Consider the following 452975-nt stretch of genomic DNA (forward strand, 5'->3'; position numbering starts at 1 on the left):
GCGAAGCCGTCTACCAAGAGGTAGGGCTGTCGCGCAACGAATCCGCGGATCTTGTCGAATCCGTTCTGGATGAAGTGGCCGATGCCCTGGCACGCGGGGAAATGGTCAAGATCTCGTCCTTCGGCAGTTTTCAGGTCCGGCAAAAGGGCGAGCGCGTCGGGCGCAATCCCAAGACGGGGGAGGAGGTTCCGATTCTCCCACGCCGCGTCCTGGTGTTCCGTGCCAGCCATGTGCTGAAGCACCGCATCAACGAAGGGCTGGCCGACGTGGACCCCGAGTCCATCGCCACCGAATCCAAAGCGCCGGTGTAACCCGGTGCCATGGGCACGAGGAGCCGGATCCGGTTCATGCGTTCCAGTCAGGTAAAATCGGCCACGGCTTTCCGCACGATCAGCGAGGTCGCCACCGACCTGGATGTGCCGCAGCACGTGCTGCGGTTCTGGGAAACCCGTTTCCCACAGATCCGCCCGTTGAAACGCGGGGGCGGGCGGCGCTATTACCGCCCCGAGGATGTGGCGCTTTTGCGGGTCATCCAGCGCTTGCTGTATAAGGAAGGCTATACCATCCGCGGTGTTCAGCGGCTGCTGCGCGAACACCGGGCCGGGCTTCTGTCCCTGACCGGCGGGGAGGTGGACAGCGTGGATTCGCAAGAGGATACCGTGGACGCGAACGCTTTGGTGCTTGACGATTTTTCCGCGGAGCTGCCGGTGGAAGCGCCGCCGGACCCCGTGTTCATCGAGCCGGTGCGCTCGGCCCCGCCCCAGCCGGCCATCGCCCCCGACGTGCGGGAGGAGCTGGAGGCGCTGCTGGCCGAGCTGAAGGCCATGAAGCTGCTCATGACGTCGCTGCGCTGACCGTTCCGCGTCACACGGCACTCAGGATCACGGCGTAGCGGGCGGCCTTGCCCGCCGTCACCAGCAGCAGAAACCACGGCAGCGGCACCCGCAGAACGCCGGCCACCAGCGTCAGCGGGTCGCCCACCACGGGCAGCCACGCCAGCAGCAGCGACCACACCCCGAACCGCTGGAACCAGCGGGTCGCCCGTTCCATCTGTGCGGGGCCGACGGGGAACCAGCGCCGGTTCTGGAAATGCAGCAGATACCGGCCCAGCCACCAATTCATCAGAGATCCCAGGACGTTGCCGCCCGTGGCCGCCAGCAGGAGCGGCACCGCCGGATAGCCGCCCGTGTGATGAAGGGTGCCCAAGGCGATTTCCGATTGCGCCGGCAGCAGGGTTGCCGCCACGAAGGATAGAAGGAACAGCCCGGCATAGGCGGCTGCGTCGGCCATGATGATCGGTCCTCATTATCTCATGAGATTTTTTTGAGCCATGCCCACACGAAGCATTGTGGGGTGATGGTGATCTTTCTAACACTGCAATGGTTAAGCACCGCGCCTTTCGGCGCCGGGCGGCAGGGAAAGGAACGAACGCATGGCGTTTGCCGGATTGGCCCGCTTCGATGGCGATGGCTGTCTGGTCTGGGCAAACCCGGATTTCGGGGGGGTGCTGGGGTGCGGCGGGGCCGTGCGCGCCGGCATGCCCCTGGGCGACGTTCTGGGCGCGGTGGACCAGGACCGGGCGCGGGCCATGGCCGCCCCCGATGTGCTGGCGGCGCTGACGGCGGGGGAAACCGCCGTCCTTTACGGTGCGGCCATGGCCACCGGCAGCGCTGCCCTGTCGCTGGCCCGCGGGGAAGGGGGGGAAACGCTGCTGACGGCGGTGCCGCTGCCCGCGGGCGCCCTGTGCACGTCGGCGTTCTGCACCGATCCCAACCACCGGCATGGGCCGGCGCTGGAAACGGCGCAAAGCGCCATCATGGAGGCGATCGCCTTTCCGTTGGTGGTGTCGCGGGTGTCGGATGGGCTGGTCCTGGCCGGCAACCAGCCGGCGGCGGCCATGTTCGGCATCCCCCTGGCCGAGGCGGTGGGGCGGGTGACCACGTGGGAGTTCTATTCCGACCCCGACGAGCGGTCCCGGCTGATCGCCCGGCTGAAGGAAGGGGGCGGGCAGTTCGACGGATTCGAGACCCAGGTGCGCAGCCGCGGCGGGCGCGAGGCGTGGGTGATGCTGTCGGCCCGCCAACTGCTCTATTGCGGCGAAGCGGCGGTGCTGGTCTGCGTCACCGACCTGACCGAACGCCGCCGCATGGAAAAGGATCTGGCCGCCCAGTGGAAATTGTCCCAGGCGGTGCTGGAAGGCTTGAGTCAGGGGGTGCTGGCCTTCGACCGTGACCGCCGGCTGACGGCGTGGAACGGGCGGGCGCTGGACCTGCTGGGTCTGTCGCGGGCGGATGTGGCGTTCCGCATGGCCCTGCCGCGCCTGGCGGAACAGGTGACGGGGGCCGGGCGCTTTGCCGCCCCCGATGTGCTGGGCCTGCTGGGGCAGGGCGGGGGCGATGGGGCGCCGCGGGTGTTCGAACCGGCGGGCGGCGGCGGGCTGGTGATGGAAACCGTGGCCCGCGGTCTTCCCGACGGCGGGTGCGTCATCACCTGCACCGACATCACCAGCCACAAGCGGGCGGAGCGGGAACTGCGCGACAGCCGTGCCCTGTTCGAACAGGCCATCCGCGCCGCCCGCGACGGCATTTCCCAATGGGATCTGAAAAGCGGGGAGGTGTGGTTCTCCCCCCAATGGTGGTCGCTGCTGGGCTATGGCGAGGACGAGGCGGTCAACAGCATCGAACGCTGGGCCGAGCTCATCCTGCCGGAAGACCGCGACGTGTCGTTGCGCGCCGCCGCCGATTTCGCCGCCGGGCTGATCGAGGATTGCCAGCTCATCCAGCGCTACCGCCATCGGGGGGGACACACGGTCTATCTTTATTCCCGCTCGATCAAGGTGGCGGACGACGGTGGACAGACGGTCAAGCTGATCGGTTCCCACACCGACATCACCGAACGCATCCGTGCGGAGGATACCGCCCGCATCGCCAGAGAACAGGCGGAACAGGCGCTGAAAAGCCTGAAGGAAGCGCAGGCCCATCTGATCCAGTCGGAAAAAATGGCGGCGCTGGGGTCGCTGGTGGCCGGGGTGGCGCACGAGATCAACACGCCCATCGGCATCGCATTGACCGGCGCCTCGCTGCTGGCCGAACGCACCGATGCCATCCGCCGCGCCTTTGCCGTCAACCAGCTCCGCCGTCCCGATTTCGCCGAGTATCTTGAAACGGCGGAGGAGGCGACGCAGCTCATGATGCTGAACATCGACCGGGCGGCCCAACTGATCCAAAGCTTCAAGCAGATGGCGGTGGATCAGGCCAGCGAGGAGCGCCGCGTCTTCCATCTGGCCGACTATATCCAGGAGGTGCTGCGCAGCCTCAGCGTCCGGCTGAAGCGGGCCAGCCACGCCATCACCGTGGAGTGCCCGCCCGATCTGGTGCTGGACAGCTATCCCGGCGCGCTCAGCCAGATCCTGACCAATTTCATCATGAATTCGCTGATCCACGGTTACCAGCCGGGGCAGACCGGGCACCTGTCCATCGCCGTCACCGGCAGCGAGGAGGAGGAGGAGGTGACCCTGCGCTACGCCGACGACGGCCGCGGCATCCCGGCGGAGCTGCAGGACAAGGTGTTCGAACCCTTCTTCACCACCAACCGCGGGGCGGGGGGCAGCGGGCTGGGGTTGAATATCATCTACAATATCGCAACCAGAACCCTGCGGGGGCGGATCGCGCTGCACAGCGCGCCGGGGCAGGGCACGGCCTTTACCCTGCGCTTTCCCCGCTGCATTCCGGCGGGGTAATCAGGCGCCGCATGCGCCCCCCGTGCATTGCCGCACTTCGATGACCGGGTGGACGATGGACAGGCTGTGGGGCAGACGGGCCTTGTACGCCTCCGGCGGCTGGGGGGCGTGGGCGACGACCGAGGCCACCAGCGTGTAGACCCCCGGCCCCACCGACCAGATGTGCAGGTCGGCGACCCGCGTGTCGCCATCGGCTTCCAGTGCGGCCCGCACGCTGTCGGCGGTGTCGGGCGGGGCCTGGAAGTCCAGGAGCACCCGCGCCGATCCGCCGATCAGCCCATAGGCCCAGCGCCCCACCAGCACCGCCCCCAGCACGCCCATCACCGGGTCGAGCCAGTTCCACCCCAGATACAGCCCGGCCAGCAGGGCCACGATCGCCAGGACCGAGGTCAGGGCGTCGGCGATGACATGCATCACCGCCGCCTTGAGGTTCGCATCCTCCTCATGCCCGTGATGGTGATGGGCGTGATGGTCGTGCCCATGGTGATCGTGGTGCGCGTGGTGGCCGTGATGGCCATGCTCGTGCCCGCCGGTCAGCAGGAAGGCGCAGACCAGATTGACCGCCAGCCCCAGCACGGCGATGGCGATGGCCGGGCCGAAGTCGATGGGGCGGGGATCGAGCAGCCGCTCCACCGATTCCACCGCCATGAACAGCGCCACCGCCGCCAGCAGCACGGCGTTGGTGAAGCCCGCCAGCGCGTTCACCTTGCCGGTGCCGAAGCTGAACCGCCGGTCGTTGGCACGGGTGCGGGCATAGGCATAGGCAAAGGCGGTCAGCGCCAGCGCGCCCGCGTGGGTCGCCATATGGATGCCGTCGGCCAGCAATGCCATGGAGCCGAAGGCCATCCCGGCCACGATTTCCCCCACCATCATCACGGCGGTGACCACCATGACCAGAAACGCCCGCCGTTCCGCCGGGCGCCGGGCGTCCTGGCCGAAGCTGTGGTCGTGGGTCCAGGGGGCGAGGGACTGGGTGTGCATGGCGATGGCTCCGGCGGTGGAGGCGGGACACCGCTGACAGTGCCCCGGAGCGTCCGGGCCGGCAACCCCCTATCATGCACGCCCAGGGCACGGCGTCCGGTTCATAGGCCCTCTCCCGGGGTGGGCGGGAGAGGGCGGGGGACGCCCTTACTTCAGCAGATAGACGATATCGTAGCCGCTGCGCTTGAACTGGGTCTTGACCAGCCGGCCGTCGGCGGCGAACCACAGGTCGCGCTCCACCTCGCCGCCGATGCGGTGGTGCTGGGTGGGGATGGCCTGTCCGCCGGCGGTGGTCACCGTCTCGCTGCCCACGGAATCGCTGCGCACCTGATAGGGGTGGCCGTCGATGACGCTCAGCAGCACCGGGCGTTTCAGCACCTCGCGCGTCCACAAGGTGAGCGGCAGGGTGGTGGCGGGCAGGGCGCTGGTCTTGCCGTCCACGGTCAGGGTGTAGCCGCCGTCCTTGCCCCGCGCCAGCGCCAGCGTGTGGGGGGTGCCGTCGTCGTCGGTGGTGGCGGTCACCGATTCCAGCGTGCCGCCGCGCCACACCTCGTCGCGCTTGTGGTCGTAGCGGAAATTGACGAACAGCACCTTCACCCGCGTGGTGGTGGTGACCGACACCTTCAGCGTGTCGCCCTGCGGCTCGAACCGGATGTCCTCGGTGCCGATGGGGTCGCCGTCCTTCAGGATGGTGTAACGGTCGGTGCGGGCATCCGCCGCCGACGCTGCCGCCGGGGCGGCCAGCGCCAGCCCCAGCAAAAGCCCACCCATCAGCGCGCGTTGGCCGCGCGCCGTCATGCGCCGTCCGTTCATGGCGGCGTTCCTCCCTTGGTCTCGATGGTGAGTTCTTATGCGGTGTTGTGGCCCGTCCAGCGGGGCCGGGGCGCCGTCAGTCCTCCAGCAGCGAGGCCAGCTTCATCGCCAGCCCCTTGGACCCATCCACCTTCAGCTTGCCCAGCGTGAACGCCAGCACCGGGTCCATCTTGCCGTTCATCAGGCGTTTCAGGTTTTCCGGCGTCAGGCGGATGGCGCAATCGGCGTCGCCGTCCGCGCGTTCCACCGTGACCGGGGTGTTGCGGGCGTCCACCAGAATGGTGTCGCCGGGGCCGCCCAGCACGAATTTCACCCGCGCGTTCAGGCTGCGGAACTGGGGGGCACGCCCGCTCAGCGCCTGAAACAGCTCATCCACCATGGTCCTTGCTCCGAAAGATTTGTGACGATGACGGCTTGACAATAGGTCTGCATTACGTTTACGTCAACGGCATAACGAATGGGTCGGATGCGAAGGCTGCGCAAAAGCGGCCGCGCCCCAAACCGGCCCCGGTCCCTGTGGAGGAGACGCCATGACGATGCCCACGCCCGCATCATGCCTGCCGTCATCGCCCGACACGCCGCGGCCCTGGCTGGCGGCGTACCCGGAGGGCATCGACTGGAATCTGGACATCCGCCCGCGGTCGCTGAACGCGCTGTTCGCCGAGGCGGTGGCACGGTTCGGGCCACGCCCGTGCCTGGAATTTCTCGGCGCCCGCACCAGCTACGCCGAGCTTGGCCGGCAGGTGGACCGGGCGGCCAAGGGCTTCCGCGCGCTGGGCGTGGGGCCGGGGGTCAAGGTGGGCCTGTGCCTGCCCAACACCCCCTATTCGGTCATCTGCTTCTTTGCGGTGCTGAAGGCCGGCGGCACGGTGGTCAATTACAACCCCCTCTATGTGGAGCGGGAGCTTGAGCACCAGATCACCGATTCCGAAACCGACATCATGGTCACCATCGACTTGCAGCTCGTGCTGCCCAAGATGGTGACGGTGCTGGAGCGCACCCGGCTGCGCACGGTGGTGGTGTGCTCGCTGGCCGCAGCCCTGCCGGCGCTCAAGCGCCCGCTGTTCCGCCTGTTCAAGCGCGCCGACATCGCCCAGCCGCCGGCGGGCGACACGCGGTTCCTGTCGTTCGAGGCGCTGATTGCCAACGACGGGGTGATGACCGCCCCGGCGGTGGACCCGCAGAGCACCATCGCCGTGCTGCAATACACCGGCGGCACCACCGGCGTGCCCAAGGGCGCCATGCTGACCCACGCCAACCTGACCGCCAACGTGGCGCAGGTGCGCGCCTGGTTCCCCGGCGTGCGCGAGGGGCAGGAACGGATGCTGGCGGTGCTGCCGTTCTTCCACGTCTTCGCCATGACCATCGCCATGAATCTGGCGCTGGAGGTGGGGTGCGAGCTGATCCTGCTGCCGCGGTTCGACACGGCGCAGGTGCTCCAGACCATCCACAAGCGCCAGCCGACGCTGGTGCCCGGCGTGCCCACCATGTTCAAGGCGCTGCTGAGCGCGCCCGACGTGGGGCGCTATTCCCTGCGCTCCATCCGTTTCTGCATTTCCGGCGGCGCACCGCTGCCGGTGGAGCTGAAGCACGCGTTCGAGGCGGCCACCGGCTGCATCCTGGTCGAAGGCTACGGCCTGACCGAAACCTCGCCCGTGTCCACCGCCAACCCGCTGAAGGGGGAGAACAAGGCCGGGTCCATCGGCCTGCCGCTGCCGGGGGTGACGGTGGAGATCCGCTCGCTCGACGATCCCTCCCGCCTGGCCGCCAAGGGCGAGAAGGGGGAGGTGGTCATCGCCGGCCCCCACGTCATGGCCGGCTACTGGAAACGCCCCGACGACACCGCCGCCACCATCCAGGACGGGTTCCTGCACACCGGCGACGTCGGCATCATGGACGACGACGGGTACATCTTCCTGCTGGACCGGTTGAAGGATCTGATCATCTGCGGCGGCTACAACGTCTATCCCCGCGTGATCGAGGAGGCCATCTACCAGCACCCCGACGTGGTGGCGGTGTGCGCCATCGGCCTGCCCCACGAATACCGCGGCCAGACGCCCAAGGCGTTCGTGCAGGTCAAGCCGGGGTCGAGCCTGACGCCCGACGGCTTGCGCACCTTCCTGTCGGACCGGCTGTCCAAGATCGAGATGCCGACCGAGATCGAGTTCCGTGACGAACTGCCCAAGACCGCGGTCGGCAAGCTGTCGAAGAAGGAGTTGATCGCCGAGGCGCTGGCGCAGGCGGTGCGGGCGAAGGGCGCGCCGGTAGGAGGTTCGTTGACGAATAATCAGTAACACTGACTGATCGACTGTTTAGGATGCCTAGTCGCCGCGCCATCTTCGTGGTACGAAGGGCTGTTCCGCAGGGGTATTCTGTTAACGCAACGGTCAAAGGGGGAGACGTTGCGGCGGAATGGCGGCTGTGGCGATGCTTTCCTAAGGGGCCTGGGGGCTTATGGACGATCTGTATACGGTCAATCAGCTTGCCGAAGAGTTGGACATCACGCCGCGCGCGTTGCGTTTTTACGAGGCCAAGGGCCTGCTGACACCGAACCGGGTCGGCAACAACCGGGTCTACAACAAGCGCGACCGGGCGCGGCTGAAGCTGATTCTGCGCGGCAAGCGGCTGGGGTTCTCGCTGTCGGAGATCAAGGAGTATCTGGATCTCTACAACGTGGACCGCGACAACACGGGTCAGATGAAGCTGCTGCTGGGGCGGGTGCGCAAGCGTCTGGCCGTGCTGCACCAGCAGCGCCAGGATCTGGAGGCCACCGTGGGTGAACTCCAGGGCATCGAGGAACAGGTCAAGACCACCTTGCAGGAAAAGGGCATCGTGGTGGACGCGGGCTGAACCGCTACGGGTTTGCCGGCCATCGCCGTCCACGCTTCCGCCCTGTCCGCCGGTGGCCCGTCTGCGGGCGGAACGACGAGGGACATGGACGGCGATGAATCTTCTCTTCCGGGTTCTGTGGGTCATGCTGGCCGCCCTGTTGGGGCGGCGGCTGGGGGTGATGGACGAATCGCGCGTGCCGTTGCGCGTTCTTCCCACCGACCTCGACCTCAACATCCATATGACCAACGCCCGCTACCTCAGCATGATGGATCTGGGGCGGCTGGACATGCTGATCCGCAGCGGTCTGGGCCGGGCCATGCTGCGCAACCGCTGGCAGACGGTGCTGGGGGCGTCCACCATCCGGTTCCGCCGGCCCCTGCGTCCCTTCCAGCGGTTCGATGTGGTCAGCCGGGTGCTGTGCTGGGACGAGCGGTGGTTCTACATCGAGCACCGCATCGAAAGCGGCGCGGAAACCGCCGCGGTGGCGGTGATGCAGGGTGTCTTCCTCGCCCGCGGCAAGGTGATCCCGCCCGCCGACGTGCTGGGGGCGCTGGGGGCGCCGGCCACCTCGCCGCCGGTGCCCGACCATGTGGCGGCGTGGCGCCCGCAGACACTGCCCGTGGAACGGGCGGCTGCATAAACAACACACAAATCAAAAGGTTAGGGAGGATGGAACGGTCATGAAGATCCTCGTTCCCGTGAAGCGCGTGGTCGATTACAACGTCAAGGTCCGCGTGAAGGCGGACGGGTCGGGCGTTGAAACGGCCAACGTGAAGATGTCGATGAACCCCTTCGACGAAATCGCCGTCGAAGAGGCGGTTCGCCTGAAGGAAGCCGGCACGGCCACCGAGGTGATCGCGGTGTCGGTCGGCCCGGCCCAGGCCCAGGAAACGCTGCGCACGGCGCTGGCCATGGGTGCGGACCGCGCGGTTCTGGTGCAGACCGATGCGGAGACCCAGCCGCTGGCCGTGGCGAAGGTGCTGAAGGCGCTGGTGGACCGGGAAGGTCCGGCGCTGGTGGTTCTGGGCAAGCAGGCGATCGACGACGATTGCAACCAGACGGGCCAGATGCTGGCCGCGCTGCTGGGCTGGCCGCAGGGGACGTTCGCGTCGAAGGTGACGGTGGCGGACGGTGCGGTCACCGTGGTCCGGGAGATCGACGGCGGTCTGGAGACGGTGAACCTGACGCTGCCGGCGGTGGTGACCGCCGACCTGCGCCTGAACGAGCCGCGCTACGCCAGCCTTCCCAACATCATGAAGGCGAAGAAGAAGCCGCTGGAAACCGTCACGCCCGACGCGCTCGGCGTCGATGTGGCGCCGCGGCTGACGACGCTGAAGGTGGCCGAGCCGCCCAAGCGCAAGGCCGGGGTGAAGGTGGCCGACGTGGCCGCCCTGGTGGACAAGCTGAAGAACGACGCCCGCGTTCTGTGATTTGAGGTGATCGGACCATGACCATTCTCGTTGTTGCGGAACACGACGGCGCCTCGCTGAAGCCGGCGACGCTGAACGCGGTGTCCGCCGCCGCCAAGATCGGTGGCGACATCCATGTGCTGGTGGCCGGCCAGGGCGTCGGCCCGGCGGCGGCCGCCGCCGCCACGGTGGCCGGCGTCGCCAAGGTGCTGAAGGCGGACTCCGCCGACCTCGCCCACCAGCTGCCCGAAGCGGTGGCCCCGCTGGTGGTGGCTCTGGCCTCCGGCTATGGCCACATCCTGGCCCCGGCGACCTCGGCGGGCAAGAACCTGCTCCCCCGCGTGGCGGCCCTGCTGGACGTGGCGGCGGTGTCGGACATCACCGCGGTGGTGTCGGACGATACCTTCGAGCGCCCGGTCTACGCCGGCAACGCCATTGCCACCGTGCGCTCGGCGGACGCGGTGAAGGTGATCATCGTGCGCACCACCGCCTTCGACCCCGTGGCCGCCGAGGGCGGTTCGGCGGCGGTCGAGGACGTGGCCTCGCCCGGGGCCGCGGCCACCGCCCGCTTCGTCGGCCAGGAACTCACCAAGTCCGAACGCCCCGAACTGACCCAGGCCCGCATCGTCGTGTCCGGCGGGCGCGGCATGCAGTCGGGCGACAATTTCAAGCTCCTCGAAGCCCTGGCCGACAAGCTCGGCGCCGCCGTCGGCGCCTCCCGCGCCGCGGTGGACGCCGGCTTCGTGCCCAACGATTACCAGGTCGGACAAACCGGCAAGATCGTGGCGCCCGAGCTGTACATCGCCGTCGGCATCTCCGGTGCCATCCAGCACCTCGCCGGCATGAAGGACAGCAAGGTCATCGTCGCGATCAACAAGGACGAGGAAGCGCCCATCTTCCAGGTGGCCGATTACGGTCTCGTCGCCGACCTCTTCAAGGCGGTGCCGGACTTGGCGGAGGCGCTGTAACCCCGCCCGTCACCGGTTTGTCGTCCTCTTGCTTCCGTCCCCCACGGTCTGCCGTCCACCGACGGCGGCAGGCCGTACCTCATGCGCCGGACACGCACCGTGTCCGGCGATTTTTTTGCTCCCCACCGCGGTGGATCATCCCATATTTTTGACGGATGTGGCCGAGACGCGGAGGACGGTACGCCCCATGGATGAGGATGAACGCGCCCATTCCGTTCCCCGTCTCCCCGAGGGGAAAGGGCCTGTTGACCGGGTGTCTTTGCCTTGGCCGATGCGGGGGCTCTATCTGGCGGTCGGGTGGGTGATGGTGATGCTGGCGGTGGCCGGGGCCGTGCTGCCGGTGCTGCCGACCACGCCGTTCCTGCTGGCCGCCGCCTGGGCCTTTGCCAAGGCCAGCCCGGCGCTGGACCGCTGGCTGCACACCCACCCCCGTTTCGGCCCGTTCCTGACCGATTGGCGCAATCACCGGGCGATTCCCCGCCGGGGCAAGGTGGCGGCGGTCATCGGCATGACCGTAAGCTGGCTGGTGGTTCTGCTGGTGTCGGGCAATCCGGTGGCGCTTGCCGCCTCGGGCCTGTGCATGGCCTGCGTGGCGGTTTACGTGGTCACCCGGCCCAGCCCCCCCGACCGGGTTCCGGCGGAATAGGGGCCTATCCGATCTGGCGCTGAAGGGCGCCGCGCACCCGGTCGTTCAGCACCGGCAGGCCGTTGCGGCACTCCACGGTATAGACGGCGGACTCCGACAGCGTGCGGATGGCAAAGCCCGTCACCGCCCGCCGGGGCCCGTCGCGCAGAGGGGTGTCGTCATAGATGGGGGTGACCGTGGCCCCCCCCATCAGGGCGCGCAGCAGCAGGGTTTCGTCGCGGGTGTCGCTGCCGCCCGCCGACACGATGCCGAACAGCAGCGCTTCGGATTCCCGTTCGGCGATCAGGCCGCGTTCGGCGAACACCACCGCCATGGAACCGGAGGCCGACACCGGGTGCGCCTTTCCCTTCCAGAAGAAGCGTCCGTCGTCCCATCCCACATCCAGCGCACGGAAGATGATGTACGGGTCGTTGCCGGTTCCGCCGCCGGCCGTCAGGTAGTTCAGCCGCAACAGCCCGTTCCAGCAGTCGCACGGCACCAGGATGCAGGACACATCCCGGCGGCTGAGCCGCAGATAGGTGTCGTTCACACCGGACGGTTCGAAATCGAACAGCATGACGCTCCATCCCTCATACCCGGCCCGGCTGGGGCCGTCGTTGCAAAGACAGGAACGCATCAGGTCCATCACCGTTCCCACAGGGTGAAGATCGTTCTTTTCTTTCGTGAGATGAGAGGTGTGGTTTAAGATAAGAATGAAGGGAAAACCGTTGCCGCCCGATCCCGGCGCCCGCCCATCAACCACAACGGTGCCGCACCATGACCAACGCCGATCTCAAGCGCGTCCTTTACGTGGACGACGACCCCATGCTGCGGGCGCTGGTGCGCCTGTTGCTGGAAAAAATGGGCGGGCTGGTGGTGGAGGATGGCTGCGACCCCGGACAGGTGGTGGCGCAGGCCCGTGCCTTCGGTCCCGACATGATCCTGCTCGATATGAACCTGCCGGGACGTTCGGGGCTGGAGGTGCTGGAAAGCCTGCGCGCCGAAGCGGATCTGCGGGGTGTGCCGGTGGTCTTCGTCACCGCGGGTGCCACCACGGAGGACGCGGCGCGCTACCGCGCCCTTGGTGCCGCCGGTGTCATCGCCAAGCCCTTCAGCCCCGCCACGTTCCTGACACGGGTGCGCGCCCTGTGGCAGGGCGGCGGGGGTTGAGCCCCGAGAGCGGTCCCTACATCCCCGGATCGAGGGAGGAGGCCCGCGTCACCCGGTTGCGCCCGATGCGCTTGGCGGCGTAGAGCGCGGAATCGGCGTAGCTGAGCAGCGCCGACACCCCGGATTCCCCATCGTCCCCCGCGATGCCTGCGCTGAAGGTCATGGAAAAGGTCAGGCCGGCGGTGTTGAACTCCAGCTTGGCAAAGGCGTCGCGCAGAGTGTCGATCACCCGGTGGGCATCGTGTTCGTTGGTGTCGGGCAGGGCGACCGCGAATTCCTCCCCGCCATAGCGCCCGATGATGTCCGAGCGCCGCAGCCGGTGGGACAGCAGGCGCGACAGGGTGCGGATCACCCGGTCGCCGGCCATGTGGCCATAGGTGTCGTTGACCCGCTTGAAATGGTCGATGTCCAGCAGCGCCACCGCCAGGGAGGTGCCGTTGCGGCGGCTGCGGGCGATCTCCGTCGCCAGCCGCTCCTTGAAATGGGCGTGGTTCAGCAGGCCGGTCAGGCTGTCGGTCTGCATGGCGGCACGCAGGGTGCGGCCCCGCTCCGCCCGCAGCAGCACCGCTTCGGCCAGATGATCCGACCGGATCGGTTTGGTCAGGAAATCGTCCACGCCGGGGCGCATGGCGGCAAGCTGCAGATCCCGGTCTCCCTCCCGCGACAGGAACACGATGGGGGTGCCGAGGAACCGGCGGTGCTGCCGCAGCACCTGCGCCAGTTCCATGCCGTTGCAGCCGGGCATGTACATGTCCAGCAGCACCAGATCGGGCATCACCTCGGCCATGGTGTCCAGGATCCGGGCGGGTTCGCGCAGCACCGCCGCCTCCATCCCCGCTTCGCGCAGCGCCAGGGCGAAGGCGTCGGGCAGCGCCTCGTCGTCGTCCACGATCAGGATGCGGTAGGGATCGGCGTCCTGCCGCCCGGTCAGGTCGTCCAGCACATAGACCAGATCCAGCGCGTCCACCGGTTTGACCAGATACCCGGCACAGCCGGCCCGCACCGCCGCCAGCCGCGCCTGGAAATCCGCCCGCGGGGTCATGAACACCACCGACGCGCGGGCGCCGAAGCAATGGGCGGCATCCGCCCACCGCCCGGAATCGTGCAGCGCAAGGTCCAGCAGCACCACGTCCGGGCGCAGGGGGGCGGCCAGCGCCGATTCCACCGACGCGAAGCTGTGCAGGTGATAGCCGAACGGCTCCACCCGCTCGCCCAGCCAGCGGCACATCCCGTCATCGGCATCGATCAGGAAGATCACGCTGTCCCGCCCGCGCCCGCCCGCGTCGATGGCGGGGGATGCGGGGCGGCAGGGTTCGGCGGTGGCCGTTTCGCGTTCACCGCCCGCGGCCCGCTGCAGGTCGGAAAACAGGGTCGTCAGCGCCTGGGTGGTCATGGCGGGCATCGCCGCGGTTTCCGCCATCACGCAGGTGCGCAGCAGCCGTTCCGCGGAGCCGGCCAGCCGCGACACCTCGCCATAGCCGAAGGTTTCCGCCGATCCGGCCAGGGTGTGGGTCAGCAACAGCAGATCGGCCACCGCCTCGCGCGTGTTCGGGGTGCCGGTCTGCACCCGTTGCCACAGGTCAGCGATGCGCCCGGCCTTGGTCAGCAGCGTGTCACGGTAAAGCTGGGTCAGCTCGGCAAAGTCCTGTTCATACGAAACCGGTGTTCCGCTTGGCATATCCACCCAGTCGCCTTCGTTTTGTTGCGGGCGGGACGGTCCCGGAGGCCCCTTTCAACCACGATAGCACATCCCGCACGGTCATCAGCGTGCGGCAGATCAGGAATCAATAGCCTGCCGGGGTTAAATTTTTCTCTCCGCCGGATCACGCCGCAGGCGAAAATCATAAAAGAAATTAAATTATTGTGACGGGACATAATCCTGCCGCTCCCCGCCTCCATCCTCCTCCGAATAAATCCGGCGGAGCAGGGCCAGGCTTTCCGGCCCCACGACGGCAATGGTTCGGGCGATGCCGGCGGCGGTGGCTCCGTCACCGGCGTCCAGGGCCGCGTTCAGCCGCACCGCCAGATGCTGGAGCCGCGGCAGCCCCATGTTGCCGGCGGACGACAGCAGGTCGTGCGCTTCCCGTTTCAGCCCGGCCATGTCGCCGGCGGCGGCACAGGCCGCGACCCGTTCCAGGCGCTGGGCGCCCTGTTCGATGAAGCCCTGGACCAGGGCCGCGAAATCGGCGGGTTCGGTCATGCCCCGCAGCACACCCAGGACATGGCTGTCCACCAGGGGTTCGCCGCCATGGGACGGTTCGGCCGGGACGGGCGCGGCGGCAGGCGCCCCATCCCCCGTGCCGGCCCCGGGCCCGGTCCAGCGGGCGACGGTGGCCAGGAAATCGGTGCGGACGAAGGGCTTGGAGATGTAATCGTCCATGCCCTTGGTCAGGTACTCCTCGCGCATGCCGTGCATGGCGTTGGCGGTCATGGCGATGATGGGCGGGCAGGGGTGGCACAGGGCGCGGATGTGGTGGGTGGCCTCCAGCCCGTCCATCACCGGCATCTGCACGTCCATCAGCACCAGATCGAAGCCGCCGTTGCGGGCCAGGTCGATGGCCTGCGGCCCATCCCCGGCCACGGTCACATCGTACCCCTCGCGCTTCAGCATCAGTTGCGCCACCCGCTGGTTGATGTGGTTGTCGTCCACCAGCAGCACGCGCTTGCCCAGCCCCGGCTGCGCCACCGCATGGACGGGCGGCAGCGGGGCGGCGGTCACGATTCCCAGCGTCCGGCGGACGGCATCGTCGAGAACGGCGCGGCGCACCGGACGGGTCACCACGCCGTCGAACAGGGGCGGGCCACCGTCCCACCATCCGCCATCCGCCGACAGCCCGGCGGACACGGTGCTGAGCATCAGCCGCGTGCCGTCCAGATCCGGCATCCGGCGGATGGCGGAGGCCAGCAGCGGTCCCGGCATGTCGGGCAGACGCTGATCGATCACGGCCAGAACCGGGGCCGCGTGCCGGCCGGGGTCCAGCAGGCCCAGCGCCTCCACCGCCGACGACGCGGTGACCACGCACAGACCCAGCGCCTCCAGCCCGTCGCGCAGGATCCGGCGGTTGAGGTCCAGCCCGGCCACCACCAGGGCCGTCCGCCCGGCAAAGGCCGGCGGCAGCGTGTCGGCGGGGGCCGCCGCCGGCCCGGCGGCGCGGGGCAGAACCACGGTGAAGCGGAAACAGCTTCCCCGCCCCGGCGCGCTGGTGACGCCGATGGCGCCGTTCATCAGCGTCACCAGTTCGCGGCAAATGGCCAGCCCCAGCCCGGTACCGCCGAACCGCCGGGTGATCGAGCTGTCGGCCTGGGTGAATTTCTGGAACAGGCGGGCCGCCTGTCCCGCCTCCATGCCGATACCGGTGTCACGCACCTCCACCTGCACCGTGACGGGCGTATCGCCGGGGGGGGCGTCGGCGGTGACCTCCACCGCCACATGGCCGGTTTCGGTGAATTTCACCGCGTTGCCGATCAGGTTGATCAGCACCTGCCGCAGCCGGGTGGGGTCGCCATGGAACCGCCCGCGGGCCGCCGGAGCCACCAGCGCGCCGATGTCCAGGTTCTTTTCCCGCGCCTTGGGCGCCAGGATGGCGACGGCGCCGTCCACCACGTCCTCCAGGGTGAAGTCGATGGCCTCCAGCTCGATCCGCCCGGCCTCCAGCTTGGAGATGTCGAGGATGTCGTTGATGTTGGTCAGCAGCGCTTCCGCGCTTTCGCGGATGGCGTCGGCGTACTGGTGCTGCTCCTCGGTCAGGGTGGTGTCGAGGAGGAGGGAGGTCATGCCGATCACGCCGTTCATGGGCGTGCGGATCTCGTGGCTCATGTTGGCCAGGAATTCCGACTTGGCGGTGTTGGCGACCTCCGCCTCCTCGCGGGCGCGGTCCAGATCCTCGGCCAGGGCGGCCATCTGGGCCGCCTGCTGCTCCAGGCTGTCGTGGGCGGCGCGCAGGGCGGATTCGTAGCGGATGCGCTCGTTCACGTCGCGGCAGGTGGACACGATCTGCGGCCACCCGTCGGGCGGGCATACCAGGGTCGCGGCCATTTCCAGCCAGCTCCATTCCCCGTCGGCCCGGCGGCAGCGGAAGGTGACGGGATCGCATTCCCCCGCCGCCAGCAGCCGGCGGTGGGCGGTGCGCAGGCGCCCGGCGTCGTCGGGGTGGGCCAGATCGAGCAGCACCGTTCCCACCAGCGCCGCCGGCTCGTACCCCAGCACCGCTTGGGCGGAGGGGGAGACGTACTGGAACACGGTCGCCGCGGAGTGCAGGGCGATGACGTCCAGGGAATTGTCGGTGATGACCCGCAGCCGCGCCTCGCTGTCGCGCACGGCCCGTTCGGCGGCCAGGGCGGCGGTGACGTCGCGGGCGACGCCGCGGTAGCCCTGGAACGTCCCGTCGGTGCCGATGACCGGCTGGCCGGAGACGGAGATGAACCGCCGCTCCCCGGATTCGGTCAGGGAGGCGTAGGTGAAGTCGCGGAACGGGCGGTGGGCGTCCAGGTCGGCGCGGTGGCGGCGCCATTTGCGCTCGTCGTCGATGTCGTCGGCCATGTCCCAGCGCCGCTTGCCCTGCACGGCGGACGGGGCCTTGCCCATCTTGTCCACGCCGATGGACAGCAGGGTGAAGCGGTGGTCGCGGTCGCTTTCCCAGTACCAGTCGATGGAGATCTCGGCGATGGTGCGGAACCGGGCCTCCCGCTCCGCCAGTTCGGCGTTGGCGTGGCGCAGGCTGGCGGCCATGGTGTTGACGGCATGGGCCAGCCGGCGGAATTCCCCGGCCCCGGTTTCCGGCTGAGGCACCCGCGCGTTCCAATCGCCGCGCGCCAGCCGGTCCACCGCGGCGCGCACCTGCCGCAGCCCGCGCAGCACCGACCATTCCACCCCCACCCAGCCCAGAACGAAGGTGACCGCCGTCACCAGCGCCAGCAGGGCGATGGCCCGTTCCATCTGGGTATCGCTGAGTTCCATGGCCGCGGCCTGGGGGATGCCCACCGCCAGCGCCCCGCCGGTCTCCTCCAGCGGAACATAGGCGAACAGGCGGCGCACCCCGTCCACGCCGGTGGTGTCGATGGTGCCTTCGTTGCCCCCCAGCATGGCCGCGGCCAGGGGCATGGGCACCGGGGGCCGGTCGGAGGGCAGGGTGCCGTCGGGGTGGTGGAACAGCAGGTTGCCCTGCTGGTCCAGTAGGATGACGGCGGCGCCGTGGCCGCGGGCCATGCGGGAGGCGCTGGCGCCGAACCACGCGATGTCGATCCCCGCCACCACCACGCCGCGGGCCAGCCCCGCGTCCAGGATGGGGGCGGCGGCCACCACCACCGGCTTGTCGGTGAAGCGCCCGATGGTGAAGCTGCTGACCATGGGGCGGCGCTGGGTCAGCACCTCGGCCAGATACTCGCGGTCGCCGATGCTGCCCACGGCGCGGCGGCGCTTGTTGACGAAACAGGTGACGGTGCCGTCGGGCAGGGCGGTGAAGATCACGCTGATCCACGGGCGCCCCAGCGCCACGTCGTCGATGCGGTTCAGGCATTCGGGATCGGCGGGGTCGCCGATGCGGCTGGCCGCCGCCGTGGTCAGCCGCACGGCATCGCGCACCAGCTCTTCGTGCTGGAGGGCCAGGGTATGGGCCATGTCGCGGGCATTGCCGAAGGCGGCTTCCACCGCCTGCGTGCGCTGCTCGGCGATTTGCGCCAGGACCAGCACCGCCATGGGGGCCAGGACCAGCAGCACCAGCAGCAGCAGCCGGACACGCAGGCCGATCCCCCGCACCGGGGGCGGCGCCGTATGGCCGCGGTCGTCGGTCACGCCTGTGGTTCTCCCCTTGCCCGATCCCTTGCGCGTGCATGCGGAACCATCCTTTAAGCCGCTCTGCGCGGCAGGGGTAGTGGTTTCATGGCACGGCGGCGCGGAGAATCGACGCGCGGCCTGCGGGTTGCCCTTGTATCCCCCGCCGGGGTTTGTGGCATTGTCCGGCTTTCCTCCGTTCCCCTCTCCCCTTCGGGCACCCCCAAAGCGATCATGCGCCGCACCACCATCATCCCACGGGCCGACTGGCGTCCCGGACTCCGCAAATATTCCTTCGGCGCCGCGGCGTCACCGGCGGGGGAACGGTGGAGCGAGGAGATCCGCTACGACTTCTCCCCCCATCAGATCGACCTGATCGAAAGCGTGGCGGACGAGGTGCATGTCATGGTGCGCGGCGCCGTGCGCCACGTGATGGAGGAACGGCTGCTGCCCCGGCTGGGGGTGCAGGGGGACATCGCCCGGCTGACGGAAACCACATGGCACGAATACTGGCGCGGCGGGGTGGTCAACGACCGGGCCGGGGGGCTGGTGGGGCGGCTGACCTTCGCCTATGACGGGCGGGATTCGCTGAAGCTGCTGTCGTGCAATTACGACGTTCCCGACGGGCTGTTCATCGCCGCGATCATCCAGCGCAACTGGCTGGAGCTGCAGGGGCCGCGCTATGACCAGTTCAACGGGCTGCACGTGGCGCTGGTGGAGCGGTGGGAGGAGATCAACGACGGGCGTCCGCTGCACCTGACCTGCCTGACCCCCGACCCGGCGCGCGAAGGGGAGCTGTATTATCTCTCCGCCACCGCGGCCGAGGCGGGGCTGTCCACCACCCTGTTGGCGCTGCAGGACATCCGCTGGGACGGCAGCCGGTTCCGCGACCACGAGCGGGCGGTGATTTCCCGGCTGGTCAAGCTCTATCCCTGGAGCGCCATGGCCGAGGATGCCTATGCCCGCTCGCTGCGCCTGGGGGCGATGGGGGTGGTGGAGCCGGCGTGGCGCTGGCTGATGTCCAACCACGGCCTGCTGCCGCTCTTGTGGCAGATCCACCCGCGCCACCCCAACCTGTGCCGGGCCGCCGCCGATCCGGCGGCGCTGTCGGGGTGCGACGTGCTTCTGGCCCGCGGCTTCTTCGGCCTGGACCACGCCCGCACCCGCATCCTGGTTCATGGGCAGGTGGTGACCGACAGCGCACCGGGCGAACCGGTGGCCGGACCGGAGGTGTGGATGGACATGCCCCCGCTGTTCGAGCACGACAAGGGATACGCCGTGGTCGATGCCTGGATCGTGGGGGAGAAGTGCATGGGCATGAGCATCCGCGAATCCAACGACCCCCGCCTGGGGCCGGAGTCCCGCGTCGTGCCTCATATCCTCAAGGGGTGAAAGCCCTCTCCCCGGCGTGGGGGAGAGGGGGCGTCCCTACTTCGAGCCGGTCTTGTCCGGCTGGGAGATGGATGCGATCTGGCGCTGCAGATCGTCCAGGCGCTTCTGCAGCTCGTCCAGCGATTGGCCGGGGCCGGCGGGACGGGGCGGGATGGGCTGGCCGTCTTCCTCGCGTTCGGCGCCGAAGGGCGAGAACATCCGCATGGTCCGTTCGAACATGGCAAGGTTCTGCTTGCCCATTTCTTCGAAACGACCGAACGGGAACATGCCGCCCAGCGTATTCTGGAAATAATCGCGCATCTGCTCTTGATTGCGCGAGAAGCTTTGCATGCTGTATTCCAGATACCGCGGAACCATCCATTGCATGTTGTCGCCGTAAAAGCCGATCAACTGGCGCAGGAAGCTGATGGGCAGGAGGTTTTGCCCCTTGCTTTCCTCTTCCACAATAATCTGGGTGAGGACGGAACGGGTGATGTCTTCGCCGCTCTTGGCGTCGTACACCACAAAATCCAACCCGTCCTTCACCATCTGGCAAAGGTGATCCAGCGTCACATAGCTGCTGGTCGCCGTGTTGTAGAGACGCCGGTTGGCGTACTTCTTGATAGTGATGGGCGCGGTGTTCTTATCGTCCTTATCGGCCATCGCGGGATCTTCCTGGTGGAGAGGGGCGACACATATCATAAGAACTAAGCCACCCTTTCCCACATCGCAAGCTTTGTGCGGTACAAAAGGGCAGTTCGCCGCAGGCCCGGGCCGCGGGGCGGGGCGGACACCGTGCCGCACCCGCGTGCGCCGCTGGTCAAGACGGCGTTTCTCACATTATACTCCGCTCATGCCCGAGCCGACCGATTCCGCCCCCCCCGATCCCAAGGACGCCGCACCCGACGAGGTGCCGTCGCTGGATGTTCTGGCGCGCCGCTATCTCGACCTGTGGCAGGAGCAATGGGCCACCGTCGCCGCCGACCCCGGCACCGCCGACGCGCTGGCCCGCCTGTTCCAGATGGTGGCGCAGAACGGGGCCCTGGCCCCCTTTGCCGGGATGCCGGGCTTCGCGCCCCAGGGCTTCGCCTCTTCGGGGTATGCCCCTTCTGGATTTGCCCCTTCTGGATTTGCATGGACCGCCCCGGCGCAGGCCGGGGCCCCGTGGAGTGGTCATGAGTCAGCCGAACCAGCCAGGACCAGGCCCGAACCCGCAAAACCCCGGCGGCCCCGCACCCGCAAGCCGGCCCCGCCGGCAGGGGCCGCGCCCGCTCGGCCTGCACCTGACGGGGGTGGCGATGACGCTGCTGTCCTCGCCCGCCGGCTTGCCGTCCTTGAGGAACGGCTCGCCGTTCTGGAGGCCGGAACTGGAGGAGCGGGCGAGCCGTCTGCGCCACCATCTCGCCCGCGTGGACGGCGACGCGTTCAGCCGGAGTCTTGACCGGGAGATCCGGCGGCGGCTCGACGCCCTGATGACGGGCATCGAACGCTACCGCCATCATCCCTACCACCGTGATCTCCCCGATCCCCCCACCGTCTACCGCGAGGGGGGGAGCCGGCTTCTGGACTACAGCCAGCCGGGGGCGGCGGGGCTGCCGGTGCTGTTCGTGCCGTCGCTGGTCAACCGCCATTACGTGCTCGACCTGTCGTCCGCCGCCAGCCTGATGCGCTGGATGGCGGGGCAGGGGTTCCGCCCTTTCCTCATCGACTGGGGCGAGCCCGGGCCGCTGGAGCGCCGTTTCACCCTGACCGACTACATCGCCGGGCGGCTGGAACGTGTGCTGGACCAAGTGGCGGAGCAGGTGGGCCGCCCGCCGGCGGTGGTGGGGTACTGCATGGGCGGGCTGCTGGCCGCGGCTCTGGCGTTGCGGCAGCCGCGGCGGGTATCGTCACTGACCCTGATGGCCACGCCGTGGGATTTCCATGCGGAAAACGCCGCACTCGCCTGCCGGATGGAGCGGCTGTTCCAGCCCTTCGCCGGTCTGCTGGACGCGTGGGGGGAAATGCCGGTGGACGTGCTGCAGGCGCTGTTCGCCCAGCTCGACCCCTTCCTGGCGCTGAAGAAGTTTTCCCAGTTCGCCCGCATGGACATGAACAGCCCCGCGGCGGCCGCCTTCGTGGCGCTGGAGGATTGGTTGAACGACGGCATCGCGCTGTCCGCCCCGGTGGCACGGGAAGCGCTGGCCGGCTGGTACGGCCGAAACGACACCGCCCAAGGGCGGTGGACGGTCGGCGGCATGCCCGTCGATCCCGCCGCCATCACCGTTCCCACGCTGGCGCTGATCCCCGCCCGCGACCGTATCGTGCCGCCATCATCCGCAACAGCACTGATACAAAAGATACCTAGGGGGCAAACTATTATGCCGCAATTCGGTCATATTGGCATGGTGGTCAGCACCGCTGCGCAAAACGGCGTATGGCGCCCCCTTGCCGAATGGCTTAATGCGATAGGATAGAGGATGGTGTATTGCCTTCTTGCAACTCACCAATGTTTGCGCATAGAGTGCCTGCGGGGACTGCCCGTCAAACGACATAATAAAACTGACAGACTTTGAGGAGCTTCATCATGACCGAGGTTGTCATCGCTGCCGCCGCGCGCACGCCCATCGGTGCGTTCAACGGCAGTCTGAGCAGCGTCCCGGCGCATTATCTTGGCGAGATCGCCATCCGTGAGGCTCTTGCGCGGGCGAAGACCGACGCTGCCGAAGTGACCGAAGTCATCCTCGGCCAGATCCTCGCCGCCGGTGCCGGCCAGAACCCCGCCCGTCAGGCCGCCGTCAACGCCGGCATCCCGGTGGAAAAGACCGCGTTCGGCATCAACCAGCTCTGCGGTTCGGGCCTGCGCGCCGTGGCGCTGGGCTATCAGGCGATCCGCGAAGGCGACGCCGAGGTGATGGTGGTCGGCGGCCAGGAAAGCATGAGCCAGGCCCCCCACGTCATGCACCTGCGCAACGGCGTGAAGATGGGCACCGGCGAACTGCTGGACACCATGCTGCGCGACGGCCTGACCGACGCCTTCCACGGCTACCACATGGGCAACACCGCGGAGAACGTCGCCCGCCAGTGGCAGCTCACCCGCGACGAGCAGGACGCCTTCGCCGCCGCCTCGCAGCAGAAGGCCGAAGCGGCGATCAAGTCCGGCCGCTTCAAGGACGAAATCGTCCCCGTCACCATCAAGGGCCGCAAGGGTGACGTGATCGTCGATACCGACGAGCATCCGAAGTTCGGCACCACCGTGGAATCGCTGGCCAAGCTGCGCCCGGCCTTCGCCAAGGACGGCACGGTCACCGCCGGCAACGCGTCGGGCATCAACGACGGCGCCGCCGCCCTGGTGCTGATGACCGCCGACAACGCGGCCAAGCGCGGCGTCACCCCGCTGGCCCGCATCGTGTCGTGGGCGACCGCCGGCGTGGACCCGGCGATCATGGGCACCGGCCCGATCCCGGCCAGCCGTCTGGCCCTGCAGAAGGCCGGCTGGACCGTCGATGATCTGGACCTGATCGAAGCCAACGAGGCGTTCGCCGCCCAGGCGCTGTCGGTCAACAAGGATCTGGGCTGGGATACCAGCAAGGTGAACGTCAACGGCGGCGCCATCGCGCTGGGCCATCCGGTGGGTGCGTCGGGTGCCCGCGTGCTGATCACGCTGCTGTATGAAATGCAGAAGCGCGATGCCAAGAAGGGTCTGGCGACCCTGTGCATCGGCGGCGGCATGGGCATCGCCCTCTGCGTCGCCCGCGACTAAGCAGCCGACACGGCGGGGCCGCCGCACAAAAACCACGGGCGGCCCCGGCCCATCTGAAGAACCCAAAGAATAACCACCAGGGGGAGGAAGCTCATGGCCCGAGTTGCAGTTGTCACCGGCGGGACGCGCGGTATCGGTGAGGCCGTTGCGGTCGCCCTGCGCGACGCCGGCTACAAGGTTGCCGCCAACTACGCCGGCAACGATGAGCGCGCCAAGGAGTTTTCCGCGCGGACCGGCATTCCGGTCTACAAGTTCGACGTGGCCGTGTTCGATGAGTGCAAGGACGGCTGCGCCCGCATTGCCGCCGATCTCGGTCCCATCGACGTGCTGATCAACAACGCCGGCATCACCCGCGACGGCGTGATGCACCGCATGACGTACGAGCAGTGGGAAGCGGTGATCCACACCAACCTGTCCTCGTGCTTCAACATGTGCCGCAACGTCATCGACAGCATGCGCGAGCGGAATTTCGGCCGCATCGTCAACATCGGTTCGGTGAACGGGCAGGCCGGTCAGTACGGTCAGGTGAACTACGCCGCCGCCAAGTCGGGCATCCACGGCTTCACCAAGGCTCTGGCCCAGGAAAGTGCCGCCAAGGGCATCACCGTCAACGCCATCGCGCCGGGCTACATCGACACCGACATGGTGCGCGCCGTGCCGCCCCACGTGCTGGAAAAGATCGTCGCCCGCATCCCGGTGGGCCGTCTGGGCCGCGCCAGCGAAATCGCCAAGGCGGTTCTGTATCTGGTGGACGACGAAAACGGCTTCATGACCGGCTCCACCCTGTCGGTCAACGGCGGCCAGCACATGTATTGATCGGACCCTCCCGTCCGGTCGTGCGCGAACCCCGTCCGGGATACCGGGCGGGGTTTTCGTTTGGGTGCGTTGATTGGTTCCAGCGCAGCGAAGCGGTCAGGGGGGAGCCGATCCGGTGCCGGGGCAGAGCCCCGGCGTCACGGCCTCAAATCATAAACCCCCGGCCTCTTGGTGTCGGCGGACACCACGGCACACCCCCCCAGCACCGGCCCCACCGGCAATTCCCCGAACACGGCCCGCGCCCCCTGGTCCCGCAGGCGCCCGGCAAAGCCGGCCTCGGTGCCGCGGGCGACCCAGGCGAAGCCGACCCAGGTGCTGCGCAGCGGCTCGCCGCCCGCGCGCACCACGGCGCTGAACATGGCCTCGTCGCTGGAGCCGGGAGGGAAGACAGCCAGCACGGTGCCGTCGGCTTCCGCCGGCAGTTGCGCGTCGGTCAGGGTGAAGGCCATGGCCCCCAGCCACACGGCCGCCACCACCCCGCCCAGGACGAGGGCGAAACCATGGCCGGGAAGCGTGCCGCCGGGGGTGCTCATGATGGGTTACTCCGCCGGAACGGCCACCGGGCGGCTGACCGGCCGCTCGACGATGGGCAGGTGCACCAAGGCCGAGGCGAGGCCAAGCGCGATGCTGAGCCACCACACCACATCATAGGTGCCGGTGCGCTCGAACATCACCCCGGCCAGCCACACGCCCAGAAACGATCCGATCTGGTGGCTGAAGAAGGCGATGCCGAACAGCATCCCCAGATGCCGCACGCCGAACATCACGCTCACCAGCCCCGAGGTGGGCGGCACCGTGGACAGCCACAGCAGCCCCATGGCGGCGGCGAAGGCCAGCACCGTCACCGGCGAGGCGGGGAAGGCGATGAACAGCGCGATGGCGGCGGCGCGGGCGGCGTAGATCAGGGCCAGCAGATAGCGCTTGGGCATCCGCGTGCTCAGCATGCCCGAGCTGTAGGCGCCGACCACGTTGAACAGCCCGATCAGGGCAATCGCCCACCCGGCCAGTGCCGGATCCAGGCCGATGTCCCGCAGATAGGGCGGCAGATGCACGGTGATGAAGGCCAGGTGGAAGCCGCAGACGAAGAACCCGGCCACCAGCAGCACATAGCTGCGGTGGGCAAAGGCTTCGCGCAGCGCCGCCCCCACGGTCAGGCTGGGACCGAGATGGGCGGTGGCATGCCCATCCTGCTTGCCGCTGCCGTCGCTCAGGCCGATGCTGAGCACGATGATCATGGCGGCGCTGCCGCCCAGCAGCATCATCGCCGTTGACCAGCCATAGGCGGCGATGAACGCCTGTCCCAGCGGCGCGAACAGGAACTGGCCCATGGATCCGGCGGCGGTGCCGATGCCGGCGGCCCACGCGCGCCGCTCCGGCCCCATGCGCCGGCTGAACGCCGCGATCACCACGGTGAAGGAGGTGCAGGCCAGCCCCAGCCCCACCAGAACGCCCGACGTCAGGTGCAGCATCAGCGGCGAATGGGCCAACGGCGTCAGCGCCACCCCCAGCCCATAGAGGATGCCGCCGACCGCCAGCACCCGCGCCGCCCCGAACCGGTCGGTCAATCCGCCGGCGAACGGCTGCGCCGCCCCCCACAGCAGGTTCTGCATCGCCAGCGCCAGGGAAAAGACGTCACGGCCCCAGCCGTTGGCTTCCGACAGGGGGGTGTTGAACAGACCATAAGTTGACCGCACACCGAAACCGATGGCGGCGATCATACAGCCGCACGCCACCAGCACCGCCGGGCTGCGCCATGAGGCGCTGTTGCTTTCCATAGCAGGAACCCTCCGCATCCGGTCCTTGCTGCCGATGAACAAGGCCGCCGATTTTTCCCAACTGTACCGGCATCGGCCCTGTGCGCCAAATTCATAAGGCGAAGGAATTTCATTCCGCAGCAGAATGATAAGGCAGGATCTCCTGCATCAATTCCTGGACCAGCACGTCGAACACCCGGTCCATGCGGCCCCGCTGGCGGGCGCAGACCAGCCAGACGGCGATGTCGATGGCGAACCTGTCCACCTCGAACGACACCAGCGCCGAGCGGGGATCGTGAAACAGGCGGGTGGGGGCCAGGGTGAAGCCCACGCCGCGCTCGGCCAGCGACAGCAGCAGATCCTGGTCATAGGCTTCCACCAGCACGTTGATGGGCAGGTTTTCCCGCTCCAGCGCGCGGGTCAGGGCGTTGCGGTAGCAGCAGCCCTCGGGCTGGAGCACCCACCCGGCCTCGTTCATGCCGGCCAGGGTGCGGCCGTGGCGGGCCAGCAGGGCGGGGGTGGATACCCCGCGCACCTCTTCCACCGTCAGCCGCTCGGCGGCCAGATCGGGGGGCGGGGAACTGTCGGAGGGCAGAAGCACCACGCCGCCGTCCAGATGGCCGTTGCGGATGTGCTCCATGATCGGGCTGCTCCAGTCCGACAGCAGCCGCAGCGTCAGGGCGGGGAAGCGGCGGCGCAGCGTGTCCAGCGGCGCCCCGGTCAGGATGCGGGCCAGCACGTGCGACGAGCCGAAACGCAAGACCCCTTGCGGTGCCGCGGTGTCGGTGAAGGCGTCGGCGAAATCCCCCACCGATTTCAGGATGCGGCGGCAATGGCCGAGCGCGGTCTGCCCATCGCGGGTCAGGGTCAGCGGCTTGGTCTGGCGGTCGAACAGCACGGTGCCCAGATCGGCTTCCAGCCGCTGGATCAGACGCGAGACCGCCGATTGGGTCAGGTGCAGGCGGTTGGCCGCCTCCTGCACCGACTGGGCCTCGGCAACGGCGATGAAGGCGTGGATTTCGTTGAGCTTGATCATGAGAGGCTTGACCGTCGGGGGCATGCCATGCCGGGATGGGGCAGTGTCGGCACCGTTGCGCCGCCCTGTCAAGACCCGCCTTTTTTGTCGGATTTTCCCCATGACGGATGACACGCCCGCCCAGAGCCGCACCTATCCCGCCCGCCCGTGGGTGGGCGTGGGGGTGATCGTGTGGCGCGGGGACCGGGTGCTGCTGATCCGCCGGGGCCGGGCGCCGCGGCTGGGGCAATGGAGCCTGCCCGGCGGCGCGCAGGAGGTGGGGGAAACCGTGTTCCAGGCCGCCGCGCGCGAGGTGCGGGAGGAAACCGGCCTGACCGTCCGCCCCACGGGCGTGGTCACGGTGGTGGACGCCATTACCCGCGACGGGGAGGGCAGGGTGGAATACCATTACACCCTGGTGGAGGTCGCCGCCGAATGGGAGGCGGGGGAGGCGGTGTGCGCCGACGACGCGCTGGAGGCCCGCTGGGCCACGGTGGACGAGGCCGCAAACCTGGTGCCGTGGGACGAGACGGAACGGGTGATCCGGTTGGCCGCCGCCATCAGGATCTCAGCCCCCTGACGAACCCCGGCACGTCCGCCGCCGGCAGGGGTCGGGCGATGTGATAGCCCTGCAGCCGGTCGCAGCGGAAGGCGCGCAGGTACAGCGCCTGTTCCGCCGTCTCCACCCCCTCGGCGGTCACCGTCAGCCCCAGCGCGTGGGCCAGGGCGATCACCGCATGCACGATGGCGGCGGCGTCGCGATCCTCCACCATGCTCTGCACGAAATGACGGTCGATCTTCAGCGTCTCCACCGGCAGCCGCCGCAAGTGGCTGAGGGAGGAGTAGCCGGTGCCGAAATCGTCCAGAACCAGCCGTACCCCCGCCGCCCGCAGCGCTGCGATCGTGCCGTGGGCCGTCTCCTCATGGGTGAACAGGGCGGTCTCGGTCAGTTCCAGCTTGAGGTTGTCCGCCGGCAGGCCGGTGCCGGCCAGGGTCTGAAGCACCAGCCGGGCCAGTCCGGGGTCGTCCAATTGCCGCCCCGACAGGTTCACCGCCACCGGCACGTCGGCTGTTCCCAATGCCCGCCACCCGGCGGCGGTTTCGCAGGCCCGGCGCAGCGCCCATTCCCCCAGCACATGGATGGCGTCGGTTTCTTCGGCCATGGGCACGAAGACGGCGGGGGGAACGGCGGTGCCGTCGGGCAGGCGCCAGCGGGCCAGCGCCTCGAACCCGGTCAGCGCGCCGGTGTGGGTGTCGGTCTGCGGCTGAAACACCAGCGACAGTTCGCCGTTCGCCATGGCTGCCCGCAGCCGCCCGGCGAACCCGCCGCCATGATCCGTCAGGCTGGGATCCGTCAGGCTGGGATCCGCAAGACCGCGATCCGTAACAAGGGGAAGGCTGACACCCATGGCACCGCACCCATCCTGCCGGTCAAAGCAACAAGTTTAGTTAACAATAAATTAATTGACCGGAACACGGGAAAAACGAAGATCCCCCGTGACAAGATGCGGTACGGACAGCCACGCCAAAGCAATACAGCCGCACCCCAGGGGGGCGCGGCTGTCCGCAAGAAAAGGGTAGGGGTGATCCGGCGGGATCAGACGTTGAAGCGGAAGTGGAAGATGTCGCCGTCGTTGACGGTGTACTCCTTGCCTTCCTGGCGCATCTTGCCGGCGTCCTTCGCCCCCTGCTCGCCATTGCAGGTGACGAAGCTGGTGAAGTCGATGGTTTCGGCGCGGATGAAGCCGCGTTCGAAATCGGTGTGGATCACGCCGGCGGCCTGCGGGGCGGTGGCGCCCCGGTGCACGGTCCAGGCGCGGGCTTCCTTCGGCCCGACGGTGAAGAAGGTGATGAGGTTCAGCAGGCCATAGCCGGCGCGGATCAGACGGTTCAGCCCCGTCTCCTCCAGCCCCATGGATTCCAGGAACTCGGCCTTTTCCGCCGGGTCCGAAAGCTGCGCCACCTCGGCCTCGATGGCGGCGGAGATGACCACGTGGGCCGCCCCTTCCGCCGCGGCCTTGGCCGCCACCTTTTCCGAGAAGCCGTTGCCGGTGGCCGCCGAGGATTCCTCGACGTTGCAGACGTACAGCACCGGCTTGGAGGTGAGCAGCATGAACTGCTTGAACACCGGCTTCTCGTCGTCGGACAGCTCCACCACGCGGGCGGGCTTGCCGTCCTGCAGCACCTTGAGCGCGCGCTCCATCAGGTCGGCCTTGACCTTGGAGTCCTTGTCGCCGCCCTTGGCCTTCTTCTGAAGGCTGGTGAGCTGGCGCTCCAGGCTTTCCATGTCGGCCAGCATCAGCTCCGTCTCGACGACATCGGCGTCGCGCAGCGGATCGACGTTGCCTTCCACATGGGTGATGTCGTCGTCCTCGAAGCAGCGCAGCACGTGGACGATGGCATCCACCTCGCGGATGTTGGCGAGGAACTGGTTGCCCAAGCCTTCGCCCTTGGACGCACCGCGGATCAGGCCGGCGATGTCCACGAACTCAAGCTGGGTGGGAATGGTCTTCTGCGATTTGGCGATTTCCGCCAGCTTGTCCAGCCGCGGGTCGGGCACGCCGACGCGGCCGACGTTCGGCTCCTTGGTGCAGAAGGGGAAATTCGCCGCTTCCGCCGCCTGGGTGGCGGTCAGCGCGTTGAACAGGGTTGATTTGCCGACGTTGGGCAGGCCGACGATGCCGCAATTGAAACCCATGACACTCTTCGCAAAAGAAACCGGACCGGACAGCCCGTTTTATCCTATGGCCGGCGGCAAAGCGCAAATGCCATTTGGGAACGGACCGTCCGGGGCAATGGACAGGCGGAATGCCCGCGGATATGCCAAAACCGCCCACGCGCATGGCACGGGGCGGTTGGCACAGCCGTCACGCAACACAGGCGCCGGAATGACGCGCGTTCGCGGAACAGAGCCGACGGCGCTGGGGTGGGAGGGCTTTAGTAGCCCTCGCGCTCCATGCGCTTGCGCAGCAGCTTGCGGGTGCGGCGCACCGCTTCCGCCTTTTCACGCGCGCGCTTCTCCGAGGGCTTCTCGTAGTTCCGACGCAGCTTCATTTCACGGAAAATGCCCTCGCGCTGCATCTTCTTCTTCAGGGCGCGGAGGGCCTGATCGACGTTGTTGTCACGGACCAGAACTTGCACGGTTGACCGTCACCTTTATTGAGCGGCCCAACCGGGCCGGCGTGGAACAAGATCGTTGGTGCGAAAACGCAATGAAACGGCAGCGCCCAAACCGGGCACATCCCGCTTCGTTGATTGGTATCTAACACGGTGAGGGGGGGATGTGAAGCGTTTTTATATTCTTCCCAAGGGGTGACGCGGCGGCGATTGCCTAATGGCCGCGAAGTCCCCAAATAATGGCGCATGTCTGTGTTGAGAATTGCCCGAATGGGGCACCCGGTGTTGCGTCGGACGGCGGTGCCTGTGACCAGCCCGGACGAATCCGCGTTGCGCGGCTTTGCCGCCGACATGATCGACACTATGCATGACGCTCCCGGAGTCGGGCTGGCGGCACCCCAGGTCTACCGGGGCATCCGCATGGTGGTGTTCCGGGTGCCCGCCGACCGATCGGGCGGGGAGGCGGTGCCGCCCACGGTGCTGATCGACCCGGTGGTGGAGCCGCTGACCAGCACCCTGGAATGGGGGATGGAGGGGTGCCTGTCGCTGCCGGGCCTGCGGGGGATGGTGCCGCGCCACACCCGCATCGGCTACCGCGGGCGCACCCTGGACGGCACGGTGATCGAGCGGGAGGCCCACGGATTTCACGCCCGCGTGGTGCAGCACGAGGTCGATCATCTGGACGGCATTCTCTACATTGACCGGATGGACGATTTGCGCCTTCTTTCCTTTACCGAAGAAGCGCATCACCTGATGGGCGAGCAGAAGGAAGAGCAGCCATGAGCACCCAGGGGAGCACGCACGGCGACACGCTGGAACGGACACGGGATCGGATCCTCGAATCGGTGTTGCCCAACGTGGTGTTCGACGGCTGGAGCGACGACGCCCTGCTGGACGGCGCCCGCATGGCCGACGCCGATCCCCTGACCGTCCGCCGCGCCTTCCCCGGCGGTGTGGAGGAGCTGATCGAGCATTTCGCCGCCTGGACCGACCGGGCGATGCTGGACGCCATGCAGGCTCACGCGCCGGACGGGATGCGCACCCATGAAAAGATCCGGCTGGCGCTGGTCTGCCATTTCCAGGTGCTGGAGCCGCACCGGGAAGCGGTGCGCCGGCTGATCGCCCATCTGGCCATGCCGCGCAACGTGGCGCTGGGGCTGCGGCTGCTGCACCGGACGGTGGACACCATCTGGTACGCCGCGGGCGACGCCGCCACCGACTTCAACCATTACAGCAAGCGCGCCCTTCTGGCCGGGGTGTTGAGTTCCGCGACCTTCTTCTGGCTGGACGACGCGTCGGAGGATCGGGCCGACACCTGGGCCTTCATCGACCGCCGTCTGGCCGATGTGGCCGGAATCGGCAAGGCCACCTCGGCGGTGAAGACGGTCACCGGTTTTCTGTCGCACCTGCCGTCCCCGGCCCGCTTCGCCCGCCAGATCCGCCAGCGCACCGGCCGCAGCGGCGGCCAGACGACCACCCATATGTCGTGAGGTTTCGCCCTTGCCCCCCTCTCCCCGGTGGGACGAGGGGGGGGTATCAGCGTCACTCCGCCTTCTTCTTCCGGGCGCGCTTCTTCGCCGCCGCCCGCAGGCCGGCGTCGAAGGCGGGGCGGGTCCAGGACAGCAGCTCCGCCCGGTCGTCCAGCGCCGATTCGGGCACCGGGTAATAGGACAGCGCCGTGGGCTTGTCGGCAAAGGGACGGAACGGCTCCAGCCCGGCGTCGAGAAACGCCGGGCGGTTCTGGTCGTCGGCCTTGACGTAGAAAACGCCCTCGGAGATCAGGGCGAACGGCACGCGGTCGCAGTACAGGCAGTATCCGCCGAACATCCGCCGTACGGTGATCTCGCCCATGGGCGCCAGCATCTCACAGATGTGGGCGGCGAGATCATCCAGCACGGCGCCGTCCGCTCACTGCTTCTTGCGGAAAGCGTCCAGGGCCACCACTTCACCGCGCTTGGGCGCCTCTTCCTTGTCCTCGTCCGGAGGGGAGTCGGTGGCCGGGTGGGGCGGAATGGCTTCCAGGTCCACCTCGTCCTCGGCGTTCAGCGGCTGGAACTGCAGGGCGAAATTCACCGACGGGTCGGCAAAGGTGGTGATGGCGGCGAACGGCACGACCAGCCGTTCGTGCTTGTTGTGGAAGCTCAGCGTGACGGCAAAATGATCGTCCATCACCTCCAGCCCATAATACTGGTACTGGAGAACGATGGTCATCTCGTTGGGGTACTGTTCGCTGAGGTACGAGGGAACAGCCACGCCCGGATAGCCGGTGCGGAAAGTCAGGTAGAAATGGTGGTTGCCCGGCATGCCGGCGTCCTCCACCTCTTTCAGGGCGTCGCGCACGACCCCCCGCAGGGCGGATTCGACCATTTTCTCGTAACGAAGCGGCTCTTTGGGCATGTTCTGGCGCAACCTTGGCCGAATAAGACGAGGGAAGTGTGGGCCTTCTGTTGCTAGGCGGCCCACGGCCCCACCTTAGAGTGCTACCCCCAAGGGATTGAGGTCGATCACCTTAACCGCATTACGCGGCGACGGCGACCGGAGCAACGTTGTCGTTGGCAACTATTGCAATGGCCCGATAACGGCGGAACCATGCCGAGCGAAAACCGTGTCTTTACCACGCGCGTCGATCCTATTTCGCCCCCATCACGGCCTTTAGCAGAGGCCCCCTCCGTGCGGAGGGTGATGGTGGAGGCGCCGGGTACCGCCCCCGGGTCCGCTACGCTTATTCCACAAGGCGTTTATCGCCATAGCCGGCTTGCACCGGCCCCCGTAATATAGGGACTTTCGTGCGCCATGGAAAGGGGGCAGTGACACCCTTCGCTCAACAGGCCGGGCGGCATACCCCCCATGACGGTTGGGGCAGACACGCCGGAACCGGATCTGTATAGAGTGCGCCCCAGTCATAAGGCCGGAGTTCCCATGTCCATCACCCCCGATCAGCGCGCCGACATCGACCGGGCGCGCGCCGCGTCCGCCGCCACCCGCCGGGCCACCGTGCCCGCCCTGGAAGAGATCCTGTACGAGCCGCTGCCGGTGCTGGACCACGGCTTCGTGCGGGTCATCGACTATATGGGTGACGATGCCGCCGTGGTGCAGGCCGCCCGCGTGTCCTATGGCAAGGGCACGAAGAAGGTCAGCGAGGATGCCGGCCTCATCAAGTATCTGATGCGCCACCGCCACTCGACCCCGTTCGAGATGTGCGAGATCAAGTTCCACGTCAAGCTGCCCATCTTCGTGGCGCGGCAGTGGATCCGTCACCGCACCGCCAACGTCAACGAATATTCGGCGCGCTATTCCATCCTCGACCGCGAATTCTACATCCCGGCGCCCGAACATCTGGGCGCCCAGTCCGCCGACAACCGCCAGGGCCGCGGCGCGGTGCTGGAGGGGGAGGAGGCCGCGCGCGTCATGGCCCTGCTGCGTCAGGACGCCGAGACCTGCTACGCCCATTACGAGTCGATGCTGAACCTGGACGCCGAGGGCAACCCCGCCGACCCGGATGCCCAGGGGCTGGCGCGCGAACTGGCGCGCATGAACCTGCCGCTGAATTTCTATACCCAGTGGTATTGGAAGGTTGACCTGCACAACCTTCTGCATTTTCTCTCGCTCCGGGCCGACGGCCACGCCCAGTACGAGATCCGCGTGTACGCCGAGGCCATGCTGGACGTGGTGAAGCGCTGGGTGCCGGCGGTGTTCGACGCCTTCAGCGAATACCGCATGGGCGGCGCCCACCTGTCGCGCACCGGGCTGGATGTGGTCAAGCGCCTGCTGGCCGGCGAACCGGTGACGCAGGAAAGCAGCGGGCTCAGCAAGCGCGAATGGCGGGAGCTGATGGACTCGCTGGGCCGCCCGGCCTGACCGAACGATCAAAACAGGGGGAACGAGGGATGAGCATGATGCGCGTTATGGCCGGGGCGGCCATGGCTCTGGCGCTGGCCGGCGGTGCGGTTTCGGTTCAGGCGGCGGACGGCAAGACCGTCGCCATCACCGCCATCGTCGAGCACCCGGCCCTGGACGCGGTGCGGGACGGCGTGATCGCCGCGCTGGATCAGGCGGGGTACAAGGCCGGCGCCGGCCTGACCATCGAGTTCCAGAGCGCCCAGGGCAACCCGGCCACCGCCGCCCAGATCGCCCGCCGCTTCGCCGGCATGAAGCCCGACGTGATCGTGCCCATCGCCACCCCCTCGGCCCAGGCGGTGGCGGCGGCCACCCGCGACCTGCCGGTGGTGTTCTCGGTGGTGACCGACCCGGTGGGGGCGCAGATCGTCAAGTCGCTGGACGCCCCCGGCGCCAACATCACCGGCGTGTCCGACATGGCCCCGGTGGCCGACCATCTGGCCTTGATCAAGGAGATCGTGCCGGCGGCCACGCGCGTGGGCGTGGTGTTCAACCCCGGCGAGACCAACTCCGTCTCCATGATCAAGGTGTTGAAGGACGCCGCGGCCAAGAGCGGCATGACGGTGGTGGAGGCCGCAGCCCCCAAATCCGCCGACGTGCAGACCGCCGCCCGCAGTCTGGTGGGCAAGGTGGATGCGGTGTACGTGCCGCTGGACAACACGGTGGTGTCGGCGCTGGAGGGGCTGCTGGCCGTGGGCGTCCAGTCCAAGCTGCCGGTGTTTTCCGCCGACAGCGACAGCGTGGCCCGCGGTGCCGTCGCCACCATCGGGTTCAATTACCGTCAGGTGGGCGAACAGACCGGCGCCATGGTGGCCCGCGTGCTGAAGGGCGAGAAGCCCGGCGCCATCCCGGTGGAGATGGCCCGCGGCTCCGATCTGGTGGTCAACGCCAAGGCTGCCGCGGCCATGGGCGTGACGCTGCCGGACTCGGTGACCAAGCGCGCCTCCAAGATTCTTCCCTGAAGGCAAGATCCTTCCCGAAAGGACGGTTGCGTCGATCATGAGTGACATCGCCTTTTTCGGGGCCGTCGAAATCGGGCTGGTCTATGCCCTGGTGGCGCTGGGCGTGTTCCTGTCGTTCCGGGTGCTGGACTTTCCCGACCTGACGGTGGACGGCAGCTTTCCGTTGGGGGCGGCGGTGGCGGCGACGCTGATCGTCGCCGGCGCCAACCCGTGGGCCGCCACCCTGGCCGCGGTGCTGGCCGGGGCGGGGGCGGGGCTGGTGACGGCGGTCTTGAACCTGCGGTTCCACATTCTGCACCTGCTGGCCAGCATCCTGACCATGATCGCGCTGTTCTCGATCAACCTGCGGGTCATGGGGCGGCCCAACGTCGCCATCCTGATGCAGGACACGGTGCTGACGCCCTTTTACGGGCTGGGGCTGCCGGAACACATCGTCCGCCCGCTGCTGGTGCTGGCCTTCGTGGCGGTGACGGTGCTGCTGCTGGCGTGGTTCCTGTCCACCGAGGCGGGGCTGGCCATGCGGGCCACCGGCGTCAACGCCCGCATGGCCCGCGCCCAGGGCATCGACACCGGGCGGCAGGTGGGTTTCGGCATCGCCCTGTCCAACGGGCTGGTGGGGCTGGCCGGCGCGCTGTTCGCCCAGACCAACGGCTTTGCCGACGTGACCACCGGCATGGGCACCATCGTGGTGGGGCTGGCGGCGGTGATCGTCGGCGAAACCGTGCTGCCGCTGAAGGGCATGGTGTGGGCGCTGGCCGCCTGTGTGGTGGGGTCGATCCTCTACCGGCTGGCGGTGCAGTTCGCCCTGTCGGCGGACGCCATCGGGCTTCAGGCTTCCGACCTCAACCTCGTCACGGCGGTGCTGGTGGCGGTGGCGCTGATCCTGCCGCGGCTGAAGGCCAGGCGCAAAACCCGGAGGGCGGCGGCATGATCGAGGTCAAGGATCTCCACGTCACCTTCAACCCCGGCACGCCGCTGGAAAAGCCGGCGCTGCGTGGCGTGAGCGTGACCATTCCCGAGGGGCAGTTCGTCACCGTCATCGGCTCCAACGGAGCGGGGAAGTCCACCTTTCTCGGCGCGCTGGCCGGCGACGTGCTGGCCGACGGCGGCTTCATCGCCATCGACGGCACCGACGTCACCCGCTGGCCCACCCCGCGGCGGGCCGGGCTGGTGGCCCGCGTGTTCCAGGATCCGCTGGCCGGAAGCTGCGCCACCCTGACCATCGAGGAGAACATGGCCCTGGCCGCCGCCCGCGGGCGCCGCCGGGGTCTGTCGCCGGCACTGGGCCATGGCCGGCGGGCGCTGTTCCGTGACCGCATCGCGGCCTTGGGGCTGAGGCTGGAAGACCGGCTGGGCGACCGCATGGGCCTGCTGTCCGGCGGGCAGCGGCAGGCGGTCAGCCTGGTGATGGCGGCGCTGTCGGGATCGAAGATCCTGCTGCTGGACGAGCACACGGCGGCGCTCGATCCCGGCACGGCGGAATTCGTGCTGCAGCTCACCCGCCGGGTGGTGGACGAGAACCGCCTGACCGCGCTGATGGTCACCCACAGCATGCGCCAGGCGCTGGATTACGGCCACCGCACGCTGATGCTGCACGAAGGGCGCATCGCGCTGGACGTGGCCGGAGAGGAGCGGGCGGGGCTGGACGTGCCGCACCTGCTGGCCCTGTTCGCCCGCCAGCGCGGCGGCGCGGAGATCACCGACGATGCGCTGCTGATGGGGTAAGGGGGCGGGCCGTCACTCCCCCGCCGTCAGGGGGGCGGCATAGCCGCCCACCGCCACCACCCGCCACAGAACCCCCGACGCCGGGTCGGGTTCCGGCGGCAGGGTTTCGGGTTTGTCGGCTTCCACCAGGAAGCCGCGGCCCGAATCGATATCCCCCTGGTCCAGCACCGATACCCCGCGCCAGCCCAGAACGCCGAGCGCCGTGCCCGCGGCCTTGGCCGAGGTGCCGGAATCGGCATCCACCGCCAGCAACAGCCTGTCCCGGCCCGACGGGTCGGCGTCGAACGGCGCCACCACGAATCCGGTGGCCCGCACATGGCCGGGGGCGGGGGGAAGGAAGGGCAGGCGGGCCACCACCCGCAGCCGCCGCCCGTTCACCGGCTCCAGCAGGCGGCGCCACCAGCGGTTCGAGTCGTCGCCCGAGTCCAGCTCGACCACCCCCACATGGGCCTGATCGGTGGCCACCATCTCCAGAAGCGCGTCGGGGGTGCGGGCGCGGACCATGGTCATGCCGGTGCCGAAATACTCCACCGCCAGCGGGGCGGCGATGGTCTCGTGCCCGGCAAAGGCCACGGTCAGCGTCTGTTCCACCCGAATCGACGCACCGATGATCTCGGTCCAGATGCGCGCCAGCGCCGTGGACGGCAGCGGCCCGCGGTTGTCCACCGCCAGCCGCCGCAGCAGCGCGGCCTGCCGCCCCGGCTGGAAGCCGCCGGGCTGGGCCTTGTCCGGCTCCACCCGCTGCAAGGCTTCCGCCGTCAGGGCGGCCCGCTGGTTCAAAAGCCCGAGAATTTGCGAATCCACCGTGTCGATCACCCCCTGGATCTCGGCCAGCGGGCGCGGCCCGGCCGGGGCGAGGGGCGGGATCAACTCGGCGGCGGACGACGGATCCGGCGGCGGGACCGGCACCGGAATGTGGGACGGCTCCTGGGCGGAAACGGGCAGGGCAAGCACCGTCAGCAGGGCTGCGGCGGACAGGATCGGGCGCATGCGGGCGGGTGGGGCAGGGCGGTGGAAACAGGCCGCCATGGTAGCATAGAACCGCCCCGCCCGCCGTCATCCCGCGGGCGTGACGCCGGGCGGGGCATGGGCGCGCAGACAATCCCCCAGCAGGCGCAGCTCCCCATCCCGCGGGCTGCCACGCCGCCACGCCAGCCCCATGCGCCGCGACGGGGCGGGGGCGGTGAAGGGACGGGTTTCCACGCCCGCGGGCGCGCGGGCGGCGGCCAGGGCCGGCAGCAGGGTGATGCCGATTCGCCCGGCCACCATCTCGCACAGGGTGTTGAGCGAGGTGCCGGCGAAACCGTCGCGGTCCCCGCCCCGTGCGTCAAAACCGCACACGGCCAGCGCCTGATCGCGGAAGCAATGCCCCTCTTCCAGCAGCAGCAGCCGCTCGCCCTGCAACGCGTCTTCGCTCAGGGACTCGTGGGCGGCCAGCGGGTGGCCGGCGGGCAGGGCCACATGGAACGGCTCGTCGAACAGCGGGGCCGATTCCAGCCCCGGATCGTCCACCGGCAGCGCCAGGATCAGCGCGTCCAGCCGCCCGGCCCGCAGCATGTCCAGAAGCCGGCCCGTCAGATCCTCCCGCAGCAGCAGCTTCAGATCCGGGTGCTCGGCGCGCAGGCACGGCAGAACCCCCGGCAGGTAATAGGGCGCCAGGGTGGGAATCACCCCCAGCCGCACTTCCCCCGACAGCGGTGCGCCCGCCCCGCGGGCGAAAGCGGCAAGATCGCTGACCTCCCCCAAAATCCGCCGGGCGCGGGCCACCACCTCCCGCCCTGCGGGCGTCAGCAGCACGCGGCGCTGGGTGCGTTCCACCAAGGCCACGCCCAGCGCGTCTTCCAACTGCTGGATCTGGGCGGACAGACTGGGCTGGCTGACGTGACAGGCCGATGCGGCGCGCCCGAAATGCAGCGTGTCGGCCACGGCCACGAGATAGCGGAGCTGGCGAAGGGTGACGGCATCAATCATCGGCCCTTCCTATCACAGCGGTTGGAAAAAACAATTGGACGGAGGCCGTTCGCCAGGGCATCGTTTGGAGACGTTCAAAACAGGCAAGCAGCCGGAAACAGACCATCGGCCGGACGGTTCCGAAAACACCGTTTCCGGCAAGTGCCGGCCAAACAGTTTGGTCTCGTTGCTTTTGCTTCTTTCTCCCGCCGGGTGCGCGGCGGGGGATCGGCCCGGAACCATCTCACCTTTGATCGGTGCTGGGATGGTTCCGTGGACGGGCGGGCGCCCTCATCTCCGGCCTCCTTGACGGTGCCCGCCCGCCCCTAAACCTGTCAGGGAAGCAACCCCGGCCAGAATTCGTTCAGCGCCGCGGTGCCCAGCGCCCAGGCGGCGAACAGCGCCAGCCCGACGCCCGTCACATGGTTCAGCACCGTCAACCCATCCTCGGTGATGCGGTGGCGCACGGCGGCCACCCCCGACGACAGCGCCAGCCACCAGCCGGCGGACCCGATGAACACCCCCAGCACCAGGGTGGCGGCATCGAAACGGTCGAGCTTGGCCCCCAGCCCGAATCCGGCGAACACGGCGATGAAGGCCAGGATGGTGGCCGGGTTGGTCAGCGTCAGCGTCAGCCCGGTGATGAAGCCGCGCAGCGCCGTGGCGTTCAGGCGGAGCGCGCTTTCCACCTCCTTCTCCTCCACCGCCGGCTTCTGGCGGAAGGTGCGCACGGCGACCGCCAGCATGAACACGCCGCCTACCACGCGGAACAGCGTCTGGTGCCCGGTCAGGAAGCTCAGCGCCGCCGACACCCCGAACGCCGCAATGGCGCCGTAGATGGTATCGGCCACCGCCGCCCCCATGCCGGTGGTGAAGCCCAGGAACGGCCCGTGCTCGATGGTGCGGCGGATGCACAGCAGACCGATGGGACCGACCGGGGCGGCGATGGCCACACCCAGGACGATTCCCTGAATCAGCACCAGCAGCAGATCCGTCAGCACGAGCGCGGCATCCTTGTCCCTGACCCCCGCTCCGGCACCGGTCCCCGCGGTGGGAACGGCCCGGTTCATGAGTCTTTTCCGATAGGCTGGGGTGATATCCGTCCCCCGCCGCCCAAGTCAACGCCCAGCCCCTGCATAAGAGGGTGCATTTCCCCAGTTCCCGGCGGCGGGTTGCGCGTTTATCCTTTGGTCCCGCAATCCGGTGAACGGTGGAAAGGGGCGGGGATGAAGGCGCTCAAGCGGGTTCTGGGGGTGGCGGTTCTTGTGTGCGCGGTTCCGGCGGGCGTGTGGGCCGCCGATTTCGTGCCCGCCGTGGTTTATGACATGGGCGGCAAGTTCGACAAATCCTTCAACGAGGCCGCCTACCGCGGGGCCGAGCGTTTCGCCAAGGAAAGCGGCATCGCCTACCGCGATTTCGAAGTCACCAACGAGGCCCAGCGCGAACAGGCGCTGCGCACCATGGCGCGGCGGGGCGCCACGGTCGTCATCGCCATGGGCTTTGCCCAGGCCGCCCCGCTGGACAAGGTGGCCAAGGAATTCCCCGCCACCAGATTCTGCCTGATCGACGAAAAGCTCGACCGCCCCAACGTCCGCTCCATCACCTTCAAGGAGCACGAAGGGTCGTTCCTGGCCGGAGTCCTGGCCGCCCTGGCGTCGAAAACCGGGACCGTCGGGTTCGTCGGCGGCATGGACATTCCCCTGATCCGCAATTTCCTGGTGGGCTATGAACAGGGCGTGCGCCACGCCAACGCCAAGGGCACCGTCATCGCCAACATGACCGGCACCACGCCTGCGGCGTGGAACGATCCGGCCCGTGGGGCGGAACTGGCGCTCAGCCAGTTCGGGCGCGGGGCCGACGTGGTGTTCGCCGCCGCCGGGGCCACGGGCCTGGGCGTGCTTCAGGCAGCAGCCGACGCCGGCAAGCTGGGCATCGGCGTCGATTCCAACCAGGACCACCTGCACCCCGGCAAGATCCTGACCTCCATGATCAAGCGGGTGGATGTGGCGGTCTATGACTGCTTCTCCGCCGCCAAGGCCGGCACCTGGACCCCCGGACATCAGGTGCTGGGGCTGAAGGAGGACGGCGTGGGTTATTCCATCGACGAACACAACCGCGCCCTCATCACCCCCGCCATGGAACAGGCGGTGGAGGAGGCGAGGGCCAGGATCGTCTCCGGCGCCCTGACGGTGCAGCCCTACCAGCCGTGAGCCACGCGGACCACCACACGCAGCCGGCGGCGGCGGATCCGGTGCCGGCGCTGGAACTGCGCGGCATCGACAAACGGTTCGGTGCCAACCACGCCAACCGCGGGGTGTCGCTGCGGGTGGACCGCGGCACCATCCACGGCATCATCGGCGAGAACGGGGCCGGCAAGACGACGGTGATGTCCATCGTCTACGGCTATCTCCATCCCGATTCGGGCGCCGTGCTGCTGAACGGGGAGCCGCTGGCCTGCCGCTCCCCCGCCGACGCCATCCGCCGGGGGGTGGGGATGGTGCATCAGCATTTCATGCTGGTGGACACCTTCACCGCGCTGGAAAACGTGCTGCTGGGGGCCGAGGGCGGGCGGATCATCGGTCCGGCCCTGGCCCGCGCGCGGACCGCCCTGGAGCAACTGGCCCGCGATTACGGGCTGGAGGTGGATCTTGACCGCCCGGTGGGCGAACTGCCCGTGGGTGCCCAGCAGCGGGTGGAGATCCTGAAGGCGCTCTACCGCGGCGCCGACCTGCTGATTCTGGACGAACCCACCGGCGTGCTGACCCCGCCGGAAACCATCCACCTGTTCCGCGTGCTGCGCGCGCTGCGCGGCCAGGGCAAGACCATCGTCATCATCACCCACAAACTCAGGGAAATCATGGCCCTGACCGACCGGGTGACGGTCATGCGCCAGGGCCGCGTGGTGGACACCCTGATCACGGCCGCCACCACGCGGGAGGAGCTGGCCGAACGCATGGTGGGCCGCACCGTGCCGCTGGCGGTGGAAAAGCCGGCATTCCCCGCCGGCAGCACCCCGGTGCTGGAGGTGGAGCGGCTGCGCGTGCGCGGCCCCGGCGGGGCGGAGCGGGTGCGCGGCGTCTCTTTCACCGTGCGGGCGGGGGAGGTGGTGGGCATCGCCGGCGTTTCCGGCAACGGCCAGTCGGAACTGCTGGAGGCGCTGGCCGGCATGCGCCCCTTGGCCGGAGGGCGGGTGCGGCTGAACGGCATCGACCTGACCGCCCGCCCGGACCTGTTCACCGCCGCCGGCCTGCGCCGGCTGGGCGTGGGCCATGTGCCGGAGGACCGGCAGAAGGTGGGGCTGGTCACCGGATTCCCGGCCTATGAAAACCTGATCCTCGGCCATCAGAACACCGCGGAGGCCGGCGGGCGGCTGTGGATGCGCTGGCGGGGGGTGAAGGAGCGGTGCGCGGCGGTGATGGAGCGTTACGACGTCCGCCCCCGCGATGTCGCCCTGGCGGCGGCCAATTTCTCCGGCGGCAACCAGCAGAAGCTGGTGCTGGCCCGCGAGATCGAACGCAACCCCGCGCTGCTGCTGGTGGGTCAGCCCACCCGCGGGGTGGACATCGGCGCCATCGACTTCATCCACCGCCGCCTGATGGACCTGCGCGCGGCGGGAAAGGCGATTTTGCTGGTGTCGGTGGAACTGGACGAGATCCTGTCCCTGTCCGACCGGATCCTGGTGATGTTCGACGGGGCGGTGGTGGGCGAATTGACGCCGGAGTCCGCCGACGAACGCCGGCTGGGGCTGATGATGGCCGGAGCGGCCCCCCATCATGCCGGTTGAACCGTGACCGATATATCACAAGCGGACGATGATGAAGTCGCCGTCGAAAAACCTTACTCACGTTAACAGTTTTTGAACGCACACCGCCAATATTCCGGTAGGCGCAGCATTCCCAGTCATGATGTTCCGCCGCACACTATTATCGAAAGACACAATTTCGTGACGGGGGCAGGCGTTTCTGCATCCCGTGGAAGAGGGTATTATGCGGCGTGTCCCCAGGCCCGAGGGCAAGACGGTTTCCAGGCGCGCGGAATCGCCGCCGGAACCGCTGCCCTGCGCCGCCGCCGCGAAGGCGGGGAATCACCCCGCCAAGACCGATTCCTGCACCAAAGCCAAGATCAGTTCCTTCTACCGCGCCCATTGGGACATCGCGCGGCAGATCTTCCTGCACGCGGTGGAGCATTCCGCGTCCAACGGCAGCCAGGGCGCAGCCCGGATTCGCCGGGCGATGGAGGAGATCGACCGTAATTTCCAGATCATCGGCCCGGCGCTCAAATCGGTGTGCGAGCAGTGCAAGGTGTCGAATCCGGCGCTGAACGACCGGCGCAAGGATTTCCTGACCCGCATGTTCGTCGCCAACACGGTGGAGTTGTCCGACGACGTGGGGGGCGGGCGGTTCCACCCCTACATCGTGGGCCTGCGCGCCGGGCTGGAAAGCATCCTGTCGCCGCAGGAGGTCGAAAGCCTGAACGAGCGGGCGCGCAACATCTATGTGCAGATCAAATCCGACGACGATGCGTCGTTCAGCCGGTCGCTGCTGGAGAATTTCGCCGCCAACGCCATCAACGAACAGGTGATCTTCTACGTGTTCGGGCGGTTCCGTTACTTCAACAACCAGCGCAACACCTTCATCTGCAACTTCAACCGCGCGCTTCAGGATGCGGGCGAGCGCTTTACCATGGACGACGCGCTGTTCAACGCCTTCTTCGGCATCCTGGCGCAGGTGGTGCAGGGGGACAAGGATCCCTATGACGAGACCGGTTTCAACATCCGGTTCGGCGACGGGGCTTACGAGAAATACCGCTCGGTGATCGCCCAGTTCAGCCGCTGGCGCGAAAGCGTGCTCGGCCCCGTTCCACCGCGGGAGACCGCCCCGCGGCGGCGGAATTCCCTCTCCCCGTCGGGGAGAGGGTAGGGTGAGAGGCGGATTTCGCGCGGAACGCCCGGCATCCGTTGCGAAGCAACTCCAAGCTTGATGTTTTGAGAGCCTGACGGCTCGATTTTCGGGCGTTCCACGCGAAAATCGGCCCTTTCCCCGGCGGGGAGAGGGTGATGGTTGTGGTTCGCCCGATGCGTCCCCGCCCTTGCGTCGGCGGGTGCGACAAGGCACCCTCGGGCCGCACGCAGCGGGCAGACAACAGCGGGGGCGCATGACTTCGGAATCGCACGTGGCGCCGGGGGGGCTGCCGCCCTGGGCCGATTACGCGCTGCTGCCGCTGCTCAACCTCGTGGCGGCGCTGGCGGTGTCGGCGCTGGTGATTCTCGCCATCGGGGAAAACCCCCTGGCGGTCATGACCGTGATGGTGGGGGAGGCGCTGGGCTACCCCGAGGCCATCGGCTACACCCTCTATTACGCCACCGGCTACATCTTCACCGGGCTGGCGGTGGCGGTGGCCTTCCACGCCGGGCTGTTCAACATCGGCGGCGAGGGACAGGCGTATCTGGGCGGCCTGGGGGCCGGTCTGGTGGCGCTGGCGGTGCCCGGCTGGCCGTGGTGGGCGGCGGCCCTGGCCGCCACCGGCGCCGCGGCGCTGTTCGGGGCGGCGTGGGCGTGGGTGCCCGGCTGGCTCCAGGCCCGGCGGGGCAGCCACATCGTCATCACCACCATCATGTTCAATTTCCTGGCCGCGGCGCTGATGACGTGGCTGCTGGTGGACGTTCTCATCAAGCCCGGCCAGCAAAGCCCCGAATCGCGGGAGTTCGATCCCGGCGTGTGGCTGCCGACCATGGACCGGGTTCTGGGGTGGTTCGGGGTCACGGTGGCGCCGTCGCCGCTGAACCTGTCGTTCCTGTGGGCGCTGGCGTGCTGCGGTCTGGTCTATCTGTTTTTGTGGCACACCCGCTGGGGCTATGGGCTGCGGGTGGTGGGGCGGAACGAGCGGGCGGCGGTCTATGCCGGCATTTCCCCCGCCCGCGCCGTCATGCTGGCCATGGCGCTGTCGGGGGCGCTGGCCGGGTTCTGCGGGGTCAACGACATTCTGGGCGTGCAGCACCGGCTGTTGCTGAACGTCACCAACGGGGTGGGGTTCGTGGGCATCGCCGTGGCGCTGATGGGGCGCAACCACCCGGCGGGCATCATGCTCGCGGCGCTGCTGTTCGGGGTTCTGGCCCAGGGTGGCGGGCAGGTGTCGTTCGATTTTCCCCGGCTGAACCGGGAGCTGGTGATGGTGATCCAGGGGCTGGTGATCCTGTTCGCCGGCGCGCTGGAACACCTGTTCCGCCCGCAGGTGGCGGCCCTGTTCCGCCGCCGGGGGGAGGGGTGACGATGGAGGACGCCGTCACCACCATCCTTCTGCTGCTGGATTCCGCCGTCCGCGTCGCCACGCCGCTGGTGCTGGCGGCCTTCGCCGGCCTTTATTGCGAACGGGCCGGGGTGGTCGATATCGGGCTGGAGGGCAAGATGCTGGCCGGCGCCTTCTTCGCCGCCGCCACCGCCTCGGCCACCGGCGACCCGTGGCTGGGGCTGGCGGCGGGGGTGACGGCGGGCGTGGCGCTGGCGCTGCTGCACGGCTTCGCCTGCATCACCCACAACGGCAATCAGGTGGTGTCGGGCATGGCCATCAACATCCTGGTGGCCGGGCTGGCGCCGACGCTGGCGTTCGCGTGGTTTTCCCTGGGCGGGCAGACGCCGCTGCTGCCCGGTTCGGCCCGGCTGCCGGCGGTGGCCTTTCCCGGCACCGCGGCGGCGGCGGACATCCCGGTGATCGGGCCGGTCTACGCCATCCTGTTCGGCAAGGTGAGCGTGGTGGTGCTGCTGGCCGCGGCGGTGGTGGCGGTGTCGGCGTTCGTGCTGTACCGCACCCGTTTCGGGCTGCGCCTGCGGGCGGTGGGGGAAAATCCGGCGGCGGTGGACACCGCCGGCATTTCCGTCACACGGCTGCGGTATCAGGCGCTGGTGGTGACGGGGGTGCTGACCGGCATGGCCGGGGCGTACCTGTCCATCGCCCACGGGGCGGGGTTCGTGCGCGACATGACGGCGGGCAAGGGGTATCTGGCGCTGGCCGCACTGATCTTCGGCAAATGGCGGGTGGGACCGACGCTGCTGGCCTGCCTGTTGTTCGCCTTCATCGACGCGGTGCAGATCCGGCTTCAGGGGGTGGCGCTGCCGGTGGTGGGGGTCATTCCGGTGCAGTTCATCCAGGCGCTGCCCTATGCCCTGACGGTGCTGCTGCTGGCGGGCTTCGTCGGGCGCGCGGTGCCGCCCAGGGCCAGCGGCCAGCCTTACATCAAGGAGCGGTGAGAGATGGTTGACCGTGACACCCTGCTCGACGCCGCCCGCGCGGTGCGCGCCCACGCCCACGCCCCCTATTCCCGCTTCATGGTGGGGGCGGCGGTGCTGTCGGAGTCGGGGCGCATCTTCACCGGCTGCAATGTGGAGAACGCCGCCTATCCCCTGGGCCTGTGCGCGGAGGCCAACGCCATCGGCGCCATGATCGCCGCCGGCGACCGGATCATCCGCGCCGTGGCCGTGGTGGGGGGCGAGCCGGGGGACGGGCGTCTGTGCACGCCCTGCGGCGGCTGCCGCCAGCGCATCCGCGAATTTGCCGCCGGCGGCGTGCCGGTTCACGTGGGGGGGCCGGAGGGGTGGCGGAAGAGTTTTTCCCTCTGCGGCCTTCTGCCCGATTCCTTCGGCCCTGAAAATCTGAACTTCTGATGACGGAAGGGGATGCGGCGATGCTGACGGACGCGGAACGGGCGGTCGATGCGGCGGTGGCGGTGATCCGCGCCCGCGCGCTTCAGCACCGGCCACGGGTGGGGCTGGTGCTGGGGTCGGGGCTGGGCCGGATCGCCGAGCGGATCGGCAACGCCGTCACCATCCCCTACGACACCATTCCCGGTTTTCCCCGGCCCACGGTGGCCGGGCACGCCGGTCATCTGGTGGTGGGGGAACTGGGCGGGCAGACGGTCGCCTGCATGCAGGGCCGCGTCCATGCCTATGAGGGCAAGGGATTCGGGGCGCTGCGGCTGGCGATCCGGTCGCTGCACCGGCTGGGCTGCCGCACGCTGGTGCTGACCTGTGCCGCCGGGTCGCTGGACGTGGATGTGGGGCCGGGGCGGCTGATGCTGATCCGCGACCACATCAACCTGTTGGGCGTCAACCCGCTGACCGGGCCGAACGACGACGCCTTCGGCCCCCGCTTTCCGGGCCTGACCGACGCCTGGGCGCCGTCCCTGCGCGCGGTGATGCAGGATGCGGCGGCGGAGATGGGGCTGCCGCTGGCCGAAGGGGTGTACGCCGCCCTGTCCGGCCCGTGCTTCGAAACCCCGGCGGAGGTTCGGATGTTGAGGATCCTCGGGGCCGACGCCGTGGGCATGTCCACGGTGCCGGAATGCATCATCGCCCGCCATTGCGGCATGGCGGTGGCCGGCTGTGCGGTCATCACCAACCTGGGCGTGGGCCTGAGCGATGAGCAGGTCAGCCACACCCACACGCTGGCGCAGGCGTCGGTGGCGGCGTCGGATCTGGAGCGGTTGCTGATCGGTTTTCTGAAGCGTTTGGGGTAAGGGGCGCTTCGTATCAACACGGGGGGGGCTGTGGAACGATGAAACTGACCGATGAGTTGCAGCGGGCCGTCGATGCGGCGTGCGAGGTGGAGGTCACGGCGGACACCGCCCGGCGGGTGCTGGCGTTGCTGGACCTGACCAGCCTGAACGACGGCGACACCAGGGAGTCGGCCAAGGCGCTGTGCGCCCGCGCCCTGACCCCGGCGGGGCCGGTGGCGGCGGTGTGCGTGTGGCCCCGCTTCGTCAAGACCGCCCGCGCGGCGCTGAAGGGGGCGCCGGTCAAGATCGCCACCGTGGTCAATTTCCCCGCCGGGGAGAGCACGGCGGCCGAGGTGGCCGCGGAGACCCGCGCCGCCATCGCCGACGGGGCGGACGAGATCGACGTGGTGCTTCCCTACCGTGCCTTCATCGACGGGGAGCGCACCCGCCCGCTGAACCTGCTGCGCGCCTGCCGCGAGGCGTGCGGGGAGGGGGTGGTGATGAAGGTGATCCTGGAATCCGGCGCCTTCCCCGACCCCGACCTGCTGTCGTGGGCCGCCCGCGACGCCATCGCCGCCGGGGCCGATTACCTGAAGACCTCCACCGGCAAGATCACGCCCGCGGCGACGCTGGCGGCGGCGGCCCTGATCCTGGAAGCCATCGGCCAGTCGAAGCGTCCCGTGGGGTTCAAGGCGTCGGGCGGCATCCGCGACACCGCGGCGGCGGCGGCCTATCTGCATCTGGCCGACGGGCTGCGCGGCCCCACCTGGGCCACGCCGGCCACGGTGCGGTTCGGCGCCTCGGGCCTGCTGGACGCGCTGCTGGCCGACCTGGGGCACGCGCCCGTGGAAAGCGCTGCGGCGGGCAAGGGGTATTGAGGCCATGGCACCGTCCCCGCGGCTGCTGCCGCAGGAGATCATCCGCCGCAAGCGTGACGGCCTGTCCCTGACCCCGGCGGAGATCGGCGCCTTCGTCGCCGGCATCACCGGCGGCGGGGTGACCGAGGCGCAGGCCGCGGCCTTTGCCATGGCCGTGTGCTGCCGCGGCATGGACATGGGCGAGCGGGTGGCGCTGACGCTGGCCATGCGCGATTCCGGCACGGTGGTGGACTGGCGCCCGTACCACCTGCCGGGGCCGGTGGTGGACAAGCATTCCAGCGGCGGGGTGGGCGACAAGACCAGCCTGATCCTGGCCCCGGCCCTGGCGGCCTGCGGCGCCTTCGTGCCCATGGTGTCGGGGCGGGGGCTGGGCCACACCGGCGGCACGCTGGACAAGTTCGAGAGCATTCCCGGCTATCAGGCGCTCCCCGGCCTGGACCGGCTGGCCCGGGTGGTGGCGGATGTGGGCTGCGCCGTGGTGGGGGCGACGCCCGAGGTGGCCCCGGCGGACAAGCGGCTCTATGCCATCCGCGACGTGACCGGCACCGTGGAATCCCTGGACCTCATCACAGCGTCGATCCTGTCCAAGAAGCTGGCGGCGGGGCTGGAAGGGCTGGTGATGGATGTGACATTCGGCAACGGCGCCTTCATGGCCACGCAGGCCGAGGCCGAGGCGCTGGCCCGCTCCATCACCGGGGTGGCCCGCGGCGCCGGGCTGCCCACGGTGGCGCTGCTGACCGACATGAATCAGGTGCTGGGCCGCACCGCCGGCAACGCGGTGGAAATGCGTGAAGCCATTGCCGTTCTGCGCGGCGAAGCACCCGACCCCCGGCTCTATGAGGTGACGGCGGAACTGGGGGCCGAGCTGTTGGCCCTGTGCGGGCTGGCCGCCGATGCGGCGGAGGGGCGGCGGCGGTTCGACGCGGCGGTGGCCGACGGGCGGGCGGCGGAACGCTTCGCCCGCATGGTGGCGGCGCTGGGCGGGCCGGCGGACCTGCTGGAGCACCCGGAACGCCATCTGCCCGCGGCCCCGGTGGTGCGCCCGGTGTTCCCCGCCCGTGCCGGGGTGGTGGCGGCCATGGACACCCGCGCCATCGGCGTTGCGATCATCCGCCTGGGCGGCGGGCGGGTGGACACCGCGGACCGCATCGACCACGCCGCCGGTTTCTCGTCCACCGCCGCACCGGGCGAGGATGTCGGCCCCGGCGGCCGCCCGCTGGCCGTGGTCCACGCCGCCACGGACGCGGCGGCGGACGCGGCGGCGGACGCCCTGCGCGCCGCGGTCACCGTCGCCGATGCCGCACCCGCCGCCGGCCCCCTGATCCCGCTGAGGCTCTGATCCTGTCCTCCAAGCACGACACCATGGCGGCCCCCTTGCCGCAGGACCGCCGCACCGGCGTTCTTCTGGCGCTGGCGGGGTTTGCCCTGTTCCCCATCACCGACACGCTGATGAAATTCCTCACCCGCGGCTATCCGCTGGTGGAGACCATGTTCTTCAACGCGCTGTTCTCGGTGGTCACCATCGCCGCCTATGGGCTTCTGACCGGTGGGCCGGCGGGGCTGGCCACCCGGCGTCCGGGGCTGCAGATCCTGCGCGGGCTGGCCGGGCTGGGGGCCGGGGGCGGGGCGTTCTTCGCCTTCACCAAGCTGCCGCTGGCCGACGTCTATGCCATTCTGTTCGCGTCCCCGCTCATCATCACCGCCCTGGCCGGGGCGCTGCTGGGCGAACGGGTGGGGCCGCGGCGCTGGGCGGCGGTGGCGGTGGGGTTCGCGGGCGTGCTGGGCATGCTGCGTCCCGCCGGGCAGGATCTGTTCAACATCGGCGCCCTGGCGGCGCTGGTCAGCGCGGTCAGCTATTCCCTGTCGGGCATCATCGTGCGCCGCTGGGGGCGGGGGGAGACGGCGGCGGCTTTTCCCTTCTACGGCAACCTGATGGTGACGATGCTGACCGGGGCGGCGCTGCCCTTCGTCTTCGTGGCGCCGTCGCTGGGCGATCTGGGGCTGATGGCGGTGTGCGGGGTGTGCGGCGGGCTGGCGCTGCTGTGCCTGCTGGGCGCCTTCCGCATCGCGCCGGTGCCGGTGGTGGCGCCGTTCCAGTACATGGAGATCCTGTGGGGCCTGCTCTATGGCGCCGTGGTGTTCGGCGACTGGCCCGGCAACGGCGTGCTGGTGGGTGGGGCGGTGGTGATCGCCAGCGGCCTCTATCTCCTGCGCATGGACGTGCGGGGGGTGTGATCACCGCCGGCAGGACGGGGGTGGGGATGCCGTGGCCTGCTTCTCCCGCCCGTCGGGCAGGGTCAGGCGGGCGGTGACCGGCCCGGCCAGCGGCCCCACCGGCACAGCACTCAGATCCAGCACCGCCGCACCGGGCACCGGGGCGCCGGGGGGAACCGGCACCACCGCGGGGCGGAAGAAGCCGCCGCCGTTCTGCGCCCGGACCAGCGCCGTCATCACCTGGGTGAGGCGCCATTCGGCGGGGTGGTGCACCGCCACCACCGTGGACGGGGACAGCCCGGCCAGAAGCTCCGTGCTCATGGCCCGCATGGCGGCCGTGCCGGCATAGGCGCACTCCAGCCGCCAGCGGTTGTGTCCGGCGGTCTGCACCGCCATCACCAGGACGATGCCCGCCACACCCGCCGCCACGGTCCCCAGCGCCGCCGGCAGCCGCCAGCCGCGCCCGCCGGCCAGCACGGCCAGAGCCAGCAGAACGCTCGGCCCCACCTGACCGGCGTAGCGCCAGGCGCTGGACGCGGCCTCCACCTCCTCCCGGCTGAAGACGGCGATGTAGGCGAAGCCCAGCAGGGCGGCCTGGGTGCCGGCCAGACCGGCCAGCAGCAGCAAGATCGCCTTGTCGCCCGTGCGGCCCCAGCGCCACGCGGCCAGCAGCCCGATGGGGAACAGCGCCGCCACCAGGGCCGCCGCCCCGCCCATCAGCGGGTTGTTGGCCAGCCGGTCGAACAGCAGCGCGCGGGCCACCACCAGCGGCGCGCCCCAATCCCACGCGGCGGCGGGGCGGGGAGCCATGTCGGGGCCGATGGCGGCGTCGATCAGGTGCAGCCGCCACAGGACCAGCGCCGCCAGCCCCGGTCCCAGCACCCGCAGCCCCAGCGGCAGCAGGGCCGCCGCCGTCACGCCGCTTCCCCGGCGGCGGTAGAGCCAGAAGCCGGCCAGCGCCGCCGCCGCGGCCAGCCCGGCCGTCAGCCCCAGATTGGTTTCGCGCAATTGCACCAGCGCCAGCACGGCAAAGCCCGCCCGCCACAGCCACGCGGTGCGGCTGTCCTGATCCTCCATGGCCCGCCACAGGGCGTGGACCGCCGCCGCCAGCAACAGCGCCGTCGGCGTGTCGGAATAGGTGGTGATGGCGATGCGCGGGTCGAAGAACGGGTTCAGCAGGGTGACCGCCAGCGCCAGCACCGCCGTCAGCAGCATGGGCAGGCCCGCCGCGTCTTCCCGCCGGCGCCCGGTCAGGGCCGAGGCCAGCACGGGCGCCAGCATGGCCGCCATCAGCACCGTCACCGGCTTGGCCGCCGTCTCGCTCCAATGGCCGGCGGCCAGACTGCCCAGCACGGTCAGCAGCGGTCCGGCGATGGGGTATCCCTGCTTGCCGGTCAAAAGGTTGGGCGTGTCGGGGCCGGGCAGGGTGTTGGTATCGAACAGGTAAAGCGCGTTGGGCAGCCAGTGGGCGAACTCGTCGAACTGGGTGGCCGGCACCGCCGCCGCGGCCAGAACCACGGGCAGCACCCCCGCCACCGCCGTCAGCAGCGGCTGGACCGTGCCCGGCGGTGCGCGCATCAGCCAGACCGGAAAGCACAGGCTGCCGGTCAGCAGCACCACCCACCCCGCCGATTCCACCGACAGCCCGGCCATGGCCGCCGCCGCCACCGCAAAGGCGGCGACACCCCACCCGGCGGCGAAGGCATGGAGGGAATCGCAGGGCAGCGACGGAACCCGCAGCAGCGCGAACACCATCCGCCCGATCCCGGTCAGAGCCACGGCCACCAGCAGGGCCGCGGCGCATTCCGCCAGAACGGGAAGGGCAAGGAAGGAGGGCAGGGTCGTCATGGAGGGGGCCAGACCGTGGTGAACCGGATGCTCCGGTGTACAGCCCCCGCGGCGGCGCGGCAACCGGCGCCGTCCGGCCCCGTCAGCGGGCGGGGGCGTACCGTTCCAGGTGGGCGGACAGGGCCGTGCGGGTTTGCGGGGCGGCGTCGAAGATCAGGTGCGCCTGCTCCCCGCAGCGGTCGAGCACCCGGAACTCCAGCCGCAGGTTCAGGGCATCGACGGTCAGCGTGCCCCGTCCGCCCGTGGCCATGGCCGGGCCGCCGCTGACCAGCGCGCCGCCTTCGGACAGGTTGACCAGCCGCCCGCCGCCGGCTCCGCCCGCGGTGTCGATGCGGCAGGGAAGATCCACCGCATAGCGGGGCTGGCGGCGCCGGTCCACGTCGGGCGTGGAGCCGCGGATGATCCGCACCAGATTCCCGCGCAGGGTCTGGGCGTCGGCGGCCAGCCCGGCGGCGGCGGTGCTGAGCGACTGCGCATCCGCGCTGCTGGTCACGGCTTCCTGCGACACCACGGCAATCAGGGACGCCACGTTCCGGGCGGCGCTGGCGGTTTCGGCCACGTTGCGGGTGATCTCGCCGGTGGCGGCACCCTGCTGTTCCACCGCCGCGGCGATGGCGCCGGCCACGTGGTCGATGCGGCGGATGCCGTCACCGACCCCGGTCATGGCGGTCACCACGCTGCCGCTGATGGATTGGATGTCGCCGATCAGGCGGGTGATCTCCTCGGTCGAGCGGGCGGTCTGGCTGGCCAGGCTTTTCACCTCGCCCGCCACCACGGCGAAGCCCTTGCCGGCCTCGCCCGCGCGGGCGGCCTCGATGGTGGCGTTGAGCGCCAGCAGATTGGTCTGGCTGGCGATGTCGCTGATGAGCTGGGTGACGCTGCCGATGCTCTCCACCGCTTGCGACAGGGTGACGACGATGGATTGCGCCGCGTCGCTCTGGGCCACCGCGTCGCGTGTCAGTTCGCCCGCGTGGGCCACGTTGCGGGCGATCTCGCCGATGGAGGCGGTGAGCTGTTCCGCCGCCGCCGCCACCGTGTTGGCGTTGGACAGGGATTGGGTGGCGGCGGCGGCCACGGTCTGGGCGTTGCGGCCCACCCGGTCGGACGATTCGGCCATGGCGGTCATCCCCGCACGCATCCCGTCCGCCCGTTCGGCGATGGAGGCGATGGCATGGCCCGCCTGTTCCTCCACCGTGTCGGCCATGGTGTTGAGCGCGTGGGCCTTGGCCGCCGCACCCGCGTCGAAATAGGCGGCCAGCGCCAGATCCATATCCAGCATGATGGCGCTGTTCACCGCCTTCAGCACCGCGGCCAGGGGGGCGCGCCGGGTGATCCCCGGCCAGCCGCGCGCCAGATGGCCGGAGATGGCGGCGATCAGGCGGTCGGTGACGAACGCGTATCCCGCGATGTACCACCGCGGCTCCAGCCCGATGCGGTGGTGGGCCATGCCCACTTGCCGGGCGGAGGCGAAATATTCCTCCCCCAGTGTGCCGGAGAACAGCCGCAGCCAATGGCGCATCTGCGCCGTCTTGGCCCGTGCCTCTGCCGTGGGAGACGAGAACAGATGCGCCAAATTCGGCCATTGCCGCAGATGAGCATAGAATTCGTCGAGGATCGCGGGGATGGCGGCTTCCAGAACAGGTCTGATTTCTGCCAGGGTTTTCAGGGTCTCAGGGGTTATACGGCAAAAACGCAGACGCTCTTCGTTGGGAAGGGAGGCGGTCATCATAATCTTGATCCGGGGCGTAGGAGATCCGTTGATGAGCGTCTTGTCATATGACAGTTGAGGGCACGCAAGGACGTTCTCTGCAAAGCGTAATTTTTCCCGGACACTGATAGAATTGATAAAAAATGTGGATTTACCAAGACATGATATTTCAAAAAATACCGGATAAAAAAGAAATAATAAGGGATAAAACTTCTCATAACCAAGAAATTCGTGGCGAATCGGTGGGTAATGCATGATCATCAATCAGTAAATAAAATTAACAATTCTGGTCAATGCGACAAAGTTAACATTGGGTATTGATAATTTTTCTCTATAGATTTTTGAGATCATTGTTGGATATCGGCATAAATGCGTATTTTTCAATTTTTTGTCTGGTCATCCCACACATAATCGCTATGGCGCAGCCGCAGGTTTCCATCGACGCTTGTGCTTGTTTCGTCGTCTGAAAAAATGAGCATTTTCAATGGGAAAAGAGATGGAAATCCAGGATTGCACCGTGTCCGTCCCGGCCGAGTCTCACCTGGATGGTCTGGGGCCTCGAATATCCGCGGTGATCGACGCATATCCGTCGAAATCCGCCGCCGCGCGGGCGGCCGGGGTGACGGCCGAGCAGCTCAGCCGTTATGTGAAGGGGATCAACCGCGCGCCGTTCGACACGCTGGTGAAGCTGTGCGCTCCGGTGGGGGTATCGCTGGACTGGGTGGCCACGGGCTGTGGGCGCATGGCCGCCGCCCGCGGGCAGGCGTCAGGGGATCTGACCATGACGGAAACCCTGCTGAACAACCTGATCGCCGGGCTGGAAATCCACAAGGCGCGCACCGGCCTGCGCATTCCCCCGCTGACCCAGGCGCGGCTGGTGGTGCTGTACTTCCGGCTTCTGTCCCGCCGGCTGGACGCCGTTGGCGGCCCCACTCCGGCGGATGCGCTGTTGCTGCCCGGCACCCCGGTGGACATCGCCGCCGATCACGATCTGGCCGACATCCTGGCCTTGGCGGTGGGGCACCCGGAATAAGGGGGCGCTCAGGCCGTGCAGCCCAGCCGCACGGCCCCCCAATGCTTGCCCTTCACATAGACCGGGGCGGAGATGTCCTTCATCGACGCGATGCGCCCGCCGCCCATGTCGCGGCGGTAGGTCTGGATCAGCGCCGGCTGGCGCGACCGGGCGGCGGCCAGCCCGGTGCTGTCGTCGAACAGGCGGCGGTGACGGCTGTTGGCGGTGTTCCACACCGGATCGTCGGGCCGCTGGGGCTGGGAATAGGCACGGTTGTGGGTGGGCAGGTAACCGTTGCGGTCCACCGCCACGCAGAACACGATGCGCGGGTTGCGGCCCACCACCGGCTCCTGCAACCCCGGCAGCACCCGGTCGCACAGGTCGGTGAAGGGGGTGGTGTATTGCGGCGGGTTGCTGCCGGGCACGGCGGCGTAATCGGCGGAGAACAGCCGGTCCATGCCGATCTCCCCCCGGTCCACGGCTGTCTCGAACAGGGCGCCGACGGCGGCGGCGGTATCGCGGGCGATGGCGGTCAGTTCGGCATCCCGCGCCAGCGCCTCGGCCATCAGCGGCTGAAGCCGGGCCAGGAAGGGCGGGGGCAGGGGATCGAAGCGCACATGCACCATGTCGCCGTCCACCCCCACCACCGCACCCGTGGCGGGGCCGAGGTTCTGGATGTCCAGGCGGAGCGGCTGGCCGGCGGACGGCGCGGGCGTCATGTCGCGCACCTGGCACCCGCCGGTGGAGATGTTGTCCAGCCGCCCGCGGAACGGCGTGCCGCCCGCGTCCCCGGTGCAGGTCAGGTCCACGGCCACCCGTTCCTCCCGCCGCCGGTTGCCCAGATGGGTGCCGCGCAGCGAGGCGGTGACCCGCCGCCGGATGCCGTAGATCTGCTTGACGATGACGGACGCGTTTTCCCACAGTTCCCCCGCCTTGGCGGTGGCGTGGCCGGCGGACGCCGCCACCTCCTCGATGCTGCCGTGCATGCGGCGCATGGTGTCGGCCATGGTGTCGGCGTGGCCGGCAATGGTGCGGGTGACCTCCGCCTGTTCGGCGACGGAGACGGTCACGTTGCCGATGTCGGTCGCCACCGCGTCCACCTGGGTGCCCACCTCGTGGATGATGGCGGCAGTGTCGCGGATGAACCCCTGCATGGTTTCGATTTGGGTGCGGATGTCGCTGGTGGCGTTGTTGGTCTGGTCGGCCAGCGTCTTCACCTCGTTCGCCACCACGGCGAATCCCCGGCCGGCGTCACCCGCCCGTGCCGCCTCGATGGAGGCGTTGAGGGCCAACAGGCGGGTTTCCTTGGCGATCCGTTCGATCAGGGTGACGACGGACCCGATGCGTTCCGACGCGGTGGTCAGGGCCACCGCACTTTCCTGCGCCTGCGCCGACCGTTGCGACGCGCCGCGGGACGACTGGGCCGCGTGCTCCACACGCCGGGCGATGCCGTCCACCGACTCCGACAGGCCCCGCGCGCTGTCGGCCACGCTGTCGGCCAGGCTGGTGGTGTCCTGGGACGCGGCGGTGACCTGGGCGCCCAGGCTGGACACGGTGTTGGACGCGGCCAGCACCTCGTCCGCCGCCGCCTCCATCACGGTGGCGTTGCGGCGGACCAGATCGACGGCCCCGCCCAGTTCGCGTTCGAAGCTGTCGGCGAATTCCCGCATCTCCGCCTCGGAATCGCTGGCGGAGTTGATGCGGATGTAGCTGGACAGCGCCGCTTCCGCCTCCATCAGCACGGTGCGGATCAACAGGGCGGCATCCTCGGCGGCCTGGGGTTTGCGGCTGGTCAGGATGATGTCGCGCACCAGCGATTCCAGCATGAAGGCATAGCCCGCCATGTACTGGGCCGGCGTCAGCCCCACCCGCTGGTGCACCCGCCCCACGGTGCGGATGCGCTGGGCGTACCCGTCGCCGAACCCGCCGGTGAAAAAATCCCGCCACAGGGCGTGGTGGGCGCGCCGCGCCTGCTCCACCCGCGACGGGTCGGGGAACAGCGGGGCGGTGGCAGGGTTCTGCGTGACGAAACGGTAGAAATCCCCCAACGCCTTGTCGATGGCCGGGTCCAGGGGGCGCGCCATGCCGGCCAGCCGCCGTTCCGCATCGCCGTCGATGCGCCACAGGGCGCGGTCGATGGGCGGCGTGTCGTCCAGCGCCGGGGAGGGGGCGGACGGACGGGGGGCGGCGAGGGTGGCGGCCATGACGTTTCCTTCCCAATGCGGCGCTTCGATCCCATCATCGTCGGTTGCAGGGGCGCGCCGTCGCTTTGCATTGGAACGGTATGATCGGTGTCTCACCCAACGGTGGCGAGCAGCGTATTGTCGCACGAGACCGGACCTTCCGCCCGTCTTGACAGGCGGGGGCGGGGTTGCGACAGTTCACATTCGAACGGCTGGGGTGCCCCGCCGGTGGCATGATCGTGTGCGTGCCGGGCCGGGGCTGAGAGAAGACCCATCGAACCTGATCTGGATCATGCCAGCGAAGGGAGCCGGAAGCCCGCACCCCGCCCGCACCCCCATGGGCCGGCCCGTGCCGGGGTTCCCCCCGTCGCCTGAGGCGAAGAGGGAGTGGAGCGCGTGGCGATGCGGCGGATGTCCTGTGTGTCGGCCCTTTTTGCGGCCTTGGTTGCGGGTCCGGCGGCGGCGGAAAGCCTGCCGGTGCTGGTGCCGCTGACCGGATTCCTGTCGCTGGAGGGCACCAGCCAGCGCAACGGCGCGGTGCTGGCGGTGAAGGAGGCCCCCGCCTCCCTGTCGGTGACGGCGGAGGTGGTGGACACCGGCACCTCGCCCGAGGCGGCGGCGACGGCGCTGGAACGCGCCCTGTCCCGCGGCACGCCGCCGGCGGTGGCGGCCAGCATGCTGGGCACGCAGATGCTGGCGATGCTGCCGCTGGCCCAGGATTACAAGGTGCCGCTGGTCACCGTGTCGGGCACGGCTTCGATCACCGAGCGCGGCAACCCGTGGGTGTTCCGCTTCTTCCCCGGCGACGCGGTGACCAAGAGCGCCCATGCCCGCTATGTGGTGGAGGAACTGCACAAGACCCGCCCGGCGCTGATCTACCAGACCACCGCCTATGGCCAGAGCGGCAAGGCCCATCTGGAACCGGCGTTCGCAACGCTGGGCGCGCCGCTGGTGTTCGCCGAGGGGGTGGACCCGGCGGCCAAGGATCTGCTGCCCGTGCTGACCAAGGCGCTGGAGGCGAAACCGGACGTGCTGGTGCTGCACCTGCATTCCGCGCCCACCGCGCTGATGGTGCGCACCGCGGCGGCGGCGGGGGTGAGCCTGCCCATCGTCGCCGGCTCGGCCATGCACCAGCCCAGCACCGCGGCCCTGCTGGAGCCGGCGGAGTTGAAGGGCGTGTGCGCGGAAACCGCGGCGTCCCCCGTCTCCGGCGGCACCCCGGCCATGGAGGCGTTCACCGCCGCCTACCGCGCCGCCTTCAACGCCGAACCCGACGCCTTTGCCGTCGGGCAGTACGACGGCATGCGCATGGTGCTGGACGCCATGGGCAAGGGCGCCAAAACGCCCGAGCAGGTGCGCGCCGCGCTGGCCTCGGGGACGTACGAGGGGCTGGCCATGACCTACCGCTCGGACGGCACCGGCAACATGGCCCATTCGGCGGCCATCGTCTGCTACGACGGGGCATCGCGGGTGCCGGCGGTGGTCAAGCGGTACGATGGAGCGGTGAATGGGGCTGTGAAGTAGAAAGGCGATGCTGGCGCAGCTTGTCCTGAACGGTGCGGCGCTGGGGGCCGCCTATGCCCTGGTGGCGCTGGGCTTCGTGCTGGTGCTGAACGCCGCCGGTGCGGTCAACTTCGCCCATGGCGATCTGGTGATGGCCGGGGGGATGCTGGGCGCCGTGCTGGGGCCGATGGCGGCGGATGCCGTCGGGCCGGTGCCGGGGGCGGTTCTGCTGCCGCTGGTGCTGCTGCTCATGGCCGGGCTTGGGGTGCTGGTGGCGGCGGTGGCGTACCTGCCGCTGCGGCGCAAGCCGCCGGTGGCGGTGTTCGTCACCACCATCGCCGTGGGCATCATGCTGCAGAACGGCGCCAACACCCTGCTCGGCGGGGAGCCGAGGGCGGCCCCGCCGCTGCTGTCGGGGGGAACCGTCACCCTGTGGGGCGGGGTCACCGCACCGGAACAGTCGCTGGCGGTGATCGCCGCCGCCGCGGTGCTGATCGCGCTGCAGGTCTGGGTGTTCGGCCACACCCACACGGGCCGGCGGCTGCGGGCGGCGGCGCAGGATCCCGACATGGCGCGGGCCTGCGGCATTCCGGTGACGCGGATGGTGCTCGCCACCTTCGCCATCGGCTCGGCGTACGCCGGGGCGGCGGGGCTGTTGCTGGCGAACCAGTATTTCGTCACGCCCCACGCCGGGGGGGATCTGATCCTCAAAGCCTACATCGCCGTGACGGTGGGGGGCTGGGGATCGGTGCCGGGGGCGGTGCTGGGCGCGCTGCTCATCGCGGGGTTCGAGGTGGGGGTGTCGGCGGCGCTGTCGTACCCGGTGGCCCAGGGGGCGCTGTACCTGACGCTGCTGCTGATGCTGGTGCTGCGCCCGCAGGGGCTGTTGGGGGAGGCGGCGCGGCGCCGTGCGTGATTTCCGGCTTGCATCATCACCGGTGGTTCTGACGCTGGGGGCCTTGGTGCTGCTGGCCTATGCCCTGTTCGGCGCCTCGCCCTATGGGCTGCGGGTGCTGACGGTGGCGGGGGTGTACGCGCTGGCGGCCATGGGCTTCCAGATCGTGTTCGGGGCCGGGGGGGCGCTGTCGTTGGCCCAGGGCGCGTTCTTCGGGCTGGGGGCCTATGTCACCGGCATTCTGGGGACGGCGGCGGGGCTGGGCTTTGCCGTGACGTTTCCGCTGTCGCTGCTGGTGCCGCTGGTGGTGGCGGTGGCGGTGGGACTGCCGGTGCTGCGGCTGGAATCCCATTACTTCGCCCTGGCGACGCTGGGCATTGCGCAGGTTCTGTTGCTGCTGGCGGTCAACCTGCCGGACCTGACCGGCGGGGCCAACGGCATCGCGGGGGTGCCCGGCGTGGTGTTGGGCGTGTGGGCGGCGGGCGATCCGGTGCCGCGCGGGCTGCCGCTGGCCGCCCTGGTGTGGGGGCTGGTGGCGGTGGGCGGCATGGTGGCCGCGCGGCTCTTGTCCGGGCGGTGGGGGCGGGCGCTGGCGCTGGTGCGCGACGACCCGCTGACCGCGGCCACGCTGGGGCTGGACGTGGGGCGGCTGCGGCTGGGGGCCTTTGCCGTCAGCGCGGTCTATGGCGGGGCCGCCGGGGCGCTGGCCGCCCACACCCAGCGGGTGGTGTCGCCCGAGGTGCTGGAGTTTCCCGTCATGGTGTCGGTGCTGACCATCACCATCGTGGGGGGCGCCATGGCCGGCGGGCGCGGGCGGGTGGCCGGGGCGGTGATCGGGGCGGTGCTGCTGCTGCACGTGCCGGAGTGGTTCCGCTTTCTCGAACGCAGCTACCTTATTGTGTATGGCGCCGCCCTGCTGCTGGTGACGGTGCTGGCGCCCCATGGGCTGATGGGGGTGGTGGAGCGGCTGTTCCCCCCCCACCCCCGCGCCATCCCCCCGGCACGGGAGCCGGCGGCCCATCTCCACGCCGCGCGCGCCGGGCCGGTGCTGGCGGTGGAGGGGCTGCGGAAATCCTTCGGCGGGGTGGTGGCGGTGGACGGGGTGTCCTTCACCGCCGCGGCGGGGGAGGTGGTGGGGATCATCGGCCCCAACGGCTCGGGCAAAACCACGCTCATCAACCTCGTCAGCGGGGTGGAGCGGGCGGAGGCGGGGGCGGTGCACCTGGGCGGGGTGGACATGGCCGGGCACCGCGCCGACCGCCTGGCCGCCGCCGGGCTGTCGCGCAGCTTCCAGTCGGCCATCCTGCCCGGTCACGCCACGGTGCTGGACGCGGTGGCCGACGCCCGGCTCAGCCTCGATCCCTCGGTGACGGCGGCCCGCGCCCACGCCCGCGCGGTGGTGGAGCGGATGGGGCTGGGCGTTGTGATGACCGCCCCGTGCGCCGGGCTGCCGGCGGCGGTGCGGCGGCGGGTGGATCTGGCCCGCGCCGTGGCCCGCCGCCCGCGGGTGCTGCTGCTGGACGAACCCGCCGCCGGGCTGGGGGAGGATGAGAAGGCGGCGCTGGCCGCGCAGATCCGCCGTCTGGCCGCCGGCGGCATGGCGGTGGTGGTGGTGGAGCACGACATGGGCTTCCTGCTGCCGCTGGCCGGGCGGCTGGTGGCGCTGGACCAGGGGCGGGTGGTGGCGTCGGGCGTGCCGTCCGATGTGGTGAACCACCCGGCGGTGCTCGACGCCTATCTGGGGGGGAGCCTGTGAGACACCCTGTGTCAACCCTCTGGAGGGAGGTTGAGCGCTTTGGCGGCGGCATGCTGCTCAGGGTTGTAGATTTTGGCGTCGTACCAAGCGCGCCACAGGACGCGGATCCAGGCTCTTGCGAGGATGCGGATGGCGTGGGGGTGATCGCAGCCGCGGTCCCGGGCTTTGCGGTAGACGGCGGCGGCCCAGGCGCAGGCATGGCGGGAGTTGTCGGCGAAGCAAGTGATGGCGGCGCGCAGGCGATGATTGCAGGCCCAGCGGAAGACGACGCCGCGGCTTTTGCCCGAGGCATGGGTGACGGGGCTGACCCCGGCTTCGGCGGCGAGTTGGTCGGGCGTTTGGAAGCGCTCGCGCACGTCGCCGAGTTCGGCGAGGATCTGGGCTGCGCAGATGCGTCCGGCCCGCGGGAAGGACATCACGACCTTGCCATCGGGGAGTTCGGCGACGGTGTGCTCGATGCGGGCGGAGAGCTTGGCGATCTCGGCGAGGAGGCGCTCCAGGACGGCTGCGAGGGCGCGGACCATCTCGCCCTTGGCCTCGGCTTCGGCCTCGCCGGCGAGGCCGGCGGGAGCGGCGCGCAGGCGGTCCAGCAGATCGGCCGGGCTGCGGCGTCCGCAGTAGGCGTGGCTTGCCAGGAAGGCCTTGAGGCGCTTCTCGCCAAGGCGGGCGGCGCTGTCGGGGGTGGGATAGCGCTGGACGAAGGCGAGCGCGATGGGCGAGTCGATGTCGGCGAAGATGGCGGCGGCGCCGGGCCAGAAGCTGTCCAGCAGGCTGCGCAGGCGATTGGCCAGGCAGACGCGCTCGGCGACCAGGTCGTCGCGGCCGCGGACCAGGGCGCGCAAGGCCTTGATCTCGTCGGACCAGGGCGTCAGGGGCCGGAAGCGGTGGCCGTCGGTGCGCAGAATGTCGGCGAGCATGAAGGCGTCGCCGGGATCGCTCTTGCCACCGGCGGCACGGTAGCGCGGCCGGCAGGCCTTGACGACGTTGGGATGGATCGGCACGACCGGATGGCCGGCCTCGACCAGGGCATCGACGATCAGTCCGCTCGGGCGCTCGATGGCGATGGGAAGCTCGCCGGCCGGCGCCAGCTTCGCCAGCCGCTTGCACAGTTCCGCCAGACCGGCGGCATCGTGTTTGATCTCCAGGCGGAGCACAGCGGCTCCGGCGCCGCCCCAATCCAATCCCCCGAAATACCGCATGGGCAGGTCCTCCGTGATTGCGCTACGCTGCCGAGCGTCGGGAGGAACTGCGGGCCGCTCATTGACCGGCGCTCCGGGCTGCTATCCCTGGCGCTGCACCCTGTTGCCCGTCCTGTCCTCCCGGCACCCGCCATGCGGCGGGTCTCACACGGGCCGTTGGCCGGCAAGCGCGACTGGCCATCATGGCGGGTGCTCGGTCGGAGCCGAGCTTTTCACCCCGCATGCGGGGTGAAAAGCTCAACCAGTGTCAAGGTGCCCCAATGAGCGCATTGTTGCGGCTGGAGGGGCTGACCGCCGGCTATGGCGGGGCGGTGGCGGTGGACGGGGTGTCGCTGGCCGTGGCGCCGGGGGAAACCGTGGCGCTGCTGGGCGCCAACGGCGCCGGCAAATCGACGCTGATGAAGGCGGTGCTGGGGCTGGTGCCCAGCCGCGGCGGGGTGGCCATCGCCGGCACCGACGCCACCCGCCTGCCCACCCACCGCCGCGCCGCCTTGGGGCTGGGGTACGTGCCGGAAGGCCGGCGGGTGTTCCCCGGCATGAGCGTCCACGACACGCTGGACGCCGCCGGCCCCTCATCCCGCGCCGAACGGCGGGCGGCGCTGGAGCGGGTCTACGCCCTGTTCCCCGATTTGCAGACGAAAGCGCGTGACACCGCGTGGCGCCTGTCGGGCGGGCAGCAGCAGATGCTGGCCATCGGGCGGGCGCTGATGGGCAGCCCCCGCCTGCTGCTGCTGGACGAACCGTCGCTGGGCCTGTCCCCCCGCTTGGCGGGGGAGGTGTTCGCCGCGGTGTCGGCCATCGCCGCCACCGGCACCGCCGTTGTGATCGCCGAACAAAGCCCAACCCGCGCGCTGGCGGTGGCGGGGCGGGCGGTGCTGCTGCGCCAGGGCCGTGTGTTCCACGACGCCGCTGTTACGGATGTAACACCGGCGCTGTTACGGTCGGCTTTCCTCACGTGACGGCCCCCTCGCCCCGCCGGGGGAGAGGGACACAAGGCAGGGAACGACCGGCACCGGCACCGGGACATTTCCCCTCTGCTTCCAAGGTATTACAGACATCCGATCCCCCCGCCTGCTATCCCATGGAAAAAGGCCGGGGGAGGATGGGCCGATGGTGCGCGTGGTGGCGGCGGTGGCCGCGGCGGTGATGGTGCTGTGGGGGCTGGCCGCAGGAGCGGCGGAGCCGGTGCGCCTGCGCATCGGGCTGGTGACCTTCGGCACGGTGGCGTGGGAGATCGACACCATCAAGCGCCACGGGCTCGACACCCAGGCCGGGCTGGACGTGACGGTGGTCGATCTGGCCAACACCGAGGCCGGGAAGATCGCCCTGATGGGCGGCAGCGTCGATATGATCGTCAGCGACTGGCTGTGGACCAGCCGTCAGCGCAACGAGGGCACGGCCATCAGCTTCATCCCCTTTTCCGGGTCGGTGGGGGCGGTGATCGTGCCGCCGGATTCGCCCATCACGTCGGTTGAGGGGCTGCGGGGCCGGCGCATCGGCGTGGCCGGCGGGCCGCTGGACAAGAACTGGCTGTTGCTGCGCGCTCTGGCGCTGCGGGACCACGGCTTCGACCCGGCGCGGGAATCGCAGCCGGTGTTCGCCGCCCCGCCGCTCTTGAACCAGCAGGTGCAGGCGGGGCAGTTGGACGCGGTGCTGACCTTCTGGAACTTCGCCGCCCGGCTGGACGCCGCCGGGTACCGCCGGGTGGTGGACGTCAACCGCATCGCCGCCCGGCTGGGCGTGACCGGGGCCACCCCGGCGCTGGGCTATGTCTTTACCGAGGCATGGGGGCGGGCCAACCCACGCGCCGTGTCCGCCTTCTTCGCCGCCACCGCCGCCGCCAAGGAGCGCCTGCGCGCGTCGGATGCCGCGTGGGAGCCGTTGCGTCCCCTGATGCGGGCGGAGAACGAGGCGGTGTTCACGGCCCTGCGCGCCGGCTACCGCGAGGGCATCCCCACCCGCTGGGGCACGGCGGAGCGGGATGCCGCGGCGGCGCTGTTCGCCATCGTCGCCGGACTGGGGGGCGAGGGGCTGACGGGCCGCGGCGGGCGGCTGGCCCCCGGCACCTTCTGGGAGGGGGTGAGCCTTCCCATCGGGGAGAGTCCATGAGGGTGGCGCTGCAGCGCGCCGCCTCGCTGCTGTTGCTGCTGGCGGTGTGGCAGGGGGTGGGGATGCTGGCCGCCAGCCGGCTGCTGCCCATGCCCGCCGACGTGCTGCGCATCGCCGTGGCCGGGGTGGCCGACGGCACGCTGCCCTATCATGTGGGCGTGACGCTGGCGCGGGTGGCGGGCAGCTTCGTGCTGTCCATGCTGATCGGGGCCGGCATCGGGCTGGCGCTGGGCCGCTCGGCGCTGCTGAACCGGCTGTTCGACGGATGGCTGGTGCTGTTCCTGAACCTGCCGGCGCTGGTGGTGATCATCCTGTGCTACGTGTGGTTCGGGCTGGTGGAATCGGCGGCGGTGCTGGCGGTGTCGCTGAACAAGATCCCCAACGTCGCCGTCATCGTGCGCGAGGGTGCCCGCAGCCTGGACCGCGATTATCTGGAGGTGGCGGCGCTCTACCGCTTCGGCACCTGGGGCACGCTGCGCCATGTGGTGCTGCCGCAACTGGCGCCGTACCTGATGGCGGCGGCGCGCTCCGGCCTGGCGCTGATCTGGAAGATCGTGCTGGTGGTGGAGCTGATGGGGCGCAGCAACGGCGTGGGCTTTCAGTTGAACGTGTATTTCCAGCTTTTCGATGTGGGCGCCATCCTGGCCTACACGCTGGTGTTCGTGGCGGTGGTGCTGGTGATCGAGACCGCCGGGCTGCAGCCCATCGACCGGAGGCTGGCGCGATGGCGGCGATGAGCATGGCGGCGGTGAGCGCCGATCTGTCGGTGGAGATCCGCCGCAAAAGCTATCCCGGCACGGTCCTGTTCGACGGGTTCCGCCTGACGCTGCCCGCCGGGGGATTCACGGCGCTGGTGGGGCCGTCGGGGTGCGGCAAGAGCACGCTTCTCAACATGATCGCCGGGCTGGACCGGGATTTCGACGGGGCGGTGACCCTGCCGGCGGGCCGTGGGGGCGAGCCGGTGCTGGGCTACGTGTTCCAGAACCCGCGCCTGCTGCCGTGGTACACGGTGGCGGAGAACCTCGCCCTTGTGCTGCGGCACCGTCCGGGGTGGCCGGCGCTGGCCGCCGCGTGGCTGCGCGACGTGGGGCTGGAGGGGCAGGGCGACACCTATCCCGCCCGCCTGTCGGGGGGCATGGCCCGGCGGGCGGCGCTGGCCCGCGCCTTTGCCGTCGAGCCCGACCTGTTGCTGATGGACGAGCCGTTCGTGTCGCTGGACGCCCCCACCGCCCGGCGGCTGCGCGCACTCCTGGCCGGCATCCTGCGGGCGCATCCCACCACCGTGCTGTTCGTCACCCACGACGTGCGGGAGGCGGTGGCGCTGGCCGACCGCATCCTGTTCCTGTCGCCGTCCCCGGTGCGGGTGCTGCTGGACATGCCCGTGGGCCTGAGTGCCGGCGAGCGCGCCGACGAGGACGTGGTGGACCGGCTGTGCCGGGATCTCCAGCGGACCCATGGTGCGCTCCTGGACAGCGGCGGATGACGAGATCACTGGACGGGGCGGGGGCGTAACGATAGGCTGCGCGCGCCGTTCCGCTACGAGCCGTTTTCATCACCGAACCGGACTTATCCGCCCATGCGCCGTCTTCCGTTGCTTGCGCTTGCCGCCATGCTGGCCGCCGCTCCCGCCGTCGCGGCGGACAAGAAAGCACCGCCCAAGAAGGAACCCGAAGCCGCCAAGCCCGCCGGCGAAATTCCGGCCCAGTCCCAAAAGGGTGTGTGGGGCGGCGGTCCGGTGGTGACCAAGGACGGCGGCTTTTCCTTCTGCAAGGTGGAAAGCCGGTTCGAACAGGGGCATCTGCTGCTGATCGCCCGCAACCAGCCGGGCGAGATCAACATCGGTCTGGGCATTCCCGGCGCCACCCTGCCGCCGAGCCAGAAATGGAAGATCACCCTGACCATCGACGGCAAGACCAAGCGGGAGCGGGAGGCGGTGGCCCCCCAGGGCGACCTGCTGGTCATCCCCCAGGGCAAGGATGATGACTTCTACACCGCCCTGATGGCCGGCAGCGTCCTGCGCATCCAGTCCGACACCGACAACGTGGCGTTCGAGCTGAAGGGCACCAAGAAGCTGCTGGGCGACCTGAAGACCTGCGCCGACACGTCGGGCAAGGAAAACAGCCTGCCCCCGCCGCTGCCGCCGCCGCCGCTGCCCTATCCGCAGGCGCTGACCGCCATCTTGTCGGCGGCGGGCTTCCGCGATCTGGTCCCGGTCAGCTTCGACGACATCCCCCCCGGCCAGCGGCCCGCCGATTACGCCTGGCGCTTCGGCTCCGTCATGGGCGGCGTCGAGGAGCGGGAGGTCATCAGCGACAGCTCCCTGGAGGAGTTGAGCCAGGGCTATGCCACGGCGCTGAAGGACAAGTGTGCCGGCCAGGGCAGCGTCACCATCGGCCAGGAAGAAACCCTGGAGGGCCTGAGCCTGCGCACCGGCAGCGTGGAATGCGTCACCGCCGACCGCAAGATCCACGTGGCGATGCTGTTCTATCTGACCAAGAGCAAGCTGTTCACCGTGTTCTTCCACGAAGGCGGAGAGGCGGAACGCGCGGTCGTCGATACGGCCCGCGACAACCTGACCAACGTCATCCGCACCCTGGCGAAGACGCCGCCCAAGGCCGACAAGCCCAAGGCCGACGCCAAGCCGGAAGCCAAACCGGAAACCAAGCCCGAGCCGAAGAAGAACTGACGGTCCGGGGGGCGTTGAACAGTGCGGGGCCGGCGGTCAATGGACCGCCGGCCCCGTCTGTTTCGGCTGGATCTTGCTCTGCCGGTTCAGCTCCAGCAGGTAATCGCCGCCCTGATCATAGCCGGCGGTGCGGACCACGCCGTACTGCGGGGTCTGCGGCACCTCCCGCGTCACGTCCTCGCGCACCTGAAGGAACAGGTTGTAGCCCTCGGCGTCGGACGGCAGACCGCCGATGCGGGTCAGCAGGGCGGCGGCAAAGGGTGAATTCACCTCTCCGTCCGCCACCGGCTCGTCGCCGCCCGACGACATGGCCATCACCGAACGGCGCTGGCGCAGCTCGTCCCGCGTCAGGGCCTTCAGCGCCGCGGCATCGACCTTCTGTTCCTTGGTGAAGGAGCCGGAATAGCAACTGTCCGACACCAGCATCACGTGCTTGGCCGGCATGCGGCTGAGGAAGCGGGCGATGTCGTTGTTGGACAGCCAGTTGCGCGCGCTGTCGGTGCCGGCGTCGGCGGGCAGCCAATAGCCGGTGCCGGTCTCGGTGATCTCGTAGCCGTGGCCGGCATAATAGACCACCACCTTGTCCTGTTCGTTGACCTCGCGCCCCAGGGCGCGCAGGGCGGCGGCGATCTCCATCTTGCCGGGGTTGCGCAGGACGCGGGTTTCATAGCCCAGGGTCTCGCTCAGCGCCCGGCCCACGGCGGCCACGTCGGCGGGCGGGGTGCCCAGCGTGGGAATGCCGGGGTTGGCATAGGTATCCACCGCGATCATCAGCGCGATGCGGCGCGGCTTGACCGGGGCCGGTTCGGCACCGGTGGCGGCGGTATCGGCGGCGATGGTGATGACCTGTTCGGTCTTCTGCCCCTTGTCATCGACGATGGTCAGGGTGGCCTGGGTCTCGCCGGGATCGACGGGAATGCTGGTGCGGAACTGGCCGTTCTCGTCGATGAAGACCCAGCGGCCGTTGACCCGCGCCTCGGCCACGCCCTCGCTTCCCTCCACGATGCCGCGCAGGGTGACGCCGGTCCCGCGGGTGCGACCGGCGGAAAACCGCGCGATCCGCGGCGGAGCCGCCGGCCCGTCGGCCCGGCGGAACAGGTCATAGGCGGCGGGGTCGCGGATCAGCTCGCTCAGCGCGCCGCTGAACGTCTGGGTCCGCTGTTCCCGCTCCACCCGCTGGGTCATGACCAGATAGGTGCGGGCGGTGTCGGCGTCGGCCCCGGCGTCCTTCAGCGCCTTCTTGACCTCGGCATAGGCCGGCTGTCCGGTGGCGGCGACGGTTTCCAGGGCGGCGCCCACCCGCCGGGCCACCGGGTCGGGGCTGGCCTTCAGCCCGCTGACGATGGCGGCGGCGGGGACGTTCTGGAACACCGCCTTCTGCTCCTCCACCGTCAGGCGCCCGGCGGCGACGGTCTGGACGGCGGCGGCGAGGTTTCCGTTCGCGGCGGCCTGGGCCACTGTGGCGGCGGCGGCCTGCACGCGGGGAGCGGCCAGAACCTCGGGACCGGGCTGGGCCAGGGTCGCCCCCTCCCGCCGGGCGGCGGTGGCGGCGGTGGTGAACACCGCCGTGCCCCCCGACGCCAGGGCAACCGATGCCGGGGTGTTGTGCGGCGGCCCTTGGAACGGGGCTTGAGCAACCGGGACGGGCGAGTGGGGCGGACCGAGCGGCGGGGCGGGGGGCTGAACCGGGGGCGGGGCACCCTGGACGGTGTGCAGCACCCGCTCCACCGCCGTGCTCAGGGTGCCCGGAACGGTGGTGGTGGTGGTGCCGGCCGTCACCGGCGGCGGCGGGGGAGCCGGCGGATGGGTGGCGACCGGCGGATCGGGTGTGGGCGGAGACACCGGCGGCTGGGTGACGGGCGGCTGGGTGACCGGGGGTTGTGTGACGGGCGGATCGGTCACGGGCGGGTCCGTGACCGGCGGCTGTGTGACCGGCGGATCGGTTGTGGGCGGAGACACCGGGGGCTGGGGCGGCGGCGGCGGAGGGGGCGGCGGCGGGACGGGCGGCGACGGGGTGTTGGCGAACAGGAACTGGTTGCCCGGCGCGGTGATGGAGGACGGCGGGTCGCCGGTCCACGTCCGGCCATAGAGCGTGCCGCCGCTCAGGCCCCCGGTGGTGATCTGCGTGTCATCGGCGGAATAGATCAGCCACCGCCCGGTGCCCAGCGTGAACACCCCCGCCCCGGCGCCGTTGCGGAACGCACCTGCGGCGGACAGGGCGATCGAGCCCGTGCCCGACACCGCCATGGCGGTGGCCCCGTTCAGGGTCAGATCGCCCGCGGTGCGGATGCTGATGTCACCGTTGAGGGTATCCGTGCCGATGGCCCCGTCCACCAGCAGCCCCGTGCCGGCGTTCTCGAACCGGAAGGCGCCGCCACGGGTGATGGCGCCCAGCCGGGACACCGTGTTCGATGCCCCGCTGCCGGCCAGCAGGATGTCGCCGCCCGCCGCGATGGTCAGTTGCCCCACACCGGTCAGGGCCGCCGTCTGCTCCAGCGTGCCGCCGGTGGTCAGGGAAAGCGTGGTGCCGTTGACGGTCAGCCCCGCGGTGCCGCCGACGGTGCCGATCATCAGCCCGTCGCTGTCCCGGTAGGTGACGGTGCCGGTGTTGCCGGCCAGGGTCAGCACGTTGTTGCCGGCGTCGGTCAGGGTATGGGTGCCGCCGCCGCCTAGCAGCCGCAGGGCCGCCGCCCGGATGGCCGCGCTCTGGGTGGCGGTGCCCGAGGTTTCCAGCGTCAGGGTGTTCAGCCCGGTATCGAGGGTGCCGCCGATGGCGATGCCGCCGCCGGGGCTGCGCAGGTGCAGGGTGTCGGAAAAGGTCAGGGCGCCGCCGGTGGTGATGGCGCCGGTCCCATCCGCCCGCCCAATGGTGATGGCGGAAAACCCGTCCTTCAGCACCGCCAGCGAGGCGGATGTCAGCGACAGCGATCCCGCCCCGGACCCCAGCCCGATGGTGGTGGAGGCGGTGAGCGGAGCGATGGTCAGGGTGCCGCCGCTCTGGATCTCCGGCGAGCCGGTGCGGGCCAGCACCATGGAATCCGCCGTCAGGGTGATGTCGGCACTGGCCGTGCCGGTCAGCGCGCCCTTGCCGATCCTGGTGCTTCCCGACAGGGTGAGGCCGGTGGCCCCCGGCCCGGTGCCGGCGGTGCCGGTCAGGGTGATGGCGCCGGTCAGCGACTGGACCTTCGGGCTGCCGGCCCCGGTGTTTTCCGTGCCGATGCCGGCGACATTGCTGTCGGACGAGGTTCCGGCGGTGCCGCTCAGGGAGATGGCGCCGCCGCCCGTGGCCTGGACCGTGGCGTTGCCCAGCAGCCGCAGCCCCCAGGCGGAAGTGGAATTGCCGGTGGATGCCGTGCCGGTGATGGAGATGGCGGTGCCCGACGGGGCGGCGGAGGTGAGCGTCAGCGTGCCGCTCTGGGCGTCGATCAGCACGCCGCTCTGGGTGCCCGCCCCCGACCGCGCCACCCCGTCCAGCAGGATGGCGCCGGTGCCGGCGTTCAGCGCCGTGGTGCCGGTCAGGGCGATGCCGTGGCTGTTGGTCAGGCCCGTATAGCCCGTGCCGCGCAGGGTGATGGCGCCGCCGCCGGTCAGGATGGTGCTGCCGGCGATGCCGATGCCGGCGGGGTTGGTGGCGGTGCCGACCGCCGGGCCGGTGGGGGTGTCGCCGCTGGACGGCACCCCGCCGCCCATGGTCAGCGCCCCGCCGTTGGTGGTGATGGCGGCGCTGGTCAGCACAACCGCCCCGGCGCCGCTGCGTGCGGCGTTCAGCACCACCGCGCGGTTCTGGGTGGTGATGCTGCTGCCGGACTGAAGCGTGACGGAATCCCCGGCCTGCAGCGTGATGGTCCCGGCCTCGGTCCCCGATCCGGTGGACAGGGCACCGCTGACCAGGATCTTCCCCGACGGGTCGCCGTTGCCGATGGTGACGGCATCCTTGAACGCCGCCGTGGCGACCGTGATGGTCCCCGACCCGTCGGCCCGCCCGATGTGGATCATGGAGAACCCGTCCTGCAGCGCCGCCAGGGTGGCGGCGGTCAGCGGGAAGCTGCCGGTGCTGCCCCCCACCGTGACCGATGCCGACAGATCGGCGGGGCGCAGGGTCAGGTCGCCATGGCCCTGCACCGATGCCGTGCTGTCCAGGGTCAGTTCGTCGGCTTCCAGGGTGATGGCGCCGGTGGCCGCCGCCCCGCCGATCTGGGCGGTGCTGTCGGCCCAGATGCCGCGCAGGCTGGTGTTGGGGTTGATGCCGCGCAGGCTGATGGGGGCCGTGCCGGACGACAGGATGTGGGCGCCGCTGGCGATCTGGATGCCGTAATCGCTGAACAGGCCCCCGGTGTTGCTGCCCCCCGATCCGTCCAGGCTGATGGCGCCGCTGGTGGATTGCACGGTGGTGCCGCTGCCCACCACGATGCCGGTGTTGCCGGTCCCGTTGGCATGGCTCCCGCGGCCGATCAGGGTGATGGCCCCGCTGGTGGTGGTGATGGTGGTGCCGGACGTCTCGATCCCGCGGTTGGAGCCGTTGGCGCCGTCGCTGCCGCCGTCGCCCGCGATGCGGATGGCCCCGGCCCCGGTGGTGATGGTGGCCCCGCTGAGAGAGACGCCGCGGTTCGCTTCCCCCGTGATCGACCCCAGCCCGATGGCGGCGGTGGTGGCCGGGTTCAGCCCGCCGCCGATGGTCAGGCTGCCGCCGTTGGTGTCGATGGTGGCGCCGCTGATGCGCACCCGTCCCGGTGCCGTGTCGTTTTCCGCGTGCGCGTTCAGCACCAGGCCGAGCGTCCCGGCGGTGGAGGTGATGTCGGCGTTGACGATCACGTCCCGGCTGGCCTTCAGCGTCAGGGTGGAATTGCCGCCCGACGTCTTGGTGATGGCATCGCTGACGGTGATGGTGCCGGTGCCGCCGCTGCCGGCGCTGGTGGTGATCTCCACGCTGCTGTTGGCCGCCAGCGCGTCGGCGATCACGCTGGGGTGGATGACCGAGACCGAGCCGGTGGGGGCATGGGTGCCGCCGATGGGCGTGGTGCTGCCGCCGGTGGAGATGGTGATGTCCGCCGGGTCCAGCAGCCACACCCCCGCCGCGCCGTTCACGGCCCCGGTGCGCACCATGCCGGTGGCGGCCAGCGTCTGCCTGCCCGAAGTTTCGACGAAGCCGCCGTCGCCGCCCCGCGGCCCGCCGGTGGCGGTGATGGTGCCGGCAAAGGCGGTGGCACGGTCGGCCCATACCACCACCGACCCGCCGCGCCCGGCATCGGTGGCGTCGGCGGCCAGCGTGGCGCCGGATTCCACCACGGTGGTCTCGGCGGTGGGAATCGGTTTGCGCGCCGGGCGGATATGATAGCCGGCCAGGGTGGCGGCGTCGGCGGTCCCGCCCATGGCATCGCCGCCCACCCGGATCGGACCGCCGCCCGCGGGGCCGGTGGTGTCGATGCGGGCACCGGTGCGCACGGCCACGGCCCTGCCGGTCACGGTGACGGCCCCGCCGGTCTCACCTGCCGCACGGCCCGCGGCGTCCAGGGTGCCCGACACCTCCACCGTGCCGTCGTCGCCCGACAGCACGATCTCTCCGTTTTCTTCGCGTACCGAGCGGGCCTGGACGTGGCCGCTCATGTCGATCACCCTGTCCACGATGCCGCGGGCCGACGCCGCCGACAGCCGGACCCGTCCGGCGTCGGCGAAGATTTTGCCGGAATTCTCCACCAGCGCCTTGGCCGGCTTGCCCCCGTGACCCACCGGCTGGGCGTCGGTCTTGGCGTCCACCGCCAGATTGATCTTCTGATCGCCGTAGAGATCCACGACGAAGGCGCGGCCCGACGCCAGTTCCACCGATCCCAGCCGGGCGTCGATCGTGCCGCGGTTCGCCACGCCGGGGGCGACGAAGGCGGCCAGCCCGGCGTTGCGCACGGTGATGCTGCCCTCGTTCTCCACCATGGCGGCAGCACCGGCCTGCCCCTCGAACGCGAAGCGTCCGGCCATGAAATCGTCCGCCCGGATGGTGTGGGTGGTGGCGAGCAGCCCGCCCACGTCCACCTGCGCCGTGGGGCCGAAGAAGATGCCGTGGGGATTGACCAGCCACACCTGACCGTTGGCGCTCAGCCGCCCCATGATCTCCGACGGGTTGGGGCCGGTGACGCGGTTGAGCGTGATGGCCTCGGGGCCGGGCTGGCGGAAGCGGGTGTGCTCCCCCGGTCCGATGCTGAAGGATTGCCAGTCGATCACCGCCCGCCCGCTGTCCTGGCGGATGTCCACCTGTCCGGGGCCGGGGCGTTCGATCACCGCCTGACCGGCGATGACCCGCCCATCCTCGGGGTTGGCCCACGCGGATCCGGCGCCCAGTACAAGTCCCGCTGCCCCGGCCAGGGCGGTGGTGGAGCGCTGGAATGTGCGGGCAGGATGGGGGGGGCGCATCAGAAGCGGCTGGACAGGGTGAAGAACACGCGCGCCTTGCGGTCGTCGGCGGCGTCGGGGGTGCGGATCAAGGGTTTCGCCACCTCCACCGCGCCGTCCAGCCGCTCCAGCAGCCCGGCCCGCAGGCCGATGCCGGACGAGGCCAGCGACCGGCGCCCGTGCCGGCTGCCGCTTTCGTAATTCCACACCGCGCCGTAATCGGCGAACCCGTAGAGCATGGCGTAATCCACCCCCGGCAGCGGCGCCGGTATCAGGTATTGCGCCTCCGTCCGGGACGAGAACCCGTTGTCGCCGGTGATCTCGGACGAATCGAAGGCACGCCCATAGATCTTGCCGCCGATACCGAATTCCTCGGAAGACAAAAGTTGATCGGGGCTGTACTGGCCTTCGCCCGCCACGACGATGGTGATGGTGTCTGTAACCTTCTGGTTGCGCTGGGCGGTGGCGGTGATCTTGCGGAAATCGGGCCGTCCGCCGCTGCGGCTGAGGCCGGTGGCCCCGCTGGGGCTGGCGTTCAGGATCTCCAGCCCCTTGGAAAGCTGGACCTGGAACAGGTTGGTGCCGCCCCATCCGTCCGACACGTCGTAGGACAGGCCCACGGCGGCGATGCGCACCCGGTCCTCGGTGTAATCCTGCCCCAGCAGCAGCGTGCGGCTGTCGCGCAGGATGATGGACACTTCGCCGCGCAGGGTCTCCGCCCGGCTGCGGATGAAGGGGTGGCTGACGCCCACCCGCGCCGTGGTGGTCAGGCTGGACAGGTCCAGCGTCTTCAGCGTGTCGCCGGGCCGCGACCACGACCGCCGCAGGCCCACGTCCACCATGGTTCCCTCGGCATCCACCGGCACCGCGTGGGCGGCGTCGAGATAGCGCATCTCGCGGATCTCGCTGGTCACGATGCCCTGCACCGTGGTGCGTTCGAACAGGCCCAACTGGTCCTCGGCGGTGGCCGAGGCGGTGAACTGGTGCCGCCCGGCCGAGCGGGTGCCGCGGTTGTCCACCGCCGCGAAGCCCGACAGCGGCGTGCGCTCCAGCGCCAGCGTCAGGACCGAGCCGCCGGGCACACCCCTGGCCGGTTCCAGCACCGTGCGCACGGTCACGCCGGGCAGATCGTCGGCCAGCAGGGCGTAACGCTCCATCACGTCCATGCGCAGCGGGCGGGCGGCCTTGATCTTCTCCCCCATGGCGTGGAGCAGGCCCAGCCGGTCGGCGGCCTCGCCCCGGATGACCACCTCGTGGACGAAGCCCTCCACCACCTCCAGCCGCACGGCACCGCCGCGGATGCGCTGGGCCGGCACGATGGCCTGCGACAGCGCATAGCCGGCATCGCGGTACTTGGCGGTGATGGCATCGCGCACGGCGTAGAGATCGGCCAGCGTCACCGGGCGGTTCAGCAGCCCTTCCCACAGCGGGCGCAGGGTGCTGTCGTCATAGACGCTGTTCCCCGTCACCGTCACCGCCGACAGGGTGAAGGTGATGCGCTGGGCGTCCTTGGGCGGCGGGGCCTGTTCCGGGGCCGGCATCTCGATCTCGGGCTGGGACTGCGGCTGCGCCGGGGTGGTGAAGCGCTGGTCCAGCCGGTTGGGATCGAGGGAGGGGGGCAGGGTGGGCATCGTCTGGGCGAACCCGGTCTGGACAAGAGCGGGCGCACCGGCCAGCAGGACGGCGGCAAGGATGGAAAGAGGGCGGCGGGGGCGGGGCATCGTCACTTCTCGGTCAGGGCGGTGACGCCGGCCCAGCCGGGCGGCGGGGGCCGGGGGGCGTGGGCGTCCGCCTTGCGGGCCATGACGGCGGCGGCCTTGTCGGTGGCGGCCAGGGCGTGGAAGCCGGCGGCGGCCTCGGCGAAGCGCCCGGCGCGCCAGTGGGCCAGCGCCTCGGCATAGGCGGCGCGGCGGGCGGTGTCCGCCGGGTCGGCGCGGCGTTCGGGGGCGAGCGGTTCATAGACGGTCACCGGCTCGTTCCGGCCCACCACCTGCACCGTGTCCAGCTCGCGGAAGGCGCCGGGGTCGCCGTAGAGCGCCATGGTCTCTGCGCTGACCATCAGGGCGGTGCCATAGCCCTTGTTCGCCCCTTCCAGCCGGGAGGCGAGGTTGGCGGTGTCGCCCATGACCGTGTAGTTGAACCGGCGGGGGGAGCCGATGTTGCCGATCAGCGCCACCCCGGTGGCGATGCCGGTGCGGTTGGACCCGCGGTGGCCGCTCTCCGCCGCCAGCAGGGTGGGGTCGGCGTCCATGGCCCGCGCCATGGCGATGGCGGCGTCCACCGCCGACCGGGCGTGGTTGGCGGTGCGGTACGGGGCGCCGAACACCGCCAGCACCGCATCGCCGATGTATTTGTCCACGAAGCCGCCATGCTCCTCGATGATGTCGGTCATCACGGTGAAATAGCGGTTCAGCACCGACACGAGCTGTTCGGGGTCCATGCCCTCGGACATGCGGGTGAAGCCGGCGATGTCGCAGAACATGATCGACACGGCGCGGTTTTCCCCGCCCAGTTGCGGCGACTGGCCGGATGCGATCATCTCGTCGATCAGCGGGGCCGGCAGGTACAGGCGGAACGCCTGGCGGATCTGGCGCTGGTCGCGGTCCAGCACCGCGAAGCGGAACAGCAGCAGCAGCGGAAAGGCCACCGCCGCGGCCACCACCCCTTGCAGCAGCGGCAGCACCGTGCCGCCGTGGAACGCCGCCACCGTCCCCCCGCACCACAGCACCAGCACCGCCAGAAGCCCCATGCCGGCGGGCAGCGGGGCGGCGGCCAGGGTCAGCGCCGCCGCCACCCCGGCCACCGCCAGCACCAGCCCGGCGGCGGTGGTGCGGTCCACCTCGCCCAAGGCGTTCCGGGCGATGACGTTGCCGATGGCGGCGGCGTGGATGAACACGCCGGGGATGGTGTCGCGGCGCAGATCGGTGCGGTACAGCCCCGCCATCACCGGCAGGGTGCAGCGGGGCGGCAGGTTCAGCCCCTCCGGCTTGGTGACCCAGCGGGCGGAGGACAGCTTGCGGTCCTCCACATCCAGCACCGTGCCCACCAGCACCACTTTTCCGGCGAAATTCCGCTGGAAATAGGCGCTGTCGCCGGTCTCGGCACAGGCCAGCAGGTCGGCCAGGGAATAGGCGGGGATGGCCCCGGCGGTGGTGGGGTGGTTGACCAGCAGCGTGTCGCCGTCCCCGCCGGGGATGGTGTAGCCGCCGATGCTCATGCGGCCGTCCGCCCCCCGTTGCAGCGGCGCATCCAGGGCGCGGGCGGCGATGTCCATGGCGAAGGAGGGTTCGGGCCGCGGCCTGCCGTCCGGTCCGGTCACGTCCAGGGTCAGCGGCACCCGCCGCAGCACGCCGTCGGGGTCTTCCACCAGATTGACCGAGCGGATGTTGGACGCCCCGCCCACGGCGATGGCCTGCCCGCGGTAGGGCAGCAGGGGTTCCTCCTGATGCTGCACCTTGGCCAGCACCAGCGCACCGGCCCGGCTCACCCCGCGCAGGGCCAGAAGATAGTCGCGCTCGAACCCCGGAATCAGCGTCTCGACCGAGGTTGGCTGGATCAGATCCAGCCCGATCACCTTGGCCCCGCCCTGGTGCAGGGCGGTCAGCACCGTGCCCAGCTTGGGCGCCCACAGCGCCTGGGGCGTGCCGGCGAAGGGAGCGCGGCGGTAGGTTTCCTCGTCGATGCCGACCACCACCACCGGCGTGCCGGGCGGGGCCGGCTGCGGCCCGTAAACCTTTTCGCGCAAGAGATAGAGGGCGTCGATGCCCGGCCCCTGGAGCGGGCCGTACAGCCCCATGGCCACCAGTGTTCCCGCCAGCGCCGCTCCGGCCCCCGCCAGCAGCAGAAGCAGCGTGCGCCCCATCCGCCGTCCCATGCCCCCGATCCCCCCTTATCCCCGGTCCCCTCCCGCGGCCTCCACCGCCGGCCCCCACCGCCGGCCCCCACCGCCGATGGGGGGTTAGAACCGCAGCAGCCGGCCCAGCGCCGGGCCGCCCTCGTCCTTGGCCTGGGGGTCGATCTGGACGATTAGGAACTTCTCGCCCGCGCTGATCCTGTAGAGGGCGCCGGGGACCAGCCCCGTGCCGCCCTTCGCCATGTCCAGGACCGAGCCGGCCACCTCGACGGTCAGGGGCGGCGTCTCCTCGTCCAGCCGTTCGATGGTGACCGGGCCGGGGCTGGACAGCGCCAGCACCGGGCGGGTCTTGAGCAGCGTCACCTGGGCGGCGGGCAGCGGTGGTTTGGCGCCGGGCACGGTGATGGCGGGCACGCTGCGGAACACGGTGACCCCGGCCTTGCCCGCTTCGTTGACGGCCAGCGCCAGCTTGCCGCCGCCGCACGACGGCTGGGCGGTGCGTTCCACCAGCCCGCCGTTGACGGTGGATTCCTTCGCCCCCACGGTCACGGTGCCGCCGGTGATGGTTTCGGTGACGCAGGACGCCAGATAGCTGATGCTGAGAACCTGCCCCGGCGCCAGCGACAGCGTTTGTCCCGCCGCCAGATAGTCCAGCGGCTGCACACCGGGCAGGGTGCCGGTGACGTCTTCCACCAGGGCGGCGGGGGCGGTATCCGCCGCCTGCGCTGCGGCCATGACCCCCAGCGCCACGGTGGCGGCCGCCGTCAGGGTGCGGAGCGTCGCGTTGATGGTGATCGGCATGGTGTTTCGCCTGTCCCTTATCCTGTTCCTGCCGGCGGGATGCGCCGCCGGCAGCCGTGCAGTGTGGCACGGCAACCGGACGGCGCCATCGAATTCGCCATTTCCGCCCGGCGATGCTGCCATCACCGAATACGGGAACGGGACAGGGACGGCAAGCCCACAAGCCCTCTCCCCGGAGCGGGAGAGGGGGATTGCGGACCGGAGGGCCTTACTGGCTCATCAGGAACTTCTCGACCTCCAGGGCGGCCATGCAGCCCATGCCGGCGGCGGTCACCGCCTGGCGGTACACCTTGTCCTTCACGTCGCCCGCGGCGAAGATGCCGGGGACGTTGGTAGCGGTGGAATCGGGGCGGGTGACCAGATAGCCGTCGGAATCCATGTCCAGCTTGCCCCTGAACAGGGCCGTGGCCGGGCTGTGGCCGATGGCGACGAACACGCCGTCAAGGTCGATGGTGCGGGTGGTGGCGTCGGTGGTGCTGCGCAGCCGCACGCCGGTCACGCCGTCGTTGGGGCCGGGGCCGCCGAGGATCTCGTCCACCACGTGGTTCCACACCACCTCCACCTTGGGGTGCTTGAACAGGCGGTCCTGCAGGATGCGTTCGGCGCGGAAGCTGTCGCGGCGGTGGATCACCGTCACCTTGTCCACGATGTTGGCGAGATAGAGCGCCTCTTCCACCGCGCTGTTGCCGCCGCCGACCACCGCCACCCGCTTGCCGCGGAAGAAGAAGCCGTCGCAGGTGGCGCACGCCGACACGCCGCGGCCGTTGTAGCGCTGCTCGCTCTCGATCCCCAGCCAGCGGGCCTGGGCGCCGGTGCACACCACCACGGTGTCGGCGACATAGGTGTCGCCGCTGTCGCCCGTGCACACGAACGGGCGCTTGGTCACGTCGATGTCGGTGATGATGTCGTAGGCCAGCGTGGTGCCCACATGCTCGGCCTGCTTCTGCATCTGCTCCATCAGCCACGGCCCCATGACCGGCTCGGCGAAGCCGGGGTAGTTCTCCACCTCGGTGGTGATGGTCAACTGGCCGCCGGGCTGCAGCCCCTGCACCAGGAGCGGCTGGAGGTTGGCCCGCGCGGTGTAGATGGCGGCGGTGTAGCCCGCCGGGCCGGAACCGATGATGAGAACCTTGGTGTGGTGGGTGGTGGCCATGGGGTCCGTCTCAAGACAAGCGAAAAGGGGTTTCCGCCCACTCATATAGTCCGCCGGGCGGCGGGGCGAAATTACACTGTTCCCTGTGATAATCGCGGCGTCAGCGGGCGGCCATGCGCCGCCGCACCTCCGCCGCGATGCGGGCGGGTTCGTCCAGCGGCGGATAGTCCCAGTGCTCCAGCGCCCCGGTGAAGGGGCGGGCGAGGCCGGCGGCGTAGAGCCCGTCGAGGAAGCGGCGGAACTTGGGCGTTCCCCCCTCCAGCTCGATCACGTGCACGGGCTTGCCGGTGGAGCACGCCTCGCTGACCATGTTGGTGCTGTCGCAGGTGACGACGATGGCGTCGGCCAGCCCCAGATAGGCGAAATAGGGGTTCTCGCCCGTGCCGTCCCACAGGGCCACGTTGCCCGCCGTGCCCAGCCGCGCCCGCAGGATGGCGGCGTTGTCGGCCCCCGTGCGCCGCGAGGTGGTGACCATCAGCCCGGCCCCGCCGTGGGCCAGCGCCGTCAGCCGGTCGGCCACGTCGCCCATGATGATGGGCGTCAGGTGGTACGCCGCACTGCTGCCGCCGATCAGCACCGCCACCCGCGGATGGGGCAGGGCGGCATAGGCCGGCGCGAAACGCCCCGCCGCCGCGGCCAGCACGGCGGGGGTCACGCGGTGCAGCGCGCCCTGGGTGGTGACCACGTTGTCCCCGCGCAGCCGGTCGTGTTCGGGCGGGACCACGAGATCGAAGTGGCGCGGGCTGATTCGCGGATCTTGCAGATAGACGGTGAAGCAGCGCCCCCTTGACGCCTTGCGGATGGCGATCAGGGGGGGAATCGCCTGCCGCCCGCACCCGATGGCGATGTCGGGCCACGGCGGGGCGATGGGGTTGCCCTGGGCGTCCGCGGCAAAGCGCGCGCCGATACGTAAGTAAGGGCTGAGTCGCCGCCAAGGATTGCGCAAATGCACACGCTTGACCACCACCGCCGCGCCCAAAGCCTCCGCCAGGCCCAGGCATTGGTTTTCCATGCCGGCCTTGCCGTCGGTGATGACCCAGCACTGCATCACAGGCCCCTTATCTTTTGCGGCACGGGGCCGCTCTGCCCCGGGGAAAATACGGCATTGCGGAAAATCCGCACGGACTTTCCTGTCTTGCCGCTTGGCGTGGGTGTTCCCACTGTGTAATATCCTTTCCCAGAAGCCACCCCGGAGACTGTTGAGTAAAACATGCGGCGGGTAAAACTCGACCGAATTGACCGGCGTATCCTGCGCGACCTGCAGAATGACGGCCGGATGACCAATGTGGAGCTGGCGCGGCGCGCCGGCATTTCCGCTCCCCCCTGCTTGCGGCGCGTTCGCGCACTGGAAGAATCCGGGTTTATCCGGGGCTATCACGCCGACATCAATCCCGACGCGCTCGGGTTCGGTGTCACCGTGTTCGCTCAGGTCGGATTGTCCAGCCAGGCCGAAGCCGACCTAAAGAAATTCGAGGATCTCGTCAACTCCTGGCCGCTTGTGCGTGAATGCAACATGCTGGCCGGCGAGTTCGATTTCCTGCTGAAGATCGTGGCGGAGGACTGGGACGATTATCAGCGGTTCCTGACAACCAAGCTCACCTGTGCCCCCAACGTGGCCCATGTGAAATCGGCGCTCTCGATCCGTTCGTCCAAGCACGTGCCCGGCGTTCCCATCGACGTCGATTCCCCCGATATCCCCGAGAGCCTCGAGGATGACGAGGACGAAGTGGAGGAGTGATCCTTCGCTGACCGGGATGAAACCGGGACCGCCATGGTGGTTCCGGTTTTTTTCTGGGCCGGTTACGGGAAAGAAGCATTCCTTCACCGTCATCCCGGCGAAAGCTGGGATCCAGAAGGTGCCGCCGCGCCGGAACCGCCGGGATTCCCATCGCCGCTGACCGCGGCTTGCGCCCGGATTCCCGCTTTCGCGGGAATGACGATATATTGCTTTCAAATCAATGGATTATGGTTAGGCCCCCGGCAGGTCCAGCACCGCGGCCAGCCCGCCAAGCTCCGAATCCTCCAGCACCACCGTGCCGCCGTAGCAGGCGGCGAGGTCGCGCACGATGGTCAGGCCCAGGCCGGACCCCGGCATATCCTCGTCCAGCCGCACGCCGCGGGTGAACACCGCCTCCCGCCGTTCGGGGGGCAGGCCGGGGCCGTCGTCCTCCACCCGGACGCGCAGGCGCCGGGTGGGGCCGGACCCGGTGGGGGCCAGGGTCACGCGCACCTGCGAGGCCGCCCATTTGGCGGCGTTTTCCATCAGGTTGCCCAGCATCTCCGCCAGATCCTCGCGGTCGCCGCGGAAGACGGCGGCGGGGCCGGCGTCCACCGTCACCGACACGCCGCGGCTGCGGGCCAGCCCACCGATGGCCCGCCCGATTCCGTGGGCCAGCGATGCCGCGTCGGTGCGGGCACCGGGAACGGCGGCACTGCCGGCGGCCCGCGCGCGGGCCAGATGACGGTCGATGTGGCGGCGCATCACCTCCACCAGCCGGGGCACCCGGTCGGGGCGTTCGGCGGATTCGTTGGCCAGCACGGTCAGCGGCGTCTTCAGCGCGTGGGCCAGATCGCCGGCCTGGGCGCGGGCGCGGGCGACCACGGCGGCGTCGTGCTCGATCAGCGCGTTGAGGTCGGCCACCAGCGGCGCCACCTCCGCCGGCCATTGGCCGGTGACGGTGGGGCTGGCCCCGTCGCGCACGGCGTTCAGCGCCGTCCGCAGCCGCGACAGGGGCCGCAGGCCATAGCGTACCTGCACCAGAACCGCCAGCACCAGGCCCGCCCCCAGCACCGCCAGCGACAGGGCGGCGGCCCAGCGGAACTGCCCCTCGGCCCGGTCGATGACGATGGAGTCCACGGCCACGATCACCCGCACCGGCTCGGCCAGGTCGGCCAGGTCGGGCAGGGTCACCGTGCGCTCCACCGCCACCAGACGCTCGCCCTTCGGCCCGGTGGCGACGTGACGGTGCAGCTTTCCGTCGGGCACCCCGTCGTCGGGCATCTCCAGCACCGAATCCCACAGGGACCGGCAGCGCAGCGGCGGGCGGCCCGCCACCATCACCTGCCAGTACCGCCCGGAAAAGGGCCGGTCGAACTGAGGGTCGGCCAGCCGCTGGGGCAGCACCAGCGCGCCGCCGGGGCCGGTTTCCAGCGCCGCCAGCAGCCGGTCGAGATCGTTGGCCAGCCCCTCTTCCACCGTCGCCGCCACATGGGCGTGGAACAGCGCCGTCATCCCCACCCACGACGCCGCCAGCGCTGCGGTGATCCACAGCGCCGCCCCGGCCACCAGCCGGAACCCCAGCGAACGGACGGACCGGCGGATCATGGCGGATCGGCCAGACGGTAACCCTGGCCGCGCAGCGTCTCGATCAGCCCGGCCCCCAGCTTGCGCCGCAGCCGGCCCACGAACACCTCGATGGTGTTGCTGTCGCGGTCGAAATCCTGGGCATAGATGTGCTCGGTCAATTCGCCGCGGCTGACCACCTGCCCCTTGTGGTGCATCAGGTACGACAGCACGCGGAATTCGTGCCCCGTCAGCGGCACCAGCGCCCCGTCCAGCGTGACCGTGCCGGCGCGGGTGTCCAGCCGCACCGGGCCGCAGGTGAGTTCGGGGGAGGCGTGGCCGTGCACCCGGCGGATCAGGGCGCGCAGGCGGGCGGCCAGCTCCTCCATCTGGAACGGCTTGGTCAGGTAGTCGTCGGCCCCGGCGTCGATGCCCTCCACCTTTTCCGTCCAGCGGTCGCGGGCGGTCAGGATCAGCACCGGCATGGTGCGTCCGTCGGCCCGCCAGCGGCGCAGCACCGACAGCCCGTCCAGCACCGGCAGGCCCAGATCCAGCACCACCGCGTCATAGGGTTCGGTGTCGCCGAGGAAGTGCCCCTCCTCCCCATCGCCGGCGGTGTCCACGGCATAGCCCTGGTGTTCCAGCGTGGTGCGGAGCTGGCGGCACAGGTCGGCGTCGTCTTCGATGACCAGCAGGCGCATGGGATGGTGCCCCTTTCGTCAAGCGGCGCTGGCGTCAGCGGCTCTGGGGGCGGCGGGCGGCGTCCACCCCCCGTCCGCGGGTCCCGATCAGCGCCCCGGTGCGGGCGTCGTAGTACAGCTTGATGACCGCACCCGGCGTGGTGCGCATCTTGACCTCGTAGAGCCAGCCGGGCTTGCGACCCTTGTCGTGATCGTCCTCGAATTCCAGCTCGACTTCCAGCAGAACACCATCGAACTGGGCGTTCACCGTGTCCAGAATGCGCTGGAGCGGCACGATGTCGCCGGCCTCGCGGGCGGCGCGGGCCAGATCGTGATCGGATTCGTGGTCGCGCTCGCGGCGGTGATGGCGGTTGCCGTGGTCGTCGTCGTCATCGTCGGCCACGGCGGGGCCGCCGGCCAGCATCAGGGCCAGCGTGAGGGGAAGAAGGAGACGGGGCAGGGTGCTCTTCATCATGCCTCATACCCTGCACGCATCCGCCTGAATGCGGGGTGAACGGGATCAGCCGTTCACCAGCTCGTCATAGACGGCCAGCGTGTCGGCGCACATGCGGGTCTTGGTGTAGCGTCCGGCGACGAAGGCGCGGGCGTGGTCGCCGATGGCATCACGCTGCTCCACCGGCATCTCCAGCGCCTGGGCCAGCGCCTGGGCCAGGGAATCGGGATCGTCGGGGGGTACAACCCACGCGGTTTCCCCCGGAATCACCGTTTCCTGATAGGCGCCGATGGATGTCACGATGACCGGGCGGCCCATGGCCTGCGCCTCCACGATCACCCGGCCGAAGGCTTCCGGCTCGCGCGAGGCCGACACCACCACGGTGGACAGGCGGTAGGCGGCGGCCATGTCGTTGCAATGGTCGGTCATGTGGACCACCCCTTCCAGCCCGGCACGGCGGATGCGCGACTCCAGCTCCGCCCGATAGCCGGTGCGGCCCTGGTCCGATCCCACCAGCAGGCAGCGGATATCCTTGCGCCCCAGCTTTTCCAGGGCGTCGATCATCACGGTCTGCCCCTTCCACCGGGTCAGCCGGCCCGGCAGCAGGATCACCGGGCGGTCGTCGGGCACGCGCCACTGGGTGGCGAGCTGGGCGATGCGGGCCGGCGACACCCGGTCGGGGGCGAACACGTCGGTGTCGATGCCGCGGTGGATCACCCGGATGCGCGACGGGTCGGCGATGTCGCCATAGTTGGACAGGATGTGATCGCGGATGAAGCCCGAGATGGCGATGATCCGTTCGCCCCGCACCATCACCGCATTGTACCGCCGCTTCAGGCCCGAGCCGAAATTGTAGGTGGAGTGGAAGGTGGTCATGTACCGCGCGCCCGTCCGCTTGGCGGCGAGAGAGGCGCTCCACGCCGGAGCGCGGCTGCGGGCGTGCACGATGTCCACCGTGTGCCGGCGGATGATGTCCGCCAGCGCCCCGGCGTTGCGCCAGATGGTCAGCGGGTTCTTGGACGCCAGCGGCAGCGTGATATGAGTGATGCCGGCCCGGTCCAGTTCATGGGCCATCGGCCCGCCCGCCGAGGCCACCAGGGGCACGGCCCCCGCGGCCTTCAGCGCCAGGGCCACGTCGATGCACCCGCGCTCGGCCCCGCCGGTCACCAGGGCCGGCACCACCTGGAGCACCACCGGCGCGCGCCGGCCGGGCCGGTGCCAGCCGGGGGAGGGGGTGCCGGTGGTTTCGGTGGCGGTGGTGGCGGTGTCCGACGGCATGAACGGTGCTCCGGGCCAGGATCGACAGACGAACGAGACGATGGTGGCCGTGGGTGATGACGAACGGCCCGATGGGGAGGATACGCCGATGAACGAACACACCACGCCGGGCGGCGCGCACCATAGCCCAGCCGGGGGCGATCGCCTAGACGCCCGTGGCCGCAGCGGCACCCTGATCCGCGACGGTCTGCCCATCGCGTGGCGCCACACCCCGGCGGCACCGGGCGTGCGCGGGCCGGGGGTGATGTTCCTGGGCGGCTTCATGTCGGACATGACCGGCACCAAGGCGGTGGCGCTGGAGCGGTGGGCGGTGGGGCGGGGCATCGCCTATACCCGGTTCGATTACCGCGGCCACGGGGACTCCGGCGGGCGGTTCGACGACGGGACCATCGGCGCCTGGGTCGGCGACGCGGTGGCGGTGCTGGATGCGGTGACGGCGGGGCCGCAGATCCTGGTGGGATCGTCCATGGGCGGCTGGATGATGGTTCTGGCCGCCCTGCACCGTCCCGAACGGGTGGCCGGTCTGGTGGGCATCGCGTCGGCCCCCGACTTCACCGAGGATCTCATCTGGAACGGCATCGGCGAGGAGATCCGCGCCACCCTGGTGCGCGAGGGCCGGTGGTACCGTCCGTCCGCCTATTTCGCCGAGCCGAAGCCCATCACCCGGGCGCTGATCGAGGATGGGCGGGAGCATCTGGTCCTGCGGGCGCCGATCCCCTTCACCGGCCCGGTGCGGCTGCTGCACGGGCAGGAGGACCGCGACGTTCCGTGGAACACCAGCCTGCGCCTGAGCGCTGCCCTGACCAGCCCGGATGTGCGGCTGACGCTGGTGAAGGACGGCGATCACCGGCTGTCGCGGGACGCGGACATCGCGCTGCTGTGCCGCACGGTGGCGGAGCTTCACGAAACCCTGACGCCATAGGCGGAACCTATCGCTGTGGCCGGATGTTGCGATTGGACGGGAGATGGGAGAAGATGTAACTTATTCTCATTCTAAATGACTGACCGGGGGAGCCGCCCGCCATGACCAAGACCCTGAGCTTTGCCTGCGTCCATTTCACGGTAGCGTTCACGGTCGGCTATCTGCTGACCGGCAGCATTGCGGTGGGCGGGACGGTCGCCCTGGTGGAGCCGCTGTGCAACACCTTCGCCTATCACCTGCACGAAAAGGTGTGGGCATGGCTGGGCCGGCGCAACGGTACGGGTGGGGGCACGGATGGGGATGGCGGCGATGCGGGGTCCGGCGGGGCGCCGGGAGGCTCCTCCGGCCATGCCTGCGGCCTGTTCCACGCCTGACGTTTTGCCTGCGCGCAAAAAAATGGCGTGGGGACAAAAGAAAAGCTTGCACCGTAAGCGCCGCCTGAGTAAGTTCCGGGCCGCGCCGGAGGGATGGCCGAGTGGTCGAAGGCGCTCGCCTGGAAAGTGAGTATACCCCAAAAGGGTATCGAGGGTTCGAATCCCTCTCCCTCCGCCACTTTACCTGACAAGTCATTGATATCGCTACGTTCTGCGACGGGCTTCACCACAGGGTGCGGCACACGGATGCAGCACGGCGCGGGCCGGTCGTCGTTCGACGGGGCCGACAATGACCACCAACCACATCCATTTGTTCCGGCGCGGCGCGGTTTATCAGTGGCGCAGGCGTCTGCCCCCTGTGATGGCTTCCATCCTTGGGCGCTCGCACCTTTCCAAGTCGCTTCAAACCTCTAACGCAAGGCTTGCGCGGATGCGCGCCCGGCGGGTATCCGTAATGCTCGATTCACTTGCCGAGCGTCTGGAGCGCCTTGCTATGGCGGAAAAGCGTCTGCCCACCAAGCCCGACCTTGACCGCATACTGTTGGACCTGTTTTCCGAGGTGCTGGAGGTGGGCGAGCAGAACCGGCTTGCGCGCCCGACCGGCTATTGCCCGTGGGACATCGACGGCGACGCGGACGAGGAGGAACAGGCTATCCAAGCGGCTTGGCAGCCCGAGAACGAAGCCGAGGTCTGGCGCGGATACGCGCAGGTCAACGAGTTCGACGCGATTCGCCCGACCGTCGAGGCGAAGTTGCGCAAAAGCGGCTTCGCCGTTCCCACGATGGACGATGAGTTCCGCCGCTTTCTGCGCCATGCGCTGGCGACCATGGCCGCCGCCCACACCTATGACGCCGAACGGGAGCGCGGCATCTATCAGCCCACCGTTCACCCGTTTGTCGGGCCGATAGGGGTAACGCCTCCATCGGAAATCGGGGAACAGGACGCCCGCCGTCTGCTGTCCGACATGTTCGAGGAACACATCGAAACCAAGGTCAAGGAAGGCCGTTGGAGAACCGATTCGGTCGAGCAGGCCCGCCGCGCGCTTCGGTTGTTCATCGAGTTGAAGGGCGACATCCGATACGCCCAGATGTCAAAGGTCGATGCCAAGGAGTTCCGCACCACTCTGTGCGAACTGCCCGACCGCAGTGGCCGCGACATCTACAAGGGGCTGACCGCCCCGGAAGCCATCGCCCTGCGCAAGAAGATCGTCAAGGCGCTGGCGGACAGCAAGACCGGCGACATTCGAGTTGAGAAGCACCAGTTGCCCCGCGCCAACGCGGAGCGGCTGACGGAGACGCTGACCCCGAAGACGGTCAACAAGCACCTGACCTTCCTGCACGACTTCTACGAATCGTTGAAAAAAGGCGGGTTGTTCGGCCAGCAAAACCCGTTCGAGCACGCCAAGTTTGAAAACCAAATGGTCGAGAAGAAGGCCGAGAACCGCAAATTGTGGACCTCGGCGGACCTCAAGGCGCTGTTCGGGTCGCCCCTGTGGGTCGGTTGCGCGTCGGCGCGTTCCCGATCCACGCCCGGCAAGCAGGTGATTGAGGATGAACGGTTCTGGATACCGCTCATCGGCCTGTTCACCGGAATGCGGGAGAACGAGATTTGCGGGTTGGGCGTGAACGACATTTCCTTCGACAAGGACGCGGGCGTTCACATCTTCCACGTCCGCGAGGGCAAGACCAAGAACGCCAAGCGGTCGATACCGATTCACACCGAACTGGAAAAAATCGGCATCATCCGCTATTGGAAAGAGGCCAAATCCGCAAAAGTTGACCGCCTGTTCCCAAACCTGAAGGGCAATGAAGACGGCGATTACGCCTCAGCCTTCACCAAATGGTTCACGCGCTACCGTCAGGACCTCAGCACTTACGAGCGTTTCAAGGACTTCCATTCGCTGCGCCATTTGTTCAATACGCTGCTGAAGCGGCAGAAAATCGGCGCGGATGACGTGGTTCGCTCGCTCATGGGCCACGCCAGCCAGAACGAGATGAGCGCGATTTACTTCCACGACTACGAGCCGAAGCAGACCGCCGAGGTCCTACTGAAACTCGACGTCGGCATCGACCTGTCGCATCTGCACATGGAAAACCAGCCGCACCGCGTCCGTTTTTTCTCTTTGCCAAACAACGCGGATGCCAAAAATCAAAGGGTTCATATGGCAGAACAATAAGATTTTGCAGCTAATCTATGTTGCGTTATGTGGCCTATATGTAAAATTTTTTACTGAGGAGTTCAGAGATGCCACGGCATAGTAAGCTTGATGAAGCGATGAAAGCTGGTGACTATCTTGAAAAGTTTTTCGACCGCGTTAGGATGGAGAAAATAGAGCGTCTTGTATACGAGGCAAAGGCAAATTCTCTTTCAAGTAATAGTGATGACGCAAATAAAGTAGCTTCATTAGCTCACTCATTTTTCCAGTTTTCTAAAAAATTTGAGAATAACTCTATTCCAAGTTCTCATCCTAGTCCGCAAAAATTCATCAGTTCTGTGGGTCTGTTTTATGGATGGCTAAAGGGTGTTGAGGAAAAATTTGATAATCAATTTGGCGATAATATTCTCCCACAGATCGAGGGGGCATTGGAGGCTATGGAAGAAACTCTTAGGATTGCCGGGGCAGATACGCCATCGCCTTCTATAATTGATATATTAGACAAGGTGATATCTGCGAAATTTGCCCGTCTGGCTAGCTATATGCTCCAGAGAAGGAAGGAAACGGTAAACAATGTATTGTCCGCACGTGAAACTATAACCATAGGAGATGAATACGACGTTCAGGACCTCTATCGGGCCGTTTTGTCGATGTATTGCGATACGATTGTATCAGAGGATTATGTCCCGGCATTCGCTGGAGTTAAGAGGTCGCGCGTTGACCTTTATGTGCCAGAGCATCAACTGTTCGTTGAATTTAAGATGACCAAAGCAGATTTAGGGCAAAAGGAGGTAATAGGACAATTAAACGAAGATAGAGCGCTCTATCCATCTCATCCTGGATGCAGTTTCCTCTATGCGTTCATATTTGACCCAACTAGAAAAATTGCGGATCCGCAGGCAATTCATACTGCGTTTGATGGTATAAATAAAACTGGAGGAGGTAGAGAGATTAAGATGAAAGTTTTTATTCTTCAAGAGCCTGTGGCTTCGTAAAGCGCGTGATGACTGAGGTTGTAATGTCTTTCTGGAGGGCGTGTTGTCCCGGAAACTTCTGGCAGTCTGTTAGTAATTTTGCAGCGTTGGTCGAGACGTATAGGCGACAGTTACTCCTGTTATTTCGGCTGTGGAAGCATCCTGATGCTCTGTCGAGGTGCAGAAATTACCGCTGAAAATCATCCAGCCCCCGCTGGCGCAACGACCAGCCGGGGCGGCGCAGCAGCGACCGCAGCAGCGTCCAATCGGATTCGTCCACCACCGCCGGGCATTCAGCCTGCGCCAGCCACGCGCGGTATTCCTCGTCGCCGGTGGCGACAAGGCGGATGACGCCGGTCAGCACCTTCGCGCAGTGGCCGATCTTCGGCCCCGACGCCCGGACCTTCGCCAGCAGCCGGGCCGTTTCGTGCTCCTTCTGCGTGATGACCCGCTTGGCGTCCGCCAGTTCGGTCGCCAAGCGGGCGTTTTGCTCCTGAAGCGCCTGCACGCTGGCCCGCAGCACGGGCGCTTCCACGGCGGCCACCCGCAGGCGTTCCGCTTCGCTCACCGTCATCTCGATACGTTCCAGCATCGCCGCCCGCTCCTGCGCCTGTCGTTGAACTTCCCGGTATGCAGCGCGGGTCAGCCGCCGCCGCTTGGGGCCGGTGCGCAACAGCCCATGCCGCGCGCCCACGGCCCGCTGAAACCCGTCCTGCATCCGCCGTATCGCCTCGCAATAGGCCCGATTCTGCGCCGCGCGGTCGCCACCGTCGGCGCGGCACCGCTCCCGCGCATCAATGCCGGGATGCACCGCCTGAACGTCGAGCCGCCCATCCGCCCCAAGGTCGGGCGCAAGGTAGAAGTGCAGGTGCGGGAACCGCTCATCCTCATGCCGGACGGCGCTGACGACCCGGTGCCCGAAGGTCTGCCGCAGCCACGCCAGCGTGTCCGTTTCCCAGCGCCGCCAGCGCTGGCGGTTCTGTTCGGTCATGTCCGCCAGCGGAACCGGGAAACTCGCCACCCCGGCGACCAGCACCGGCGCATCCTTGCGCAGCCGCCGCCCAGCCCCGTCCTTCGCCTTGTCCGCGTTGTCGGTCGCCAGCGCTTCCACCTCCGCCAAGGGCAAGCCCATGACCAGGGTGGGCGGCTGTGGCGTGGCGACATGCGGGCAGGCCGCCGGTTCGCGTCCGGCTTCGGCCAGAATGTCCCGCATCGACCAGCGTGTGCTCATCGCCTTCTTCGGCACGCTGCGGCTGACGGTATCGAGGTGCAGAAACTGATAGGCCATCGTGGTTCCCCCTCTCGAACCGCGATGTGTGCCTGTGCGGAGTCGCAGCAACCTAAAAGTTTATCGAATCCGATTAAATCTAGCGACCGATTAAATCTAGCGACCGACTATGTTTGTTGCACAAACGTCGGGTCTGCGACGCGGGCCGCGCTGGCGCGCGGCGCACACGGACGCCAGCGGGCGCTGGCCATCCGTGCGCGTGTGCGCCGGGCGTCAGGCGGCGAGATCGTCCTCGTCATCCTCATCGTCGTTGGCCGCGCTCATCAGCGCCTCGACGGCGATGAAGCGGTCATCGACCGCCGAGACGAGGTTGCGGGCCGTCAGGCTCTTCCGCGCGTCGTCGAACGCCGACGCCCGTTCGACCCCCACGCCGACCGCCTTCGCCGCCTTCCGCCACTCGACGCTGGTCAGCCCAGCCGGGCCAGCGGCCTTCAGCGCGTCCAGCGCCAGCAGGTGATGCGCGGGCAACGGCTTCGCGGCCCGCGCCGGTTGGCCCGGCAGTCCCACATCTTCAACGTGGACCGCGACGAGGCTCGACAGCGGCAACCCTTCGGTATCGACGCCGAGATCCACCGCATCCAGGCGGAACGTGGACGTGAACTCCCGCCCGTCCTTCTGCTTCTCGACCGTCGTCAGAACCGTTCCCGGCTGGTCGCCGCGCCGGACCCGAATCACCGTGTCCGCGTTCGCGCGCAACGAACTATGTCCGCGCAGCCCCCGCCCGGTGTCCTTGCCCTGGTGATGGACGGTCAGCACCGCGCAGTCGAACGCCTTCGCGATTCGAGCGCAACTTTCCATGTACTTTCGCACGTCGCGCGAAAGATTCTCATCGCCGTCGCCGAAGCAGGTAGCCAGCGTGTCGAAGATCACGAGCGAGATCGGCAGGTTGAACTGGCTCTGCCAGTGCTGGATGGAGACGATCAGGGCGTCCAGGGACGACGTGTCCAGCATGTTGATCGCCTGATTGCCCAGCATGAACGGAATCGTTGATGATGACCCCGACGTCTTCAGCCATGCCGAGATGCGCCCATTCAGCCCGTGTTGCCCTTCGCCCGCGATGTAGACCGTGATGCCCTGTTCGGCCTTTCGGCCCCACGCCCCCTGACCCGACGCGATGCCCAGCGCTGCGCCCATGGCGATGAACGACTTGAAGGTTCCCGACTCGCCATACAGAAAGGCGACGCTGTTCCGGCTCAACACGCCGGGAATGACCGGCTTGCCAGCCGGGATGCTCTTGTGCTGGTCGATGGTGAACAGCGGATACATTGATGATGACAGGCCCGAGACGATCGAGGCGGTGCCGGTCGCGGTGTTGTTCGTGTTCGTCGTGGTCATGCTTCGTTCCTTCGCGTTCGTGTTGCCGGTTCGTTCCGATCCGGCAAGCACTCTATGGGGTCGGGAGATGCGAAGGGGCGACCCAGCCAGAACGAAAAATTGACGGCCCCGCCGTCTACCGAACCGCAGTTCGGCTTTCTCGTTCTTGAACAGATAAGGCGCGTGTTCGTTTGGACCGCCCCCACGGTGGGGCGGTCCAAACGAACACGCGCCTTATCAGATGAGTTGAAATAACCACGAAACTGTGGCACTTGTCAAGCGTTTTGATCGGCTAAGTCTTTGACGAGACAGGGTGTTTCTGTGTTGCAGAGGGTCCCTCTCCCTCCGCCACGAAATCAGGCCAGAGCGTTGATTTTCCTAGAAAATCCGCTCTGGCCTTTTTCGTTCCCCCACAGTTTGCCCCACACTTTGCGGCGGATTGACGCCGCTGTTGGCGGACATTTGCGGACGAAACTGCTTCAGGACGCTTGCTGACAACGGACATGGGCTTGGGGGGCGGCCGTGGTATGCCATGCTAAACCTTCTATATCCGTTGGTTGTGGTCTGGGTTGAAAATTTCTGATATTCTCGGCATCATATTCTCTAGTTCGTTTAGTGATATGATAAAAAATCCTATAGTGTGCAGGCCGCTATAAACAACATCGAAGGTTTTTTCTGAGTTTTGGTTGTTTCTGTCAAAAGACCATAAGCCATTATTTGTGTCCAATTTCCCAAATGCCATTAATGTTCCTAGACAGTTCGGATGACTAAATTCTGAAAGCTTTTCGTAGTTATCAGAAATTCCTGGATACTCCTTGTTCATTCGCCCTATCATTGTAATGACATTTACTGATTTATATTCTTCAAATTGCTTTACCCATTCTTCTATACGTATCGCGTTCATCCTCTTCAATACGAGTTCCTTAATCCCTGCGCGATCCATTTTGGCTTCGAGCTGAGAAAGATTATGGTAAAAATCGTAGAATGTTACCACGGTCTCTAATACTGCTCTTGAAAGTGTAATTGAGGAAATCGCATTTCCATTATTCCACATCGACGTAGAGCCATTCGATAGTGTATGTATCCTATATGCACAGGATTGGATGAACGCGCGTATGTTGAATACAGTTTTCGGTGTGATTTTTCCTTGTCCATTTAGATTGATGGAACTTGCCATCCTTGTTTCTATTTCTCGCATGCATTTGTTGGCATATTCTGCGCGCTCCCAGCTGCCGCTAACTCTTTCGACCGCTTCCTTTTCAAACATCTTTGTTGCTCTAAATTTAATTGATGGGGCGGGAAACAATACAATTTTGCTGCGTCGATGTCCACGCAACTATGGTCTGACTGTCTGGCTTAGCTAAACGAGACAAGCATCTCTCGAAGACGTACCAGTGGCGATTGCTACACGAGCAAGAGGTCGTCCCACTCCTCGGCATCCTCCTTGTCGTCACCGCCGATGACCAGGAAGCCGTCCGGCCGATCTGCGGTCTCGTAGATGCTCGGGCCATCGTCGCCGGCCAGAATGCGGCCTACAGCCATAGCGGCCGCAACGGCACCGTCGATCCGGCCCCGTGCCTTCTCCTTCGTGAACTTCTCGTTCTCGGCCGCGTCCTTCTCCGCCACCACGTTGGCGAAGCACATCCGCAGCACAGGGTTGGCGCCGTGGCGGAACTCGCCCCCCAGGATGGCGCGCTTCAGCTCGCGCACCGGCGCGGCCATGCTGGCGAAGCCCTGCCCGAAGGTGGCGACGGTGATATCCTCCCGCTGCAACGCGGTGGTGACGGCGGTGGAGTTCCATCGGTCGATGGCGACCTCCTGAAGGTCGAACCGCTCGGCCAGCCCAACCACATGGGCAATTACCGCGTCATAGTCGATGCGGTTTCCCTCCGTGATCGTCAGGAAGCCGGCGTCGCGCCAGCGCAGGTAATCGGCCCGGTCCTTCTCGGCCTTCTTTCCCAACGCGGCCTCGGGCAGGAAGAAGGACGGCACTACGTCATAGCTGCGGCCGTCGCCCTCGCCATCAGGGAACACGGCGACCACGGCCGTCAGGTCTTCCACGCTGGACAGGTCCACGCCCACCCAGCACGCCCGGCCGATCAGGTCTTCCGAGTCGGTGGTCGGCTCGGCCTTGTCGTAGGTGGCGAGGTCCATCCACGGGTTGGACGCGCCTTCCTGCCACTGGTTCAGGTGGAACCGGCGGAAGTCGGCGATCTCGGCCGGGAAGTGCTCGATCCGGCGGGCCTTGATGCGCAGTTCCTCCAGCGAACAGAAGCCGGCGTCGATAGCCGGGTTGGCCGCGTGCCAAGCGCTTTCATCCCGCCAATCGGCTTCCGGGTCCGCCGCGAAGATGATCGGGGCGAAGGTCGGGTCGTCCACCTCGCCGCGCGCCACGGCAAGGCTGTAGCTCCACAGGTCGTGGGCAAGCCCGCCCTGTCCTTCGCCGGCCGTGGAGATGACGACGGTGAGCGGTTCCTCGCGCTTCACCATGGAGTCCGTCACCACCTTGAACAGCTTGCGGCCCTCGGCCACCGGCCACGCATGCACCTCGTCCGCCAGGAAGAACGAAGCGTTCATGCCGTGCTTGGAATAGGCTTCGGACGAAATCGCCTTCAGGGTCGAACTGGTCTTCGTGTGGTTGAGGATCTTCCGGCTTTCGATGGAGCGGACACGGCGCAACAGCGCGTCGTCCTGCTTCACCATCTCCCACGAGTGCTTGAAGGCAATGCCGGCGTTCTCCCGGTCGGCGGCGGCCTGGATCACCTGCCCACCGGCCTCGGCTTCCGGCCCCAGGAAGTGCGCCAGCGCCAGCGCAGAAGCGAGCGTCGTCTTGGCGTTGCCACGGGGTATCCAGATGCAGGCGAGGCGCACCAGCCGCCGACCGGCGTCGGTGGACGGGCCGTAGATGCGGCGCACCACCGCCTCTTGGAACGGGTGCAGGTGGAACGGCTCGCCCGCGAAGCGGCCTTCCCACAGGCGCAGCATGCGGACGAACCGGGACACCTTGTCGGCGCGGCCGGTCGGATCGGGGTACAGCCCCGGATCAGGCGAGAAGATCGGAATCCCAGCCATTGCCCTTGTCCTCTTCGGTCTTGCCCTTGGTGCCTTGCCGGTGCGGCGTGAGCGCCAGCTCGGCCGCCAGCAACCGGGCTTCGCGCATGGCGGCTTGCTGCATCTTGAAGGCCGGGTGCGGCTTGGGGCCGTTCTCGGTGGAGACCATGCGGCCTTCCACGCCCATCAGCTCCTCGAACTCCCTCACTTGCCCGGCGGCGACGCAGTAACTTTCCAGCGTCGCCATGGCGTCGGCGGTCAGCAGCTTCCGGCGGTGCAGCTCCGGGGCGGAACGCTTCCATTCCCGCTTGGCGTGGACGGTCAGCCAGGACGGCGGAGACGGGCACCGGCCGGGCGCGGCGCCGCCCTCGATCACCTTCAGGTTCGGTTTCCGGCCCTTCATGATGAAAATCCCCAATTTCGGCGTGTGTGCGCGCAAGACCCCCCAACGGTCCCGGTCCCCTCGGTGAGAAATTCCGACATGCCTATCCCCTCCGACGCTTCGGGCCGCCTTGGTCGCGGCGGGTCCGCGTCGAGTGGTGGGAGTGGCAGAAGGGGCGAAGGTTCGTCGGGTCCAACCGGCGGTGCGGCGCCTCCTTGACACTGACGATGTGGTCCACGTCCTCCGTGGGGCAGCCACAGCCGGGGACGCAGCACACGGGGTGCGTCTTGACGAACTCGGCACGGACGCGCTCCCACGCCGCGTCATAGCCACGCTGGCGAGCGGTCCCTCGGGCGGCGTCATAGGCTTTGGTGCAGCGTGGGCACTTCTGGCCGGCGGGGACCAGCGAACCGCACTTGCAGGCACGGGGCGGAGCGTAGGGCATAGCGTCACCCGGTGAAGTCGATTTCGAGGCGGACGGCGGTGGTGCCTATCGGGATAGGCCACGCGAAGGTGATGGTGCGCTGTGAGCCGTTCCAGTTGATCTTGTCCGTCGTGCGGATCGGCAGCGGGAAGCCGGCAGTGAGGAACGGTGTAGGCGATAGGATCGCGCGGTAGTTTCCCTGCGAAGAGGACGAGCCCGCTCGGATGGTTTGGGCTGTTAACCCGAAGACCTTGGCCTTACAGGAGACGGAAATGGTGGGTGTGCCCGGCCGCACCACCGTCACGTCGGCGCCGGATTGAGCAAGGGCACGGTCAAGGGCGTCTGTTTCTGTGGGCATGGCGTCACCCGAACACAGCGAGACGATGCGGGGAGAGGAGCCCGGCCACGTCAGACGGAAGCGCGGCGCCATCACCGAAGCCGCCAACCCAATAGGAGGTGGACAGAACCCCGTCGATGTCCTCGGACTTCACCAGGGGGTCACGGGTTCGGGCGAACCACTCTGCCTTGACCAGCAGTATGGTTGCCCGCTCCACATCCTCGGGCAGGGTCGCGCCAGCGGCGCCGGGAAGGATGTAGCCGGCCGAGTAGTCCACCACGATCTTGCCCGCTGGCCTGTGGCGTCCATCGTCTCCGTGTCCGATCCGGTGAGCCGGTAGACGAACCCCACGTCGTCCTCGGTCTCATAGTCGCCAGCGGTCAGCGTGTTGCCCGTCTCGGACACGGAGACGATGGACGCCACAGGCCAGCGCGACAGGGACAGGGTTTCGGTTGGTGCCAATAGGCGGAACGTCTCCCGCACCGTTTCCAACGCGAAGGTGCGACCGCACCAGCGCCGAATGGTGGCGCTGGCACGGTCGATCACCTCCGACAGCCAATCGTCATCCGCCGTGCCGGAAAGCTTCAGCTCCGTCTTGACGGCGGCCAAAGTGGTAAGCTGTTGGCTCACGGCCGGGGTGATGACGGTCAGCATGGCGTGCCTCACGCGGGCGGGTTGGCGGTGGGCGCGTTGACCGGGTGCCCCAGGATCGCCACGGCCCCCAGGTTCGCCGCGCTAGCGTTGCCGGTCGGCGTGATGGTGAGGCGCTGGTACCGCTTGCCCCCGACATAGCCGACCTTCCGCGCCTTGTTGTCGTGGGCGAAGGTGAAGCCGGCCAGCGCCTCGGTTCCGACCAACAACTCATCGGGCACGGCCAGGGCGTCCGACAGGTTGGCGGCGTCGCCATGTTCCACCAGCACGGAGAAGGTGGCGTCTGCGTCGGCCAGCGTGCCGGTGAGGATGACGAAGGTCACGGAGCCGTAGCCCAGGCTGTCCACGATGGCGGAGACGACGGCGGTGTTGTCGCTCGTCGCCACGCTCGGCGGGATGATGTTGACCGGGGTGATGTTGTTCAGCAGGTCGCGCATGGGTGTTCCTCCTTCAGCTCGCGGCCACGATTAGCTTGCGCAGCGCCTCGGACTTGCGGACACCACCGGCAACCCGCTTGCGGGCATGGAAACGGCACTTGCCCTTGGTACGCTGGGTCAGATCGTCGCGCAGCAGGTAGAAGCCCACGCGGTCGAACACCCGGTAGCCTTGGGCGAAGTCGCCGAAGATGATGGGGATGGCGCCGCCGGCCACGTCGGGCATGTCGGGCAGTTCCACCACCGGGCGCCCCAGGATGGTAGTGACGGGCGAGCCGGCCAGCCCGGTCATGGACAGCAGGTATTCGCCCGTCGTGGTCTTCAGCTTGCGGCAGGCGCCCAGGGTGGTGGAGTTCATCCCCCACACGGCATTGGTCCGGTAGGGCGACGGCAGGGCGTGGAACAGGTCGATCAGCGAGTCGGGGAGGATCTTCGCTGCGTCGCCCGTCACCACGCTGGGGATGGTGGTGTCCGACATGAAGCCCATGGGGCGCTTCACACCGTTGCCAGAGACGAAGGCTTGCCCTTCCGCCTGTCCGAACTCTTCGGCGAGGTCGCCGGCCAGCTCGGCGAAGATATCGACGGCGGCGTCCTCCAGGGTGGAGAAGGCCACGTCCACATAGGCGGTCAGTTCCTTCACCTCATAGGCCGACTTGCCGTAGCGCGAGCCGGTCTCGGTGTCCTCCCGGTCCTCCAGCTCCTCCACCCACGTCGCGGTGGGACGGCCGATGCGCTTGGGCAGTTCCACCGAACCGCGTGTCGTGTTGCGCACGGTGGCGAACTGGCGAACCGGCGACCACAGGACGATGTTCTTGTCCACCTCGGCGATGAACTCGGCCGGCGCCAGATAGCCGGCGCTGGTGTCGTCGCCCGTGCGCAGGGTCTTCACCTCGGTGTAGTCCATGCCGGCGGTGCCGCCCCGGAGGTAGTTCTCAAACGCCTTGCGCTCGGGAGCCTCGGCCCCCTTGGTCTCCGTGGTGGGCGCGGCGCCCGGCCGGCGGAGCGCGGTCTCCACCTTGCCCAGACGGTCGGTGATCGGCGCCAGCGCGGCGGTGATCGCGGCCGTCATCTTCGTCTCGATGCCGGCCACCAGCTCGGCCGCCTTGGTCTCCACCGTGCCGTTGTCGGGCGCGGCCGTGGTCTCGTCTTCCATGGTGCTCTCCTCAAGAATGGCCGCGCCAGCGGCCGGGAAACTCTTCACACTGGTGATGCGGGCGGACGGCGCGGCGGGCACGGCGACGAGCGACACCTCCAAGAGGTCCACCTCGTCCAGCCGGCGGACACCGCCGGGAAGCCGCGTCGCCTTCACCGTGCGAAAGCCGATGCTCAAGCCGGTGACGGCCTTGGTCTTGGCGAAGGCATAGGCTTCGTCGCCCGTGGTCGTGCCCAGCGCCAGCCGGCCCGAGACCTTCAGCCCTTCCGGGGCTTCCTCCATCGTCTCCCAGGTGCCGGCCACGGCCGCCGGGTCGTGGCTCAGCTGCATGGCGGGCATGGTGCCGCGCGCCTTGTGCTCGGCCAGCGAGCGGGCGAAAGCACCAGGCGCCACGATGTCCCGCACCCGGTCGGGCGCACCGCCGAACGGGGACGCAAGGCCGTTGATCACCCCGGCGTCGGACGGAGCGAACTTGAATTCGAGGTCAAGCCGCTCCATTGCCGGCCTCCGTGCTGGTGGTGCCGTTGGTCGGGGCGGGCGCGGTGTTGACCGGGCGCATGAAGGTCTCGCCCCCGGCGTAGGGGGCGCGGTTCTCCATGGAGCGGGCCTCGTTCGGATTGAGCACGCCCGCGTTGATGGCCTTGCTGTATGCCTCGAAGCGCGCGGCGATGTCGGCGCGGGCGAGGTCGTCCACCAGGAACTCGAAGTAGTATTCGCCCCGTTCCTCCGGGGTCAGCAGCGTAATCGCCAGCGCGTCGCACCACAGGCGCAGGATTGGCAGCATGCAGAAGGTGAGGAACTGTTGCCCCATGCTTTCCGCGTTGGCGTGGGTGGCGCGGTCCATCTCGCCCACCATGTGCAGCGGCACGCGCCAGAAGCGGCTGACTTCCTCCACCTGAAAGCGGCGCATCTCCAACGTCTGCGCATCCACGCTCGACAGTTGGAGTTGCTGGAAGTCCATGTCCTCTTCGAGGATCAGCGTCTTGCCGGCGTTGGCGGCCCCGCCGAACCATTGGGTGAAGGAGACGCGGAGCTTCTTCATCAGCTCGGGCGTCACCTTGCGCTTGTGCTTCAGGATGCCAGACGGCTTGGCGCCACGGCCGAACAGCCCGCCGCAGTGGGTTTCCAGGGTCAGGGAAAGGCCGATGGCTTCACGGGCCAGCGTGACGGGCGAAGCGCCCTTATGAACGTCCAGCCCAACGCCCCGGATGTGCAGGATCTCCGAACGGTCGTAGTCGCGCGCCAGCCCGGCCCCCGTGGCGACGGTGTAGACCGGAACCATGGTGCGCGGGTCTTGCCGGACGGAGACGGTGCGCGGGTCCAGCGGGATCAGCTCGGCCACCCGCCCGGCTCCGTCGCGGTTCACGAAGGCATAGGCGTTGCCGTAGGTGGCGAAGTGCGTGCCCAGCACGAGACGGAACTCGCTGGCCGGGGTCCACGGGTTGGCGGCTTGCGTGACCAGGGGGTAGACGGGGTGGTCGGTGGCGCGCTCCCGGTCGTCCGGCCCCTTCTTGCGGTACAGGTGCGGGGTCAGTTGTTCGACGGTCTCGGCGATCACCTTGACGCAGGCGAAGGCGACGGAACAGCCCATGGCGGTTTCCGGGGAGACGGAAACGCCCGCTGCGGTCGGCAGAGCACCGCCGGTCAGGACTTCATAGCCACCAGCGTCTTTGCGCTCGTAAGGCAATCTCTGCCTCAGCCAACCAAACATGAAAAGCCTGCCACGTCAGAAACGGCAAGATCATTCTACACGAAATAGGAAAATTAGCAACACACGGAGACAGTATTCCGCTAACGTCCGCTTTGGTACGCCTGTGTTTTTATTTGTTTGTTAGGGGGGGCGTACCGACGCACTTCTATCTCCGCGCGCCGAACACCTCAGCCCACGCCCGACGCTCAGCGTCGGAACGGGATAGATGCGCGTCGAACTCCAGAATGGCCGCGCGCTCCTCGAAGTCGTCCAGGCGGTCGAGAAAGTCGGGGTAGCTGGTCAGCAGGTGGACCAAGCCGGCCTTCTCCGCACGGACGGCGGCGATGATGGCGGTGGGCAACGGCACCGATGCCCGGAGCCGCAGGTTGCCGCCATCGACATGGACGGTCGCGCCTTGATCGCGGATCGCGCGCAGCACGGACACGGCTGTCATATCGTCGTCTCCCAAAGGCTGGAGCCAGAGAGTGGGGGCAAATCAGCGTCCCCAGCGTCCACACCGTCCCCGGTGCCGCCAAGCTCTAGAGATTGCTTTGTTTTTTCGGGGACGGTGCTGGACGGCGCAGCGTCCCCAGCGGGGACGGTCAGCGTCCCCACCTCCACCCGGCGGATTCGGATCGCCCGCTTCTTATCGGCACCACGGCCGATATGCTGGTCGAGTTCGATCTCGACACCCAGCGCACGCAGGGCGGGCGCGACGCGGCGAAGACGGTTCGACAGGCGCGTGCCATCCTTCGGCCACACCTTATCCCGTGACACCTCCAACGAGACCTTGGCGTTGATCTCGGCCAGAAGCGCGGTCGCCGTGGCAATGTAGGTGGACCGCTCCGACGCTATCTCCAGCACGGCGGCGGCCAGCGGATCGGCCTCGACAGCCTCTTCGACACCGCGCGCGCGGTTGGTCTCGTAGGCGGCAACGAACTGGTCGGGCTTCCACCCGAAGGCCGGGAAGCCGGCGGCGGACCACAGGGCGAAATCGGCCATGCGGGGCAGGCGCGGGAGCGTCACCGTGGCGCGGTTGCGCAACGCCACCGACACGCCGTCGAACAGCGCACCCAGGATGCGCGGCGCGGCGGCGTCGAACTCCGACCAGAACGCGGCTTCCGGCCGGCGGGCCTCCGCCGTCATCGCCGGCAGGGTCAGGGCAACGGCTCGGTCGGCCAGATCGGGGCGGGATACCAGCGCGGGAATGCCGTTCAGCAGGACCGGGCGGCACACGTCGATCAAGACTTCCTCGTTGTTCGTGTAGAGCGCCCGTGTGGCGAACCCGCCCCCGGTGGCGATGCGGCAGAACCAATCCGATTGGTCGCCGTCGATGAAGGACAGGTTGTCGTAACCCAGCACCCAGCCGTTGCGCGCGGCAATCAGCGCGTCGCGCTCGTCCTTCGGCGGAGAGCGCAGATCGGCCGCGTTCGGATCGACCAGCCGGCGCAGCACGCGGCAGAACGTGGACTTGGCGGCGCCCTGTTCGCCGTTCACCACCATGACGGGGAACGGCCCCTTGCGCTTCAGGCAAGCCACGATCCAGGCCACGGCGAGGCGGAAGTCTTCGTCGCTCCCGATGTTGAGGAAGGGGCGCAACTCATCAATGCGGCCACCCTTCTGCGGCACCGGCAGGGCGCGCAGCCCGGCCGGGCGGATGAAGGGGCACGGCGGGCGGGAGACGACGCTCCAGCCGTCCGGCCCGATGATGACGGCGGACCAGTCGGGCGTGCCCAGGTCGATGACGACACGGCCTTCGTGCTCTCCGACGCGGACGGCGGGCACCTTCTCCGCCCCGTTGCAGGCGATGGCTTCGACGCTGTTCAGCGCGTCGGCAAGGGCCTGAGACGACGGTGAGCCGGGGATGGTGATCTTCGTGTCGCCCTCGGCGACCACCTGCTTGTAGCGGGCGCCGTAGGTCTTCAGCAGGTGGCGACGGTAGGCGCTGGAGCGGACGGCAAAGCTTTCGAGATGCCCGTCCACCTCCACGGTGGCGTAGGCGACATGATCGGCGTCGCGCCACAGTTCGCCGCGCGTCGCGCACAGGATCAGCTTGTCGCGCTGGGACAGCCCGTCGTCATCCTCACCACCAGAGGGCGGCGTGAACTCCGGTGCGGTCTCGATGATCTTGCGAACGTCGTCAGGCATGGGCGATCTCCGCAGCCGTGGCCGCGCGTAGGATGTCGTTGAAATCCGTGTCGGGGACGGGAGGCAGGGCGAGGCGGACGCGGCGGCCTTCGGCATGGAACCGGCGGGCGGCGGCCTCGGCCTTGCGCTGCCCCACGCCGTTGGTGTCGTGATCGACCAGGATCACCACCTCGGCCACCACGGGCGGCAAGATCAGATCGACCAGATTGCCGGCGGAGAAGGCGGCCCAGCCGGGAAGGCCGGTTTCCTGCATCCCCGACAGGACGGTCTCCAGTCCCTCCCCGACCAGCAGAGTGGAGCCAGCCGGGGCAAGCCGGATCGCGGCGCCCTTCAGCGGCCCCAAGGTCATCTTCGGGCTTGGCACGGCGGCCTTGTCGGCGCCGCCGGGAGCGAGGAAGGTGCGGTGGATTGCACACACCCGGTTGCCGGGATGCAGGGCGAAGGCGGCCACCATGCACGGGAACCGCCGGCCGGTCGGCGCGTGCTTGGCGTTGGGCAGAAAGCGGATAGTCGGTGGCACGGGGAACCGGATCGCCCGGTTGCGGAGATAGGTCTCAGCGTCCGTCCCCATGGCGGGGAGGGTCTGGCTCCAGAGGTCCAAGGCGGCCTTCCGCTTCGCGTCGGGATCGGCCGCGACGGTCGGTTCACGGCGGGCCGGCGGGGTCCACGTCCGGTCAGGCTCGCCCGCCCATAGCCCTTGGGCGCGAAGGGCCTGGATCACGTCGGCTTGGGAGCACCCGCACGCATGGCTCTTGACCAGCACGCGGCCTTTGTCTTCCTCGACGGTGAAGCCGGACGGGTAGCCGCAGCTCGGGCAACGGCCGCTGTAAGTCCGGCCGGCGCGGGCAAGGCCCAGCGCCTTGGCGATGCCGGCGGCGTCCATCTCAGGCCCTTCCCGCTTCGGCACGCCAGACGAGCGTGATCTCGGCGGCGAGCTGGTCAAGTGTGCGGGCAGCCGGCGCCGGCGCGGGAAGCCGCAGGGCGTGGGCGGGTTCAGCCCACAGGCGGCGGAACTGCCGGTTCTCGGCCGGGTCACTCTGGCGAAAGAAGTCAGACGCGGCGCGCATCGGCTCAGCCCTCCACATTGCCGGCCAGACGCGCCAGGAAGTCGGCGGGCGAGTCGGTGATGATCCGGCGGCGTCCCACCGTGACGAAGCGGATCAGGCCGTCGCCCATCAGCTCGTATGCCTTGGAGCGGCCGATACCGGCCCCATAGCAGAACTCCGGGACGGAATAGCCGGCCTTGGCGACGCGGCTCGGGTCGATGGCCTTGCCCCTCTGGCGAGGGTGGCTATCGGTGGAGTCCAGGCAAGCCGGGAACGTCTGCGGCCGAGGGGTGTTCCCCGGCCGCCCGTTCAGGGTCGTCATTTGTATTTGTCCTATTTTCTAGGGAGTGATTAACAGCGCTTCAGTCTTCCTCGCCGATCTCTTCAAGAGCATCGACAACGCGTTCTGCAATCGAGCCGATGCTAACGTAGATGACCGCATCGGGGATTTCGGGCTGTTCGCCAGCGCCGTTGTAGACGCAGTGCTTCCAACCATTCTCTTCACGCCAAACAAAGAGAACCGTATGGGACAGCGCAGCAACCAACGCTCTCGGGGGCGTATTCTTGTAGGTCAGCAAGAGCATGTGCGGAACGAGAAAGCCACCAACAATCAAGCTCGCCAACTCCACAGGCACGCAAAATTCCACCAGTCGCCGAATGACAGCGAGGCGGAATGCATCCCACACGGAGAACTGGCGCCACTTCTGGCCCTCTCGTTCCTCATTCGCTTCGAGCATCACCTGCTTTCGGTCGAGCCAGTTGCGGATGACCTTCGCGTTGCCGCCCGTGGCGTAGACGACGCTTGAAAACCGATACCGCTTATCAGAAATCGGGTTGACCATTTTCACCTCCGTTGAGGCGAATATAGCAACGCGCCGCGGTCGCGTCAAGAACGCCTCTGCTGAGGAAATTTACGTCGATGGGGCACCCGTTGGCGTGGCGCCAATATGACAAAAGGGGCCGGCGGAGCCGGCCCCCTTGGGTTCAGGCTGCGGCTACCAGGGCCGTGCCGGGGCCGTCGTCGTCCGCCTCTCGGAAGTCATCCTTCAGGATCTTCAAGGAACCCGCCGCAATGTCGTTCTTCGCGGCCAGGGCCTTGAGTGCCCGATGGACGCGCAGGCCCAACAGCATCAGGTCCATGGAGTCCACAAGATCGCGCTTGTCCTCTTCCGTTACCTCCCGGAAGTAGCGAAGGAAGGTGCTGTCGCTCTCCGAAAGTCCATCGGCCCCGCGCGGCTCCGCTAGGCTCCGTTGCCGGTTCTTCTCTTCCTCGTCGTAGGCGTTCGTCTCTTTGAAGATGCGGTCGTAGGTCTTCCACTGCTTCGCCAGCTTCTCGTTTTCGTAGCGGGCAGAACAATCCTTCGACCACCGTTCCATGATGCCGGCGGTTTCCTCGACGGTCAGGCTAACCGCCGTCGCCAGTTCCGGGGGCAGGTTCGGAATGGACGCCTTCAGCGACTCCATGGTGCGGACGGCCGGGTGCTCCGGGTCGTCGTAGCCGTAGTGGTCGCTCGCCTCGTACGCCAGAAACGCCAGCTTCATCACCGCGCCAGCCGCGCTGTGGACGGGGGCGTCGGCCAGTAAGTCGCACGCCTCCCGCTCAGCCTTGTCGGCCGCCTCGTTGTCGTCGTCGGCCCGGAGGATGGTGCAGGCTTCCCGCCACTGGCGGAACGCGGTCAGCATCGTCGCATCCCGATCCTGCGGGGTAACGGCCAGGGCAGTACCGCCAGCGGCCCCCACGGTGGCAACGGCAGCAGCCCTGCCCAGCAGATGGCGGCGGGAAACAGGCAGAGTCGTGGTATTCTCGGAACCAGCCATGGTCCGTAGCTCCTATACAGCTCGGGTTGTGGTCAGGTCGGGCCGGGCGCTACCAACACCCGGCTCGGCCGCTTGCCGATATCCAGCAAGTTCGGTACAATGTGCGCAAGTTGGATGACGGCGGTCAAGGAGAACTTGCGCACATGGTGCTGAACTTCATGGGGGGCGAATGACGCCCGCTCAATGCCGGATGGCTAGAGCCGCCCTAGAGCTTGGGGTGCGGGATGTTGCCAAGCTGGCGGATGTTGCCCCTAGTACCATCACACGGCTTGAGCGTGGCGAAACCCTATACCCACGAACTGTTGATACAATTCGTGCGGCATTGGAAGCAGCCGGCGTTGAATTCATACCGGAGAACGGCGGGGGAGCCGGGGTAAGATTGAAGAAAGGATAAACGACCATGCAGTCTACCGGCGCAGTTATTTTCATTTCCCGAAACCAAGGTATGGTTGTCGTTCAACATGATGACGGTTTTGCAGTTGTCGAATTGCTTGGAGATGAAGGTGAGCTTGAAGTCGGTGACAGAGTGAGCGGCGATTGGGATGCGCTTGGTGGTGAAACGATTCGCGCATCACGACTCCAACGCAACATGGATGTCTACATGCAAGGTTCCTGGGGTTTCCGTGACCATGCTATTCGCATTGCGAGAAACACTGGCGGCGGCTAACTGGACTCCTTCCCAAACGCAAAGAGCCCGCCACGGCAGGGCCGGGCCGGCTCGATACACTTCGGGTGTTGATGGCCCCATGTTCTGCATATGTTCGCATGTTGTCAAGTGCTTATCGACGGGCTTGGCGCGTCGCAAGGGAGGCAATTGAAATGAGCAAAAAAGATAGTTCTGTCGATCAAGCTTTAGAAACTCTGCATAGAGCGACAGCAATATTAAAGTCTGTTGAGCAGTTTTTTGAGTGGCTTGGCGATGCTTCGTCGCGGGCTTATGCTAGGTATGATGCGTCGAATGAAAGGGATAGATTAAGAGGATATATCGCGGACACTGTTTTCATATATCATAGAGCTAACCCATCGTATAGTGCGCGAGTTGGAGATTGGATCGCTAATTCTGATCATGGTAATTGGAAGAAGCTTATAGAGGCTACTAAATTCACTTTAGCCGGCGTATCGGGACTTCTTAGGAAACTTGAGCATGAAAGTGGCGACTTTGTGCTTTGTGAGGCATATGTTAGCCTCGTCCGTGATCTGAGTGGCATGGAAATTGTGCTTAAACGCGTTGTCGAACTGTCAAACGAGGATGACATATCTCGTTTAAACAATCTTCCAAAACTCAAATGCGCTTTTGATGAGCTTTACATTAATTTAGGTTCATCTCGGCAGAGCATTATTGACTATTTTGATGGGCGCCCTCGAAGGGCGCTTGGATAAGAGAAGCGGAAAGACTTTTACGATTTTGGCGTGAGCCCCAACGGATGCCGTGGGGACGCTGAACGGGGACGCTGGGGACGCTGCGGGGACGCTGATTTTCTCGCCAGCGTCCCCACAGAAAATCCAACGCGCTCAATGCTTTGAGTGCTACGTGGACACGGTGGGGACGCTGGGGACGCTCCTTTCTCTTTCTTTTCTAAATAGAGAAGGTAGAGGGGGAGAGGGAGGCTATCGCTCTACGCTCGCACCGCCTTGGGCAGGGGGACCACCTTCGCGGCCTCGCCATCACAGAACCGCGCCCACCGCTTCATCAGGTCGCGGCGCTTCTCCAGCAGGTCGCCCCGTCGATAGGCGGCCTCCACCTTGTCCTTGATGGTGTGGGCGAGCGCCATCTCGGCCACCTCGCGCGGGGCGTTGGTCCGCTCGGCCGCCCAATCCCGGAAGGCGGAGCGGAAGCCGTGCGCGGTCGCCTCCAGCGTACGCATCCGGTAAGCGCCGCCTTGGCAAAGTAGGGTCCGACGTCTGAGTTTTGCGTGGCGCGTCATCGCGCGGACGCAAACGAGTGGCAAACGTCATGGCTTACCAGCGGGTCGAGGTTCTGACGGGGACGGAGCGGCGGCGGAACTACACGCCGGCGGAGAAGGTCCGGATGGTCGAGGAGGCGTTCCGCCCCGGCGTGGTGGTGACGGAGGTGGCCCGCCGGCTGGGCGTGCACGAAAGCCTGCTGTATCGCTGGCGGGGGCTGATGAAGGCCACGGGGATCGCCGTGGGCGAACCGCCCAGCTTCACTGCGGTGACCATCACGCCGGAGCCGACCGTCACGGAACTGCCGGTCGTGGAGCCCCGTGCGCCATTGCCGCCTCCGGCGACGTCGGCCACGAGCCCGGCGATCCTCGAGGTCATCCTGCCCAGCGGGGCACGCCTGCGTCTGGAAGGGCCGGTCGACCCGGCCCTGGCGGCGGCCGTCATCGGTGCCCTGGCATGATCCCGGTGCCGAGCGGGGTGCGGGTGTGGCTGGCCAGCGGGCACACCGACATGCGCAAGGGCTGGGCGAGCCTGGCGTTGCTGGTGCAGGAACGCTTCGCCCAAGACCCGCACAGCGGCCATCTCTTCATCTTCCGCGGGCGCCGCGGCGATCTGGTGAAGATCATCTGGTATGACGGCCAGGGCAGTTGCCTGTTCATGAAGAGGCTGGAGCGGGGCCGTTTCATCTGGCCCACGCCGGCGGACGGCGCGGTGTCGATCTCGGTTGGGCAGATGGGCTATCTGCTCGAAGGCATCGACTGGCGCAACCCGCAGAAGACTTGGCGTCCCGAGACCGCAGGGTGACTGCGACACGGTGAATCGACGGGCCGGTTCAGGGGAGATTGCGACGGCTCGAAGGCGTGATCCCAGGTAAACTGGCGCCATGACCGCCGCCCCGCCCCCTGCCGCCGTGGCCGACGACATCGCCAGCTTGCGCGCCGCCTTGGCGCAGGCCGAGGCGCGGGCGGACGCGGCGGAAGCCGAAGCGGCGCGGGCCAGGGCGATGGCTTCGAACACCGAGGCGCTGATCGCCAGCCTGAAGCTGGAAATCGAGAAGCTCCGGCGCGAGCTCTACGGCACGCGCTCCGAGCGCAAGGCACGCCTGCTGGACCAGTTGGAGTTCCAGCTTGAAGAGCTGGAAGCGACGGCCAGTGAGGACGAGTTGGCAGCCGAGCAGGCCGCTGCCCGAACCACCGGGGTGACGGCCTTCACCCGCAAGCGGCCCTCGCGCCAGCCCTTTCCCGGCCACCTGCCGCGCGAGCGCGTCGTTGTGCCGGCCCCCGCGACCTGCCCGTGCTGCGGCTCGGACAAGCTGTGCAAGCTGGGCGAAACGATTACCGAGACGCTGGAGGTGATCCCGCGCCAGTGGAAGGTGATCCAGACGGTGCGCGAGCGGTTCTCCTGCCGGGCCTGCGAGACGATCAGCCAGCCGCCGGCACCGTTCCACACCACCCCGCGGGGCTGGGCCGGCCCCAACCTGCTGGCCACCATCCTGTTCGAGAAGTTCGGCCAGCATCAGCCGCTGAACCGGCAGGCCGAACGCTTCGCGCGGGAGGGCGTGCCGCTCAGCCTGTCCACCCTGGCCGACCAGGTGGGCACCGCCGCCGCGGTGCTGAAGCCGCTGCACGACCTGATCGCGGCGCATGTGATGGCGGCTGAGCGGTTGCATGGGGACGACACCCCGGTGCCCGTGCTGGCCAAGGGCAAGACCGATACCGGGCGCCTGTGGGTGTATGTGCGCGATGACCGGCCGTTCGCCGGCCAAGCCCCACCGGTGGCGCTGTTCCACTATTCCCGCGACCGCAAAGGCGAACATCCCGAACGGCACCTGGCCGGCTTCAAAGGCTGGCTGCAGGCCGATGCGTTCGCCGGCTACAACCGGCTGTACGAACCCGAGCGACAGCCGGGGCCGATCAGCGACGTGCTGTGCTGGGCGCATGCCCGGCGCGGCTTCTTCAAGCTGGCCGACATCGCTACGAACACCAGGCGCGGCAAGGATGCCCCGCCGATCTCGCCGCTGGCGCTGGAGGCCGTGACGCGCATCGACGCCCTCTTCGATCTCGAGCGTGCCTTGAACGGCAAGCCGGCGGCCGAGCGGCTGGCGGCACGCCAGGAGCATGGCGTCACCCTGGTAGCCGCGCTGGAGGGCTGGATGCGGACGGAGCGGGCCCGGCTCTCCCGCCATGCCCCCGTGGCCAAGGCGATGGACTACATGCTGACGCGCTGGGACGGCTTCACCCGCTTCCTCGGCGATGGCCGGCTGTGCCTGACGAGCAACGCCGCCGAACGCGGCCTGCGCGGGATCGCCCTCGGGAGGAAGGCGTGGCTGTTCTGCGGCTCCGATCGCGGCGGCCAGCGGGCGGCGATCATGTATGGCCTGATCACCACCGCCAAGCTGAACAACGTTGACCCGCAGGCCTGGCTCGCCGACGTGCTGGCGCGCATCAACGACATGCCACAAAACCGCCTGCACGAACTCCTGCCCTGGGAGTGGAAGGCGATGCGCGAGCAGGCAAAAGCTGCCTGACCGCGGTACTCAGCGGATGCTTACCCTCCAGCTTCATGCGGCGTAGAAGCATGGTCAGCGTCATGTCCGACATGGGTTTGCCGGGCTTGCTGCCCTCGAACACCAGGGCGTTGGGGTCGTCGGGCTTCCGCGCCAGCTCGCGGGCTTCCTGTAGGATCTCGACGGCACGCGGTGCCAGCGGCACCACATGGACCTTGCCCGCCTTCATCCGCTCGGCTGGGATCGTCCAGAGCTTCGCGTCGAGGTCGATCTCGGACCAGCGGGCGCCGCGCATCTCCCCGGATCGCACCGCCGTCAGGATAAGGAACTCCAGCGCCAGCTTGACCAGGGGGCCGGTCTGGTCGGTCTCCCGAAGCCTGGACAGGAATGCGGGCACGTCGGCGAAGGGAAGGGCGGCGAAGTGCTCCACGGCGTCCTTCTGCTTGGGCAAGCCCTTGGTGACGGATCGCACCGGGTTCTCTCCCTCCCGGAAGCCTTTGGCCGAAGCCCAATCCAGCACCGTACCGACTCGCTGGCGCACCCGGCGGGCCGTCTCGGGCTTCTCCAGCCAGATCGGCAACAGCACGTCCCGTACCTCGGGTGTCCCGATCTCGTCCACCTTCACCGGCCCCAGCGCCGGGAAGACGTGGGCTTCCAGCGTCGCCAGCCATTGCACCGCATGCTTCTCGTTCTTCCAACTCTCCTTGTGCTCGCCGTGGCAGGTGCGCGCGGCGTCCTCGAAGGACGGCACCACCCGCCGGACCTTGCGCCGCTCGGCCAGCGGGTCGCCTCCGTTGCGCGCCAGCTTCCGCATGTCGAGCGCCATCTCGCGCGCCTCGGCCAGCGTGACCAGGGACGCGGAACCGAGACCGATGTCGCGGCGCTTCCCCTGGATCATCAGGCGCAACAGCCAGCGCCGGGCGCCGGACGGGTCCACCTCCAGATAGAGCCCGTTGCCGTCAGCATGCCGGCCGGGCTTGGCGGAGCGCACCGTTACCGCCGTCAATGCCTTTTCGGGATGGCGCCCGTTCCGCTTCGGCAATTCGATTCCCCGTCATTTCTGCCCCACATTTTCCCCACATTCTGTATCGGGTGGGGGCGAATGGCAATGGACAGTCGTGGACGGGTGCGGACAGAGCCTTTCAACGGATCAATGGGTTAGCGGATGCTCGTGGACGGTGGCGAACACCCAAAAATGTCAATTATAATGCCTCTCCCTCCGCCATGAAATCAGACTGGAGCGTTGACCTTCTTGGGAGGTCCGCTCCAGTCTTTTTATTTGTCTACGGTTCAGTCCACACGTCGCGGCGAAGTCATCCTCCACCTCCCGGCCTACCGCCGCCGTTCGCGGAAGAAATCCCGCAGCAGGGCCGCCGCGCGGGTTTCGTGGAAGCCGCCGTAGACATCCGGCGCGTGGTGGCAGGTGGGGCGGGTGTAGAGACGCCCGCCGTGCTCCACCCCACCGCCCTTGGGGTCGTAGGCGCCGAAATAGACCCGCCGCAGACGCGCAAAGCTGATGGCGGCGGCGCACAGGGCGCACGGTTCCAGCGTCACATACAGGTCGAACCCCGGCAGCCGCGGTTCGCCCACCGCCGCGCACGCCGCGCGGATCGCCAGTACCTCGGCGTGGGCGGTGGGGTCGTTCAGTTCCTCGGTGCGGTTGCCGGCAGCACCCAGCACGCGGCCCGTGGCGGGGTCGGTCACCACCGCACCCACCGGCACCTCGCCGCGGGATGCGGCGGCCTCGGCTTCGGCAAAGGCCAGCGCGAAGAACGGGGCGGTCGGAGTCTCAATCACCGGGGCAGCCTATCACGCCGCGATGGTCTGCGCGCCCACCGTGTTGCGCATGGTCAGGCCGGGGCCCACATCGTCGGTCTGGTCGGTGCGCACCGGCTGGTCGCGCATGCGCTTGCCGTCCTTGTCCTTGCTGTCGCGGCTGGTCCCGCCCACGGAATCACCGGTCCACATGGTGGTCTCGTCCGGGGTTTCCAGCGCGTTCAGCGCCAGCACCTGATAGATCGACAGCGGGTGGCCGTTGATGACGCCCTGCAGGTTCTGTGACGGCACCTGGGTGGTGAAGCCGTCGGGCATGTCCTGGTTGCGGACGCGGTCGGTGGCGGCCTTGGCCGGGGCGATGATGCTGGTGGCGTCGCTGAATTTGCCGGCGAAGCGGTTGTAGATCTGCGCCAGCGTCTTCGACTGCCCGGTTTCCTTGTCGTAGAACACCGCCTTGTTGGCCGACGCCGCTTCGGGGAACAGGTCGGCGGCCTTGGCGTTGGGGTTTTCCTGCTTGGCGTTCAGGAACTTGGCGGCACCGCCGGCGCCCAGGAAATGGGCCATGTAGAGTTCGGTCGCCCCCACCGGGCCGTTGGTGTTCTTTTCCAGGTATTCCTTGTTGTCGCGGGTGAATTCCGCCGCCATCAGCGCCGAGACCGAGGGGTTCTTGCGCAGGTCCAGGATCTCCTGCTTCATGGCCGGGTCCGATACGGTGGCCCGCCCGTCGGAGCGGACCTGAATGGCGTTGGCGTATTTGCCAAGCCCGTTGTCGGCCCCGTGCGCCTTGACCGTGGTGAGCCAGGTGGAATCGATGAACTGGTACAGGCCGGTGGCGCTGGACGTGCTGGCCTTGGCGTTGGGGTCGAAACTGCTCTCCTGGGAAGCTTTTGCCATCAGGTAGGCAAAATCCACCCCCGTCTTGCTGCTGGCGTTGCGGATGGCCGATTCCACCGATGACGTGCCGCCGCTCTGGCCGGCTTGGGAACGCTGGAGAAGCGCATCGCTCTGGCGGGCAAGGCTGGTGATGCTGGTCATGGCGCGGTCCTCGGGGGTGGAAGGCGGGTGCTCTGGCAAAAATTAATGCAGCTTCCATGCCAGGATCATCCGCCATACGGGATATTGCCGCGCCGGTTCTTTCGGTTTACGTTGACGCAAACGTCAATCAAGCGGGCGGCCATCCGCCGCGGGGGAAGGGGTCGCCTTCTTCCATACGGTGGTGTATGGTCGGTCCGCCATCCACTCCGGCAACGCCCATCGGTTCGGGAGGAACCAAGCCCATGATCCCCTACACCGCCCCCGTCGAGGATTTCCGTTTCGTGCTGCATCAGGTGGTCGGCCTGGACCGCGTGGCGGCCTTGCCCGGCTGCGACAGCGCCACCCCCGATCTGGTGGATGCCGTGCTGGAAGAGGCGGGAAAGTTCGCCGCCGGCGTGCTGGCACCGCTGAACACGGTGGGCGACAAGGAAAGCTCGGTGCTGGAAAACGGCGTGGTCCGCACGCCCACGGGGTGGAAGGATGCCTACGCCCAATTCTCCGAGGCCGGGTGGAACAGCCTGCCGTTCGAACCGGATTTCGGCGGGCAGGGGCTCCCCTGGACCGTGGCCTTCGCGGTGCAGGAGATGTGGCAGGCGGCCAACCTGTCGTTCGGCCTGTGCCCGCTGCTGACCCAGGGGGCCGTCGATCTGCTGACCGAGCACGCCAGCGAAGAGCAGAAGGCCACCTATCTGCCCAAGATGATTGCCGGCACCTGGACCGGCACCATGAACCTGACGGAGCCGCAGGCGGGATCCGATCTGGCCGCCGTGCGCACCCGCGCGGTGCGGGCCGACGACGGCACCTACCGCATCACGGGTCAGAAGATCTTCATCACCTACGGCGACCATGACCTGACGGAGAACATCATCCATCTGGTTCTGGCCCGCCTGCCCGATGCGCCCGCGGGCATCAAGGGCATCTCGCTGTTCATCGTACCGAAGTTCCTGCTGAACGCCGACGGCACGCCGGGGCCGCGCAACGACGTGCGGGTGGCCAGCCTGGAACACAAGCTGGGCATCAAGGCCAGCCCCACCGCGGTCATGGCGTTCGGCGACCACGATGGTGCTGTGGGCTATCTGGTGGGGCAGGAGAACCGCGGCATCGAATACATGTTCACCATGATGAACAACGCCCGGCTGGGCGTGGGCATCCAGGGCATCGCGGTGTCGGAACGGGCGTACCAGCAGGCCCGCGACTATGCCAAGAGCCGTGTGCAGAGCAAGGACGTGGGCGAGCCCAAGGGATCGCCGGTCGCCATCATCCGCCATCCCGACGTACGCCGCATGCTGCTGGACATGCGCGCCAAGACCGAGGCGATGCGGGCGCTGGCCCTTTACGCCGGCACCCGGCTCGACACCTCCCACCGTCACGAGGACGCGGCGGCCCGCGCGGCGGCGGAAGCGCGGGTGGACATCCTGACCCCCATCGTCAAGGGCTGGTGCACCGAGGTGGGGGTGGAAGTAACCTCGCTGGGCGTGCAGATCCACGGCGGCATGGGCTTCATCGAGGAAACCGGGGCGGCCCAGCATTACCGCGACGCCCGCATCACCCCGATCTACGAGGGCACCACCGGCATCCACGCCAACGACCTGACCTTCCGCAAGGTGGGCCGTGACGGCGGGGAGTCGGCCCGCGCCTTCATTGCCGAGATGCGCGCCACCGTCGCCGCCATGGAGCAGCGCCCCGGCGACGACATCGCCACCATCCGCGCAGCCTTGTCCCAGGGGCTGGACGTGCTGGAGCAGGCCACGGCCTGGATCGTCACCACCCAGAAGGAAGGCAACGCCCGCGCCGCCGCCGCCGGGGCGTTCGATTTCCTGATGCTGTGGGGCGTGGTCACGGGCGGGTGGATGATGGCCCGCGCGGCGTGTGCGGCGGTGGATGCCCTGGCCGAACGGGGCGGCAACCCGTCGTACCTGAACACCAAGCTGATCACCGCCCGCTACTTCGCCGAACAGGTGCTGCCCAAGGCCCACGGGCTGCTGCTGCCCATCATCACCGCCGAACGCACGGTGATGGCGCTGGCCGAGGATCAGTTCTGACCGGGTGAAGCCTCTTGCGCGGGAAAACGGCCTGTGTCATCGGACGCGGGCCGTTTTTCTTTTGGGGCACCCGATGCCGCTGTCCGACGCCGACGCTTCGCTGATCTTCGACCTCGCATCCACCCACCCGGAGGTGACGACGCTGGCCGCCGCCGGGGTGCTGCGGGTGGAGCAGGCGGCGGGCAGGGGGCTGGTGCCGCTGGGGCTGCCCCTGCCGCCCGGCAAGCGTGACTTGCTGGTGTCCGCCGAGCGGCGGGACGCGGTGCAGGTGGAAATCGCCGGCCTGGTGGACCGCGCCCGGCGGCGCAACGACGTGCTGGCGCAAGGCCGCCGGGCGCTGGCCGGCTGGCGGGTGGACCTCCTGACCGCCCCCGACCGCACCCGTATCCGCGCGGTGATGAGCGGGGACTTGCCGTGGCCGGGCCTGCCCGCCCCGGTGCGGCTGACGGTGGAGCGCAGCTTCGACACGCTGGAACTGTCGGGGCTGGACGACGACGAACTGGCCCTGCGGCTGGACGGCGACCCGGCGCTGGTCCAGGCGCTGGACCACGCCCTGTCGCGCACCGCCGCCGCCCTGCGCCGCTACGCCCAGGCCACCGACAGCGGGGAGGGGGAGTGGGGCTTTGCCGCCTTGGCCGGCCGCCTGCACCGCGCCGCCCGCAACCGGACGGAGGTGGACGCCCTGCTGGAGCGCTGGGGCGGGGAATTCACCCAGTGGCGGCGCGAACGGGCGGAGGCGCTGGGCCGGCTGCATGTGGAACGCCATTTCGACATGACACGGTTCGAGCGGCTGTTCCCGGTGGCCCGCGGCATGGGCCGGCGGCTGGTGCTGGTGGTCGGCCCCACCAATTCCGGTAAGACCCATCAGGCCTTGGAGGCGTTGAAGGCCGCCCACGACGGCGTGTATCTGGCCCCTTTGCGCCTGCTGGCGCTGGAGGTGATGGAGCGGCTGACCGACGCCGGTACGCCCACCGACCTGCTGACGGGGGAGGAGGTGCGCCGCACCCCCGGCGCCCGCCACACCGCGTCCACGGTGGAGGTGATGGACCCCGACCGCCCGGTGGACGTGGCGGTGATCGACGAAATCCAGATGCTGGCCGACCCCGACCGCGGGTGGGCGTGGACCGCCGCCCTGGTGGGCGTGCCGGCCTCCACCGTCTATATCCTGGGCGCCCCCGAAGCCCGCCCGCTGGTGGAGCGCGCCGCCGCCCACCTGAACGAACCCCTTGAGGTCATCGAGTTGGAGCGCAAGGCGCCGCTCTCCCTCATCCCCCGCCGGCTGGAGTGGGAGGACGTGGCCCGTGGCGATGCCCTGATCGCCTTTTCCCGGCGGGAGGTCCACAGCGTGCGCGACACGCTGCTGGCCCGCGGCCTGTCGGTCGCCACGGTGTACGGCGCGCTCGCCCCGGCGGTGCGGCGGCGGGAAGCGGCGCGGTTCGTGTCGGGAGAGGCCGACGTGGTGGTCGCCACCGACGCCATCGGCATGGGGCTGAACCTGCCGTGCCGCCGGGTGCTGTTCACGGCGCTGGAGAAATACGACGGCACCGCCGTCCGCCCGCTGACCTCCGGCGAGGTGAAGCAGATTGCCGGGCGGGCGGGGCGCTTCGGCCATTTCGACGAGGGCGAATTCGGCGTGGTCGCCCGCGGCACGCCGCAGGCGCTGCGCACCCTGATGGACAAGCCCGACGCCCGCCTGCGCCCGGACCGCCCGTTGCCGGTGCGCCCGTCGCGGGCCATGCTGGCGCGGCTGGCCGAGCATCTGGGCACCGACGAGGCCGGGCTGTTGCTGCGCTGCTTCGCCCAGGCGCGTACCGCAGGCACGTCCACGACGCCGTTCCGCCTGTCCGACGTGGCGCCGCTGCTGCGGCTGGCAGCGCTGCTGGACGCGCGGCGGCTGGCGCTGCCGGTGAAACTCGATCTGCTGCTGGCGCCTGCCGATCTGGACGAGGCATCCGACGCCGCCCTGGTCACCGCCATTCTGGACGCGGTGGAACATGACACGCCGCTGCCCCTGTCCCGCGTGGTCCCCGCCCGCCTGGACGGGCTGGACGCGGAGGCGCTGGAGGGGCTGACGCGGGCGCTTGATCTCTATCACTGGGCGGCGCGCAAGCTGCCCCATCTGCTGCCCGACCGCGAGCGGGTGTCGGCCCTGCGCGATGCGGTGGGGCGGCGGCTGTCGGAGATCCTGTCCAGCCGCGCCCGCCGCCGCCCGCCCGATCCACCGGCGGGGTTCCGCGGGGCGCCGCGGAAAAGGTTCGGGCCGCGGCGGCGGTGATGGTCAGGGGGCCTTGCCCCCCGACACCCCCCAGCAAGGGCGCGGCCCTTGCATCCCATCAATGGGGTACAGGGGTGTAAACCCCTGTCGGGGAGTGTCGAGGGGCGGAGCCACTCGACAACGCGCAAGCGTCCATGCACTGTACTGCCCGTTTCGCAACAAGGGGTCTTCACCCGATGTCCGACGACCTGACCCGCCGCGTGATCGACCTGGAAACCCGCCTTGCCCATCACGAACGCATGGCCGAGGAAATGTCCCAGGTGATCTTCGAGCAGGGCCGCACCATCGACCGTCAGACGGCGCAGATCCGCCGGCTGATCGAACGGCTGCTCTCGGTGGAGTCGGGGGGCCAGCGGTCACCGCAGGACGACAAGCCCCCGCCCCATTATTAAACCTCGGTCAGCCCCCGATACCGCAGCAGCGGCTCGATGGCCGGCTCCCGCCCGCGGAACGCCACGTAGAGGTCCATCGGGTCGCGGGTATCGCCCGCGGCATAGATGGCCTTCAGCCCCGCCGCCAGTGTAGGGTCGAAGGGGTTGCCCGCCTCCTTGAACGCCTCGAACCCGTCGGCGTCCAGCACCTCGGCCCACAGGTAGGCGTAGTAACCGGCGGCATAGCCGCTGCCGGCGAACAGGTGCTGGAAATGGGCCGGGCGGTGGCGGATGATGATCTCCGCCGGCATGCCGATCCGTTCCATCTCCGCTTTCTCGAAAGCATCCACGTCGATGGCGCCGGGGTCGGGGTGGGTGTGGAACGCCATGTCGATCAGGGCGGCGGCGGCGTATTCCACCGTGCCGAACCCCTGGTTGAAGGTGCGCGCTGCCAACAGCTTCTTCAGCAGCGCGTCGGGGATCGGTTCCCCCGTCTCCGCATGGCGGGCGTAGGTGCGGAGCGTCTCCGGCACCGCCATCCAGTGCTCATAGACCTGGGACGGGAATTCCACGAAATCCCGCCGCACCGCCGTGCCCGAATGCGACGGGTAATGCACCTGGCTCAGCAGCCCGTGCAGGGCGTGGCCGAACTCGTGGAACAGGGTTTCCGCCTCGTCGAAGCTCAGCAGGGTGGTGCTGTCCTTGGCGAGGTTGTTGTTGTTGACGATGATCGGCGTGACCGGGCCGTCCAGCGTGTGCTGGTCGCGGTAGCTGCTCATCCACGCCCCCGACCGCTTGCCGGTGCGGGCGTAGTTGTCCTGCAGGAACAGCCCCAGATGCCGCCCGTCCGCCGGGTCCACCATTTCGAACGCGCGGACGTCCCCGTGATAGAGGGGCAGGCCGGTGCGCTCGATGAACTTCACCCCGAACAGCTTTTCCGCGGTGTCGAACGCTGCCCGGATCATGGCGTCGAGGGTGAAGTACGGCTTCACCTCCGCCTCGTCCAGATCATAGCGGGCCTTGCGCACCTTCTCGGCGTAATAGCGCCAGTCCCAGGGCGCGATCGGCTCGTTCAGCCCCTCGGCGGTGGCCTGTTCCTGCAGCGCGGCAGCCTCGGCAGCCGCCTTGCGCTTGGCCGGTTCCCACACCCGTTCCAGCAATGCTGCGACGGCGCCGGTGTCCTTGGCCATGGTGTCGGCCAGCTTGAAATCGGCGTAGGTGGCATAGCCCAGCAGACGGGCCTGTTCGGCGCGCAAGGACAGGATCTCGGTGATGAGCGGGCGGTTGTCGTGCTCACCCGCATTGCCGCCGCGTTCGATCCACGCCTGCCAGGCGGTGCGGCGCAGATCCCGCCGGCTGGAGAAGGTCAGGAACGGTTCCACCGACGACCGCGCCAGCGTCACCACATACTTGCCATCCAGCCCGCGCGCCGCCGCCGCCGTGGCCGCCGCCTTGCGGGCGAAGCCGGGCAGGCCGTCGAGATCGGACTCCGCCAGCACCAGATGCCAGTCGTTCTCGTCGTGCATCACGTTCTGGCCGAACGCGGTGTGCAGCGATGCCAGCCGGGTGGCGATTTCCTCCATCCGCGTCTTGGCCGCCGGCTCCAGCGCCGCCCCGCTGCGGATGAAGCCCAGATGCCAGCGCTCCAGCAGCCGCATCTGGGGGCCGTCCAGCCCCAGCGCGTCCCGCCGCTGGAACAACTCATCGACGCGGGCGAACAGAGCCGGGTCCAGATTGATGGCGGTGTAATGCTGCGCCAGCTTGGGCGCGTAGTCGCGGTTCACCGCGTCCAGCGCGTCGGTGGTGGCACTCCACACCAGATTGTTGAACACCCGGCCCACCCGGTCCAGCAGCCCGCCGCACCGCTCCAGCGCCTCGATGGTGTTGGCGAAGCCGGGCGGCTCGGGGTTGTGGGCGATGGCGTGCACCTCCGACGCGTGCTCGGCCATGGCGCGGTCGAACGCTTCCGGGAAATGGCCGGCGTCGATCGCATCGAACGGCGGCATTCCGAACGGGGTGTTCCAAGGGGTCAGGAGGGGATTGGCGGACATAGCGTATCCCAGCATGGCTAAGACTGGAGGAGTTTTCTTCCTGTTCATGCTAGACACGATCAGTGCGATGCGCAATAAAATTCCAAGAAATGACGATCAAGTAATACGCCTTCGTGCGAATTCTGGTATTTTGATGATCTTATCTTGTGGTACGCTCCATTTCGTTAAAATGGAATTTTCTTGAATACCTACAAAGGAATGCTTTACGCGTTGATGGGGGGCTTCATGCGTAATTTCATCAAAATTTTATTTTTTGCAGCCGCTCTCCTTCCCAATGTTTCGTTTGCGGCGTCGAACGACGTTTTGGGTTTTCTACAAGGGGGATGGTCGGTGAATTGTTCGTCGCCACCTCATTTGTGGCGGATATTTTTAGATGACAAATCCATAGGTCCGGTCCCCGCCTTGGAAAAGGTGGTTCAGACGGAGGTCCAGGGTAAAGAGATATTCATTAAATTTTCTGACGGGTATATGGATCAATTTCAGATTATTGATAATAATTTGTTGAAATATATAGCCCAATACGGACCGTCTGGGAATCTTTATAAGGATTGGTCCAGTTATAGTGATATTTATCTCCATCGGTGTGAGACCAAGCAAGATAATTATGGGTATGTGCCCGCATTTTATCGGGACGGATGGTCCGTTGATTGCTCCCGCCCGCGCTCAAAGTGGAGAGTATATGATAATTCAAATTCCTATGGTCCGGGCAATCAAAGTTATTATGTATCATCGACGTTCGTCAGTGGCCCTGTCCTTAAGATAAATTATGCTGATGGTGATGGAGAGGTTTTTGTTAATATTGATAATAATAAATTACGTTACATTTATGATTTTAATAAATATGGTCGTATAACAAAGAACTATACGAAAGATAATATTGTTCTTAATCGATGCGGTTCTGCGAATACATATAATCCTGGCCTGAGCGTTCAGGTGCCGCAAGCGCCATCTTTTAATATCAGCAATGAGAGAAAGGAAAAAGTCACACGATGCGTTGCTGAAACGCTCTTGGCGGGTGTGGTGAAGGCGGTCATTCCAGCACTTGGGGAAGACCCGAATTTGAGCGCCCTCGTCGATACGGTGGCATCCGGTATCGTAAACAACCAGCAACCAACGGCAAGAAACCTGGCCGAAAATGTTGCACTGTCGCACACAGAGCATTATTTCGCCGAGAAGGGAAGCACGGTGGGAGTGTTGGCTACGAAAGCCGCGGGTTTTGCGAATTGCGCGCTGAATTAAAGCAGATCGCGTAAAAGCGCCATCGCTTTGAAGGGTGAATCCGCTCGAGAACCAAGGGCATGGTGTGCCGCCGACGTGATGGGTGTTTCAACGCCGACGGCAGGAAGTGGGAACGGCGCGCAGGGGTATCAGGGGGTGGCGGTTTTCAGCGCCTTCAACACCGCTTCCACATGCCCGGTGACCTTCACCTTGCGCCACACCTGCTTCACGACGCCCTCGGGGTCGATAAGGAAGGTGGCGCGGTCCAGGCCCATGTACTTGCGCCCGTACATGCTCTTCTCCACCCACACGCCATAGGCTTCGGCCACGCCGGCGTCCTTGTCGGAGGCCAGCGTGAAGGGAAGCTCGTACTTGGCCTTGAACTTGTCGTGGCTGGCCACGCTGTCCTTGGACACGCCGATCACCACCGCGTCCGCCCCGGTGAAGTCGGGAAGCTGGTCGCGGAAGCCGCAGGCTTCCTTGGTGCAGCCCGAGGTGTCATCCTTGGGGTAGAAGTACAGGATCACCCATGTGCCGCGCAGCGCGGACAGGGTGACGCTGCCGCCCCCGTCCGTCGGCATGGTGAAGTCGGGGGCGGGCATCCCGGCAACGATGGCGGGGGCGGCAGCGGTCGGAGCGGCGGTGTCGGTCATGGCAGGCTGGGTTCCTCGGTCTGGGTGGGCGGCGCGAGGCGGGAGGCCGGTTCCTCGATCAGCGCCTGGAAATGGCGGTACGCCGCGGCGGCGGTCTCACGGATTCTGCCCGCCAGCGTGGGGAAGTCAACCGCATCTGCACCATAGGCCGCCCGCGCCACCCCGGCGGCCAGCGTTTCCGACACCGCACTTTCATCCAGAACCCCCGAGGTGGTCAGGCGCAAAAAGCCCTGAACCCGCCGCCACAGCCGCAGTGCGGTCACCAGATCATCGGCGACAGTCCCGTCCAGCAGCCCCAGGTCCGCCGCCTGCCGGATGCCGCCGGCCATGTTGGGGCTGAGGATGTCCGGGTGGGTGTGGGCGTGGCGAAGCTGGAGATACTGGGACACGAATTCGATGTCGATCAGGCCGCCGCGGGCGTATTTCAGGTTCCACGGGTTGTCGGTGCCGAATTCCTTGTGGATTCGCCGCCGCATGTCGGCCACGTCCCACAGCAGCTTGTCGGGGTCGCGCGGGCGGGTCAGTGCCTCGCGGATGGCGGCATCAACGCGTTGCGTCAGGCCGGGGTCGCCGCCCACCACGCGCGCACGGGTCAGCGCCATCTGCTCCCACGTCCAGGCGTCCTTGTCCTGATACTGGATGAACGAATCGAGGGAGGTGGCCAGCGGCCCGGCGTTGCCCGACGGGCGCAGCCGCATATCGACCTCGTAGAGCCGCCCCTCGCCCATGGGGGCGGTGATGGCGTTGGTCAGCCGCTGGGTCAGGCGGATGTAGTATTCGTTGATGGACAAAGGCTTGGTGCCGTCCGACATGCGGGTGCCGGCGGGCACGTCATAGACCACGATCAGGTCGATGTCCGACGTGATGGTCATCTGCCGGCTGCCCAGCTTGCCCATGGCCACCACCACCCACGCCCCGCCCGGCACCTGCCCGTGACGGCGGGCGAAATCCTCGTGCACCCGCTGGGCAAGGCCGCTGACCACCAGATCGGCGATCGCCGCCAGGAACGGGCCGCAGCCGTCGCCGTCGGTGATGTTGCGCAGGATGTGGACCCCGGCGCGGAACCGCTGGTCGTTGGCCCAGCGGCGCGACAGGGCCAGCGCGTCTTCGAAATCGCGGGCGGGGGCCAGCGCGCGGGCATGCTCGGGCGCCAGCCCTTCGTGATCGGGCAGGGCGTCGAAGAAGCCCGGTGACAGCACCGCTTCCAGCAGCGACGGGTTGCGCGACAGGGTCTCGGCCAGTTCCGGGGCGGTGCCCATGATCTCCGCCACCAGGGCCAGCAGCCCGCTGTTGGCGTAGAACAGCGAGAACAGCCCCACCCCCGCCGGCAGCCGTTCCAGGAAGGCGTCGAACTTCATCAGCGCCGCATCGGGCTGCGGCGTCTTCGCCAGCTCGGCCAGCAGGGTGGGCACCAGTTCGGTCAGCAGCTCGCGCGCGCGCGACGAGCGGGTGGCGCGGTAGCGGCCCCGGTGCCACGCCCCCACCACGCCGATCACCCGGCTGGGGTCGGCATAGCCCATGCCCGACAGGGTTTCCACCGTCCCCGGATCGTCGTCGGTGCCGGTGAACACCAGATTGCCGGGACCGGCCAGACTGGGCGATTCCTCGAACAGATCGGCGTAACGGTCCTCCACCCGGCTCAGATGGGCCAGCAGGTCGGCGCGGAAGGCATCCGCCGTGTCGTAGCCGAGGAAGACCGCCAGATGCTCCACGCCCGTGTCGTCGGCGGGGATCTTGTGGGTCTGCTGGTCGTCGATCATCTGGATGCGGTGCTCCACCTGCCGCAGGAAGCGGTAGGCGGCGTCCATCTCCGGCACCACCTCGTCGGGCACGCGGCCCACCTCGGCCAGCGCGCGGATGGCGGCCAGCGTGGGTCGGGGACGCACCCGCACGTCGCGCCCGCCGAAGATCAACTGCTGGGTCTGGGCGAAGAACTCGATCTCGCGGATGCCGCCGCGGCCCACCTTCACGTCGTGGCCGTTGACGGTGACGGCGCGGTGGCCCTTGTGGGCGTTGATCTGGCGCTTGATGGAATGGATATCCTGGATGGCGGCGAAATCCAGGTTGCGGCGCCACACGAACGGTTCCAGCATGCGGACCAGCCGGGCGCCGGCCTCCATGTCGCCGGCCACCGGGCGGGCCTTGATCATGGCCGCGCGCTCCCAGTTCTGGCCGACGCTGCCGTAATAGATCTCGGCCGCCGACACCGACACCGCCGGTGGGGTGGCGCCGGGGTCGGGACGCAGGCGAAGGTCGGTGCGGAAGACGTAGCCGTCCTTGGTGCGTTCATCCATAATGCGGACAAGATCCCGCGCGATCTTGACGAACGTGCGGGACAGCCGGTCCGGCTGGGGTGTCTGAACGACGGCGTCGTCGTAGAGGACGATCAGGTCGATGTCGCTGGAGTAATTGAGTTCGCGTGCCCCGAGTTTGCCCATGCCCAGAACGATCAGCCCCGACCCGACCCACGGATGGTCCGGGTCGGGCAGGGTCAGCGCGCCCGTGGCGCCTGCGCGGCGCAGCAGATGCGCGCACGCCAGCCGCAGCGCCGTTTCCGCCGTGTCGCAGAGGGCACCCGTGACCTGTTCCAGCGTCCACGCGCCGGTGATGTCGGCCATGGCGATCAGCAGGGCCGCGCGCCGCTTGGCGATGCGCAGCTCGGTCATCAGCCGGTCGATGGACTCCTCCCGCGCCAGCCCGCTTTCCAGCCCGGCCATCAGGGATGCAAAGGCACCGTCATACCCGTCCTGCATCACGGTGCGGACGAACGGCACCTCCCGCCCCATGATCTGCCCCAGAAACGGGCTGTTGCCGCACACGGCGTCGAACAGGGCGCGGGTATCGGGTGTGTCCACGAACGCGGTGGCCCAGGCGTTGAGGTCCGCATCGGCCTTGACCGCCGCCTCCCGCCAGCGTTCGAGCGCGCGTTCGGCCATGGCGGGGTCGAAGGGGCGGGGCAGGGGGTGCGGCGTTGAATTGGGCATGATGCGGCTGCCGATGATGAAAAATGGGGCACAAACCCTGCGCGGCCCGGCGCCCGCCGTCAAGAGGGCGGGGAGTCACGGGGCCTTTGGCGCCGCCCCATGTCTCCCCTCTCTCCCTGGGGGGGAGAGGGGGATTGACGGGGGTGCTTCGTGATTCGGCGCAGCATGACGTGGATGCTGCGGGCGGCGGCGCTGTCGGCGACCCTGGTGGCGGTGGGCACCGGCATGACCCTGTGGCGGCTGGCGCAGGGGCCGGTGGCGCTGGACCCGCTGATACCCTGGGTGGAACAGGCGCTGGGCGATGCCGACCGCCGCATCACCGTCACCATCGGCGGGCTGGTGCTGGGCTGGACCGACACCGACGGTGACGGGCACAGCACGCTGGATCTGCGGGCGCTGCGGGTGGTGGCGGTCAACAGCGACGGCGCGCCGCTGGCCACCGTGCCCGAACTGGGGGTGAGTTTTTCGGTGGCCGAGGCGGTGATGGGCCGGCTGGCGCCCACCCGCTTCACCGCCATCCGCCCGCAGGTGACGGTGGTGCGCCACGCCGACGGCAGCATCGGATTCGACCTGCGCGGCGGGGAGGAGGGCGAAACCGCCCCCGCCCCCGAGGCCGGCAGTCCCCTGGCCGAAGATGCCCTGGCCGCCCTGTCGGCCCCGCCCAACGCCGGCCACCCGCTGGGGCTGCTGCGGCGGCTGGAGATGGTGGGCGGCGGCCTGACCGTGCGCAACGAACAGCACGGCGGCGAATGGCGCGCCTTTCCCGCCGACATCGTGCTGGAACGGGACGGCGAGGGCCTGCATGGGCGCGGGCGGCTGGTGCTGGATCTGGGCGGGACGCCCGCCACCCTGGCCGCCGACCTGTTCTACCGCCGTGCCGACGGCACCACCACCATCGGGTTCCGCGGCGACGGGGTGGAACTGTCGCGGCTGGCCCCCCTGGCCCCGGTGCTGGCGCCGCTGGCCGGCATCGCCGTGCCGGTGGGCGGGCGGGTGGAGGCGGATCTCGACCCCGGCTTCCTGCCCGTGCGGCTGCGCTTCGACATGACCGCCGGGGCCGGCGCGGTGGCTCTGCCGTGGCGGGCCGAGGGGGGAACGCCGCTGGCCCTGCGCAGCGCCGCCGTCCGCGGCAGCATCGCCCCGGCGGGCAAGGAACTGACCGTCGAGCGCGCGGTGGCGGAAATGGCCGACGGCACCCGGCTGTCGCTGTCGGGCCGGCTGGCCGGCGCGGACGGCGCCCTGACCGGCAACGCCATCGCCGACGTGACCGTGGGCGGGGACACGGCGACGCTGCATCTGGCCGCCGATCCGGTGCCGGAGGGGGCGCGGGTCACGCTCGGCCTGACCAACGTCAATCCCGCGCGGCTGGCCCTCCTCGATCCGCTGCTGGCGCCGCTGGCGGCGGCGGCGCTGCCGGTGGGGGGGCAGGTGCGCGCCACCCTCGGCCCCGATCACCAGCCGCGCGACGTGTCGGTGGACCTGACCGCCGGGCCGGGGCAGGTGACGCTGCCCGACCGTTTCGACGCGCCGCTGGACATCGCCCACGCCGCCATCCGCGGCGAGGGTGCCGTGGACGGCACCCGCGGCAGCCTGGATGCGCTGACCATCGCGTTCGGCACCGCCCGGCATCCGGGGCCGGAAATCCGCGCGGCGGCGGCGCTGGCGCCCACGGCGGCGGGGACCGGGCGGCTGGTGGCCACCGCCACGGCGCTGGGGCTGCCCATGGCCGACCTGCACCGCTATTGGCCCAAGGGCCTGTCCCACAACGCCCGTGACTGGGTGACCGCCAACATCACCGCCGGCCAGGCGGACGAGGCGGTGGTGGCCGCTGCCCTGGACCTGCCGGGCGGCGGGCTGGCGGCCGGCGGGCCGGTGGCGGTGGACACGCTGGAGGGCACCATCCGCGCCCACGGCGCCGACGTGGCCTATTTCCGTCCGCTGCCCCCGGTGACGGGGGTGGAGGAGGTGGACATCCGGTTCGACCGGAAGCGGTTCGCCATCCGCACCCGCGGCGGTGCCGTCGATGACGTCAAGATGGGCGAGACGGATATCCTTCTCGACGACCTCGACACCGACAACGAAAAGATCGCCATCCGCGTGCCGCTGTCCGGGCCGGTGCGCTCGATCCTGACCGTTCTCGACAGCCCGCCGCTGGGCTACCCGAAGAAGCTGGATCTGGATCCCGCCGGAACGGCGGGCACCGCCGACGGGGTGCTGGACATCTCCTTTCCGCTGCTGTCGGACCTGCCCATCGACCTGATCCAGGTGAAGGCCACGGCATCCATGAAGGATGCGGCGGTGAAGAAGGTGGCCGCCGGCATGGACGCCACCGCCGGCACGCTGGCACTGGATCTCGACACCCACGGCATGGGGCTGAAGGGCACGGTCAGGCTGGACGGCATCCCGTCCACCGTCGAATGGCGCGAATCCTTCGAGGACAAGCCCAAGGGGCCGCGCACGCGGGTGGCGGTGAAGGCCAAGGCCGATGCGTCGGCCCTGTCGCACAAGCTGTTCGACCCGGCCCCCTATGCCACCGGGCCGCTGGGGGCCGATCTGGTGTTCACCATCGACGCCCAGCGCCGGTTCGCCATGACGGTGGCGCTGGACCTGACCCCCACCACCCTGACCATCGAGGAGCTGGGGTGGGGCAAGCCCGCCGGGGCCGCCGCGTCGGCCCGGTTCAAGGTGGATTTCACCAAGGACCACGTGTCCCGCCTGTCCGGCCTGACCGCCGAGGGGGTGGGGCTGAAGGCCGCCGGCACGGTGGAATTCACCCCCGGCACCTCGGCCCTGTCGCGGGTGGTGCTGTCCGACGTGATGCTGGGGCGCAGCCACATGCGCGGCACGGTGTCGGTGCGCGGCGACGGCTATGTCTTCGACATGACCGGGCCGGTGCTGGACGCCGGCCCGGCGCTGAAGGAAAGCGAGGACGTTTCCGACGCCGATGCCCCCGCGGCATCCCCGCCCCGCCGCCGCCCGGTGGAGATCAAGGGGAGGTTCGACCGGGTGCTGTTCGGCGACTGGCGCCAGCTCACCAACCTGACCGCCAACGCGCGCAACGACGGCAACGCCTGGACCCTGCTGGACATCAAGGCCGATGCGGGGGGGAACGACGGCAAGCTGTCGGTGCAGTACGGTCCCGCCAAGGGACGTTACGCCCTGCGCATCGAGGCGGGCGACATGGGCCGGGCGCTGCACATGACCGATCTGAACGACCGGGTGCGCGGCGGGCGGCTGCTGGTCACCGGCACGACGGAAGCGGCGGCGGCGGATTCCGCCCTGGCCGGTCACGTCGTCATCACCGATTACCGGCTGGTGGATACGCCCGTGCTGGCCGGGATCCTCAACGCCATGTCGCTGGGCGGGCTGGTGGACCTGCTGAAGGGCGACGGGATCTCGTTCGGCAAGCTGGAAGGGGATTTCCGCAAGCTGGGCCGCGTGGTGACGGTCAGGAACGTCCGCACCTCGGGCAGCGCGCTGGGCCTGACGCTGGATGGGCAGGTGGATGTGAAGACCAACGTCGCCAGCCTGCAGGGGACGATCGTTCCCATCTACGGCCTGAACCGGCTGATCGGCCAGATCCCCATTCTGGGTGATCTGCTGAGCGGCGGGGAGGGGCAGGGGATCTTTTCCGCCACCTGGCACGTCATGGGGCCGCTGGGCGATCCCAAGATCACGGTGAACCCGCTGGCGGTGCTGGCGCCGGGCTTCCTGCGCAACCTGTTCTTCCTGGGCGGCGACGAGGGCAGCGGGAGCGGCGGCGGGGATGCCGGCGTCCCCGCCCGGCCCCAGACGCCGCCCGGCTGGGACCATTCCCGCTGACCTCCGGCTACTTACGTAGTCCCTCTTGTGCGGCCGGCGCGCGCCCCCATATGGGCGGGCACCAACAATGAAGGAGGCTGCACCATGGGTCTGTTCGGCATGTTCAAGGGGAACGCCCCGCTGGAAATCACCCCCCGCCGGGCGCTGGGCATCTCGCTGCTCTACTGCATGGCATCGGACGGGGAGATCGACCCCGAAGAGGTCGGGCACCTGCTGTCCGTCCTGGGCCGCAACGCCACGCGGGAGGAGTTGGACCGCTGTGTGAAGTACATCCGCAGCGTGCCCCCCGACACCTTCCTGGCCGAGGCGGCGCCCAAGCTGGACGAGGCGCAGCGCCTGTGCATCCTGCTGAACATGATCGACAGCGCCATGGCCGACGGCGAGGCCGAACAGGGCGAGCGTGACCTGATCGTGAAGTTCCAGGCCGCGTTCGGCTTCACCGACGCCACCCTGGAGCCGCACTTCCGCACGCTGCTGGCGAAGAACGAGCGCTCGGTCCTGGGCGCGTAAGGAAAAAGGGCCGCCCGCGCCATGCCGGGCGGCCCTTTCGTTTTCTCCCCCTCAGCCGGCGGCCTTGCGCAGTTCGGCGATCACGCCGGTCACCTCGCGCATCAGGTCCGCCGAGTTGCCGTCCACCGTGTGGCTGACCCCGGCGATGCCGGCGGCGGCGGATGCGGTGCCGCCCACGTCGGCGCTGACGGCTTCGATGTCGCGCTCAACCCCCGACACCGCGGTGGCGGCGCGGGTGATGCCGGTGCTGACGTCGGCCAGGGCGGCGTTCTGCTGCTCCACCGCGGCGGCCACCTGGGTGGATGTCTCGTCCACGGCGTCGATGGTGCCCGACATGCTGCCGATCGCGGTCACCACGTCGGCGGTTTCCCGCTGCACCGTGTCCAGGATGTGGGCGATATCCTCGGTCGCCTTGGCGGTCTGGGCCGCCAGATTTTTCACCTCGCCCGCCACGACGGCGAATCCCTTGCCGGCCTCGCCCGCGCGGGCGGCCTCGATGGTGGCGTTCAGCGCCAGCAGGTTGGTCTGCGCCGCGATGGCCTCGATCAGGCCCACGGCGTCGGCCACGCGGGCGGCGGCGTCGGACAATTGGCGCACGGACTGGGTGGCATGGGCGGCCTGGGCCTTGGCCGCCCCGGCGATGCGCGCGGCCCCCGTCACCTGCCGTCCGATTTCCCGCGAGGAGGCGGAGATCTCTTCCGCCGCCGCGGCCATGGATTCCACGATCGCCATCGCCTCCGCCCCCGCACGGGCCACGTCGGCGCTCTTGCGGGTGGCGCTGTCGGCCTTGCCGGTCAGGGCGTCGGCGGAATCCCGCAGCGTGCCGGCCTGGGCCGACAGGGAGGTGGCGATGCGGCTGACGCGGGCCTCCAGGCTGTCGGCCAGACCCGCCAGCATGCCGCATTCGCGGCGGCGGGCCTCGGCGTCGGCGCGTTCCTGGTCCTGCTTCAGCGCCCGGTTCTCCTGTCCGCGGCGGCGGAACACCTCCACCGCGCGGGCCATGTGGCCGATCTCGTCCCGGCGGGCGGTCATGGGGCAGGGCTGCTCCAGGTCGCCGTCGGCGATGCGCTGCATGCGCCGGCTCAGCGTGTCCAGCGGCACCCGCACCGACCGGGCCAGGAAGAACGACAGCACCGCCATCACCAGCCCCACGCCCAGCGCAAAGGCGCCGGCCCGCCGGATCTCGGTCCAGAAGGCGGCGTCCACATTGTCGATGTAGACGCCGGTGCCGAACAGCCAGCCCCACTCCTGCGACACGCGGGCATAGCCCAGCTTGGGCACCGGCTCGTCGTGACCCGCCTTGGGCCAGTCGAAATCGACGAAGCGCCCGCCCTTGCGGTCCGGCCCGAACAGGAGCTGGATCACCGGACGGCCCTTGGGATCCTTGAAATCCCGCAGGTTCTTGCCCACCAGCTCGGGCTTGGCGCCGTGGGCCACCACGGTGCCCTCCATGTCGTAGACATAGAAGTATTCGGTGCCGTCGAAACGGATGGCGGTCAGGGACCGGCGGGCGATGCGCTGGGCCTCGCCGCGGGTGATCTCGCCCTTGGCGGCGGCGGTTTCCAGATCGGCGATCATGGCCGCGGCGCTGTCCACCACCGCCGTCAGCTTCTGGCGGTTGGCCTCCATGATCTGGCCGCGGGTGGAGAGGGCGGAAAACGCCGCCATGGCACCCACGCACAGGAACACGACCAGAGGAAACAGGGCGAATTTCGCGCGGACGGACAGTCTCAAGGCTGACATCGGCAGCCTCCCTATCATGCAGGCTACATCTTATGGCCTATGCGACCCTAGCATGATGGGAGACTGTTGAGGGACGAAATATCCCGATCCGTTCAGGGTTTTTTGCCGCAGCAGCACCCCTTCCCTTGGGGGACAAGGGGTGCTGCCGCCACGGATTGCCGGTCACACGGCCTTGACCAGCGCGTGCTTCTTCTTGCCGAACGACAGCTTGATCACCCCATCGGCCGACAGGTCGGCGGCGGTGGCGCGGGCGGCCTCGTCGGTGATGGCGCCGTCGTTGAGCTTCAGCGCCGCTTCCTTGATCTTGCGGCGGCTTTCGCCCTTCGATGCGGTCAGGCCGGCGGTGACGAACAGGTCGGCCAGCGCGATGCCGGCCTCCAGCGCGGCGCGGGGCACCTCGATGGTGGGCAGCCCCTCGGCGGTGGCGCCCTGTTCGAAGGTGCGCCGGGCGGTCTCGGCGGCCTCATGGGCGGCGCCGTCGCCGTGGCACAGCGCGGTGATGGCGGTGGCGAGAACCTTCTTGGCCTCGTTGATCTCGGCGCCTTGCAGCGCTTCCAGCCGGGCCACCTCGTCCAGCGGCAGTTCGGTGTAGAGGCGCAGGAAGCGGCCCACGTCCGCGTCCTCGGTGTTGCGCCAGTACTGCCAGAACTCGTACGCGCCGAGCCGGTCGTCGTTCAGCCACACCGCACCCGAGGCGGTCTTGCCCATCTTCGCCCCCGACGCCGTGGTCAGCAGGGGAGAGGTCAGGCCGTAGACCTCGCGCTGGTCGGTGCGGCGGGTCAGTTCGACGCCGTTGACGATGTTGCCCCACTGGTCCGACCCGCCCATCTGCAGCAGGCAGTTCTGCCGCCGCGACAGCTCCATGAAGTCGTAGGCCTGGAGGATCATGTAGTTGAATTCCAGGAACGTCAGCGGCTGTTCGCGGTCCAGACGGATCTTGACCGAGTCGAAGCTCATCATCCGGTTGATGGTGAAGTGGCGGCCCACGTCGCGCAAAAACGGGATGTACTGCAACCCGTCCAGCCAATCGGCGTTGTTCACCATGATGGCGTCGGTGGGGCCGTCGCCGAAGGTCAGGTACTTGCTGAACACGCGCTTGATGCCGGCCATGTTGCGGCCGATCTGGGCGTCGTCCAGCAGCGGACGGCTTTCGTCGCGGAAGCTGGGGTCGCCGATGCGGGTGGTGCCGCCGCCCATCAGGACGATGGGGCGGTGCCCGGTTTTTTGCAGCCAGCGCAGCATCATGATCTGGATCAGGCCGCCGGCGTGCAGGCTGTCGGCGGTGCAGTCGAAACCGATGTACGCCGAAACCGGCCCCTGGGCCAGACGGGTATCCAGCCCTTCCAGATCGGTGCACTGGTGGATGAAGCCGCGCTCGGTCAGCGTGCGCAGGAAATCCGATTTCAGGGTGGTCATGGCTTGTGTCCGCCTTACTCCGCAATGAGGCTGCTGCTGTTAGCACGTTACGCCGTAGCGGACAATCGGGGGGCGTGCCGTTATCCTCGCACCCGCACACGATATGAGACGGCGAGAAAGGAAGAGGCACATGCAGACGGTCATCGGCCTGATGAGCGGTACATCCATGGACGGTATCGATGCGGCTCTTCTGCGCACCGACGGGCGCAACCGGGTGGAACCGGGGGCGTTCCTGACCATTCCCTACGACGACGGGTTCCGCGCCCGCCTGCGGTCGTGCCTGGGCGGGGTGGGGGATGTGCCGGACGTGGAGCGCGCCCTGACCGATCTGCATGCCCAGGCCGTGGCCCGGCTGCTGGCGCTGGCGGGGCTGGAGCCGGGGGCGGTGGACCTCATCGGCTTTCACGGCCACACCATCCTGCACGCTCCCGACGACCGCCGCACCTGGCAGATCGGCGACGGGGCGCGTCTGGCCCGGCTGACCGGCATTCCCGTGGTTCATGATTTCCGTTCCGCCGACGTGGGCGCGGGGGGGCAGGGGGCGCCGCTGGTCCCCCTCTATCACCGTGCGCTGGTACAGGCGGCGGGGCTGGACACGCCGGTGGCGGTGCTGAACATCGGCGGCGTCGCCAACGTCACCTGGGTCGGGCCGGGCACGGGAGAGGAGGCCGCGGTGGTGGCCTGCGACACCGGCCCCGGCAACGCCCTGATCGACGATTGGGTGCTGGCCCGCACCGGCCAGCGGTTCGACCGCGATGGCACCCTGGCCCGCACGGGGGCGGTGCACGCGGTGGAGCTGACCGCGCTGCTGGATCATCCCTATTTCAGCCGCCCGGCGCCCAAGGCGCTGGACCGCGACGCCTTCGACCCCGCCCCGGTGGCCGGGATGTCCGATGCCGACGGGGCGGCGACGCTGACCGCCTTCACCGCCTTTGCCGTGGAACAGGTGATCCCCCACCTGCCGGCCCAGCCCGGCCGCTGGATCGTCACCGGCGGCGGGCGGCTGAACACCACGCTGATGGCGATGCTGGGCGACCGGCTGCGCGCGCCCGTGGTGCCCACCGAGGAGGTGGGGTGGAACGGCGACGCGATGGAGGCGCAGGCCTTTGCCTATCTGGCGGTGCGCAGCCGGCTCGGCCTGCCTTTGAGCCTGCCCGGAACCACGGGCGTGCCGGAGCCGCTGACCGGGGGACGGTACAGCACACCCGCCTGATTTTCAGCGGCTCAACGGATGATAATATTAATTCTCGGACAAGTAATATAATTATATTAAAGATTTGGCTTGCAATTTGGAATCAAGAAACCGACTCTCTCCCTGGGGCAACTCCTAAGAGGTGGAGTCAGGGATGCATAATCATACGAATGGATGCTGCGACGCCGCGTCTCATGTCTTGACCGGGCTGCGGGGGCCGCTGGGGCGGCGCCGTTTCCTGACGCTGGCGGCTCTGGGCGGCGGTGCGGCGCTGCTCAGCGCCACGCCGTTGCGTCACGCGGCGGCCGCCGGCAACGTGGAAGCGATGGTGCTGTCGTGCATGGATTACCGCTTGGTGGACGATACCGCCCGCTACATGGACCAGCGGGGCATGACCAACAACTATGACCACGTGATCCTGGCCGGGGCCAGCCTGGGGGCGACGACCGACAAGGCGCCGGCGTGGCAGGCGGCGTTCTGGGATCACGTGGACGTGGCGAAGAAGCTGCACCACATCCAGAAGGTGATCATCATCGACCACCGCGACTGCGGCGCCTACCGCGTGTTCCTGGGCCTGGACCTGAAGGACGATCCCGTCCGCGAGAAGGAGGTCCACACCGCACAGCTTCAGAAGCTGGCGGCCCTGGTGAAGGAAAAGCACCCGGATCTGGGGGTGGAAACCCTGCTGATGGCTCTGGACGGTTCGGTCGAGGCGTGCGCGTAAGCGTGCCGTCACGCTTCAGGACTGTGGGCACCGCCGCCCCATCCCCGGCCGGGGATGGGGCGGCTGCCGTTCCGGCAGGCGGTCAGCTTGCCAGCCGCCACGTCCCGTCCGCCTGCTGGCAGGCGGTGCCGGTGGCGGCTTCCGCCTTGCCGCCCACGTAAACGGTGTGGCGGTATTCGCGGCAGGTCTGGCCGCCGGCCCCCTGATAGGTGTTGGTGGGCTGGATGGTGCCGCGGTTGCCCGATTGCGGGTTGTTCCAGGTGATGGTCTGGTTGCGGGACAGGGCCTGTTCCTCCGCCGTCGCGGCGCGGTTCTGGTCGTCGCCGGACAGGGATTGGGCGATGGCCCGCCCGGCCAGCGCGCCCAGCACGGTGCCGATGCCGATGGTCGCCACCTTGCCGGCCCCGCCGCCGAAGCGCGACCCGATCAAGGCACCGCCCAGCGCGCCGCCGATGGTGCCCACGGTTTCCGATGTGGTCCATTGCCCGCTGCCGCCGCTTCCGCCGCTCTGGCAGGCGCCGAGCGCCAGGGCCGCCGCCACGCAGACGGCCATGGCCCGTGCCCGTGTGTGCAATCTGGTCATGTGTCGTTTCCTCGGCTGAGAACGGTTTCGGAAATAACCCGTTGGAGCCGCCAAGGTTCCGCTGAGAGGTACGAAAAAAGAAAAAGGGAATGATGGCGGCCCCCGTGCTGTTGACGGAAAGGAGATCCCTTCAACAGCTTATGGGAGGTTCGACATGTCCCGTGTGCGTCTTCTGGCGGCGGTGTCCGCCCTGCTGATGATGACCGCGTGCTCCACCGGCGGTGTGGTCGGCGGTGCCGCCGGTGCCGCGGGCGGCTATGCCGTGGACGGCAAGCGCGGGGCGGTGATCGGCGGGCTGGGCGGCGCGGCGCTGGGCACGCTGATCGACCGCTGACCCTTCGCCGTCTTCGCCGGCTGACCCTTCGCCGTCTCCGCCGTTCCTTCAGGCCCGCGTGTTGCCGAACACGGTCAGGGCGTCGTGCAGGTCGGGCAGCACCCGTTCGACCGCCGCCTCGCCTTCGCGGATGCAATCGTCGGCACGGTCGAATTCGACCAGCCCGATGTGCCCCAGCCGCGGGGTGATGTGGACGTCCGGCGGCTCGCCCGCCAGACGGGAGCGGGTGATGCGGTCGGTGATGATGCCCAGCGACGACACCATCACCCCGAACACGCTGGGGCCGTCGTACTCGCGGCGGAACAGCCGGCGGGTCAGGGCGCCGATGCCCGATGGCTTGGGCGCGGCCTCCTCCGGGATTCCCTCCTCGATCAGCTTCAGCAGGTCGAAACCGGCGGCGGTGGGCACGGCGGCACCGGGACGGCGGGCCTTGCCCAGGATGTCGGCGGACAGGTTGACGGCAATCACCATCTGCGCCCCCAGCGCCCGGCAGCACGACACCGGCACCGGGTTGACCAAAGCCCCGTCCACCAGCCACCGCCCGTCCACCTGCATGGGCGGGAACACGCCGGGCAGGGAGAACGAGGCGCGGGTGGCGTCCACCAGCGGCCCCTTTTGCAGCCACACCTCGTGCCCCGTCACCAGATCGGTGGCGGTGGCGAGGAAGGGGCGGGGCAGATCCTCGATCCGCACGTCGCCCAGATGCTGGTGCATCTCGTTCACCAGCCGGCTGCCGCCGATCAGTCCGCCGCCGGCCCGGATGCGCAGGTCGAGATAGCTGACGATCTTCATGCGGGTCAGCGACCGCGCCCACTCTTCCAGCGAGTCCAGCTTGCCGGCCAGATAGACGCCGCCGGCCAGCGCCCCCACCGACGAGCCGCACACCACGTCGGCCTCGATCCCGTATTTGGACAGGGCGCGCAGCACCCCGATGTGCGCCCAGCCGCGGGCCACGCCCCCGCCCAGCGCCAGACCGATGCGCGGGCGGCGGTGGCCGGTGACCGGGACACCCGCCGCCCCGCCGTCCATGGACATGAAGCTCGCCATCCGTTTCCCCCTTGGCGGCCGTTTTCCCCATCATCATAAAGTGCGCCGCTCAAGAAGCGGTTAAAGGGCGCCGGTGGACAAGCGGTGTGTCCCTCGGCTAAGGCTGTCGGGCTGAAAAGGGAGCCTTGCGCCATGACCGACCGCCCCGCCGACACGAAACGCCGCCTGGATGCCGACAGCGAACGGCTGCTGATGCGGATGGTGTGCGAATGGGTGTGGCCGCACCGGGGCAAGCTGGTGCTGGCGCTGGTTCTGATGGGGCTGGTATCGGCCACCACCGGCATGTACCCGCTGCTGATCGACAAATCGTATGAGATGTTCTCGACCCAGGACCGCGGCATGGTGGTTCTGGTGCCGCTGGCCATCATCGCCGTGACCATCGCCAAGGGGGCCGCACTCTATGCCCAGACGGTGGTGACCACCGGCATCGTGCAGCGGATCATCGCCGACGTGCGGCTGCGCATGTTCACCCACCTGCTGTCTGCCGACATGGCCCAGTTGCTGGCGGCACCCACGGGCACGCTGACGTCGCGCTTCATCAACGACGTGGAGTTCATCCGCAACACCCTGTTCCGCATCCTGACCGGGCTGGTGCGCGACATCCTGACGGTGGTGGCGCTGGTCGGGGCCATGTTCTACCTGGACTGGATGCTGTCGCTGATCTTCTTCGTGGTCTATCCGCTGGCGGCCATCCCCATCGTGCGCATCGGGCGGGCGCTGCGCCGCAATTCCCGCAAGACGCAAGAGCAGATGGGCGACATGACCTCCCTGCTGGGCGAAAGTCTGGCCGGCGCGCGCATGGTCAAGACCTATGGGTTGGAGGATTATGAACGCCGCCGGGCCGGTGACGCCTTCGAACAGAACTACGACCTGACCATGAAGGCCACGCGCCAGCGCTCCCGCATCGATCCGCTGATGGAGGCGCTGGGCGGGCTGGCCATCGCCGGTGTCATCGCCTTTTCCGGCTGGCGCATGGTCAACGGCCAGGGGTCGGTGGGCGAATTCTCCGGCTTCATCGGCGCGCTGCTGATCGCCGCCCAGCCGGTGCGGGCCATCGGCACCCTGAACAGCGTGCTGCAGGAGGGCATGGCCGCCGCCCAGCGCATCTTTGAGTTGCTGGACCAGCCCCCCGCCATCACCGACCGTGCGGACGCCCGGCCGCTGGCGCGCGGCCCCGGTGCCGTGCGGCTGGAGGACGTCACCTTCGCCTATGAACCCGGTGCCACCACGCTGAACGGCGTGACGCTGGACGTGCCGCCGGGCCAGACCGTGGCGCTGGTGGGGCGCAGCGGGGCCGGCAAATCCACGGTGTTCAACCTGATCCCGCGCCTGTACGACGTGGACGGCGGGCGGGTGCTGATCGACGGGCAGGATGTGCGCGGCGTGACGCTCGCCAGCCTGCGCGCCTCCATCGCCCTGGTCAGCCAGGACGCGGTGCTGTTCAACGACACGGTGCGGGCCAACATCGCCTTCGGTCGTCTGGACGCCGACGATGCGGCCGTCCGGGCGGCGGCGGACGCGGCGGCGGCCCACGATTTCATCATGCGCCTGCCCGACGGGTACGACACCGTGATCGGCGACCGGGGCGTGAAGCTGTCGGGGGGCGAGCGGCAGCGGCTGGCGCTGGCCCGCGCCTTCCTGAAGGACGCCCCCATCCTGCTGCTGGACGAGGCGACCAGCGCGCTCGATTCCGAATCCGAGCGGCTGGTGCAGGCGGCGCTGGAGCGGCTGACCGTCGGGCGCACCACGCTGGTGATCGCCCACCGGCTGGCCACCGTGCGCAACGCCGACCGCATCGTGGTGATGGAGGCGGGCCGCATCGTGGAGCAGGGCACCCACGACGCCCTGCTGGCCCAGGACGGCGCCTATGCCCGCCTGTGCCGGCTTCAGTTCGGGGAAGAGGCGGAGGGGGCCGGGGTCATTCCCGGCTGAGGATGCGGTCCACCACCGTGTTGGCCCATTCCTTGGACCGGAAGCTTTCCTTGGCCGCCACGGGATCGTACACTTGGTCCACCCAGTCGAAGAACGGGGTGGGCTGGCGCTCGTTGTACAGCCGGTACAGATCGAAAAAGTAATCGAGGATGCCGGTCTTGGCCTGTTTGATGTGGCCGTATTTCCAGTGAAGCTGCCGGGCCGCCTCTTCCACCGGGCGGCCCTCGTGGATCAGCAGGTAGAGGCCGGCCATCAGCCCGGCACGGTCCGCCCCCGACTTGCAATGGAGCAGGGCCGGGTATTCGATGGCGGCGAAGATCTCCCGCGCCCGGTGCAGGGTTTCCTTCTTGGGCATGTCGCGGGAATTGACCGGAAAATTGACCAGAGCCACGCCATGGCGCCGGCACGCCTCGTCCTCCAGATAGAAGGACGCGCAATCGCGGCTGCCGCGCAGGTTGATGATGGTCCTGATCCCCATATCCGCCGCCGTCTTCACATGGGACGGCGACGGCTGGCTCGACCGGTACATGCCGGGTGCGATCCGGTGGCGGTTGGCATAGGCCAGCCGGAAGACCGCATGGTCGATGAACAGGCTTTCGACATGGCCCAGCGCACGCTGGAACGGGCCCCCCATGGTGCCGCGGTGCCGTTTGATCCCTTCCGACATCCAGGTGGTGATACGGCGCAGGAACCAGCGTTTGGACAAGGGGCACCTCGAAAGGGAAAAGGCCGGAGCGGAATGGCGCAATTGCGCAACGCAGCAGGCACACCATAGATCCCGGCTCACGAAGGTCAAGGCTCTGGGCACCGGAGGCCACCGCGGCGGGGGGGTACGGCATGCTGCACGATCGAATACATATGCAATTTTATGAAACGTCCAGGCAACCTATTGACTCCTGCAAAGTGCGTAGGTACACCTGTTGAACAAGAAAGAGACGAATTCAGTGCTTCGAGAAGTGAACTCAGCGGTTTTTGATAATCTCCTATGAGTTTCTTTATTAGTCTCAAAGACTTTTGAGCACGTACAAATTTCTTTTGCATATGCGTTGGTGGGCCGTGGCGCTGCGCCTTTTAGTAGAGGGCGCAGACGCCCTTTTTTGCTTTCTGCAAATGAGAACCAGTACAGCCCGCCGCCGGTCTGGGGTATAAGCCCGCGATGGTGGGATGATAAGGGGGCGGTTCTCATGGGCACCAAGGCTGGGGTGTTGCTGGCGTTCATCACGGTGATGGCGCTGATGGGGTTCGTGCTGATGACCGCCAGCGATGACAAGGCGCTGGCCCCGGATCCATCAAATCAACCTCTGGTGGCGTTGGGCCGCATAGTTTATGCCAGCCAGTGCGCCCGCTGCCACGGCGCCAACCTGGAGGGGGAGGCCGATTGGCAGGCCCGCCGCCCCGACGGCACGCTGCCGGCCCCGCCTCATGATGCCAGCGGCCACACGTGGCACCACCCTGATTCGCTGCTGCTGGCGATCACCCGCGACGGGGCGGCGGCCCATGCTCCGCCGGGGGTGAAGACCGCCATGCCGGGCTTTGCCGGCACGCTGAACGAGCGGGAAATCGCTGCCGTCATCGCCTTCATCAAGAGCACATGGCCCGCCGAGATCCGCGCCCGGCAGGCGCGGACCACGGCGCAGGCGGCGCGGACGCCGTAACGAACCTATTCCGCCGGCTGAGCCGCGTGCTGTTCGCGCAGGGAGTCCAGGACGCACGGGGTGACGTAGCGCCCCACCACCTGCTCCCACCCCACATGACCGACCAGCCCGCGGACGAAGCTGGACGACACCTCGCGCAGTTCCCGCGGGGGCATCAGCACCACGGTCAGGATCTCCGGCGCCAGATCCTCGTTGACGTGGCGCATGGTCAGCTCATAGCTGAAATCGGTCTCGTCGCGGATGCCGCGCAGCAGCACGTCGGCCCCGTGGCGGCGGGCGAAATCCACCAGGAACAGCCGCTCGAAGCTCTGCACCTCGATGTTGCCGGACAGGCCCGCTTCCCCGATGCTGCGGGCGGTCAGGTCCAGGCGGGTGGCGATGTCGATGGTCGGGCGCTTGCTGGGGTTGACGCCGATGGCCACGATCAGCCGGTCGAACAGCCGTGCCCCCTGCTGGATCATCCACAGATGGCCGCGGGTGATGGGGTCCAGGCTGGCGGCATAGACGGCGGTCGGCATCGGGCGTCTCCGTTGTGCGGGTGGCGGACCCTACCGCAACCGCCGCGGCGGGGACCACAGCGGAAATGTGAAGTCCCTGTTACCAGTCGTCGCGGCCTATGCCCCGTCCCGCGTGGGGCTACGCCCCGTCACGATGGAAGCTCAGGCCGCCGGGCACCTGATGGGTGGGCATGATCTCCAGCCGGGTGACGTTGACGTGCGGCGGGGCGGTGACGGCATAGGCGATGGCCTCGGCCACGTCCTGGGGCCGGAGTGCGTCGTAGCCGTCGAAGAAGCGCTGGCGCGCCTCCTCCGCATCGCCCAGGGCGTTGGCGAAGATCTCGGTCTCCACCCGGCCCGGAATGATTTCGGTTACGCGGATGCCGGTGCCCGCCACCTCCAGCCGCAACTGGTCGGTCAGGGCCGCCACCGCCGCCTTGGTGGCGGCATAGACCGGCATGCCGCCGAACACGTGGTGGGCGGCAATGGACGAGACGTTGACGATGTGCCCCCGCGACTTGGCCCGCATGATGGGGATGGCGACGCGCAGGATCTCCATCACCGCCGACACGTTGACCGACAGTTGATCGGTGATGTCGCCGGTCATGCACCCGCCCAGGTTGCCCATGCGGGCGATGCCGGCGTTGTTGACCACCACGTCGGGGGCCACGTCCTCCACCAGCGCCGCCATGCGCTCGTGATCGGTGACGTCCAGCGGCAGCACGGCACAGCCGGCGGCGGCCAGATCGGCGAGCGCGTCCGCCCGCCGGGCCACCGCCACCACCGCCAGCCCCTGCTGGGCCAGCGCCAGGGCCGTTGCCTTGCCGATGCCACTCGAAGCACCCGTGACCAGTGCCGTGCTGTAGGACGTGTTCATGTCCGCCTGTCCCCGCAAGAAACCGCGCAAAAGATTGAGAGATATGGTGTCGGGAAATGGAGCGGCGGATGGGGTCGCACAAGGGCGGGCGTGCTGGCAAGCCCCTTGACCGGACTGCCACCCATGCGCCGTGCCGTCCGGCCCCGGCGGTGATAGGATCAAGGGCACAATCCCAACGGGAAAGGGGAGGGCGTTTTCATGAAAGTCGGTATCGTCGGCGCGGGCTTTGTCGGGGCCACCGCCGGTTTCGCCATGGTGCTGGGCGGGGCGGCGTCGGAACTGGTGCTGGTGGACGCCAACGCCGCCCTGGCCGAGGCACAGGCGGCGGACATCGCCCACGCCGTGCCCTTCACCCGCGCCGTGGCGGTGCGGGCCGGCGGGTACGGCGATCTGGCCGGGGCCGGGGTGGTGGTTCTGGCCGCGGGCGTGGGGCAGAAGCCGGGCGAAACCCGGCTCCAGCTTCTGGAGCGCAACGCCGCCGTGTTCGCCGATGTGATCGGCAAGGTGCTGGAGGCCGCCCCCGACACCATTCTGGTGGTGGCGACCAACCCGGTGGACGTGATGACCCAGGTGGCGGCGCGGCTGTCGGGCCTGCCGCCCGAACGGGTGATCGGGTCGGGCACCATCCTCGACACCGCGCGGTTCCGCTCGCTGCTGGCGGCCCGGCTGGGGGTGACGCCCAAATCGGTCCACGCCCACGTGGTGGGCGAGCACGGCGATTCGGAGGTGCTGCTGTGGTCCGGCGCCTCCGCCGCCGGCCTGCCGGTGGAGCGTTTCGCCGAACAGACCGGCCAGCCCCTGACGGCGGAGGACCGGGCGGCCATCGACGCCGGTGTGCGCCGCGCCGCCTACCGCATCATCGAGGGCAAGGGGCACACGGCGTTCGGCATCGGCGGCGGCCTGTCCCGTCTGGTGGGGGCCATCGCGCGTGACGAGCGGGCGGTGCTGACCTGCTCGATCCTCACGGCCGAGGTCGCGGGGGTGCGGGAGGTGGCGCTGTCGCTGCCGCGGGTGATCGGGGCGGGCGGCGTGCTGTCCACCCTGCACCCCGACCTGTCGGAGGAGGAGGCCGCCGGGCTGGCCCGCAGCGCCGGCATCCTGAAGAAGGCGGCGGATTCGGTGGAGGCGGTGCTGTAGGGAGGGCGTTTACGCGGCGGTGACCGAGGCGCGCACCACGCCGACCACGGTGCGGCTCAGCGCCTCCACGCTGGCCGCCACCTCGGCGGAGGCATGGCGCACGGCCCCGGCGTGGGCACCGGTGCGCGATGCCTCGTCCGACACGGCGGCGATGCGGGCCGAGACCTCCTGCGCTGCGGCGGCGGTCTGGGCCACGTTGGTGGAGATGGCGCGGGTGGCGGCACTCTGCTCCTCCACCGCCCCGGCGATGGCCGCCGACACCCGGCTGATGGTGGCGATCAGGTCGCCGATGCCGTTCACCTCGTCCACCGCCGAGTGGGTGACACCCTGGATCTCGGCGATCAGGCGGGAAATCTCCTCGGTCGAGCGGGCGGTCTGGGTGGCGAGATTCTTCACCTCGCCGGCCACCACGGCGAAGCCCTTGCCGGCCTCGCCCGCGCGGGCGGCCTCGATGGTGGCGTTCAGCGCCAGCAGGTTGGTCTGTCCGGCGATGTCGGTGATGAGCGCGGCCACGTCGTCGATGCGCGCCACGGCGGCGGACAGGGACGCGATGGTCCCGCGGGCGGCCTCGCTGCGGCTCACGGTGTCGTGGGTCACCCGCTGGGCCTGGGCCACCTGGGCGGCGATTTCGCCGATGGCGGCGGCAAGCTGTTCCGAGGCCGCGGCCACGGCCTGGGCGTTGGCGTGGGCCTGGCCGGCGGCGGCGGCCACGCTGGTGGCGTTGCCGCTGACCGCCTGGGCCGACCGGGTCATGCTGTCGGCATCGCGGGCCATGGCGCCGGTCCGGGCGGCCACCTGTCCGGCGGCGGTGTTGGTTTCCCGCTCCACCGTGTCGGCCATGGTCTTCAGCGCGCGGGCTTTTTCCGCTGCCGCGGCCCCGTCCAGGCGGATGCGCTCGTGGCGCAGCCGTTCCGCCTCCTGGGCATTGCCCCGGAAGACCTCCATCGCCTCGGCCATCCGCCCGATCTCGTCGTGGCGCCCGCGGTCGGGGATGGGGGTGTCGAGCGCGCCGCCGGCCAGGGCGTGCATGGCCGCGGTCATGCGGCGGATGGGACCGGCCACCGCCGCCCCGAGCAGCAGCCCGGCCACCCCCATCATCACCATCACCGCCAGCGCCGTGACGATCATGCGGACGAAGGTGTCATCCCGGCTGGCGTCCATGGCGGCATCCGCCTCGTCGCTCAGGCGGTTCAGCCGGTCCACCGCGCGGGACAGCAGCGGGTCGATGGCGGCGCCGTCGCGGCGCACCTCGTCCTTTTGCGCCGCCAGCCGCAACTGGGCGTCGGCAAAGGCGTCGAACGCCGTCTGGTAGCGGGCGGCCAGATCCGACAGGGCCGCCGCCTCGCCCGGCGGCAGGACACCCCCGGCCAGCCGGTCGCGGAAGGCCGCCACCCGCTGCCCCAGTTGCGCCCGGTACGTGGCTTCCGACCGCAGCATCAGATCCTTTTCATGGCGGCGCATCTGCAGGACCAGCAGCTTCAGCCCCAACAGGCCGCTGTCGGACGGTGCCTGGTCAAGCGCCCCATCCAGCCGCTTTTCCATGTCGTGGACCGCCTGGCGCAGCGTCGCCTGCAGCCCGTCCCGTTCCGTCAGCCCGAGAGCGCGCAGGATTTCCGTCACCGCCACGGCCCGCCGGTCCCATGTGTCGAGCGCGGCAGCGGCGGCGGTGATGTCCGGATCGCCGGGCAGACGCCGCGACAATTCCTCCAGAAGCCGGCGGGCCGCCGCCACCTGTTCGGCCCGCGCGGCCAGCGCCTGGGGATCGCGGGAATCGAAGAAGATGTTGGTTTGCACCTTGGCGTTCAGCACCGCACGCTGGGCATCCACAATGGCATCGGCCGCCGCCGCCTCAGTCCGCATCGTCTGGTAAAGGCGGTCTTGCGTGCTGTTGGCTAACCAGTAAAGAGAAAAAACAATCAGCATTCCAACAATCGAAACGAACGACAAAAGGAAAAGGCGGAAGCGTATCGACAGATTGTTGAGCATGGTGTCTTTCCCCTGGAAGCTTTTTTGACGATTGTGTTACAGTTTTATTTCTGTTTCATGACGTGTTCTTTTGATTTCTATTCTTGTCGAACTTTATGAAAAATCGTCAATTCGTTTTGTGAAAGTGCGACGGTTTTTTCTTGCCGGCGTGTGCCTTGCGCTTGGTCCGGGCGGCGGCCATGATCCCCCCGCAACAGGCGGGGAGAGGGCAGGCGATGGCGGCCGTGGGACAGGCGGGGGGACCGGCGGGGCGCCGGCGTGCCGTGGTGTTCGACCCGTCCGCCGCGGCGGGGCTGGCGGGCTGGGCCGACGCCCTGTACGACGCCGGCCATCCGGGCGCGGCGGCGCGCTGGTACGGGCGGGCGCTGGCCGTTTCCCCTTGCGATGCGGTGACGGCGTTCAACCGGGCGGCGGCGTGGGCCGACGCAGGGGAGGCGGGGACGGCGCTGGCCGGCTTTGCCGCCGTGGCCCGCATGGCGCCGCTGCTGGCGCCGGCCCATGAACGGCTGGCCGGGCTTCGGTTTGCCGTGGGGGATCACGGCGGGGCGGTGCGGGCCTTGCGTCCGCTGCTGGCCCTGGACCCGGCCCACGCCGGGGCGGTAAAGGCGCTGTTCTCCGCCCCCGGCGGCATGGACGGCCCGTGGCTGGCCCGCGCCGCCGCCCTGGCGCCGCTGGATCCCGACGGCCCGCAGGCGCTGGGGGTGGCGCGGCACCGGCGGGGCGACGGGGCGGGGGCGGTGCGCGCCTACCGCGTCGCTCTGGCCGTTGACCCGTCCCGACGGGCGGCGCTGGTCAACGCCGGCCTTGCGCTGTCGGAGAGGGCGCGGGGGGAGGAGGCGTGGCCGCTGCTGCGCCGTGCCCTGCGGCTGGACCCGCTGGACCCGGTGGCGCTGGCCAACGCCGCGGCGGTGCTGCAACGGCTGCGGCGTCCGGCGGACGCGCTGGGTCTGGCCCGCGCCGCGCTGGCGCTGGACCCGGCTGCCTCCCTGAACTGGGCGGGGATGGGATCGGCGCTGCTGGACCGCAGCGCGTTCGACGCGGCGGCGTCGGCGCTGGCGCGCGCCCTGGCGCTCAGCGACGGTGACCGGGTGCGCGATGCCGACACGTGGTCCAACCTGGGCCTCGCCCGCTTTTCCATGGGCGACCAGACGGGGGCGGAATCCGCGTTCCGCCGCGCGCTGGCGCTGGGATCGGGCAACATGGGCGCCCGGTCCAACCTGCTGTTCTGTCTGTGCTTCAACGAGATGATGGACCCGCGCACCCTGGCCGACGAGCATCGGCGGTTCGAGCGTTTCGCGGTCCCCTATCCGGCCCCCGTGCCGTCGTTCGCCGGTCATGACCGCGGCCCGGAGCGGCCGTTGCGCATCGGGTATCTCTCGCCGGATTTCCAGCGCTACCCCGGCCCCGGCTATCATTTCCTGCTGCCGCTGTTCAGCCGGCACGACCACGGCCGTTTTTCCATCACCGCCTATTACAACGACACGGTGGAGGACGGGGCGACGGCGGCGTTCCGCGGGCTGGCCGACCGGTGGCGCCCGGTGGCCGCCCTGTCCGACGGCGAGCTTGAGGAGCGCATCCGCGCCGACGCCATCGACATCCTGGTGGACTGCGACGGCCACATGGCGCGCAACCGCATGGCGCTGTTCACCCGCCGCCCGGCGCCGGTGCAGGTGAGTTTTCCGCTCTATCCCTTTTCCACCGGCCTGTCGGCCATGGATTACCGCTTCACCGATCCCCGCTTCGCCCCCGCCGACCACAACCGTTTTCATACGGAGGCGCTGATCCGCCTGCCGGGAACCGTGCTGTGCTACCGCCCGGCGGAATCACCGTTGGAACCGCCGGCGGACGCGCCGTGGCGGACGGCGGGGGTGTTCACCTTCGCCTCCTTCAACAATCTGGCCAAGCTGAACGAATCGACGCTGGACCTGTGGGCGGCGGTGCTGCGGGCGGCGCCGGGCACACGGCTGATGCTGAAGTGGCGCGGCCTGACCACCGCCGGGGTCAGCCGGCGGGTGCTCGACGCCTTCGCCGCCCGCGGGGTGGGGGCGGAGCGGCTGTCCCTGCGCCCGCCCACCCCCGATGCGTACGAGGATTACCGGCTGGTGGATCTGGCGCTCGACCCGGTGTTCACCAACGGTGGCACCACCACCTGCGATGCCCTGTGGATGGGGGTGCCGGTGCTGTCGCTGGCGGGGGATGCGCCGATTTCCCGCTGGGGGGCGTCGCTGCTGCCGGCGGTGGGGCTGGGGGAACTGGTGGTGGACGACCCGCGGGATTATCGGACGCTGGCGGTGCGGGCGGCCACCGCTCCGGGCTTTCTCGACGGGCTGCGGGCGGGGTTGCGCGGGCGGATGCAGGCATCCCCCCTGATGGACGAGGCCGGGTACACGCGGGCGGTGGAGAACGGATACCGGCAGGCGTGGCGCCGCTGGTGCGCCGGCCAGCCGCCCCAGCCCTTCACGGTGGAGGACCGCTGACCATGACCGCTGCTCCCCCTGTGGGCATTCCCCCCGTGGGCGGTGCCCGCCGCATTCTGGTGGTGAAGCTGGACGCGGCGGGGGATTTCCTGCTGTCCACCCCGTTCCTGCGCGGCCTGCGCGCCGCGGCCCCCGCCGCGCGCATCGTGTTGGCGGTGCGGGACGCGGTGGCCGATCTGGCCGCCCCCTGTCCCCATGTGGACGGGGTGGTGGTGCCGTCTCTCATCGACGGGCCGGGGCGCGCGCGGCTGGACGTGCGCGGCGTCACCCCCAACGGGCGGGCGCTGTTCGCCGAGGGCTTCCGCGGCGGGTTCGACCGGGTGATCGTCGCCCGCTACGACTGCGACACCCACGGGGCGGCGACCCTGGCGTCCCAGGTGCCGGCCAGGGTGCGCGTGGGCTTCGGCGAGGCGGTCACCCCATGGAAGGCGGACATGAACGCCGGCTTCGACCGTGCCCTGACCCACGTCCTCGGCCCCCTGCCGGGGCTGCACGAGGTGGAACGGCTCCTCTCTCTGCTGCACGCCGTGGGCGGGGCGGCGGACGGCACCCACACCGAACTCTATCTGACCCAGGGCGACGTGGACGCGGCGGCGGCCCTGATGGCCCCGCTGGGGGATGGGCCGGTTCTGGCGGTGGCTCCCGGTGCGGCCAGTGCCCGCCGGGTCTATCCCGCCCCCTCCTTGGCGGCGGTGGCCGCCGCTCTGTCACGCCGCATGGGGGCCGGCATCGCCGTGATCGGCGGGCCGGAGGACGGGGAGGCGGCGCGGGTGCTGGTCCATGCCGTCCCCGGCCCGGTGGTGGATCTGACCGGGCGCACGGCGGTGCGCACGGCGGCGGCGGTGATCGCGCGGGCCGAGGCGCTGCTGGCCATGGATTCGGCCCCGGCCCACATGGCGGCGGCCTGCGGCACCCCGGTGGCGGTGTTCTCCTGCCATCCCGACGGCGGCGATCCCGAGCATTTCCACGCGCCTGAACGCTTCCGCCCCTGGACCCCGCGGGCGCTGGTGCTGCGCCCGCCGCGGGGGCGGGACGGGTGTTCGGCGTCGTGCACGGCGGCGGACGCTCATTGCATCGCCACCATCCATGCCGCCGATGCCTATGACCGGATCGCCGGTTTCCTTGGGCTTGGCTGACGGGTATTCTCCGCCCGCATCACGGGTGGGGGGCTTATGAGCGGCGGTGACGTGCGGCTGGGGTTGACGGCGGTGGTGGTGGCGGTGGCGGGCACGGTCCCCCGCGTGGTCACCGTGCGCAGCGGCTTCGCCGTGCCCGAAAGCCACCGCCGCCCCGACGATCCCCCGGTCCACCGCGACGCGCTGCCCGGTGCCCCGTTCGAAGCGGACCGCTTCCGCACCCTGCAGGAGGGGCTGCGCGCGGTGGCGGAGGGGCTGACCGGGCTGGCGCTGCGCTATGTGGAGCAGCTCTACACCTTCGGCGACCGCCACCGCGACCCGCACGAACTGTTCGGCGGTGCCCGGTCGGTGGTGGTGGGGTATCTGGCGCTGGTGCGCGACGGGCCGCTGGCGGGCGGGGCGGCGTGGACCGGCCTCTACGATTGCTTTCCCTGGGAGGATTGGCGCGATGAACGCCCGGCGGTGATCGACGGCGTGATCCGCCCGGCGCTGGAACGCTGGATCAAGGCCGCCGCCGATGACGACACCCGCGCCCGCCGGGCCGAGCGCGCCGGGCTGGCCTTCGCCCTCGACGATGCCGCGGCGTGGGATATGGAGCGGGTGCTGGAGCGTTACGAACTGCTGTACGAAGCCGGGCTGGTGGTGGAATCCTTCCGCGACCGCGCCCTGGAACGCCGTGCCGCGGCGGGGGAAGGGGAGGCATCCGTCCCCGCGGCCCCCGCCCAGATGCCGCGGGCGCTGGGCCGCCCCATGGCCCGCGACGGGCGCCGCATCCTGGCGACCGCCCTGGAACGGCTGCGCGGCAAGCTGAAGTACCGCCCCATCGTGTACGAGCTGCTGCCCCCCGCCTTCACCCTGTTCCAGCTTCAGCAGGTGGTGGAGGCGCTGAGCGGCACCCGTCTGCACAAGCAGAACTTCCGCCGGCTCATCATTTCCGGCGGGCTGGTGGAGGCGACGGGGCAGTTCGAGAGCCAGACCGGCGGGCGCCCGGCGGAACTCTACCGCTACCGCCGCGCCGCCATCCACGAACGCACCAGCGCGCGGGCGATTCCGACGGTCGAGGGATGATCATACCGGCCGCGCCCGCCGTTCGAGGGAAAAGGATTATTCCGCAATCACGACGCGGTTGCGGCCCTGGCGTTTGGCCTCGTACAGGGCGGCGTCGGCGCGGCGCACCGTGTGCTCGTAGTCGGGGTGACCGTCGTGCAGCGCCACGCCGATGGACGCGGTGATGCGCAGCGGCTGTCCGGCCAGGGAGAACACATGGTCTTCCACGATGGTGCGCAGCCGTTCGGCCTTCACCGCGGCGGATGCGGTGTCCATCTCGGTCAGCAGGATCAGGAATTCCTCGCCGCCGTAGCGGAAGACGAAATCGCCGGCCCGCACGTTGCTGTGCAGCAGCTCGGCCATGGCGGTCAGCACGCCGTCGCCGGCCTGATGCCCGTGGGTGTCGTTGATGGCCTTGAAATGATCGGCGTCGATCAGCAGCACGGCAAACGGCTTGCCGTGGCGCAGGCTGATGTTCACCTCCCGCTGGAAGATGGTGGGCATGAACCGGCGGGTCAGCAGCCGGGTCAGCGGGTCGCGGCCCCCTTCGATCTCCAGTGCCTTGTCGATCACCGCTCCCAGCAGATAGGCCATCTGGGTCACGTCGTCGTTCAGGGCGCGGACGAAGGCGGCGGCATCCGCCATGGCCGTGGTGTTCTGCAAGGTGGCGGCGATGGTGCGGGTGCGTACGCGGATGGCGTCCAGCTCGGCCACCCGGCCAAAGGTCAATTCCGCCTTGTGGTTCAGCCACAGGCCGAAGTCGCTGGCCTCGATGGAGGGAATGGCGGCGCCGTTGCCGGTGTAGATCGCCACCACCGTGTTGCGCAGCCAGTCGAAGAGGGAGGATTTCAGCCGTTCCCCCTCCAGCGCCAGATTCTGGCCGCTCATGAACATCTTCAGCGACTGCTGCTGGCGGACGTTGCCCAGAAGATCGCCCAGATACGCCTCGTGCATGTTGTCCAGCACGGTATCCAGCAGCTCGCTGACGAACAGGATCGCCTGGGCCGTCATCTCCCGGCTGAGGGGGGAGGCCAGGATGCGGCGGGACAATTCCTTCTTGATGATGCGCATCCCGGCGTTGACCAGGGTCAGCGGGATGTTGATGCGTGCGTGGATCAGCCCGACCTGATAGTTCTGCTCCAGGATGGCGTCGATGGTGGCGCGTTCGCCGTCACGGAACATGGCGCGGATCCACCGCGCCAGCGATGGCCGCAGACGTTCGTGCACCAGCGCATGATTGAGGAAAGCGTTGGCGTCCGGCTGCTGCATCAGCACGGTATAGAACAGATCGGCGATATCGTCGGCGGCCTCGCCGGCGATGCGGATGGCCGCCTCCACCGCCTCCCCATCGGTTTCGACCCAAAGGGAAACCAGGGTTTCGGCGAGAATGGCGGCTTTCCGGTCCTGTTTGGTGTCCATGGTCCTTGGCAAGACAAGAGAAAACGGTATCTGGCGTTGGCTTCGTGTCCAGACCGTCCGGCCCGCTGACAGCGGGGCTCACTCTATCTTCCCGCAGGGGCAGGTGGAAGCGATTACGTCCGTATTGTGAAAGAAACGTTTGCGGGGGCGCAAGGTTGCTGTTGCGTGGGGTGCCCGTCGTTTCTTACCCTCTCGGCTGGCATGGTTGATATCCGGTTAGGGAAGGCGTTCGGCGCATGACACCACAGGATTGCCCCGGTCCCGCGGGTCAGGATCGTGTTCCGCCCCGCGGCCTGACGGGGTGGGCGACCGATATGGCCTGGCGGTCGCTGGCGTCGGTTCCCTTCCTGATGGTGGCGTCGGGTATCGCCTTTATCCTGGTCGTCAATGCGCTCATCGGGTACGGCATCTGGCAGAACCGCCGGGATGCGCTGGACGCCGCCCAGCACAATCTGGAGCAGTCGGCCCGCATGCTGGATGAGCAGGTCGTCCACGCGATCGAGGCCGCCGACTGGCTGTTCGCCGACATCGACGCCATGATGGTGATGGGGGGCGAGATCGTGAACGATCCCCGCACCGCGGCCAGCGTCTTCCGGTACCTGCGCCTGCGGCGGGAGGCGTTTCCGCCGGTCGCCGACATTCTGGTGGCTGGGCCGGACGGGCGGGTGCGCTATTCCGCATCCGGCAACCGCCCGGTGGATTTCGACCTCCACGACCGCCCCTATTTCACGGTTCACCGTGACCGGGTGGACGCCGGGCTGTACGTGGGGACTCCCCTGGCCGGATGGTCGCACGCCAAATCGCCGGTCGTGCCCATCAGCCGGCGCCTGACCCTGGCCGACGGCGGCTTCGGCGGGGTGATGGTGATCCTGCTCAGCCCGTCGGCGCTGGATTCCGCCTTTGCCGCCGCGCGCATCAAGCGGGGAGGTTCGGCCCTGCTGGCATTGGAAGCCCCCGGCGGCGACGGCCAAAGCATGGTGCTGACCAACCAGTACGCCGTCGATGCGCTGGTGGGGGCGTCCTTGTCCGACTGGCCGGCACTGAACGCGGCGCTGGGCCGTGCGCAGGCGGGAACACGCGTCTTGGAATCCGTCGGCGGCATCGATTATCTGGTCAGTTTCCGCCGCACCGCCCGTTACCCCTTCATCCTGGTGACCACCCAGCCCCAATCCGACGCCCTGGCCGACTGGCGCCGCGACACGGCGGCGTGGTCGTTCGTCGGGCTGGCCATGACCAGCGCCATTGCCGTGCTGACGTGGTTCGTGGTGCGTCAGCATCGGCGCCGCGAGCAGGATCAGGAGAAGCTGGCCCAGGCGTCCCGGCGCATCCGCGGCATCCTGGAATCCATGATGGATGCGGTGATCACCATCGATTCCCATGGCCGGATCGAGACCTTCAACCGCGCTGCCGAGGTGATGTTCGGCTACCGCGAGGCCGAAGCGGTGGGGCAGAGCATCGACATGCTGATCCCCGAACCCTTCCGTCTGGATCATGGGCGGTGGCTGGAGGAATACCGGCCCGGCCGCGGGTCGCGGATCATCGGCAACGACCGCGAGGTCATGGCCCAGCGCCGCGACGGTGCGGTGTTTCCGATGAATCTGGCGGTCAGCGAACTGGTGCTGAACCAGGGCGACGCCGACCGGCGCCTGTTCGTCGGCGTCATCCGCGACATCACCATCCGCAAGCAGAAGGAGGCGGAGGTGCTGGCCGCCAAGAGCCAGGCGGAAATGGCCAACCGGGCCAAGAGCGAGTTTCTGGCCAACATGAGCCACGAGCTGCGCACGCCGCTGAACGCCATCATCGGTTTTTCCGAAATCCTGGATTCCGAATTCTTCGGCAAGCTGAACGAGCGGCAGAAGGCGTGCGCCAAGGACATCTATGACAGCGGGCGGCATCTGCTGGATATCGTCAACGCCGTGCTCGACATGTCGAAGATCGAGGCCGGGCGCTATGAGCTGACCGAGGAACTGTTTGACCCGTCGGAAGCGCTGACCCAGTGCCTGACCATGGTGCGGGAGCGGGCGGCGGATGCCAAGGTGGAGCTTCTGCACGCGCTGAACATCGCCCATCCGTCGATCTGGGCCGACCGGCGGGCGTTCAAGCAGGTGATCTTGAACCTGCTGTCCAACGCCGTGAAGTTCACGCCCAAGGGCGGGCGGGTGACGCTGGACGCGCTGGTGGACGAGGACGGGTGTCTGGTGGTGTCGGTGAGCGACACCGGCATCGGCATTCCCGCCGATTTCATGGCCCACCTGTTCGAGCCGTTCCGTCAGGCGGACAATTCCACCAGCCGCCGTTACGAAGGCACCGGGCTGGGCCTGTCCATCTCCAAGAATTTCATGGAACTGCACGGCGGCACGCTGGCCTGCGCCAGCGAGGTTGGGGTGGGCACCACCATGACCGCCCGTCTGCCGGCATCCCGCGTGATGTCGGGCGACCCCCGCGCGGCTCTGGCGGCGCTGGGCATGGGGTAGGGTCTTAGAGTCCTTCAGGTGCTTATTGAAGCACCTGAAGGACTCTAAGCTTTCGGTTTTCCCGTGTGATTCACGCTTCAAACGATTCCGTTTGAACCGATCACACTCTAATCGAAACAGGGCAGGGTCTGCCTCATCATCGACATTCCAGGGACTCATGCCGCCGCTGAACGCGGCTCATCCCTGGATTCCCGCTTTCGCGAAAATGACGGTAAATTCTTTTCATCAATAAGCTGATCATGGAAAAGCCGGGTTCCAAGGGCCTTGCGGGCCCTTGGCCGGGGATGGCGAAGGGGCTGGAGGCCCCCTTCGCGGGCGCCCGAGGGCGCCCCGCTCCGTCTTGCGTTTACGCCGCGGCACTTCCGCCGCGCGGACGCCCGCCACCCTGGAAGCGCCGGGGGGCGTTGCCGCCGCCGCCGTTGCCGCCGCCGGCACGGCGCATCGGCTGCGACCCGTCGTTGGCCGGGGCCGGCGCCGGGGCGTGGCGGGCATGGCTCTTGCCCTCGTGGGGCTTGCCGCCGGTGTGGGAGTTGTGGGACTGACCCATGCGGGCCGGGGCGCCGCCCTGGTTGGCGCTGGGGCCGTGACCATTCCCGTGACCGTTGCCGGGGCCGGGGCGGCCCTGGCGCTTGGGCGGGGCCGGGGGCTTGGCCTTGCCGGCGCGGATGCGGTTGTGGATGTCGGCGATGTTGGCCGCGTGGTAGCGGTGGCCGGCGTCGATCTCCACCGTGCGGCAGATGGTCTTTTCGATGGCCTTCAGATACGCCAGCTCTTCGATGTCGCAGAACGACAGGGCGATGCCGTCGGTGCCGGCGCGGGCCGTGCGGCCGATGCGGTGCACGTAGCTTTCCGGCTCGTTGGGCAGGTCGAAGTTGATGACGTGGGTGATGCGGTCGATGTCGATGCCGCGGGCGGCGATGTCGGTCGCCACCAGGGCACGCAGACGCCCGGTGCGGAATTCGTCCAGCGCCTTCTGCCGCGCGGTCTGCGATTTGTTGCCGTGCAGCGCTTCCGCCGTCACGCCGGCTTTGCGCAGGTGCTCGGCCACGCGGTCGGCGCCGTGCTTGGTGCGGGCGAACACGATGGTGCGCTCGATGCTGTTGTCCTGCATCAGATCGACCAGCAGATTGCGCTTGTCGCCGCGGTCAACGAACAGCACGCGCTGGTCGATGCGGTCCACGGTGGACGACTGGGGCGCCACTTCCACGCGCGCCACGTCGGGGCGCAGGATGCTGCCGGCCAGTTCGGCCACGGCGTCGGGCATGGTGGCGGAGAACAGCAGCGTCTGCCGTTCCTTCGGCAGGGCCGCCACCACCTTGCGCACGTCGCGGAAGAAGCCCATGTCGAGCATCCGGTCCGCTTCGTCGAGCACGAAGATTTCCACGCCGTCCAGCTTGGCATGGCCCTGGGCCATCAGGTCGAGCAGACGGCCGGGGGTGGCGATCAGCACCTCGGTCCCGCGCGCGATGGCCTTCACCTGCGGCATCTGGCCGACGCCGCCGTGGATGACGGTGCGGCGCAGCGGCAGGTGGGCACCGTAAACGGTAAAGCCGTCCCCGATCTGCACGGCCAGTTCGCGGGTGGGGGTCAGGATCAGGGCGCGCGCGGTCTTGGCAGGGGTGCGCACGCGGTTCTGGAAGAGGCGCTGAAGGATGGGCAGGGCAAAGGCCGCAGTTTTGCCGGTACCCGTCTGGGCAAGACCCAGAACGTCCCGGCCTTCCAGGGTCAGCGGAATGGTGCCGGCCTGGATGGGGGTCGCCTGGGTGTATCCCTCGGCCGTAACGGCGCGCAGCAGCGGCTCGATGAGGCCGAGGTTGGTGAAGTCGGTCATAGAATCGTTTTTCCCGGAGTGATAGCCGCCGTCCCGGCAGTAGGCCGGGCACTTCATTCACCAAAGGCGGCAGATCCAAACCGGCGCCGGGCACAAAAACGACAGCCCGGCCAGCCCCCAGTAAACGCGGCAGCCTTCACATAAGGGCAAGCGGGCCGGCTGGCAAGCCTCAAGGGGCGTTCAACCCCTGCCTGCCGGCGCGGCCCTGCCTTGCGTTGCCTGTTCGGCGTCGTGACGGGCGGGTTCAATCAACCCTTGGTGATGACGCCGCAGCCCACCCGGTCCCCGGAGTTGCCGGCGGGCTGGGAGGTGTAGTCGTCGGGACCGGCGTGCACGACGAAGCTGGTGCCGCCCGGCTTGAACACGCTGTCGGGGCCGTCGCCCAGCGTGACCAGATGGGTGATGGCCTCCACCCCCGCCTTGCCGCCGGCGTCGGCGATGATGTTGGGCAGGTCGCCCGAATGGATCGGGGATTCCACCAGCCCGTGCTTGCCGTTGCCGGGGTTGAAGTGGCCGCCCGCCGCCGAAAAGTCGGGGGAGCAGGTGCCGTTGGCATGGATGTGGATGGCGTGCGGGCCGGGTGTCAGCCCGCTGAGCTGGCCGCGCAGCACCACGCCGTGGGGGTATTGGGTCAGGGTGACGGTGCCGAGATCCTTGCCGTCCGGCCCCTTCACGGCGGCCGTGGCGGTGGGCATGGCGGTCTGGGCCGACACGGTGCCGGCGGTCAGGGCCGCCACGGCGAGCGCGGAGCCGAGGATCAGGCGGGCGGTGGTGCGGAGGTGGCGCATCGGAACGGTTTCCCCTGTTCGGTTTTGCTTTGCCGGCCATCAGGCCACCCCGCCGACCGCCCGTCAACGCCCCCGGACGATGTAGCCGGAAGCGCCGAGGGGGCGCGGCCTATCCGCGGATGCCGCCGAGGAAGCGTTCCACCTGCTGCTCCAGAGACTGGGAGTCCTTGCGCACGTCGCCGGCCCGCTGGGACACCAGCGAGCACAGGTCGCCGATACCGCCGACGGTGGTGGAAATCCCCTGGATGGCGGCGGACACGCGCGCGGTGCCGTCGGCGGCCTCCTGCGTGTTGCGGGCGATCTCCTGGGTGGCGGCGGCCTGTTCCTCCACCGCCGCGGCGATGGTGGCGGAGGTTTCGTTGATCCGCTTCACCGTCACCACCACGCTGCCGATGGCGGTGGTGGCCGAGCGGGTGTCGGTGCGGATCTGGTCCACCAGGGTCGAGATGTCGCCGGTGGCCTTGGCCGTCTGGTTGGCCAGCGTCTTCACCTCCTGCGCCACCACGGCGAAGCCCTTGCCCGCTTCGCCCGCGCGGGCCGCCTCGATGGTCGCGTTCAGCGCCAGGAGGTTGGTTTGTGCCGCGATGTCGGAAATCAGGCTGACCACGGTGCCGATCTGGTCGGCGTTCTGGTTCAGCGCCTCCACCACGCGGTCGGTGTTCTCGGCCTCCGTCGCGGCCTGACGCGCGATATCGGCGGATTCGGCGATGCGGGCGGCGATTTCGGCGATGGAGGCGCGCAGTTCCTCCGCCGCACCGGCCACGGTCTGCACGTTGTGGGATGCCTGTTCGGCGGCCCGTGCGCCGGCCCCGGTCTCGCTGGTGGCGCGGCCGGTCTCGTCGGCCATGCGGCGGGCGCTGTCGGCCATGGTCTCGGCTTCCGCCGACATGTTGCGGATCAGGGCGCCGACCTGGCGTTCGAAGCCGTCGGCCATGGTGATGCGCGACTGGCGTTCCCGTTCCGCCTGTTCGGCATCGCGGTTGGCCTGATCGCTGCGGATCCGCTCGGCATCGGCCAGGCCGTCGCGCACGGTTTCCACCGAACGGGCCATGTTGCCGATCTCGTCGGCGCGCTCCCGGTGGGGGACGGTGACCGACAGGTCGCGGTGGGACAGGCGGGCCATGGTGTCGATCAGGGCGCTGATCGGGCGGGTGATGCTCACCCCCATCCACCAGAAGGCGGCGGCCCCCAGCGCCAGCAGCACGGCGGCCACGGCGGAAAGCTGCATCACCGCCTGCTGCACCGGTTCTTCCACCGTGGCCATCGGCACGGCGGCGATGACGGTCCACGGCGCCTTGGCCTGGGCGAAGGGCACGGAGACGGCGGTGATCAGCGACGGCACGCCGTTGAAGGTGCCGGTGCGGTTGACGGCCCGGCCCTTGGCAGCGCCCGCCTCGCGGGTCAGGGCGCGGACCAGCTCGTCATCCGCCGGCTTGCCCAGCCGGGCGGCGTCGGGGTGGGCCACCCACGCGCCGTTGTCGCTGACCAGCGACACCCACCCGGTGTCCAGCGGGCGCAGGGCCGACAGGCTGTTCTGCAAGGTGGTCAGCGCCGTGTCGGCGGTGGCGATGCCGATGGCCTTTCCCTTGCCGTCGCGCAAGGGAATGCTGGACGTGATCATCATCACGTCCACACCCTCTACCGGATAGACGTAGGGAGAGGTCAGGACCGGCGCGTTGCGGCGCAGGGGATCGGTGTACCACGTGTCGATCCCGGCCTCGGACGTCATGGTCAGCACCTCGATGCCGACGCCGCCGTTGTTGGGTTTGTGGTAGAAATAGGGGACGAAGCGGCCGGCGGCGTCGGCGCCGGCGGTGCCGACATGGGCGCTGTCCGCCCCTTCCACGCTGTTGGGTTCGAACGCCGCGGTGATGCCCACCAGTTCGGGCAGGGCGGCGATCATGCCGGTGATCTGCTGGGTGATCTGGCCGCGGGTCATGGTGCCGGCCTTCAGCCCGTCGCTGAGATACCCCGCGACCACCCGCGACACCAGCGCACCCTTGCCCACCTCGCCCTCGACCAGGCGGGCGGCCATGCGGGCGGTTTCCTCGGCGGTGCGGACCGATTGCGCCTCGATCCCCCCGGCGACGAAGCGGGCGGCGGTGGCCATCAGGGCGGCTACAACCAAAACGAAAATCCCGATGCCGGTTCCCAGCAGTCGGGCGCGAATGGACGTGCGGAATAAGGAAAGCATGGCAGGTTGCTCCGGCAACGAACAGCGCGGCGATCTTACTACCATCACATGACAGTGGTATTACCAATCGCCAGTATCATCACGTATGACGCTATGGTTACCAGCAAAATATATTACGATTCCTTTTGCAAGCCGTTTCGCGTGAATATTTCTTTCTTAATCGCTTTATTGAACGATGGTGCCTTTTCTTGATTATCAACGCCACTGACGACATACTTTCCGGTTATCAGATCATGAGCGATTTCCAACGTCGGGGTGAAGCACGGCACCTGGGTCGCCTGGATGCAATGGGCCTCGGCATAGCGGACCAGGGTGCCCTTGCCGTCGTAATGCTCGGCCATCAGGATCTGCCATGAATCCTCGTCCAGGTAATAGACCCGGCGGGCGAAGGCATGGCGGGATCCGGGGCGGCGTGCCGCTTCCACCACCCACACCCGGTGCAGCTCGTAGCGCAGGAAGTTGGGCGCCAGATGCCCCGGCCACAGCAGGTCGTCCGGCCCCAGAACTGGCGTGTCCAGACGGTAGGCGTTGTAGGGGACGTACATTTCCCGCTTGCCCGCCAGGGTGAAGACGAAACGGTCCATGGTGCCGCTGAACATGTCCATCATGTCGGCGGTGCGCACCCCCCCGGTGGCCGGGTCGGGCCGGTCGTAGGAGAAATCCGACGCCGGAATCACCCGCGGCTTGCCGGGGGCGCGGTACCAGAATTGCGGCGGTGCGGCGATGGGGTCGATGGACCGCCACAGGGCCAGCGCCTCGCCCGCCCTGTCCGACGGCGGCAGCACGGTGCGGCGGGTCATCAGCGCGATGGCGCCGTCCTCCCCCCTGGCATAGGGCGACAGCATGTCGCGGCGGTAGCGGGTGACGGTGCGCTGGCCCGACGGATCGACGACGAACACGCCGTCGGTGGCGCGCATGCTTTCGCCGCGCCAGCGCAGCACATGGTTCCACATGGCCTCGTCCCCCGTCTTCGGCAGGGGAAAGGGCACGCCGATCCTGGCCCCGTGGACCGCCAGCCCGTTGGATTCGTTGCGGGCGGTGGCGGTGTTGGCGACGGTGGCATCATAGACGCGCTGGGGATACGCGGCGGTGCGCCGCGTGGGGAACATGGGCAGCAGGAAGCTGTTGGGATACGCCTTCAGCAATGCCACGCTGCCCGCCGACAGCCGCCGGGCATAGCGGTCGATCTCGGCGGCGGTGACGGTGAACCACCGCCCGTCCTCGATCAGCGGGTCGGGATGCGGCTGCCCCTCGGTATAGCCGGGGACGGGCGTGGACAGGCCGCCGGTCCATTCGGGAATGGTTTCGCGGCTGTTGGCGGCCCGCTCCGCACCCATGGGCGTCAGGCCGGCGGGCCACGCCTGCTCCTGCGCCCGCACTGTGGCGGGCAGCAGGGGAAGCAGCAGGGCCGAGCCGGCGGCGGCGAGCAGATGGCGGCGGGCCGGGCCGGATGGGGGGTTCCCGGTCATGGCAGCAGTCCTCCTTCGTCGCGCAGCCGCTCCATGTCGGCCAGGGACCGGGCGGTCAGGGCGGCCTGCGCCTCGATCCGCGGCCAGTCGGCACGGGGGGCTGCGGTTTCCAGGGTGCGGGCGGATTCCGCCAGCGCCAGCGCCCCGGCGATGCGGGCGGAACCCTTCAGGTTGTGGGCGCCGCTCTGCACGGCACGGGCATCGCGGCGGGACACCGCGGCGCGGATGTCGGCCAGGATACCACAGCCGACAGTGATGAACTCGTCCAGCATCTCGCGGATCAGCGCCGGGTCGCCGCCGCACAGGGCGTGCAGCGGCCCCGGATCGAAGGCCGGGGGGGCGCCGAAATCCTCGGTCACGGGCGGCGGGTCGGACGCGGGCAGGCGGGCCGGGCGCCCGCCCCGGCCGGGCGGCAGCCGCGGCTCCAGCATGCCGGCCAGCGCCGTCAGGGTCAGCGGCTTGGGCAGCCACCCGTCCATTCCCGCCTGCCGGTACAGCCCGCCCTGGCCATCCGCCGCGTCGGCGGTGATGGCGATGATGGGCAGGCGGCGGGCCGGGGTGCCGTTGCGCTCCGCCTCCTGCTCCAGGGCGCGGATGCGGCGGGTCAGCGCGAACCCGTCCAGCCCCGGCATGTGGCAGTCGGTGAGCAGGGCGCCATAGGGGCGCTCGGCCACCGCGGCCAGCGCCTCGAACCCGTCGGCGGCCAGATGCACGGCATAGCCCAGGGAATTGAGCTGGCGCAGGATGACCTTGCGGTTGATGGGGTTGTCCTCGGCCACCAGGATCAGCCGGCCCTCGGCCTGCGCCTCGTCCTCGGACGGGGGGATCAGGGGGCCGGCGGCGCAGGGGGACAGGGCCGGGGGCGGCGGCGGTTCCGGGACCGGCCGTCCGGCGGCGGCGGCCACCGCGCGGACCAGGGCGGCGCGGCGCATGGGGCGGATCACCACCGGGCCGGGGTGGTGATGGGCCTCGGCCTCGGCGTTGGCGATGCGGACCACCGGCACGGCGGCGGTGAGCGGGACGGGCAGGGGGAGCGGCGGGCTCGGCCCGTCGGTGACCATCACGTCGGTCATCTCCTCCCCGCCGGGAGGCAGGGCGGCGCCGGCCGCGGACAGATAGGCCAGCGCCGCCTGCCGCTCCGGTCCGGGGGGCAGGCGCACGCGCACGGCCAGCCCGTCCAGGCGGGCACCGTCGTCCCCGCCGGGGCGGGCCGGCGTGCGTGCGATGCCGAAGGGCAGGTCGAGCCAGAAGGTGGACCCCGCCCCCTCCACGCTGTCCACGCCGATGTCGCCCCCCATCAGGGCGGCCAGCCGGCGGCAGATGGACAGCCCCAGCCCGGTGCCGCCGAACCGCCGGGTGATGGTGCTTTCCGCCTGGCTGAACGGCAGGAACAGCCGCGTCCGCGCGGCATCGCCGATGCCGATGCCGGTGTCCGAGACCTCCACCCGCACCCGCACCCAGCCGTCGGCGCGGGTGCGCAGGTGGGCCGACATGACCACCCGCCCGCGTTCGGTGAACTTCACCGCGTTGCCGCCCAGGTTGAACAGGATCTGGCGCAGCCGCACCGGGTCGGCGAACAGTTCGGCGGGGATGGCGGGATCGACCAGGGTCACCAGCTCCAGCCCCTTGCGCCGGGCCATCGGCGCCAGGGTTTCCGCCACCCCCTCCACCACCGCGGTCAGGGACACCGGCTCAAGCTCCAGGTCCATCTTGCCGGCTTCGATCTTCGAGAAATCCAGGATGTCGTCGATGATGCGCAGGAGTGCGGTGGCGGATTCGCGCATGGTGTCCACGGCTTCCGCCTGTCCGCCGTCCAGGCGGGTGTGCTCCAGCAGCTCCAGCATACCCAGCACCCCGTTCATCGGCGTGCGGATCTCGTGGCTCATGGTCGCCAGGAACGCCGATTTGGCGGAGGCCGCCTGTTCGGCCTGTTCCTTGGCGATGTGCATCTGGCGCTCGGTTTCCTTGCGCCGGGTGATGTCGGTGACCCAGGCGATGTAGCAGGGCCGCCCGTCCAGATCGGCCCGCCCCCCCGACACCAGCGCCCAGAAGCTGCCGCCGCCGGGCCGCTTCACCGGGATTTCCGCATCGCGCACCGCCGCCCCGCGCAGCAGCGGGCGGATGGCCCCGTCGCGGCTCCCGCCGTCGGGAAAGAGGGCGGAGGCGGGATAGCCCTCCAGCGCATCCCGCGGGGTGCCGAGAAGCTCGCACAGGCGGCTGTTGGCGAAGATCAGCCGGGCGTCGGTGGAAAAGCCGCACACGCCCACGGGTGCCGATTCCAGCAGGCGGCGCAGGCTTTCGCGGCTGGCCGACAGCTCGCGGGTGCGGGCGTCCACCCGCGCCTCCACCGCCGCAAGCTGCTCGTACCCGCGCAGGGCCGCGATCAGGGCGGTGAACAGCGCGTCCGACGACAGCCCGGCCTTGTCCCGGTAATCGTTGATGTCATGGTTCAGGATCACGTCGCGGGGCGGGGCCTGGCCCGGCTGGCCGGTGCGCAGGATGATGCGGATGTGGCTGTTGCCCAGCGTCTCGCGCACCCAGCGCACCAGATCCAGCCCGGCGTTCTCCCCCTCCATCACCACGTCCAGCAGCGCCACGGCGATGGAGCCGCCGGGGCCGTTCTCCGCCCGGTCGGCGGCCAGGATGGCGCGGGCCTCCTGGGCGGAAAAGGCGGGGATGAAGGCCAGCCGCCGCCCCCGGAACCGCACGTCGCCCAGCAGCAGCGTGGTCATGGCGTGGACGTCCGGCTCGTCGTCGGCCACCAGAACGGTCCAGGGGGGCAGGGCGTCGGCGGCGCCCTCGTCCTCGGCGGCGAACAGGAGGCCGCCGTCGGCGTCCAGGGCGTCGGCATCGCTGTCGGTCGCGCGGGTCATGCGGGGAGAGGCTCCGGCTGGCGGGAAACGGCGTCGAGCACCGGGGCGGTGCGGGGCAGGCGCAGGGTGAATGTGGTTCCCCCGCCGGGGGGGCTGTCAACGGTGATGCGCCCGCCCAGCGTCTGCGTGACCAGATTGAAGACGATGTGAAGCCCCAGCCCCGATCCCCCTTCGCCCCGGCGGGTGGTGAAGAAGGGGTCGAAGACACGGGCGAGATGGGCCGGGGGAATGCCGCGGCCGTTGTCGTGGAAACGGATCTCCACCTCGTCCCCCGCCAGGGCGGCGACGTGGATGGCCAGCCGTTCCGGCTCTCCCGGCCCGCCGGGGCCGAAGGCGTGCACGTCGGCGTTCATCACGATGTTGGTCACGATCTGCGACAGGGCGCCGGGGAAGCTGTCCATGGCCACCGGGTCGGCGGCGGGGCCGTCCACCGCCACGCGGGACCGCAGATGGTGCAGCGACGGGTCCAGCGACGCCGCCACCTCGGTCAGGTAGGGGACGAGGGCGAAGCGGCGGCGGTCCTGGCTGGTCTGGTCCACCGCCACCCGCTTGAAGCTCTGGATCAGGCCGGCGGCCCGTTCCAGGTTCTGGCGGATCAGGCGGGCCGCGTTTCCGGCATCGTGAAGGAAGCTTTCCAGCGTGGACCTCTTCAGCCCCCCGGCGGCCAGCGCGTCGGTGACGGTGCCGGCCTGCCCCTCCAGATGGGTGGAGCAGCCATAGGCCACCCCCACCGGGGTGTTGATTTCGTGCGCGATGCCGGCCACCAGCAGGGCGAGGGATGCCATCTTTTCCGCCTGGACCAGACTGGCCTGGGTGTCCTTCAGATTGGCGTAGGCTTCCTCCAGCGCCAGCATGGTGTCGAAGATTTCCTCGGCCTTGCGGGCCTCTTCGGTCACGTCGCGGAAGGTGCGGACGAAACCGCCCCCGGCCAGCGGGGTGGACCGCACCTCCACCACGGCGCCGTTGCGGCAGCGGCGCTTGAACGCCATGGGCTGGCGGGTGCCCTCGGGCCATTCGTCCAGGTGCAGGTCGGGGTCGCCGGCGTCGTCGGCGAATTCGCCGTTGTCCTGCTGGCGGCGGATGACCTCGGCATAGGTGGGGCCGGCGGCCAGGAAATCGGCGGGCACGTTCAGCAGGTCGGCGGCCCGGCGGTTGGACATCACCACCCGCAGGCCCGCGTCGGCCATGACGATGCCCTGTTCCACGTTGTCGAGCGTGATCTGCAGCGTGGTGTGCTCCCGTTCCAGCGCCTGTTCGGCACGGACCCGTTCGGTCACGTCCGACACGGTGCCGGTCAGGCGGTGGGCGATGCCGTCGGCGCCGCGCACGGCGGTCGCCCGCTCCTCCAGCCACAGCCACGCGCCGTCGGACCGGCGGACGCGGTAGGTGACGGCCAGCGACTCGGTTTCGCCCAGGATATGCCGTTCGGTGGCGCGCAGCACCTCCGGCGCATCGCCGGGGTGGATCAGGGCGGCGCGGCTGGCCGGGGTCATGGGCAGGTCTTCGGGCGTCATGCCCAGCAGCCGGGGGAATTCCGGGGACCACCAGCACCGCCCGGTGATCAGGTCGTGGTCCCACACCGCCGAGCGGGTGGCGCCGATGGCCAGCGTCAGCCGCTCCTGGCTCTGGCGCAGTGCCTCCTCCTCCGCGTGCAGCCGGGCGAGGGTGGCGTTGTAGGCGGCGACCACCCGGCCCAGTTCGTCGGCCGATTCCCAGGCCACCGGGCGCCCGGCGCCGCCGGGCTGCATAGCTTCGATCATGCGCCGGAGCGGGCGGGCGATGCTGATGCGGTGGGCGGCCAGCGCCGTCGCCACCGTGCCGCCCAGAATCAGCCCCAGAAGCACCAGCGCCCCGTGAACGCCCGACCGGATGCGCTCGTCCACCGCCGCCATGGACACGCCCAGCGTGAGCGTGCCCCCCGGCGGCAGCGGCACCCGAACCCGTTCCAGCCGTCCGCCCGCGGGGCAGCCGCCGGGGGGCCAGGCCAGGGCGGGGGCGCCGCCGCCGGTTTCGGCGCACGGGGTGTCGGGGTGGGCGGCGATGGCCTGAAGGATGGTGCGCGCCGCCCCGTGGTCCGCCCGGTCCAGCACCGCGGCCAGGACGGCGGCGTGGCTTTCGGCCACCACGGCCATGCGCCGGGTCTGGTCCTCCGTCAGGGTGCGGTGCCTGAGCACGAAGAAGCCGGCGGAAAAGGCCAGCGACCCCAGCAGCAGCACGGGCACCAGCACCGCCAGGAACTTTCCCGACACCGACGGTATCCGGTGCCACGCCGCGGCACCCGGCAGGTTGATCGCCATCGCCTTCCCATCCCCGATACCGGCCGTGCCCGGCCATGGACACCACTGGGCACTCTTTTACCGCGGTGCGGTCGCCGCCGTCCATCCGGGGGTGTTTCATGACGTTTCTGTGATGCTTGTGAAAAGCATCATGGTTCCGTTACAGTCGCCGCCACAATGACACGGGCCGCCTCGTCACGCGGCGGGCATGGTTCTTCCTGCGCTGCTTTTGGCCGTGCATCCGGGTGTATTGCGTTTTTATGTCACCATGATTGGGAACAAGGGCGCTTATGCAGTTCGATTCGCACATCGATAACAATGGCCTGACGCTGCGCCTGCACGGACGGCTGGAGTTCACCGACCACGAGCGCCTGCGCGAAATGGTGGCGCAGATGAGCCGGATGGAGAAGGGGGCGCGCTTCACCATCGACGCCAGCCAGTTGGAGTTCATCGATTCCGCCGGCCTGGGCATGCTGCTGATCCTGCAGGAAGAGGCGCAGGACCGTCAACTGACCCTTGTCATCCGCGGGGTGAAGGGCGGGGTGCGCCGGTCCATCGAACTGGCCCGGATCGACGAGTTGATGACCGTCGAGCCGTGACCGCCGGCCCGTCCTCCGCGTCCCTGCCCGGCGGTGCCGTCCGGTGCGGGGCCGTGCCTCCGGCGCTTGCGGCGCGTGCCGCCGGCGCATCCGCGGCCCCGCATGGCAGGGGCGCTCATTGGTCTGCCGCTCTGGTGGGCGGCAGCCTGGACCGCGACGGGCTGACCTGTCTGCTGGCCGGGGAGGCCGCGTTCGTGGTCGAGACGGACGAGGGCGCGCCGCCCGAGCCCGCTCACGGCTGGGTGCCGGTGGCGGTGCCGCGGGCCCTGTTCGCCCTGTCCCTGTCCACCCGGCTGGCGTGGGCGGCGCAGCCGGCGGCGGCGGTGTGCGATGCGCTGCTGCGGCTGGGCGTGCTGGACAAGGCGTCGCGCGGCACGGTGGAATTGTGCCTGCACGAGGCGGTGGCCAACGCCATCGTCCACGGCAACCTGGGCATCGCCAGCGCCGCCAAGAATCACCCGGAGGGGTACGAGACCTTTGGCCGGCTGCTGGCCGAACGGCTGGCCGACCCGGACCGCCGCCGGCTGCGGCTGGACATCGTGGCGCGCTGGGACGGCGGGTGCCTGGACATCCTGGTGGCGGACGAGGGGGCGGGGTTCGACCGGGCGCTGCTGCCGCTGGAGGCGGACGGGAATTCCCGGTCGGGCCGCGGCTTCGTCTTCATGCGGGCGCTGGCGGCGGCGGTGGATGTGACCGACGGCGGACGCTGCACGCGTCTGCGTTTTCCTCTGGCCTGACAGGGGGCGGAGCATGGCGGTGCCGCTGGAGGATTGCCGGGTTCTGATCGTCGATGACAACCCTTTCACCCAGAAATCCCTGGCCCTGGTGATCCGCCGGGCCGGGTGCCAGTCCATCGAGTTCGCCGCCGACGGGGCGGAGGCCCTGGCCAAGGTCGAGCGGTTCCGCCCCGACCTGATCCTGCTGGACGTGGACATGCCGGTGATGGACGGGCTGACCCTGTGCCGCCGGCTGCGCGCCGACCCGGCGCATGCCGAACTGCCCATCCTGTTCCAGACCGCGCTCGACAGCGACGAGGAGCAGGTGCGCTGCTTCGAGGCGGGGGGCAGCGATTTCATCTCCAAGCCGATCCGCCCCGGCGAATGCGTCGCCCGCGTGCGCCACCACCTGGAAAAGCGCAAGCTGTTCAACGATCTGGCCCGGTTCCGCCAGCGGGTGGAAAACGAGCTGCGCCACGCCCGCGCCATGCAGCTCTCCCTGCTGCCCGAGCCGAAGCTGCTGGCGGACGTGGGCGGCCATTACGGCCTGTCCATCGCGCCCCATTTCGAAACCTCGTCGGAACTGGGCGGCGATTTCTGGACCGTGCTGCCGGTGGACGAGCGGCGGGTGGGATTCCTGATCGTGGATTTCGCCGGCCACGGCATCACCGCGGCCATCAACACCTTCCGCCTGCACACCCTGATCGACCGCATCCCGGTGCCGGGGCGCACGCCCGCCGGGTGGCTGGCGCTGCTGAACGAGGCGCTGAAGGAGGTGCTGCCGGTGGGGCAATTCGCCACGGCCTTCTTCGGCATCATCGACACGGTGGCCGACACCCTGACCTATGCCGGGGCCGGCGCCCCCAACCCGTTCGCCGGGCGGCGGGGGCAGGGGGATCTGGTGCGGCTCGATTCTTCCGGGCTGGTGCTGGGGGTGTCGCGCAAGGCCCAGTACACCGACCGCACGGTGCCCTTTCCCCCCGGCGCGTTCCTGTTCCTCTACAGCGACGCGCTGGTGGAGGCACGGGCGGCGGATGACGGCAGCTTCGGTCACGACGGGGTGGAGGCCCTGGCGCGCAACGCCGCCGTGGCCCGGCCCGATGCCCCTCTGCATGCGGTGCTGGAAGGCTTTTTCGCCCGCATTCCCCGTCCGCTGACCGACGATCTGACCGCCCTGTGGATCAGCCGGCCATGACCCGTCCGGCGCCCGGCGGGGGCAGCGTTACCGTGGGCGCATTGCTCATGCTTGAAATCTCTTCTTGTGCCGGGGCGCGTTTTCGCGTTCCGTCTGCCGCGCGTTCCGCTGCACTTGCCAAGGGTGCGGGAACTGTGCTCAACAAACTGTCGTTTGACTTTTCCGGCGGTGACCTGTATGGCGCCTCTCTGATTGGGGTGTGACGCCCCGCGCCTGGGATTCAGCACGCCGAACCGGTTCCGCACCACGGAGTTTTTTTATGCCGCGCACAACGCCTCTGAGCGAAATTCGTAACATTGGCATCATCGCCCACGTCGATGCCGGTAAGACGACCACGACCGAGCGTATCCTGTACTACACGGGCCGCAAGCACACGATCGTGGACGTTCACGAGACCAAGGATCTGAAGTCGTCCACCACGACCGACTACCTTGAACAGGAACAGAAGCGCGGCATCACCATCCAGTCGGCAGCGGTGTCCTGCTTCTGGAAGGACAAGAAGATCAACGTCATCGACACCCCCGGCCACGTGGACTTCACCATCGAGGTGAACCGTTCGCTGCGTGTGCTCGACGGTGCCGTGGTGGTGTTCGACGGCGTGGCCGGCGTGGAGCCGCAGACCGAGACCAACTGGCGTCTGGCCGACAACTACAACGTGCCGCGTCTGTGCTACGTCAACAAGCTTGACCGCTCGGGCGCCAACTTCCGCCGCGCCGTGCAGATGATGAAGGACCGTCTGGGCGCCAACGCGGTTCCGATCATGGTTCCGATCGGGTCGGAAGACGATTTCCGCGGCATGGTCGATCTGGTCGAGATGAAGGCCTATGTCTGGTTCTCGGAAGAGAAGGACTCGACCTGGGAAGTCTGGGACGTCAGCGACGACATCGCCGACAAGCTGAACTTCACCAACCAGAACGACCGCGACATGCTGGCCGAAGTCCCCACGCTGCGCCAGGAGCTCCTGGACGCCGCGCTGATGATGGACGATGACGCCATGGAAGCGTACCTGGAAACCGGCGAGGATCCCTCGGTCGAGGTGCTGCGCGAATGCCTGCGCCGCGGCACGCTGAAGAGCACCCTGGTGCCGGTGCTCTGCGGCTCGTCCTACAAGAACAAGGGCGTGCAGCAGCTCCTGGACGCGGTTCTGTGGTACCTGCCGTCGCCGACGGAAGTGGACGCCATCAAGACCGTGGACCCGGACGGCAACCCGAACGGCGAGCGCGCCTCGTCGGACGAAGAGCCCTTCGCCGCCCTGGCGTTCAAGGTCGTCAACGACCGCTTCGGTTCGCTGACCTTCGTGCGCGTCTACTCGGGCGTGGTCACCAAGGGCCAGTCGCTGCTGAACACCACCCGCGGCAAGCGCGAGCGCATCGGCCGCATCGTGGAAATGTTCGCCAAGGACACCAACGATCTGGACGAAGCCCGCGCCGGTGACATCGTCGCCTTCGTGTCGCTGGCCGAAACCGACACCGGTGACACCCTGTGCGACGCCACCGCCCCGGTGGTTCTGGAACGCATGCGCTTCCCCGAGCCGGTGATCTCGGTGTCGGTGGAGCCGAAGAACCGCAGCGACCAGGACAAGTTCTCCACCGCCCTGGGCAAGATGGTCCGCGCCGACCCGTCGCTGCGTCTGGAAACCGACAAGGACTCGGGCCAGACCATTCTGCGCGGCATGGGCGAACTGCACCTGGAAGTCACGCTGGACCGTATGCGTACGGAATTCGGCGTGGAAGGCGTCATGGGCCGTCCGCAGGTGGCCTATCGTGAAGCCATCACCAAGCCGATCGAGCACACCTACACCCACAAGAAGCAGACCGGCGGTTCGGGCCAGTTCGCCGAAGTGAAGATCCGCTTCGAGCCGCTGGAGCGGGGCGAAGGCTACAAGTTCCAGGACAAGATCGTCGGTGGCACGGTTCCGCGCGAATACATCCCCAGCGTGGACAAGGGCCTGCAGATGCAGAAGGAAGACGGCGTGCTCGCCGGCTATCCGACGGTGGACTTCTCCGCCTCCCTGACCGACGGTAAGTACCACGACGTCGACTCGAACGCGCTCACGTTCGAAATCGCCGCCAAGGCCTGCTTCCGTGAAGCCATGCGTCTGGCCGGCCCGGTCCTGCTGGAACCGGTGATGAAGGTCGAGGTGGTGATCCCCGACGAATATCTGGGCGACGTCATCGGCGACCTGAACCGCCGCCGCGGCACCGTCCTGGGCCAGCTGGAGCGCGGCAACAACATCGCCGTGGAAGCCCACGTTCCGCTGTCGGAAATGTTCGGCTACATCGGCGAACTGCGCGGCATGACCTCGGGCCGTGGTTCGTACACCATGGAGTTCTCGCACTACGATCCGGTGCCGAAGAACGTGGCCGACGAAGTCATCGCCAAGAGCGGCAAGGCGGCCTGAGCCGTCCCCCTCTGACGCGGACTGTCTGCGGGAAAAGCCCCGGTGGAAACACCGGGGCTTTTTCTTTGCCCGAACGTTTGGGGAGGGGATGGGCGCAATTCTGCTCACGGAGGGTGTGGTCCTAGGTCTGAGGGCGTAGGACCGGCGTGCAAAAGAGATAGTTAAGGATCAATTAACCCGGTCATGAAACGGTGTGCCTGCCTAAAGTTGATGGGTTGGCCTGACACTCCTGCACGGGTGGTTCCATGGCGTTCTCTTCTGCGGTGATCGGGATGGTGCTGGTGGCCGTGGCGGCGGCGGTTCTGGCTGCTGCGGCAATGGCTGCGTGGCAGCAGATGCGGATGAGCCGGTGCCGGTGCGTGACCGGCATTCTTGACAGCTCCACCGACGGGGTGTTCGCGGTGGACCAGGATTGGCACCTGACCTACATGAACGACCGGGCGCGCGTGCTGTTGAATGCGCCCTACGCGCCCGAGGGCAAGGGGCTGTGGGATGTGGTGTCCGACGCGGTGACCGTGGGGTTCGGCCCGGCGTGCCGTCAGGCCATGGAACAGCAGGAACTGGTGGAAAGCGCGGTGTTTCATCCCCCGCTGGAAGCGTGGTTCGCGGTCTGTGCCTATCCCATTCCCAACGGGCTTGCCGTGACCTTCCGCGACATCACCGCCGGCAAACGGCGCGAGGCGGAGCGCGAGCGGGTGCCGGCCCCCGATCCCGAGCCGATCCCCCATCTGGAAGATGTGCCGCTGGCCGGTCTGATGGAAAAGGCTGCTGCCGTCCACCAGGCGTCGGTCGAGGGCCGCGGTCTGGCATGGCAGCCGGGCCAGACGGTGGACGGCACGGTCATGGTGCGCAGCGACCGTGCGCTGCTGCTGCGGATGATCGGCGGGGTGATCGGCACGGCGATGCGCCAATCTCCCGGCGGCGCCGTTGGCCTGGGTTGCCGCATCAGCCCACGGGCGGTGCAGATCGTGGTTCGCAGCACGGCCACCTTTCCGCCGGGCGAAACCGGGCTGGAGGCTGTCCTTCCTCTGTCACGCCGGCTCAACCATCCGGTGGATGTGATGCCGGCGGTGGGGCAGGGGATGGAGTGGACCATCACCGTCCCCCGCGGACAGGAAGTGCCCTCGCCCTCCGTGAGGCTCCCCCAGCCTCCCGTCCGGGCCGCTGCGGCCGCCGTTGCCGGCCTGGGGCAGCCGCCGCAGAAAGCCCGGCCGTCTGCCCCCTCCAAGGCGGGGCGGAACGGGGGCCGCTGCATCCTGCTGGTGGATGACGATCCCATCGTGCTGATGGGGCTGGAGGCGGTGCTGAGCGATTGGGGGTACGAGATCGTGACCGCCGCCTCCGCCGATCAGGCCATGGAGCGGCTGGCTTCCGGCGGGCAGCAGCCCGACATCGTGATGGCCGACTACCAGCTTCGCAACAACCGGGTGGGGACCGAGGTGGTGTCGCGGGTGCGCGAACGGTTCGGCCCGGTTCCCGGCGTCATCCTGACCGGGGAAACCGGGGGAACCTGTCTGGCGGAGGCCGAGGCCATGGGGCTGGCCGTGATGGTCAAGCCGGTCACTCCCCAGCAGCTCGCCGCCGCTCTGGGGGCGATTCCCGCACCGTGACCGTCAGGGCGCGTTCGGTGTCCAGCATATAGTCGCGGGTCAGCGGCACCGCCCCCGGCGACCGGCTCAACTGGATCTGGAACACCATGTGACCCTGATAGCGGAAGGCGATTTCGGCCCCCGCCAGATAAAACTCCCACATACGGCAAAAGCGTTCGTCGTACAGCGCCGCCGCCTCGGCCCACCGGGCCCGGAAGCGTTCGCGCCAGTGGCGCAGGGTTTCGGCGTAATGCAGGCGCAGGATCTCCACATCGGTGGCCCACAGCCCGGTGCGCTCCACATGGGGCAGCACCTCCGACAGGGCGGGGGAATAGCCGCCGGGGAAGATGTACTTGCGGAACCACGGGTTGGTCGATCCGGGACCGTCGCTGCGCCCGATGGAATGCACCAGCGCCACCCCGTCATCCTCCAGCCGGTCGCGCAGGCCGGCAAAGAAGGCCCCATAGTGGGGCACGCCCACATGCTCGAACATGCCCACCGACACGATGCGGTCGAACCGCCCGGTCAGCGTGCGGTAATCGCACAGCTCGAACCGCACGCGGTCCTGCAGCCCGGCTTCATCCGCCCGCCGCCGGGCGACGGCAAGCTGTTCGTGCGACAGGGTGATGCCCAGGACCTCGGCCCCGGTGTCCCGCGCCAGCGTCAGCGCCATGCCGCCCCAGCCGCAGCCGATGTCGAGCACCCGGTGTCCGGGGCGCAGCAGCAGCTTGGCCGCGATGTGGCGTTTCTTGGCCGCCTGTGCCTCCTCCAGCGTGGTGTCGGGGGTGGGGAAGTACGCGCACGAATACTGCATGTCCGGGTCGAGGAACAGGCGGTAGAGATCCTCCGACAGATCGTAATGGTGGGCGACATTGCGGCGCGAGCGGGCCAGCGGGTTGGTCTGGTGCAGCCGCCGGGCGATGGGTTCCAGCCACGAGGCCACCCGCCCCAGCATCCCCTGGACCTCCGATCCCGACGACAGGATCGCCAGCAGGTCGTAAAGCCGCCCGTCGTCCACGGTCAGCCGCCCGTCCATATAGGCTTCGCCGAACACCAGCCGCGGGCGGAGCACCAGATCCCGGTGCAGGGCCGGGTCGTGCAGGCGTAAAGTGACGTGGGGATCCCCACGCCCCAGGTGATGGGCGTGGCCGTGACCGTCGATCAGGGTGATGGAGCCGGCCGTGACCGCCGGTGCCAGCAAACGCGCGAGCAGCATCCCGCATCCTCCGCCGCATCAGGGACAGATTGGAATCGTCCGAAGGCTATCATGCGGTGCGGCGGGCAGCGTGGCGCGAAAGGAGTACCCCAAATGCGGACATACCAAAGGCCGCCACACCCCGGAGGGGTGGGCGGCCCTGGCATGACGAGCCGTCGAGGACGCGAAGGGCCTGAAATCAGGCTTCTTCGGTGGTTTCCTCGTCGGCGGTCTCTTCGGCTTCATCAGCCGCTTCTTCTTCTTCTTCCAGCAGGTCGGCGGCGGTGACCATGGCGCCGCGCTGGGCCTGAAGCTCGGCTTCTTCCAGGGTGCGGGCCACGTTGACGGTCACGGTGACGCTGACTTCGGGGTGCAGGACCAGACGCACCGGGAACAGGCCCAGGGTCTTGATCGGCTGCTCGATGGCGACCTGCTTGCGGTCCACGATGTAGCCGGCGGCGGTCAGCGCCTCCGACACGTCGCGGTTGGCGACCGAACCGTACAGAACGCCGGTTTCGGCGGCCTGGCGGGTGATCACCACCGACACCTTGTCCATCTTCGCCGCGACGACTTCGGCGTCCTTGCGGCGCTCCAGGTTCACGGCTTCCAGGTGGGCGCGCTGCTTTTCGAAGACGGCCAGGTTCGCCTTGGTGGCGCGCATGGCCTTCTTCTGCGGCAGCAGGTAGTTGCGGGCGTAGCCGGGCTTAACCTTGACCACCTGGCCCATCTGGCCGAGCTTCTCGACCCGTTCCAACAGAATAACTTCCATCACTCGTCCTCCTGATCGGGTTTCCGGGCGGCGAGCCGCGCGCGAAACCCCATCCATTGCTCGATCATGCCCAGGCCGACCAGAAAGGGGATCGGCCATCCAATCAGAAACACGAACAGGTACACTGCCACCAACAGGGCGGTCGATGCCTTCTGCCGCCGGGCCACCGCATGGACGACGGCCAGACCGGCGAACAGGAACGGCACGCCCAGAACCAGCGCCACCGTCAGGGCGGCAAATCCCGGCGTTCCGTCCAGCAGCACCGCACCGGCGCAGGCCAGCGACAAGGCCAGGGCCGACCAGTGCGGCAGGGTGAAGTCCACCATCCGCATGGACGGACGGCGGTTCAGCCCGAACCGCGACAGCAGCCCCTGGGCCAGCGTGCCGTTGACCACCGTCATCAGCAGCCACGAGATCACCACCAGACCGGGCATGGCCGGTGCGATCCACATGGCGTCCGGTCCCAGCGCGTCGGCCTGCCCGGGGGCGACCAGAAGCGCCATCCGGCTCAACGCCTGACGGATCACCCCTTCCAGCCCGCCGGGCTCGCCCATCGCCATCACCATGGCAATGGCAACCCCGCCCAGACCGACACCGGCGAGAACCAGCATCAGCCGGCCTGGCGGATACCATTCCAGCCCGCCATCGGGGGCGGTGCGGGCCAGCAGCGACTGGCGCACCACCACGAGGGCGGGCAGGGCCGAGGTGATCAGGAAGCCCAGTGTCGCCACCAGCCCCCCGGTCTCCTCCTGCATCAGCAGCGTCACCAGCATCGTGCCGATGATGGAAGCCAGCACGGCCGCGGCGGTTCCCTGCCACAGACCGGCGGCCATCAGCGGCAACGGCGCCAGATAGCCCAGAATCAGCGCACCGAACCCGCCCAGCAGCACCGCGGCGTAAAAGAGCGCCGCGAGGATGCCGCTGCCGAAGGCGACGGTCAGGCCGGGGGGAAGCTTTCCACCCATGGCATTCCGTTCCATATGCGTCTTCGGGGTGCGTCTTCGGATGGTGTTACCTGTTCTGCCGTCCTGCTTACTTCACGATGTAAGGCAGGAGCGCCAGGAACCGGGCGCGCTTAATGGCGCGGGCCAGCTCACGCTGCTTCTTGGTGGACACCGCGGTGATGCGGCTCGGCACGATCTTGCCGCGCTCGGAAATGAAGCGCGACAGGAGCTTGACGTCCTTGTAGTCGATCGCCGGAGCATTGGCGCCCGAGAACGGGCAGGTCTTGCGGCGGCGGAAGAACGGACGGCGGGGACCGCCGCTGCGGGCGGGGGCGCCAGTGGTCTGCTTGTCGCTCATTTACGCGGACTCCCCTTCGGAGGCGATGGCGGCGGGGGCTTCGGAACGGCGGGGGCCACGGGGGCCACGGTCGTCAAAACGGCGGGGACCGCGTTCACCGCGCTCACCGCGTTCACCACGCTCGCCGCGGTTCTGCAGCATCACCGACTGGCCGGGGTCCAGCTTTTCGATGCGCACGGTCATGTAGCGAAGGATGTCTTCGCTGATGCTCATGTTGCGCTCCATCTCGGCGACGGCGGCGGCCGGCGCATCGATGTGCAGCATGAGGTAATGACCCTTGCGGTTCTTCTTGATCTTGTAGGCCAGCGTCTTCAGGCCCCAGTATTCGGTCTTGGCGACCTGTCCGCCGTTGTCGCGGACGATCTGGGCGAAGGTCTCGCCGAGCTGTTCGGCCTGCGCGGCCGAGATATCCTGGCGCGCGATGAGCACGCTCTCGTACAAAGCCATTCGACTCCCCATGGCTGTTTCGTGGCCCGGCGCTGTGCCTTCCACCATTGGAACGGTCAGCCGCCCGGACCTAGCCGGCGGCACAAAGAATGTGTCGGGTCCGCCGGCAAGGAGCTTGTGAAGCCGCGCAGTATGCACAGGCGGCGCGTGCGGGCAAGGAATTTCCCGCCCCAATCGGCCTGAAAACAGCCGAATTCATCCTTTTTCGCACGGTGAACCGCGCAACGTCCCTTGACTTGGGAAAAGGGCAGGGTATGACTGTCGCCCAATTCGCGCGGAAACGACAGGTCCGGGCCGGACCCGCCGCGCCGACACAAGACAGGTGAACCAAGCGTATGAGCAGGGCGTTCGTCTTCCCCGGCCAGGGCAGCCAGGCCGTCGGTATGGGCCGCGAACTGGCCGAAGCCTTCGAGGTGGCGCGGCACACCTTTGAAGAAGTGGACGACGCGCTGAATCAGCGGCTGTCCCGCCTGATGTTCGAAGGGCCGGATCAGGACCTGACCCTCACCGAGAACGCCCAGCCGGCCCTGATGGCCGTGTCGGTGGCGGTGATGCGGGTGCTGGCCCAGCAGGGCGGGGTCGATCTCGCCAAGCACGCCATGTTCGTCGCCGGCCATTCGCTGGGTGAATATTCGGCGCTGTGCGCTGCCGGGGCCTTTTCGCTGGCCGACACCGCGCGCCTGCTGAAGCTGCGCGGGCAGGCCATGCAGAAGGCGGTGCCGGTGGGCAAGGGCGCCATGGCAGCATTGCTGGGTGCCGATCTGGAACAGGCCCAGGCCATCGCCGCCGACGCCGCCCAGGGCGAGGTATGCGCGTGTGCCAACGACAACGCGCCGGGGCAGGTGGTGGTGTCGGGGGATGCCGACGCCGTGGACCGCGCCATCGTGCTGGCGTCGGAGCGCGGGCTGAAGCGCTGCATCCGGCTGCCGGTCAGCGCGCCGTTCCATTGCGCCCTGATGCAGCCCGCCGCCGACGCCATGGCCGCGGCGCTGGAGACGGTGGCCGTCACCGCGCCGGTGGTGCCGGTGGTATCCAACGTCACCGCGTCCGCCGTCAGCGACCCCGCCGAGATCCGCCGGCTGCTGGTGGAGCAGGTGACCGGCATGGTCCGCTGGCGCGAAGGCGTGCTGTTCATGAAGGAGCAGGGCGTGACCGCGCTGGTGGAGGCCGGGGCCGGCAAGGTGCTGGCCGGGCTTGCCAAGCGAATCGACAAGAGCGTGTCGGCGGTGTCGGTGCAGACCCCGGCGGACGTCGAGTCGTTCCTGAACGCCTTCAACGCCTGATCCCCTGCCCGCGACCACAGAGATAGAGTGATCCCATGTTCGATCTGACCGGCAAGACCGCTCTCGTCACCGGGGCTTCGGGTGGCATCGGTGCGTCCATCGCCCGCGCGCTCCACGCCCAGGGCGCCACCGTCGCCCTGTCGGGCACGCGGGTCGATCCGCTGAACGCGCTGGCCGCCGAACTGGGCGAGCGCACGGTGGTGGTGCCCGCCAACCTGTCGGACGCCGCCTCCACCGAGCAGCTTGCCAAGGACGCCGAGGCGGCGCTGGGCGGGCGGATCGACATTCTGGTCAACAACGCCGGCCTGACCCGCGACCAGCTGGCGCTGCGCATGAAGGACGAGGACTGGCAGGCGGTGCTGGACGTCAACCTGTCCGCCGCCTTCCGCCTGTCGCGCGCGGTGATGCGGGGCATGATGAAGCGCCGGTTCGGCCGCATCATCGCCATCACCTCGGTCGTCGGCGTCACCGGCAATCCGGGGCAGGCCAATTATGCCGCCTCCAAGGCCGGTCTGATCGGCATGTCCAAGGCGCTGGCCGCGGAGGTCGCGTCGCGCGGCATCACCGTCAACTGTGTTGCACCGGGCTTCATCACCTCGGCCATGACCGAGGCGCTGAACGGTGAGCAGAAAGACAAGATTCTCAATGGGATTCCCGCCGGCCGCATGGGCGACCCGGCGGAGATCGCCGCCGGGGTGGTTTTCCTGGCGAGCAACGAGGCCGCTTACGTCACCGGTCAGACGCTGCACATCAACGGCGGCATGGCGATGATCTGAGCAAGGGCCTGCGCCCAACGGCGGGCGGGGCCGGGCGCCGGGGCGGTTCGCGCCGACGCTGGTCAAGCACGCCGAAATGTGTTATCGGACGGGGCTTTCGCGGCATCGCGACACGCACGCCGAGGCGTGGCCGCTCCGGCAGAGGTGCCGGACGGTTTCCCGAGCGGATTTCCAAAACGGTTTCAAGGAACTGGAAGGTCAAAGAAATGAGTGACATCGCCGAGCGTGTGAAGAAGATCGTCGTCGAGCATCTGGGCGTCGATGCCGACCAGGTGACCGAAAACGCGGCCTTCATCGATGATCTGGGTGCCGACAGCCTGGACACCGTGGAACTGGTGATGGCCTTCGAAGAGGAATTCGGCTGCGAAATTCCCGACGACGCCGCGGAAAAGATCCTGACGGTGAAGGACGCCATCGCTTTCATCCAGGCGCACACCTGATCGGGTTTGCGCGCCTGAAAGCGTCGCATCGGGAAACGCCGGCTGCCGCGGATCCGCGGCCCGGCGTCCCGTCTTTCGTGAACACGACAGCGCACCCGGCGGGATCCGTCTCAGCCGAACGCGCCATTGAACGCAAGGTCAGGAACAGTCCATGAGACGAGTCGTCGTTACCGGCCTCGGTCTGGTCACGCCGCTGGGCGTGGGCCACAAGCGCAACTGGGACCGCCTCATCAATGCCGAATCCGGCATCGGCTCCATCACCCGGTTCGATGTTTCCGACCTGCCCTCGAAGGTCGCGGGCCAGGTGCCGCGCGGTGACGGCGAGGGTCTGTTCAACCCCGATACCCATGTTCCGCCGAAGGATCAGCGGAAGATGGACGAATTCATCATCTACGCCATCGCGGCGGCCAACGAAGCCATCGCCGATTCGGGCTGGGTGCCCGCCACGGACGAAGACCGTGAGCGCACCGGCGTCATGATCGGGTCGGGCATCGGCGGTCTGGCCGGCATCGCCGAAGGCGCTGTGACGTTGCATGAAAAGGGGCCGCGCCGCGTCTCCCCCTTCTTCATTCCGGCGTGCCTCATCAACGAGGCGTCGGGGCATGTCTCCATCAATTACGGTTTCAAGGGGCCGAACCACGCGGTGGTCACCGCCTGCTCGACCGGTGCGCACGCCATCGGCGATGCCGCCCGGCTGATCATGCTGGACGATGCCGACGTGATGGTCTGCGGTGGGGCCGAGGGCGCCATCTGCCGTCTGGGCATCGCCGGCTTCGCCGCCATGCGCGCGCTGTCCACCGGCTACAACGACACGCCCGACCGCGCGTCCCGTCCCTATGACAAGGGCCGCGACGGCTTCGTCATGGGCGAGGGCTCGGGCATCCTGGTCCTGGAAGAGCTGGAGCACGCCAAGAAGCGCGGCGCCCACATCTATGCCGAGGTGATCGGCTATGGCCTGTCGGGCGATGCCTACCATCTGGCCGCCCCGGCGGAAGACGGCAACGGCGGCTTCCGCTCCATGCGCGGTGCGCTGAAGCGCGCCGGGCTGAACCCCGAAGACATCGGCTACATCAACGCCCACGGCACCTCCACCCCGCTGGGTGACGAGATCGAGCTGGGGGCCGTGCGCCGCCTGTTCGGGGCGGCCATGGACACGGTCGCCATGTCGTCCACCAAGTCGGCGATCGGCCATCTGCTGGGCGCGGCCGGTGCGGTGGAAGCCATCTATTCCATCAAGGCGATCAACCATGGCGTGGTTCCGCCCACGCTGAACCTGGAAGATCCGTCGGATAGCTGCCTGGGCGTCAATCTGGTGGCCAAGGTGGCGCAGGAACGCACGGTGAAGGCGGCGCTGTCCAACTCCTTCGGGTTTGGCGGCACCAACGCCTCGCTGGTGTTCAAAGAGTACGTCTGACACGGCGGAGGATGACGATGGGCTGGGGTCTCCGGATTGCCGCCGGGGGGCTGGCCCTCGTCGTTGGCGCTGCGGCGCTTGCCGGGTATGCGGTGACGTGGGCACAGGGTGCCGTCACCGCGCCGGGGCCTCTGACCGCTCCTGCCGCGGTGGTGATCCCGCGGGGCGGCGGCACCGAAACCATCGCCATGACGCTGTGGCAGGCGGGGGTTATCGACAACCCGCTGCTGTTCACCGCCGCCACCAAATTCCATGGACCACGCCGTGACCTGAAGGCCGGGGAGTTCGTCTTTCCCGCCGGGGTCAGTGTGGCCGGGGCGCTGGACCTGCTGCGCCAGGGCAAGCCCGTGGTTCACAAGCTCACCGTCCCCGAAGGGCTGACCAGCCAGCAGGTGGCCGGGCTGCTGACCGCCAGCCCGCTGCTGTCCGGGATCATCGACGGGCGCCCGGCGGAAGGGTCTTTGCTGCCGGAAACCTATCATTTCTCGTATGGCGAGAGCCGGGCGGCGCTGCTGTCCCGCATGAAGGCCGCCATGGATCAGGCGCTGGCCGACGCGTGGAAGAGCCGCGCCGCCGACCTGCCGCTGCGCACCCCCGCCGAAGCGCTGGTCCTGGCGTCGGTGGTGGAGAAGGAAACCGGCGTGGCGGCGGAACGCCCGCGGGTGGCCGGGGTGTTCGTCAACCGTCTGCGCACCGGCATGCGGCTGCAATCGGACCCCACGGTGATCTATGCCCTGACCAACGGCGAGACGGATTTCACCCGTCCCTTGACGCGGGCGGATCTGAAGGTGGACTCGCCCTACAACACCTATGTGACGGGGGGGCTTCCCCCCGGCCCTATCGCCAACCCCGGACGGGCGGCGCTGGTGGCGGCGACCCAGCCGGAAAAGCACGAGTTCGTGTATTTCGTCGCCGATGGCACCGGCGGTCACGCCTTTGCCAAGAGCTTGAGCGACCACAACCGCAACGTTACCCGCTGGCGTGAAGGGCAGAGGGCCAACGGGGCCCCGGATCCTTCACCGGAATAACCTTGGGGCTATTATTATCTGGATGCTTGCGCCGCTTCCCCGCTGACGGCACCATGACTGGGTGTCGATCCATGCGGAAGGGGAAGGGAAAATGGAAACGGACGTGCAGAAGCGCATCCGCGAACGTGCCTACGCCATCTGGCTGGAAGAAGGCTGTCCGCATGGGCGGGACACCGACCATTGGATGCAGGCTGAGCGCGACATCGCCGGCGGCCTGACCGAAACGGAAACGGCGTCCGTGGCTCCCGCCGCGGCAGCGGCAGTGCCAGCGGCTGAGGTGGCGGACAAGGCGCCCACGAAACCGAAGCGCACCCGGACCACTCCGCCTGCTGTGGAAAAAGCGGAACCGGCGGCCAAGGCCCCGGCCCGCAAGCCGGCGGTGAGGAAGGCGGCCGCCCCCACGGTCACCACGAAGCTTGCGGAAAAGACGGAAGCGGCGGAGCCGAAGACGACGCGCACCCGGCGCAAGACGTCCACGGCCCCGGCCTGATCCCGGTTCACCGCGTCCTTGTGTGGTCAGGCGGCGTTGGACACCACCACGACGCCGGCCATGGAGCCGTATTCCTTGCGGGCATCGCGCATCCGCTCCAGGGTTTCGCGCAGGCTTTCCTCGGCGAAGCCCGGCGGGAGCTGGTGCAACTCCTTCTCCGTCATGTCGATGAAGGCATCGAGCAGCCGGGCGTGGATGCGGCAGGCCTTGCGGAGTTCGGCGGCGATGGTGAGTCCAGGCATTGTTTGTCTCCTGCGATGCGCGGGACAGGCGCGATGAGGCACTTTTGGCCTCTGCCGGTTAACAAACTCTTTCCTGGTCTGGGCAATTTCCGGTCATATTTTGCACTACCACTTTCGAAGAGCGGCGCTATCCGAAATATCGAATGATTTCTTCTTCTGATAGGGCCGCTTTTCTTGAAGATGGTGTGTGAAAGGCGATCAGATCCAGTCGTCGCCGCCGTCCGACCCGGAATCATCGAAACCGGCATCGTCATAAGCGGCGTCGGTGGCACCGGTATCCGCCGGAGGATTGCCATAGAAATTGTTGATGGTGGTCTCCGACACGGCGCCCTGGGCCGCTTCGGCGGCGTGTGCGGTGCCGGAACTGAACATCGACTGGATGGCGCTGGCCGCCAGCATGCCGCCGGCCACGCCGACCGCCGTCTGTGCCGCACCGGCCAGGAAACCACCCCCGCCCCCCTGGGGCGCATAACCCATGCCGGGGCCGCCGAAAGCCGGCTGTCCATAACCGGCTGACGCCGGGGCGGCGGGGTAGGACAGGCGCCGGCCCCACGGACCGCCGGACGCCGCCGGCTGTTGCGGAACCGGTGCCGGTACGGCGGGGGAGGGCGGCGGGGCGCCCCACAGGCTGCGCACCCCGCCCATGAAACCGCCGCCCGTCGGCGCTTGGGCGGGGGCGGCGGTCTCCAGGGCACGGATGCGGCTTTCCAGGGCTTCGATCTTTTGCTGGGCGCCGCTCAGGGCCTGCTGCTGGAACAGCACGGCCTGGGCCATGTAATAGACGGCGTTGGGCTGGTGCTGCGCGGCCTCGCGGATCAGCCGCTCGGCCTCCGGGTCGCGCGGCTGGGCCTCCGCGTCGCGCAGGCGGCGGAACAGATCGTCGATCAGGGCGCGTTCCTCGGGCGTCATCCGTCTCTCCTGAAAGCAAAAACCGCCGCGGCCAGCAATGCCGCGGCGGTTGTCATGTGGCGGTGTGACGGTCCCGGTGCAAGGGGCCCCGGTGTCAGGAAACGGCTCAGGCCAGGATCTCGGCCAGCGCTTCCTTCTCGTCCAGTTCCCGTTCCAGGGTTGCCAGTTCCGGGCCGACGGCATCACGGATCGACACCATGCCGACCGGGCGCCCGTCCTCGACCACCGGCATGTGGCGGAACCCGCCGTCGTGCATGCGGTGCAGCGCGTTCAGGACCATGCAATCGGGGGTGACGGTCAGGGGATCGGGGGTCATCACCTGCTCGACCGTGGTGCGGGTGGGGTCCAGCCCGCCGGCCAGCACGCGGAACAGCGCGTCGCGTTCGGTGAAGATGCCGGTCAGCCGGTCACCGGCGGTCACCATCAGCGACCCGACGCCGAATTCCTTCATCATCACGGCGGCGGTGCGCACGGTGGTATCGGGGGTAATGGTGAAGATACGCTGGTGGCGGACAATATCCCGAACCGGACGGGTGTGCATCGAGCAATCCTCCCTCGTTGGTGAGAGGCTGTCCGTTGTGTTTGTTTCTTGGTGACAGCCAAAGGAAGAATGCGGAACACAGCCATGATCGGCAACCCTGACATTGGGGACAGGGCTGTTCGACTTCGGTGATAGGAATATCTTGTAAGAGGACTATTACCGCCCCGTCCGCCCGCGCCACACCTGGAACTGCGGCGTTTCCAGCAGGCATTCGGTGATGGGCAGATGGGCCTGGATCAGCTTGCCGGCCCCGGCGGTGCGCTGGATCACCGCGATCAGCACCCCGTCGTGGCGCAGCCGGTTGGGCGCGTCGCGCACCAGGGATTCCAATGCTGCGAAATCCTCATGCCCCCCGCGATGCAACGGCGGGTTCGACACGATCAGGTCATAGCGCACCCCGCGCGGCATGGTGCCCCAGCCGTCGCTGAGCAGGGTTTCCGCCCCCGGCAGGTTGGTGCGGGCGGCGTGCAGCGCCAGGGAATCCACGTCCAGCAGCGTCAGTGCGCTGTCGGGGTGGCGGCGGCGGATCTCGGCGGAGATCACCCCGGCGCCGCAGCCGAAATCCAGCACCCGCGCGGCACTTTTCAGCGGCGGCAGCACCTCCAGCAGGTGGGCGGTGCCGGGGTCGAGCCGGCCATGGGCGAACAGTCCCGGCCAGGACGCCAGCGTCAGCGGCCCGGCCAGCAGCCCGTCGCCCGACAGGATCACGTCCTCCCGCCACTCGTCCAGGCTCCCGCGGGCGGGGGCATCGGTGCGGGTCAGGGCCAGAACGCGGGCGCGGCGCTTGATCAGGATCGGCTCGCCGCCATCGAACAGCCCGTCCAGCCGCTTAGGAGCGGTGGCGATGCCCTCGTCGTTGCCGCCATAGATCCACAGTGGCGCCCCTGCCGGCAGCCGGGCGGCCACCGCGTGCAGCATCATGGCAAAGGCCCCCCAGCCGTGGGGCAGGCGCAGGGCCGCCCCGGCAAAGGAACCATCCACCGGCCACGGGGAAACCGCGCGGGCCGCCACATCGGTGAAGGCGTGGCGCTGCCATTCCGTGACATCCACCCCATGGGTGGTCAGCGCCGGCAGCAGCGTGCCGGTGCCGTCCCCCACCAGAAGCAGGGGGCCGGGGTGGTGAAGGCCGCACAGGGCCTGTTCGGCGACGCCGGCGATCTCCGCCTCGCGCGCCGCGGCCCGCTGGGCCAGACGGTTGCTCATCCGTGTTTCCGGTATCAGCCGCGTTCGCGCATCAGGCGGGCCTTGTCGCGCTGCCAGGTGCGTTGCTTTTCGGTTTCGCGCTTGTCGGCCTTTTTCTTGCCGGTGGCGATGCCGATTTCCAGCTTGGCGATCCCACGGTCGTTGAAATAGACCGACATGGGGATCAGCGTTACGCCCTTCTGCTTGATGGACGCGGCCAGCTTGGTCAGTTCGCGGCGGTGGACCAGCAGCTTGCGCGGGCGCCGCACCTCGTGCTGAAGCCAGCGCCCGGCCTGCATGTATTCGGGGATATAGGCGTTGACCAGCATCAGCTCGCCGTCGCGGGTCAGGCCCGCGTACGCCTCGTTGATGCTGGCGCGGCCGGAGCGGAGGGATTTCACCTCCGTCCCGGTCAGCATCAGCCCGGCCTCCATGGTGTCTTCGATGAAGAAATCGAAGCGCGCGCGGCGGTTTTGCGCCGCCAGACGCCGGGGTTCCTGATCGCGCGCGGCCACGGTGGCTTTCTCCTTATGGTCTTAGAGCAGGCCCGCCGACACCATGGCGGCGCGGACGGTTTCGCGGGTGGCGTCGCTGACCGGCACCAGCGGCAGGCGCACGTCTTCCGCGCACTTGCCCAGCAGGCTGGCGGCGTACTTCACCGGACCCGGCGAGGTTTCCACGAACATGGCATGGTGCAGCGGCATCAGCAGGTCGCGGTAATGATAGGCGGTGGCGTAATCGCCGGTGCGCCAGGCATCCTGCATGGCCGCGCACGCCTTGGGCGCCACGTTGGCCGACACCGAGATGCAGCCCACGCCGCCCTGGGCCAGAAAAGCGATGGCGGTGGCGTCCTCGCCCGAGAGCTGGCAGAAATCGGGACCGATTTCCAGCCGGGTGCGCAAGGGGCGGACCAGATCGGCGGTGGCGTCCTTCACGCCGACGATGTTGGGCAGCTTTGCCAGCCGCGCCATGGTCGCGATCGACATATCCACGACACTGCGGCCGGGAATGTTGTAAATGATGATCGGCAAATCCGCGGAATCATGGATCGCTTTGAAATGCTGGTAGAGACCTTCCTGAGTCGGCTTGTTGTAATAGGGCGTGACCACCAGGGCCGCCGCCGCACCCGCCTGCTTGGCGTGGCGGGTCAGGGCGACGGCCTCCTCGGTGGAGTTGGAGCCGGTGCCGGCGATGACCGGAACCTTGCCGCCCGCCGCCTCGATGCACAGCTCGACGACGCGGTTGTGCTCGTCATGGGACAGGGTGGGGGATTCGCCGGTGGTGCCGCAGGGAACCAGCCCGTGGGTGCCTTCGGCAACCTGCCATTCGACGAAGGACTGGAACGCGGCCTCGTCCACTTTGCCGTTCTTGAACGGGGTCAAGAGCGCGACGATCGAACCGTGGAACATGGGGGCCACCTCTCAGGGACGGACACAACGGGGGAAAAGAGGATCGGCACATTAGCCCCGCGCGCGATGCTGGGCAAGGGGCGTGGCGGCACGGTGCGATGCGGTATCGTACGGTCGGGCATGGCGGCGGCGCTCGCGCTGTTCCTGGCCTTCGGCGCCGCCCCGGCGCTGGCCCAGTCCGCCGCCGACCTGACGCTCTACCGCAACGCTTTCAAGGCCGCCGACAACGACCGCCACGACGAGGCGTTGCGGATGCTCCAGGGCGCCCCTGACCGGCTGCCGGGCAAGATCGTGCGCTGGATGAAGCTGGCGGCACCGGGGGCGGGCTTTCCCGAGACGGCGGCCTTCATCCGCGAAAACCCCGGCTGGCCCAATCTGGCCGCCCTGCGCCGCGGGGCGGAGGCGGCGATGCCCGACACCCTGCCCGATGCGCAGGTGCTGGCGTGGTTCCGCCAGTACGCACCCCTGACCACCGCCGGCGTCATGCGCTACGCCGACGCGCTGGCGGCGGCGGGCGAACGGGACGCGGCGGCGCGGGTGGTGCGCACCCATTGGATCGAGGCCGACATCGCCCCGGCGGACGAGCAGGCGATGCTGATCCGCTACCGCGACCTGCTGCGGCGCCAGGACCATGTGGCCCGCCTGGACCATCTGCTGTGGGACCGGCAGGAGGCGGCGGCGCGCCGGCTGCTGCCGCTGGTGCCCGACGGCTACGACGACCTGATCGCCGCGCGCATGGCGCTTTTCAACGGGGTGGCCAACGCCGAGGCGCTGGCGGCGCGGGTGCCGTCGCCGCTGCGCGACGATGCCGGGCTGGCGTACGACTGGGTGCGCTACCTGCGGCGCAAGGGCGATGACGAGGGGGCGGCGGAACGGCTGTCCAACCCGCCCGACAAGGTGGTGCGCCCGTCGCTGTGGTGGGCGGAGCGCAACATCATCATCCGCCGGCTGCTGGACCGCGGCGACAACCGGCTGGCCTACCGCCTGGCCATGGACCACCGGCAGGACGACGGGGTGGGGCAGGCGGAAGCGGAATTCCTGGCCGGCTTCATCGCGCTGCGCCGGCTGAACCGCCCCGGCGACGCGCTGGAGCATTTCCAGACCGTCTACAAGGAGTTCGCCTCGCCCATCACCCGCGCCCGCGGCGCCTTCTGGGCCGGCAAGGCGGCGGAGGCCGCCGGTTCCCCGGCGCGGGCGGCGGAGTGGTACAGCAAAGCGGCGCAGTACGGCGTCACCTTCTACGGCCAGTTGGCGGCCAACGAGGCGGGGGTGCGCGTGCGCCTGCCCGCCGAGCCCAAGGCGGCGGAGGCGGACGCGGTGGCGTTCGAGAAGCGTGAACTGGTGCGCGCCGCCCGGCTGCTCTACCGCATCCAGGGCAAGAGCGACGACCGGGCGGCCATGTTCCTGCGCCGCATCGCGCTGGACGCCAAGGACGGGGAGGAGCTGCATCTGGCCGCCCGTCTGGCCCGCGACATCGGCCGCCCCGACCTGGCCATTGCCGCGGCCAAGGACAAGGTGCAGGAGGGGATTTTCCTGACCGAAACCGGCTATCCCACCATTGATCTGTCGGGGATTCCGGCACCCGAGGGGCCGCTGGTGCTGTCGCTGATCCGGCAGGAAAGCACCTTCAACCCGCTGATCGTGTCGTCGGCGGGCGCGCGGGGGCTGATGCAGCTCATGCCGCAGACGGCGCAACTGGTGGCGTCCAAGCTGGGCATCAAGCACACCCAGGCCAAACTGACCGCCGATCCGCGGCACAACGTGCGCCTCGGCTCGGCCTACATCGCCGACATGCTGGACCGCTACAACGGGTCGTACGTGCTGGCGATCGCGTCCTACAACGCCGGCCCCAACCGGGTGCGCCAGTGGCTGGACCAGTTCGGCGACCCGCGGACGGAGGCGGTGGACGTGCTGGACTGGATCGAACTGATCCCGTTTTCCGAGACCCGCAACTATGTCCAGCGGGTGATGGAGGCGACCATCGTCTACCGCGCCCGGCTGCAGGGTGCGCGGGCCGATCTGGACCTCGCCCGGCTGCTGCACCGGTAACGGGGTGTAAAAAGCCGAAAAACCCCTCTCCCCGGGGGGAGAGGGGGTGGCAGGGGAAAGTGGGGGAACGGCTCAGGTCACGACCCGATCACACCGCCGTCCTTCTTGGTGATGACCACGACCGAGGGGCGGGGCGGCATGCCGTCCTTGAAGTCGGGCCAGCGGGTGGCCGGGTCTTCGAACGACGACAGCTTGCCGAATTTCGGCCACGCATCGACACCATCGGTGGCCGGGTGCTGCACGGCGACGAAGAAGGTCTTGTCGTCGGGCGTGAACCAGGGCCCGCACATTTCCGCACCCACCGGCACGCGGAAGAACATCTTGGACAGGCCGCGGCGCGGGCCTTCGGTTTCCACCGCCCAGATGCCGTCCGACGAGCCCGACGCCTTGGCCCAGGCTTCGCCCTGGTCGGTGGCGACCCACAGGCGGCCCTGGTGATCGCAGGCCACGTTGTCGGGGCAGGCAAACCAGCCGTTGGCGGTGGTTTCCGGGTGATACTGGGCCTGGACCGCCGGATCGGCGGGGTTGCCGGCCTTCAGCAGCAACTCCCATTTGGCCTTCGGCGCGGCGTGGGAACCGTCGGCGCTGATCTCGATGATATGGCCCCACTGGTTTTCGGGGCGCGGGTTGGCGGCGTCCACCTGATCGGCCTTGCGGCGGGAGTTGTTGGTCAGCACCACCACCACCTTGCCGGTGACGGGGTTGTATTCGATGTCTTCCGGGCGGTCCATCTTGGTCGCACCCAGGGCGTCGGCGGCCAGACGGGCATAGATCAGCACGGTGGCCTGATCGGCGAAGCCCTTGTCCGCCGTCAGCGGACCCTGGCCGTGGACCAGCGGCAGCCATTCCACCGACCCGTCGGCGTTGAACTTCGCCACGAAGAGCGTGCCGTCTTCCAGGATATCCAGGTTGGCGGCACGGTTGTTGGGGTCGTACTTCTTCTTCGCCACCAGCTTGTAGACGTAATCGAACCGCTCATCGTCACCGGAATAGGCCACGACGGTGCCGTCCTTCTCCACCACGATGGTGCAGGCTTCGTGCTTGAAACGGCCGAAGGCGGTGCGCTTCTTGGGCACAGCGTTGGGATCGTAGGGGTCGATCTCCACGATCCAGCCGAAGCGGTTGCACTCGTTGGGTTCCTTCGACACGTCGAAACGGTCGTGGTACTGGCCCCAGTTGTACCAGCCGCCGGGGATGCCGTAGCGCTTCTTGGCCTTGCCGTCCAGGCTGTTTTCGTCGGCGGTCTTGCCCCAGAAATAGCCGTTGGTGTTCTCTTCCGCCGACAGCCAGGTGCCCCACGGGGTCATGCCGCCGGAACAGTTGTTCAGCATGCCGCGCACCGTGGTGCCGGTGGCGTCCGCCCCGGTCTTCAGCAGCGCGTGGCCGGCGGCGGGGCCGGTGATGGTGCATGCGGTCTCGCCGGTGATGCGGCGGTTGTAGGTGGACTTGGGATCATAGGCCCATGTGCCATCCACCTTGCGGATCTCGATCACCGAACCGCCGTGGGCGGCGATTTCGATGTCCACCAGATCCTTGGTCATGCGGGCGAACTTGTCCTTCTGCTGCTCCACGCCGACACCGGGGAACATCACTTCCTCGTCGGTGTACTCGTGGTTGACGCACAGAAGCCCGTGGTCGGGGGTGTTGGACCCCAGCGGCAGCGGGGCGAAGCCGACGAAGTCGTTGTTGTAGCCGAACTGCTGGGCCTGGGCCGCCGCGGTCTGCTTGCCGGGGTCGAAGGCCGGGGCGCCGGGCACCACCGGGTCGCCCCAGCGGATCAGGATGTCGGCGTTGTAGCCCTCGGCCACATGGTGGGTTTCATCCACACCATGCTCGATTTCCTTGAAGGTGAAGGGGGGCAGAGCGGCGGCGGCCTCGGCCTTGCCGGTCAGCGCGGTCAGCGCCGTGCCCGACAGGGCGGTGGTGGCGCCCAGCGCCAGCATGCCGCGCAGCATGCCGCGGCGCCCGAAGCGGGCGGCGATCACGTCGCCGATGGCCGGGTTGGCGGTGGGGTTGCTGCCCACATCCTCGGTCCTGTCGAAGGTCAGGTACTTCGTCCCCTTGGGGGCCGTGTCGTGCCGGTCCATGCTCTCTCCTCGCCCCTTGCGGGCATCCCTGAAACAAAACCGTGCGGCGCCCGTGGTGTGCCGCGACCTTGGGCGGCACCATAGTTCGCGGACGTGACGGTTCTGTTGCGAAGGGATGACGGGGTGGTGAATTTGCCGGTCACGTCTGCTTGATGGTTTCCAACGCTGCCAGGGCGCGGTCGCGGGCGGCGGCATGATTCACCAGCGGACGGGGATATGTCTGACCCAGCCGCACCCCGGACCCGGCCAGAACGGCGGGCGGTGCCTCCCACGGCTTGTGAATCCACGACTCCGGCAGGGTTGCCAGCTCCGGCACCCAGCGGCGGACGTACGCGCCGTCGGGGTCGAACTTCTCCCCCTGGAGGACGGGGTTGAAGATGCGGAAATAGGGGGCGGCGTCGGCGCCGCACCCGGCCACCCACTGCCAGCTTGCGGCGTTGTTGGCCAGATCCGCATCCACCAGCGTATCCCAGAACCACGCCTGACCCGCCTGCCACGGGATCAGCAGATCCTTGATGAGGAAGGAGGCGGCGATCATCCGCACCCGGTTGTGCATCCACCCGGTGTGCCAGAGCTGGCGCATGCCGGCATCGACGATGGGATAGCCGGTCATCCCCCGCTGCCACGCCGCCAGCCCTGCCGGATCGTCGCGCCAGGGGAAACGGGCAAAGCGCGCGTCCAGCGGCGATTCCGGCAGGAAGGGCAGGGCGTGCAGCAGGCTGACGCTGAATTCCCGCCACCCCACCTCGCGCAGGAACGCTTCCGCCCCCGCGGCGCGTTCGGGAAAGACGGAGGCCGCGTGGCGGGCGGCGTGCCACACCTGCCGTGGCCCGATCTCCCCGACATGCAGGTGGGGCGACAGACGGGAGACGGATTCCCGGTCCGGCCGGTCGCGTTCGGCCTTGTAGACGGTGACGGGGCCGTCGAGGAAATCGCCCAGCCGCCGCCGTGCCCCGGCCTCCCCCGGCGTCCATGTGTCCCGCAGTCCGCCGGCCCAGTCGGGGGCGGTGGGCAGCAGGCGCCAATCGGCCAGATCCTCCCCGGCGGGCACGGTGGCCGGCGCCGTCAGACGGGCCGGGGCCGGCAGCGGGGCCGGCGGTTCGGGCTGGGCGAGGCAGGCTTTCCAGAACGGGGTGAAGACCCGGTACGGCTCCCCGGTCTTGGTGCGGATGGTCCAGGGTTCGAACAGCAGCGCGCCGTTGAAGCTCTCCACCCGCAGGCCGCGGGCCTTGAGCGTGGCCTTGATGGCCTCGTCGCGGGCGCGGGCCGCCGGCTCGTACCGGCGGTTCCACAGCACGGTGCCGGCCCCGGTTTCGGCGATCAGCGCGTCGAGCACCGCCGCCGGATCGCCGCGGCGCAGGACCAAGGGCGCCCCCAGCCGGGCCAGATCCGCGGCCAGCGCCGTCAGGCTGCCGTGCAGCCACCAGCGCGTGGCCCCGCCGGGGAGCCAGGGATCGGCGGGGTCGTCCTCCCACACGAACAGGGGGATGACCGGGGCGCCGGTGCCGGCGGCGGCGGACAGGGCCGGGTTGTCGGCAAGGCGCAGATCCTGGCGGAACCAGACGATGACGGGGGCGGGCATGGCGGGGCGGCGGATGGAAACGTGGAACGCTTCCTCCACCTTATCCGCTCTGTCCGGCTGTGAGAAGGCAATGCCAACCGGCCTTCACGCGTTATGTAAGGTATTGAATAGGAAAAACCTTCCATCGTCATCCCAGCGAAGGCCGGGGTCCAGAAGATGTCTCCACGGGGGAAACCCTGGGGGACTTATATCGCCGCTGACCGCGGCTCGATACCTGGATTCCAGTCTTCGCCGGAATGACGATGGAGAGAGGACAAGGAAGGGGCCGGGCGCCCCCTCACCCCCGCGACCGCTCCTGATACGCCAGCAACTCGGCGCGCAGGCCGGGGGGAATTTCGGTGGCGCTCAGATCGTCCAGATGGGTGATCGCCACCACCTGACGCGCCGCCAGCCGGGTTACGCCGTCGATCTCGCCCAGAATGCGCAGGTGGATGGAACTGCGCCCCACCTTTTCCACCAGAACCCCCAGCGTCAGCAATTCGCCCAGACGCGAGGGGTGGAGGAAGTCGCATTCCACATGCACCGTCGGCACCCCCAGCCGATGGTCGCGGATCAGCTCGGCGTAGTTGAAGCCCAGTTCGTGGGTGAACCAGTCCTCCACCAGCGCGTTGAACATGTCGAAATAGACGGGGAAGTACACGATCCCCGCCGGATCGGTGTGGGAAAACCGGATCGGACGGCGCACGCGGAACGCGCCCTCGGGCAACCGCTCGGGCGCCGGGGGGCGTCTGGCAAGCCGGCGCAGGGCCGCGCTTTCGGTCATTCGTCATCACTCCCTGTTTTGTTCTTTTGTGACACGGCGGGCGGCGGGCGTAAACAACCATCAGACAGTCCGATAGTCTGATGGCATCATTGTTATGCCCGGCTGGCCGCGCGGGCGATCGCCACGAACCGTTCCACATGCGCCTCCCGCCGTCCGCGGCGGCAGGCCAGCATCAGGATCATTTCGGCCCCGATTTCCCCCGGCGGTACGTCCAGCGGGCGGAACACCAGCCCCTCCATCGCCATGCGGTGCAGGTGGCCCGGCAGGATCGACACCCCCAGACCGGCGGCGATCAGGCCGATGATGGTCAGCGCCTCCGCCGCTTCCAGCACCACCTGGGGGCGGAATCCCACCTCGGCGCACAGGCCCATCACCTGATCGTGGATGGTGGTCCCCGCTTCCGACGGGTAGAAGACAAAGGACTCGCCGGCCAGATCGGCCAGCGCCACCCGCGCCCGTCCGGCCAGGGGATGGTCGGCGCGCAGGACCACGTTCAGCGGGTCGCGTTCCAGGGTGATGAAGGCCAGATCCTCGTCGTCTTCCTCCCGTGGCACGCGGGCGGCGCGGACGAAGCCGACGTCGATGGTCCCCTCACGCAGCGCCACCGCCTGCCGCTTGGACGACAACTCGTTCAGGGTCAGGTGAACGTCGGGCAGGGCGCGGCGGTATCCGTCGATGATGACCGGCACCACCGGGTCGATGGGGGCGGCGGCGGTGAAACCGATGCGCAGTTCCCCCACCTCGCCCGCCGCGGCCCGGCGGGTCAGCACCACCGCCCGGTCCGCCCGGTCCAGGATGGCCCGCGCCTCGGTCAGCAGCAGTGTGCCGGGGCCGGTCAGGGCCACCGACCGCCGGGTGCGCTCCAGCAGCGTGACGCCCAGTTCGGCCTCCAGCCCCTGGATCGACTGGCTGAGCGGCGGCTGCGCGATGCCCAGCCGCTGGGCGGCCCGCCCGAAGTGCAGTTCCTCGGCGACGGCGACGAAATGGCGGAGGTGGCGCAGGTCCATCTTATATGGAATCCATATCAATAAACCGTTTTATTATATTGGACGGATATGGACGGAAACGCCAGCTTGATGGCAGCACACCCGTCCAAAGACCGAGTACCCCGCCATGCAGCCCACCGCCGTTCCCGACACCGGTCATTTCCGCAGCGGCACGCCGGAATACCGCCGTGCCAGCCTGGCGCTGTTCGTCGGGGGTTTTTCCACCTTCGCCCTGCTGTACTGCGTCCAGCCGCTGATGCCGCAGTTCGCCGCCGATTATGGCCAAAGCCCGGCCTCGGCCAGTCTGGCGCTGTCGGTGTCCACGCTGATGGTGGCGCTGTTCCTGATCCCCGCCGGTTCGGCGTCGGAGGCGTGGGGGCGCAAGGGGCTGATGGTGGCGGCACTGGTCGCGTCGGGGCTGCTGACCGTGGCGGCGGCGCTGGCGCCGGGGTTCCAGGCGCTGCTGGCCTGCCGGTTGCTGCTGGGCATCGCGCTCAGCGGCCTGCCCGCCGTTGCGATGACCTATCTGGCCGAAGAGATGCACCCCGCCTGCCAGGGGCGGGCCATGGGGCTGTATATCGCCGGCAACGCGCTGGGCGGCATGGCCGGGCGGCTGGTGGCCGGGCTGGTGTCGGAATGGGTGTCGTGGCGGCTCGCCGTGGGCGGCATCGGCGTGCTGGGGGTGCTGGCGGGCCTGACCTTCTGGCGCATCCTGCCGCCGTCGGCCCACTTCACCCCCAACCCGCTGCCGCCGCGGCAGTTGATGGCGGCGCTGGGCGAGCATCTGGGCGACCGGGGGATGCGCGGGCTGTTCCTGCTGGGGCTGCTGTTGCTGGGATGCTTCGTCAGCCTGTTCAACTTCATCGGCTTCCGTCTGGCCGAGGCGCCGTTCAATCTCAGCCACAGCGCGCTGGCTGCCTTGTTCACCATCTACGTCATCGGGTCGTTCAGTTCGGCGGGCTATGGCCGGCTGGCCGACCGGCTGGGGCGGGGCCGGGTGCTGTGGAGCGCCATCGCCCTGATGCTGCTGGGCGTGGGGCTGACGCTGGGCTCCAGCCTGTGGGTGGTGATGGCCGGCATCACGCTGACCACCATCGGTTTCTTCGGCGCCCACACGGTGGCGTCGAGCTGGGTGGGCCGCCGGGCGGGCCGGGGCAAGGCGCACGCCTCGTCGCTCTACCTCTTCTTCTATTACCTGGGATCGGCGGTGATCGGGTCGGGTGCGGGGCTGTTCTGGAGCGGGGAGGGATGGACCGGCGTGGCCGCGGTGCTGCTGACCCTGCTGACCCTGGCGCTGGGTGTCGCGCTGGCGTTGCGGCACCTGGCCCCCATTGCCACCAAAACGGCATGACGGGGCGGGAGATGGGCGGAAGCCCGTAAAATTCCGCCACATCCCCGACACAAATTCGATAAGGTGAGGGCGCCCGGCCGGGGTGGGGGGACCACCCCGGCCGGGCGTTTTCCTGTTTTCCGCACCGAACCCCCGGCCCGCCGGGGATGAGCCGCAGGGCCGGCCCCATCCTGTCACGGAGGGTTCGGCCCCTTGCGGCCCGACTCATGAGGATGGAGCCTCCCTTGTCCGCCGACTCCGCGCCCCCCGACGCCACCCGCCCGCCCGCGCCGGTCCCCGTCATCGAGGCCCGCGGCCTGTCGCTGATCTACCCCACGGCCGACAAGCCGGTGGTCGCGCTGGACGACATCAACCTGACCGTCAACGCCGGGGATTTCGTGTCGCTGATCGGCCCGTCGGGCTGCGGCAAGACCACCTTGCTGCGGGTGATCGCCGATCTGGAGCACCCCACCGCCGGCCATATCGCGGTGGAGGGCATGACGCCGGAGGCCGCCCGACTGCGCCGCGCCTACGGCTATGTGTTCCAGGCCCCGGCGCTGCTGCCCTGGCGGACGGTGGAGCGCAATGTCACCCTGCCGCTGGAGATCTTCGGCACGCCCAAGGAGGAGAGGCGCCGCCGCGCCGCCGAGCATCTGGCCATGGTCGGCCTGGCGGGTTTCGAGCGGAAATTCCCCTGGCAGCTTTCCGGCGGCATGCAGCAGCGCGCCTCCATCGCCCGCGCCCTGGCGTTCGAGCCGGACATCCTGTTGATGGACGAACCCTTCGGCGCGCTGGACGAGATCACCCGCGACCATCTGAATGTGCAGCTCACCCGGCTGTGGGCCAGCACGGGCAAGACCTGCGTCTTCGTCACCCATTCCATTGCCGAGGCGGTGTTCCTGTCCACCCGCATCGTGGTGATGAGCCCGCGCCCCGGCCGCATCCTCGACGTCATCGCGTGTGACGGGCTTCCGCGCGAGCGCACGCTGGACATCCGCGAGACGCCGGAGTTCCAGCGCATCGCCGCCCGCGTGCGCCAGGGCCTGAAGGAAGGCCACAGCTATGACGATTGATCGGCTGAAGCGCCAGGGTTTGCCGGTGGCCACGGTCGCGCTGGTGATCCTGGCGGTCTGGTACGCCGGCGCCCTGTGGCTCAACGCACCGCAGGCGATCGAGGGGCTGAACCGTGCGGGCCGTCCGTGGGAAGCCATGGATCTGGTCAACGCCGCCTTTGCCATGAAGCGTCCGGTGCTGCCGACGCCGGGGCAGGTGTGGGCGGATTTCTCGGCCTCCGTCCTCAATTACCCGGTCACCCACATCCGCAGCCTCGTCTACCACGCCGGGGTGACCGCCGGGTCGGCGCTGACCGGGTTCGCCATGGGGGTGGCGCTGGGAACGCTGCTGGCGCTGGGCATCGTCCACAACCGCACGCTGGATGCCAGCCTGATGCCGTGGGTCATCGCGTCCCAGACCATCCCGATCCTGGCGGTGGCGCCGATGATCGTGGTGATCCTGGGCAACCTGGGCTTCACCGGCCTGCTGCCCAAGGCGGTGATTTCCATGTACCTGTGCTTCTTCCCCGTTACGGTGGGGATGGTGAAGGGGCTGCGGTCGGTGGATCCGCTGGCGCAGGACCTGATGCGCACCTACAGCGCATCCGCCGCACAGGTGTTCTGGCGGCTGCGGCTGCCCGCCTCGCTGCCCTATCTCTTCACCAGCCTGAAGGTGGCGGTGACCATCAGCCTCGTGGGCGCCATCGTGGGTGAACTGCCCACCGGCGGTCAGGCGGGGCTGGGGTCGCGGCTGCTCAGCGGTTCGTACTATGGCCAGACCATTCAGATTTGGAGCGCGCTGTTCATGGCCGCCCTGCTCAGCATCCTGTTGATCGGTGCCGTGTCGCTGGCCGAACGGCTGGTGGTGCGCGGAAACGGGGGACGGCGATGACCGGACGCACCATGCTGAAACCGTCGGTCCTGCTGCCGCTGGCGTCCCTGGTGATGCCGTTCGGCCTGACCGCTTCGGAAAAGGTGATCTTCGCCTTTCGCGACCCGGTGCCGCTGGCCGGGCTGCTGACGGTGCTGGTGGCGGCCATCGCCGTGCGGCTGCGGCCCTTGCCGCCGTGGGTGGATGCGGGGATCAGTCTGGCTGCGGCGGTGCTGGCGGCGGCGGCCCCCTTCCACCTGCTGGACCAGGGCTACACGCTGGGCACCCACGCGCCCGGCCTGTGGGTGATGCTGGCCGGGGCGGCGCTGGTGTTCTGGCGGGCACTGGGCATCCTGTCCGCCGGCTCGTGGCCGGGGCGCAAGGCGGTGGTGGCCGGGCTGTTCGGTCTGGCGCTGGTGTTCGTGTGGGAAGCGGGGGTGCGCGGCTTTGCCGTGCCCCGCGTGCTGCTGCCGGCCCCCAGCGCGATCCTGGCGGTGATGGGGCCGCAGTCGGAACTGCTGTGGGCCGATTTCCAGCAGACGGTGCTGAAGGCGGTGCTGCGCGGCTATCTCATGGGCTGTCTGGCCGGCTTCGTGGTGGCGGTGATCGCCGACCGGGTGCCGTTCCTGGCCCGCGGCCTCTTGCCGTTCGGCAATCTGGTCAGCGCCATTCCCATCGTCGGCATCGCGCCGATCATGGTGATGTGGTTCGGCTTCGACTGGCCGTCCAAGGCGGCGGTGGTGGTGGTGATGACCTTCTTCCCCATGCTCATCAACACGCTGGCCGGGCTTGCGGCGTCGGACCGGCTGCAGATGGACCTGATGCGGTCCTACGCCGCCGGTTATTGGCGCACGCTGGTGACGCTGCGCCTGCCCAACGCGCTGCCGTTCCTGTTCAACGCGCTGAAGATCAACGCGACCCTGGCGCTGATCGGCGCCATCGTGGCCGAATTCTTCGGCACCCCGGTGGTGGGCATGGGCTTCCGCATCTCCACCGAGGTGTCGCGGATGAATCTGGACATCGTGTGGGCGACCATTCTGGTGGCGGCGGTCACCGGGTCGGTGATCTATGGCGCGCTGACGCTGGCCGAACGCGCGCTGACCGCGTGGCACCCGTCGGCGCGCGGGCGTTGACGGTACTTTTCATATCCCCCCAAAGAAGAGGGTATTCCCGATGAACAGGAAGCGGTGGTTCGGAACGGCGGCTGTGGCTTTGGCGCTGGCGGTGTCCGCCGGGGCGGCGGTGGCGGTGTCCGCCGGGGCAGCGGAGGCCAAGGACAAGCTGACGCTGCAACTGAAGTGGGTGCCGCAGGCGCAGTTCGCCGGCTATTACGTCGCCAAGGCCAAGGGCTTCTATGACGAGGCCGGGCTGGACGTGACCATCAAGGCCGGCGGCCCCGACATCAACCCGTCGCAGGTGATCGCCGGCGGTGGCGCCGATGTGGTGGTGGACTGGATGCCGTCGGCGCTGGCCACCCGTGAAAAGGGCGTGCCGCTGGTCAATTTCGGCCAGATCTTCCAGAAGTCGGGCATGCTGCTGACCTGCCGCAAGGACGCCGGCATCACCGCGCCCAAGGATTTCAAGGGCCGCACCCTGGGTGTGTGGTTCGCCGGCAACGAGTATCCGTTCCTGGCGTGGATGAGCAAGCTGGGCTATTCCACCAGCGGCCCCAACCCCGACATCAAGATCCTGAAGCAGGGTTTCAACGTCGATCCGCTGCTGCAAAAGCAGGCCGACTGCATCTCGACCGAGGTCTACAACGAATACCAGCAGGTGCTGGAAGCCGGCATCCCGGAATCGGAACTGGTGGTGTTCAACTACCAGAACGAAGGGGTGGCAACGCTTGAGGACGGGTTCTGGGCGCTGGACAAGACCCTGGCCGATCCGGCCAAGGTGGACCAGTTCGCCCGCCTGATGAAGGCCACCTTCAAGGGCTGGGACTACGCCGCCAAGAACCAGAAGGAAGCGGTCCAGATCGTTCTGGACAACGACGCCACCGGTTCCCAGACCGAGGAGCATCAGGCCAGCATGCTGCGGGAATCGGTGAAGCTGCTGGAGGGCGCCACCAAGGGTCCGGGCTATCTCGACCCCGCCGATTACGAACGGACCATCGGCATCCTGCTGTCCGGCTCGTCCGCCCCGGTGATCTCCAAGAAGCCGGAAGGGGCTTATACCCACGCCGTCTATGAGGCGATGGAAAAGCTGAAGTAAGGCACGCGCCGAAACGGAAAAGGCCCCGCCCCCGGTAACAGGAGCGGGGCTTTTTTACAAGACCACCTTACGTCGCCGCCGGCTGCAGGCGGTCGTAGACGCCATAGTCGTAGGCGATGGCCAGCACGATTTCCAGGTACAGCTTGATCATGCCGTTGACGTAGAAGGCGGGGCAGCCGGTGTAATGGTGTTCCCCGTCCTTGGCGAAGGGTTCGATCTGGTTGGGGTCGAGCTGGATCACCGGCTCGCCCTTTTCATCGGCGACGATGAAGGCGGTCTGGTCGGGCGTCAGGGCGTGGATGGCCAGATGGTCTTCATGCTCGGTCTTGGTCTTGCTCATGTAGGTGACGAGCATGCCGAGGCTGCCCATGGACAGCGGCACCACATGCTTCAGGCTGCGGCGGATGATGGCCTCGTACTCCTCGGCGGTCAGGCCGGGCAGCAGCATGGGCGCCACCTCCACCACGTTCCAGCAGACATGCAGCGCCGTATGGCTGCCGGTCTTGGTGATCGACAGGATGTCGTAGCCGGATTTCTTGTAGAGGTGCGATTCCGTCAGCGTCTTGCTCAGCATGTAGCTGGACGCCGCGATGCTGGTGATCTGCCCCTCCTGCCGGCAGCGGTCCTCCTCCGTCATCACGGCGATGGCCCATTCACGGATCATGGCGTCCAGCAGATGGCAGGAGCAGTCGCGCAGGAACTCGCAAAGCTGGTTCGGCGGCAGCTTTGCCAGCGCCTCGCGGTCCTTGGTGTCCAGGCTGCTGGGATGCTCCGGCGGGCTGGGCAGGTCGATGAACCCCTCCGGCGTCAGGGGCAGCCGCTTGGTGATGTGCTGGCGCAGCGGCTCATACAGGTGGGCGAGCGTGGTGTTGACCACGATCTTCTCGAAATCCTCGGGCCGGGCGTTGGCGTGGACCGGGCATTGCCCGCCCAGCTTCTTGCTGAAATCCTCGCTGAAGAGGAAATCCGGTTCCTTTTCGATCCGGTCCAACAGGTGGGCCACCGACACACGGGTCATCCCCGCCTCGTTGTGGGCCGCGGTGTAGGCCAGGGCGAAATCGTTCGGGCGGCGGTCGTTGGGCGGGGTGGTCATGGGCGGTGCGGGTCGTTCGGGCCGGGAATGAAAGGCTGATCCACTCCACGCTAGGTAATACCATGCGCGTACGCAACAAAAGACCCTGTGACATGACGCCTCAAGGTCACTTTTTCTCGGTGATCCGCCCCTCGGCTGCGGGAGAGACGGTCTTTTGCGCCTGGATGTGGTCCATCACCAGCGTCGCCACCAGCGTGCCGGCGGACGGGTCCACCAGAACCTTGCCCCGTTTCAGCGCGTCATAGCCGTCGCCGCCCCTCAGCAGGTAATCATTGGTGGCGACGGTGTAGGTGGCGGCGGGGTCCAGCGGCTTGCCCCCCACCGTGGCCTGCACCACCCGCGCACCCGTGGGGGCCTTGGGATCATAGGTCACGGTCATGCCCGACAGTTGCGGGAAACGTCCGGCCTTGTCCTCGATGCGGGAAAAGCCGTTCTCCAGCACCGCCAGCAGGTCGGCCCCGCTCAGCGCCACCACCACGCCCACGTTGGCGAAGGGCAGTTCCTTCAGCACATCCTTGCGGGTGATGGGGGCGCCCGCCCGGATCAGCCCGTCGCCGCGGATGCCGCCGCCGTTCATCAGCCCGACATCGGTCTTCAGCCCCACCCGCAGCGCGTCGGCGATCAGGTTGCCCATGGCCGATTCGCGGGTGCGCACGCTGTCCTTGCGGCTGTCGAGATCGGTGCCGGCGGTGCCGATGGCCGCCGTCATGGCCGAATCGAGATCGTCGGTGTACTGCCGCACCTTGGCCGCCACCGCCGCGTCGGGAGTCACGCCGCCGGTGGAGGTCAGCCGCCAGGATTGCGGCACCACGCTGGTCACCGGCCCCTTGGGCGTGGTGCGGGTGGACACGTCCAGGTCGATGGCCGCCAGATAATGGGCGTCCGACCCCGCCTTCACGATCAGCGTCCCGCCCTCGTAAAAGGTGATGGGGTCGTGGTCGTGGCCGCCCAGGATGAGGTCGATCCCCTTGACCGTACGGGCCAGCCCACGGTCGGCGGCGATGTCCAGATGGGTCAGGGCGACGACGACGTTGGCCCCCCCGGCCTTCAGCTTTTTCACCGCGTCCGCCGCGGTGCGGGTGACGTCGGCCAGCTTGAGGAACGATCCGGTGTTGGACAGGGTTTCGGTGTCCTGGGTCAGCACGCCGAAGAACCCCACGGTCACGTCGCCCACGGTGCGCGTCCAGGTGGCGGGGGCACCGCCGAAGGGGGTGCCGTCGGGGGCCAGCAGGTTGGCGCCCAGCCAGGGGAAGTGCGCCTCCTTCATGCGGGCCTTGGCGACGTCGGGGCCGAAATCGAATTCGTGGTTGCCGAACACCGCCACGTCGATGCCGACCGCGTTCAGCAGGTCCACCATCTGCCGCCCCTGCGTGGTGCCCGACAGCAGCGACGGCGACAGGAAATCGCCGCCCAGCGTGGTGATGGCGCCGGGGTTGCGCCCGCGCTCCTGCCGCAGCAGGGTCATCAGCTCGGCAAAGCCGCCCTGGCCGTCCACGGGTGCGATTTCATAGACGTCGTTGATGTGCAGAAAGGTCACCCGCCCGTTCTGGGCCAGCACCGGAGACACGGCGAAAGCAGCGGCCAAGGCCACGGCGGCGCAGAACGGACGGAACATGGGCGGTCCTTTGGGGAGGGGCGGGACTGGGATGATAGTGACAGGCAATGGCGGGAGATCAAGCATCACCCCTCGCCCTGGCCCTCTCCCCGGGGGAGAGGGGGAGGGTGGTGTTTCTGGTCTCCGTCAGCCGCGCCAGCCCCTCGGTGGTGTCCACGTCGGTCAGGATGCCGTCGCCGTCCATGGGCACCTCGCACACCCGGTCGGCGTGGTCGCCCAGCAGGTGCCGCGCCCCGGTGTCGCCGGCCACGCGGGCCATGCTGGCGAAGAAGCTGCGGTCCCACAGAACCGGGTTGCCGCGCTTCCCGTCGAAGGTCGGCACGCAGATGGACCGCCCCTCGGTGGGGTTGTAGGCGGCGATCAGCCGGTTCAGCACCGCCGCCGTCACCTGCGGCATGTCGCCCAGACACACCATCACCCCGTCGCAATCCGCCGGCACCGCCGCCAGCCCGGCGCGCAGCGACGTGCTCAGCCCCTCGGCGAAATCGGGGTTGTGGGCCAGAACCACGCCGCGCCCGGCCAGCGCGGCATGCACGCCTTGGGATTCATGCCCGGTCACCACCACCACGGGCCGCGCGTGGGAGGCCAGGACCGCATCGACGGTGCGGGCGATCAGCGGCGCCCCGTTCACGTCGGCCAGCAGCTTGTTCACCCCGCCCATGCGGGTGGACCGGCCCGCCGCCAGCACCAGTGCTGCGATGCGCGGCGCCCGCAGCAGCGGTTCCGCCGCCGCCACCGCACTCAGCCGCGGCAGGGGGCGGGAGGGGATTTCGGCCAGCAGCCCGCCCACCCCCATGCCCATGATGTCGCGCCGCCCCACCGGCACCCCGGCGGCGAAGCGCTGCAGCACCCAGTCGAAGCCGTTCAGCTTGGGCGAACGCGCGCAGCCCGGCAGCCCCAGCACCGGCACCCCGCCGATGCGGGCCAGCAGGATCAGGTTGCCGGGATCGACGGGCATGCCGAAATGCTCCACCACCCCGCCGGCCCGTTCCACCGCCGCCGGCAGCACGTCGCGCCGGTCGGTGATGGCCGAGGCCCCGGCGATCAGCAGCAGGTCCGGGTGCCGCTCCAGCGCCGCGGCGATGGCGGCGGCCAGGGCCTCCGTCTCGTGGGGGCTGCGGCGTTCATCCACCAGCGCGCCGCCCAGCGCCGCCAGCCGGGCACCGGTCACGCCCACCGTCTTGTCCAGCGTGCTGTCCTTGGTGCCGGACAGGCGCGTCTGAATCAGTGCTGCGGCCAGCGGGCGGAAGGGGGCGGCCCGCAGCGGCGGCTCCCCGGCCATCAGGGCGATGGCCCGTTCCACCGCATCGCGGGGGGCGGCGAAGGGGATGATCTTCACCGTCGCCACCATCTGCCCCGGTGCCACGGGGGTGAAGGCGGGCAGGGTGGCGACCGTTACCGCTTCATCCACCGCGTTCACCGCGTCGATGCGGGCAGCGTCGGCCAGGAACAGCCCGGCCTGTTCGGCGAACAGGTTGACCCGGCCGGTGAAGGCCGCCCCGCCGGTGATCCCCGGCCCGGTGAGCGGGGCGGCCAGGGCCGCCGCCGCCGCATCCTCTCCCATGTCGCCGGGGTCGAGCCGGGCGGCAATGACGTTTTCGATTCCCGCAGCCAGCAAGGCGGCGGTGTCGGCGGCGCTCAACACCCGGCCCTTGCGGAAGATCAGGCCGCCATGGTTCAGCGCGTGGGCCAGGAAGGCGCCCACGGCGTCATCCACCGGGGTGGGGCCGAAACGCATGGGTTTAATCCCTGTGCAGGAGGATGCGCCCGTTGCGGCGCACGGCGGTGATCTCCGCCAGCACCGACAGGGCGATTTCCGCCGGGCTGACCGCACCGATGTCCAGCCCGACCGGGGCGTGCAGCCGCGCCATCTGCCGGTCGCGCAGCCCCTGCACCCGCAGCCGGTCCAGCCGCTTGGCGTGGGTGCGGGTGCTGCCCAGCGACCCGACGTAGAACGCCGGGCTGCGCAGCGCCACCAACAGCGCCGGATCGTCCAGCTTGGCGTCGTGGGTCAGGGTGACCACGGCGGTGCGGGCGTCGATGGCGAGATCCGCCAGCGCCTCGTCCGGCCAGCGGGTGTCGAGTTCCACGCCGGGAAAGCGCCCCTCGCTGGCAAAGGCCCCGCGCGGGTCCACCACCGTCACGCCATAGCCCAGCATCGCCGCCATCGGCGCCAGATGCTGGGCGATGTGCACCGCCCCCACCAAAATCAGCCGCAGGGGCGGGTTGTGGACCTGCACGAACAGGCGCAGGGTCATGCCGCCGTCCGCATCCTCCTCTTCGATCAGGCCGCTGGCATCATCGGCGATGCGGTCGCGCACCGCCTCCAGATGGGCAGGCGACAGGCCGAACCCGCCCTCCACCCGGTCCGGGAACACCAGGGTCTGCAGCCCGGTGGTCAGGTCGGTGACCAGGGCCACGGGTTCCTTGTCCGCACGGGCCTGCAACAGCCGCTGCAACGTTGCCGTTCTCATTCCACCGCCTCGACATAGACCTGCACCGTGCCGCCGCAGGCCAGGCCCACGTCCCACGCCATTTCGTCCGACACGCCGAAGGACAGCAGGCGGGGTTCGCCGTCCTCCATCACCTTTTTCGCCTCGTGCACCACGGCGCCCTCGATGCAGCCGCCGGAGACGGAGCCGGCCATGGTGCCGTCCTGATCCACCGCCAGCTGGCTGCCCACCGGGCGGGGGGACGACCCCCAGGTGGCGATCACCGTCGCCATCGCCACCTTGCGCCCGGCCCCGCGCCAGCGGGCCGCCGTTTCCAGCACGTCGTCGATATCAGAGGGGTTGGTATTGGGGGTGCTCATCTCGGTCCCTTCCTGCCGTCAGCATCGCGGTCCAGCCGTCCATCCCCGCGGCCCGGCGGGGGCCGGGGCGGGACAGGGCATCGGCCAGCGACGCCAGGCTGTCCAGCGAATGCACCGGGCGGAAATCGTCCACATGGGGCAACAGCGCCCGGATACCCGATGATTTCGGGGCAAACCCGTCCCAACGCAACAGGGGATTCAGCCAAATCAGCCGGCGGCAGGATTTCTGCAGCCGTTCCGCCGCCGCCGCCAGCCCGTCGCCGCCGTCGCGGTCCAGCCCGTCGGTGATGAGAAGCACCACCGCCCCCTGTCCCAGAACCCGCCGCGCCCAGCGCCGGTTGAAGGTGCCGAGTGCGGTGCCGATGCGCGTGCCGCCCGACCAGTCGGCCACCGCCCCCGCCACGCAATCCACCGCCACATCCACGTCGCGGTGGCGCAGATGACGGGTGATGTTGGTCAGCCGGGTGCCGAACACGAAGCTGTGGACCCGCGTGCGGGCGTTGGACACCGCGTGCATGAAATGCAGCAGCATCCGCGAATAGCGGGCCATGGACCCGGAGATGTCGCACAGCACCACCAGCGGCGGCGGGCGGGTGCGCACCCGGCGGCGGGCCAGACCGGCCACGTCGCCGCCGGTGCGCAGCATCCGCCGCAGCGTGGCGTGGGGGTCGATGCGCGGCCCCTGCGGGTCGGGGCGGAAGCGGCGGGTCGGCACCTCGGCCAGCGGCAGCGCCATGCGGGCCATCATCCGCTTGGCCTGCGCCAGTTCCGCCACCGACATCTTGTCGAAATCCTTGCGCTGAAGCTGCTCGGCGGCGGACACCGTCAGGGCTGCGTCGAATTCGATCTCGGTCTTCGGCGGCTCTTCCGGTTCGGGGTCCAGGCGGTTCTTCAGCGCCTCGGCCACCCGGCGGGAGAGCTGGGGGCCGGCGTGCTCCACCTCCGTGCGCACCCGTGGCAGCATCATCGCCATCATGCGCTTCAGCAGGTCGGGGTTGCGCCAGAACACATGGAACGCCTGATCGAACACCGGGTGCTGGTCGGCGCGGCTGACGAACACGGCGTGCAGCGCCCAATAGAAATCCTCCCGCCGGTCCAGCCCCACCGCCTCCACCGCCTCCACCGCCGCCAGCACGGTGCCCGGCCCGGCGGGCAGGCCGGCGGCGCGCAGCGCGCGGGCGAAATGCAGGATGTTCACCGCCAAGCGTGCCGAACCCACGGGGGAGGAGGGTGTGGTCATGCCGGGATCACCGCGCCGTGGTGGCGGCCAGTTCGGTCTTGACCTGGGCCAGCAGCCGGGCCGCCTCGCTGCCCTGGATGCGGGCGATGTCGTCCTGATACTTCAGCAGGGTGCCCAGCGTGTCGTTGATGGTGGTGGCGTCCAGCTCCAACTGGTTCAGCTCCACCAGCGCCTGCGCCCAGTCCAGCGTTTCCGCCACGCCGGGCAGCTTGTAGAGGTCCATGGTCCGCAGCCGCTGGACGAAGCCCACCACCTGGGCCGCCAGCCGCTCGTCGGCCTGGGGGGCCTTCAGCCGCAGGATGGCCCGCTCGCGCTCCGCGTCGGGGTAATCGACCCAGTGGTAGAAACAGCGCCGCTTCAGCGCGTCGTGGATCTCCCGCGTGCGGTTGGAGGTCAGGATCACCAGCGGCGGCTCGTCGGCGCGGATGGTGCCGAATTCGGGGATGGTCACCTGGAAATCCGACAGGATTTCCAGCAGATACGCCTCGAACGGCTCGTCGGTGCGGTCAAGCTCGTCGATCAGCAGGACGGGGGGGCCGTTGTCGTCCGGCTCCAGCGCCTGGAGCAGCGGGCGCTTGATGAGGAAGCGTTCGGAGAACAGGCCGGCGGCCAGGGCGGTGCGGTCGCGGTCCCCGGCGGCCTCCGCCAGCCGGATCTCCATCATCTGGCGGGCGTAGTTCCATTCATAGACCGCCGCCGCCACGTCCAGCCCCTCGTAGCATTGCAGCCGCACCAGCCGGCGGCCCAGCGTGCGGGAGAGAACCTTGGCGATCTCGGTCTTGCCCACCCCGGCCTCGCCCTCCAGGAACAGGGGGCGTCTCAGCTTCAGCGCCAGGAACAGGGCGGTGGAAAGATCCCGCCCGGCCACGTAATCACCGCGCTGCAGCAGCGCCTGCGTCTCATCCACCGAATGGGGGAGCGGGTGGGGCATGGTCACTCCGGGGAACATGACGGCTCTGGTTTTGGCGGTCCCTCTTCCCGGCGGGGCCACGGCGCTCACACATCGTGTAACATACTGACAAAAATAATATTTCACCGTCATCCCAGCGAAGGCTGGGATCCAGAAGGTGTTTCCAAGGCCAGAGCCTTGGGGGACTCATGTCGCCGCTGACCGCGGCTCATGCCTGGATTCCCGCCTTCGCGGGAATGACGATGAGTAAGTCGTTTGTATCAGTAAGTTAACGATGTGTGCGTCCGATAGCCCTGCCAGGGAGGGGGGAAAGGCGTCTTCTTCTCACCCCACCGCCTGCATCATGGCGCGTTTCGCCATGACGGTCACCAGATGGGCGCGGTATTCGGCGCTGGCGTGCATGTCGCTGTTCAGCCCGTCCGCCGGCACCGTGATTCCCGCCACCGCATCCGGGGTGAAGGACGCGGCCAGCGCCGCCTCCATCGCCGGCACGCGGAACACCGACGGGCCGGCGCCGGTCACCGCCACCCGGACGGTGCCGCCGAAGCGGGCGATGAACACCCCTACCATGGCGTAGCGGCTGGCCGGGTTGGCGAATTTGGCGTAGCCGGCGGCGTCCGGTTTGGGGAAATGCACCGCCGTCACCAGTTCCCCCGGCGCCAGCGCCGTTTCGAACATGCCGGTGAAGAAATCATCGCCCGCGATTTCCCGCCGGTCGGTGCGCACGGTGGCGTTCAACCCCAGCACGGCGGCGGGATAGTCCGCCGCCGGGTCGGCGTTGGCGATGGACCCGCCCAGCGTGCCGCGGTGGCGCACCTGCCGGTCGCCGATCCCTCCGGCCAGATGGGCCAGCGCCGGGATCACCCGCGCCACCAGATCCGATCCGGCCACGTCGGCGTGGTGGGTGAAGGCGCCGACGGTCAGGCCGCCCGCCTCCTCCCGCACGCCCTTCAGGTCCGGCACCCGCGACAGGTCCACCAGATCGGCGGGGCTGGCAAGGCGCTGCTTCAGGGTGGGCAACAGGGTCTGCCCGCCCGACAGCGCCTTGCCGTCCTCCATGGATCCCAGAAGCGACACCGCGTCGGCCAGGGTGGCGGGGCGGTGATAGGTGAAGTTGTACATGGCTCCCCTCCCTCTTATTCCGCGGCCATGGCCGGGGTGTGGGCCTGGATGACGCGCCACACCTTTTCCGGGGTGGCGGGCATGTCGATGTGGGTGACGCCGTAACCGGCGAGCGCGTTGACCACGGCGTTGATCACCGCCGCCGCCGCCCCGATGGTCCCGGCCTCGCCGCAGCCCTTCACGCCCAGCGGGTTGTGGGTGCAGGGCGCGTCCTCGTGATAGGCGACGGTGAAGGACGGCACGTCGTCGGCCCGCGGCATGCAGTAGTCCATGTACGAGCCGGTCAGAAGCTGCCCCGTCTCCTCGTCATAGACGCAGTTCTCGAACAGCGCCTGCCCGATGCCCTGGACGATGCCGCCGTGTACCTGCCCCTCGACGATCAGGGGGTTGATGACCCGCCCGAAATCGTCCACCGCGGTGAAGTTCAGGATCTTCGTCACACCGGTATCCGGGTCGATCTCCACCTCGCAGACGTGGCAGCCGTTGGGGTAGGTGAAGTTCTTGGGATCGTAGAACGCCTGTTCGTCCAGCCCCGGCTCCAGCTCGTCCAGGGGAAAATTGTGGGGGACATAGGCGGCCAGCGCGATCTCGCCGATGCTCACCCCCTTGTCGGTGCCGGCGACGGAGAAGCGGCCGTCCTTGACCTCGATGTCGGCTTCGGCGGCTTCCATCAGGTGGGCGGCGATCTTGCGGGCCTTGCGCTCCACCTTGTCCATGGCCTTGACCAGCGCCGAACCGCCCACCGCCAGCGACCGCGAGCCATAGGTGCCCATGCCGAAGGGGATCTTGGCGGTGTCGCCGTGGATGATGTCCACGTTTTCGATGGGGATGCCGAAGCGGTCGGCCACCAACTGGGCGAAGGTCGTCTCGTGCCCCTGCCCATGGCTGTGGGAGCCGGTGAAGACGCTGACCGACCCGGTGGGGTGGAAGCGCACCTCCGCCGATTCATAGAGGCCCGCCCGCGCGCCCAGGGCACCCGCGATGTTCGAGGGCGCAATGCCGCACGCCTCGATGTATGTCGCAAAGCCGATGCCGCGCAGCTTGCCGCGGGCCGCCGATTCCGCGCGCCGGGCGGGGAAGCCGGCGTAATCGACCATGGGCAGCGCCATGTCCAGGTTCTTGGCGAAATCGCCGGTGTCGTATTGCAGCGCCACCGGGGTCAGGTAGGGCATGGCCTCTTTTGCGATGAAGTTGCGGCGGCGCAGCTCGGTGGGGTCCATGCCCAGCTTCTGCGCGGCGATGTCCACCAGCCGTTCGATGAGGAAGCACGCCTCCGGCCGTCCGGCCCCGCGGTAGGCATCGACGGGGGCGGTGTTGGTGAAGACCGCCGTCACCTCCGCGTAAATCGCCGGGGTCTTGTACTGCCCCGCCAGCAGGGTGGCGTACAGGTACGTGGGGATGGAGGTGGAGAAGGTGGACAGGTACGCCCCCATGTTGGCGTCGGTCTTCACCCGCAACCCCAGGAAGTTGCCGTCGGCGTCCATGGCCAGTTCGGCGTGGCTGATGTGGTCGCGCCCGTGGGCGTCGGACAGGAAGCTTTCCGACCGCTCCGCCGTCCATTTGACCGGGCGCCCGACCTTCTTCGCCGCCCAGGTGACGATGGCCTCTTCCCCGTAATGGAAGATCTTGGACCCGAAGCCGCCGCCCACGTCGGGGGCCACCACCCGCAGCTTGTGTTCCGGGATGCCCAGAACGAAGGCGCCCATCAGCAGCCGGATGACGTGGGGGTTCTGCGACGTGGTGGTCAAGGTGTGTTCGCCGGTGGCGGGGTCGTATTCGCCCATGGCCGCCCGCGGTTCCATGGCGTTGGGCACCAGCCGGTTGTTCACCAGATCGATGGTGGCGACGTGGGATGCCTGGGCAAAGGCGGCGTCGGTGGCGGCCTTGTCGCCCAGGTGCCAGTCGTAGCAGACGTTGCCCGGCACGTCGTCGTGGACCCGTTCCGCCCTGCCGTCCAGGGCGGCGCGGATGGAGGCGACGGCGGGCCGCTCGGCGTAATCCACCGCGATCATCTCCGCCGCGTCCTTGGCCATGTCGCGGGTCTCGGCGATCACCACCGCCACGATGTCGCCCACATAGCGGGCGCGGTCACGGGCGATGGGGAAATGCGGCGGCTCCTTCATGGGGCTGCCGTCCTTGTTGTGGATCAGCCAGCCGCAGGGCAGGCCGTTCACCCCGTCGGCGGCCATGTCGGCCCCGGTGAAGACGTGGAGCACGCCGGGGGAGGCCAGCGCCCCCGACGGGTCGATGCCCAGAATCCCGGCGTGCGCGTGGGGTGAGCGCAGCATGTAGGCATAGGTCTGGTTGGGCCGGCCGATGTCGTCGGTGTAGGTGCCGCGCCCGGTCAGGAAACGCGCGTCTTCACGGCGGCGCACCGGGGCGCCGATGCCATTGGGGTTTGCCATCGCAAACATCCTTCCCTGATCCTGATAAGGGGCGCCGGTCACTCGGCCGCGGCCTTCACGGCGCCGCCGTTCATCGCGTCCGCCCCCGCCATCACCGCCTTGACGATGTTGTGATAGCCGGTGCAGCGGCAGATGTTCCCCTCCAGCCCCTCGCGGATCTCCGTCTCGGTGGGGGTGGGGTTGTCGCGGACCAGATCGACCGCGCTCATCACCATGCCGGTGGTACAGAACCCGCATTGCAGGCCGTGGTGCTCGCGGAACGCCGCCTGCATCGGGTGCAGGGTGCCGTCGGGGGCGGCCAGCCCCTCGATGGTGGTGACGGCGCAGCCGTCGGCCTGCACCGCCAGCATGGTGCAGGATTTCACCGACCGCCCGTCCAGATGGACGGTGCAGGCGCCGCACTGGCTGGTGTCGCAGCCGACGTGCGTGCCGGTCAGGTGCAGGGTGTCGCGAAGGAAATGCACGAGGAGGGTGCGCTCCTCCACCTCGCGCGTGACCGTTTTTCCGTTGACGGTCAACGTAACGGTGCATGCCATACCGTTTCCTCCCATATGGCCCTCGGCCTTGGACGGCGGCGGCTTTTTTTCCGATAACCCCGGTCAGACGGGCATAGGCCGGACGCCGGGGTTTCGAGCCGTTCCTTGCCGTGGGGATAAGGTTTGCACAGCCGCCGGGCCGGTCAAGGCGCCGTTCGGCCAGTATCCTTAAGCCAAAGGTCCGAATAATCGTCCAGCGGCTTGGCGGTTGGTTGAGGACAGGGTACAGTTGCTGACAAAATCAAACCAACAAGAACCCTTTACCTGGGAGGGGTAACCCGAATGAAGCGTATTCTCGGCATCCTTGGACTTTGCCTCACGCTTGCCGCACCTGCGAAAGCGGAAGAGTTCGTCACGGTCCTGACCGGCGGAACCAGCGGCGTCTACTATCCCCTTGGTGTTGCATTGCAAAACATCTATGGCAAGAGCATCCCGGGCGCCAAGACCTCGGTGCAGGCCACCAAGGCGTCGGTGGAGAACCTGAACCTGCTTCAGGCCGGGCGCGGGGAGATCGGCTTTTCGCTGGGCGATTCCCTGGGCGATGCCTGGGCGGGGGTGGAGGAGGCGGGCTTCAAGGCCAAGCTGACCAAGCTGCGCACCATCGCCGGCATCTACCCCAACTACATCCAGATCGTCGCCAGCGGTGAATCGGGCATCAAGACCCTGGCCGACCTGAAGGGCAAGCGGGTGTCGGTGGGCGCGCCGAAATCGGGGACGGAGCTGAACGCACGCGCCATCTTCGGCGCCGCCGGGCTGGGGTACAAGGATTTCGCCAAGACCGAATACCTTCCCTTCGCCGAATCGGTCGATCTGATGAAGAACCGGCAGTTGGACGCCACGCTGATCTCCGCCGGGCTGGGTGTGGCGGCGGTGAAGGATCTGGCGGCGTCGCTGCCCATCACCATCGTCACCATTCCGGCGGATGTGGTGCAGAAGGTGGGCAACGCCGCCTACATCCCCGAGGTGATCCCCGCCGGCACCTACAGCGGCCAGGACGCCGACATCGCCACCGCCGCCGTGCGCAACTTCCTCGTCACCCATTCCGGGGTGCCGGATGCCACGGCCTACGCCATGACCAAGGGGCTGTTCGAGCATCTGGACCTGCTGTCGGCGGCCCATGCGGCGGCCAAGGGCATCGCGCTGAACGCCGGGGCGGCCACATCGCCGGTGCCGCTGCATCCGGGGGCCGAGAAATTCTACAAGGAAAAGGGGCTGTTGCCGTAAGCGCGGGCCACGGACGAAAGACGTGCAGCCATGACCGCATCCCCCCATTCCCCGGCGGGCGACAACCCGCTGGATGCCGATCTTGAGGCACGCGCTGCCCTGGACCGGGAAAACCCCGCCGGCCTCGTCGCGTTCGACGGGGTTGACGGCAAGATTCTCTTTCTCATCGCCGTGGTCTTCGCCCTGTTCCAGGTGTGGACCGCGGCCTTCAGCCCGCTGTCCAGTCTGGTGGTGCGGTCGGTCCATGTGGGCTTTCTGCTGCTGCTGACCTATTGCCTGTTCGGGTTCGGCAACCAGCCGCAAAAGCGGGTGCCGTGGCACGGGTGGCTGCTGGGCGGGCTGTCGTTCGCCATCGGCCTCTATCATTGGGTGTTCGAGGCCGACCTGATCCAGCGGGCCGGCGATCCCACCACCACCGACCTTGTGGTCGGGGCCGTCGGCATCATCCTGGTGTTCGAAGCGGCGCGGCGGCTGATGGGGTGGGTGCTGCCGATCATCTGCGGCGTGTTCATCCCCTATGCCCTGCTCGGGCCGTGGCTGCCGTTCGGGCTGTCCCACCGCGGGTTCGGCTGGGACCAGATCATCGACCAGCTTTATTTCTCCACCGAAGGCGTGTTCGGCACGCCGGTCTATGTGTCATCCACCTTCATCTTTTTGTTCATCCTGTTCGGTGCCTTTCTGGAACGGGCGGGAATGATCAAGCTGTTCAACGACGTGTCGCTGGGGCTGGTGGGCCATGCCAAGGGCGGCCCGGCCAAGGTGGCGGTGATCTCGTCGGGGTTCATGGGCACCATCAACGGGTCGGGTGTCGCCAACGTGCTGACCACGGGGCAGTTCACCATCCCGCTGATGACCCGTTTCGGTTATCGCCCCGCCTTTGCCGGCGCGGTGGAGGCGACGGCCAGCATGGGCGGGCAGTTGATGCCCCCGGTCATGGGCGCCGCCGCCTTCATCATGGCGGAAACCATCGGGGTGCCCTACAGCGAGGTGGCGCTGGCCGCGACCATTCCCGCCATCCTCTATTTCGCCAGCGCCTTCTGGATGGTGCATCTGGAGGCGGGCAAGCGCAATCTGGTGGGCCTGCCGCGCAGCGAATGCCCCAGCGCGCTGAATGCGCTGATCGAGGGGTGGTATCTGGTGCTGCCGCTGGCGGCCCTGGTCTATCTGCTGTTTTCCGGGTTCACGCCGCTGTTTGCCGGCGTGATCGGGCTGGCGGCCACCGCCACCTTGATTTTGGGCGCGCGGGTGTCGGGGGTGCTGCCGGGCATGGCGCTGCGGGCACTGTTCTGGGTGGGGCTGGGTCTGGCCGCCGCCGGTCTGTGGCGGCTGGGCCTGCGCACCGAGGAAATGGCCTTTCTCATCATCGCCCTGCTGATCGTGCCGTGCCTGTTCGTCCGTGGCGGGCGGGAGACGATCTCCATCCTGGTTCATGCGCTGGCGGAGGGGGCGAAGAACGCGCTGGGCGTCGGGGTGGCCTGTGCCCTGGTGGGGGTGCTGATCGGCATCCTGTCCCTGACCGGGCTGGCGTCCAGCGTGGCGGGGGCCATCGTCGATCTGGCGGGCGGCAATCTGCTGCTGGCGCTGATTTTGACCATGATCGCCTGCATCGTGCTGGGGACCGGGCTGCCCACCACCGCGAACTACATCATCACCGCGTCCATCGCCGCCCCGGCGCTGCTGCAGATGGGCGTGCCGCTGATCGTGTCGCACATGTTCTGCTTCTACTTCGGCATCATGGCCGACCTGACGCCGCCGGTGGCGCTGGCGGCCCTGGCCGCATCGTCCATCGCGCGGGCGGGGCACATGGAGATCGGGTGGATCGCCACCCGCATCGCCATGGCCGGCTATGTGGTGCCGTTCATGGCGGTCTATGACCCGGCGCTGATGCTCCAGACCGACAACCCGTGGGCCGTGGCCTATATGGTGGTCAAGGCATGCCTGGGCATCATGCTGTGGGGGGCGGCCACCATCGGCTATCTGCTGGCGCCCATGACGTGGGTGGAGCGGGGCGTGGCGGCGGCGGGGGCGTTCCTGTTCGTGCTGGCCCTGCCGGTGACGGACGAGGCGGGCTTCGTCATCACGGTTGCCCTGACCGGCTGGCAGTGGTGGCGGTCGCGGCGGGTGGCGGAACTGGCCCGGTGAGTGCGGTCTGCCTGTTCACCCTGGCGGGGGCGCTGCTGGCGTCCTTGCCGGGGGACACCATCACCCTGTCCTGGACCCATTCCATCGAAAAGACCGAATGGCGGGAGGTCTGGCGGGCCGAGGACGGGCGGCTGACCCCGGTGGAAGCCCGCATCAAGGGCTTCGGCGCCGGCATGGAACCTCCGCCGGACGCCCGCCTGTCCGGCGGCTGGCTGGTCTGGCGCCCGGCGGCCCCGCCGTCGGGACGTCTGGTGCTGGCGGCCTCGTCCTTCACCCCCGACCACACGCTGTGTGTCTCCGGGCAATGCCGGGCCCTGCACCGCTGGACAGGCGGCGGGGATGGGGAGGAACCGCTCGTGATTGCGGCCTGTGCGCCGCCCTAATTCCTTATCCCGCCATCCGGGGCAGGCCGGCGATTTCCAGGATCAGCTTGTTGCGCAGGGCCTCGGCGAAGTTTTCCCGGCTGTCCACCGTTCGGACGAAGGCGTTGGGGCCGGTGATCACGGTCTCACGGTAATAGCCTTCCAGCCAGTCGAACTCATCCAGGATCGCCAGGGCATTGATCCCGATCCCGCGGGTGTCGGCGCGCGCGCGCGCCGCCAGCGGGTCGATGCCGGTGTTGGAAAAGCCGTTGGACACCAGATCGATCACCCGCCGCGCCCCCAGCACGCCGGCCCCGCCGAACAGGTCCATGGCTCCGTAAAGGGCGCTGCCGATGGCGGTGGAGTCCGGCCTGTCGTCGCGCGGGGCGGCGTCGGTGGCGGTGGCGAAGCGGGAGGCCGCCTCGGCGCTTTCGATCACCGTCCACGGCACCAGCGTGCGCAGCGTGTTGGGGCCGGAGAAGGAACACAGGGTCACCGCCGTGGCGGTCATCGCCGCGGCCTCCGCCACCGCCGGATCGCGGAAGGCGGCGGCATGGCCCTGCAACTGGAACTCCAGCGCGCCCTCGCTGATGCTGGCCGAGCCGTCCACCAGCAACACCAGTTCCAGCCCCACACGCTTGATCTTGCGGACGGGTGCGGAGGCTTTCGGCTTGGCCGCGGGCGCGTCGGCGTGGGACGGGAGACCGGGCAGGGCGGCGGCCACCCCCAGCAGGGACAGCGTGGTCAAAAGGCGGCGGCGGGTGGTCATGTCCGGCGGTATCGCGTGTGGCCTAGCGGGTGTGGTCCAGGGCGTGGCGCACCACCTTGCGCATGACCGAGGGCAGGGCCTCCCCCTTCAGCGCGCCGATGGGCACCCAATAGCCGTCGGCGGCGGGCCAGTTGTCCCCGGCCTCCCCGGCGGTGACGGTAAGATCCAGGTGAAAATGGCTGAAAGTATGGCGGACCGAGCCGGGCAGCGGGCGCCACGGCACCCGGGCCAGGGGGGCGGCGGCCTGCACCGCCGCCGGTGTGGGCGGCCCGCCGGCTTCCCACGGGGTCGAGGGCACCTCGGCCATGCCGCCCAAAAGCCCGGTGGGCGGGCGGCGGCGCAGCAGCACCGCCATTGCCGATTCCAGCCAGAAGGCCACGCCGTGGCGGGTGGGCTTGTCGGCCTTGGCCGTGCGGGCGGGCAGGGTCTCGGCGATGCCCATCCGTGTCGCCTCGCAGGCGTGGGACACTGGGCAGATCAGGCATTGCGGCTTGCGCGGGGTGCAGACCGTGGCCCCGAGATCCATCATGGCCTGGGCATAGTCGCCCGGACGGGTGTCCGGCGTCAGGGTGGCGGCCAGGGCGCGCAGCCGCGGTTTCACCCCCGGCAGCGGGTCGGTGACGGCGAAGACGCGGGCCACCACCCGTTCCACATTGCCGTCCACCACCGTGGCCTTACGCCCGAAGGCGATGGCGGCCACGGCGGCGGCGGTGTAGGCGCCCACGCCGGGCAGGTCCAGCAGTGCCGTCTCATCATCGGGGAAGCGCCCCCCCAGCCGCTCGTTCACATGGCGGGCACAGGCGTGCAGGTTGCGGGCGCGGGCGTAGTAGCCGAGCCCGGCCCAGGCGGCCAGCACGTCGTCCAGCGGCGCTTCGGCCAGATGGCGCACCGTGGGCCAGCGCTGAAGGAAGGTCAGGAAATAGGGGGCCGCAGCCACCACCGTGGTCTGCTGCAGCATGATTTCCGACAGCCAGACCCGGTATGGGTCGGCCCGTTCCCCCGGCGGGGCGCGCCAGGGCAGGGTGCGGCGGTGGCTGTCGTACCAGCCGAGAAGACGGGCGGCGAAATCGGTGCGGTCGGTCATGGCCAACACATAGCACGCCCCCGCCGCCGATGGTGGCGGCGGATTGTGCGATGGGCTATGCCCTGACGGCCTGTCCGTGCCGGAGATCCCATCCCGTGTTCGCGCCGAAGCCGCTGTCCCACGACGTCCTCGCCCCCGATGGCTTGCCGGCCACGCCGTGGCGTTTCCTGTGGCTGTTCATCCGCCGCCGCTTCCTGGGGCGCACGCTGCTGTTGAACCTGATGGCGGCGGGCGGGGTCGGCACCATGGGTATGGAGCCGGTGGCGATGAAGGCGCTGGTCGATGCCCTGTCCGGTGACCGCGCGGCGGGATGGACGGGGGAGGTGCTGTTCTGGTTCGTGATGCTGGGTGTCCTGTGGGTGGTGTCGGCCCTGTTCAACCGCGGGCGGGAGATCGTGGACATCTATACCTCCCCCGCCATGCGGCACGAGATCCAATACACCCTGTTCAGCCATCTGATCGGCCATTCGCCCCGCTATTTTCAGGACAATTTCGCCGGCAAGCTGGGGCAGAAGGTCAAGCAGGCGGGGCAGAGCGCGGTCCAGCTTCTGGAATTCGTGTCCAACGACGTGATCCGCATCGTCCTGGTGCTGTCCATCGCGCTGACGCTGCTCTATGGCGCCAACACCTTCTTCGCCGTGCTGCTGGTGGGGTGGACGGTGGTGCAATTGGGGGTGTCGGCGCTGCTGGCCCGGCGCTGCCTGGCCCTGTCCCACCATTTTGCCGAAGAGGTGTCGGCGTCGTCCGGGGCCATGGTGGACGTGCTGAGCAATGTGGAACTGGTGCGCGCCTTCGTGCGCACACCGTTCGAGATGGGCCGTCTGGCCCAGGCACTGGATGGCGAGGCGGCGGCGTCCCAGCACCAGCGCTGGTTCCTGACGCTCATGTGGTTCATCCTGTTCAACGCGCTGCTGGTGTTCCAGATCACGCTTCTGGGGCTGGCGGTGCGGGAGGCGCTGGCCGGGCGCATGTCGGTGGGCGATTTCGCCATGGTGTTCTCGCTGGCCAGTCTGGTGGGCATCAACGTGTGGTCGCTGTCGTCGCGGATGCTGCATTTCTTCGACCAGTTGGGCGTGCTGGCCGGATCGCTCAGCGATATCGTGGTGCCGCACGCCATCACCGACAAACCCGGCGCTCCGGCCCTGGGGGTGACGGCGGGGGCCATCACCCTGGACGGCATCGTGTTCGACCACGGCGACGGCAGCCCGGTGTTCCACGGCCTGTCGCTCGACATCCGTGCGGGTGAGAAGGTGGCGCTGGTCGGCCCGTCGGGGGCGGGCAAGAGCACGCTGGTCAAGCTGCTGCGCCGCCAGTTCGACCCCCAGGGCGGGCGGGTGCTGATCGACGGGCAGGACGTGGCGGGGGTGACCCTGGCCTCCCTCAACGGGGCGGTGGCCGAGGTGCCGCAGTCCCCGGCGCTGTTCCACCGCACCATCCGCGAGAACATCGCCTATGCCCGCCCCGAGGCCACGGAGGAGGAGATCGTCGCCGCCGCCCGCAAGGCCCATTGCCACGGTTTCATCATGCGGCGCGGTGCCGGCTATGACGCGGTGGTGGGGGAGCAGGGCGTGCGCCTGTCGGGCGGCGAGCGCCAGCGCATCGCCATCGCCCGCGCCTTTCTGAAGAACGCCCCCATCCTGGTGCTGGACGAGGCCACCTCGGCCCTGGATTCCGAGACGGAGCACCTGATCCAGGGCGCCTTGTGGGATCTGTTCCAGGGCCGCACGGTGATCGCCATCGCCCACCGCCTGTCCACCGTCACCGGCATGGACCGCATCCTCTATCTGGAGGAAGGCCGGGTGCTGGAAAGCGGCAGCCACGCGGAACTGATGGCGCAGGACGGGCGTTACGCCCGCCTGTGGAACCGGCAGGTGGGTGGGTTCCTGCAGGATTGAGGCCGGGGCGCCCGGTTCAGAACCCCTCTACCGGGGCGGGATCACTCCCCCGCCGGCCGTTCCAGCGTGACGAAGCGGCCGAAGCGGTGGAAGTCCTTGGACGAGCCGCCGGCCAGGATCATCTCGGCGATGCGGTCCACGTCCTGGGCCACGAAGCCGCACAGGCTGTCGATGCCGTAATCGAACAGACGCGGGGTCAGTGGTGTGCCGGGGCCGATCAGCGCCACCCGCGCGCCGCGCGCCGCGCTCAAGAGGCCGGGCAGGGTGCGGTTGGCCAGGGCCGAGGCGGTGATGGCCGCCCCCTCCGCCCCCGCCAGCAGCCAATCGCCCGCCGTCGCCGGGTATTCCCCCGGCTTGGGCGCGAAATCCACCACCTGGGCGTGGGGCAGGCGTTTCCGGATGCCGGGGAAGCTGCCGATCACCACCACCCGGCCCGTGGCGTCACGGAACAGGTCCAGCCCGTTACCGCCGCTGCCGGTCACGCCGGAATGGTTGTAGAAGGCGTTCAGCGCCGCGACACCGGATGCCACCGTCAGCGGATCCCACCCGCTGGCCGCCTGTTCCGCCAGTTCCATCAGGCCCCGGCCCACCCAGCGCTCCGGCGGCGGCAGCGGGTCGTTCAGCGTCACCGCGGGGCGGGAGGCGAGGCCGATGCGGTCGCCCGCATCCACCATGATCCATTGCGCGCCGATCACCACCCGGCGGATCTCGGCCCGGCGGATCTCGGGGTCACCCTCCACCCCCAGCGCAAGATCGCGGTAGAGCCGGTGCGGTCCCCACCAGCGCCAGAGAGACGCCATATCGGGGCACAGGAGGTCGGTGTGGCCGCCCGTGAACGTCACCCAGTCGGTGGTGAAGCGGCTGCCGACGCTGGTCAGCACCGGCATGCCGTCGGCCATGGCCGCCAGCATCTCGGCGGACAGGCCGCTGCCCCCGGCTTCCAGCCCGGCGAACTTGTTGACGATCAGCAGGTCGGCGCCGCCGCCCAGCGCCCGGCGCAGCACGCCGCTGGCCTCCGCCACCCCCATCGGGTCAACCTTGCACGATTGGGAGCCGGAGCCGAGGTTCTGGGTGATGTTGTAGGCGTGGCCGGTGGCCACATCCACCAGTTCCATCCGCTCGGCGCAATCGTCGATGGCCCCGGTGTTGCGCTGTATCACCCCCTCCACCCGGAAGCCGCGGGCAATTAGGGTGGCGGCGAAGCGCTGGAGAAGCCGGTCCACCTCCTGCGAGCCGGGGCCGTGCAGGACGGCACCGGGGCGCAGCGGCGGCGGGGATGCGGGCGGGAAACATTCCATGACGCCTTATTCCCCCCGGCGGATGTGATAGATGAACACGCCGTCCTTCTGCTCGTATCCCAGCAGTTCGTTGCTGGTGATGTTGCAGAAGTGGCGGAAGTCGATGACGGAGGCCGGATCGGTGACATAGACCTTCACCTCGTCGCCCACCGCCAGCGTGTTCAGCAGGGCGCGCGTGCGCAGGATCGGCAAGGGACAGGACAGCCCCTTCACATCCAACTCGTTCATGGTCTGGGCAACGCTCCGGTTTGGCCTGTTGCCCGAACCTTACCGCCAACGGGCGGCTCTCTCCAAGCCTGCGGTCATGGAAAATTGTTTATGAGCGAAACATATGGAGCTTGTCGGGGCTCTGCTTGGCCGCCGGCTTGTGGGCGGCGATGGCGTTGGCGATGGCCTCCAGCCCCGTGCGCCGCCCGCCCGCCGGCACCACCAGCGCCACCCCGCTGACGCTGAGCATGGGAAAGCGCCGCGGGGTGCCGTCGCGGTCCTTGCCCAGAAAGAAGCCGCTGTCGCGGGTGGCGGCGTCGTACAGGCTTTCCGCGTCGGACCGGAACCGCTCGATCAACTCGATCAGGCGGACCCGCGCCGCGTCCTCCGCCATGCCGGACAGGGCCAGGAAGAAATCGTCGCCGCCGATGTGGCCGGCAAAGCCGTTGTGGGTGGCCGCCAGCACCTTCAGCCGTTCGCTGAACATCAGGATGGCCCGGTCCCCCTGGCGGAAGCCGAAGCAGTCGTTGAACGGCTTGAAATAGTCGAAATCCAGATAGGCCAGGACGTGGTCCTCGTCCGTCCGGTCCAGCAGGGATTCGATGTGCCGCCCGATGGCGGCGTTGCCGGGCAGGCGGGTCAGCGGGTTCTGGTCGGTGGCGCTGGCCAGATTGTGTTCGTGCACCAGCCGCAGCAGCGCCGAACTGCTCAGGAACCCCACATATTCCCCGCTCTCCACGATGAGCACGCCGTCGGAGGCGGACTCCTCCGAAAACGCCTCCACCACCCGTTCCAGCGGCGTGCCCACGTCGCAGACGGGGCAGGACACCACGAAATCCAACAGGCTGTTGGCGTTCGACCGGTTGCGTAGCAGGTCGGCGCCATAACGGGAATAGACGAAGGGTTTCAGGTCGCGCTCGCGGATCAGGCCGACGGGCGCGCGGGCGGCGTCCACCACCGGCACCGCCAGCGGCGCCTTGAGGTTGGCGAAATACTCCAGCAGCGTGGCCTTGGGCGAATCCACCCGCAAGGGGGGGATGGGGTCCATCACCTCGAACAGCCGCGTGCGGGCCGCCGACGGCTGGCGCCGGTCCTCGCCGTTCAGGGTCTCCGCCACGGCGCAGGTGCGGGGCAGGGCGTCCGGGTCGGTCACCGGGCGGCCCAGCAGATACCCCTGGCCGAAATCACAGCCGATGTCGCGGCAGGTGTAGAATTCGGCCGCCGTTTCGATCCCTTCCGCCACCGTCACGATACCCAGCGCGTGGGCATAACCCACCAGATAGCTGACGATGGCCCGCTTGCGCAGGTCGCGGTCGATGCCGGCGACGAAGAAGCGGTCGATCTTCACGAAATCGGGCCGGGTCTCGTACAGCAGCTTCAGCCCGGCGAATCCGACGCCGAAATCGTCCAGCGCCACGGCGATGCCCGACGCCCGGCACTGCCCGATCGCCGTTTCCACCGCCGCCGTGTCGGCCACGGGCCGCGCTTCGGAGATCTCATGCACCACGGGCACGGGTTGCCCGGCGGCGGCGGTCACCAGGGCGTCGGTGGTGCCGATCAGCCGGGCGTCCACGTTCAGGAACAGCCGCACGTCGGGGCCGGGGCTGAGGCCGCGGAACCGCGCGATGGCCTTGGCGTGCAGCGCCGCTTCCACCCGCGCCAGCCAGCCGTCGGCGTGGGCGGCGTCCAGAAGGGCCGCAATGGTGGAGAACCCCGCCGTGTCCCACCCGCGCATCAGCGCTTCGAAGCCGTGGCAGCGCCCTGTGCGCAACTGCACGATGGGCTGAAACGCATGGGTGACGGCCGCGGTTACCGCCGGCCAGTCGTGGGGGGCCGGGGCATGGGGCTGGGTGTGATGCGCATGGGGGACAGGGAACAGGGCCACCGTGTCCCGTTCCGCATTGTGCCGCTGCTGCATGGCGCCCCCCTTCGTTCCGGCACCATCGTCCCGGCTGGGGGGAGTATAGCCTGCGGGTATTTCGGATTTATGGCGGATTGCGGTTTTCCACGGCGATACGTTTCGCGGTGGCCCATCATCACAGCCGCACGGTGCCCATGGGGTGGCCGGGTATCAGGAGCGGACGGTGGTGGTCATGTTGCGCAACCGCCGCATGGGCTTGGGCGGCGTGGGAGAATCAGAGAAATCGGGCAGGGCGGGAACGCGCTGACACACCTTGCGGATGCGCACGGCGGTTTCCTCAAGCTGTTCCAGCACCTCCGGTTCCACTTTTTCGGCGAATTGGGGGCGGCTCAGCTTTTCGCGCACCTCGTCGATGTTGCGCAGTTCCGGCTCGAACAGCTCGCGTGCGCCGATGGGCAGCAACTGGTCTTCCGGCATCGACAGGAAATAGGTGTGCATGGACCGGATCAGCACCCGCGTCAGCAGAATGTCCATCCGCTCGAACTCCACCCGCAGATCGTCGATGCGGGCGGTGGGCATGCTGTTGAACCGCTCCTCGGTCAGCGCGACCAGGGAGCGCACCTCCTCCACCTTCTTGCGGAAGTCGAGGAAGGAGGCGAAGCGGTTGTCCTTCATGTCGCGCTGAGCGCGGACGGAAAGCTGCATCGCTTCCCGTGCCTGCCGTTCGATGGCGTTCAGCAGAGCCTTGGCGTCTTCCCGGCGGTAGCCGGGTTTCGTCTCGGCCGCTTTCCAGTCCTGCATCGGCCCTCACCCCCGCGTGAGCAGTCAGTGTGACGGGAAAGGTTTAAGAAAGTTTTATTCGACTTCGGATGATATAAAATCGAAATCGTCAGGTGGCAAGCCCAACCGCCGTGTCCAGCCCGTCAGGCCAGATCCAGGATGACCGGGGTGTGGTCGGATGCCTTTTCCTGCCCGCGGGGGCCGCGGTCGATGGTGCAGGCGGCCAGCCGGTCGGCGGCCTGGGGCGACAGCAGGAAATGGTCGATGCGCAGGCCCTTGTCCCGCGGCCAGCACCCCGCCTGATAATCCCAGAAGGTATAGGCGTGATCGTCGCCGTGCAGCGCCCGGTACGCCTCCGTGTAGCCGAGATTAAGGATGGTGCGGAAGGCGGCGCGCGTTTCGGGCCGGAACAGGGCGTCGGTGATCCACCCGGCGGGGTCATAGACGTCGCGGGGGGCGGGAATGACGTTGTAATCGCCGCCCAGCACCACCGGCATCTCCGATTCCAGCAGCTTTTTCGCGTGCTCCCGCAGCCGGGTCATCCAGCGCAGCTTGTAATCATACTTGTCCCCCGGCGACGGGTTGCCGTTGGGCAGGTAGAGCGATGCGATGCGCACGCCCTGGACCGTGGCCTCAACATAGCGGGCCTGTTCGTCCTCCGGCTCGCCGGGCAGGCGCTCGATCACGTCTTCGATCGGGTGGCGCGACAGCAGGGCGACGCCGTTGTACGCCTTTTGCCCCACCACCGCCGCCTGATAGCCGAGATCGGCGAAGGCGGCGGTGGGGAACAGACCCGTTTCGCACTTGATCTCCTGGAACAGCACCACATCGGGGTTGGTTTCCGCCAGCCAGCCGGTGATGTTGCCCAGCCGCGTGCGGACGGAATTCACGTTCCAGGTGACAATACGCAACGGGAAAGGCCCTTTGTATGTTTGTTAGATGCCGAAGGAGTTGCCGCAGCCGCAGGACGACTTGGCGTTGGGGTTCTTGATCTGGAAGGACGCGCCCATCAGATCCTCCACGTAATCCAGCACGGCACCGTCCAGCAGGTCCAGCGAACAATCGTCGGTGACCACCGGCGTGCCGTTGTGGCTGAACACCACGTCGTCGTCGTTGACCGCGGCGTCGAACCCGAACCCGTACTGGAAACCGGAGCACCCGCCCCCCGACACGGTGAGACGCAGGCGCACGCCCGGTGCATCTTCCCGCGCGATCAGGAAGGCGACGCGCCTGGCGGCACTGTCGGTGATGGCAAAGCCGCGCCCGGCGGCAACCTCGGCGCCGGATTCGATGGTGGCCGGTGCCAGAGCGGCGGCGGGAAGGGTGGCGGTATCGCTCATACGGGAAGGCTCCCTGGGTCAGGCGTGAACATCCGTTGCCAGGAAATGTAGGTCAGGCGGACGGATCCGTCAAAGTGTGCGGCTGCGAAAAGGCTTACCGCTTGCGGGACTCCGATGTCCGCGGTTCCGGCGGCTGGTAGGCGAGGGCGGCCGGCATCCGGGCTTCCAGCGCTTCAAGCCGGCCTTCCAACCACCCGAAATCGCGGGAACTGGGGGTGGTGTCCCTGGACTGGCCTTTCAACTCGCCCATGTCGGCAGACATCTTCACCAGCACGGGAAGCATCTGGGCCAGGGTGGCTTTGACATCCTGCATACTGGTTTCAAGTGAACCCAAACGTTCCTCGATCCGGATCCGGGCCAGCGGCTCGTCCGTCTTCGTATCGCTCATGAAGGGTGCTCCCGCCGCCGCCTTCCAAAGGTGATTCCTTCCCGGTGGCCCGTCAACCGCTTCCCCCGGCCGCTTCCCCCGGCCGCATCCGCCGTTGCGCCGCACCCCGCCCGCCGGGTACTGTCGGTGGCATGACGGCGGAACGGACGGTCCCTTTTCGAGCGCCTTACGCCAGCGATCCGGCCACCAGCCGCGGACGCCGGGTGGCGGAGGCGGAAAGCGCCACGCGGTCGTGCTTTCAGCGCGACCGTGACCGGATCGTGCATTCCGGTGCCTTCCGCAAGCTGGAATACAAGACCCAGGTCTTCGTCTATCACGAGGGCGACTATTACCGCACCCGCCTGACCCACAGTCTGGAGGTGGCGCAGATCGCCCGCTCCATCAGCCGCACGCTGGGGCTGAACGAGGATCTGGCGGAGGCGGTGGCCCTGGCCCACGATCTGGGCCACACCCCCTTCGGCCATGCGGGCGAGACGGCGCTGAACGCCTGCATGGCCCCCTATGGCGGCTTCAGCCACAACGACCAGACCCTGCGCATCCTGACGCATCTGGAACGGCGCTACGCCGATTTCGACGGCCTCAACCTGTGCTGGGAAACGCTGGAGGGGGTGGTCAAGCACAACGGCCCGCTGCTGCCCACGGCACCAGGGACGGAACTGCCCGCCACCATCCGCGCGTACCGGGATGTCTGGGATCTGGAACTCCACACCCAGCCGGGGGCGGAGGCGCAGGTGGCGGCCCTGGCCGACGACATCGCCTACAACAACCACGACGTGGACGACGGCCTGCGCGCCGGGCTGTTCACCGTGGACGAGGTGGCGGAGATCCCCCTGGTGCGCCCGTTCGTCGAACAGGTGCGTGCCCGCTATCCGGGGCTGGAGCGGTCCCGTCTGATCCACGAGACGGTGCGCCGCATGATCGGCGCCATGGTCGAGGATCTGGTGGCGGAGACGCGGCGGCGGCTCGATGCCGTGCGCCCCGGCTCGGCGGCGGAGGTGCGGGGGGCGGACCGGGCGGTGGTGGCCTTCTCCCCCGCAATGGCCGAAGCCCAGCTTCCCTTGCGAGGGTTCTTGAAACAGCGCATGTACCGCCATTACAAGGTCAACCGCGAAATGAGCAAATGCAAGCGGGTGGTGGCGGACCTGTTCGGCCTGTTCCTGGCCGAGCCGGAATGCCTTCCCACCCCCTGGCAGGACCAGCTTGCGGCGCTGGGCGGACGGGATGATATGGCGGTGCGTGCCCGGCTGGTGGCCGATTACATCGCGGGCATGACCGACCGTTACGCGCTGGCCGAACACACCCGTCTCTTCGACATGGATGCGAAGACCTGAAACGATGAATATTTTCAAGGCGTTCGAGAACGATATCCGGGCCATTCTGGCAGCATTGGCCGACGCGGGGAGCATCCCCGCCGGGCTGGATCTGTCGCGGGTGACGGTGGAGCCGCCGCGCGACCCGTCCCACGGCGACCTGTCCACCAACGCCGCCATGGTGCTGGCCAAGCCGGCCAAGATGGCGCCCCGCGCGCTGGCGCAGATGCTGGTGGACCGGCTGACCGCCCGCGGCGACGTGGTGTCCGCCGACATCGCCGGCCCCGGTTTCGTCAACCTGCGCCTGACGCCCGCCGTGTGGCAGGAACGGGTCCGCGACATCGTGACCGCCGGCCCGGCCTATGGCGACAGCGATGCCGGCGGCGGCCAGGCGGTGAACGTGGAGTACGTCTCGGCCAACCCCACCGGCCCGCTGCACGCGGCGCACGGCCGCGGTGCCGTGTTCGGCGACGCCCTGGCGGCGCTGCTGAAGAAGGCCGGGTACAACGTCACCCGCGAATACTACATCAACGACGCCGGCGCCCAGGTGCAGGTGCTGGGCCGTTCCACCTACCTGCGCTACCGCGAGGCGCTGGGCGAGGACATCGGCGAGATTCCGGCGGGCCTCTACCCCGGCGCCTATCTGAAGGACGTGGGGCAGGCACTGGCCGAGCGTGACGGCAATAAATGGGTCGGCGCCGACGAATCGGTGTGGCTGCCCGTCTGCCGCGACTTTGCGATATCCATGATCATGGGCTGGATCAAGGAGGATCTGGGCCTGCTGGGCATCGGCATGGACGTCTACACCTCCGAACGCGCCATGGTCGAATCGGGGGCGGTGGACGCGGCGTTGCAGGCGCTGCAGGACCAGGGACTCATCTATGTGGGCGTGCTGGAGCCGCCCAAGGGCAAGAAGCCCGACGATTGGGAGCCGCGCCCCCAGACCCTGTTCCGCTCCACCGGTTTCGGCGACGACGTTGACCGCCCGCTGAAGAAGTCGGACGGCACCAACACCTATTTCGCCAACGACATCGCCTATCACTACGACAAGTTCCGCCGCGGCTCGCCGACGCTGATCGACGTGCTGGGGGCGGATCACGGCGGCTATGTCAAGCGGATGCAGGCGGCGACCTCTGCCGTCACCGCCCGGCAAGGGTCGCTGGACGTCAAGATCTGCCAGCTCGTCCACCTGCTCCAGAACGGCGAGCCGGTGAAGATGTCCAAGCGCGCCGGCACCTTCGTCACGCTGCGCGACGTGATCGAGTCGGTGGGGGCGAACGTGGTCCGCTTCATCATGCTGACCCGCCGCAACGACCAGACGCTGGAATTCGACTATGCCAAGGTGACCGAGCAGTCCAAGGACAACCCGGTCTTCTACGTCCAGTACGCCCACGCCCGGTGCAAGTCGGTGCTGCGCAAAGCGGCGGAAGAGGGCCGCGATACCGGCGTGGAGGCTCTGTCCAAGGCCGATTTGACCCGTCTGGAGGCCACGGAGGAAATGGACATCATCCGCCGCATGGCCACCTGGCCGCGGCTGGTGGAGGCCGCTGCAGAGGCACACGAGCCACACCGTGTTGCATTTTTCCTCTACGACCTTGCTTCGGACTTCCATGCTCTGTGGAACAAGGGCAAGGATGACGCCACCATGCGATTCCTGATCGACGGTGACGAGGGGATTACGGTGGCGCGCCTTGCCCTGGTTCATGCCGTGGCGGCGGTGATCGCCTCCGGTCTTCAGGTCATGGGCGTCGAGCCGGTGGAGGAGATGCGCTGAGATGCAGTACGACGACACCCAATACGGAGCCGATCCCTACGGCTACCCGCCCGCCCGGTCCGGGCGGCGCGGGCTGCTGGCGCTGGGCGCGGCGGTGGTGGGTGTCGCCGCCTTTGCCGGCGTGATCGTCTTCGCCTACAGCCGCGGGCAGCATGCGGTCCACAACGGTGCGCCGCCGCTGCTGGAGGCCGACGCCACCCCCACCAAGTCCCGCCCGCAAGACCCCGGCGGGTACGAGGTGCCGCACCAGGACAAGATGGTCTATGAACGGCTGAACGCGGCCCCGGCCAAGCCGGGGCTGGAGCGGCTGCTGCCGCCGCCCGAACAGCCGCTGCCGCGTCCGGTGGTGTCGCCCCAGGTGCCGCCGCTGCAGCCGGCCCCGGTGGTGGCGGTGGCCGACGTGCCCGCCCCCCAGCCCCCCGCACCGGCCCCGCAGGCGGCGGCCCCGGTGCCTGCACCGCAGGCCCAGCCCACGGTGGTGGCCTCGGCCCCGCCGGCATCGTCCCTGGCTCCGGCCCCGCCCGCGGCGGGGCAGTCGTCGCAGCTTGCGGCCCTGCCCGCCGCCCCGGCCAAGCCCAAGCCGGTGGCGCCCAAGCCCGCGCCTGCGGCGATTCCCGCCGCTCCGTCCGCCGATGCACCGGCAGCCGGCGCCAGGAACGCCGGCAATGGCAAGAACGCCAGCAACGCCACGGGTGCCGCGGCGCACACCCAGCCGCCGGTGAATGCCGCAGCACTGCCGCCCACGGTCCAGGCCAAGCAGACGCCGCCGGCCCCGGCCAAGGCGGTTCCCGCTACTCTGACCCCGCCGCCGGCCTCCGCGGCGCCGGCCAAGACGGTTCCCGCCGCCCTCACCCCGCCGCCGGCCACGGCGTCGGCCCCGGCTGCGGGGACGCTGGTTCCCCCCTCGGCCCGTCCGGGGGGCAACGCCGGGCGCGGCGGCTGGCGGGTGCAGCTTGCCTCCGTCCCGTCGGAGTCGCAGGCGCAGGGCGAATGGAAGCGCCTGTCCAACCGTCATGCCGACGTGCTGGGCGGTCTGGGCGTCAACTTCGCCCAGGCAACCATCAACGGCGCCACTTATTACCGCGTGCAGGCGGGGGTGGTGGACGAGACGCGGGCGCGCTCCATCTGCGCCGCGCTGAAGGCGCAGAGCGTGGGGTGTATTCTTGTCGCTCCCTGAACGGCCGCGGGCCATTGTTTTCGGCTGTGCCGGCACGGTGCTGAGCGCGGACGAGCGTGATTTCTTCCGCCGGACCGATCCGTTGGGCTTCATCCTGTTCCGCCGCAACTGCGAGACGCCGGAACAGGTGGCGGCCCTGGTCGCCGGCTTGCGCGCCAGCGTGGGCCGCCCCGATGCCCCCGTCCTGATCGACCAGGAGGGGGGGCGGGTCGCCCGGCTGCGCCCACCCCACTGGCCCGCCCACCCGCCCGCCGGTGCGATCGGCGCGCTGGCTCTGCGCGACCGCGCCGCGGGGCTGGAAGCGGCGCGCCTCAACGGGCGGCTGCTGGCCCACACGCTGCTGTCTTTGGGCATCACCGTCGATTGCGCGCCCGTGTGCGACGTGCCGGTGGAGGGCGCCCACGACATCATCGGCGACCGCGCCTTCGGGCGCGATCCGGCGCTGGTGGCCGCTCTGTCCCGCGCGTTTGCCGAGGGGATGCTGGTCGGCGGCGTGTTGCCGGTGATCAAGCACATTCCCGGCCATGGCCGCGCCTTTGCCGACAGCCACGCCGAACTGCCGGTGGTGGACGCGCCGCGCGATGCGCTGGAGGCCACCGATTTCGCGCCGTTCCGGGCGCTGGCCGACCTGCCGCTGGCGATGGTGGCCCATGTGGTGCTGACGGCGGTGGACCCCACGGCCCCGGCCAGCACCTCGGCCACCGTGATCCGCGAGGTGGTGCGCGGGCCGTCCATCGGGTTCGACGGCCTGCTGTTCAGCGACGATCTGTCCATGGGCGCCCTGCACGGCACCATGGCCGAACGGACCCGTGCGGTGCTGGATGCCGGCTGCGACGTGGCCCTGCATTGCAACGGCGCGATGCCGGACATGGTGGAAGCGGCGGGCGTCACCCCCATCTTGAGCGATGAGGCTTTTGCGCGGTGGCAGCGGGCGGCACGGGCGCCGTCGGCTCCCGGTACCATCGACGCGGCGGCCCTGCGTGGCCGGCTCGACGCCCTGCTGGCCTGACGCCCCGGGCATCGGAAAGGATCTTTATGATCGAAGAGTGGCTGTTCAAGATCACCGCCGTGGGGATTCCCGCCATCCTGGCGATCACCCTGCACGAGGCGGCCCATGGCTGGGTCGCGTCCAAGCTGGGCGACGACACGGCGCTGCGGCTGGGGCGGGTGACCTTCAACCCGCTGCGCCACATCGACCCCTTCGGCACCATCATCCTGCCGGCGCTGATGTATTTCACCACCGGCTTCGTGTTCGGCTGGGCCAAGCCGGTGCCGGTGAACTTCGGCCGTCTGCGGAACCCGCGCCGCGACATGGTGTGGGTGGCGCTGGCCGGGCCGGGGTCGAACCTGATCCTGGCCGTGGTGTCCGCCTGGATCTGGGGCATGCTGCCGAACGCGGCGGGCATGGGCGACATGTGGGTCAAGGCGATGCTGGAGGTATCGATCCTGGCCAACGTGGTGCTGATGGTGTTCAACCTGATCCCGCTGCCGCCGCTCGATGGTGGCCGGGTGGCGGTGGGCATCCTGCCCCGCGCGCTGGCGCTGCCGCTGGCGCGGATGGAGCAGTACGGCATCCTCGTGCTGATCGGCGTTCTGTTCCTGCTGCCGCTCCTGGGGCGGGAGATCGGGGTGGACCTGAACGTCTTCGGCTGGATCATGGGGCCGCTGGTGGACTGGGCGCTGGATCTGATCGCGGCGCTGACCGGCAATTCCTGACATGGCCGATACCCCGGAGACGGGGGGAGGGGACACCTCCCCCGATCAGCTCGTTCTGGCGCTCGACGGGTTCGAGGGGCCGATCGACGTTCTGCTGACCATGGCGCGCGAGCAGAAGGTGGATCTGGCCCGCCTGTCGATCCTGCAGCTCGCCGACCAGTATCTGGCCTTCATCGAGGCCGCCGGGCGGGTGCGGCTGGAACTGGCCGCCGACTATCTGGTGATGGCGGCGTGGCTGGCCTACCTGAAATCCCGCCTGCTGCTGCCCGAACCCGATCTGGAGGAGCCGCCGGCGGAGGACATGGCCGCGGCGCTGGCCTTCCAGCTTCAGCGGCTGGAGGCGATGAAGGCGGCGGCGGAGCAGTTGATGACCCGCCCGCGGCTGGGCATCGACGTGTTCGCCCGCGGCGCGCCCGAGGAGCTGGCGATCCTGGAAAAGCCGGTCTATCAGGTCACCCTCTATGATCTGCTGCGCGCCTATGGCGCGCACAAGAAGCGCAAGGAAGGCAATGTGCTCCACATGGAGCCGATGCGCCTCTATTCCATCGAGGACGCCGTGCGGCGTCTGGGCGATCTTCTGGGGCGGATGCCCGACTGGGCCACCCTGTCGGCGTTCCTGCCGCCGGAAGCCCAGGGGACGCTGATGGGCCGCTCGGCCCTGGCCGCCACCTTCGCCGCCACCCTGGAACTGGCCAAGGCGGGTGAGGTGGAGCTGAAGCAGGAAAGCCCCTTCAGCCCGCTGTTCATCCGCCGCGTGCCCCGCTAAACACCCCCTATCATGACCGACGACACCGCAACATCCGCCCCGGGCCAGCCGTCCGGGCCCGATGACAAGACCGCCAAGCTCCGCCTGCTGGAAGCGCTGCTGTTCGCCGCCGCCGATCCGGTGAGCGAGGTGCTGCTGGCCGCCCGCATCGGGCCGGGGTGGGACGTGACCGTCCTGCTGGCCGAGCTTCAGGCGCATTACGCCCCCCGCGGGGTGGTGCTGCTGCGGGTGGGCGGCGGCTGGGCCTTCCGCACCGCCCCCGACCTTGCCCCCCTGTTGCGGCAGGAGGAGGAGGTCGCGCGCCGCCTGTCCCGGGCGGCCATCGAGACGCTGGCCATCATCGCCTATCACCAGCCGGTCACCCGGGGGGAGATCGAGCAGATCCGCGGCGTGGCGACCAGCAAGGGCACGCTGGACATCCTGATGGAAAACGGCTGGATCCGGCCGGGCAAGCGGCGGGAATCGCCGGGCCGCCCGCTGACCTGGATCACCACCGAGCATTTCCTCGACCACTTCGGGCTGGAGCATCTGCGCGACCTGCCGGGGGTGGAGGATCTGCGCGCCGCCGGCCTGCTGGATTCCCGTCCGGTGTTCTATGGCGTGACCGGCGGGGGCGACGACGGCCTGCCGCTGCCGCGGGCCGACGACGGCGACGAGGATTAGCACCGGGGCCGCGGTTGCGGGGGCGGGCGCCCGGATCCTGAACCGTGATCCGGGCGCATGGGGAATGGCGGATGCCGGCGGACTTACGCCAGCGGCTGCCCCAGCCGTCCCGCCAGATCCTGAATGAACTGCCACGCCACGCGGCCGGAGCGGCTGCCGCGGGTGACCTGCCACTCCACCGCCTCGGCCTTGAGCTGGTCGTCGGTGATGGTCAGGCCGAAATGGGCGGCATAGCCGCGGATCATGGCGAAATAGGTGTCCTGGTCGCAGTTGTGGAAGCCCAGCCACAGGCCGAAGCGGTCCGACAGCGATACCTTTTCCTCCACCGCTTCCGCCGGGTTGATGGCGGTGGACCGTTCGTTCTCGATCATGTCGCGGGGCATCAGGTGGCGGCGGTTGGACGTGGCGTAGAAGATCACGTTGTCGGGCCGCCCCTCGATGCCGCCGTCCAGCACCGCCTTCAGCGACTTGTAATGCACGTCGTCGCCGTCGAAGGACAGATCGTCGCAGAACAGGATGAAACGGCGGGATTCCCCGCGCAGCCGGTTCAGCAGCCGGGGCAGGGAGGGGATGTCCTCGCGGTGGATTTCCACCAGAACCAGCGTGGCCGGCACCTCGGCGGCGACGGCGGCGTGGATGGACTTGACCAGCGAGCTTTTGCCCATGCCGCGCGAGCCCCACAGCAGCGCGTTGTTGGCCGGCAGGCCGCGGGCGAAATGGCGGGTGTTGTCCAGCAGCGTGTCGCGCTGGCGCTCCACGCCTTGCAGCAGGGACAGGTCCACCCGGTTGACCGACGGCACCGGGTCCAGCCGGTCGGGATCGGTGTGCCAGACGAAGGCGTCGGCGGCGGACAGGTCCAGCGGGGCCGGCGGCGGCGGAGCCAGGCGGTCCAGCGCGTCGGCGATGCGGGCCAGGAGCGGCAGCAGGGCGTGGGTGGATGAGGTTTCTTGGGTCACGGCTCTGGATCTTTGGGGTGGGAAGGGCCACTTGGTGGGCGCGGCGCCGGGGCAACCCGCCGGTGCCGTGGCGGGTCTGTCAGGACGCGACACCCCATCCGGCCGGAACCGGCAGGGATCGCACCACGGGCGATGGTAGACGCCCGCGGGGGCGCCGGGCAAGCCGTCCGGGGGGCCGGTGTCCTGCGGTCCGCCGCTCTCAGACCCTCGCTAAGGCGCCCGGACGGTCGCAAGACACGTTGCATCGTCCGTCCGGGCGGCTATAGTCCCCACGGCCCGTGCCGGACCGGTGTTGGCCTTCAAATCGTTCCAAGGGAGATTAGGATGTTCGTTTCGACCGCGTTCGCCCAAACGGCGGCCCCGGCCCCCGGCGGTGGTGACATGTTCATGCAATTCATGCCGCTGATCCTGATCTTCGTGGTCTTCTACTTCCTGCTGATCCGCCCGCAGCAGCGCAAGATGAAGGAACACAAGGCGATGCTGGAGTCGGTGCGCCGCGGCGACCGCGTGGTGACCGGCGGCGGCATCATCGGCGTGGTGACCAAGGTCGGCTCCGACGACGAGCTGCAGGTGGAAATCGCCGAGAACGTCCGCGTGCGCTGCCTGCGCTCCACCGTCAACATGGTCCTGACCAAGGGCGAGCCGGCCAAGAACGGCGACACCCCCGCCGACGGGGCCACGGAGGCCAAGACCGACGACGGTGCCGGCGGCCGGATCGGCAAGTTCTTCGGCCGCAAGTAAGCCGGCCCTCATCGCAGCGGGCCACCCGCCGCCGGCACCGCCGGACGGGGTGGCCTTTCCGCCTTCGGGCAACCGGGAACGGAACCTGTCACGTCGATGCTCTATTTTTCGCGCTGGAAGATCTATCTGATCCTGGCGGTGTGCGCCGCGGGGGTCATTTTTGCCCTGCCGAACTTCTTCAGCCGCGAGACGCTGGCGAGCCTGCCGTCCTGGTACGCCAACAGCCGCGTTCACCTGGGCCTGGACCTGCGCGGCGGCTCGCACCTGCTGCTGGAAGTGGACATGGCCGCGGTGGTCCGCGACCGGGTGGAGGGGCTGGTCGATTCCGCCCGTTCCCAGCTCCGCACCGGCAACATCGGCTACACCGCCATCACGCCCGCCGAAAAGGGCCTGACCGTCCGCTTGCGCGACCCGGCACAGGCGGACGAGGCGGTGAAGCAGCTTCGCCAGCTCAACAGCGGCAACGCCGGTGTCCTGGGCGGCGGCACGCCGGAACTGGACGTGGCCGCCAACGGTGATTCGGTCACCGTGACGCTCAGCGAAAAGGCGCTGCGCGACCGCGCTACCCAGGCGGTCGAACAATCCATCGAGATCGTGCGCCGCCGCATCGACGAGACCGGCGTCAACGAACCCACCATTGCCCGCCAGGGCGGCGACCGCATCCTGGTGCAGCTTCCCGGCGTGGAAGACCCCGACCGCGTGAAGCGCCTTCTCGGCACGACCGCCAAGATGACGTTCCGTCTGGTGGACGTGAACGGCGACCCCGCCGCCCGTCCCCAGCCGGGGATGGAGGTGCTGCCCTCGGCCGAGGGCGGGCGCGGCCCCGCCGCCTATGTGGTGCGCAAGAAGGTCGAGGTGGACGGCGCCAACCTGAAGAACGCCCAGGCCGGCACCAACAGCCAGACCGGCGAATGGGTGGTGAACTTCGAATTCGACAGCGTCGGCGCCCGCCGCTTCGCCGAGGTGACCCAGGCGAACGTGGGCCGCCCCTTCGCCATCGTTCTCGACAACAAGATCATCAGCGCCCCCGTGATCCGCGAGCCGATCATCGGCGGGCGCGGCCAGATCAGCGGCAACTTCAGCGCCCAGACCGCCAACGATCTGGCCGTGCTGCTGCGCGCGGGCGCGCTGCCGGCACCGCTGACGGTGATCGAGGAGCGCACGGTCGGCCCCGACCTGGGCGCCGATTCCATCCGCGCGGGTCTCATCTCCGTGGCCGTCGGCTTCGTGCTGGTGTGCGGCTACATGCTGGCCGCCTACGGCACCTTCGGCTTTTATGCCTGCGTGGCGCTGCTGGTGAACATCATCCTGACGGTGGCGGTCCTGTCGCTGCTTCAGGCCACGCTGACGCTGCCCGGCATCGCCGGCATCCTGCTGATGCTGGGGCTGGCGGTGGACGCCAACATCCTGATCAACGAGCGCATCCGTGAAGAGACGGTGCGGGGCCGCGGCGCCTTTTCGGCCATGGAAACCGGGTTCCGCCGCGCCTATGCCACGGTGGTGGACTCCAACCTGACCACCGTCATCAAGATGATCCTGCTGTTCATCTTCGGCGTGGGTGCGGTGAAGGGGTTCTCGGTCACCATCATCTTCGGCATCCTCACCTCCATGTTCACCGCCACGGTCCTGGTGCGTCTGATGATGGTCGCGTGGCTGCGCCGCCACCGCCCGTCGATGCTGCCGACCTGAGGGGATATCCGTCATGTTCCATCTTCGTCTTGTGCGGGACAACACGCGCATTCCCTTCATGAAGGGGCGGCACGCGGGGCTGATCGTGTCGGCGCTGCTGTCGCTGGCCTCGGTGATCCTGTTCTTCCATCCGGGGCTGAACTACGGCATCGACTTTGCCGGCGGCATCGTGATCGAGGCACGCACCCCCCAGGCCGCCGATTTCCCCAGCCTGCGCCACACCCTGTCGGGCCTGAACATGGGTCAGGTGCAGTTGCAGGAGTTCGGTTCGCCCCAGGACGTGCTGATCCGCCTGGAACGCCAGCCGGGCGACGATGCGGCCCAGCAGCGGGCCGCCGATCAGGTGCGCGCCACGCTGGCCAAGGAAATCCCCGGCACCCAGGTCCGCCGGGTGGAAGCGGTGGGCGCGTCGGTGTCGGGCGAACTGTTCGCCAACGGCATGATCGCGCTCGGCCTCGCCATGGTGGCGATGCTGGTCTACATCTGGTTCCGCTTCGAATGGCAGTTCGGGGCGGGGGCGGTGGTGACGCTGTTGCTGGACATCACCAAGACCGTCGGCTTCTACGCCGTCACCGACATCCAGTTCAACCTGACCGCCATCGCCGCCATCCTGACCATCATGGGCTATTCGGTGAACGACAAGGTGGTGGTCTATGACCGGGTGCGCGAGAACCTGCGCATCTACAAGAAGATGCCGCTGCGCGAGCTGATCGACCTGTCGATCAACGAGACGCTGAACCGCACGCTGGGCACGTCCATGTGCACCTTCCTGTCGGTTCTGCCGCTGGCCATCTTCGGCGGCGAGGCGCTGCAGGATTTCGGCATCGTGCTGATCTTCGGCGTCATCATCGCTACCTCCTCGTCGATCTTCATCGCCGCCCCCATCTTGCTGTTCCTGGGCGAAAACCGGCTGCGCCGCGGCTCGCCCGACAGCGAACAGCCGGCTGCGGCCACCAAACCGGCCCCATGACGGGGCCGGCGGGGGAAAAGCGATGAACATCTCCGAATTCATTCCCGCCGACAGTTTCGTCATCGACGGCTATGGCGACGGTCAGTTCTGCGTCCGCGGCGTCTGGCACGCCGGGGCGCAGCTCGTCTTCCCCGACGCGCTGGTGCCGTGGGGGACGGGGGCGTTCGAGGATCTGACGATCGGCGACTTCGCCCCGATTCTGGAGCGGGCCGGACAGATCGACATCCTGCTGTTCGGCACGGGCGCCCGGAACCGGCTGGTTCCCAAGGCGCTTCGGCAACCGTTGCGCGAAGCGGGTGTGGTGGTGGACGGCATGGACACCGGGGCGGCCTGCCGCACCTACAACGTCCTGCTGACCGAAGGGCGGCGGATTGCCGCGGCTCTGTTGCCGGTGTAAGCTTTTCTTCGGCCCGACCAGACGGATTACCCCCTTTGCCCCGATGAGCGGGGAAAAGCGATGGTATTCCGCCGCGACGAATGGTTGAATACGGGACTGATGACCCGACCCGATCTCGACCTTGCGCATCTGCGCCTGTTCGTAGCGGTGGCGGAAGGCGGGATCGCCTCTGCCGCCCGTTCCCTCGGCTGCACCGAACACGATGTGCAGGACGGTCTGCGCACCCTGGAGGAGCGGTACGGACACCCGTTGCTGACCGCGGAGGGGCCGACCGCCGATGGCCGCCGGCTGCTGACGCGGGCCCGCCGCATTCTGTCGCTGTTCGACGAAACGGTGGACGCGCTGGACCGCGGCACCCTGGCCGCCAGCCATCTGGCCGACAAGGACGGCGCCGGTGACGCGCTGATGCTGCGCGACCTGCTGGGCGATGCGGTGGGGTGCATCAGCGAAGGCTTCGTGCTGTTCGACCCCGACGGGCGGCTGGTGCTGTGCAACGACCGTTACCGCGAAGCCTATCCGCTGCTGGCGGACAAGCTGCGGCCGGGCGTGTCGTTCGCCGACCTTCTTCGCACCGCCCTGGACCGCGGGGCCGGGGGGCAGGTCATCAACCCGACCCTGTGGGTGGAAGAACGCCTGCGCCGCCATTTCGACAGCGAGGCGCCCACCGACCACCGGCTGGGCGACGGGTGCTGGTACCGCATCAGCGAACACGCCACCCGTTTCGGCGGCATCGTCAAGGTTCTGACCGACATCACCGAACTCAAGCGCCATGAAGAGGCGCTGGCCCACAGCGAAAACCGTTACCGCCAGCTTGTGGAAACCGCCCCCTATGGCGTGATCGTGTGGGATGGGGTGCGGGTGCGCTTCGCCAACCGCGCGGCGGCGGACATCCTGGGCACGGACGCCGTGGAGGACATGGCGGCTCTGCCGCGCCTGTCCGATCCCACGGCGCCGGGGCTGGGGGAACCGCTGTTCGCCCATCTGCCGCCGCCCTGCGTCCAGCGTGCCCCCGGCCCGGCCATGGCGGCGCAGGTGGACACGGCCGGCGGCGGCGTCCGCGACCTGGAGGCCGGGGTCCATCCCTTCGCCATCGACGGCGCGCCCGCGTGGCTGTTGGTGCTGAACGACGTGACCCAGCGCAAACAGGCGGAGCGGGCGCTGAACCAGTCGCAGAAGATGCAGGCCATCGGCCAGCTTGCCGGCGGTATCGCGCACGAATTCAACAACATGCTGACCGCCATTGGCGGTTTCGCCCACATGGCCCGCCGCGCCCCCGCTGACCGCCCCCGCGTGGAGCAGTGTTTGGGCGAGATCATCAAGGCCACCGACCGCGCCGCCGGGCTGACGTCGCAGCTTCTCACCTTCGGACGGCAGGAACCGGGGGAGGCCGCGCGTCTGGTCACCGTCGCCCCGCAGCTGGAGGAGGCGCGCCGCTTCCTGCGCCCGATCCTGGGGGAACGCTACAGCCTGGAGATCGACGTCCGCGCGGCCGATGCGGTGGTGCTGATCGAGCCGGCCCACCTGCACCAGTCGCTGGTCAATCTGGCCATCAACAGCCGGGATGCCATGCCGGGCGGCGGCCCCATCACCATCACGCTGGACCGCGGGGTGCCCGATGCCGCCTTCTGGCGCCGTCACACGGCCTTGCGCCGCGGCACCTATGTCACCATCCAGGTGCGCGACGCCGGGGAGGGCATCGCGCCCGACGCCATCGACCGTATCTTCGAACCCTTCTACACCACCAAACAGCAGGGGGAAGGGACGGGGCTGGGCCTGTCGCTGGTCTATTCCACCGTCACCCGCGCCGGCGGCGCGGTGGAGGTGTGGTCGGAACCGGGGCAGGGCACCGCCTTCACCCTTTATTTTCCCGCCGAACGCGGCACGCTGGGCTACGGTGCCGGCGACGGTGGCGATGACGCCCCGGCGGAGGAGGTGGAGGACGGACCGTCCGTTGCGGCCACGGTGCTGCTGGTGGAGGATGAGGAACAGGTGCGCGAGTTCATCCGCCTGACCCTGGAGGATATGGGCATGCGGGTGGTCATCGCCGCCGACGGGCAGGAGGCGCTGGAGCTGTTCCACAGCCAGGGCGGGGCCTTCGACCTGCTGGTCAGCGATCTGGTGATGCCGCGCATGGGCGGGGCCGAGTTGACCCGCCGCCTGCGGGAAGAGGCGGGCGACCTGCCGGTGGTGCTGATGTCCGGCTACCCGCCGGAAACCGAGCCGCTGGACGGGCTGCTGGCCGATTCCAGCCGCATCGCGTTCCTGCACAAGCCGGTGAACCCCGACGCTCTGGCCGCGCGCATCCACGCGCTGGTCGTCTGACCGGGGGCCGCGGATGGCCGCGCGCATCGACGTCAACTCCCCCACCCTGGAAGCCAGCGCCGTCGATTCCTACGACGTGGACGCGCTGCTGTTCGAACTGGGCGCCGACGCGGGCGCCCAGGACGAGGGCGTGCCGGTGTGCACCGAGCCGCAGCACCTGTTCACCAGCACCGCGCGTTTCTTCGCCGCCGACGCGCTGGCCGATTTCCTGGACGGCCAGCGGCTGACGCCCACGGAAATGCTGCACCGGGTGACACCCCTGTGCGCCTTTCAGGAATGGCACCGCCGCCGGGCGGTGCTGGAGCGCATCGCCCATGCCCAGGCCAAGCCCGGCCACCGCAACGCGCAGATCCGCGTGGAAGAGGTGCTGGATCTGGAAAAGGGCGTCATCGAGCTTGCCAAGCAGCGCGGCCACCGGGGACCGGCGCCGGGGTTCGACGCCCGCACCTTTGGCGCCGCGGTGTCGGGGGCGTTTCAGGGGGGGCCTGATTTCGACGCCCGCTACGCCCTGGATTCCCTGGTGTCGAGCTGGCTGGCCGACAGCACCAGCTACGAGGTCAAGCTGGTCCGCCTGCTGTCGCTGGAAAGCGACGGGCTGAGCCGGGAGGGGATCGCCGTCATCGATCAGGTGATCGGGGAAATCCTGGCGTCCCGCGCCGGGGTGGAGGAGCTGTTCGGCTGGTGCAAGGGGCTGCATCCGCTGCTGGATGCGCTGGTCCAGGTCTGGAAGGGCGACGGGGTGCTGGGCGATGGGGCGCCGGTGGTGCTGCGCCGTCTGGCCGCCTTCGTCGGACGGCGCCGGGCGCCGGGGGCGCGGCGGGGGCTGGAGATGTCGCTGCACCGGGTGCTGATCGGCACCCAGCGGCTGACGCCGCCCAACAGCTACGACCCCCGCGCCCTGTCCACCATTCTGGATGAGATGCTGGCGACCGGGGCGGTGGCCAGCCGCCTGCGCACCACGGGGGGATACATCGGCGGCGACCGGACGCGCCGCATCCTCGACCGCCGCATCGCCCGGCTGCTGACGCCGGACAAGCTGGACGCGGTGCTGCAGGACAAGACCCATTACGCCCGCCTGATCGACCTGTTCACCCTGGAATCCGCCACCTTCGGCGATCAGAGCCGCAAGATGATCGCGGCGGCCATCCAGAAGCATCTGGAACAGCGGGAGTTGACCCAGCGCCTGTTCGAAGGGATGCGCACGCCGCGCGCGCGGATCAAGGCGCTGTCGGACCTGCACCGCCGGCTGCTGCGCAGCGGGTTGCCCGAGTCTTTGCGCGACAGTTTCGGGCGGATGCTGGACGAGCTTCAGTATCTCTATCTGCGCACCAACCGCATCCTGGCACGGCTGGCCTGCGACAAGAAACCGGCGGTGGAGGAGGTGATGGATTTCGCCGCCCTGCTTGCCGAAAACGCCTTCACCGAACCCAAATGCGCCGCGGCCATCCGCATGCTGATCGGGCACCACACCCGCTCGCCGTCCTTCCTGCGCGCCTATCTCAACCATTGGCGGGAAAAGGCGGAGCGGGACGGGCTGGCGGCGGGGGCCGACGAGCGCAGCAGCATCTTCCAGGCCCTGTTCACCACCCTGGCCGAAGCCGGCGTGCCGCTGAAGGACATGGCCGACCTGCGGGTGCTTCTGGCCGAGGACGAATCCCAGGCCCGCGCCTATGTCCGCATGATCCTGCGCGATCTGGGCGTCGTGGCGATCACCGAAGCCGAGGACGGGCACGCCGCCCTGTCGTGTTTCACCGGCCATGAGGCCGATTTCGACATCATCATCTGCGACTGGAAGATGCCGCGGCTGTCGGGGCTGGAATTCCTGAAGATGGTGCGCGCCGTGCGGCCCGACATGCCCTTTCTGATGGTGACCGGGCTCGCCACCATGATCGCGGTGGAAGAGGCGATGGCCCACGATGTCACCGCCTATATCGCCAAGCCCTTCGCGCCCGAGCAGCTTGAGGAGAAGCTTCTGATCCTGGTCAACCGCGACCCGGCTCTCCCGGCCAAGCCCTGAGCGGGTGCCCGTTCGGGCGCGGCCATAAATTGCTTTATTAGAATACGGTCTTTTGTATGTCATTGAGAGTAATTACGTAAGCAGGAAACGCGATGTTAACCGGTGAGGCTCTAAACCCTTGCGTTGGGGCCGCCGGAACCGGGGTGGCCGTGTGTTGCCAGTGATTATCCACCTCATCGCAAAAGGCATCGGCCGTGGACGGGACGCGCAATCGCAAGGACGGGCTGCCGGAAGCGGCTGTTGAGGATTCCGTGCAGCCGTCCGCTGAGGCACCCGTTCTGTCCCCGCCGGTTCCGTTGCACACCCGTTGGCTGATCCTGCCCGAGATCCTCCTGGTCGTGCTGGGGGTGATGGCGCTGGTCGGGCTGCTGATGTTCGCCGCCGACCGGCAGGACCGCATCGCCGGCATTCAATCCCAGCGGACCGCCGCCTCGCTGCTGTCGCTGGAGCGGGAAGCGTTGGAAAAGACGGTCAGCGATTACGCGTGGTGGAACGACACGGTGAAAAATCTGGCGGCGGTCCCTCACGGCGGGTGGGCGGAAAGCCTGCTGGGACCGGCGCTGCACAAGCAGTTCGGCGTCAACGACGCGCTGCTGCTGGACCGCAACGGTGCGGTGCTGTTCGCTTTGTCGGGCGGGCGGCTCAGCGATCCGGGGCTTCTGGCGCGTTTCGGCGCGCCGCTGCCGGCTCTGGTGGAACAGACCCGGCGGCGCATGGGCGATTCCATCCACACGGGCGATGAGCGTCCCCCGGCCTTGAGCGGGCTGATGGTGACGCGGGACGGGCAGGGGGTTCCCGTGCTCAATCTGGCGGCGGTCAGCCCGCTGTTCGTGACCACCCCCGACAGCGGCGGCGCGCCCGACCGGCTGATGCTGGTGTTCGTCCGCCAGGTGGACGCGGCGGTTCTGGAACGGATGGAGCGGCTGTTCGGCCTGCGTGATCTGGTCTATCGCTCCGATGCCGGTGTGCCCGCCGGCACGGCGGCCCTGGCCTTGAGCGCGCCCGACGGCTCCGACGTGGGGTATCTGGCATGGACGCCCGACCAGCCGGGCCGCACGCTGCTGCGCCGGGTGGCGCTGCCGCTGGCGACGGTTCTGGTGATCATGGCCGGGCTGGGGGTGCTGGCGGTCCGCCGGGCATTCAGGGCCGCTGCCGCGGTGCAGCGGGCGGCAGGGCTGCTGCGCGATGCCAACGAGGGGCTGGAACTCAGCCACCGCCGGTTCCGCGACTTCGCCGAGGCATCCTCGGACTGGTTCTGGGAAACCGGGCCGGATCATGGCTACACCTATATTTCCGAACGGCTGGAGGTGCTGCTGAAGCGCAGCCCCTGGTCGGTCTTCGGCACCTCGCTGATGGACCTGGGGCGTTTGGCGGAAGATGCCGACACGTGGGAGGAATACCGCGCCGATATTCTGGCCGGGCGCCCCTTCCGTGACCTGGAGGTGCAGGTTGACGACAGCGGCGACACCCCTTTGGTCCTGCGGCTCAGCGGCCAGCCGGTGCTGTCGTCCGACGGGCGGCTGCTGGGCTACCGCGGCACCGGCATCGACGTGACCGCCGAAACCATGGCGATGATCGACGCCCGCTTCATGCAGGTGGTGGTGCACGACGCGCTGGACAGCATTTCCGAAGGCTTCGTTCTGTTCAACGCCGACGGGCGCCTGCTGTTCTGCAACGACCGTTACCGGCAGGCGTACCCGACCATCGCCGACGTGCTGCTTCCCGGCACCACCTTCGACGAGATCCTGCGGGTGGCGGCGGTGCGCGGCGGCTACCAGGGCAGCGAACAGGACATGGTGCAGTGGATCCAGGCGCGCAAGAACCGCCATCTGGAGCACGAGGCGCCGGTGGACAAGCGCCTGTCGGACGGGCGCTGGTACCGCATCAGCGAGCACGCCACCGGGTCGGGCGGCATCGTGAAGATCCTGATGGACATCACCGAGCTGAAGGACCGGGAACAGGAGCTGGCCGGCCAGACCGCGCGGCTGAAGGCCACCCTGGAAAGCATCAGCCAGGGCATCTGCATGTTCGACCGCGACGGCACGCTGGCGGCGTGGAACGATGATTTCCCCCGCCTGCTGGGGCTGTCCGCCGGGTTCGTCCGCTTCGGGCTGCCGCTGGGCGATCTGGCCGGGCACATGCGCAACGAGGCCGCCCCGCTGGCGCTGGCGTTCCAGCCCGACGGTTCGGCCTGCGCCCCCGTCGTTCCCGCCGCCCGGTGGGAGGTGGACCCGCTGCGCGTCGGCGACCGTTTTCTGGAGGTGCGGCGCAGCCCGATCCCCGGCGGCGGTTTCGTCGCCACCATCACCGACGTCACCGACCGCTACCGCTTCGAAGCGGTTCTGCGCGATCTGGCGCAGTCGGTGTCCCACGGCGGGGGCGAGGAGTTCTTCCGCAAGCTGGCGCTGGCGCTGGCCCGCGCGCTGGATGTGGAGATTGCCGCCGTCGCCGCCGTCACCGACGAGCCGGGAGAGGTGCGGATGCTGGCGCTGGCCGTGGACGGGGAGATGCAGCCGCCCATGGATGTCCCCCTGGCCGGCACCCCGGCGGAACAGGTGGTGGGCCGGGCGCCGCGGGTGTTCCCGTCCGGCGTCTGTCGCCATTTTCCCAACGATCCGCTGGCGGTGCGGCTGAGGGTGGAGAGCTATTGCGGGGCGCCGCTGTTCGACGCCTCGGGCCGTCCGCTGGGCTTCATCGCCGTCATGTCGCGGCGTCCCAACCTGGACCTGATGTCGGCGCAGTCGCTGCTCGACGTGTTCGGCGCGCGGGCGGCGGCGGAGCTGGAGCGCGCCACGACCGTCACCGCGCTGAAGGAGAGCGAGCACCGCTACCGTCAGCTTGTGGAAATGGCGCCCTACGGCATCGTCATCTGGTACCGCGGCGCCATTCAGTTCGCCAACGCCGCCGCCGCCGGCATTCTGGGCATGGCCGGGGGCGGGCTGGTGGAGGGGGGCAACCTTGCCGGCTTCCTCGACGACGGGGCGGCGGTCGAGGCCCAGATCACCAAGGCCGCCGACGGTCAGCGCCAGCGGCTGGAGGCCGAGGTCATCCGCCCGTCCGGCGAGCGCCGCCATGTGGAGGTGCAGGCTTACCCCGCCGTTTATCAGGGTGGGGCGGCGGTGCTGGTGGTGATGAACGACATCACCGAACGCCGCCGGGCCGAACACGAACTCCAGCGGTCGCAGAAGATGGAGGCGGTGGGCCGCATGGCCGGCGGTATCGCCCATGAATTCAACAACATGCTGACGGCCATCGGCGGTTTTGCCCGGCTGGCCGAGCGCAGCCCCGGCGACGAGAACCGCGTGCTGTCGTGCGTGCGCGAAATCGCCAAGGCGTCCGACCGCGCCGCGGCCCTGACCTCGCAATTGCTGGATTTCAGCCGCCGGCGGGTGTCGGAGGAGACCGAGGTGGTGGGGCTGGCCGAGTTGGTCCGCGACCTGCGCGTGTTCCTGAAACCCCTGATCACCTCCAGCGTGGCGCTGGAGGTGGAGATCCGCGAACCGGCGGCCCATGCCGTGGCCAACCCGGTCACGCTCAATCAGGCCCTGCTCAACCTGGCCATCAATGCCCGCGACGCCATGATGCCCAATGGGGGCCGGCTGGTGGTGTCGCTGGACGTGGTGACGCCGCCGCCGGTCTTTTTCGAGCGCTACGAATACCTGAAGAAGGGGCGCTATGCCCTGTTGCGGGTCACCGACACCGGGTGCGGCATCCCGGAAGAGATCCGCGACCGCATCTGGGAACCCTTCTTCACCACCAAGGAACCGGGCAAGGGCACGGGCCTGGGGCTGTGGATGGTCTATGGCACCGCCCGGCAGGCCGGCGGCGTGGTGGAGGTGATGTCGGAGCCGGGGCAGGGAACGGTGTTTTCGCTCTACCTGCCGGCGGTGGACCCGCCCGTCCATCAGGACGAGGGGGTGGAGAACGTCGGCCTGCCCGAGGGGGAAACCGCGTGGGTTCTGTTGGTGGACGACGAGGAATCGGTCCGGTCCTTCCTGCGCCTGACCCTGGAAGAGGCGGGGTGCGAGGTGGTGGAGGCCGCCGACGGGGTGGAGGCGCTGAAATGCTTCATGGACAGCGGGGGACTGTTCGATATCGTCATCAGCGATATCTCCATGCCACGGATGAGCGGCCCGGAACTGGCCCGCGCGCTGGAGGAGCATAATCCCGAGTTGCGCATTCTTTTCCTGACCGGCTATGCCTCCCGCGATATGGCGGAGGGGCTGACGGCCCGCCCGGGCACCCAGATCCTGATGAAGCCGGTGACGCCCGAAAAGCTGCTGGCCGCCGTGCGCGAACTGATCGCCGCATGACGGCCGGGCACACGGCCTCCGCGCGTGACCGAAGCCCGTTTCCGGGCTTCGCCTGAGGAAGAACCGCTATGGCATCGGATGCCACTCTTGTCGATGACAAGCACCTCGATCCTGACGATACGCAGGAGATCACCCCGTGCGTCACGGCGGAGGATTTCTTCAACCCCGCGGCGCGGGACGGCATCGGGCGCCATTGCGAACGTTTTCTCAATGAAAACGCCCTGACGCCCACCGAACTGCTGCATTCCCCCCGCCACCAGAACACCCTGTCCAACCAGGCCATCTTCGTCGGCATCCTGCAGCAGGCCGAACGGGTGATGGGGCGTAAGAGCGGGTCGCTGAACGCGCTGGTCAACGACGTGGCCATGCTGACCCGCCAGCGGTCCAAGGAATGGGTCATCCCCGAACTGACGGCGGAGAATTACACCGCGTCCGTCAAGGAGGTGATGGAGAAGGACGCCCAGACCGGACGCTGGATCGTCGATGCGGCCCTGACCCAGTTCATCCACGCCGGCCGCTCCTTTGCCGAAAAGACCGGGCAGCTTCTGACCCTTGCCGACACGGTGGGCGAGGGGGGGGACGAAGAGGAGCGGGAGGCCGCCATGGGCCCCCTCGACCGGCTGTTGGGCGAGATGGTCCGCAGCGAATCCGGGATGGCCTCCATTTCCGGTGACATGCCCTTCGTGCGGCTGGTGGACACCATCATCATCCTGGCCACGGGCGACACGCCGCTTCCCGACGACACCCCGGCGTTGGTCACCCGGCTGGGCGCGCTGATGCGGCGGGTGAATATGCCGCTCCTGTCCGACAGCCTGATGGTGGCGTTCCGCCGGGAACTGGCCAAGCCCCACCGCTTCGCCGTCAGCAGCATCGGCGACATGTTCGGCATCGAATCGGTGCAGAAGGAGGTTCTGGCCCTCGCCCGCATCGCCCAGCGGGTCAAGACCGGCGACGGCTACCGCGGCGGTGCGCGGACCGAGGGGTCGTTGCAGCGGCGCATGGCGCTGCTGCTGAACGAGGACACGCTGCCGGAGATCATCAAGGGGCGGAACTTCATCGAAAAGATCCGCATCCTGTTCATGCTGCAGAAGATGCCGCTGACGCCGATCTCGCTGCGGGCGGTGAACCAGTACCTGAAGGTCTATTTCGACGGGCGCGAATTCGCCGGGCGGTTGCTGGATTGCTGGAAGGAGCAGAGCGACAAGCTGAAGGGGCTGGCCGAGGTGCAGCGCCTGATGCTCGATTCCGCCTTTCCGGCGGAAGAGCGCGACACGCTGGCCAAGCAGATCGACGAGGTGCAGTACACGTTCATCCGCACCCAGCGCATCCTGTCGCCGCTCCAGCAGATCAAGACCGAACCCACCGCCGACAAGGTGCTGGAAATCGTCAAGCTGGCCGGGGAAAAGGCGTTCTGCGAGGGCAAGAGCCGCATTACCGCCGCCCGCGCCCTCTATCGCCAGGTCCACCGTCCCCGTTTCATCCGCGCCTTCCTGCTGGGCGCCCAAGGCACCAAGGAACGGGCGGCGCGGGCGGCGTGGATGCGCGGCGCGCTGGCCACCATCGGCGTGCCCTTCATCGACATGAGCAACCTGCGCGTGATGGTGGTGGATGACGAGGACGGCCCGCGCAACTATGTGGAATCCGTGCTCCACGATCTGGGTGTGGGCGTCATCGAGACCATGGAGGACGGCCAGCAGGCGCTGGACCGTTTCCTCGGGCACGAGGACCGCTACGACCTCATCATCTGCGACTGGATGATGCCGCGGGCCAGCGGGCTGGAGGTGCTGAAACAGGTGCGCGCCGTGCGCCCCGACCTGCCGTTCCTGATGGTGACGGCGCTGGCCACCCGCAAGGCGGTGGAGCACGCGCTGGCCCATCAGGTCACGGCCTATATCGTCAAGCCCTTCACCCCCGACCAGCTCGAAGACAAGGTGTTCATCGTCCTGACCCAGAAGGGCGCGCCGGGAAGCGGTTAGGCCGCAGCCCTTTCCGCCCCGCCCAGCGTGCCGGCCAGCCACGCGTCGATGCGCCGGGCGACGGTTTCCCACGCGGGTTCCAGCATCAGGCCGTGGCCGAGGCCGGGAAGGATCTCCGCCTCGGTGTTCAGCAGGCGGGCGGTGGCGCGCACCTGGGACGGGGGGATCAGCCGGTCGTTTTCCGCGCCCATCACCAGGATGGGAATGGTGCGGGGCGGCAGCACGGGGAAGGGTATCCAGCCGCCGATTTCCATCAGGATGCGCTTGGATTCCCCCTGCATCATCGTCATGTAGCGCACCGCCTCGTCCCGCGGCATGGCGTCGGAGAACATGGCGCGGGAGATGGTGGCCGGATCGACGGCGTTTTCCCCCAGCGTGTTCATCAACGCCATCTGCTGGAAGATGATGGGGTGGCACCACGCCAGCCATAGCGAGGATTCCAAGAGCCCGGTGGGCGGGGACGAGGACATCAGCACCGCCGCCGGGGTGGCGGGGCGGCGAGCCAGCACGCGCTGGACCACCATGCCGCCCATGGAATGGCCGATCAGCACCGGGGGGGTGTCCAGGCCGTCGTACACCGACAGCACGTCGTTCACGTAATCGGACAGGCCGTAGCCGATCAGCGCGTCCCGGCCCCCGCTCTTGCCGTGGCCGCGCAGGCTGAGCGCGTGGGCGGTCCAGCCGCGTTCGGCAAACCAGGGCAGGAAATGCTCATCCCAGATCCAGCCGCCGCAAAAGGCGCCGTGGACGAACAGCAGGGGGCGGGGGCGGGCGGGGCCACCGGCGGGGCGGCGGGTGATCAGTTCGATGGTCGGCATGACGTTTTGGGTAACGCGCGCAAACGCCGTTTGTCCAGCGTCGGCATTGGGAAAAGCCCTGTCTTGGCAGGGACACGGCGATGCGCTATGCCGCAAGCCTTCGGAATCGAGGAGCCGTGGCGCCTGTGCTATTCTGTAAAATCAGCTTGTATGGTTACATTATTATGACTGGCGCGCCGGGGCAGCCGGCGTTCCGGCAGCCCCGGCGCGCAAACGGGACGGCGGCACACGCCGGACAGGAGGGAACATGAGCGGGCATCTGACTCTGGTTCTGGGCGGCGCCCGTTCCGGCAAGAGCCGGTACGCCGAAGAACTGGTCAAGGCGGCGCCGGCCCCCTGGATCTATCTGGCCACGGCCCAGGCGTTCGACACGGAAATGGCCGTGCGGATCCGCCGCCACCGCGCCGACCGCGGCCACGGCTGGACCACGGTGGAGGAGCCGCTGGATCTGGTGGGGGCGCTGATGCGCCACGCCAGCCCGCAGGCATCCGTGCTGGTGGATTGCCTGACCTTGTGGGTTTCCAACCTGATGGGGGCGGGGCGTGACGTGTCGATGGCCTGCGCCGCCTTTGCCGACACGCTGGAGCGGCTGCCCGGCAACGTGGTGCTGGTGTCGAACGAGGTGGGGCAGGGCATCGTGCCCGACAACGCCATGGCCCGCGAATTCCGTGACCACGCCGGGCGGCTTCACCAGATGGTGGCCGAACGTGCCCGCCGGGTGGTGTTCGTGATCGCCGGCCTTCCCATGAACCTGAAGGGCTGACGAAACCGCCATGGCACGCGCCATCATGCTTCAGGGCACCGGCTCCGACGTGGGAAAGTCGCTGCTGGTGGCGGGCCTGTGCCGTGCGCTGGTGCGGCGGGGGCTGACCGTGCGGCCGTTCAAGCCGCAGAACATGTCCAACAACGCCGCGGTCACCGCCGATGGCGGCGAGATCGGGCGGGCGCAGGCGCTCCAGGCCCGCGCCTGCGGCGTGCCCCCCAGCGTCCACATGAACCCGGTGCTGCTGAAACCCCAGAGCGACATGGGCGCCCAGGTGGTGGTGCAGGGCCGGGTGATCGGCACGGCGGAGGCCGGGTCGTACCAGCGGCGCAAGCGCGATTTCCTCGGTGCCGTGCTCGACAGCTTCGTCCGCCTGAAGGCCGAAGCCGACGTGGTGGTGGTGGAAGGGGCGGGCAGCCCGGCGGAAATCAATCTGCGGGCCGGCGACATCGCCAACATGGGCTTCGCCACCGCCGCCGGGGTGCCGGTGGTGCTGGTGGGCGACATCGACCGCGGCGGGGTCATCGCCGCCCTGGTCGGCACCCACGCTCTGCTGAGCGCGGACGAACGCGCGCTGGTCCGCGGCTTCATCATCAACAAGTTCCGTGGCGACGTGCGGCTGTTCGACGGCGGGCTGACCGCCATCGCCGAGCGCACCGGCTGGCGCAGCTTCGGCGTCGCCCCGTGGTTCCGTGACGCCGGCAAGCTGCCGGCGGAGGACGCCCAGTCGCTGGGCGCGGTGGGGGCGGGGCGGACGGACGGCACGGCGCTGACCATCGCCGTGCCCATGATATCCCGCATTTCCAACTTCGATGATTTCGACCCGCTGGCGCAGGAACCGGCGGTGCGGCTGGTGATGGTGCCGCCGGGCATGCCGCTGCCCGCCGATGCCGGTCTGGTGATCCTGCCGGGGTCCAAGGCGACCATCGCCGACCTGGCCTTCTTCCGCGCGCAGGGGTGGGATATCGACCTGCTGGCCCACCACCGCCGCGGCGGGCGGGTGCTGGGCATCTGCGGCGGCTATCAGATGCTGGGCCGCCGCATCGCCGATCCCGACGGCATCGAGGGGCCGCCGGGCGCCGTGGACGGCCTGGGCCTGCTGGATGTGGACACGGTGCTGAGCGGCCCGAAAATTCTGGAGGAGGTGCGCGGCGCCCACCGCACCACCGGCACGCCGGTGGCGGGGTACGAGATGCACATGGGCCGCACCGCCGGTCCCGACGCGGCCCGCGCGGTGCTGGATGTCGGCGGGCGGATGGACGGGGCGGCGTCGGCGGACGGGCGGGTCGAGGGGTGCTATCTGCACGGCCTGTTCGCGTCGGACGCCTTCCGCGCGGCGTGGCTGGCCGGGCTGGGGGCAGCGTCGGATCTGGCCTATGACGCGGCGGTGGACGCGGTTCTCGACGCCCTGGCCGACCATCTGGAACGGCACCTGGACGTCACGGCCCTGCTGGACGCAGCGGTTTAGAGTCCTTCAGGTGCTTATTGAAGCACCTGAAGGACTCTAAACTTTTGGTTTTCCCGTGTGATTCACGCTTCAAACGATTCCGTTTGAACCGATCACACTCTAACGAAAAGGGGGCCGGGCCCCCTTACAGCGCCCGCACCTGCATCTGGATCGGACCATCGCCGCGACCGTGGACGAACTGGTCCACGTACGGGTTGCCGGAATGGTCGATGTCCTTGGCGTGGCCGGTCCAGATGATCTTGCCCTGATAGATCATCGCCACCCGGTCGGCGATCTTGCGGGCCGACGCCATGTCGTGGGTGATGGTCACGGCGGTGGCGCCGAGATCCTTCACGCACTTCACGATCAGTTCGTTGATCACGTCGGCCATGATGGGATCGAGGCCGGTGGTCGGCTCGTCGAAGAAGATGATCTCCGGTTCGTCGGCGATGGCGCGGGCCAGACCCACGCGCTTTTGCATGCCGCCCGACAGTTCCGACGGCGACAGTTCCGCCACGTCGGCGGTCAGGCCGACCGCCGCCAGCTTGCGCAGGGCGATCTCCTTGGCCTGGGCGCGCGGCATGTGCTCGCCCTGGATCAGGCCGAAGGCCACGTTCTCCCACACCGGCAGGCTGTCGAACAGCGCCGCCCCCTGGAACAGCATGCCGAACTTGTGCAGCAGCTTTTCCCGTTCCCGCGGACGCAGGCGGGTGGTCTCCTGCCCGTCCACCTTGATGGAGCCGGAGTCGGGCTGCAACAGGCCCAGGATGCATTTCAGCATCACCGACTTGCCGGTCCCCGACCCGCCGATGATGACCAGGGACTCACCGCGCCCGACCTCCAGGTCGATGCCGTTCAGCACCACCTTGTGTCCGAAACGCTTGTGAACGTGTTTGAGGGCGATCTTGGGCGTGTCGGTCATTTTGTCGAAAAGAAAAGGCCGGTGATGAGATAGTTGAAGACCAGGATGAGGATCGAGGCCGACACCACCGAATTGGTCGTCGCCTGACCCACACCCTGCGCACCGCCCTTGGAGCGGTAGCCGAAATAGCACCCCATCAGCGCGATGATGAAGCCGAACACCGCCGCCTTGACCAGGCCGGAGATCACGTCCACCGGCTCCAGGAATTCCCAGGTGCGGTTGATGTAGGAGGCGGGGTTGAAGTTCAGCCGGTACACGCCCACCAGGAACCCGCCGAACACGCCGATGATGTCGGCCACCAGCACCAGGATCGGCAGCATGGTGACCCCGGCCAAAAGCCGCGGCGCCACCAGATATTTCATGGGGTTGGTGGACAGGGTGGACAGGGCGTCGATCTGTTCGGTGACCCGCATGGTGCCGATCTCGGCGGCCATGGCCGCCCCGATGCGCCCGGCCACCATCAGCCCGGCCAGCACGGGGCCGAGCTCGCGGGTGATCGACAGCACCACCACCGTGGCGATGGCGCCCTCGGCCTGGAACCGGGAGAAGCCGGAATAGCTTTGCAGCGCCAGCACCATGCCGGTGAACAGCGCCGTCAGCCCCACCACCGGCAGCGAGTAATAGCCGATGTCGATCATCTGGCGGATGATCTGGCGCAGATAGAGCGGCGGCCGGATGGCGTGGGACACGCCCACGCTGGCGAACAGCGCCAGCCGCCCCGTCTGGGTCAGGAAGATCAGAAAGGTGCGCCCGACGGCGGCGAGAAACTGCATCACACGGCCTTCTTCCCGGCATCGCCACCGGTGTAGTCCCGGTGATAGCGCCGCCCCAGAGAGGTGAGGATCTCGTACCCGATGGTCCCCGCCTCCTCCGCCACGGTGTCCACCGGCCGGTTGGGGCCGATCAGTTCCACCAGTTTCCCCGGAACCACCGCCCCGTCGGCAAGGCCGGACACATCGACCGTGATGAGGTCCATGGAGATGCGACCGACCACCGGGGCCGGCACACCATCCACGAACACATGTCCGCGCGCGCCCAAAGAGCGGAAATACCCATCGGCATAGCCGACGCCGAGGGTGGCGATGCGGCCGGCACGGGGCATCCGGTGAGCGGCACCGTAGCCAACGGTCATACCCAAGTCAACGCTGCGCACCTGCAGCACCCGCGCGTCCAGGCGGATGGTGGGAACCATGGGGTTGGGCTTGCCGGGGGTGGGGTTGACGCCGTAGAGCGCCACGCCGGGCCGCCCCAGGTCGAAATGATACGCGGAACCGAGGAAAATGCCCGAGGAGTTGGCAAAGCTGACCGGCGCCTTGGGCAGCCTGGCCACCGCCGCCGTCATGCGGGCGAGCTGCTCGCCGCTGACCGGGCTCTCCGCCTCGTCGGCACAGGCAAGATGGCTCATCCACAGATCCAGCCCGATGCCGGTCAGGCGAGTCGGGTCGGCGGACAGCTCGTCCACCTCCGCCGGGGACAGGCCCAGGCGGTTCATGCCGGTGTCGATGTGGATGGCGGCGGGCAGGGCCGTGTTCCGCTCCCGGCACACGGCGGCCCACGCGTCCACCTCGCCCAGATGATTGAGGACGGGGGTGATGCGGTGATGGACAAACGTGCTGTCCGTCCGCGCCGGCAGCCCGCCCAGGCAGAGGATCTGCGGATCGGGCAGGGCGGCGCGCAGCGCCAGCGCCTCGTCCAACTGGGCGACGAAGAAGCGGGTGCAGCCGGCGCCGAAGAGCGCCCGGCCCACCGCCGCCGCCCCCAGCCCATAGCCGTCGGCCTTGACCACCGCCGCGCACGGGGCGGGGGACAGCCGGGCCGACAGCCGGCGCCAGTTTTCCACCACCGCGCCCAGGTCGATGGTGAGGATGGCCCCGGCCCGGTCGGCGGGGGCGCTCAACGCGCACTCAATAGTCATTGGTGTCATGCCGCTGATCGAGATCGCCGAACTTGGTGAACTGGCCGTCGAAGAACAGGCGCACGGTGCCGACGGGGCCGTGGCGCTGCTTGGCGATGATGGCTTCGGCGGTGTTGTGGACCTCGCCCAGCCGCTGTTGCCAGCGCTGGTAACGGTCGTTGAACTTGTCGTCGGTTTCATCGGGCCGCCGCGACGGCTCCGCCCGCTCCAGGTAGTATTGTTCGCGGAACACGAACATCACCACGTCGGCGTCCTGTTCGATGGAGCCGGATTCGCGCAGGTCGGACAGCTGGGGCCGCTTGTCCTCGCGCTGTTCCACCGCACGGCTCAACTGCGACAGGGCCAGGACGGGGACGTCCAGTTCCTTGGCGATGGCCTTCAGGCTGCGGGTGATCTCGGAGATTTCCTGCACCCGGTTCTCGCTGCCCTTGACCGACGATCCCCGCAGAAGCTGGAGATAGTCCACCACCACCATGCCCAGGCCGGACGTGCGTTTCAGCCGGCGGCAGCGGGTGCGCACGGCGGCCACCGACAGGGCGGGGGTGTCGTCCACGAAGAAGGGCACGCGGGCCAGATCCTGGCTGGCCTGGACGAATTTGGGGAAATCGTCCTGGCGGATCTCGCCGCGGCGGATCTTGTCGCCGGGCACCTGGGTTTCGTCGGCCAGAATTCGGGTGGCCAACTGTTCCGCCGACATTTCCAGCGAGAAGAAGCCGACGCACGCCCCCTCCTTGCCCCCGGAGCGCAGGTGCGCCTTGGCGGCGTTGAAGGCGATGTTGGTCGCCAGCGCCGTCTTACCCATCGACGGGCGTCCGGCCAGGATGAGCAGGTCGGAGCGGTGGAAGCCGCCCAGCTTGCGGTCGAGATCGAGCAGGCCGGTGGTGACGCCGGTCACGTGGCTCGACGCGCGGAACGCCACCTCGGCGGTGGCGATGGCGAGCTTGACCGAATCGGCGAAGGGCACGAAGCCCCCCTGCACGTCGCCGGTGCTGGCCAGATCGAAGAGCTGCTTTTCCGCTTCCCCGATCTGGTCCATGGCCGAGATGTCGAGGTCGTGGCGGAACGCCTCGTTCACCATGTCGGTGCCGACCTCGATCAACTGCCGGCGCAGGAACAGGTCGTGGATGGTGCGGCCATAATCGGCGGCGTTGATCACGGTGACCACGTTGGCCGCCAGTTCGGCCAGATATTCCGCCCCGCCGTCGCTGGCCAGCGCCGGGTCGTTGTCGAAATAGGGTTTCAGGGTCACCGGATTGGCGATCTGGCCCCGCTCGATCATCTTGGTGATCGCTTCGAAGATCCGCACATGGACCGGATCGTAGAAGTGCTGCGGGCGCAGGAACTCCGCCACCCGTTCATACGCCTTGTTGTTGACCAGGATGGCGCCCAGCAGCGCCTGCTCCGCCTCCTCATTGTGGGGCGGGGTGCGGTAGTCGGGGGAGGACGTGCGCTCTTGGCCGTCCACCAGCCGGGGTTCGAAGGCGGGCAGGGTGGTGTTTTCCATGGCGGGCACTGTAGCAAAGGAAAGGCCGGCGCGCTGTGAGAAGCGCGCAAGGCCCCCCTTCGGATTTGGGACTTTCGGGTTCGGGCGGGGTCAGGGCAGGGCGGCCATCCGCCCCATCAGCCGGGTGCGGATGGCGGTGACCGCGCATTGCAGCGGCCGGTCGTCGTCCGGCTTCACCGGAGCGGCGGCGACGTCGGGGCAGAAATCCTCCATCTGCCACGTGCTTTGCGCCGGCGGCGTCGGGGCGTGGGGGTCGCAGGCGGCGGGGTCGGCGTGGACCTCCTCCGGCGGCGGGCCGCCGTTGGGCACGGGCATGGCCGGGCGGATCTCCACATTGGGCTGTACGCCGAAGCAATCCACCAGCGCCCCCGACGGGCGGTAATAGCGCGCGGTGGTCAGGCGGATGCCCACGTCGCCCGACAGGGACGAAATGGTCTGCACCGATCCCTTGCCATAGCTGCGCACGCCGAACAGCAGGGCGCGGCCATGGTCCTGAAGCGCGCCGGCCACGATTTCGGAGGCCGAGGCCGAGCCGCTGTTGATCAGCACCACCACCGGCAGCCCGCTCATCAGGTCGCCGGGGGTGCCGCCGTAGCGGCGGTTTTCCGTGGGGTCGCGGCCGCGGACGGACACGATGTCCACCCCTTCCAGAAACTGGTCGGCCACACCGACCGCCTGATCCAGCAGGCCGCCGGGGTTGTTGCGCAGATCCACCACCGCGCCCATCAGGTTGCCGCGGGCCTGCCGGCGCAGATCATAGACCGCTTCCTCCAGGGCGTGGGTGGTCTGCTGGTTGAAGGCCGCGATGCGGATATAGGCCACGTCGCCTTCCAGCCGGGCGCGCACCGGCTGGATCTTCACCACCGCGCGCGTCAGCGCCACCTTGAAGGGCGTGTGGGTGTTGGCCCGCTGCATGGTCAGCGCCACCGACGTGCCCACCGGCCCGCGCATCTTCGCCACCGCGTCACGCAGGTTCAGCCCCTTGACCGGAGAATCGTCGATCCGCGCGATCAGGTCGCCGGAACGCAGGCCCGCCCGCGCCGCGGGCGATCCGTCGATGGGCGAGACGACGCGGACCAGCCCACTGTCATCGTCCATCGTCACTTCGATGCCCAAGCCGCCGAACTCGCCCTGGGTCTGTTCGCGCATGTAGCGGAAGTGCTCGTTGTCGAGAAAGGCGGAATAAGGGTCGAGCGAGCTGAGCATGGCGTCAAGCCCGGCCTCGGTCAGGTCGCGGTCGGTGGCGCCGGGTTCTTCCGCCTTCTTCTTCCTGGCGCCCTCGATAGCCTTGTCCACCAGGGCTTGGGGGGTGGTCGGGCGCACATATTCGGATCCGACCCGCCGCAGCACATCGGCAAACAACGCTACGTTGCGGTCGTTGGGCGGCGGAATGGTGCCGGAAGGACGCAGCCGGGCCATCTCGTGCCGGTAGCGGTCAAGGGCGCCGTTCAGTTCCGCCCGGCTGTTGGGCGATACGGCGCACGCGCTTCCGGTGGCCCACAGCAGCAGCAACAGCGCAAAAAAGATTTTCGCCATCCTGCGGTCCTCTTGGCGGGGCATCAAGCCCGGCAACATCAATGACATCGATGCGTTCGTCCAGCGGTGCTAAGGCGCGGGTGAGGAGTGTTGGCCGCCCGGCCCATGGTGTCAAGCTACCACGCCCGCACGGCGATCACAATTTGCCCCGATGGCTTGAGGGGGGGGGCGGCAGGCGGGACGGAATGCGGGCGGATGGGCCACGCCTGTGCAATTTCCACGATGCGCTTTTACCCCCATGGAGGGAGCCTCGGCCGCCGGCCGGCAAGAATGGCAGGGGAAATCTCTGGGTGCCGAGGCGTTCCGGCGCCTTCATGCCAGTCAGCATATCATGGTATGAGAAAAATATACGCACACGAAGAATATTGATGATTTGGTTTCATACCATTGTGTCGGATTTATCTTTTCGGAAAACAGGCTCTATTCCTAAAAATCGGAATAAGAAAGCCGTGAAGTGTGCTATTTTTTGTGAAAACGACAAGAGGCGTATGGTTGTATGTCTTTTCCATCCGCTGTTTCTGCCCTGCCGTCCCATGCCATCGGCCTGATTCAGGCGACGGAAGAGGTCGGGGGTGCGGTGCTGGTGTTCGATGGTGCGGACCGCATCGTCTGGGCCAATGACGCCCAGCGCATGCTGATGCCGTGCATTGGTTATGGGGACGGCGATTGTTATGAGACTCTGTTTTGGGCGGCGCTGGCGGCTGGTCTGAACGGCAACAAGGCCGCCGGGCGCGACCCTCATGGTTGGTTGGCCATGGCGGTTGCGACGCGTCAGTCCAGCCCCAACCTGAATTTCGTCAACGAATACCCCAGCGGGCGGATGCTGGTGTCCCATCTGCGCTTGGACGACGGGTGGAGCGTCCAGTCGCGCATCGGCTATTCCGTGTCCGGCATCGCGCGCTTCTTTCCTGATTATGATGGCGGGGTGGGGGTGTTGTGGGTGCTGAAGATGCGGGAGCGGATCCGGCGTCTTCACACCGCATTCGATGATCTTCCGGTCGCCGTCGGGCTGGTGGACGCGGATGGGGGGCTGCTTCACCGGAATGCCGCCTTGGATGCCCTGCTGGCGGCGGGCGATGGGCTGAGGCTGGATGGGGGCGGGCGGGTCACCGCCACCGACGGCGGTGATGGTGTCGTTCTGACCCAGGCGCTGGGTTATGTGGCGGGCGGGCTGCTGCCGTTGCTGTTCGTGCCGCTGCGCCGGTATCGGGCGCCGCCGCTGATGATGGCGGTGAACCGCGGCGATCTGGAGGGGACGGCGGTGGTCGCCATCTCTCATTTCGGTGCGGATCAAAAGGAATTGACGGCTTTGATCCGCCGGACGCTCGATCTTTCATCCGGCGAGACGCCGTGCGATTCGTGGGCTGCGCACCCGGCATCCGGCTTTTTGGCGGGGAAGCCCGGTGTTGTGGGCAGGGACGCTGCGGCTGCTGCCGCCAAACGGCAGGAGAGCCGCCATTGACCGGAGAGGATGGTGCTGCCCCCTGCCGTTCGGGCGTAAGTGGGTGTTCGCTGATGAAAAGTGCGTTTGAGTAGAGTTTTCTTTTGATTGAATTCGTTTCTGGTGTGTGCGGCTGTTATGATTTTTCTTTTCATGGTGATATGTTGTTTTTGTTCTTTCATCTTTTAATAAAATAAGCTTTGGCGTCTTGTTTCGAAGGGCGTGATGCGTTTTTCTTGTGTTTTGGAAGTATTTTTCGATGGGACTTTTAATGATCTTCACGAAATATAAGTTCGCAATTGGTGATATTTTTTAATGATTTTGGTTTTTGATTAACTATTCAGTCGATATTTTTCTATTTTCCTCAAGTCTAAAACATACGGTGATATGCTTTCATTCTGTGATGTGCTTGTTTTTATATTCAATGTATTTTTAATCACGCATTTGTATGATGAAAATAGGAGCCATCTCTCTGGGCATTCCCAAAAATCGGAATGACATGGCGCCATTCTGTGTTATGGTCGGTCAAACAACACTTGGCTTATCCTCATGTCCCTTCCTCTTGCCGTGGCTGAGTTGCCGTCACCGGCTATCGAGTTGGTCCGTGCGACCGACGAGGCCGGAGGCACGATCGTGGTGTTCGATGCGTCCGACCACATCGTCTGGGCGAATGAGGCGCAGCGGACCCTGATGCCGTGCAACAGCTATGGGTCGGAAGAAACCTATGAAAGCCTGTTCTGGAGCATCCTGCGGTCGGGGAAGGTTGGGAACAAGGCCGCGTTCGACGATCCTCATTCGTGGTTGGCCAAGGCGGTCGCCGCGCGCCAGTGCAGTTCAAATCTGAATTTCGTCAATGTCTATCCCTGGGGACGAATGATCGTGTCGCTCCTGCGTCTTGAGGACGGGCGGAGTATTCAGTCGCGGATCGATTACAAGACATCGGGGATCGCGCGCCTCTTTCCCGATTTCGACGGCGGGGTGGGGGTGCTTTGGGCTTTGAAGATGCAGCAGCGCATGCGCAGCCTGCAGACCGCGCTCGATGCCCTGTCGGTCGCGGTGGGGCTGGTCGATGCGCGGGGGTGCGTGCTTCATCGGAACGCCAGCCTGGCGGATCTTCTGGCCGTCGGCGACGGGCTCGGCGTGGATGAGGGCGGCGTTGTGGTGGCCACCGATGAATGCGACGGGATCGTCCTGGCGCAGGCTTTGGAAAATGTGTCCCGCGGAGCGATCCCCCATCAATTCGTGCCGCTGCGCCGCCGCAACGGATCGCCTTTGATGATGGCGGTCAGCCGCGGCGACTCCGTTGGGACCGCCGTCATCGCCGTATCCCGCTTCGGAGAGGATCAGGCCGAACTGGCCGCGACGATCCGTCAGGCGCTGAACATAACACCTGCCGAAGCCGAAGTAATTTCAGGTATTGGCACGGGTATGTCTGTGTCTGAGATTGCTGCGGCTCGTGGCGTGACAGAGGATACTGCCTACAAACAGATTAAATCGGTTCGTAACGCCATGCGGCGGTCCCGGTTCGCGGCCAATGATTTGGCGGGTATTGCAAGCTTGGTAACAAAAATTGCCGCTATTTCAAGACCGTATAGAAAATACAGCCATTAACAAGTGTTTTTCGGTGATTTTTTGTTGACCCTTTTAGGGCTTTCTGATATTGAAAAAGTAGAAAAGGTTTTTGTTCTGTGATGCAGGCGTGTGGTTCCGGCTTGGTGTGTGCTGCATTCGATGGTGTTGGCGAAGGATTGCGCCGTTACATACTTATGCAGCCGGTTTGCCCTCGGGGTTCCACCGCGTCGGTGTGTGTAGAGGCAAGAGTGCTGTTGGGTTGCTTCCGTGAACGCTTCCGCAAGGATGGCTTCTGGTGTGAAGCGGATGGGGCGTAAACGGCAAACGCCCGGTTGGTGGCACAACCGGGCGTTCTGTCGGCGGTCCCAAAAATGGGCGCAACGTTGATCTGCATAAGGCTTGGAGACGCTATGAAGATCGAAACAGAAGATACCCCCTTGATGGGAAAGCGCAAGTCCCGAATGGCAGGGCTTGGTTTTACATCCGGTTAGCCGTCAGGTTCTCAATATCATCTTTGCGTGCCAACACAGCGGGCGTATGCGCGGTCCGTTGTACTGGCTGCAAGGATAGCGTGCAAGCGGCGCCGGGTGATGGGAATGACAGAAAGACCATTCTGTCGCTCTTTCATCCTTCGATAGCCCATCCAACTCAAGACCCCATCATGACATGCCCAGGCCGTACGCAGGGGCGAAGGAGGTTTCATCATGCTGCATAACAAGCGTCCCGCCCTGCGGCTGGTCACCAAGAAATCGGCACCGGTTTCCCAGCCCCCGCGCAGCCGGGCTCTGGAAAATGCCCTGGCAGCCGTCTCCGAATTGTGCGCCAACGTCGGTACGCCGGCTGGGATTGATCTGGATCTTTACCTGGAAAGCATCGACGCCGGGATGACCGAGACCCAGGCGCTGGCTCTGGCCCGTCAGGGGCAGGATGCACCGCTGGCCGTCAATGCCGACGCGGCCCGCTGACGACCCATGGGCCCGCTGACCATGGGGATGCCGGCGTGATGACGGGGATCGCGATGCCGCCGCTGGACCGGTGAATCATCTCCGGTGACCAGCGGGGCTTTGCCCCGCCGGCCTTTCAAAGACGTTGTGCCGTCAGCAGATCCGCGGAAGCTGTTCGCCCGTCAGCCAATCGACGATGCGCTTTCCGCCGAACCGTGTTTCCATCTGCACGAAATGATGGCGGTCGTCCTGCACCCGTCCAATGGCCGCGGCATCCGCGCCCAGCGGGTGTGAGCGCATGGCGGCCAGCAGGGCCGCGGCGTCGGCCTCGGCGCAGATGGCGATCAGCTTTCCTTCGTTCGCCACATAGAGCGGGTCGAGCCCCAGCAATTCGCACGCCGCCGCCACCTCCGGGCGCAGCGGGATGTCGGCTTCACGGATCACCATCCCGACACCCGACTGGTGGGCGATTTCATTCAGCGTCGTCGCCAGCCCGCCGCGGGTGGGGTCGCGCAGCACATGCACATCGGGCACCGCCGCCACCATGGCCGCCACCAGCCCGTGCAGCGACGCGGCGTCCGACAGCACCTCCGTTTCAAAACCCAGGTTCTCGCGGGTGGACATGATGGCCACCCCATGGTCGCCCATGGTGCCGCTGACCAGAATCACGTCGCCCGCCGCCGCCCGGTCGCCCGAGGGCGCCACCCCCGGCGGCACAACGCCGATGCCGGTGGTGGTGATGAACACGCCGTCGCCCTTGCCCCGTTCCACGACCTTGGTGTCGCCGGTGGCGATGGGCACGCCGGCCTCATTGGCCGCTGCGGCCATGCTGTCCACGATGCGTTTCAGGTCGGCGAGCGGGAAACCTTCCTCCAGGATGAAACCGGCGGTCAGGCAGATGGGCACCGCTCCGGCCATGGCCACGTCGTTCACCGTGCCGTGCACCGCCAGCTTGCCGATGTCGCCGCCGGGAAAGAACAGCGGCGAGACCACGAAGCCGTCGGTGGACACCACCATGCGTCCCGGTGGCGGGTCGAACGCCGCCTGATCGTTGCCCTGGGCCAGCAGGGGGTTGGCGAAGGCGGCGGCGAACAGGTCGCGCACCAGTTGCGCCATGGCCTTGCCCCCGGACCCATGGGTCATGTCCACGGTACCGTTGACGAGATCGAGGGGGCGGGCGAACAGGCGGTCGGCGGGCATGGGAAATGTCCGTGAATAAGATAGTGGAAGGGTCAGGTGTTGGGCTGGGCCGCCGCTGCGGTGGGCACGCCGGCTTCGGCCAGCAGAGCCAGGGTGCGCTCGGCCTCGTCCTGATTCAGGCGGTTGAGGGCGTAGCCGACGTGGACGATGACGTAATCGTCAATGGCGATCCCCTCCACCAGCGCCAGCGACACGGTGGAGCGTACGCCCCCCAGGCTGACCACGGCGCGGTCGTCGTCCAGCAGTTCCACCACGCGGGCCGGTACGGCAAGGCACATCGCTCAACTTCCTTCTTCCATACGGCGCAGGCCCGCGGCCCACGCCTGTCCCAACGCCAGCCCGCCGTCGTTGGCCGGGGCCAGCCGGGGCAGCCGGGCGGTGACGCCGTGGGCGGCGAACCCCTCCACCAGCAGACCGGCCAGAACCCCGTTCATCAGGCACCCGCCCGACAGGGCCACCTCGGCCAGGCCCCGGCGGGCCAGTTCCGGCAGGGTCCAGTCCACCAGCGCGGCGGCGATGGTGCCATGGAACAGATCCGCGCCGTCCGCGGCATTGACCTGCAACAATTCTTCCAGCAGCGGCAGCAGATCCAGACAGCCGTCGGCCATGCGCCAGCCGCCGGCCAGCACCCGCGGGCGGGTGACCAGGGATTCCAGAGCCATCGGCGCCTCTCCCTCGTACCCCGCCACCGCGCGCACGCCCAGGATACCGCACGCCGCGTCGAACCACCGCCCGCAGGACGTGGTGAGAGGCGCGTTGATCCCCCCCTCGATCATCCGCCGCACCCCCGTCGCCGGGCCGTGGGCGGCGAAGCGGGCAGGGATTTCGTCCGCCCGGCCCAGGCGCGCCAGGGCCGCCGCCGCCATGCGCCACGGCTGCCGTGCCGCCGCGTCGCCGCCGGGCTGGGCCAGCGGGGCGAGGTGGCCCAGGCGGCGGACCCCGGCCCCGTCCAGCAGCAGCATCTCGCCGCCCCACGCGCCGCCGTCATCCCCCAGCCCGAACCCGTCCAGCGCCAGCCCCAGCACCGGGCCGGACAGCCTATGCTCGGCCACCACGGCCGCAAGGTGGGCGTGGTGGTGCTGCACCGGAATCAGCGGCAGCCCCAGGGATTGGGCATGGCGGGTGGACAGGAAATCGGGGTGGCGGTCGTGGGCCACCGCCACCGGCGCCACTTGCAGGACATGGGTCAGGTGGGCGATGGTCTCTTCGAAAAAGGCGAGCGTGGCGGCGTTGTCCAGATCACCGATGTGCTGGGACAGGAACGCCTCATCCCCGCGGGTCAGGCAGACGGCGGTCTTCAGATGCCCGCCCACCGCCAGCATGGGCGGGATGGGGTGGGGCAGGCGCACCGGCTCCGGCACATGGCCGCGGCCCCGGCGCAGGAAGGCCGGCGCCCCCGCAACCACCCGCACCACGGAATCGTCGGCGCGGATGACGATGTCCCGGTCGTGGCCGACGATCAGGTCGGCAATGCCGTCCAGCCGCCGGGCCGCCTCGTCCTCCGCCGTCACCAGCGGCTCGCCGCCGGGATTGGCGGAGGTCATGACCAGGGCCAGCGGCTGCGGCTGGTCCAGCCACGCCGTGCCGGCGGGCCGCCCCGCGGCCTCGTGGAACAGCAGATGGTGGATGGGGGTGTAGGGCAGCATGAGGCCCAGCCACGCCAGACCGGGGGCGATGGCGTCGGGCAGGAGCGGCGCGTCGGGCCGGCGGCGCAGCAGCACGATGGGCCGCGCCGTCCCCTCCAGCAACGCCCGTTCCTGGGAATTGACGGTCGCATAGGCTTCGGCGCTGGCCGTGTTCGTCACCATCAGGGCGAAGGGCTTGCCGTTGCGCTGCTTCACCCGCCGCAGCCGCTCCACCGCCGCACCGTTGGCGGCATCGCAGACGAGGTGGAAGCCGCCCAGCCCCTTCAGCGCCACGATCATGCCGGCGCGCAGGGAGTCCAGCACGGTGTCGATGGGATGGCTCAGACGCGGGCCGCAGACAGGGCAGGCGATGGGCTGGGCGTGGAACCGCCGTCCGGCGGGATCGGTGTACTCGGCGGCGCAATCGGGGCACAGGGGGAACCCGGCCATGCTGGTGCGGGGCCGGTCATAGGGCAGGCCGTGGGTGATGGTGTAGCGCGGCCCGCAGTGGGTGCAGGTGATGAAGGGGTAGCGGTAACGGCGATCGGCCGGGTCGAACATCTCGGCCAGGCAGGCGGGGCAGACGGCGGCGTCGGGGGGGATGCCGGTGGTGACCGTCCCGCCGGTGCCGCTGGCGTGGATGGTGAAGCCGCTTTCCCCCGCCACCGGCGGGCAGGGGATGGAGTCCACCCCGTCGATGCGGGCCAGCGGCGGCGCCTCGTCCCGCAAGGCGGCAAGGAAGGCGGGCAGGGCGTCCCCCTGAGCCTCCAGCAGCACGCCGCCACCATCGTTCAGCACCCACCCGGTCAGGCGGAAGCGGGCGGCCAGGGCGTGGACGTGGGGGCGGAAGCCCACCCCCTGTACCCGCCCGCGCACCCGCACCCGCAGCCGTTCCATGGCGGGATCAGCCGGCGGGGCGGGCGGCCTTGGCAAGCCCGGATGCAAGCCAGCCGTACCACTCCTCCATCCCCTGGCCGGTGGTGGCCGACACCTGGATGACGTGCAGCGACGGCTTCACCTGCCGGGCGAAGGCGACCATGCGCTCCACGTCGAAGGTCAGGTGGGGCAGCAGGTCCACCTTGTTGACCAGCAGGATGTCGGCGGCGGCGAACATGGCGGGGTATTTCAGGGGTTTGTCCTCCCCCTCCGTCACCGACAGCACCACCACCTTGTGCGCCTCGCCCAGGTCGAAGCCGGCGGGGCAGACCAGATTGCCCACGTTCTCGATGAACAGCAGGCTGCCGTCCGCCACCCCCAGCCGGCCCACGGCCTGGGTCACCATCTGGGCGTCCAGGTGGCAGCCCTTGCCGGTGTTGACCTGGATGGCCGGAATGCCGGTGGCGCGGATGCGGTCGGCGTCGAAGCTGGTCTGCTGGTCGCCCTCGATCACCGCCATGGGGTGGCGGCCCTTCAGGTCGGTCAGGGTGCGGGTCAGAAGCGTGGTCTTGCCCGACCCCGGCGACGACATCAGGTTGACGGTGAACACCCCCTTGGCGGCGAAAAGCTGGCGGTTGACGGCGGCGAAACTGTCGTTTTTCGCCAGGATGTCCTGTTCGATCTGCACCAGCCGGGTCTGGCTCATCCCCGGCACCTGCGTTCCCGCCGGGCCGAGGCCCACGTGGATGTCGCCGTGCCCATCATCGCCGTGATCATGGTCGTGATCGTGATCGTGATCGTGATCGTGTCCATGGTCATGATCATGGTGATGATCATGGTGATGATCATGGTGATGATGATGATGGCCGTGGTGCCCGTGGCCGTGATCGTGCGCGCCGTGTCCATGGCCGTGGGCGTGGCGGTGGACGGAGCCGTCGGGGGCGGTGTGGGTGTGTTCGTGGGAATGCACGTCGGTGGCGTGGCTTTCCCCATGGTCATGGCCGTGGGAATGGCTGTGCCGGATCACCGAGCCGTCGGGCAGGGTGTGTTCGTGCTCGTGCCCGTGGGGATGGTGATGATGGCCGTGTTCGTGGCCATGCTCGTGGGAGTGGGGTTCATGGGCGTGGGGGTGCCCCCCGATGCGGGTTTCGCCCTCGCCGCAGCCACAGACGGTACACATCACTCCACCTCCAGTTCCTTGACGCGCAGCTCGTCGCCGCCGGTCAGCACCCATTCATGCCCGCCGCACACGGGGCAGGGGTCGTAACGTTGGGAAATCGCCACGGTCTGGCCGCAGGGCATGCAGAACGCCTGCCCCGGCGGCCGTTCGATGGTCAACGCCGCCCCTTCGGCCAGCGTTCCCCGGCTGACCGCTTCGAAGCAGAACTCTATCGCCTCCGGCTCCACGTGGGAAAGCATTCCGATGGCCAGGCGGACGGATTTGACGGTTGTAAAGCCCTGGGCCGCAGCCTGGTCGCGGATGACGTCGATGATGCCCTGGCTCAGCGCCATTTCGTGCATGATGGTGTGCTTTCCGGTGGCGGTGTGCGTTGCTGTCCGGCCTCAGCCGTGCCGGTCGATGTCGAGCGTCCAGCCGACGCAGGGGTCGAGGGCCGTGATCAACCGCGACGCCAGCCCGTGCAGGCCCGGCCCGGCCTCTACCCCCGTCAGCCCGCGGGCCAGCGTTCCGCCGGGGTGGAAATTCCATTCGGTGGGGGCGGCGATGCGGTAATCGGCGATGGTCCCGCCCTCCATCCGCACCCAATGGGCCAGCGTGCCGCGGGCGGTGTCCACCACCGCCGCTCCCGTCCCGTCCCCGGTGGCTCCGGTGGCGGTGTCCGTTCCGCCGCCGCAGGCCAGCAGCGTACCGATGGCCGCGTCCATCCGGGCGGGCAGGTCCGCCAGGGCGGCCAGCCGGGCGGCCAGCAGGGTGATCAGCCCGTTGCCGCCGAACCGCCCGGCCACATCCCGCACCAACGGGCTGCCGGACGCGGCCGCCGCGGGGCCGGTCACCGCCGGCCCGTCCTCGGTCGCCGGGGCGTGGGAAAAGCCGGGGTCGGCGGCCAGCCGGGCGGCGAACCACGCGGCGGGCCGCGGCGCCAGCAGGGGAACATCGGTGGCGCCGTAACCGGGGTGGGGGCTGTTCAGCGTTTCCCCCACCAGCCGGGCGGCGGCGGTGTCGCCGGTGGCGGCCCAGGCTTCCAGCTCGGCCAGGGTGGCGGGGCAGGGGGCGCCGCCGAACACCGATTGGGTGATGTGCGCGTCCAGCCGTGCCACCGCCAGCCGCAGCACCGCCTCTTTCGGCAGCAGCCCGCCGCCGCCCAGGGTCAGGGCGTCGCGTTCGGGATACAGCCCGGCCAGAAGGCTGCCGTTGACCGTGCGCAGCGCGGCGAGCTGTTCGGTGGACGGTGCCTCTTCCAGCAGCCGCGGCCAGTCCATCAGCACGTGCCAGCCGTGGCTTGCCAGGGTTTCCGCCAGAACCGCAAGATCGCGGGCGATGCGCTGGGCCGGGGATACGGGAGTGCCCAGCGCCTGTTCGCACGCGTTCAGGGCGGCCACGCCCTGGGCCGTGCTGCACACGCTGAACAGCAGCGGCACCAGTTTCAGGGCCTCCGCCGCCGATCGCCCGTTCAGCGCACGGGCGGCGGCCAGCGGGCGCCGGACCGCGACATGGGCCGCGGCGACCCGCCCCCCGGCCACCTGGAGCCGGACGGTCAGGGCGCCTTCGATGCCCGGCGCGCCCGCCATCAGCCGTGCCGCCGGAACAGCGACCGGCGCGACACCGCCTCTTGCGGCTTCTTGGCACCGATGGCGGGGCCTTGCGCGGGCAGGGTGGGTTCGGGAGGGCCGGCGTCATCCCCGGCGGCGGCCTGCTCCTCCTTGGGCAGCAGCAGGGCGTCGAGGGCGGCGAAGCACGCGGCGCGGGCATCGTCCTGGTCGGGAAACACCTGCATGTCGGACACCGCCGGGATGGTCATCGCCACCCCCAGCGCCCCCAGCCGGGCGGCGGTCACCGCGAACTGCCCCGCCGGGGTTTCCAGCACGTCCTTGTCGCCGTCGTTCAGCCCCGCCCATTGGCCGGTGTCGCCGGGCAGCAGCACCGCGTTCAGCGTCCAGGGCGTGATCAGACACCCGATCCAGCCGGTGCCGAAGGGGCGGAAACCCACCGCCTCCACCCCCAGCCGGGTGTTGCACACGCCGAGCCCGGCCATGTCGGTGGCCGCCACATGGCGGTGCGCCTCTTCCAGCGCGGCCAGCCGGGCGGCCAGCGGGTCCGTGCCGGCGGGCACGGTGAAGAAACGGTGGGCGGCGGCGCCGCAGCCAGGGCAGCGCCACACGGTGGGCAGCCGGGCGAACGGGGTGCCCGGCGGAACCTCGTACCGGCGGTCGCCGGCGGCGGCGTCATAGACGAAACCGCAGCCGGAGCAGGCCGGGCGGTCGGCGGGGGAAAATCCGGCGGTAAAAGTGCCAGCGGTGGCGGTCATGACGGGTCGTTCCGGGCGGCGGTGATGTCGGCGAACAGATGATCCACGTTTTCCCCGCGGGCCGCCATCAGGATGGCGTCCAGCGCGTCGTTCAGCGGCCCCAGCTCATCCTCGGCCAGGGTGCGGACGGCGTTGTTGATGTGGACCAGAACCCAGCCGCCGACCGGTGCCTCATCCTCGCCCAGCAGCAGCAGGTTGACCATCCGCTCTTCCCCCCGCCCGGCGCAGCGGGCGATCAGGCCATCGGTTTCCATGACCTGCATGGGTATTCCCAGACACATGGGCGGCGGTCTCCAACGGCGATACGGCATGGGGGCGGGTGCGTGGGGGTCACGCACCTGTCATACCATTTCGCCGCCGGGCGTCACACAGGCAATGATCTAAATCACCCGTGCCGCACCACCGACAGGAAGCGCGACACCTCCTGCTCCAGGGAGCGGGATTCGTCCAGCAGGCCGCGGGCGGCGGCCAGCAACTCTTCGGCGTTGCTGCCGGTGGCATTGGCCTGATGCGACACGCGGTCGATGCTGCCGGTCACCGCGCGGGTGCCGGCGGAGGCTTCCTGCACGTTGCGGGCGATTTCGCCGGTGGCGGCCCCCTGTTCCTCCACCGCGGCGGCGACCGTGGTGGTGATCTCGCTCACCCGGCGGATGGTGCCGACGATGGTGCCGATGGCGTCCACCGCGCGCTGGGTTTCGCCCTGAATGGCGGCCACCTGGCTTTGAATGTCCTCGGTCGCCTTGCCGGTCTGGTCGGCGAGGCTCTTGACCTCCGACGCCACGACGGCAAAGCCCTTTCCGGCCTCGCCCGCCCGCGCTGCCTCGATGGTGGCGTTGAGGGCCAGCAGGTTGGTTTGCGCGGCGATGGAGTTGATCAGCTCCACCACCTCGCCGATGCGGTTGGCGGCGTCGGCCAGCCCCTGAACGGTGGCGTTGGTGGCCTGCGCCTCCTGCACCGCGCGGTCGGCGACCTGGGTCGCTTCGCCCACGTGGCGGCTGATCTCGCCGATGGAGGCGGACAGCTCCTCCGCCGCCGCGGCCACCGTCTCCACGTTCGACGACGCCTGGAGCGAGGCGGACGAGACGGTGGAGACCGCCGCCTGGGTTTCCTCGGCGCTGAGGGTCAGGCTCTCGGCGTTGCCGCGCATCCGCTCGGCGGACGAGGACACGGACCGGACCACCGCATCGATGGTGCCGGCAAAGGATTGGGTGGCGCGGTCCATCTCGGCCCGGCGGCGGGCCTGGTCCTCCTGGTCCTGCTGCTGCCGGCGGGCCATGGTGTCGGCGGCGGACAGGGATTCCCGGAAACCGGCGACCGCGCGGGCGATGTCGCCGATCTCGTCGCCGCGGTCCGTGGCGTGGACGGTGGCGGAGAAATCCTTGCGCGCCAGGGCCCCCATCACATCCACCAGCCCATGCACCGCCGCCATCTGATGGCGCACATAGACATAGGTCAGGATGCTCAGCACCAGCCCGATCGCCAGCGACACCGCCCCGATGCGCCAGCCCAGTTGCGACACGATGGCATAGAATTCATTGGCCGGCATGCCCACGGCCAGCGCCCCCACCGGCTTTCCCGCCGCATCGCGCAGGGGTTCGTAGGTGACGAGATAATCAACCCCCAGCACCGGGTATTCGCCCAGGATTCCGTCCCCCTGCACCAGCACGCGCTGCTGGATGTCGGCGGGCATCTTCGATCCCACGGGGCGCGAGCCGTCGGGGTTGACCAGCGTGGTGGCGATGCGGACATCGCCGCGGAACATGGTGGCGGTGATGCCCAGCGCGGCCTTTACCCGGTCCACCGTTTCGAACGCTCCCTCCAGCGGCTGGGCGCCGACGAACAGCTTGCCGTCCACGATGCGGTAGGGGTCACCCTTGGGGTTGATGATCTCTTTCGCCACCCGCAGGTTCATGGCCTGACGGGTGATTTCCTGCGTCTTCATCTGCGACGACACGAAATAAAGGGCGATTCCCACGATGGCGGTGCAGCTCACCACCGTGCCCACGATGTTGAGGGCCACCAGCTTCTGCGTGAACCCCAGCCGTTCCAGAACGTTTCGCATTCCCATTCAATCCTTGGCCTTCCCGTCCCGATGGTGAAGACCGGGAAAAGGGTATGTTTTGGGAATACGGTAATAAAAAGAGATGTGCGGCGCAATAATATCACGCAGCCCATCACGCCTTATGGGACGAAATGACGATGCCGGTCTTTGCGGTGGGTGGGGAAAAGCCGGGGGCGCTCAGCCGGTGCCGTCCTGTTCCTGGCGGCGGCGGAAACCGACGAGTGCGGTTTCGTCCATCATCAACTCCTCCTTGTGCTTTTGCTTCTCCCGTTCGCGTTTCAGCCGCTCCTCCTCCGCCAGTTCGTAGCGCTTGAGATCCTGATAGGCTTCGGCGACCTGTTCGGTGGCGGCGACGATCTGTTCCTGCACCTGGCGGATGGAGTCGTCGATTCGCCGCCGCCGTTCCATGGCGCTGCGGGCGAAGCCGGCATAGGTGAAGGAGGCGTTGAAGTCGTTGCGCGCGGTTTCCTGTTCGGCGCGCATCTCCTCCGCCAGCCGGTCGATCTCGCTGCGCAGCCGGTCTTCCAGGTTCTGCAGTTCGGTCAGCGCCCGGCGTTTCTCGTCAAGCTGCCATTTCTGCACGCGGATGAGTGTCTTGAAGGAACTCACGGCCAGGGCACCCCGAGGATTTCAGCAAGCTGGGCATAGCCGGTGGCAAGATCCGCCTGCTCCCGCTTTCCCTGCTTGAGGAAGGCTTCCAGCGCCGGCTGGTAATGGATGGCCAGATCCACCTGCTGGTCGGTGCCGCGGCGGTAGGCGCCCAGCCGGATCATCTCCGCCATGTTGTCGTACGACGCCAGAAGCTGGCGGGCGGCGCCGACGAGCTGGTTTTCCTTTTGCGAATTGCAGCCGGGCATGGTGCGCGACACGCTGCGCAGGATGTTGATGGCGGGATAGCGCCCGCGCTCGCCGATCTGGCGTTCCAGCACGATGTGCCCGTCCAGGATACCGCGCACGGCGTCGGCAATGGGTTCGTTGTGGTCGTCGCCTTCCACCAGAACGGTGAACAGCCCGGTGATCGACCCCGATCCCCCCACACCCGGCCCCGCCCGTTCCAGCAGGCGCGGCAGCTCGGCGAAGACGGTGGGCGGATAGCCCTTGGTCGTCGGCGGTTCGCCGGCGGACAGGCCGATTTCGCGCTGGGCCATGGCGAAACGGGTCACGCTGTCCATCATGCACAGCACGTCGCGCCCCTGGTCGCGGAAGAATTCCGAAATGGCCAGGGTCATGTACGCCGCCTGACGGCGCATCAGCGGCGGCTCGTCCGACGTGGCGCACACGACGATGGAGCGGGACAGGCCCTCTTCCCCCAGATCCTCGGTGATGAATTCCTGCAATTCGCGTCCGCGTTCGCCGATCAGCCCGATCACCGCCACCTCCGCCGCGGAGAAGCGCGCCAGCATGGACATGACCGACGACTTGCCCACGCCCGATCCGGCGAAGATGCCCATGCGCTGTCCGCGGCAGCAGGTGAGGAAGGTGTTGACCGCGCGGATGCCCAGGTCGAGCTTCTGCCCCACGCGCTGGCGGGCGTGGGCCGGGGGCGGGTTGTTGCGGATCGGCACGCCATAGGCGCCCTTGGGCAGCGGCCCCTTGCCGTCCACCGGCTCGCCCAGCGCGTTGACCACCCGGCCCAGCCACGCATCGGTCGGGAACACCGACGGCTGCCCGTCGGACACCAGCGCCCGGCAGCCGAGCCCGACCCCGTCCAGCGTGCCATAGGGCATCAGCAGCGCCCGGCTCTGGCGGAAACCCACCACTTCGCACGGGACGCGGCGCCCGTCGCGCGCCTCCACCACGCAGCGGCCGCCGACCGACAGCTCCTTCTCGATGCCGCCCACCTCCACCAGCAGCCCGAGCACCGCGGTGACGCGGCCGAAGCGGCGATAATTGGGCAGGGCTGCTATGTCGTTGACAAGGCGCGCAACATCCGCAGGCATGCGGCACCCCTTCGCATTTAACCATGAACCGGCGGCAGGGGGGATGTATCCCCGGATTTTCCCAAGGCTTTCCAGCCCCGGCGGTTCCGATCATGACGCCATAATGATTAACGGAACATGAAACGCGGTGAGGGTGGCATTAAGCTGAATCACCTGTTAACCTGTGTAAACGGGCCGAAAAATCTGTTAAGAAGAAGATATCCGCTACCGAAGCGGGTTCGGATCGGGAAACGTGGTTCCAACGTCGGGATAGCGCCATGCGGGTTCTGCTAGTCGAGGACGATTCCTCCGTCGCGAAGAGCATCGAGTTGATGTTGCAATCGGAAGGCTACATCGTCGATTCCACCGACCTGGGCGAAGACGGGCTCGAGATCGGGAAGCTGTATGATTACGACATCATCATCCTTGACCTGATGCTGCCCGACATTGACGGGTACGAGGTGCTGCGCCGCCTGCGGGCCGCGCGGGTGACCACCCCGATCCTGATTCTGTCGGGCTTGTCGGAACTGGATCACAAGATCAAGGGGCTGGGGTTCGGCGCCGACGATTACCTTACCAAGCCGTTCGACAAGCGCGAACTGATCGCGCGCATCCAGGCCATCGTGCGCCGGTCCAAGGGCCATTCCGATTCGATCATCCGCACGGGACGCCTGACGGTCAATCTCGACACCCGCACGGTCGAGGTGGACGGCCAGCCGCTGCACCTGACCGGCAAGGAATACGGCATCCTGGAACTGCTGAGCCTGCGCAAGGGCACCACGCTGACCAAGGAGATGTTCCTCAATCATCTCTACGGCGGCATGGATGAACCGGAACTGAAGATCATCGACGTCTTCGTCTGCAAGCTGCGCAAGAAGCTGGCGGTGGCGACCTCGGGCGACAACTACATCGAAACGGTGTGGGGCCGCGGCTATGTGCTGCGCGATCCGCACGAGGATGCGGCTCCGCTGGGCCCGCCGCCCAAGCTGCCGCACCACATGGCAGGCTGATCGTCTCAACTTTGGCTGCTTTTGTTCGGCGCGCTCTTCCCGGCAGGGAGGGGCGCGTTTTTTTATGCCCCCCCGGTTGACGTGACGGACAGGAGAGACGGGTGAAACGTGTACGGATAACGCTGTCCCTGGTGGTGGCAAGCACGGTGGTCGGCCTGATGGGCACGGACCTGATTTTGCCGGCGGTTCCCCATCTGCCCGAGGTGCTGGGGGGGAACGCTGCTGCGGCCCAGTTCGTGATTGCGGCCTATGTTGCGGGGACCTGCGTTGGGTTGCTGGCCTATGGTGTTCTGAGCGATCACATCCCCACCCGGTGGCTGTTCGCCGGATCGCTGTTCGCCACGGCGCTGATCTCCTGGGGGTGTGGCGGGGCGTCGTCGCTGGAATCCCTGATCGCCCTCCGTTTCGTTCACGGGGTGGCTGCCGCGGGACCGGCGGTGTTTGCGCCGGCGGTGGTCAAGGCGATGTTCGACGAGGCGGCGGCGGTGCGCGTGATGGGGGCGCTGGGAAGCATCGAGTCACTTGCCCCGGCTCTGGCCCCCATTGTCGGGGCGGTTCTTCTGGCGTGGGGGGGCTGGCGCCTGTCGTTCGATGTCCTGGCCGCCGTGGCGGGGGTGCTGGGTCTTTTTTTGCTACTGGGCGGCGGTGTGCCGCAAGTGGGGCGGCGGGCGCGTGGCAGCTACGCCGTGTTGCTGTTCCGGGCGACGTACGTCCGCTACGCCTTCAGCCAGGCCATGGTTCTGGGTGGGCTTTTGGTGTTCGTCTTTGGAATGCCGGCCGTGTTCGTCCGGGTTCATGGGGGGAGCATGACCGATTTCATCGTCATGCAGGTCAGCTCGATTGTGATGTTCATCGCGGCGGCGAACATGGCCTCGCGGGCCGTGGCCCGTTTCGGACCCGAACCGGTCATTGGGTTTGGAACGCTGCTTGCTGCGGTGGGGGCGGCCGGCCAATTTGCCTATGCGGTGGCGGGCGGGCGCGACGCTCTGATGATCACGTTGCTGTTCATCCCGGTCAACATCGGCCTTGGCCTGCGCGGCCCACCCGGCTTTTACCGCGCCATCGTCGCCGCTCACGGCGATGACGCCCGCGGCAGCGCCCTCGTGGTTCTGGGGATTTTGGGGGCTGCCGCCGCCGGTACGGCCTGTGCGTCACCGTGGATCGAGTGGGGAGCAGCTCCGTTGACGGGGGTGGCGCTGCTCATGCACGCCCTGGGAGTCGCCAGCCTCGCCATTTTGCCGCCGCTTCACAACGGGAAGGTGGCTGGCTGATGAAGGGGTGGCGGATGGGGTGGGATTCGAACCCACGGTAGGCTCACACCTACGGCGGTTTTCAAGACCGCTGCCTTAAACCACTCGGCCACCCATCCTCGACGCTTCGGGTCCGGGATAGCGCAAGCGAAGCCAATGGTCAATCATGGCTTTTTATCAACGGATTCTTCGTGATGCCCCTCTTCCCACCCGGCTTGCCGCACGAGCGTGAATTTGGTACATCCCACAAGGTCATCAACCCAAGGCAACGGCCCGCCTTCAACCCCTTTGGTTGCACGGCGCGGCAGCGGACCCCGCATGAGCATCCTGGCGCGGCTTATCGTTCTGATTCTCGTTGCCGCGCTGCCGGGAATCGGCATCCAGGCTTATCACGTCTGGAAGGGGCATCAGGATGACCTTCTTTCCCTCAATGCCGAAACCGCGCGCACCCTGGCGGGCATTGCCGAGGAGCAGGTCCGCGTCATCGACGGGCTGACCATCCTGATGGGCGTCGCCGCCGAGGACGAGGCAGTGCGCGCGGTCAATCCCCACGCCTGCCAGACCCGCTTCGACCGCCTGGCCCCCCACCTGCCCAAAGGCCAGCAGCTTTTGCTGACCGATGCCCGCGGAACCGTGCTGTGCGCCACCGACCGTACCCTGGTGGGGCAATGGTTCGGAAACCGGCTGCCGCTGATGCCGTCCACGGGCAATGGGGTGACGGGAAGCGACGTGTTCCTGTTGCCCACCGGCGGCAAGGCCGTGCGGTCCTTCATCAAGCGGATCGAAGGGGAGGGGGGAGTCACCGCCGGCCATCTGTTGCTGACGCTCGATCTGACGTGGCTCGACGGCTATCTGGCCCGCCACCCGCTGCCGCCGCGGGCGGTGCTGGTGGCCGCCGACCGCGAGGGGATCATCATCGGCCGTTATCCCGACGGCGGCACCGGGTGGTCGGGGCACCGGCTGCCCGCCCACATCGGACAATTGGCGGCCCGGCCCGCCGCCGGCGCCGCCACCATCCCCGGTTTCGACGGTGAGGAGCAGGTGGTGGCCTATGCCCCGCCCGCCGCTGGGGGCAGCGGGCTGTTGCTGGCGCTGGGCGTGCCCTCGTCCGATGGGCTCATGCGCATCAACGCCAAGGATCCGTGGGCTATCATGGCGGCCGCCGCAAACCTTGTGCTGGTGCTGCTGGTCGCGTGGCTCGGCGCGCGGCGGCTGATCGAACGCCCCGTCCACCGGCTGATGCGCGCCGTCGAGCGCTGGCGCATGGGCGATTACAGCGCGCGGGTGCGGCTCAGCGATACCCGCTCCGAACTCGGGCAGCTCGGCGCCGCCTTCGACGCCATGGCGCGGGAACTGGAAACCCGCGACACCTTGCGGGAAACCGGGCGCGCCGCCGAACGGCGCATGGCCGCGGTGCTGGCCAGCACCACCGACGGCGTGCTCGAAATCGACCGGACGTGGCGCGTCGCCTTCATGAACGACCGGGCGCGGCTGCTGCTGTCCCAAGGCGTGGACCGCACGGGCGAAGAAATCTGGGCGCTGCTGCCCGCCGAATCCGGTGACGACGTGCGCAGCAACCTGCTGGTCGGCATGCGCAGCCAGGTGCCGGTGGAATTCGAGGTCAGCCAGGAAGCCCATGGCGTGTGTCTGGCGATCCGCGCCTTCCCATCGCCCGAAGGCTTGGCCCTCTATGTGCAGGACGTGACCCAGCGCCAGCGCGCCGAACGGGTGGTGCGGCGGGCGGAGGCGCGCTACCGCGCCATTCTGGAAACCGCCGCCGATGCCATGGTGCTTCTGGACGGCAACGGCATCGTGCAGGTGTTCAACCGCGCCGCCGAACGGCTGTTCGGCTATGCGTCGGTCGAGGTGGTGGGGCGCCCCGTCTCCCTGCTGCTGCCCGACGAGGGCGGCGGCGACGTGCGCAGCCACTACATCCTGCGCCGCGGGCTGGACGACAACGATGGCGATGCCGGGGCGGGCACCACGCGGGAGATCACCGCCCGACGGCGCGACGGCAGCGTCTTTGCCGCCGATCTGGCGGTGGCGGAATGGCACGACGGCGATACCCGCCAGTTCACCGCGATCATCCGCGACATCTCCGAACGGCTGGCGGTGCAGGAACGGCTGCGCAGCGCCAAGGAAGAGGCGGAGCGGGCCGTTCTCGCCAAATCCCGCTTCCTGGCCGCGGCCAGCCACGACCTGCGCCAGCCGTTGCAATCGCTGATGTTCTTCGCCGCCGCCGCCGCGGAGCAATTGCGCGGTCATGGCGCATACGGCACGCTGGAAGCCATGCAGCAGGCGCTCAACGCCATGAAGCGGCTGCTGGACGGGTTGCTCGATATCTCGCGGCTGGATGCCGGGGCGGTCACGCCCCATCCGGGCGACGTGGCGCTGGGGCCGCTGCTGGACCGTTTGCGCGTGGAGTACGGGCCGCAGGCGGAGCGGCGGGGAATCCGGCTGCGCATCCTGCCCTCCAGCCTCGTCGTCCACAGCGATGCGGCGCTCCTGGAACGGGTGCTGCGCAATCTGCTGGAGAACGCCCTGCGCTATACCACCCGCGGGACCATCCTGATGGGCTGCCGGCGGCGGGGCGACGGCACCGTGCGGGTGATGGTGTGCGACACCGGCATCGGCATCCCCCCCGAACGCCAGGATGAGATCTTTGAGGAATTCACCCAGCTCGGCAACGCCGAACGGGACCGGGAACAGGGGCTGGGGCTGGGGCTGGCCATCGTCCGCCGCCTGTGCCGGCTGCTCGGGCACCGGCTGGGGCTGTCGTCGCAGCCGGGACGGGGGTCGGTCTTCTTCATCGACCTGCAGCGGGTGATCCCCCCGGCCCAGCCGGCTGCCCCGGAAGCGCATCCTTCCGGCCCCGCGCCGGCCGCGGAGGAAGCCGCCGCCATCCCGTCGCGCCTGATCCTGGTCATCGATGATGAGGTGATCATCCTGATGGGCCTGCGCGTCATGCTGGAAGGCTGGGGGTACGAGGTGCTGACCGCCACCGGGGGCGAGGAGGCGATCCGGCTGCTGACCAAGCACGGGCGCAGTCCCGATGCGGTGATCGCCGATTACCGCCTGCGCCACGGCCACACGGGGCCGGAAGCACTGCGGGCCATACACGCCCATTGCGGCCATGCCATGCCCAGCATCGTGCTGACCGGCGACACCGCCCCCGAGCGCATTCAGGAAGCCCACGCCAGCGGCTTTTCCATCATTCACAAGCCGGTGTCGGCCCTGGACCTGCGCCGCATGATCGAAACCGCCCTGGAAAAGGCCACCGCCTGAGCGGTTCAGGCCGTGTCTTCGTCCGGGGCCTGCCGCGCCAGCGCATCCCGCCCGCGCTCGGTCAGGCGGCAGACCAGCCAGTCGGGTTTCAGCGGGTTGTTGAACCAGCGTTCGGCCCAGCCGTTGTGCAGGCATGCCGTGACGATGGTGGCCTGCACCCGCTGGCCGCGGTCGTCGAACAGGGGCAGCTTGCCGCCCGGCTGGTGCAGCCCGCGGCGCAGCCAGGCCGCCTGACGGGGGGTGGGGCTGCGGCGGCGGCCGGGAAGGCGGGGCGGCATCGTCGTCTCGTTCCGCTGGGGACGGGGATGGATTATCCTACGGCAAAATCAACGCCAGGGGGAGGGAAAGCGCCATGGACCCCGTGTTCGTCTATATGACCGCCGGTTCGCCCGACGAGGCCCGCCGCATCGCCCGCACGCTGGTGGAGGAGCGGCTGGCCGCCTGCGTCAACATCATCGACGGCATGACCTCGATCTACCGCTGGGAAGGGGCGGTGGAGGAGGGGTGCGAGACGGTGATGATCGCCAAGACGCGGGCCGGCCGTTTCGAGGAACTGGCCGCACGGGTGCGGGCGCTGCACAGCTACACGGTGCCGTGCATCATCGAAATCCCCCTGGGCCGGGGCGATGCGCCCTATCTCGACTGGCTGCGGGCGGAAAGCGCACCCTAAGCGTGCGGGTGCATGGCGGCCATGCGGGCGGCCCCGTTGCGGCACCGCCCTTTCGCGTGAGACTCTCAACGGCTTCATTTCCCACAAAAGGGCGGAGTTCCTGCCATGTCCGCACCCTCGCCCGACCTGTCGGCCCGCCTGTCGGTGGGGTTCTCGTGGGTTGGCCACACGATGATGCACATCACCGCCGCCCTTTATCTCACGGTGGTGCTGGCGTTGGAGCGGGAATGGAACCTGCCTTATGACGAACTGATCCGGCTGTGGACGCTGGGGTCGCTGATGATCGGGGTGGGGGCGCCGCTGGCCGGGTGGCTGGGTGACCGCTGGAGCGACAGCCGCATGATGGCGGTGTTCTTCCTGCTGACCGGGGCCGGATCGGTGGCTGCCGGGCTGGCCGACGGACCGCACGCCCTGTGGCTGGGGCTGGCGGTGCTGGGGCTGGGGGCGTCGATCTACCATCCGGTGGGTATGTCGTGGATGGTGAAGAACGCGGTCAACCGCGGCAAGGCGCTGGGGTATCTGGGTCTGTTCGGCAGTCTGGGCGTGGCGCTGGCCGGCGTGGTGGCCGGCGGGCTGACCGAGGTGTTCGGCTGGCGCTCGGCGTTCCTGTTGCCGGGGGCGGTGTGTCTGCTGCTGGGGGTGGCGCTGGCGGTGTGCATCGCCATGGGGGTCGTGCAGGACCGCCACGCCGACGTGAAGCCCCAGCCCAAGCCGTCACGCGGCGACGTGATCCGCGCCTTCGTCGTGCTGTCGGTGACCATGCTGTGCGCCGGGTTGATGTTCAACGCCATGCAGGTGGTGCTGCCCAAGCTGTTCGGCGAGCGGCTGCACGGGCTGGTGGGGGAGGGCACGTTCGGCATCGGCGGTCTGGTTACCCTGGTCTATCTGACCGCGGCCGTGCCGCAGTTGATCGGGGGGCATCTGGCCGACCGCTACCCGCTGAAGCGGATCTATGCTTTGTGCCTGCTGTGGCAGACGCCGATGATGGCGGCGCTGGCGGTGCTGAGCGGTTTTCCGCTGGTGGGGGCGGCGGGGCTGGTCATCATCGCCTCGCAGGTGCAGATCCCGGCGGAAAACCTGCTGTTGTCCCGCTACACCCCCGACCGTCACCGGGGATTGGCCTTTGGCGCCAAGTTCATTCTGTCGTTCGGGGCCGGGCCGTTGGCGGTGCAGATGGTGGCCTATTTCTATGAGCAATCCGGGGAATTCGTGACGCTGTACGCCACGCTGACGGTGCTGGCGGGTATCGCCTTCCTGGCGGCGCTGCTGCTGCCGGGCGACCGCACGCCGGCCACGGCCGATGCGGCGGCTCAACCGGCCGCCGTGCCGGCGGGCGGGGCGGACTGAGGACCAATCACACCGCCCGCGCGGGGCTTATCACACCGCCCGGGCGGCGATGGCCGTGTCGGGGGCGGAACTGGCGTTGCCGGGGGCGGGCGCGATCCAGGCATCGCCGATCCCCGCCGCACGCGCGGCGTTCAGGGCGCGCACCGCCTGTTCGCGGGTGGTGCTGCGGATGGTCACGCGGTAATGGGGACGGCCTTGCACCGTGGCTTCGGTGATGTCCAGGTTTGACCAGCCCAGCGTGCGGCGGCGGTCCTCCGCCTGTTCCCGCTGGGCATAGCTGCCGACCACCACGAGAAAGCCGGGCCGGATCGCCGGGGCCGCGGACGGGGCGGCGGCGGGTGCCGGCTCCGTCGGAAGGGATGCGGTGTCGCGGGACGGCGGCGGCGGTTCGGCGGGAACGGCCACCACGGGGGTTGCCATGACCGGGGGCGGCGGTGCTTCCGCCAGGGCGGCGGCAGCGGGTGTTTCGTCCTCATCCCGGCCGGCATCGACCAGGAGCTGGGGCGGTGGGGCGGTGTCCCGGCACAGGGCGCCGGTGGTCATGAAGGTGCCCAGTCCGCAGACCTGCCCGGCCATGGCCATTGGCTCCGCCGGCCACAGCAGCAGCGCTCCCAGCGCGGCCCCCGCCCCCAGACAGGTGATGGCGGCGGTGGTGATCAGCAGTCTGTTGCCCGTCACCGGCGGTATCCCCCTTTGGCACGATCCCGGCAGCAAGGGTTGATAGGAAAGCGACCGTTGTCAACAAAGCGGAACGAATTAACTGTATTTTTCCTCAGCTTTTCTCGAAGCCCCATGAAAAAGGGGGCGTTGCCGCCCCCTTTTCACCGTTTCTTTCCCACCGGCCCCTCAGCCCACGGCTTTGTCCAGCGCCTTGGCCAGATCGGCGATGATGTCGTCGGCGCTTTCCAGCCCGATGGACAGGCGGATGACCTCCGGCCCGGCCCCGGCGGCGGCCTGACCCGCGGGGTCGAGCTGGCGGTGGGTGGTGGACGACGGGTGGATGATCAGCGAGCGGCTGTCGCCGATGTTCGCCAGATGGCTGAACAGCTCCACGCTTTCCACCAGCTTCACCCCGGCGTCATAGCCGCCCTTGATGCCGAAGGTGAAGATGCCGCCGGCCCCACGCGGCAGGTACTTCTGCGCCAGCGTGTGGTACTTGGACGATTCCAGGCCGGCATAGCTGACCCACTCCACCGCCGGATGGGATTCCAGGAAGGTGGCGACCTTCAGCGCGTTGGCCGAATGACGCTCCATGCGCAGGTGCAGGGTTTCGATGCCGTTCAGCGTCAGGAAGGCGTTGAAGGGCGACTGGCTCGGCCCCAGATCGCGCAGGCCCACGGCGTGGCCGTGGATGGTGTAGGCCAGATTGCCGAAGGTCTCGTGGAACTTCAGCCCGTGATAGCCCGGCTCCGGCCCGCTCAGCGCCGGGTACTTGCCGTCCTTGGACCAGTCGAAGGTGCCGCTGTCCACCACCGCGCCGCCGACCGAGGTGCCGTTGCCCGACAGGAACTTGGTGGTCGAATGCACCACCAGCGTCGCCCCCCATTCGATGGGGCGGATCAGGTAGGGGGTCGCCAGGGTGTTATCGACGATCAGCGGGATGCCGGCATCCTGGGCGATGGCGGCGATGGGTTCCAGATCCGTGACGATGCCGCCGGGGTTGGCCAGGCTCTCGACGAAGATGGCCTTGGTCTTCTCGGTGATCGCCGCCTTGACGCTGGCCGGTTCGTCGGTGTCCACGAACACCGCCTTCCATCCGAACGCGCGGGGGAAGGTGTTGGCGAACTGGTTGAGCGAACCGCCGTAAAGCTTTGTGGACGCGATGAATTCATCACCCGGCGACAGCAGCGGGAACAGCGCCATCAACTGCGCTGCATGACCCGAGGAGGTGGCGGTGGCGCCGATGCCGCCTTCCAGATTGGCGATGCGCTCTTCCAGCACCGCCACCGTCGGGTTGGTCAGGCGCGAATAGATGAATCCCACCTTTTGCAGGTTGAACAGCGATGCCGCATCGTCCACGTCGTCAAAGACGAAGCTGGTGGTCTGATAGATCGGGGTTTGGCGCGCGCCGGTGGCGGGGTCGGGGGCGGCGCCGGCATGGATGGCACGGGTTTCGAAACCGAAGCTCTTCTTGTCGCTCATGGTGGCTCCCTGGAGGTCCGCTGCTTGTTGTGCGGTCTGGACGCATTCTCTGCAAAACAGATAGGCTATAATTTTACAGCCGCGCCGCAGATTTTTCCACAAAAACACACGTTACCCTGGTCGCAACCGTGGTGTGGTTCCGTTACACGTTTAACGCCCGCCCCGCCGGGCCAGAAAGGCCAGCCGTTCCAGCAGGTGGACGTCCTGCTCGTTCTTCAGCAGAGCGCCGCAGAGCGGGGGGATCAGCGTGCGCGCGTCCTTGGCCCGCAGGGTTTCCGGGTCCACGTCCTCCACCATCAAAAGCCGGATCCAATCCAGCAGTTCCGAGGTGGAGGGCTTCTTCTTCAGCCCCGGCACCTCGCGGAGGTCATAGAACATGGCCATCGCCTCGCGCAGCAGATCCGGCTTCAGGCCGGGGTAATGCACTTCCACGATCTGCTCCATGGTCTCCTTGTCGGGGAAGCGGATGTAGTGGAAGAAGCAGCGGCGCAGGAAAGCGTCGGGCAGTTCCTTTTCGTTGTTCGACGTGATGATGACGATGGGCCGGCGGGCCGCCGTGATGGTCTGCCGCGTCTCGTAGACGTGGAATTCCATGCGGTCCAGTTCCAGCAGCAGGTCGTTGGGGAACTCGATGTCGGCCTTGTCGATCTCGTCGATCAGCAGGACCGGGGGTTCCGGTGCCTCGAAGGCTTCCCACAGCTTGCCGCGGACGATGTAGTTGGAGATGTCGTGGACGCGTTCCTCGCCCAACTGGCTGTCGCGCAGGCGGCTGACCGCGTCGTATTCATACAGGCCCTGTTGGGCCTTGGTGGTGGATTTGATGTGCCAGGACAGGAGCGGGCGGTTCAGCGCGCGGGCGATTTCGATGGCCAGCACGGTCTTGCCGGTCCCCGGTTCCCCCTTCACCAGCAGCGGGCGTTCCAGGGTGATGGCGGCGTTGACCGCGACCATCAGGTCTTCGGTGGCGACGTAGCTGTCGGTGCCGGTGAAGCGCATCCCGATCCCCTCCGTACTCTGCCGTATCCTGGCGCAAAAGAAAGCCCTCCCCGGTGGGGGAGGGCTGGTCACATCCTCAGCCGGCCTTGGCGGCGATGGCGGCCTCAATCGCTTCCACCGCCTGGGGCGCCAGGGCGCCGTCGGGGCCGCCGGCCTGGGCCATGTCGGGACGGCCGCCGCCGCCCTTGCCGCCCAGCGCTTCCGCCCCCACGCGCACCAGATCCACCGCGCTGAAGCGGCCGGTCAGGTCGTTGGTCACGCCCACCACCAGCGAGGCCTTGCCCTCGTTGACGGCGATCAGCACCACGACGCCGGTGCCGACCTGCTTCTTCAGGTCGTCGGCCATGGGCTTCAGATCCTTGGCGGGCAGGCCGTCGGCGATGCGGGCGGCCAGCTTCACGCCCGCCACCTCCTTGATGCCGCCGCCGGCCTGGGCCGCACCGCCGCCCATGGCGACCTGACGGCGCAGGTCCGACAGTTCCTTTTCCAGCTTGCGGCGCTCGTCCAGCAGGGCGGCGACGCGGGCCGGCACCTCCGCCGGCTGCACCTTCAGCGCCGACGCCGCTTCCACCAGCAGGTGGTCGCGCTCGGCCAGCCACGCCTTGGCGCCGGTGGCGGTCAGCGCCTCGATGCGGCGGACACCGGCGGCGACCGCCCCTTCGGACACGATCTTCAGCAGGCCGATGTCGCCGGTGCGGCGCACATGGGTGCCGCCGCACAGTTCCACCGAGAATTCGTGGGATGCGTCGGCGTCACGCCCGCCCATGGAGACCACGCGCACCTCGTCGCCGTACTTCTCGCCGAACAGGGCCATGGCGCCCTGTTCCTTGGCCTCGTCCGGGGACATCAGGCGGGTCACCACCTCGCTGTTGGCGAGGATGCGGCGGTTCACCTCGTCCTCCACCGCTTTGAGGTCGTCGGCGGTGAGCGCGGCCGGCTGGCTGATGTCGAAGCGCAGACGCTCCGCCGACACCAGCGAGCCCTTCTGGGTGACGTGCTCGCCCAGACGGCGGCGCAGCGCCTCGTGCAGCAGGTGGGTGGCGGAGTGGTTGGCGCGGATGGCGCCGCGGCGCGCGCTGTCCACCCGCAGTTCCACCACGTCGCCCACCGACAGCGTGCCCTTGGTCACCGTGCCCACGTGCGCCCACACCGCGCCCAGCTTCTTCTGGGTGTCGGAGACGGCGATTTCGGCGCCGTTGGCCGAGAAGATCACGCCGCTGTCGCCGACCTGGCCGCCGGATTCGCCGTAGAACGGGGTCTGGTTGACGATGACCAGCACGCTATCGCCGGCGGCGGCGGTCTCCACACGGGCATCGCCCTTGACGATGGCGGTGACCTTGCCCTCGGCGGTTTCGGTGTCGTAGCCGAAGAACTCGGTCGCCCCCAGCTCGTCGCGCAGGTCGAACCACAGCCGTTCGGTGGCCGCTTCGCCCGACCCGGCCCAGCTTTCGCGGGCCTTGCGGCGCTGTTCGTCCATGGCGGCCTTGAACCCGGCCTCGTCCACCGGGCGGCCCTTGGCCCGCAGCACGTCCTGGGTCAGGTCCAGCGGGAAGCCGTAGGTATCATAGAGCTTGAACGCCACCTCGCCCGGCAGGGCGGCGTTGCCCTCCAGCTTGGTTTCTTCGTCTTCCAGCAGACGCAGGCCGCGTTCCAGCGTCTGCTTGAAGCGGGTTTCCTCCAGCTTCAGCGTTTCCACGATCAGCGCGCGGGCGCGGTTCAGCTCGGGATAGGCGTCGCCCATCTGGGCGGTCAGCGCCGGCACCAGGCGGTGCATCAGCGGCTCACGCGCGCCGATCATGTGGGCATGGCGCATGGCGCGGCGCATGATGCGGCGCAGCACGTAGCCGCGGCCCTCGTTCGACGGCAGCACGCCGTCGGCGATGAGGAAGGAGCACGAGCGCAGATGGTCGGCGATCACCCGGTGCGACACCGCGTGCGGGCCGTCGGCGGCGGTCTTGGTCGCTTCCGCCGACGCCACGATCAGGGCGCGCATCAGGTCGATGTCATAGTTGTCGTGCTTGCCCTGCAGCACCGCCGCCAGACGCTCCAGCCCCATGCCGGTGTCGATGGACGGCTTGGGCAGCGGCTGGAGGTTGTCCGGCCCGAGCTGCTCGTACTGCATGAACACGAGGTTCCAGATCTCGATGAAGCGGTCGCCGTCGGCGTCGGCGCTGCCCGGCGGGCCGCCGGCCACCGCGGGGCCGTGGTCGTAGAAGATTTCCGAGCACGGGCCGCAGGGGCCGGTGTCGCCCATGCGCCAGAAATTGTCGTCGGTGGGGATGCGGATGATCCGCTCGTCCGACAGACCGGCGATCTTGCGCCACAGGGCGGCGGCGTCCTCGTCGCTGCTGTGGACGGTGACCGTCAGCTTTTCTTCCGGCAGGCCGAATTCCTTGGTGATCAGGTTCCAGGCCAGCTCGATGGCGTCGGCCTTGAAATAGTCACCGAAGGAGAAGTTCCCCAGCATCTCGAAGAAGGTGTGATGCCGGGCGGTGTAGCCCACGTTGTCCAGGTCGTTGTGCTTGCCCCCGGCGCGCACGCACTTCTGCGAGGTGGTGGCACGGGAATAGGGGCGGCCTTCGGCGCCGGTGAAGACGTTCTTGAACTGGACCATGCCCGCGTTGGTGAACATCAGCGTCGGGTCGTTCCGCGGCACCAGGGGCGACGATTCGACGATCTGGTGACCATGCTTGGCGAAATAGTCCAGGAACGTGCGGCGGATGTCGTTTGCGGTCTGCATGAGGTCCAACAGGCTCCGAATACGGTATCGCGGCCGGGTTGTCCGGCCGAACGGCACTTTTATCCTGTGGCGGCGTTTCTGTCCACGGGAACACGGCGGGCGGCAAGGGGATGAAACCCGCGCCACAAGTATAATCCCTCCCTCGATCCGATGGGGAAGGCCATGTCTTCGTGCAATGCAGCATGAGCCTTCTATGACCAAAGGTAAGGCAATCGGGCGGTTCTTATGCTTTTTTGGGTGCGCTCTTCTGTCGGCTGCGCCGGCTGCTCTGGCTGTGGCATGATGATGGAACATGCCGTTCAAAAGAACAACGAACAGACACAACGCCGGAGGACGACGGACATGCCACATTCCGCGACGACGACTTACCGTCAGCAGCAGGCGGAACTTTCGGCCATTATGGCTTCGCTGTCGGAACTGACCTCCCGCCAGGACGCCATGAGCCACGTGCTGGACATCGTGGCCATGCTGAACCGCCTGTCGGCCAAGGTGACCGACGTGCTGACGCTGGAGGACAAGGTGCTGTTCCCCCGCCTGCTCAACCATCCCGACGCCCGCGTGCGCGAGGCCGCCCGCCGGGTGCAGGAGGAGGGCGGGCATCTGCAGCCGGTGTTCGACGATTACTTCGCCATCTGGTCCAGCCCGCCGGCCATCGTCAGTCGCTTCCCCGCCTTCGCCCGCGAAACCCGCATGGTGCTGCGGCGGATGCAGGACCGCTGCCGCCAGGAGGGGGAGGAACTGTTCCCCCTGGTGGATCAGGCCGGCCTGCATTGAGGGTCAGGCGAGGCATGACGGAATCCGCGTGAGCGGCGGGGCGGTCGGGTGTAAGCAGACCCGTCCCGCCCGCTGACCCGGACTGAGCGCCATGACCGAACCGTTGCCCGTCAACCCCCTGGTCGCCGGGGCCGAGGCCCCGCCCATCGCCGAGGCATGGGGGTGGGTGGCCGGGCGTGCCCATCCCCCCGAACGCCCGCTGATCGACCTGTGTCAGGCGGTGCCCAACTATCCGCCGGCCCCGGCCCTTCGCGCCCATCTGGCCGCGGCGGTGGATGATCCCGGCACATCCCGCTACGCGCCCATCCCCGGCGTGGCCGATCTGCGCGCGGCCTTGGCCCGGCGGATGGCGGACCTCTACGGCGGGCCGGTCGCGGCGGAGGAGATCCTGATCGCCGCCGGCTGCAACCAGGCGTTCACGCTGGCCTTGATGGCGCTGGCCCGGCCCGGCGACAACGTGATCCTGCCGGTGCCGTGGTACTTCAACCACGCGATGATCCTGGGCATGCTGGGGGTGGAGGTCCGCCCGCTGCCGGTGACGGAGGAGGGTGGGCTGGTCCCCGATCCCGCCGCCGCCGCGGCGCTGATGGACGGGCGCACCCGCGCCCTGGTGCTGGTCAGCCCCAACAACCCCACCGGCACCGTCACGCCGCCGGCCACCATCGCAACACTGCACGATCTGTGCGCGGCGCGGGGCGTGCGGTTCGTGCTGGACGAGACCTACCGCGATTTCCTCGATCCGGCGGGCGGGGCGCCGCACGGGCTCTATGCGCGCGCCGGGCGGGACGGCACGCTGGTGCATCTCTACAGCTTTTCCAAGGTGTTCAGCCTGGCGGGATACCGCGTGGGCGCGGTCGCGGCGGACCCGGATCTGGTGGCGCAGATGGTCAAGATCATGGACTGCATCGCCATCTGCGCGCCCCACATCGGGCAGAAGGCGGCGCTGTTCGGTCTGTCGCATCTGGACGGCTGGGTCGCCGAACGGCGGGTGGAGATGGCCGGGCGGGTCGCCGCCTTCCGCGCCGTGATGGGGGCGGGGGTGGCCGGATTCCGCATTGCCGGGCTGGGAGCCTATTTCGCCTATCTGCGCCATCCCTTTGCCGGTACTCCGGCCCGGGACGTGGCCCGGCGGCTGGCGCAGGATCACGGGCTGCTGTGCCTGCCCGGTTCCATGTTCGGGCCGGGGCAGGAGGATTATCTGCGCTTCGCCTTCGCCAATGCGGATGCGGGCGTCATGCCGGCGATCACGGAACGGCTGGAAGGGATGGTCAGCGGATCAGGTCGGTGACGATGTTGGCGTTGGCCGCGGTCAGGGCGGCGGCGGTCAGGCGGTAGTCCTGGGCGCCGCTGAAGCCGCCCGCCGCCTTCACCTGCGCGATCCAGTCGGGGGAGGCGCCCAGCGACAGCAGGCGCTTGACCATGATCTGGGTGGTGCGCACGGTCATGCGCCCATCCTCGGCCATGCGCGGGGCGTGAACCATGAAGCTGGCCGACGGGTCGGCGAAACGGGGGTATCCCGCCAGATAGATGCCGACGCACATGCTCTCGCACCGCTCGCCGCCGCCGACACGGGTGGCCAGCGGGCGGCCATTGCCGCGTTCGGCCAGCATGGTGTCGATCATGCGGTAGCCGGCGGCGGTGAAGCCGCCGGGGCTGGACAGGTCCACCATCACCGGGCGCCGGGCCGGAACCGCCGTCAGGGCCGCGACGAACCGTTCCTCGACCGCCGGGGTGATGATGCCGTCGATGCGGATCAGCGTGCCGCCGCCCTGTTCGCTGACGGTCAGGGTGGCATCGGGGAACACCGCACCCGGCACCGTGTTGTCCGCCGCCGCCCGTTCCACCAGCCCAAAGGCCAGGGTGGCACCCAGAACCACGGAAGCAACGATGGTGGAAACGATGGTACGGCGCATCATCCGGCCTCTCCCTGTCTTCATAGGCAGGATGCCGGGGTTTCCTTGCCGATTCGTTAAGAGCACATATGATCCGAAGGAGGGGGCATAGGACGTTCGGTGGAGATATCAGCGGAATCTACTGATTGCTGCATTGCAAACTGGTGCGTTGTGCGAGCATTTGGTATAAGGGACCGAATTCGTCCCGATTACCCGCCGGAGAATGATCCATGGCCGAGGTTGTTTTTTACGGTCTCCCCGATTGTGTTGCCAACGCCAAGCAGAAGATGCAGATCGAAGCCGCCGGTCACCGGCTGAAGGTCCGCAATCTGGCGGAAGAGGCGTGGACGCGCGAAAGCCTGCGCCCGTTCTTCGGCGAGCGTCCGGTGTCCGAATGGTTCAACAAGCGCGCCCCCGCCATCAAGGCCGGCACCATCGACCCCGAGGCGCTGGACGAGGCGGCGGCGCTGGACGCCATGATCGCCGACGTTACCCTGATCCGCCGCCCGCTGATGGAAGCGGACGGGCGCAAGGAATGCGGGTTCGATCCCAACGGCGTGAACACCTGGATCGGCCTGACCGGTGAAAGCTGTGACAGCAAGCATTCCCGCGGCCAGTGCGACCACGGCCACCACCACTTTCCGGCCAAGCACTGACATGGCCGGGCGGCCCCGGTGCGGGGGCCGCCCGGTTCCGCTCTTACAGAATCTCCAGCACCTGTTCCGGCGGACGGCCCAGGCGGGCCTGGTCGCCCTTGACCACGATGGGCCGTTCGATCACCGACGGGTTGGCCGCCATGGCGGCGATGAGGTCGGAGTCGGGCAGGGTCTTGTCCACGCCGGCCTCCGCCGCCTCCTTGGAACGCAACAGCCTGGCGGGCGGGATGCCCAGCTTGGCCACCAGACCGGCCAGTTCGCCGGCGCTGGGCGGGGTCTTGAGATACTCCACCACCTGCGGTTCGATTCCCCGCTGGCGCAGAAGCTCCAGCGTCTCGCGCGATTTGGAGCAGCGCGGGTTATGATAGATGGTCACGGTGTCGGTCATGATGCCTCGCACAAGGATTCCGCCGCCCTTATACCAGAGGATGCGTGCGGCGGCAGTGCCCCCCGCGCGGCGGGGGCGGGGATGCCATGCAGCGTGCGAACGCATTTGCGAAACGCGAATCCGTGACAACACCCGGGCGAGGGGTTAACGTTGCGCCCTCGTCCCATCCCTTTGTTTCGGATGCCCGCCCGTGACCAAGCTCTCGCTCTCCAAGGACAAGATCCAGATTCTTCTTCTGGAAGGGATTCACGATAACGCCATCAATGAACTGGCCGCCCGCGGCTATGCCTCCGTCGAACGTCTGCCCCATGCGCTGGACGAGGCGGAGTTGCTGGCGCGTATCGGGTCCGTCCACATGCTGGGCATCCGGTCCCGCACCAACCTGACGGCCAAGGTGCTGGAAGCCGCGTCGAAGCTGGTGACGGTCGGGTGTTTCTGCATCGGCACCAATCAGGTGGACCTGAAGGCGGCGCGCCGTCTGGGCGTGCCGGTGTTCAACGCCCCCTATTCCAACACCCGTTCGGTGGCGGAACTGGTGATCGGCGAGATCGTGATGCTGATGCGCGGCATCTTCGACAAGTCGAACCTGGTCCACAAGGGCGGCTGGATGAAGTCGGCCAAGAACTCGTTCGAGGTCCGCGGCAAGTCGCTGGGCATCGTCGGCTACGGCCACATCGGCACGCAGGTGTCGATCCTGGCCGAAGCCATGGGCATGCGCGTCTATTACTACGACGTGGTGCGCAAGCTGGCGCTGGGCAACGCCCAGGCCTGCGACAGCCTGGAAGAGTTGCTGGGCAAGTCGGACGTGGTGACGCTGCACGTTCCCGACACCCCCCAGACCCGCGACATGATCGGCGAGCGCGAGATCCGCGCCATGAAGAAGGGCAGCTACCTTCTGAACGCCGCCCGCGGCAAGGTGGTGGTGATCGAGGCGCTGGCGGCGGCGCTGAAGGACGGGCACCTGACCGGGGCCGCCATCGACGTGTTCCCCAAGGAGCCGTCGGGCGACAACGACCCGTTCGAAAGCGACCTGCGCGGCCTGTCCAACGTCATCCTGACCCCGCACATCGGCGGCTCCACCCTGGAGGCGCAGGCCAACATCGGGGCCGAGGTGGCGCAGAAGCTGATCGAATACTCCGACAACGGCTCGACCCTCGGGGCGGTGAACTTCCCCGAAGTGGCGCTGCCGGTGCGCGTGGGGGCGACCCGCTTCCTGCACATCCATGAGAACAAGCCGGGCGTGATGCGGCGGATCAACGATCTGTTCTCCACCCGCAACCTGAACATCACCGCCCAGTATCTGCAGACCGATCCCGAACTGGGCTACGTCGTCATCGACGTGGACGGCGACGTGGACGAGGGCGAGGTGCTGGCCGATCTGAAGCAGGTGGACGGCACGCTGAAGACCCGCTTCCTCTACCCCGGCCGCCGGGGCTGAGAGGCGGCTTGGCGCGGGGGAGCCGCCATCCCATATGGGGTGACATGAACCCGCGCTTTTTCCCGTATCGCACGAGCACGGCCGCCGTTCTGGCGGCCGTTGCCGTTTGGGCATCCCCCGCCGCCGCCCAGACCCCCGCCGCCCAGACCCCCGCCGGCTGTCCGGTCCTGGCGGCGCAAGTGGTGCTGGAGCCGATGGAGGCCCCCTTGCGCACCGACACCGTGCGCTCGGCGGCGCAGTTGACGGCGATGCCGGGGCGCGCACCGTCGCCGCTGGGCCGGCAGGCCGGGCGGGCGCTGGGACTGACGGCGGCGGAATTCGCCGCCCGCTCGCGCTTTCAGATGGTGTTCCAGCAGCAGCCGGGCGGGCCGGTGTGCGGGGCGTTGAAGACGCTGACCATCAGCTTCGGCTATGCCCGCCGCACCGTCTACATCGCCCGCGAACTGCCGCCGCAAAGCTGCATCTATGGCGAGGTGATGGGTCACGAGATGGAGCACGTCGCCATCGACGACCGGGTGCTGGCCGAATTCCGCCCCCGGTTCCAGCAGCAGATGGAAGGGCTGGTGGAACAGCTTCGCCCCGTGCAGGGCCGCTCCGCCGATCAGGTGGCGCGCGCAATCCAGCGTTCGGTGGAATCGGTGATCAACCGCAGCCTGGACGAATTCGGGCGTGAGCGCGACCGGCGTCAGGCCCGCCTGGACACGGTGGAGGAATACACCCGCGTCAGCCGGAGCTGCGGCGGGGAATTGAACACGTATCTGCCGGTGCCCGGAGCGCGGCGGTAAGGCGGATCACTCCGGCCAGAAATCCGCGGTCATGAACTGCGCGAACGGCCAAGGGCACGCAGCCGGGAAGGAGGTTTCCGGCAGGTCGGTTTCGGCGGCGGCCAGCAGCACCGCGTCGCCATAGGCGTCGTCGATGGCTTCACCGAGTTTGGCCTTGAGACTGGGGTTATCCTTCAGGTGACGTTCCAGATCACGCCGCTGGATCTTGATGGTGGCCGCCCACCTGGTCCCGCGCCGTTCCGGCTGATGCTGCCATTTCAGGAGATGCTGGAGCAGAACGGCGAGCCGGTTCACAAGTTCGCGTTTCTCGGTCCTGCCCATGCTCTCGATCTCTTCGGCGATGTGGGCGATATCGGCAGCGTCAAGCTTGCCGGCGCGCAGCAAGGCGGCTTGCTCGTTTGCCCAAGCGTAGAAATCGCGGTCGTACAAGCTGGTGCTCATCGTTGAAATCTTCCCGATGCTTCGCTCATGACAGGAGCGTTCACCGTTCCAAGCCACGCTTTCCAGAAAGCGGGGCTGGCTTACAGCAGTTTGACCAGTCCCGCGATCAGTGCCGCTTGTCCGAACAGCATCGGCGCCAGCCATTTCAGCAGTTCGGTCTTAGCAGAGTCGATCTTTGATTCCAGGCGGATTTCAGCTTCCTTGATATCGGCCTTGGTGGCGAGTTCGGCGCTGCTCATCGCCTCCACAAGGGCTGATGCGGCGGAACGGGCTTGCTCCGGAGTAAAGCCGCCAGCTTCAGGGTATCGAACGGAACAGCACTCATTCGACGTCCACGCTCCCGCACAGGGGATAACACATCCAATAAATTACTTTAAGCACCAGTTCGTTTCAATCAACACCCTTTGAGAGAGGGGATGCAAGGGCCGCCGGCCCTTGCCGGGGTGCCGGGGCAGCGTCCCGGCGTCTACTTCCCCTCTCTTCTCCACCCCGCGACCAACGCCAGCAGCGCCAGCGCCAGCACGGCGGCCACCGGCAGCAATGGCACCTCGCTCACCCCCTTGACCACGTGATCCCCATTCGCCCGCAGCCCGATCCACCCCCGTCCGGCCTGGGTGGTGGCGTCGGGGCTGGTGCGGCGGACCTCGATGCCGCGGGTTTGGTCGGCGTCGGCGGCCCACAGGATGCCGCCGCGGGTGGCCTCGGCCACCGGCTTCATGGGGGCGTCGGTGGTGCGCACGTCGGCCAGTTCCGGCGGGTTGACCGCACCCACCACCGCCAGCGCCGTGCGTTCGCCGTCGGTCACGCGGTAGATGCCGGGTTCGGCGGCGGTGACGGTGGCCGAGGACACGCCGTTGCGCGGCTCGCTCATGGACAGGGCCGCGGTGGTGTCGGACGGGGTGGTCATGGTGACGCTGCGCGGGTCGGGGACCAGGGACCGGCGTTCCACCGTGATGCGGTTGCCGTCCACGCGGGCGCGCAGGTCATTTTCCTCCAGCTCCGGTTCCTTCATCAGCCAATGGGCCAGCCGGCGCAGCAGCTCGGCTTGCGGCCCGCCGCCCTCGAACCCGCGGCTCCACAGCCAGATCTGGTCGGAGGTCAACTGGGCGATGCGCCCTTCGCCCACCCGGTTCAGGATGAGGAGCGGGCGGTTGTCGGCCCCGGCCATCACCACCGATCCGTCGCCGGCCAGCACCTCCACCTGATGGAACCAGCGGCCCCAGGTGGGTTCGCCGTCCTCGCGGTCGCCGGGCAGGCCGGCGGTCACCGGGTGGCGGCGGCCAAGCCCGGTCACCGTGGGGCGGAAGGGGCGGTCGATCACTTCCCCCGTGGGGTCGGCGGGCAGCACCTGGCCCAGCGGCGTTCGGCGCAGCGACAGCGGGCCGGCGTAGCCGTCGCCCGACATCTCCATCAGTGCACCGCCCTTCTGCACGTACTCGGCGATGTTCTCCAGATAGATTTGCGGCAGTACCCCGCGGCGGCGGTAGCGGTCGAAGACGATCAGGTCGAATTCGCTCAGCTTCACCTCGAACAGTTCGCGGATGGGGAAGGCGATGAGCGACAGTTCGCGGATCGGCGTGCCGTCCTGCTTTTCCGGCGGGCGCAGGATGGTGAAATGCACCAGATCCACCGCCGGATCGGCCTTCAGCAGGTTGCGCCACGTGCGCTCGCCCGCGTGCGGCTCCCCCGACACCAGCAGCACGCGCAGCCGGTCGCGCACGCCGTTCACCACCACCGCGGCGCGGTTGTTGGCCAGCGTCAGTTCGCGCCCCGCCGGCTCCACCGCCATTTCCAGCACGTTCTGGCCGCCGTGGGAGACGGTCATGTCGAGGCGCACGTCCTGTCCCACCGGCACCGGCAGCGTGCGGGGCGCCCCGCCGTCCTGGCGCAGGGTGACGGTGGCGGTGGGGGTCTGGCGGCCCGGCATGTCGTCCACCCGGATCACCACCTCCACCGGCTTGCCGACGATGCCGTAAGCCGGGGCCTGGACGATGGCGAGCCGACGGTCCCCCTCGTCCCGGTTGCCGGTCAGGATGGTGTGGATGGGGCCGATGCCGGCCAGACGCCCGGCGGGGTTGGCCGGCACGTCGTGGATCTGCCCGTCGGTGATGAACACCGCCCCGGCCATGCGCCGCCGCGGCACGTCGGCCATGGCGCGGGTCAGGGCGTCGAACAGGCGGGTTTCGTTGATGGCGCCGGCGTTCCCCTCCGCCGTGCGCACCACGCGCAGGTCGAGGTCGGGGAAGGTCTTCAGCGTGTCCGTCAGGCCGGCCAGCGCCTGCTCGGTGCGTTCCTTGCGTCCGGCGATGTTCTGGCTGGGGGATTCGTCCACGACGATCACCGCCATGTCGCGGATCGGCTCGCGTTCCTCGTGCAGCAGCGAGGGGTTGAGCAGGGCCACGGCCAGCACCGCCACCGCCAGGGCGCGCAACGTGATGCCGCGTGCGCGCCGCACCACGCCCAGCAGCAGCACCAGCAGGGCCAGCGCGAACAGCGGCGTCAGCACCGCCCACGGCAGCAGCGGGTTGAGCGCGATGGTGGTGCCGTCGATCACTGGCCGAGCCTTTCCAGAATGGCGGGCACATGCACCTGATCGGCCTTGTAGTTGCCGGTCAGGGCGTACATCACAACATTGATGCCGAAGCGGAAGGCCAGCTCACGCTGACGCTCGCCCCCCGGAACCACGGCGTAGCGGGCGGCCCCGGTGCGCGGGTCCACCGCCCAGGCGGCGGCCCAGTCGTGGGCGCCGATGACCACCGGCGACACCCCGTCGTTGACCGACCCGCTCTCCCGCGCCTCGATCCACACCGGGGCGCCGGTGTAGCGGCCGGGGAAATCCTGCATCAGGTAGAAGGATTTGGTCAGCACGTGGTCGGGCGGCACCGGCCCCAGCGGCGGGATGTCCAGCCCCTGCGTCAGCCCCTGCAGCGCCAGCGTTCCGGCCCCGGCCCCCGGCGCCAGCGCGGTGTTCTGGTCGCGGGTGTCGATCAGCAACACGCCGCCGTTGCGCATGTAGCGGTTCAGCCGTTCCTTGGCGGTGTCGGACAGGGGGGCCTGCGACGGCGTGACCGGCCAATAGAGCAAGGGGTAAAAGGCCATCTCGTCCCGTTCGGGATCGACGGCCATCACGCCCTGAGCCTCCACCGCCGTGCGGCGGCCCAGCATGTCCACCAGCCCCTCCAGCCCGGCGCGGGAGGTCTCGTCCACCGCCCGGTCGCCGGTGACCAGATAGGCCAGATAGGTTTCCGCCGTGACCTTCACCGCCTGGGCGTCGTCGGCGCGGGCCGGGCCGGCGTCCCACCCGGCCAGCACCGCCAGCGCCACCACCGCGGCGGCGGCCCGGCGGAACCGCAGCAGCCCGCGCAGCGCCAGCGCGATCAGCAGGTCCAGCAACAGCAGCCCCAGCGCGCCGGCCAGCAGCACCGGCTTCAAATTGACCTCGCCCCGCGGGCCATAGCCGGTGCGGGCGACGCCGGGGGGCAGGGCGGGGAAGGGGGCGACCGTGGTCACCAGGGTGGAGAGGTTGAGCGCGCGCCGCGCGTCCTCGGTGCCGTAGAAGCCGGGGGGATGGCGGGGGCCGATGGCGGCGGGGCCGAACTCGGCGGACGGCAGCGGCAGGGCGGTGGCCGGCGGCGGCGCCAGCCGCCCGCGCCCGTCCAACAGGTCGAGCGGATCGAGCGTGCCGGCTCCCTCCGCCCCCGCCACGCCGCCGGACAGGGCGGCCAGCCGCCGCAGCATGTCCACGAACAGGCCGGACAGGGGCAGGTTGGACCAGTCCGGGGCGGCGGTGGTGTGGACCAGAACGATCCAGCCGTCGCCGCGCTTTTCCGCCGTCACCAGCGGCGTGCCGTCGGCCAGCCGCGCCCAGGTGCGGTCGGCCAGATCGGGGGAGGGTTCGGCCAGAACCTGCCGCTGCACCGTCACGTCGGCGGGCACGGTCAGGCCGCGGAACGGGCTTTTCTCGTCGAAGGGCTGGAGCCGCGCCGGCTCCGACCACGACAGCGCCCCGCCCAGACTGCGGTCGCCGGCGCGCAGCCGCACCGGCACCAGCCCGTCGGACTCATCCGCCGTGTGGCCGGCCAGCCGCGGCCCGGCAAAGCGCAGCAGCACCCCGCCCTTCTTCACCCATTCCCCGGTCACGCGCACCTCGTCGCCGGTCAGGGTGCCGACGTCGGACAGGATCAGCACCGCCAGATCCCGCTGCAGCAGGTCGGCGATGGCGCCGCGGCGCACCTCGTTGTACGGCTCCAACGCACGGTTCAGGTAATGCAGGTCGGACAGCAGCGGCTGGGACCGCCCCTCGCCGCGGCCCGACACCAGCCCCACCGGGCGGCGGCGCCAGCGTTCGTCCAGCAGCACGGCGGCGGCGGCGGTGGTGTCGCCCTCCACCCGCAGGGACGCGGCCTCGTTGCGCAGTTCGGCGGGAACCTCCAGCCGCACGGTGCGGGCGGTCTCGCCGGGCTGGAACGGCACCGGCTCGCGCGTCAGCAGCCGCCCGTCGGCGGCGCTCAGGCGCACGGTGACCGGATCGGGGCGGGAGGCGTCGGCGCGCACCACCCGCGCCACCAGCGCCGATCCTTCCACCGCCGGGGGCAGCAGCACATGGGCCGGGCGGCTGGTGCCGTCCTCCCGCACCTCGACCGATCCCAGCCGCTGCAGGGCGGCGGCCAGCGGTGATGCGGCGCCGTCGCCCAGCCCATCGGCCAGCCACACGGAATGGGCGGTGCCGGTGACGGACAGTTTCCGCACCGCCTCCACCGCCGCGGCGCGGTCGGTGGGCCAGGGCTGCGGCTCCAGCCCCTGGACGGCGCGGCGGGCCTCCACCGGCGGCAGGGGGGCGGAGGCGGCCACCGGGCCGTTGCCCGGCGGGCGGGCGGTGGGCAGCAGGATGACCGCCCGTTCGGCCCGTTCCGCCAGCTTCAGCGCCTCGTCCATTGCCTGCTGCCGTGCCCCCCAGTCGCGGCCTGCGGCCCAGCCGTTGTCCACCACCAGAATGAGCGGCCCGCGGCCCGGCAAGGCCGTCTGCGGGTTCAGCAGCGGCCCCGAGAGCGCCAGGATGATCAGCGCCGCGATGACCAGCCGCAGCAGCAGCAGCCACCACGGCGTGCGGGCCGGCGTCTCCTCCCGCGCGATCAGCCCCTGAAGCAAGCGGATGGCGGGGAAGCGTTCCCGCCGCGGGGCCGGCGGGGTGACGCGCAGCAGCCACCACACCACCGGCAGAACCACCAGTGCGGCCAGAACCCACGGTGCGGCGAACGCGATGGCGCCAAAGCCCGGCATGTCCCTTACACCTTTTCCTGCGCCAGCGCGCCCCATAGACCCAGCAGCGCCGTTTGCGGCGGCCGGTCGGTGGTGTGGACGGCAAAGCTCCACCCCGCCGCCCGCGCCAGCGCCGCCAGCCCATCCCGATGCGCGCTCAGCCGCTCGCGGTAGGCGCCGCGCACCGCCTCCACGCGGGGGACCAGCAGGCGCCCTTCGCCCTCCAGCCCCTGGAACAGCACCCGCCCGCCAAACGGCAGCGTCTCCTCCGCCGGGTCCAGCACCTGGAGCAGATGGCCGCGCACCCCCCCCGCCGACAGGGCCGACACCGTGGCGTGGATCTCCGGCAGCGGCGACAGCAGGTCGCCGACCACCACCGCCTGCCCATGGCGGGGCAGGGGTTCGGCGGCGGGCAGGGCCGCGCCGTCACCCTCCTTGTTCATCGGGCTCTGGTTCATCGGGCTCTGGTTCATCAAGCTCAGGGCCATGCGTTCCAGCACCGTGCGGCTGTGGTCGGGGCGCTGGCCGCCGTTCAGCAGCGCCACCCGCTCGCCGCCGCGCACCAGCAGCACGGCCAGCGCCAGCAGCAGCACCTCCGCCCGTTCCCGCTTCAAGGGCAGGGCGGGGGCGGAGCGGTAGTCCATCGACGGCGACCGGTCGCGCCACAGCCACACGCTCTGCGCCGCCTCCCACTCGTTCTCGCGGACATAGACGGGCACGGTCTTGGCCGACTGGCGCCAGTCGATCATCGACGGGGCGTCGCCCGGCTGGTAGCGGCGGAACTGCCAGAAGGTCTCGCCCAGCCCGACGCGGCGGCGTCCATGCACCCCCTGGGCCACCGTCGCGGCCACCCGCTCGGCGGCCACCAGCAGCGGCGGCAGGCGGGAGGCGAGATCCTCCGCCCGGTTGCGGGCCTGTAGGGCGGCGGCGGTGGTGCGGTTGGGCATCGGCGCGGGGCGGCTTATGAGGAAAAAGGGTCGGGTCAGCGCAGCGGCGCGCACAGGCGCTCGATCAGCCCGTCCAGGGTCAGCCCGTCGGCCCGCGCGGCGAAGTTCAGCGCCATGCGGTGACGCAGCACCGGGGCGGCCAGGGCCAGCACATCGTCCAGCGACGGCGACAGCCGCCCGTCCAGCACGGCGCGCGCGCGGGCGGCCAGCATCAGCGCCTGGCTGGCGCGCGGCCCCGGCCCCCAGGCCACGTTGGCCCGCACCTCGGGCAGCGACGTGGTTTCGGGCCGGCTGTTGCGCACCAGATCGAGGATGCCATCCACCACCCCGTCGCCCACCGGCACCCGGCGCACCAGCCGCTGGGCGTCCAGCAGGTCGGCGGCGGTCAGCACGGCCACGGGCCGCTCCTCCTCCGCCCCGGTGGTGGCGATCATCATGCGCCGTTCGGCATCGCGGCCGGGGTAGCCCACATCCACCTGCAGCAGGAAACGGTCGAGCTGCGCCTCGGGCAGGGGATAGGTTCCCTCCTGCTCCAGCGGGTTCTGGGTGGCCAGCACGTGGAAGGGCTCGGGCAGGGGATGGTACTGCCCCGCCACCGACACCCGCCGTTCCTGCATGGCCTGGAGCAGCGCCGACTGGGTGCGCGGACTGGCGCGGTTGATTTCGTCGGCCATCAGAAGCTGGGAGAACACCGGGCCGGGGATGAAGCGGAAGGAGCGGCGGTGATGCTCGTCCTCCTCCAGCACCTCCGAGCCCAGGATGTCGGCGGGCATCAGGTCGGGGGTGCACTGGATGCGCTTTTCGTTCAGGCCGAGGATGATGCCCAGCGTTTCCACCAGCCGCGTCTTGGCCAGCCCCGGCACGCCGATCAGCAGCACATGCCCGCCGGCCAGCAGCGTCACCAGCGTCTGGTCGATCACATCGTCCTGGCCGAAGATGATGCGCCCGATCCGTTCGCGGACCAGGGCCATCTTGTCCCCCAGCCCTTCGATGGCGGCTGCAAGCTGCTGGGGGGAATCGTCGGTGCGGGTGGCGGAGATGGTCAAGCCGAAAATCCCCCTGTCTTCCTTGCGGTTATCGCCCGTGCGGCCTGTCCTGTTTCATGGCGGGCCCCCCTGACGGATGGCAGCCCTACACGAAACCGCGGCCTGTGCCTATGTCATGGATACGGGTCAGGCGACTATGCTGTGACGAGTATGGCGGAAATGCGTTGGACGGTCACCGGATGAACATCGGAAACAATCCAGGGAATGGCAAGACGGGCGGCGGTGTTGATCCCGATACCGTGACCAAGGCCATAGGACATCCTCCGATGGAGGAACAATACGACATCCGCATTGCACGTGACGGCACGTGGTATCACAATGGTGATCCCATCCGGCGCCTGGAGCTGGCGAAGCTGTTCGCCACGATCCTGCGGCGGGATGACGCAGGGGATTATTGGCTGATTACGCCTGCCGAAAGGGGGCGCATAGTTGTCGAAGATGTCCCGTTCGTCGCCGTTGAAATGACGGTCAATGGAAGCGGGCGCGGCCGTGTGTTGTCGTTCCGCACAAATCTCGACGAATGGGTGGATGCCGGGCCGGATCATCCGATCAGGATTGAGACACATCCTGAAACGGGTGAGCCCCGCCCGTATATCCTTATAAGAAAAGGGCTGGAAGCCCGCATTTCCCGTCCGGTCTTCTATGAACTGGTGGATCAATGCGAGCCGCAAGCCCAGGACAGGGAGGCTGTGGTCGGCGTATGGAGCAGGAACACATTTTTCGCGCTGGGAGAGCTGCCTGGCGCGTGACTCTCGACGATGTGCGCAAGCGGTTCCCCGGCAGCACCACCGCTGCCCGGCTGAGGCCGCCCAAGATCCGTGGCGATCATGACCTGAACCCCGGTTTCGGCCCGCCCCAGGGCCTGCGGGAGGCGTCGGTGCTGGTGCCGCTGGTGGAGCGGGCGGAAGGGGCGACGGTGCTGTTCACCCTGCGCACCGCCTCGCTGACCGCGCACGCCGGCCAGATCAGCTTCCCCGGCGGCCGGCGCGAGGCGGAGGACCGTTCGCCGGAAGACACGGCGCTGCGCGAAACGGAGGAGGAGATCGGCCTGTCCCGCGACCGGATCGAGATTCTGGGGCAGCTCGACACCTACGTCACCCGCACCGGGTTCCGCGTGACGCCGGTGGTCGGGCTGGTGCGCCCGCCCTTCACCCTCGACCCCGACCCCACCGAGGTGGACGAGGTGTTCGAGGTGCCGCTGTCCTTCATCCTCGATCCCGCCAACCCCCAGCGGCACAGCCGCACCTTCATGGGGACGGAGCGGTATTTCTACGCCTTCCCCTACCAGCAGCGCTACATCTGGGGGGCGACGGCGGGGATGCTGGTGAACCTGCGCGACGTGCTGCGGGAAATGTCGTAAGGGTGGGGGAAACGTCCCCCGCCCGGTTCCCCGCCCATCATGAAACCCGCCGCCCGCCTGACGCCCCAGCCCTGGATGATTGCGCCCGAAACGCGGGCGGTGTTCGACGCCCTGGCCCGCGGCGGGGCGGACGCGCGCTTCGTCGGCGGCTGCGTGCGCGATGCGTGGCTGAACCGCCCGGTCAAGGACGTGGACATCGCCACCCACGCCCCGCCCGAGCGGGTGATGGCGCTGCTGGAAACGGCGGGCGTCAAGGCCATCCCCACCGGCATCCAGCACGGCACCGTGACCGCGGTGGTGGACCGCCAGCATTTCGAGATCACCACGCTGCGCCGCGACGTGGAAAGCTTTGGCCGGCACGCCCGCGTGGAGTTCACCGACGACTGGCGGGAGGATGCGGCACGGCGCGACCTGACCATGAACGCGCTGTCCTGCACCCTCGACGGCTGGGTCTATGACCCGTTCGGCGGGCTGGCGGACATGGCGGCGGGGCGGGTGCGTTTCGTCGGCGCCGCCACCGCGCGGATCGGGGAGGATGTGCTGCGGCTGCTGCGCTTCTTCCGCTTCTTCGCCCATTACGGCACCGGGGAACCGGACGGGGAGGCGCTGGCCGCCTGCCGCCACTGGGCGCCCAGCCTGCCCACCCTGTCGGGGGAGCGGTTGCAGGGGGAAACCCTGCGCCTGCTGACCGCGGCGCGGGCGGCGGATGTGTGGCGGCTGATGGGGGACACGGGCGTGATGGCCCACCTGCTGCCGGCGGCCACCCGCACCGGGCGGCTGCAGCGGATGATCGGCCTGGAATGCGCGCTGGGTCACCGGCCCGATGCGCTGCTGCGGCTGGCGGCGGTGCTGGACGCGGGGCGGACGGGGGCGCTGGCGGCGGCCAACACCCTGCGCCTGTCCAACGCCGCCCGCAGCCGGCTGGCCGCGGCGGTGGAGCCGGACGCGGCGGTGCCGGTGCGGGGGGACGGGGCGGAGCTGCGCCGCGCTCTCTACCGCCTGCGCTCGGCGGAGACGTTCACCGACGCGCTGATGCTGGCGGCGGCAGCGGGCGGGCCGGTGTCGGTGCCACGGCTGGCGGCGGGGCTGGCGGTGGCCGGGTCCATGCCGGTGTTCCCGCTGTCGGGCCGCGACCTGATGGCGGCGGGGATCGAGCGTGGCCCGGCGCTGGGCCGCACGCTGCGTGCCCTGGAAGCCTGGTGGACCGGCCGGGATTTCGCACCGGACCGGGCGGCATGCCTGGAGGCGTTGGCGCAGCGGCTGGGCCGTTGGCGTGTGATCGGTTCAAACGGAAGCGCTTGAACCGATCACACGGAAAAACCGAAAGCCCAGCGTCCTTCAGGTTCCCATGCGCAGCGGTTCCGCCTGTTCGCTGCCGTCACCCCACGGGGCGGTGCAGCCCCGTTCCACGCGGAAGGCCGAAAGATCGGGGGCGCTGAAGATCTCCGTCAGGCACGGCTGTTGCGCCAGCCACGGGACCAGGGGCTTTTCCAGGGAGGCCGACCGCTCTTTTTCCCGGCTGGGAGCCGGCAGCAGCGGGTCCACGGCGATGATGACGATGTCGGGCGCGAAGTCGCGGCGCACGCGGTTGATGCGCTTTTGCGCGTAGTCGTCGTCGTACAGCGGGTAGGTGTTGAGATCGTAGAACAGGCGGTGCTTCAGCCCCGGCCCGAACAGCCCGTAGGGCCGCAGGCCGGCGGCATAGATGCGCAAGGGCTCAGGCTGGGCGGCGATCCAATCGTAGATGCCGGCATGGGCGCGGGGGATCGTCTGTTGCGGGCGGGGTTCGCCGTGCCGGTGGTGAAGGACGGTGACGGCGATGACCGCCACAATGGCCGCCGCCGCGGCCGCTTCGCGCCTCCAGCGATGGCCGAGGGCCGCGGGCCCGTTGGCCGCCGCCGGCACCGTCCGGGTCAGCGGCCCCAGGCGCCCGGCCAGCCGCAGCACCGCCCCGCCCAGCAGCGCATCCAGCAGGGCGGTGAACCCGACCATCCCGGTCAGGGTCGAGAATTCCGCCATCCGCCATTGCACGAGGCTGCGGAAAAACAGCGAAAAGGGGGTGATGCTGAAGATCGCCAGACCATACACCAGCCACGCCAGCGCCACCGCCGCCGCCAGCCGGGACGGCCCCCGCAGGACGGCGGCCAGCCCCCCCAGCGTGACGATGGCGCAGCCCAGCAGCGCCATCATCCGGTAATCCACCGGCTTCAGAATCTCCCAGAACAGCCCGGACGCGATCCCCGCCGCCACCGTCTTGCCCCAGGCGGAAAAGGACAGATCCCCGGTCAGGCTGCCGAAGGCCGCCAGATTGCGCAGGCTGAACGCCATGCCGGCCAGCAGCGCGGCCCCGGCCGCCACCGCAAGCAGCCGCCGCCCGCGGCGGTCCAGGGGGTGTTTCCACACGGCGACCCCCGCCGTCACCACCCACGCAAGCAGATAGGCCAGGGTATTCGGCTTGGTGGCGATGGCCAGGGCCAGGGCGGCCGCACTTCCCGCAATCTGCACCGGGACGCTGCCGCCCGCCGCGGCCGTGGTCAGGGCGCGCAGCAGCAGCGCCAGGGACGCCAGCAGGCACGCCGCGGTGAACACGTCGTTCTTGCCCAACTGGCCGAGCGACCCGCCGATGGCGATCATCGCCATGCCGGCAAACGCCAGGGTCAGAAGCGCTTCATAGACCGGCCCCAGGCGTCGGGCGGGGGCCTGGACGCCGATGCTGCGGACCATCGACGCCCCCGCGGCCACGGTCACCGCCAGCCCCAGCATGTTTCCCGCCAGCACCGACAGGATGCCGCCGTGCATCACCGAAAAGCCGGTAATCAGCTCGAACCCGTAGGAATAGCTCTGGTACGGCCCCTGGAACGACCACAGCGTGCCGTTTTGCAGGTATTCCATCAGGCCGGGCAGGTGATAGGACACCACGTCCCAGTTCAAGGTGACGGGGACCGCCCCCGTCATCTCCCGCACCCACAGCCGCAGCGACCCGGCCAGGGAAAGCGGGGCGCCGTCGGGGGTGAGCGCCAGCCATTGCGCAATGGGGTACAGGGCCAGAACCGCCGCCCCCGCCGCCACCGGCAGCATCGCCAGGGCGCCCAGGGGGGTGAGCCGCGTCCGCTCCGCGGCGGGGGCCGCGGGCGTGGTCCAGCCGATGCGCAGAAGGGACGCCGCCAGCACGGCGTAGCACCCGGTGACCGCCGCCGGGTGGAAGATCCCCAGCAGCCCCGGAACCACCATGGACAGATAGACCACGAAGGCGGCCAGCACGAGGGCCAGCGTCATGGTTCCGCCGTACGGCGCCGTCACCCGCCGTGCAGCATCCAGAATCAGGACGAAGGAGGCGAGGAAGAGGGCGTCGGCAAGCATGGGATGGGATCCTGAACGTCCCGTACGAGGGCGCGGAGAGAGAGGGCGGACACTACCCCAGCGGCGGAAGCGGGCGGTAGGCTTTATTGCGCGCGCTGCCCGGTGGCACCGCCCATGCCGCCACCGGATCGGTTGTCCGGGGGAACGCGTGTTGCCCCGCCTTGCGGGAGAACGTATACGGTGCCTGTCTGATGCGGCAACGGCCCGGAATAGAGGCGTCGGAATGAGCGTTCTGGAATCGCGGGAGCGGGCGGTGCCGATGGTGGAGGCGGATGTGCCCCTGGTCGTCGATCTCGACGGCACCCTGCTCAAGACCGATCTCTTGTACGAGGCGCTGTTCGTCCTGCTGGCCACCCATCCCCTGACGGCGCTGCGCACGCCGCTGTGGCTGAGGGAGGGGAAGGCGGCGTTCAAGGCGCGGCTGGCCGATGCGGTGCTGCTGGACCTGCGCACCCTGCCGGTGAACGAAGCGGTGCTGGACCTGATCCAGGAGGCCAAGGCCGCCGGGCGGCGGGTCTATCTGGCCTCGGCCTCCGACCGCCGGTATGTGCAGGCCTTTGCCGACCATATGGGCGGTTTCGACGGGGTGTACGCGTCGGACGGCGTGACCAACCTGGGGGCGGGGAACAAGGCCCGGTCGCTGGTGGCGCTGTTCGGGGAAGGGGGGTTCGATTACGTCGGCAACTCCATGGCCGACGTGCCGGTGTGGCAGGTGGCGCGCACCGCCTATGCCGTCAACGCCTCGGGTGCCGTGGTGCGGGCGGCGCGGGCGGCGTCTGCCGACGTGCGGGTGCTGGAGGGGCGGACGGCGGGGGTCGGCGATTACCTGCGTGCCATGCGCCTGCACCAATGGGCCAAGAACCTTCTGATCCTGGTTCCGGGGCTGGCCGCCCACACCTTCTCCGCGGGCGCGCTGTGGCATGCGCTCCTGGCCTTTCTCAGCTTCAGCCTGTGCGCCTCCAGCGTCTATCTGCTGAACGACCTGCTGGACCTGCGCAGCGACCGGCAGCACGCGAGCAAGCGGCTGCGGCCCTTTGCGGCGGGCACTGTGCCGCTGTCGCACGGGATGGCGCTGTTTCCGGTGCTGCTTGTGGCCTCGGTGGCGGCGGCGCTTCTGCTGTCGCCGGCCTTTGTGGCGGTTCTGGCGGGGTATTACGGCCTGACGCTGGCCTATTCGCTGGCGCTGAAGCGGCACCTGATCATCGACGTGGTGACGCTGTCGTCGCTCTACGGCGTGCGTCTGGTGGCGGGGGGCGTGGCGTTCGGGGTGGCCCTGTCGGAATGGCTGATCGCCTTTTCCACCTTCTTCTTCCTCAGCCTGGCGCTGGTGAAGCGGGTGACCGAGCTGATCGGGCGGCGGCGGGCGGGCAAGGGGGATCCGGCGGGCCGCGCCTACACCCTGGACGACCTGCCGGTGCTGGAGATGCTGGCGGCGTCCAGCGGTTTCGTGTCCGTCCTGGTGCTCGCCCTCTACATCAACAGCCCGGAAGTCATGATGCTCTACCGCCATCCGCAGCTTTTGTGGTGCGGCGGGCTGGTGCTGATCTATTGGCTGTGCCGCATCATGGTGCTGACCCACCGCGGCCAGATGAACGACGACCCCGTGATCTATGCCGTGACCGACCGGGTGAGCCTGTCCTGCGGCGTGCTGCTGATCCTGGCGCTGGCGGGGGCCACGCTGTGACCGCCGCGGCCCTGTCCCTGCCGGCGCTGGCGGTGCGCTACACCGCCTTCGCCCTGGTGGCCACCGCCGTCAACCTGCTGACCCAGCGGGGGCTGTTCGCGGTGTACGGCGGCCCGTTCGCGGTCTATGGCGCGCTGGCGCTGGGCACGCTGACCGGGCTGGTGACCAAGTACGCGCTGGACAAGCGGTGGATCTTCGCCGACCGCTCCACCGGGGCCGCCACCCACGCGCGCAAGTTTTCCCTCTACACCCTGATGGGGGTGGCGACGACGGTGATCTTCTGGGGCAGCGAGCTGGCCTTCGACGCCGTCGGCGGCGGGGACTGGCGCTATGTGGGCGGCGCCTTGGGGCTAGCGGTGGGCTATGTGGTGAAATACCGCCTGGACCGGCGGTTCGTGTTCGGAGCCGCGTGATGAAGCTGTCGGGGTGGGGGCGGTTCCCGCGGGTGGAAAGCCGGCTGGTCACCGCACGGGACCAGGATGATGCGGTGCGGGCGGTGGCCGGCGGCGGGCCGCTGATCGCGCGGGGCAACGGGCGGGCCTATGGCGACGCGGCCATCGGCCCGCGGACCACGTTGTCGCTGCTGGGCATGGACCGCATGCTGGGCTTCGACCCGGACAGCGGGGTTCTGACCTGCGAGGCGGGCGTCCTGCTGAGGGACATCCTCGGCGTCTTCGTGCCGCGGGGCTGGTTCCCGCCGGTCACGCCGGGGACCAAGATGGTCACCGTGGGCGGCATGATCGCCGCCGACGTCCACGGCAAGAACCACCACGCCGCCGGATCGTTCGGCGACCATGTGGACAGCCTGGACCTGCTGCTGGCCGACGGGCGGGTGGTCACCTGTGGCCCCAACCGCGCGCCGGAGCTGTTCGCCGCCACCCGCGGCGGCATGGGGCTGACGGGGGTGATCCTGCGCGCGTCCTTCCGCCTGATCCCGGTGGAGACCGGCTATATCCGGCAGGAGACGCTGCGGGCGGACGATCTCGCCGGCATCATGGCGATGTTCGAGGACTCCGCCGGCTGGACCTATTCCGTTGCCTGGATCGACTGTCTGGCCAAGGGGCCGCGGATGGGCCGCAGCCTGCTGTTCCGCGGCGAGCACGCTCGGCTGGACGAACTGCCCGCCGCCGCCCGCGCCCGGCCCCTGGACGTGACCCTGCGCCGGGCCCGCACGGTGCCGTTCGATGTTCCGGCCATCGCGCTCAACCGCCTGTCGGTGGGAGCGTTCAACGCGCTGTACTGGCGGCTGGGCACCCCGCGGGAGGAGCTGATCGACTATGACCGCTTCTTCTACCCGCTGGATTCGCTGCTGGAGTGGAACCGAATCTACGGGCGTCCCGGTTTCACCCAGTATCAATGCGTGCTGCCGCTGTCCACCAGCGCCGACGGGCTGCGGGCGCTGCTGAGCGCCATCGGGGCGGCGGGCAACGCCTCGTTCCTGGCAGTGCTGAAGCTGTTCGGGCGGCAGGACGGGCTGATGTCCTTCCCCATGGAGGGGTACACGCTGGCGCTGGATTTCCCGGCCAGCACGGCCACCCTGGGCCTGCTGCTGGATCTGGACGCCATCGTCGCCGATCACGGCGGGCGGCTCTATCTGGCCAAGGACGCGCGCATGGGGGCGGCCCTGCTGCGCCGCGGCTATCCGGGGCTGGACGGGTTTCAGGCGTTGCGCGCCGCCCATGGGCTGGCTGCCGTTTTCCGTTCCGTTCAATCCGAGAGACTGGGCCTATGACCGCCGTTTCCACCGGTTCCGTGCTGATTCTGGGTGCCGCATCCGACATGGGGCGGGCCATCGCCCGGCGCTACGCCGAAGCGGGGCGGGCGCTGATCCTGGCCGCCCGCACCCCTGAGCGGCTGGAGACCGACGCCGCCGACCTGCGCCTGCGCTTCAAGGCCGATGTGCGGACGGCGGCGTTCGACGCGCTGGACACCGCCGGTCATGCCGCCTTCCTCGACGGGCTGGGGGCGCTGCCGGACACGGTGGTGTGCGTGGTCGGGCTTCTGGGGGACCAGGGGAAATCCCAGCGGGATGCCGCCGTGGCCCGGCGGGTGATCGACACCAACCTGACCGGCCCGGCCAGCATTCTGGGCGAAGCCGCCAACCGGATGGAGGCGCGCGGGTCGGGCACCATCATCGGCGTCAGCTCGGTGGCGGGCGAGCGGGGGCGGGCCAGCAACTACGTCTACGGCGCGGCCAAGGCGGGGCTGACGGCGTTTCTGTCGGGGCTGCGCAACCGGCTGTCCAGGGCGGGGGTGCAGGTCATCACCGTCAAGCCCGGCTTCGTGCGCACCCGCATGACCGAGGGGATGGCCCTTCCCGGTGCCCTGACCGCCGAACCGGACGAGGTGGCCCGCGCCGTCCTGGCCGCCCAGGCCACGGGCCGCGACGTGATCTATGTGCGGCCCGTGTGGCGGCTCATCATGCTCGTCATCCGCTCGCTGCCCGAAGCGGTGTTCAAGCGGACCAAGCTGTAACCCCTTCTCCCAGAACGGATAAGCCCTCTCCCCCCGGGGAGGGGGGAGCGCGCCTTATGGCCACTTCACCTCCGGCGGCAGGCTCATCAGGATGGCCTCGGTGTTGCCGCCGGTCTTCAGGCCGAACAGGGTGCCGCGGTCGTGGAGCAGGTTGAATTCCACGTACCGCCCGCGCTTGATCAGCAGCGCGTCCCGCTGTTCCGCCGTCCACGGTTTGTGCATGGAGCGGCGGATCAGGCGGGGATAGACGTCCAGGAACGCCTCGCCCACCGCGCGGGTGAAGGCGAAATCCGCCTCCCAGCCGCCGCTGTCCAGGCTGTCGTAGAAGATGCCGCCCACCCCGCGCGCCTCACCCCGGTGGGGAAGGAAGAAGTAGCGGTCGCACCATTCCTTGTATTTTTCGTAATACGCCGGGTCGTGGGCGTCGCAGGCGGCCCGCAGCGCGCCGTGGAAATCGGCGGTGTCCTGGGGATCGGGAAAGGTGGGGGTCAGGTCGGCCCCGCCGCCGAACCACCCGCGGGTGGTGACGATGTGGCGGGTGTTCATGTGCGCCGCCGGAACCAGGGGCGAGCGCATGTGCGACACCAGGCTGATGCCCGCCGCCCAGAACCGCCCGTCCTCCGCCGCACCGGGGATGCTGGCGCGGAAGTCGGGGCTGAAGGTGCCGTGCACCACCGACACGTTGACGCCGACCTTTTCGAACACCCGCCCGCGCATGACGGCCATGGTGCCGCCGCCGCCGGTTCCGCCCGCGTGGTCGGGACGCTCCCACGGGGTGCGCTCGAAGCGCCCGGCGGGCAGGGGGGAGCCGGCCATCTCGTCCTCGATGGCTTCGAAGGCGGCGCACAGCCGGTCGCGCAGGCTGGCGAACCACGCCGCGGCGCGGGTCTGACGGTCGGTGTCGGTCATGATGGGCCGTGAAAAGGGAAAGGCGGACAGGGGCAGGGACATAGGGCGCGCCTGCCCGTTGTCACCCCTCCACGGCGGGAAAACCGCCGGTCTGGCGCAATGCCTCCCCCAGCACCATGGCCGCGGCCACCGCCACGTTGAGCGACCGGGCCGGGGGCGCCATGGGAATCAGCAGACGCACGTCAGCGGAATCGTGGACCGCATCGGGCACGCCGGCGCTTTCCCGCCCCACCATGATCCGGTCGCCGGAGTCGAAGATGAACCGGGTGTAAGGGACGGCGGCCCGCGTGCTCAGCAGCACCAGACGCCCGGTTGACGGCTGCGACCGGTAGCTCTCCCACGACGTGTGACGGGTCATATGAACATGGGATAGGTAGTCCATGCCCGCGCGCCGCATCTTCGAGTCATTCAAGATGAAGCCGCAGGGTTCGATGATATCAACGGGAAGACCAAAACAGGACGCCAGACGCATCAGCGTGCCGGCGTTCTGCGGGATGTCGGGTTCGAAAAGAACAAGGCGCATCAGCCTAAGGCACAGGGCAGCGGCAGTTCGAGTTACGCGACATAATGTCCAAAATATCTGTCTTTTCAAGAACGTTCCGCGACGGTATATCGCACGCTCAAAAATGGCAGGGTTTTCATACTTCCCGCCGATCATGGGTGTCCGGGGGTCATCCGACCGGCGGACACGCCCTGCCGTTTCGTGCTACGAAGGTCCATGGCTCATACCCGGCGCCGGATAGGCGTCTCGCGTATGTCTTTGAGGAGAAGAACGCTAATGGCTCAGACCACGCATCCGTCCGGCACGGGTGCCCCCACGGCCCCCGGCGGTGAGGGATCATCCCGCCGAGACTTCCTCTATCTGGCCACCGGAGCGGTGGGCGCCGTGGGTGTCGCCTCGGCTGCCTGGCCGTTCATCGACAGCATGAACCCCGCCGCCGACACGCTGGCTCTCGCCTCGATCGAGGTGGACCTGGCCCCGGTCGCCGAGGGTCAGTCCATCACCGTCACCTGGCGCGGCAAGCCGATTTTCGTCCGTCACCGCACGGCCAAGGAAATCGACGAGGCCAAGACCGTCACCATCTCCGATCTGCGCGACCCGCAGGCGGACGACAAGCGCGTCCAGAAGCCGGAATGGCTGATCCTGATCGGCATCTGTACCCACCTGGGCTGCGTGCCGCTGGGGCAGAAGCCGACCGATCCGCGCGGTGACTTCGACGGGTGGTTCTGCCCGTGCCACGGCTCGCACTATGATTCCTCGGGGCGTATCCGCAAGGGTCCGGCGCCGCTGAATCTGGCTGTGCCGCCGTACGCCTTCCTCAACGATTCGCGCATCAAGCTCGGCTGAGCGGTGTAAGGCCACGGGAGACCCCAGGTTATGTCTCAGGGACACGCCTCTACCTTTAAAAATCCGGTCGTGAAGTGGATCGACAGCCGTCTGCCGATCTTCACGATGATGCATCACGAGTACAACGAGTACCCGATGCCGCGGAACGTCAACTATCTGTGGGCGTTCGGTGCCATCGCGGCCGTCATGCTGATCATCATGATCGCGACCGGCCTCGTTCTCGCCATGCAGTACGCCGCCCACACCTCCATCGCCTTCGACAGCGTCGAGCGCATCATGCGCGACGTGAACTACGGCTGGCTGCTGCGCTATGTCCACGCCAACGGCGCGTCGATGTTCTTCATCGCCGTCTACATCCACATCTTCCGCGGCCTGTACTACGGTTCGTACAAGGCGCCGCGCGAAATCCTGTGGATCCTGGGCGTGGTGATCTTCCTGGTCATGATGGGCACCGCCTTCATGGGCTACGTGCTGCCGTGGGGCCAGATGAGCTTCTGGGGTGCGACCGTCATCACCAACCTGTTCTCGGCCTTCCCGATCGTGGGCGACCCGATCGTGACCTGGCTGTGGGGCGGTTTCTCGGTTGACAACCCGACGCTCAACCGCTTCTTCGCGCTGCACTTCCTGCTGCCGTTCGTGATCCTGGCGCTGGTCATCCTGCACACCGCCGCCCTGCACATCTGCGGGTCGAACAACCCGCTGGGCATCGACGCCAAGGGCCCGCAGGACACCGTGCCGTTCAACCCGTACGTCACGATCAAGGATCTGTTCGCGGTCGTCTGCTTCCTGATCCTGTACGCCGCGTTCGTGTTCTTCATGCCCAACTACATGGGCCACCCGGACAACTACATCCCGGCCAACCCGCTGGTGACCCCGGCGCACATCGTGCCCGAATGGTACTTCCTGCCGTTCTACGCGATCCTGCGCGCGATCCCGGACAAGCTGGGCGGCGTGCTGGCCATGTTCGGCGCCATCGCGGTGCTGTTCATCCTGCCGTGGCTCGACACCTCCAAGGTGCGCAGCTGCAAGTTCCGTCCGATCTACCGTCAGTTCTTCTGGGTTCTGGCCATCGACTCCCTGGTGCTGGGCTACGCCGGTGCCATGCCCGCCGAAGGCATCTGGCTGCTGATCGCCCGTATCGGCACCACCTATTACTTCTTCCACTTCCTGATCCTGCTGCCGCTGCTGGGCAAGCTGGAGCGTCCGCTGCCGCTCCCGGCCAGCATCAGCGAGCCGGTTCTGAAGGGTGGCGGGCATGTCGCCGCCGGTGCCACCGCCAAGCCGATGGAGAAGGCATAATGCGCGCTCTGAAGACTGTCATCCTGTCCGCCGCCCTGGCTCTGGGCATCGGCGGCACCGCGCTGGCGTCGGGCGGCGTGCACATCCCGGCCCAGGACTGGCCCCATTCGGGCGTGTTCGGCACCATCGACAAGCAGTCGGCCCAGCGTGGCTTCCAGATCTACAAGGAAGTCTGCTCGACCTGCCATTCCATGCGTCTGGTCCCGATCCGCACCCTGGCGGGCATCGGTTTCACCGAAGCCCAGATCAAGGACATCGCGGCCGGCTATGAAGTGACCGACGGCCCGAACGACGCCGGTGAGATGTTCCAGCGCCCGGCGGTGCCGGCGGACCGTTTCCCCAAGCCGTTCCCCAACGACAACGCGGCCCGCGCGGCCAACGGCGGCGCCCTGCCGCCCGACCTGTCGCTGATCGCCAAGGCCCGCGTGGGCGGTGAGGATTACCTCTACGCCTTCCTGACCGGCTTCGAAGATCCGGCCCCCGCCGACGTCACCCTGATGCCCGGCATGAACTACAACAAGTATTTCCCCGGCCATCAGGTGGGCATGCCCAACATCCTGATGCCCGACGGCGTGACCTATGCCGACGGCACCAAGGCCACGGTGGAGCAGCAGGCGCACGACATCGCGACCTTCCTGACCTTTGTGGCCGAGCCCCACCTGGATGCGCGCAAGCAGATGGGCGTGAAGGTGATCCTGTTCCTGATCGTCTTCGCCGGCCTGATGTACGCCACCAAGCGTCAGCTTTGGAGCGGCCTGCACTGAGAACCCTTTCGGGCGATCAGCGCAAAAAAGACTGGACAGGGCGCCCTCGGGCGCCCTGTTCTGTTTGGGTGTCCTGCAATTTCGAAGGCAGCCCAACCATGGCCGACCCGCTGATCGACGAGATCATTGATTTCTGGTTCGACGACGAAGCGATCAAACCCTATTGGTTCAAGGCGACGGTCAGTTTCGACCGCATGGTCGCCGAACGCCTGGGCGAACCCTATGACCGCGCCGCCGCCGGCGAACTGGACCATTGGGCCGACGATGTGGACGGGTGTCTGGCCCTGTGCATCCTGTTGGATCAGGTGCCGCGCAACATCTTCCGCGGAACGCCCAAGGCGTTCGCCACAGACGTTCAGGCCCGCCGTTTCGCCGCCCACGCCGTCGATAACGGCTATGACCTGGAATGCACCGAGGACGAGCGGACCTTCTTCTACCTGCCGTTCGAGCATCATGAGGACGCCGACAGCCAGCGCCTGTCGGTCATCCTGTTCAAAGAGCGGGTGAAGCTGAAGGAACAAGTCCATTACGCCGAACGCCATGCGGAGATCATCGCCCGCTTCGGCCGCTTTCCTCACCGCAACGCCATCCTCGGCCGCGCCAGCACGCCGGAGGAAGAGGCGTTCCTGACGGAGCCGGATTCGTCGTTCTGAGATTTGGGGGGCTTCGCAACGGTTTTCGGGCTGACGCGCGAAAACCGGCCCTCACCCAACCCTCTCCCCGTCGGGGAGAGGGCTTCCGGGTGGCTTAGTACGCTGCGACCACGTCGCCGTGGCTGGTGCAGTCGGGGGATGCGAGATCGACGAACACGCTGGTGATGTCGTCGGGCTGGGGCAGGGTCCGCTGATCCTCGCCGGGGAACGCCTGGGTGCGCATGCGGGTCGCCACCTTGCCGGGGTCCACCAGATTGACCCGCAGCGGCGAGGCCGCGATTTCCATGGCGTAGGTCTTCACCATGTATTCCAGCGCCGCCTTGCTCATGCCGTACGGCCCCCAATAGGGATAGGGGGCCGCCGCCGCACCGGAGGTGACGAAGATCGCCCGCCCGGCGTCGGATGCCCGCAGCAGCCGGTCGAAGCTGCGGATCAGCCGGTAGTTGGCGGTGATGTTGGTATCGACGATCCGGGTCATGTGCTTGGGCTCGAACTGGGCGATGGGGCCCAGGGTTTCCAGCACACCGGCGTTGGACACCAGGATGTCCAGCCGCTTGAACCGTTCATAGACCGCCAGCCCCAGGGCGTCGATCTTGTCGAACTCCATCAGGTTCAGGGGCACCAGCGTGGCGTTCTTGCCGGTGGCCTGAAAGATGGCGTCGTCGGTTTCCTCCAGACCGCCCACGGTGCGGGCGGTCAGGATCACATGGGCGCCCTCGGCGGCCAGACGCTTGGCAACCGCGGCACCGATACCGCGGGACGCGCCGGTGATCAGGGCGATGCGCCCCTCCAGGCGGGACATGATGCTTTTCCTTATCCTGAGAAGCGTCAGCCGCGGGCGGCCACGCGCAACGGTTCCACCGTGGCGCCGCTGTCGTGCTGGTCGGTCAGGGAGATGGGATAGTCCCCGGTGAAGCAGGCATCGCAATAGGTGAGCGCGTCGGCGTTGCGCTTTTCCTCGCCCATGGCGCGGTACAGCCCGTCGAGCGAGATGAAGGCCAGGCTGTCGGCGCCGATGAACTCCCGCATCTCCTCCACCGACAGGCGGTGGGCCAGCAGCTTGCTCTGCTCCGGCGTGTCGATGCCGTAGAAGCAGGGGTGGGACGTGGGCGGGCTGGAAATGCGCATGTGCACCTCCTTGGCCCCGGCGGCGCGCACCATCTCCACGATCTTTTTCGAGGTGGTGCCGCGCACGATAGAATCATCCACCAGCACCACCCGCTTGCCCTCGATCATGGCGCGGTTGGCGTTGTGCTTCAGCTTGACGCCCAGATGGCGGATCTGGTCGGTCGGCTCGATGAAGGTGCGGCCCACATAATGGTTGCGGATGATGCCCAGCTCGAACGACACGCCGCTCTGCGCCGCATAGCCCAGGGCCGCCGGCACGCCGCTGTCGGGCACCGGCACCACGAGGTCGGCGGGCACGCCGGCTTCACGGGCCAGTTCCATGCCGATGCGGCGGCGGGACTCGTAGACCGACAGCCCTTCCATCACGCTGTCGGGGCGGGCGAAATAGATGTATTCGAAGATGCAGAACCGGCGGGACGAGGGCTGGAACGGCCGCAGGCTGTGCATGCCGTCGGCGTTCAGCACCACCATTTCACCCGGCTCGATGTCGCGGATGTAGTCGGCGCCCACGATGTCCAGCGCGCAGGTCTCGCTGGTCATGATGTAGGTGTCGCCCAGCTTGCCCAGCACCAGCGGGCGCACGCCCAGCGGGTCGCGCACGCCGATCACCTCGTCCGGGCTGATGGCGACCAGGGAGAAGGCGCCCTCCACCTGCCGCACCGCCTCGATCATGCGGTCCACGGCCGACCCGCCGCGGGCCAGCGCCATCAGATGGACGATGACCTCGGTGTCGGTGGTGGACTGGAACAGGCAGCCGCGGCGCACGAGCTGGCGGCGCAGGGTCTGGGCGTTGGTCAGGTTGCCGTTGTGGGCCAGCGCGAAGCCGCCGAATTCGAAATCGGCGTACAGCGGCTGGACGTTGCGCAGCAGGGTGCCGCCGGTGGTGGCGTAGCGCACGTGGCCGATGGCGTGCGGCCCCTTCAGCCCCTTCATCACTTCTTCGTTGGAGAAGTGATCGCCCACCAGCCCCAGCGCGTGCTGGAGATGGAAGCTGGTGCCGTCATGGCTGACGATGCCGGCGGCTTCCTGGCCGCGGTGCTGGAGCGCATGCAGCCCCAGCGCGGTGATGGCCGCGGCCTGGGGGTGGTTGTAGAGACCGAAAACGCCGCATTCTTCGCGCAGCTTGTCGTCGTCGAACGGGTGCGTCGTCAGCATCGGTCTATCCTCATCATGCGCGGGGGAAGGGCAGGGCATATCAGTGGGTCTTGTTCTGGATCAGCCGTTCCAGGTCGCCCCGGTCACGGTCCTTGTAGCCGGCATCCGGCGGCGGTGCGGCGGGGGCCGGGGCGGCGGTGCTGCCCGCAGGAGCGGCGGCGCCCGCCGCCGGCGCCTTGGCCGCGGGGGAAACGGGGACCGGCGTGGTCAGGCGGTCCAGGGCCTCTTTGGCCTCGATGGCTTGCCGGGCGCGTTCGCGGGTCATGTCAACCTGCCCCATGGCCTCGGTCCGCAGGCTGGCGGGAATCATCTCCTCCAGCATGGCGGCGCCGGTGGTCAGCAGCGGGCGGGTGCGGGCGGTCTGAAGCCATTGCGGCTGGCTGTCCGGCGGCACCAGCCATGAAAAGAAAAGATAGGCCACCGACACCAGAACGCCACCCTTGAACAGCCCGAACAGAAACCCCAGCGTGCGGTCCAGCGCGGACAGGGAGGAGTTTTGCACCCCGCGCGAGATCCGCCCGAAGATCAGGTTCAGGATCACCAGCGCCACCACGAACAGCACGGCGGCGGCGGCGCCATAGGCGATCATCTCGATGCGGATGTACTGGCGTGCGATGGGCAGGGCGAAGGGCAGGGTATAGAGCGTGATCAGCGCCGCCCCGATCCAGCTTGCCACCGACAGCACCTCGGCCACCAGACCGCGGGTGAAGGCCAGCAAGGCTGCCAGCAGCAGGACCGTGAACACCACCGCATCGGCGGGATTGAGAGGAAAACCGTCCATCACATCCTATCCTTGCATGCCCGTCAGCCGGTCCACCCGGTGGTGCCGCTGCCCGCGGAAAACAGGGGCAACAGTTCGCCCAGATGGCTCAGCTCCGTCACCTTCAGCGGCGTGTCGCCGCGTTTGGCGCTTCGTCTAGCCGGAATGACGGCGGAAGAAAACCCCAGCTTTGCGGCTTCCTTCAGACGGGCGTCCATCTGGCTCACGGCGCGCACCTCGCCCGACAGGCCGATTTCGCCGAAAACCACCGCATCCGCCGGCATCGCCTCGCCCGTCAGGGACGAAACCAGGGCAGCGGCGACGGCAAGGTCGGCCGCCGGCTCGCCGATCTTCAGCCCCCCGGCCACGTTCAGATAGACGTCGTTGGCACCGATCTGCACGCCACAGCGCGCCTCCAGCACCGCCAGCACCATGGCCAGGCGCGACGAGTCCCACCCCACCACCGCCCGGCGCGGCGTGCCCAGCGGCGATGGCGCGACCAGCGCCTGCACCTCCACCAGCACGGGGCGGGTGCCCTCCATCCCGGCAAAGACGGCGGCCCCCGACACCTCCCCCCGGCGGTCGGCCAGGAACAGGGCGGACGGGTTCGGCACCTCGGCCAGCCCGCCGTCGGTCATCTCGAACACGCCGATCTCGTCGGTGGGGCCGAAGCGGTTCTTCACCGCGCGCAGGATGCGGAACTGGTGCCCGCGCTCCCCTTCGAAATAAAGGACGGTATCGACCATGTGCTCCAGCACGCGGGGGCCGGCGATGGTCCCCTCCTTGGTCACGTGGCCCACCAGCAGCAGCACGATGCCGCGGCGCTTGGCGACGCGGATCAGCTCCTGCGCGCTGGCGCGCACCTGGGCCACGGTGCCGGGGGCGCTTTCCAGCGTGTCCACGTACATGGTCTGGATGGAATCGATGACGGCGATGGCCGGGCCTTCCAGCCCATCCAGGGACGCCGCGATGTCGCGCACGCTGGTGGCCGAGGCCAGCGCCACCGGGGCCTGGGCCACACCCAGCCGCTGGGCGCGCAGCCGCACCTGATCCACCGCCTCTTCACCGGAGATGTAGACACAGGCCGAGTGCTGCGACAGGCTGGACATGGCCTGGAGCAGCAGGGTCGATTTGCCGATGCCGGGGTCGCCGCCGATCAGGACGGCGGAACCGGGGACGAAGCCGCCGCCGGCCACCCGGTCCAATTCCCCGATGCCCGACAGCCGGCGGGGGGCCGGGTCCGACGCACCGGACAGGCCGACGAAGGCGATCTTGCGCCCCTTGGCGCTGCCCAGCCCCTTGGGCGCCTGCTCCGGGACCGCCTCTTCCACCAGGCTGTTCCATTCGCCGCAGGCATCGCAGCGCCCCGCCCATTTGGGGTAGGCGGCGCCGCAGGATTGGCAGACGAAGCGTGACGTCGCTTTGGCCAAGTCGAAGCCGGTCCCGTTTCAGAATCGTGATGGAAGATGGCGTGCGTATATCATGGGGCTGATCCGGTTCCTATGATGGAATGGCGGGGTTGCGCGGAACGGTTGGTTTGGCCGATGGTGCGGCCTTTCGGTGACACAGGCTTGAGGATGGAATGAACGGGACGGTGCACACTCCCATCATCGACCGCGACGGGCGTCCGGTGACGCTGCACACGGACGAGGATTTCGACGGGCTGCGGCGGGCCGGGCGGCTGGCGGCGGAAACGCTGGACTTCATCGCCCCCCATGTGGTGCCGGGGGTGGCGACCGGCCATCTCGACCGGCTGATCGAAACCTTCATGCGCGACCATGGCGCCATCCCGGCGACCATCGGCTATCACGGCTATCCGGCGGCAAGCTGCATTTCCCCCAACCATGTGGTGAACCACGGCATCCCCAGCGACGACAAGCGGCTGGCCAACGGCGATATCGTCAACATCGACGTGACGGTGATCCTGGACGGGTGGTTCGGCGACACCAGCCGCATGTATCTGGTGGGCGACAAGATCCCTGTGAAGGGGCGCCGGCTGGTGGATCTGACGTACGAGGCGATGATGCTGGGAATCGCGGCGGCCAGGCCGGGGGCCACCCTGGGCGACATCGGCCACGCCATCCAGTCCTTTGCGGAATCGCACCGGCTGGGCGTGGTGCGCGATTACGGCGGCCACGGCATCGGGCGCGAATTCCACGCCGCCCCCCACATCGACCATTTCGGCACGCCGGGCGACGGGCTGGTGCTGGTACCCGGCATGGTCTTCACCATCGAGCCGATGCTGAACGCCGGCAAGGCGGACGTGAAGACGCTGGCCGACGGCTGGACCACCGTCACCCGCGACCGCTCGCTGTCGGCGCAGTTCGAACATCAGATCGGCATCACCCCGGACGGCTGCGAGATCTTCACCCTGTCCCCCGCCGGCCATACCCGGCCCCCCTATGGCGCGTGATCCTCATGACGTCTGAGACGGACCGGGGCGAGCCGCGCCCGTGGCGGGTGCTGGACAGCCGCACGCTGGTGGACGCCCCGCCGTTCCTGCGGGTGCGGGTGGAATCGGTGGAACTGCCCGACGGGCGGCGGGTGGATGATTACTACCAGTTCGACATGCCGTCCTTCGCCTGCATCTTCGCCGAGACCGGCGACGGGCGGGTGATCGTGTTCCGCCAGTACCGCCACGGGCTGCGCGGCACCTGCCACGTCTTCCCCGGCGGCCATCTGGAACCGGGGGAAGACCCGCTGGCCGCGGCCAAGCGCGAATTGCGGGAGGAAACCGGGTATGAATCCGGCGACTGGACCGATCTGGGCGGCTATCTGGTGAATTCCAACCAGGGGGGATCGGTGTCGCACATGTTCCACGCCCGCGGCTGCCGGCTGAGCGGCGGCACCACCGCCGACGATCTGGAGGAATCCCAGATGCTGCTGCTGACGCGGGCCGCGGTGGCGGAGCTGGCGGGCCGCGGCGGCTTTCCCCTGCTGACGCAGATCGCCCTGCTGGCGATGGTCACCAACCGGGAACTGGCGGAACGGCTGGGGAGGTAAGGGCCGGATGCCGCGCGGAACGCCCGGCATCCGTTGCGAAGCAAGTGCAAATTTATGCTTCGAGAGCCTGACGGCTCGATTTTCGGGCTGCCGTGCGAAAATCGGCCCTTGTGTCTTGAGGGTTCGGAACAATTGCTCGATGAGCCAACGGCGGCGGTACCAGAGGACGACGGTCAACGCTTGTTCAAGGGTGTCAACCGCATGCGTGGTCAGCCGCCGCCAATGGACCGCCTCCTCGCCGGACGGCGCCTGCGCTTCCCGCACGTCCACCAGACGCAAGGTGATGCTCGGCGATGCGCCGCATCTCCTCGACACGGTTCGCAGCAAGGCGGCGCAGGCACACCGTGCCCCCCGCCACCAGCCGCTCCAACAACCGGGCCCCCTTTTTCCAGGCGGTTGTCCGAAAACCGGCCGAGCAACGGTAGCGTCCTGTCCATCCGTGACGTCCTCCGGCAAAGAACACCTCGAACGCAATCAGACAGCACAACGATCCGCAACCCCTTTCAGCTCATCAAGGCCAAACCAGCCATAAAACTACATGTGTTGATAGCGTAGCCCCGGCGGGGCAAGGGTTTTTTTATGGGCAGACCGTGATAGTCTTGGAAACGGGCGGCAGGGTTGCCGCCCGTTTTCCGTCACTGTCCGCTCTGCCGGTGGTCATGCCCCCCGATACCCTGCCTTGCGACGATGCGGCGCCGGCCCCGGTCTGGTCCCGCGACGTGACCTTGGAACCCGGTGCCGATCTGTGGGTGTTCGGGTACGGGTCGCTGATCTGGAATCCGGGCTTTCCCTTCGTCAGCCAGTCCCGCGCGGTGCTCTACGGCTATCATCGGCGGTTCTGCATCGCCTCCCACCGCTACCGCGGCACGCCGGAGCATCCGGGGCTGGTGCTGGGGCTGGACGTGGGCGGGTGCTGCCACGGGATCGCCTTTCGGGTGGCCCCCGCCAGCGTGCCTGCGGTCATGGATTATCTGTGGGAGCGGGAGATGTTCACCCGCGCCTACCGCCCACGCATGCTCCGCATCCGGCTGGACGGGGCGGCGGGACGGCGGGTCACCGCCTGCACCTTCGTGGTGGACCGGCAGCACGGGCAATATTGCGGCTGCCTGGACGACGCCACCATGGCCCGCCGCATCGCCGCCTCGGTGGGGGAGCGGGGGCCGAACGTGGAGTATCTCGCCAACACGGTGGAGCATCTGGAGCAACTGGGCCTGCGCGACCGGCGCCTGTCCGTGCTGCTGGCCGAGGTCCGGCGTCTGACAGGGGAGGGGCATTCATGACCGTGCGGCTTGCGGGAGCGGTCCTGGCGCTGGTGCTTCCGGCGGGGCTGGCCGCGGCCGCCGGGCTTCATCACGAGCTGGACGTAACGCTCGACCCGCCGTCGCGGCGGCTGGCGGTCACCGACCGCCTGACCTTGCCGCCGGACGTCAAAACGGTGTCGCTGGCGCCGGGGCTGGTGCTGGACTCCGTGACCCGCAACGGGCAGCCGGTCTCCATCAGCCGTTCGGGCGACACCCTGACCTTGCCGGGCGGGGAGGGGCCGGTGACCCTGCGCTATTCCGGCACCCTGCCGGACCTGCCCCCCGACCGCATGCCCGCGGGCGGCATGGGCATGGGGACGGAAGGCGCGTTCCTGCCCGCCGGCAGCGGCTGGGTGGCGCTGGGCGGGGACGAGCCGCCCACCTGGACCATGACCGTGCGGGTGCCGGCCCCCTACACCGCCGTCGCCTCCGGCGCCTTGGGTGGGGAGGAGAGGAGCGGGCAGGGGACCACCGTGACCTTTGCCGAGACCCGCCCGGTGGAAACCCCGTCGCTGTTCGCCGGTCCGTGGACGGTGACCGAGCGCATGGCCGGCGGCGTGCGGCTGCGGACATATTTCCACGAGGAACAGGCAGCCTTGGCCGAACCCTTCCTCGATCAGTCCGCCGCCACCATTGCCCGCTACGCCGGAGCCATCGGGCCGTATCCCTTTGCCGGGTTCTCGGTGGTGTCGGTTCCGGTGCCGGTGGGCTATGCCTTTCCCGGCCTGACCACCATCGGGCGGCGGGTGCTGCCCCTGCCCTTCGTGCGCGGTCAGTCGCTGGATCACGAGATCCTGCACAACTGGTGGGGCAACGGCGTGCGGGTGGGCGGGGGCGGCAATTGGGCCGAGGGGCTGACCACCGCCATGGCCGACCACGCCGCCGCCGAAGCCAGCGGGGAGGATGCCGCCCTGCGCCTGGACTGGCTGCGCGACTATGCAGCACTGCCGGCGGGACGTGATCAGCCGCTGACCGCCTTTCGCGGGCGGACCCACGATGCCTCCATGGTGGTGGGATACGGCAAGACGGCGTTCCTGTTCCTGATGCTGCGCGACCGGATCGGGGATGAGGCGTGGCAGGCCGGCATCCGCCGTTTCGCCCGTGAACAGATGCTTCGCGATGCCGGCTGGCCCGACCTGCGCCGCGCGTTCGAGGTGGAAGCGGGCCGGGATCTCGGCCCCTTCTTCACCCAATGGCTGGAACGCCCCGGCGCGCCGTCGCTGACCCTGGATGAGGTGGCGGTGGTGGATGGCGGTGTGCGGCTGCGGCTGGGCCAGAGCGCACCCGCCTATGACCTGACGGTGCCGGTGGCGGTGGAGGACGCGGCGGGCACCCGCACCCACGCCGTGCGGCTGAGTGGGCTTGAGACGGTGGTCACCCTGCCGGCCTCCGCACCCGTGCGTTTGGTGGCGGTGGACCCGGATCACCGGCTGTTCCGCCGGCTGGCACCGGGGGAGGCGCCGCCGATCCTGCGCGACGTGACACTCGACCCCGGCAGCGCCGTGGTCCTGGCCGCCGAGGGCGACGGGCGCGAGCCGGCCCGGGCGCTGGCCGCCCGGCTGATCGACGGCAAGGCCCGCATCGTCACCGCGGCCAAGGCCGATCCCGCCGCCCCCCTGGCCGTGATCGGCACGGCGGCGGCGGTGGACGCGGCGTTGCAAAGCCTGAAGCTGCCCCCGCTGCCGGACACCCTGGCCGGGCGCGGCACGGCGCAGGTGTGGACCACACGCCGGACCGGCGGTGCCGCGGTGCTGGTGGTGCGCGCCGCCGATGCCGCCGCTTTGGCGGCCCTGCTGCGCCCCTTGCCCCATTACGGGCGGCAGGGCTGGCTGGTCTTCGACGGGGCGAAGGCGGTGGACCGCGGCGGCTGGCCGGCGGGCACCAGTCCCCTGCGGGTGGAGATGGGGCGGGTGGCGATCCCATGACCAGTCTTGCCGTCTATGCCCTGGCCGCCCTGGCCGAAATCGGTGGCTGCTTCGCGTTCTGGGCGTGGCTGCGGCTGGAGAAATCGCCGTGGTGGCTGGTGCCGGGCATGGTCAGTCTGGCCCTGTTCGCCTGGGCCTTGACGCGGGTGGAGGTGGACATGGCCGGGCGCGCTTACGCCGCCTATGGCGGGATCTACGTTCTGGCCTCGCTGGGCTGGCTGTGGCTGGTGGAAGGCGCCCGCCCCGACCGCTGGGACGCGGCGGGCGTGGTCCTGTGCGTGGCGGGAACGCTGGTCATCCTGTTCGGGCCGCGGGCGCCGTCGCTTTAGGGGCGTGGCTCGTAATCAAAATCCGCTTTAAAAAGCCCTCTCCCGGGGCGGGAGAGGGCCGGTTTGGGCGCTTTGAGATGACGCCGTTGCCCTATTTTCCCGTCACCCGCACTTCGAATAGCCGCATTCGGGGCAGAAGTCGCAGCCTTCCTGACGGATCAGGCCGGGCATGCCGCACTTCGGGCACTGGGCGGCGCGGCTGGCGGTGGCGTCGGCAGCCGGGGCGGCGGCGAACTTCTCGGGCCGGGGCAGGGCGGGTGTGTCGCCGATGAAGCCCACGGCGCGCATATGCTTCTCGATCACGTCGCCGATGGCCGCCAGGATCGAGGGCACGTAGCGCCCACCCATCCACGCGCCGCCGCGCGGGTCGAACACCGCCTTCAGCTCCTCCACCACGAAGCCCACGTCGCCGCCGCGGCGGAACACCGCCGAGATCATGCGGGTGAGCGCCACGGTCCAGGCGTAATGCTCCATGTTCTTGGAGTTGATGAACACCTCGAACGGGCGGCGGCGGCCGTCTTCGATGATGTCGTTGATGGTGATGTACATGGCGTGGTCGCTGTCGGGCCAGCGCACCTTGTACGTCTCGCCGGGCAGCGCCTCGGGCCGGGCCAGCGGCTCGTGCGGGTCGCCGGCGGGCGGGGCGGACGCGGGGGCCGATTCCGGCTCGGGCTGGGGCGCCGGCTCGCTCTTCACCGTCAGCACCGATCCCGTGATGTCGTTGGGGCGGTAGGTGGTGCAGCCCTTGCAGCCCAGCGCATAGGCTTGTTCGTAGACGTTCTTGAAGTCCTCGAACGGCAGGTCTTCCGGGCAGTTGATGGTCTTGGAGATGGAGCTGTCCACGAACGCCTGCGCCGCCGCCTGCATCACCACGTGTTCCGCCGGGGTCAGGGTCTGGGCGTCGGCGAAATAGTCGGGCAGGGGGGCCGCCTCCCCGAAGTGCGCGCGGAAGCGGCGGTAGGCGTAGTCGCTGACCGTCTCCGTCCGCTTGGTGCCGTCGGGCATCAGCACCGTGCGGTCGTAGGTGTAGGAGAACACCGGCTCGATCCCCGACGAGATGTTGTCGGCGAACAGTGAAATGGTCCCCGTCGGCGCAATGGAGGTCAGCAGGGCGTTGCGGATGCCGTGCTCGGCGATCAGGTCGCGCACATCCTCCGGCAGCGCCATCACCATGGGCGCCTTCAGGTAATGCTCGGCGTCATAGAGGGGGAAGGGGCCCTTTTCCGCCGCCAGCAGCGCCGACGCGCGGTAGGCTTCCACCTGCACCGCCCCCAGCCACTGCCGTGTCAGTTCCACCGCCTTTTCCGAGCCGTAGCGCACGCCGCACAGGATCAGCGCGTCGGCCAGCCCGGTCACGCCCAGCCCGATGCGGCGCTTGGACCGTGCCTCGTTCTCCTGTTCCGGCAGGGGGAAGCGGGACACGTCGATCACGTTGTCCATCATCCGCACCACCACCGGCACCAGCGCGTGCAGCCGGTCCAGGTCCAGCCGGGCGGCGGGGGTGAAGGCGTCGCGCACCAGGGCTGCCAGATTGATCGACCCCAGCAGGCAGGCGCCATAGGGCGGCAGCGGCTGTTCACCACAGGGGTTGGTGGCCGAAATGCTCTCGCAATAGGCCAGGTTGTTCTTCTGGTTCACGCGGTCGATGAAGATCACGCCCGGCTCGGCATAGGCGTAGGTGGCCCGCATGATGCGGTCCCACAGATCGCGGGCGTCGATCTCGCGGAACACGGTGCCGTTGAACACCAGCGGCCACTTGCTGCCCCGGCGCACCGCGTCCATGAACGCGTCGGTGACCAGCACCGACAGATTGAACATGCGCAGGCGTCCCGGCTCGCGCTTGGCGTCGATGAAATCCTCGATGTCGGGATGGTCGCAGCGCAGGGTTGCCATCATGGCCCCCCGGCGCGCGCCCGCCGACATGATGGTGCGGCACATGGCGTCCCACACGTCCATGAACGACAGCGGGCCGGAAGCGTCCGCCCCCACCCCATGCACCGGCGCCCCGCGCGGACGGATGGTGGAAAAGTCGAAGCCGATGCCGCCGCCCTGCTGCATGGTCATGGCCGCTTCGCGCAGATGGGCGAAGATGGCGGACAGGTCGTCCTCGATCCGGCCCATGACGAAGCAGTTGAACAGGGTCACCGCACGCCCGGTGCCGGCCCCGGCAATGATGCGCCCGGCGGGCAGGAACTGAAAACCGTTCAACGCATCATAGAAGGCAGCGGACCAGCGCTTCGGCTCCGACTCGGATTCCGCCAGCGAGGCGGCGATGCGCGCCCAGGTCTCCTGAATGGTCTTATCCACAGGTTCGCCACTCGCGCGCTTGAAGCGGTACTTCATATCCCAGATGCGCTCGGAAATGGCGGCAAGGCCCGGCATGGAACTCTCCTCTACGGCGGAAACCTTTCGGCGGGCTGAACGGTTCCGCAGAAGCTATTGATGTTGCGAACAAAACGGAATGGGAACGATTGGATGGGCAAGGCGTAGCATTGCTGCCACCGGCGTGTCACGAAAACATCACACCTCCAACGCCCCCGGCAGACATGACGTTTGCGTCCTTGACGAACGCACCGTCCACATACTTATCCACAGGCTGCGGTGTTTTGCCTCACCCGGCGGCGGGAGCCGTGGCCTTCGCTTCTGCGGAGGGCCGCAGCGTGGGCGGGCCGCCGGCGGCCACCACCAGACGGTCGGTGGCCTCCTCCAGCCGGGTTTCCAGTTCCCGCATCACGGTGTTGCGGTCCAGACCGGGCAGGATCGGGGGCAGGATCTCCACCACGATCCGGCCGGGCCGCTTGATGAAGCTGTTGCGGCCCCAGTACAGGCCGGAATTCAGCGCCACCGGCAGCAGGGGAAGCTCCAGCCGCTCGTACAGGATGCCCACGCCGACGCGGTAGGATTTGTAGGCGCCGGGTGCGGTCCGCGTGCCCTGGGGGAAGATCACGATGGGCCGTTCCTGCTCCATCACCGGAATCGCGTTCTTGATCATGGAGGCCAGCGCCCGGCCCCCGGCGCCGCGGTCCACGGGGATCATCTCCGCCTTGGCGGCCAGCCGGCCCCACAGGGGGATGGTCATCAATTCCCGTTTGAGCACCACCGCCGGATCGCCGAACAGGGCGTGGAGCTTCATGGTCTCCCACGCCGACTGATGCTTGGCGGCGACGATGTAGGAGCCGTGGGCGGGGATGTTCTCGATCCCGCGCACCTCGTAATCCAGCCCGGCCAGCACCCGTTCCAGCCACGCCACCGACCGCAGATAGCCGCGGATGAACCGCATCAGCACCGGCCGCGGAAACGGCAGGGTCACGAGCAGCACGATGCAGATGATGGCCGTCCACCCATAGAAGGCGACGTTGAAGAGGAGGGAGCGGAGCAGGATCATGGGCGCGGAACCTGTCAGGATTCGAGGGATTCCTCAAGCCAATAGCGCACGGTCGCCAGCAGGTATTTCACATATTCGTTAACCAACAGGCTGGCGGTCCCGCGGCGCATCCACCACTCGTCGAGCCGCACGTTCTCCGGGATCACCGGGTGGGGAACGATGCGCGCACCGGGCATGGCGTTGTGGAATTCCAGCAGGCTGCGCCGCATGTGATAGTTGCCGGTGACAAGGCGCAGGCTGTGATAGCCCTGTTCCTCCATCCACCCGGCGGTCTCATAGGCGTTGCCGATGGTGTTGTCGGCGGAATAGCCCAGAACGATGCAGCATTCCACCTCCCCCGGTGCCTGGCGGGCCATGCGCAGCAACTCCTGCACCTCCACCCCGTCATAGACGCCGGACACGAACAGCTTGTGCGCCGCCCCGGCGTTCAGCAGGTCCAGCCCGGTCTTCAGCCGTCCGGACCCGCCGGTCAGCACCACCACCGCGTCGGTGCGCTCCAGCGCGGCATAACTCTCGGGGGAGGGGGCCGTGCGGGGCACGTCGGCGACGAACCACAGCAGCCCGCCGGCCCAGCCGGCCCCCGCCAGCAGCATGGTCAGCAGCATCAGGGCCAGCGCCCGGCCCAGCCGGTTGGAACGGTGACGGGGGCGAATCACGGCAGATCCTCCAGCGTGCGCAGAACCGTCCGCCGGGCGGTGACCACCGCCAGCAGGCACAGCACCAGCGGCAGCACCGCCAGCGCCGCCCATTCCCAGGCGGCCAGCGTGACATCGGGCATCAGCGTGGCGCGCAGCCCACCCGACGCCCAGCCGAACAGGGCCAGCGTCAGCACCGCCGCCCCCAGCCCGGTGGCCCCGCCGCGGGCGGCCAGACGCAGCACATGGGTTTCGAACTGCTGCGACACATAGCGGTCGGTGGCGCCCATCAGGTGCAGCATCTGCACCACCTGACGATGGATGGCCAGGCCCGAGCGCACGGCGAACACCACGGTCATCACGCCGGCCAGCGACACCAGACCCACCACCGCCAGTGCGGCCCCCTGGAGCGAGCGGGCCAGCCGGCGCATGTCGGCCAGCCACGCCCCGTGATCGTCCACGGTGGCCGCCGGGACCACCGCCTTCAGCCGGCGGGTCAGATCGGCCACGTCGGTGCCGGGTGCGGTCCTCACGTCGATCAGGGTGGGGAGGGGAAGGAGGGAGGTGCCCGCGGTCTCCGCCCCCAGCCAGGGTTCCACCAGCCGGGCCGCCTGTTCCGGCGTCAGCGCCTCGGCGGCCTGCACGCCGGGATAGGCCCGCAGGAAGGCCAGGGCCGCCGCCGGGCGGGGATCGGTGCCGGCGTTCGACGCCGTGGGCATGATCTGCACGGTCAGCCCGCCGGCCAGCCCGCTGTCCCAGCGCCCGGCCAGGTCCGACACCAGCAGCGCCCCCGCCAGCGACAGCGCGCCCAGATAGACCATCAGCGCCATGATCCACGCCAGGAACCGCCCGGTGGGGTCGGTTGCCAGGGGAAGGTCGTAGCCGCTGCGCGCCGCGCGCCGTTTCAGCCTCATGCTTCCGGTTTCCCTGGTCATCACATCCGGCGGGCGAAGGCCCGCGGCATGGCCGTGAGCCGCCCGTTTTCCAGATGCAGGCACGGGTGATCGAAACGCTGGATCAACGTTTCATTGTGAGTGGCGATGATAACCGTGGTGCCCAGCTTGTGCATCTCTTCGAACAGGTACAAGAGCCGCATGCCGATGCCGTCGTCCACGTTGCCGGTGGGTTCGTCGGCCAGCAGCAGGCGCGGACGGTTGATGACGGCGCGCGCGATGGCGACCCGCTGCTGCTGTCCGCCCGACAGGGTGCTGGGGGGCGAGTCCAGATGGTTGCCCAGGCCGACCCAGTGCAGAAGCTCGGCGCACTGGGTCTTCACCGCCCCTTCCGAGACGCCGGCCAGCCGCAGGGGCAGGGCCACGTTGTCCAGCGCCGACAGGTGGGGCAGAAGCTGGAAATCCTGGAACACCACGCCGATGCGCCGCCGCAACTCGGGCAGGTCGTCGCGGGTCAGCCGGGCGAGCGCCCGGTCGAACAGGGTGATCTGGCCGCGGGTCGGCCGGTGCGCCATATAGATGAGCTTGAGCAGGGACGATTTGCCGGCGCCGCTGGCGCCGGTCAGGAAATGGAACGAGCCGGGCAGCAGGGCGAAGGACACATCCTGCAGGATCTCCGGCCCCGAGCCGTACCGCAGGCCAACATTGTCGAAACGGATCACGGTTCCATCACCAATCCCAACGGTCCTTGCCGAACACCCCCGTATGGGCCGGGTGTCCACACGGGCCCCTGCTGGTGTGACCATGCGCGAGGCCGCCTTGCTTCATACTCCATGACTACCCTATAAGACAGGCTGCTTTTTCCCCGACGGTGGTTTCGTGATGATCCTCACCTGCCCCAAATGCTCCAAGCGCTATACGGTGAGCGACGCCGCGGTCGGTACGGCGGGGCGCAAGGTGCGGTGCGCCGGGTGCGGCCACGTCTGGTTCCAGACGCCCGAGGCCCCGCCGGCCCCGGAACCGCCGCCCCTCTTCCACGACGATGACGACGAGCCCTTTGGCCGCCGCCCCGTCATCCCGTCCGATATGGAGGACGAGCCGGATTTCGCCCCGCCGCCGCGGCTTAAGAAACCGGCCAAGCCCCGCCGCCCGCGCCGGCCCATGAGCAAGGGGGCCATGGCCGCCTGGGCCGCTCTGGTCCTGGCCGTGGCGGGAATCGGTGCCGGTGCGGTGCTGGCCCGCGATGCGGTGGTGACGGCATGGCCGAAGATGGCGGTGCTGTACGATACGGTCGGCCTGCCGCTGGAGCCGCCGGGGGCGGGGCTGGAGCTGCAGAACGTGCGCTCGCAGCAGCACATGGAAAACGGCGCCCTGGTGCTGGTGGTGGAAGGGCAGGTGGTCAACGCCTCCACCGAACAGCGCAAGGTGCCCAAGCTGCGGGCGGTGTCGCTGAACGCCGAGCAGCACCCGGTCAAGGCGTGGAGCCTCGATGCCTCCGCCGTCACCCTGTTGCCGGGGGAAATCGCCACCTTCCAATCGACCCAGCACAATCCGGGTGCGGTGGCGCAAGTTCTGGTGACCTTCGCCGGTGGCGGCGGCCCGCTGGCCGACGTGCCGGAAGACAGGCCGGCGGCGGAAAAGCCCCATGCCCCCGAACCCGCCAAGCACGAGCCCAAACACGAGACCAAGCCGGCCCCGGCGGCGGCCAGCGGCGGGCACGCCCCGGCCAAGCATTGAACGGATAAGCGGCTGGGCGGTCCGGTCCAGCCGTTCCAGCAGCCGGCGGCGCACCGCGGGCCATTCGGGTTCGATGATGCTGAAGCGGACTGAATCACGCCGGCGCCCATCGGGCATGATGCGCTCGTAGCGGACGATGACCTCCTGCTCCGCGCCCAGGCACAAGATCACGCGGCCGGCCGTGCAGTGCTAGGAGCTGGTTGGAGGGCGGATCATACGGCGGGGTGGAAAAGCATTGTCTTCGGGCTTGTTCAGCCGTCTGTGCGCTGAGCGTTGCTGTCCGTATCGGTGTTGCTGCCGCCCGGGTATTCGTCCTTATCTGACATAATAAGACAGAGGCAGATGACAGAGCCGGCAATACAAAGTGCGATGCTTGCATAATAATGTATGTGCATGGATTTTGAAACCGCTCCATCCACAAGAAAACAGAAGAAGAGATATGCCGCAGCCTCGACTTTCGGCCTCCATGATGGATTTCTTGCAAAAGTTTTTAAAATTGAGGGGATGCTTATAATTATCATGACGTACAGAAAGCTGCCATTAAAACCATGGAAATCATCATTTTGATAAATAAATCGAGACGCTTGGAGGAGAAGAATTACCGAAAAAACAAAACGCATTCGTTGAATAGAGTATAGAGGAAATTTTTCTCTGAATTGGCTGCGTAGTGTATTAATTTTTTCAAAAATATTATTCAATGGACTGACCATAGTGCTCATTATCAAATCTTTCGGTTGTACTTAATGATTCATTTAATAATTTTGTGATATTTTGCTCGCTGATCAGAGGTGTGTTCGAGAGAAGGAAGAAAAGGCCCCCTTTCCTATGGGAAAAGAGGGCCGTCAGCGTCACACATGGAAGCTCTCGCCACACCCGCACCGGCCCTTTTCGTTGGGGTTGGTGAAGGTGAAGCCGGTGTGGAACTTGTCGTCCTGGTAATCCATGGTGCTGCCGATCAGGAACATCACCGCGGCGGGGTCGATCAGGACGGTGACGCCCTTGTCCTCCACCACCTCGTCGAATTTGAGCTTTTCCGAGGCATACTGGATGTCGTAGCTGAGGCCGGAGCAGCCGCGGGCCTTCACGGCGATGCGCAGGCCGATCATGCCGTCCGACGCCTTGTCCATCAATTCGCGGATGCGGCCGGCGGCGGCGTCGGTCAGGGTCAGGGCAGGGGTGCTCATACGGTCACGTCTCCGTCAGAACATATCCAGTTGGATCTTGGCCACCTCGGACATCATTTCCGGGTTCCATGGCGGTTCCCACACCAGCTCGACCTTGCAGTCGTTGATGCCTTCCACCGTCAGCACGGCGTTCTGCACCTGGATGGGCAGTTCGCCGGCCACCGGACACATGGGGCTGGTCAGGGTCATGTCAACCTCCGCCACCCCGTCGCCGGTCACATCGACGCGGTAGATCAGGCCCAGTTCCCAGATGTCCACCGGGATTTCCGGGTCGTAGCAGGTCTTCAGCGCCTCCAGAATCCGTTCCATCAACTGGGCGGTTTCGGGCGTCGGCGGCGGGCTGCCGGCCACGGCGATGTCGGTGCCGGTGGCCGGAGCATCACCGGAGGGGGCATCGCCGGGCGGGGAAACGGTGTCGGGGGTCGTCATGGGATCGTCCTCACTCGCTCGACGCCTTGCCCTGGCCGTCGATGGCCGCCTGCATGGCGTGCCAGGCCAGGGTGGCGCACTTGACCCGTACGGGGAACTGGCGCACGCCCGACAGGACCATCAGCTTTTCCATGGCTTCCTCGTCCACCGGGCCGTGGTCGCAATGTTCGTGCTCGTCCTTGGTGCACAGGTCGTGGAAGGTCTCGAACAGGGCGTGGGCCTCCTGCTCGGTCTTGCCCTTGACCACCTCGGTCATCATGGAGGCCGACGCGGTGGAGATGGCGCAGCCCCGCCCCTCGAACGCGCAATCCTCGATCACGCCGTCGCCGTTCAGCGTTACGTACACCGTGAACTTGTCGCCGCACATGGGGTTTTCCCCGCGGGCTTCACGGTTGGCGTCGGGGGGGTGGCGCAGGTTGCGGGGGTTCTTGCCGTGATCCAGGATGACTTCCTGGTACAGTTCGCGCAGTTCGTCCATCATGACCCGAAAAACTCCTTCACCGCCAGGACCGATTCGGCCAGAACGTCCACCTCCGCGCGGGTGTTGTAAAGCCCGAAGGAGGCGCGCGCCGTGGAGCCGACGCCGAAATGCTCCATCAGCGGTTCGGCGCAATGCTGCCCGACCCGCAGCGCCACCCCGTACTGATCCACCACCGTGCCGATGTCGTGGGGGTGGATGCCGTCGATGACGAACGAAATGATGCCGGCCTTGCCCGGTGCCGTGCCGATGATGCGCAGGCCGTCGATGGCCGCCAGCTTCTGCGTGGCATAGCTCAGCAGATCGTGTTCATGGGCGGCGATGGCGGCGCGGCCCAGCTTTTCCACATAGTCGATGGCCGCACCCAGCCCGATGGCCTCCACGATCGGCGGGGTGCCGGGTTCGAAGCGGGCCGGGGCCTCCTTGAAGGTGGTGCCCTTGAAGCTGACCGACTGGATCATGTCGCCGCCGCCCTGGTAGGGGGGCATGGTCTTCAGGATCTCGGGCTTGCCCCACAGCACCCCCAGCCCGGTGGGGCCGTAGAGTTTGTGGGCGGTGAAGACGTAGAAGTCGGCGTCGATGTCGGCCACGTCCACCGGGCCGTGGACCACCGCCTGCGACCCGTCGAACAGCACGGGGATGCCGTGCTCGTGGGCCAGCCGGGCGATCTCCTTCACCGGGTTGACGGTGCCCAGCACGTTGGAACAGTGGGTCATCGCCACCAGCTTGACCGTCGGCCCCAGCAGGCGGCGGTAGGCGTCCAGGTCCAGCACGCCGTCGGCGTCCACCGGAACCACCTTGATCTCCACGCCGCGCTGCATCTGGAGAAGCTGCCACGGCACGATGTTGGCGTGGTGTTCCATCACCGACAGGACGATCGCGTCCCCCGGCCCCAGGCGCTGGCCGTAGCTGGCCGCCACCAGATTGATGGCTTCCGTGGCGTTGCGGGTGAAGACGATGCCGTCGCGCGACGGCGCGTTGAGGAAGCGCGCCACCTTGGTGCGCACGTTTTCAAACGCGTCGGTCGCCCGCTGGGAGAGCAGGTGAACGCCGCGGTGGATGTTGGCGTAGTCCTGCTCCATGAAAGTCGTCATGGCGTCGATGACGGCGTGCGGCTTCTGGGCGCTGGCGCCGCTGTCCAGATAGACCAGCGGCTTGCCGGGCTTGCCCTTCCGGTCGTGGACGGTGCGGGACAGGATGGGGAAATCGGCCCGCACCCGCTCCACATCATAGGCCGGGGCGTCGAGGGTCGGAGTAATCTGGTCCATCATGGTCGTCCCCTTCCTCACGCGCCGGCCAGCCAGCCGTCAACGACGGTCTGGAAGGCGGTGCGCACCGGCTCATCCGGGATTTCGTCGATGGCCTCCGCCACGAAGGCGGCGGTCAGCAGCGCGCGCGCGGTGTCGCGGTCGATGCCGCGGGCGCGCAGGTAGAACAGGGCCGTATCGTCCAGCTCCCCGGCGGTGGCGCCGTGGCTGCACTTCACGTCGTCGGCGTAGATCTCAAGCTCGGGCTTGGCGTCGATCTCGGCGGCGTCGGACAGCAGCAGCGCGCGGTTCAACTGGTGGCCGTCGGTCTTCTGCGCGCCGGGGCGCACGATGATCTTGCCCTGGAACACCGCCCGCGCCCGACCGTCGATGGCGCCCTTGTAGACCTCGCGGCTGGTGCCGTGAGGGGCGGCGTGGTCGATGACCGTGGTGGTGTCGCAGTGCTGATCGCCGCGCACCAGATAGCCGCCCGACACGTGACAGGTGGCCCCGGTGCCGGCCAGCTCCGTCCACACCTCGTTGCGCGACAGCTTCGCACCCGTGGTCAGGATGAAGTTGACGTAGCTGGCGTCCCGGCCCACCCGCGCGGCGGTGGTGGCGATGTGATAGGCGCCCATGGCTTCCCGCTGGGCCTTGTAGTGGCCGAGCGTGGCACCGTCGGCCACGAACACCTCGGTGACGTGGTTGGCCAGCGTGGTGCCGGTGCCCAGCCCCACATGGTGTTCCACCACCGTCGCCTTGGCGTTGGTTTCCACCACGATCAGGGTGCGGGGATTGAAGGCGGTGGGGCGGGCCTCGTCGCCCAGCGTGACGAAGACCAGTTCGATCACCGGCTCCACCGTCACCCCGCGGCCCACCCGCAGCACCGCGCCGTCGGCCAGGAAGGCGGTGTTCAGCGCCGCCAGCGGCGCTTGGTCCAGCGGCGCCAGCTTGCCCAGATGGTCGGCCAGCAGATCGTCGTCGGCGCTCAGACCCGCGGCAAGCCCGGCCAGGGTGACCCCCGCCGGCAGCCCGTCCAGCGACGACAGGTCGGCGCGCAGCCGCCCGTCCACGAACACCAGCCGCGGTCCGGTCTCACCCGCCGCCCGGATGGTGGGCAGCACGTCGAAATGGGCGGCGGCTCCGTCGCCGGCGGGATCGAAGGCAATCTTTTCCAGGGCGCGGAGATTGGTGTACTTCCACGCCTCCTTCTTGACCGTGGGCAGGCCGTCGGCGGCGAAGCGCTCGCGGCCCTGGGCGCGCAGATCGCGCACCCACGACAGCGCCGCCCCCGGCAGGCCGTCCTTCGCCCGGTCGATCAGGGCGAGATAGGGGGAGGGGGTTTCGGTCACGGTGGTCATGGGTCAGGCCGCCTCGTCCACGCCGAATTCCTTGTAGCCCTTCTGTTCCAGCTCCAGGGCCAGTTCCTTGCCGCCCGACCGCTGGATGCGGCCGTGGGCCAGCACATGGACGTAATCGGGCACGATGTAGTCCAGCAGGCGCTGGTAGTGGGTGATGACCAGCATGGAGCGTTCGGGCGAGCGCAGCGCGTTCACCCCCTCGGCCACGATCTTCAGCGCGTCGATGTCCAGGCCGCTGTCGGTTTCGTCCAGGATGGCGAATTTCGGCTGGAGCACCGCCATCTGGAGCGTCTCGTTGCGCTTCTTCTCACCGCCCGAGAACCCGACGTTGACCGCGCGGCGCAGCATCTCGTCGGTCATGCCAAGCGCCTTGGTCTTCTCGCGGATCAGCTTCAGGAACTGCATGGCGTCCAGTTCGGATTCGCCGTGATACTTCCGCTGGGCGTTGATGGCCGATTTCAGGAAGGTGGTGTTGGCGACGCCGGGGATTTCCACCGGGTACTGGAAGGCCAGGAACACCCCCTCCGCCGCGCGCTCCTCCGGCTCCAGGGCCAGGAGATCCTTGCCGAAATAGGTGACCGACCCCTCGGTCACCTCGTACCCGTCGCGCCCGGCCAGGACGTAGGACAGCGTGCTCTTGCCCGACCCGTTCGGTCCCATGATGGCGTGGACCTCGCCCGGACCGACGCTCAGGTCGATGCCCTTCAGGATTTCCTTGCCATCCACCGTGGCGTGCAGGTTCTTGATTTCGATCATGGCTCTACGGTTCCTTGGCTGTCCACGCCGGCCCGATCCGATGAAACGCGCATCAATGATTGAGCGTGTCCGTCAGATCGCACCACATTGGATTGTCCTTCTCGATCAGGTTCAGTTTCCAGGGCCGGTTCCAGGTTTTCAGCCGCTTTTCCCGCTCGATGGCGTGCTCGGCGTCCTCGAACACCTCGTAATGGACGAGGGTGCGGACGCCATGGCGGCTGGTGAACCCCGGAACGGCTCCGGTCTTGTGCTCATGCATCCGGCGTGGAAGGTCCGATGTCATCCCCACGTACAGCGTGCCATTCCGGCGGCTGGCGAGGATGTAGACAAAGAACCGTTTCTCCACGCTGGTTGCCTTTCTCCGTAAAGACCCTTTCACCTGAAAAAAACCACTCTTCGTCGTCATCCCAGCGAAGGCTGGGATCCAGAAGGTGTTTCCACAGCAACCACTGTCGGGACTCATGTCGCCGCTGCCGCGGCTCACGTCTGGATTCCCGCCTTCGCGGGAATGACGGTGGTTGGGGAGGGAAGTGGTTCTCGGTGCGATGGCCTTCTTAGAATGTTTACCCCACGCTGCCTTCCAGGCTGATGCCCACCAGCTTCTGCGCTTCCACGGCGAATTCCATGGGCAGTTCCTTCAGAACCTCCTTGCAGAAGCCGTTGACGATCAGCGACACCGCGTCCTCTTCCGACAGGCCGCGCTGACGGCAGTAGAAAAGCTGGTCGTCGCTGATCTTGGCGGTGGTCGCCTCGTGCTCCACGCGGGCGGAGCGGTTGCGGTTCTCGATGTAGGGCACCGTGTGAGCGCCGCACTCGCTGCCGATCAGCAGGCTGTCGCACTGGGTGTGGTTGCGCGCCCCTTCGGCCTTGGGCAGGATCTTCACCAACCCGCGGTAGGTCTGCTGGGCCTTGCCGGCGGAAATCCCCTTGGACACGATTGTGCTGCGGGTGTTCTTGCCGATGTGGATCATCTTGGTGCCGGTGTCGGCCTGCTGGCGGTTGTTGGTGATGGCGACGGAATAGAACTCGCCCACCGAATTGTCGCCCTGCAGGATGCAACTCGGGTACTTCCAGGTGATGGCCGAGCCGGTTTCCACCTGCGTCCACGAAATCTTGGAGTTCACCCCGCGGCACGCACCGCGCTTGGTGACGAAGTTGTAGATGCCGCCCACCCCGTTCTCGTCGCCGGGATACCAGTTCTGCACCGTGGAATATTTGATGGTGGCGTTGTCCAGCGCCACCAGTTCCACCACGGCGGCGTGAAGCTGGTTCTCGTCGCGCTTGGGCGCCGTGCAGCCCTCCAGATACGAGACATAGGCGCCTTCGTCGGCGATGATCAGCGTGCGCTCGAACTGGCCGGTGTTGGCCTGGTTGATGCGGAAATAGGTGGACAGTTCCATCGGGCACCGCACCCCCTTGGGGATGTAGACGAAGGAACCGTCGGTGAACACCGCCGAGTTCAGGGTGGCGAAATAGTTGTCGGTGTAGGGCACCACCGATCCCAGATACTGCTTTACCAGATCGGGATGCTTCTGCACCGCTTCGGAAATGGCGCAGAAGATGATGCCCTTTTCCTCCAGCTTCGCCTTGAAGGTGGTGGCGACCGACACGCTGTCGAACACCGCGTCCACGGCGATGGCCGGGGTCTTGCCCTCGCTGCCCTCCACCCCGGCCAGGATCTCCTGCTCGCGCAGCGGGATGCCCAGCTTTTCATAGGTGCGCAGCAGTTCCGGGTCCACCTCGTCCAGCGACTTGGGCTTCGATCCCATCTTGGGCGCCGCATAGTAATGGGCGTCCTGATAGTCGATGGGGCCGTAGTCGAGCTTGGCCCACGCCGGCTCCTCCATGGTCAGCCACGCGCGGTACGCGCGCAGGCGCCATTCCAACAGCCACTCCGGCTCCCCCTTCTTGGCGGAGATGAAGCGGACGATGTCCTCGTTCAGGCCCTTGGGCGCCACGTCGGCTTCGATGTCGGTGGTGAAGCCGTACTTGTACTTCTGGTCGGTGAAGGCGCGGACCTGTTCGGCGGTTTCCGTCGAGCCAGCCATGGTCTTACGAAGCTCCTGAGAGAAGGCGTTGTCCGGGGAGGGGAGGCCGGGTGCTGTCAAAACAAGAAGGCATCAGCCGGGATGCGGCGAAGGGCGGGGGGCGTCCGCGGGCGGCAGCCAGACCGGCGGGGCCATCATGTCGGCCAGCGACACCTGTTCCAGTGCGCCACGGATGGCGGTGTTGATCTTTTCCCAATTGCCGCGCATGGGGCACAGGCGTTCCACTCCGCACGCCTCCTCCGCGCCATCGACGCAGGCGGTGAGTGCGATGGGGCCGTCCAGCGCCACCACGATGTCGGCGATGGTGATGGACTCCGCCGGCCGCGACAGGGCATAACCCCCGGCGGCCCCGCGGTGGGACACCATCAGCCCAGCCGGGGTCAGCGCCTTCATCAGCTTCGCCACGGTGGGGGCGGGCACGCCGGTCCGGTCGGCCAACTGGGCGACGGTGTGAACCGTGTCCAGGCGCCGGGCCATCTCGCTCATCACCACGATGGCGTAATCGGTGAGCTTGCTGAGGCGGATCATGGTATCGGGTGCAGCAATCAGGACTGTTTCGGTTCTGATTAGGTGTCGTACCCTGACCGAAAGTCAAGGGAAACCCGACACAAAGCCCGCCTGAAATGCTAGGACATTTGAAAAGCGTGGTCTGCGCCTGAAAATGCGGCATTCCGCCGCGGCGCGGGCATGGCAAAACCGGCCCCACCCGTGAGGATGGAGCCGGTTCGCAACCCGTGTTGACGCAGGGGTCAGAGGGTGGTCTTGCCGGTGTCCTTGCGACTCTCGGACCGGGCGGCGTCGGCGGTGTGCTCCGCCGCTTCGGCCAATTCCTCACGCGCCGTGTCGGCGGCGGCGCGGGCGGCGCGGCTGCCGCGTTCGATGACGTCCTCCGCCACCGATTTCAGCCTGCTGGTGGTGTCGTCGGCCAGGGGGCCGGCCCAGCGGTCTTCCATGCGGCTGGCCGGCAGGCTGGCGCCGATGGCCGCACCGAGGCCCATGGCCATCAGCCCGGCCACCAGCGGATGTTCGTGCACCATGTCCCAGAAGCCCGTGGTGGTCGAGCCGGTGCGGTGCGCGGCCTCCTGCCCATAGGAGCGGGCGGTGGCGGTGGTGCGGTCCGCCATGTCCATGGCTGCCCGGCGCAGGGACGACACACCCTCTTCCGCCTTTTCATAAGCGTGGGAGGCGGTGTCGCGCACCGTGTCGGCGGCCTCGTTCAGCTTTTCCTTCGCGGTGTCGAGCGCCGGGCCGGCGTAGTCGCGGGCGGTGCGGGCCATGCGCCGGCCGGAGCCGGTGCCCGACAGCGCCAGCCAGCCGATGCCCATCCCGATCAGCGCCAACGGCACCGGATTGGCCCGCAGCCACGACGCCGTGCCCGTATCGTGCGGCTGGAAGCTGTCGCTGCCGGTCCAGTCGCGGGTCACCGGGTGGTCGAGGTCGGTGTGCGAGGGGTAACGGGGATTGCTGTACATCGTCGTCGTCCTTTCTCGCCGCTGACGGTGCCGTCAGCGGGTGAACTGGGATTCCGCCCAGCGTTTGTTTTCGCGCAGACTGTTGAGGGTGCGTTCGGGCTGCAGCGATCCGGCCCGCAGGCGCGCCCGGCCCATCAGCAGGACGATCAGGCCCACCAGGGCCGTGACGCCGCCGACGGTCAGCGCCGCCTGCCAGGGCTCCATCACCGGCATCAGCGCCAGCATGGCCGCAGCCAGCAGGAAGATGGCGCCCAGAAACAGGATGGCCCCGCCCGCCGCCGCCAGCCCGGCCCCGCCCGCCGCCCGGCCGGCCTTTTGCGCCAGCTCGGCGCGGGCGAGCGCGATTTCCGCCCGGATCAGCCCGCCCACATCCTGCATCAGGGTGGAGAGCAGGCCGGTCAGGGGCCGCTGCATCCGGGGGTCGTCGTCGTGACCGCCGGACGCCCCATGCAGCGGGGCCGCGCTCATGGCGACCGCCCGCCGCCCGTGCCCGGCGGGGTGGACGGTGCCGCCGACAGCGGCCTGCCCATCACCGGTCCGCCGTTGGCGGTGGTTCCGGTGGCCGGGGTCGCGGTGCCCACCGGCCCCGCGTCGGCATAGGACGAGGGGGACGAGGGGAATGGGCCGGCGGGGGGCGCAGCGTACCGGGTCCGGGCGATGATGGTACGGCGGTCGGCGGAGCTTTTCAGGAACCGCGCGAACACGAACCCGGCGGCGAACACCCCGCCCAGGAACAACTCGGGCTGACGGCGGGCAAAGCCCTCCACCTCGCCCACCATGTCATCAAGGGACGAGCGGCGCAGAACGTCGGCCATGGCATCGATGCGGCCGGCGGCCTGTTCGGCATAGCGGATCACCGGCCCGTCGTTTTCCCGGCTGATGTCCTGAGCCGCCTTGTTCAGGGCCGAGGCCACGCCGGACAACTGGTCGGCGGCGCGGTGGGTCTGCTGGTCGAAGGCGGTGCGGATGCGGTCCTGCACCGCGCCCAGCGCCCGGCGGCCCACATCGCCGGCCTGCTGGCCCGCGCTCTGGTGGGGGGGGACGTGACCGGGGTCCATGTCCGATGTCTTCCAGTTGGAACCGCCCATGCCCGGTGTGTCGCGGGTCGCCATGGTATCCCTCCTTGCGATCAAGGCCGTGGTAGTTGCCTGTCTCAACACCCGGCTGTGCTGGAGGTTCCCGGCCGCGCGGAGCTTATGGTTAATAAATCCCTGCTTTTGACAGATTGTCCGTGTCCGTGATAAACCTTTGCGGGTGTTCCCACGCAGGTGTGGGGCCAGGGGGTGGGCATGAGCGGGATCTTCTCCATCCTGTCCGACGGGCAGGCGGGCCTGTTCCGGCTGCAACAGGCACGGCGGGCCGCTGCGGGCGGCGCCACCGGTCCTGCGGCCACGGGAAACGCCGTCACGGACACGGCCGGCGGAAATGCCGGCGCTTCCGGCGCTTCGGCCAAGAATGGCGGCGTTTCGGCCACCAAGGACGGCACCAGCCATCTGTCGGAGCTGTTGGCGAAGGGGGCGTCGGATTCCCTGACCGATTTCATGCGCGGGGCGGCAACGGCGCTGAACGCCATGAAGCAGGCCCAGCAGGTGAGCCAGCCCAAGGCCCGCGCCGAAGAAAAACTGCAGGATGCCGAGCGGCGCATCAAGGAACTGCGCAACGAAATGCGCATGGCCGCGGCCCGCGGCGACCGTGCCAAGGTGATGCAACTGGCCAAGGAGGCCGCGGCCCTCGCCAAGCAGGCGGGCAACGCCGCCAAGGAATACGGACGCGGCATCGCCGCATCCGCCGACATGGCGGCGGGCGGCGGCGTGTCCATCCAAACCACCACGGCCAGCACCACCACCAGCACGATGACGGCGGAGGTCTCGCAGACCACGGCGACGGTCTCCGTGACCGCTGGGGCCGAAACGGATGGAACCGCCGCGGCCACCGCAGCATCCACCGCCGCCGGTGCCGTCACCGCCGAGGCTCCGCCTCCCGTTCCGGTCGAGGCTCCCCCGCCCGGAACCGGCACGGGGACAGCCCAGACGTCGGCCCAGCCGGCCCGGCAGGGGGAGGATAAGGGCGGCGGGGATCTGGCCGCGGCCATCAACGCCGCCGTCGCCGCCGTCGGCGGGGGTGGCAGCGCCGCAGAGGGGAAGGAGGGCGCCTCCGCCACCGACCAGGGAGCCGCCCCGGCCAACCCGTTCCAGGCCCAGATGGACGCCAACGCCCAGCGGACGGCCCGCTTCCGCGAGGCGGACACCTTTGCCCGCCGGGTGGAAATGGTGCTGGCCGCCGTCAAGAATGTGCTGGGGGAGGCCAAGGCCAGCAACGCCTATGACACCGACCACACCCGCCGCAAGAACAACCGGGAAGAGCTGAAGCAATACGACAAGGTGGTGGAGGAGGCGGACAAGGCGGTCCTGGAATTGCGCGCCTCCGCCTTCGGTACGCCGGGGGGCGGGGCTTCCGCCACGGCCACGGCGGGTGTGACCGCCGACGCCGGCGGAGCCGTGAACGCCGCCGTCCCCGTTCCCGCCGGCAGCAGCGTCAACGTGGTGACCTAAGCCACGGCCGCCCGGCGGCGGCGGGGCAGGGCCTGCCACACCAGCGTCAGACCTTGCGCAGCGGTGATCAGCAGCAGGGTTATCCTTTGCCCCTCCACGGAATAGCCGGCCCCCCCGCCCATGGGATAGAGGGTCAGGAACGCCCCGATTCCCGATTGCAGGGCAAAGGCCACGATGAACATCAGCAGGTTGGCCGCGGTGATGACCCGCCCGGCCAGGGCCGGGGGAAATCCCTGGCCCAGCACGGAATAGACCATCACCGACGCCGATGCGAAAAAGGCGTAACCGCCCCACGCCACCGCCGGGGGCAGCGGCAGGCCCAGCGCCAGCGATGCCTGCAACAGCGCCGCCACCACCATTCCTGCGAAGCTGACGGCGGCGGGGGACAGGCCGCGGCGGCGCAGCACCTCCGCCACCAGCCCGAACCCGGCATAGCCGGCCACCATGCACAGGGCCATGGATTGCAGCTCCGCCGCCACCGCCGCGCGGTCCAGCCCTTCCACATCGCGCATCCACGGACCGGCCCACAGGGCGAGATAGGCCATGAACGCCCCCTGCATCAGCACCGCCGCCGGGGCCAGCCGCCAGAAGAACGGGCTGGCGAACACCGACATCGTTCCGCGCAGCAAGGCGGCCACGCCGCCGCCGTCCGCCGCCGCACCCGCCTTCTGCGCGGCAGGGCGGCGGAATTCGGGCACGATGAGCAGCAGCAGCACCGCCACCACCACCGTCACCGCGGCCAGGGCCAGGAACAGCCCGCGCCAGTCGGTCACCGTCAGCACGGTCCGCACCGGGGTGGTGGCGAACACCGCCCCGAATCCGCCGCAGGCCATGAACACCCCGTTGACCAGCGGCAGCCGCTCCGCCGGCCAGGACCGGATGTTGGCGGTGATCGCCGCCATCAGGCACGCCGACACCCCCGCCCCGATCAGGGCGCGGCCCAGGGCCAGCGTGGCCAGGTCGTCTCCTTGGGAAAACACCGCCGCCCCGGCACCGGCCACCACCAGCAGCGCCGCCTCCACCCGCCGCGGGCCGTAGCGGTCCAGCAGCAGCCCCAGCGGAAGCTGAAAGGCGCCGAAGGCCAGGAAATACGCGCTGGTCAGCAGACCCAGCCCGGCGGCGGTGACGTTCAGCGCCACCGTCAGCTCGTCGGCGATCACCGCATTGACCGTACGGTACAGGTAGGACAGGAAATACCCGACCGCGAATGGAATGAAGATCCGCACCACCCGCACCCTGGCCGGGGGCAGGGCGGATTCGTCCTGTGACTGCATGGGCGCTCTCTCCCTGCTCTTATCGTTGTTCGGTGTTTTTTTACCGCAGGCCCGCCGTCCCTTCACGGAAACGTTGCCGATGGCCCTGGGCCTTGTGAGTAGCCGTTTCGGCGGTGCAAACGCAACACCCTTCCCAAAAGCAAGGACTGGCGGAATCCCCTTGACGATGAGGATGAAAAGAGAGACAGTAGAGACGTGATTGGTGATGTACAGACATTGCTGAGAACAAACAGCCAGCCAAGTGAATGCTTGGCGGGATAAGCGATCGGATAAAGAACGGCAACCTTTCGGCTCTCTTTGTGCAGAGCGTCATTGTGATAGGACGTTGCCCATCTGATCGAACGGCGACGGAACCAATCCGGATGGTTCCGTCGCCGAAGTTTGTCCGGATTATCCCTTCTTCCGTCATCGCCGTGCGCCACAAGCGCAAAAAGCCACCCCCTTCCGATGGGAAGAGGGTGGTTCAAGGCCGTGCGAGAGTCCGGCCCGGCGCCGGGAGAGGAGAGCGAACCCGGCGCCGGGGTTATGGAGAAGGTTACGCCGCCTGCTGCGAGGGCAGGGACGCGGCGGGGGTGGCGGCGTCGATCCTGATGGTCCGCGGCTTCATCGCCTCGGGGATTTCCCGCACAAGGTCGATGTGCAGCAGGCCGTTCACCAGATTGGCGTTCACCACTTTGATGTAATCGGCAAGCTGGAAGCGGCGTTCGAAAGCGCGGCCCGCGATACCCCGATAGAGGAATTGGCCGCCTTCCTGTTCCTTCTTAGCTTTACCCGTAACCACCAGGGCGTTGGGCAGGGCCGTCATCTCCAGATCGTCGGGCCCGAAGCCGGCAACCGCCATGGTGATGCGGTACGCATCGTCACCCGTCTTTTCGATGTTGTACGGCGGGTAGGAATTGGCCGCTTCGTCCGTGCTGAGAGCATGCTCGATCAGACGGGACAGACGGTCGAAACCGACGGTGGAGCGGAACAGCGGCGAGAGATCATAAGTACGCATGTCATATCCTCCTTCAGAGCGATAATGCGCGTGGGGATCACGGCAATCGTCGATCCCCTATGGTGCAATCCAGATCCGGCCCCATTCATGGGCGCCGCCCGGACGACCACACATTTAGGAAAAGCCCTTTTGGCCTGCAAGAGGGGGGAGTGCGATTTTTTGCCGGCTGCTTTCGCCGCCTGTCCATCACACTTTGTTAATCAGTTACGGCCACGCTCAGGTGACGGGCTCAGCGGCCGTGGGAGGACTTGGCCGTCATGGTGAATGCAACCTTCTTCAACGGGCCGTATGACGAGACGATGGCTCTGCTGATCGAGGCGCGCAATTACGTCGCGTTTCAGGAAGCCGTCGATCACCGCAAGCTGCCCCCGCACATTCGTTTGCAGGTCAGTTACGAGAGCATGCGCGTGACCAGCCGCCTGACCCAGGTCATGGCGTGGCTTTTGGCGCAAAAGGCGGTGCACGCGGGCGAACTGACCCCGGAAGAAGCCGCGAACGGCGATTATTCCCTGTCGGGGGGCGAGATTTGCAGCGACCCGTCCGGCCCCGACAATGCTTCGCTGCCGCAGGGATTGCGCAGCCTGCTGGACCGCAGCCACCGGCTGTACATGCGGGTGTCGCGTCTGGACAGCCAGATGCAGGAAACCTATGGGCGGCTGCAATAGCGGTTGATTCGCTTTGAAAACGAAAAGGGCGCCTGCAACCGCAGGCGCCCTTTTTTCGCAGCGTCCGGCGGACCGGATGCTTACTTCTTCAGGCCGAAGCTGGCGAAGCGCTTGTTGAACTTGGCGATCTGGCCGCCAGTGTCCAACAGCTTCTGCACGCCGGTCCAGGCCGGGTGCGACTTCGGATCGATGTCGAGGCGCAGCGTATCACCCGCTTTGCCCATGGTGCTCCGGGTGGTGAACGAGGAGCCGTCGGTCATGACGACGGTGATCTCGTGATAATCCGGATGAATGTCTTTCTTCATGGCCGAGGTTCCCAACAAAACGAGCGCGGTTTATAGCGAAGCGGATCGATGAGCGCAACCGCTTCCGCACATCACGCCGCCAATAAAACAGCTTTCACCGGGCAAACTTGCCGTCCGGCGTTCAAGCTGCCATATGGCGGGACATATATACCTCATAATCCAGCCATGGAAACCATCGGTGTCATCCGAATCGGCCCCTGAAAATCCCGCGGACAACCGCAAGCGCAGCCTGAAACCGCTGTATCGTCTTGGCCCGTTTCTTCGCCCCTACGCCCTGCCCATCGCCGGGGCCGGGGTGGCGCTGATGGTGGCCGCCGCAACCGTTCTTGGCCTGGGCCAGGGCCTGCGGGTTCTGGTGGACCAGGGGTTTGCCGCCGGCGACACCGGGCTCCTGGACCGGGCGCTGCTGGTGCTGCTGGGCGTCATCGTGCTGATGGCGGCCTCCACCTATGGCCGCTTCTATCTGGTGACGTGGGTGGGCGAACGGGTGATCGCCGACATCCGCCGCACCGTCTTCGACCACGTTCTGCGCTTCAGTCCCGGCTTTTTCGAGACGACTCGCACTGCCGAAATCCTGTCGCGCCTGACCACCGACACCACGGTGTTGCAGACGGTGGTGGGGTCGTCGGTGTCGATCGCGCTGCGCAATCTGCTGATGTTCCTGGGCGGCGCCGCGATGCTGTTCATCACCTCGCCCAAGCTGACCGGGCTGGTGTTCCTGGTGGTGCCGCTGGTGGTGGCGCCCATCCTGTTCTTCGGCCGCCGGGTGCGGCGGCTGTCCAAGGCCAGCCAGGACAAGGTGGCCGACATCGGCGCCACCGTGGACGAGACGCTGGGCGCCATCCGCACCGTGCAGTCCTACACCCGCGAGCCGGAGGAGCGGGCGCGCTTCGCCGGGCGGGTGGAGGACGCATTCGGCGTCGCGGTGGAGCGGATCAAGGCGCGGGCGCTGATGACCATGATCGTCATCGTGCTGGTGTTCGGTGCCGTGGGCATCATCCTGTGGATCGGCGGGCACGACGTGCTGTCCGGGCGGCTGACGCCGGGCGAGCTGTCGGCCTTCGTGGTCTATGCCGTGGTGGTGGCCGGGTCGGTGGGAGCGATCAGCGAGGTGATCGGCGATCTTCAACGCGCCTCCGGCGCCACCGAGCGGCTGTTCGAACTGCTGGAGCAGCAGCCGGACATCATCGCCCCCGCCAACCCGGTGCCCCTGCCGCTGCCGTCCACCGGGGCGGTGGCGTTCGAGGGGGTGCGGTTCCATTATCCGTCCCGCCCCGACTGGGCCGCGCTCAACGACTTCACCCTGTCGGTGGCGCCGGGCGAGACGGTGGCGCTGGTCGGCCCGTCGGGGGCCGGCAAATCGACGGTGTTCCAGCTTCTGCTGCGCTTCTATGATCCGCAGGCGGGGGTGATCCGGCTGGACGGCGTGCCCATCCGCGACGCCGACCCGGCGGACGTGCGCGGGCGCATCGGGCTGGTGGCGCAGGATCCGGTGATCTTCTCCACCAACGCGTGGGAGAACATCCGCTACGGCCGCCCCGGCGCCACCGATGCCGAGGTGCGGGAGGCCGCCCGCGCCGCCCACGCGCTGGAGTTCCTGGAGGCGCTGCCCGACGGGCTGTCCACCTTCCTGGGGGAAAAGGGCGTGCGGCTGTCGGGCGGGCAGCGCCAGCGCATCGCCATTGCCCGCGCCATCCTGCGCGACCCGCCGCTGCTGCTGCTGGACGAGGCCACCAGCGCCTTGGACGCCGAGAGCGAACGCGCGGTGCAGGAGGCGCTGGACGCCCTGACCCGCCAGCGCACCACGCTCATCATCGCCCACCGGCTGGCGACGGTGGTGAACGCCGACCGCATCGCGGTGATGGACGGCGGGCGCATCGTCGCCACCGGCACCCACGCCGACCTGATCCGCGAGGGCGGGCTGTACGCCCGTCTGGCGGCGCTGCAGTTCGACGCCCCGGTGGAGCCGGTCTGATTATTCGCTGTCAGAACCCGACGCAGGCGGTCCGCAGCACCGTGGCCACCGCCTGCTGCTGGAAGCGGGTCTTGTAGGCGTCGGCGACGTCCTTGATCTTGGTCAGGGCCGCCGGCTCGCGGGGGATGAACAGGATCAGCACCTTCGACGGTTCCCGCACCACCGCGCCCGTGTCGGTGTCGCGCCATTGGCCGGCGGCATCCTGAACCGTCAGCCCATCGGGAAAGCGCGGGGTCACCACCTCGGTCACGAAGCGCTGCCAGTCCTTGTCGCTGACCCCCAGCGTGCCGCCGATGTTGCGCCCGAAAAACAGGCTGGCCTCCACCATGGGGGAGCCGGGCAGGCCGGCGCAGGCGGGGGCCGGGGGTGGCGGGGCGCCGGCGCAGGCCGACAGGGCGGAGACGACGGCACCGGCGGCGAACGCGCGGGACAGGGGTAATCGGACCATCCGGGAACCTTCTTGTCGGTGGGGGCGGTCAAGAAAGTGACTTTGGTCACCCGCCCCGTGCATGGCTGGGCTTCGGCGGCTTACGGCGGCTTCCCTTTTCGCGGGAAATTGCTCTATACGAGCGCAAATCTCGAAAAGAATCCATGAAAACCGCCGATTTCGATTTCGACCTGCCGCCGAATCTGATCGCCAGCCACCCCGTGCGGCCGCGTGACGCCGCGCGCCTGCTGTCGGTCGGCGACACGCTGTCGGACCACATCGTCCGCGACCTGCCGTCGCTGCTGGAACCGGGCGACCTGATGGTCATCAACGACACCCGCGTGATCCCCGCGCGCCTGTGGGGCCAGCGCGGCGTGGTGAAGGTGGAAGCCACCCTGCACAAGCGCATGGGCGACGACACCTGGGCCGTCTTCGCCCGTCCGGGCAAGCGGCTCAAGGTGGGCGACACCATCGTCTTTGCCGAGGATTTCACCGCCACGGTGATGGACAAGCGTGAGGGCGGGGAAATCGTGCTGCGCTTCAGCGCCGCCGGCGGGGCGCTGTTCGACCGGCTGCACGCCTATGGCGCCATGCCGCTGCCCCCCTACATCGCCCGGCCCGACGGGGCGGAGTCCGCCGACAAGGACGATTACCAGACCGTCTTCGCCGCAGCCGAAGGGGCGGTGGCCGCCCCCACCGCCGGGCTGCACTTCACGCCCGGGCTTCTGGCAGCACTCGATGCCCGCGGGATCGGGCGGGTGGCGGTGACGCTGCACGTGGGCGCCGGCACCTTTCTGCCGGTCAAGGTGAACGACATCCGCGACCACCGCATGCACGCCGAGGTGGGGATCGTGCCGGCGGAGGCCGCGGCGCGCATCAACGCCGTGCGGGCGGCGGGCGGGCGCATCGTGTCCATCGGCACCACCGCCTTGCGGCTTCTGGAAAGTGCGGCGGATCCCGACGGCACCGTCCGGCCCTTTTCCGACGAGACGGACATCTTCATCACCCCCGGCTACCGTTTCCGCGCCGTGGACGTGCTGATGACCAACTTCCACCTGCCGCGGTCCACGCTGTTCATGCTGGTATCGGCCTTTGCCGGGTTCCAGCGGATGCGGGACGCCTATGCCCACGCCATCGCGGCGGGCTATCGCTTCTATTCCTATGGTGACACCTCCCTGTTGCGGAGGGCGGAGTGAACGGCATGAAGTTCGAACTTGTGGCGAATGACGGTGCGGCGCGGCGCGGTACCTTGCACACGGCCCATGGGGTGATCGACACGCCGGCTTTCATGCCCGTCGGCACGGCGGGCACGGTGAAGGCCATGCACCCCGAACAGGTGCGGGCCACCGGGGCGCAGATCATCCTGGGCAACACCTATCACCTGATGCTGCGGCCGACGGCGGAACGGGTGGCCCAGTTGGGCGGCCTGCACCGCTTCATGAACTGGCCCGGCCCGATCCTGACCGATTCCGGCGGGTTCCAGGTGATGTCGCTGAACGAGCTGCGCACGCTGGACGAGGATGGGGTCACCTTCAAATCCCATCTGGACGGCAGCCGCCACCGGCTGACGCCCGAACGGTCCATGGAGATCCAGCACCTGCTGGATTCCGACGTCACCATGGCGTTCGACGAATGCACGCCGTTCCCCGCAACCCACGAGGTGGCGGCGAAATCCATGCGCCTGTCCATGAAATGGGCGCAGCGGTGCCGCGATGCTTTCGTGGAACGGCCCGGCTACGGCCTGTTCGGCATCGTCCAGGGCAGCGTCTATCCCGACCTGCGCAGCGAATCCGTGGCGGCCCTGACCGGCATCGGCTTCGACGGCTACGCCGTCGGCGGGCTGGCGGTGGGCGAGGGGCAGGAGACGATGTTCACCGTGCTCGACCACACCATGCCGCTGTTGCCGGCGGAACGCCCGCGCTATCTGATGGGGGTGGGGCGCCCGTCCGACATCATCGGGGCGGTGCGCCGCGGCATCGACATGTTCGATTGCGTGATGCCCACCCGCTCGGGCCGCACGGGCCAGGCGTTCGTGCGCCGCGGCGTGCTGAACCTGCGCAACGCCCGCCACGCCCACGACGACCGCCCGCTGGACGACCGTTGCGCCTGCCCGGCGTGCCGCAACTACAGCCGCGGCTACATCCACCACCTGATCAAGGCGGGGGAGATGCTGGGGCCGATGCTGCTGACGTGGCACAACCTGCAGCACTATCAGGATCTGATGGCCGAACTGCGCGCCGCCATCGAGGCCGGGGAGTTCGAGGAACGGGCCGCGGCGCTGGAAGCGGAACTGGAACTGGGCGACATCGCCGAGACGCCCGACCCGCTGGCCCTGTCGCAGCCCGCCCGCGGCAAGAAGAAGGCGCCGGCCCCCGTTGAGGCTGCCGTCACGGTCTCCGCCGATCCCGAACCCGCGGCCTGACCCGTTACCCGAAGGAAAGCGTCTCATGACCGGCTCCCCGTCGATCTACAGCGGCCTGACCCAGTTGGGGGCCAGCACCGGCCTTCCCGACAGCCCGGAAGCGGCGGTGCTGGAAAAGGTGCCGAACCCGGAACCGGGGGTGCGCTATCTGGTGCGCTTCACGGCCCCCGAGTTCACCTCCCTCTGCCCGATCACCGGGCAGCCGGATTTCGCGCACCTGATGATCGACTACGTGCCCGGCGACTGGCTGGTGGAAAGCAAGTCGCTGAAGCTGTTCCTGGGCTCGTTCCGCAACCACGGCGCCTTCCACGAGGCGTGCACCGTCGGCATCGGGCGGCGTCTGGCGGAGGAACTGGCGCCGGTGTGGCTGCGCATCGGCGGCTATTGGTATCCCCGCGGCGGCATCCCCATCGACGTGTTCTACCAGTCCGGCCCGCCCCCGGCGGACGTGTGGATTCCGGCGCAGGACGTTCCCCCCTACCGCGGGCGCGGCTGATCCATGGGGACGGCGGCGGACGCTTCCGCCATCCGCGAAGCCATCCGCGAACGGGCGCTCGCCACCGGATTCGACGCCGTGGGCTTTGCCGCACCCGCCCTGGATGACCGCACGCGGGAGCGGCTGGGAACGTTCCTGGCCGCCGGCTACCACGCCGATATGGCGTGGATGGCCGACAAGACCGACCGCCGCGGCGACCCCCGCACCCTGTGGCCGGAGGCCGGCACCATCATCGCGCTGGGCCTGTCCTATGCCCCCGATGGCGATCCGCTGGCCGGATTGGCCGACCCGGAACAGGGGATGGTATCCGCCTATGCCCGCAACCGCGATTACCACGACCTGATCAAGGGCCGGCTGAAGACCATCGGGCAGTGGATCCACCACCGCTACAAGGCCGACGTGAAGGTGTTCGTGGACACGGCACCCGTGCTGGAAAAGCCGCTGGCGGCCCAGGCCGGGCTGGGGTGGCAGGGCAAGCACACGGTGCTGGTGTCGCGCCGGCACGGATCGTGGCTGTTTCTGGGTGAGATCTACACCACGCTTTCCCTGCCGCCCGACGAGCCGGGCACCGACCGCTGCGGACGCTGCACCCGCTGTCAGGACATCTGCCCGACCCAGGCGTTCCCCCAGCCCTATGTGCTCGATTCCCGCCGCTGCATCGCCTATCTGACCATCGAGCATGCCGGACCGATCCCCGAGGAATTCCGCCCGGCCATCGGCAACCGCGTCTATGGCTGCGACGATTGCATCGCCGTGTGCCCGTGGAACCGCTTCGCCCAGGCGAGCCGGGAGGCGGCGTTCCTGCCGCGGGAGGAGCTGACCGCGCCGCGGCTGGCCGAACTGGCGGCGCTGGACGATGCGGGGTTCCGCCGGCTGTTCTCCGCCTCGCCCGTCAAGCGAATCGGGCGGGACCGGTTCATCCGAAACGTGATGATCGCCATCGGCAACAGCGGCATCCCGGCGTTGCTGTCCGCGGCGGCGGCGCGGCTGGGCGACGGGTCGCCCCTGGTGCGGGAAACGGCGGCGTGGGCTGTGGCACGATTGCAGCGGAGCGGCGGATAAGGACCGTTGCGGCGGCGCACAATCGATATCTTAACGATTGATGTCTTGCCGTTTACGCTGTCTGCCCGTAACCGTATGCCCCGGCAGGAGGGGCAGGGATGATTCCAAGCTATACTGATGATGTGGAGCGGGCGAACGCCTTTGCTTCCAGCGCCATGCAGCGGATGCAGGAAGACGGGCTGGCCCCGACCCCTGAAAACTTCTGCCTGTGGTACACCTATTTCAGCGGTCAGTTGCCCGACCTGACCCGCGCCCTCGACATCTCCCGGCGCGACAGCGGCGCCCTGTCGCAAAGCCATTGCGACGAGTTGTTCAAGCGCTTCTTCACCCTGGATGCGGAGGCGCAGGCCATCCGCGAAACCAGCGAGCGGGCGCGCGCCCTGCTGGGCAAGGTGCTGGGGGTGCTCGACACCGCGGGCGCGGAGACCAACCGTTACGGCTCCGCCCTGGCCGGGCTGCAGGGCGAGTTGGAACAGCCCATGTCGGTGGAGGATCTGCGCGCCGTGATCGCCGCCGTGGCCGCCGAGACCACCGCCATCCTGGACCGCCAGAACCGGCTGCAAACCCAGTTCCTGGAAACCAGCCAGCAGCTTGCCGACATGCGCATCAGCCTGGACACCGCCCGGCGGGAGGCGATGACCGACGGGCTGACCGGCATCTACAACCGCAAGGCTTTCGACCAGATGCTGGCCGACGCCATGCGCGAGGCGGAGCGGGACGGCCAGCCCCTGGCCCTGCTGCTGGTCGATATCGACCATTTCAAGCTTTTCAACGACACCCACGGCCATCTGGTGGGCGACCACGTGCTGCGGCTGGTGGCCAAGGCGCTGACCGAATGCATCAAGGGCCGCGACACCGCCGCCCGTTTCGGCGGCGAGGAATTCGCCATCCTGCTGCCCCGCACCACCCTGGCCAACGCGGTGACGGTGGGCAACCAGATCCGCACCACGGTCGGCGGGCGGCAGATCATCAACCGTGCCCGCAACACCAATTACGGCACGGTTACCCTGTCGATCGGCGCCGCCCAATACCGTCCGGGGGAGGGGGGGGCCGATCTCGTCCGCCGGGCAGACGCCGCGCTTTACGACGCCAAGCACGGCGGCCGCAATCAGGTGCGTGCGGAAGCGGCGCCGGGGGCCTGATCCCGCGCGCCTTTCAGCCTTGCGGCGGGTGACGCCCGATGGCCCGCCACCCCTCGGGCGCCAGACGCAGCACGTCCGGCCCCTGGCCCGCGGGGTTGGGGACGAGGGTCACCAGCTCGCGGTCCTCGAACCACACCCAGCGGGTGACGTCGGCGGTGGTGGCGGTCCAGCCGCCGGCCAGCTTTTCCAGGATCTCCCGCTCGGCGGCGCCCACGGGGAATTTCGGCTTGGGCACCGGCGGGGCCTTGGCGGCGGGGGCGGCGTCCTTGACCGCCACGGCATCGCCGCCGGCACCGGCGCGGGCGTGAATCCAGGCGGTCTGATAGGCGGCGAGCCCCTGCTGCAATTCGGCCAGAACCGGCTGCACCGGGCAGCGCAGATAGGTTTCCAGCAGCGCGCGCAGGGCGTCTTTGGGATCGGGCTGCGTCATGGTCGGCGTGTATGGCTCGGTGTTTGTGCGGGTGATGCCGGGGGCCGGCAGGTGCGGATGATGCCGCGCCCGCCCCACGGTTGCCAAGGGCGATGACAGCGGGCAGGGCGGATTGACGGCCCCGCCGGGCGCACGTATCCTCCACGACGCCGGTTCTGCGGAACGCAGCGCCGGCGGGATGGACCGCTTTCCGGCGGCAAAAGAATATCGTGAATATTGAAGCAACCCGACATTGGTTTCCTGGCTGCACGGTTCTTCAGCGGCAGGGAGTGTCGTTCCTTGAATTTTTCCTTTATTGGTAATTCCTGAAAAATCAAAAATGATGTGCAAGACTCTCGAGAAAAGTTCGTTTTGGTACAGGCCCTTGTAAGCACCCTTTCCCCTGCATGCGCAGGGATGAACCCTTTACCGAGGCGCCGTTGGACAGCTGGTGGAACTTTCCCCTGCATGCGCAGGGATGAACCCCGGCAATGAACTTCTGAAACGGCAGCAGGATGCTTTCCCCTGCATGCGCAGGGATGAACCCAACACCCGTCTGGGGGAGTTGTTCCGCAACGCCTTTCCCCTGCATGCGCAGGGATGAACCCACCGGCCGTTCCGGCGGCGGGCCAGCCACCCTCTTTCCCCTGCATGCGCAGGGATGAACCCATGAAAACGATCGTGTGTCACACCCAGAAGGGCTTTCCCCTGCATGCGCAGGGATGAACCCTTCAGGTGGATCTTCTTGCTCATGGTGGTCATCTTTCCCCTGCATGCGCAGGGATGAACCCACGGTGGAGCACCGCGGGGCGTGGGTGGCCGTCTTTCCCCTGCATGCGCAGGGATGAACCCATCCACTCCAAGAAGCGCGGGTTCGTCTGGCCCTTTCCCCTGCATGCGCAGGGATGAACCCTGGACCACTATGACGTCCGCCGCGGCACGCTGCTTTCCCCTGCATGCGCAGGGATGAACCCTGATCGCAGGAGACGATGACCCATGACGACGACTTTCCCCTGCATGCGCAGGGATGAACCCACAAACGTGACGGGCTACGGCTACGGCACCGCCTTTCCCCTGCATGCGCAGGGATGAACCCCGCAAGCAGAACAGCGACTTGGAGCAGGCCAGCTTTCCCCTGCATGTGCAGGGATGAACCCCATGTCGATAGCAACTGAAATTGTGTCTCCGCCTTTCCCCTGCATGCGCAGGGATGAACCCCGGGCAAGTACCATATTGAAACCCCGTCTGGACTTTCCCCTGCATGCGCAGGGATGAACCCAAGCGCGAACTCGCGGCCCGCTTCCCCGGTTTCTTTCCCCTGCACGCGCAGGGAGGGCCTTTGTCTAGACAAAATGCGTATCCCGCCCGTCCGTCCACGCTCACTCGTGTCTGTCTCTTTCCCCTCCCGGCGCAGCCAGCGCCCCTGTTGCGCATGGCCGCCGCCATTCCTCTCCGGGCGCTCCATGCCCATGCCGTCAGGCGGGCAGGGGCGGCAAGCATCTGTTTCTCCCGCACTTACCTGCGGTGGTGGTGGAGCTGCTGCGTTCCGATCGCGCTGTGACCGGCATTCCGATGTGGTATAATGACCCACTCGGTAGCGATGGCGTGTGGTCATGAGCTTTTCGGTGACATTCTGGGGGGTCCGCGGAACGATTCCGTGCCCGATGGCCTCCCATCTGGGGTTCGGTGGCAACACGAGTTGTGTCGAGGTCCGCGCCGGGGACCAGCGCGTGATTCTCGATGCCGGCACCGGCATCCGCCTTCTGGGACGAAAACTTCTCAAGGAGGGGGTGACGGGCGCCACATTGTTGCTCAGCCACACCCATCTCGATCACATCAGCGGCTTTCCCTTCTTCGCGCCGGCCTACACCCCCGGCTTTTCCCTGGACATCGTGTCGGGCCATCTGACCGGCGGCACCCTGAACATCGAGGCGGTGATGGCCCGCCAGATGGAACGCCCGCTGTTCCCCGTGCCCCTGCGCACCATGGGCGGCACGCTGCGCTTTACCGAGGTGGGGGCGCGCGACGATTTCATGGTCGGGTCCGGCATCCGCATCCGCACCGCCCCCCTGAACCATCCCGACGGCGCCACCGGTTACCGCATCGAGTACGAGGGCAAGTCCATCGTCTATGTCACCGACACCGAACATGTGCCGGGCAAGCCGGACCAGAACATCCTGGACCTGATCGACCGGGCCGATCTGGTGCTGTACGATTCCACCTACACCGACGACGAGTATCAGCAGCGCGTGGGTTGGGGGCATTCCACCTGGACCGAGGGCGTGCGCCTGTGCCGTCAGGCCGGCGTGCGCAAGCTGGCGCTGTTCCACCACGACCCCGACCGCGACGACGCCGCCATGGTCCAGATCGAACAGGCGGCGCAGGCCGTGTGGCCCCCCGTCTTCGCCGCGCGCGAAGGCATGTCGATCACCCTGGTGTGATCCTTTCAAGAAATCCCGTTGTCATGACCGACACCGTTGTGGCCGTCGCCCTGTTCGCCGTCACCTATGCGGGGATGGCGCTGGGGCGGTTTCCCGGCCTGCGCATCGACCGCACCGGCATCGCGCTGGTGGCCGCCATCGCCCTGGTGCTGAGCGGCGTTTTGCCGGCCCACTCGGTGGCGGGCGCCATCGACTTTCCCACCCTGGCCATCCTGTTCGGGCTGATGATCCTGTCGGCGCAATACGCCGGCAGCGGTTTTTATGACTGGTGCGCCTACAAGGTGGCGGGTGGGGACGGCGGGGCGCCGTCGCCCGTGCGGCTGATGGTGGTGACCGTGGCGGTGGGCGGCGGGCTGTCGGCGGTGCTGGCGAACGACGTGGTGGTCTTTGCCATGACGCCCATGCTGTGTGCCGGGTTGGCGCGCCGGGGGCTGGACCCGCGCCCCTATCTGATCGCGCTGGCCGGGGCGGCCAACGCCGGATCGGCGGCGACCGTCATCGGCAACCCGCAGAACATCCTGATCGCCCAGGCCGGCGGGCTGGATTTCTGGCGGTTCCTGGCGGTGTGCGGCGTGCCGGCCCTGGCGGCGCTGGCCTGTGTGCTGGGGGTGGTGCTGTGGGTGTGGCGCGGGCGGCTGGAGCTTCCCCATCCCCCCGCCCCGGTGTCCGCCGATCCGCCGGTTCTCGACCGCTGGCCGCTGGTCAAGGCGGTGGTGGCGACCGTCGCCCTGCTGATCCTGTTCGCCACCCCGCTGCCCCAGGACATGGGGGTTCTGGCGGTGGCCGGCGTCATGCTGGTCAGCCGGCAGATGGCCAGCCGCACCATGCTGGGCATGGTGGACTGGCACCTGCTGGTGCTGTTCGCCGCCCTGTTCACGGTCAACCATGCCCTGGCCCTGACCGGCATTCCGGCGTTGCTGGTGGATGCGTTGCAGGGGGCCGGGTGGTTTCCCGACCGGCTGGCGGTGATGACGCCGCTGGCGCTGGTGTCCAGCAACACCATCGGCAACGTGCCGGCGGTGATCCTGCTGCTGAACGCCTGGACCGCCCCGCCGGAAGGGGCGCTGTACGCGCTGGCGCTGCTGACCACGCTGGCGGGCAACCTGCTGCTGCTGGGCAGTCTGGCCAACATCATCATGGTGGAGCGGGCAGCACTGGCCGGGGTGCGGCTGGGTTTTGCCGATCATGCCCGCTGCGGCATCCCGATGACGCTGCTGTCCATGGGCTTTGCCGTCGTCTGGCTGTGGGCCGGCGGCTGGATCGGGTAGGGGGGCTTCGTGGAAATCTTGGAAGGATCGCGCGAAAGATAAAACACGGCTGATGCGGTTGAAGCGGCCGAATACTCCCTTTTGCGGTGGCCTTATTGACGTTCCGTGACAAATAAGTGATTCTTATTGCCGTATGCGGGCCATACTCAAGGAAACCATCTCCGGGGGCCGGCAAGGGCCATGTCCATGTCTCTGTCCATAACCAACACCACGCTGCTGCTGCTGGCGATTGCCGGCATCATGCTCGCGGCCTTGCCGGTGGTGATGCTGCTGAAAGCCTATCTGCCCACCATGATCCAGCGGACCGCCGGGGTGGAGCAGCTTGAGAACCGCATCTATGTGCTGCATTCCGAAAACCACGAGATGCAGGACCGCATCCACAACCTGACCACCCGGCGCAATCAGGTGGTATCGGACAAGCACCGGCTGGAAACCGAAATCCGCAAGGTGGAAAAGGTCATCAGCGACCTTGCCAACGAACCGCCCCTGTTCATCCACGAGGTGGGCGACCCCCAGATGGGGATGACCAAGTTCAAGGTGAACATCCAGCAGGACGCCGCATCGGCCATGGCGCGCGCCGGGGGGGAAAAGGCGGCGGTCAACCCCATCTGGCGCCACACCAACGTGGCGGAGGTCTGGGCGTGGAACTTTGAGGAGGCCAAGCAGCTGGTGGAGGTGGCCTTCCCCTTCAAAATGGGCTTCCAGAAGAGTTTCCAGCGCGCGCCTGCGCCGAAGGCGGCCAAGGCCCCGAGCAAGGCATCCGCGTCATGATGCTGAACTTCCTCATCATCGTGGTGATCATCGCCCTGGCGGCGTGGCTGGGCAATGTGCTGATCGCCATGGAAAAGATGTCGGCCCAGTCCCGTGCGCGGGTGCGTGGGGTGCGCGACACGGTTGGCCGGCTGGAAATCACCCTGTCCCGCCTGCAAAGCGAGGAAGAGGCGTTGCTGAAGGAGATCGACCGCACCGGCGACGAGATGGCCGTGCTGCGGCAACGCCAGATGGAGATGCAGCAGAAGCTGACGGAGGCACAGTCGCGCAAGCGTCCGCGCATCCTTATTCTGTCCGACCGCCGCAATCCCGGCGACAAGGAATGGCTGGTCACTGTTGCCAATCCCCAGATCCGCGAGGTGGAAGCCGGCCATCCCCTGGCCCAGGAATGGGTGCTGGGCCGCGATTATCTGGTGTGGGCCAGCGGCGAGAAGGAGGCGGGAACCCGCGCGCTCCGCCGTTTCAGCGCCCGCCCCGGCTATGCGGTGAAAAAGGTGGCGGCGGCCCGCGAAGACCTGTTCCAGACATCCCGCCCGGCGGCGAGCTGATCGCCCGCCGGCAGGGGCTGGACAGGGCCGCCCGGCTGCTGCATCGTCCGCGGCGGGCGCCCCTGCGGAGCCCCTTTCCCTCCCTGTAAGCCAAGCGGAATGGTGACGACACCATGATTGCGGAACGGATCGGCCGGCTGGTGCGCGGCGTTTCTTTGTGGCTGGTGCTGGCCTTGTGGCCGGTGATGCTGGCGGTGAGCCCGGCATCGGCGCTGGAGCCGTTCGCCACATCGAGTCTGAGCGTGGAAACCGCGTCGGGGCGGGTCTTCCACTTTACGGTGGAACTGGCGCTGACACCGCAGCAGCAGGCGCAGGGGCTCATGTTCCGTCAGTCGATGGCCCCCGACGCCGGGATGCTGTTCGTCTACAATCATCCCCAGCCCGCGGCGTTCTGGATGAAGAACACGCTGATTCCCCTGGACATGCTGTTCATCGCTTCCGATGGCCGGGTGGTGAATATCCATGACCGCGCCGTTCCCCATTCCGAAGACGCGATCCGGTCGGATGGGGCGGTTCTGGGCATTCTGGAAATCAACGGCGGGCTGGCCGGCCGCCTGGGTATCCGTCCGGGCGACCGTGTGCGCCACCCGGTGTTCGGCAGCGCCCCCTGAAAGATGCGGCACGATTGATCATGTGCCTGTCAACGTTAGGGATTGCTTGCCCCCGCTGCCGGGTTCGTGTATCTGACACCCACGGCATCGGGGCGTAGCGCAGTCTGGTAGCGCGCCAGTTTTGGGTACTGGAGGCCCCCGGTTCGAATCCGGGCGCCCCGACCAGCAGACGGCATACCATCGTCGGCGATTCCCGCCATGATGGGTCCGCTTGTGGGCCAATGGGAAAACCAGTGCAAGAAACGTAAGGAGACGCCGCCCATGCAGGTTCGGATCTATCAACCGGCTAAGACGGCCATGCAGTCCGGGCGGGCGAAGACTCATTACTGGCTCTTGGAATACGAAATCGAAACCCCCCGCCGTCCCGAACCGCTGATGGGCTGGACGTCTTCGGGCGACACGCTCAACCAGGTCCGCCTGCGCTTTGAAAGCGCGGCGGAGGCCGTGGCCTTTGCGGAGAAGAAGGGGTGGGATTATGCGGTTCAGGACGCCCCCGTCCGCCGCGTGCGCCCGCGCAACTACGCCGACAATTTCCGTCTGGACCGGCCCTCGCGCTGGTAAGGCGGGTTCACGACGGCAGGCCCCTTAGCTCAGTTGGATAGAGCAGCCGCCTTCTAAGCGGCAGGTCGCTGGTTCGAATCCAGCAGGGGTCGCCACCGTCCGCTGGACAGCAACAGAAAAACGGCACGCCGTGATTGCGGCGTGCCGTTTTTCTTTGCCCGTTTCGCGGGCTATTGTTTGGCTATTTATTCAAATACAAACAAAAATTGCATTTCTTCTGACCAATCTCCTCGCCAGCGGATTTGTGGTTTTATTTCAATATGATCGGCGAAACAAGGAAAGAAAAGAATACCATTGTATGGATTTTAAATTTGATAAATCCGCCTGTATGTTGCCTTGTATGATCTAAGCCATGATATTTATTATCAATTTATCAAATTTGTAACGCGGGGGGTTGATAGCGGGCAAAAATTATGAGATCCCTAGTGATATAAGATAAGATCTAGATGATTATTCTCTATGCTCTTTTCGGTAGAGTCACTTGATGGTTCAGTTTTGTTTTGTGTTTTTGTTGTCGGTTTGGTTGAATTATTGATTTTTCAACGAGTATTTGGTGTGTTCAGTTGTGTTTTAACAACTTGCAAAGTTGATATTTTTTGATCGCGTTGTTTTTCGTCTCTTCCGAGAACGAAAGTCTGCCTTGTACGAACACGCAAGAAGCAACCGATCCATCATGGGAAGTGGGGCTGTGCCATGGTCTGGTTTTATTGCTGAAGAGGCGACACGGCCGCCCTGCATCAGAATGGTGCCGATCGTCCATGAACGGAATATCACCGCCTGTCATGCTGGGCCTTACCGCGGCGTTGCCATGACGGGGTGATTGCCGATGCCGCGCGGAATCCGCGGCGTTTGACCAAAGGAGAAAATGGCATGGATGCCGTTGAAAAGCTCACGAACCTGGATCTGCGCTTCATCGTCGATCAACTGGCCCAGCAGGGGATCGAGCGGGAACGGGCCACGCAGGCCACCGAAAAATACCGCCTGTTCCTGATGGCCGCCGCCAGGAATCCGCCGACGCCGCTGGTCCCCACCAAGGAGGTCGATGCCGCGTGGCACACCCACATGCTGAACCCGCTGCGGTACGTTACCATGTGCCAGGAGATTTTCGGCCACATCCTGGATCACGACCCCACCGTCTATGGCACCGAAGCCTATGAGCGGGCTTGGACTGAGACGCGCGCGTTGGTGGCCTATGGTGCTGAAATGCCGGAAAGCCCCTATGGGGTGAAGGCTGACGGTGCCGCGTGCTATTTGTCCCAGCCGGCGGCGGTGAAGGCCGAGGGTGCGGCCTGCTACCTGTCCCGGCCGGTGGCGGTGCAGGCCGAGGGTGCGGCGTGCTATTTGTCCCAGCCGGCGGCGGTGCAGGCCCAAGGGGCGGCGTGCTACCTGTCCCGGCCCGTCGGCACGGCGTAACAAAGCCACGGAGAACGCCCGGCCCGCAGTCTGCTGATGGGGCGGCGGGCCGTGCCGGCGCGATGTGTTCAAAGAGGGGTAATGTGCGGGGTGGCAGAGCATAAATCGGGTTCTGCCTCCCCCATCCATCCTCCATGCCAGGAGCCGATGTGACCCAAGGCACACCGTCTTAAAAGCTCTTTTTTTCAAGGAGAATGGTTGGCTGGGGCGCCAGGATTCGAACCTGGGAATGGCGGTACCAAAAACCGCTGCCTTACCGCTTGGCGACGCCCCAACGCTTGAGGTGCGGCACCATAATCAGAATGGCCGGGCGGTGCAACACCCAAAATGCGGGAAAATCATCGGTCTGCCTCCTGCCCGTTCGACGGGGCGGCCAGAACCCGGCGGGACCATGGGCCGTGCCCCGTCGTCTCCAGCACCCGCCATCCCCGGTGGGTCAGGGTATGGGAAAGCAGGCGGTTCATCCACCCATGCCCGGCCAGAAACACCGGTCCCGCCGCCACCGCGTCTTCCAGAACGGTGCAGGCCTGGGCGGCCCGGTCCCGGACGGCGGCGGCACTCTCACACCCGCCGGCGCCCGCCAGCCAGAGGGCGCGGGCCACAACGGTCCAGGCCACCATGGGAAGATGGAGTGGCAGGGATGGGACCGGAAGCGGGGCTTCGTCAAACAGGGGCAGGGAGCGGGCCGGGCGTCCGGGCGCCAGCACCGCCGCCGAGGCCAGCGAGCGGGGCAGAGAGCTTGCAAACACCGTCGCGGAGCCACCGGCCAGCGCCGCCAGATCCGGTGGTGGCGGGCGCGATGGGTCCAGCGGCGCCCGGTCATAGGCGGCCAAGAAATCCCGGAACGCGGCCGGGCCGCCAAAGCGCCGGGTGGACGGAGCCACCCGGCCATGGCGGGCCAGAATGATGATCCGGCGATCCGTGGAACCATCCATGGAGCCAGCGGTGCCCGTCACACGTCGATGTCGCTGACGAACTTGGCATTGTCCTGAATGAACTGGAACCGCAGTTCGGGGCGGCGGCCCATCAGGCTTTCCACCAGCGACCGGGTGCGGTCGGCCTCGGCCTTTTCCTCGGGATCGGCGGGGTTGGGCACCACCACCCGCAGCAGCGTGCGCCGCGACGGGTCCATGGTGGTTTCCTTCAACTGCTGCGGCATCATCTCGCCCAAGCCTTTGAAACGGCTGATGTCCACTTTCTTGCCCTTGAACAGCCGGGCCATCAGCTCGTCCTTGTGGGCGTCGTCGCGGGCATAGAGCGACTTGCCCCCGTGGCTCAGACGGTAGAGCGGCGGCAGCGCCAGGTAAAGATGTCCCTGATGAATCAGATCCGGCATTTCCCGGTAGAAGAAGGTCATCAGCAGCGATGCGATGTGGGCGCCGTCCACGTCGGCGTCGGTCATGATGATGACCCGCTCGTACCGCAGCTTGTCGGTGGAGAAATCCTTCCCCACGCCGCAGCCCAGCGCCTGCACCAGATCGTTCAGTTCCTGGTTGGCCTTCATCTTGTCGGCGGACGCGCTGGCCACGTTCAGGATCTTGCCGCGCAGGGGCAGGATGGCCTGGGTCTCGCGGTTGCGCGCCTGCTTGGCCGAGCCGCCCGCCGAGTCACCCTCCACCAGGAACAGTTCGGTGCCGTCGGCGTTGTTGCGGGAGCAGTCGGCCAGCTTCCCGGGCAGGCGCAGGCGGCGGGTGGCGGTCTTGCGCGCCGTGTCCTTCACCTGCTTGCGCCGGGCGCGCTCCTCGGCCTTTTCGATCAGACGTTCCAGCAGCGCGTTGGCGGCGGCGGGATCGCCGGACAGCCAGTGGTCGAAGTGGTCCTTGACCGCCGCTTCCACCAGCTTCTGCGCTTCCTGCGTGACCAGCTTGTCCTTGGTCTGGCCCTGGAAATGGGGTTCGCGGATGAACACCGACAGCAGCACGCAGCATTCGCCGATCACGTCGTCGGCGGTGATCTGCCCGGCCCGCTTGTTGTTGGTCAGCTCGCCATAGCCCTTCACCCCGCGGGTGAGCGCCGTGCGCAGGCCCGCCTCGTGGGTGCCGCCCTGGGGGGTGGGCACGGTGTTGCAATAGGTGTGGGAGAAGCCCTCGTCATCCTCCGGCCATGCCACCGCCCATTCCACGCGGCCCTGGCCGTTGGGGAACTCCACCTCGCCCGCGAAGGGGGAGGGGGTGAGGGTCTTGCGCCCCTTCAACGCCGCGGTCAGGTAATCGCGCAGGCCGCCGGGAAAATGCAGAGTCTCCTGCGCCGGCGTGGCGGCGTCGGAAGCCAGCAGAACCGGATCGCAGCTCCAGCGGATTTCCACGCCGCGAAACAGGTACGCCTTCGACCGTGCCAGCCGGTAGAGCCGGTGGGGTTCGAAGCGGGCCTGTTCGCCGAAGATCTCGGGATCGGGGTGAAAGCGCACGGTGGTGCCGCGGCGGTTGTTGACGGCACCCTGGCGGGCCAGCGGCCCCTGGGGTGCGCCGCGGCTGTAATCCTGGGTGTAGAGCTGGCGGTCGCGCGCCACCTCGACCCGCAGCTTGTCGGTCAGCGCGTTCACAACCGACAGCCCGACGCCGTGCAGGCCGCCCGACGTCTGATAAACCTTATTGGAGAACTTGCCGCCCGAATGCAGCGTGGTCAGGATCACCTCCAGCGCCGATTTGCCGGGGTACTTGGGGTGATCGTCCACCGGGATGCCGCGGCCGTTGTCGCGCACCGTCACCGTGCCGTCGGATGCCAGCTCCAGGTCGATGCGGCTGGCGAAACCCGCCACCGCCTCGTCCATGGCGTTGTCCAGCACCTCGGCCACCAGATGGTGCAGGGCGCGGTCGTCGGTGCCGCCGATATACATGCCGGGGCGGCGGCGCACCGGTTCCAGCCCCTCCAGAACCTCGATGTCCTGGGCGGAGTAAGTGCCATCGGTGCGGCCGGTGTTCTCGAAAAGATCGCTCATGGGGTGATAATAGGAATATCGTCTTGTCAACGCAAGCGGCAACCGGTCCGGCAGACATGCGGCCCGGCATGGTCTGGATGTTGTATAGACCGGCACCCATGTTTTGTCGGCGCTTTTTTCGGGAAGGATGTTGCATGAGCGAAAATTTGTCCGGCGAGACGGTGCCGCCGGAGATCATGGAAAGCCTGGACAGCGGCCCGGCCCTGCGCACCATCGCCATGCCGGCGGACGCCAATCCCAACGGGGACATCTTCGGCGGCTGGATCCTGTCGCAGATGGATCTGGCCGGGGCCGTCGCTGCCAAGCGTGTGGCCAAGGGCCGTGTCGCCACCGTGGGCATCGAGGCCATGAGCTTTCACCAGCCGGTGCTGATCGGCGACGAGGTGAGTTGCTTTGCCAACGTGGTGCGGGTCGGCCGCACCTCCATCCAGGTACGGGTTGAAACCTGGGCGCGGCGCCCGTCGCGGCCCGGCGCGGCGGGGGAGGTGGTCAAGGTCACTCAGGGTCTGTTCACCTTCGTCGCCATCGACGACCAGCGCCGCCCCCGCCCGGTGCCGGCGGACAAGCCTACTCTTTAAGGAGGTGTGCCGGTGGGGCCGCCGGGCAGGGGGCGGGTGGCCTCGCTGCCGGACATGCCGGTGGGGCCCGGCGTTCCGGGGGAATTGACGCGGGGCTGTGCCTCCACCGTCGGTGCGGGCGTGGTGCTTTGGGCCGCGGGCGGCGGGGTGGCGGGTGTTTTCTGATCGCTCTCGTCACACGCGGACAAGGCGAGCCCAAGCGGAAGCAGGGCTGCAAGCCAAAGGGGGCGTCTCATCGGATCACTCCTCGGATCATGGTTTGACTGGTTGCTTCCCAACAGGGCCGGCGGGCAAAAATTGCCGATGCTTGGGCAAAATTTGCCCGTTGCTCATAAAATTGCCATCTCGTCTTTTGCAATGCCGTAACCTAAAGTTATAGCAGCCTCCTGTTCTCTCCGGTTTCTTCGGATTTCCGTTGACGGCTTGGCCGTAACATGATTCCATCCGGTCCATGACGCTGATGACATCCATGACCGACGTTCTGGCCCGCGCGGCCAGGAGCGTGCTTCGCCAGGTGATCGGGCCTGCGATCGGGGCTTCGATCGTGGCCTACTTCATCTATTACGCCGTTCAGGGTGACCGGGGGGTCATCGCGTTGCGCCATCTCCAGTCGGAAATCACCGAAGCGCAGAAAGTCCTCGACGATGTGAAGGGCGAGCGGATGCGCATGGAACGCCGCGCCCAGCTTCTGCGCGACGACAATCTGGACCCCGACATGCTGGAAGAACGGGCCCGCGCCATGCTGAACCTGACTCACCCAAACGAGGTCATCGTTCCGCTGCCGGCTCTGCCGAAAGAGGCCGATTCGCAGGCGGCGCCAAAGCCGCTCGCCAAGAATTAACTCGAATACAGTTAAAAGAAGCCGCACAAGGCCCCGAGGAAGCGCCCCGAGAAGCATCAGGAAATCAGCCGATTAACCGATACCGGGTTAATCTGAATTTTTCTATATAGAACAGCACCTTGCAGACCCGTTGCTTGTCAGGTAGGTTTCGCGGCGCTTAACTCTCGCAATCAAGATGCGGCGGCCGGATTCCCTTGGGTGCACAAGGTTCCCCCGCCCGCCGCGCACACGCTAGGGGGGAGAACCCATGGCAGCGTCACGAAGCCGCAAGGCGCCGAACGAGACCGCCGCGCCGGCCGAAGCCGTCACGCACGACGAGCTTCTCGGCTATTACAAGGAAATGCTGCTGATCCGCCGTTTCGAGGAAAAGGCCGGCCAGCTTTACGGCATGGGCCTGATCGGCGGCTTCTGCCACCTCTACATCGGCCAGGAAGCCGTGGTGGTGGGTGTGCAGGCGGCGCTGAACCCCGGTGACACCGTGATCACCAGCTACCGCGACCACGGCCACATGCTGGCCTGCGGTATGGATGCCAAGGGCGTGATGGCCGAGCTGACCGGCCGCCGCGGCGGGTATTCCAAGGGCAAGGGCGGCTCGATGCACATGTTCAGCCGCGAGAAGAATTTCTACGGCGGCCACGGCATCGTCGGCGGTCAGGTGCCGCTGGGCACCGGGCTGGCCTTCGGTCACAAGTACCTGAAGGACAACGGCGTTTGCACCTGCTATCTGGGGGACGGCGCCGTTAACCAGGGTCAGGTTTACGAAAGCTTCAACATGGCGGCGCTGTGGAAGCTGCCGGTTGTCTACATCATCGAGAACAACAAGTATGCCATGGGCACCTCGCAGGAGCGAGCCTCTGCGGGTGAACTGCACCAGCGCGGTGCGGCGTACGGCATTCCAGGGTATCAGGTGAACGGCATGGACGTCCTGGACGTCAAGGCCGCCGCCGACGAATGGGTGGATTGGGTGCGCGCCGGCAACGGCCCCGTCATCCTGGAGATGAAGACCTACCGCTACCGCGGCCACTCCATGTCCGACCCGGCCAAGTACCGCACCAAGGAAGAAGTCGAGAAGATGCGGACCGAATCCGATCCCATCGACCGGCTGAAGAAGATCCTTCTGGAGCGCGGTGTGGCCACCGAGGAGTCGCTGAAGGAGATCGACCGCGAGGTCAAGGCCGTGGTGTCGGAATCGGCGGAGTTCGCCCAGCAGAGCCCCGAACCCGATCCTTCGGAGCTGTACACCGACGTCCTCATCGAGGGCTGAGCGCAACAACCGCGGATTTCCCGCGGGTGGGGCGCCGGGCCGTGAAGGCCCCTGAGCCGCCCGCCTGCGGACGGAGGAAGCTATGCCGATCGAAGTGCTGATGCCGGCCCTGTCGCCCACGATGACCGAGGGCAAGCTGGCCAAATGGGTCAAGAAGGAAGGTGACGCGGTGAAGTCCGGCGACGTGATCGCCGAGATCGAAACCGACAAGGCCACCATGGAAGTCGAAGCGGTGGACGAAGGCCGCATCGGTAAGATCCTGGTCGCCGAGGGCACCGAGAACGTGGCGGTGAACACCCCCATCGCCGTGCTGCTGGAAGAGGGCGAGGACGCCTCGGCCATCGCCGGCGGCGAAAAGCCCAAGACCGCGGCCCTGCCGTCGGTGAAGGGCGACGAGGCGCCCGCCGCCTCCACCCTGCCGGCCACCCCGGCCAGCGGGCCGGCGGCCCCGCCGCCGTCGGACGAGGACAAGTTCTTCGAAAAGACCGTCAAGCGCACCGTGCGTGAAGCGCTGCGCGACGCCATGGCCGAAGAAATGCGCCGTGACGAAAAGGTCTTCGTCATGGGTGAAGAGGTCGCCCAGTATCAGGGCGCCTACAAGGTCACCCAGAACCTGCTCCAGGAATTCGGCCCCGACCGCGTGATCGACACCCCGATCACCGAATATGGCTTTTCCGGTCTGGCCGTGGGTGCGGGTTTCAAGGGTCTGCGGCCGGTCGTGGAATTCATGACCTTCAACTTCGCCATGCAGGCCATCGACCACATCATCAATTCGGCGGCCAAGACCCTTTACATGTCCGGCGGTCAGATGGGGTGCCCCATCGTGTTCCGCGGTCCCAACGGGGCGGCGGCCCGCGTGGGTGCGCAGCACTCGCAGGATTATGCCTCGTGGTACGCCCATTGCCCGGGCCTGAAGGTGGTGTCGCCCTATTCGGCGGCGGATGCCAAGGGCCTGCTGAAGGCGGCGATCCGTGATCCGAACCCGGTGGTGTTCCTGGAAAACGAAATCCTCTACGGCCAGTCGTTCGACGTGCCGGAGAGCGAGGATTTCATCGTTCCCATCGGCCGGGCCAAGATCGTGCGCGCCGGCAAGGATGTGACCATCACCGCCTATTCCCTGATGGTCGGCCACGCGCTGGCCGCCGCGGAAGCGCTGGCGAAGGAAGGCATCGACGCCGAGGTCATCGACCTGCGCACCATCCGTCCGCTGGACGTCCACACCATCGTGGAAAGCGTGAAGAAGACCAACCGGCTGGTGTCGGTGGAAGAAGGCTGGCCGGTGTGCGGCATCGGGTCGGAAATGGCGGCCATCGCCATGGATCACGCCTTCGACCATCTCGACGCCCCGGTGGTGCGTGTGCATGGCGTGGACGTTCCCATGCCCTACGCCGCGAACCTGGAAAAGCTGGCGCTGCCGCAGGTCGAGCACATCGTCGCTGCGGCCAAGAAAGTGCTTTATCGCGGTTGAGGAGACGGGACCATGCCCATTCGCATTCTGATGCCCGCCCTCTCGCCCACGATGACCGAGGGCACTTTGGCCAAGTGGCTGAAGAAAGAGGGCGACGAGGTGAAGTCCGGCGATGTGATCGCCGAGATCGAAACCGACAAGGCCACCATGGAAGTCGAAGCGGTCGATGAAGGCCGCATCGCCAAGATCCTGGTTGCCGGCGGAACCCAGGGGGTGGCGGTGAACACCCCCATCGCCATCCTGCTGGAAGAGGGCGAGGACGCCTCCGCCCTCGACGCGGCGGAAGCAGCGCCCAAGGCCGCCCCGGCCCCGGCGCCCACCGCGGCGGCGGCTCCCGCCACTGTTGCTCCGGCCCCGGCCCCGGCGGCGGCTGCCCACGGCGGCGGTAGCCGTGTGTTCGCCAGCCCGCTGGCCCGCCGTCTGGCGGCGCAGGCCGGCATCGAGCTGTCCGCCGTGAAGGGCTCCGGCCCCAACGGCCGCATCGTCAAGGCCGACGTGGAAGCCGCCAAGGCCTCCGGCGTCACCAAGGCCCCGGCGGCTGCACCCGCAGCCTCTCCGGCTCCGGCTCCGGCTGCAGCCCCGGCCCCCGTCCCGGCGGCCAAGCCGGCGGGCGTGGACGCCAAGGATCTCTCCGACAAGCTGGGCATGCGCTACAAGGCCATTCCCAACACCGGCATGCGCAAGACCATCGCGCGCCGCCTGTCGGAAGCCAAGCAGACGGTTCCGCACTTCTACCTGACCATCGACTGCCAGCTCGACGCGCTTTTGAAGGTGCGCTCGGAGCTGAACAGCCGGTCGGACGCCTACAAGCTGTCGGTCAACGACTTCGTGATCCGCGCCGTGGCCCTGGCCCTGAAGAAGGTGCCCGCCGCCAACGCCGCCTGGACCGACGAGGCGATCCTGCAGTACGACCACGCCGACGTGTCGGTGGCGGTGGCCACGCCCACGGGCCTGATCACCCCCATCATCAAGGCGGCGGAGGGCAAGGGCCTGGCCCAGATCTCCAACGAGATGAAGGATCTCGCCAAGCGCGCCCGCGACGGCAAGCTGAAGCCCGAGGAATTCCAGGGCGGCACCTTCTCCGTCTCCAACCTGGGCATGTTCGGCATCCGTGAGTTCGCGGCGATCATCAACCCGCCCCAGGGCTGCATCCTGGCGGTCGGTGCCGGCGAACAGCGCCCCATCGTGAAGGATGGTGCGCTGGCCGTCGCCACCATGATGAGCTGCACCCTGTCGGTGGACCACCGGGTGGTCGATGGTGCCGTGGGGGCGGAATTCCTGGCCGCCTTCAAGGGCCTGATCGAAGATCCCCTGAGCATGCTGCTCTGACGGTTCGACGATACCTGACGACAACCCATCGGGGGATTTTCCATGGCCGACATGAACTATGACGTCATCGTCATCGGCGGCGGTCCGGGCGGGTATGTGGCGGCGATCCGCGCCGCCCAGCTCGGGCTGCACACGGCGGTGATCGAACGGGAAAACCTGGGCGGTATCTGCCTCAACTGGGGCTGCATCCCGACCAAGGCGCTGCTGCGCTCGGCGGAAGTGCTGCGGCTGATGAAGCACGGGAAGGATTACGGCCTGTCCGCGGGCGACATCTCCTTCGACCTGGCCAAGGTCGTGGAGCGGTCGCGCAAGGTGGCCGCCCAGCTCAACGGCGGCGTCAAGCATCTGCTGAAGAAGAACAAGGTGACCGTCATCGACGGTCACGCCACCCTGCTGGGCAAGGGGCAGGTGAAGGTGGACAAGGGCGGGGCGCCGGTCGGCACCTTCGGCGCCAAGAACATCATCATCGCCACCGGTGCCCGCGCCCGCACCCTGCCGGGTCTGGAAGACGACGGCAAGCTGGTGTGGACCTACCGCAAGGCCATGACGCCGGACACCCAGCCCAAGTCGCTGCTGGTGATCGGCTCGGGCGCCATCGGCATCGAATTCGCCAACTTCTACAACGAGTTGGGGACCAAGGTGACGGTGGTGGAGGTGATGGACCGCATCCTCCCCGCCGAGGATGCCGAAATCTCCGCCTTCGCCCGCAAGGCCTTCGAGAAGCAGGGCATGCGCATCATCACGGGCGCCAAGGCCGGCAACCTGCGCAAGACCGCCGATAACGTCACGGTCGCCATCGACACCAACGGCAAGGTCGAGGACGTCACCGTTGACCGCGTGATCCTGGCCGTCGGCATCTCCCCCAACACCGAAAATCTTGGCCTGGAAAACACCAAGGTGAAGACGGACCGGGGGCACATCGTCACCAACCAGTGGTGCGAGACCGACGAGCCCGGCGTCTATGCCATCGGCGACGTGACCGGTGCCCCCTGGCTCGCCCACAAGGCCAGCCACGAAGGCGTCATCTGCGTGGAGAAGATCGCCGGGCAGCACCCGCACCCGCTCGATCCCCGCTCGATCCCCGGCTGCACCTATTCGCACCCGCAGGTGGCCTCGGTCGGCCTGACGGAGGCGAAGGCCAAGGAAGCCGGGTACGAGATCAAGGTGGGCCGCTTCCCCTTCATCGGCAACGGCAAGGCCATCGCGCTCGGCGAAGCGGAGGGGCTGGTCAAGACCATCTTCGACGCCAAGACCGGCGAGTTGCTGGGCGCCCACATGATCGGGGCGGAGGTGACCGAGATGATCCAGGGCTACACCATCGCCCGGACGCTGGAAACCACCGAGGCCGAGCTGATGCACACCGTCTTCCCGCATCCGACCCTGTCGGAAATGATGCATGAAGCGGTCCTTGATGCCTATGGCCGGGCGATCCACTTCTGAGTACACTAGCTCGGTGGTTGGTTTTTCAGGTCGCCGATGAGCAGCAGCAAGGCCACGGCCTTCGATCAGGATTTCTACGCCTGGACCCAGGAGCAGGCGGCGGCCCTTCGCCGGGCCGCCGCCGACCGGGTGAATCTGCCCATCGACTGGGAAAACCTGGCCGAGGAAGTTGACAGCATGGGACGGGGTGAGCGGCACGAAATCGAGCATCGCTTGACGGTGCTTCTCACCCATCTCCTGAAATGGTTCTGTTGTCCCGACCTGCGGGACCGATGCGAGCGCCCGTGGCGCCTGATCATCCGCGAGCAGCGGCGGATGATCGTCAAGAGGCTGGCCGACAGCCCGAGTCTGCGTCCCTTTGCCGCCGCGGCCTTTGCCGAGGCCTACCGCAACGCCCGCGGCGATGCCGCCGACGAAGCGGAGGCCGACATCCGTTCATTTCCGCCCGATCCGCCGTTCTCGCTTGACGAGGCGCTCGATCCGGCTTATCCGCCCGACCTGTTTCCGCCGGAATGGCGCGGGTGACCGCCGCTCCGGCTTAACACGCGCGCCGGCCCATGGAGCCGGTGCGCTGGGAGTTCATGACGCCATGACCGTTCCGCCGTCCGATACCCTGGTGCCGCCGACCTCCAAGGAACGCCACCCGGAAAAGGCTCATAAGCCCGACAACCCCGTCGCGCGCAAACCGGCCTGGATTCGCGTGAAGGCCCCCACCAGCCCGGAATACGCCGAAACCCGCAACCTGATGCGGGGGCTGAAGCTGAACACGGTGTGCGAGGAAGCGGCGTGCCCCAACATCGGTGAATGCTGGAAGAACAAGCACGCCACCTTCATGATTCTCGGGTCCATCTGCACCCGCGGCTGTGCCTTCTGCAATGTGGAAACCGGGCGCCCGGACAAGCTGGACCCGCACGAACCCGACAATGTGGCCCAGGCGGTGGGGGAACTGAAGCTGTCCCACGTGGTGATCACCTCGGTGGACCGTGACGATCTGGACGACGGCGGGGCCGATCATTTCGCCCGCACCATCACCGCCATCCGCCAATCCTCCCCGGACACCACCATCGAGATCCTGACCCCCGACTTCCAGAAGAAGCCCGGCGCCGTCGAGACCGTGGTGGCCGCCCGGCCCGACGTGTTCAACCACAATCTGGAAACCGCCCCGCGGCTCTATCCCACCATCCGGCCGGGGGCGCGTTACTTTACGTCGCTCCACCTGTTGGCCACGGTGAAGGAGATCGACCCGACGATCTTCACAAAGTCCGGCATCATGGTCGGCCTGGGCGAAACCAAGGAGGAGGTGGCGCAGGTCATGGACGATCTGCGGGCGGCCGACGTGGATTTCATCACCATCGGCCAGTACCTGCAGCCCACGCCCAAGCACGCCGCCGTCGATCGGTTCGTGACACCGGAGGAGTTCGAGAGCTATACCCGTCTGGCCAAGGCCAAGGGGTTCCTGATGGTGTCGGCATCGCCGCTGACACGCTCGTCCCACCACGCCGGCCGTGATTTCGCGCAACTGAGGGCCAACCGCGCCGCCAAGCTGGCGGCACAGGGCCGCTAACCGGGGACAAGGACGGGGCAGGGATGCCGACGCACGCCGAGAAGAAGGTTTTGCCGTACACGCCGGAGCAGATGTATCGGCTGGTGGCAGACGTTGAGCGTTACCCGGAATTCCTGCCCTGGTGCCTGGCCGCCCGCATCCGCCGGCGGGAAGGCACGGTGTTCTTCGCCGACCTCATCATCGGTTTCAAGATGATCCGGGAGCGCTTCACCTCCCGCGTTGCCCCCGACGAGGCGCAGTGCCGCATCGATGTGCAGTACACCGACGGCCCGTTCCAGTACCTGAACAATCACTGGATCTTCCTGCCCCACGCGGGCGGCGGGTGCGAGGTCGATTTCTTCGTGGATTTCGAGTTCCGCTCGAAGATGTTGCAAAAGGTCATGGGGATGCTGTTCAACGAGGCGGTGAAGCGCATGGTTCATGCCTTCGAACAGCGCGCCGAGCAGCTTTACGGCGGCGGGGCGGCATCCCCCGCCTGAACCCCGTCGTCTTCAGCGGAGACCCGTGGCCGGGCGGGCCTTGCGCAGCCGCTCCAGGGCGGATTCCAGGGCGGCCAGCCGCACGGCGTTGCGGTCACCGGCAAAGGTGTATTCCTTGTGCTTGGCCGGGCCGCGGCGCACGGCGGTGGCGATGTAGACGCGCCCCACCGGTTTGGTTTCCGTGCCGCCGCTGGGGCCGGCGATGCCGGTGATCGCCACCGTCACGTCGGCCTTGGACTTCGCCAGCGTTCCCACGGCCATGGCGACAGCCACCTCCGGGCTGACGGCGCCGTGGGCCATGATCAGGCTGGGCGGCACCCCCAGCATTTCCGATTTCGCCACGTTGGAATAGGTGACGAACCCGCGGTCCAGCACCTTGGACGAGCCGGGAATGTCGCTGAGCGCCCCGGCGACCAGTCCGCCGGTGCAGGATTCCGCGGTCGCCACCATGTAGCCGGCAAACTCGTACTCGGCCAGCAGCGCCGCGGCCAGTTGGCGGATGTAATCGGGGTACACGCGCTGAACCCTCCCTTGATATTCGGCTTTTTATTTTTGTTCAGGCAATCGAACCGTTGCCACAGCTTGCGCGGCGATGCCCTCGCCGCGCCCGGTGAAGCCCAGCCGTTCGGTGGTGGTGGCCTTTACGCTGACCCGCGACGGGTCCAGCGCCAGCAACTCCGCCACCCGTGCCACCATGGCGGCGCGGTGAGGGCCGACCTTGGGCCGTTCGCAGACGACCGTCACGTCCACATGCGCGATGCGCCCGCCGCGGGCGGCCACCAGACCGGCGGCGTGGCGCAGGAACCGGGCGCTGTCCGCCCCCTTCCATTGGGGGTCGGAGGGGGGGAAGTGGCTGCCGATGTCACCGTCGCCGATGGCGCCCAGCAGCGCGTCGGTCAGGGCGTGCAGCGCCACGTCGGCGTCGGAATGGCCATCCAGCGTGTGGGTGTGCGGCACCTTGACGCCGCACAGGAACACCTCGTCGCCGGGGGCGAAGCGGTGGACGTCGAATCCGGTGCCCACCCGCACGTCGGTCAGGCTCTGGTTCAGCAGGCGTTCGGCGCGGGTCAGGTCGTCGGGGGTGGTCACCTTGATGTTCTCCTCCCGTCCGGGAACGATGGACACGGCCAGCCCGGCCCGTTCGGCCACCGCGGCGTCATCGGTCAGCTCCAGCCCCGCTGCGGCCCGGTGGGCGGCCAGGATATCGGGGAAACGGAATCCCTGGGGGGTTTGTGCCCGCCACAGCCCGGCACGGTCCACGGTGCCGGCGACGGTGCCGCCGTCCGCCCGTTTCAGCGTGTCGATCACCGGCACGGCGGCGACGGCGCCGGGGGTGTGGTCAAGGGCGGCGATGACGGCGGCGATGGTCTCGGCGGCGATGATCGGGCGGGCGCCGTCGTGGATCAGCACCCGGTCCGGTGGGCAGGGCAGGGCGGCCAGCCGCTCCAGCCCATGGCGCACCGAGTCCTGCCGGCTGGCCCCGCCGGGGACCGGTTCGGGCAGGTCCAGCCCCGCCGTGGCCGCGTCGTACAGATCCCGGTGGCCGGGGTTGATGACCGCCAGCACCGTGCCGACGCCGGGATGGGCGGTGAAGGCGCCGATGGTGCGCCGCAGCACCGCGCAGCCGCCCAGAGTGTGGTATTGTTTGGGGCGTCCGGGTCCGAACCGTTGGCCGCTGCCGGCGGCGACGATCAGGACGGCACACGTTGGGACGGCACGGGATGGTTGGGCGGAGCACGCGGTCATGGTGAAAAAGGCGGGCCTTCGATAATTGCCGTCTTGACGGGACCGGCAGGGAGCCTAGCCTGTCCCCCGCCGTTCGCCAAGCCTGCCGGCGTTTTCCCGGCCCGGCCCTTACCGGAGACGATCAGGTCCGCCTCATGTCGAATTCCCTTGTCTTCAGCCTGACGGCCCTGCTGACCCTGGTTCCCGCCGCCCTGTTTCCGTTCCGCTCCATCGCGGGGACGCACGGGCAGGGGCGCACCCCCGCCTTCTGGGGTGCCCTGCTGCTGGCCGCCACCGGACCGGTGGTTTGGTCGGCGGTGCAGGTGGGCGCCCGCTGGCAGACGGGCCTGACGGCGGCGCTGTGGGTCACGGTGGCGGCGTGCATGGTGCTGTTCGTGATGCTGTCGGTTCTGACCCGCTCCGTCTGGCGGCTGACGCCGCTGTTGCTGCCCTATCTCCTGGTGGTGGCATCCCTTGCCACCGCCACGGCGGGCGGGCGGGAACCGGCGCTGCACGGCGGTGCGCCCAGCCTGTGGATCGACATCCACATCGGCGTGTCGGTGGTAACCTATGCCCTGCTGACGCTGGCGTCCATGGCGTCGCTGGCGGCGTTTCTTCAGGACCGGGCGCTGAAGGCCAAGCGGCCCACGGCGCTCACCCGCTTCCTCCCGCCCATGCGCGACAGCGACCGGATGCAGGTGCGCCTGCTGGGCGCGTCGGAGGCGGTGTTGGGCCTGGGGCTGGCGACGGGCATGGCCGTGCTGCATTATGAGCAGGGGATTTTGCTGCGCCCCGACCATAAAACCCTGTTCTCCTTTGCCACATTCGCGGTCATCGGCGGCCTTTTGTTTGTGCACGCGCGCACGGGCATCCGGGGACGCACCGCCACGCGGATGATTTTGATTGCCTACCTTTTGCTCACGCTTGCCTATCCCGGCGTCAAATTCGTCACCAGCGTGCTTATGTCCTGACAGGGATTGTGGGTAAAGCCGATTGTTCTGGGCATTTTGTGGGCAATGGCCGCACGCTGCCGCTTGCGTAAGCGCAAAACCCTGTGCTAGCTTTGCACAAATAGACGGCAGCATTTGTTCTGCCCATCTTTTTTGCAGCGCTGAATGACCCTATCCATCGGCCCTATCACGCTTTCCGATCCGGTCATCCTGGCCCCCATGTCGGGGGTGACCGATCTTCCTTTCCGCCGTCTGGTCAAGCGCATGGGCGCCGGTCTGGTGGTATCGGAGATGATCGCCAGCCAGGCGATGATCCGCCAGAACCGCGAGACGTTGCGGCTGGTCTCCACGGTGCCGGAAGAATTCCCCATGGCGGTGCAGCTTGCCGGCTGCGAGCCCGAGGTGATGGCCGACGCCGCCCGGCTGAACCAGGACCGCGGGGCCGCCATCATCGACCTGAATTTCGGCTGCCCGGTGAAGAAGGTGGTCAACGGCTTCGCAGGGTCCGCCCTGATGCGCGACGAGCGGTTGGCCGGGCGCATTCTGGAGACGGTGGCCAAGGCGGTGTCGATCCCGGTGACGCTGAAGATGCGGCTGGGCTGGGACGACGGCAACCGCAACGCCCCGGCGCTTGCGCGCATTGCCCAACAATGCGGCATACGGATGATCACCGTGCACGGCCGTACCCGGATGCAGATGTACACCGGCTCCGCCGACTGGGCCGCCGTCCGCCCGGTGGTGGAGGCGGTGGACCTGCCGGTGGTGGTCAACGGCGACATCGCCGACACGGCGGACGCCCGCCGGGCCATGGAGCAGTCGGGGGCCGCCGGGGTGATGATCGGCCGCGGCGCCTGCGGCCGTCCATGGCGGCTGGCCCAGGTCATCCACGGCCTGCGCACCGGGCGGGAGGCGCCCGAGCCCCCGCTGGACGAACAGCTTGCCGTGCTGCTGGAACACTACGAGGCGATGCTGGCCCATTACGGCATCGAGCACGGGCTGAAGGTCGCCCGCAAGCACATCTCCTGGTACACGAACGGCCTGCCGGCCTCGGCGGATTTCCGCAACGAGGTCAACAGGATCGCCGATCCCGCCACCGTGCGGGACCGCATCCGCGCCTTTTATGGCCCCCTGATCGAAAGGATGGCTGCCTGATGCCGCGCACCGCCACGCCGCGTTCCGCCATGCCGATGGGGCGCCGCACCCCGCACCCGCCGTTCCGTGGAGGTGACGTGGACCCGTCCGCCGTTCTCAATTCCCTGCCCGATCCGGTGCTGGTGGTCGATGGCGCGGGCGAGGTCCGCTATGTGAACCTTGAGGCGCAGGAGTTCTTCGACCTGTCGGCCACCATGCTGCAGGGGATGCCGCTGGCCTCCCTCCTGCCGCCCGACAGCCCCGTTCTGGGCATGGTGGGGCAGGTGCTCCAGGGCAGCCGCAGCGTGTCGCAGGAGGGGGTGATGATCGACACCCCCCGCATCGGCCAGCATCTGGTGACGGTGCAGGCGGGGGCCATGGGCGACGGCTCCGACATGGTGCTGGTGACCATTTACGAGCGCACGCTGGCCCGCAAGATCGACAATTCCTTCACCCACCGCAGCGCCGCCCGGTCGGTGACCGCCATGGCCGCCATGCTGGCGCACGAGGTGAAGAATCCCCTGTCCGGCATCCGTGGTGCCGCCCAGTTGCTGGAGGAGGGCGTGGGGGAGGAGGACCGCGTTCTCACCCGCCTGATCTGCGACGAGGCCGACCGGATCGTGGCCCTGGTCAACCGGATGGAGGTGTTTTCCGACAAGCGCCCGCTGGAGCGCAGCGCGGTCAACATCCACACCGTGCTGGAGCATGTGCGCAAGGTGGCCCAGACCGGCTTCGCCCGGCACATCCGCTTCATCGAGCGCTACGACCCGTCGCTGCCCCCGGTTTACGGCAACCGCGACCAGTTGGTGCAGGTTTTCCTGAATCTGGTCAAAAATGCGGCAGAAGCTGCCCCCGAACAAGGCGGTGAGGTGGTTCTGTCCACCGCCTATCAGCACGGGGTGCGCATGGCGATGCCCGGTGGGGACACCCGCATCCACCTGCCGCTCCTGGTGTCGGTGCAGGACAACGGGGATGGAATCGCCGACGACCTGAAGGAAAGCCTGTTCGACGCCTTTGTGACGACAAAGGTCAATGGAACTGGCCTGGGGCTTGCATTGGTAGCGAAAATCATCGGCGACCACGGCGGCGTCATCGAATTCGACAGCCAGCCGCGCCGGACCGTCTTTAAGGTGTCGCTGCCCATGTATGACGAAAGCTTTGAGGCGAACCGGGTGCCGTTCTACGGGGCGGGTCCGCGCGGCGGGCGGGGAAGCCGCTGATGCCGGGGGCGACCATTCTTGTTGCGGATGACGACCGCGCCATCCGCACGGTTCTCACCCAGGCCCTGGCCCGTCTGGGCTATGACGTCCGCACCACCGGCAACGCCGCCACGCTCTGGCGCTGGGTGGCCGACGGGCAGGGGGATCTGGTCATCACCGACGTGGTGATGCCCGACGAAAACGGCCTGGATCTGGTGCCGCGGATCAAGAAGATCCGCCCCGAACTGCGCATCATCGTGATGAGCGCGCAGAACACCCTGATCACCGCCGTCAAGGCGGCGGAGCGGGGGGCCTTTGAATACCTGCCGAAACCCTTCGACCTGAAGGAACTGGTTTCGGTGGTCGAGCGGGCGCTGAACGCCCGCCAGCCGCAAGCCGACCTGTCGGCGGAAGGCGACGAGGGGGACGAGCAGCTTCCCCTGATCGGCCGCTCCCCCGCCATGCAGGAAATCTACCGTGTCCTTGCCCGTTTGATGGGCACCGACCTGACCGTGATGATCACGGGCGAGTCCGGGACGGGCAAGGAACTGGTCGCCCGCGCGCTGCACGATTACGGCAAGCGCCGCAGCGGCCCCTTCGTCGCCATCAACATGGCGGCGATCCCCCGCGAACTGATCGAATCGGAACTGTTCGGCCATGAAAAGGGCGCCTTCACCGGCGCTACCAACCGCTCCACCGGGCGGTTCGAGCAGGCCCAGGGCGGCACGCTGTTCCTCGATGAGATCGGCGACATGCCGCTGGAGGCACAGACCCGCCTTCTGCGCGTGTTGCAGGAGGGGGAATACACCACCGTCGGCGGGCGTACCCCCATCAAGACCGACGTGCGCATCATCGCCGCCACCCACCGCGACCTGCGCACCCTGATCCGCCAGGGGCTGTTCCGCGAGGATCTGTTCTACCGCCTGAACGTGGTGCCCATCCGCCTGCCGCCGCTGCGCGAGCGCACGGAGGACGTGGCGCTGCTGGTCCGTCATTTCCTGAACCACGCCACGTCCCAGGGGCTGCCGGCCAAGAGCATCGACCAGGCGGCCATGGACCGCCTGCGCCGCTACCGCTGGCCCGGCAACGTGCGCGAGCTGGAAAACCTCGTCCGCCGTCTGGCCGCCCTCTATTCGCAAGAGGTGATCACCGTCGATGTGATCGAGGCGGAACTGGCCGACGCCGCCCCCCAGGCCCCCCAGGTGGAGGAGGCGCCCAGCGAGGGGCTGAGTTCGGCGGTCGAACGCCATCTGAAGGATTATTTCGCCGCCCACAAGGACGGCATGCCGTCCAACGGCCTTTACGACCGCATCCTGCGCGAGGTGGAGCGGCCCCTGATCTCCCTCAGCCTCTCGGCCACGCGGGGCAACCAGATCAAGGCCGCGCAACTGCTGGGCCTGAACCGCAACACCCTGCGCAAGAAGATCCGCGAACTGGACATCCAGGTGGTGCGCGGACTGAAGTGACGGTTTCCCCCTTGCCCCGCCGGGGGGAGGGTGATCGCTCCGGGCCGCCCCTGTTGCATCCGGGGGTGGCGGCGGTGCCATAAGGCAACAAAAATCGCCCCGGAAGCGTTACCGAAGCTTCATGCTTGGCATTCACGCCACATGAGTGTATCTTTCTGGCAACATCATCGCTGCCGGAATCATGTCTCTGACACCCCAGCCGACCGCGCCGACCCCCTGGCGCCGCTTTCAGATGTGGGCCAGCCGGGTTGGGCTGGCCAAGCGGCTGGCGCTCGCCCTCAGCCTCGCCGCCATCCTTGCCGGTTTCGCCACCTATGGCGCGCTGACCGAAGCGCCGCCGTTCGGCGAGACCAGCCCGGCCACCACCACGTTCCTGCTGACGCTCGACCTTGTGCTGCTGCTGCTGCTGGGGGTGCTGATCGCCCGGCGCTTCGTGCAGATCATGATGGGCCGCCGCCGCGGGCTGGCGGGGTCCAAGCTGCATGTGCGGCTGGTGGCGATCTTCAGCCTTCTGGCCATCACGCCGGCCATCTTCATGGCGGCGTTCTCGGCGGTGTTCTTTTACGTCGGCCTGCAATCCTGGTTCAGCGACCGGGTGCGCACGGCGGTGAAGGAATCGCTGGAGGTGGCCAGCGCCTATCTGCACGAGCATCAGCAGAACATCCGCGCCGACGCGCTGGCCATGGCCAACGATCTGAACCAGGAGGCCGGCCGCATGGCCGGCGACCCCGAACGGTTCGAGCAGATCGTGGCGACCCAGGCCATGCTGCGCGCCCTGTCGGAAGCCGTGGTGTTCAACGGCACCACCGGCAAGATCGTCGCCCGTTCCGGCTTCGGCTTCACGCTCGAGTTCGAACCCATCGCCGAATCGGTGATGGATCAGGCCCGCATGGGCGAGGTGGCGCTGATCGTCAATGAATCCGGCGACCGCGTGCGCGCCCTCATCCGGCTCGACCGCTTCGTGGACACCTATCTCTACGTTGGGCGGCTGGTGGAGCCGAAGGTGCTGGCCCACATGGCCAGTGCCCAGGGCGCCGTGAAGGAATACGCCGAGCTTGAGGGCAAGCGGGGCAGCCTGCAGGTCACCTTTACGCTGATCTTCGTGGTGGTGGCGCTGCTGCTGCTGATGGCGGCGGTGTGGGCGGGCCTGCTGTTCGCCACCCGTCTGGCCCGGCCCATCAGCGCATTGATCGCCGCCGCCGAACGGGTGCGCGCCGGCGACCTGCAGGTCCGCGTGCAGGAGGCGGCGGACGAGGACGAGTTGACCCTGCTGTCCCGCGCCTTCAACCGCATGACCAGCGAGATCGAGGGGCAGCGCCGCGAGCTTCTCCAGGCCAACCATCAGATGGACCAGCGCCGCCGCTTCATCGAAACCGTGCTGGGCGGCGTGTCGGCGGGCGTCATGGGGCTGGACGCCGAGGGGGTGGTCAACCTGCCCAACCTGTCCGCCGCCCGTCTGCTGGGCGTGGACGACCCGGAGGTGCTGGTGGGCCGCCCGCTGGCCGAACTATCGCCGGAAATGGCCGAACTGCTGGGCAAGGTGCCCAAGCGCCCCGGCCGCCCGGTGCAGGAGCAGGTGCAGATCCGCCGTCCGGGCCGCGCGCCGCTGACCCTGCTGGTCCGCATCGTGGCCGAGGTGTCGGGGGGCGACGTGCGCGGCTATGTCATGACCTTCGACGACATCACCGAGCTGGTGTCGGCGCAGCGCAAGGCCGCGTGGGCCGACGTGGCCCGCCGCATCGCGCATGAGATCAAGAACCCCCTGACCCCCATCCAGTTGTCGGCGGAACGGCTGCGGCGCAAATACCTGAAGGAGATCTCCAGCGACACGGAGGTCTTCACCATGTGCACCGACACCATCGTGCGGCAGGTGGACGACATCCGCCGCATGGTGGACGAATTCTCCGCCTTCGCCCGCATGCCGCAGCCGGTGATGAAGCCGGTGAACCTCAACGACCTGATGCGGCAGGCGGTGTTCCTCCAGACCAGCGCTCACCACGGCAAGGTCCGCTTCGAGGTGGATCTGCCCGAAGGGCCGCTGACCGTGCCCTGCGACAGCCGCCAGATTTCCCAGGCGCTGACCAACCTGTTGCAGAACGCGGTGGACGCCATCGAGGGCCGCCCCGCCCCCCCCGCGGGGGAGGAACTGCCCCCCGGCCACGTCGCCGCCCGCATCACCGTCACCCCCGACCGGGTGGCGATGGTGGTGGAGGACAACGGCAAGGGGCTGCCGGGCGACGAACGGCACCGTCTGACCGAACCCTATGTGACCACGCGGGCCAAAGGCACCGGCCTCGGCCTCGCCATCGTCAAGAAGATCATGGAAGACCACGGCGGCGAAATCACCCTCGAAGACCGCGAGGGTGGCGGCGCCCGCGTCAGCCTGATCATTCCCATAGCCGACCCGGCCGGCACGGCGGCCGCCACCGGCGATAACAGTCCGGCCCAAGCCGGCGGTGAACAGAGGCAGGCAGCCCATGGCGCATGACATTCTGATCGTCGATGACGAAGCCGATATCCGCATGCTGATTGCGGGTATCCTGAACGACGAGGGCATGAAGACCCGCGAGGCCGCGGACGCCGATCAGGCATTCGCCCAGGTGGCGGCGCGGCGGCCCAGCCTCGTGGTCCTCGACATCTGGCTTCAGGGCAGCCGCCTGGACGGGCTGGGCATTCTGGAAACCCTGAAACGGGACAATCCCAACCTGCCGGTCATCATGATTTCCGGCCACGGCACCATCGAAACCGCGGTCAACGCCATCAAGGTCGGCGCCTACGACTTCATCGAGAAGCCGTTCAAGGCCGACCGCCTGATCCTGATGGTCGAACGCGCCATCGAAGCGGCCCGCCTGAAGCGCGAGAACGAGGAACTGAAGCTCCGTGCCGGCGGGGAGGTCGAGTTGATCGGCCGCTCCCCCGCCGTCAATCAGGTGCGGCAGTCCATCGACAAGGTGGCCCCCACCGGCAGCCGCGTGCTCATCACCGGTCTGGCCGGCTCGGGCAAGGAGGTGGTGGCCCGCCTGATCCACGCCCATTCCCGCCGCAACACCGGCCCGTTCGTCGGGCTGAACTGCGCCACCATGCGCCCCGACCGCCTGGAGATGGAGTTGTTCGGCACCGAGGCCGGGGTGGACGGCGGTGCCCGCAAGATCGGCACCTTCGAACAGGCCCACGGCGGCACCCTGCTGCTGGACGAGGTGGCCGACATGCCGCTGGAAACCCAGGGCAAGATCGTCCGCGCGCTGCAGGAACAGACCTTCGAGCGCGTGGGCGGCGGCAGCCGGGTGGAGGTGGACGTGCGCGTCATCGCCACCTCCAACCGCGACCTGCAGGCGGAAATCGAGCTGGGCCGCTTCCGCCAGGATCTGTTCTACCGTCTGGCCGTGGTGCCCATCCGCGTGCCGTCGCTGGCCGAACGGCGGGAGGACATCCCGCTGCTGGCCCGCCACTTCATGCAGCGCTCGTCGGAGGCCGGCGGCCTTCCCCCGCGGGAATTCGGCGAGGACGCCATGGCGGCGCTGCAGGCCTATGACTGGCCCGGCAACGTGCGCCAGTTGCGCAACGTGGTGGACTGGCTGCTCATCATGGCCCAGGGCGATCCCAAGGAGCCGATCCGCGCCGACATGCTGCCCCCGGAGATCGGCGCCATCACGCCGACGGTGCTGAAGTGGGACAAGGGCGGCGAGATCATGGGCCTGCCGCTCCGTGAAGCCCGCGAGGTGTTCGAGCGGGAATACCTGCTGGCCCAGGTGACCCGGTTCGGCGGCAACATCTCCCGCACCGCGGCGTTCGTCGGCATGGAGCGCTCGGCCCTGCACCGCAAGCTGAAGTCGCTCGGCGTGCACGGGAGCGAGAAGGGGAAGCCGTTTATCGACTGAACCACCATATTTCCCCTCTCCCCGGGGGCTACGCTATCAACATAAAAGCTGGAGAAGCGCGCGTATCCGTTGGCGAGTGTTATGGGCCCTGGGGGATCTGATTTGGGATAGCCATCCCAGCCGCCGAGGCGGGCGATAATCCACGTGGCCCATGCCGAGGCGCCCGAGGGATGAGGGTTTCTGCGGGCCGCGGTCTTGCCTTCGAGGGTTGGGAGGACCGCGGCGAGCACCTTTATCTGTGGCTCAGTAAAGGCATTTGTCCGAAAACCGGCCGAGCAACGGTAGCGTCCTGTCCATCCGTGACGTCCTCCGGCAAAGAACACCTCGAACGCAATCAGACAGCACAACGATCCGCAACCCCTTTCAGCTCATCAAGGCCAAACCAGCCATAAAACTGCATGTGTTGATAGCGTAGCCCCGGCGGGAGAGGGGAAAGAAGGCGCCGAAACCCGTCAAATCAGCTTCTTCACCGGCTTCACCGGACGCTTCTTCGTGGTGATGATGTTGGAATTCACCCCGATGCGCCCGATTTCGCCGAACAGGCGCTGGTATTCGATCTTGGGGCAGCGGTCCATCACCACGCGCAGGCCGGCGGCCTCGGCCCGGCGGGCGGCGGCGTCATTGCGCACGCCCAGTTGCAGCCACACCACCTTGGCGCCGATGGCGATGGCCTCGTCCACCACGCCGCCCGCGGCCTCGCTGTTGCGGAAGACGTCCACCATGTCCGGCGGCGCCGGCAGGTCGGACAGCGACGCATAGACCCGGTTGCCCAAAATCTCCTTCCCCGCCTGTCCGGGGTTGATGGGAATGATGGTGTAGCCCTTTTCCCCCAGGTACTTCATGACGAAGTGGCTGGCGCGCAGCGGGTTGTCGGAGGCGCCGACCACCGCGATGCTGCGCACGTCCTCCAGCACGCCTTGCAGATAGGCGTCGCTGTAGGAGTCGTGATCCACCGGCCCGCTCATCGCCCGCACCACACGGGATGGCGCTTTCCCAGGAAGGCGTCGATGCCCTCCGCCGCGTCCTCGGTCATCATGTTGCGGGTCATCACCGCGGCGGCGTAGGCATAGGCGTCCTCCAGCCCCATGTCGATCTGGCGGTAGAAGGCTTCCTTGCCGATGGCCAGCGTCAGGGGGGATTTGGCGGCGATGCGCCCGGCGGCGGCGGCCACCGCGGCGTCAAGCTCCGCCGGGGCCACCGCGCGGTTGAGCAGGCCGATGCGCACCGCCTCGTCCGCCGGGATCATCTCGCCCAGCAGCAGCATCTCCATGGCGGCCTTGCGCCCCACGGCCCGGCTCAGCGCCACCATGGGGGTGGAGCAGAACAGGCCGATGTTCACCCCCGGCGTGGCGAACCGCGCGTCCGCCGCGCCATAGGCCAGATCGCAGGTGGCGACCAGCTGGCACCCGGCGGCGGTGGCGATGCCATGAACCCGCGCGATGACCGGCTGGGGCAGGGTGGTGATGGCCATCATCAGACGCGAGCAGGTGGTGAACACCGCCTCGTACGCCTCTTGGGCCGGGCTGGCGCGCATCTCCTTCAGGTCGTGGCCGGCGCAGAAGGCCGGGCCGGCGCCGGCCAGAACCACCGCGCGCACCGAGGCGTCGGTGCGGATGGCGTCCAGCGCGTCCAGCAGCGCCGTCATCAGTCCCATGGACAGGGCGTTGCGGGCCTGGGGCCGGTTCATGGTCAGCGTGGCGATGCCGTCCCGGTCCTCGCGCAGCAGCAGCAGCGGCGCCGCCGCCTGATCCGTTGCGGTCATGGAATGCGTCCTCTCCCCCATGCGGGCCGCTGGTCCGGCCCTGGTGTTCGGTGTGGTTCTTGCTGCCGACTGTACCGCGCCGGCCCTGCGGCGGGAACCCGTCCGTTCCGCCGACGGCCCCATGCACACATCCCCTTTGTGGTATGAATGATACAACACGCAGAAAATTGATGATTCTCATCGGGTCACAAAACCCTTCGGGTGCAATGGATTGTGGCGCCGGCTGGGCCGTTCGGTCATCATTTCGCTGTCCCGGTCACCGGGGGCGTTGAGGATCGACAAGAGGCGGATCGTGGGGCCTGAAACGGGCGGCAAGGGTGGGATGGGCGCACAAAATCCGCCGGTGGAATGGGCGTCGGTCTTTGCCGAAAGCCCCGTGGCCCTGTGCATCGTCGGCCCCGGCGGCGGGGTCGTCGCGGCCAACGCCGCCTTTGCCGCCCTGACCGGGCGGGACGAGGGGGCAATGGCCGGGCGGCCTCTCGACATTCTCATGCCCTTCGACGGTGCCGCCGGGGACGCCCCGCTGCCGGATCTGCCGCAGGCGGGGAAGGGGGCGGCGTTTCTGCTGCGCCCCGACGGCGAACAGCGCGACGTGACCTATACCGTGGCGCCGCTGCCCGACGGCAACCGGGTGGTGACGCTGGCCGACGTCACCGACGACCGCTGTTTCATCTGCAAGGTGTTTTCCAGCCGCGACAAGTTCCGCACCGCCATCGACGACCAGTCGGAGCTGATCGTGCGCTTCCTGCCCGACCTGTCGGTGACGCTGGCCAACCGCGAATTCGCGGGCCTGTGGGGGGTGGTGCCCCGCGACCTGATCGGCGAGCCGGTGACCGATTACCTGCCCCCCGACAGCGTGCGGGGAACGCAGGCGTTCGTCCGCAGCGCCACCCCCGCCGACCCGTCCCAATCCAGCGAGGAGGCGTGGCCGCAACCCGACGGCACCACCCGCTGGGTGACGTGGCGGCGGCTGGCGCTGTTCGGGCGCGACGGGGTGCTGACCGCGGTGCAGACCGTCGGCCGTGACACCACCGCCCGCCGCCGGGCCGAGGACGAGCGCGTCCGGCTGGCCGGCATGGTCAACCGCAGCCCGGTGGTGGGGCTGGCGTGGCGGATGACGGGCGATTGGCCGGTGGATTACGTGACCGAGAACGCGGGCCGGTGCCTGCACCTGAACCGCACCGCCCTGCGCGAGGGACGGGTGGGGGTGCGCGGCCTGATCCATCCCGAGAGCCGCGCCGCCTTCGTGGCCTGGGCCGAGGCGTGCCCGCCCGCGGGCGGGCTGTGGCAGACGGCGGTTCGTCTCCTCCCCCATGACGGGCGGGAACGCTGGGTGTCGGTCAGCGCCTGGTGGGCCGGCGAAGGCCGCATGGAGGCGGTGATGTTGGACATCACCGAACAGCGCACCGCCAGCCAGGCGCTGTCGGAACGCAAGCGCCGGTTCCGCGCCATCTTCGACCATGTGGCGAGCTTCATCGGCCTGCTCGACACCGACGGCGTTCTGCTGGAGGCCAACGTCACCTCGTTGCGCCACATCGGCAAAAATCCCGAGGAGGTGTGCGGCCGCCCGTTCTGGGAGACTCCGTGGTGGACCCACGATCCCGCCGCCCAGATGCGGCTGAAGGCCGGAATCGCACGGGCGGCAGCGGGGCAGATGGTGCGGTTCGAAACCACCCATCCCGGCCCTGACGGGCGGCGGATGAGTGTGGATTTCTCCCTGCGCCCTATTTTCGACGACAACGGCGCCGTGGTGCTGATCGTGCCGGAGGGGCACGACATCACCGACCTGAAGGCCACCGAGGCCGCCCTGGTCGCCGCCAAGCGGGAGGCGGAGGCGGCCAACCGCTCCAAGACCCATTTCCTGGCCGTGGTCAGCCACGAACTGCGCACGCCGCTGAACGCCATCCTGGGCTATTCGGAGGTGATGGAGGCCGAAATGTTCGGCCCCGTGGGCAACGACCGCTACCGCGGCTATGTCGGCGCCATCCACTCCTCGGGCCGGCACCTGCTGGGGCTGATCGACGATATCCTGGAGGTGTCGCGCATCGAGCTGGGTGTCCTGACCCTGACCGACGAGATGGTGGACGTGGCCGAGCTGCTGGCCCGTACCGGCCACATCCTGTCCAACCGCGCCGCCGACGCCGGGGTGGTGCTGGGCATCGAAACCGTGCCCGGTCTGCCGCGGCTGCGCTGCGACATCCGGCGGGTCATGCAGATGCTGGTCAACGTCGGCTACAACAGCATCAAGTTCACCCCGGCCGGCGGGACCGTGCGTGTCCATGCCGCCTTCGATCCCGGCCGGGGGCTGACCATCACCGTGGCCGACACCGGCGCCGGCATCCCGGCGGAGGATCTGGACCGGGTGTGGGAACCCTTCAGCCAGGCGGGCTCCCCCGACGTGCGGGCCGCCGGCGGGGTCGGGCTGGGGCTGACCATCACCAGGGCGCTGATGGAAGCCCACGAAGGCACCATCGCCCTGAGCAGCGCCGTGGGGCAGGGGACCACCGTGACCCTGACCTTCCCTGCCTTTCGTTGTGTTGCGCACGGCGGCCCCGCCCCCGCATGATGATGGGCCATTCCCAAAACGTCATGACGAGGAACCATGTCCGGCCAATCCGCCATTTCCATCCCCGACCTGGAAGCGTTGATCCGTGAGGGCGTGCCGCTGGTGGGCGGTTTCGGCGTCACGGTGGAGGAGCTGGTGGCGGGCCGCGTGCGGATGCGCATGCCGTACAAGGACGATTTCGTCCGCCCCGGCGGCACCGTCACCGGACCGGCCATGTTCGGGCTGGCCGACGTGGCGCTGTACGGCGCGGTGCTCAGCCTGATCGGGCGGGTGGAACTGGCCGTCACCACCAGCATGACCATCAACTTCCTGCGCCGCCCAGCCCCCGCCGGAATCACCGCCGAGGCGCGCATCCTGAAATGCGGCAAGCGGCTGGCCTATGGCGAGGTTCTGGTCTTTTCCGACGATTCCGCCGAACCCGTGGCGCACGCCACCGGCACCTATTCGATTCCGCCCCACGACCCGGTCTCGCTCGCGGTTTCTGGATACCGCGATTCCGAAGAAGGCTGAAAAATCTTGTGATATCAGTGGCTTTCTGATTGCGGTAAAATAATACCACTCCAGCAAGACCTTGATATCACGCTGAAATTTTTCCATTGACAGGGCGCCGTCCAATCCGTAGAACCAGCCCCGCTTCGGTGCCCCGATCCGGGCGGCGCGCCGAAACCCTTTTGATAATTGAGTCAAGGCGATGAAGACCTTCAATCTGAAGCCGTCCGATATCGAGAAGAAGTGGTACGTCGTCGATGCCGACGGCGTCATTCTCGGCCGGCTCGCCAGCATTCTGGCGAACATGCTGCGCGGCAAGCACAAGCCCACCTTCACCCCTCACATGGATTGCGGTGATCACATCATCGTCATCAATGCCGAGAAGGTGAAGCTGACCGGCAACAAGCGCCGCGATGACATCTTCTACTGGCACACCGGCTATCCGGGCGGCATCAAGGGCCGTTCGAAGGGCCAGATCCTGGACGGCAAGTACCCGGAACGTGTGATCACCAAGGCCGTGGAGCGCATGGTTCCGCGCGGTCCGCTGGGCCGCCGCCAGATGACGCACCTGAAGGTTTACGCGGGCGCCGTGCACCCTCACGATGCGCAGCAGCCCGAAGTTTTGGACATCGCCGCGGCGAACCCGAAGAATAAGCGGAGCGCGTAATCCCATGGCTCAGGTCACCACCACCCTCAGCAGCCTGAAGGATCTTCCGGGCGCCGGTGCGGCCGCGGAAACCGTGGAATCCGCTGAACCCAAGATCGACCAGTACGGCCGTTCGTACGCCACCGGCAAGCGCAAGGACGCCGTGGCCCGCGTGTGGATCAAGCGCGGTTCGGGCAAGGTCGAGGTCAATGGCCGCGACGTGACGGTGTATTTCGCCCGTCCCGTGCTGCGCATGATCCTGAACCAGCCGTTCCAGATCACCGATCGGGAAGGCCAGTTCGACGTGTACTGCACCGTCACCGGCGGCGGTCTGTCGGGCCAGGCCGGTGCCGTCCGTCACGGCATCTCCAAGGCGCTGACCTACTTCGAGCCGGCTCTGCGCGGCACGCTGAAGGCCGCCGGCTTCCTGACCCGCGATGCCCGCGTCGTTGAACGTAAGAAGTACGGCCGCGCCAAGGCCCGCCGCAGCTTCCAGTTCTCGAAGCGCTAAACCGCGCGCGGTCCCGGACTTTCTGCTATACAAGGAAGGGGGCGTCCCACGCGGGACGCCCCCTTTCTCGTGTTCACAACCTTCTCCCTCCCTCCGGCCTCGCTCATTCAGAGGACAGATACATGGGCACTCCCTCCGTCACCCCTGTTCGGATCGGCATTCTGGGCGCCAGCGGCTACACCGGCGCCGAACTCATCCGCCTCCTGCTGCGTCATCCTGCGGCGGAGCTGTGCGTGCTGACCGCCGAGCGACAGGCCGGCAAGCCGATGGCCGAGGTGTTCCCCCATCTGGGCGGTTATGACCTGCCCGGTCTGGTGAAGATCGAAGAGGTCAACTGGGACAAGCTGGACGTGGTGTTCTGCGCCCTGCCGCACGGCACCACCCAGGAAATCGTCGCCGGCATCCCCCATTCCATCAAGGTGGTGGACCTGTCCGCCGACTTCCGCCTGTCCGACCCTGCGGCTTACGCCGAATGGTACGGCCACGAGCACCGGGCGGTGGAGCTGCAGAAGGAGGTCGCCTACGGCCTGACCGAGTTGAACCGCCAGGGCGTGCGCAAGGCGCGGGTGGTGGCGAATCCGGGCTGCTACCCCACCTGTTCGCTGCTGCCGCTGCTGCCGCTGCTGCTGGACGGGCTGATCGAGCCGGGCGGGATCGTCATCGACGCCAAGTCGGGCGTGTCGGGCGCCGGGCGCGACGCCAAGCAGGCCAACCTGTTCACCGAGGTGTCGGAGGGCTTCAACGCCTATGGCGTCGGCTATCACCGCCACATGCCGGAAATCGAACAGGAACTGCGGCTGGCGGCGGGCCGCCCGGTCACCGTGTCGTTCACCCCCCATCTGGTGCCCATGAACCGCGGCATGCTCGCCACCATCTATGTGAAGATGGCCGAGGATGTGACCGCCGACGACCTGCGCGCCACGTTGGCCGAGCGTTACGCCGACGAACCCTTCGTCACCGTGACCCCGGCGGGGGTGATGCCGGCGACCCGCCACGTGGCCGGCTCCAACCATTGCCGCATCGGCGTGGTGGCCGACCGTGTTCCGCGCGGCGCCATCATCGTGTCGGTGATCGACAATCTGGTGAAGGGTGCCTCGGGCCAGGCCATCCAGAACATGAACGTCATGCTGGGCCTGGGCGAAACCACCGGCCTGGATCAGGTGGCGCTGTTCCCTTAAAGCCGTCCCCCTGCTATCCCCCTCTCCCCGCCGGGGAGAGGGCCGGGGTGAGGGCCGGTTTTCGCGCGAAAGCCCGAAAACCGAGCCGCAAGGCTCTCCAAATCACCCATACTCCCCCCTTTCCCCGGTGGGGAAGGGGCGTCAGACCGGAGACACCTCATGAGCGGCCTCATTCTTCCCCACAAGGGCGTTGTGCCCACCATCGCCCCCACCACCTTCATCGCCCAGACCGCCACCGTGATCGGCGACGTCCACATCGGGGCGGACACCGGCATCTGGTATGGCTGCGTCGTGCGGGGCGATGTGAATGAAATCCGCATCGGTGCCCGCACCAACATCCAGGACGGCACCATCATCCACGTGGCGGCCAAGGGGCAGGGCACCTACATCGGCGACGGCATCACCGTGGGCCACATGGCGCTGCTGCACGCCTGCACGCTGGAAGACAATTGCTTCATCGGCATGAAGGCCTGCGTCATGGACGGGGCCTATGTGGAGAGCGGGGCCATGGTCGCCGCCGGCGCGCTGGTCACGCCGGGCAAGCGGGTGAAGAGTGGGCAGTTGTGGGCCGGGTCTCCCGCCCGTCCGATCCGTGAACTGACCGAGCAGGACTTGGCCTATTTCCCTGTATCCGCGGCTCAATACGCCGACCTGGCCGCCGAATATCGCGGGGGATAAAAGTAAACGTCAAAGGACAGGGCCATTCCTATGACCTTGGTCCTGACTCATGATTATTGGAGGATGCGCGGTACAGCTTACGGTCTATGGTCGGGAACATTTTCCGATCCTATCTGTTCCTCTGAACACAAGCTGGGGCGTTGCCTTGCCTGGAAGCCCAACACCGAAGGAGGCTTTCACGGGCAGCGTTCAGAGGGATGGGACAGGATTTTTCAAGGAGACCGACATGAAGACCCGTATTCTGAATGGGCTGGCGGCAGCGGCTCTGGTGGCCGGCGGTCTGGCGTTGGCGATGCCGGCTCAGGCGGCGGAAGACACCGTGTGGTGCAACCCGGTCATCGGGTGGGGCAACACGCCGGTGCGGACGGCCAGCGGCGGCTATGCCATTCACCAGGGCAGCTACCCGTGCCCGCCGACGGCAGTGTCCACTCCGGCGGCCATGTCGACGCTGCAGCCCGAATATCTGGTCTTCTTCGACTGGGACAAGTCGAACATCACCCCGGCGGCTGACAAGGTTCTGGCCGACATCATGACGGCGCTGAACCGCAACCAGTCCGCCCGCATCCAGGTGGTCGGCCACACCGACACCTCGGGTTCGCCGCAGTACAACCAGGGTCTGTCGGTGCGCCGTGCGGAAGCCATCCGCAACGCGCTGGTCGCCAAGGGCGTGCCCGCCGGCTCGATCACCACCGAGGGCCGCGGCGAGAGCCAGTTGCTGGTGCAGACCGGCCCGAACGTGCGCGAACCGTCCAACCGCCGCGGCCAGATCATCCCGCGCGTGGCCGGCCCGACCTCGTAACCATCATTTTTCCGCGAAAAAGCCCCGGAGAGCCACGCTCTCCGGGGCTTTTCTTTGGGGGAGGGGCGGGCCGGTGGTTGTGACGCCGGTGGCATCCGCCACAGAAACGGATTGCGGGATTCGTCATACGAATGTACGATTCGCCATCCCCGCCTTCTTGGACCCGCGGGGTGCCAAGCGGCCGAACGGGTGGGCGGCAACCCTCCCGTCCGGCCTGACCACAATCCGCTACCGCTTAAGGAAAACCGGACTATGGCTGACGCCGACGATAACACAACCGTAACCGTATCCCGCCGTTCTTTCTTAGGGGCCGCCACGGCGGCCCCGGTTGCCGCGGTGGGGGAGGGGTTATCCCCCGACGCCGCCCTGCGCCGCGCCTGGACACAGGCCGCCTATGACGCCGCCGCCCTGCGCCGCGACGCCAACCGCCTGCGCACGGCCCTGACCCGCCGCATCGGCCCCGCGCCGTGACGCTGGGGATGGTGCAGCTTCCCGACGGCCAGACCTTCCCCATCCAGATTTCCACCACCAACGAGTTCTACCGCCTCCTGCGCCTGATCCCGGTGCCCGACCAGCCGGCGCTGCAGGCGGCCTTCCCCGCGGTTCAGGACGCGGTATCCGCCATAAAGAAACGCTGGGACACCGAAGCCGCCCGCTGCGGCCTCCCCACCCTGGACCACCACGCCAACGCCGCCCACGACCGCGCGAAATCCCTGCTGGCACGGTTGCTGCCGGCGGTGGAAAACGCGTAGGGGTTGGGTGTATGCGCTTCCCCCGTCACTACTCCGGGAGTGGCGGAGAGGGCGTTATGGTGCCGCCGGCCGGTTCCCCTCCCCGAGCACTTCCGATCAGCCATGAAACAGAATGGGCTTCGCCCGATCGGCCTGATTATCTGGGACGTATCATCCCGGAATGTTATCTTGCTACAGTGCGAGTACAGGGATCCTTTGCCCGCCCTCTAAGTTGGAGCGGATGCCGTGAAATTGTCGGAACTCCTACCGGTCGCCCACCTGCAAAGGATTTGCGAGGAATTCACCGCCCTGACTGGTGCCGTGACCGCTATCCTTGATCTTGAGGGAAACATCCTCGTCGCCACCGGTTGGCAGGATATCTGCACACGGTTCCACCGTGTCCATCCGGGCACCGCGTCCCGGTGCCATGAAAGCGACACCGTGCTGGCGGCCAGCCTCGATCAGGGTCAGCCCTACAATGTCTATAAATGCCGTAACGGTTTGGTTGACGTTGCCATGCCGATCGTCGTCAAGGGTCAGCATATCGGCAACTTCTTCACCGGACAGTTCTTCTTCGACCCGCCCGACGACGAGGCTTTCCGGGCCCAGGCCCGCCAATTCGGCTTCCCTGAAGAGGGTTACCTTGCCGCCCTGAAGCGGGTTCCGGTTTTTTCGGAGGACCGGGTGCGGCTGATGATGGGCTTCTTCACCCTCGTCACCAACATGATCGCCAGCATGAGCATCGCCAACGAGGAGTTGCGCTTGCAGGGCGAGGAACTGGCCCGCACCAACACCGCCCTGGCAGCCGAGGTGGCCGAGCGCAAGCGTGCCGAGGAGGAGCTTCAGCGCGCCCACGACGAGCTGGAGGAGCGGGTGTTCGAGCGTACCCGGTCGTTGCGCGACGCCTTGGCCACGCTGGAGCGCCATCAAGACGAGTTGCGCGTCGCCAAGGAGACCGCTGAAAGCGCCAATCGGGCCAAGTCCGATTTCCTGTCGTCCATGAGCCACGAACTGCGCACGCCCCTGAACGCCATCCTGGGTTTTGCCCAGATCCTGGACAGCCCCTTGTCGGCGCCGCTCGACGACAAACAGCGCTTCCGCGTTCAGCAGATCATGAAGGGCGGCAATCACCTGCTCAGCCTGATCAACGAGGTGCTCGATCTGGCCCGCATCGAGAGCGGCGTGCTGTCTCTGTCGGTCGAACCCATTGAAACCAAGGCGCTGATGACCGAGGTGCTGGAACTGACCCGCGCCTTCCCCACGCGCTGCAACATGGCGGTCCAAGACTGGAACGTGGCCGACAACCTGGCCGAACGGGTGCGTGCGGACTACATGCGCTTGAAGCAAGTGCTGCTCAATCTGACCTCCAACGCGGTGAAGTACAATCGCGCCGGCGGCACCGTTCACTTGGCCGCGGAAGCGGGCAGCGGGGGCTCGGTGCGCTTCGTGGTCCGTGATGACGGCCCGGGTATTCCGCCTGAGAAACACCCCCTGCTTTTCCAGCCGTTCAACCGGCTGGGCGCCGAAACCACCGAAATCGAGGGCACCGGCGTTGGCCTGACCATCACCAAGCGCATGGTGGAAGCCATGGACGGCCGCATCGGTTTCGAGACCGAGGTGGGGCGTGGCACCACCTTCTGGGTGGAGGTGCCGGCCAGCCAGGATCCCTTGGCCGCCCCGCCGGATACGGTCGAGGATAAGGCGCGCGATGCAATGCGCATCGCTGCTGCCGGCGTCCCCCGCAGGCTGCTCTATGTGGAGGACAATCCGGCTAACCTCCAGCTCATGCGCGAGTTGGTCGCCGAGTTACCCGGCTTCACCCTGGCCTCGGCGCCCACCGCAGAGATCGGCATCGAGGTGGCGGCGATGACCCAGCCCGACGTCATCGTGCTCGACGTCAACCTGCCCGGCATGAACGGCATCGAGGCATTGGGCCTGCTCAAGGCCGACCCCAGAACCAGCCGCATCCCGGTCATCGCCCTGTCTGCCAACGTCAACCCCAGCGTCATCCGGCGGGGGGTGGAGGCGGGCTTCCTGCACTACCTCGCCAAGCCACTCGACATCAGCTTGTTTCTGCGCATCGTCGCGGAATTGTGCTCCGGCCCGCCGGCCTGAACGGGCGTTGCCCCGGCTGGGCGGACACCATCCGGCCTTGCGCGCGGAGGTGTTGACCGATGCCAACTCCTCCCGTCTCCCCAAAAACACCGAACGCGGCGCACCTTCCCAGGTGCGCTGCGTTGCGGGTAAACCAAGCCGTCCCGTCCCCCCTCCACCGGAGAGGGGACGCACACGGGGTCAGACCAGACGGGCCTTGACGTACGAGCCGGGGGCCTCGTCCAGGGCCGGGAGGCCGCCGTTGGACGGGTCGCGGGCCGGGACGGTGCCTTCGGAATACTGCGACACCCACGCCTGCCAGTCGGTCCACCACGAACCCGGTGCCTGGGCCGTGTCCTTCAGCCAGGCTTCCGGGTCCTTCGGCAGCGCCTCGTTGGTCCAGTAGCAGTACTTGCCCGCCGACGGCGGGTTGATCACGCCGGCGATGTGGCCGGAGGCCGCCAGCACGAACTTCACCGGGCCGGAGAAGAGCTGCGTGCCGGCATAGGTGGACTTCCACGGGGCGATGTGGTCTTCGCGGGCCGACAGGAAGTACGCCGGGGTCTTCACGTTGCGCAGGTCGATGGGAACACCGGCCAGCGTCACGCCGCCCGGCTGCTGCAACAGGTTCTTCTGGTACATGTTGCGCAGGTAGAAGCTGTGCATCGCCGCCGGCATCCGCGTCGAATCGCTGTTCCAGTACAGCAGGTCGAACGGGAACGGATCCTTGCCCAGCAGGTAGTTGTTCACCACGAACGACCAGATCAGGTCGTTGGCGCGCAGCATGTTGAACGTCGTCGCCATCTCGGAACCGTCGAGATAGCCGCGCTCGCTCATCTTGCCTTCGATGTAGTTGAGCTGTTCCTCGTCGATGAAGACCGACAGCTCGCCCGCCTCGGCGAAGTCCAGCATGGTGGTGAAGAAGGTGGCCGACGCGATGCGCTCGTCACCCTTCGCCGCCATGTACGCCAGCGTGGCGGCCAGCAGGGTGCCGCCCAGGCAATAGCCCACGGCGTTCACGCTGTCCTCGCCGGTGGCAATCTTGATCTGATCCAGGGCGGCCAGCGGCCCCTCGATCATGTAATCCTCGAAGCTCTTCTTCGCCAGCCGCTCGTCGGGGTTGACCCACGACAGCACGAAGACGGTGTGGCCCTGGTCCACCGCCCACTTGATGTAGCTGTTCTTTTCGCGCAGATCGAGGATGTAGAACTTGTTGATCCACGGCGGCACGATCATCAGCGGGCGCTTGGCCACGTCGGGCGTGGTCGGCGTGTACTGAAGAAGCTGGATCAGGTCGTTCTGGAACACCACCTTGCCCGGCGTCACGGCAATGTTCTTGCCCACCTGGAAGGCGTCGTAGTCGGTCATGGAGATGCGCAGCTCGCCCTTGCCGCGCTCCAGGTCCTTCAGCAGATGCTCCAGCCCCTTGACCAGGTTTTCACCGCCGGTCTCGATGGTGGTGCGCAGCACCTCCGGGTTGGTCATCACGAAGTTGGAGGGCGCCATGGCGTCCACGAACTGGCGGGTGTAGAAATCCACCTTCTTCGCGGTCTGGTCCGGCAGCCCCTCGACCTCGCTCACGGTGGACTGCATCCACCGGGCCGACAGCAGGTACGACTGCTTGATGAAGTCGAACAGGGTGTTCTCGTCCCACGCCGAATCCTTGAAGCGGCGGTCGTCCTTGGCCGGGCTGATCACCGGGGCCGCTTCCTGGCCCAGCAGACGCTGGGTGGTGCGCTGCCACAGGGTCAGGTAATCCTGCCACAGGGTCATCTGCGCCTTCATCAGCTTCGCCGGATCGGCCATCATGCGGGCCGTCATCTCCAGGAAGGCGTGCCCGATGCCCATGGGGTCGGGGTTGGCGGCGGTGGTCTTGCCGTCAGCCGCCTGGCGTGCCAGGAAATCAGTGACCAGCTTCTGGCTCTGCTCGGCAATGCGGGTCATCGCACGCGACAGCTCCACAGGGTCGGGGAGCTTGACGTCAGGGGCCTGTTGTTCGGCCATGTTTAGGTCCTTTGATTCCAGTTTGGACTTCAGGTGGGACGTACTCAGGTTTATACAAAGCCGTATGGTTTTGGAAACGGCTTCCTGCACCAAACACCGGGAAAGGTGTGCGCTGCGACAATTCATAGCGCTTTCGTATGAAGGTTTGATGGAATGCCGCACCGAAAAGTCATAAGACGCCGCCCCCTGCGGCAAAATGGAGATGTGGGAATGACCGTCATAGGTATGCCAGGGCGAGGCCGCCGTCTGGCGATTCTGGCTATGACCGCCGGTGCGGCTGCTTTGGGCGGGTGCAGCCCCCAGATCCAGGATGTTGGTTTGGCAAACTATGTCTTTGGCGAGCGGCGCACCGATCCTCCTTCGCCCATCCAGGCCATGACGGGGAAGGAAACCGCCTATCCCAATCTGGCGACCGTCCCGCCGCGGCCCACGAACCTCACCACCCAAGCCCAGCGCGACGCCCAGATGAAGGCGCTGGAGGATCACCGCGCCCGCAACCGTCTGGCCGCCGACGCGCTGGAGGAAAAGGCGCAGACCCTGCCACCGCCGCTGCCGCCGCAGACGTTGCCGGAGCCGATGGCGGTCCCGCCGCCGCCGCGCATCAGGGAAGGCGGGTGATCCGGTCCGGGGGCGGGGCGGGCGGCGGAACGTCCGCCCGCCGCCGGGCGGTTCTTTGAATACTTTTGTGCATAGTGTTCCCGGCATCATATTTTATAATATTTCTTCCGATGACAGGGTAAAATTGCCTTTTTTACCTTCGTGCGTTGCTTTCCGAATCATCGGATGGTGCGCGCGGAGGGGATTTTCATGAATAAAATTATGCCTCAAATCGAGCATGTCGTTTATTACATGCTTGAAAATCGCTCTTTTGACAATCTTTTGGGTTGGTTGTACGACGACAACAAAAAACCATCACGAATCATTGCCAATCCAAAACAGCAAGATGACCCCTTTCACGGTTTGAAGGAGAATACATACTATAATTGTTTTGCCCATGATCCGGTGAAACATTATGTCAGCCGGGGAACCGGCGGGCATATGGACATCCCAAACCCCGATCCCAACGAACCTTTTCTCGACGTCAACGAGCAGATTTTCGGGAAGTTCTACACGGAAGCACCGCCCGACGGCACGCAGGCCACCATGAGCGGCTTCCTGAGCAACTACAACGGGGCGTTCAAGGGGTTCGCCGGGGTTCTGTGCGATCAGGGCGACACCGTTTTTTCCACCATCGCCAAGCTGCTGGGCAAGGATTTCCCCTTCGTCTGCCAGAAGCTGACGAAGGAGGAGGCGTTGCCCATCCTCAACACCTACGCCCCGGAGGAAGTGCCGGTGATGAACGAACTGGCCCGGCATTTCGCCGTGTCGGACCTGTGGTTCAGTTCGGTACCGACCCAGACCATGGCTAACCGGGCCTTTTCGGTGTGCGGCACCTCCTGCGGGCTGGTGGACAATCACGGCAAGCTGCTGGGGCTGGTGCCGGGTGCCTATGATGCGCTCAGCATCTGGGATGTGCTGTCCGCCCACGGCTATGCATCCCCCGACGACTGGATGATCTATTTCCAGGATAAGGAGGAATGGCACTGGTGCCTGACGCAGCAGGCGTTCAGCATTCCCGATTCCGCCAATCATCTGAAGCACATCGACCATTTCTTCGCGGCGGTGGAGGCGGGGACGCTGCCGTCCTTCTCGTACCTGGAGCCGGCGTGGTTCGGCGCACATCTGACCAACAACGGCAACAGCTATCACCCGCCGTCCGATCTGGTGCCCGGCGAGGAATTCCTGCTGAAGCTGTATGACAAGCTGACGGCCAATCCCGAGCTGTGGTCCAAGACTCTGCTGATCATCAGCTTCGACGAGCACGGCGGCACCTATGACCACGTGGCCCCGCCGTGGGGGGCGGTTCCGCCGTGGGGTGACGGCGAGCCGCCCGCCCGCCTTGAGCACGAGTTCAAGTTCAACCGTTTCGGCATCCGGGTGCCGACCATCATGGTGTCCCCGTGGATCGACGAGGGGGTGGTGTTCCGCTCGCCCACCGACGTGCCGTTCGACCATACCTCGTTGATCGCCACCCTGCTCAAATGGAAGGGCATCGACCCCAAGGACGTTGGCATGGGCCAGCGGGTCGCCAACGCCCCCACCTTTGAAAGCGTGCTGACCCGTCAGACACCGCGCACCGACCACCCGGTCCTGGCGCTGGCCCCCGCGGCAGCGGCGTGGCTGGCGAACCCGCCGTCCCCGGCGGACACCCCGCCCACGCCGATGCAGTTCAAGATGCTGCCGAACCTGCTGCTGCATCTGGCCGGGCGGAAGCTCACCGAACTGGAAATGATCGAGGCGATGGTGGAGGTGCTGAAGGGCGCCAGATCCGCCCAGGATCTGTTCGCCAACATCGAAAAATTCCGCGCCAGGCACGCCGGATAACAGGATTGGCGGGGAGGGGGGCTGTGCCCATGGCCCTCTCCCGCCTTCCGTCACGCGAAGAGCGCGCTGGGGGCGGTGACGGCGTGTTCCTTCAGGATCGCTTCCGACACCGCCGACACCTCCACAAGCTGGACCTCGTAGCCCCACAGGTTGGCAATGTGGCGCAGCACCGCCTTGGCGTCGTTCTCGTCCAGCAGCACGCCGTTGGTCACCCGGTGGTGCAGGATCAGCTTGCGGTCGCCGGCCAGGTCCACGTCCACGATCTGGATGTCGGGTTCCAGATAGGCCAGATCGTACTGGCGCGCCAGCATCCGGCGCAGGTTGCGGTAGCCGCGTTCGTTGTGGATGTGCTCGACGATCAGGTTGGGGTCTTCGGCGTCGTCGCGCACGGCAAACAGCTTCATGGTCCGCATCAGGTGCGGGCTGAGGTACTGCAACACGAAGCTCTCGTCGCGGAAATTGGCCCAGGCGTCGCGCAGCGCGCCGATGCCGTCGCCGCGCCCGGCCAGATCGGGGAACCATTCCCGGTCCTCGTCGGTGGGGTTCTCGGCGATGCGCTGGATGTCCTGCATCATGGCGAAGCCCAGCGCATAGGGGTTGATGCCCGAAAAGCGCTGGTCGTCGAAATCGGGCTGGAAGACCACGCTGGTGTGGGAATGCAGGAATTCCAGCATCGCCCCGTCGCTGATAAGCCCCTTTTGGTGCAGACGGTTCATGATGGTGTAGTGGGTGTAGGTGGCACACCCCTCGTTCATCAGCTTGGTCTGCTTCTGGGGGTAGAAATACTGGGCGATGTGTCGGACGATGCGCAGGATTTCCCGCTGCCAATGCTCCAACCGCGGCGCCTTTTTCTCCAGGAAATAGAGGATGTTCTCTTCCGGCAGGCCGAGAAGCTTCTTGCGCTCGCTCAGCGTGCGCGACGGCGGGCGGCCGCCGGCGGCCGGCTTGGGCACCGTGCGCCACAGGTCGTTGAAGGTCTCTTCCTCGTACTGCTGGCGGTTCTGCTCGCGCCGGCGCTCCTCGCGCAGGTCAAGGGGGCGCTTCTTGGGGTATTTGTGCACGCCCTGGGTCATCAGCGCGTGGGCGGCGTCCAGCACCCGCTCGACGGCGGCAAGGCCGTAGCGCTCCTCGCACTGGCCGATGTAGGATTTGGCGAATTCCAGATAGTCCAGAATACCTTTGGCGTCGGTCCATTGCTGGAAAAGCTGGTTGTTCTTGAAGAAGTGGTTGTGGCCGAATGCCGCGTGCGCGATCACCAGCGTCTGCATCGTCATGGTATTTTCTTCCATGATGTAGCTGATGCAGGGGCTGGAATTGATGACGATCTCGTACGCAAGCCCGCGGTATCCCTTTCGGTACAGCATCTCGTCGCGGGCGAAATGCTTGCCGAACGACCAGTGGCGGTACATCAGCGGCATGCCGATGGACGAATAGGCGTCGAGCATCTGCTCGGCCGTGATGACCTCGATCTGGTTGGGATAGACGTTCAGGCCCATGTCGTTGACGGCGATGTCCTCCACCGCGTCATAGACCCGCTTGATCTTGTCGTAATCCCAATCGGCCCCGTCGTAGAGGAGGCCCGCCGGCTTCGAAAGGACCGTGGTCATGCTGTCTCCTTGATAACGGCAACGGGTCAGGCGCCAACCTTGTCCTTGGCGAACAGGTCGCGGAAGACGGGGTAGATCTCCCGCCGCGACCGCACGCGCCGCATGGCAAGGGGGAGGGTGGGGGCCTGCACGATCTTATAGGTGCGCCACAGTTCGGTTTCCCGGCCCAGCGCCGACAGGCCCATGTTGTGTTCCGCCGCCACCTCGATATAGGCGAAGTACTGGCACATGGGCAGGATGACGTCGCGCAGCAGGGTGGCCGACTTGGCGTTGTCCGACGACATGTTGTCGCCGTCCGATGCCTGTGCCGCGTAGATGTTCCATTCCTGGTCGGGGTAGCGCTCGCGCACGATGCGCTGCATCTCTTCCAGGGCCGTGGACACCACGGTGCCGCCGGTTTCGGTGGAATAGAAGAAGGTCTGCTCATCCACCTCCTTCGCTTCGTGGGTGTGGCGGATGAAGACGATATCGACCGAGCGGTAACGGCGCTTGAGGAACAGGTAGAGCAGCATGAAGAACCGCTTGGCGAGATCCTTCATGTGCTCGGTCATCGATCCCGACACGTCCATCAGGCAGAACATCACCGCCTGCGCGATGGGCTTGGGCACCGTTTCGAACCGGTTGTAGCGCACGTCGATGGGGTCGATGAAGGGGATGCGCTTGGACCGGCTGCTCTGGCGGGCGTAGCGTTCGCGCAGCTCCTCCAGCAGGGCGGGGTCGCCCTCCTTGGCCTCCAGTTCGGCGATTTCCCGTTCCAGGTCGAACAGCTCGTCCACCTTGGGCCGGTGCAGGGCGATCCGCCGGCTCAGGCTGTTGCGCATGGTGCGGACGAGGTTCAGGTTCGACGGCGATCCCGTCACCGAATAGCCGGCCCGCGTCAGCGAATGGGATTCCGATTGCTTCACCCGCTGCTTGACCAGATCGGGAAGCTCCAGATCCTCCAGGAAGATGTCGAGGAATTCCTCCCGCGACAGGACGAAGCGGAAATCGTCCTCGCCCTCGCCGTCGGGGCTGCCCTCGTTGCCGCCGCCGCCCCCGCCGCCGGGCGGGCGGGCGATGGTGTCCTTTTCCACGAACTCCTTGTTGCCCGGGACCACATAGTCCCGGATTCCGCCCGATTGGGCACGGTGGAACGAGGGCTCCCGCACGCCGCCGGCCGAGATGGTGATCTTGTCACCGTTCTCGATGTCCTGGATGCCGCGCTTGGAGGAGGCTTCGCGGACGGCCTTGACCACCTGTTCCTTGGCACGGCGCAGGAACCGCTGGCGGTTGGCCAGGCTCTTGCCCTGCGGGTTGCGGCGGCGGTCGATGATGTTCATCAATGGAAAGCCCTCGTTTCCGTGGTCCCTTGAGGCGTCCCGTGCCGGGTTATCCGGCCTGCTTCACCCGCATGTACCATTCGACCAGACGGCGGACCTGCCGTTCCGTATAGCCGCGGGACATCATGCGCGTGACGAACTCGTTGTGCTTCTTCTCGGTCTCGCCGTCCTTCTTGGACCCGAAGGAGATCACCGGCAGGAGATCCTCCACCTGGGAGAACATCCGCTTTTCGATCACCTCGCGGATCTTTTCATAGGACGTCCACGACGGGTTGCGGCCACCGTTGTTCGCCCGTGCGCGGAGCGCGAATTTCACCACCTCGTTGCGGAAGTCCTTGGGGTTGGCGATGCCCGCGGGCTTCTCGACCTTGGTCAGTTCCTGGTTCAGCAGTTCGCGGTTCATCAACTGGCCGGTGTCGGGATCCTTGAAATCCTGATCCTCGATCCACGCATCGGCATAATCGACATAGCGGTCGAACAGGTTCTGTCCATAGTCGTGATAGGATTCCAGATAGGCTTTCTGGATCTCGTTACCAATGAATTCGGCGTAGCGCGGGCCGAGGTCGGCCTTGATGAACTCCAGATAGCGCTTCTCCGTCTCCTCGGGGAATTGTTCGCGCTTGATCGACTGCTCCAGGATGTACATCAGGTGCACGGGATCGGCGGCGATCTCGCTGGAGTCATAATTGTAGGTGGCGGCCAGCACCTTGAAGGCGAAACGGGTGGAGATGCCGTCCATGCCCTCGTCCACGCCCGCCTGATCGCGGTATTCCTGCATGGACTTGGCCTTGGGGTCGGTCTCCTTCAGGCTTTCGCCGTTGTAGACGCGCATCTTGGAATAAAGGCTGGAGTTCGGGTGGTCGCGCAGGCGCGACAGCACCGAGAACCGCGCCAGCATTTCCAGCGTCGCCGGGGCGCACGGCTCCTGCGACAGGTCGGACCCCTGGATCAGCTTCTCATAGATGTGCTGCTCCTCGTCCACCCGCAGGCAATAGGGCACCTTGATGACGCAGATGCGGTCGATGAAGGCCTCGTTGTTCTTGTTGTTCTTGAACGACTGCCATTCCGCCTCGTTCGAGTGGGCCAGGATCACGCCCTGGAACGGGATGGCGCCAATGTTCTCCGACCCCACATAGTTGCCCTCCTGCGTCGCGGTCAGCAGGGGGTGCAGCATCTTGATGGGGGCTTTGAACATTTCGACGAATTCCAGCAGCCCCTGGGTGGCCCGGTTCAGGCCGCCGGAGAAGGAATAGGCGTCGGGGTCGTTCTGGCTGAACATCTCCAGTTTGCGGATATCGACCTTGCCCACCAGCGACGAGATGTCCTGGTTGTTCTCGTCGCCCGGTTCGGTCTTGGTCACGCAGATCTGGCGCAGCTTGCTGGGGTGCAGCTTCACCACCCGGAAGCGGGAGAGGTCGCCGTTGAACTCGTCGAGCCGCTTGACGGCCCACGGGCTCATCAGCCCGGTCAGGCGGCGGCGGGGAATGCCGTAGCGCTCCTCCAGCATGTCGCCCATCTCGTCGGGGTTGAACAGGCCGAGCGGGCTTTCGAAAACGGGGGAGATTTCCTTGCCCGCCTTCAAAACATAGATGGGGCACTTTTCGGTCAGGCTTTTCAGCCGTTCGGCGAGCGAGGATTTGCCGCCGCCCACCGGGCCCAGCAGATAGAGGATCTGCTTGCGCTCCTCCAGGCCCTGGGCCGCGTGGCGGAAGAAGCCGACGATGCGTTCGATCGTCTCTTCCATCCCGAAGAAATCGGCGAAGGCCGGGTAGATCTTGATGGTTCGGTTCATGAAGATGCGCCCGATCCGCGCATCCTTGGCCGTATCCACGAGCCTCGGCTCGCCGATGGCGGCCAGAAGCCGTTCGGCGGCCGAGGAATACATCATCGGATCGTCGCGGCAGCCTTCAAGGTACTCCATGAGGGTCATTTCGTGTTCACGACGCCCCTCATAGCTCTGTGCGTAACGGGAAAAGATGTCTTCGGCCGGGAACATGCGTCGCTCCGTCTGATCAATCCCAAGGATACGCCGTGATGCTGCTGCCCATCGGCGCAGGCGGCGCGCGGCTGGATGGGCCGGCAAGCGCCGGGCAGGGTCCGGACAGGCCCCACCGCCCGTGCGTCACCGGACGAAAGGTGCGTGTGCCCGCCCGGCGCAAACCGGGGCGGTGCGGCGGCCGTTCAGGGCCACCGATAAGGAATGTAATGCCTAGCCTAGGGCTTTCCAGCCGTGCCAAGGCAACATGTGCATCGGTATGTGCGGATATGATCGGCCACGGCCGTTCGGTGGGAATAGGCGGATCGTCGTGCCTCATGCCGTGACCCTCCGTTCGGCCCCTGAATCATCGGGGGTGAGCCGAGGGATTCATGGGGGTTGAGGTCATTTTGCAGTGCAGCAATTAACCAATGCCTACCATCACGCTCCCCCTTGGGCCGGACCAGCCGGCAAAGGGGGATGTTCCATTATAAACACAGGAACGGCAAGGATGGGGTGTTCCTCTTTCGAGCGGAAGCGCCCGCCCCACCGAACAGGATGGGGTGTGACCTTCCGGCACCAATGGTGCGGAAGTGGGGCATGAAAAGGGCGGGGATGTGGCGGACGGGTCAGCCCAGATGGGCGGCCAGGGTCTGGCGCAGGTTGTCGGGCGTGGCCGGCTTGACCAGGAAGGTGTCGGCGCCCAGGGCGCGGGCCTCGGCCATCCGGCCCTCGTCCGCGCGGTTGGTCATGAACACCACGGGCAGGGACAGGTCGCGGGTGTTGCCGCTCCCGCGCAGCGCCTTCAGGAATCCCAGCCCGTCCATGGGTTCCATTTCCACGTCGCACAGGATGATGTCGGGGGTGTGGCCGCGCACGGCGTCAAGGCCGCTGGTGCCGTCCTGGGCCTGATGCACCGCCTTGAATCCCAAGGTGCCCAGCATCTTGGCCAGCACCATCCGCGTGAAGGGCTCGTCTTCGATCACCAGAACCGAATAGTCACCGAAGGCTGCGGTGGTCATGCCCCTCTCCCGAAAACTGGCCCTTGACGTTGGAAGGGCTTGTTTTGTTTACGATAGCAACCCAGCGTTTGCAACATGGCTGGCGGGCCGGAATCCGGGCGGATCATTTTGGCGCGGGCGGCCCGAACCGCCGGCTTGCCGATTTCCCGGCCGGTCTTTACCTTGAAGCCTGTTTCCCTGCCGTTTTCCGGTGAGAGCATGTCTTTTCTCGATCACATCCGCGGCTGCAACGCCCATGACCTGTCGGGTTTCCGCCCCTTTTTGATCGATGGGGTGCGGGTGGGGTGGATCCGCCACAAGCTGGCGGAACGGCTTCCCGGCGTGGATCCCGGCTTCGTCGTGACGGCCAAGGCCGTGACTCTGGCGCCGGAGATCCGGGATTTCGAGGCACGCTCGGCCACCCTGGCCCATGCCGCCGCCTATCTGGTGGAAAGCGGCGTCATCCGTGGCTTGCGCGGGGAACATTACCCCGTGCTGCCCCGCTGGGGGGCGGAGCCGCTGGCCCGCCTCGACCGGGCGGCGGTGGTGCCGTTCGGCATCGACGCCTATGGGCTGCACGTCAACGGTTTCGTGCGGATGCCCGGCGGCGGCATCGAGCTGTGGGTGGGCCGGCGGGCGCGCGACCGGGAAATCGCTCCCGGCAAGCTGGACAATCTGGTGGCCGGCGGCCAGCCCATCGGCCTGACCCTGACGGAAAACCTGCTGAAGGAAGCGCGGGAGGAGGCGGACATCGCGCCGGACCTGGCAGCGCGCGCCGTGCCGGTGGGCATCGTGCGCTATTGCCTGGAAACGCCGATGGGGCTGAAGCCCGACACCATGTTCCTGTACGACCTGGAACTGCCGGAGGATTTCATCCCCCGCAACACCGACGGCGAGGTGGAGGCGTTCGAACGCTGGCCGCTGGACCGGGTGGCGGCGTCGGTGGACGGCACCGGCGACTGGAAATTCAACTGCAATCTGGTGGTGACGGATTTCCTGATCCGTCACGGGCATCTGACCCCGGACACGCCGGACTATCTGGACATCGCCTCCAGCCTGAGCGGTTGGCCGGACGCGCTTACGAAGGCGGAAATCCGGCCATAGCCCGCACCGCGGCGGCGGGCAGGCCGGCGTCGCGCAGGCTGCGCAGGCTGCGCGCGCCGTCGCGTTTGGACAGCCGCTCCCCCTGCTCGTTGGTCAGCAGCCCGTGGTGGTGCCATTCCGGCACCGGTAGGTCCAGCAGCGCCTGAAGCAGCCGGTGCAGGTGGGTGGCGAAGAAGAGATCCTCCCCCCGCGTCACCCGCGTGATCCCCTGCAGCGCGTCGTCCACGGTGACGCTCAGGTGATAGCTGGTGGGGGTGTGCTTGCGGGCCAGCACCACGTCGCCCAGGATTTCCGGCGTGGCCTCCTGCCACCCGCGGGCGCGGTCGAACCAGCGCAGAGGCCCGGCCAGCGCCTTGGCCTTGTCCACGTCCAGCCGCAGCGCCCAGCCGTCGGCGGCCCGCGCCATCCGCGCCTGCCGCTGGTCCGCGGTCAGGTGGCGGCACAGGCCGGGGTAGAGTGGCCCGTCGGGCCCGTGGGGGGCATGGCCGGCGGCGGCGATTTCGGCGGCGATCTCCTTGCGCGAACAGAAACAGGGGTAGATCACCCCTCTGTCCTCCAGCCGGGCCAAGGCTGCGGCGTAATCGTCCATATGCTGCGACTGGCGGCGGACCGGCCCGTCCCAATCCAGCCCCAGCCATGCCAGATCCTCCAGCAGGGCGGCGTCGAAGCCGGGACGGCAGCGGTGGGGGTCGATATCCTCGATCCGCAGCAGGAAACGCCCGCCCCCGGTGCGGGCGGCGGTCCAGCCGGACAGGGCGGAGTGGGCGTGCCCCAGATGCAGCAGGCCGGTGGGGCTGGGGGCGAAACGGGTGATCAGGGTCATGGCGACCCTTATACCGGACCCGGCGCCGGGAAGGGTAGGGAGCGGGGCTCAGAAATAGGGAGCCCCCTGGATCGGCTCCACCTCCCGCCCTTCGGTTTCGAGATAGAGGGCGAGGCGGCGGCGCAGCTCCTCATCATACGTGCGGGCGGCATCCGCGCGGCGCTTGGCGTCCCGTTCGCGGCGTTTTTCGGCAAGGTCGATGATGATGGCGCTCATGACGGCAATCCCCGGTGTGTGACGGGGCCAGCATCGGTGGGATCGGTTAACGGGGTGTAAGCGGGATCGCCCTCTTGAAGCGGCACGCGGGAAGGTCCAGCATTTATCACATGACCGACACCACGTCCCCCCTTCCCCCGCTTACCGGCCCCGCCTGGGGACCGCTGAAGCCCGGCCCCGCCCGCCACCTCGTCGTGCTGCTGCACGGCCTGGGGGCGGACGGATCGGACCTGATCGAACTGGCGCCCCATTGGGCCGCGGCGGCGCCGCACGCGCGTTTCGTCGCCCCCGATGCGCCGTTCCCCTGCGACATGGCCCCCTATGGCCGGCAGTGGTACAGCCTGCAGGACCGCTCCCCGCCGGTGATCCTGGCGGGGGCGGAGCGGGCGGCCCCGCGGCTGAACGCCTTCATCGACGCCGAACTGCGCTCCTTAAGCCTGACGCCGGACCGGCTGGTGCTGATGGGCTTTTCCCAGGGCACCATGATGGCGCTGCACGTGGCCCCGCGGCGGGCCGAGCCGGTGGCCGGCATCATGGGCTTTTCCGGCCGTCTGGTGGCGCCCGAGCGTCTGGCCGGCGAAACCGTCAGCCGCCCACCCATCCTGCTGATCCATGGCGAGGAGGATCCGGTGGTCCCGGTCACCGAGACGCGGGCGGCGGCCAAGACGCTGACCGCCGCCGGCTTCACGGTGGAGTCGCACTACCGCCCCGGTCTCGACCATGGAATCGACGCCGAGGGGGTGGCGCTGGCCGGACAATTCCTGTCCCGCATTCTGGCCGGTGGGACCGATTGACACAGGCTGTGCAATAAGCCTGGGGCAAAAGTGTAACAAACAGGCAAAACGCCCTGCGCCAACGGGGTGTTTTGCCGAAGTTTCGGGGACAATGTTGAGTCTTTGGCCGATTTGGCTTATGTAATACCCGCGCTCGGGTCTTTATGGCCGTCGGGACGGCAACAGACGTAAGGGAGTGGCCATTGGCTTCACCACCCGATCACTGTCCGACTCTGGTGCTGAACGCGGATTTTCGTCCGCTCAGCTATTTCCCCTTGTCGCTCTGGTCCTGGCAGGAAGCGGTCAAGGCCGTGTTTCTCGACCGGGTGAACATCATCTCCTACTATGACCGGGTGATCCGGTCCCCAAGCTGGGAAATGCGCCTGCCCAGCGTGATTTCCCTGAAGGAATACATCCCCGCCAACCGGCGCCCGGCCTTCACCCGGTTCAACGTGTTCCTGCGCGACCGTTTCACCTGCCAGTACTGCGGCCAGCCGTTTCCCACCCACGAACTGACCTTCGACCATGTGATCCCACGGGCCCGCGGCGGGCGCACCACCTGGGGCAACGTGGTCACGTCGTGCGCGGCGTGCAATCTGCGCAAGGGCAGCCGGCTGCCCCACGACTGCGGCATGATCCCGCTCAGTCCACCCTTCCAGCCCACGGTGTTCGAGCTTCAGGAACATGGACGCGCCTTCCCGCCGAATTTTCTTCACGAAAGTTGGCGGGATTTTCTTTATTGGGACACCGAACTCGATCCGCTATAAGCCGGCTTTGCACCCCATGCCGGATCTGAGCGGGGGTGAACCGGGAAAGGACGGATCATGGCGAACCGCTCGTGCGGCGAGTGCACCCTGTGCTGCAAGCTGATGGGGGTGCCGGAACTGAAGAAACCGACCGCCAAATGGTGCGTGTCCTGCGACAAGGGCAAGGGATGCACCGTGTACGATACACGTCCGCCGTCGTGCCGCAACTTCGAGTGTTTCTGGCTGATGAACGACGATTTCCCGGAAGAGATGCGGCCCGACCGCATCAACGCCCTGGTCTATTTCAACGACACCCCCGACAGCGTGGTGCTGCACGTGGACCCGGCCAAGCCGGCCACCGTGCGGTCCAAGGCGGTGCAGGGGCTGATCGACGGGCTGCTGAAGGTCTATGCCAAGGTCTTCGTGCTGAGCGGCCCGGACAGCGCCATGCTGACCCGCTGAGCGGACGGACGGACCCATCATGGGCGCGGCCCTGCGGTATCTGATCGTGCCGGCGCTGCTGACGGCGCTGGCGGCCTATGGCTCCCTCCATCCCTGGCCGTTCCCCAAGCAGGTGCTGTCGGTGGTCGTCGCCGGCTGCCAGACGGTGGCGTGGCTGGCGGGGGCGTGGTTCGCCTCGCGCCTGCTCGACACCGCGCTGCCGCCGGTGGGCATGGGGCGGCGGGCCGGGCGGGGGCCGCAGATCCCCCGGCTGCTCAGCGACCTGTTGCACGTGGTGCTGTACGCGGTGGCGCTGGTGGGGATTCTCGCCTTCGTCTTCCAGCAGCCGGTGTCGGGGCTGCTGACCACCTCCAGCGTGGTGATCGCGGTCATCGGCTTTGCGTTGCGCAACGTGTTCGCCGACATCTTCGCCGGCATCGCGCTGAACATGGAGCATCCGTTCCGTCTGGGTGACTGGGTGGATACCGGCGGCGGCGTGGTCGGGCGGGTGGAGGAGATCAACTGGCGCGCCACCCGGCTGATGACGCTGGACGGGATGATGGTGGTGACGCCCAACGGTGGCATTGCCGGCACGCGCTTCACCAACCTCAGCCGCCCCGACCCGCGCCTGCGCATCCAGATGCCGGTGGTGCTGGACCAGGACATTCCCCACGCCCAGGCCCGCCGCATCCTGATGTCGGCCATGGTCTGCACGCCCGAGGTGCTGTCGGACCCCGCCCCCGACGTGATCGTGGACGGGCTGACGCTCAACGGCGTGTCCTATGTCCTGCGGTTCTGGGTGCCGTCGTACCCCCAGGCGGCCCTGGTGCGCGACCGGGTGGCCGGGGCGGTGCTGGACCATCTGGAACGGGCCGGCATCGGGCTGGCCCGCCACAAGCAGGAAATGCAGATCCTGCGCCGCCGGGCCACCAAGCGGCGGGGGAGCGGCGTTTCGCGCGTGGCCGAATCGCTGCTGCGGGGGGTGCCGCTGCTCTCGGCCTTTGCGGACGAGGAGATCACCCAGCTGGCCCACGCCATGGTCCGCCGCGAACTGCGCGCCGGCACCAGCGCCGTCCGCCAGGGGGAGGCGGGTCAGTCGCTGTTCCTGGTGGCCGAGGGAGTGCTGGACGTAATCCACCGCCGCGAGGGCGGCGGCAAGGTCACCTGGGCACGGATGCGCCCCGGCGACGTGTTCGGGGAAATGTCGCTGCTGACCGGCCAGCCGCGCAGCGCCGACGTGGTGGCCCGCATCGACGCCGTGGTGTTCGAACTGGACAAGGAGCAGATCGACCCCATCCTGCGCCGTCGCCCGGAACTGCTGGACGGTCTGGCCCGCCTGATGGCCGCCCGCCAGCAATCCAACGAGGCAGCCACCGCCGGAGCCGCCGACGCCGCGTGCGGGGGAGGCGAACGCAACGCCCCGCAGGAGATGATTGGTCGGCTGCGGGCGTTCTTCGGGCTGTAGGACTCGGGGAAATCCAAATCTTTTTATCGGGAATTTCCGATAAGTAACTGATTTCAATAGATATTTATGTGCTTCTTAAAAAATGGGATGAGGAGGAGCCCGACCCGTCTCATCCCTTCATCACTTCCTTAACTTTTGATGCCAACTGCTTGAGCGAAAAGGGTTTTGGCAGGAAGTGGGCGATGGTGGAATCGTCCAGCTCGTCCTTGAAGCGGTCCTCGGCGTAGCCGGAGATGAAGATCACCTTCAGGTCGGGGCGGATCTGGCGGACGGTGCGGGCCAGCGTCGGGCCGTCCATCTGCGGCATCACCACGTCGGTGATCAGCAGGTCCACCCGCGGCCCGTTCCCGGAAAGCTGCTGCATCGCCGCCTCGCCGTTCTTGGCCTCCAGCACCTGATAGCCCTTGTTGCGCAGCGCGCGGGCGGAAAAGACGCGCACCGCGTCCTCGTCTTCCACCAGCAGGATGGTACCCGATCCGGTCAGGTCGCTGCCGCGGCGCTCCCGTGGTTCGGCAGGCTCGGCGGTGGCGGCCTCTCCCCGGTGGCGGGGCAGCAGGATGGTGAATTTCGCCCCTTCGCCCACCGCGCTGTCCACGAAGATGAACCCCCCCGTCTGACGTACGATGCCATAGACGGTGGACAGGCCCAGCCCGGTGCCCGACCCCACCTCCTTGGTGGAAAAGAACGGTTCGAAGATGCGCTGGAGGTTCTCCGGCGGGATGCCGATGCCGGTGTCGATGATCTCGATGGACACGTAATCGCCGGCGGGTACGGTTTCGTGCTCGCGCCGTTCGGCCTGGCTGGCGGTCACGTTGGAAGTGACGATGGTCAGCCGCCCGCCGCCGGCCATGGCATCGCGGGCGTTGACCACCAGATTGATGATGACCTGTTCAAGCTGGTTCTGGTCCACCTTGATCAGCCCGAGATCGCGGCCGTGCAGCATCCGCATCTCGATGTTCTCGCCGATCAGCCGGCGCAGCAGGTTGTGAAGCTCGGCCAGGACATCGGTGACGTTCAGCACCCGCGGCTGCAAGGTCTGCTGACGGGAAAAGGCCAGGAGCTGACGCACCAGATTGGCCGCACGGTTGGCGTTCTGCTTGATCTGCATGATGTCGCTGAACGACTGGTCGCCCGGCTTGTGCCGCAGCAGCAGCAGATCGCAAAAGCCGATCATGGCCGTCAGCAGGTTGTTGAAGTCGTGGGCGACGCCGCCGGCAAGCTGGCCCACCGCCTGCATCTTCTGCGACTGGGCGAACTGCGCTTCCAGGTTCTTGCGCTCGCTGAGGTCGATGAAGTGCAGGATCAGGCCGGAACTGCGCCCGTTCTCTCCCCCCAGGCGGCGGATGTAGAGCTGGGCCGCCACCTCCCGGTCGCCGGTCATGCGCACTTCCATGGGCGTCGTGGAGGGCGTGGCGGCGGGCAGGGCGTCGCCGCCGTTGTCATCGCGCGCACCCTCCTGCACCGCGCGCAGGCGCTGGGTCACGGCCTCGCGGTCGGCGGGGACGATCAGGCTGATCAGCGAGCGTCCGATGATCATGCCCGCAGGCGACCCCATCAGGGTCAGGAACGCCTCGTTGCATTCACCCAGGATGCCGCGCTCGTCCATCAGGGCGATGCCGATGGGGGCGTCTTCGAAGAAGCGCTGGAACCGCTGTTCCGACAGGCGCAACGCTTCCTGCCATTCCCGTTCGGGCGACAGGTCGCGGACCACGGAGCGGGTGCGCACGGTGGTGCCGTCGTCGCCGGTCACCACCGTCTGGGCCACCGATGCCTGAAACCGCCGGCCCTCGACCCCGATCATGGTCAACTCGCCGCGCTGGTCGCCGCCGCCGCCGTCGAACACGTCATAGGGGGCGGCGTTGTGCGGCGGGCTGAGCAGCAGATCGTGCAGGCGCCGGCTGCCGTCCATCAATTCCCGCGGGGTGGTGTCCAGCCATTTGGCCAGCAGGGCGTTGACCAGCAGGAACCGCCCGTCCTGATCGACGGAGAAGAAGCCGACCGGGGCGTGGTCCATGAAATCGGCCAGCTTGGACTGCTCCCGCTGCATCTCCTGTTCCAGTTCGCGGCGGATGGTGATGTCCTCCAGCCGCCAATGCACCGCACCGGGAAAGCCGGCGACGGGCAGGGCCTGCACCTGCCGCCATTCCACGGCACCGGGGCGCTGGCCGGGCAGGGACAAGGCGATGGTGGACGGAGCGCCGGCTGCCGCCTGCTGGCTCAGCCGCCGGAATTCCAGATGGCCGCCATGGCTGGCGGCGAATTGCCGCTCCAGCGCCGCGATGGCCGGCTCGTCGGGGTGGGCGCCGGTCAGGCTTCGGAACACGGCGTTGATGAAGACGGTGTTGCCGTCGGCATCGCAGACAAGCTGTCCCACCGTGGTGGTGGACAGGGCGGCGGCCAGCATATCCCCCCGCCGGGCGGCCTGGCGGACGCGGTGATGATGGTGGGCCAGCAGCATGACGGCTGCAACGGCCAGCGCCAGCCCCCCCGTCAGGGCCGGGCGCACGGCGGCGGGCAGGGGAAGCCACTCCACGGCGAACCACCCGGACAGGGCGGCCAGAACCGCGGCCGCCCCGGTGCCGGCCAGCACGGAAGGGGGTGGAAACCGTGCCACGGCCTTATCCGTCGGCGTGCCGGGCGTCATGCTTCCACCGGATTCCACCATTCCGTTCCCATCCCCCGCATCACCCGCGCGCGCAGCGGCCCTGCTGTCCGGGCCATGCCGTATATTAGTTGAACGAGCGTTTCTTCAACTTGTAAACATAGGAAATCAGCTCGGCCACGGCACGATAATGTTCGGCCGGAATTTCCTCGTCCACCTCCACCGTGGCGTAAAGCGCACGGGCGAGGGGGGGATTTTCCACCACCGGTACCTCGTTCTTTGCCGCCACCTCGCGGATCTTCAGGGCCAGGCTGTCCACCCCTTTGGCAACCACGAAGGGCGCTCCCATCTGTTGGGTGTCGTACTTCAGCGCGACGGCGAAGTGGGTCGGGTTGGTCACCACCACGTCGGCGGTGGGGACGTTGGACATCATGCGGCTGCGGGCGCGTTCGAAACGGATCTGGCGGATGCGCGACTTGACCTCGGGGCTGCCTTCGGACTGCTTGTGCTCGTCCTTGACCTCCTGCTTGGTCATCTTCATCTTCTTGCTGTACTGGTAACGCTGGTAGAAGGTATCGGCGGCGGCGATGATGAAGACGACGCTGGTCACCCCGATGATCAGGGTCTTCACCAGATCATCCATCTCCTTGAGAAGCTGGAGCAGGTCGATGCCGATGAAATGCTGCACCGACAGCACCATGGGCTGCAACGCCAGATAGGCGACACCGCCCACCACCGCCATCTTCGCAATGCCCTTGAGCAATTCAACCGTCTGCGGAACCGGTGACAGCAGGCGCTTGATCCCGGCGATGGGGTTGAGCTTTTCGAATTTGGGAATGATCAGTTCCCAGGAATAGGTGAATCCCTTCTGCACGATGGTTCCCGTGGCCCCGGCAATCATCAGCATCAACAGCGGCAGCCACAGCGCCCACACCATGTCGCGTAAAACCCGCAGCATGATGCGCCCCACATTGCCCGCATCCATGGGAAGATCGGACACCCGCTCGATATAGAAATTCAACGCGCTGAACAGGTCGCGCAGCATGCCGGGCAGCAGGGCGATGAGGATGACAAGCGCTGCCACCATGATGAACGACAGCGGAACCTCCTGGCTCAGAGGCCAGTTGCCCTGCCGGTGCGCTTCATCAAGCTTCTTTTGCGTCGCGTCTTCTGTTTTCGACGACTCATCGGCATCTTCAGACACGGGGGGCGCCTCATGGCCGGTCCGGGATCAGCCCGGATTGAGAAACTGGATGAAGGTGGATTCGAATTCCCGCAGCCAGAACATCATCATCGCCGACAGCGTCAATGCCAACAGAAAAAGCCCCAGCGCCACCTGCAACGACGTGAACAGGAAGAACACCTGCACCTGCGGCGCCAGCTTGTTCATCAGCCCGAGCGCCAGGGCGAACAGCATGCCGGTGATGATGAAGGGGGTGGACATCTGCACCCCCACCACGAAGCTGTGGGCCACCATCTTGCCCACCATGTCGGCCATATCGCCCACCGGCATGGCCGTTCCCGGCTTGAACAGGGTGTAGCTGTCCACCACCGCCATGATCAGCAGGTGGTGGAAATCGGTGATGAAGATCAGCAGCAGCCCCAGCCACCCCAGCATGGCGCCGGTCAGCGACCCCTGCGTCGCCATGGCTGGGTTGAACATCTGGGCGTTGGCCAGCCCCGATTGGGTGGCGATGATGGTGCCGGCCACTTCCAGGGCCCCCATCAGCAGCCGGGCGACCGTGCCCAGGAACACGCCGATGGTGATCTCCTCCACCATCAGGACCATCAGGAGGAGGGCGCTCTGCGGCTCCGGCGGCAGGTTCTGACGGACCACGGGGGCCACCAGCACGCTGACCGCCAGCGCCAGCAGCAGGCGCGTGCGCGAACTGACGAAGGTGTCGCCGATGGCCGGCATGATCATGAAGGCGCTGCCGATGCGGGTGAACACCATCAGCCAGACATAGATCTGATCGGCGATGACCGCCTGAAGGATGGAATTCATCGCCGCGTCTTACCGCGGAACGCCGCTGGGCGTGCCGAAGGGGCCGCCCGGTCCGCCCGGTGACCCCGGCGCCGTGCCGGTCCCCACGGCCACGATGCGGTCGATGATTTCGCGTTCGAAGAACCCCGTCATCTGGCCCAGCATGAAGGGCATCAGCAGAATGGTCAGGCCGAAGACCAGCAACAGCTTCGGGACCATGGCAAGGGTCTGTTCGTTGATCTGGGTGACGGCCTGGAACACCGAAATGAGCGTGCCCACGATCATCATGGACACCAGGATCGGCCCCGCCACGATGACCAGGGTCACCAGGGACGTGCGGCAGATTTCGATGACGTCGGTTTCGTTCATGGCCTGCTGTCCCCGGAACGCGCCCGCCGGGCGGTCCTGGCCGGTGCCGCTGACGCGCGCGGCGTCAAATGGGCATGCGCAGGATTTCCTGATAGGCGGTGATGACCTTATCGCGCACGGTGGTGACGGTTTGCAAGGTCACTTCGGCGTTGGTCACCGCCTGGATCACGTCGGTCAACTCGGCCTGGCCCACGGCGGCCTGAGCGCTCATGGTTTCACCGGCCTTCATGGTGTTGACCGAGCTTTTGACCGCCTCCTCCAGCACGTCGCCGAAGCTGGGGCCGTCCGCACGCGGGGCCATGCCGCCGCCGGACGTGCCGCGGGCGGCGGTGTTGGCATAGGCTGAAATGGCGGCGTTGACGTTGGCGACCATGGCTCAAGGCTCCCCGAATGACGGCACCGGCGGGTGACCGCGCAGATAATAACAGCCGCGGATCAGGTGCGCAGCAATTCCAGCGTGCGGGTCAGCATCTGTCGGGCGGTGTCGATGGCCGACAGGTTGGCTTCATAGGTCCGCTGGGCCTCGCGCATGTCCATGGCCTCGACCAGCGTGCTGACGTTGGGCAGCAGCACATAGCCGTCGGCGTCGGCGCTGGGGTGGGACGGGTCGTAGCGGCGTTCGAAGTCCGATTTGTCCACGCCGATCTTGGCGACCTTGACCGTTTCGACGCCCAGCTTGCGGTCGAGTTCATTGGCGAAGGTGATGGTCTTGCGGCGGTAGGGAAGGTCGCCGGGGGTTTCCGCCGTGGTGTTGGCGTTGGCCAGGTTTTCCGAAATGACCTTCAGCCGCGCGCCTTGCGCCTTCATGCCGGCGGCCGATGCAGCCATGGATTTGTACAGGTCCATCGCGGTGCCTCCTTCCTGCGGTCACACCGGCTTACATGCCGCCGCTGTTGCCACGGATCGCCATCTTTATCATCCCCACCTGCTTGCGGTAGAGGTTGATCATGGTCTGGTAGTCGTTGGACGTCTGCGATTGCTTCAGCATCTGCTCTTCCAACACCACCGCGTTGCCGTCGGGGGCGGTTTCATACGGATCGCGCTGCCGCTGTTCCTTGGCGATGCCGCCAGGGCCCAGCGTGCCGGTCAAATGGGTGGTGGACGTGGTTGACGGCTTCAGCCGCCGCGCGTCGGCCAGCGCATCGCGGAAATTGAAAGGCTTCAGATCGTTCGGCTTGTAATCCGGCGTGTCGGCGTTGGCGATGTTCTGCGACAGGGTTTCCTGCCGCTGGGTCAGCCAGTCCATCCGCCGTGACAACAGCTTGAACAGGCCCATGTTACCGAGATCCATGGCACACGCCTTTCGCGTTTTCCCACCGGCCTTGCCACGCCCGCCGCATCCGCGCTTCCTCCGGCAGGCATCGTCAATGGTCGCGGGTTTTCGTTAATAAAGTCTGAATCCCATGTCCCCCGTCAGGGGTTCCCCCAAAGCAAACCGCCCTTTCCAGGGGGGAAAGGGCGGGAACCGATGAAGGCGGGTCAGTTTGGGAGGAAGACGGTCAGGCGACCGCCACATGACGGCCGAAATCCTGCCACGCCGCCGGGGGCGGCTCGAAGCACCAGGCGCTCTGGTCGGCCATCAGGGCGCGCAGCAGCTTGTTGTTCAGCGCATGGCCCGAGCGGCAGCCGTGGAAGTGGCCGACGATCGGGGCACCGGCCAGATACAGGTCGCCCACGGCGTCCAGGATCTTGTGACGGACGAATTCATCGTGGAAGCGCAGGCCACCCTCGTTCATCACCGTGTCGCCGGAGATGACCACCGCGTTGTCCAGCGAGCCGCCGCGGACCAGACCGACGCTGCGCAGATAGTCCACCTCGTGCAGGAAGCCGAAGGTGCGGGCCTCGGCGATGTCGTCGCGGAAGGCGTCGGCGGCCAGCGTGAAGCTGCGGTTCTGGCGGGCGATGACGGCGTTGTCGAAATCGATCTCGAAGCTGTAGCAGGTCTCCGGCGCGGGCGCGAAGGAGGCGGACTTGCCGCCTTCGGTCACCTCGACCGGCTTCAGGATGCGGATTGCGCGGCGGGGGGCCGTCTGCATGGCCAGGCCGGCGGTTTCCAGAAGGGCCGTGAAGGGAGCCGCGGAGCCGTCCATGATCGGCACTTCCGGTCCGTCGATGGTGATGACGGCGTTATCCACCCCGGCCCCGGCCAGGGCGGCCATCAGATGCTCGACGGTGCCGATGGTGGTGCCGTGGCTGTTGCCCAGGACCGTGCACAGGCGGGTATCGACCACCTGATCCCACAGGGCGGTGATGTGGGCGGCGGGGCCCAGCTTGTCGCTGCGCACGAAACGGATGCCGGTTCCGGCGTCCGCCGGGGCAATCGTCAAGGACACGTCGTCGCCGGAATGCAGCCCGACCCCGGTGCAGTGGACAGGCCGCTTCAGCGTATGCTGAAAAAGATTTTCCGATTTCACGTTGATCTTCTTCACGGCACTTGATCCTGTCTTGTCCGGTTGGGGTATCCCCGCAGAGATTATGTTGGCGATTCCAACATTCCTCTCGGCGCTTCCCCGTGACTCTTCACTATCACCGCCCCCGGTCCAGGACAAATCACTCTTTATTACGGAATGTTGCAAAGCAATGGGGCGGGGAGGGAGCAAAAAAGAGCCTCCGCGGACCTTGCGGTCCGGGAGGCCAGGGATCGGAATTAACATTGTGGTGGAGCCCACCCGAGCCAGTCGCCCGAAGGCGGCGGACCCGGATGGGGTGCTGTCATTCCTGTTCCGTCAGGTGCTGGGCCGGCAGCCGGTGGGACCGGCGGACGGTCAGTTGGCCTGACGGCGCAGGAAGGCGGGGATATCGAGGACGTCCTCTTCGTGGGAGGCCATCTTCGTCCCGTGCGGGGTCGGGTCCACGGTCACCCGCGGGGCCTGGGCCTGGGGAGCCGCAGGAGGGGCGGACACCGCCGGGGCCACGGGCGGCAGAGCCTGCCGCGGCGGTTCGGCGGGGGTTTCCTCCTTGCGGCGGCCAAGGCCGGTCACGCGGCTGAACAGGGACTGGCGCTTCTTGGGCTCCTCCGCATAGTGGTGCTGCTGCGGCTGGGAAGCCGGAGCGGGGGGAGCCGACATGGTGACGGGCGGGGCGGCCATGGGCGCGCGCTGGCCGGGGTCCATCGGCTGCGGCGGGATGAAGGCGCCGTCGCGCCGTTCGGTCGCCAGCGGGCTGATGGGGGGCCGGGGGGCTTCCATCGGGGCCGCCTGATGGGCGATGTGCTGCGGGGCGGCGGTCTGGTAGGCCGGGGCCGGCTGCGGGGCCGGTTCCGGGTGGGCGACATCGGCTACGTGCGGCGCCACATGGGGGGCGGCGGTCTGGGCGACCGGGGCTTCCATGACGAAGGCGGATGCCGCGCTGGCGATGGTCTGGGGCTTTGGGGCGGTCTGGGCCGGCGTCTCGGCGCGAATCGGAGCCGCGGCCGGGGCGGCGCCCGTCAGGCCGGGGGCGGCGGGCTTGCGGCTGCGGTCGCTGACCAGCGACAGGTTGACCGCCTGCGCGGCGCCCGCGGCGTTGCGCGGGTTGGCCATGATGGCGGCGTCGATGCCGGTGGCGACCACCGACACGCGCATGACACCTTCCAGCGAGCTGTCGAAGGTGGAGCCGAAGATGATGTTGGCGTCCGGGTCCACCTCGTCGCGGATGCGGTTGGCGGCCTCGTCCACCTCGAACAGGGTCATGTCGTAGCCGCCGGTGATGTTGATGAGCACGCCGCGCGCACCCTTCATCGACACGTCGTCCAGCAGCGGGTTGGAGATGGCGGCCTCGGCGGCTTCGATGGCGCGGCGTTCGCCGCCGGCCTCGCCGGTGCCCATCATCGCCTTGCCCATCTCGGTCATCACCGAGCGGATGTCGGCGAAGTCCAGGTTGATCAATCCTGGCATGACCATCAGGTCGGTCACGCCGCGCACGCCCGAATGCAGCACGTCGTCGGCCATCTTGAAGGCGTCGGCGAACGTGGTCTTTTCGTTGGCGATGCGGAACAGGTTCTGGTTCGGGATGATGATCAGCGTATCGACGTACTGCTGCAGCTCGGCGATGCCCGACTCGGCCAGCCGCATGCGGTGCGCGCCTTCGAAGTGGAAGGGCTTGGTCACCACGCCCACGGTCAGGATGCCGCGTTCACGGGCCGCCCGCGCGATCACCGGGGCCGCACCGGTGCCCGTGCCACCGCCCATGCCGGCGGTGATGAACACCATGTTCGAGCCTTCCAGGTACTGGACGATCTCGTCGATCTGCTCTTCCGCCGAGGCGCGGCCGATGTCCGGCTTGGACCCGGCACCCAGACCGCGGGTGACGGTGGTGCCGAGCTGCAGGCGCTTGTCGCACAGGCTCCCTTTCAGCGCCTGGGCGTCGGTGTTGCCCACCACGAAGTCCACCCCTTCCAGGTTGGACTTGATCATGTTGTTGACGGCATTACCGCCGGCGCCCCCGACGCCGAACACAGTAATCCGAGGCTTCAGTTCAGGTTCGATCTGGGGAAGGGTCACGTTGATCATGTCAACCTCCACAACTTTATTTAATTCCGATTCGTATTATTCAGTCTTTTGACTGTTCCGGATTTTTCCGGCTTTGGTTTTTTGGGTGCGTGCCCCGCTCCCAACCCGATTCGCCTAAATCATCAGGGGGGCGGAGAGCAAGGGGAAAACCGTCGCGGGGGTGCGGCGGCGCCGGGGCGTTGCGTCATGGCTACAGGTTCTCCCGCAGCCACAGGCCGACCCGCCCCAGAAACCCGCTCGGCGCCGCCGCCTCCTGGGTGATCAGGGAGAGTTCGGCGGGGGTGCGCACGGCGTGCAGCAGCAGCCCTGCGGCGGTGGCATAGGCCGGCCCGCCGTTGGCATCCGCCAGCCCGCGGATGCGGGTGGGGCGGCCCAGGCGGATCTGCTTGTCGAGGATCAGTTGGGCAAGGTCGCGGGTGCCCGGCAACTGGCTGGCCCCGCCGGTCAGCACCACCCGCCGGCCCGACAGCTTGCCGAAGCCGGACTGCTCCAGGCGGGAGCGGACCAGCTCGAAGATCTCTTCAAGACGCGGCTGTATGATGCGGACGAGAAAGGATTTCGGCACCGGGTTGGTCTGGGGCCGGTCGTCGTCGCCGATCTGGGGGACGTCGATGATCTCGCGCTCGTCGGCGGCGTTCACGATGGCGCTGCCGTACAGCGTCTTCAGGCGTTCGGCGTGGATGACGCCGGTGTTCAGGCCGCGGGCCACGTCGTTGGTGACATGCGCCCCCCCCACCGGGATGCTGTCGGTCCACACCAGTTGGCCTTCGAAGAAGACGGAGATGGTGGTGGTGCCGCCGCCCATATCGATGCAGGCCACACCCAGTTGCATCTCGTCCTCCACCAGACAGGCGAGGCCGGAGGCATAGGGCGACACCACCATGCTTTCGAGATTGAGGTGGCAGCGGGCGGCGCAGTTGCGCAGGTTGCGGATGGATCCGGCCCCGGCGGTGATGACGTGGATCTGGGCGCCGAGCCGGGTGCCGTACATGCCCTTGGGGTCGCGGATGCCGCGGTGGTCGTCCACCGAGAAGCCCACGGGGAAGGCGTGGATCAGCGCCTGGTCGGGACCGGCCTGGATCGAGCGGGCGTGGGACAGCACCCGGCGGATGTCGCCGTCGCTGATTTCCGCGCCGCCGATGCCGATTTCGGCATTCACGGTGTGGGAGACGGGATAGCCGCCGGAGATGTTGACCACCACCTCGTGGATGGTTTCCTCGGCCATCTGCTCGGCGGCGTGGACGGCGGCCCCGATGGAGGTCTCCGCCGCTTCCATATCGACGATGGCCCCGGCGCGGATGCCGGCGGCAATCTGGTGGCCGACGCCGGTGATGCGGATCTGCTCCTGCTCATCGACGCGGGCGATGAAGCAGCAGACCTTGGTCGAGCCGACGTCGAGCGCCGCGATGGTGCCCCCCCGCACCAGCCGCTTCGGCTTCTTGCCACCGTTGAAGCCCATGTTCAGCACCCCATCACCCCGTCTGCTGCCCGCCCGATGCGGAACCCGTTCCCGATCCCCCCGCCGTTCCGGCCGCCCCGTCGCCGGATCAGGGCTTGTTCTTGCGTTTCTTCTTGTCGTCCGCGTCCGGCATGGCCGCGGTTGACGTCTGAAGCACCGCCCGGTCCTTCTGGCGCAGGTCCACGGCCACGAGGTCGCGGTCCAGCACCGAACTTCCGGTCTGCATTTCGGCCAGTTGGTGAAGGGCGCGTACCATACCGGCTTCCGGCAGGCGAATCATCACCCCGTTGTCGAGCTGGAGATCCCAGCGCCGGTCGCTGACCCACACGGCGGCGGTCAGGCGCTTGTTGATCTCCGGCACCTCTTCCAAGGCGGCCAGCAGCTTGGGCACCTGCTGCGGGGCGTTGGCGCCCACCACGTGGGGAAGCTGGTTGACGCGCTGGCTGCCCTTGCGCGCCATCTCCAGCGCGTCGGCCAGCGGGCGGCCGTCGCGGTCGATGACGGTGAAGGTGCGTTCGTGCTGCCAGATGGCCATGGGCTGGCGCTCGGACAGGCGGACATAGAGCGCGTCGGGCAGGCGCCGTTCGACCGACGCGCTCGACACCCACGGCAGGGATTCCAGCCGCTCCTTGGCTTCCACCAGATCGATGCCCAGGATCGGCGTGCCCTGGCGAGCACCCAGCGCCTCGAACAGCAGCTCCGACGAGGTTTCGACGCGCCCGTCCACCACCACCTCGCGCAGCGCGAAACCGGCGGTGGCGGTGGCGCCGACCATCGCCTCCTCGAACCGTTCCATGGTTTCGGCCACCGTGCCGGCCCGCCAGACCGACAGGGCGAACACCCCCGCCGCCACCAGCGGCAGGCCCAGCAGCGCCGTCTTCAGCGCCGGCTTGGCCCAGCGGGGCCACGCCCGCCGGCGGTTGCCGCGTTTGGCCGCGCGGGCCATGGCCCGCGGCGGCAGGGGGATGTCACGATCCCGTGAGGGGCGGGCGCCGTGTGGGGTGCCCGAGGAAAGGCGGGGGTCCGGCCCGCCGCTCAGTCGTGCAGACATACCGCGTTCTCCACCATCCAACCGACCAGAGCGCCATAGGGGATGCCGGCATGGGCCGCCTGTTCCGGTACCAGGGACATGGGCGTCATGCCGGGCTGATTGTTCAGCTCAAGGAAGTACAGACCTTCTACACCGGGCTTCGCCGGATTCCAGCGGAAATCGCTGCGTGTGACACCACGGCAGCCCAGCGTCTCGTGCGCCAGCACGGCCAGCCGCTTCGCCTCCTCCGCCACCGCCGCGGGGATGTCGGCGGGCAGGATATGACGGGCGTGGCCGGCGGTGTATTTGGCGGTGTAATCGAACAGTTCGGTGGTGAAGGCGATCTCGGTCACCGCCAGCGCCCGGCCGTCCATCACCCCGACGGTCAGCTCGCGCCCGGCGATGAACTCCTCCACCAGCGCCCGGTCGCCGCACGCCCAATCGCTTTCCAGCGGGGCGTTCTGCCCCTCGCGCACCAGGGTGACGCCGACGGTCGAGCCCTCGTCCACCGGCTTGATGATGTAGGGCGGTTCCATCGGGTGGGCGCCGGCGGCGAACAGATCGAACAGCTCGGCCCGCGACACCACCCGCCCGGCGGGGGAGCGCACGCCCACGGTGTCCAGCACCCGCTTGGTCATCGCCTTGTCCATGGCGATGGCCGAGGCGCGCACGCCCGAATGGGTGAAGGGAAGGCCCAGGAACTCCAGCACGCCCTGGATGGTGCCGTCCTCGCCGCCGCGGCCATGCAGCGCGTTGAACACCACGTCGGGGCGGGGGGTCAGGGCGCGGACCAGCCCATCGATGTCCCGCTGCACGTCCACGGCGGTGACGGTGTAGCCCTCGTCCTCCAGCGCGCGGGCGACGGCGGCGCCGCTGACCAGCGACACCTCCCGTTCCGCCGACCAGCCGCCCATCAGGACGGCCACATGCTTCTTCTGGCTCCGCACGAGCAGGGTGTTCCCCGCGGTGGTCATGATGCGGTTCCTTCCGTCTTGCCGATCCGCTTGATTTCCCAGTCGAGCGTCACGCCCGACGTCTCCAGCACCCGCCGGCGCACCTCTTCCCCCAGCGCCTCGAGTTCCGCCGCGGTGGCGTTGCCCAGGTTGAGCAGGAAGTTGCAGTGCATCTCCGACACCTGTGCGTCGCCGATGCGCAGGCCCCGGCAGCCGGCGGCGTCGATCAGTTCCCACGCCCGGCCGCCGCCGGGGGGGTTCTTGAAGGTGGAACCCCCGGTGCGCGAACGCACGGGCTGGCTGTCGCTGCGCTTGGCCTGGATTTCGTCCATGCGCGCGGCCACGGCGTCCGCGCTGTCGGGCGTGCCGCGCAGCACCGCACCGGTGAAGATCAGGTCCGGCGGCAGGGCGCAATGCCGGTAGGTGAAGCCCATGTCCTCAAGCCCGAGGGTGTGGACGCGCCCCTGCCGGTCGATGGCGGTGGCCGACACCAGCACGTCGCGGATCTCCCGCCCATAGGCCCCGGCGTTCATGCGCAGCGCCCCGCCGATGGTGCCGGGGATGCCCGACAGGAATTCCAGCCCGCCCAGGCCGGCGCCGCACGCCACCTTCGCCACGTTCAGATCCAGCGCCGCCGCCCCGGCGGTCACCGTTTCCCCCTCGGCGGTGATGTCGGCGAAGCCGCGGCCCAGGCGGATCACCACCCCCGGCACCCCGCCGTCGCGCACCAGCAGGTTCGACGCCACCCCGATCACCGTCACCGGCACGTCCGCCGGCACCCCGGCCAGGAACGCCGCCAGATCGTCCGCGTCCGCCGGGCGGAACATCACCTCCGCCGCCCCGCCGACGCGGAACCACGTCACCCCGGCCAGCGGGGCATCGGCGGTCAGCCGTCCGCGCACCGGCGGCAGCCGGTCCAGCAACGAGGGGGTGGGGGAGAGCGCGGCGGCGGTCATGGCGGGTTACTCCGTCCCCATCAGCGCGTCCAGCTCGCCCGGCAGGGCGTTGGCCCACTGGGTGATGTTGCCGGCCCCCAGGCAGACCACGAAGTCGCCGGGCTTGGCGATGTCGCGCACCACCCGCGCCAACTGGTCGGGGGCGTTGAGCGGCAGGGCGTTGCGGTGCCCGTGCATCCGCAGTCCCTCCACCAGCGCGTCGCGGCTGATGTTGGGGATGGGGGTTTCACCGGCGGCGTAGACGTCGGCCACCAGCACGGTGTCGGCGTCGTTGAAGCAGGTGCAGAATTCCTCGAACAGGCTGGCCAGCCGGCTGTAGCGGTGGGGCTGGACCACGGCGATGGTGCGCCCGGTGCCGGCGGTGCGGGCCGCCCGCAGCACGGCCGCGATTTCCACCGGGTGGTGGCCGTAATCGTCGATGACGGTGATGCCATGGGACACGCCGGTGCGGGTGAAACGGCGCTTCACCCCGGTGAACCGGCCCATGGCCTCTTTCATGACCAGATCGGGGATGCCCATCTCCTGGCCCACGGCAAAGGCGGCCAGCGCGTTCTGCACGTTGTGCGGCCCGAACATGGGCAGGCGCACGCCGCCGATGGTGCGGCGCTCGCCGCTGCCGCGCTCGGCGATGCACACATCGAAGACGGCGCCGTCCGGCCCCAGCGTCACATCCGCCGCCCGCACGTCGGCCTGGGGCGAGAAGCCATAGGTGACGATGCGGCGGTCGGACACGCGGGGGATCATCGCCTGCACTTCCGGGTGATCGATGCACAGGGCGGCGAAGCCGTAGAAGGGAATGTTCTGGACGAAGGTGTCGAAGGCGCTGCGCACCTGCTCGAACGACCCGTAGAAGTCCAGATGCTCGGGGTCCATGTTGGTGACCACGGCGATGCAGGCCGGCAGCTTGGTGAAGGTGCCGTCGGACTCGTCCGCCTCCACCACCATCCATTCACCGGCACCCAGACGGGTGTTGGTGCCATAGGCGTTGATGATGCCGCCGTTGATGACCGTGGGGTCCAGGCCTGCGTGCTCCAGCATGGCGCCCACCAGCGAGGTGGTGGTGGTCTTGCCATGGGTGCCGCCGATGGCGATGGCCCATTTCAGCCGCATCAGCTCGCCCAGCATTTCCGCGCGCCGCACCACGGGGATCAGCGCGCTGCGGGCGGCCACCACCTCGGGGTTGTCGCGCTTGACGGCGGAGGACACCACCACCACGGCGGCACTGCCCAGGTTTTCCGCCCGGTGACCGATGTGGACCGCGATGCCCAGATCGCGCAGGCGTTTGACGTTGGCGTTCTCGGTCAGGTCGGAGCCCTGGACCTCGTAGCCCAGGTTCTTCAGCACCTCGGCGATGCCGCTCATGCCGATGCCGCCGATGCCGACGAAATGGATGGTGCCGATGGTCAGCGGAAGTGCGCGCATGTCAGCAGTTCCCCCGGCGGAGCATCAGGCGCAGCGTGGCATCGACCGCGTTGTCGGTCAGGCCCATGGGCAGGGCCTCCGCCCCGGTGATCACGTGCAGGCGGTCGCGCAGGAACCCGTGTGCGCCGGCCAGGGTGCGGGGAATGAGCGGACAGCCGGGCCGCTGGGACCACCGAAGTTCGTCACGGGTGGTCTCGGGCGCCCAGTCGCGCAGAGCGCGGTCGATGCGTGGGCGGCGCTGAAGCTGTTTCATTCCGCGGCCTCGGTTCGGGTGGAGGGGGTGGAGGGGATGCCGGCGGCGGCGGCCTCGGCCATGGCGGTGACGGCGTCGGCCAGCCGGGCCGCCGCGTCGGCCGTGCCCCAGTCGTGGGCGGATGCGGCGGTGGCCGCCAGGGTATCGGGGGCGGCCAGCAGCGATGCCAGCCGGGCGGCCACCGTCTCGGCGGTGAAGTCGGGCTGCGGGATCATCCAAGCGGCGCCCGCCGCGTCAAGCTGGCGGGCGTTGGCCGTCTGGTGGTCGTCCATGGCGTGGGGGTAGGGCACCAGCAGCGCCGGGCGCCCAAGGCACGTCAGCTCCGCCACCGTGGACGCCCCGGCCCGCGTCACCGCCAGATGGCAGGCGGCCAGACGCTGCGGCACGTCGTGGAAGAAGCTGTCCAGCTCCAGCCCGCCCAGGCCGGCGCCGGCATAGGCGGCGCGCACGCCCTCCAGATCCTCGGGCCGGCACTGCTGCGACAGGTGCAGGCGGGCGCGCAGGCCCTCGGGCAATTGGGTGATGGCGGCGGGCAGAACCTCGCTCAGCACCCGCGCCCCCTGGCTGCCGCCCATCACCAGCAGGTGGATGGGGCCGTCGGCGGATGGGGCCGCATAGCCGGCATCGCGCAAGGCGGCGATGGCCGGGCGCACGGGGTTGCCGGTGCGCACCAGCTTGGCCCGGTCGGCATCGCGCAGCCCCGACACCTCGGGGAAGGCCACGGCCAGATGGCGCACGCCGGGGGCCAGCATCCGGTTGGCCCGGCCCAGCACCGCGTTCTGTTCATGGATCAGGGCCGGCACGCCCGAATGCACCGCGGCGAACACCGTCGGCACCGACGGGTAGCCGCCGAAGCCCACCACCGCCGCCGGGGTCAGGTGGCGCATCAGCGCGCGGGCCTGCAGCAGCCCGACGCCCATCTGCACCGCCGCCTTGGCCTTGTTGACGAAGCCGGCGCCGGGCGGGGCGGAATGGATGCGGTGGACCGGCACCTGTTCCAGCGTGCCGCCGAACGCCTGCCCCCGGCGGTCGGTGACCAGGGTCACCGGATAGCCGCGGTCCAGCAGTTCGCGCGCCAGCGCCTCGGCCGGGAAGAAGTGCCCGCCGGTGCCCCCGGCGGCCAGCATGAACGGTTTTTCGGACAGGAAGCTCATGACCGCATCCCCCCTCAGCTGTCCGTGCCGAAGCGTTTGCGGGTGAAGGCGAGCACCATGCCCATCCCGAACCCCAACGCGATCAGCGAGGAACCGCCGTAGCTGATGAAGGGAAGCGTCATCCCCTTGGTCGGCAGAAGATGCAGCGAAGAACCCATGTTGATAAGCGCCTGCAACCCGAACTGCACCAGCAGACCCGCGGTTGCCAGCAGTACGAAATAGTTGTTGTCGTTGAAGACCCGCGCGAAGCCGCGCAGGACGATGAAGCCGAAGAGAACGACAATCCCCAGGCAGAACACAAGCCCCATTTCTTCCCCCGCCACCGCAAAGATGAAATCGGCGTGCGCGTCGGGAAGCGAGAACTTGACCGTGCCCTGACCGGGGCCGGTGCCCAAAAGCCCGCCGTTGGCAAAGGCTTCCAGCGAGCGGGTCACCTGATAGGTATCGCCCGAGGCGGGGTTGAGGAAGCGGTCGATGCGGCTGGTAACGTGGGGAAAGGTGAAGTACGCCCCCACCAGCCCGGCCACACCCAGCCCGGCCAGACCCGCCACCAGCAGCAGGTTCAGACCCGCCAGGAAGAATTGCGTGAACCACACCGCGCTGATGACGAAGGTCATGCCCAGGTCCGGCTGGGACATCAGCAGCGCCACGGTGATGACGTACAGCACCAGCGCCACCAGCCAGCCGGGGAAGCCCGGCGACGTGCGGGTCAGCGAGAACAGCCACCCGGCCACCACGGCGAAGGCCGGCTTGACGAATTCCGACGGCTGGATCGACATGCCGGGGATGTGGATCCACCGCCGCGCGCCCTTGATCTCCACGCCGACGAACAGGGTGGCGAACACCAGCAGCAGCGACACGCCATACACCGCCAGCGCCAGCCGCACCACCTTGCGCGGCTGGAGCATGGACACCGCCAGCATGATGAGGACCGAGGGCACCAGCATCATCAGGTGCCGCTCGACGAAATAGAAGGTGTCGTCGATGCCGATGCGTTCGGCCACCGGCGGGCTGGCCGCGGTGATCAGCACCGTGCCGACCCCCATCAGGATGGCCAGCGCCAGCATCTGCCAGCGGTCCACCGTCCACCACCAGCGGCCGAAGACGGATTGATCGGTACGGTCGAACGTCACCATGGCGGGCTTATCCCTCTGCCGGCAGGGCGTTGACGAAGCGGGCGAAGGCGTCCCCGCGGGCCTCGAAGCTGGTGAACTGGTCCCACGAGGCGCACGCCGGGGACAGCAGCACGCAGGCACCGGGCCGGGCTTCGGCCCCGGCCAGCGCGGCGGCCTTTTCCACCGCCACGTCCAGGGTGCCGCAGCGGGTGAAGGGCACGTTGCGCGCCTCCAGCCAGCCGGCGAAGCGGTCCTGCGCCTCCCCGATCAGGAAGGCGTGGCGCACGCGGCCCATATAGGCGTCCAGCCCGTCCAGCCCGGTGCTCTTGGCCTGTCCGCCCAGGATCCAATAGATCGGATCGAAGGTGGCCAGCGCCTTTTCCGTGGCGTCGGCGTTGGTGGCCTTGCTGTCGTTGACGAAGCGCACCGGGCCGATGGTGCGGATCAACTGCTGCCGGTGGGCAAGGCCGGGGAAGGTCTTCATGGCCGCTGCCGCCGCGGGGCCGGGCACGCCCGCCGCCGTCACCGCGGCATAGGCCGCGGCGGCGTTCTGGGCGTTGTGGGTGCCGAGCAGGGTGGGCAGGTCGGCCAGCGCCACCACCCGCTCCGCCGCTCCGTCACGGTCGTCCACCAGCCAGCCATCGGCGGCATAGACGCCCCCCGCCGCCGGCCCGTTGCCGGAGATGGGGCACAGCACCTGATCGCCCGCGGCCTTCAGTTCGGCGTGGATGGCGCGGCAATGGTCGTCGTCCACGCCGATCACCGCCGTGCGCGGCTTGGTCTGGCGGTGGAAAATCAGCTTTTTGGCGGCAACGTAGCCGTCCATGCCGCCGTGCCGGTCCAGATGGTCCGGGGTGATGTTCAGCAGCACCGCCACGTCGAAGGTGATGGAGAGCGTCAGTTCCAACTGGTACGACGACATTTCCAGCACATAGGTGCCCCCGGCCCCCAGGGCCGGCAGGGTCAGCACCGGCGTGCCCAGGTTGCCGCCCACCGCCGCCCGGTGCCCCACCGCGTCCATGATGTGGCCGATGAGCGAGGTGGTGGTGGATTTGCCGTTGGTGCCGGTGATGCCGATGAAGGCGGCGTCCCGTTCCGAGCGGCCCAGCAGTTCGATGTCGCACACCACCTCCACGCCGCTTTCGCGGGCGCGGAGTGCTGCCGGGTGCGGCTTGGGGAAGGTGTGGGGGATGCCGGGCGACCACACGATGGTGGTCAGGTCCGACAGGTCCGCCGTGGAGGGGTCGAAAAGGGTGAACCCCGCGGCAAGCGCCTCGTCGCGCTTGGCGGGGTTGTCGTCCCACACCAGGGCCTCGGCCCCGCTGCGTTGCAGGGCCGCGGCGGTGGCGAGGCCAGTCTTCCCCAGCCCCATCACCGCCACCGGCAGCCCGTTCATATAGAAGAGGTCGATCATGGCCGCCTCACCGCAGCTTCAGCGTGGACAGCCCGATCAGGGCCAGGATGGTGGCGATGATCCAGAAGCGGATGACCACCGTCGGCTCCGCCCATCCCTTCTTCTCGAAGTGGTGGTGCAGCGGCGCCATGCGGAACACCCGCTTGCCGGTCAGCTTGAACGAGGTGACCTGAACGATCACCGACACCGTTTCCAGCACGAACAGCCCGCCGATGATGGCCAGCACGATCTCGTGCTTGGTCACGACCGAGATGGCGCCCAGCGCGCCGCCCAGCGACAGCGATCCGGTGTCGCCCATGAACACCATGGCCGGCGGGGCGTTGAACCACAGGAAGCCCAGGCCGGCACCGATCAGCGCGCCGCAGAACACCGTCAGTTCGCCCGCCCCCGGCACATGGTGGATCTGGAGGTAGTTGGCGAAGATGGCGTTGCCCGACAGGTAGGAGATCAGGCCGAAGCAGCCCGCGGCGATCATCGCCGGCACGATGGCCAGCCCGTCCAGCCCGTCGGTCAGGTTGACGGCGTTCGACGCACCGACGATGACGAACACCGCCACCGGCACGAAGAACCAGCCCAACTGGATGACGTAATCCTTGACAAAGGGCACGGCCAGCCCGGTCGCCATGGGCGCCTGGGCGATCACGGTGACGGCATAGGCGGCGATGGCGCCGATGGCGACCTGTCCCACCAGCTTGGCCTTGCCGGGAAGGCCCTTGGTGTTGCGCTTGGTCAGCTTCAGGTAATCGTCGCCGAAGCCGATCAGGCCGTAGCCGACGGTCACGAACAGCACCACCCAGACATAGGGGTCGGTGATGTCGCTCCACAGGATGGTGGACAGCGACATGGTGACCAGGATCATCAGCCCGCCCATGGTGGGCGTGCCCTTCTTCTTCAGATGCGTTTCCGGCCCGTCGGTGCGGATCGGCTGGCCTTCGCCCTGCTTGCTCTTCAGCCACGCGATCATGCGGGGGAAGAACACGAAGCTGATGATGAGCGCCGTCAGCACCGCCCCGCCCGTGCGGAAGGTCAGGTAGCGGAACAGGTTCAGCGGGCTGAAGACGTCGGCCAGGGGGGCCAGGAGATTATAGAGCATCAGAGGGCCTCAGCCTCGCTGACCGGGCGCCGCGGCGGGCGTCGGGGAGGGGTTGTTGTCGTCGTTGGAGCGGCCAAGGGCGCTCAGCGCCTCGACCACCCGTGCCATGCGGCTGCCCGCGGACCCCTTGACCAGCACCACGTCGCCACCGGCAACGCGTTCTGCGACCAGGGGGGCCAGGGCGGCGCTGTCCTCGGCCCACGCGCCGCGGACGGCGGCGGGCAGGGTGTCGAACAGGGCGCGCATGTGGGGGCCGCAGCAGTAAACGGTGTCGATCCCGGCGGCAAGCAGTGCTGGGGCAAGGCCGGTGTGCAAAGAATCGGCCTTGCTCCCCATTTCGCGCATGTCGCCCAGCACCGCCAGCCGCCGCCCGCCGTCGGTGGGCGCCAGCCGGCCCAGAACGGCGAAGGCCGCCTCCATGGCCGCCGGGCTGGCGTTGTAGCTCTCGTCGATCAGGGTGAAGGCGGCGCCGTCCGTGGTGGTGACGCGGCTGCGCACCCCGCGGCCCTTGACCGAGGGCAGGGTGGCGAAGGCCGCCGCTGCCGCCGGCACGCCACCCCCGGCGGCCTTCACCGCCAGCAGCACGGCCAGGCTGTTCATCACCCAGTGCCGGCCGGGCAGGGCGATGGTGTAGTCCACCGCCGCCCCGCCGATGCGGGCGGACACCCGGCTGTCGTCGGGGCCGAGATCGGCGGCCAGCAGGCGGGCGTCCGCCTCCTCGTGGGTGCCGAAGCTCTTGACCGTCAGGCCCTGGGTGCGGGCCGCGGCCAGCAGGCGGGCGAAATGGGGGTTGTCGCGGTTCAGCACCGCCACCCCGCCCGGTCCCATGCCGTCGAAGATTTCCGCCTTGGCGTCGGCGATGGCCTCCACCGACGCGAAGAATTCCATGTGCGCCGGTTCCACCGTGGTGATGACGGCCACCTGCGGATGGACCAGCCGGGACAGTGGCCCCAGCTCGCCCGCGTGGTTCATGCCCATCTCGAACACGGCATAGGCGCTGTCCGCCGGCATGCGCGCCAGCGACAGGGGCACGCCCCAATGGTTGTTCAGCGAGCCTTCGGTGGCGAAGGTGGGGGCTTGCGCCGACAGCACGTGGCGCAGCGCCTCCTTGGTGCCGGTCTTGCCCACCGACCCGGTGACGCCGATCACCCGCGCACGGGTCCGCACCCGCGACCGGCGGCCCAGGTCGGTCATGGCCGCCAGGGTGTCGTCAACCGCCAGCAGCGGCGCATCGCCGGCCACGCCGGGGGGCACGTCGCTGACCAGGGCGGCGGCAGCCCCCTTGTCCAGCGCCTGGGCTACGAAGGCGTGGCCGTCGAAGCTCGGCCCCTTGATGGCGATGAACAGGTCGCCGGGCTTCACCGTGCGGCTGTCGATGGACACGCCGGTGGCCTGCCACCGGGTGCCGGTGGCGCGCCCGCCGGTGGCGGCGGCGGCGTCCTCATCGGTCCACAGGATGGGGAGAGTACCGGTCATGCGCCGATCTCCTGGGTCACCGCGGCCACCGCGGCGCGGGCCTCGTCGGCGTCGTCGAAGGGGTGGACGGTGGTGCCGACGATCTGGCCGTGCTCGTGGCCCTTGCCGGCCAGCACCAGCACGTCGTCGGGGGCCAGCCCGCGCACCGCTTCGCGGATGGCGGCGCGGCGGTCGCCGATCTCTTCGGCACCGGGGCAACCGGCCATTACCTCGCCGCGGACGAAGGCGGGGTCTTCGGTGCGGGGGTTGTCGTCGGTCACGATCACCCGGTCGGCCAGGTCGGCGGCCAGCCGGCCCATGATCGGGCGCTTGCCGCGGTCGCGGTCGCCGCCGCAGCCGAACACCACCACCAGACGGTTGCCGGTGTGGGTGCGCAGCGCCTTCAGCACGGTTTCCAGCGCGTCGGGGGTGTGGGCGAAATCCACGAACACCGGGGCGCCGTTGGGATGGGTCGCCACATGCTGCAGCCGCCCCGGAACCCCGGTCAGCCGGGCCAGCGCCGGCACCGCCTGTTCCGCCGGGGTGCCGGCGCCGATCACCATGCCCAGCGCGCACAGCGCGTTCCATGCCTGGAACCGGCCCGCCAGCGGCAGGTCGATGGTGAAGGGGCGTTCTTCCACCAGCAACTCCAGCCGCTGCCCGTGGGGCAGGGGGTGGACGCCCAGAACCCGGATGTCCCGCCCGGCCATGCCATAGCTGAACACCCGGCGGTTTTTCTCCGCGGCGATTTCCGACAGGGTGGTGAATTCGGGCACGTCGGCGTTCAGCACCGCCGCCGCCCCTTCGGGCAGCACGCGCTCGAACAGCATGGCCTTGGCCGCGAAATAGGCGTCCAGCGTGCCGTGGTAATCCAGATGGTCGCGGGTCAGGTTGGTGAAGCCCGCCGCGGCCAGCCGCACCCCGTCCAGCCGGAACTGGTCCAACCCGTGGCTGGAGGCTTCCATTGCCATGTGGGTGATGCCGGCGCCCTGAAGGTCGGCCAGGATGCCGTGCAGCGCCACCGGGTCGGGGGTGGTCATGGCGCCGTAATGGTCGATGCCCGGCGCCGTCACCCCCAGCGTGCCCACCGCCGCCGCCTTGTGGCCCAGCGTTTCCCAGATCTGGCGGGCGAACTGGGCGGTGGAGGTCTTGCCGTTGGTGCCGGTGACCGCCACCGTCACGGCGGGCTGGCGGAAATCATGAAACGCCGCGGCCATGCGGGCAAAGGCCAGCCGCGGTTCGGGATCGGTGATCAGCACGGCATCGCCGCACCCGGCGGGCAGGGCGGTGCCCTCGGGCGCCAGCACGGCGGCGGCCCCGGCGGCCACGGCCTGGGGGATGAAGGCGCGTCCGTCCAGCTTCGCGCCGGGCAGGGCGGCGAAAAGGCTCCCCTGGCCGACCCGGCGGGAATCCGCGGTCAGCCCCGTGACGTCCACATCCCGCGCCAGGACGGCGGCGGGTGCGTCAGCGCTGTTTTGGCGCAGGAGTCGGGACAGCAGCAATGGCGTTACCCCGTTGCAAGGTGCCGTTGAGGTTCATGTAAACCGCGTTCAGGATCTCCGGCGCGTTCTCATCCACCGGGGGGACGTTCAGCAAGGGGCCGATCTGCTTGACGATGCGCCCCACCGCCGGGGCCGCGACCCAGCCGCCGGTGGCGTAGCCGTAGGTCTTGGCCGTTGCCTGCGGCTCGTCGATCAGCACATAGACGATGTAGCGGGGGTCTTGCATGGGGAAGGCGCCCAGGAACGACGACATGCGCGAGTTCTTGGCGTAGCTCTTGCCCTTCTGCTTGTCCGCCGTGCCGGTCTTGCCGCCGACCACATAGCCGGGGGCGGCGGCCCCCTTGGCCGTGCCCTCGGTCACCACGATGCGGAACATGCGGCGCATCAGGTCCGACGTCTGGGGCGAGATGACCCGCTCGCCCGGAATGGGGCCGTTGGGATCGCGCTTCAGCAGGGTGGGCGGGTGGAACACGCCGCCGTTGATGATCGACGCGGCGGCGGCCACCGTGTGCATGGGGCTGACCGAGATGCCGTGGCCGAAGGCGATGGTCATGGCGTTCACCTCGCGCCACGGGTTGGGCACCAGCGGCCAGCCGTTTTCCGGCAACTCCAGCGCCGTCGGGCGGGTGAAGCCCATCTTCTGCATGAACGCCTTCTGCGTCGGCACGCCGGCGGTGAGCGCCATGTGGACCGAGCCGATGTTGGACGAATGCTGGAAGATCTCCGCCACCGACAGCGGCCGGTGCAGGTTGTGAAGATCGCCGATGGTGAAGCGCCCGACCTTGATGGGGTGGGCGGCGTCGAATATGTCGGTGATCCGCACCTTGCCCGAATCCAGGCTCATGGCGGAATTGAAGATCTTGAAGGTGGAGCCCATCTCGTACACGCCCAGCGTGGTCCGGTTGAACAGGGCGTCCGATTTGGAATCCGGCGGATCCTGGGGATCGAAATCCGGCAGCGACACCATCGATAGCACTTCGCCGGTGCGCACGTCATAGACGATGCCGGCGGCGCCGATGGCGCGGAATTCCTCCACCGTCGCGGCCAGCTCCTTCTTCATGATGTGCTGGAGCCGCACGTCGATGGACAGTTGCAGCGGCGTGGAGGTTTCAGCTTTCAGCCGCTTGTCGAACCCCTGCTCGATGCCGGCCAGGCCGTTGTTGTCCACCCCGGTGAAGCCGATGACGTGGGACGTCAGGTTGCCGGCGGGGAAGAAGCGCTTTTCCTCCCGCTCGAACGACACGCCGGGGATGCCCAGGCGGAACACCGCCGCCTGCTGCTTGGGCGACAGGTTGCGCCGGATCCAGATGAAGCGCTTTTCCGACGCCAGCTTGGCCGTCAGATCCTTCACGTCGATGTCGGGCAGGACGGAGGCCAGCTTGCGCGCCGCCTCCGCCGGGTTCTGCACCAGCTTGGGGTCGGCATAGACCGACCCGGTGGCGAGCGAGGTCGCCAGCAGGTTGCCGTTGCGGTCGAGGATGTCGGCGCGGTTGACCGGTGCATCCCCCGCCGCCACCGCCACCGTCTGGCGGGGTTCCGCCGCTTCCTGGAACAGCGTCGCCTTGACCAGCTTCACCGACACCGTCCCCATGGCCAGCGCCGCCATGGCGGCGGTGACCATCAGGCGCATGCGGCACTGCTCCAGCGCCACCGTCAGGGCGCTGCGCGGTTCCGCCACCGCCGGGCGGGCGTGGGGATAGCCGATCGGCTCGAAGCCATTCAGCGGCTGGTGGCTCATCGCGTCCCTCCCAGGCGGGCGATCAGCATGCCCATGGGATCGTCACCGCCGGAGCCGGCGCCGGCACGGCCCGCGGCGGGCTGGGGTGCCCGCTGGCCCATGGGGGCGGGGTTCTGCGGCTTGGCGGTGGCCGACGGGGCGCTGGGCTGGGGCGGGCGCAGGGTGGACGCCTGCTGCACCGCCGGGGCCGGGGCGCGCGGGGCGACCACCGCCGCCGGGCCGGCGGCGGGGATGGAGGCCAGCGCGGTGGCGCCCGTGGTCTTGGGCGTCTTCACCGGGGCGGGGGCCGAGGCGGGAACCACGCCCGGCATCGCCGCCGGGGCGGGGGTCTGGGCCTTGGCGGTGGCGGGGACCGCCGCGGGGATGGCGGCGGGCAGCGGCATGGCCACCGGCAGGCGCGGCGTGCGGATGATTTCCGACGCGATGGGCTGTTCCGGGCGCATGGGCACGGAATCGGCCTTGGCGACGAACTGGCGGGCCTCGCTCGGCTGGAGCTGGAGATACTCCCGCGCCAGCTTTTCCAGCCGGGTCGGGGTGTTCAGATAGCTCCACTCCGCCTTCAGGATCTGGATGCTTTCCTGTTCGCGCACGATCTGGCGGTTGAGCGAGACCAGCTCCTCCTCCAGTCCCTGCACCTGGTAGGCCGTCTGGAAGAGAAAGGCTCCGGCGCCGCCGATCAGGACAAGCCAGAACAGGATGATCTTTCCCTTCATACTCCTGCCTCCTTGGCCGCGGCCCGGAAGGCGGGCGCGGCGGTGCGTTCGGCGGCGCGCAGACGGGACGAGCGCGCACGCGGGTTGAGTGCCAGTTCCTGATCCCCCGGCGTCACCGGCTTGCGGTGAAGCAGGTGGAACGAGGGATCGGGATGATCCGCTGCGGTCACCGGGGTGTGCCGCGACGGGGCGGCCGGCGGTGACGAGCGGTCTTTGAGAAAGTTTTTGACCACCCTGTCCTCCAGCGAATGGAAGGACACGACGGCCAGACGGCCGCCGGGCGCCAGGATGCGTTCCGCCGCCGACAGGCCGCGGGACAATTCCCCCAGCTCGTCGTTCACATGGATGCGCAGCGCCTGGAAGGTGCGGGTGGCGGGGTCGATGCCGTCACGCCCGCCCTTCTTGCCCGGCACGGCCCCCCGCACCACATCGGCCAATTGGGCCGTGCGGGTGATGGGTGCCAGCCGGCGGGCGGCGGTGATGGCGCGGGCGATCCGGCGGGCGTGCCGCTCCTCGCCCAGGTGGAAGATGATGTCGGCGAGGTCTTCCTCGCCGGCGTTGTTCACCACATCGGCGGCGGTGGGCCCATGCCGTCCCATGCGCATGTCCAGCGGGCCGTCGAAGCGGAAGGAGAAGCCGCGCTCGGCCTCGTCGATCTGGGGGGAGGACACGCCGATGTCCAACGCCACCCCGTCCACCGGCCCGATGCCGTGCTCGGCCAGAAGCGTGTCCATGTCGCCGAAGCAGCCCTCGACCATGGTCAGGCGGCCGGGGAACCGCTGGGTCAGGGCGTGGCTGCGGGCGTGCGCGTCGGGGTCGCGGTCGATGGCGATCACACGGCAGTCGGCGCGCTCCAGAATCGCGCGCGTGTAGCCGCCGGCCCCGAAGGTGCCGTCCACATAGACGGCGCCGTCGCGGGGGCTCAGCGCCTCCACCACCTCGGCCAGCAGGACCGGGATATGGACGGGGGGCTGGGTGGTCATGCCCCCTCCTTCCGGCCGGCGGCACCGCGGGACGCCTTGGCGACGATGCTGGACAGGGAGATGTCGCGGCGGACCACCTGGTCGCGCAACGCATCCTCGTGGGCCTGCAGCGCCTTGGGTTCCCAGATCTGGAACGTCTTGCGGCGGCCGATGAAGGCCGCCTCCTCGGTGATGCCGGCGAAATCCGCCAGATGCTGGGGCAGGACGAAGCGCCCTTCATTGTCGATGGTCAGAGGAACCAGCTTTCCGAAAATGAAGGTCTCGATCATCTCGCGTTCATCCTCTTCAAGATCGGGGGAGTCGAGGCTTTCGCTCAAGATGTCGAGATAGTCCTGATCGGCGCCTTCCAGCGCCTGATGGTTAAGAGACGGCCAGACATAAACCGTACCGGGCGTGCTGGTTTTGGCCAGCGACTGACGGAATTGCGCCGGAACCGAAACGCGTCCCTTCCTGTCAACTTTGTTGACATATGTGGACAGGAATACGGCCATCGGCCCCTTGGTCCCCCCAGCGTTTCCCCCGGCGGCGATCCCCGCCGCACCCGCCGGCTTCGCGCTGCCGGCCCCTGCATGATGTAGCCCGGATTGGGTACAACCACCCAGGAATTGGGTTTTCATGGGATATCATGGGCCACCATGGGCGTCAACGCTGCCCTAGTAATCGAATCGGGGTGTCAAGAGATTTTCCCCCCACTGTGGCTTGCGCGCAAATCGGTGATGAGAAAACAGGCACGCAAGCAGTATTTCCAAGAAATCATGCGATTCGGAGGGGTGTGGATAACTTTATCCACAGGTGTTCAAGGTATGTTCCCGGTTTTTCTTTCACAATGCATTTGAAATAAGATTGGTGAGCAACGAATCAGACTCTCTGAACGGCTTAATCCAAGAGTATGTAGCCGGGCCGGAATCATGGGACAGCATGGGAATGCGCGCCACAGATATCCACAACGGTGGATTTCTCTGGGGATAAATCGGGGATTGTCCAAGGTGATACGCCAGAGGGCGGAGGGCGGGAGAGAAACACGCCACGGTCAAGCGAAATCGTGACCGTAAATGTGCGTCACCTTTTCACCCGTGAAACCACCGTGTGAAAGGGCTGAAACACAACGAGTCGCCCCGATTCGTCACCGGATGGCGGTCTTTGCGTGGCGGGAAGCGGTCGGGATTGGTAAACGCCAGACGGTCTGTAAGCCGGGTTTTGTGCCGCGGAGTCGCCCCCGCGCGATGGTCATTCATCTGGGACGCCCGTTACCGGAACGCCTCACGCAACCAACCCGGACGGCGATGCGGAAACGCATCCGGCCCATGAGATCCCATGACGGAACCCCTGAACCTGCCATCCCTATTCGGTTTTGCTCCCGGTGGGGTTTACCATGCCGTTCCCGTTGCCGGGACCGCGGTGCGCTCTTACCGCACCCTTTCACCCTTACCGTCTGCCGTTGTTCCCATCGTCTCCCCAAAGAGGGACAGCATGGGCGGGAGACGGCGGTCTGCTCTCTGTGGCACTTTCCCTAGGGTCGCCCCCGCCGGCCGTTAGCCGGCACCGTGTTTCCGTGGAGCCCGGACTTTCCTCCCCCGGTCCGAAGACCAAAGGCGACCATCCGACCGTCTGGCGCGCTCTACATAAAGGGCCGCGGGGGGAAGGGCAAGCACAAGATTTCGCATGACGGTGCGAATCAGCGCCCCATCAGCCGGACCAGCGCCCGCAGACGGGCCACGGTCTCGCCGTCGGGGGTGCCGGTCAGCCCCCACGGGCGGTAGCGGCGCTGGAACGCCAGCAGCGCGCGGGGGGCGGCGGGGTCGTAACCGATTCGGGCCAGCAGGTCCGCCACGCCCCTCTCGTCCCACGGCCCCCCGTCCTCCTGGGACGGCATGGGCCAGAGGCCGATTCCGGCGGCGGCCAGCCGGGGCCAGTCGAACAGTTCGCCGGGGTCTTCCTTGCGCGCCGGGGCGATGTCGCTGTGGGCGACCACATCGGCGGGGGAAATCCCATGCCGTCCCATGACGTCCCGGCACAGGGCCTCCACCGCGTCCATCTGGGCGGGGGGGAAGGGGCGGTAGCCGAACTCGTGGCCCGGATTGACGATCTCGATGCCGATGGAGCGGCTGTTGACGTCGGCCCGGCCCCGCCAGGCGCTGACGCCCGCGTGCCACGCCCGCCGGTCCTCGGGCACATGGGCATAGACGGTGCCGTCCTCGTCCACCGTGTAATGGGCGCTGACCTGGCTTCCCGGATCGCACAGCCGGGCCAGGGCCGAGTCCGCGTCGGGCATGCCGGTGTAGTGCAGGACCAGAAGCTCCACGCCGGCCCCCGCGGGGCGCGGCCCGTGGTTGGGGGAGGGGCGGGGAACGGTCGGCGGATGGGACGGCGTGGGCAAAGGGGGCTTTTCCGTCAGGTCAGGCTGGTGGTCTTCACGTTCACCACGGCGGGCTTGCGGATCACGATCACCCCGACGCCGGCCACGGTCAACAGCCCGCCGATCACCAGCGTCCACGTCAGCGGCTCGCCCAGCACCGCCACGCCCGACAGCACGCCGAACACCGGGATCAGCAGCATGTACGGCACCGCCTGATTCACGTCGTACTTCCCGATCAGGTAGTACCACAGGCCATAGGCGATGATGGTCGCCGCCACCACGATGTAGAGGAGGGCGGCCCACCCGCGCCACGTGGCGTGGGTCACCGCGTGCCACTGCCCGTCCTCCAGGATCAGGGACAGCACCAGCAGCAGCGGGGCGGCGAACAACGCCATCCAGGCGTTCAGCGTGAAGCCGTCCACCGCCCCCAGCCGCTTGATCTGCACGTTGGCGGCGGCAAAGGCGAAGCTGGCCGACACCACGAACAGCAGCGGCCCAAGGGACGAGGCCAGCCGCGGCTCGCCCGCGATCAGCACCACCCCGGCAAAGGCCACCACCATGCCCGCCGCCCGCCGCCACCCCAGCTTGTCGCGGAAGAAGATGGCGGCCAACAGCGAGGCGAAGGGCACCTGAAGCTGCGCCACCACCGAGGTGGTGGCGGCGTCCAGCCCCCGGATGCCGTTGAACATCAGCGGGAAATGGATGCCGCCGAGGATGACGGCGAGGATGGCGATGTTCCCCAGCTTGCCCCACGGCACCCGCACGAAGGGCAGCAGCACCGCCGCCACCAGGGTGAAGCGCAGGAACATCAGGAACAGCGGCGGAAACTCCGTCACCCCGATCTTGGAGGAGACGAAATTGATCCCCCACAGCGCCACCACCACCAGAACCAGCAGCGTGTCGCGGACGCTCACCGCCCGCCCTCCAGCGATTCACGCAGGGATTCAAGTTCCAGCCACCGTTCCTCCGCCGCTTCCAGCGCCGTCTGCTTCTCGTGCAGGGTGGTGCCGGCCTTCTCGAACCGGGCGGGGTTGCGGGTGAACAGGGCCGGGTCGGCCAGTTCGGTTTCCAGCGCCGCGATCTCCTTGCCCAGCGTGTCCATGCGGGCGGGAAGCTCGTCCAGTTCGCGCTGGTCCTTGTAGCTCAGCTTTCCGCGGGGCTTGGGTGCGGCGGGCGCCGTGTCGGCGGGTTTGGCCCTGGGTGCCGCGGCGGGCTTGGCCGCCTCCGGTGCCGGGCGCTGGAGCAGGTAGTCGCTGTAGCCGCCGGCGTATTCGGCCACCACCCCGTTGCCCTCCACCGCGATGGTGGAGGTGACCAGACGGTCGAGGAAGTCGCGGTCGTGGCTGACCAGCAGCAGCGTGCCCTGATAATCGCTCAGCACCTCTTCCAGCAGGTCCAGCGTGTCGATGTCCAGATCGTTGGTGGGTTCGTCGAGGATCATCAGGTTGGACGGGCGGGCGAACATGCGGGCCAGCAGCAGCCGGTTGCGCTCACCGCCCGACAGCGCCTTGACCGGGCTGTCCAACTGGCGGGTGTCGAACAGGAAATCCTTGATGTAGCCGGCCACGTGGCGGGGATTGCCGTTGACCATCACCTTGTCGCCGCCGTGGGGGCACAGCACCCGGCGGATGGTGTCGTCGGGGTCCAGCCCCTCCCGCCGCTGGTCGAACGTGATGGTTTCCAGATTGGTGCCCAGCTTGATGGTGCCGCTGTCGGGGGCGATCTGGCCGGTCAGGATCTTCAGCAGGGTGGTCTTCCCCGCCCCGTTGGGGCCGATCAGCCCGATGCGGTCGCCGCGCAGGATGCGGGTGGTGAAGCCCTTGACGATGGGCTTCGGCCCCTCGTCGGTCTGGAAGGTCTTAGAGACGTCCTCCGCCTCGATCACCATGCGGCCGCTGCGTTCGGCCTCGGCCACCGCCAGCTTGGCCTGCTGCCCGCCCTTGATGCGCTCCGCCCGGTCGGTGCGGAGCTGGAGCAGGGCGCGCACACGGCCCATGTTGCGGGTGCGGCGGGCGGAGATCCCCTCCCGCAGCCACTTCATCTCGCCCTCGATCTTACGGTCCAGCTTGTGGGCCGCGGCCTCGTCGGCCTCGAACACCTCCTGCTGCCAGGCTTCGAAGTCCTTGAACGGGCGGTCGCTGGGGCGCAGGGCGCCGCGGTCCAGCCACAAGGTGCGCTTGGCCAGCCGGTTCAGGAACGCGCGGTCGTGGCTGATGAGCAGCAGGCCGCCGCGGTAGGCCGCCAGCTCCTCTTCCAGCCATTGGATGGTCGGCAGGTCCAGGTGGTTGGTGGGCTCGTCCAGCAGCAGCACGTCGGGGTCGCCCACCAGCGCGCGGGCCAGCGCCGCGCGCCGCGCCTCGCCCCCCGACAGCGTGGTGGGGGACAGGTGGCCGGGAAGCTGGAGCCGGTCGAGCACCGCGTCCACCCGGTGCGCCTCGTCCTGTTCCGGGGCGGGCAGGCCGGCGGCCACGTAATCGTGGACGGTGGCGAAGCGGCTGAAATCCGGCTCCTGCGGCAGATAGGCGATGCGGGAACCGGGCTGGACGAAGCGGTCGCCGCCGTCCGCCGCGATTTCCCCCGACAGCACCTTCATCAGCGTGGATTTGCCCGAGCCGTTGCGCCCGACCAGGCACGCCTTGTCCCCGCGGGACACGGCGAGATCGAGTCCTTCGAACAGCGGGCGCCCGCCGAAGGTGACGGAGACGCCCTGCAGCGCGACGATGGGAGCGGGAGGAGCCATGATGGTTACACTGTTTTCCGTTGTCGGGCGGGGGGAGAGGGCGCGTTACGGCGCCGTCCGCCGGCTTTTCTGAATGGCGTCGTAGGCGGCGTTGACCGCGGCCAGACGGTCGGTGGCGAGGTCGATGAATTCCTGCGGCAGCCCCTGGGCGATCAGCCGGTCGGGGTGGTGCTCCTGCACCAGCCGGCGGTGGGCGGCCTTCACCGCCGCGGCGTCCGCGCCGGGGGCCACCCCCAGCACGGTGTAGGGGTCGGCGGCGCGGTCGCAGGTGACGCAATGCTCGGCCATGATGCGGCGGAAGTCGCCGTCGCCGAACCCGAAGATGGATGCCACGGCGCGCAGATAGGCCACCTCGCTCTCGTGCACCTCGCCGTCGGCCTCGGCGATGCGCAGCAGGCTTTCCAGCAGGTCTTCCAGCACCGGGTCGCGGGGGCTGAAGAGGGAGGCGATCTGCCGGGCATAGACCTCGAACCCGGCGCTGTCGCGGCGGGCGAGGTCGAACACCCGGCCCACGTTGCCCATCTCCTCCGGCGGGACGTCGAACAGGCGCTTGAAGGTGTCCACCTCGACCCGTTTCACGGTGCCGTCGGCCTTGGCCATCTTGGCCGACAGCACGATCACGCCGATGGTGAAGGCGATGGAGCGGGTGCCGTCCGCGCCCTCCGGCCCGGGATCGCTCATGCGGTCCACCGCGTGGCCGGCGGCTGCCCCCAGAAGCGCGCCCAGCGGACCGCCGATGGCGAACCCCGCCGCCCCGCCCAGGATCTTGCCCCAAATGCTCATCGCCCACGCGCCCTTGCCATAACGTCCGGCGGCACGATAGCCGCCCGCGGGGCCGCCGCCAACTGTTGCCGCGATATCACGCATGCGTCACAAACTTTCGGGACCGGGGATGACAAATGTCTGCACCCTGTTTATGTTGCAATGCATCAAAGCCACCCGGCCAAACGGGGGCATCACCTTGGGAATGGACGCCCTGAGACGTGTGTCATTCGACACCCGTAATCAGGAGCATGTTGTTATGCCTGTGTACCGTAAGCTGCTGCCGGCGGAAATCAGCCGGTACCGCGATCATCTTTTACGCCTGAGCCGGGCCGACCGGCACGCGCGTTTCTCCGGCACCGTATCCGACGATGTGATCGAAAACCATTGCCGCAACCTGGACTGGACCCGCACGATTCTGATCGGGGCGTTCCATCAGGGTGTGTTGCGCGGGGCGGTGGAGCTGTGCACCGACCGCCTGCTGTGGCCCGATTCCGCCGAACTGGCCATCAGCGTGGAAAAGGACTTCCAGGAGATGCGCATCGGCTCGGCCCTGGTGCGCCGGGCGCTGACCATCGCGCGCAACCGTTCGATCACCACCATCGCCATCATCTGCCAGTCCACCAACCGCCGCATGCGGGCCCTGGCCCGCCGTTACGGCGGCAAGGCCGAGATCGACGGCGGCGAGGTCATCGCCACCATCCCGTTGGAATCGGCGGATCAGTTCTCCCTGGCCCTGGAAGCGCTGGAGGACAGCACCAACGCCGTGGGGGCCGTGCTGGACGGGCTGCAGGCGGCCACCGCCTGGACCGAACGGCGGGCGGCGTAACAAGGGAAGGGCGTAGGTACAAAGTATTACGCTCTTCTGTTGACCTTCGCGTCTGAATAGCGACACTCCTTCCCGGTTGTTTTCCAATGGACTGGACGGGAAGAGGCGGCGGATGACGACGGGGACCAGGGACGGCGGAGCGGCCGGGCGGTGGCAGTTCTGGATCGACCGGGGCGGCACCTTCACGGATATCGTGGCCCGCCGCCCCGACGGCGCCGTGGTGACCCACAAGCTGTTGTCGGAAAACCCCGAACGCTACCGCGACGCCGCCATCCAGGGCATCCGCGACCTGCTGGAACTCGCCCCCGGCGAGCCGATCACGCCCGACCGGGTGGAGGTGGTGAAGATGGGCACCACCGTCGCCACCAACGCGCTCCTAGAGCGCAAGGGCGAGCGCACCGTCCTGCTGATCACCGAGGGGTTCGCCGACCAGCTCCGCATCGGTTATCAGGCCCGTCCCGCCATCTTCGCCCGCCATATCGTCCTGCCCGAACTGCTTTACGACAAGGTGGTGGAGGTGCCGGAACGGGTGCGGGCCGACGGCACGGTGGAAAGGCCGGTGGACCTGCGTGCCGTCCGTCTCGGGCTGGAACAGGCCCATCGGGAGGGAATCCGCGCCGCCGCCATCGTACTGATGCACGGCTACCGCCATCACGAACACGAACGTCAGGTGGCCGCCATCGCCCGCGCCGTGGGGTTCGAGCAGGTCTCGGCCAGCCACGAGGTCAGCCCGCTGATGAAGATCGTCGGGCGCGGCGACACCACGGTGGTCGATGCCTATCTCTCCCCCATCCTGCGCCGCTATGTGCAGCAGGTGGCCGACGAGCTGAACGGCGTCCGGCTGATGTTCATGCAGTCCAACGGCGGCCTGACCGACGCCCGCTTCTTCCACGGCAAGGACGCCATCCTGTCCGGCCCGGCCGGCGGGGTGGTGGGGGCGGTGCGGACCGCCGCCATGGCCGGCGCCACAAAAATCATCGGCTTCGACATGGGCGGCACCTCCACCGACGTGTGCCATTACGCCGGGGAGTACGAGCGCACGTTCGAAACCGTGGTGGCGGGGGTGCGGGTGCGGGCACCCATGATGCACGTCCACACGGTGGCGGCGGGCGGGGGCTCCATCTGCACCTTTGACGGGGCGCGGTTCCGCGTGGGGCCGGAAAGTGCGGGCGCCAACCCCGGCCCGGCGTGCTACCGCCGCGGCGGGCCGCTGACGGTCACCGACTGCAACGTGATGGTGGGAAAGCTCCAGCCCGCCCATTTCCCCGCCGTCTTCGGCCCCGGCGGCGACGAGCCGCTGGACGCCGCCGTGGTGCGGACCCGGTTCACCGAACTGGCGGAGCGCATCCGCACCGCCACCGGCCGGGTGCTGACCCCGGAAGCGGTGGCGGAGGGGTTCCTGACCGTGGCCGTGGACAACATGGCCACCGCCATCAAGAAGATCTCGGTTCAGCGCGGCTATGACGTGACCCAGTACGTGCTGAACTGCTTCGGCGGGGCCGGGGGGCAGCACGCCTGCGCCGTGGCCGACGCGCTGGGCATGACGCGGGTCTATCTGCATCCCCACGCGGGCGTGCTGTCGGCCTATGGCATCGGGCTGGCCGATATGGTCGCCATTCGCGAACGCGCGGTGGAAGCGCGGCTGGACGCCCACCTGCTGCCCAAGCTGGAAGCGGTTCTCGACGGGCTGGCGGTGGAGGGGCGGGGCGAATTGCTGCGCCAGGGGGTGGAGGACTCCCGGATCATCCTGCACCGCACCGCCCACATCAAGGCCGACGGGTCCGACACCCCCCTGACCGTGCCGTTCGGCAGCGTGGAGGCCATGACCGCGGCGTTCGAGGCGGCGCACGCCCAGCGCTACGGCTTTGCCATGACGGCCAAGGCGCTGGTGGTGGAGGCGGTGGCGGTGGAGGCGGTGGGCCGTACCGAGACCGCCCCGGATCCCGACCTGCCGTGGCCGGAGAGCAAGGCGCTGCCGCGGCGGCTGGCGACGGTGAGGATGTTCACCGGCGGGCGCATGGGCGAGGCGCCGGTGTTCGACCGCGCCCGTCTGGCCCCCGGCAACCGCATTGTCGGCCCGGCGGTGATCCGCGAGGCGGTGGGAACGGTGGTGGTGGAACCCGGCTGGCTGGCCGACGTGACGGTGAAGAACCATCTGGTGCTGTCGCGCCACGAACGCCGGCCCCAGCGCCGGGCGGTGGGCACCCAGGCCGACCCGGTGATGCTGGAGGTGTTCAACAACCTGTTCATGTCCATCGCCGAACAGATGGGTTCGACGCTGCAAAAGACCGCCACCTCGGTCAACATCAAGGAGCGGCTGGATTTCTCCTGCGCCCTGTTCGACCGCGAGGGCGGGCTGATCGCCAACGCCCCCCACATGCCGGTGCATCTGGGGTCCATGGGCGAGAGTGTGCGCACGGTCATCGACCGCCGCCGCGGCGCCATGCGGCCCGGCGACGTCTATATGCTGAACGACCCCTATCATGGGGGCACGCACCTGCCCGACATCACGGTGATCTCGCCGGTGTTCGACGCGCAGGACAGCGACCTGCTGTTCTTCGTGGCATCCCGCGGCCACCACGCCGATGTGGGCGGCATCACCCCCGGCTCCATGCCCCCCGACAGCCGGTCGATCATCGAAGAAGGCGTTCTGATCGACAATTTCCTGCTGGTGGAGGCCGGCACCCTGCGGGACGAGGAAACGGTGGCGCTGCTGACCAGCGGCCCGCACCCGGTGCGCAATCTGGCCCAGAACATGGCCGACCTGAAGGCGCAGATCGCCGCCAACGAAAAGGGCGCGCAGGAGCTGCGCCGCATGGTGTCCCAGTTCGGGCTGGACACCGTGCGCGCCTATATGTCCCACGTGCAGGACAACGCCGAGGAGCAGGTCCGCCGGGCCATCGACGTGCTGTCGGACGGGACGTTCGAACTGGCGCTGGACAATGGGGCCGTGATCCACGTGCGGATCGCCATCGACCGCCGCACCCGTTCGGCGGAGGTGGACTTCACCGGCACCAGCCCGCAACTGGACAGCAATTTCAACGCGCCGGCCGCCGTGTGCCGGGCGGCGGTGCTCTATGTCTTCCGCACGCTGGTGGACGGCGACATCCCCATGAACGAGGGGTGCCTGAAACCCATCCGCATCCGCATTCCCCCCGGCTCCATGCTGGCGCCGCGCTATCCGGCGGCGGTGGTGGCCGGCAATGTGGAAACCAGCCAGTGCATCACCGACGCGCTGTACGGTGCGCTGGGCGTGATGGCGGCGTCCCAGGGGACGATGAACAACTTCACCTTCGGCAACGAGCGGCACCAGTATTACGAGACGGTGTGCGGCGGCTCCGGCGCCGGGGCCGCGTTCCACGGCACCGACGCGGTGCAGACCCACATGACCAACTCCCGCCTGACCGACCCGGAGGTGCTGGAATGGCGCTTCCCCGTGGTGGTGGAGGCGTTCCGCATCCGCCGCGGCTCGGGCGGGACGGGGCAGCACCGCGGCGGCGACGGGGTGATCCGCCGCATCCGCTTCCTGGAGGCGATGACCGCCGCCATCCTGGCCAACCACCGCCGCGTGCCCCCCTTCGGCCTCAAGGGCGGCAAGCCGGGCAGCGTGGGCCGCACCCTGGTCCAGCGCACCGACGGTCTGGTGGAGGAATTGGGTCCAACCGCCAAGGTGGAGATGCAGCCGGGCGAGACCATCATCATCGAAACCCCGGGCGGCGGCGGATACGGCAACCCCTCGGCGGCTTCGCGGGAGTGACGGCGCGGGGGCAGGGCGGAAGGGGCTGAGCCGGGGGCGGGTTTGCCTTCCGGTCCGGCCGCGGCGGTTCAGGACCGCGGTCGTTCGAGGCGGCGGATCATGGCCGCGGCAAAGGCCCGGTCATCGGGACCGAGGTCTGCGATCCGTTGCGCAAACTCGTCGAATGTCCACGTTGTCGGCTCCCCGTTCAACGCGGCGGCAAGATCGTCGGCGCGTTCCTTGTGCTCTGGTGTCGGTGCGGCAAGCCAGGTGAGGAAGGCAACGGCGGCGAGTCTGCCCGGATTTGTTTCGGGTGAGGTGAGCAGGATGTCGCTTTCTTCAAGCGCGTCATCAAACCTTCCCGCAACCACCAGCCACCCCATCCGGGCTTCTCTTGCAAGCTGCACCAGTTCGCGGATTTCGGGGTGTTGATCGTCTGCGAAGCGTTCGTTCACGGTGTCATAGGCGCTGGGGTCGTTGTCGCGCTCGGCAATGTCATAGGCCTTGTTGAAGGCCGCCTTGGCCGCCCATTCGCGGGCCTGCGGGTGTTGATCGTCGGCGAAGCGTTGGATCACGGTGTCATAGGCGCTGGGGTCGTTGTCGCGCTCGGCAATGTCATAGGCCTTGTTGAAGGCCGCCGTGGCCGCCTGTTCGCGGGCCTGCGGGTGTTGATCGTCGGCGAAGCGTTGGATCACGGTGTCATAGGCGCTGGGGTCGTTGTCGTGCTCAGCGATACGATGAGCCTTGTTGAAGGCCGCCCTGGCCGCCTCTTCGCGGACCTGCGGGTGTTGATCGTCGGCGAAGCGTTGGATCACGGTGTCATAGGCGCTGGGGTCGTTGTCGCGCTTGGCGATACGATGGGCCTTGTTGAAGGCTGCCTTGGCCGCCTGTTCGCGGGCCTGCGGGTGTTGATCGTCGGCGAAGCGTTGGATCACGGTGTCATAGGCGCTGGGGTCGTTGTCGTGCTCAGCGATACGATGAGCCTTGTTGAAGGCCGCCTTGGCCGCCTCTTCGCGGACCTGCGGGTGTTGATCGTCGGCGAAGCGTTGGATCACGGTGTCATAGGCGCTGGGGTCGTTGTCGCGTCCAGCGATATGCTCGGCAAACATGAACATTGCTTGTGAAATCCATTCACCCTCATGTTTTGGTAACGCAGCAACGCTTTCTACCTTTAACATGTCCGATAAGCCATTCCCGAAACCAGGAATGAGCGATCCACGTAATTTTATTGGAGTTCTTTCCAAGTAGTGATGTGAAGCTTCTGAGCCTTTTTGAATTAAACGCAAAACTTTATCAGCATGACACTGGCATCCAAAAGTTGAAAAATTAATTAATTCGATGATGAGATTATATTCTTCACGGAAGAGATTTTTGAATTCATTTAATTCATCAGTGAATATATCGATTAATCCAATTAATTGATAATAAAATAAATTTGATAGATTTTGAAAAATTCCGATTTTTTGATACAATGGAAGAGAAAGAGAATACAGCGCTTTCTCCCCAACCTGACGGGCCAGATCAGGGTCTGGATTGGCCGATGACAGGGGCGTGATGCAAGCTTGGAACGTATCAAGAATATCACAGGCTTCCGTGCCACCGATCAAGCGCCGCAACGCCCTGCTCAGCGACCGTGCAAAGCGGTTCGTGCCGCCCAGAGCATTGGCGCGCTGCCCAAGCCGCGCGATCCGTTCATAGCGCAGGGCGGGCCTTTGCTCGGCGAGAAGGAACATAACCAGGGGGATGTCCGATAAGAGATCGTGCCCCAGCCGCCATTCCGTGCCCTCCCCGGATGGTGTCTGGGACACCCACCCCTGGCGTTGAAGATTGTCGGAGGCGGCACGCAGTTCTTTGGGGAGGGCATCACGCAGGTCCGTGCCGAAGGGGTAAAGACACAGAAGCGTGATGAAATCCTCCGGCTCAAGGGAATCGCCGATATGCTGGCGCAAGCGTCGGGTCAGCCATGCGCCGTCATCCCGGCCGATGCCGGTTGCGTCGGTGACGCCGTGTTTTTCGAAATCATAAGCGGCCAGCGACGCGATGACGGGCACATCCAGCCCCGCAAGCTCGTGCCGGAGGGATTCCGGCACACCGCCCGCTTGCAGAATTTGGGCACAGACATGTTCCCGCCAGGGCTTCAGGCTGTCGTCGTTCAGGGAGATGTCCTGGCACGCGCGCGCGTTGAGATAGCGGGGGCCGGTCTTCGCCAGACCATCCACGCTTATGGTGCGTGATGTCGTGATCAGAAAGGCGAAACCACCGCTTTCCCGGATGACCGTCTGGTGGATCGCGTCGTATTGGCCGCTCAATTCCTCCATATAGTCGATCAGGAAAAGGATCGTCTTGTTTTCATCCTTGGCTTTTTGAATGAGGGCGCGGACCCCCTCGGCGGTGGCGTCCCGCTGGATCAGCACGCCCCGGTGGCCGGACGCGCGCCAAAGTTCCAGGGCCAGGCGGGTCTTGCCCAGCCCGCCGTCGCCGGTGATGACCAGGGGATGTTCGTAATCCTCAAGCCGTTGCAGCAGCGCTTCGATGGTCGGGCCGTCGGTGGCCGGGACATAGGCCTGCCGGTCGGGCCGCAGGCGGGCGCGCAGGCCGGTGTCGCCCGCCAGCCAGTCCGGGGATTCGAAACCGGGGGGAAGCGGTTCGGGCGGGTGCCCCCGCAGGAAATGGCGCAGGAAGACATAAGCATCGCTGTCCCGGCTGCGCGGCTTGCACATCGAGATGTGGTTTTCGTCGATCAGCGAGACCGGCAATTCCGCAACGCCGGGGTCGGCGCTGATGAACGATACGATCTTCCCCAGGAAAGCCGGGACGGACACTCCCAAAACCGTGACCGGCTTGCCCTCGCTCAAGGGAAGATGGCGCAGGCCTTCATCCCGGCTGAAGCTCTTGTACCACGAGTAGAGATCCTGGACATGCCCGTTCCCGATACGAAGCTCTTGGGTCGGGTGGGAGGGCCTGAGCGGAAAACGCACGGCATCGGCGATGTTGGCAAGCACGGCCCCCCGATGGGGGGTGCCGAAGAAGACAACCTCCTTGCTGCGCGCAAGGAGGCTCCGCGCCCGGTCATGACGGGATGAATCCCGGTCTGCCGCGCGGAAAAGCTGTTTGATGACCAGACCGCCGTAGCTGTGGCCGGCGAATACCATCGTTCCACGGCAAAGCCGGTCTTCCGCCTGCAGCCGTGCCAGCAGGTTATCCGCCACCTCGGACAGCGTCGATCCGTAATTGAACCAATGCGTCCACGGGGCGGGGTAGCCCACGAGCCAGACCGCCGTACCGGGAAAATCCTCCGCCAGCCAGTGGGGCCAAAGTTCGGGATTGTCCGGCTGGCCACCCGTCCAGGTCTTCTCCATATGCCCGGAAAGACCATGAAGGAAGAGGATGTGGCGGGACGCGTTCGCCGCATCGCCGGCAATGATACGGAGTTGCACCAAAAACTCCCCCCGACAGGATCCAAGACCTATGAATGGTGGATATTATTCCATAGGACGCTACCAGAAATCCATAGGGTGCGATCAGGGAAACCGTGTGGTGATAAGTCGTGGCTGGAATTTCATGCGCAACGGGGCGTGGCGTGAGTGATGCGCCGGCACTGTCTCTGCCCCTGCGTAAAAGGCAAAGGCTCATCCACTCTTCACCCTATTGAAAAAGGTCAAGCGTAAGCTGGAGCATTGGACCAAAAAGTGACGAAACATGGGTGCAAAAAGGGGGTACAAATCGGTCATTTAACCGACGCTTAACCAAAAGGGATTGTGATCGGCCCATCGGAAGCGGGGAACAACCGGGGACTTGACCCGTAAAATACCAGCTTCCCATCTGGATTGCTTTGAGGGCAGGGCCATGATCACCACCGCCGTTCCATCCCCCCAGCCGTGCCGTCCGTCCGGGCGCCGCGGCCTGCGTGCCGGGCTGCTGGCGGCGGCGGTTCTGGTGCTGACCGCCTGTCCGGGGGCCACGGTCCCCACCCCGCCGCCACCCGCCCGCGTAGCGGCGCCGCCGACCGCCGCGGCCCGGCCCAAGATCGTCCCCGCCCCGCCGCGCAGCCCCATCGCCCCTGCGGCCATTTCCGTACCCGACACCGCCCCCGGCGGCACGCCGGCTCCGGCGGCCCCGCTCTCCCTGGTCGGCATCAGCCAGCAGGAAGCCCGCGCGCTGCTGGGCGCGCCCACCGCCACCACCGAAGAGGCGTCGGCCATCGTGTGGGATTACGGCGGAAGAGAGTGCGGGCTCCGGCTGTTCTTCTTCATGGACGTCAACGCCCATGACTTCCGCACGCTGTCCTTCGAAACCACGGATGCCGGCAGCGGCGGCGGGGATTCCGCCCAATGCCTTGCCCGTCTCGCTGCCCAAAAAGGGAACTGACCGCCATGACGAACGCCGTGCTGACGACCCCCGTTGCCGCCGCCAACGCTTCCGCCCGCCTGCGCGTTCTGCTGGTGGATGACGACGACCTGTTCCGGGAATCCCTGGGCCTCAATCTGGCCGACGAAGGGTATGACGTGGTTCCCTTCGACCGCGGTGAACCGGCGCTGGCCTATCTGCTGGAGGACAAGCGCGCCGACATCGTGCTGCTGGACTGGCGGATGCCGAAGATGGACGGGCTGGAGGTGCTGCGGCGCATGCGTGCCCAGGGCATCGACACGCCGGTGATCTTCCTGACCCACCTGTCGGAACAGATCTACGAGGAGGCCGCCCTGTCCGGCGGCGCCATGGATTTCGTGGAGAAATCCCGCAGCCTGCCCATCCTCCTGAAGCGGATGCAGCTCATCCTGGCCGGCACCAAGACGGCGGTGGAGGACACCCGCAGCGACGCCCCCGACGTCTACCGGCTGGGGGCGCTGGAACTGCGGCTCGACACCAGCCGCGCTTATTGGAAGGGGCAGCGCATCGACCTGACCCTGACCGAATTCAACATCGTCCGGCTGATGGCCGGGCAGCCGGAAGAGGATGTGTCCTACCGCGAGATCTACGACCTCGTTCACGGCAAGGGCTTCGTCGCCGGCTATGGCCCTTCGGGGTACCGCGCCAATGTGCGTGCCTTCATCAAGCGCATCCGGCAGAAATTCCGGTCGGCGGACGGCGATTTCGACGCCATCGGCAATTACCCCGGCTTCGGCTACCGCTGGGGGGCCACGCCGGGGGCCGCCGGGCGGACCGACGAGGAGAGCGCGCTTGAGGAAGCCGCGGAGTAACCGGCGCGTGGGCCGCATCGTCCATTCCCCCATCGTCCAGTCGCTGGCCGGGCGGCTGGCGCTGCTGGCGGTGGTGTTCCTGGCGGTGCCGGTGCTGATCTTCGACCATTTCCGCCGCGCCGACGACGCCACCCACGCCCTGCTGCTGGCCAACGCCCAGCGGCAGGGGCAACTGATCGCCCGCGCGCTGGAACCGGAACTGGCCCGCGCCGGCCTGCCGAGCCCCGACCTGCGGCGGCTGGGGGAGGTGCTGGGCCGCTTCGCCGACGAACACACCCGTCTGCGCCTGCTGCTGCGGCCGACGCCGCCGGTGGGGCAGGACGGGTTTTTCTATGTGGCGTCCTCCCCCCCGGTTCCGGCGGCGGACCTGGATGGGGAGCGGGAACGGCTGCTGGAGCAGGGGGTTCTGAACCGGCTGGGCACCAGTTGTGCCGGGCGCACGCCGCTGGCCCTGCGGGTGGAGCGGTCGGGCGGGGATCAGGAAATCCTGACCTCCATCACGCCCATGGACACGCCCGCCGGCTGCTGGGCGCTGGTGACCAGCACGGCGACGGCGGCGCTGGTGGGATCGTCGCTGGGGCGGCCCTATTGGGAGACCCCGGCGGTGCAGGCGGCGGCCCTGGTCTATGCGGTCATGGCGGCCCTGGTGCTGGCGGTGATGGCCGGGCTGTGGCGCACGCTCCAGCAGTTCCGCGTCACCGCACGGGCCATGGCCGACGGCGACAGCGGCGCCGGGCGCTTTTCCCAGCGCACCCGCGTGCCGGAACTGGCCGGGGTGGCGGCGGATTTCGACCGGCTGGTGGACACGCTGCGCCAGTCGGCCCAGGCCCTGCGGCAGGCGGCGGAGGACAACGCCCACGCCTTCAAGACCCCCATCGCGGTGATCCGGCAGGCGGTGGAGCCGCTGCGCCGCACCATCGACCCCGCCGATACCCGGCCGGCCCGCGCGCTGGCACTGATCGAAGCCTCGCTCGACAAGCTGGACGGGCTGGTCGGCCACGCCCGCCGCATGGACGAGGCGGCGGCGGACCTGCTGGCCCCCGACAACCGCCGCCGCCTGGACCTGTCGGCGCTGGTCGAGCGGATGGCCGCCGCCACCGTGCCGCAACTGGCCGCCCGCGCCCAGACCATCGGCACCCGCATCACCCCCGGCCTGACGGTGCGTGCGGGGGTGGAGGCGCTGGAGACCGTCATCGACAATCTGGTGGAAAACGCGCTCAGCTTCTCCCCCCCCGGCGGCACGGTGACCATCACCCTGGAACGCCGGGGCGCGATGGCGGCGTTGACGGTGGAAGACGAGGGGCCGGGGGTGGACCCCGCCGTCCTGCCGCGGATCTTCGAACGCTACGTTTCCCACCGCGCTCCGGGGCAGGGGATGCCGGCGGCGGGCGAGGCGGGGGAGCCCCATTTCGGCATCGGCCTGTGGATCGTGCGCCGGAACATCGAGGCGCTGGGCGGCACGGTGGAGGCGGGCAACCGCAACGACCGGACGGGTTTCCGCATCACCGCCCTGTTTCCGCTGTCTCCCTCGATATCCAGGGGGTCCGTATAAACACGGATTGCCGCGGTAAAGGGCGGAAATCCACCCCATCTCACAGTTTTTTCACCATCGCCGTCTTGCTCCGCTCCCCCTCGCGGCGATAGGTTTGCCCGCTGAATTTCCGTCCCATCCGGCCGGCACAGAGGGGCCATGCACAACGTCGTTTTCTATGTCCTCGGTGTTGCGGGGCTTTTGGCGCTCATCAGCTTCCTGCCGCCGCTGGCCAAGCGTCTGGGCGTGCCCTACACCGTGCTTCTGGCCGTGGTGGGGGTGGTGCTGGGGGGCACGGTGCAGATCGGCGCCGGCATGGACAGCCTGGGCCCGGTCAGCGACTTCTTCCGCTCGCTGTCGGGGTTCGACCTGTCGTCGGAAGCGCTGCTGTACCTGTTCCTGCCGATCCTGCTGTTTGAAACGGCGCTGGTGGTCAACGTCCGCCACCTGCTGGAGGACATCGGCCCCATCCTGCTGCTGGCCGTGGTGGCGGTGTTCATCTGCACCTTCGCCGTCGGGTACGCCCTGTGGATGGTCAGCGGCTTCAGCCTGGTGTCGTGCCTGCTGCTGGGCGCCATCCTGGCGACCACCGATCCGGCGGCGGTGATCGGCATCTTCCGCGAGCTGGGGGCGCCGCGGCGCCTGACCATGCTGGTGGAGGGCGAAAGCCTGCTGAACGACGCCGCCGCCATCGCGCTGTTCGCGTTGCTGCTGGCGATGATCACCAACCACGGGGCCGGCGGGGCCATGGTCGCCGCGGGGCTGTTCCTGAAGAACTTCATCGGCGGCATGGTGGTGGGCTATGTCTGCGGGCGCATCCTGTGCCTGCTGGTCATGCCCATGCACGAACAGCCCATGGCCGAGATCACGCTGACGGTGGCGCTGGCCTATCTCACCTTCGTGCTCGCCGAACATTACGTGGGCGTGTCGGGCGTGGTGGCGGTGGTGGCGGCGGCGCTGGTGGTGGGGTCGGTCGGGCGCACCCGCATTTCCCCCGCCACCTGGGGGGCGCTGGAGGATGTGTGGAAGCAACTCGGGTTCTGGGCCAATTCCCTCATCTTCCTGCTGGCCGCCCTGGTGGTGCCGGAATCCCTCAAGAACATGGGGTGGGAGCATCTGGGGCTGCTGGTGGTGGTGATCCTGGCGGCGTTCGGCGCGCGGGCGGCCACCCTGTTCGGCCTGCTGCCCATCCTGTCCGGCGTCGGGCTGGCCCACCGGGTCAGCGGGTCGTACATGACGGTGATGACCTGGGGCGGCCTGCGCGGGGCGGTGTCGCTGGCGCTGGCGCTGGCGGTCACGGAAAAGACCGGCATCCCCGACCGGGTGCAGGATTTCGTGGCGGTTCTGGCCACCGGCTTCGTGTTCTTCACCCTGTTCGTCAACGGCACGACGCTGCGCTGGCTGATCGGCGTGCTGGGGCTGGACAAGCTGACCCCGGTGGAAGCGGCCATGCGCAACCGGGCGCTGGCGCTGTCCTTGACCTCGGTCAGCGAACGGCTGTCGTCGGCGGCGCGCAAATACCGCCTGGACGAGGCGGCCAGCACCTCGCTGCTGAACCAGTACAAGGAGCGGCTGGACGCCATCGACCGCGAAGGCTCGGGGGCCGCGTCCCCGCTGTCCACCGACGAGCGGGTGACCATCGGTCTCGTCATCCTGGTGTCGCGGGAGGAGGAGCTGTACTACCTCCATTTCGGCGAGGGCATCATCTCCCGCCGGGTGGCGGAACTGCTGGGCGGGCGCACCGCCGGCATGCTGGACGCCGTGCGCACCCATGGTCGCAACGGCTACCGCGCGGCGGAAACGCCCTTCATCGCCTTTTCCCGCTGGATGCGCTTTGCAAGCTGGCTGCACCGCCGCTTCGGCCTGCACAAGCCGCTGGCCCGCCGGCTGGCCATGCGGTTCGAGGTGCTGATGGGAGTCCGTCTGGTGCTGGGCGAACTCATTCCCTTCTGCGAGGAGCGGCTGTCGCGGGTTCTGGGGGCTGACGCCACCACCGAACTGTGCGGCCTGATGGCCGTGCGCCTGGACGAGGTGGAGCAGGCGCTGACCGCGCTGAAGCTGCAATACCCCGATTACTCCCTGGTGTTGCAGAACCGTTATCTCGGCCGTGCCGCCCTGCGGATGGAGGAGGCGGATTACCGCCTGCTCCACAGCGAATCCATCATCACGCAGGAGGTGCTGAACGCGCTGAAGGGCGATCTGGACGAGCGCCGCCGCCTGCTGGACGCCACCCCGCAACTGGATCTGAAGCTGGAATTGCCGGAACTGGTGTCGCGGGTGCCCATTTTCTCCGGTCTGGCCCCCGACCGGCTGGAGGCCATCGCCAAGCTGCTGAAGCCGCGTCTGGTGCTGCCCGGCGAGATGATCGTGCGCCGCGGCGAGCGGGGGGAGGCGATGTTCTTCGTCGCGTCCGGTGCCGTGCATGTGCTGGTCCCCGGCCTGGACGAGCCGGTGAAGCTGGGCACCGGCGATTTCTTCGGCGAAATGGCGCTGCTGAGCCGCAAGCCGCGCAACGCCGACGTGCGGGCCATCGGTTATTGCCAACTGCTGCAACTGGACGAGCGCGATTTCCGCCGCTTCCTGCAAAAGGATCCCGACCTGCGCGCCCATATCCAGGAGGTGGCGGAGGCCCGCCGCTTCCCCACGCCGCCGCCCGTGGAGGATGAGGCGAAGGCCGATGATCCCCAGACCGCGGGCAGCGCGTCCTGATGGTGCCCGCGTCCGTGATGCCGGCCGTCTTCGTGCTGCTGTGGAGCACGGGGTTCATCGGCGCCAAGTTCGGCCTTCCCTATGCCGAGCCGCTGACCTTCCTGCTGATCCGGCTGGGGTTGGTGGCCGTGGTGCTGTCCGGGGTGGCGCTGGCCGCCCGCGCCCCCTGGCCCAAAAGCTGGGGGGAGGCCGGGCGCATCGCGCTGGCCGGGCTGCTGGTTCACGGCGTCTATCTGTCGGGGGTGTTCGCCGCCATCGACCACGGGCTGCCCGCCGGGGTGACGGCGCTGATCGTCGGGCTTCAGCCGCTGCTGACCGCCGCCATCGCCGGGCCGTTCCTGGGCGAGCGGGTCAGCGGGCGGCAATGGGCCGGGCTGCTGCTGGGGCTGGCCGGGGTGGCGCTGGTGGTGTGGGAGAAGATCCGTTTCGACGCCGGCCATGTGGCCGGGTTGGCGCTGGCCCTGATGGCGCTGCTGGGCATCACGCTGGGCACCGTCTATCAGAAGCGGCACGGCACCGGCATGGATCTGCGCAGCGGCACCGCCATCCAGTATGGCGCCACCGCCGCCGTGCTGGCGGTGCTGGCCCCGGCGCTGGAAACCATGCAGGTGCGGTGGACCGGGGAGTTCGTCTTTGCCCTGGCGTGGCTGGCGGGGGTGCTGTCGGTGGGGGCTATCTTCCTGCTGTTCCTGCTGATCCGCCGGGGGGCGGCGGCGCGGGTTGCCAGCCTGTTCTATCTGACGCCGCCGGTCACGGCGCTGATCGCCTGGGGCCTGTTCGGGGAACAACTGGGCGTCCCGGCCCTGGTGGGCATGGCGGTGGCGGCAAGCGGGGTGGCGCTGGTGAACCACGGCGGCCGTTAAACCTTTTTTTCATGATCGAATGGTGTAATCCGATGTGATTTCGTGGCTTGCCGCGCCGGTTTCTCTTCGCCATAGTCAGGCGGACCGCAAGGGGCAAAAATTCGGGGTATTATGGAGACCTTCTCCCTCGACGACAGCCAGACGCTGCAGGCCATCGGCATTCTGGCCGATGTTCTGGACGGCGTGTCGGCGCAAGGCGCGCTCGACACCGTTCTGGTGTCCAAGGCCCTGCGGCAGGTTATCGCCACCAAATCGCAGCCCGCGTTCGAATTCGCCACCCGCGCCTTCAA

401 protein-coding genes, 5 tRNA genes, 2 other RNA genes, 1 CRISPR repeat array and 1 riboswitch (2 of these 410 cut by a window edge) are annotated in these 452975 nt (G+C 68.1%); of the genes, 194 read left to right on the plus strand and 214 right to left on the minus strand.

The features are described from left to right. Together M2352_RS08700 and M2352_RS08705 are read left to right on the plus strand one after the other, a co-directional pair. Positions 1-311, plus strand: the 3' portion of a protein-coding gene (locus M2352_RS08700) for an integration host factor subunit alpha (protein ID WP_264664101.1). It extends 34 nt beyond the left edge of the window; 311 of the gene's 345 nt are visible here — the last part of the coding sequence; its start codon lies off the left edge, out of view; its stop codon occupies positions 309-311. Between the two features lie 36 nt (positions 312-347). After that, positions 348-854, plus strand: a complete 507-nt coding sequence (locus M2352_RS08705; RefSeq protein ID WP_264664102.1) for a MerR family transcriptional regulator — start codon at positions 348-350, stop codon at positions 852-854. 10 nt (positions 855-864) lie between these two features. Here the strand turns inward: M2352_RS08705 and M2352_RS08710 are convergent, their stop codons facing one another. Then, the gene (locus M2352_RS08710) at positions 865-1290 is read right to left on the minus strand and encodes a YqaA family protein (RefSeq protein ID WP_264664103.1); all 426 of its coding nucleotides are present in this window, start codon (positions 1288-1290) and stop codon (positions 865-867) included. A 142-nt stretch (positions 1291-1432) separates the two neighbouring features. Between M2352_RS08710 and M2352_RS08715 the strand changes: the two genes are divergently transcribed. Beyond that, positions 1433-3739: a PAS domain-containing sensor histidine kinase gene (locus tag M2352_RS08715; protein ID WP_264664104.1), complete on the plus strand. Its 2307-nt coding sequence runs from the start codon at positions 1433-1435 to the stop codon at positions 3737-3739. On the opposite strand, the gene dmeF is transcribed toward M2352_RS08715, so the two are convergent. The 3 genes from dmeF to M2352_RS08730 all read right to left on the minus strand — a co-directional run bounded on the left by dmeF (position 3740) and on the right by M2352_RS08730 (position 5912). Then, positions 3740-4720 carry a CDF family Co(II)/Ni(II) efflux transporter DmeF gene (dmeF, locus tag M2352_RS08720; protein WP_264664105.1) on the minus strand — a complete coding sequence of 327 codons (981 nt, stop codon included), beginning with the start codon at positions 4718-4720 and terminating at the stop codon, positions 3740-3742. A 147-nt stretch (positions 4721-4867) separates the two neighbouring features. Continuing rightward, a complete protein-coding gene (locus M2352_RS08725; protein WP_264664106.1) occupies positions 4868-5533 on the minus strand; it encodes a DUF6134 family protein in 666 nt (221 codons plus the stop codon). A gap of 76 nt (positions 5534-5609) precedes the next feature. Continuing rightward, positions 5610-5912, minus strand: a complete 303-nt coding sequence (locus M2352_RS08730) for an SCP2 sterol-binding domain-containing protein (protein WP_264664107.1) — start codon at positions 5910-5912, stop codon at positions 5610-5612. A 151-nt stretch (positions 5913-6063) separates the two neighbouring features. Here M2352_RS08730 and M2352_RS08735 point away from each other — a divergent pair, with 151 nt between their 5' ends. The 6 genes from M2352_RS08735 (at position 6064) to M2352_RS08760 (ending at position 11388) form a co-directional block, all read left to right on the plus strand. After that, on the plus strand, positions 6064-7827 hold the full coding sequence (locus M2352_RS08735) for a long-chain-fatty-acid--CoA ligase (protein WP_264664108.1): 1764 nt from the start codon (positions 6064-6066) through the stop codon (positions 7825-7827). Positions 7828-7987: 160 nt separating this feature from the next. Then, positions 7988-8383 carry a MerR family transcriptional regulator gene (locus M2352_RS08740; protein ID WP_264664109.1) on the plus strand — a complete coding sequence of 132 codons (396 nt, stop codon included), beginning with the start codon at positions 7988-7990 and terminating at the stop codon, positions 8381-8383. A gap of 94 nt (positions 8384-8477) precedes the next feature. Next, a complete protein-coding gene (locus tag M2352_RS08745) occupies positions 8478-9005 on the plus strand; it encodes a thioesterase family protein (RefSeq protein ID WP_264664110.1) in 528 nt (175 codons plus the stop codon). A 40-nt stretch (positions 9006-9045) separates the two neighbouring features. Continuing rightward, positions 9046-9795: an electron transfer flavoprotein subunit beta/FixA family protein gene (locus tag M2352_RS08750; RefSeq protein ID WP_264664111.1), complete on the plus strand. Its 750-nt coding sequence runs from the start codon at positions 9046-9048 to the stop codon at positions 9793-9795. Between the two features lie 17 nt (positions 9796-9812). Continuing rightward, positions 9813-10742, plus strand: coding sequence for an electron transfer flavoprotein subunit alpha/FixB family protein (locus M2352_RS08755; RefSeq protein ID WP_264664112.1), 930 nt, complete (start codon positions 9813-9815; stop codon positions 10740-10742). Positions 10743-10995: 253 nt separating this feature from the next. Then, entirely contained in the window at positions 10996-11388 is a 393-nt protein-coding gene (locus tag M2352_RS08760; RefSeq protein WP_264664113.1) for a YbaN family protein, read from the plus strand. A gap of 4 nt (positions 11389-11392) precedes the next feature. On the opposite strand, the gene M2352_RS08765 is transcribed toward M2352_RS08760, so the two are convergent. Next, positions 11393-12004: a hypothetical protein gene (locus tag M2352_RS08765; protein ID WP_264664114.1), complete on the minus strand. Its 612-nt coding sequence runs from the start codon at positions 12002-12004 to the stop codon at positions 11393-11395. Positions 12005-12144: 140 nt separating this feature from the next. Here M2352_RS08765 and M2352_RS08770 point away from each other — a divergent pair, with 140 nt between their 5' ends. Continuing rightward, positions 12145-12537, plus strand: a complete 393-nt coding sequence (locus M2352_RS08770; protein WP_264664115.1) for a response regulator — start codon at positions 12145-12147, stop codon at positions 12535-12537. 16 nt (positions 12538-12553) lie between these two features. Here the strand turns inward: M2352_RS08770 and M2352_RS08775 are convergent, their stop codons facing one another. Then, on the minus strand, positions 12554-14215 hold the full coding sequence (locus M2352_RS08775) for a GGDEF domain-containing protein (protein ID WP_264664116.1): 1662 nt from the start codon (positions 14213-14215) through the stop codon (positions 12554-12556). Between the two features lie 180 nt (positions 14216-14395). Further along, on the minus strand, positions 14396-18328 hold the full coding sequence (locus tag M2352_RS08780; RefSeq protein ID WP_264664117.1) for a response regulator: 3933 nt from the start codon (positions 18326-18328) through the stop codon (positions 14396-14398). Between the two features lie 213 nt (positions 18329-18541). Between M2352_RS08780 and M2352_RS08785 the strand changes: the two genes are divergently transcribed. Next, positions 18542-19699, plus strand: a complete 1158-nt coding sequence (locus tag M2352_RS08785) for a glutathionylspermidine synthase family protein (RefSeq protein ID WP_264664118.1) — start codon at positions 18542-18544, stop codon at positions 19697-19699. 36 nt (positions 19700-19735) lie between these two features. Here M2352_RS08785 and phaR read toward each other — a convergent pair whose 3' ends face one another. Then, positions 19736-20341 (minus strand): polyhydroxyalkanoate synthesis repressor PhaR, encoded by a 606-nt coding sequence (phaR, locus tag M2352_RS08790; RefSeq protein WP_264664119.1) that lies wholly within the window; start codon positions 20339-20341, stop codon positions 19736-19738. A gap of 635 nt (positions 20342-20976) precedes the next feature. Here phaR and M2352_RS08795 point away from each other — a divergent pair. The 3 genes from M2352_RS08795 (at position 20977) to phbB (ending at position 24236) form a co-directional block, all read left to right on the plus strand. After that, positions 20977-22134, plus strand: a complete 1158-nt coding sequence (locus M2352_RS08795) for an alpha/beta fold hydrolase (protein ID WP_264664120.1) — start codon at positions 20977-20979, stop codon at positions 22132-22134. Between the two features lie 110 nt (positions 22135-22244). After that, on the plus strand, positions 22245-23420 hold the full coding sequence (locus tag M2352_RS08800) for an acetyl-CoA C-acetyltransferase (protein WP_264664121.1): 1176 nt from the start codon (positions 22245-22247) through the stop codon (positions 23418-23420). Positions 23421-23513: 93 nt separating this feature from the next. Then, complete coding sequence (gene phbB, locus M2352_RS08805) at positions 23514-24236, plus strand: acetoacetyl-CoA reductase (protein ID WP_264664122.1); 723 nt, start codon at positions 23514-23516, stop codon at positions 24234-24236. A 137-nt stretch (positions 24237-24373) separates the two neighbouring features. On the opposite strand, the gene M2352_RS08810 is transcribed toward phbB, so the two are convergent. From M2352_RS08810 to M2352_RS08820, 3 genes are all read right to left on the minus strand, one after another. Then, positions 24374-24769 (minus strand): hypothetical protein, encoded by a 396-nt coding sequence (locus M2352_RS08810; RefSeq protein ID WP_264664123.1) that lies wholly within the window; start codon positions 24767-24769, stop codon positions 24374-24376. A gap of 6 nt (positions 24770-24775) precedes the next feature. Next, the gene (locus M2352_RS08815) at positions 24776-26011 is read right to left on the minus strand and encodes an MFS transporter (RefSeq protein ID WP_264664124.1); all 1236 of its coding nucleotides are present in this window, start codon (positions 26009-26011) and stop codon (positions 24776-24778) included. Positions 26012-26120: 109 nt separating this feature from the next. Continuing rightward, positions 26121-27026 (minus strand): LysR family transcriptional regulator, encoded by a 906-nt coding sequence (locus M2352_RS08820; RefSeq protein ID WP_264664125.1) that lies wholly within the window; start codon positions 27024-27026, stop codon positions 26121-26123. Positions 27027-27126: 100 nt separating this feature from the next. Between M2352_RS08820 and M2352_RS08825 the strand changes: the two genes are divergently transcribed. After that, entirely contained in the window at positions 27127-27585 is a 459-nt protein-coding gene (locus tag M2352_RS08825; protein WP_264664126.1) for an NUDIX hydrolase, read from the plus strand. On the opposite strand, the gene M2352_RS08830 is transcribed toward M2352_RS08825, so the two are convergent. The 3 genes from M2352_RS08830 to rpsU form a co-directional block, all read right to left on the minus strand. Further along, positions 27566-28414, minus strand: a complete 849-nt coding sequence (locus tag M2352_RS08830) for a putative bifunctional diguanylate cyclase/phosphodiesterase (RefSeq protein WP_264664127.1) — start codon at positions 28412-28414, stop codon at positions 27566-27568. The two genes, M2352_RS08825 and M2352_RS08830, sit on opposite strands and share 20 nt — an antisense overlap. A 188-nt stretch (positions 28415-28602) precedes the next feature. Beyond that, complete coding sequence (ychF, locus tag M2352_RS08835; RefSeq protein WP_264664128.1) at positions 28603-29703, minus strand: redox-regulated ATPase YchF; 1101 nt, start codon at positions 29701-29703, stop codon at positions 28603-28605. 239 nt (positions 29704-29942) lie between these two features. Continuing rightward, a complete protein-coding gene (rpsU, locus tag M2352_RS08840) occupies positions 29943-30146 on the minus strand; it encodes a 30S ribosomal protein S21 (RefSeq protein ID WP_012974546.1) in 204 nt (67 codons plus the stop codon). Between the two features lie 222 nt (positions 30147-30368). Between rpsU and def the strand changes: the two genes are divergently transcribed. Next, a complete protein-coding gene (gene def / locus M2352_RS08845; RefSeq protein ID WP_264664129.1) occupies positions 30369-30905 on the plus strand; it encodes a peptide deformylase in 537 nt (178 codons plus the stop codon). Next, positions 30902-31612, plus strand: a complete 711-nt coding sequence (locus M2352_RS08850; RefSeq protein WP_264664130.1) for a COQ9 family protein — start codon at positions 30902-30904, stop codon at positions 31610-31612. The genes def and M2352_RS08850 overlap by 4 nt, the downstream gene beginning before the upstream one ends. Before the next feature lie 52 nt (positions 31613-31664). Here M2352_RS08850 and M2352_RS08855 read toward each other — a convergent pair whose 3' ends face one another. From M2352_RS08855 to ssrA, 3 genes are all read right to left on the minus strand, one after another. Beyond that, on the minus strand, positions 31665-32018 hold the full coding sequence (locus tag M2352_RS08855; protein ID WP_264664131.1) for a TfoX/Sxy family protein: 354 nt from the start codon (positions 32016-32018) through the stop codon (positions 31665-31667). A gap of 12 nt (positions 32019-32030) precedes the next feature. Next, positions 32031-32519: an SspB family protein gene (locus M2352_RS08860; RefSeq protein WP_264664132.1), complete on the minus strand. Its 489-nt coding sequence runs from the start codon at positions 32517-32519 to the stop codon at positions 32031-32033. A 35-nt stretch (positions 32520-32554) separates the two neighbouring features. Continuing rightward, positions 32555-32926: a transfer-messenger RNA gene (ssrA, locus tag M2352_RS08865) on the minus strand. A gap of 115 nt (positions 32927-33041) precedes the next feature. On the opposite strand from ssrA, the gene thyX reads away from it, so the two are divergent. Genes thyX through M2352_RS08885 form a run of 4 tightly spaced genes read left to right on the plus strand, consistent with a single transcriptional unit; the run spans position 33042 to position 36706 of the window. Next, the gene (gene thyX, locus M2352_RS08870) at positions 33042-33980 is read left to right on the plus strand and encodes an FAD-dependent thymidylate synthase (protein WP_264664133.1); all 939 of its coding nucleotides are present in this window, start codon (positions 33042-33044) and stop codon (positions 33978-33980) included. A gap of 35 nt (positions 33981-34015) precedes the next feature. Next, positions 34016-34981, plus strand: coding sequence for an ABC transporter substrate-binding protein (locus tag M2352_RS08875; protein ID WP_319802026.1), 966 nt, complete (start codon positions 34016-34018; stop codon positions 34979-34981). A 37-nt stretch (positions 34982-35018) separates the two neighbouring features. Further along, positions 35019-35912, plus strand: a complete 894-nt coding sequence (locus M2352_RS08880; protein ID WP_264664135.1) for an ABC transporter permease — start codon at positions 35019-35021, stop codon at positions 35910-35912. Further along, on the plus strand, positions 35909-36706 hold the full coding sequence (locus M2352_RS08885) for an ABC transporter ATP-binding protein (protein ID WP_264664136.1): 798 nt from the start codon (positions 35909-35911) through the stop codon (positions 36704-36706). The genes M2352_RS08880 and M2352_RS08885 overlap by 4 nt, the downstream gene beginning before the upstream one ends. Positions 36707-36718: 12 nt before the next feature. Here the strand turns inward: M2352_RS08885 and M2352_RS08890 are convergent, their stop codons facing one another. From M2352_RS08890 to M2352_RS08900, 3 genes are all read right to left on the minus strand, one after another. Next, complete coding sequence (locus M2352_RS08890; RefSeq protein ID WP_264664137.1) at positions 36719-37735, minus strand: chorismate mutase; 1017 nt, start codon at positions 37733-37735, stop codon at positions 36719-36721. 27 nt (positions 37736-37762) lie between these two features. Next, positions 37763-38677: a LysR substrate-binding domain-containing protein gene (locus M2352_RS08895; protein WP_264664138.1), complete on the minus strand. Its 915-nt coding sequence runs from the start codon at positions 38675-38677 to the stop codon at positions 37763-37765. Positions 38678-38991: 314 nt separating this feature from the next. Continuing rightward, complete coding sequence (locus M2352_RS08900; RefSeq protein ID WP_264664139.1) at positions 38992-39726, minus strand: LysE family translocator; 735 nt, start codon at positions 39724-39726, stop codon at positions 38992-38994. A gap of 156 nt (positions 39727-39882) precedes the next feature. Between M2352_RS08900 and M2352_RS08905 the strand changes: the two genes are divergently transcribed. The 10 genes from M2352_RS08905 (at position 39883) to M2352_RS08950 (ending at position 50257) form a co-directional block, all read left to right on the plus strand. Beyond that, a complete protein-coding gene (locus M2352_RS08905) occupies positions 39883-40866 on the plus strand; it encodes a BMP family lipoprotein (protein ID WP_264664140.1) in 984 nt (327 codons plus the stop codon). Then, a complete protein-coding gene (locus tag M2352_RS08910) occupies positions 40863-42440 on the plus strand; it encodes an ABC transporter ATP-binding protein (protein WP_264664141.1) in 1578 nt (525 codons plus the stop codon). Before M2352_RS08905 ends, M2352_RS08910 begins: the two co-directional genes overlap by 4 nt. Positions 42441-42642: 202 nt before the next feature. Further along, the gene (locus tag M2352_RS08915) at positions 42643-43575 is read left to right on the plus strand and encodes a hypothetical protein (protein ID WP_264664142.1); all 933 of its coding nucleotides are present in this window, start codon (positions 42643-42645) and stop codon (positions 43573-43575) included. Positions 43576-43810: 235 nt separating this feature from the next. Continuing rightward, complete coding sequence (locus M2352_RS08920) at positions 43811-44923, plus strand: ABC transporter permease (protein WP_264664143.1); 1113 nt, start codon at positions 43811-43813, stop codon at positions 44921-44923. A 2-nt stretch (positions 44924-44925) separates the two neighbouring features. Further along, positions 44926-45900, plus strand: coding sequence for an ABC transporter permease (locus tag M2352_RS08925; protein ID WP_264664144.1), 975 nt, complete (start codon positions 44926-44928; stop codon positions 45898-45900). A 3-nt stretch (positions 45901-45903) separates the two neighbouring features. Next, positions 45904-46314: a cytidine deaminase gene (locus tag M2352_RS08930; RefSeq protein WP_264664145.1), complete on the plus strand. Its 411-nt coding sequence runs from the start codon at positions 45904-45906 to the stop codon at positions 46312-46314. 20 nt (positions 46315-46334) lie between these two features. After that, on the plus strand, positions 46335-47165 hold the full coding sequence (locus tag M2352_RS08935) for a purine-nucleoside phosphorylase (protein WP_264664146.1): 831 nt from the start codon (positions 46335-46337) through the stop codon (positions 47163-47165). A gap of 38 nt (positions 47166-47203) precedes the next feature. Next, entirely contained in the window at positions 47204-48022 is an 819-nt protein-coding gene (deoC, locus tag M2352_RS08940; protein ID WP_264664147.1) for a deoxyribose-phosphate aldolase, read from the plus strand. 4 nt (positions 48023-48026) lie between these two features. Beyond that, the gene (gene deoA, locus M2352_RS08945; RefSeq protein WP_264664148.1) at positions 48027-49361 is read left to right on the plus strand and encodes a thymidine phosphorylase; all 1335 of its coding nucleotides are present in this window, start codon (positions 48027-48029) and stop codon (positions 49359-49361) included. A gap of 23 nt (positions 49362-49384) precedes the next feature. Next, entirely contained in the window at positions 49385-50257 is an 873-nt protein-coding gene (locus tag M2352_RS08950; RefSeq protein WP_264664149.1) for a DMT family transporter, read from the plus strand. Here M2352_RS08950 and M2352_RS08955 read toward each other — a convergent pair whose 3' ends face one another. Continuing rightward, positions 50258-52084 carry a hypothetical protein gene (locus tag M2352_RS08955; protein WP_264664150.1) on the minus strand — a complete coding sequence of 609 codons (1827 nt, stop codon included), beginning with the start codon at positions 52082-52084 and terminating at the stop codon, positions 50258-50260. Between the two features lie 82 nt (positions 52085-52166). After that, positions 52167-53813: a protoglobin domain-containing protein gene (locus M2352_RS08960; protein ID WP_264664151.1), complete on the minus strand. Its 1647-nt coding sequence runs from the start codon at positions 53811-53813 to the stop codon at positions 52167-52169. Positions 53814-54363: 550 nt separating this feature from the next. Between M2352_RS08960 and M2352_RS08965 the strand changes: the two genes are divergently transcribed. Further along, the gene (locus tag M2352_RS08965; protein WP_264664152.1) at positions 54364-54825 is read left to right on the plus strand and encodes a helix-turn-helix domain-containing protein; all 462 of its coding nucleotides are present in this window, start codon (positions 54364-54366) and stop codon (positions 54823-54825) included. 8 nt (positions 54826-54833) lie between these two features. Here the strand turns inward: M2352_RS08965 and M2352_RS08970 are convergent, their stop codons facing one another. After that, positions 54834-57008 carry a methyl-accepting chemotaxis protein gene (locus tag M2352_RS08970; protein ID WP_264664153.1) on the minus strand — a complete coding sequence of 725 codons (2175 nt, stop codon included), beginning with the start codon at positions 57006-57008 and terminating at the stop codon, positions 54834-54836. 182 nt (positions 57009-57190) lie between these two features. Beyond that, positions 57191-57311: riboswitch (TPP riboswitch) on the plus strand. An 87-nt stretch (positions 57312-57398) separates the two neighbouring features. Between M2352_RS08970 and M2352_RS08975 the strand changes: the two genes are divergently transcribed. Genes M2352_RS08975 through M2352_RS08985 form a run of 3 tightly spaced genes read left to right on the plus strand, consistent with a single transcriptional unit; the run spans position 57399 to position 61141 of the window. Next, the gene (locus M2352_RS08975; protein WP_264665323.1) at positions 57399-58511 is read left to right on the plus strand and encodes an ABC transporter substrate-binding protein; all 1113 of its coding nucleotides are present in this window, start codon (positions 57399-57401) and stop codon (positions 58509-58511) included. A 7-nt stretch (positions 58512-58518) separates the two neighbouring features. Beyond that, the gene (locus M2352_RS08980) at positions 58519-59406 is read left to right on the plus strand and encodes a branched-chain amino acid ABC transporter permease (RefSeq protein WP_264664154.1); all 888 of its coding nucleotides are present in this window, start codon (positions 58519-58521) and stop codon (positions 59404-59406) included. Further along, positions 59399-61141 carry a branched-chain amino acid ABC transporter ATP-binding protein/permease gene (locus tag M2352_RS08985; protein WP_264664155.1) on the plus strand — a complete coding sequence of 581 codons (1743 nt, stop codon included), beginning with the start codon at positions 59399-59401 and terminating at the stop codon, positions 61139-61141. The genes M2352_RS08980 and M2352_RS08985 overlap by 8 nt, the downstream gene beginning before the upstream one ends. A gap of 11 nt (positions 61142-61152) precedes the next feature. Here the strand turns inward: M2352_RS08985 and M2352_RS08990 are convergent, their stop codons facing one another. Beyond that, positions 61153-62340, minus strand: coding sequence for an IS110 family RNA-guided transposase (locus M2352_RS08990; protein WP_264664156.1), 1188 nt, complete (start codon positions 62338-62340; stop codon positions 61153-61155). A gap of 260 nt (positions 62341-62600) precedes the next feature. On the opposite strand from M2352_RS08990, the gene M2352_RS08995 reads away from it, so the two are divergent. The 5 genes from M2352_RS08995 (at position 62601) to M2352_RS09015 (ending at position 67135) form a co-directional block, all read left to right on the plus strand. Further along, on the plus strand, positions 62601-63299 hold the full coding sequence (locus tag M2352_RS08995; protein WP_264664157.1) for an ABC transporter ATP-binding protein: 699 nt from the start codon (positions 62601-62603) through the stop codon (positions 63297-63299). Between the two features lie 151 nt (positions 63300-63450). Further along, positions 63451-64449 carry an ABC transporter substrate-binding protein gene (locus tag M2352_RS09000; protein WP_264664158.1) on the plus strand — a complete coding sequence of 333 codons (999 nt, stop codon included), beginning with the start codon at positions 63451-63453 and terminating at the stop codon, positions 64447-64449. Further along, the gene (locus tag M2352_RS09005; protein WP_264664159.1) at positions 64446-65186 is read left to right on the plus strand and encodes an ABC transporter permease; all 741 of its coding nucleotides are present in this window, start codon (positions 64446-64448) and stop codon (positions 65184-65186) included. The genes M2352_RS09000 and M2352_RS09005 overlap by 4 nt, the downstream gene beginning before the upstream one ends. Further along, the gene (locus M2352_RS09010; RefSeq protein ID WP_264664160.1) at positions 65174-65932 is read left to right on the plus strand and encodes an ABC transporter ATP-binding protein; all 759 of its coding nucleotides are present in this window, start codon (positions 65174-65176) and stop codon (positions 65930-65932) included. Before M2352_RS09005 ends, M2352_RS09010 begins: the two co-directional genes overlap by 13 nt. 93 nt (positions 65933-66025) lie before the next feature. Next, entirely contained in the window at positions 66026-67135 is a 1110-nt protein-coding gene (locus M2352_RS09015; protein ID WP_264664161.1) for a hypothetical protein, read from the plus strand. 36 nt (positions 67136-67171) lie between these two features. On the opposite strand, the gene M2352_RS09020 is transcribed toward M2352_RS09015, so the two are convergent. From M2352_RS09020 to M2352_RS09045, 6 genes are all read right to left on the minus strand, one after another. Beyond that, positions 67172-73537: a two-partner secretion domain-containing protein gene (locus M2352_RS09020; RefSeq protein WP_264664162.1), complete on the minus strand. Its 6366-nt coding sequence runs from the start codon at positions 73535-73537 to the stop codon at positions 67172-67174. After that, on the minus strand, positions 73537-75237 hold the full coding sequence (locus M2352_RS09025) for a ShlB/FhaC/HecB family hemolysin secretion/activation protein (RefSeq protein ID WP_264664163.1): 1701 nt from the start codon (positions 75235-75237) through the stop codon (positions 73537-73539). The genes M2352_RS09020 and M2352_RS09025 overlap by 1 nt, the downstream gene beginning before the upstream one ends. Before the next feature lie 2 nt (positions 75238-75239). Beyond that, entirely contained in the window at positions 75240-77390 is a 2151-nt protein-coding gene (locus tag M2352_RS09030) for an adenylate/guanylate cyclase domain-containing protein (protein ID WP_264664164.1), read from the minus strand. An 84-nt stretch (positions 77391-77474) separates the two neighbouring features. Then, positions 77475-78170, minus strand: coding sequence for a hypothetical protein (locus M2352_RS09035; RefSeq protein ID WP_264664165.1), 696 nt, complete (start codon positions 78168-78170; stop codon positions 77475-77477). A 208-nt stretch (positions 78171-78378) separates the two neighbouring features. Further along, entirely contained in the window at positions 78379-79323 is a 945-nt protein-coding gene (trxB, locus tag M2352_RS09040; protein WP_264664166.1) for a thioredoxin-disulfide reductase, read from the minus strand. Positions 79324-79423: 100 nt separating this feature from the next. Then, the gene (locus tag M2352_RS09045; RefSeq protein WP_264664167.1) at positions 79424-80371 is read right to left on the minus strand and encodes a mitochondrial fission ELM1 family protein; all 948 of its coding nucleotides are present in this window, start codon (positions 80369-80371) and stop codon (positions 79424-79426) included. Positions 80372-80533: 162 nt separating this feature from the next. Between M2352_RS09045 and M2352_RS09050 the strand changes: the two genes are divergently transcribed. Continuing rightward, positions 80534-81061 (plus strand): Lrp/AsnC family transcriptional regulator, encoded by a 528-nt coding sequence (locus M2352_RS09050; protein ID WP_264664168.1) that lies wholly within the window; start codon positions 80534-80536, stop codon positions 81059-81061. A gap of 231 nt (positions 81062-81292) precedes the next feature. Here M2352_RS09050 and M2352_RS09055 read toward each other — a convergent pair whose 3' ends face one another. From M2352_RS09055 to M2352_RS09070, 4 genes are read right to left on the minus strand one after another with little or no spacing between them, the layout of a single operon-like run. Then, positions 81293-82648 carry a sensor histidine kinase gene (locus M2352_RS09055; RefSeq protein WP_264664169.1) on the minus strand — a complete coding sequence of 452 codons (1356 nt, stop codon included), beginning with the start codon at positions 82646-82648 and terminating at the stop codon, positions 81293-81295. Next, positions 82645-83307 carry a response regulator transcription factor gene (locus M2352_RS09060; RefSeq protein ID WP_264664170.1) on the minus strand — a complete coding sequence of 221 codons (663 nt, stop codon included), beginning with the start codon at positions 83305-83307 and terminating at the stop codon, positions 82645-82647. The genes M2352_RS09055 and M2352_RS09060 overlap by 4 nt, the downstream gene beginning before the upstream one ends. A 34-nt stretch (positions 83308-83341) precedes the next feature. Beyond that, positions 83342-83761 (minus strand): PepSY domain-containing protein, encoded by a 420-nt coding sequence (locus M2352_RS09065; protein WP_264664171.1) that lies wholly within the window; start codon positions 83759-83761, stop codon positions 83342-83344. A 45-nt stretch (positions 83762-83806) separates the two neighbouring features. Then, positions 83807-85018: a glycosyltransferase family 4 protein gene (locus M2352_RS09070; protein ID WP_264664172.1), complete on the minus strand. Its 1212-nt coding sequence runs from the start codon at positions 85016-85018 to the stop codon at positions 83807-83809. Here M2352_RS09070 and M2352_RS09075 point away from each other — a divergent pair. From M2352_RS09075 to M2352_RS09095, 5 genes are all read left to right on the plus strand, one after another. Next, positions 84975-85940: an alpha/beta hydrolase family protein gene (locus M2352_RS09075; RefSeq protein WP_319802027.1), complete on the plus strand. Its 966-nt coding sequence runs from the start codon at positions 84975-84977 to the stop codon at positions 85938-85940. The genes M2352_RS09070 and M2352_RS09075 overlap by 44 nt on opposite strands. Positions 85941-86041: 101 nt before the next feature. Next, entirely contained in the window at positions 86042-86314 is a 273-nt protein-coding gene (locus tag M2352_RS09080) for a DUF2061 domain-containing protein (RefSeq protein ID WP_264664173.1), read from the plus strand. 87 nt (positions 86315-86401) lie between these two features. Beyond that, positions 86402-86492: transfer RNA gene (locus M2352_RS09085), tRNA-Ser, on the plus strand. A gap of 111 nt (positions 86493-86603) precedes the next feature. Continuing rightward, positions 86604-88490 carry a site-specific integrase gene (locus M2352_RS09090; protein WP_264664174.1) on the plus strand — a complete coding sequence of 629 codons (1887 nt, stop codon included), beginning with the start codon at positions 86604-86606 and terminating at the stop codon, positions 88488-88490. A 68-nt stretch (positions 88491-88558) separates the two neighbouring features. Further along, positions 88559-89464, plus strand: coding sequence for a PD-(D/E)XK nuclease domain-containing protein (locus tag M2352_RS09095; RefSeq protein WP_264664175.1), 906 nt, complete (start codon positions 88559-88561; stop codon positions 89462-89464). A 166-nt stretch (positions 89465-89630) separates the two neighbouring features. Here the strand turns inward: M2352_RS09095 and M2352_RS09100 are convergent, their stop codons facing one another. The 17 genes from M2352_RS09100 to M2352_RS09180 form a co-directional block, all read right to left on the minus strand. Next, the gene (locus M2352_RS09100) at positions 89631-90731 is read right to left on the minus strand and encodes a plasmid recombination protein (protein ID WP_264664176.1); all 1101 of its coding nucleotides are present in this window, start codon (positions 90729-90731) and stop codon (positions 89631-89633) included. Positions 90732-90944: 213 nt separating this feature from the next. Then, entirely contained in the window at positions 90945-92066 is a 1122-nt protein-coding gene (locus tag M2352_RS09105; RefSeq protein ID WP_264664177.1) for an AAA family ATPase, read from the minus strand. Positions 92067-92589: 523 nt separating this feature from the next. Beyond that, positions 92590-93312 (minus strand): hypothetical protein, encoded by a 723-nt coding sequence (locus M2352_RS09110; protein WP_264664178.1) that lies wholly within the window; start codon positions 93310-93312, stop codon positions 92590-92592. Positions 93313-93449: 137 nt separating this feature from the next. Next, positions 93450-95117 (minus strand): terminase large subunit, encoded by a 1668-nt coding sequence (locus M2352_RS09115; protein WP_264664179.1) that lies wholly within the window; start codon positions 95115-95117, stop codon positions 93450-93452. Then, on the minus strand, positions 95089-95499 hold the full coding sequence (locus M2352_RS09120; protein ID WP_264664180.1) for a phage terminase small subunit P27 family: 411 nt from the start codon (positions 95497-95499) through the stop codon (positions 95089-95091). Before M2352_RS09120 ends, M2352_RS09115 begins: the two co-directional genes overlap by 29 nt. Before the next feature lie 428 nt (positions 95500-95927). Then, positions 95928-96332, minus strand: a complete 405-nt coding sequence (locus M2352_RS09125) for a hypothetical protein (RefSeq protein ID WP_264664181.1) — start codon at positions 96330-96332, stop codon at positions 95928-95930. Positions 96333-96389: 57 nt separating this feature from the next. Further along, a complete protein-coding gene (locus tag M2352_RS09130) occupies positions 96390-96893 on the minus strand; it encodes a phage head-tail connector protein (protein ID WP_264664182.1) in 504 nt (167 codons plus the stop codon). A gap of 8 nt (positions 96894-96901) precedes the next feature. Then, positions 96902-97327: a hypothetical protein gene (locus M2352_RS09135; RefSeq protein WP_264664183.1), complete on the minus strand. Its 426-nt coding sequence runs from the start codon at positions 97325-97327 to the stop codon at positions 96902-96904. Positions 97328-97340: 13 nt separating this feature from the next. Beyond that, entirely contained in the window at positions 97341-98975 is a 1635-nt protein-coding gene (locus M2352_RS09140; RefSeq protein WP_264664184.1) for a phage major capsid protein, read from the minus strand. Then, positions 98962-100188, minus strand: a complete 1227-nt coding sequence (locus tag M2352_RS09145) for a phage portal protein (RefSeq protein ID WP_264664185.1) — start codon at positions 100186-100188, stop codon at positions 98962-98964. Before M2352_RS09145 ends, M2352_RS09140 begins: the two co-directional genes overlap by 14 nt. A gap of 145 nt (positions 100189-100333) precedes the next feature. Then, positions 100334-100621: a hypothetical protein gene (locus tag M2352_RS09150; protein ID WP_264664186.1), complete on the minus strand. Its 288-nt coding sequence runs from the start codon at positions 100619-100621 to the stop codon at positions 100334-100336. Beyond that, entirely contained in the window at positions 100618-102315 is a 1698-nt protein-coding gene (locus M2352_RS09155) for a hypothetical protein (RefSeq protein WP_264664187.1), read from the minus strand. Before M2352_RS09155 ends, M2352_RS09150 begins: the two co-directional genes overlap by 4 nt. Next, on the minus strand, positions 102308-103198 hold the full coding sequence (locus M2352_RS09160; protein WP_264664188.1) for a toprim domain-containing protein: 891 nt from the start codon (positions 103196-103198) through the stop codon (positions 102308-102310). Before M2352_RS09160 ends, M2352_RS09155 begins: the two co-directional genes overlap by 8 nt. A gap of 1 nt (position 103199) precedes the next feature. Then, a complete protein-coding gene (locus M2352_RS09165; RefSeq protein ID WP_264664189.1) occupies positions 103200-103382 on the minus strand; it encodes a hypothetical protein in 183 nt (60 codons plus the stop codon). Positions 103383-103386: 4 nt separating this feature from the next. Next, positions 103387-103683: a hypothetical protein gene (locus tag M2352_RS09170; protein ID WP_264664190.1), complete on the minus strand. Its 297-nt coding sequence runs from the start codon at positions 103681-103683 to the stop codon at positions 103387-103389. Positions 103684-103723: 40 nt separating this feature from the next. Then, positions 103724-104203: a hypothetical protein gene (locus tag M2352_RS09175; protein WP_264664191.1), complete on the minus strand. Its 480-nt coding sequence runs from the start codon at positions 104201-104203 to the stop codon at positions 103724-103726. A gap of 142 nt (positions 104204-104345) precedes the next feature. Continuing rightward, positions 104346-105179 (minus strand): hypothetical protein, encoded by an 834-nt coding sequence (locus M2352_RS09180; RefSeq protein WP_264664192.1) that lies wholly within the window; start codon positions 105177-105179, stop codon positions 104346-104348. A 190-nt stretch (positions 105180-105369) separates the two neighbouring features. Between M2352_RS09180 and M2352_RS09185 the strand changes: the two genes are divergently transcribed. The 3 genes from M2352_RS09185 (at position 105370) to M2352_RS09195 (ending at position 106559) form a co-directional block, all read left to right on the plus strand. Next, the gene (locus tag M2352_RS09185) at positions 105370-105573 is read left to right on the plus strand and encodes a helix-turn-helix domain-containing protein (protein WP_264665325.1); all 204 of its coding nucleotides are present in this window, start codon (positions 105370-105372) and stop codon (positions 105571-105573) included. 6 nt (positions 105574-105579) lie between these two features. After that, on the plus strand, positions 105580-105846 hold the full coding sequence (locus tag M2352_RS09190; protein ID WP_264664193.1) for a hypothetical protein: 267 nt from the start codon (positions 105580-105582) through the stop codon (positions 105844-105846). A 152-nt stretch (positions 105847-105998) separates the two neighbouring features. After that, the gene (locus M2352_RS09195; RefSeq protein ID WP_264664194.1) at positions 105999-106559 is read left to right on the plus strand and encodes a hypothetical protein; all 561 of its coding nucleotides are present in this window, start codon (positions 105999-106001) and stop codon (positions 106557-106559) included. A gap of 236 nt (positions 106560-106795) precedes the next feature. Here the strand turns inward: M2352_RS09195 and M2352_RS09200 are convergent, their stop codons facing one another. Continuing rightward, entirely contained in the window at positions 106796-107044 is a 249-nt protein-coding gene (locus tag M2352_RS09200) for a hypothetical protein (RefSeq protein WP_454464563.1), read from the minus strand. A gap of 89 nt (positions 107045-107133) precedes the next feature. On the opposite strand from M2352_RS09200, the gene tnpA reads away from it, so the two are divergent. The 3 genes from tnpA to tnpC all read left to right on the plus strand — a co-directional run bounded on the left by tnpA (position 107134) and on the right by tnpC (position 109611). Continuing rightward, positions 107134-107544 carry an IS66-like element accessory protein TnpA gene (tnpA, locus tag M2352_RS09205; RefSeq protein ID WP_264662670.1) on the plus strand — a complete coding sequence of 137 codons (411 nt, stop codon included), beginning with the start codon at positions 107134-107136 and terminating at the stop codon, positions 107542-107544. Further along, on the plus strand, positions 107541-107888 hold the full coding sequence (gene tnpB / locus M2352_RS09210) for an IS66 family insertion sequence element accessory protein TnpB (RefSeq protein WP_174471014.1): 348 nt from the start codon (positions 107541-107543) through the stop codon (positions 107886-107888). Before tnpA ends, tnpB begins: the two co-directional genes overlap by 4 nt. 79 nt (positions 107889-107967) lie before the next feature. Continuing rightward, positions 107968-109611: an IS66 family transposase gene (gene tnpC, locus M2352_RS09215; protein ID WP_264662671.1), complete on the plus strand. Its 1644-nt coding sequence runs from the start codon at positions 107968-107970 to the stop codon at positions 109609-109611. Here tnpC and M2352_RS09220 read toward each other — a convergent pair. The 3 genes from M2352_RS09220 to M2352_RS09230 all read right to left on the minus strand — a co-directional run bounded on the left by M2352_RS09220 (position 109529) and on the right by M2352_RS09230 (position 112401). Beyond that, positions 109529-110632, minus strand: coding sequence for a tyrosine-type recombinase/integrase (locus M2352_RS09220; RefSeq protein ID WP_264664195.1), 1104 nt, complete (start codon positions 110630-110632; stop codon positions 109529-109531). The two genes, tnpC and M2352_RS09220, sit on opposite strands and share 83 nt — an antisense overlap. A gap of 290 nt (positions 110633-110922) precedes the next feature. After that, positions 110923-111387: a nucleoside deaminase gene (locus M2352_RS09225; protein ID WP_264664196.1), complete on the minus strand. Its 465-nt coding sequence runs from the start codon at positions 111385-111387 to the stop codon at positions 110923-110925. A 12-nt stretch (positions 111388-111399) separates the two neighbouring features. Beyond that, positions 111400-112401 carry a transglycosylase SLT domain-containing protein gene (locus tag M2352_RS09230; RefSeq protein ID WP_264664197.1) on the minus strand — a complete coding sequence of 334 codons (1002 nt, stop codon included), beginning with the start codon at positions 112399-112401 and terminating at the stop codon, positions 111400-111402. Positions 112402-112643: 242 nt separating this feature from the next. On the opposite strand from M2352_RS09230, the gene M2352_RS09235 reads away from it, so the two are divergent. The 3 genes from M2352_RS09235 to M2352_RS09245 all read left to right on the plus strand — a co-directional run bounded on the left by M2352_RS09235 (position 112644) and on the right by M2352_RS09245 (position 117110). Next, positions 112644-114443 carry an acyl-CoA dehydrogenase gene (locus tag M2352_RS09235; RefSeq protein ID WP_264664198.1) on the plus strand — a complete coding sequence of 600 codons (1800 nt, stop codon included), beginning with the start codon at positions 112644-112646 and terminating at the stop codon, positions 114441-114443. Between the two features lie 73 nt (positions 114444-114516). Continuing rightward, positions 114517-116718, plus strand: a complete 2202-nt coding sequence (locus M2352_RS09240; protein WP_264664199.1) for a helicase-related protein — start codon at positions 114517-114519, stop codon at positions 116716-116718. A 176-nt stretch (positions 116719-116894) separates the two neighbouring features. Next, the gene (locus M2352_RS09245) at positions 116895-117110 is read left to right on the plus strand and encodes a SlyX family protein (RefSeq protein ID WP_264664200.1); all 216 of its coding nucleotides are present in this window, start codon (positions 116895-116897) and stop codon (positions 117108-117110) included. On the opposite strand, the gene M2352_RS09250 is transcribed toward M2352_RS09245, so the two are convergent. Next, positions 117107-119140 carry a M3 family metallopeptidase gene (locus M2352_RS09250; RefSeq protein ID WP_264664201.1) on the minus strand — a complete coding sequence of 678 codons (2034 nt, stop codon included), beginning with the start codon at positions 119138-119140 and terminating at the stop codon, positions 117107-117109. The two genes, M2352_RS09245 and M2352_RS09250, sit on opposite strands and share 4 nt — an antisense overlap. Positions 119141-119320: 180 nt before the next feature. On the opposite strand from M2352_RS09250, the gene M2352_RS09255 reads away from it, so the two are divergent. Then, on the plus strand, positions 119321-120379 hold the full coding sequence (locus tag M2352_RS09255; RefSeq protein WP_264664202.1) for a hypothetical protein: 1059 nt from the start codon (positions 119321-119323) through the stop codon (positions 120377-120379). Between the two features lie 128 nt (positions 120380-120507). Here M2352_RS09255 and bcp read toward each other — a convergent pair whose 3' ends face one another. Together bcp and M2352_RS09265 are read right to left on the minus strand one after the other, a co-directional pair. Next, positions 120508-121011 carry a thioredoxin-dependent thiol peroxidase gene (bcp, locus tag M2352_RS09260; protein ID WP_264664203.1) on the minus strand — a complete coding sequence of 168 codons (504 nt, stop codon included), beginning with the start codon at positions 121009-121011 and terminating at the stop codon, positions 120508-120510. Continuing rightward, positions 121008-123995 carry a bifunctional [glutamine synthetase] adenylyltransferase/[glutamine synthetase]-adenylyl-L-tyrosine phosphorylase gene (locus M2352_RS09265; protein ID WP_264664204.1) on the minus strand — a complete coding sequence of 996 codons (2988 nt, stop codon included), beginning with the start codon at positions 123993-123995 and terminating at the stop codon, positions 121008-121010. The genes bcp and M2352_RS09265 overlap by 4 nt, the downstream gene beginning before the upstream one ends. Before the next feature lie 150 nt (positions 123996-124145). Here M2352_RS09265 and M2352_RS09270 point away from each other — a divergent pair, with 150 nt between their 5' ends. Both M2352_RS09270 and M2352_RS09275 read left to right on the plus strand, forming a co-directional pair. Next, a complete protein-coding gene (locus M2352_RS09270) occupies positions 124146-127817 on the plus strand; it encodes a DUF3971 domain-containing protein (RefSeq protein ID WP_264664205.1) in 3672 nt (1223 codons plus the stop codon). Between the two features lie 84 nt (positions 127818-127901). After that, positions 127902-128327: a tellurite resistance TerB family protein gene (locus M2352_RS09275; protein WP_264664206.1), complete on the plus strand. Its 426-nt coding sequence runs from the start codon at positions 127902-127904 to the stop codon at positions 128325-128327. 51 nt (positions 128328-128378) lie between these two features. Here the strand turns inward: M2352_RS09275 and M2352_RS09280 are convergent, their stop codons facing one another. Beyond that, on the minus strand, positions 128379-130070 hold the full coding sequence (locus tag M2352_RS09280) for a cache domain-containing protein (protein WP_264664207.1): 1692 nt from the start codon (positions 130068-130070) through the stop codon (positions 128379-128381). A gap of 162 nt (positions 130071-130232) precedes the next feature. Then, positions 130233-131486: a tyrosine--tRNA ligase gene (tyrS, locus tag M2352_RS09285; RefSeq protein WP_264664208.1), complete on the minus strand. Its 1254-nt coding sequence runs from the start codon at positions 131484-131486 to the stop codon at positions 130233-130235. A gap of 130 nt (positions 131487-131616) precedes the next feature. Here tyrS and M2352_RS09290 point away from each other — a divergent pair, with 130 nt between their 5' ends. Both M2352_RS09290 and M2352_RS09295 read left to right on the plus strand, forming a co-directional pair. Next, on the plus strand, positions 131617-132699 hold the full coding sequence (locus tag M2352_RS09290) for an anhydro-N-acetylmuramic acid kinase (RefSeq protein WP_264664209.1): 1083 nt from the start codon (positions 131617-131619) through the stop codon (positions 132697-132699). A 133-nt stretch (positions 132700-132832) separates the two neighbouring features. Then, entirely contained in the window at positions 132833-133402 is a 570-nt protein-coding gene (locus tag M2352_RS09295; RefSeq protein WP_264664210.1) for a carbonic anhydrase, read from the plus strand. Positions 133403-133484: 82 nt separating this feature from the next. Here the strand turns inward: M2352_RS09295 and M2352_RS09300 are convergent, their stop codons facing one another. Beyond that, the gene (locus M2352_RS09300; protein WP_264664211.1) at positions 133485-133985 is read right to left on the minus strand and encodes an RT0821/Lpp0805 family surface protein; all 501 of its coding nucleotides are present in this window, start codon (positions 133983-133985) and stop codon (positions 133485-133487) included. Positions 133986-134139: 154 nt separating this feature from the next. Between M2352_RS09300 and M2352_RS09305 the strand changes: the two genes are divergently transcribed. Next, positions 134140-134319 (plus strand): hypothetical protein, encoded by a 180-nt coding sequence (locus M2352_RS09305; RefSeq protein WP_264664212.1) that lies wholly within the window; start codon positions 134140-134142, stop codon positions 134317-134319. Positions 134320-134367: 48 nt separating this feature from the next. On the opposite strand, the gene M2352_RS09310 is transcribed toward M2352_RS09305, so the two are convergent. Next, positions 134368-135366, minus strand: coding sequence for a patatin-like phospholipase family protein (locus M2352_RS09310; protein ID WP_264664213.1), 999 nt, complete (start codon positions 135364-135366; stop codon positions 134368-134370). Between the two features lie 132 nt (positions 135367-135498). Here M2352_RS09310 and M2352_RS09315 point away from each other — a divergent pair, with 132 nt between their 5' ends. After that, entirely contained in the window at positions 135499-137298 is a 1800-nt protein-coding gene (locus M2352_RS09315; protein ID WP_264664214.1) for an ABC transporter ATP-binding protein, read from the plus strand. Here M2352_RS09315 and M2352_RS09320 read toward each other — a convergent pair. Next, complete coding sequence (locus tag M2352_RS09320; RefSeq protein ID WP_264664215.1) at positions 137285-138004, minus strand: fused DSP-PTPase phosphatase/NAD kinase-like protein; 720 nt, start codon at positions 138002-138004, stop codon at positions 137285-137287. The genes M2352_RS09315 and M2352_RS09320 overlap by 14 nt on opposite strands. Positions 138005-138482: 478 nt before the next feature. Between M2352_RS09320 and M2352_RS09325 the strand changes: the two genes are divergently transcribed. Continuing rightward, positions 138483-138953 carry a c-type cytochrome gene (locus M2352_RS09325; protein WP_264664216.1) on the plus strand — a complete coding sequence of 157 codons (471 nt, stop codon included), beginning with the start codon at positions 138483-138485 and terminating at the stop codon, positions 138951-138953. Between the two features lie 5 nt (positions 138954-138958). Here the strand turns inward: M2352_RS09325 and coaD are convergent, their stop codons facing one another. Both coaD and M2352_RS09335 read right to left on the minus strand, forming a co-directional pair. Next, positions 138959-139471, minus strand: a complete 513-nt coding sequence (coaD, locus tag M2352_RS09330) for a pantetheine-phosphate adenylyltransferase (RefSeq protein WP_264664217.1) — start codon at positions 139469-139471, stop codon at positions 138959-138961. A gap of 118 nt (positions 139472-139589) precedes the next feature. Continuing rightward, on the minus strand, positions 139590-140327 hold the full coding sequence (locus tag M2352_RS09335) for an SDR family oxidoreductase (RefSeq protein WP_264664218.1): 738 nt from the start codon (positions 140325-140327) through the stop codon (positions 139590-139592). 198 nt (positions 140328-140525) lie between these two features. On the opposite strand from M2352_RS09335, the gene M2352_RS09340 reads away from it, so the two are divergent. Further along, positions 140526-141464, plus strand: a complete 939-nt coding sequence (locus M2352_RS09340; protein WP_264664219.1) for an L-lactate dehydrogenase — start codon at positions 140526-140528, stop codon at positions 141462-141464. A gap of 9 nt (positions 141465-141473) precedes the next feature. Here M2352_RS09340 and M2352_RS09345 read toward each other — a convergent pair whose 3' ends face one another. Further along, positions 141474-143291 carry a methyl-accepting chemotaxis protein gene (locus M2352_RS09345; protein ID WP_264664220.1) on the minus strand — a complete coding sequence of 606 codons (1818 nt, stop codon included), beginning with the start codon at positions 143289-143291 and terminating at the stop codon, positions 141474-141476. A 374-nt stretch (positions 143292-143665) separates the two neighbouring features. On the opposite strand from M2352_RS09345, the gene M2352_RS09350 reads away from it, so the two are divergent. The 3 genes from M2352_RS09350 to M2352_RS09360 are packed head-to-tail and all read left to right on the plus strand — an operon-like array spanning position 143666 to position 148131. Continuing rightward, complete coding sequence (locus tag M2352_RS09350) at positions 143666-145927, plus strand: O-linked N-acetylglucosamine transferase, SPINDLY family protein (protein WP_264664221.1); 2262 nt, start codon at positions 143666-143668, stop codon at positions 145925-145927. 2 nt (positions 145928-145929) lie between these two features. Then, positions 145930-147063 carry a glycosyltransferase family 9 protein gene (locus M2352_RS09355; protein WP_264664222.1) on the plus strand — a complete coding sequence of 378 codons (1134 nt, stop codon included), beginning with the start codon at positions 145930-145932 and terminating at the stop codon, positions 147061-147063. A gap of 36 nt (positions 147064-147099) precedes the next feature. Beyond that, positions 147100-148131, plus strand: coding sequence for an NUDIX hydrolase (locus M2352_RS09360; RefSeq protein WP_264664223.1), 1032 nt, complete (start codon positions 147100-147102; stop codon positions 148129-148131). A 36-nt stretch (positions 148132-148167) separates the two neighbouring features. On the opposite strand, the gene M2352_RS09365 is transcribed toward M2352_RS09360, so the two are convergent. Beyond that, positions 148168-149529 (minus strand): GGDEF domain-containing protein, encoded by a 1362-nt coding sequence (locus M2352_RS09365; protein ID WP_264664224.1) that lies wholly within the window; start codon positions 149527-149529, stop codon positions 148168-148170. A 236-nt stretch (positions 149530-149765) separates the two neighbouring features. Here M2352_RS09365 and M2352_RS09370 point away from each other — a divergent pair, with 236 nt between their 5' ends. Beyond that, positions 149766-152003, plus strand: coding sequence for an ATP-binding protein (locus M2352_RS09370; RefSeq protein WP_264664225.1), 2238 nt, complete (start codon positions 149766-149768; stop codon positions 152001-152003). A gap of 346 nt (positions 152004-152349) precedes the next feature. Here the strand turns inward: M2352_RS09370 and M2352_RS09375 are convergent, their stop codons facing one another. The 6 genes from M2352_RS09375 to M2352_RS09400 all read right to left on the minus strand — a co-directional run bounded on the left by M2352_RS09375 (position 152350) and on the right by M2352_RS09400 (position 163455). Next, positions 152350-153834, minus strand: a complete 1485-nt coding sequence (locus M2352_RS09375) for a DEAD/DEAH box helicase (protein WP_264664226.1) — start codon at positions 153832-153834, stop codon at positions 152350-152352. Positions 153835-154082: 248 nt separating this feature from the next. Then, positions 154083-154622: a superoxide dismutase family protein gene (locus M2352_RS09380; RefSeq protein ID WP_264664227.1), complete on the minus strand. Its 540-nt coding sequence runs from the start codon at positions 154620-154622 to the stop codon at positions 154083-154085. A gap of 109 nt (positions 154623-154731) precedes the next feature. Beyond that, on the minus strand, positions 154732-156750 hold the full coding sequence (locus tag M2352_RS09385) for a methyl-accepting chemotaxis protein (protein ID WP_264664228.1): 2019 nt from the start codon (positions 156748-156750) through the stop codon (positions 154732-154734). Positions 156751-156929: 179 nt separating this feature from the next. After that, a complete protein-coding gene (locus M2352_RS09390) occupies positions 156930-158285 on the minus strand; it encodes a DUF1329 domain-containing protein (protein ID WP_264664229.1) in 1356 nt (451 codons plus the stop codon). Beyond that, on the minus strand, positions 158282-161158 hold the full coding sequence (locus M2352_RS09395) for a hybrid sensor histidine kinase/response regulator (protein ID WP_264664230.1): 2877 nt from the start codon (positions 161156-161158) through the stop codon (positions 158282-158284). The genes M2352_RS09390 and M2352_RS09395 overlap by 4 nt, the downstream gene beginning before the upstream one ends. Next, entirely contained in the window at positions 161155-163455 is a 2301-nt protein-coding gene (locus M2352_RS09400) for a PAS domain-containing sensor histidine kinase (RefSeq protein ID WP_264664231.1), read from the minus strand. The genes M2352_RS09395 and M2352_RS09400 overlap by 4 nt, the downstream gene beginning before the upstream one ends. Positions 163456-163724: 269 nt before the next feature. On the opposite strand from M2352_RS09400, the gene M2352_RS09405 reads away from it, so the two are divergent. The 6 genes from M2352_RS09405 (at position 163725) to M2352_RS09430 (ending at position 169955) form a co-directional block, all read left to right on the plus strand. Beyond that, positions 163725-164033 carry an STAS domain-containing protein gene (locus M2352_RS09405; RefSeq protein WP_264664232.1) on the plus strand — a complete coding sequence of 103 codons (309 nt, stop codon included), beginning with the start codon at positions 163725-163727 and terminating at the stop codon, positions 164031-164033. Between the two features lie 134 nt (positions 164034-164167). Then, positions 164168-164770 carry an ATP-binding protein gene (locus M2352_RS09410; RefSeq protein ID WP_264664233.1) on the plus strand — a complete coding sequence of 201 codons (603 nt, stop codon included), beginning with the start codon at positions 164168-164170 and terminating at the stop codon, positions 164768-164770. A 13-nt stretch (positions 164771-164783) separates the two neighbouring features. Continuing rightward, on the plus strand, positions 164784-165944 hold the full coding sequence (locus M2352_RS09415) for a PP2C family protein-serine/threonine phosphatase (protein ID WP_264664234.1): 1161 nt from the start codon (positions 164784-164786) through the stop codon (positions 165942-165944). Next, a complete protein-coding gene (locus M2352_RS09420; RefSeq protein ID WP_264664235.1) occupies positions 165941-166147 on the plus strand; it encodes a hypothetical protein in 207 nt (68 codons plus the stop codon). Before M2352_RS09415 ends, M2352_RS09420 begins: the two co-directional genes overlap by 4 nt. 56 nt (positions 166148-166203) lie before the next feature. Then, positions 166204-168345: an elongation factor G gene (gene fusA, locus M2352_RS09425; RefSeq protein ID WP_264664236.1), complete on the plus strand. Its 2142-nt coding sequence runs from the start codon at positions 166204-166206 to the stop codon at positions 168343-168345. Between the two features lie 245 nt (positions 168346-168590). After that, positions 168591-169955, plus strand: a complete 1365-nt coding sequence (locus tag M2352_RS09430) for a response regulator (protein WP_264664237.1) — start codon at positions 168591-168593, stop codon at positions 169953-169955. On the opposite strand, the gene M2352_RS09435 is transcribed toward M2352_RS09430, so the two are convergent. The 5 genes from M2352_RS09435 to rpsF all read right to left on the minus strand — a co-directional run bounded on the left by M2352_RS09435 (position 169906) and on the right by rpsF (position 173647). Then, on the minus strand, positions 169906-171150 hold the full coding sequence (locus tag M2352_RS09435) for an SAM-dependent methyltransferase (protein WP_264664238.1): 1245 nt from the start codon (positions 171148-171150) through the stop codon (positions 169906-169908). The two genes, M2352_RS09430 and M2352_RS09435, sit on opposite strands and share 50 nt — an antisense overlap. A gap of 178 nt (positions 171151-171328) precedes the next feature. After that, positions 171329-171898 (minus strand): 50S ribosomal protein L9, encoded by a 570-nt coding sequence (gene rplI / locus M2352_RS09440; RefSeq protein ID WP_264664239.1) that lies wholly within the window; start codon positions 171896-171898, stop codon positions 171329-171331. After that, on the minus strand, positions 171898-172863 hold the full coding sequence (locus M2352_RS09445; RefSeq protein ID WP_264664240.1) for a YybS family protein: 966 nt from the start codon (positions 172861-172863) through the stop codon (positions 171898-171900). The genes rplI and M2352_RS09445 overlap by 1 nt, the downstream gene beginning before the upstream one ends. Positions 172864-172930: 67 nt before the next feature. Beyond that, positions 172931-173200 (minus strand): 30S ribosomal protein S18, encoded by a 270-nt coding sequence (gene rpsR, locus M2352_RS09450; RefSeq protein WP_264664241.1) that lies wholly within the window; start codon positions 173198-173200, stop codon positions 172931-172933. Continuing rightward, complete coding sequence (rpsF, locus tag M2352_RS09455) at positions 173201-173647, minus strand: 30S ribosomal protein S6 (RefSeq protein WP_264664242.1); 447 nt, start codon at positions 173645-173647, stop codon at positions 173201-173203. A gap of 335 nt (positions 173648-173982) precedes the next feature. Here rpsF and fabD point away from each other — a divergent pair, with 335 nt between their 5' ends. The 6 genes from fabD to M2352_RS09485 all read left to right on the plus strand — a co-directional run bounded on the left by fabD (position 173983) and on the right by M2352_RS09485 (position 179078). Continuing rightward, positions 173983-174930: an ACP S-malonyltransferase gene (fabD, locus tag M2352_RS09460; RefSeq protein ID WP_264664243.1), complete on the plus strand. Its 948-nt coding sequence runs from the start codon at positions 173983-173985 to the stop codon at positions 174928-174930. A gap of 35 nt (positions 174931-174965) precedes the next feature. After that, complete coding sequence (gene fabG, locus M2352_RS09465) at positions 174966-175706, plus strand: 3-oxoacyl-[acyl-carrier-protein] reductase (protein ID WP_264664244.1); 741 nt, start codon at positions 174966-174968, stop codon at positions 175704-175706. A 206-nt stretch (positions 175707-175912) separates the two neighbouring features. Continuing rightward, positions 175913-176146: an acyl carrier protein gene (locus M2352_RS09470; protein ID WP_264664245.1), complete on the plus strand. Its 234-nt coding sequence runs from the start codon at positions 175913-175915 to the stop codon at positions 176144-176146. Positions 176147-176297: 151 nt separating this feature from the next. Beyond that, entirely contained in the window at positions 176298-177560 is a 1263-nt protein-coding gene (gene fabF / locus M2352_RS09475) for a beta-ketoacyl-ACP synthase II (protein ID WP_264664246.1), read from the plus strand. Positions 177561-177577: 17 nt separating this feature from the next. Beyond that, the gene (mltG, locus tag M2352_RS09480; protein WP_264664247.1) at positions 177578-178588 is read left to right on the plus strand and encodes an endolytic transglycosylase MltG; all 1011 of its coding nucleotides are present in this window, start codon (positions 177578-177580) and stop codon (positions 178586-178588) included. A gap of 91 nt (positions 178589-178679) precedes the next feature. Beyond that, the gene (locus M2352_RS09485) at positions 178680-179078 is read left to right on the plus strand and encodes a DUF2934 domain-containing protein (protein WP_264664248.1); all 399 of its coding nucleotides are present in this window, start codon (positions 178680-178682) and stop codon (positions 179076-179078) included. Positions 179079-179104: 26 nt separating this feature from the next. Here the strand turns inward: M2352_RS09485 and M2352_RS09490 are convergent, their stop codons facing one another. The 6 genes from M2352_RS09490 to dapA form a co-directional block, all read right to left on the minus strand. After that, the gene (locus tag M2352_RS09490; RefSeq protein ID WP_264664249.1) at positions 179105-179320 is read right to left on the minus strand and encodes a hypothetical protein; all 216 of its coding nucleotides are present in this window, start codon (positions 179318-179320) and stop codon (positions 179105-179107) included. A gap of 198 nt (positions 179321-179518) precedes the next feature. After that, positions 179519-180229 (minus strand): DUF2076 domain-containing protein, encoded by a 711-nt coding sequence (locus M2352_RS09495; protein ID WP_264664250.1) that lies wholly within the window; start codon positions 180227-180229, stop codon positions 179519-179521. 106 nt (positions 180230-180335) lie between these two features. After that, entirely contained in the window at positions 180336-180770 is a 435-nt protein-coding gene (locus M2352_RS09500; protein ID WP_264664251.1) for a CBS domain-containing protein, read from the minus strand. A 156-nt stretch (positions 180771-180926) separates the two neighbouring features. Beyond that, a complete protein-coding gene (locus tag M2352_RS09505) occupies positions 180927-181973 on the minus strand; it encodes a methyltransferase (protein WP_264664252.1) in 1047 nt (348 codons plus the stop codon). 14 nt (positions 181974-181987) lie between these two features. Next, complete coding sequence (smpB, locus tag M2352_RS09510) at positions 181988-182467, minus strand: SsrA-binding protein SmpB (protein ID WP_264664253.1); 480 nt, start codon at positions 182465-182467, stop codon at positions 181988-181990. Positions 182468-182488: 21 nt separating this feature from the next. Further along, a complete protein-coding gene (gene dapA / locus M2352_RS09515) occupies positions 182489-183361 on the minus strand; it encodes a 4-hydroxy-tetrahydrodipicolinate synthase (protein ID WP_264664254.1) in 873 nt (290 codons plus the stop codon). Between the two features lie 93 nt (positions 183362-183454). Here dapA and M2352_RS09520 point away from each other — a divergent pair, with 93 nt between their 5' ends. Then, complete coding sequence (locus tag M2352_RS09520) at positions 183455-185410, plus strand: lytic transglycosylase domain-containing protein (protein ID WP_264664255.1); 1956 nt, start codon at positions 183455-183457, stop codon at positions 185408-185410. A gap of 77 nt (positions 185411-185487) precedes the next feature. Here M2352_RS09520 and M2352_RS09525 read toward each other — a convergent pair whose 3' ends face one another. The 4 genes from M2352_RS09525 to M2352_RS09540 form a co-directional block, all read right to left on the minus strand. Then, positions 185488-187497, minus strand: a complete 2010-nt coding sequence (locus M2352_RS09525; RefSeq protein ID WP_264664256.1) for a PhoX family protein — start codon at positions 187495-187497, stop codon at positions 185488-185490. A 139-nt stretch (positions 187498-187636) separates the two neighbouring features. Next, positions 187637-189079 carry a cryptochrome/photolyase family protein gene (locus M2352_RS09530; protein WP_264665326.1) on the minus strand — a complete coding sequence of 481 codons (1443 nt, stop codon included), beginning with the start codon at positions 189077-189079 and terminating at the stop codon, positions 187637-187639. A gap of 277 nt (positions 189080-189356) precedes the next feature. After that, positions 189357-189842: an acyl-CoA thioesterase gene (locus tag M2352_RS09535; RefSeq protein WP_264664257.1), complete on the minus strand. Its 486-nt coding sequence runs from the start codon at positions 189840-189842 to the stop codon at positions 189357-189359. A 92-nt stretch (positions 189843-189934) separates the two neighbouring features. After that, complete coding sequence (locus M2352_RS09540; RefSeq protein WP_264664258.1) at positions 189935-190849, minus strand: LysR substrate-binding domain-containing protein; 915 nt, start codon at positions 190847-190849, stop codon at positions 189935-189937. Positions 190850-190955: 106 nt separating this feature from the next. Here M2352_RS09540 and M2352_RS09545 point away from each other — a divergent pair, with 106 nt between their 5' ends. The 5 genes from M2352_RS09545 to M2352_RS09565 all read left to right on the plus strand — a co-directional run bounded on the left by M2352_RS09545 (position 190956) and on the right by M2352_RS09565 (position 196292). Further along, positions 190956-192179, plus strand: a complete 1224-nt coding sequence (locus M2352_RS09545) for an MFS transporter (protein ID WP_264664259.1) — start codon at positions 190956-190958, stop codon at positions 192177-192179. Between the two features lie 224 nt (positions 192180-192403). Continuing rightward, complete coding sequence (locus M2352_RS09550; protein ID WP_264664260.1) at positions 192404-193231, plus strand: ABC transporter ATP-binding protein; 828 nt, start codon at positions 192404-192406, stop codon at positions 193229-193231. Continuing rightward, complete coding sequence (locus M2352_RS09555) at positions 193221-194102, plus strand: ABC transporter permease (protein WP_264664261.1); 882 nt, start codon at positions 193221-193223, stop codon at positions 194100-194102. Before M2352_RS09550 ends, M2352_RS09555 begins: the two co-directional genes overlap by 11 nt. Next, positions 194099-195214 (plus strand): ABC transporter permease, encoded by a 1116-nt coding sequence (locus M2352_RS09560; protein WP_264664262.1) that lies wholly within the window; start codon positions 194099-194101, stop codon positions 195212-195214. The genes M2352_RS09555 and M2352_RS09560 overlap by 4 nt, the downstream gene beginning before the upstream one ends. Before the next feature lie 40 nt (positions 195215-195254). Then, positions 195255-196292 (plus strand): ABC transporter substrate-binding protein, encoded by a 1038-nt coding sequence (locus tag M2352_RS09565; protein WP_264664263.1) that lies wholly within the window; start codon positions 195255-195257, stop codon positions 196290-196292. Positions 196293-196359: 67 nt separating this feature from the next. Here M2352_RS09565 and M2352_RS09570 read toward each other — a convergent pair whose 3' ends face one another. The 10 genes from M2352_RS09570 to M2352_RS09615 all read right to left on the minus strand — a co-directional run bounded on the left by M2352_RS09570 (position 196360) and on the right by M2352_RS09615 (position 208025). After that, a complete protein-coding gene (locus M2352_RS09570) occupies positions 196360-197385 on the minus strand; it encodes a hypothetical protein (RefSeq protein WP_264664264.1) in 1026 nt (341 codons plus the stop codon). Between the two features lie 106 nt (positions 197386-197491). Next, positions 197492-199000: a bifunctional metallophosphatase/5'-nucleotidase gene (locus M2352_RS09575; protein WP_264664265.1), complete on the minus strand. Its 1509-nt coding sequence runs from the start codon at positions 198998-199000 to the stop codon at positions 197492-197494. A 58-nt stretch (positions 199001-199058) separates the two neighbouring features. Next, positions 199059-200738: a molybdopterin-binding/glycosyltransferase family 2 protein gene (locus tag M2352_RS09580; RefSeq protein WP_264664266.1), complete on the minus strand. Its 1680-nt coding sequence runs from the start codon at positions 200736-200738 to the stop codon at positions 199059-199061. A 4-nt stretch (positions 200739-200742) separates the two neighbouring features. Next, a complete protein-coding gene (locus M2352_RS09585; RefSeq protein WP_264664267.1) occupies positions 200743-201474 on the minus strand; it encodes an XdhC family protein in 732 nt (243 codons plus the stop codon). Then, complete coding sequence (locus M2352_RS09590) at positions 201471-201812, minus strand: XdhC family protein (protein WP_264664268.1); 342 nt, start codon at positions 201810-201812, stop codon at positions 201471-201473. The genes M2352_RS09585 and M2352_RS09590 overlap by 4 nt, the downstream gene beginning before the upstream one ends. Beyond that, a complete protein-coding gene (locus M2352_RS09595) occupies positions 201784-203052 on the minus strand; it encodes a vWA domain-containing protein (protein ID WP_264664269.1) in 1269 nt (422 codons plus the stop codon). Before M2352_RS09595 ends, M2352_RS09590 begins: the two co-directional genes overlap by 29 nt. Before the next feature lie 7 nt (positions 203053-203059). Beyond that, positions 203060-203983: an AAA family ATPase gene (locus M2352_RS09600; RefSeq protein WP_264664270.1), complete on the minus strand. Its 924-nt coding sequence runs from the start codon at positions 203981-203983 to the stop codon at positions 203060-203062. Positions 203984-204286: 303 nt separating this feature from the next. Then, entirely contained in the window at positions 204287-205084 is a 798-nt protein-coding gene (locus M2352_RS09605) for an FAD binding domain-containing protein (protein WP_264664271.1), read from the minus strand. 14 nt (positions 205085-205098) lie between these two features. Next, complete coding sequence (locus M2352_RS09610) at positions 205099-207489, minus strand: xanthine dehydrogenase family protein molybdopterin-binding subunit (protein WP_264664272.1); 2391 nt, start codon at positions 207487-207489, stop codon at positions 205099-205101. A 38-nt stretch (positions 207490-207527) separates the two neighbouring features. Beyond that, entirely contained in the window at positions 207528-208025 is a 498-nt protein-coding gene (locus M2352_RS09615) for a (2Fe-2S)-binding protein (protein WP_264664273.1), read from the minus strand. Positions 208026-208307: 282 nt separating this feature from the next. On the opposite strand from M2352_RS09615, the gene M2352_RS09620 reads away from it, so the two are divergent. Genes M2352_RS09620 through M2352_RS09630 form a run of 3 tightly spaced genes read left to right on the plus strand, consistent with a single transcriptional unit; the run spans position 208308 to position 211774 of the window. After that, positions 208308-209249 (plus strand): TAXI family TRAP transporter solute-binding subunit, encoded by a 942-nt coding sequence (locus M2352_RS09620; RefSeq protein WP_264664274.1) that lies wholly within the window; start codon positions 208308-208310, stop codon positions 209247-209249. Positions 209250-209279: 30 nt separating this feature from the next. After that, positions 209280-211391, plus strand: a complete 2112-nt coding sequence (locus tag M2352_RS09625) for a TRAP transporter permease (protein WP_264664275.1) — start codon at positions 209280-209282, stop codon at positions 211389-211391. Continuing rightward, on the plus strand, positions 211388-211774 hold the full coding sequence (locus M2352_RS09630; protein WP_264664276.1) for a DUF1850 domain-containing protein: 387 nt from the start codon (positions 211388-211390) through the stop codon (positions 211772-211774). Before M2352_RS09625 ends, M2352_RS09630 begins: the two co-directional genes overlap by 4 nt. Before the next feature lie 4 nt (positions 211775-211778). On the opposite strand, the gene M2352_RS09635 is transcribed toward M2352_RS09630, so the two are convergent. Both M2352_RS09635 and mutY read right to left on the minus strand, forming a co-directional pair. Next, on the minus strand, positions 211779-212522 hold the full coding sequence (locus tag M2352_RS09635) for a DUF1194 domain-containing protein (RefSeq protein WP_264664277.1): 744 nt from the start codon (positions 212520-212522) through the stop codon (positions 211779-211781). A 22-nt stretch (positions 212523-212544) separates the two neighbouring features. Beyond that, a complete protein-coding gene (mutY, locus tag M2352_RS09640) occupies positions 212545-213606 on the minus strand; it encodes an A/G-specific adenine glycosylase (protein ID WP_264664278.1) in 1062 nt (353 codons plus the stop codon). 95 nt (positions 213607-213701) lie between these two features. Here mutY and M2352_RS09645 point away from each other — a divergent pair, with 95 nt between their 5' ends. Next, positions 213702-215501 (plus strand): ABC transporter ATP-binding protein, encoded by a 1800-nt coding sequence (locus M2352_RS09645; protein ID WP_264664279.1) that lies wholly within the window; start codon positions 213702-213704, stop codon positions 215499-215501. A 41-nt stretch (positions 215502-215542) separates the two neighbouring features. Here the strand turns inward: M2352_RS09645 and M2352_RS09650 are convergent, their stop codons facing one another. The 7 genes from M2352_RS09650 to M2352_RS09680 form a co-directional block, all read right to left on the minus strand. Next, entirely contained in the window at positions 215543-216799 is a 1257-nt protein-coding gene (locus tag M2352_RS09650) for a DUF2478 domain-containing protein (RefSeq protein ID WP_264664280.1), read from the minus strand. Between the two features lie 6 nt (positions 216800-216805). After that, on the minus strand, positions 216806-217027 hold the full coding sequence (locus M2352_RS09655) for a sulfurtransferase TusA family protein (RefSeq protein WP_264664281.1): 222 nt from the start codon (positions 217025-217027) through the stop codon (positions 216806-216808). Between the two features lie 88 nt (positions 217028-217115). Beyond that, positions 217116-218924, minus strand: a complete 1809-nt coding sequence (locus M2352_RS09660) for a GGDEF domain-containing protein (RefSeq protein ID WP_264664282.1) — start codon at positions 218922-218924, stop codon at positions 217116-217118. A 153-nt stretch (positions 218925-219077) separates the two neighbouring features. Continuing rightward, entirely contained in the window at positions 219078-219668 is a 591-nt protein-coding gene (locus tag M2352_RS09665; RefSeq protein ID WP_264664283.1) for a hypothetical protein, read from the minus strand. A 122-nt stretch (positions 219669-219790) separates the two neighbouring features. Beyond that, a complete protein-coding gene (locus M2352_RS09670; protein WP_264664284.1) occupies positions 219791-220558 on the minus strand; it encodes an exodeoxyribonuclease III in 768 nt (255 codons plus the stop codon). A gap of 24 nt (positions 220559-220582) precedes the next feature. Then, a complete protein-coding gene (erpA, locus tag M2352_RS09675) occupies positions 220583-220987 on the minus strand; it encodes an iron-sulfur cluster insertion protein ErpA (RefSeq protein WP_264664285.1) in 405 nt (134 codons plus the stop codon). Between the two features lie 94 nt (positions 220988-221081). After that, positions 221082-221375, minus strand: coding sequence for a hypothetical protein (locus M2352_RS09680; RefSeq protein ID WP_264664286.1), 294 nt, complete (start codon positions 221373-221375; stop codon positions 221082-221084). Between the two features lie 131 nt (positions 221376-221506). Between M2352_RS09680 and M2352_RS09685 the strand changes: the two genes are divergently transcribed. The 7 genes from M2352_RS09685 to scpB are packed head-to-tail and all read left to right on the plus strand — an operon-like array spanning position 221507 to position 228781. Beyond that, positions 221507-222706, plus strand: coding sequence for a deoxyguanosinetriphosphate triphosphohydrolase (locus M2352_RS09685; protein ID WP_264664287.1), 1200 nt, complete (start codon positions 221507-221509; stop codon positions 222704-222706). Positions 222707-222710: 4 nt separating this feature from the next. Beyond that, positions 222711-224459: an arginine--tRNA ligase gene (gene argS, locus M2352_RS09690; protein WP_264664288.1), complete on the plus strand. Its 1749-nt coding sequence runs from the start codon at positions 222711-222713 to the stop codon at positions 224457-224459. A 1-nt stretch (position 224460) separates the two neighbouring features. Continuing rightward, positions 224461-225636, plus strand: a complete 1176-nt coding sequence (locus M2352_RS09695) for an SPOR domain-containing protein (RefSeq protein ID WP_264664289.1) — start codon at positions 224461-224463, stop codon at positions 225634-225636. After that, positions 225623-226645, plus strand: a complete 1023-nt coding sequence (gene nagZ / locus M2352_RS09700; protein ID WP_264664290.1) for a beta-N-acetylhexosaminidase — start codon at positions 225623-225625, stop codon at positions 226643-226645. The genes M2352_RS09695 and nagZ overlap by 14 nt, the downstream gene beginning before the upstream one ends. A 26-nt stretch (positions 226646-226671) precedes the next feature. Next, on the plus strand, positions 226672-227352 hold the full coding sequence (locus M2352_RS09705) for a site-2 protease family protein (RefSeq protein ID WP_264664291.1): 681 nt from the start codon (positions 226672-226674) through the stop codon (positions 227350-227352). A gap of 1 nt (position 227353) precedes the next feature. Next, positions 227354-228118, plus strand: coding sequence for a segregation and condensation protein A (locus M2352_RS09710; protein ID WP_264664292.1), 765 nt, complete (start codon positions 227354-227356; stop codon positions 228116-228118). 12 nt (positions 228119-228130) lie between these two features. Further along, positions 228131-228781, plus strand: coding sequence for an SMC-Scp complex subunit ScpB (gene scpB, locus M2352_RS09715; protein WP_264664293.1), 651 nt, complete (start codon positions 228131-228133; stop codon positions 228779-228781). Positions 228782-228864: 83 nt separating this feature from the next. Here scpB and M2352_RS09720 read toward each other — a convergent pair whose 3' ends face one another. Next, positions 228865-229737, minus strand: a complete 873-nt coding sequence (locus M2352_RS09720; protein WP_264664294.1) for an ATP-binding protein — start codon at positions 229735-229737, stop codon at positions 228865-228867. 324 nt (positions 229738-230061) lie between these two features. Here M2352_RS09720 and yajC point away from each other — a divergent pair, with 324 nt between their 5' ends. The 8 genes from yajC (at position 230062) to M2352_RS09760 (ending at position 244162) form a co-directional block, all read left to right on the plus strand. Further along, on the plus strand, positions 230062-230478 hold the full coding sequence (yajC, locus tag M2352_RS09725; RefSeq protein ID WP_264664295.1) for a preprotein translocase subunit YajC: 417 nt from the start codon (positions 230062-230064) through the stop codon (positions 230476-230478). A gap of 96 nt (positions 230479-230574) precedes the next feature. Beyond that, positions 230575-232167, plus strand: a complete 1593-nt coding sequence (gene secD / locus M2352_RS09730; RefSeq protein ID WP_264664296.1) for a protein translocase subunit SecD — start codon at positions 230575-230577, stop codon at positions 232165-232167. Positions 232168-232180: 13 nt separating this feature from the next. After that, positions 232181-233137: a protein translocase subunit SecF gene (secF, locus tag M2352_RS09735; RefSeq protein ID WP_264664297.1), complete on the plus strand. Its 957-nt coding sequence runs from the start codon at positions 232181-232183 to the stop codon at positions 233135-233137. Positions 233138-233159: 22 nt separating this feature from the next. Continuing rightward, positions 233160-233534, plus strand: a complete 375-nt coding sequence (locus M2352_RS09740; protein WP_264664298.1) for an Mth938-like domain-containing protein — start codon at positions 233160-233162, stop codon at positions 233532-233534. Between the two features lie 99 nt (positions 233535-233633). Next, positions 233634-235856 carry an ATP-binding protein gene (locus tag M2352_RS09745; protein ID WP_264664299.1) on the plus strand — a complete coding sequence of 741 codons (2223 nt, stop codon included), beginning with the start codon at positions 233634-233636 and terminating at the stop codon, positions 235854-235856. Positions 235857-235869: 13 nt separating this feature from the next. Continuing rightward, entirely contained in the window at positions 235870-237873 is a 2004-nt protein-coding gene (locus tag M2352_RS09750) for a response regulator (RefSeq protein WP_264664300.1), read from the plus strand. Between the two features lie 194 nt (positions 237874-238067). Next, positions 238068-242186: a PAS-domain containing protein gene (locus tag M2352_RS09755; protein ID WP_264664301.1), complete on the plus strand. Its 4119-nt coding sequence runs from the start codon at positions 238068-238070 to the stop codon at positions 242184-242186. A gap of 68 nt (positions 242187-242254) precedes the next feature. Beyond that, complete coding sequence (locus tag M2352_RS09760) at positions 242255-244162, plus strand: response regulator (protein ID WP_264664302.1); 1908 nt, start codon at positions 242255-242257, stop codon at positions 244160-244162. Here M2352_RS09760 and M2352_RS09765 read toward each other — a convergent pair. Further along, positions 244159-244980, minus strand: a complete 822-nt coding sequence (locus tag M2352_RS09765; protein ID WP_264664303.1) for an alpha/beta hydrolase — start codon at positions 244978-244980, stop codon at positions 244159-244161. The two genes, M2352_RS09760 and M2352_RS09765, sit on opposite strands and share 4 nt — an antisense overlap. Before the next feature lie 247 nt (positions 244981-245227). Between M2352_RS09765 and cobU the strand changes: the two genes are divergently transcribed. Beyond that, positions 245228-245743 carry a bifunctional adenosylcobinamide kinase/adenosylcobinamide-phosphate guanylyltransferase gene (gene cobU / locus M2352_RS09770; protein ID WP_264664304.1) on the plus strand — a complete coding sequence of 172 codons (516 nt, stop codon included), beginning with the start codon at positions 245228-245230 and terminating at the stop codon, positions 245741-245743. Between the two features lie 10 nt (positions 245744-245753). Next, a complete protein-coding gene (locus M2352_RS09775) occupies positions 245754-247211 on the plus strand; it encodes a cobyric acid synthase (protein ID WP_264664305.1) in 1458 nt (485 codons plus the stop codon). A 124-nt stretch (positions 247212-247335) separates the two neighbouring features. On the opposite strand, the gene M2352_RS09780 is transcribed toward M2352_RS09775, so the two are convergent. From M2352_RS09780 to M2352_RS09800, 5 genes are all read right to left on the minus strand, one after another. Beyond that, positions 247336-248112 carry an ABC transporter ATP-binding protein gene (locus M2352_RS09780; RefSeq protein ID WP_264664306.1) on the minus strand — a complete coding sequence of 259 codons (777 nt, stop codon included), beginning with the start codon at positions 248110-248112 and terminating at the stop codon, positions 247336-247338. Next, on the minus strand, positions 248109-248885 hold the full coding sequence (locus tag M2352_RS09785; RefSeq protein ID WP_264664307.1) for an MlaE family ABC transporter permease: 777 nt from the start codon (positions 248883-248885) through the stop codon (positions 248109-248111). Before M2352_RS09785 ends, M2352_RS09780 begins: the two co-directional genes overlap by 4 nt. Then, positions 248885-250027 carry an alanine racemase gene (alr, locus tag M2352_RS09790; RefSeq protein WP_406567240.1) on the minus strand — a complete coding sequence of 381 codons (1143 nt, stop codon included), beginning with the start codon at positions 250025-250027 and terminating at the stop codon, positions 248885-248887. The genes M2352_RS09785 and alr overlap by 1 nt, the downstream gene beginning before the upstream one ends. Continuing rightward, positions 250017-251531, minus strand: coding sequence for a replicative DNA helicase (locus tag M2352_RS09795; protein ID WP_264664309.1), 1515 nt, complete (start codon positions 251529-251531; stop codon positions 250017-250019). The genes alr and M2352_RS09795 overlap by 11 nt, the downstream gene beginning before the upstream one ends. 90 nt (positions 251532-251621) lie before the next feature. Then, on the minus strand, positions 251622-253067 hold the full coding sequence (locus M2352_RS09800) for a S41 family peptidase (protein ID WP_264664310.1): 1446 nt from the start codon (positions 253065-253067) through the stop codon (positions 251622-251624). A 496-nt stretch (positions 253068-253563) separates the two neighbouring features. Here M2352_RS09800 and M2352_RS09805 point away from each other — a divergent pair, with 496 nt between their 5' ends. The 3 genes from M2352_RS09805 (at position 253564) to M2352_RS09815 (ending at position 257045) form a co-directional block, all read left to right on the plus strand. After that, on the plus strand, positions 253564-254529 hold the full coding sequence (locus tag M2352_RS09805; protein ID WP_264664311.1) for a hypothetical protein: 966 nt from the start codon (positions 253564-253566) through the stop codon (positions 254527-254529). A 528-nt stretch (positions 254530-255057) separates the two neighbouring features. Further along, positions 255058-256119, plus strand: a complete 1062-nt coding sequence (locus M2352_RS09810) for a helix-turn-helix transcriptional regulator (RefSeq protein ID WP_264664312.1) — start codon at positions 255058-255060, stop codon at positions 256117-256119. 665 nt (positions 256120-256784) lie between these two features. After that, the gene (locus tag M2352_RS09815) at positions 256785-257045 is read left to right on the plus strand and encodes a hypothetical protein (protein ID WP_264664313.1); all 261 of its coding nucleotides are present in this window, start codon (positions 256785-256787) and stop codon (positions 257043-257045) included. Positions 257046-257177: 132 nt separating this feature from the next. On the opposite strand, the gene hypE is transcribed toward M2352_RS09815, so the two are convergent. The 11 genes from hypE to fliI form a co-directional block, all read right to left on the minus strand. After that, on the minus strand, positions 257178-258224 hold the full coding sequence (gene hypE, locus M2352_RS09820; protein ID WP_264664314.1) for a hydrogenase expression/formation protein HypE: 1047 nt from the start codon (positions 258222-258224) through the stop codon (positions 257178-257180). A gap of 32 nt (positions 258225-258256) precedes the next feature. Beyond that, positions 258257-258502, minus strand: coding sequence for a HypC/HybG/HupF family hydrogenase formation chaperone (locus M2352_RS09825; protein ID WP_264664315.1), 246 nt, complete (start codon positions 258500-258502; stop codon positions 258257-258259). 3 nt (positions 258503-258505) lie between these two features. After that, entirely contained in the window at positions 258506-260746 is a 2241-nt protein-coding gene (gene hypF / locus M2352_RS09830) for a carbamoyltransferase HypF (protein ID WP_264664316.1), read from the minus strand. 7 nt (positions 260747-260753) lie between these two features. Then, positions 260754-261695 carry a hydrogenase nickel incorporation protein HypB gene (gene hypB / locus M2352_RS09835; RefSeq protein WP_264665327.1) on the minus strand — a complete coding sequence of 314 codons (942 nt, stop codon included), beginning with the start codon at positions 261693-261695 and terminating at the stop codon, positions 260754-260756. 209 nt (positions 261696-261904) lie between these two features. Beyond that, complete coding sequence (gene hypA / locus M2352_RS09840; RefSeq protein ID WP_264664317.1) at positions 261905-262246, minus strand: hydrogenase maturation nickel metallochaperone HypA; 342 nt, start codon at positions 262244-262246, stop codon at positions 261905-261907. Positions 262247-262288: 42 nt separating this feature from the next. Next, positions 262289-263473 carry a nickel-dependent hydrogenase large subunit gene (locus tag M2352_RS09845; RefSeq protein WP_264664318.1) on the minus strand — a complete coding sequence of 395 codons (1185 nt, stop codon included), beginning with the start codon at positions 263471-263473 and terminating at the stop codon, positions 262289-262291. Continuing rightward, positions 263473-264210, minus strand: coding sequence for a [NiFe]-hydrogenase assembly chaperone HybE (hybE, locus tag M2352_RS09850; RefSeq protein WP_264664319.1), 738 nt, complete (start codon positions 264208-264210; stop codon positions 263473-263475). Before hybE ends, M2352_RS09845 begins: the two co-directional genes overlap by 1 nt. Further along, entirely contained in the window at positions 264207-264521 is a 315-nt protein-coding gene (locus M2352_RS09855; RefSeq protein ID WP_319802028.1) for a HypC/HybG/HupF family hydrogenase formation chaperone, read from the minus strand. Before M2352_RS09855 ends, hybE begins: the two co-directional genes overlap by 4 nt. A 74-nt stretch (positions 264522-264595) precedes the next feature. Then, a complete protein-coding gene (locus M2352_RS09860) occupies positions 264596-266272 on the minus strand; it encodes a methyl-accepting chemotaxis protein (RefSeq protein ID WP_264664321.1) in 1677 nt (558 codons plus the stop codon). Between the two features lie 177 nt (positions 266273-266449). After that, positions 266450-266881, minus strand: coding sequence for a flagellar FliJ family protein (locus M2352_RS09865; RefSeq protein ID WP_264664322.1), 432 nt, complete (start codon positions 266879-266881; stop codon positions 266450-266452). Beyond that, positions 266878-268212, minus strand: coding sequence for a flagellar protein export ATPase FliI (gene fliI, locus M2352_RS09870; RefSeq protein WP_264664323.1), 1335 nt, complete (start codon positions 268210-268212; stop codon positions 266878-266880). The genes M2352_RS09865 and fliI overlap by 4 nt, the downstream gene beginning before the upstream one ends. Positions 268213-268469: 257 nt before the next feature. Between fliI and ctrA the strand changes: the two genes are divergently transcribed. Together ctrA and M2352_RS09880 are read left to right on the plus strand one after the other, a co-directional pair. Continuing rightward, complete coding sequence (ctrA, locus tag M2352_RS09875; RefSeq protein WP_264664324.1) at positions 268470-269201, plus strand: response regulator transcription factor CtrA; 732 nt, start codon at positions 268470-268472, stop codon at positions 269199-269201. A gap of 101 nt (positions 269202-269302) precedes the next feature. Next, on the plus strand, positions 269303-270472 hold the full coding sequence (locus M2352_RS09880; RefSeq protein WP_264664325.1) for an MFS transporter: 1170 nt from the start codon (positions 269303-269305) through the stop codon (positions 270470-270472). An 8-nt stretch (positions 270473-270480) separates the two neighbouring features. Here the strand turns inward: M2352_RS09880 and M2352_RS09885 are convergent. Next, positions 270481-270570: transfer RNA gene (locus tag M2352_RS09885), tRNA-Ser, on the minus strand. A 199-nt stretch (positions 270571-270769) separates the two neighbouring features. On the opposite strand from M2352_RS09885, the gene M2352_RS09890 reads away from it, so the two are divergent. Next, positions 270770-273736, plus strand: a complete 2967-nt coding sequence (locus tag M2352_RS09890; protein WP_264664326.1) for a PAS domain S-box protein — start codon at positions 270770-270772, stop codon at positions 273734-273736. 5 nt (positions 273737-273741) lie between these two features. On the opposite strand, the gene M2352_RS09895 is transcribed toward M2352_RS09890, so the two are convergent. After that, the gene (locus tag M2352_RS09895) at positions 273742-274014 is read right to left on the minus strand and encodes a hypothetical protein (RefSeq protein ID WP_264664327.1); all 273 of its coding nucleotides are present in this window, start codon (positions 274012-274014) and stop codon (positions 273742-273744) included. A 74-nt stretch (positions 274015-274088) separates the two neighbouring features. Here M2352_RS09895 and cutA point away from each other — a divergent pair, with 74 nt between their 5' ends. Both cutA and M2352_RS09905 read left to right on the plus strand, forming a co-directional pair. Continuing rightward, positions 274089-274406 (plus strand): divalent-cation tolerance protein CutA, encoded by a 318-nt coding sequence (cutA, locus tag M2352_RS09900; protein ID WP_264664328.1) that lies wholly within the window; start codon positions 274089-274091, stop codon positions 274404-274406. A gap of 105 nt (positions 274407-274511) precedes the next feature. Beyond that, complete coding sequence (locus M2352_RS09905) at positions 274512-275753, plus strand: MFS transporter (protein ID WP_264664329.1); 1242 nt, start codon at positions 274512-274514, stop codon at positions 275751-275753. A 30-nt stretch (positions 275754-275783) separates the two neighbouring features. On the opposite strand, the gene M2352_RS09910 is transcribed toward M2352_RS09905, so the two are convergent. From M2352_RS09910 to alaS, 4 genes are all read right to left on the minus strand, one after another. After that, positions 275784-276431, minus strand: a complete 648-nt coding sequence (locus M2352_RS09910) for an SPOR domain-containing protein (protein ID WP_264664330.1) — start codon at positions 276429-276431, stop codon at positions 275784-275786. A 168-nt stretch (positions 276432-276599) separates the two neighbouring features. Continuing rightward, entirely contained in the window at positions 276600-277895 is a 1296-nt protein-coding gene (locus M2352_RS09915; RefSeq protein ID WP_264664331.1) for an O-acetylhomoserine aminocarboxypropyltransferase, read from the minus strand. Positions 277896-278045: 150 nt separating this feature from the next. After that, positions 278046-278891: an AAA family ATPase gene (locus tag M2352_RS09920; RefSeq protein WP_264664332.1), complete on the minus strand. Its 846-nt coding sequence runs from the start codon at positions 278889-278891 to the stop codon at positions 278046-278048. 76 nt (positions 278892-278967) lie between these two features. Continuing rightward, positions 278968-281631, minus strand: a complete 2664-nt coding sequence (gene alaS, locus M2352_RS09925; RefSeq protein ID WP_264664333.1) for an alanine--tRNA ligase — start codon at positions 281629-281631, stop codon at positions 278968-278970. Positions 281632-281973: 342 nt separating this feature from the next. On the opposite strand from alaS, the gene M2352_RS09930 reads away from it, so the two are divergent. Both M2352_RS09930 and M2352_RS09935 read left to right on the plus strand, forming a co-directional pair. Further along, a complete protein-coding gene (locus M2352_RS09930) occupies positions 281974-282405 on the plus strand; it encodes a hemerythrin domain-containing protein (protein WP_264664334.1) in 432 nt (143 codons plus the stop codon). A gap of 91 nt (positions 282406-282496) precedes the next feature. Beyond that, complete coding sequence (locus M2352_RS09935) at positions 282497-283693, plus strand: aminotransferase (RefSeq protein ID WP_264664335.1); 1197 nt, start codon at positions 282497-282499, stop codon at positions 283691-283693. On the opposite strand, the gene M2352_RS09940 is transcribed toward M2352_RS09935, so the two are convergent. Continuing rightward, on the minus strand, positions 283674-284321 hold the full coding sequence (locus M2352_RS09940) for an ATP-dependent Clp protease proteolytic subunit (RefSeq protein ID WP_264664336.1): 648 nt from the start codon (positions 284319-284321) through the stop codon (positions 283674-283676). The genes M2352_RS09935 and M2352_RS09940 overlap by 20 nt on opposite strands. Before the next feature lie 206 nt (positions 284322-284527). Here M2352_RS09940 and M2352_RS09945 point away from each other — a divergent pair, with 206 nt between their 5' ends. Further along, positions 284528-284953 carry an ArsC/Spx/MgsR family protein gene (locus M2352_RS09945; protein ID WP_264664337.1) on the plus strand — a complete coding sequence of 142 codons (426 nt, stop codon included), beginning with the start codon at positions 284528-284530 and terminating at the stop codon, positions 284951-284953. Positions 284954-284996: 43 nt separating this feature from the next. Here the strand turns inward: M2352_RS09945 and arsC are convergent, their stop codons facing one another. Further along, positions 284997-285341 carry an arsenate reductase (glutaredoxin) gene (gene arsC / locus M2352_RS09950; RefSeq protein WP_264664338.1) on the minus strand — a complete coding sequence of 115 codons (345 nt, stop codon included), beginning with the start codon at positions 285339-285341 and terminating at the stop codon, positions 284997-284999. 190 nt (positions 285342-285531) lie between these two features. Here arsC and serA point away from each other — a divergent pair, with 190 nt between their 5' ends. Next, the gene (gene serA, locus M2352_RS09955; protein WP_264664339.1) at positions 285532-286779 is read left to right on the plus strand and encodes a phosphoglycerate dehydrogenase; all 1248 of its coding nucleotides are present in this window, start codon (positions 285532-285534) and stop codon (positions 286777-286779) included. Between the two features lie 44 nt (positions 286780-286823). Continuing rightward, entirely contained in the window at positions 286824-287564 is a 741-nt protein-coding gene (locus M2352_RS09960) for a hypothetical protein (RefSeq protein ID WP_264664340.1), read from the plus strand. A gap of 6 nt (positions 287565-287570) precedes the next feature. Here the strand turns inward: M2352_RS09960 and M2352_RS09965 are convergent, their stop codons facing one another. The 6 genes from M2352_RS09965 to M2352_RS09990 all read right to left on the minus strand — a co-directional run bounded on the left by M2352_RS09965 (position 287571) and on the right by M2352_RS09990 (position 295182). Then, complete coding sequence (locus M2352_RS09965) at positions 287571-288005, minus strand: DUF29 domain-containing protein (RefSeq protein ID WP_264664341.1); 435 nt, start codon at positions 288003-288005, stop codon at positions 287571-287573. Positions 288006-288085: 80 nt separating this feature from the next. Beyond that, positions 288086-288244 carry a CCDC90 family protein gene (locus M2352_RS09970; RefSeq protein ID WP_264664342.1) on the minus strand — a complete coding sequence of 53 codons (159 nt, stop codon included), beginning with the start codon at positions 288242-288244 and terminating at the stop codon, positions 288086-288088. Between the two features lie 227 nt (positions 288245-288471). After that, entirely contained in the window at positions 288472-290556 is a 2085-nt protein-coding gene (locus tag M2352_RS09975; protein ID WP_264665328.1) for a glutamine amidotransferase, read from the minus strand. Beyond that, positions 290556-293285 (minus strand): DUF4159 domain-containing protein, encoded by a 2730-nt coding sequence (locus tag M2352_RS09980; RefSeq protein WP_264664343.1) that lies wholly within the window; start codon positions 293283-293285, stop codon positions 290556-290558. The genes M2352_RS09975 and M2352_RS09980 overlap by 1 nt, the downstream gene beginning before the upstream one ends. A gap of 5 nt (positions 293286-293290) precedes the next feature. Continuing rightward, entirely contained in the window at positions 293291-294211 is a 921-nt protein-coding gene (locus tag M2352_RS09985; protein WP_264664344.1) for a DUF58 domain-containing protein, read from the minus strand. 35 nt (positions 294212-294246) lie between these two features. Further along, positions 294247-295182 carry an AAA family ATPase gene (locus M2352_RS09990; RefSeq protein WP_264665329.1) on the minus strand — a complete coding sequence of 312 codons (936 nt, stop codon included), beginning with the start codon at positions 295180-295182 and terminating at the stop codon, positions 294247-294249. Between the two features lie 254 nt (positions 295183-295436). On the opposite strand from M2352_RS09990, the gene M2352_RS09995 reads away from it, so the two are divergent. From M2352_RS09995 to M2352_RS10005, 3 genes are read left to right on the plus strand one after another with little or no spacing between them, the layout of a single operon-like run. Further along, the gene (locus M2352_RS09995; protein WP_264664345.1) at positions 295437-296006 is read left to right on the plus strand and encodes a DUF1285 domain-containing protein; all 570 of its coding nucleotides are present in this window, start codon (positions 295437-295439) and stop codon (positions 296004-296006) included. Continuing rightward, positions 296003-296617, plus strand: a complete 615-nt coding sequence (locus tag M2352_RS10000) for a CoA pyrophosphatase (RefSeq protein WP_264664346.1) — start codon at positions 296003-296005, stop codon at positions 296615-296617. Before M2352_RS09995 ends, M2352_RS10000 begins: the two co-directional genes overlap by 4 nt. 39 nt (positions 296618-296656) lie before the next feature. Beyond that, complete coding sequence (locus M2352_RS10005; protein WP_264664347.1) at positions 296657-297919, plus strand: CCA tRNA nucleotidyltransferase; 1263 nt, start codon at positions 296657-296659, stop codon at positions 297917-297919. A 36-nt stretch (positions 297920-297955) separates the two neighbouring features. Here the strand turns inward: M2352_RS10005 and M2352_RS10010 are convergent, their stop codons facing one another. Beyond that, complete coding sequence (locus M2352_RS10010; protein ID WP_264664348.1) at positions 297956-299977, minus strand: hypothetical protein; 2022 nt, start codon at positions 299975-299977, stop codon at positions 297956-297958. A gap of 223 nt (positions 299978-300200) precedes the next feature. On the opposite strand from M2352_RS10010, the gene M2352_RS10015 reads away from it, so the two are divergent. The 4 genes from M2352_RS10015 to M2352_RS10030 are packed head-to-tail and all read left to right on the plus strand — an operon-like array spanning position 300201 to position 304136. Then, a complete protein-coding gene (locus M2352_RS10015) occupies positions 300201-301661 on the plus strand; it encodes a UbiA family prenyltransferase (RefSeq protein WP_264664349.1) in 1461 nt (486 codons plus the stop codon). After that, the gene (locus M2352_RS10020; RefSeq protein ID WP_264664350.1) at positions 301658-302074 is read left to right on the plus strand and encodes a GtrA family protein; all 417 of its coding nucleotides are present in this window, start codon (positions 301658-301660) and stop codon (positions 302072-302074) included. The genes M2352_RS10015 and M2352_RS10020 overlap by 4 nt, the downstream gene beginning before the upstream one ends. Next, positions 302074-303393: an FAD-binding oxidoreductase gene (locus tag M2352_RS10025; protein WP_264664351.1), complete on the plus strand. Its 1320-nt coding sequence runs from the start codon at positions 302074-302076 to the stop codon at positions 303391-303393. The genes M2352_RS10020 and M2352_RS10025 overlap by 1 nt, the downstream gene beginning before the upstream one ends. Then, a complete protein-coding gene (locus M2352_RS10030; RefSeq protein WP_264664352.1) occupies positions 303390-304136 on the plus strand; it encodes an SDR family oxidoreductase in 747 nt (248 codons plus the stop codon). The genes M2352_RS10025 and M2352_RS10030 overlap by 4 nt, the downstream gene beginning before the upstream one ends. 54 nt (positions 304137-304190) lie before the next feature. Here the strand turns inward: M2352_RS10030 and hemF are convergent, their stop codons facing one another. Then, a complete protein-coding gene (gene hemF, locus M2352_RS10035) occupies positions 304191-305087 on the minus strand; it encodes an oxygen-dependent coproporphyrinogen oxidase (RefSeq protein ID WP_406567241.1) in 897 nt (298 codons plus the stop codon). A gap of 19 nt (positions 305088-305106) precedes the next feature. Further along, the gene (locus M2352_RS10040; RefSeq protein WP_264664353.1) at positions 305107-305568 is read right to left on the minus strand and encodes a tRNA (cytidine(34)-2'-O)-methyltransferase; all 462 of its coding nucleotides are present in this window, start codon (positions 305566-305568) and stop codon (positions 305107-305109) included. A 255-nt stretch (positions 305569-305823) separates the two neighbouring features. Here M2352_RS10040 and petA point away from each other — a divergent pair, with 255 nt between their 5' ends. From petA to M2352_RS10060, 4 genes are all read left to right on the plus strand, one after another. Continuing rightward, positions 305824-306393: a ubiquinol-cytochrome c reductase iron-sulfur subunit gene (gene petA, locus M2352_RS10045; RefSeq protein ID WP_264664354.1), complete on the plus strand. Its 570-nt coding sequence runs from the start codon at positions 305824-305826 to the stop codon at positions 306391-306393. A gap of 30 nt (positions 306394-306423) precedes the next feature. After that, positions 306424-307692, plus strand: coding sequence for a cytochrome b (locus M2352_RS10050; protein ID WP_264664355.1), 1269 nt, complete (start codon positions 306424-306426; stop codon positions 307690-307692). Continuing rightward, positions 307692-308456: a cytochrome c1 gene (locus M2352_RS10055; protein ID WP_264664356.1), complete on the plus strand. Its 765-nt coding sequence runs from the start codon at positions 307692-307694 to the stop codon at positions 308454-308456. Before M2352_RS10050 ends, M2352_RS10055 begins: the two co-directional genes overlap by 1 nt. Positions 308457-308554: 98 nt before the next feature. Continuing rightward, positions 308555-309109 (plus strand): DUF924 family protein, encoded by a 555-nt coding sequence (locus M2352_RS10060; protein ID WP_264664357.1) that lies wholly within the window; start codon positions 308555-308557, stop codon positions 309107-309109. Positions 309110-309203: 94 nt separating this feature from the next. Here M2352_RS10060 and M2352_RS10065 read toward each other — a convergent pair whose 3' ends face one another. Genes M2352_RS10065 through radA form a run of 4 tightly spaced genes read right to left on the minus strand, consistent with a single transcriptional unit; the run spans position 309204 to position 313582 of the window. Beyond that, the gene (locus M2352_RS10065; RefSeq protein ID WP_264664358.1) at positions 309204-309911 is read right to left on the minus strand and encodes an SDR family NAD(P)-dependent oxidoreductase; all 708 of its coding nucleotides are present in this window, start codon (positions 309909-309911) and stop codon (positions 309204-309206) included. Positions 309912-309937: 26 nt separating this feature from the next. Continuing rightward, complete coding sequence (gene purF / locus M2352_RS10070; RefSeq protein ID WP_264664359.1) at positions 309938-311392, minus strand: amidophosphoribosyltransferase; 1455 nt, start codon at positions 311390-311392, stop codon at positions 309938-309940. A gap of 40 nt (positions 311393-311432) precedes the next feature. Next, entirely contained in the window at positions 311433-312173 is a 741-nt protein-coding gene (locus M2352_RS10075) for a CvpA family protein (RefSeq protein ID WP_264664360.1), read from the minus strand. Positions 312174-312196: 23 nt separating this feature from the next. Beyond that, positions 312197-313582: a DNA repair protein RadA gene (gene radA / locus M2352_RS10080; RefSeq protein ID WP_264664361.1), complete on the minus strand. Its 1386-nt coding sequence runs from the start codon at positions 313580-313582 to the stop codon at positions 312197-312199. Between the two features lie 152 nt (positions 313583-313734). On the opposite strand from radA, the gene map reads away from it, so the two are divergent. From map to M2352_RS10105, 5 genes are all read left to right on the plus strand, one after another. Beyond that, on the plus strand, positions 313735-314565 hold the full coding sequence (map, locus tag M2352_RS10085) for a type I methionyl aminopeptidase (RefSeq protein WP_264664362.1): 831 nt from the start codon (positions 313735-313737) through the stop codon (positions 314563-314565). A 5-nt stretch (positions 314566-314570) separates the two neighbouring features. Then, positions 314571-315155 carry an NUDIX hydrolase gene (locus tag M2352_RS10090; protein ID WP_319802030.1) on the plus strand — a complete coding sequence of 195 codons (585 nt, stop codon included), beginning with the start codon at positions 314571-314573 and terminating at the stop codon, positions 315153-315155. 659 nt (positions 315156-315814) lie between these two features. Beyond that, complete coding sequence (locus tag M2352_RS10095) at positions 315815-316435, plus strand: gamma-glutamylcyclotransferase (RefSeq protein ID WP_264664363.1); 621 nt, start codon at positions 315815-315817, stop codon at positions 316433-316435. Then, the gene (locus M2352_RS10100; RefSeq protein WP_264664364.1) at positions 316432-318381 is read left to right on the plus strand and encodes a M1 family metallopeptidase; all 1950 of its coding nucleotides are present in this window, start codon (positions 316432-316434) and stop codon (positions 318379-318381) included. The genes M2352_RS10095 and M2352_RS10100 overlap by 4 nt, the downstream gene beginning before the upstream one ends. Then, entirely contained in the window at positions 318378-318710 is a 333-nt protein-coding gene (locus M2352_RS10105; RefSeq protein WP_264664365.1) for a YnfA family protein, read from the plus strand. Before M2352_RS10100 ends, M2352_RS10105 begins: the two co-directional genes overlap by 4 nt. A gap of 102 nt (positions 318711-318812) precedes the next feature. On the opposite strand, the gene M2352_RS10110 is transcribed toward M2352_RS10105, so the two are convergent. From M2352_RS10110 to ftsE, 5 genes are all read right to left on the minus strand, one after another. Then, positions 318813-321092, minus strand: a complete 2280-nt coding sequence (locus M2352_RS10110; protein ID WP_264664366.1) for an adenosylcobalamin-dependent ribonucleoside-diphosphate reductase — start codon at positions 321090-321092, stop codon at positions 318813-318815. A gap of 229 nt (positions 321093-321321) precedes the next feature. Then, positions 321322-322095, minus strand: a complete 774-nt coding sequence (locus M2352_RS10115) for a lysophospholipid acyltransferase family protein (protein ID WP_264664367.1) — start codon at positions 322093-322095, stop codon at positions 321322-321324. Positions 322096-322109: 14 nt separating this feature from the next. Further along, positions 322110-322751, minus strand: a complete 642-nt coding sequence (locus M2352_RS10120) for a YdcF family protein (protein ID WP_264664368.1) — start codon at positions 322749-322751, stop codon at positions 322110-322112. After that, complete coding sequence (locus M2352_RS10125; protein ID WP_264664369.1) at positions 322748-323644, minus strand: cell division protein FtsX; 897 nt, start codon at positions 323642-323644, stop codon at positions 322748-322750. Before M2352_RS10125 ends, M2352_RS10120 begins: the two co-directional genes overlap by 4 nt. Positions 323645-323664: 20 nt before the next feature. Further along, positions 323665-324345, minus strand: a complete 681-nt coding sequence (ftsE, locus tag M2352_RS10130) for a cell division ATP-binding protein FtsE (protein ID WP_264664370.1) — start codon at positions 324343-324345, stop codon at positions 323665-323667. Positions 324346-324505: 160 nt separating this feature from the next. Here ftsE and M2352_RS10135 point away from each other — a divergent pair, with 160 nt between their 5' ends. After that, positions 324506-325360, plus strand: a complete 855-nt coding sequence (locus tag M2352_RS10135) for a zinc-ribbon domain-containing protein (RefSeq protein ID WP_264664371.1) — start codon at positions 324506-324508, stop codon at positions 325358-325360. Between the two features lie 251 nt (positions 325361-325611). On the opposite strand, the gene M2352_RS10140 is transcribed toward M2352_RS10135, so the two are convergent. The 13 genes from M2352_RS10140 to M2352_RS10200 form a co-directional block, all read right to left on the minus strand. Further along, positions 325612-326079, minus strand: coding sequence for a hypothetical protein (locus M2352_RS10140; RefSeq protein WP_264664372.1), 468 nt, complete (start codon positions 326077-326079; stop codon positions 325612-325614). A 129-nt stretch (positions 326080-326208) separates the two neighbouring features. Then, the gene (locus tag M2352_RS10145; RefSeq protein ID WP_264664373.1) at positions 326209-326544 is read right to left on the minus strand and encodes a HesB/IscA family protein; all 336 of its coding nucleotides are present in this window, start codon (positions 326542-326544) and stop codon (positions 326209-326211) included. Positions 326545-326559: 15 nt separating this feature from the next. Next, a complete protein-coding gene (locus tag M2352_RS10150) occupies positions 326560-326973 on the minus strand; it encodes an iron-sulfur cluster assembly protein (protein ID WP_264664374.1) in 414 nt (137 codons plus the stop codon). A gap of 10 nt (positions 326974-326983) precedes the next feature. Further along, on the minus strand, positions 326984-327454 hold the full coding sequence (gene sufU, locus M2352_RS10155) for a Fe-S cluster assembly sulfur transfer protein SufU (RefSeq protein ID WP_264664375.1): 471 nt from the start codon (positions 327452-327454) through the stop codon (positions 326984-326986). Continuing rightward, complete coding sequence (locus M2352_RS10160) at positions 327451-328722, minus strand: cysteine desulfurase (protein ID WP_264664376.1); 1272 nt, start codon at positions 328720-328722, stop codon at positions 327451-327453. The genes sufU and M2352_RS10160 overlap by 4 nt, the downstream gene beginning before the upstream one ends. 14 nt (positions 328723-328736) lie before the next feature. Beyond that, positions 328737-330059 carry a Fe-S cluster assembly protein SufD gene (gene sufD, locus M2352_RS10165; protein ID WP_264664377.1) on the minus strand — a complete coding sequence of 441 codons (1323 nt, stop codon included), beginning with the start codon at positions 330057-330059 and terminating at the stop codon, positions 328737-328739. Positions 330060-330062: 3 nt separating this feature from the next. Further along, positions 330063-330815: a Fe-S cluster assembly ATPase SufC gene (gene sufC / locus M2352_RS10170; protein WP_264664378.1), complete on the minus strand. Its 753-nt coding sequence runs from the start codon at positions 330813-330815 to the stop codon at positions 330063-330065. 52 nt (positions 330816-330867) lie between these two features. Further along, positions 330868-331299 carry a GIY-YIG nuclease family protein gene (locus M2352_RS10175; protein WP_264664379.1) on the minus strand — a complete coding sequence of 144 codons (432 nt, stop codon included), beginning with the start codon at positions 331297-331299 and terminating at the stop codon, positions 330868-330870. 79 nt (positions 331300-331378) lie between these two features. Continuing rightward, complete coding sequence (gene sufB, locus M2352_RS10180) at positions 331379-332863, minus strand: Fe-S cluster assembly protein SufB (protein ID WP_264664380.1); 1485 nt, start codon at positions 332861-332863, stop codon at positions 331379-331381. Positions 332864-332935: 72 nt separating this feature from the next. Then, entirely contained in the window at positions 332936-333391 is a 456-nt protein-coding gene (locus M2352_RS10185) for an SUF system Fe-S cluster assembly regulator (protein WP_264664381.1), read from the minus strand. A gap of 221 nt (positions 333392-333612) precedes the next feature. Then, positions 333613-334335, minus strand: coding sequence for a hypothetical protein (locus tag M2352_RS10190; protein WP_264664382.1), 723 nt, complete (start codon positions 334333-334335; stop codon positions 333613-333615). Between the two features lie 33 nt (positions 334336-334368). Further along, complete coding sequence (locus tag M2352_RS10195; RefSeq protein WP_264664383.1) at positions 334369-334803, minus strand: phage holin family protein; 435 nt, start codon at positions 334801-334803, stop codon at positions 334369-334371. Further along, positions 334800-335447, minus strand: coding sequence for a hypothetical protein (locus tag M2352_RS10200; RefSeq protein ID WP_264664384.1), 648 nt, complete (start codon positions 335445-335447; stop codon positions 334800-334802). Before M2352_RS10200 ends, M2352_RS10195 begins: the two co-directional genes overlap by 4 nt. 177 nt (positions 335448-335624) lie before the next feature. Here M2352_RS10200 and M2352_RS10205 point away from each other — a divergent pair, with 177 nt between their 5' ends. Beyond that, the gene (locus M2352_RS10205) at positions 335625-336887 is read left to right on the plus strand and encodes a hypothetical protein (RefSeq protein ID WP_264664385.1); all 1263 of its coding nucleotides are present in this window, start codon (positions 335625-335627) and stop codon (positions 336885-336887) included. Here the strand turns inward: M2352_RS10205 and M2352_RS10210 are convergent. Continuing rightward, positions 336884-338161, minus strand: a complete 1278-nt coding sequence (locus tag M2352_RS10210; protein WP_264664386.1) for an MFS transporter — start codon at positions 338159-338161, stop codon at positions 336884-336886. The genes M2352_RS10205 and M2352_RS10210 overlap by 4 nt on opposite strands. 535 nt (positions 338162-338696) lie before the next feature. Next, the gene (locus tag M2352_RS10215; protein ID WP_264664387.1) at positions 338697-339158 is read right to left on the minus strand and encodes an Hsp20 family protein; all 462 of its coding nucleotides are present in this window, start codon (positions 339156-339158) and stop codon (positions 338697-338699) included. 257 nt (positions 339159-339415) lie between these two features. Between M2352_RS10215 and M2352_RS10220 the strand changes: the two genes are divergently transcribed. Next, a complete protein-coding gene (locus tag M2352_RS10220) occupies positions 339416-339823 on the plus strand; it encodes a DUF1465 family protein (RefSeq protein WP_264664388.1) in 408 nt (135 codons plus the stop codon). Between the two features lie 80 nt (positions 339824-339903). On the opposite strand, the gene rpmE is transcribed toward M2352_RS10220, so the two are convergent. Next, positions 339904-340128 (minus strand): 50S ribosomal protein L31, encoded by a 225-nt coding sequence (gene rpmE / locus M2352_RS10225; protein WP_264664389.1) that lies wholly within the window; start codon positions 340126-340128, stop codon positions 339904-339906. Positions 340129-340261: 133 nt separating this feature from the next. On the opposite strand from rpmE, the gene M2352_RS10230 reads away from it, so the two are divergent. Then, on the plus strand, positions 340262-342103 hold the full coding sequence (locus M2352_RS10230) for an ABC transporter transmembrane domain-containing protein (protein ID WP_264664390.1): 1842 nt from the start codon (positions 340262-340264) through the stop codon (positions 342101-342103). A 10-nt stretch (positions 342104-342113) separates the two neighbouring features. On the opposite strand, the gene M2352_RS10235 is transcribed toward M2352_RS10230, so the two are convergent. Further along, positions 342114-342551, minus strand: a complete 438-nt coding sequence (locus M2352_RS10235; RefSeq protein WP_264664391.1) for a DUF3574 domain-containing protein — start codon at positions 342549-342551, stop codon at positions 342114-342116. 143 nt (positions 342552-342694) lie between these two features. Between M2352_RS10235 and queA the strand changes: the two genes are divergently transcribed. The 5 genes from queA to M2352_RS10260 all read left to right on the plus strand — a co-directional run bounded on the left by queA (position 342695) and on the right by M2352_RS10260 (position 347652). Beyond that, positions 342695-343726 (plus strand): tRNA preQ1(34) S-adenosylmethionine ribosyltransferase-isomerase QueA, encoded by a 1032-nt coding sequence (queA, locus tag M2352_RS10240; RefSeq protein ID WP_264664392.1) that lies wholly within the window; start codon positions 342695-342697, stop codon positions 343724-343726. 5 nt (positions 343727-343731) lie between these two features. Continuing rightward, positions 343732-344952, plus strand: a complete 1221-nt coding sequence (gene tgt, locus M2352_RS10245) for a tRNA guanosine(34) transglycosylase Tgt (protein WP_264664393.1) — start codon at positions 343732-343734, stop codon at positions 344950-344952. A gap of 25 nt (positions 344953-344977) precedes the next feature. Further along, positions 344978-345448, plus strand: a complete 471-nt coding sequence (gene queF, locus M2352_RS10250; protein ID WP_264664394.1) for a preQ(1) synthase — start codon at positions 344978-344980, stop codon at positions 345446-345448. 3 nt (positions 345449-345451) lie between these two features. After that, positions 345452-346510 carry a tRNA epoxyqueuosine(34) reductase QueG gene (gene queG, locus M2352_RS10255; RefSeq protein ID WP_264664395.1) on the plus strand — a complete coding sequence of 353 codons (1059 nt, stop codon included), beginning with the start codon at positions 345452-345454 and terminating at the stop codon, positions 346508-346510. Positions 346511-346608: 98 nt separating this feature from the next. Continuing rightward, positions 346609-347652, plus strand: a complete 1044-nt coding sequence (locus M2352_RS10260) for a GGDEF domain-containing protein (RefSeq protein WP_264664396.1) — start codon at positions 346609-346611, stop codon at positions 347650-347652. A 13-nt stretch (positions 347653-347665) separates the two neighbouring features. Here M2352_RS10260 and M2352_RS10265 read toward each other — a convergent pair whose 3' ends face one another. Next, a complete protein-coding gene (locus M2352_RS10265; protein WP_264664397.1) occupies positions 347666-348082 on the minus strand; it encodes a hypothetical protein in 417 nt (138 codons plus the stop codon). Positions 348083-348457: 375 nt separating this feature from the next. Beyond that, positions 348458-349340: direct repeats of the CRISPR family, unit length 29 nt; unit sequence CTTTCCCCTGCATGCGCAGGGATGAACCC. Positions 349341-349674: 334 nt separating this feature from the next. Here M2352_RS10265 and M2352_RS10270 point away from each other — a divergent pair. From M2352_RS10270 to M2352_RS10310, 9 genes are all read left to right on the plus strand, one after another. Further along, the gene (locus tag M2352_RS10270; protein WP_264664398.1) at positions 349675-350502 is read left to right on the plus strand and encodes an MBL fold metallo-hydrolase; all 828 of its coding nucleotides are present in this window, start codon (positions 349675-349677) and stop codon (positions 350500-350502) included. A gap of 23 nt (positions 350503-350525) precedes the next feature. After that, entirely contained in the window at positions 350526-351770 is a 1245-nt protein-coding gene (locus M2352_RS10275; protein ID WP_264664399.1) for an SLC13 family permease, read from the plus strand. A gap of 186 nt (positions 351771-351956) precedes the next feature. Beyond that, positions 351957-352541 carry a hypothetical protein gene (locus tag M2352_RS10280; RefSeq protein WP_264664400.1) on the plus strand — a complete coding sequence of 195 codons (585 nt, stop codon included), beginning with the start codon at positions 351957-351959 and terminating at the stop codon, positions 352539-352541. Then, the gene (locus M2352_RS10285; protein WP_264664401.1) at positions 352538-353089 is read left to right on the plus strand and encodes a hypothetical protein; all 552 of its coding nucleotides are present in this window, start codon (positions 352538-352540) and stop codon (positions 353087-353089) included. The genes M2352_RS10280 and M2352_RS10285 overlap by 4 nt, the downstream gene beginning before the upstream one ends. 113 nt (positions 353090-353202) lie before the next feature. After that, positions 353203-353700 (plus strand): DUF192 domain-containing protein, encoded by a 498-nt coding sequence (locus tag M2352_RS10290; RefSeq protein ID WP_264664402.1) that lies wholly within the window; start codon positions 353203-353205, stop codon positions 353698-353700. Between the two features lie 88 nt (positions 353701-353788). After that, positions 353789-353865 (plus strand) — tRNA-Pro (locus M2352_RS10295). 96 nt (positions 353866-353961) lie between these two features. Next, a complete protein-coding gene (locus M2352_RS10300; protein WP_264664403.1) occupies positions 353962-354261 on the plus strand; it encodes an ETC complex I subunit in 300 nt (99 codons plus the stop codon). Between the two features lie 18 nt (positions 354262-354279). Then, a tRNA-Arg gene (locus M2352_RS10305) sits at positions 354280-354356 on the plus strand. Positions 354357-355131: 775 nt separating this feature from the next. Then, positions 355132-355674 carry a glycine-rich domain-containing protein gene (locus M2352_RS10310; protein WP_264664404.1) on the plus strand — a complete coding sequence of 181 codons (543 nt, stop codon included), beginning with the start codon at positions 355132-355134 and terminating at the stop codon, positions 355672-355674. A 199-nt stretch (positions 355675-355873) separates the two neighbouring features. Here the strand turns inward: M2352_RS10310 and M2352_RS10315 are convergent. The 3 genes from M2352_RS10315 to parE all read right to left on the minus strand — a co-directional run bounded on the left by M2352_RS10315 (position 355874) and on the right by parE (position 358612). After that, positions 355874-355948 (minus strand) — tRNA-Gln (locus tag M2352_RS10315). Between the two features lie 64 nt (positions 355949-356012). Then, positions 356013-356609, minus strand: coding sequence for a histidine phosphatase family protein (locus M2352_RS10320; RefSeq protein ID WP_264664405.1), 597 nt, complete (start codon positions 356607-356609; stop codon positions 356013-356015). 17 nt (positions 356610-356626) lie between these two features. After that, positions 356627-358612, minus strand: a complete 1986-nt coding sequence (parE, locus tag M2352_RS10325; protein ID WP_264664406.1) for a DNA topoisomerase IV subunit B — start codon at positions 358610-358612, stop codon at positions 356627-356629. A gap of 134 nt (positions 358613-358746) precedes the next feature. On the opposite strand from parE, the gene M2352_RS10330 reads away from it, so the two are divergent. From M2352_RS10330 to M2352_RS10370, 9 genes are all read left to right on the plus strand, one after another. After that, positions 358747-359190, plus strand: a complete 444-nt coding sequence (locus M2352_RS10330; protein WP_454464564.1) for an acyl-CoA thioesterase — start codon at positions 358747-358749, stop codon at positions 359188-359190. A gap of 469 nt (positions 359191-359659) precedes the next feature. After that, entirely contained in the window at positions 359660-360031 is a 372-nt protein-coding gene (locus M2352_RS10335) for an FtsB family cell division protein (RefSeq protein ID WP_264664407.1), read from the plus strand. Positions 360032-360278: 247 nt separating this feature from the next. After that, a complete protein-coding gene (gene pdhA, locus M2352_RS10340; RefSeq protein ID WP_264664408.1) occupies positions 360279-361295 on the plus strand; it encodes a pyruvate dehydrogenase (acetyl-transferring) E1 component subunit alpha in 1017 nt (338 codons plus the stop codon). Positions 361296-361377: 82 nt separating this feature from the next. Then, the gene (locus tag M2352_RS10345; protein WP_264664409.1) at positions 361378-362763 is read left to right on the plus strand and encodes a pyruvate dehydrogenase complex E1 component subunit beta; all 1386 of its coding nucleotides are present in this window, start codon (positions 361378-361380) and stop codon (positions 362761-362763) included. Positions 362764-362775: 12 nt separating this feature from the next. Beyond that, positions 362776-364092, plus strand: coding sequence for a pyruvate dehydrogenase complex dihydrolipoamide acetyltransferase (locus tag M2352_RS10350; protein ID WP_264664410.1), 1317 nt, complete (start codon positions 362776-362778; stop codon positions 364090-364092). A 42-nt stretch (positions 364093-364134) separates the two neighbouring features. After that, on the plus strand, positions 364135-365532 hold the full coding sequence (lpdA, locus tag M2352_RS10355; protein ID WP_264664411.1) for a dihydrolipoyl dehydrogenase: 1398 nt from the start codon (positions 364135-364137) through the stop codon (positions 365530-365532). 36 nt (positions 365533-365568) lie between these two features. Then, a complete protein-coding gene (locus M2352_RS10360) occupies positions 365569-366057 on the plus strand; it encodes a DUF29 domain-containing protein (RefSeq protein ID WP_264664412.1) in 489 nt (162 codons plus the stop codon). A 64-nt stretch (positions 366058-366121) separates the two neighbouring features. Further along, complete coding sequence (lipA, locus tag M2352_RS10365; RefSeq protein WP_264664413.1) at positions 366122-367096, plus strand: lipoyl synthase; 975 nt, start codon at positions 366122-366124, stop codon at positions 367094-367096. A 23-nt stretch (positions 367097-367119) separates the two neighbouring features. Then, a complete protein-coding gene (locus M2352_RS10370; protein WP_264664414.1) occupies positions 367120-367575 on the plus strand; it encodes a type II toxin-antitoxin system RatA family toxin in 456 nt (151 codons plus the stop codon). 12 nt (positions 367576-367587) lie between these two features. On the opposite strand, the gene M2352_RS10375 is transcribed toward M2352_RS10370, so the two are convergent. Together M2352_RS10375 and M2352_RS10380 are read right to left on the minus strand one after the other, a co-directional pair. Then, on the minus strand, positions 367588-368091 hold the full coding sequence (locus M2352_RS10375) for a CinA family protein (protein ID WP_264664415.1): 504 nt from the start codon (positions 368089-368091) through the stop codon (positions 367588-367590). Between the two features lie 30 nt (positions 368092-368121). Then, complete coding sequence (locus M2352_RS10380; RefSeq protein WP_264664416.1) at positions 368122-369321, minus strand: bifunctional 2-C-methyl-D-erythritol 4-phosphate cytidylyltransferase/2-C-methyl-D-erythritol 2,4-cyclodiphosphate synthase; 1200 nt, start codon at positions 369319-369321, stop codon at positions 368122-368124. 134 nt (positions 369322-369455) lie between these two features. Here M2352_RS10380 and M2352_RS10385 point away from each other — a divergent pair, with 134 nt between their 5' ends. The 6 genes from M2352_RS10385 to ntrX all read left to right on the plus strand — a co-directional run bounded on the left by M2352_RS10385 (position 369456) and on the right by ntrX (position 377924). Further along, the gene (locus tag M2352_RS10385; RefSeq protein WP_264664417.1) at positions 369456-370271 is read left to right on the plus strand and encodes a cytochrome C assembly family protein; all 816 of its coding nucleotides are present in this window, start codon (positions 369456-369458) and stop codon (positions 370269-370271) included. Between the two features lie 144 nt (positions 370272-370415). Beyond that, a complete protein-coding gene (gene dusB, locus M2352_RS10390) occupies positions 370416-371402 on the plus strand; it encodes a tRNA dihydrouridine synthase DusB (RefSeq protein ID WP_264664418.1) in 987 nt (328 codons plus the stop codon). 35 nt (positions 371403-371437) lie between these two features. After that, positions 371438-372601, plus strand: coding sequence for a two-component system sensor histidine kinase NtrB (locus tag M2352_RS10395; RefSeq protein ID WP_264665333.1), 1164 nt, complete (start codon positions 371438-371440; stop codon positions 372599-372601). Beyond that, positions 372601-374046 carry a nitrogen regulation protein NR(I) gene (gene ntrC / locus M2352_RS10400; protein WP_264664419.1) on the plus strand — a complete coding sequence of 482 codons (1446 nt, stop codon included), beginning with the start codon at positions 372601-372603 and terminating at the stop codon, positions 374044-374046. The genes M2352_RS10395 and ntrC overlap by 1 nt, the downstream gene beginning before the upstream one ends. 181 nt (positions 374047-374227) lie before the next feature. After that, positions 374228-376534, plus strand: coding sequence for a sensor histidine kinase NtrY-like (locus M2352_RS10405; RefSeq protein WP_264664420.1), 2307 nt, complete (start codon positions 374228-374230; stop codon positions 376532-376534). Next, positions 376524-377924 (plus strand): nitrogen assimilation response regulator NtrX, encoded by a 1401-nt coding sequence (gene ntrX / locus M2352_RS10410; RefSeq protein ID WP_264664421.1) that lies wholly within the window; start codon positions 376524-376526, stop codon positions 377922-377924. The genes M2352_RS10405 and ntrX overlap by 11 nt, the downstream gene beginning before the upstream one ends. A gap of 452 nt (positions 377925-378376) precedes the next feature. Here ntrX and M2352_RS10415 read toward each other — a convergent pair whose 3' ends face one another. Continuing rightward, the gene (locus M2352_RS10415) at positions 378377-378889 is read right to left on the minus strand and encodes a CoA-binding protein (RefSeq protein ID WP_264664422.1); all 513 of its coding nucleotides are present in this window, start codon (positions 378887-378889) and stop codon (positions 378377-378379) included. Then, positions 378886-379686 carry an enoyl-CoA hydratase gene (locus tag M2352_RS10420; protein WP_264664423.1) on the minus strand — a complete coding sequence of 267 codons (801 nt, stop codon included), beginning with the start codon at positions 379684-379686 and terminating at the stop codon, positions 378886-378888. The genes M2352_RS10415 and M2352_RS10420 overlap by 4 nt, the downstream gene beginning before the upstream one ends. A 322-nt stretch (positions 379687-380008) precedes the next feature. On the opposite strand from M2352_RS10420, the gene M2352_RS10425 reads away from it, so the two are divergent. The 10 genes from M2352_RS10425 (at position 380009) to M2352_RS10470 (ending at position 389399) form a co-directional block, all read left to right on the plus strand. Beyond that, positions 380009-382252, plus strand: a complete 2244-nt coding sequence (locus M2352_RS10425) for a PAS domain-containing sensor histidine kinase (protein ID WP_264664424.1) — start codon at positions 380009-380011, stop codon at positions 382250-382252. A 36-nt stretch (positions 382253-382288) separates the two neighbouring features. Continuing rightward, positions 382289-382762, plus strand: a complete 474-nt coding sequence (locus M2352_RS10430; protein WP_264664425.1) for a PaaI family thioesterase — start codon at positions 382289-382291, stop codon at positions 382760-382762. A gap of 181 nt (positions 382763-382943) precedes the next feature. Next, entirely contained in the window at positions 382944-383408 is a 465-nt protein-coding gene (gene rplM / locus M2352_RS10435) for a 50S ribosomal protein L13 (protein ID WP_264664426.1), read from the plus strand. A 4-nt stretch (positions 383409-383412) separates the two neighbouring features. Then, positions 383413-383898, plus strand: coding sequence for a 30S ribosomal protein S9 (gene rpsI / locus M2352_RS10440; RefSeq protein WP_264664427.1), 486 nt, complete (start codon positions 383413-383415; stop codon positions 383896-383898). A 122-nt stretch (positions 383899-384020) separates the two neighbouring features. Then, a complete protein-coding gene (gene argC, locus M2352_RS10445; protein WP_264664428.1) occupies positions 384021-385076 on the plus strand; it encodes an N-acetyl-gamma-glutamyl-phosphate reductase in 1056 nt (351 codons plus the stop codon). A 159-nt stretch (positions 385077-385235) separates the two neighbouring features. Beyond that, positions 385236-385754 carry a gamma carbonic anhydrase family protein gene (locus tag M2352_RS10450; protein ID WP_264664429.1) on the plus strand — a complete coding sequence of 173 codons (519 nt, stop codon included), beginning with the start codon at positions 385236-385238 and terminating at the stop codon, positions 385752-385754. 226 nt (positions 385755-385980) lie between these two features. Beyond that, on the plus strand, positions 385981-386553 hold the full coding sequence (locus M2352_RS10455) for an OmpA family protein (RefSeq protein ID WP_264664430.1): 573 nt from the start codon (positions 385981-385983) through the stop codon (positions 386551-386553). Between the two features lie 252 nt (positions 386554-386805). Further along, a complete protein-coding gene (locus M2352_RS10460) occupies positions 386806-387024 on the plus strand; it encodes a twin-arginine translocation signal domain-containing protein (protein ID WP_264664431.1) in 219 nt (72 codons plus the stop codon). Next, positions 387021-387305 (plus strand): hypothetical protein, encoded by a 285-nt coding sequence (locus M2352_RS10465; RefSeq protein ID WP_264664432.1) that lies wholly within the window; start codon positions 387021-387023, stop codon positions 387303-387305. Before M2352_RS10460 ends, M2352_RS10465 begins: the two co-directional genes overlap by 4 nt. Positions 387306-387605: 300 nt before the next feature. Further along, a complete protein-coding gene (locus M2352_RS10470; RefSeq protein WP_264665334.1) occupies positions 387606-389399 on the plus strand; it encodes a PocR ligand-binding domain-containing protein in 1794 nt (597 codons plus the stop codon). A gap of 180 nt (positions 389400-389579) precedes the next feature. On the opposite strand, the gene M2352_RS10475 is transcribed toward M2352_RS10470, so the two are convergent. After that, a complete protein-coding gene (locus M2352_RS10475) occupies positions 389580-391382 on the minus strand; it encodes a PHA/PHB synthase family protein (RefSeq protein ID WP_264664433.1) in 1803 nt (600 codons plus the stop codon). A 318-nt stretch (positions 391383-391700) separates the two neighbouring features. On the opposite strand from M2352_RS10475, the gene M2352_RS10480 reads away from it, so the two are divergent. Both M2352_RS10480 and M2352_RS10485 read left to right on the plus strand, forming a co-directional pair. Beyond that, positions 391701-392000, plus strand: a complete 300-nt coding sequence (locus M2352_RS10480; RefSeq protein WP_264664434.1) for a hypothetical protein — start codon at positions 391701-391703, stop codon at positions 391998-392000. A 201-nt stretch (positions 392001-392201) separates the two neighbouring features. Then, positions 392202-393806 carry an alkaline phosphatase family protein gene (locus M2352_RS10485; protein WP_264664435.1) on the plus strand — a complete coding sequence of 535 codons (1605 nt, stop codon included), beginning with the start codon at positions 392202-392204 and terminating at the stop codon, positions 393804-393806. A gap of 50 nt (positions 393807-393856) precedes the next feature. Here M2352_RS10485 and M2352_RS10490 read toward each other — a convergent pair whose 3' ends face one another. From M2352_RS10490 to M2352_RS10505, 4 genes are all read right to left on the minus strand, one after another. Then, positions 393857-395413: a SpoVR family protein gene (locus tag M2352_RS10490; RefSeq protein ID WP_264664436.1), complete on the minus strand. Its 1557-nt coding sequence runs from the start codon at positions 395411-395413 to the stop codon at positions 393857-393859. A gap of 26 nt (positions 395414-395439) precedes the next feature. Further along, positions 395440-396732, minus strand: coding sequence for a YeaH/YhbH family protein (locus tag M2352_RS10495; RefSeq protein WP_264664437.1), 1293 nt, complete (start codon positions 396730-396732; stop codon positions 395440-395442). Between the two features lie 49 nt (positions 396733-396781). Further along, a complete protein-coding gene (locus tag M2352_RS10500) occupies positions 396782-398728 on the minus strand; it encodes a PrkA family serine protein kinase (protein WP_264664438.1) in 1947 nt (648 codons plus the stop codon). Positions 398729-399336: 608 nt separating this feature from the next. Continuing rightward, positions 399337-399729: a response regulator gene (locus M2352_RS10505; protein WP_264664439.1), complete on the minus strand. Its 393-nt coding sequence runs from the start codon at positions 399727-399729 to the stop codon at positions 399337-399339. A 198-nt stretch (positions 399730-399927) separates the two neighbouring features. Here M2352_RS10505 and M2352_RS10510 point away from each other — a divergent pair, with 198 nt between their 5' ends. Beyond that, positions 399928-400812, plus strand: coding sequence for a DUF4743 domain-containing protein (locus M2352_RS10510; protein WP_264664440.1), 885 nt, complete (start codon positions 399928-399930; stop codon positions 400810-400812). Here the strand turns inward: M2352_RS10510 and gluQRS are convergent. Beyond that, a complete protein-coding gene (gene gluQRS / locus M2352_RS10515; RefSeq protein WP_264664441.1) occupies positions 400787-401635 on the minus strand; it encodes a tRNA glutamyl-Q(34) synthetase GluQRS in 849 nt (282 codons plus the stop codon). The genes M2352_RS10510 and gluQRS overlap by 26 nt on opposite strands. A 48-nt stretch (positions 401636-401683) precedes the next feature. Further along, on the minus strand, positions 401684-401851 hold the full coding sequence (locus tag M2352_RS10520; RefSeq protein WP_264664442.1) for a hypothetical protein: 168 nt from the start codon (positions 401849-401851) through the stop codon (positions 401684-401686). A 110-nt stretch (positions 401852-401961) separates the two neighbouring features. On the opposite strand from M2352_RS10520, the gene M2352_RS10525 reads away from it, so the two are divergent. The 4 genes from M2352_RS10525 to M2352_RS10540 all read left to right on the plus strand — a co-directional run bounded on the left by M2352_RS10525 (position 401962) and on the right by M2352_RS10540 (position 405276). Then, positions 401962-402645 carry an alpha/beta hydrolase gene (locus M2352_RS10525; protein WP_264664443.1) on the plus strand — a complete coding sequence of 228 codons (684 nt, stop codon included), beginning with the start codon at positions 401962-401964 and terminating at the stop codon, positions 402643-402645. Positions 402646-402827: 182 nt separating this feature from the next. Then, entirely contained in the window at positions 402828-403391 is a 564-nt protein-coding gene (locus M2352_RS10530) for an HNH endonuclease (RefSeq protein WP_264664444.1), read from the plus strand. Between the two features lie 57 nt (positions 403392-403448). Then, entirely contained in the window at positions 403449-403832 is a 384-nt protein-coding gene (locus M2352_RS10535) for a hypothetical protein (protein WP_264664445.1), read from the plus strand. 19 nt (positions 403833-403851) lie between these two features. Beyond that, the gene (locus M2352_RS10540; protein ID WP_264664446.1) at positions 403852-405276 is read left to right on the plus strand and encodes a mechanosensitive ion channel family protein; all 1425 of its coding nucleotides are present in this window, start codon (positions 403852-403854) and stop codon (positions 405274-405276) included. A 109-nt stretch (positions 405277-405385) separates the two neighbouring features. Here M2352_RS10540 and M2352_RS10545 read toward each other — a convergent pair whose 3' ends face one another. The 30 genes from M2352_RS10545 to M2352_RS10690 form a co-directional block, all read right to left on the minus strand. Next, on the minus strand, positions 405386-407941 hold the full coding sequence (locus M2352_RS10545) for a PAS domain-containing hybrid sensor histidine kinase/response regulator (protein WP_406567243.1): 2556 nt from the start codon (positions 407939-407941) through the stop codon (positions 405386-405388). Between the two features lie 64 nt (positions 407942-408005). Further along, positions 408006-409082: a flagellar biosynthesis protein FlhB gene (flhB, locus tag M2352_RS10550; RefSeq protein ID WP_264664448.1), complete on the minus strand. Its 1077-nt coding sequence runs from the start codon at positions 409080-409082 to the stop codon at positions 408006-408008. Between the two features lie 27 nt (positions 409083-409109). Continuing rightward, positions 409110-409883 carry a flagellar biosynthetic protein FliR gene (fliR, locus tag M2352_RS10555; protein ID WP_264664449.1) on the minus strand — a complete coding sequence of 258 codons (774 nt, stop codon included), beginning with the start codon at positions 409881-409883 and terminating at the stop codon, positions 409110-409112. 9 nt (positions 409884-409892) lie between these two features. Next, complete coding sequence (locus M2352_RS10560) at positions 409893-410231, minus strand: flagellar biosynthetic protein FliQ (RefSeq protein ID WP_264664450.1); 339 nt, start codon at positions 410229-410231, stop codon at positions 409893-409895. A gap of 64 nt (positions 410232-410295) precedes the next feature. Next, positions 410296-410604, minus strand: a complete 309-nt coding sequence (fliE, locus tag M2352_RS10565) for a flagellar hook-basal body complex protein FliE (RefSeq protein ID WP_264664451.1) — start codon at positions 410602-410604, stop codon at positions 410296-410298. Between the two features lie 62 nt (positions 410605-410666). After that, on the minus strand, positions 410667-411077 hold the full coding sequence (flgC, locus tag M2352_RS10570; RefSeq protein WP_264664452.1) for a flagellar basal body rod protein FlgC: 411 nt from the start codon (positions 411075-411077) through the stop codon (positions 410667-410669). Between the two features lie 31 nt (positions 411078-411108). Then, a complete protein-coding gene (gene flgB / locus M2352_RS10575) occupies positions 411109-411522 on the minus strand; it encodes a flagellar basal body rod protein FlgB (RefSeq protein ID WP_264664453.1) in 414 nt (137 codons plus the stop codon). A 208-nt stretch (positions 411523-411730) separates the two neighbouring features. Continuing rightward, positions 411731-412660 (minus strand): UDP-3-O-acyl-N-acetylglucosamine deacetylase, encoded by a 930-nt coding sequence (gene lpxC / locus M2352_RS10580; RefSeq protein WP_264664454.1) that lies wholly within the window; start codon positions 412658-412660, stop codon positions 411731-411733. A gap of 336 nt (positions 412661-412996) precedes the next feature. Then, entirely contained in the window at positions 412997-414721 is a 1725-nt protein-coding gene (gene ftsZ, locus M2352_RS10585) for a cell division protein FtsZ (RefSeq protein ID WP_264664455.1), read from the minus strand. A 190-nt stretch (positions 414722-414911) separates the two neighbouring features. After that, positions 414912-416180, minus strand: a complete 1269-nt coding sequence (ftsA, locus tag M2352_RS10590; RefSeq protein ID WP_264664456.1) for a cell division protein FtsA — start codon at positions 416178-416180, stop codon at positions 414912-414914. Positions 416181-416268: 88 nt separating this feature from the next. Beyond that, complete coding sequence (locus tag M2352_RS10595) at positions 416269-417231, minus strand: cell division protein FtsQ/DivIB (protein ID WP_264664457.1); 963 nt, start codon at positions 417229-417231, stop codon at positions 416269-416271. After that, positions 417216-418184: a D-alanine--D-alanine ligase gene (locus M2352_RS10600; RefSeq protein WP_264664458.1), complete on the minus strand. Its 969-nt coding sequence runs from the start codon at positions 418182-418184 to the stop codon at positions 417216-417218. The genes M2352_RS10595 and M2352_RS10600 overlap by 16 nt, the downstream gene beginning before the upstream one ends. Beyond that, entirely contained in the window at positions 418181-419119 is a 939-nt protein-coding gene (murB, locus tag M2352_RS10605; protein WP_264664459.1) for a UDP-N-acetylmuramate dehydrogenase, read from the minus strand. Before murB ends, M2352_RS10600 begins: the two co-directional genes overlap by 4 nt. Before the next feature lie 6 nt (positions 419120-419125). Further along, positions 419126-420541, minus strand: coding sequence for a UDP-N-acetylmuramate--L-alanine ligase (murC, locus tag M2352_RS10610; protein ID WP_264664460.1), 1416 nt, complete (start codon positions 420539-420541; stop codon positions 419126-419128). 1 nt (position 420542) lies between these two features. Next, positions 420543-420794 carry a hypothetical protein gene (locus tag M2352_RS10615; protein WP_264664461.1) on the minus strand — a complete coding sequence of 84 codons (252 nt, stop codon included), beginning with the start codon at positions 420792-420794 and terminating at the stop codon, positions 420543-420545. Beyond that, positions 420791-421948, minus strand: a complete 1158-nt coding sequence (gene murG / locus M2352_RS10620) for an undecaprenyldiphospho-muramoylpentapeptide beta-N-acetylglucosaminyltransferase (protein ID WP_264664462.1) — start codon at positions 421946-421948, stop codon at positions 420791-420793. Before murG ends, M2352_RS10615 begins: the two co-directional genes overlap by 4 nt. A gap of 14 nt (positions 421949-421962) precedes the next feature. Continuing rightward, the gene (gene ftsW / locus M2352_RS10625) at positions 421963-423084 is read right to left on the minus strand and encodes a putative lipid II flippase FtsW (RefSeq protein ID WP_264664463.1); all 1122 of its coding nucleotides are present in this window, start codon (positions 423082-423084) and stop codon (positions 421963-421965) included. A gap of 7 nt (positions 423085-423091) precedes the next feature. Beyond that, on the minus strand, positions 423092-424477 hold the full coding sequence (gene murD / locus M2352_RS10630; RefSeq protein ID WP_264664464.1) for a UDP-N-acetylmuramoyl-L-alanine--D-glutamate ligase: 1386 nt from the start codon (positions 424475-424477) through the stop codon (positions 423092-423094). Between the two features lie 7 nt (positions 424478-424484). Next, positions 424485-425570: a phospho-N-acetylmuramoyl-pentapeptide-transferase gene (gene mraY, locus M2352_RS10635; RefSeq protein WP_264664465.1), complete on the minus strand. Its 1086-nt coding sequence runs from the start codon at positions 425568-425570 to the stop codon at positions 424485-424487. Between the two features lie 9 nt (positions 425571-425579). Next, the gene (locus tag M2352_RS10640; protein ID WP_264664466.1) at positions 425580-427046 is read right to left on the minus strand and encodes a UDP-N-acetylmuramoylalanyl-D-glutamyl-2,6-diaminopimelate--D-alanyl-D-alanine ligase; all 1467 of its coding nucleotides are present in this window, start codon (positions 427044-427046) and stop codon (positions 425580-425582) included. After that, positions 427043-428527 (minus strand): UDP-N-acetylmuramoyl-L-alanyl-D-glutamate--2,6-diaminopimelate ligase, encoded by a 1485-nt coding sequence (locus tag M2352_RS10645; protein ID WP_406567244.1) that lies wholly within the window; start codon positions 428525-428527, stop codon positions 427043-427045. The genes M2352_RS10640 and M2352_RS10645 overlap by 4 nt, the downstream gene beginning before the upstream one ends. Next, a complete protein-coding gene (locus M2352_RS10650; protein WP_264664467.1) occupies positions 428490-430265 on the minus strand; it encodes a peptidoglycan D,D-transpeptidase FtsI family protein in 1776 nt (591 codons plus the stop codon). The genes M2352_RS10645 and M2352_RS10650 overlap by 38 nt, the downstream gene beginning before the upstream one ends. Further along, positions 430262-430978: a cell division protein FtsL gene (ftsL, locus tag M2352_RS10655; RefSeq protein ID WP_264664468.1), complete on the minus strand. Its 717-nt coding sequence runs from the start codon at positions 430976-430978 to the stop codon at positions 430262-430264. Before ftsL ends, M2352_RS10650 begins: the two co-directional genes overlap by 4 nt. Continuing rightward, the gene (rsmH, locus tag M2352_RS10660) at positions 430975-431961 is read right to left on the minus strand and encodes a 16S rRNA (cytosine(1402)-N(4))-methyltransferase RsmH (protein WP_264664469.1); all 987 of its coding nucleotides are present in this window, start codon (positions 431959-431961) and stop codon (positions 430975-430977) included. Before rsmH ends, ftsL begins: the two co-directional genes overlap by 4 nt. Next, positions 431958-432578 carry a division/cell wall cluster transcriptional repressor MraZ gene (locus tag M2352_RS10665; protein ID WP_264664470.1) on the minus strand — a complete coding sequence of 207 codons (621 nt, stop codon included), beginning with the start codon at positions 432576-432578 and terminating at the stop codon, positions 431958-431960. The genes rsmH and M2352_RS10665 overlap by 4 nt, the downstream gene beginning before the upstream one ends. A 553-nt stretch (positions 432579-433131) precedes the next feature. After that, an RNA gene (gene rnpB, locus M2352_RS10670) (RNase P RNA component class A) lies at positions 433132-433573 on the minus strand. Between the two features lie 63 nt (positions 433574-433636). Continuing rightward, positions 433637-434338 carry an N-acetylmuramoyl-L-alanine amidase gene (locus tag M2352_RS10675; protein ID WP_264664471.1) on the minus strand — a complete coding sequence of 234 codons (702 nt, stop codon included), beginning with the start codon at positions 434336-434338 and terminating at the stop codon, positions 433637-433639. A gap of 14 nt (positions 434339-434352) precedes the next feature. After that, the gene (locus M2352_RS10680) at positions 434353-435231 is read right to left on the minus strand and encodes a DMT family transporter (RefSeq protein WP_264664472.1); all 879 of its coding nucleotides are present in this window, start codon (positions 435229-435231) and stop codon (positions 434353-434355) included. Next, complete coding sequence (locus M2352_RS10685; RefSeq protein ID WP_264664473.1) at positions 435228-437057, minus strand: ATP-binding cassette domain-containing protein; 1830 nt, start codon at positions 437055-437057, stop codon at positions 435228-435230. Before M2352_RS10685 ends, M2352_RS10680 begins: the two co-directional genes overlap by 4 nt. 45 nt (positions 437058-437102) lie before the next feature. Beyond that, complete coding sequence (locus tag M2352_RS10690; RefSeq protein WP_264665336.1) at positions 437103-437840, minus strand: molecular chaperone DjiA; 738 nt, start codon at positions 437838-437840, stop codon at positions 437103-437105. Positions 437841-438078: 238 nt separating this feature from the next. Here M2352_RS10690 and M2352_RS10695 point away from each other — a divergent pair, with 238 nt between their 5' ends. Continuing rightward, positions 438079-438648, plus strand: a complete 570-nt coding sequence (locus M2352_RS10695; protein WP_264664474.1) for a GNAT family N-acetyltransferase — start codon at positions 438079-438081, stop codon at positions 438646-438648. 112 nt (positions 438649-438760) lie between these two features. Continuing rightward, positions 438761-442405, plus strand: a complete 3645-nt coding sequence (locus M2352_RS10700) for a hydantoinase B/oxoprolinase family protein (protein ID WP_264664475.1) — start codon at positions 438761-438763, stop codon at positions 442403-442405. A 68-nt stretch (positions 442406-442473) separates the two neighbouring features. Here the strand turns inward: M2352_RS10700 and M2352_RS10705 are convergent, their stop codons facing one another. Beyond that, positions 442474-445821 carry a HEAT repeat domain-containing protein gene (locus M2352_RS10705; protein WP_264664476.1) on the minus strand — a complete coding sequence of 1116 codons (3348 nt, stop codon included), beginning with the start codon at positions 445819-445821 and terminating at the stop codon, positions 442474-442476. Positions 445822-446230: 409 nt separating this feature from the next. Between M2352_RS10705 and M2352_RS10710 the strand changes: the two genes are divergently transcribed. The 6 genes from M2352_RS10710 to M2352_RS10735 all read left to right on the plus strand — a co-directional run. After that, complete coding sequence (locus M2352_RS10710; protein ID WP_264664477.1) at positions 446231-446752, plus strand: hypothetical protein; 522 nt, start codon at positions 446231-446233, stop codon at positions 446750-446752. Positions 446753-446757: 5 nt separating this feature from the next. Continuing rightward, positions 446758-447582, plus strand: coding sequence for a response regulator transcription factor (locus M2352_RS10715; protein WP_264664478.1), 825 nt, complete (start codon positions 446758-446760; stop codon positions 447580-447582). A gap of 7 nt (positions 447583-447589) precedes the next feature. Then, a complete protein-coding gene (locus M2352_RS10720; protein WP_264664479.1) occupies positions 447590-449134 on the plus strand; it encodes a sensor histidine kinase in 1545 nt (514 codons plus the stop codon). Between the two features lie 138 nt (positions 449135-449272). Beyond that, positions 449273-451822, plus strand: coding sequence for a cation:proton antiporter (locus tag M2352_RS10725; RefSeq protein ID WP_264664480.1), 2550 nt, complete (start codon positions 449273-449275; stop codon positions 451820-451822). Positions 451823-451839: 17 nt separating this feature from the next. Further along, entirely contained in the window at positions 451840-452685 is an 846-nt protein-coding gene (locus tag M2352_RS10730; protein ID WP_264665337.1) for a DMT family transporter, read from the plus strand. 111 nt (positions 452686-452796) lie between these two features. Beyond that, on the plus strand, positions 452797-452975 hold the beginning of the coding sequence (locus M2352_RS10735; RefSeq protein WP_264664481.1) for a hypothetical protein. The gene runs 211 nt beyond the window's last position; 179 of the gene's 390 nt are visible here — the first part of the coding sequence; it begins with the start codon at positions 452797-452799; its stop codon lies beyond the right edge, outside the window.

This window comes from Azospirillum fermentarium (assembly GCF_025961205.1).
GTDB lineage: Bacteria > Pseudomonadota > Alphaproteobacteria > Azospirillales > Azospirillaceae > Azospirillum > Azospirillum fermentarium.

What these genes read in the sequence shown, in the direction of transcription:
- M2352_RS09490 (WP_264664249.1), bottom strand. Translation starts at nt 179,320, where the DNA reads ATGCCTGGACTCACCATCGCCGCCGAACTCCGCAAGGCCTGCCGCATC.
- M2352_RS08800 (WP_264664121.1), top strand. Translation starts at nt 22,245, where the DNA reads ATGACCGAGGTTGTCATCGCTGCCGCCGCGCGCACGCCCATCGGTGCG.
- arsC (WP_264664338.1), bottom strand. Translation starts at nt 285,341, where the DNA reads ATGACCGACACCGTGACCATCTATCATAACCCGCGCTGCTCCAAATCG.
- M2352_RS10490 (WP_264664436.1), bottom strand. Translation starts at nt 395,413, where the DNA reads ATGACCACGGTCCTTTCGAAGCCGGCGGGCCTCCTCTACGACGGGGCC.
- M2352_RS09705 (WP_264664291.1), top strand. Translation starts at nt 226,672, where the DNA reads ATGATCGAAGAGTGGCTGTTCAAGATCACCGCCGTGGGGATTCCCGCC.
- fliI (WP_264664323.1), bottom strand. Translation starts at nt 268,212, where the DNA reads ATGCCTGCGGATGTTGCGCGCCTTGTCAACGACATAGCAGCCCTGCCC.
- M2352_RS09145 (WP_264664185.1), bottom strand. Translation starts at nt 100,188, where the DNA reads ATGTTTGGTTGGCTGAGGCAGAGATTGCCTTACGAGCGCAAAGACGCT.
- M2352_RS10300 (WP_264664403.1), top strand. Translation starts at nt 353,962, where the DNA reads ATGCAGGTTCGGATCTATCAACCGGCTAAGACGGCCATGCAGTCCGGG.
- rpsI (WP_264664427.1), top strand. Translation starts at nt 383,413, where the DNA reads ATGGCTCAGGTCACCACCACCCTCAGCAGCCTGAAGGATCTTCCGGGC.
- M2352_RS09760 (WP_264664302.1), top strand. Translation starts at nt 242,255, where the DNA reads ATGGCATCGGATGCCACTCTTGTCGATGACAAGCACCTCGATCCTGAC.
- M2352_RS08755 (WP_264664112.1), top strand. Translation starts at nt 9,813, where the DNA reads ATGACCATTCTCGTTGTTGCGGAACACGACGGCGCCTCGCTGAAGCCG.
- M2352_RS08795 (WP_264664120.1), top strand. Translation starts at nt 20,977, where the DNA reads ATGACGCTGCTGTCCTCGCCCGCCGGCTTGCCGTCCTTGAGGAACGGC.
- M2352_RS08885 (WP_264664136.1), top strand. Translation starts at nt 35,909, where the DNA reads ATGATCGAGGTCAAGGATCTCCACGTCACCTTCAACCCCGGCACGCCG.
- M2352_RS10125 (WP_264664369.1), bottom strand. Translation starts at nt 323,644, where the DNA reads ATGAGGCTGAAACGGCGCGCGGCGCGCAGCGGCTACGACCTTCCCCTG.
- sufC (WP_264664378.1), bottom strand. Translation starts at nt 330,815, where the DNA reads ATGATCGAAATCAAGAACCTGCACGCCACGGTGGATGGCAAGGAAATC.
- M2352_RS08740 (WP_264664109.1), top strand. Translation starts at nt 7,988, where the DNA reads ATGGACGATCTGTATACGGTCAATCAGCTTGCCGAAGAGTTGGACATC.
- mltG (WP_264664247.1), top strand. Translation starts at nt 177,578, where the DNA reads ATGGGCTGGGGTCTCCGGATTGCCGCCGGGGGGCTGGCCCTCGTCGTT.
- petA (WP_264664354.1), top strand. Translation starts at nt 305,824, where the DNA reads ATGGCTCAGACCACGCATCCGTCCGGCACGGGTGCCCCCACGGCCCCC.
- M2352_RS09495 (WP_264664250.1), bottom strand. Translation starts at nt 180,229, where the DNA reads ATGACGCCCGAGGAACGCGCCCTGATCGACGATCTGTTCCGCCGCCTG.
- cobU (WP_264664304.1), top strand. Translation starts at nt 245,228, where the DNA reads ATGAGCGGGCATCTGACTCTGGTTCTGGGCGGCGCCCGTTCCGGCAAG.
- M2352_RS08730 (WP_264664107.1), bottom strand. Translation starts at nt 5,912, where the DNA reads ATGGTGGATGAGCTGTTTCAGGCGCTGAGCGGGCGTGCCCCCCAGTTC.
- M2352_RS08850 (WP_264664130.1), top strand. Translation starts at nt 30,902, where the DNA reads ATGAGCACCCAGGGGAGCACGCACGGCGACACGCTGGAACGGACACGG.
- M2352_RS09335 (WP_264664218.1), bottom strand. Translation starts at nt 140,327, where the DNA reads ATGAACACGTCCTACAGCACGGCACTGGTCACGGGTGCTTCGAGTGGC.
- M2352_RS08820 (WP_264664125.1), bottom strand. Translation starts at nt 27,026, where the DNA reads ATGATCAAGCTCAACGAAATCCACGCCTTCATCGCCGTTGCCGAGGCC.
- M2352_RS09020 (WP_264664162.1), bottom strand. Translation starts at nt 73,537, where the DNA reads ATGCGCCCCCCCCATCCTGCCCGCACATTCCAGCGCTCCACCACCGCC.
- tyrS (WP_264664208.1), bottom strand. Translation starts at nt 131,486, where the DNA reads ATGACCACCCTGAAATCGGATTTCCTGCGCACGCTGACCGAGCGCGGC.
- argS (WP_264664288.1), top strand. Translation starts at nt 222,711, where the DNA reads ATGAATATTTTCAAGGCGTTCGAGAACGATATCCGGGCCATTCTGGCA.
- M2352_RS09685 (WP_264664287.1), top strand. Translation starts at nt 221,507, where the DNA reads ATGACGGCGGAACGGACGGTCCCTTTTCGAGCGCCTTACGCCAGCGAT.
- scpB (WP_264664293.1), top strand. Translation starts at nt 228,131, where the DNA reads ATGACCGACGACACCGCAACATCCGCCCCGGGCCAGCCGTCCGGGCCC.
- M2352_RS09135 (WP_264664183.1), bottom strand. Translation starts at nt 97,327, where the DNA reads ATGCGCGACCTGCTGAACAACATCACCCCGGTCAACATCATCCCGCCG.
- M2352_RS09615 (WP_264664273.1), bottom strand. Translation starts at nt 208,025, where the DNA reads ATGGCATGCACCGTTACGTTGACCGTCAACGGAAAAACGGTCACGCGC.
- sufD (WP_264664377.1), bottom strand. Translation starts at nt 330,059, where the DNA reads ATGACCACCGTGACCGAAACCCCCTCCCCCTATCTCGCCCTGATCGAC.
- M2352_RS09740 (WP_264664298.1), top strand. Translation starts at nt 233,160, where the DNA reads ATGAACATCTCCGAATTCATTCCCGCCGACAGTTTCGTCATCGACGGC.
- M2352_RS10535 (WP_264664445.1), top strand. Translation starts at nt 403,449, where the DNA reads ATGGCGAACCGCTCGTGCGGCGAGTGCACCCTGTGCTGCAAGCTGATG.
- M2352_RS08810 (WP_264664123.1), bottom strand. Translation starts at nt 24,769, where the DNA reads ATGAGCACCCCCGGCGGCACGCTTCCCGGCCATGGTTTCGCCCTCGTC.
- M2352_RS09250 (WP_264664201.1), bottom strand. Translation starts at nt 119,140, where the DNA reads ATGTCCGCCAATCCCCTCCTGACCCCTTGGAACACCCCGTTCGGAATG.
- M2352_RS09780 (WP_264664306.1), bottom strand. Translation starts at nt 248,112, where the DNA reads ATGACCGACACGCCCAAGATCGCCCTCAAACACGTTCACAAGCGTTTC.
- M2352_RS08990 (WP_264664156.1), bottom strand. Translation starts at nt 62,340, where the DNA reads ATGCGGTATTTCGGGGGATTGGATTGGGGCGGCGCCGGAGCCGCTGTG.
- M2352_RS10210 (WP_264664386.1), bottom strand. Translation starts at nt 338,161, where the DNA reads ATGCAGTCACAGGACGAATCCGCCCTGCCCCCGGCCAGGGTGCGGGTG.
- M2352_RS09775 (WP_264664305.1), top strand. Translation starts at nt 245,754, where the DNA reads ATGGCACGCGCCATCATGCTTCAGGGCACCGGCTCCGACGTGGGAAAG.
- M2352_RS10050 (WP_264664355.1), top strand. Translation starts at nt 306,424, where the DNA reads ATGTCTCAGGGACACGCCTCTACCTTTAAAAATCCGGTCGTGAAGTGG.
- lipA (WP_264664413.1), top strand. Translation starts at nt 366,122, where the DNA reads ATGACCGTTCCGCCGTCCGATACCCTGGTGCCGCCGACCTCCAAGGAA.
- M2352_RS10695 (WP_264664474.1), top strand. Translation starts at nt 438,079, where the DNA reads ATGCCTGTGTACCGTAAGCTGCTGCCGGCGGAAATCAGCCGGTACCGC.
- M2352_RS09990 (WP_264665329.1), bottom strand. Translation starts at nt 295,182, where the DNA reads ATGGCCCTGGTCCGCGAACGGATCGGGCGCATCATCTTCGGCCAGGAC.
- M2352_RS08955 (WP_264664150.1), bottom strand. Translation starts at nt 52,084, where the DNA reads ATGACGACCCTGCCCTCCTTCCTTGCCCTTCCCGTTCTGGCGGAATGC.
- queA (WP_264664392.1), top strand. Translation starts at nt 342,695, where the DNA reads ATGAAAACCGCCGATTTCGATTTCGACCTGCCGCCGAATCTGATCGCC.
- M2352_RS09015 (WP_264664161.1), top strand. Translation starts at nt 66,026, where the DNA reads ATGCGCCGTCTTCCGTTGCTTGCGCTTGCCGCCATGCTGGCCGCCGCT.
- M2352_RS09095 (WP_264664175.1), top strand. Translation starts at nt 88,559, where the DNA reads ATGCCACGGCATAGTAAGCTTGATGAAGCGATGAAAGCTGGTGACTAT.
- rpsF (WP_264664242.1), bottom strand. Translation starts at nt 173,647, where the DNA reads ATGGCTTTGTACGAGAGCGTGCTCATCGCGCGCCAGGATATCTCGGCC.
- purF (WP_264664359.1), bottom strand. Translation starts at nt 311,392, where the DNA reads ATGCTGACGACGCACCCGTTCGACGACGACAAGCTGCGCGAAGAATGC.
- M2352_RS09140 (WP_264664184.1), bottom strand. Translation starts at nt 98,975, where the DNA reads ATGGAGCGGCTTGACCTCGAATTCAAGTTCGCTCCGTCCGACGCCGGG.
- M2352_RS09370 (WP_264664225.1), top strand. Translation starts at nt 149,766, where the DNA reads ATGACACCACAGGATTGCCCCGGTCCCGCGGGTCAGGATCGTGTTCCG.
- M2352_RS10665 (WP_264664470.1), bottom strand. Translation starts at nt 432,578, where the DNA reads ATGAAAACCCAATTCCTGGGTGGTTGTACCCAATCCGGGCTACATCAT.
- M2352_RS10350 (WP_264664410.1), top strand. Translation starts at nt 362,776, where the DNA reads ATGCCCATTCGCATTCTGATGCCCGCCCTCTCGCCCACGATGACCGAG.
- M2352_RS09170 (WP_264664190.1), bottom strand. Translation starts at nt 103,683, where the DNA reads ATGACGACCCTGAACGGGCGGCCGGGGAACACCCCTCGGCCGCAGACG.
- M2352_RS10095 (WP_264664363.1), top strand. Translation starts at nt 315,815, where the DNA reads ATGCCCCCCGATACCCTGCCTTGCGACGATGCGGCGCCGGCCCCGGTC.
- M2352_RS08765 (WP_264664114.1), bottom strand. Translation starts at nt 12,004, where the DNA reads ATGCGTTCCTGTCTTTGCAACGACGGCCCCAGCCGGGCCGGGTATGAG.
- M2352_RS09800 (WP_264664310.1), bottom strand. Translation starts at nt 253,067, where the DNA reads ATGGCGAAAATCTTTTTTGCGCTGTTGCTGCTGCTGTGGGCCACCGGA.
- M2352_RS10320 (WP_264664405.1), bottom strand. Translation starts at nt 356,609, where the DNA reads ATGGATGGTTCCACGGATCGCCGGATCATCATTCTGGCCCGCCATGGC.
- M2352_RS09305 (WP_264664212.1), top strand. Translation starts at nt 134,140, where the DNA reads ATGTCCCGTGTGCGTCTTCTGGCGGCGGTGTCCGCCCTGCTGATGATG.
- coaD (WP_264664217.1), bottom strand. Translation starts at nt 139,471, where the DNA reads ATGCCGACCGCCGTCTATGCCGCCAGCCTGGACCCCATCACCCGCGGC.
- M2352_RS10405 (WP_264664420.1), top strand. Translation starts at nt 374,228, where the DNA reads ATGTCTCTGACACCCCAGCCGACCGCGCCGACCCCCTGGCGCCGCTTT.
- deoA (WP_264664148.1), top strand. Translation starts at nt 48,027, where the DNA reads ATGGCACCGTCCCCGCGGCTGCTGCCGCAGGAGATCATCCGCCGCAAG.
- M2352_RS09045 (WP_264664167.1), bottom strand. Translation starts at nt 80,371, where the DNA reads ATGCAGTGCTGGGTCATCACCGACGGCAAGGCCGGCATGGAAAACCAA.
- M2352_RS09625 (WP_264664275.1), top strand. Translation starts at nt 209,280, where the DNA reads ATGACCGCATCCCCCCATTCCCCGGCGGGCGACAACCCGCTGGATGCC.
- M2352_RS09965 (WP_264664341.1), bottom strand. Translation starts at nt 288,005, where the DNA reads ATGAGCACCAGCTTGTACGACCGCGATTTCTACGCTTGGGCAAACGAG.
- M2352_RS08875 (WP_319802026.1), top strand. Translation starts at nt 34,016, where the DNA reads ATGATGCGCGTTATGGCCGGGGCGGCCATGGCTCTGGCGCTGGCCGGC.
- M2352_RS09195 (WP_264664194.1), top strand. Translation starts at nt 105,999, where the DNA reads ATGAGCAAAAAAGATAGTTCTGTCGATCAAGCTTTAGAAACTCTGCAT.
- M2352_RS09745 (WP_264664299.1), top strand. Translation starts at nt 233,634, where the DNA reads ATGACCCGACCCGATCTCGACCTTGCGCATCTGCGCCTGTTCGTAGCG.
- M2352_RS09125 (WP_264664181.1), bottom strand. Translation starts at nt 96,332, where the DNA reads ATGGCGCCGCGCTTCCGTCTGACGTGGCCGGGCTCCTCTCCCCGCATC.
- M2352_RS08925 (WP_264664144.1), top strand. Translation starts at nt 44,926, where the DNA reads ATGGAGGACGCCGTCACCACCATCCTTCTGCTGCTGGATTCCGCCGTC.
- M2352_RS09575 (WP_264664265.1), bottom strand. Translation starts at nt 199,000, where the DNA reads ATGTTCCGTCCGTTCTGCGCCGCCGTGGCCTTGGCCGCTGCTTTCGCC.
- M2352_RS10425 (WP_264664424.1), top strand. Translation starts at nt 380,009, where the DNA reads ATGGGCGCACAAAATCCGCCGGTGGAATGGGCGTCGGTCTTTGCCGAA.
- M2352_RS08775 (WP_264664116.1), bottom strand. Translation starts at nt 14,215, where the DNA reads ATGCCAAGCGGAACACCGGTTTCGTATGAACAGGACTTTGCCGAGCTG.
- M2352_RS10345 (WP_264664409.1), top strand. Translation starts at nt 361,378, where the DNA reads ATGCCGATCGAAGTGCTGATGCCGGCCCTGTCGCCCACGATGACCGAG.
- M2352_RS10150 (WP_264664374.1), bottom strand. Translation starts at nt 326,973, where the DNA reads ATGACGACCCCCGACACCGTTTCCCCGCCCGGCGATGCCCCCTCCGGT.
- ychF (WP_264664128.1), bottom strand. Translation starts at nt 29,703, where the DNA reads ATGGGTTTCAATTGCGGCATCGTCGGCCTGCCCAACGTCGGCAAATCA.
- M2352_RS09620 (WP_264664274.1), top strand. Translation starts at nt 208,308, where the DNA reads ATGAAGCGTATTCTCGGCATCCTTGGACTTTGCCTCACGCTTGCCGCA.
- M2352_RS09430 (WP_264664237.1), top strand. Translation starts at nt 168,591, where the DNA reads ATGGCGTTCTCTTCTGCGGTGATCGGGATGGTGCTGGTGGCCGTGGCG.
- M2352_RS09315 (WP_264664214.1), top strand. Translation starts at nt 135,499, where the DNA reads ATGACCGACCGCCCCGCCGACACGAAACGCCGCCTGGATGCCGACAGC.
- M2352_RS10190 (WP_264664382.1), bottom strand. Translation starts at nt 334,335, where the DNA reads ATGTACAGCAATCCCCGTTACCCCTCGCACACCGACCTCGACCACCCG.
- M2352_RS09860 (WP_264664321.1), bottom strand. Translation starts at nt 266,272, where the DNA reads ATGCGAAACGTTCTGGAACGGCTGGGGTTCACGCAGAAGCTGGTGGCC.
- ftsZ (WP_264664455.1), bottom strand. Translation starts at nt 414,721, where the DNA reads ATGATCAACGTGACCCTTCCCCAGATCGAACCTGAACTGAAGCCTCGG.
- M2352_RS09655 (WP_264664281.1), bottom strand. Translation starts at nt 217,027, where the DNA reads ATGAACGAGTTGGATGTGAAGGGGCTGTCCTGTCCCTTGCCGATCCTG.
- M2352_RS09600 (WP_264664270.1), bottom strand. Translation starts at nt 203,983, where the DNA reads ATGCCCCACCCGCTCCCCCATTCGGTGGATGAGACGCAGGCGCTGCTG.
- M2352_RS09985 (WP_264664344.1), bottom strand. Translation starts at nt 294,211, where the DNA reads ATGCCCAACCGCACCACCGCCGCCGCCCTACAGGCCCGCAACCGGGCG.
- map (WP_264664362.1), top strand. Translation starts at nt 313,735, where the DNA reads ATGAACGGGACGGTGCACACTCCCATCATCGACCGCGACGGGCGTCCG.
- M2352_RS09895 (WP_264664327.1), bottom strand. Translation starts at nt 274,014, where the DNA reads ATGCCGCCCCGCCTTCCCGGCCGCCGCCGCAGCCCCACCCCCCGTCAG.
- M2352_RS08880 (WP_264664135.1), top strand. Translation starts at nt 35,019, where the DNA reads ATGAGTGACATCGCCTTTTTCGGGGCCGTCGAAATCGGGCTGGTCTAT.
- M2352_RS10005 (WP_264664347.1), top strand. Translation starts at nt 296,657, where the DNA reads ATGAAACCCGCCGCCCGCCTGACGCCCCAGCCCTGGATGATTGCGCCC.
- M2352_RS10595 (WP_264664457.1), bottom strand. Translation starts at nt 417,231, where the DNA reads ATGTCTGCACGACTGAGCGGCGGGCCGGACCCCCGCCTTTCCTCGGGC.
- gluQRS (WP_264664441.1), bottom strand. Translation starts at nt 401,635, where the DNA reads ATGACCCTGATCACCCGTTTCGCCCCCAGCCCCACCGGCCTGCTGCAT.
- M2352_RS09415 (WP_264664234.1), top strand. Translation starts at nt 164,784, where the DNA reads ATGGCGGTGCCGCTGGAGGATTGCCGGGTTCTGATCGTCGATGACAAC.
- M2352_RS09310 (WP_264664213.1), bottom strand. Translation starts at nt 135,366, where the DNA reads ATGGCGAGCTTCATGTCCATGGACGGCGGGGCGGCGGGTGTCCCGGTC.
- deoC (WP_264664147.1), top strand. Translation starts at nt 47,204, where the DNA reads ATGAAACTGACCGATGAGTTGCAGCGGGCCGTCGATGCGGCGTGCGAG.
- M2352_RS10090 (WP_319802030.1), top strand. Translation starts at nt 314,571, where the DNA reads ATGACGTCTGAGACGGACCGGGGCGAGCCGCGCCCGTGGCGGGTGCTG.
- ftsL (WP_264664468.1), bottom strand. Translation starts at nt 430,978, where the DNA reads ATGAAGGGAAAGATCATCCTGTTCTGGCTTGTCCTGATCGGCGGCGCC.
- M2352_RS10615 (WP_264664461.1), bottom strand. Translation starts at nt 420,794, where the DNA reads ATGAAACAGCTTCAGCGCCGCCCACGCATCGACCGCGCTCTGCGCGAC.
- M2352_RS09970 (WP_264664342.1), bottom strand. Translation starts at nt 288,244, where the DNA reads ATGAGCAGCGCCGAACTCGCCACCAAGGCCGATATCAAGGAAGCTGAA.
- M2352_RS09845 (WP_264664318.1), bottom strand. Translation starts at nt 263,473, where the DNA reads ATGGCGGGCGCGCCGGGCATCGAAGGCGCCCTGACCGTCCGGCTCCAG.
- M2352_RS09605 (WP_264664271.1), bottom strand. Translation starts at nt 205,084, where the DNA reads ATGTACAACTTCACCTATCACCGCCCCGCCACCCTGGCCGACGCGGTG.
- M2352_RS09070 (WP_264664172.1), bottom strand. Translation starts at nt 85,018, where the DNA reads ATGCCGTCGGACACCGCCACCACCGCCACCGAAACCACCGGCACCCCC.
- mraY (WP_264664465.1), bottom strand. Translation starts at nt 425,570, where the DNA reads ATGCTCTATAATCTCCTGGCCCCCCTGGCCGACGTCTTCAGCCCGCTG.
- M2352_RS09485 (WP_264664248.1), top strand. Translation starts at nt 178,680, where the DNA reads ATGGAAACGGACGTGCAGAAGCGCATCCGCGAACGTGCCTACGCCATC.
- rsmH (WP_264664469.1), bottom strand. Translation starts at nt 431,961, where the DNA reads ATGACCACCCAGCCCCCCGTCCATATCCCGGTCCTGCTGGCCGAGGTG.
- ntrX (WP_264664421.1), top strand. Translation starts at nt 376,524, where the DNA reads ATGGCGCATGACATTCTGATCGTCGATGACGAAGCCGATATCCGCATG.
- M2352_RS08900 (WP_264664139.1), bottom strand. Translation starts at nt 39,726, where the DNA reads ATGAACCGGGCCGTTCCCACCGCGGGGACCGGTGCCGGAGCGGGGGTC.
- pdhA (WP_264664408.1), top strand. Translation starts at nt 360,279, where the DNA reads ATGGCAGCGTCACGAAGCCGCAAGGCGCCGAACGAGACCGCCGCGCCG.
- M2352_RS10290 (WP_264664402.1), top strand. Translation starts at nt 353,203, where the DNA reads ATGATTGCGGAACGGATCGGCCGGCTGGTGCGCGGCGTTTCTTTGTGG.
- M2352_RS09120 (WP_264664180.1), bottom strand. Translation starts at nt 95,499, where the DNA reads ATGAAGGGCCGGAAACCGAACCTGAAGGTGATCGAGGGCGGCGCCGCG.
- fabD (WP_264664243.1), top strand. Translation starts at nt 173,983, where the DNA reads ATGAGCAGGGCGTTCGTCTTCCCCGGCCAGGGCAGCCAGGCCGTCGGT.
- alaS (WP_264664333.1), bottom strand. Translation starts at nt 281,631, where the DNA reads ATGCAGACCGCAAACGACATCCGCCGCACGTTCCTGGACTATTTCGCC.
- M2352_RS09525 (WP_264664256.1), bottom strand. Translation starts at nt 187,497, where the DNA reads ATGGACCGGCACGACACGGCCCCCAAGGGGACGAAGTACCTGACCTTC.
- M2352_RS08980 (WP_264664154.1), top strand. Translation starts at nt 58,519, where the DNA reads ATGCTGGCGCAGCTTGTCCTGAACGGTGCGGCGCTGGGGGCCGCCTAT.
- M2352_RS10380 (WP_264664416.1), bottom strand. Translation starts at nt 369,321, where the DNA reads ATGACCGCGTGCTCCGCCCAACCATCCCGTGCCGTCCCAACGTGTGCC.
- M2352_RS10650 (WP_264664467.1), bottom strand. Translation starts at nt 430,265, where the DNA reads ATGAGCCACCAGCCGCTGAATGGCTTCGAGCCGATCGGCTATCCCCAC.
- M2352_RS09340 (WP_264664219.1), top strand. Translation starts at nt 140,526, where the DNA reads ATGAAAGTCGGTATCGTCGGCGCGGGCTTTGTCGGGGCCACCGCCGGT.
- M2352_RS08975 (WP_264665323.1), top strand. Translation starts at nt 57,399, where the DNA reads ATGTCCTGTGTGTCGGCCCTTTTTGCGGCCTTGGTTGCGGGTCCGGCG.
- M2352_RS09240 (WP_264664199.1), top strand. Translation starts at nt 114,517, where the DNA reads ATGCCGCTGTCCGACGCCGACGCTTCGCTGATCTTCGACCTCGCATCC.
- M2352_RS09940 (WP_264664336.1), bottom strand. Translation starts at nt 284,321, where the DNA reads ATGATGCGCCGTACCATCGTTTCCACCATCGTTGCTTCCGTGGTTCTG.
- M2352_RS08725 (WP_264664106.1), bottom strand. Translation starts at nt 5,533, where the DNA reads ATGAACGGACGGCGCATGACGGCGCGCGGCCAACGCGCGCTGATGGGT.
- rpsR (WP_264664241.1), bottom strand. Translation starts at nt 173,200, where the DNA reads ATGAGCGACAAGCAGACCACTGGCGCCCCCGCCCGCAGCGGCGGTCCC.
- M2352_RS09375 (WP_264664226.1), bottom strand. Translation starts at nt 153,834, where the DNA reads ATGACCGACTTCACCAACCTCGGCCTCATCGAGCCGCTGCTGCGCGCC.
- M2352_RS10075 (WP_264664360.1), bottom strand. Translation starts at nt 312,173, where the DNA reads ATGGACGGTTTTCCTCTCAATCCCGCCGATGCGGTGGTGTTCACGGTC.
- M2352_RS10270 (WP_264664398.1), top strand. Translation starts at nt 349,675, where the DNA reads ATGAGCTTTTCGGTGACATTCTGGGGGGTCCGCGGAACGATTCCGTGC.
- dmeF (WP_264664105.1), bottom strand. Translation starts at nt 4,720, where the DNA reads ATGCACACCCAGTCCCTCGCCCCCTGGACCCACGACCACAGCTTCGGC.
- M2352_RS09765 (WP_264664303.1), bottom strand. Translation starts at nt 244,980, where the DNA reads ATGCCGACCATCGAACTGATCACCCGCCGCCCCGCCGGTGGCCCCGCC.
- M2352_RS08745 (WP_264664110.1), top strand. Translation starts at nt 8,478, where the DNA reads ATGAATCTTCTCTTCCGGGTTCTGTGGGTCATGCTGGCCGCCCTGTTG.
- M2352_RS09500 (WP_264664251.1), bottom strand. Translation starts at nt 180,770, where the DNA reads ATGCACACCCGTCCGGTTCGGGATATTGTCCGCCACCAGCGTATCTTC.
- M2352_RS10560 (WP_264664450.1), bottom strand. Translation starts at nt 410,231, where the DNA reads ATGAACGAAACCGACGTCATCGAAATCTGCCGCACGTCCCTGGTGACC.
- M2352_RS10040 (WP_264664353.1), bottom strand. Translation starts at nt 305,568, where the DNA reads ATGCGCCTTGTTCTTTTCGAACCCGACATCCCGCAGAACGCCGGCACG.
- M2352_RS08970 (WP_264664153.1), bottom strand. Translation starts at nt 57,008, where the DNA reads ATGGCCGCCACCCTCGCCGCCCCCCGTCCGTCCGCCCCCTCCCCGGCG.
- M2352_RS09355 (WP_264664222.1), top strand. Translation starts at nt 145,930, where the DNA reads ATGACCGCTGCTCCCCCTGTGGGCATTCCCCCCGTGGGCGGTGCCCGC.
- M2352_RS10310 (WP_264664404.1), top strand. Translation starts at nt 355,132, where the DNA reads ATGGATGCCGTTGAAAAGCTCACGAACCTGGATCTGCGCTTCATCGTC.
- M2352_RS09000 (WP_264664158.1), top strand. Translation starts at nt 63,451, where the DNA reads ATGGTGCGCGTGGTGGCGGCGGTGGCCGCGGCGGTGATGGTGCTGTGG.
- M2352_RS10195 (WP_264664383.1), bottom strand. Translation starts at nt 334,803, where the DNA reads ATGAGCGCGGCCCCGCTGCATGGGGCGTCCGGCGGTCACGACGACGAC.
- M2352_RS10110 (WP_264664366.1), bottom strand. Translation starts at nt 321,092, where the DNA reads ATGCCGGGCCTTGCCGCCATTTCCGAGCGCATCTGGGATATGAAGTAC.
- M2352_RS09555 (WP_264664261.1), top strand. Translation starts at nt 193,221, where the DNA reads ATGACGATTGATCGGCTGAAGCGCCAGGGTTTGCCGGTGGCCACGGTC.
- M2352_RS09300 (WP_264664211.1), bottom strand. Translation starts at nt 133,985, where the DNA reads ATGACCAGATTGCACACACGGGCACGGGCCATGGCCGTCTGCGTGGCG.
- M2352_RS10710 (WP_264664477.1), top strand. Translation starts at nt 446,231, where the DNA reads ATGATCACCACCGCCGTTCCATCCCCCCAGCCGTGCCGTCCGTCCGGG.
- M2352_RS09960 (WP_264664340.1), top strand. Translation starts at nt 286,824, where the DNA reads ATGAACCCGCGCTTTTTCCCGTATCGCACGAGCACGGCCGCCGTTCTG.
- M2352_RS09505 (WP_264664252.1), bottom strand. Translation starts at nt 181,973, where the DNA reads ATGAGCAACCGTCTGGCCCAGCGGGCCGCGGCGCGCGAGGCGGAGATC.
- hypE (WP_264664314.1), bottom strand. Translation starts at nt 258,224, where the DNA reads ATGCCCGCCGACCGCCTGTTCGCCCGCCCCCTCGATCTCGTCAACGGT.
- phbB (WP_264664122.1), top strand. Translation starts at nt 23,514, where the DNA reads ATGGCCCGAGTTGCAGTTGTCACCGGCGGGACGCGCGGTATCGGTGAG.
- tnpB (WP_174471014.1), top strand. Translation starts at nt 107,541, where the DNA reads ATGATCCCGGTGCCGAGCGGGGTGCGGGTGTGGCTGGCCAGCGGGCAC.
- M2352_RS10360 (WP_264664412.1), top strand. Translation starts at nt 365,569, where the DNA reads ATGAGCAGCAGCAAGGCCACGGCCTTCGATCAGGATTTCTACGCCTGG.
- M2352_RS09050 (WP_264664168.1), top strand. Translation starts at nt 80,534, where the DNA reads ATGCGGCGGGTAAAACTCGACCGAATTGACCGGCGTATCCTGCGCGAC.
- tgt (WP_264664393.1), top strand. Translation starts at nt 343,732, where the DNA reads ATGAAGTTCGAACTTGTGGCGAATGACGGTGCGGCGCGGCGCGGTACC.
- hypA (WP_264664317.1), bottom strand. Translation starts at nt 262,246, where the DNA reads ATGCACGAAATGGCGCTGAGCCAGGGCATCATCGACGTCATCCGCGAC.
- M2352_RS10475 (WP_264664433.1), bottom strand. Translation starts at nt 391,382, where the DNA reads ATGGCCGAACAACAGGCCCCTGACGTCAAGCTCCCCGACCCTGTGGAG.
- M2352_RS10420 (WP_264664423.1), bottom strand. Translation starts at nt 379,686, where the DNA reads ATGACCGCAACGGATCAGGCGGCGGCGCCGCTGCTGCTGCTGCGCGAG.
- M2352_RS09570 (WP_264664264.1), bottom strand. Translation starts at nt 197,385, where the DNA reads ATGACCACCCCGCCCAACGACCGCCGCCCGAACGATTTCGCCCTGGCC.
- M2352_RS10100 (WP_264664364.1), top strand. Translation starts at nt 316,432, where the DNA reads ATGACCGTGCGGCTTGCGGGAGCGGTCCTGGCGCTGGTGCTTCCGGCG.
- erpA (WP_264664285.1), bottom strand. Translation starts at nt 220,987, where the DNA reads ATGAGCGATACCGCCACCCTTCCCGCCGCCGCTCTGGCACCGGCCACC.
- secD (WP_264664296.1), top strand. Translation starts at nt 230,575, where the DNA reads ATGCTCTATTTTTCGCGCTGGAAGATCTATCTGATCCTGGCGGTGTGC.
- fliE (WP_264664451.1), bottom strand. Translation starts at nt 410,604, where the DNA reads ATGGTCGCCAACGTCAACGCCGCCATTTCAGCCTATGCCAACACCGCC.
- murG (WP_264664462.1), bottom strand. Translation starts at nt 421,948, where the DNA reads ATGAGCTTCCTGTCCGAAAAACCGTTCATGCTGGCCGCCGGGGGCACC.
- M2352_RS09595 (WP_264664269.1), bottom strand. Translation starts at nt 203,052, where the DNA reads ATGACCACACCCTCCTCCCCCGTGGGTTCGGCACGCTTGGCGGTGAAC.
- M2352_RS09470 (WP_264664245.1), top strand. Translation starts at nt 175,913, where the DNA reads ATGAGTGACATCGCCGAGCGTGTGAAGAAGATCGTCGTCGAGCATCTG.
- M2352_RS09540 (WP_264664258.1), bottom strand. Translation starts at nt 190,849, where the DNA reads ATGGACCTGCGCCACCTCCGCCATTTCGTCGCCGTCGCCGAGGAACTG.
- M2352_RS09400 (WP_264664231.1), bottom strand. Translation starts at nt 163,455, where the DNA reads ATGGCGATCAACCTGCCGGGTGCCGCGGCGTGGCACCGGATACCGTCG.
- M2352_RS10140 (WP_264664372.1), bottom strand. Translation starts at nt 326,079, where the DNA reads ATGAGCACTATGGTCAGTCCATTGAATAATATTTTTGAAAAAATTAAT.
- M2352_RS09165 (WP_264664189.1), bottom strand. Translation starts at nt 103,382, where the DNA reads ATGCGCGCCGCGTCTGACTTCTTTCGCCAGAGTGACCCGGCCGAGAAC.
- dusB (WP_264664418.1), top strand. Translation starts at nt 370,416, where the DNA reads ATGACCCTATCCATCGGCCCTATCACGCTTTCCGATCCGGTCATCCTG.
- M2352_RS10600 (WP_264664458.1), bottom strand. Translation starts at nt 418,184, where the DNA reads ATGACCACCGCGGGGAACACCCTGCTCGTGCGGAGCCAGAAGAAGCAT.
- M2352_RS10730 (WP_264665337.1), top strand. Translation starts at nt 451,840, where the DNA reads ATGCCGGCCGTCTTCGTGCTGCTGTGGAGCACGGGGTTCATCGGCGCC.
- M2352_RS08915 (WP_264664142.1), top strand. Translation starts at nt 42,643, where the DNA reads ATGCGGCGTGTCCCCAGGCCCGAGGGCAAGACGGTTTCCAGGCGCGCG.
- M2352_RS09230 (WP_264664197.1), bottom strand. Translation starts at nt 112,401, where the DNA reads ATGACCAGCATCACCAGCCTTGCCCGCCAGAGCGATGCGCTTCTCCAG.
- M2352_RS09175 (WP_264664191.1), bottom strand. Translation starts at nt 104,203, where the DNA reads ATGGTCAACCCGATTTCTGATAAGCGGTATCGGTTTTCAAGCGTCGTC.
- M2352_RS10725 (WP_264664480.1), top strand. Translation starts at nt 449,273, where the DNA reads ATGCACAACGTCGTTTTCTATGTCCTCGGTGTTGCGGGGCTTTTGGCG.
- trxB (WP_264664166.1), bottom strand. Translation starts at nt 79,323, where the DNA reads ATGGCCACCACCCACCACACCAAGGTTCTCATCATCGGTTCCGGCCCG.
- M2352_RS09995 (WP_264664345.1), top strand. Translation starts at nt 295,437, where the DNA reads ATGAACATCGGAAACAATCCAGGGAATGGCAAGACGGGCGGCGGTGTT.
- M2352_RS09155 (WP_264664187.1), bottom strand. Translation starts at nt 102,315, where the DNA reads ATGCCTGACGACGTTCGCAAGATCATCGAGACCGCACCGGAGTTCACG.
- ctrA (WP_264664324.1), top strand. Translation starts at nt 268,470, where the DNA reads ATGCGGGTTCTGCTAGTCGAGGACGATTCCTCCGTCGCGAAGAGCATC.
- M2352_RS09405 (WP_264664232.1), top strand. Translation starts at nt 163,725, where the DNA reads ATGCAGTTCGATTCGCACATCGATAACAATGGCCTGACGCTGCGCCTG.
- M2352_RS09290 (WP_264664209.1), top strand. Translation starts at nt 131,617, where the DNA reads ATGCAGACGGTCATCGGCCTGATGAGCGGTACATCCATGGACGGTATC.
- M2352_RS08830 (WP_264664127.1), bottom strand. Translation starts at nt 28,414, where the DNA reads ATGGGTGTCAGCCTTCCCCTTGTTACGGATCGCGGTCTTGCGGATCCC.
- M2352_RS09935 (WP_264664335.1), top strand. Translation starts at nt 282,497, where the DNA reads ATGACCGAACCGTTGCCCGTCAACCCCCTGGTCGCCGGGGCCGAGGCC.
- M2352_RS09825 (WP_264664315.1), bottom strand. Translation starts at nt 258,502, where the DNA reads ATGTGCCTTGCCGTACCGGCCCGCGTGGTGGAACTGCTGGACGACGAC.
- M2352_RS09295 (WP_264664210.1), top strand. Translation starts at nt 132,833, where the DNA reads ATGCATAATCATACGAATGGATGCTGCGACGCCGCGTCTCATGTCTTG.
- M2352_RS08815 (WP_264664124.1), bottom strand. Translation starts at nt 26,011, where the DNA reads ATGGAAAGCAACAGCGCCTCATGGCGCAGCCCGGCGGTGCTGGTGGCG.
- tnpA (WP_264662670.1), top strand. Translation starts at nt 107,134, where the DNA reads ATGGCTTACCAGCGGGTCGAGGTTCTGACGGGGACGGAGCGGCGGCGG.
- M2352_RS09945 (WP_264664337.1), top strand. Translation starts at nt 284,528, where the DNA reads ATGGCCGAGGTTGTTTTTTACGGTCTCCCCGATTGTGTTGCCAACGCC.
- M2352_RS10030 (WP_264664352.1), top strand. Translation starts at nt 303,390, where the DNA reads ATGACCGCCGTTTCCACCGGTTCCGTGCTGATTCTGGGTGCCGCATCC.
- alr (WP_406567240.1), bottom strand. Translation starts at nt 250,027, where the DNA reads ATGACTATTGAGTGCGCGTTGAGCGCCCCCGCCGACCGGGCCGGGGCC.
- secF (WP_264664297.1), top strand. Translation starts at nt 232,181, where the DNA reads ATGTTCCATCTTCGTCTTGTGCGGGACAACACGCGCATTCCCTTCATG.
- M2352_RS10335 (WP_264664407.1), top strand. Translation starts at nt 359,660, where the DNA reads ATGACCGACGTTCTGGCCCGCGCGGCCAGGAGCGTGCTTCGCCAGGTG.
- M2352_RS09445 (WP_264664240.1), bottom strand. Translation starts at nt 172,863, where the DNA reads ATGGGTGGAAAGCTTCCCCCCGGCCTGACCGTCGCCTTCGGCAGCGGC.
- M2352_RS09695 (WP_264664289.1), top strand. Translation starts at nt 224,461, where the DNA reads ATGCAGTACGACGACACCCAATACGGAGCCGATCCCTACGGCTACCCG.
- M2352_RS10065 (WP_264664358.1), bottom strand. Translation starts at nt 309,911, where the DNA reads ATGTCCCGCCTGGAGGGGCGCATCGCCCTGATCACCGGCGCGTCCCGC.
- M2352_RS10205 (WP_264664385.1), top strand. Translation starts at nt 335,625, where the DNA reads ATGAGCGGGATCTTCTCCATCCTGTCCGACGGGCAGGCGGGCCTGTTC.
- M2352_RS10235 (WP_264664391.1), bottom strand. Translation starts at nt 342,551, where the DNA reads ATGGTCCGATTACCCCTGTCCCGCGCGTTCGCCGCCGGTGCCGTCGTC.
- M2352_RS09750 (WP_264664300.1), top strand. Translation starts at nt 235,870, where the DNA reads ATGGCCGCGCGCATCGACGTCAACTCCCCCACCCTGGAAGCCAGCGCC.
- thyX (WP_264664133.1), top strand. Translation starts at nt 33,042, where the DNA reads ATGTCCATCACCCCCGATCAGCGCGCCGACATCGACCGGGCGCGCGCC.
- M2352_RS08750 (WP_264664111.1), top strand. Translation starts at nt 9,046, where the DNA reads ATGAAGATCCTCGTTCCCGTGAAGCGCGTGGTCGATTACAACGTCAAG.
- M2352_RS09275 (WP_264664206.1), top strand. Translation starts at nt 127,902, where the DNA reads ATGGGTCTGTTCGGCATGTTCAAGGGGAACGCCCCGCTGGAAATCACC.
- M2352_RS10545 (WP_406567243.1), bottom strand. Translation starts at nt 407,941, where the DNA reads ATGGTGGAATCCGGTGGAAGCATGACGCCCGGCACGCCGACGGATAAG.
- M2352_RS08710 (WP_264664103.1), bottom strand. Translation starts at nt 1,290, where the DNA reads ATGGCCGACGCAGCCGCCTATGCCGGGCTGTTCCTTCTATCCTTCGTG.
- M2352_RS09545 (WP_264664259.1), top strand. Translation starts at nt 190,956, where the DNA reads ATGCAGCCCACCGCCGTTCCCGACACCGGTCATTTCCGCAGCGGCACG.
- M2352_RS10385 (WP_264664417.1), top strand. Translation starts at nt 369,456, where the DNA reads ATGTCGAATTCCCTTGTCTTCAGCCTGACGGCCCTGCTGACCCTGGTT.
- M2352_RS10135 (WP_264664371.1), top strand. Translation starts at nt 324,506, where the DNA reads ATGATCCTCACCTGCCCCAAATGCTCCAAGCGCTATACGGTGAGCGAC.
- M2352_RS09980 (WP_264664343.1), bottom strand. Translation starts at nt 293,285, where the DNA reads ATGCCGGGCTTTGGCGCCATCGCGTTCGCCGCACCGTGGGTTCTGGCC.
- fliR (WP_264664449.1), bottom strand. Translation starts at nt 409,883, where the DNA reads ATGAATTCCATCCTTCAGGCGGTCATCGCCGATCAGATCTATGTCTGG.
- M2352_RS08715 (WP_264664104.1), top strand. Translation starts at nt 1,433, where the DNA reads ATGGCGTTTGCCGGATTGGCCCGCTTCGATGGCGATGGCTGTCTGGTC.
- M2352_RS09325 (WP_264664216.1), top strand. Translation starts at nt 138,483, where the DNA reads ATGGGCACCAAGGCTGGGGTGTTGCTGGCGTTCATCACGGTGATGGCG.
- def (WP_264664129.1), top strand. Translation starts at nt 30,369, where the DNA reads ATGTCTGTGTTGAGAATTGCCCGAATGGGGCACCCGGTGTTGCGTCGG.
- rplM (WP_264664426.1), top strand. Translation starts at nt 382,944, where the DNA reads ATGAAGACCTTCAATCTGAAGCCGTCCGATATCGAGAAGAAGTGGTAC.
- M2352_RS10540 (WP_264664446.1), top strand. Translation starts at nt 403,852, where the DNA reads ATGGGCGCGGCCCTGCGGTATCTGATCGTGCCGGCGCTGCTGACGGCG.
- M2352_RS10455 (WP_264664430.1), top strand. Translation starts at nt 385,981, where the DNA reads ATGAAGACCCGTATTCTGAATGGGCTGGCGGCAGCGGCTCTGGTGGCC.
- M2352_RS08920 (WP_264664143.1), top strand. Translation starts at nt 43,811, where the DNA reads ATGACTTCGGAATCGCACGTGGCGCCGGGGGGGCTGCCGCCCTGGGCC.
- M2352_RS09265 (WP_264664204.1), bottom strand. Translation starts at nt 123,995, where the DNA reads ATGCCCAATTCAACGCCGCACCCCCTGCCCCGCCCCTTCGACCCCGCC.
- M2352_RS09065 (WP_264664171.1), bottom strand. Translation starts at nt 83,761, where the DNA reads ATGATGAAGAGCACCCTGCCCCGTCTCCTTCTTCCCCTCACGCTGGCC.
- M2352_RS09610 (WP_264664272.1), bottom strand. Translation starts at nt 207,489, where the DNA reads ATGGCAAACCCCAATGGCATCGGCGCCCCGGTGCGCCGCCGTGAAGAC.
- M2352_RS09350 (WP_264664221.1), top strand. Translation starts at nt 143,666, where the DNA reads ATGGCGGCCGTGGGACAGGCGGGGGGACCGGCGGGGCGCCGGCGTGCC.
- argC (WP_264664428.1), top strand. Translation starts at nt 384,021, where the DNA reads ATGGGCACTCCCTCCGTCACCCCTGTTCGGATCGGCATTCTGGGCGCC.
- M2352_RS08995 (WP_264664157.1), top strand. Translation starts at nt 62,601, where the DNA reads ATGAGCGCATTGTTGCGGCTGGAGGGGCTGACCGCCGGCTATGGCGGG.
- fusA (WP_264664236.1), top strand. Translation starts at nt 166,204, where the DNA reads ATGCCGCGCACAACGCCTCTGAGCGAAATTCGTAACATTGGCATCATC.
- M2352_RS09180 (WP_264664192.1), bottom strand. Translation starts at nt 105,179, where the DNA reads ATGGCTGGTTCCGAGAATACCACGACTCTGCCTGTTTCCCGCCGCCAT.
- M2352_RS09560 (WP_264664262.1), top strand. Translation starts at nt 194,099, where the DNA reads ATGACCGGACGCACCATGCTGAAACCGTCGGTCCTGCTGCCGCTGGCG.
- M2352_RS10330 (WP_454464564.1), top strand. Translation starts at nt 358,747, where the DNA reads ATGAGCGAAAATTTGTCCGGCGAGACGGTGCCGCCGGAGATCATGGAA.
- ftsA (WP_264664456.1), bottom strand. Translation starts at nt 416,180, where the DNA reads ATGGGCTTCAACGGTGGCAAGAAGCCGAAGCGGCTGGTGCGGGGGGGC.
- M2352_RS09920 (WP_264664332.1), bottom strand. Translation starts at nt 278,891, where the DNA reads ATGCGCTTCACCGGCACCGACAGCTACGTCGCCACCGAAGACCTGATG.
- hypF (WP_264664316.1), bottom strand. Translation starts at nt 260,746, where the DNA reads ATGGAACGGCTGCGGGTGCGGGTGCGCGGGCGGGTACAGGGGGTGGGC.
- M2352_RS09390 (WP_264664229.1), bottom strand. Translation starts at nt 158,285, where the DNA reads ATGACCGGGAACCCCCCATCCGGCCCGGCCCGCCGCCATCTGCTCGCC.
- M2352_RS10460 (WP_264664431.1), top strand. Translation starts at nt 386,806, where the DNA reads ATGGCTGACGCCGACGATAACACAACCGTAACCGTATCCCGCCGTTCT.
- M2352_RS10265 (WP_264664397.1), bottom strand. Translation starts at nt 348,082, where the DNA reads ATGACGCAGCCCGATCCCAAAGACGCCCTGCGCGCGCTGCTGGAAACC.
- M2352_RS09890 (WP_264664326.1), top strand. Translation starts at nt 270,770, where the DNA reads ATGAGCATCCTGGCGCGGCTTATCGTTCTGATTCTCGTTGCCGCGCTG.
- M2352_RS10275 (WP_264664399.1), top strand. Translation starts at nt 350,526, where the DNA reads ATGACCGACACCGTTGTGGCCGTCGCCCTGTTCGCCGTCACCTATGCG.
- M2352_RS09090 (WP_264664174.1), top strand. Translation starts at nt 86,604, where the DNA reads ATGACCACCAACCACATCCATTTGTTCCGGCGCGGCGCGGTTTATCAG.
- M2352_RS09160 (WP_264664188.1), bottom strand. Translation starts at nt 103,198, where the DNA reads ATGGACGCCGCCGGCATCGCCAAGGCGCTGGGCCTTGCCCGCGCCGGC.
- flgB (WP_264664453.1), bottom strand. Translation starts at nt 411,522, where the DNA reads ATGGATCTCGGTAACATGGGCCTGTTCAAGCTGTTGTCACGGCGGATG.
- M2352_RS10690 (WP_264665336.1), bottom strand. Translation starts at nt 437,840, where the DNA reads ATGAGCATTTGGGGCAAGATCCTGGGCGGGGCGGCGGGGTTCGCCATC.
- M2352_RS09060 (WP_264664170.1), bottom strand. Translation starts at nt 83,307, where the DNA reads ATGCGCCTGCTGGTCATCGAAGACGACGCCGACCTGTGCCGCCAGCTC.
- M2352_RS09200 (WP_454464563.1), bottom strand. Translation starts at nt 107,044, where the DNA reads ATGCGTACGCTGGAGGCGACCGCGCACGGCTTCCGCTCCGCCTTCCGG.
- M2352_RS09435 (WP_264664238.1), bottom strand. Translation starts at nt 171,150, where the DNA reads ATGCTGCTCGCGCGTTTGCTGGCACCGGCGGTCACGGCCGGCTCCATC.
- M2352_RS09580 (WP_264664266.1), bottom strand. Translation starts at nt 200,738, where the DNA reads ATGCGTTTCGGCCCCACCCCGGTGGATGACGCCGTGGGCGCCTTCCTG.
- M2352_RS09665 (WP_264664283.1), bottom strand. Translation starts at nt 219,668, where the DNA reads ATGCAGGACTGGAAAGCGGCCGAGACGAAACCCGGCTACCGCCGGGAA.
- M2352_RS09080 (WP_264664173.1), top strand. Translation starts at nt 86,042, where the DNA reads ATGACCAAGACCCTGAGCTTTGCCTGCGTCCATTTCACGGTAGCGTTC.
- M2352_RS09245 (WP_264664200.1), top strand. Translation starts at nt 116,895, where the DNA reads ATGTCCGACGACCTGACCCGCCGCGTGATCGACCTGGAAACCCGCCTT.
- M2352_RS08905 (WP_264664140.1), top strand. Translation starts at nt 39,883, where the DNA reads ATGAAGGCGCTCAAGCGGGTTCTGGGGGTGGCGGTTCTTGTGTGCGCG.
- M2352_RS09565 (WP_264664263.1), top strand. Translation starts at nt 195,255, where the DNA reads ATGAACAGGAAGCGGTGGTTCGGAACGGCGGCTGTGGCTTTGGCGCTG.
- hemF (WP_406567241.1), bottom strand. Translation starts at nt 305,087, where the DNA reads ATGTCCCTGCCCCTGTCCGCCTTTCCCTTTTCACGGCCCATCATGACC.
- M2352_RS09855 (WP_319802028.1), bottom strand. Translation starts at nt 264,521, where the DNA reads ATGCCGTATCGCCGTTGGAGACCGCCGCCCATGTGTCTGGGAATACCC.
- M2352_RS09785 (WP_264664307.1), bottom strand. Translation starts at nt 248,885, where the DNA reads ATGCAGTTTCTCGCCGCCGTCGGGCGCACCTTTCTGATCTTCCTGACC.
- M2352_RS10500 (WP_264664438.1), bottom strand. Translation starts at nt 398,728, where the DNA reads ATGTTCCCGGCCGAAGACATCTTTTCCCGTTACGCACAGAGCTATGAG.
- M2352_RS09025 (WP_264664163.1), bottom strand. Translation starts at nt 75,237, where the DNA reads ATGCCCCGCCCCCGCCGCCCTCTTTCCATCCTTGCCGCCGTCCTGCTG.
- M2352_RS09030 (WP_264664164.1), bottom strand. Translation starts at nt 77,390, where the DNA reads ATGGGACGGCGGATGGGGCGCACGCTGCTTCTGCTGCTGGCGGGGGCC.
- M2352_RS09420 (WP_264664235.1), top strand. Translation starts at nt 165,941, where the DNA reads ATGACCCGTCCGGCGCCCGGCGGGGGCAGCGTTACCGTGGGCGCATTG.
- ntrC (WP_264664419.1), top strand. Translation starts at nt 372,601, where the DNA reads ATGCCGGGGGCGACCATTCTTGTTGCGGATGACGACCGCGCCATCCGC.
- M2352_RS09100 (WP_264664176.1), bottom strand. Translation starts at nt 90,731, where the DNA reads ATGGCCTATCAGTTTCTGCACCTCGATACCGTCAGCCGCAGCGTGCCG.
- M2352_RS09810 (WP_264664312.1), top strand. Translation starts at nt 255,058, where the DNA reads ATGTCCCTTCCTCTTGCCGTGGCTGAGTTGCCGTCACCGGCTATCGAG.
- murD (WP_264664464.1), bottom strand. Translation starts at nt 424,477, where the DNA reads ATGATCGACCTCTTCTATATGAACGGGCTGCCGGTGGCGGTGATGGGG.
- M2352_RS09055 (WP_264664169.1), bottom strand. Translation starts at nt 82,648, where the DNA reads ATGATCCGCCGGTCCGTCCGTTCGCTGGGGTTCCGGCTGGTGGCCGGG.
- M2352_RS09360 (WP_264664223.1), top strand. Translation starts at nt 147,100, where the DNA reads ATGAGCGGCGGTGACGTGCGGCTGGGGTTGACGGCGGTGGTGGTGGCG.
- M2352_RS08785 (WP_264664118.1), top strand. Translation starts at nt 18,542, where the DNA reads ATGCGCCGCACCACCATCATCCCACGGGCCGACTGGCGTCCCGGACTC.
- M2352_RS09590 (WP_264664268.1), bottom strand. Translation starts at nt 201,812, where the DNA reads ATGAGCACCCCCAATACCAACCCCTCTGATATCGACGACGTGCTGGAA.
- M2352_RS10060 (WP_264664357.1), top strand. Translation starts at nt 308,555, where the DNA reads ATGGCCGACCCGCTGATCGACGAGATCATTGATTTCTGGTTCGACGAC.
- M2352_RS10185 (WP_264664381.1), bottom strand. Translation starts at nt 333,391, where the DNA reads ATGATCCGCCTCAGCAAGCTCACCGATTACGCCATCGTGGTGATGAGC.
- M2352_RS09585 (WP_264664267.1), bottom strand. Translation starts at nt 201,474, where the DNA reads ATGAGAACGGCAACGTTGCAGCGGCTGTTGCAGGCCCGTGCGGACAAG.
- M2352_RS09035 (WP_264664165.1), bottom strand. Translation starts at nt 78,170, where the DNA reads ATGCCGATCACCATCAACGCGACGCTCCGCACCCTGACGGCGGCCGCC.
- rplI (WP_264664239.1), bottom strand. Translation starts at nt 171,898, where the DNA reads ATGGAAGTTATTCTGTTGGAACGGGTCGAGAAGCTCGGCCAGATGGGC.
- M2352_RS10700 (WP_264664475.1), top strand. Translation starts at nt 438,761, where the DNA reads ATGACGACGGGGACCAGGGACGGCGGAGCGGCCGGGCGGTGGCAGTTC.
- bcp (WP_264664203.1), bottom strand. Translation starts at nt 121,011, where the DNA reads ATGACCGACACCGCCGCTCCGACCGCTGCCGCCCCCGCCATCGTTGCC.
- M2352_RS10025 (WP_264664351.1), top strand. Translation starts at nt 302,074, where the DNA reads ATGAAGCTGTCGGGGTGGGGGCGGTTCCCGCGGGTGGAAAGCCGGCTG.
- M2352_RS10015 (WP_264664349.1), top strand. Translation starts at nt 300,201, where the DNA reads ATGAGCGTTCTGGAATCGCGGGAGCGGGCGGTGCCGATGGTGGAGGCG.
- M2352_RS08950 (WP_264664149.1), top strand. Translation starts at nt 49,385, where the DNA reads ATGGCGGCCCCCTTGCCGCAGGACCGCCGCACCGGCGTTCTTCTGGCG.
- M2352_RS09815 (WP_264664313.1), top strand. Translation starts at nt 256,785, where the DNA reads ATGCTGCATAACAAGCGTCCCGCCCTGCGGCTGGTCACCAAGAAATCG.
- M2352_RS09710 (WP_264664292.1), top strand. Translation starts at nt 227,354, where the DNA reads ATGGCCGATACCCCGGAGACGGGGGGAGGGGACACCTCCCCCGATCAG.
- M2352_RS08825 (WP_264664126.1), top strand. Translation starts at nt 27,127, where the DNA reads ATGACGGATGACACGCCCGCCCAGAGCCGCACCTATCCCGCCCGCCCG.
- M2352_RS09190 (WP_264664193.1), top strand. Translation starts at nt 105,580, where the DNA reads ATGCAGTCTACCGGCGCAGTTATTTTCATTTCCCGAAACCAAGGTATG.
- queF (WP_264664394.1), top strand. Translation starts at nt 344,978, where the DNA reads ATGACCGGCTCCCCGTCGATCTACAGCGGCCTGACCCAGTTGGGGGCC.
- flgC (WP_264664452.1), bottom strand. Translation starts at nt 411,077, where the DNA reads ATGGACCTGTACAAATCCATGGCTGCATCGGCCGCCGGCATGAAGGCG.
- M2352_RS09915 (WP_264664331.1), bottom strand. Translation starts at nt 277,895, where the DNA reads ATGAGCGACAAGAAGAGCTTCGGTTTCGAAACCCGTGCCATCCATGCC.
- M2352_RS08860 (WP_264664132.1), bottom strand. Translation starts at nt 32,519, where the DNA reads ATGCCCAAAGAGCCGCTTCGTTACGAGAAAATGGTCGAATCCGCCCTG.
- queG (WP_264664395.1), top strand. Translation starts at nt 345,452, where the DNA reads ATGGGGACGGCGGCGGACGCTTCCGCCATCCGCGAAGCCATCCGCGAA.
- M2352_RS10450 (WP_264664429.1), top strand. Translation starts at nt 385,236, where the DNA reads ATGAGCGGCCTCATTCTTCCCCACAAGGGCGTTGTGCCCACCATCGCC.
- M2352_RS10160 (WP_264664376.1), bottom strand. Translation starts at nt 328,722, where the DNA reads ATGATGGACCAGATTACTCCGACCCTCGACGCCCCGGCCTATGATGTG.
- murC (WP_264664460.1), bottom strand. Translation starts at nt 420,541, where the DNA reads ATGCGCGCACTTCCGCTGACCATCGGCACCATCCATTTCGTCGGCATC.
- fabF (WP_264664246.1), top strand. Translation starts at nt 176,298, where the DNA reads ATGAGACGAGTCGTCGTTACCGGCCTCGGTCTGGTCACGCCGCTGGGC.
- phaR (WP_264664119.1), bottom strand. Translation starts at nt 20,341, where the DNA reads ATGGCCGATAAGGACGATAAGAACACCGCGCCCATCACTATCAAGAAG.
- ftsW (WP_264664463.1), bottom strand. Translation starts at nt 423,084, where the DNA reads ATGGTGACGTTCGACCGTACCGATCAATCCGTCTTCGGCCGCTGGTGG.
- M2352_RS09650 (WP_264664280.1), bottom strand. Translation starts at nt 216,799, where the DNA reads ATGGAATGTTTCCCGCCCGCATCCCCGCCGCCGCTGCGCCCCGGTGCC.
- M2352_RS08735 (WP_264664108.1), top strand. Translation starts at nt 6,064, where the DNA reads ATGACGATGCCCACGCCCGCATCATGCCTGCCGTCATCGCCCGACACG.
- M2352_RS10010 (WP_264664348.1), bottom strand. Translation starts at nt 299,977, where the DNA reads ATGCTTGCCGACGCCCTCTTCCTCGCCTCCTTCGTCCTGATTCTGGAT.
- M2352_RS10505 (WP_264664439.1), bottom strand. Translation starts at nt 399,729, where the DNA reads ATGACCACCGCAGCCTTCGGTGACTATTCGGTTCTGGTGATCGAAGAC.
- sufB (WP_264664380.1), bottom strand. Translation starts at nt 332,863, where the DNA reads ATGGCTGGCTCGACGGAAACCGCCGAACAGGTCCGCGCCTTCACCGAC.
- mutY (WP_264664278.1), bottom strand. Translation starts at nt 213,606, where the DNA reads ATGACCGACCGCACCGATTTCGCCGCCCGTCTTCTCGGCTGGTACGAC.
- hybE (WP_264664319.1), bottom strand. Translation starts at nt 264,210, where the DNA reads ATGACCGCCACCGCTGGCACTTTTACCGCCGGATTTTCCCCCGCCGAC.
- M2352_RS09660 (WP_264664282.1), bottom strand. Translation starts at nt 218,924, where the DNA reads ATGCAGCAGCGGCACAATGCGGAACGGGACACGGTGGCCCTGTTCCCT.
- M2352_RS10685 (WP_264664473.1), bottom strand. Translation starts at nt 437,057, where the DNA reads ATGGCTCCTCCCGCTCCCATCGTCGCGCTGCAGGGCGTCTCCGTCACC.
- M2352_RS08960 (WP_264664151.1), bottom strand. Translation starts at nt 53,813, where the DNA reads ATGATGACCGCCTCCCTTCCCAACGAAGAGCGTCTGCGTTTTTGCCGT.
- M2352_RS09005 (WP_264664159.1), top strand. Translation starts at nt 64,446, where the DNA reads ATGAGGGTGGCGCTGCAGCGCGCCGCCTCGCTGCTGTTGCTGCTGGCG.
- cutA (WP_264664328.1), top strand. Translation starts at nt 274,089, where the DNA reads ATGGACCCCGTGTTCGTCTATATGACCGCCGGTTCGCCCGACGAGGCC.
- M2352_RS09905 (WP_264664329.1), top strand. Translation starts at nt 274,512, where the DNA reads ATGTCCGCACCCTCGCCCGACCTGTCGGCCCGCCTGTCGGTGGGGTTC.
- M2352_RS10145 (WP_264664373.1), bottom strand. Translation starts at nt 326,544, where the DNA reads ATGAGCACCCCTGCCCTGACCCTGACCGACGCCGCCGCCGGCCGCATC.
- M2352_RS09805 (WP_264664311.1), top strand. Translation starts at nt 253,564, where the DNA reads ATGTCTTTTCCATCCGCTGTTTCTGCCCTGCCGTCCCATGCCATCGGC.
- M2352_RS10430 (WP_264664425.1), top strand. Translation starts at nt 382,289, where the DNA reads ATGTCCGGCCAATCCGCCATTTCCATCCCCGACCTGGAAGCGTTGATC.
- M2352_RS10520 (WP_264664442.1), bottom strand. Translation starts at nt 401,851, where the DNA reads ATGAGCGCCATCATCATCGACCTTGCCGAAAAACGCCGCGAACGGGAC.
- rpmE (WP_264664389.1), bottom strand. Translation starts at nt 340,128, where the DNA reads ATGAAGAAAGACATTCATCCGGATTATCACGAGATCACCGTCGTCATG.
- M2352_RS08930 (WP_264664145.1), top strand. Translation starts at nt 45,904, where the DNA reads ATGGTTGACCGTGACACCCTGCTCGACGCCGCCCGCGCGGTGCGCGCC.
- M2352_RS09365 (WP_264664224.1), bottom strand. Translation starts at nt 149,529, where the DNA reads ATGGACACCAAACAGGACCGGAAAGCCGCCATTCTCGCCGAAACCCTG.
- M2352_RS09150 (WP_264664186.1), bottom strand. Translation starts at nt 100,621, where the DNA reads ATGACAGCCGTGTCCGTGCTGCGCGCGATCCGCGATCAAGGCGCGACC.
- M2352_RS10105 (WP_264664365.1), top strand. Translation starts at nt 318,378, where the DNA reads ATGACCAGTCTTGCCGTCTATGCCCTGGCCGCCCTGGCCGAAATCGGT.
- M2352_RS08705 (WP_264664102.1), top strand. Translation starts at nt 348, where the DNA reads ATGCGTTCCAGTCAGGTAAAATCGGCCACGGCTTTCCGCACGATCAGC.
- M2352_RS10715 (WP_264664478.1), top strand. Translation starts at nt 446,758, where the DNA reads ATGACGAACGCCGTGCTGACGACCCCCGTTGCCGCCGCCAACGCTTCC.
- M2352_RS08890 (WP_264664137.1), bottom strand. Translation starts at nt 37,735, where the DNA reads ATGGCGGCCTGTTTCCACCGCCCTGCCCCACCCGCCCGCATGCGCCCG.
- yajC (WP_264664295.1), top strand. Translation starts at nt 230,062, where the DNA reads ATGTTCGTTTCGACCGCGTTCGCCCAAACGGCGGCCCCGGCCCCCGGC.
- M2352_RS09185 (WP_264665325.1), top strand. Translation starts at nt 105,370, where the DNA reads ATGGCTAGAGCCGCCCTAGAGCTTGGGGTGCGGGATGTTGCCAAGCTG.
- M2352_RS09105 (WP_264664177.1), bottom strand. Translation starts at nt 92,066, where the DNA reads ATGACCACGACGAACACGAACAACACCGCGACCGGCACCGCCTCGATC.
- M2352_RS10285 (WP_264664401.1), top strand. Translation starts at nt 352,538, where the DNA reads ATGATGCTGAACTTCCTCATCATCGTGGTGATCATCGCCCTGGCGGCG.
- M2352_RS10510 (WP_264664440.1), top strand. Translation starts at nt 399,928, where the DNA reads ATGTCTTTTCTCGATCACATCCGCGGCTGCAACGCCCATGACCTGTCG.
- tnpC (WP_264662671.1), top strand. Translation starts at nt 107,968, where the DNA reads ATGACCGCCGCCCCGCCCCCTGCCGCCGTGGCCGACGACATCGCCAGC.
- M2352_RS10215 (WP_264664387.1), bottom strand. Translation starts at nt 339,158, where the DNA reads ATGCGTACTTATGATCTCTCGCCGCTGTTCCGCTCCACCGTCGGTTTC.
- M2352_RS10055 (WP_264664356.1), top strand. Translation starts at nt 307,692, where the DNA reads ATGCGCGCTCTGAAGACTGTCATCCTGTCCGCCGCCCTGGCTCTGGGC.
- M2352_RS09280 (WP_264664207.1), bottom strand. Translation starts at nt 130,070, where the DNA reads ATGTCAGCCTTGAGACTGTCCGTCCGCGCGAAATTCGCCCTGTTTCCT.
- M2352_RS09010 (WP_264664160.1), top strand. Translation starts at nt 65,174, where the DNA reads ATGGCGGCGATGAGCATGGCGGCGGTGAGCGCCGATCTGTCGGTGGAG.
- M2352_RS08895 (WP_264664138.1), bottom strand. Translation starts at nt 38,677, where the DNA reads ATGATTGATGCCGTCACCCTTCGCCAGCTCCGCTATCTCGTGGCCGTG.
- M2352_RS09635 (WP_264664277.1), bottom strand. Translation starts at nt 212,522, where the DNA reads ATGACCACCCGCCGCCGCCTTTTGACCACGCTGTCCCTGCTGGGGGTG.
- M2352_RS10260 (WP_264664396.1), top strand. Translation starts at nt 346,609, where the DNA reads ATGATTCCAAGCTATACTGATGATGTGGAGCGGGCGAACGCCTTTGCT.
- M2352_RS09395 (WP_264664230.1), bottom strand. Translation starts at nt 161,158, where the DNA reads ATGACCCGCGCGACCGACAGCGATGCCGACGCCCTGGACGCCGACGGC.
- M2352_RS10220 (WP_264664388.1), top strand. Translation starts at nt 339,416, where the DNA reads ATGGTGAATGCAACCTTCTTCAACGGGCCGTATGACGAGACGATGGCT.
- sufU (WP_264664375.1), bottom strand. Translation starts at nt 327,454, where the DNA reads ATGATGGACGAACTGCGCGAACTGTACCAGGAAGTCATCCTGGATCAC.
- M2352_RS10115 (WP_264664367.1), bottom strand. Translation starts at nt 322,095, where the DNA reads ATGATCCTGCTCCGCTCCCTCCTCTTCAACGTCGCCTTCTATGGGTGG.
- M2352_RS10200 (WP_264664384.1), bottom strand. Translation starts at nt 335,447, where the DNA reads ATGGCGACCCGCGACACACCGGGCATGGGCGGTTCCAACTGGAAGACA.
- lpdA (WP_264664411.1), top strand. Translation starts at nt 364,135, where the DNA reads ATGGCCGACATGAACTATGACGTCATCGTCATCGGCGGCGGTCCGGGC.
- M2352_RS09115 (WP_264664179.1), bottom strand. Translation starts at nt 95,117, where the DNA reads ATGGCTGGGATTCCGATCTTCTCGCCTGATCCGGGGCTGTACCCCGAT.
- murB (WP_264664459.1), bottom strand. Translation starts at nt 419,119, where the DNA reads ATGACCGCCGCCGCGCTCTCCCCCACCCCCTCGTTGCTGGACCGGCTG.
- M2352_RS10640 (WP_264664466.1), bottom strand. Translation starts at nt 427,046, where the DNA reads ATGACCGGTACTCTCCCCATCCTGTGGACCGATGAGGACGCCGCCGCC.
- fabG (WP_264664244.1), top strand. Translation starts at nt 174,966, where the DNA reads ATGTTCGATCTGACCGGCAAGACCGCTCTCGTCACCGGGGCTTCGGGT.
- M2352_RS08935 (WP_264664146.1), top strand. Translation starts at nt 46,335, where the DNA reads ATGCTGACGGACGCGGAACGGGCGGTCGATGCGGCGGTGGCGGTGATC.
- M2352_RS09535 (WP_264664257.1), bottom strand. Translation starts at nt 189,842, where the DNA reads ATGACCGAAAGCGCGGCCCTGCGCCGGCTTGCCAGACGCCCCCCGGCG.
- M2352_RS10370 (WP_264664414.1), top strand. Translation starts at nt 367,120, where the DNA reads ATGCCGACGCACGCCGAGAAGAAGGTTTTGCCGTACACGCCGGAGCAG.
- M2352_RS10415 (WP_264664422.1), bottom strand. Translation starts at nt 378,889, where the DNA reads ATGAGCGGGCCGGTGGATCACGACTCCTACAGCGACGCCTATCTGCAA.
- M2352_RS10485 (WP_264664435.1), top strand. Translation starts at nt 392,202, where the DNA reads ATGCCTCAAATCGAGCATGTCGTTTATTACATGCTTGAAAATCGCTCT.
- M2352_RS09380 (WP_264664227.1), bottom strand. Translation starts at nt 154,622, where the DNA reads ATGCGCCACCTCCGCACCACCGCCCGCCTGATCCTCGGCTCCGCGCTC.
- M2352_RS09130 (WP_264664182.1), bottom strand. Translation starts at nt 96,893, where the DNA reads ATGCTGACCGTCATCACCCCGGCCGTGAGCCAACAGCTTACCACTTTG.
- M2352_RS10280 (WP_264664400.1), top strand. Translation starts at nt 351,957, where the DNA reads ATGTCTCTGTCCATAACCAACACCACGCTGCTGCTGCTGGCGATTGCC.
- M2352_RS09680 (WP_264664286.1), bottom strand. Translation starts at nt 221,375, where the DNA reads ATGAGCGATACGAAGACGGACGAGCCGCTGGCCCGGATCCGGATCGAG.
- M2352_RS10525 (WP_264664443.1), top strand. Translation starts at nt 401,962, where the DNA reads ATGACCGACACCACGTCCCCCCTTCCCCCGCTTACCGGCCCCGCCTGG.
- M2352_RS08770 (WP_264664115.1), top strand. Translation starts at nt 12,145, where the DNA reads ATGACCAACGCCGATCTCAAGCGCGTCCTTTACGTGGACGACGACCCC.
- M2352_RS09795 (WP_264664309.1), bottom strand. Translation starts at nt 251,531, where the DNA reads ATGGAAAACACCACCCTGCCCGCCTTCGAACCCCGGCTGGTGGACGGC.
- M2352_RS10395 (WP_264665333.1), top strand. Translation starts at nt 371,438, where the DNA reads ATGGGGCGCCGCACCCCGCACCCGCCGTTCCGTGGAGGTGACGTGGAC.
- M2352_RS09930 (WP_264664334.1), top strand. Translation starts at nt 281,974, where the DNA reads ATGCCACATTCCGCGACGACGACTTACCGTCAGCAGCAGGCGGAACTT.
- M2352_RS09110 (WP_264664178.1), bottom strand. Translation starts at nt 93,312, where the DNA reads ATGTTTGAAAAGGAAGCGGTCGAAAGAGTTAGCGGCAGCTGGGAGCGC.
- M2352_RS10230 (WP_264664390.1), top strand. Translation starts at nt 340,262, where the DNA reads ATGGCGGGACATATATACCTCATAATCCAGCCATGGAAACCATCGGTG.
- dapA (WP_264664254.1), bottom strand. Translation starts at nt 183,361, where the DNA reads ATGTTCCACGGTTCGATCGTCGCGCTCTTGACCCCGTTCAAGAACGGC.
- M2352_RS09530 (WP_264665326.1), bottom strand. Translation starts at nt 189,079, where the DNA reads ATGCCCGCCCCCGTCATCGTCTGGTTCCGCCAGGATCTGCGCCTTGCC.
- M2352_RS10495 (WP_264664437.1), bottom strand. Translation starts at nt 396,732, where the DNA reads ATGAACATCATCGACCGCCGCCGCAACCCGCAGGGCAAGAGCCTGGCC.
- M2352_RS09235 (WP_264664198.1), top strand. Translation starts at nt 112,644, where the DNA reads ATGATCCCCTACACCGCCCCCGTCGAGGATTTCCGTTTCGTGCTGCAT.
- parE (WP_264664406.1), bottom strand. Translation starts at nt 358,612, where the DNA reads ATGAGCGATCTTTTCGAGAACACCGGCCGCACCGATGGCACTTACTCC.